Consider the following 461,373-nt stretch of genomic DNA (forward strand, 5'->3'; position numbering starts at 1 on the left):
ATGCGCGAAGAAGAAATTTGAAGAAAATTAAAGGAATGACTAATATCCAGTGATTTAATAGACCATACTTCTTATCAAGAGTACGTTAAAACTGCAAGATTTTATATTAAAGAAGACAACGAATACTGAATTGTGTTGACTTCAGGAATGGGTAAAATTGTAATAGAAAACATTGCAGAGCAATTATTAAATGAGATAAGAAACATTACAAAAGAGGCTGCCACACTTAGATTATTAACTCCTGAAGAATATAATGTTGAAGAAGAAGTTAGAAAAATTAAAGATAGTAGCGATATCAAGGACAACTATGAATATTCTTTAGAAAACTTTGTAAAAGGGGATTCTAATATTCAAGCTTTCATGGCATCAAAAGCAGTTGCAACTGATTTGGGTCGTAAATGAAATCCGCTATTTATTTATGGGGATTCAGGGCTTGGAAAAACCCACTTAATCAAAGGGATTGAATATTTTGTTAAAACCCAAAAATCAGATAAAGATTTTCGCGTTAAATACACAACAAGTGAAGAATTTGGAAAATTAGTTGTTGATATTATTTCTCAGGGTCACAATTCAATAGAACAATTTGAAAAAAATTATGAAGAGTATGATGTTTTACTAATTGATGACATTCAATTTCTAGCAAACCGAGGTAAAACAAATGAAATATTTTTTAGAATATTTAACAGTTTTATTAATAACAAGAAACAAATTGTTTTTACCTCTGATAAATACCCAGAAGAATTAAACGGATTTGATCAAAGAATGATAACTAGGTTTAACTCCGGATTGAGTGTTGGTATAACTACTCCAGACTTTGAGACCGCAATTGGTATCATTAATAAAGAGTTGGATTCTCAAAATATTTCAATTACAGACGAGGCAAAGGGTTATATTGCAACCTATTTTAGTTCTGATGTTAGAAAAATTAAGGGAACTATCAATAAAATTTTGTTTTGAACCATTCAAAATAACTCTGGTGAACTAATAACCCTTGAACACGTGACAAATATCTTTAAAGATATTCCTGTAGTTTCGATTGGAAAAATGAATACCAGAAAAATAAAAGACGTTGTTGCTGAAAAATTCGGTGTAACAGTCAAAATGATTGATGGTAAATCAAGAATAGCTAATTTAGTAAATGCTCGACATTTGGCAATGTATTTAACAAAAATTCTGCTGAACCACAATTTAAGTGTAATTGGAAGTGAATTTGGAGGCAAAGATCACACCACAGTCATTAATGCAATTAACAATGTTGAAACCAAAATTTCAAAAGACAAAGAATACAAACGCATGGTTGAGCAAATCAAGAAGCGTTTGAGTTTAAAATAGTTGTTATTAACTTTTTGGAGTATGTTATTAAAATCTTGTTAAAGCCGGTCCTGGATTGGTTTTTTCGGGGTTTTCCACAAATTAACTGCATAATAATAATAGTAAATAATAATTTAAATAGGAGGATTTATGAATTTCAAAATTAAAAAAGGACGATTTTTAGAAGAGTTAAGTAAAGCTAGTAAAATTATTGACTTAAAATCTTCAAATCCGTCATTATTGGGAATATCAATCGAAGCATCAGTTGATAAAATCGTTATTATTTCAAGTAACGGAAGCATCTCAATTAAATCAAGCATTAGTAAAAAAGACTCAGGGTTAGAGGTTAATGAAGTTGGTAATATTCTTGTTAAAGGAAGATATCTAATCGAAATTCTAAGACGTATCGATGATCAGTTTATTGATATAACTTTAATTGAAAATAATCTGATTAAGGTTAAAGGTGAAAAAGCTGAATTTCATTTAAATATCTTAGATCATGAAGATTACCCTCTAATTGGTTTTAGAGAAAACGGTAACAAATTTACAATTTCTGCTAGTATCTTAAAAAAAGCAATGACACAGACTTTAATTTCAGTTGACGAAAATAATAAAAAATTGTCCCTGACAGGATTAAATTTTAGTGTTAGTGGTAATGAATTAAACATATCAGGAACAGATTCTTATCGTCTGTCGCAGAAAAAAATTATTTTAAGCGAAAGCCTAGAACGACTTGATATTAATGTGCCAATAAAAACTATTAATGAATTTATCAAAATTGTCTCTGATAAAGATGAGGTAGAATTTATTCAATCAGATGGTTATGTCACTTTAATTTTCGGAAATACAATTTTTCAATCAACAATTCTTGAAGGTCAATTTCCAGATATTAATGCAGCTTTTCCAAAAGACTTCAACTCAATTATTACTTTAGGGAATAAGGAGTTTGCAAAAGTTATTAGTCGCGCTGATATTCCAAGTGAAGAAAATAGCTCAACAGTTGTTAATTTAAAATTACAAGGTGATACTATTTTTATTAAATCAAATATCCAACAAATTGGTAATTTTGAAGAAGAGTTTCAAGAATTTGATTTAAAAGGATTAGATGACCAAAATATTAGCTTTAACTCAAAGTTTTTTATGGATGCAGTTCGTACTTTTGATACAAAGGTACTAGAAATTAAAATAATTGATAACAAAAAACCAATTTTAATTACTTCACCAGAAGATCACGGTTTAGTGCAGTTAGTTTTACCAATGTTCACAAATTAGTTTTTGGAAATTTAAAAAAATATGAAAAAATCACCATTTAAAGGTTTAAATAGGTATTTTAAAAACTTTTTGCAGTCTTTTAAGAAAGGATATTATTTATCATAATAATCTTTATCACAGGGGTTATTTTAATTATAAAAATGCTATAATCATAGGTGGAAAAGAGGTTATTTTGATGGAAGGAAAATATAGTTCATCGTCAATTCAAGTCTTAAAAGGTCTTGAAGCTGTTAGAAAAAGACCTGGAATGTATATTGGCTCAACAAACGAGGTAGGACTACATCATTTGATTTGAGAAATAATCGATAATTCAATTGATGAAACATTAGCAGGTTTTGCTGACTCAATTTCAGTTGTAATTACAGATAAAAATGAAATAATAGTTATGGATAATGGGCGAGGAATCCCAATTGACATTCACTCAGAAACAAATAAAAGCGCACTTGAAACCGTTTTTACTGTTTTGCATGCTGGAGGAAAATTTTCATCAGATACTTATAAAATTTCTGGTGGACTTCACGGGGTTGGAGCTTCAGTTGTTAATGCTTTAAGCCTTTATGTTGAAGTTTTGGTTTTAAGAGAAAATAAAATTCACCGTCAGTATTTTAGTGATGGGGGAACTAAAATTTCAAGTCTTGATGTAATTGGAAAAACAGATGCTCAAGGAACAATTGTGAAATTTAAACCAGATCCTGAAATTTTTAAGGATACAATAGATTTTAATTTTAAAACAATTCAAAACAAATTAAAACAAATGGCATTTTTAAATCGTGGAGTAACAATTCACTTATTTGATGAGCGCAACGGGAAAGAAGTATCTTATCACTTTGAAAACGGAATCGAAGACTATGTAACAGAAATTAATAGTGGTAAAAATAAAATTAATGAAAATGTTTTTTCAGTGGCAGAAACTTACAATCAAATTGCAATTGAATTTGCCTTGCAATACAATGATTCTTATTCAGAAAGTCTTTACTCATTTTGTAACAACATATTTACAAGTGAGGGAGGAACTCACGAAGAAGGACTTCGCCAAGCCTTAATCAAAGTAATAAATAACTATATAAACGATAGTGGTAAAAATCAAAAGAAAACCAAGTTTAATTGAGACGATATCAAAGAGGGAATTGTTTGTGTTTTATCAATAAAACATATGGATCCACAATTTGAAGGTCAAACAAAATCAAAGCTATCCAATATTGATGTTAAAGAAGCTGTTTCACAAGTAATTAGTGAAAAATTTAAAGAGTATTTATTAAAAAATCCAGAAGATAGTAAAAAAATTATTGAAAAAAATATGCTATCCCAGAAAGCAAGAATTGCAGCAATGCGTGCAAGAGAGGATACTCGTCGTAAATCTGCTTTAGATAATTTTTCCCTACCAGGAAAACTAGCAGATTGTGAGTCAAAGGATTCAGAACTTTGTGAACTATACCTAGTCGAAGGGGATTCAGCTGGGGGAAGTGCCAAAACAGGACGTAACCGAAAATACCAAGCAATTTTACCGCTTCGTGGTAAAGTTTTAAATGTTGAAAAAGTAAAAGAGAGTCGTGCCTTTGAAAACAATGAGATTCAATCAATTGTCACTGCTATTGGAACTGGAATCAAAGACAACCTAGATTTAGAAAAAATAAGATATAAAAAAATTATTATTATGACTGATGCTGATGTTGATGGAGCTCACATTAGAACGTTATTATTAACTTTCTTTTATCGTTATATGAACAAAATTGTCAAGAACGGAAACATTTATGTTGCCCAACCCCCATTATATAAAATTGAGGCTGGTAAAAAAAATGCTTACGCTTATAATGATCAAGAATTAGAACAACTAAAAGCAAATGAATTTAAAGATTTAAAATATACAATTCAACGTTATAAAGGATTAGGTGAAATGGACCCGATTCAATTGTGAGAAACAACAATGGATCCAGAACGCCGCACAATACTACAAATTGATGCCAATGAACCTTTCTTAGATAATGAAGTTTTTTCAAGTTTAATGGGAGAAAATATTGAGAGTCGACGTAAATTTATTACTGAAAATGCTCAATTTGTTGAAAACCTTGACTTTTAATTTCATAAATAGAAAAGAGGACTAAAAATGAGTGAAAAAGGTCATGATGGAAAAGTAGTATTAATGGATATTAAAACGGAAATGCAAAAAGACTTTTTAGAATACGCAATGAGCGTAATTGTTAGTCGAGCATTACCAGATTTGAAAGACGGTTTAAAACCAGTTCACCGAAGAATCATTTATGCAATGAATGACTTGGGAATTACTCATGACAAGCCGCATAAAAAATCAGCGCGTATTGTTGGGGAAGTAATTGGTAAGTATCACCCTCACGGGGACAGCTCAGTATATGAAGCCATGGTCCGAATGGCCCAAGATTTCTCATATCGCTATCCACTAGTTGATGGCCATGGGAACTTTGGTTCAATTGACGGAGATGGAGCCGCAGCCATGCGTTATACTGAAGCTCGTCTTTCTAAAGTTTCTGCACTAATAATTAAAGATATTGATATGGACACCATTCCATTTATTGATAATTATGACGCCAGTGAAACTGAACCTGGCTACTTACCTGGCTACTTACCAAATTTATTAGCTAACGGAGCAACAGGAATCGCTGTTGGAATGGCAACAAATATTCCACCACATAATTTAAAGGAATTACTGAGTGCAATCATTGCTTATATAAATAACAACGAGATCACAATTGATGAAATGTTGAATTATATCAAAGGACCTGATTTCCCAACTGGAGCGCTAATGACAAATGGTCACTTAATGCGCGAAGGTTATCGAACAGGGAGAGGTAGTTTAACTGTTCGAGCAAGAATTGATATTGACGAGACTGAAAAAAACAAGCGTTTAATCATTACAGAAATCCCTTATCAAACCAATAAAGCAAGAATTATTGAAAGAATTGCAGAATTAGCTAAAACAAAAACAATTCAAGAAATTTCAGACTTGCGTGACGAATCAAACTATGAAGGAATAAGAGTTGTAATTGAGTTAAAGCGTGATGCTAATGCCCAAATGGTTATTAATAAATTATATAAAATGACAAACTTGCAAATTAATTTTTCAATTAACATGGTTGCTTTAAATAATGGTGTTCCGTTATTAATGGATTTGAAAAAAATTATTAAAAACTATGTTAGTTATCAAATTCAAATAATTTTACGTCGAACTATTTTTGAAAAAAATAAGTTACAAAAAAAATTACATATTTTAACAGCTCTAGGGATTGCCTTAGATAACATAGATAAAATAATTGAAATTATTAGAAATTCTAAAACCAATGATATTGCAAAAGAAAAAATGACATCAGCATTTGGCTTTGATGACGAACAAAACAAAGCAATTTTAGAAATGCGTTTACAACGTCTTGTGGGATTGGAACGAGAAAAAATTATTCAAGAAATTTCAGACATTAAAATTAGAATTGAAGTTCTAGATAAAATTATTGCAAGCCCGGAAGAACAAAATCAGGTTCTAGTCAATCAGTTAAATGAAATTTCAAACAAATTTGGGGATAATCGTCGAACTGAAATAATTGACGAGATCTCAACTGAAATTGATAACGAAGAGTTAATTGCTGATAGTAAAATGATCATCACTCTTTCAAAAGAAGGTTACATTCGTCGAATTGAACCTAACGATTTTAAAATACAAAAACGCGGTGGTCGAGGAATTATTGTTAATGATCGCGAAACAGACCCGATTACAGTTGCGACAATGGGTAAAACTAGAGATGACCTATTATTATTTACTGACAAAGGAAAAGTTTATCGAATCAAAGCATACAACGTAACTCAATTTAGCAGAACCTCAAGAGGTTTACCAATTATAAATTATATAAATATAACTAAAGATGAAACTGTTACTTCAATTTTGCCTTTCAGAGATCGCAAAAACAAATACAAATTTTTAACTTTTGTTACAAAAGGTGGAATTGTAAAAAGAACACCAATTGAGGAATTTGCTTTAATAAATCAATCCGGTAAAATCACAATCAAATTAAAAGAAAATGATGAACTAATTTCAGTTATTCCAACTAACGGTGAAAACGATTTAATTATTGGAACTTACAAAGGTAAAGTAACAAGAATAAGCGAAGATAATATCAACATTTTATCGCGAAGCTCATTTGGAGTTAAGGGAATCAGTTTGGATAAAGAAGACTTTGTAATCGGATCTTGTACAAACTTTAATAGTAATTTGATTTCAACAATTTCAGACCGCGGAAGTGCCAAGAAAACTTCGGTTAGCGAATACAAAATTCTTGGTCGAAACTCTAAAGGAGTTAAGGCGATGAACCTAAATGAAAAAACCGGATTTTTCAAATCGATTTTATCAATTAGAGAAACCGACACAATTGTCATGATTTCATCTAAAGGTAATCTAATTAAAATACCGGTTTCAGAGTTGCCGTTATTATCTCGAAACACTCAAGGAGTTAAAGGGTTTAGATTAAATAATGACGAAGTAATTACAGCTGTTACACTAGAATGACAAAAAAACAAATAAGGAGATTATTATGCTTGATATAAATAAAGTAGAAGCAGATCTTGATGGTTATATTAAACAGTTAAGTAAACGTAATGCCGACTTCTCAGTTGCCTTAAAAAAAGCTGTTGAAAAAAACACAACTAGAAAAGATCTTTTAAAAAAAGTTGAATTAATGAAAGCGGAGAAAAACCAAATTTCTAAATTGATTCCAGAATTAATTAAAGAAGGAAAAAATGAAGTTGTTGAATCCAACAAGGCCAACGTAGTCAAAATTAATTCTGAGATTACTAAACTAGATAAAAGCATAAATTTAGTAAACGAAGAAATTACTGAGATTATGGCAGGAATTCCAAATTTACCACACTCAGAAATCAAGATTGGTAATGATGATAATGATAATTTTGAGATTAAAAGAGCAGGTCTAATGCCAATAAGAGAGTCAAGTCCAGAGCACTGAGACATAGCTACAACTCTTGGGATTGCCGATTTTGATTTAGGATCAAAGATATCTGGTTCAAGATTTATGGTTTATAAAAATGCTGGATCTAAAATGGTTCGAGCAATTATTGATATTTTGCTGAGTCATCATTCAAGCAACGGCTACCAAGAATTTTACTTACCGCTTATTGTAAATGAAATTAACATGTTTGGAACCGGACAGCTACCAAAGTTTGCAGACGACGCTTATAAAGTTGGGGATCAATATTTAATTCCTACAGCAGAGGTTCCTTTAACAAATATTCATCGAGATGAAATAATCAATCCGGATTTATTACCTATTAAATATACCGCCTACACCCAATGTTTTAGACAAGAAGCTGGAAGTGCTGGCCGAGATACAAAAGGGATGATTAGACTTCACCAGTTTAACAAAGTAGAGTTAGTAAAAATAGTTAAACCAGAAGACTCAATGTTGGAGTTAGAAAAACTACTAAAAGACGCTGAAGATATCTTGAATTTATTTAAGTTGCCATATCGAGTAGTGGAATTATGCGGTGGAGACTTAGGGTTTAGTGCAACTAAAACTTATGATTTAGAAGTTTGATTTCCAAGTCAGGCAAAATACCGTGAAATTTCATCTTGTTCTAATTGTGGAGATTTCCAAGCCCGAAGAATGAAAACAAGATATAAAGGGGAAAAAGGCAATGACTTTGTCCACACTTTAAACGGTTCGGGTGTTGCAATAGACCGCTTAATTGCAGCAATTTTAGAAAATTATTGAGATGGTGAAAAACTTGTTCTACCAGATGTTCTACAACCTTACTTTAATAATGAAAAATATTTAACAAAAAACTAGTTTTACTAGTTTTTTTTGTTTCACGTGAAACACTAGAGTTGATAAATAATTATTACTTATTTGTTTCACGTGAAACAAATAACAATAACTTTTTATATTTTTAATGATGAAATCTGCTCAAAAATATGGTAATATAAAAATGCCATAGTAAGGGTAACGTTTGAACCTGGTCAGGACCGGAAGGTAGCAGCCATAAGAATCTGTGCCTTGTACTTTGGCTTTTTTATTGGAGAAGTTATGAAAAAAAAATTACTTAATATTTTAAAGGATTTAACAGAGCAGACTAAGAACTCCCAAGACATTCCTGTTGCGGCAATTATTATTGATGACGATGGAAATGTATTAAGCCAAGCCTGTAATACAAGAGTAAAAAATAATTCATTAATTGAACACGCTGAAATAAATGCGCTAACTTCTGCGGTAGATAAAGTCAAAAGTTTCCATTTGGAAAAATATAAAATAGTAACAACTTTGGAACCTTGCCTAATGTGCCTGGGTGCTATTGAACAAGCTTATATTTCCGAAGTAATATACATCGTTGATAACCATAAACTAGGTCCATTGACTTGTCAAATGCTTGACAAAAGTACAAGCCGTTTAAAAATAACAAAATGAAATGATATAGAAGTTGAAGAGTATTTCATTTCAGAACTAAAAAATTTTTTCAAAAACTTAAGAGATCAAGGGGATGATAAATATGGAAGAAATTAAAAAATCACTATACCGAATTTACCGCCCGAAAAACTTTTCTGAAGTGGCTGGTCATGAAAATTTAAAGACTATTTTAATTAACGAAATCAAAACCAACTCCTTTCCCCACGCCTTGCTTTTTTCAGGGCAAAGAGGAACAGGTAAAACCTCGGTTGCAAAAATATTTGCTAAGGTCGTAAATTGTAACAATATTATTGAGGGTGAAGCTTGTCAAAATTGCGAGAGCTGTCGACTGGCTGATAATAATTCTCATCCTGATATTTTTGAAATCGATGCTGCATCAAATAACGGTGTTGACGAAATAAGAAATATTAAAACTAACGTTTCAACGTTACCGACTTTTTCAAAGTTTAAAATATATATTATTGATGAATTTCACATGCTAACCAATTCAGCCTTTAATGCATTGTTAAAAACTCTAGAAGAACCACCAACTCATGTCATTTTCATTTTGGCAACAACTGAATTAAATAAAATTCCAGCAACGATAATTTCTCGTTGCCAAGGATTCAACTTTAAAAAAATCAATCAAATGGCAATGACAAATAAGATTAAAGAAATTGCAAATTTAGAACAGGTTCAAATAACTGATGAAGCTGTCCAAGAAATTTATTATTTAGCTGACGGCTCTTTGAGAGATGCCTTGAATATTTTGGAGCAAGTGATGGTATTTCAAACCGGAGAAATTAGCTTAGATCATTTGAAAATGGTATTCAGTGTTGCCAGCAAAAAAGAAAAGCTAGACCTACTAGAAGATATTTTTAATTTTAGAAATGAAAAAATAATTTCTTATTTTGAGTCTGCCTTAAATCAAGGAATTGACTTTAGTGTCTTATCGCTTTCTTTGTTGGAAATATTAAAAGAAATAATTCAATATAAATTGACGCACAATTCAAATTTTATGAAAGTCTTGGATAAAAGCGAAGCAGAAAAATTCGAGAATTATCAAATCGAAAACTTTTTTAAAATTAGCGATGCGCTAAGTGAAGCATATGGAAAAACTAAATCAGGAAATACAAATCAAGACTACATGCTTGTTAGCATCTTAAAAGTAATATATCATTTAAATATAAAAAATATAAATAAAAAAGATGCAAATATAGTGTCTTCATTTGAAGAAAAAAGTACTTTTGAACAAATAACTCCCAATGATAATTTGAAATCAGAAGAGAATCCCATAGAAGAACTAAAAAGCTTTAAAAATCCTGAAGAACATACTGAAGCAGAGGATCATCAAAATATTGATGAAATAAAACTTCAAAAAATGATTCTAAGCGATATAGTTAAACACTCAACAAACCCATTATATAAAATTGTTATTAGTGACAAAAAAATTATTAATGTAATCCTTGGAGCTAAAAAAGAGCAAAGAAATTTAATTAACGAAAAAATTTCAGATATCTTCAAACTTGAAAACGGTCAGATATTTAGTAATCAAAAATTAGCAACAAAATTCAGATTGCTTTGAAACCACAAAATAACTGCTGTCAGTGATAGCGGAATTTTAATTGTTTGCGATCATGAGAAAGTTGCTGATTTATTAAACGAGTCTCTACAAGATTTAAATTACCGAGAAGCACTTTTTGATTTATTAAATTCTCCTTATGCTATTATTGCAATTTCAAAAAATAATTGAAATAATATTAAAGATGATTATTTAAAAATGAAAGAAAACAATGAATTGTGAAAATACCAAGATATCGAAATTAACTCTTTTTATGAGGGGATTATTAGAAAAAATAATAAGCTTTCAAATGAAGTTAACAGTTCGCTAGAAGAAATGAAAGATATTTTTGGGATCGAGAACATTAAAATTGTAGATTAGGTATAAAATGAAAGACAGCAAAATTGAAGAATTAATTTATAATTTAAGCCTGAATAAAGGCTTCAGTAAAAAAAACTCGGAACGTATTATTTTTGATTTAATTACTAGTAAAGATAGAATTGTCAAATTTAAAGATATAATAAATTATATCGAAGAAAGTTTATCAGAATGTCCCATCTGCTTTTACTATACAGAAAACCAGATTTGTGAAATTTGTCAAAACTCTCAAAGAGATAAAAACCAGATTTGTGTGGTAAGCTCAATTTCGGATGCTCACACAATCGAAAAATCAAATTTGTTTAAGGGAGTTTATCACGTTCTAAAGGGTGAAATTAACCTTAATAAAAACAAAACCCCAGACAAACTAACAATAAACGAACTACTTTCCCGGGTTAATGAAAACAGTGAAGTGATACTTGCTTTAAATAGTACATTCGAGGGAGAAGTAACGGCAAATTTTATTGCTGGGATTTTAAGAAAAAAAACAAAAAAAATAACCAGAATTGCAAAAGGAATTCCATTTGGTGGAATGTTAGATTATATAGATGATACGACTTTAAAAATAGCAATTAAAAATAGAGAAAAATACGAGGATTAAATAAATGATTTTTATTTCACTAGAAGGAATTGATGGCTCAGGAAAAACAACTATTGCCAAAATTGTCAAAGAAAAAATTTTAGAAAAAGGCTACGATGTTATTTTAACAAGAGAGCCTGGAGGAGAAGAAATTTCTGAAGCAATTCGCAAATTAATTTTAGATAAAAATAATACTAGTATGACACATTGAACTGAAGCCTTATTATATATTGCTTCAAGAAAGCAGCATGTTGATCGAAAAATCATTCCAGCGTTAAAAAGTGGCAAAGTTGTGATTTGCGATCGCTTTATGGATTCAACAACTGTTTATCAAGGTTATGCTCGCGGAATCGGAATGGCTGAAATTGATCAGGTTCAAAACGTGGTGATCGGCAGTGCTAAACCAGATTTAACGATTTTTTTTGATATCAATCCTAAAGAGGCGCAAATTAGATTAACATCACGTGTTAGATCTGCTGACCGCCTGGACTTAGAAGATGAGAAATTTCACCAAGTAGTCTATGAGGGTTATCAGTTATTAATCAGTAACAACACCGACCGAATCAAAGTTGTTGATGCTCGTAAATCAGTTAATGAAGTTGTTCAGCAAGTTGAGTTCCTAATTCTAGAAGCTCTTGAAGAAAGATTAAAAAAGTCATAAACAATGAGAGCTCCTGAATTAATTAAGAAAATTCAACAGTTGAGTTTAAGAAATTCTCTAAATCATGCCATCTTAATAAATTGCAACGATCAGGAATTAATGGATAAAAGCGCATTTGAAATAATCAGAATTTTATATTGTCCGCAAAAATCGCTGCCAAATGACAATTGCAATTACTGTATTCGGTTTTCTAAAAATTTGATAAGTGACATCATTTTGATTGGTGACGGTTTTTCAACAATCGGCAAGGACCAGGTTCAAGGGGTTATTAAACAACTTTCGCTTACTGCTCTAGAGAACCGGGGAGTGAAGATATACTGCTTGAGCAATGCTGAAAATTTAACAAACGAATCTGCAAATTCAATTTTGAAGTTTTTGGAAGAACCACCCCAAAACACAATGGCAATTTTAAAAACTAGAGATTTACAAAAATTAATTTCAACAATTAAATCACGCTGTCAAGTTTTTACTATTAGTTCGGATTTTTTGCCACTAAAGGAAAACAAATTAATAGAGCTTACTAAAATTGGTGATAAAGAAGAAATATTTCTTTTCGGTCAGGAGCTAGCTAAGCTAGACAAAAAAGAAATTCTAGAAATTGTTAGTGATTTTTATCGCTTTTATTGTCTTAAAAATAATCCAGAAATTGCTGAACTTTGTCTGCAATTTATTAATGATTTGGAAAACAAAATGCCTTTGAATTTAATAGTTGAAAACTTTTTAATTAAAATGAACGAGGTTCTGTAAATGAAAGTAGTTAACACAATCTTGGGTTATAAAGACCTTGTTTTAGTTCAAGACACAGATATGTTTCGGTTTTCTTTGGATACAATTCTTTTAGCTAGATTTGTTAAATTAAATTCAAAAACTAAAATGATTGCAGATTTTGGAACTAATAATGCTGTAATACCACTAATAATTTCAAAATACACAAATGCCAAAATAGTTGGCGTAGAAATTCAAAAAGATGCATTCAATATCGCGCTTGAAAATATTAAAAAAAACAATTTGCAAAGCAGAATCGAAGTTTTAAATCAAAATATCAAGGACTTTGCAAAATCACAAAATCACAATTTTGATATAGTAATTTGCAATCCGCCCTTTTTCAAGGTAAACGAGGGTTCAAATCTAAATGAGAAAAGCGAACTTCTAACACCTGCAAGGCACGAAACTCACATTAATCTTGAGGAAATCATTGCTTGTGCTGCTAAGTGTCTAAAACAAGGTGGTAGGTTTTCAATCGTCCATCGCGCAGAAAGGTTTGAAGAAATTTTAAACCACTTTAATAAATATGAAATTAAAGCAAAGAATTTACAATTTGTTTATTCAAAAGCGGGTCAAAAAGCTAAAACTGTGCTGATTGATGGTATTTACCAAGGTAACTCTGGAATAACAATTTTACCACCATTAATCGCCCATTATGATAACGGAGAATACACTAAAGAAGTCTTAGAATTGTTTGAGGATTAGTTTATGTTAAAAGAATTGGACTGAAAATCAAGATATTTAGTTGCTGTTTCTGGGGGCCCAGACAGCATTTTTCTTTTAACCAGAATTGTTGCTCACGAAAAATTTAAAAGTGAAAATTTTGTTATTTGCCATGTTAATTACAATTATCGATCAGACTCAATAAAAGATCAAAAAATTGTTGAGCAACTTTGTCACAAATACAATTTAAGACTTGAGGTAATGAATTTACAAAAGGACTATAAAAATTTAAAAGAAAATTTTGAAGATTTTGCTAGAAACGTCCGCTATAATTTTTTTATTGATTGTGCTCAAAAGTTTAATATTTGAAACTTGCTAGTTGCTCATAACTTGAATGATGTAATCGAAACTTATTTGCTACAAAAAATTAGAAATAACATTGTTGAAACTTATGGAATTGCGAAGATCAGTCACTACCAAAATTTAAAAATTATAAGACCGCTTTTAGAAAAAACTAAATCATCGATATTAAAAACCTTAGATTCAGAAAACATTGCTTATGCTATTGATTCAACTAATTTTGATGAAAAGTTTTTGCGAAATAAGATTCGCAAAAACTTAGAAGAATCAGAATTTCAATCTTACTCTCGAGAAATCAAGTTGGCAAATATAGAAATGAAAAAAATGCAGGTTAAAAGAGATCGGTTTCTCAAAGAAAATCAATCAGAAAATATTTTAAAAATAAATCAATTAGATAAGCAAAGCGATTTTTCTCAAAAAATGATAATTGCAAAATTCATTCTAGAATCACCTTTTAAAGATGTTTTAGTTTTTAGTAAAAAAAAGTTGCTTTCTGAAATTCAAAAAATTTGTATTAGCACAAAACCTTTTATTTTAATAAAAACCAAGGATAATATAATCATGAAGGATTTTAACGAGTTAAAACTTATAAAAAAAACTGAGATTCAAACGAAAACTAATTTAGTTAATTCCGCCAAAGAACTCGGTGAATTTATCGATTTGGGGGAGGAATTTTTGATAACGCAAATTAATTTTCCTGTTTGAATTTCAAACGACTACAACAAATTCAAAACAAACCCTAGATTTAACAACAAAACCCTATCAAAAATTTATAGTGGACGAAAAAAAAATTACTTTGATCGTCTAAAAATTTTTTTTATTTTAGATTATGAGCAAAAATCGATTTTATACATTTTTTAATATGCTTTTATTAATTGAATTAAAATGTTATTATAATAGTGATTTTTAGAAAATGGTGAATTAAATGAAGAACAAAAAAATCAATTACTGGTGAATTATACTGCTATGTTTAGCATTAGTAATTATTGCAGCTTGAATATTTCAATCAATCGCTGGAACGCAAGAACAGCTAACAATTGAAAGATTTCTTGAGCTATTAAATAGCCCAGATCACAGAATGTATAATGTCTCAATTGTTTATGGTCAAAACGGAGTTATTCAGATAAGCGGAATACTTCAAAATAATGCCAACAATACCGTTAAACAATTCTTTTTAAATATGGGGGAAGGGCAATTTCAGGACTTACAAAATGAATCTCCAGCATTTAAGGCTTTTGTTCAAGGGGCACATGTCGTTGTAAATAGTGGATCATCAATACTTGGTGTATTTTTACAATTGCTACCATTTATATTATTAATTGTATTTTATGTAATAATTTTCAGATCAATGAAAGGCGGAGCTGGAGCTGGTGGAGGCGTATTTGGTATGGGTAAAAACCGTGCCAGAGAAGCAAAATCAAATGTTAAATTTTCAGACATCGCTGGGATTACAGAAGAAAAACAAGAACTATTAGAATTAGTTGATTATTTAAAAAACCCTAAAAAATATGACGATCAAGGCGCTAGAGCTCCTAAAGGAGTTCTAATGGAAGGTCCACCAGGAACTGGTAAAACCCTATTAGCTAAAGCTGTTGCCGGTGAAGCTGGTGTTGCGTTTTTCTCAATTTCTGGTTCTGAATTTGAAGAAATGTTTGTTGGTGTAGGAGCGAGCCGTGTTCGTGAAATGTTCTCAGAAGCGAAAAAAGCGGCACCCTGCATTATTTTCATTGATGAAATTGATGCTGTTGGTCGTAAACGTAGCCAGTCAATTGGTAGTGGAACAAGCGAACAAACTTTAAACCAACTTTTAGTTGAAATGGATGGTTTTGGAACTAATTCAGGGGTAATTGTAATGGCTGCTACAAATAGAGTTGATGTCTTAGATGCTGCGCTGTTAAGACCTGGTCGTTTCGACAGAACAATCCAAATCTCACTTCCCGATATTAGAGAGCGTGAAGCCATTTTAAAACTTCATTCTAAAAATAAAATAATATCACCATCAATCGATTGAAAAAGAATTGCTGAAAGAACCCCTGGATTCTCAGGAGCTCAGTTAGAAAACGTTTTAAACGAGGCTGCAATACTTGTGGTTCGTGAAGGTAAGAAATTAATTGGTTTGGCAGAAATTGATGAAGCAATCGATCGTGTTGTTGGGGGACCTGCTAAAAAATCTCGTGCAATGACAATGATGGACAAAGACATTGTTTCATACCATGAAGCGGGTCATGCAGTAATTGGATTGAAACTTGAAAGTGCAAGTAAAGTTCAAAAAGTAACAATAATACCTCGTGGTAATGCGGGAGGATACACAATTATGACTCCAAAGGATGAAAGTGTTTTCTCTTCAAAAGAGGACCTCTTTGCATCCATTACTGGTTATCTTGGTGGTCGTGCGGCTGAAGAATTTATATTTGGAAAAAATAAAATTACAACAGGAGCACATGACGATTTAGATAAGGCAACAAACATTGCTCGAAGAATGGTAACTCAGTTTGGGATGTCAACTTTAGGATTGACAAAATTTGTCACAATGTCTGAGGAAGCTTTTGGTCAAACCAAAGGGGTCTATTCAGATGAAACCGCATTAAAAATTGACTTAGAAATTCAAAAAATGCTTGAAGCGTGTTATAAGTCGGCTTTTGATATTATTAAATCTAATAAAAAAACTCTGGAACTAATTGCTGAATCACTTCGTGTTTTAGAAACAATTACAGCAGAGCAAATTGATTACATTAATGAAAAAAATAAATTACCAAAAGAAGTCGAAGAAGAAAAACTTCGCCAAGAAGAGTATAAAAGAAAAGAAGAAAATGGGGAAATCTTAGAATTTACCCCAGATTAAAAAAGGTCTGTTTTTGCAGACCTTTTGCTAAAATTATAGAAAAGAATAGAGGTTTTTATGGATCTAGAAGTTAGAGCGCTAAGCCAAAGCCATAATTTAAAAATTAGTATTGTTGATTTAAGCGAATCAGTTCAGGAGATAATTAAGCTCCAAGATAGTAACTCTTTGGCCAGTATTGCCTTAGGAAAATTAGTTATTGCCAATTGCTTAATTGGGGCTGATTTAAAGGAAAATAATAAAGTTACTTCAAATATTAATGGGGCTGGCCTTGCAGGAACCATGATAGCTGAATTTCAAAATAAAACAGTTCGAGGCTATATTCAAGTTCCAAATTTTGATTTAAATGAAATTAAAGAAAAAGATGGAAGTCCTTTGAGCCAAGTCGTTGGAAAAATTGGCTTTTTGCAAGTTTCAAAAGATATTAATATGAAAGAACCGTATATTTCAAAAGTTCAAATTGTCAATGGTGAGATAAATATTGACTATATGTACCTATTAAATCAAAGCGATCAAGTTCCGTCTTTAATATCAAGTTTAGTGGAACTAAATGAGGCCAACGAAGTAATAAAAGCCGCTGGAATTATGATTCAAATGCTGCCTGGACACAGTGAAGCTGATATTGAGTTTTTAGAAGAAAAACTCGGCTCTCTGGACCACCTTCTAGATACCTTAAAAAAAACAACTGTTTATGAAGAGTTAATAAAAGATATTGCAAGCGATGCTAAAATACTTGAAGTTAATCAATTAAAATACAAGTGTACTTGTTCAAAAGATAAAGTACTTGCAACAATTTTATTGCTTGGCGAAGATGAACTGCAAAATATCATTAACACTGATGAGTTTGTTGAAGTTGTGTGCGATTTTTGTAAATTAAAGTATAATATTTCAGGAGAAGAAATTAAAAAAATTATTTAACTCAAAATATGATATCATTTTAAAAAGAAATAATAAGGAGAAAAATATGAACAATAAAGAAAAAAATGTTGCCATCAATCCAGAAGGAGAATTCGAAGTAAGAAATCCAGAAAGCGAATTTATTGTAACAGAACCCTTTATTACATCCGAAGAAGGTGTTAAGGCTATCAAAGCTAAAAATAAACATCAAAAACAATTAACAAATAAATATTCAAAACAAATCCTTGAGGGAAAAGTTGTTTCTACTTCGGGTTCAAAACCCTATTTAGACAAAAATGTTATTGAACTTGTTGGGGTAAAAAAATCATATGTAACTGGTGATGTTGAAACTCCGGTTTTAAAAGGTGTAGACATAACTTTTAAAAAAGGAAGTTTTATAGTGATTTTGGGACCATCAGGTTCAGGAAAAACCACACTGCTTAATTTAATTTCTGGTCTTGACAAAACTAGTGAAGGTGATGTTTTTGTTCTTGGTTCAAACTTATCTCTATTAAAAGATTCGCATTTAACAAAATTTAGAAGAGACAATGTGGGTTTTATTTTTCAACAATACAACTTGTTGGCTAACTTAACTGCTAAAGAAAATGCAGAAGTTGGAGAAAATTTAAGTAAAAACAAAAACAAAGATATGACAATTGAAGACATTTTTGAAACAATTGGAATGAAAGAACAAATGAACAAATATCCACACCAAATGTCGGGTGGTCAACAACAAAGGGTTTCGATCGCCAGAGCCTTGGCTAAAAATCCTGATATCTTATTTGGAGATGAACCTACTGGTGCATTGGATGAGGAAATGGGCCGAAAGGTTTTAGAAATTTTAATCCAAGTAAATGCTAAATATAAAACAACAGTTATTATTGTAACTCATAACCCAAATATTGCAGATATTGCAAACACTGTGGTTCATGTTCGTAATGGATTGATCGACGAAGTTAAAAACAATCCCAAACCAAAAAAACCTTCAGAAATTGATTGATCATAAAAAAAACAACGTTTACCGCAGTTCTAAGCTTTTAAACGTTGTTTTATTTTTAAAACCATTTAAAATTTTTTAACAAAAAGTATATAATAATGAAAAGAATGGAGAATTTAAATGCCAATATTTAATTTTTATGGAACAAACGAAGAAGTTGTAAAAAAATTTGCAGCTAAATCGTCAGAATTAGCATTGAACTTAAATGCCCCAGAACAAGCTTTTTCTTTTTGAAATATAACATCAATCTCGACAAACACAAATCTTGTTAAAATTGAGATAAAGTGAAAAAAACGCGAAGAAGCAATGAAGGCATGGGTCTCTGATTTATTGCAAAACTTTTTCACACAAATAGATTCTAAAAAAGAAACTGTTGTAATTTTTTCAGAAATCGATGATAACTACTACAAGTCTGGTAAAAAATCTTAATGAAAATTGGTGATATTGAGATTAATGGACTTGCCGTTCTAGGACCGATGGCTGGAACAACGAATGCCGCATTTAGAATAATTTGTAAAGAAAATGGAGCAAATTTAGTATTTGCTGAAATGGTTAGTTCTGAAGGCTTGGTTCATGGCAATAAAAAATCTTTTGAGATGATTAAGGTTGAAGAAATTGAACACCCAATCACATTACAGATTTTTGGCTTCGATTTAAAGTCATTTGTCAAAGCTGCTCAAATGGTAAATAAGGAATCAAATTGCGATATTATTGATATAAATATGGGATGTCCAGCACCAAAAGTTGCTGTAAAAAGTCAGGCTGGAGCAAACCTTCTCAAATATCCAGAGAAAATTTATGAAATTGTAAAAGAAGTTGTTAAAGTCGTCAACAAACCCGTCACTGTCAAATTGCGAATTGGGTGAGATGAAAGTTGTAAAAACGTTGTTGAAATCGCCAAATTGTGTGAAGCTGCAGGCGCTAGTGCCCTTACCATCCACGGGCGAACAAGAGCACAATTTTTTACCGGTAAGGCAGACTGAAGTTACATAAAAATGGTAAAAGATGCCGTTAAGATTCCGATTATTGGTAACGGAGACGTCGTTGATGGTCCTAGTGCTTTGAAAATGCTAAAGGAAACAAATTGTGACGCAGTTATGGTTGCTCGCGCAGCCCAAGGAAATCCATGAATTTTTAAACAAATTAATCACTTTTTAGAAACACGTGAAGAACTTGGACCACCAACATTTGAGGAATGAAAAAATGTTGTAATAAGACACACTAAACTTCTAATTGAAATGAAGGGTGAAGATTTAGGGGTCAGAGAAATGCGTAAGCAAATTTTATGATACCTTGCGGTTCTCCCTAAAAATGATAAAATAATGGAAATGAAAAAGATTTGTGTTAAAGTTGAAACTTTAAATGATATTTTGGCATTAATAAATCTTTACGAATAAAGGAGATTATATGAAAGATAAATTTGAAAGAGCCTTTACAGAACAAGAACAAGTTCGCAGAGAAAAATATAAAAAACTAGCTCATGAAAATCGCGACCCATTTAAGGTAACTAAGTTTTCCCGAACAACAACCATTCAAGAAGCTATTGAAAAATTTAGCAGTTTTACAAAAGAAGATTTATTAAATTTAAAACAAGAAAATCTAAAAATTGCAGGAAGAATTCGTTTGTTTAGAGAAGCTGGTAAAAAAGCAATCTTTGCAAATATTCAAGACCAAGAAAGCAATATTCAAATTTATGCACGTCAAGACGAGTTGGGTGATTCAGAATTTGAATATTTTCGTGACCTTGATTTAGGAGACATTATTGGTCTAGAAGGAACTTTAATGAAAACAGATCATGGAGAATTAACACTAAGAGTTAAGAAATACACACTTCTGTCAAAAAGTTTACGACCATTACCAGATAAACATTCAGGAATTGCTGACATCGAAGAAAAGTACCGCCGTCGCTATGTTGATTTGATAATGAATCCAGAAACAAAGAAAACTTTTCAAGCAAGAACAAAAATAATTAGAAAAATTCAAGATATTCTAGATAATAAAGGTTACATGGAGGTCGAAACCCCGATTTTACATACCATAAACGGAGGGGCTGCTGCAAAACCATTTATTACCCACTACAACGCTTTGGACAGGGAGTTCTATTTACGGATTGCCACTGAGCTTCATTTAAAAAGGTTAATTGTTGGTGGCTTTGAGGGAGTTTATGAAATCGGACGTATTTTTAGAAATGAAGGAATGGACACAAGACATAATCCAGAATTTACTTCAATAGAACTTTATGTGGCGTATGAAGACATGGATTTTTTAATGGATTTAACAGAAAACATTTTTAAAGAATGTTCGTTGTTGATTCAAGAAAAAACAAATATTGAATATGGTGGTCATAAACTAGAACTTGGTAAAAAGTGGAAACGCTGACACATGGTTGATGCAATAAAAGAAATTACAGGTATTGATTTTTGAAAACAAATGACCTATGCTGAAGCCACAAAAATAGCTAAACAGAAAGGCATTCAAGTTGAAAAACACCATCTCTCTGTTGGCCACATAATTAACTTATTTTTCGAAGAATTTGTTGAGGATAAAATTATTGAACCAACATTTATTTATGGTCATCCAAAAGAAATTTCGCCATTATCAAAAACAAATAATCAGGATTCAAGATTTACAGATCGTTTCGAGTTATTCATAATCGGTCGTGAGTATGCAAACGCTTTTGCAGAGTTAAACAACCCAATTGACCAATATGAGCGATTTGTAGACCAAATTAAAGAAGCTGACGCTGGAAACGATGAAGCAACAGGAATGGACATTGACTTTATTGAGGCTCTGGAATATGGGTTTCCACCAACTGCTGGAATCGGAATTGGCATTGATCGCCTTGTCATGTTGCTAACAAACTCAGAGTCTATAAAAGATGTTCTATTATTTCCTCAAATGAAACCGAGAAGCTAAGAATGAAGTATGGCATAAGTTTAGGTTATAGTTCAAAACTAGATAAGTTGGAAACAATTAAGGGAATAAGTGAAATTAAAAAAAAGTTAAAGACAAAATTAATTGAAAAAAATCTTTTACTAGAAATTAATCCAGCAATTGTTACAAATAAATCACTTTGACTAAATGATGACTTTCAAGGAACTCAAAGAGCAATTGATTTTGACATTTTGGAGCAAAGTTTTTATGGTGAGTTATTACAATCTAACAATAAGTACCGTAGATATTTGTTAATGAAAAACGATTTGAAAAATGTCGGTGATGGTTTTATTTCAGATTTTTCTTGTGTTAAAAGGGATGTAAAAACAAGTAACACTATTTCGAATGTTTACGATGAGATTGGTTTTGAAATAGTTGTAAATAACTACGATTCATCTAATTTAAATGAATTTGTTGTTGGACTTTATAGTCAAATACTTATGATAAGTGATGAAATTAAGGAATTATATCCAAAACTTCAAAGAGTGCAATTATCAAATGAACTAACTTTCATTAGTTTTACAAAATTAAAAAGCTTATACCCATTTCTCTCTTTTAGAGAACGACTGAATCGTTTTGGAAGAGAGAATGGTAGTTTTGCATTAACAAATTTTGTAAAAAAATTATTTAACTCAAAAGAATTAAATAATTTTTCTGAAGATGTTTTTGACTTTAATTCCTATATAAAGTTGTATGCCTATAATTCGATAACAGAAACATCGATTTCAATCGCTTACATTGGTTATTCAGTAGATCGAGAAATCCTTCAAGAGCAAAACCGGCTTTTAAAAGAAAATTTCAAAACTAAAACTGGGTTTAATCACTTAGTAACAACAGAAAAACTACCACTAACTTTAACAGGGGGAATATTCCTGTCAAAACTCACGATGCTAATTTTAGAAAAAAATCACATCGCGGAAGTACAATCATCAATTTGACCAAAAGAATTCGAGATTTTTTGTCAAAAAAACAATATAAATATTTTTTAGTTTATAAAGTTCGAAGGGTGGTAAAAAATGACTTCAGTAATTATAGTAGCATCGGGCAATAGCGACCGCTTTGGAAAAGAAGACAAGTTACTTTCTAAAATTGGTAATGATGCAGTAATTCAAAAAACTTGCCAATTATTTTTACAAGAAAATGAAATTGAAAAAATCATTGTTGTTTGTAAATTTGAGATTGAAAAACATATTCGTGAGGTATTTAAAAATAATGAAAAAATCGTTTTCACTAATGGAGGCTGCACTAGATCTGACTCAGTTAAAAAGGGATTAAAAATTTGTAAAACCCCGAAAGTTCTAATCCATGATGGAGCAAGACCATTTGCTTCACAAAGACTTTTAAATAAAATCTTGCAAGAAACAAAACGAAATGATGCTGTGGTTCCTTGAATTCCAGTGACAAATACATTAAAAAAAATTAATCCCCAAATTCAGACTCTAAATCGTGAGGATTTTATTCAAACTCAAACTCCTCAAGGGTTCTCAACTAAAATTATTAAACTAGCATACAAAAAATCTGACAGAGATGATTTCTTTGATGACTGCGAGGCTGTTGAAAATTTAAAATTAAAAGTGAGAATAAAATTAGTTGAAGGAGAAATAAGTAACAAAAAAATCACCTTTATTGAAGATTTATCCCCAAACACTTAATTTTTATCAAAAAATAATATATAATTTTTAAGCGAGTTAATAAAAAATTAACTCCTTGCCTTTTAGTAGGCCGTAGACCATAAGGAGAATAAAACATGGTAAGAAAATATGAAATCATGTATATCCTTGACCAAGACACAACAGAGGTAAAAGATATACAGTCTAAATTGCATGCAATTCTAGAAACTAACGGGGGAAAAATTATTGAATCTTCTGACTGGGGGCTAAAAAACTTTGCTTACGAAATCAATCGTAAAGAAAAAGGATACTACACAGTTTTGATTACTGAAACTTCTTCAGAAAATATCAATGAATTTCAACGTATTGCAAAAATCGATAAGAATGTAGTTCGAGTAATGGTTATAAACACTGAATCTGAAAAAAGATACGAACAAACAACAAAATTATCAAAAACAGATATGACAAAATATAAAGAAGAGAAACGTGCTCCAAAGCCATTTGAAAAACGCTTTAATCGTGAAGGTTATAAAGGGCCCAACACAACACCAACAAGTTCTGAGCAAAAAGTAGAAAAAATCGAAAAAGAAGTAGAATAAGCGAGGCATGAAATAATGAATCAAGTTCAATTGATCGGTCGTATTACCAAAGATTTAGAATTAAGAAACTCTTCGGCAGGAAAATCTTTTGTTGCTTTTACTTTAGCGGTTAGTTCATATAGTTCAGGGAAGGAATTCACAAACTTTATTCCTTGCTTCGCTTGAGAACGAAGTGCTGAAAATATGGCAAAATATTTATCAAAGGGTAGCTTAATTGCGGTTGAAGGTTCTATAAGTGCTAGAAGTGAAAACAAAGACGGTGTTTATCAAAACATTGTAACTGTAACTGCTCAAAGAGTTGAATTTCTAGAATCACGTAATTCGAATCAAAGCAGAGATTTTGAACCAGTTCAAGATTTTAACCCACAGCCAAATTCAAATTTTGATTTAGATGTTGTTAATAATTTCTCTGCAAACGAGAATAAGGAAACACCAGTGAAACAATCATTTTCAAATGATGATGATGATTCAATTTTATGAGATTAAAGGAAAAAGAAAAAATGAAAAAATTTAATGTAAGAAGAAAAAAAGTAAACTTTTTTGCAAAAAATGAAATAAACTATATTGACTATAAAGATGTTGAGTTGCTAAAGAAATTCATTTCAGGTAATGGCCAAATTTTACCAAAACGTGTAACAGGAACTTCACCAAAGCATCAAAGAATGCTATCAACAGCGATTAAACGCGCAAGAATAATGGGACTACTTCCTTTCGTAGTTCAATAGTTTCAAAACCCAACCACCTGGTTGGGTTTTATTTTTGATTGCTACTTTAAAAGGAAAAACGATATTTTGCCAATTAATAATTGAATTTGAGCAATATATAGTATAATGAAAAAGGTGAAAAGAGGTGGTTATATGAGTCCGTTATCCAGTTTTAATGACGATGTACCGATATTTAATAATAATAATGATAAATATAACCACTCTACTTTTAAAAAGTAATTTTAATTGTGGTTGTATGTTATCAATAGATGATAAGGAGGCATACAATGCACAAAATTTCAAAAGTTAATAAAACAAATAAAATTGTTTATAAAAATGATGCTTTACTAGAAAATTATGCCAATTTAGATCAAGATCAAATATTGAAAGAATTTAATGTTTCGGGATTTGGTCTAAGCCGTAAAGAAGTTGAAGAAAAGACAGCAGCATTTGGTAAAAATACATTAAAAAAAATTCGTTACAACTTCGCTTTAGAATTTTTTAAAAACTATTTTGGACCATTTAATTTAATTTTAATGGCAATCACTGCTTATAATTTTACAGAATATTTTACAGCAGCAGATTCTGATATTTTTTCCCTGGTAGGGGCTTTAATAGTATTAACAATGATTCTTTTAAGCGGGACAATTGGATATGTTCAGTCAATAAAATCATTTTATATTTCTAAACGACTAAGTTCGATAGTAACTAATACGGCAACAGTTATTAGATCCAATGAAGAACGAGAAACAGTTATCAACAAGAATAACTATTTAAAATTAGTAAAAAAAAGCCGCGAAATTAACATTGTTGATTTGGTTCCGGGGGATTTGATTTATTTGTCAAGTGGGGATATGATTCCCGCAGATGTTAGAATTTTATGAAGCAAAGACATGTTTGTTAATCAATCGTCTTTAACTGGTGAATCAATGCCAGTTGAAAAAAATGCTAAAAACAAAGGAGAAACCTTATTAGAATTTAATAACATTTGTCTATCTGGGACTAGTGTTGTTTCAGGAGCGGCCCTAGCGGTTGTTGTTTTCACTGGGACTCAAACTTATTTTTCAGCCATTCAAACAATTGTTCGTGCTAAAAAACCTTTAAATAGTTTTGAAAAGGGAATAAGAAAAGTAACTGCAATGTTAATGTGTTTTATGATAGTAATGGTTCCAATTGTTTTTGCTCTATATGGATCAACTAAGAGTGACTGATCTGGAGCTTTAATTCTAGCATTTTCTGTTGCTGTGGGATTGACCCCAGAACTTTTGCCAGTAATTGTAACAGCAAATTTATCAAGAGGTGCCAATAAGTTAAGTAAAGAAAAAGTAGTTATAAAAAATTTGGGTTCAATTCAAAATTTGGGCGCAATTGATATTCTTTGTACTGATAAAACCGGAACCTTAACAAATGATAAAATCGAATTAACAAAAGTTCACACTCTGGACAATAAAGAAAGTGACGAAGTGTTAAAGTTGTTGTATCTTAATAGTTATTTTCAAACCGGTTTAAAAAACCCAATGGATAATGCTGTCTTAGATTATATTATGGAAGGTAATAAAATTTCTATTCAAGATAAATACCAAAAATATGATGAAATTCCATTCGATTTTAATAGACGTAAACTAACCATTGTTGTCAACGATAACGAAGGTAATAAAACAATTATTTGTAAGGGAGCGGTTGAAGAATTAATTAAAACTTGCACAAAGGTTTATTATAAAAATGAAATCATTGATTTAGATGAAGATTTAAGAAGACAAATTTTATCAACTGCTAGTCGAATGAATAAAGAAGGCTTGCGTTGCTTGGGTGTGGCTTATCGTGAAGAGACTGACGCAACAAAGGAAAGCTATACAGAAAAAGACGAACACGATTTAATTTTTAAAGGATTTGCAAGTTTTTTAGATGCTCCAAAACCTTCAGCTTCGAAAATGATAAAGTTATTAAAAGATAACGGTGTTGATTTAAAAATACTAACTGGTGACAACGAGGAAATAACAAAAACCATTTGTAAACGAGTGGGGTTAAAAATTCGCGGAGTCCTATCAGGAACTGATATTGAAAAAATGACTGAATTACAATTAAAAGCGGCTGTTGAACGTACAAATGTTTTTGTAAAATTAAACCCATTACAAAAAGTTAAAGTAATTGAAGTTTTAAAAAGCAATGATCATATTGTTGGTTTCATGGGAGATGGGATTAACGATGCTCCAGTTTTAAGACAAAGCGATGTTGCAATTTCGGTTCATAACGCAACAGATATTGCCAAAGAGGCGAGTGATATAATTCTTCTAGAAAAATCACTTTTAGTTCTAGAAAAAGCTATCATTCAGGGAAGAACTATTTTTGGTAACATATTAAAATATATCAAAATAACCGCATCTTCTAATTTTGGAAATGCACTAAGTTTATCAATTTCAGCGGCAGCATTACCATTTTTTGCAATGCAACCGGTGCAATTGCTATTTCAAAACTTATTATATGACTTTTCACAATTTGCAGTTGCATTCGATAAAGTAGATAAGAAATTTTTAATGACGCCCCAAAGGTGAAGTGCCAAGGATATGGTACCCTTCATTTTGATAAATGGACCAGTAAGTAGTATTTTCGATTTAGCAACATTTGCTATTTTAGGATTTGGTTATCAATACTTCGATGCTGATAAAGTCAAAATGTTTAATGCTGGTTGGTTTATGGTCGGATTAACCACCCAATCACTTGTTGTTCAAGTAATGAGAACTGAAAAAATACCATTCCTTCACTCAAAAGCTTCGTGACAACTCAATGTTATGACAATTTTCACATGTGTAGCCGCGGTGGCAATTCCTTACTTGCCATATATTAATACTGGCTTGGGAATGGAACGCCCAGCATTTACATTTATACCGGTTGCAATTGCGCTTGTAGGAATGTATTTGGTTTTAGGTCAACTTGTTAAAGTTGGATATATTAAAGTATTTAAAAAATGATTATAAAAAAATTACCAGATGATTCTGGTTTTTTTGTTTATAATTAAAAGTAATGGAGGTTTTGTATGCAAGTTATTTTATTACAAGATGTTAAAAATTATGGCAAAAAAGATCAAGTAGTCGAAGTTTCAGATGGCTATGCAATGAACTACTTACTACCAAAAAAATTAGCAGTAAAAGCGAGTCAAGAATCAATAAACTTATTAAAAAGCAAAATTAAAAAAGAGGACATTAACAAAAAAGCCGATATTGAAAAAACCCAAAAATTGAAAGAAGCTATTGAAGCAATTACTTTAAATTTTAAATTAGCACAAAAGGATGGAAAATCTTTTGGTTCAGTATCTCAAGCGCAAATTGAAGAAAAAATGTTAAAAGAATACCAAATAAAAATTGATAAACGCAAACTTTTAAAACATGAAAACCTAAATCAAATTGGATTATTTTACATTAAGTTAAAATTGGATTTCAATATTGAAGCAACTATTAATGTTAAAATAGAAAGTAAAGAATAATGAATCAAACAAGTAATGCTAGAAATCTCATAATTGAAGATGCTGAAAGAATGGTTTTGGCTACCGCAATTCACTCAGCAAAAGCAAGTTTTGAGGTTATGAGTCGGTTGAAAGCAGACGACTTTTCTTTACAATCTCATCAAATGATTTACGATGTTTTAATGCGTCAACAAATTGAAGGTTCAGAAACTTCAGTCACAAAAATAGCCCATGAATTGTTAAAAGAGAAAAAATTGGATCGTGTTGGGGGTATTGAATATTTAACACAAATTTCTGGATATTTTTATACAGACGAGGGTATAGAAGAGTTCATTGACATTGTTTTTAAAAATAGCATCGGGAGGCAATTAGATTTTGCTTTAAATTATATCAAAGACTTAAGAAATCAAGAAATCCCGGTTGAGGATATTTTCTCTGAAGCCCAGAGTAGAATTTTAGATATTAAAACCGATAGCAATCATGATGACATTGTTCCAATTTCTAAGACAATTCAAGAGGTTGTTGAAAAAATTCATTTGCTTGAACAACAAGGAGATGTTTTAACTGGAGTGACAACCGGGTTTGATAAACTCGATAAAATTACAAATGGGTTGCAAGCAGGAGATTTCATTATTTTAGCTGCGCGACCTTCAATGGGAAAAACCGCACTGGCATTAAACTTGGCTTATAACGCTGCTCAAAACCATCACGGGGTTGCATTCTTTTCGCTGGAAATGCCCAAAGAACAACTTGTCCAGAGAATTCTAGGGAGTACAACCAAAATTGAATCTTCAAAAATTAGATCGGGAACGGGTTTAACAAATGAATCTTGAAAAGCCATTACCGCAGCAGCAGATAAAATTAAAAAAATGAATATTGTAATTGATGATTCTCCGGGAATTAACATTTTACAAATTCAGGCTAAACTCCGTAAAATGAAAAGAGATCATAATATCAGTATTTGTGTGATTGACTACTTACAACTTATTTCAACAATCGGGAATGGTGATAATCGACAAAATGAGATTGCAACAATTTCGCGACAACTAAAAAAAATTGCTCGTGAAGTCGGTGTTCCAATTGTGTGTTTATCACAGCTATCGCGTTCGGTAGAAAAACGAGAAGACCGCACCCCAATAATGTCGGACTTACGTGATTCTGGTGCCATTGAACAAGATGCTGATGTTATTATGTTTTTGTACCGTGAAGCTTATTATGAAAAAAAATCAGGCTATGATGAAGTCTTAGACAATACCGAAGAAACTGATTTAATTATTTCAAAACACCGTAACGGAGCAACAGGGATTGTTAAGTTAAACTTCCATAAAAGTTATGGTAAATTTACTGATATTTAAACAACAAAAGAGTGTATAATTTTATAGAAAAAAGAGGAAAAAGTGATGAAAAAATTATTAGCAATATTGGGAGCCTTTTCTTTGGCAGTTAGCACTACAATGAGCGTTGTTTCTTGTGCGATACCACAATCAACAATAACTATAAATGTTGGGAGTAATGGGGACAAAGATACTTTAAAAAGTTTTAATGGTGGACTAATGGCTTTAAACGTGTTGGCTTCAGAAATTATGAATGTTTTAAACTTTAAAAAAGAAATGTACCCAGATGTAAAAAAATATGAGGAACAGAAAAAATTACGAACAACAAAAGAAAATAAATTATATTCTTTTGAAGAACTAATAAATAGCAATAGTGAAATTATTACCGGAAAAGATGCCGAAGAATTTAAAGACGAATACCAACAACCATATAATAGTAGTTTTACAGATGTTCACTTTGAACCAACAACCGGTGTTGAAGCGTTTCAATCTATTGATTTAGCAATGATGCAAATTAGAAATCCTGAAAAAGATCTTGATGGAGCATCACCTAAATTTATAAGACTAAAAGAAGCAAAGGATAAGGAGTCATTGCCAAATTTTGATAAATTTGAACCTTATAAAGCAAAAATTTTAAGATCTGAAGATTTAACAGAGGGGATAAAAATCTCTAATGATAAATTAACAACAATTCCTGAAAAGTCAACACTTACTAAAAAAGTAGGATTAGATGAAAATGGTAAAATTGATTTCGATTTAAAAGATATTAGTCAAGAAACCGATTTAGCACCTTACATAAGAGAGGTAGAAGTCAAGGGAAAAGATGGCAATATAAAACAAAATATTGTCACCCCCGAGGTTTCTTTAAGTTTTAAAGTCGATGACTTTATCTTTCAAACTTATTTCGTTTCTAATGAAAAAAAATTTAAAATTTCAATGACAATATCAGGTTTGAGAGGAATTCTATCGCTTATGGCAGCGTCCCCAACACAAGCAGATGTTGAAAATGAAAAAATTGACAAAAACTACTTTTGATTCCTAAGAAGATATCAGTTTAATAATGAGAAAGTAACTTCGACAGGCTCACTAGAAACAATGCAAGGAACTTTTGATGATTTAAAAATCGATCAAATAAACATTGAGAAAATATAAACCTTAATAGCTAACCCTGTTTTAAAAGCGGGGTTTTTTTGATATAATTATATTGATTTTTAAAGAAACGGGGGGTTACTTATGCGAAAACTTCAAATTAGACAATTTAATAATTTATTTCAGGTTTATGATGTAACCGCTGGAAAAGTAATTGCGCTTTTCCCCTCTGAAACTTCAGCTCGAAATTTTATAATAAATGAAATTGAAGATCAAAATTTAGCTTTAAATCAAGGGCCTTCAGGAATTGGTGGAATGCCTCCGATGGGTCATAACTTCATGCCACCACCAATGATGCCAGTTTACCCACCAATGCAACCGGTTCAAAATGATCCCAATGGTTCAATAAATATGATTTCTGGATTGGGCAATATGATGAACACAATGATTTCTGGATTTGGGTCATTAATGTCAACAATGTCAACAATTTCAAAAAACTCAAATGATCGATATATTATTGAGCCTCGTCACTATGAAGATCGCTACCCTCGTTACCGTGAAGACTTTTATGAGCCACGCGATCGTTTTGATAATCAATATCGCAGATCAGCAGAAATGGACTACTATAATTATCCTCGTGAGGAATATCGTCCAAGAAGAGAACAATATAAAAATGGAGCTCCAAATGATAATAAATTTGAAGATTCAAGATATAGAAATCAAGAATTCAATAATTGACAACACAATGATTCATTACCCCAACAAGATCCAATCGTTAACCAAAACAAAGTAAATAACCCAGGGCCACAAAACCCATTCCATTACGACCAAAACCAAGCAAACTATGAGCAAGTTGATCCAACAAGCAATACTCTTGATATGAATCGCTATGATGAAGAATATGCAACCAATTATGAAAATACAAGTTATGAAAATACTAGTTATTTTGATGACAGTCAACAAAATAATTATTTTCAACATAATGACCCAATAAATCCAAGTGCAGAAAAAGCCCGCTTAAGAAACAAATACCACAATAATAAAAATAGTTACGTTCAAGATGACGTCTATAAAATTTCAGAAAATACATTAAATAATGATACTGAATTTAATGACTATACTTCAACATTCAATTTTGATATTAATAAATTTACTTCAACAGAGGGAGCCTTTATTAAGAAAAATGGTAAAAAAGCAAAGTTAGCAAATATAAGCGATAAAAGCCTTGGGGAAACTAGTGCCTATGAAAATCTTGAATCATTGAGCGCAGCCACAATGCGAGCAATCACAAATGAAGATCTAATTAAAGTTGATTACACAAAAACTATTGAAAATGACGCTTTTGGTCGAAATCTTAAAAAAGCACTTTCAACACCAATCATTATTGAGCCAACAATTGAAATTGGAAGCACAATTGAAAATGTAAATGGGGCTTTAGAGTACGAGCTTTCAAGAAACATTCAAAAAAACGAAGCTTTAGAAAATAATGAAACAGTCGACAACACCCAAATGTTAGTTCCAAACGATCTGTTAGCTCACCAAGATACAGTTTTAGACTTGGGCCCAGAAGAAGAAACTCAAGATATTGATCCAGAACCAGAAGACGCTGATTCAAGTGATGATGAAAAAGAACTTGATGATAAAGCCTTGGCCAAAAAAACCAAAAAAGACCAAGCAGCAGCAGAAAAAGCAGAAAAAAAACGTTTGAAATTAGAAAAAAAATGAAAATAATCCAAAGATTATTTTTTTTATTTGGAGGTTAAAATGAATATAATATTCCAAGACGATTGAAAACCGTTTTTCGAAAGTCAATCTGAGAAAACTTATTTTAAAAATCTATTAAATTTCCTTGAAAGCGAATATAAATCTAAGACAATTTTTCCTCCAGAAGAAAAATTGTTTAGAATTTTTCAATTAATCAAACCATCGCAAATAAAGGTTATTATTATCGGACAAGATCCCTATCATGGTTTAAATCAAGCAAACGGTATTGCCTTTAGTTGCGAAAATAATAATAAAATACCCCCAAGCCTAAGAAATATTTTTAAGGAGCTACTCAATGACCTAAAAATTGACCATTTTGATAATCTGGATTTGAGTGATTGAGTCGAACAAGGGGTTTTTTTGATAAATTCGGTTATGAGTGTTGAAGCGGGTAAGCCCGCAAGCCATAAAAATCAAGGTTGAGAGGAATTTACAATCAATGTTTTAGAATTTATAAATGAAATAAACAAAAACTTAATTTACTGTTTATGAGGAAATTTTGCAAAAAGAATATATAATAAAGTAAGATATAAAAATACGAAGAAGGTTGAAATTATTTCGTCTGGGCACCCTTCTCCCTTCAGTTATCATCTTTATCAAGGAAGCAGGCCGTTTAGCAAAATTAATGACCTACTAGTTAAGAGCCATAAAAAGCCAATAAAATGAGGTAACAATTAAACAGGAAAGGTGTGAATTTATGGCAAATATCAGCGAATGATTATTGACTGGAAATAACCTAGCAATTGCAACATCGATTGCCCTGGCAATTATCGCCTCGATATATATTGTCTATAATGTTTTATCTTTTTATATTTTAAAGGAAAGATATCACGGAATTAGGTTTACTACAAAAAATATTGCATACATAACAATGTTTACTGCTGTAAGTGTTAGTGTCACTGTTGTAATATCTTTAACAATTCCAGTAACGGTTTTCCCACCAATTCGAATTGCGATTGAGGGGGTAATGGTAAAAATTGTTGGTTTGATTTTTGGGCCAATTGTAGGACTAATTGTAGGACTAGTTACCGAAATTTTGGTAATGTTAATGGTCCCATCATTTATTCACCCCGCTTTTATAATAGTAATTTGCGCTTATGGACTTATTTCTGGAATTGGTCTTAGCTTTAAAAGAATGTCAGAAAAAAATAACTGAGTCATCATGATGCTAATTACAATTTTTTTGGTTTTACTTTTAATCTTCTTTATCGCCATAATTACTTTATATAATAAACCAATTCCTCTTTTTGGAGCAAGTTTAAGTACTTTTGGATTTAACATATTGTTTGGTTTGGGAATCGGAATCACCTTGGTTGGAATATGGGCGTTCTATCTTTATTTAGTTTTTAAGAAAAAGAATAAAATGTTGAATCAGATTCTCCCAATTATTTTAATAGCAATAGCTTGTGAATATATTTCAACAACTGTAATCTCTGCTTGGGGAGATAGTGGATTCTTAATTTTGGATAAATCCCCTGAATCAGGAGGATATATCCTGAGTGTAATCTTGAGATTGGTACAAGCACCGCTAAAGATTGTTATTAACACAGGAATCCTTTACTTTACCTTTGTTGCGGTCTCACCACTTATTAAAAACGATCGCTAATAAATATAAATGGAGGCAAGATAATGAAACTTTCAAACTCTCTACACGAAAACAATTTAACTTCTTTTGATAATGATAGGGTAAAAATATATTGCTGCGGGCCAACTGTTTATGATAACATTCACATTGGTAATGCACGACCCCTGGTTTTAGGCGATGTTCTTGTTCGTTTTTTTGAGTTCATTGGAATCAAAGTCGATTATTTACAAAATATTACAGATATTGACGATAAAATAATTGCAAAAGCTAATGATTTAAAAATTTCAGAGACCCAAGTAGCTGAAAAATATATTAATGACTACCTTGAGGATTTGAGCAATCTAAACATTAAAAAGCCCAATAAAATAATCCCAATAAGCACAAAAATGGACGTCATAATAGATTTTATTAATAAATTGATTACCAAAGAAGTTGCATATGAATCTAAAGGTGACGTGTATTTTGACATAAATAGCACGAATAGTTATGGGGAGCTATCAAACAAACGAATTGAAGAATTAATTTCTGGTTCTAGGGTTGAGGTTAACCCTAATAAAAGAAACGCAAGTGATTTTGCTCTTTGAAAAAAAACAAAAAATGGTAAAAATTGAGTTTCTAATTGAAGTTCGGGTCGCCCGGGTTGGCACACAGAGTGTGTAGCATTAATTGACAACTATTTTCAATCACAAGTTGATATTCATATTGGAGGAATTGATTTAAAATTTCCACATCATGAAAACGAAAGAATCCAATATTTAGCAGCAACCAAAAAGGAACTATCTAAAATTTGATTGCACAATGGCCACGTTAGTTTTAATTCACAAAAGATGTCAAAATCTTTAGGAAATACATTAATGGTTAAGGATTTTATAAAAGATCATGGGGCTAATGTTTTGAGATACTTGCTCTTAACAACAAATTACCGCCAACCAATAAATTTAACCGATGATCTAATTAATCAATCAAGAATTGCAATTCAAAAAATTTCAGCACTATTTAAAAAAATAAGTTTGAAAATCGCTTTAAATGAAGTAACAAAGAACAATGACCGACCAGTAGATGAAGATTTTAATTTAAAAAATTATATTTCACAGTTTAAAGATTTAATGCAAGACGACCTTAACACCCCTCGAGTTATTACTTTAATTGAGCAAATGATAAAAGATATTAATAAACAAATTGATCAAAAAAAGCTCAATAACTTGTTAGATGAGCTACTAGAAATTCTTGTGGTTTTAGGATTCAATTTTGAATTTCCAAAATATGATCAACCCACATTGCAACTAATAAGAGAATGAGATGGTTATGTAAAAAGCAAAAATTTCACCAAAGCCGATGAGCTAAGAGAAGTTTTAATTAAGAAAGATGTTTTATAGGGGGATAAAGTGCAAAAGAATTATATTTATGGCAAAAATGCCACCATTGAATTTATCGCTAATTTTCCCGAAAAAGTTATTACGGTTTTTACAACTTTAGTAGATTTGAAAAGCAAATTTCAAAACCACCCTTTTCTAACCAAGATTGTTAATAAAGATGATTTGGATAAGTTGCTTGGAGAAAAAAACTTAACTCACCAAGGAATCGTTTTAGAGTACAAACAATTTAATTACACCCCCTTTAAAGATTTGACTACAAAAAATTTGGATAACAAAAATGCTTTTTATATAATTCTTGACCAAATTCACGACCCCTATAATTTTGGGGCAATAATCAGATCTGCTGTGTTAATGGGGGTCGACGCTATCATAACCCTTGACCATAATCAAGTAGAAATCACCCCAACAGTAATCAAAGCTTCTGGGGGAACCGCATTTCATATTGATGTCTGCCGGGTTGCTAATCTAGGTAATATTATAAAATTACTAAAAGAAGAAGGATTTTGAATTTATTCTTCTAACTTAAATGAGGATTCGCAAAACTTTTTCAACGTAGAATTCAATACTAAAACCACGCTCATTTTAGGAAACGAAAGCAAGGGTGTTGGAGACAAAATCACTAAGATGAGTGATATAAACATTCATATTCCTACATTAAAAGTAATAGATTCTTTAAATGTCTCTGTTGCGGCAGGAATTTTTATGTTTGATATTGCAAGAAAATTGCAAAAAATATAATTGTCTATTTAGTTTAAATGGTTAATGAAGAACTTATTAATAAGCTTATTAAAGACCATGACGTTATTAAAGAGTTAATTTCAGCATTAAAAATTCAAAGAGATTTAATTGTTAATGAACAGTTATTTATAATAGATTTACAAATCCAAGAAGAGGAAACAAATTTAGAAATAATTAAAGAGAAAATTTTTAAAGAATTAAAAATTCAAGCCAAAATGTTTTCCCGAAAAGCCTTGTTAAAATTTAGAAATATTCCTCTCGAAATTGATGACTTGGTTACGGAAAGTTGACTGGCTCTTTGTGAGGCTTTAAGAAAATTTGATTCAAAAATTAGCAAAAGGGGATTTATTAAATATTATCTTGAAATGGTTTATTGACGATCAATGGATTACATTAGAAAATTTTTAACAAATCGCCATAAAACAATTAACCTCGCCCTAACCAAACCAATTAAAACCTGAGATAGTGATAATGATTTTGCACTAGTTGATATGAGCGCAGATGACCCCTGAAAGTTTAGAGAAGTTGTAAACTGCATTCAAGAATATATCGATGCTGCAAATGAGCAAGACAGAAAAACCCTAAAAGGTTTCTTAGAGGGTGACTCAATTGAAAATATGGCCGATGAAATGGTCTGTTCTCCAAGAACGATGAAGCGACGATTAAAAACGGTTTTACATAATTTAAAAAGCAAACTTGCTTAAAATCTATATTTATATATAATATTTAGAGATTGAAGGTATTTGTTTTGGGAAGTAATAAAAGAAAAATTATCTTAGTTTGTGAGAACTGTTTATCAAGAAACTACTCACTGACCAAGAGTGTACTTACACAAAAAGAACGCTTGGAAATTAAAAAATTTTGTAATTTGTGTAATACCCATACCCTTCATAAAGAAACTAGATAGGACAGTGATTTTTAATGGCAAAAGATAAAAAAGATAAAACTGAAGAAAATTTGGAACTAGAAGAAAATTTAAAATCAGATAAATTGCAGAAAAAAGAAGAAAAAGCCCTAGCTAAACTAAATGCCAAAAGGGAACGTGAAGAACTATATAAAGCCTTAAACGCTCCAAATGAACTTGACTCGAATCCAACAAATATTGCCAAAAAGGCAAAAATGAAAAAAATAAAAAAAGAGAAAGATAATTCAGATTGAAGATTAGGGCTGAAGGAATTTCCAGTAAAGATGGTAAAGGAAGTAAATAAAATTCGCTGAACATCTGGTAACACACTAGGTAAGAAATTTTTATATACGCTTATATTTGTATTTATATTTGCCTTATTTTTTTTCACAGTCGATTTAGGACTTCAAAAATTGTTTGAGTCAATCTATATTATTTAAGAAAGAGGAATTAAAATGACAGAAAATTTAGAGTTACTTGAGGATGAGTTGAGCCTCTATAAGGGACAATGGTTTGTTATTAATTGTAACAGTGGCCATGAGGAAAGAGTTAAATCAGATCTCTTACAAAAAATCGAAACAAACTCGCTGCAAAACTTAATTTTTGATATTAGAATTTCAAAAACCCCAGCACCAAGTAAAAATGGTAAAATTCTTGAAAAAAATAAGTTTCCTGGATACATTTTTATAAACATGGAAATGACTGATGCTGCATGATTTACGGTTCGAAACACTCCTGGAGTTACTGGATTTATTGGGTCTTCTGGAAAGGGTGCAAAACCGCTACCTCTTACAAATATGGAAGTTGCGAAAATGTTAAACCCCGAAGATGAGGAATCAAAAAAAACAACAACAAGTGCAAATGGCCAAATTAAAAAAGAGAAGAAAATACATGTCGCTTCATTTAAATTAAAAGATATAGTTTTAATAAAAGAAGGTCCATTTAACGGCCGCGAGGGACAAGTTGTTGAAATGGATCCTGATAAGGGTGTGGCAATTGTTAACATCGAAATGTTTGGTCGCCATACACCAACAGAAGTATCATATGAAAATGCTGAACTTGCATACAAGTTATAAAAGGTTTAAATATGAAAAATATTGATATAAAAATAATACTTAAAGATGGAAGAGAAATGGAAGCAACCCTTTTTCCTGAAAAGGCCCCAGAATCAGTTAGCCGATTTCTTGAATTAGTAAAACAAAAATTTTACAATGAGGTCATTTTTCACCGTGTAATTGAAAACTTTATGATTCAAACCGGAGGTTTTGACGAGAATTTTCAAGAAAAAAATTTCGAGAAAGCAATAAATGGCGAGTTTTTGGCAAACGGATTTGAAGGAAACGATTTAAAGCACAATCTAGGAACATTATCGATGGCAAGAACATCAGATCCAAATAGTGCGACTTCGCAATTTTTTATAGTAACCAAAGCTTCAAACTTTTTAGACGGAAATTATGCTGCGTTTGGCAAGTTGAAAAACCGCGAAAGCGAAGCAGTCGCAATTGAAATATCTCGAGCACCAACCACTTCAAAAAATTTTCATGATGATGTTCCAATAGAACCGATTGTCATTAAAGAGATAATAATAGTTTAAAAAAATTGAAAAATCAGCTAAGTTTATGATAATATAAATATGGCTGATTTTTATTGTGGAAGAATGACAAATGTCATTCGTTTGGACCACAGCGAGAAACATAAGGAGGTGTTGCCCGTGGCTAAAAAAGTTACACGTATAGCAAAATTAGAATTTATGGCAATGCAAGCAAAACCAGGAGCAGAATTAGCTTCTCTTGGAATAAACATGCCTCAATTCACCCAACAATTTAATGACGCTACTAAGGACCGCGCAGGAGATGTAGTTCCTGTTGTGATTACCGCATATGATGATAAATCTTTTGATTTTATTCTAAAAACTACACCAGCAGCAATTTTATTAAAAAAAGCTGCAAAATTGCAAAAGGGAGCAAAACTTTCTGGAACTGAAACTGTTGCAACAATTTCGGCAGATGAAGTTAGAAAAATTGCCGAATATAAAATGGTTGACTTAACTGCAAACTCAATTGAGGCTGCAATGAAAACAATCGAAGGAACAGCAAGACAAATGGGTATAAAAGTAGAAGGAATGCCTGAAAAGGCCTAGGTTAGAAAAATGGCTAAATTTGGTAAAAAATATAATGCTGTTGTTTCTAAAGTAGATAAAAATACTGCTTACCCAATTGCTGAAGCTGCAAAGTTGGCAAAAGAAACTTCAACAACAAAGTTTGATTCAACAGTTGAGGTAGCATTTAATTTAAATGTTGATCCTCGTCACGCCGATCAACAAATTAGAGGAGCGATAGTGTTGCCAGCTGGAACAGGTAAAACTCAAAAAGTTTTAGTTCTAACTAACACGAAAGTTAAAGAAGCTGAAGAAGCTGGTGCTGATTTTATTGGTGGTGTTGATTTAATTCAAAAAATTCAAAAGGAAAACTGATTTGATTTTGATGTAATTATCGCAACCCCAGAAATGATGGCAGAATTAGGTAAAATCGGAAAAATTCTTGGTCCAAAAGGATTAATGCCAAACCCTAAAACCGGAACTGTAACAGTTGATGTTAAAAAAGCTTTGGACGATGTTAAAAAAGGTAAAATTGAGTACAGAACTGATAAAGAAGGAAATGTGCATGCAATTTTAGGAAAGTCTTCATTTAAAGAAGAGCAACTGATATTAAACTTTGGTGCAATTTTAGATGCAATTAAAAAAGGAAAGCCAAACGCAGTTAAAGGTGCCTATATTAAAAATATAGTAATCTCAACAACAATGGGTCCTGGAATTAAAGTTGCAATCGAAAATTAATAAATAAAAATTGAAAACCCTTTGTTTAAAAAAACACCGATTAACGGTGTTTTTTTAAACAAAATAAATCGAAAGGAGCAGTATGGAAACATTAATTACAATAAAAAATCTAGAAAAAAAATTTGGAAAGAAAAAAGTTTTAAAAGATCTTAATTTGCAAATTAACCAGGGTGAGAGAGTTGCCATCTTAGGGTCTAATGGTTGTGGTAAAACAACCTTGGTTGAAATGATAGCTCAGACCTCTATCCCAACTTCAGGAACAATAGAGTTAAATATTCAAGGAGATATCAAAAAAGAAATTGGTATTCAATTTCAACAAGGTGAGTGACCGGTTGGAATTTGTGCAAATGACATGTTGAAGTTCTACCGATCTGTTTATCCAAAGTTTACTCAATCTTGAGAAGAAGAGCTAAACAAAGTTTTTGATATTGAAGAATTTAAAAATCGAGGATTACGAAAACTATCAGGAGGTCAAAAGCAAAGATTTAATGCAATGATTTCGATGATGAACGACCCAGCATTGGTTATTTTAGATGAATTAACAACTGGATTAGATATGCAGTTACAGTTTTCAATAATATCTTTTTTTAAGAAAAAAATGGAAGAAGATAAAAAAACATTGCTACTAGTTTCCCACAGTCCAGAAGAAGTGGAATTATTGTGTACAAGGATGATAATCATAAATGATGGAAAAGTAGCTTTTGATCGTAAAATTTCTGAGGCATTAAAAGAATTTAAGAGTGTCAGAAACATAATGAATAAACATTTTGAAGGGAGTTTGAAATATGACAATTAATTTAAAAAAAAGTGACTTTAGTTTTAAAAACAATTTAGCGGTTTTTGCAAATATTTTCGGCTTAGTTAGAAAATCATTTTTTCGAAACCCTCGAGGGCCACTATTTATGTTTGTTGTTCCAATATTTTTTATGATTATGTTTTTTGCAGTAATTGGGAACAACGCTAGTGGGGGAATGGCTCTATATGCTTATATGTTGTTACCATCAATGACAATACTAACATCTCTTGCGCCCGCGATTGTTGAATGAAAAAACTCAGTGTTTTTAAAAAGAATTGATACAACAGGAGTTAAAAAAGGAGTTTTCATAGCGGCTTTATGAGTTTTTTATCTTTTGGTTTCAATTGTTGCTCTTGTTATAATGCTTACAACAGGGTTACTAGTTAGCTTAATAATAACCCCACCACTAGGTAGAGATCCAGAGCTGCAAACATTTGTCAAAACAATGAGTATGGTAAATTGGGGAGCATTTATCGGTTCATCAATCTTGGTATCATTAACTTCAATCGGCTTGGCAACACTTCTTGGCGGGTTATTTAATTCCGATGGAGCACTACAAGGGGTTGTAATGATGATTTACTTCTTTTCAATATTTTTTTCAGGAATAATGCTTCCCCCAGAAGTAATAGAATCTTCAAAAGGAATGATAATTTTTACATATTTTATTCCCCATAAATATAGTGTTTTTTTATTCTTATTTGCAACTCAAGGAGCAATTGCTCAGGGTTGAGATTCTTCTTTTAATAATCATATTGGAATTGGTCGTGATTTTACAGCAACTTGGCAACCGGTTCTAGGGGCTTTATTAATAATTACCGCACTTTTCTTAATAACAGCTTTCACATTTAAATGAACAGCCAAAAAATAGTTTTGCAAAAAAAATATTCTCGTTTAGACAATGGGAATATTTTTTTTGCAAATAAATAAATAAATCAGTTTTTCTCTTGACTTTGCTATTTATATAACATAAAATTGTTATTGCGTAGATTTTGCTTTAATTGGAGGAATATAAGATGAGTTATACTGTAAAGAAAATAAACCAAGCCGTTCAAAGAAGGGATTATACTAAAGTATCTGGTAATTTACCATTGCCAAATTTAATAGAGTTACAAACCGATACTTTTGATTGATTCCAAAAAAAGGGAATTGATGAAGTTTTTCAAGAGGTATTTCCCGTTGTTTCAAATGATGGTGAAATTGTACTAAGTTTAAAAGATTGAGAATTCAAAGAACCAAGAATTCCAGTAGCAAGAGCAAAAGAAGAATCAAAAATTTTTGAGGCGCCAATTTATGCTAATTTAACATTAACAATTCGCATGGAAAGTGTCGAGATTGAAAAAGAAAATATTTCAGGAAAAACCGAAACTTTCTTAAAGGGTTGATTACAAGAAAAAATAGAAACCACAAATGTTAGCTTTGTTAAAAAGGTTGACAAACTTTATTTTTATGAAGTAAAAAATAAAACTGGAGATATTGAAACAATTCAGATTGAATTAATTGATGACAACGGTGAAATTGTGACAGCAAATGTTGATATTTATAAAGTGGGAGAAGTTTTCTTTGGAGACTTCCCTCTAATGACAGATCGCGGTACTTTCATTGTTAATGGTAGTGAAAAAGTTGTTGTTTCTCAACTTGTAAGATCTCCAGGTAGTTATTTCAAAACAGAACTAAACCGTAAAAACGGAGAGACAATTTATTCTGCTGATATCATCCCAAGTCGAGGTACTTGATTAGAATTTGAAACAGATATTAAAAAACAAATCGATAATAAAATGACAAATGCACTATTTGTTAAAATTGACAAATCACGTAAAACAACCGCAACAAGTCTTTTGACTTCACTGGGAATGCAAAAAGATGAAATTTTGAACATTTTTGATAACAATAGTGTTATTGAAACAACTTTAGAGCAAGATAATTTAACTGGTGAAATCAGTATCGATTGAGAAAACCAAATCCAAGAAATATACAAAAAAATTCGACAAGGCGAAACTGCAACAGCAGACGGCGCATGTAAATACATTTTTGGTTTACTATTTGATAAACGCAAGTACGACTTAACAAAAGCAGGACGTTTTAAATTACAACAAAAATTAGCTGTTAAGAATCGTTTACTAGGAAAAATTCTGGCCGAAGATTTAATTGACAAAAATGGAGTCGTTGCCTTTAAAATGGGTACCGAAGTTACAAAAGACGTTTTAAAAGAAGTTAGCAAAATTTTAGAAGATGGCGCAATGATTTCAAAAATTAACTTTAATAGTTCAATTGATTCTGGAAATGAAATTCAAAAAATTAAAGTATTTAAAGACAATGATTTAAGACAAGAAACCGCAACAATAATCGGAGTAACAAAAACTCGCAGTGATGAATATATTAATGTTCCTGACATTATATCAACACTTTCATTTGCCCTTAACTTAATGGATGGCATTGGAGAAGTTGATGACATTGATCACTTGGGAAATCGTCGTGTGCGAACAGTTGGAGAATTATTGCAAAATCAATTCCGAATTGGGATGATGCGTATTGAAAAAAATGTAAAGGAAAAAATTTCAACAACTAATCCCTTTAAAATGAAACCATCAAGCATTATTAACAATAAACCGTTAACCGCAATAATTGGTGAATTTTTTAATCTTTCACAACTTTCACAATTTATGGACCAAACCAACCCACTAGCTGAATTAACAAACAAAAGACGTTTAACAGCACTAGGTCCTGGGGGACTTAGCCGTGAACGTGCTGGTCTTGAAGTTCGAGACGTTCACCCAAGTCACTATGGTAGAATTTGTCCAATTGAAACTCCCGAGGGACCAAACATTGGTTTAATTAATAACTTATCAACATATGCTCGAATTAATGAATATGGTTTCATCGAAACTCCTTACCGCAAAGTTGAAAATAAAAAAGTTGTTCCCGATAAGTACGAATACTTGACAGCCGATCAAGAACGTGACTTCATTGTTGCTCAAGCAAACATTAAAATTGATAAAGATGGAACTATTTTGGATGATAATGTTGTTGCGCGTTATCGTGGAGACGACATTATGGCAAATGCAGAAGATGTTGACTATGTTGACGTTTCACCAAAACAAATTGTGTCAATTGCCACAAGTTTAATTCCGTTTTTAGAAAATGATGATGCCAACCGAGCATTGATGGGTGCCAATATGCAACGTCAAGCTGTACCTTTAATAAATCCTCAGTCTCCAGTTGTTGGAACCGGAGTTGAATTTGAAGCAGCTCGTGATTCGGGTGATGCTATTGTTGCTCGCGAAGATGGTATTGTTAAATTTTTAGATTCAAGAAAAATTACTTTGGAAACCAAAGAGGGACCAAAGCATTATGTTTTAAGTGATTTTATTCGCTCAAATAATGGAACTGCGATTACCCACTCTCCAATCGTCAAACTAAATCAAAAAGTTAAAAAAGGTGATATTTTAGCTGATGGCCCTTCAATGGAAAAAGGTGAATTAGCTCTAGGGCAAAATGTTGTTGTAGCATTTACCACTTGAAATGGTTATAACTATGAGGATGCCGTTATTGTTTCTGAGCGAATTGTAATTGATGATCGATTTACATCAATTCACATCGATGAATATACAATTGAAAAACGCCAGACAAAACAAGGTCCAGAAGAAATTACTAGAGAAATTCCAAATATTTCAGAAGCTAGCAAAAAATATCTTGACGAAAGCGGAATTATTGCAATTGGTTCTGAGGTTAAAGTTGGTGATATTTTGGTTGGTAAAGTTACTCCAAAATCACAAACTCAGTTATCACCAGAGGATAAATTATTACATGCTATTTTTGGGGAAAAATCAAGAAACGTTAAGGATAACTCATTAAGAGTTCCTAACGGAGGTGAAGGAATTGTTCAATCAATTCGTCGTTTTTCTCGAGCTGATGGCTATGATTTACCAGCAGATATTCTTGAAGTAATTAAAGTTTTTGTTGTTCAAAAACGTAAAATTCAAGAAGGGGATAAAATGGCCGGTCGCCATGGTAACAAAGGGGTTATTTCAAAAATTTTACCAGTTGAAGATATGCCATACATGGAAGATGGAACTCCGGTTGATATTATGTTGAATCCACAAGGGGTACCTTCTCGTATGAATATTGGTCAAGTTTTAGAAATCCACTTAGGAATGGCTGCGGAAAAACTTGGAATTAAAGTCTCAACCCCAGTTTTTGAAGGTTTGAATGACGAAGAACTTCAAGATATTATGGCAGAAGCGGGAATGAAAAATTATGGTAAAGTTACCTTAATTGATGGAAGAACCGGAGAAGCTTTTGATAAACCGATCGCTGTTGGTGTAATGTATATGTTAAAACTTTCACACATGGTTGATGATAAATTACATGCAAGAAATGTAGGACCATATTCATTAATAACACAACAACCATTAGGTGGTAAAGCCCAAAATGGGGGACAACGATTTGGAGAAATGGAAGTATGAGCTCTTGAGGCTTATGGTGCTGCTTATACTCTAAGAGAAATCCTAACAATTAAATCAGATGATATTCGCGGAAGAATAAAAACTTATGAAGCGATCGTTCGTAGTAAAGAAATCCCAAATCCAGGAATTCCAGAATCATTTAATGTTTTAACAAAAGAAATAATGGGTCTTGGTTTTGATATGCATATGATTGATGAGTTTGGTAATAAAGTTTTAATTAATGCATACGAAGATGAAATTCTAGATGATTTCACAGAATATGAAAAAAACAATAATCGAACAATTTCTCAAGCTTAACAAGAAGTTGTTAATAACATTGATTTAGATGATCTTGGCTTGGACGAGCCAGAAGAAGAACTAGATTTAGAACAAAATTTCGATTAGTAAGGGGAAATTAAATAATGGTAAATTCAAAAAATGAAAAAAGAATGATAAAAATTGACCTAGCTAGTCCCGATGTAATTCGTTCTTGATCTCGAGGAGAAGTTACAAAAGCTGAAACAATCAACTATAAAACTTTAAAAACTGAACGCGATGGTCTTTTTGATGAAAGAATATTTGGACCAACAAAAAACTATGAATGTGCTTGTGGTAAGTATAAAAAAGTCAAAAACAAAGGTAAGGTTTGTGAGCGTTGTCTAGTTGAAATTACAGAGTCAATCGTTCGTCGTGAACGAATGGGGCATATTGAACTAGAGGAACCAGTAACTCATATCTGAATGTTGAAGGTGGCTCCAAGCCGAATAGCAGCAATTTTAGATCTTAAAACAAAAGAACTTGAGGAAGTTGTCTACTTTGTTTCCCATATTGTTTTAGAACCAGGAACCTCAAAATATTTAAAAAAAGGTCAGGTTCTAGATTTAGGAAACACTAAAATAAGTATAAAAACTCGTGAAAAATTGACAAAAACTCTAGAAGATATTAAAGAAGATTTTGATTTAAGCGATCCAAAACAAGAAATTGGTTTTCGCCGCGCTGAAAAAATGATTGAAGAATTAAGAAATGCTTCAATTCCTTTTTCTATGGACGAGGCAGCAAGTTTTATTGGAAAGTATACAAATGCCAAATTTGGAATCGGAGCAAGCGCCATTGAAGAGTTATTAAAGAATATTAATTTAGATGAAGCAATTATTAAAATCAAAGAAGAATTAAAAGAAAAGCGTGGAAGCGTTGAACAAAATAAAATGATGAAACGATTGGAAGTTCTAGATTCACTGAAAAAGTCAAATTCACGACCAGAATGAATGATTTTACATGTTATTCCAGTAATTCCCCCAGACATTCGTCCAATAATTCAATTAGATGGTGGAAGATTTACTACATCTGAAATTAATGACTTGTACCGTCGTATTATTATTAGAAATGAACGATTAAAAAAAGTTAAATCAATGGGAGCACCAAGCATTATTGTAAATAACGAAAAACGTATGCTTCAAGAAGCTGTTGACGCCCTATTGGATAACGAACGTAAAGCTCGCCCTGTAACAGGAAAAGACAAGCGTGCTTTAAAATCACTAACATCAATTTTAAAAGGTAAACAAGGTCGTTTCCGTCAGAATTTACTTGGAAAGCGTGTTGATTACTCTGGGCGTTCGGTTATCGCAATTGGGCCTGATTTAAAAATGTATCAAGCAGGAATTCCTCGAGATATGGCAATTATTTTGTTTAAACCATTTGTAATTAAATGACTACAAGAACACAACCATGCTGAAAATGTTAAAGTGGCCGAAAAAATGATCCAATCAGGAGACTTAAAAATCTGGGAAGCACTTGAAAGTGTTACAAAAGACCGACCAGTGCTTTTAAACCGTGCTCCAACTTTACACCGTCTTGGAATTCAAGCCTTTGAACCAAAACTGGTAAAGGGAAAAGCTATTCGTTTACACCCGTTAGTAACAACAGCATTTAATGCTGACTTTGATGGGGATCAAATGGCGGTCCACTTACCAATATCTCCAGAAGCGGTCGCAGAAGCTCGTGTCTTAATGCTTGGAAGTAAAGCGATTTTAGGTCCAAAAGATGGAAAACCTATTGTTACTCCAACCCAAGATATGATTTTAGGAAACTACTATGTTACATTTGAAGAAAAAGGCCAAAAAGGTGAAGGAATGCTATTTTCAAACCCTGCAGAGGCTAAAATTGCTTATGAAGCAGGAGTGGTATCTTTAAACTCTATTATTGCATTGGATGTAAACTCTTTGGATAAGAAACACTTTTCAACAGATAAATCCGGTTATTTAATAACAACTGTAGGAAAGATTTTATTTAATGAAATCTTCTCAGAAAATTTCCCTTGGCTAAACAATAGCAATATTTTTCAAGCTGAGAATGAAGTTGATAAATTTATTGTAAGTGATGACACTAACATTTCTGAATACATCGCCAACAAATATGAAACTCAACAACCAATTAAGAAAAAGGATTTATCAGAAATTATTGATCGCTACTTTAGAACTTATGGTTCACAAAAGACTGCTCAAATGTTAGATAATATGAAGGATTTAGGATTTAAATATTCTTCAAAATCTGGAACAACAATTTCTGCAGGTGACGTTGTTGCCTACAAAAATAAATACGAAGATTTTAAGGTTGCAGATAAAAAAGTTGCTCAAATTACAGAATTTTACAACATGGGTATGTTAACATTTTCAGAGAAGAAACGCCGAGTGATTAATGTTTGATCAGCTGTTAAAGATGAGATTCAAACGCAATTGGAATCGGTATTAAAGCAAGATCCAAAAAATCCAGTATTTGTAATGGCAGATTCAGGAGCAAGGGGTAATGTTTCCAACTTTACTCAGCTTGTAGGTATGCGTGGTCTTATGAATGACCCGAAAGGTGATATTAAAGAAATTCCAATTAAGTCATCGTTCCGTGAAGGTCTAACAGTTTCAGAATACTTTATTTCAACTCATGGGGCTCGTAAAGGGATGGCGGATATCGCCTTAAAAACTGCCGATTCAGGGTATTTAACTCGTAGACTTGTTGATGTATCTCAAGAGATTATTATTACAGAAACAGACTGTGAACCATCAAAAGGGTTTGAAATCGGAGATGTTGTTGAAACAAAACATGATAACATCATTGTTCCGCTGCGAGACCGTTTAATGGGACGCTATATATTTGCTGATGTTGAAGATGAAAAAGGAAATACCATAGTTCGTGGTGATACTTTAGTAGATGAAGAAATAGCAAATCAAATTATCGAAGCCGGGGTAAAAACCGTTCAAATTCGTTCGGTATTAACTTGTGATAGTGATAAGGGAATATGTAAAAAATGTTATGGAATTAATCTAGCAACAGGAGAGCTTGTTGAAATTGGTGAACCTGTCGGAGTTATTGCTGCCCAGTCAATTGGTGAGCCAGGAACTCAGTTAACAATGCGTACCTTCCATACCGGAGGGGTTGCCGGGGGAGATGATATCACTCAAGGTCTTCCACGTATTAAAGAACTTCTTGACGTAACAAACCCAAAAGGAAGTGTTGCGATTATTTCTCAAATTGACGGAGTAATCTCAGAGATTATCGAAGAAGATGGAATGTTTACTGTCATTGTAAAATCAAACAATGATGAAAGAAAATACAAGTCACAATACGGAGCAATTATCCGTGTTAAAGTTGGCGAACCTGTGACTCGTGGTCAGAAATTAACTGAGGGTGCGATTAATATCAAAGATTTACTTGAAGTTGCGCGTATTGAAGATGTAGAAAACTATATTTTAAAAGAAGTGCAAAAAGTTTACCGTTTGCAAGGAATTGAAATTTCAGATAAATACATCGAAATTATTGTAAAACAAATGTTAAATAAAGTTAAAATTATTGATTCAGGTGACACCGATCTGCTTCCCGGGGAAATTGTAACAGTTAAAAATTACAAATCTGTTATTACCAAAGCGATTGTTGAAGGCAAAAAACCACCGTTAGCTAAATACACAATTTTCGGTATTAAAAAAGCTCCTTTGGAGTCTGAGTCATGACTATCGTCAGCCTCGTTCCAAGATACAGCTAGAGTTCTTGTAAAAGCAATAATCAAAGGTAAAATTGATAAGCTTGAAGGACTGAAAGAAAACATTATGTTAGGAAACCTAATTCCTGCGGGAACCGGACTAACAGGAAGTGCTGAAATTATCAAACGTGGCCAAGAAAGTTTGGCAAACGAATATTAAAAATAAAAAAAATAAAAAACCCCGTACATTCGTATAGGGTTTTTTATTTTTCTATAATTTGAAGATAATTTTTTATAGCCTAACTTTATGGTGAAGATCACCAACAAGCCATTCCGAAATTTGTAGTTTTTATTTTTTGAATCTAAAATTCTATAATAGTTTTTATTTTTTAATTACTTAGTTACCCCTAAGTAATCGGTGCTATAATATTTTCATAAAAATAGTCCGACTGCAAAAAGCCCAACCCCATAAAACAGTAGGCTAGAAACTCCTAAAATTAGCAAAAATTGATTTTGTATTTTAAGAACTTTTGAGTATTTAAAAGCAAATGCTGATAGGCAAATAACCACTACCCCTGAGACCACCCACAAACTTAGACAAAACACCCAAGCAATGTTGCTAACAAAAAAATATTTATGTTCTTCTTTTGTTTGGTTTCCTAAATAGTTTTCCACCCCTGTTAACAGTCAAATTCCTAAGCCGATCATTGCAAGTGATGCAATAATTGATAATAATAAATAAATAATCTTTGACTTTAAATTGTAGTTTAACAATTTTATTTGAAATCCCAAATTAACTTCTTGGTTGTTTCCTTGTTTTTGAGCCACAAAATTATTGATTTTTGTAAATCCAAGAAGTATTCCAACCATTACTAAAATAATAACAATACTACTAATTGATAATAAAAATATTCCCTTTTCTATACCAATTGCAAAAAAGAAATACGGATAAGAAGTTCAAATATCAGCTCCTTGATTGGTACGAATCATCCCCCTTGTTAAAACAAAGATAAGGTAAAATACTAAAAATCCGACCGCAATTAAAATATAAAATTTATTAAACTCAAGTTGGTTTATTTTTTGTTTTCCACACTGGTAAGTTCAAGCCCCGATAATAAATCCGGGTGTAACCAGATGAAGAATAATACTATAAATTAATCGAGTAATATCTGAGTAGTCATTTATAAATTTGGTTTGAAATCCTTCCCCAACAGCTTTGACCCCAGCTAGTCCCATTCAAAATAAAATCATTGTTAGGGTCATATATGATGCCATAATTGTTCACCAATTAAAGTTTATTTTCCCTTTCGGTTTCAAAAGTACAACAGTAAAAAATATTGCAAGCAATCAATTACTTCATGTGGTTCAAAAGCTAAAACTGGCCAAAACCCTTTGTCAACCATTCATTACAGCAAAACCTTGTTCGTTATTAATTTCCCCAGCAAAACGAGGGGCTGGACGATAAACTCCAAGAACAATATCTGATATTAAAAAAATTCACAGTGCTATAAGCATAATTCAAAAAAAAGAGTAACTAATTTTATTTTTCATATTAATGTTCCTTACAATTTATTTCTATTTTGATTTATTTTATCACGACTATATAGTGTATTATAAAAAAGAGGAGGAATTTAAATGAAAATTTTTATAGGAAATGACCACACCGCAGTTGAAATGAAAACTGCTATTGTTGAATACTTAGAGTCGCAAGGTCACGAAGTCATAAATTTAGGAACAAACGATTTAAATCCTGTAGATTACCCAGATTTGGGTTTTGCTGTTGGGGAAGCCGTTGGAAAAGATGTGACATCGCTTGGAATTGTGATTTGTGGAAGTGGCATTGGAATTTCAATTGCAGCAAATAAAGTTCCTGGTATACGTGCCGCACTTTGTTATGAAAAAGAAGCGGTTGAATTAGCAAGACAACATAATAATGCTAATATTTTGGCTTTGGGAGCACGCTTTATAGCTGTTTACAAGGCTGTAGAATTAGTCAAAGTTTTTTTACAAACTCAGTTTGAAGAAGATCGCCACAGCGAACGAGTTAGAAAGTTGTGTGATTATAATGGATAACGAATTAAAATCATATTTAAACGAGGAATTAAAACGCCAACAAAACCACATTGAACTAATCGCTTCTGAGAATTATGTTTCTGAATCAGTTTTAAAAGCAATGGGAAGCATTGCAACAAATAAGTACGCTGAAGGGTATCCAGGAAAGCGTTACTATGGGGGCTGTGAAGCAATTGATAAAATTGAAAATTTAGCAATCCAAACAGCTAAAAAATTATTTAAAGCAAGTTTTGCAAATGTTCAACCCCATTCAGGTAGTCAAGCAAATGCGGCGGCATATATGGCTCTTTTAGAACACGGCGACAAAGTTTTGGGAATGAGTCTGGATGCTGGAGGCCACTTAACTCACGGTTATCCGCTTAATTTTTCTGGAAAGACTTATGAATTCGTCTTTTATGGTGTTGATGAAAAAACGGAAATGATTGACTATGACGTAATTGAAAAAATTGCCAAAGAACATAAACCAAAATTAATTGTTGCTGGGGCCAGTGCCTATTCACGGGCAATTGATTTTCAAAAATTTCGAGAAATTGCTGATAAAGTCGGGGCAAAATTAATGGTTGACATGGCCCACATCGCTGGCTTGGTAGCTGGGGGTATGCATCAAAACCCGGTTCCTTATGCACACATTGTGACTTCAACAACCCACAAAACTCTTCGCGGAGCAAGAGGGGGATTAATTTTGACAAACGATGAAGCTATTTCTAAAAAAATTAACTCAGCTCTATTTCCTGGGATTCAAGGAGGACCTCTTGAAAATATGATTGCTGGTAAGGCCCAAGCTTTTATTGAAGCTTCAAAACCAGATTTTCAAGATTATTGCAAGGGGGTTGTTGAAAACGCAAAAACTTTGGGGGATGAGCTTCAAAAAGGGGGCTTGCGTCTAGTGGCTCAAGGAACAGATAATCATTTAATCAACATTGATGTAATGAGTCAATTTAATTTAACAGGCAAACAAGCAGAAGATATTCTTGGTGGGATTGGAATCATTGTTAATAAAAATATGATCCCTTTTGACAAACAAAAAGCCTTTTATACTAGCGGAATTAGAATTGGAACTCCGGCGATGACTACTCGAGGTTTTAAAAAAATTGATTTTCAAGAAGTTGGAAAAATCATAGTTAGTGCCTTGAATGATCACTCTGAAAATAATTTACAGGAATTAAGTAAAAAAGTTCATAAATTGTGTCAAAAGCACCCAATTTATGATAACTTTAATTATTAGGGGGTAAAAAAATATGTCTTTTACAATAATTAAGCATCCGTTAATCCTGGACAAATTAACTAGGATGCGACGAATTGAAACAAGCTCAAAGGATTTTCGCGAAAATTTAAATGAGATTGGACAGCTAATGGTTTATGAAATTTTCAGAGATATTCCTTTAAAAGAGTTGGAAATTGAAACACCGGTCAAAAAAGCCGTAGGTTACACTGTTGACATCCCGGTTGTGCTAATCCCCATTATTAGAGCTGGATTAGGAATGACCGAAGGAATTCAAAGACTAATTCCTACAGCGCGCATTGCCCATATTGGTCTTTATCGCGACGAAACTACCTTAGAGCCTGTTGAATACTATGCAAAATCAACCAAAAATATCGATGAAAGTTATGTTATTGTTGTAGATCCAATGTTAGCAACTGGAGGAAGCGCCGCTAAAGCAATAGAAATTGCCAAAAAATGAGGAGCCAAAAACATTAAATTTGTTTGCCTCGTCGCTGTTCCAGAAGGCGTTAAAAAACTACAAGAATCTCATCCTGATGTTGAAATTTACACAGCAGCATTAGATGAGAAGTTAAATGATATAGGATTTATTGAGCCAGGTTTAGGAGATGCTGGAGATCGAATTTTTGGAACAAAATAGTTCTGAAATGGAAAAAAATATAATATAAATTAAAAATAAATGGAATTCAATTATTATTGTAAAAAAAATAATTTTTTCCATTTTTTTTATTTTCAAAGTGCTAATATTAATAAGATGGACTGTTAATTCCACCACAAGGAGAACTTTCATGCAAAGTTGGCGAAATAAGATGATGACTAATTATTTTTTAATAATCGGACTTGTAGTAATTTTCACAATTTCAATTACAATAGTTAGCACCCTTGTTATTTTAAAAATAGTCAGCTGAAATTGAATCACTGGCGTTTTGCTTGGAACTATCACATCGTACACTTCTTTTTTGCTTGTTAGTAAATCAGCTAGATTATTAATTAAGACTGAAAACCACTATTTTCTTTATTTTATGTTTTTATTAAGAATTGGAGTGTATTTTATTACTACCGTGACGGTATTATTACTAAATGACCTATTTGCAATTGAAGGTTTTTTAATTGGATTGGTTAATAGCATTTTTTATCCATTTTTTAAATATAAGAGTGTTTAAAAAATTTAATTAACAAGATGGTAAAAGAAAGGAAGTGCAATAAATGCTTCTTGCTGAAAGTCCCATCGGGGACCAAATTAAAGATTCACTTTATGCCTTTACTCCACAACTTGTCTCGATCTTATTAACTTTTATAACCATTACTACTTTATGCATTATCTACAACGTTAAAATAAGAAATGTTGAAAACCGCGAAAAATTAAGTGGTTTTCTAATATTAACAGAAATGTTTATTGTTGGTTTAGAAGATTTAATAGTGAGTGTTATGGGAAAAAAATACCGAAAATTAACACCATACGCAATGTATATTATTTTATACATTTTCATATCTTGTTTATTTTCCTTACTAGGATTTGAATCGGCGATGACATCGTTAACAGTAACTTTCTCAATGGCTTTTGTAACCTTTATTGGAATTTACTACTTTGGCTTGAAATATCAAAAATTAGCATTTTTTAAAAAATATATTAATCCACTAGAATTAATAACTCAGTTCGTACCATTACTTTCAATGGCATTCCGACTTTTTGGTAATATTTTAGCAGGAAGCATAATTTTAGGATTATTCTATGCTTTTTTTATCGGAGTTCAGGCTGGTTTTAGTGGAGACAAATCGGCGTTATTAGGCATAAATGAGGCGGTTAAAAAGGGTTGACTCAACAATGATATTTGAAATGTCGACCCAAATCATTTGGACTTGACATGAAAAGCCCAATATACTTATTTTTGATCGGGTATAAATATATTTACAACAGCCTTTGGCCCTTTCTTACATATTTATTTTGATTTATTTGAAGGGATGATACAGGCATTTGTGTTTGTAATTTTGACGGTATCCTATTGAGGGGATGCCATGGGCGAAGAACACGAAGAAGAACCAGAACGTCGTCAGAGTTCAATTTCTGGAGTATCAAAAACAGATAAAAGAAAACCCCAAGTGGTTAGAATTTAAATTATAGGAGATTATGAAATGAATACAGAATTTATGACAACAGTTTTTACAAACTATGTTTTAACATTATCGGTAATTTTACCAAACTTCTTTTTTGCAGAAGGACTAACAACAGGAGATGGACTTAAAGCCCTTGGAGCCGGAATGGCTGCCATTGGTGTTTTGGGTGCTGGAATTGGCCAAGGAATAACAGGTCAAGGAGCTTGTTTGGCAATTGGTCGCAATCCAGAACTAGCTGGTCAAATTACAAAAACAATGATCTTGGCTGCAGGAATTGCAGAATCAGGAGCAATTTACGCATTAATTATTTCGCTTTTACTAATTTTTGTTTAGTCGCTAAATGATATTATTTGCAACACCAGGAATACCAGAAATAACCCTTGGGCTATTTCCCAATCTTCCTAACTTTATTGCTCACGTTTTATCAACAATTGTCTTGATAATTTTATTGGCTAAATTAGTTTACAAGCCTTTTAAAAATTCAATTGAAGATCGTCGTAAAAAAATTAATATTTTAATCGATGAAGCAATTGATAAAACGACAAAAGCAAATCGGGATAAAAAAGAAGCTGAAATATTATTAAAAAATGCAAAAAATGATTCGCTAAGTATTATTAAAAATGCTAACTCAGAAGCAGATACAAACAAAATGGCTATTTTAGAACGCGCTCGACGCGAGGCTAATAACATTCAAAATCATGCAAAAATTTCTATCGAGCATGAGAGAGAAGCGCTTAAAGAAGAAATTCGAAAAAACGCTATTGGCATAGCTTTCTCAGCAGCAGAAAAAGTTTTAGAAAAAAATATTTCAATTGAGGAAAATCAAAAAATGATTGAAAACTTTATTGAAGATTTAGACAAGGTCGAATAAAATGATTTTAAAAGAATCAATTATTAGCAACTGGGGTCATGCCCTCCTAAGTATTGCTAAAAAAGAAAACAAAATTGAAACCTATAGCCAACAAGCAAGTGTTATTATTGAAATTTTAAAAGAAAAGCAGGGTTTGAATCAAATTTTGTCAACCCCAAATATTGACTTTGATAAAAAAATGAAAATCATTGACGAAATTTTTGTAAAGTTTGACTTTGAACCTTATATCGTTAATGCCATACGAATCCTTGTTAGACAAAAGTCGTTCATTTATTGTCGTGCTATTTTTAAAAAGCTGCGAAAAAATTTACATGAAGAGCAACATATTTTGTTTGGAACAATTTGATCAACAATTGAATTAAACCCCGAACAAATTAAAAAAATTGAGAAAAAAATAAGTTTAAAATTACAACAAAATGTTGTTTTAATAAACAAATTAGACCCAAAACTAATTGGTGGTATCCAAGTTATTGTTAAGGGTAATACTTTTGATGGATCTATTAGGGGAAAACTCCAAGCAATAAAAACATCATCATTAAGCAATAGAGAGTAGAGTGATTATTTTGGCAATTAATATTAAAGACATTTTTGAAGTAATCGAACAACAAATTAAAAATTATGGCAAAGATATTGTTCACACCGAAGATGGAACAGTCGTTACTGTCGGAGATGGGGTTGCGATGCTTTACGGTCTAGAGAACGCAATGATGGGAGAATTGTTAATTTTTCCAAACGATGTTTATGGTATGGTTCTGAACCTAGAAGAAGGAGCTATCGGAGCTGTTTTAATGGGAGACGACTCGCTTGTTAAAGAAGGAGATATTGTCAAACGTTCTGGTAAAGTTGTTGAAACATTGGTGGGAGACGCTTTACTTGGCCGAGTTGTTAATGCCTTGGGGGTTCCAATTGATGGTAATGGTCCAATTAATTCAAAAGAATTTCGTCCTGTAGAAAAAATTGCCTCGGGGGTTATGGCTAGAAAATCTGTTGAAGAACCACTTGAAACTGGTATTTTGGGAATTGATGCCATCATTCCTATTGGTAAGGGGCAACGTGAACTTATAATTGGTGATCGTCAAACAGGAAAAACAGCAATTGCAATTGATGCAATTATTAATCAAATTGGAAAAAATGTTAAATGTGTTTATGTTGCAATTGGCCAAAAAGAATCCACAGTTGTTCAGATTGTAGAAAAACTAAAACAAGCGGGGGCAATGGAATTTACAACCGTTGTTTCAGCATCAGCTAGTGAGTTGGCGCCCTTACAATACATTGCTCCATATACAGGAGTAACAATTGCAGAAGAGTGAATGAGTAAAGGCGATGATGTTTTAATTGTCTATGATGATTTATCAAAGCATGCCGTTGCTTATCGTACAATGGCCCTGTTGTTACGTCGCGCACCAGGAAGAGAAGCCTATCCAGGGGATGTCTTTTATTTACATTCAAGATTACTTGAACGAGCAGCTCGGGTAACCAAAGAATTTGGTGGAGGAAGCATTACAGCTTTACCAATTATTGAAACTCAAGCCGGGGACATTTCCGCATATATTCCAACAAACGTTATTTCCATCACAGATGGACAAATATTTTTAAGTGAATCTTCATTTAAGTCTGGTGTGAGACCCGCAGTTGATACAGGGTTATCTGTTTCAAGGGTTGGTTCTGCCGCTCAAATTAAAGCAATTAAACAAATGGGTGGAACCCTAAAGCTTGAGCTAGCTCAATATTATGAACTTGCAGCATTTGCCAAATTTGGTAGTGATTTGGATGAATCAACTCAGCAAACCTTAGAGCACGGAAAAAGAATTATTGAGTTATTAAAACAGCGTCAGTATCGCCCAATCTCACAAATTGATCAAGCCATCATTTTACTAGCAATTAAAAGTCGCTTAATAAAATGATTGCCAGTTGATTTTATGAGCTACTTTAAAGACTCTTTAATCCACCACTTCAATAAATCTCCAGAAGGTAAAAAATTGTGAACTCGACTTGATAAAGCGCAAGCTTTTGATGACAAATTAGAACAAGATGTTTTAGCAGAAATTAAAATTATGTTAAAGCGTGCAATAAAATTAATTGATAAGTATGATTATAGTCAATATGGCAAAATTGAAGAATATAAGAAGATTTAAAACCACATGGCAAATTTAAGTAATTTAAAAAGCGAAATTGCCAATGTTAAAGATATTGGTAAAATCACAAGCGCCATGGAGTTGGTTGCAACAGCAAAGTTAAAACGTGTTGCCAAACGAGTTAACGAAATTAAAGCGTATGTTACAGAAGTGTACCAGGTTTTTAATGAAATTATTTCATCAACAGATAAATCCATTTTTTTAGCCAATCCTGCAAAAAAAATAGCTAAAACATTGTGAATTGTCATCAACTCTAATTTGGGTTTGGCAGGGGGCTACAATTCTAACATAAATAAAATGGTTTTAAAAAACATGAAACCCCAAGATGAAATTTTAGCAATTGGGGGTAAGGCTGTTAATTTTTTTAAAGAAAATAAAAAACAAATTAACGGTTCGATTTTGGATGTAGATGTTAACTTCACCAATGATCATGCCCGAAAAATCAGTGTTGAAATTTTAGCCAAATTCACAAATGAAGAATTTGATGAAATTCAAATCGCTTATACAAAATTTATAAATAATGTTACTTTTGAGCCAACACTACTGCAACTATTTCCAATTGTTAAAATAGAAAATTCAAAAGCTATTCGGGTGGCAGAAACTATTTTTGAGCCCAGTGCTGAAGAGGTTTTAGAAGCATCGGTAATGTTGTATATAAATACGATTATATTTGGAACAATAATTGAATCACAAGTATCAGAACAAGCGAGTCGAAGAATGGCGATGGAGAATGCCACAAAAAACGGAAAAGAATTATCAGACAATTTATCCATAGTCTATAATCGTAAACGTCAAAACACAATTACACAAGAGATAACAGAAATAGTAAGTGGAGCAAATGCTCAAAATGATAAATAGGGGGTAGAAAATTATGGGAAATACAGGAGAGGTCGTTCAAGTATTGGGGCCTGTTGTTGACGTAAAATTTGATGAAAATAAAGTTCCTCGTCTTTACAACGCCCTGGTCTTAAAAAATCAAGATACGGATTTAACCCTTGAGGTAATTCAGCACATTGGTGATGAAATTGTTAGAACAATTGCCATGGGACCAACAGAAGGATTAGTGCGAGGAATTAAAGTAACAGATTCGGGTTCCCCAATTTCAGTTCCAGTTGGTAATGAAGTTCTTGGTCGAATGTTTAATGTCTTGGGAGAACCCATTGACAACATGCCAATAGTAAAAACCAAAAAAATGCCCATTCATCGTCAGGCACCAATTTACGAGGAACTAACAACCTCAGCTGAAATTTTAGAAACAGGAATCAAAGTTGTTGACTTAATGACTCCATTTGCAAAGGGTGGTAAAATTGGTTTATTCGGAGGAGCTGGAGTAGGAAAGACTGTTTTAGTACAAGAGCTAATTAATAATGTCGCCAAAGCACATGGGGGAATTTCGGTTTTTGCCGGAGTTGGAGAAAGAACCCGTGAAGGAAATGATTTATACTTTGAAATGAAAGAAGCTGGGGTATTGGAAAAAACAAGTTTGGTTTTTGGCCAAATGAACGAACCCCCAGGAGCTAGAATGCGAGTGGCTTTAACAGGTTTAACGATTGCAGAATACTTTAGGGATGTCAAAAATCAGGACGTTTTATTGTTCATTGATAATATTTTTAGATTTACCCAAGCAGGGAGTGAGGTTTCAGCTTTGTTGGGAAGAATGCCAAGTGCTGTTGGTTACCAACCAACCCTTTCAACAGAAATGGGAGCACTTCAAGAGCGCATTACTTCAACAATAAATGGTTCAATTACCTCAGTTCAAGCGGTCTATGTTCCAGCAGATGATTTAACCGATCCAGCCCCAGCAACAACGTTCTCACACCTTGATGCTAGAATTGTTTTGGATCGTTCAATTGCAGCTCTTGGAATTTATCCAGCAATCGACCCCCTAGCATCAAGTTCTAGAATGCTAGACCCTGAAATTGTTGGAGAAAAACATTACCAAGTTGCTTTGGCGGTTCAACAAATTCTTCAAAAGTACAAAGATTTACAATCAATTATTGCTATTTTGGGATTAGAAGAGCTTTCAGAAGAAGACAAAATTGTGGTCAGTCGTGCACGAAAGGTTCGTAACTTTTTAAGTCAACCTTTTACAGTTGGAGAAAAATTTACTGGCCGAGCTGGGAAGTATGTCTCTATTGAGGACACTGTTAAATCATTTGATGCTATCATTTCTGGTAGTGCTGATGAAATCCCAGAATTATTATTTATGTATGCTGGAAGTATTGAAGAGGTTATGGAGCGAGCCGCAACCCCAAAAAATAGGAAAAAATAGTATAAAAATTTTGAACGCGAGGTGCAAAATATGACAACCAAACTAAAAATTATTACCCCAGAGGGGATTTATCTCAACGATATTTTAGTTGATATCGTTAATGTTCAAACAACTGATGGAGATTTGGGAATTTTAGCAAATCATATTCCTTTGGTGGCGACTTTGCGAATCGGAACTTTAAATTATCGCCAAGATAACAAAGTTAAGTACGTTCATGTTCACCGAGGAATTTTGAAAGTTAGCAAGGGTCAGGTAAGAATTATTACAGAAAGATTGTACCCAGTTGATTCAAAAGGAATAAAAATAAAATAGTTTAAATTTTTACAAAAAAAATGTTGTTAATACAACATTTTTTTTGTAAAAGTAAATAAATACAAAGACCTAAGTTTATTACTCCCTATTAATAATAAAAAAATATTAAACTTAAATTTGTAGATAACTTTATTCTTCTTCGATTTTTAATTTATCGTCGATCTTTTTTTCAATAAGACTAACGAAGGCTCACATTCTTTCGCGTTTCAAAAAATACGCATACCGTTTATAATTTATCTTTAAGGGTCTAAAGTCGATGCGACCCAATTTCAAATTTTTTTGAATCGTTGCAATCTTTTTATTTAAAAGAATTTGTTCTTTATTTGATAAAAGACGCTCCTTGTTGCGTTCATCCATATTTTTAATGTTTTGAAAGACGGTTTCTATATTTTGGTATTTTTTCAACAGTTCAATCGCTGTACTATAATGCATTCCTCGCACACCCTTAATGTTATCACTGGCATCTCCCATTAAACTTTTCAAATCTGGAATTTGAATTGGTAAACATCCAAGTTTCTCAATAACGGTTTGTTCACAAATTTCTTCATCATCTTCATTTTTATTTCCCTTTACAATGACAGAAGTTTTATCATTTATTAGTTGGAAGGTGTCTTTATCATTGGATAAAATATGAACATCATATCCTAGATGATTTGAAAGTTTAGCAATCGTACCCATTACATCATCGCCTTCAAAATTTTCTTTCTCATACCAAGGAATATTGATAAATGTTAAAAACTCACGAACCAATTGCATTTGTGGAATCAAATCTAGGGGTGTATCCTTTCGTTTTGCTTTGTATTCGGGATACAATTCTTTACGTCAACACCCTTTGCCAACATCAAATGTAACAATAATAGTTCGATATTTATTTGAATTAATGAAGTCATTAATATTGGCGACAAATGTATAAACGGCATTAATTAAGATTCCTTCTCGATTCCGGGGCAACTTCGATCGCTTTAAAGAGCCATAATAACCTTTGTGCAATAAGTGGTAACCATCAATAATCAAAATTTGATTATTGATGGTGCTTGTTTTCTTCTCCATGCTGCACACTTCCTTAAATTTAATATCTAGTGTTAATTTCATTTAATATATTTACTAATAATATTGTTTATGTTAACAAAATAATTAATGGGTTCTAAAATGTCTGATTGATTTGTTTCTGCAGTAATAAAAACTAATTCATTATAGCTCTTGTGATAAAAAATTTGCTTGTGAATTAAATATTTTTCAACGACTTTTAAATTTTTTATTTCTACGCTAAAATTTATTTCCCATCCCAAAATTCACCGTTGCAGTTCTAATGTTGTGATTAAATCTTTTGCAACTTTGACATAAGCCCTAGTTAAAGGACCGACACCAAGTTTAATACCACCAAATCATCTTGTAACCATAATTATTATGTTTGTTAAATTATTATGTTTAATGAGGTTTAAAAGTGGTTCTCCTGCAGTGCCGTGCGGTTCCCCGTCACTAGAAAATCCGGTCGTATTAGCTTCTCAACCAACACGATAAGCAAAACAGTTATGGGTTGCTTTAGTGTTAACGTGTTTTTCTAAAAAAGTTTTTACTTCTTCAATAGTTGTAACCTGGGCAATAGTTGCTTTAAATTTAGACTTTTTAACTTCGATCGTTAAACTGCTAATTTCTTTGAGAATAGTTTTCATTTTAACCTCCAAATTATTTTACTATTTATATTCTAAAATATAAAAAAAATATTTAATTTAATTTGTAAAAAATTAAAAAGAATTTTCATTAAATAAAAATATGCCTGTCATTTATAATATAATTATTTTGTGCTATAAACAATATTTAATACACAGAAGGGGAATAAAAATGAAAGATTTAAAAATTAAAAACAATTCTAAATCGATTTCACCAATAGCCCCTAATAAGGGTTGATATCAAAAGTCAGTTAATGAAATTGAAAAAGAATTATCAACAGAGGTAGTAACTGGACTTTCAACAAGTGAAGCTCATGACAGAATCACGCGTTATGGCCAAAATAAACTTCCCGAACCCAAACAAGTACCGTGATACTTATTATTCTTAAAAGGATTATTAGAACCACTTTCAATTGTTTTGCTAGTAACAGCAATTATCGTTGTGGTTGCTCCCTATTTTGCTGGTGGCCATCCAGAATGAGTTGAATTTGGTGTAATTCTTGGAATGATTTTTATTAATACCTTATTGGGAATGACCCAAGAGTTAAAGGCGCGAAGTTCAGTTAAAGCCTTGCAACGCCTTTCAAATCCAAACGCGACAGTAATTCGTTCAGGAAAGCAAATGGAAATTTCAGCTCATGATTTAGTTCCAGGAGATATTGTTATTTTACAAACTGGGGAATTCATTCCAGCTGATATTAGATTAATTTCTTCATCGCACTTAACTGTTGATGAATCTGCGCTAACAGGTGAATCAATGCCAGTTGTTAAAAATACTGAAGTCCTAAATGATGCTACCCCGATTTTGGCAGAACAAAAAAACCTAGTTTTTATGTCAACTTTTGTTCAATCTGGTCGAGCAACAGGAATTGTTGTTGAACAAGCTCCAACTTCAACTATGGGAAAAATTGCCTCAACCATCGCTGAAACCAAGGCTCAAAAAACACCACTACAATTGAAGTTAAATCGTTTGACAAAATGAGTTTCGGTGATTGCGACAGTAACAGCATTATTTTTGTTTGGTTTACTAATTATAATTGATATAATTCGTGCTGATCATAGTGGAATCGCTTGATCAGAAAACCTACTACTTTCAGTATCTTCAGCAATTGCGATTATTCCAGCCTCACTGACAGTTATCGTATCGATTATTTTGTCAGTTTCAACTAACCAAATGAGTAAACAAAACGTAATTGTTAAACAACTTCAAGCTGTTGAAACCTTGGGAAAAGTTAATGTAATTTGTTCTGACAAAACCGGAACCCTAACAATAAATAAAATGACAGTAACCAAATATAATCAAGTCGGGGTAACTCGAACTGCAAATAACTTTACTTATGTGGCAGATGATATTGGTGATATCCATTTTGTTAATGCATTAACTTTGTGTAACGATTCAATAGTAAATGAAAAAAACCGAATGGGTTTACCAACAGAACTTGCCTTATATGACTGAATGGACAAAATGGGGTTTGACCCATTAACATTGCGACATAAATATATGCGCATCGATGATGTTCCATTTTCATCAGATAACAAGTACATGGTAACAGTCAACCAAGTTGACGATAAAAAAGTAGTTTATGTCAAAGGGGCGATTGATAGAATATTGCAAAAATGTTCTCGTGCTGTTGTTGGGGGAGAAATTGTTAAATTAACACCTCAAATTAAAAAACAAGTCCTAGAAAACGCCGAAAAAATGTCTGGTGAAGCTTTGAGAGTAATCACAACAGCTTTCAAATATGTTAACGATGCAGATATGAAATCAAAAGACTATGTCAGCGATTTGGTGCTAACAGGAATTGTTGGAATGATTGACCCTCCACGAGAAGAAGCTATTTCAGCAATTAAAATCGCTCATCGAGCTGGGATTCGAGTTGTAATGATTACAGGTGACCACCTAGCAACTGCTATGGCAATTGGAGAAAAACTTGGTTTAGTCCGTGAAGGTTTTGCTGGAGTCACTGGAGAAGACTTGGACAAGATGTCAGATGAGGAACTTACAAAAAGAATTGACCGTATTTCGGTTTTTGCCCGAGTAAATCCAGATCACAAAACTCGCATTGTAACAGTTTTACAAGAAAAAGGTCTGATTGTTGCGATGACAGGTGATGGAATCAACGATGCCCCAAGTTTAAGAAAAGCTAACGTTGGAATCGCAATGGGAATGAACGGAACAGAAGCTGCTAAGGATGCTGCAAACGTAATTTTAGCAGATGATAACTTTAGCACTATTGTTGCTGGGGTAAGTGAAGGAAGAAATTCTTACCGTAAAATTAAAACTTCGGTTGCATTTGTTTTAGGAGCTAATCCCCAAATCATTGCGATGTTTTTAATAATTTTAATAACAGGTGTTTCACCACTAAATTCAATAAATATTTTATGATTTAACTTAATCGTGGAAACTATTTTAGCAATTCCAATTGGAATGTCAAAATCAGACCCAAATGTCATGAATTTAAAACCAATTAAAAATAATGAATCTATTTTTGCAGGTATTTGGAGTCTCATATTTGTGACGATCACCTCAACAGGAATTGCGGTAATCTTAGCTTTTGTCGCAGGATTTTATATTTTCCCGGGAGCCAATCCTGTTCTAACGGGTCAGACTGCAGCATTTATTACAATTGCTTTTTCACCAATCTTCTTTGTGTGAATGATGAAGTTTCGCCCCGAGAAAAAAGAACGCCGCATTAGTTACAAAGAACGATTCAAAAATGCAAACTGAGCTTTATTTGGATCAATGCTTGGAGCATTTACATTAAATGTAATCGTTGTTTTTGTTCCAGGAGTTCGTGGTGTTTTCAAAATTAGTAGTTTAAATTGACAATTATGATTGTCAATTGCAATTTTGACAATTTCCCCAGCAATTACAATTGCTTTAATGCTTGTCATTAAAACTCAAAAAATTCGAAATCAAGGTGAACCAGGCTTTGAAAGTCGTATTCGCCGCCGCTTTAAAAAATACCGTCGTCCAAAAATCGCAAATAACCAAAAATTATTGCGCGATTCGACAATGGATATTCACTCATATCAAAAGCGAAGACATCGAAAAAATTCAAATAATTAATTTATCAAAACCTTCTTTTAGAAGGTTTTTTTATTTTTTTAACATAGACCAACAATTGCATTATAATAATAACCTACTGTCAAGCGGTGGAATTTTTTAGCCATTAAATTTCAAAATGAACTATTCAAATTAGTTTTTACTTGTTTTTTTTGTTAAAATATTACTAATGATTTAATAAAAAGTAGGGAAAGAATATGGCAAGAGACAAATCGATTATAAAAAAATTAGGAATTATCGCTGATAAAATTATAGCTTTAGAGGAACACTATTCTAATTTTTCTGATGAGCAATTACGAGCTAAAACAGATGAGTTCAAACAACGCATTCAAGAAAATAGCGAATCAGTTGACGACATTTTGGTTGATGCTTATGCTGTTGTTCGTGAAGCGGCTTGAAGAGTACTAAAATTAAAAGCTTATCGCGTCCAATTAATTGGGGGAATTATTTTAAATAGTGGTGACATTGCTGAAATGAGAACAGGAGAAGGAAAAACCTTGACAGGTTTATTTCCAGCTTACTTAAACTCACTAACAGGAAAAGGTGTTCACATTGTTACGGTAAACGAATATTTATCACAAAGGGATAGTGAAATTAATGGACAAGTTTATAATTTTTTAGGAGTAACAGTCGGTCTTAATGGTCGAGGGCTTTCAAAAGACCAAAAACGTCAAGCTTACGCACAAGACGTGACATACACAACAAACTCAGAAATTGGATTTGATTACTTGCGTGATAATATGGTTTACAGCTTTGGAGCCAAAGTTCAACGTGGACTAAACTTTGCAATTATCGATGAAGCTGACTCTGTTCTTATTGATGAGGCTCGAACACCTCTAATTATTTCTGGGGGAAGTAGTAATCGAGCAAATATGTACCAAGCAGCAGATCAGTTTGCTAAAACTCTAAAACAAACAGATGATTTTGACATTGATTTAGAAACAAAACAAGTATACTTAAATGATATTGGAATGGAAAAAGCTAATAAATTTTTCTCAGTGAAAAATTTATTTGATGTTAAAAATACAGAACTATTTCACTTAATAATGAATGCCCTAAAAGCCAACTTTACTTTTAAAGAAGGTGTTGAGTATGCTGCTCAAAATAATGAAATCGTTTTAATTGATCAATTTACAGGAAGAATAATGGAAGGTCGTTCATATAGTGATGGTCTTCAACAGGCTTTACAAGCAAAAGAAGGAGTAGCGATTGAAGAAGAAACCGCAACTCTTGCAACAATTACGTACCAAAACTTCTATCGCCTATATAGTAAACTATCAGGGATGACAGGGACAGCTAAAACCGAAGAAGAAGAATTTATTAAAATTTATAACACTCGCGTTGTAGTTACTCCAACCAATAAACCAATAATTAGAAAAGACGAAATTGACTTAACTTATGCTACCAAGAACGCCGCATTAAAAAGTTTAATTATTGACCTAAAGGAATTAAATGAATTGGGTCGACCTGTGCTTATTGGGACAACAAGTGTTGAATCTTCAGAACAGATTGAACGTTATTTATCAAAAGCTGGTTTAAAATTTGAAATGATTAACGCCAAAAACCATAACCGTGAAGCAGAAATTGTTGAAAAAGCCGGACAAAGAGGAGCAATTACACTTGCAACAAATATGGCTGGGCGTGGAACAGATATTAAATTGACAGAAGAGACAAGACAACTTGGAGGTCTATTTGTTTTTGGGGTTGAACGAAATGAAGCCCGAAGAATTGATAATCAATTGCGTGGACGAAGTGGTCGTCAAGGAGATCCAGGAAACTCGCGTTTCTATATTTCAATGGAAGATGAACTAATGGTACGTTTTACAGCTCCTAAAGTTCGTCAAATGTTTTTACGCTTAGGAGATGAAGCTATTAAGTCAGCTATGTTTACTAGAGCAATTACAAATGCTCAAAAAAAACTTGAAGGACTGAACTTTGATCAACGTAAAAATGTTCTAGATTATGACAACGTTTTAGCTCAACATCGAGAGGCAATTTATTCTCAAAGAGATGAAATCTTAAAACAAGAAGACTTGAAACTAGTGCTTTCACGATTCCAGTATACAACAGCATTTGAATTGGTTCTCAAAAACTCAGAATTAGTTCGCGGAGAAAGTACAATTAATGCAGAAATGCTTATTGCAGCGGTTGATAACAGTTTTGTAAAACCAGGAACTTTTAAAAAATCAGATTTTGCTCACCAAGATAAAGTTAAAGTTGCTAAAATGATAAGTGACGCAATGATGGAATTTTATAAGGAGCGTATTGATCATGTTCCAGATGAAGTTTCTAAGGAGATTGAGCGCCGCACAATTCTGCAATCATTGGACAAATTCTGAACTCGTCATATTAACTTAGCAAATAAATTGCGTTCAGGAATTTATTTGCAACAGTATGCACAAAATAACCCCCTTCATGAATATATTGAAGAAGCAGCTCGACTATTTAATAAAATGAAAATTGATACAGCCGCTGAGGTAATTGAAAATCTTTCACAAGTTGTTATTCGCGAAGAAGAACGAAATACAAGTCCAATGGCATCAAGAAATAACCGTCCAGTAATTGAAATTTCAGAAAAAGATATTGATAAAATTTTGACAGACATTAATTTGAGTAAAGACGAATTTACAAGAGAAAATGTTCAAAAGCGTTTTGAAGAACTAATTAAAGAGGCTAGTGATAATAAAAACGACGAAGCAACTAAAAAACTTTTATTCCAACAAGAAGTGTTGAAGGGTTTGATGAATGAAATTGACAGAGTCCGTAGTGGTGCTGGATCACAATCACTTAATGTAAATTTAAGTCAAAAAGATGTTGAAGTTATTTTTAAAAAATTTGGTTTCAAGCCTGGAGATGAAGTTGATACCAAAAAAGTCGAAAGTAAATTTAAAAAGTTGTCAGCAGCAGTAGATAAAGATGCAAACCCAAAAGAACTGCAAAGACTTCTATTTGAAAAAGAAGTAATTCTAAATGTTGGTCCTCAAATTGCAAAGGCTAAAAAAGAATTTGTTGTTGAAGATAACTCAGGAAATATTAAAAAGAAAATTAAAACAAGCGGTATTGATATTGATGATGTTGACGATAGTGAACAAGTCCAATCAAAATCAAAAATCGGTTAGTAAATAGTTTAGCAAAAACTAGAAGTAATTTCTAGTTTTTTTCCACATAGATTGATAAGTGATGAAATGAAGCAAGAACAAAATGATTTTAAATTAGTAACCGATTATCAACCGGCCGGAGACCAGCCTCAAGCAATTTTAGAACTTTATAATGGCCTAAAAGAGAACAAGAAACACCAAGTGCTTTTGGGGGCAACAGGAACAGGGAAGACTTTCACTATTGCAAATATAATTCAAAAATTTCAAAAACAGACACTAGTACTAGCTCATAATAAAACCCTTGCTATGCAATTGTATATTGAGTTAAAAGAATTTTTCCCAGAAAATCGTGTAGAATATTTTGTCTCCAACTTTGACTTCTTTCAGCCAGAGGCTTATATGCCAGCCAGAGATTTATATATTGATAAAGATGCCAAAATAAATCAAGAGTTGGATATGATGCGCCTAAGCGCAATGAACGGTTTAATGTTGCGAAAAGACACAATTGTAGTAGCTTCTGTTGCATCAATTTATGCTGCACAAAATCCCGAAGAATACGGAGCAGTTTTTTTTGAATTGCGTGTTGGAGAAACCTTAAGTAAAAAAGAATTATTATCATTCTTAATTAAAACAGGATATGTTCGAAACGAAATCGAAACTGTACGAGGAACATTCTCAGCAAACGGAGATGTCATAAAAATTGTCCCAAGTTGAACGGACCAATTAATATTTAGAATTTCACTATTTGGAAACGAAATTGAGTCAATTGAAACTTTGGAACCATATAATAACAAAATAATTCAAAGAATGACACTGGCAACAATTTTCCCAGCAACAAGTTATGTAACAGCTGAAGACAAAATGAAAACTGTAATAGAAAACATTAAAGCAGAATTAAAAGATCGCCTCAAAGAACTTCGTGAAGACGGAAAAATGTTAGAGGCTCAGAGATTGGAACAAAGAACTAACTATGATTTGGAATCCTTGAGTGAGTTTGGTACTGTAAGTGGAGTTGAAAACTATTCTGCACACTTAGATTTTAGGGCCCCAGGTGTTCCCCCATACACATTGCTGGATTATTTTGAAAAAGATTTTCTAACAGTGATTGATGAATCTCATATGATGATCCCACAAGTTCGAGGAATGTCAAATACTGATAAAAGCCGAAAAAAAAATTTAGTGGATTACGGTTTTCGTTTACCTAGTGCAATGGATAATCGCCCATTAAATTTTGAAGAGTTTTCAAATAAATTAAATCAAGTGATTTACACTTCAGCAACTCCTGGAGATTATGAAATGGAATTAACCGAGGGAAAATTTGTTCAGCAAATTATTCGTCCAACAGGATTACTAGATCCAATAATTGAAGTTCGCTCAACAGAAAATCAAATTGAGAACATTATTGAAGAAATTTTAAAGCGTAGAGAGAAAAATGAACGAGTTTTTATAACAACCCTAACTATTCGAATGTCAGAAGACTTAACAAGCTACTTGCAAGAACGAAACATTAAAGTTGCTTACTTGCACTCAGAATTAAAAACAATTGAAAGAACAACGGTTCTAAATGATTTAAGAAAGGGAGTTTATGAAGCAATAGTGGGAGTTAACCTTTTAAGAGAAGGTTTGGATATTCCAGAAGTAAGTTTGGTTTGTATTTTAGATGCTGATAAACAGGGATTTTTACGAAACACACGAAGTTTGATTCAAACCACAGGCCGAGCTGCTCGTAATGCTTCGGGTTTAGTAATTTTTTATGCAGACCAAATTTCAAAAGCAATGCAAGAAACTATTGATGAGACAGATCGCCGCCGCGAAATTCAAGCTCGCTACAATTTAGAAAATAATATTGTGCCAAAAACTATTTTGAAAAAAATTTCAGACTTTGGTATTGATGATGCCACTAGAAAGCAAATTATTTCAATGACGACTAAAAAGAATAGTGCGAAGAATCAAAAAAATAGTTTGGTTGAGAAATTGCGAGCTGATATGGTTGCCGCTGCTAAGGAATTAAATTTTGAGAAGGCTGCTCAAATTCGAGATATTATTATTGAACTAGAAGGATAAAAATATGAAAAAAGATGTAATTATTGTAAAAGGGGCTCGTGAACATAACTTAAAAAATGTTGACATTGAGATTCCTAAAAACAAGTTAGTAATTTTTACAGGATTGTCAGGTAGTGGAAAATCTTCATTAGCTTTTAACACAATCTATGCTGAAGGACGTCGCAGATATATTGAATCGCTGTCAGCTTATGCACGCCAATTTTTAGGAGGAAATGAAAAGCCAGATGTTGATTCAATTGAAGGACTTAGTCCAGCAATTTCAATAGACCAAAAAACGACTTCTCATAACCCTCGCTCAACAGTTGGAACGGTGACAGAAATTTATGACTATCTACGTCTGCTGTACGCTAGAGTTGGAACCCCGTATTGTATTAATGGCCATGGAGAAATTAAAGCATCATCGATTAAAGAAGTATTAGAGTCAATTGAAAAAGAGACCACAAATGATGAGCAAGTATTTATTTTAGCTCCAATTGTAATTGATAAAAAAGGGTCTTTTAAAGATCGCCTTGAAAAATTAAAAAGCGAAGGATTTATAAGAGTTCAAGTTGACGGAGAAATAAAAAATTTAGATGATGAAATTGAACTTGATAAAAATATTCGCCATAACATCGATATTGTTATCGACCGATTAATTTTTAAAAATGATGAAGAAATTAAATCGCGAATTTATTCAGCAATTGAAGTTGGTTTGAAGTATTCTAATGGTCTAATCAAGGTGCATTATCCAAACCAAAATAAATTGGATAAGTTATTCTCAACAATTTATTCATGTAAAACTTGTGGATTTAGTATTGCGGATTTAGAGCCCCGACTTTTTTCTTTTAACGCTCCTCAAGGAGCTTGTGAAGATTGTAATGGTTTAGGGATTAATCTTGAACCAGATAATGACTTAATAATTCCTGATCGTAGCCTATCTGTTTCTGAAGGGGGAATCGTTTACTATAAAAATATTATTGCAAAGGAAAATATAGAATGACAACGCTTTAAAATACTCTGCGATCATTATTATATTGACTTAGCAAGCCCAATAAAAAATCTTTCTCAAAAAGAATTGGACTTAATGTTATGAGGAAGTGACGAGCCAATTGAATATAAAATTAAATCTTCTGGGGGAAATACTTTTGCTTCTTTTGATTACATTGAAGGGATTGCTAGTTTAATTAAACGACGCTATTTGGAAACTAAATCTGAAGAAAATCGTAAATGATATGCAAAATTTATGAGTTCTAAAACTTGTAAAACTTGTAAAGGGGCGAGACTAAACCAAACCGCTTTAGCAATAAAGATAAATAATTTTTCAATAACAGAATTTACAAATTTAGCAATTGATAAAGAATTAGATTTTGTTTTGAACATTCAATTAACACCTAACCAAGAAAAAATTGCTAACCTTGTTTTAAAAGAAATTATTTCACGAATTAGTTTTTTAAATGAAGTTGGTTTGAGCTATTTAAATTTATCTCGAACTGCTACAACTCTTTCAGGGGGAGAGGCTCAACGAATTAGACTCGCCAAACAAATCGGTTCACAGCTGACAGGAATTTTATATGTACTTGATGAACCATCAATTGGATTGCACCAAAAAGACAATGACAAATTAATTGCAACTCTAAAACACTTACGTGACTTAGGAAATACATTAATAGTCGTTGAACATGATGAAGATACAATGCGCGCAAGTGATTGAATTGTTGACATTGGCCCGGGGGCTGGACTTCACGGAGGAGAAATTATTTTTGAAGGAACAATCGATGACATTCTTAGAAATGAAAAATCTCTAACAGGAAGATATCTGAGCGGTCGAGAAAGTATTCCGTTGCCAAAAAATTATCGCGGAGGTAATGGCAAAAAAATTGAAATTTTTGGAGCCACAGAAAATAATTTACAAAACATTGATGTAACAATTCCTTTAAATAAATTTATTAGTATAACCGGAGTTAGTGGTAGTGGAAAATCAACTTTAATGGAAGATATCATTTATAAGAGTTTAAAAAAATCGTTACATAATGAACAAATTCGTCCCGGAGCTCACAAATCTATAAAAGGACTGGAAAATATTGACAAAGTAATTTATGTTTCTCAAGAACCAATCGGAAAAACACCAAGATCAAATCCAGCAACTTACACTTCGGTTTTTGATGATATTCGAGATTTGTTTGCCGAAACCACAGAGGCCAAAATGCGCGGGTATAAAAAAGGTCGTTTTAGTTTTAATGTTCCTGGAGGACGTTGTGAAAACTGTCAAGGTGATGGGATAATAACTATTTCGATGCAATTTATGCCAAGTGTTGAAGTTGTTTGTGAAACTTGTGATGGAAAAAGATATAATGAACAAACACTACAAGTTGAGTTTAAAGGCAAAAATATTTTTGATGTTTTAAGTATGAGCGTTGAAGAAGCTGCGATATTTTTTGAAAATATTCCTCAAATAAAATTGAAGTTAGATACAATTTTAGAAGTTGGTCTTGGGTATATAAAACTAGGCCAAAATGCAAAAACTCTTTCAGGGGGAGAAGCTCAAAGAATTAAGTTATCAACTTTTTTACTAAAAAAACAAACTGGAAAAACATTATTTTTATTAGACGAACCAACAACAGGACTCCACGTTGATGACGTCAAACGTTTAATTTCTGTTTTAAATCGCCTAGTTGATTTAGGAAATACAGTTCTCACTATTGAACATAATCTTGACTTCATTAAGGTATCTGATTATATTATTGATTTAGGACCTGAAGGTGGCAGCGGGGGTGGCCAAGTTATTGTAACTGGAACGCCAGAACAAATTATTAAAAATGAAGTAAGCTACACAGCCAAATATTTAAGAAAGTATTTTAAAAATGATTAGTGTCAACGAGGAATTGCTTCCTAGTTTTTTAGAACCAAGCACCAAAAACTTAGATAAAATTTTGAAAAAGTATGGCAACTTTCAAAATAATATTCCGGTCATAAATGTTGTGGGAACCAACGGCAAAGGGACAACAAGTTACTTTGCCTCATTGGGATTTAAAAAATATTATTCAAAAGTCGGATTATTTATTTCTCCAGCCTTTTTATTTCAAAATGAGCGAATTCAAATTAATAACGAATATATTAGTGATAAAGACTTTAAAAGAATTTTAAATAAATTTATCATTGAGATTAACGAGGAGAAATTAAATTTTTTTGAAATTTACACCCTAATCGCAATGTGATACTTTTGGGAAAATAATGTCGATATTGCCATAGTTGAAGCGGGAATCGGTGGTCGTTTTGACACAACTAATCTTTTTACAAACCAGTTGGGAACATTGCTAACTTCAATTAGCTTAGATCACGAAGAAATTTTAGGGCACACCATTGAAAAAATTTTAAGTCAAAAAATAGGAATTTGTAAATCGGGTTTTTTAATAGCAAGTGCTGACAACAAAAACCTAATTGAAAAAATTTTAACAGACCCAAATCTAAAACAGATAAACATCTTCCAAGCCCAATATTATTTAGGTGATAAAACTTATCAAAGCGGAAACAAGGGTTTAGTCGCGAAGTTATTTCAATTGTTTAACTTTGAAATTGACAATAGTTTTTTTAATCAACTTCCTCCGCTAGGTCGAATGACTGAAATTTGTCAAAACCCCAAAATAATTATTGATGGAGCTCATAACGTTGGTGCCATTGAGGCATTGGTTAATTCTGTTAAAACCAAATTAACAAACCCAGATGTTATTTTTGCAAGTTCGTTTAAGAAAAATTATCTTGATGAAATAAAAATTTTACAAAAAAATTTTAAAAATGTTTATTTCGCAGAATTTCAAGAAACTAATAATTGAAATTCGCAAAAAAAATTTGAAGTGACTGATTGAAAAGATAAAATTTTAAAAAATATTAAAAACAAAAAAGACACTTTAATTTGTGGAAGTCTATACTTTATTCCAATCGTATATGAATGAATGAAATCGAGGGATTGATAATGCTATACCTTTGAACTAATTTAGCTGCTGCTTTAGGTATTTTTATTTTATTTATTTTAGCCTTTTTTATGGAGGGTTGAAGTTTTAAAAAACTTAATATAAAAACCATCTCAGTAATATCTTTATTAACTGCTATGTCAGTTGTGCTGACAAATTTTATAGGTTACAGTTTTCCCTTGTTTGGGGGAACTGTAATTTTAGCTTTTGGGGATTGAATATTATTTTTAACCGGTTTAACTTTTGGACCACTAGCTGGTGTAATTGTTGGTATTTGTGTTGACCTAACCGGATCACTAATCCAAATCTCTGGAACCTTTCATCTAGGTTTTATGTTAATAAAAGTAATGCTTGGTTTTGGGGGAGCGCTGATTTTTTATTTTAGAACAAATAATTTTATTTACTTAAAAATCTTATTGATTTATGGAATTATTTACACAATAACCTCATTGCTGCTAAATCCAATTTGACTATATGCATCTGGTTGGGGTGAAGCTGTTTTTGTCAATTTTGTTTTTAAATTAATTAAATTGCCTTTTGGGATTGCTATTTATCCGCTTCTGACGTATTTTAGTTTTATAACGGTGACAAAACTGGTTAATGATTGGGACCCCTATCAAGTTTGATGTTTTCGCAAGGGAAAAATTGATTTCTTTGGTAAAATAAGTAAAGAATCAACTTCAATAAAAGTTGAAAAACAGGAGAATGAACATGAGCAAATTGAGAATTAAAAATTTAGTTGATCATTTTGATTTAGAAGTAATTTCGGGATCAGAACACTTAGATAACATTATTGAGGTTTATGGTTTGAATCGAGCGGGACTAGAATTGGCTGGATATGTAGAAAAAGACGATCAAAAGAGAAGGGTAGTTTTGTTTTCAAATAAGGAAAATAACTATATAAGTACTTTCTCACCAGAAGAGCGTGAAAAAAAATATTATTCAATGCTGAAAATAGGAATTCCGGCGGTTATTATTACTGAAAGATTTCATGATGAATTTTTAGCAAAAGTAACAAAAGATTTAGAAATCCCGCTATTGAGAGTTGTTGGGCAAACTACAAGTGAATTTACCCAACAAGTCTTAGGCCTATATGATGATTATTTTTCCCCAACCGAAGAATTTCATGGTTCGCTTGTGAATATTTACGGTAAAGGGGTAATGATTATGGGGAAATCTGGAATTGGGAAATCTGAAATCACAATCGAACTTGTTAAAAAAAATCATTTATTTGTTGGTGATGATCGAATTGTTGCAATGCGTAAAGCAAGTAAAATTTTTGGAAAGAGCCATGAAATTCTAAATAATTTAGTTGAAGTTCGAGGAATTGGAATTGTTGATATTGCTCAAACAAATGGTTATCAGGTAATTCTTGATGAAACTGAGATTGAATTAATAATTGACTTAATAAAATTTGGGGAGAACGGTATTGATGACACAGATCGCCTTGGAAATGAATACAACAGTAAAAATATTTTAGGGGTTAAAATTCCTCACATTAGAATTCCTGTTTCTTCGGGAAGAAATATCGCCAATATCATTGAAACAGCTGTGGCCCAATTAAAAATTAAGCAAAGCGGTAATTGAGTTAATCCAACTAAAATTATTTCAAATCGAATTGACAAAGTAAATCAAGATGATAACTAATTTATTGGCAAACATCCCAGCGCCTGGAACTCCAATTGATGATTTTCTAAAAAATCAGGCACAAAATGATCGCTTTTGAGGATGGATGCCAATCTACCCGCTTTTCATTTTTGCCGGTGTTATTGCGGTTTTGATTGCTTCAATTATAAAGTTCAGAATGCGTAATATCCCGCTTCAAGAGTTGGGAATGTCAATCTTTATAATTATTCCTACTGGACTTGTTGGAGCAAGTGTATTGGGAAAATTTGACCTCTTATATAACAACTGAAGAGTTTGAGAACTATTATTTTTCTGACAACCAGGAATGTCAATTTTTGGAGGATTAATTTTTGGAGGCGCTTGTGGTTTTGCTTGGTTTTACAAAAAAGGACAACACTATCGAATTTCTACATGAGTTTATGCAGATTGCATAATTCCAAATGTTTTTTTGGGTCAAGCAATTGGACGCTGGGGGAATTTATTTAATCATGAAATCATGGGAAGGGAAACAAGTCTGAAAAGCTTATTAAAATGATTACCAGATTGAATCGTTTCTAAGTTGTGATACCCAATAAATCCTTCCCCAGATGCCCTCCCAACAGATCAATGATATGTTATATATCGAGAACCGCTTTTTTTGTATGAATCAATTGGTTGTTTTGCTTTGTTTATTTTAACAACATTTTTTATTGCTAACCTAGGAAGATTTTTCAGTAAAAAACCTTGGAAAATCTACCCTAAAGATTACCCTTATAATAAGTGGGTGAATCAAGATAATATAGAAATTTCTGATTATCAACGACCAATTCGCTATCGCAAAAAAACTAAAAATGGAATTGAAATGTTATCAATAGGCTTTTGAGAATCATGAAATAAAGCCTACTACTTAAAAATGCTAGACAAAGACCAGATAATCTACTTTACAAATAAAGAAATTGAAATTGATAAAAATTTTCAATCAAAAGTTACTCAGCTTGAAAAAATAAAAAGTAACAAAAGCCTAAGTCTGCAAACTTTAAATAATAGTTTTGCAAAGCAAGTTAAGAAGATAACAACTAAAGATGAAAAAAAAGCTTTAAAGAAATCTAAGAAAATCGAAGAAAAAAAGATAATTAAAGAATATCAACCTAAAATAAAAAGCCTGAAATCTGAATTATCTTGATTTTCACGTTGTTGAAAAGCAGATTCAAGAGAGTTATATCAAGCCAACAACCCAAATAATTATTTTATAGTCCACTGTGGCACCCAGACCGGGTTTTACTTATTTAGTTATATGGTATTAAGATGAGTTTTGGAAACCCGCCGAACTGATGTTGAACTTGTAATTAAACATTATTTTGTCGCTGATATGTTACTATTTGCTCTATTTGCTCTATTTGCTCTATTTTTTATAGTTTTTGCTCAGGTAATTTCACCTAAAAAATATCGTAAAATCGATTGATTATATGAAAAATCATATTAATAAATTAAAATTATGTTAGAATTAAAAAAAGTGAGGTAAATTTCTATGGTAGATTGAATTTTCGACACCAACGAATGAGAAATTTGAAAACTTGGTTGAGTTCAAGAATCATATGGATGATTTAGAGTGTACGCCTTTACAATGACAACTGGAGTAATTGTTGCAATTGCTTTTTCGGCATTTAAGTTTTGAAGAAAAGAGCTTCAAATTACACATTTAGGCATTGGAGCTGTACCAATTGTAATATTTTCTTTGTTTGGTGGAAGTTTTTTTGGTAAATTAAACACAGGAGGATATGACCAAAATACATTCGGTGGAATTATGTCACTATTTGCTTTTTGACAACCTGGAATGTCTATTCATGGAGGGGTTTTTGTTGGTTCCTTTGTGGGGATAATTATTTTTTACCTAATGGGAAGAAAAAGTAAGGTTTCAGTCTGAACCTATATGGATGCAATAATTCCAAATATTTTATTGGGTCAAGGAATTGGACGTTGAGGAAACTTTTTCAACCATGAAATAACAGGGCCTCCAATTGCCTTGGCATCAGAAAATAAACTTTGATGACTGCCAAATTTTATTACTCAAAATACTCAAGCTCTATATAAAGGGCAAACTGGTTCTGTAATAAATGGCATCACACTAGAGAATGGTCAATTATATCAATTAAATCCGATTTTTGTTTATGAAGCTTTTTGGTTAACTTTCGCTTGAGTAGTGATCACATTTGTATTGCCAAATATTTTAAAATGATTTGGTAAAAAACCAGAAAATATTAATATGTCAAAATTAACTCTGCAATTAAAAGAGGAATACTTTAGTTCTTTTGTACCAAGCAATTTAGAGCTCCCATTTACTGGATATAGAACTTGAAAATTCAATCGTGTTTTTACACAAAATATTTCAAAGTATGGTATTGATAATTACCATAAAACCAAAGCTGATTTAGATGCCAAGCGCCAAAATAAGGAAATTTCATTTATAAAATATCGTTGAAAAGTCGGAAAATCCTTGGAAGAGGCAAATAACCCCTACAGATTCAAGGTAATGAGGGTTGGAGCTGAGGCTGGAGCCTACTTCTTTGCATGAAACTTTGTAAGATTTATATTAGAATTACAAAGACCTTCAAACCACTTATTCATTCAGCATAACAAACCACTTTCATTAACACTTATTTTCCTTACTGCTTTAGTTGGTATTGGAATGATTTTATTTTCACAATTTGTATCGCCGTATCTGTTTAGAAAACCGGGATATGTTTTTGAAAAAGAATATTTTAAAGTTATTGAAGTCAAATCTAAAAAAAGTAAAGTCAAAACATCAAACAAAGATAATTTAAAACAAGAAAAAGCGCAAGAAAAACTGATGAAACTTAAACAGAAAGTATAGTGGGTGATTTTATGTCTTTTGCTATGGAAGTTAAAGAAGAAATTGTTACGCACACGTTCTCCGAAGAACAAAGGCGTGCTTTTTTATGTGGATTTATAAAATATAATGGTGAAATTATTATCTCAAATAACCAACCTAAATTAATTCTCTCAACAATCAGCAACAGAATAGCTCGAACTGTTATTAGTTTTTTAAAGACCTTTTATGAGGGCGAAATTTTAATATCAATTTTACAGTCACAAAAACTCAGAAAAAATAAAACTTTTCAGATAACTTTAAAGGATAATGTTTTTGATTTTTTATTTAAATTTAATATTTACAACACTAATAAAAGTGCTAAAATAATATCAGTAGTTGATGAAGTGGTGAATAATTCCAGTTTACTGAGAGCTTATATTTCAGGCGTATTTATTGCGATTGGTAGCGTAAATTCTCCAAAGACGAGCAACTACCATTTAGAGTTACAATTTAGAGATGAAGAGTCATCGCTATTTTTCAATGATTTATTAGAGCCGTTAGGATTTACTTTTAAAAAAATAAAAAGAAAAGCTAAGTTTATAAGTTATTTGAAAAAGTCAACTTTTGTTTCAGATTTTTTGAAGTTAATCGATGCTCCAAATGCAGTAATGAATTTTGAGAATCAGCGAATATCAAGAGATATGCTGAACAATATCAATAGGATGATAAATATAGATATTTCAAATCAAGCAAAAACTCTAGATGCCGGCCAAAGACAAGTTTACCAAATCAACAATTTGAAAGAAAAAGGTTATTTTAGGTATTTGTCAGATAAGGCGAAATTTTTAGCAAATGCTAGACTTGATCGACCAGATGCCTCTTTTTCCGAATTAGAATCTATTTTAAATCAAAATAATATACCAATAACAAAGTCTGGAATTAGCAACTTGTTTAGAACCATAGAAAAACTTTATAAAAATAGTCAAGAGGTAAATTATGAAAAAAGATAATGTAATTTCAATATTGAGCAAAAATATGAAAGAACTAAGAGTTAAAGCAAACCTTACTCAAGAAGAGTTAAGTTTTCGTTCAGGATTGCATAGAAATTATATTTCGGACACAGAGCGTGGAACGCGAAACATTTCAATAAAGGCTGTTGAAAAAATAGCCAAAGGACTTGAAGTTCCAGTTGAAAATTTATTTTCTAACAACAACGATTAAATAATAAAAAATGCTGACTTTAATCTGCATTTTTTATTATTTAAGTACAAAATGTTGTGTAGTTGTCAAGAGCGGCTGCGGTTCTAACCTCCTTATAACCACCATAGAGTATATATACTTTTATTTTTCGAGAATCTAGCAAATGGTAAATTTCTAAGTTGCTGCGATAATCTTCGTTAATTAGTAAAATTTTCTTTTGACGCTTTAAAGTTTTAAAATAACGAATCTTAAAAGTTAGGTGGTCAATATTTTCACTACCATTTAAGTGACTTGTGCTAAAACTAGCTGAAGGTCTTATATCAATAACTTGTCATTTTGCAGATTTAATGATTTTTGGAACTTTCTTCAAGTTCTTTGTTCGATATTTTCTTTTAAATGCATTTTTGGTAAAAATCATACCAAAAAACTTTATAATTGATTCAATAAACTGCATAAATATACCTCAAAATAATTATACATAATTTAAGTTTTTATAGTAAAATAATTAAAGGATTAGGTGATAAATATGCAAGGTGCAGGAACACATGAAATACAAAATATTATAATTACGGTGTTTGAAGTTTTTGCGTTAGTTGTTTCGTTGTTAATGATCGCAGTTGGGTTAATTCAAAACAAAAAATCGCAGACAGGACTGAGCGCTTTAAATGGTGGAAATGATGAACTATTTTCAAATTCAAAAGAGCGTGGTCTAGATAAAACAATGTCAATTTGAATGTTTTCTTTAGGAATTAGCTTATTTGTTATTACAATAATTATATGTATTTTGACCAACACTATTCTAAAATAATAGTGTTTTTTATTAGAAATTGAGGAATTAATAGTGATTAAATTAATAATAAAAAAATTAAAGGAAAAAAATGGTCGAAAAATTTATGAATTAAGTAACGAACTTCATATTGTTGACATTGAAGAATTTCAGAAAATAATTAATCAACTCGAAACTAACAACACAGTTGTTACCACTGAAAATGACGAGATTTTTTTGCTTGAAAACAATATTAAAACTGGTTCAATCAAGATTAATGATAAGGGCTTTGGTTTTGTTAGAGATAATAATGATTCAGAAAATGACTATTTTGTACCTGCCAATTTTTTGAAAGGTTCTATAACAAGTGATGAGGTAGTCTACCGCGTTGAGACTGAAGATGACGGTCGCAGCAAAGCGGTAATTTTAGCAATCGCCAAACGAACTAAAAAATTTTTAGTTGGAGAAATCATGCCTTCGTGAGATGGCAAGTATTTGGATTTTCATCCAACAGAAAATGGGTTTAAAAATTACCGCATTGTGATGGTTAATAAAAATAACTTCAAGTTAGAAAAAGATCAGTTGATTAAAGTTAAAATTATTGATATTCGTGAAAAAAAGATGTTTACAAAAATTGTTGAAATCATTGGGAATTCTAACAAGGCAGTGGATCGTATTTTATCAATTGCCTACGAATTTGATGTGCCAACAGAATTTAAAAAAGAAACTCTAAAACAAGCTGATGATGTTGCAAAACCAATTGACTACAATAACGAAGAAGTGAAAAGAAGAAATAAAATAATAGTTGACAAGCTACTTGTAACAATCGATGGAGAAGATTCAAAAGATCTTGACGATGCAATCTATGTTGAAAAAATAGAAAATGGTAATTATAAGCTTTATGTAGCGATTGCTGATGTTAGTTTTTATGTTGAACCAAGAACAAGTTTAGACAACGAAGCGTTGTATCGCGGGAACTCAGTCTATTTGGCCAATAAGGTAATTCCAATGTTGCCGAAATCTCTTTCAAATGGTGTTTGCTCATTAAACCCAAACGAAGATAAACTGTGCCTAGTTTGTGAAATGGAATTTGATAGTTCAGGAAAAATTATTAATAAAACCGTCTATGAATCAATTATGAACTCTAAGGCTCGTTTAACTTACAAAGAAGTAAATGAATTTTTTCAAAATAAAATTAGCACAAGAGATGAAGCAATTCAAAACATGTTGTCAACAGCCAGAGAACTACATAATTTAATCGAAAAAGAGCGAGATGTTCGCGGGTCGATTGATTTTGACATTAAAGAAGCTAAGGTAATTTTGGATAACGATTCTAATGTAATTGACATTGTTGCAAGAAGTACAGGAATAAGTGAAAAATTAATAGAAAATTTCATGGTTAGCGCAAACGAAAGTGTTGCACAGATTATTTTTGAAAAATCATTGCCCTTTGTCTACCGAGACCATGGTAAACCCAAAGACGAAAACTTAATTGAGTGATATGGCATGTTAACGAGTTTTGGGATTAACCCGAAACTAAATGATGAGAGCAAGCTGGACCCAAGAAACATTCGCCACACCCTAAAAGAAATCTCAAACCAAATCAAAGATAAAGATGAATGCGAATTAATAAACATTACATTACTAAGATTTATGGAAAAAGCAGAGTATAGTATTGAAAATATTGGTCACTTTGGTTTAGCAAGTCCGTGCTATACTCACTTTACTTCTCCAATTCGAAGATATTCAGATTTAATGGTGCACCGTTATTTAAAACAATATTTAGTAAATAAAGATTTACACCATTTAGCACTTGAGCGAAATGAAAATTTTATTGAAAGAGCTTGCAACATTATTAATGAGACTGAAAAAAAAGGTGTAAATACAGAAAGGGAAGTAACCAAAGTCTGTATGGCTGAATATATGACTAAATTTATTGGTAAAGAATATGATGGCATAATTTCAGCTGTTTTAAAATTTGGAATTTTTGTTCAACTTCCTAACTGTGTTGAGGGACTAATCCATATTACTGAATTAGGAACTGATTTTCACTATGATGAAAAAATGCAAACAATGGTTAGCAAACAAAACAAAATTTATCGTTTGGGTCAAAAAGTTCGAATTCAGGTTAAAAACGCTGATGTTAAAAAAAGAATAATTGATTTTACTTTTGCAAAGAATGGATAGGTGTTTAAAGTGGGTGAACATGTTATTGTTAAAAATAAAAAAGCTTATTTTAATTATGAAATTATTGAAACCTTTGAGGCTGGAATTGTTTTAAATGGTCCAGAAATAAAATCAATTCGAGCAAAGGAAACATCAATTAATGAGGCATTCATTTTAATTCGCCGAGGTCGTGTAGAAATCTTAAACATGACAATTAAAAAATACGAATACGCAACAAATATCAAACTAGATCCAGATCGCAATCGATATTTGCTACTTCACAAAAAAGAACTTCAAAAGATATTAAAAAAAATTCAGTTAGAAAACTTAACACTTATCCCGTTGCGTCTTTACCTAAAAGATAATTTAGCCAAATTAGAAATAGGTTTGGGAAGAGGTAAAAAAAATATTGATAAAAGAGAAACCATTAAAAAACGTGATGTTGAAAGAAAAATTGCAAAAATAAATAAAATATAACAAGGTAGTTGAACTCTCCTTTATTGATTCCAATCACAATTGAATCAATAAAGGTATATAATTAACTTATGGGGATGTCCCGGTTTCGACAGGATATCTTCGGTGAAAAGCTGCAGTGGTTTGGTAGACCATAAGACTTCTAGGTTTGAAAAAATGCAAACAAAAAACGCGAAAGCGAAAACTTTGAAATGCCAGCATTTATGATCAATAACGCATCAGCTGGAGTTGCTTTAGCAGCTTAATAATTCTTTAGAATTATAGTATTTCCGCAAAACAATAAATTGCATAGTATTGTTTTTGTGTAAGCCTATTGCAATAGAACTGATGACCGACAGTAAGTCAGTTCGAAATTTTACTGTCACCATTTTTTATAATTTTTTGATAACTTTATTATATTAAATGCTCTCAAAGTTATCTAAACTGTAGATGCTCTTCACTGAACTATTTTGGACGCGGGTTCGATTCCCGCCATCTCCACCATTTTTTTATTTGTAAAAAATTTTTATTCAAAATAACTGTTTTTTATAAGTTTCAAAATTTAAAAGCGAGGTAAAATTATGTCACAATCTATTTGAGTCATCATTGCAATTTGTTCGGCCTTTGTTGTTTTTGCAACATTTTTTTATGCACTGACTTTTGGATTGACTCGCCACTTATTTTTTAAAATCAAGGTTTATTATGACATAATAATTGGGATTTTATATGGGATGTTGTCTGTGATAATGTCTGTGATAATAAAAACCAGATCATTTTCTCCAGAAATAACTAATTTAGCAATTTTTTTATCAATCCTTGTTTTTGGTTTGTCTTTGATGTTTAATGGATACACAACCGGCTTTATTGTTTTGGGCCTTAATTTAGTTAGCATACTAGTGATGCCTTTTTGATTTCCAAAGTTATTTCACGGCATTACAAGTGATTATATTTTAACTTTAATTATTGTCAGTTACTCTGTAATTACACTGATGGCAATTTTAAAAAAATACATTAAAAAAATTAATAACTGATGAGTCTGATCAATATTTTCACTAGCGGTTATTAGTGTAGGAACGGTTTTCATTTTAGCTGAAAAATTTGATTTTGAACAGATTGAAAAAATTCTACTACTTTCTTCATGAATTTTAACTGGGTACCTTTGCTTTGGAACCTTCACAGTAATTGACTCAGTATATAAGCATGCTTTAAAATTGAGAAACATAATTGCATATGACCAAAATCGCTATGTTTTAGAAACCGGAGCTAATGCAGCTATTACAGAATATATATCAAAAAACAAAATTAGTTATGGTTTGTTTGTCAATTACTATATTGGTGGTTTTGATAAGTTTGAAAAAAAAGTAAGCGGTCGTGTCAGGGACTATATTGTCCAAAATATTTCTGGTCAAGCAATCAAAAAGTTTCAAGATTTAAACGACAAAACCCTTTTCTTTAAATCCTCTTTTAAATTATTTGGTGCTTTTATCCCTTTAGAAGAAATTGAAATAAATAAAGTGCAAATAGCCATCAAAAATAATCAAAGTCTTATTAGAAGCGGAGACGACATTTTATTGGGAGTCCAAGATGCTATAAGTAAAATCGTAACAGATTTTAAAATTGACAATCATTTGATTTCTGTAAAACTTTTGGCTTCAGCTTCAATTTATGGAATCCACAGTAATGACATTGAACAGCTACAAACTTTTAATCGCTATTTAGAATCTGCTGTGGTTCGAGGAAAAAATGTTAACAAAATCCTTTTAATCGACCCAATTGAATTTAATTTTCAAAAAAATCAAAATCGTAAACTTTTGGCCTTAAACGAAATTGTCGATTTAAATCAGTGCTCAAATAGTTTTGAACCAATATTTTCAAGAGATAATAATAATTTAATTGGCTTTCATTTAAATAACCAAATCAATTTGGTGAATATAACAGATAACGCGAACAAAAAAACTTTGGAAACTATCAATGAAGCTGGGCTTGAATCGTTATTTAATCGATTTTTAAGTTTTGAAAATTTAAAAAGTATTAGACAACATAAAGTGACAATCGTCAATAAGAAAGTTTTTATAAATTACGATCAATGAATTGTTTCTAGTGAAGACTTCTCAATAAAACAACTAGTGAAGAAAATTAATTCATTTCAATTAAAAGATATTGAAATAGTTTTTGTTTTTGATATAAGAAAAGAAATAAGCGCCTACTCAACTTTGGAAGAAAATATTAATTTAATCAAAAAAAATAAAATTCAAATCGCTTTAGAACACTTTGGTTCTAAAAATACAAATTATGAACTCATTAGTAGATATCAACCTGATTTTGTAATAATGGATGAAGAAATCATTCACAAATTAGGTAATGTCAAAGCCTTCGATGAAATTTTTGAAAGAGTAGTTAATATTGCTAATAAAATTGAGGCTAAAATGATTTTCAAGGGAATTGATAACTACACAATTTTCAAAAAAATTCAAAAACAAAACGCCGATTTGATTTGAGGAAAATTATTAGGGGAAAGCCGAATCCCAAAACCCAACCTAGCAGAGGAAACCTTATTTTTATTAAATAAAAAAGTCTAAATGTGAATATGGTATCATTAAATAATATAGAATGGTGAAAAAAATGGAAATGACTGAAGTAAAACAAATTGAAGAGCAAATAATTGCCCTGTTTAAGAAAAACGATTTGAAAGAAATAAAAAAAATTTGTGAATCGTATCCGCTAGTGGATATCGCCGAAGCCTTAGCTGAAATCGAACACGAATCAGTTTTGAAGATTATCAGACTTTTGGAAATTGAGGATTCATCGCATATTTTTATTTACTTGGGGCATAAGACTCAAGAATATTTGGTGAGGGAATTATCAAATGCCGAACTAAAACCAATCATAAAAGATATTTACGTTGATGATGTAATCGATATCATTGATGAACTACCAGCTGAACTTGTAAAAAAAGTTTTAAAACTGGCTTCGCAAGAAGTTAGAATGAAAGTTAATCAAATTTTAGAATATGATGAAACCACCGCTGGGGCAATAATGTCGGTTGAATTTATTAAACTGCAAGAAGAAGTCACTGTCCAAGAAGCAATTAATGAAATTAGAAAACTCCATGACGCTAACGAAGAAAATGAAGATTTCTTTGTTGTTGATAAATTTGATTCTCTAAAAGGAACTGTTAAATTAAAGGATTTAGTCTTTAATAATGAAAAAATTATTATTTCAGAAATCATGGATAAGCGGTTGATCTATGCGCAGACTACAACCGATCAAGAAGAAGTCGCTGATATTTTTAAAAAATATGATATTGAAACTCTGCCAATTTTGAACTCAGAAAATAAATTAGCTGGAATAATAACCGTTGATGATGTCATTGATGTCATTGAAGAAGAAAACACTGAAGATATACATAAAATGGGAGGAATTAAACCGTTAGAGGATAGCTATTTTGATAATAATATTTGAAAGATGGTAGGATCTCGAGCAGGTTGGCTAACAGCATTAATGTTATCAGCAACAATTGTTCAAATAATAATAATTGCGTTTATGGTAGCTTTCAAAGTTAACGATAGCAATAATAATTTAAATAGTAGTACCTATGTCATGACAATGATTTTAATGCCCTTGTTGGTTGTTGTCTTAACAACGGCTAGCAACTCTGGTAATCAATCTTCAACAATGATTGCCAGATCTATAGCCCTAAAAGAAATCAAGACAAAAGATTACTTCAAAGTTGTTTGAAAAGAACTTCGTGTATCAGTAATTATTGGGTTAATTTTAGTTATTTGTAATTTTTTAAGAATGCTAATAGTTTATGCAGTTCAATTTAAGGGTGATATCAATAATGTTATTCTTTGGACCTCAATCGCCGTCACCTCAATCGCGCTATTTATTTCAGTTGTGATTTCTAAATTAATTGGGTCTACACTGCCACTAATTGCAAAGTTTATAAAAATTGATGCCGCCATTTTTGCATCACCAATCATCACTACAATTGTTGATATTTTATCAAGTGCTATTTTTCTAGGAATTGCCTTTGCAATGTATAGTCCAATTTTGGGAATTTAATTATGAGATTAAGAAATAAATCATGAACAAGTGCTTTTTTAAAAGAGCACAATGAGTGGTTACTGCAACCCAATAAATTAAGTCCCATTTCAAGTGAAAAAAATTTTAATAACTTTAAACCGCTAAGTTTGGAAATAGGTTGTGGCAAAGGCCAATTTATTACACAACTTGCGAAGCTAAATCCACATGAAAATTTTGTAGCAATGGAAAAAGAAGCAACTGTAGTTGGGGTGGCCTTGAAGAAGACAATTAATCTTGACCCAGATTTGGACAATCTGAAATTTTTAAATCACTATGCTGAAAATTTAGAAGACTACTTTCTAACAAATTCAGTTAAAAAAATTTATTTAAATTTTTCAGATCCTTGACCCAAATCTCGACACGCAAAAAAACGACTAACGTTTACAACATTTTTGAATACTTATGAAAAAATTTTGATTCCCCAAGGAGAAATTCAAATTAAAACCGACAACGACAAGTTGTATGAGTTCTCCTTGGAAATGGTTGCCCTAAATAATTGAAAAATTTTGAAACAATCAACAGATTTATATAACGATCAGAATTTGTTAAAAGATAATATTCCAACAGAATACGAAACCAAATTCCATCAATTAGGAAAAAACATAAATTATCTTTTAATTACAAAAAATTAAGATAAACAAGTAAAAAACATCAACTTAAATATAAAGTTGATGTTTTATTTTATTTAATTTTCAGTTTGCTCCTTGGTATCTTTTTTTATATTAGTTTGGAATTCGATTCTTCACTTTAAAGCACTTTTTTTAATTTCCTCACTACTATTTAAAAGATAAGTTGTCATAAAAAAATTTAGATACAGCAGCGAAATGTTGATACTTCCAAGAATTAATGCAGGAGCCCAAGCCACCCTAAAGCTATCTTGGATATTAAAACCTTTAGCAATTGATGTACTTGCAACTATTATAAAAAACGAGACAATTGAAATTGTAATTGCTAAAACATGACAATACTTTGAAGTCTTAAACTCAACGCTTTTTGCTTGATTATTTTCTGTATTTACTTCAAAATGGCTTTCATATAAGAAGCTAATTGAAGTTTTTCCAAAATTAAGAATTCCAATAACAGAGTTAATGATTATTAAGTCTAATACAAATTGGCTTGTTAAAGTAATTTTTGTAATAAGCGAAAAATTAATATTTAATATAATTGTCAAAGCCATTATTAAAATGAAAGCGTTTATTGCTCCGATTCAAAGGACCGGCTTCTTGGTTATTTTACGAAATTTTTGAATTTCCATATTATTTACCTCATATACATTATAGCAATAAATCTTCAACAATTGATTAAAAGGGGATTTTGAAAACAAAGAACTAAACCACTGTGGTCGTATTGGCAATAATCCGTAAAACGATTTTAGATTTAAAAAACGATTTTATATTCAGTGACTTTTTTGCTAAGTTATGCGATATTTATAAAGTAAGGAGAGAAAAAAAATGAAAAAATTACTATCAATAATAGCTTCAAGTGCCCTTGTGACGACTTCTGTTACAAGTGTTGTTGCCTGCGGAAATAATAAATTTACTGATATTTTTCTAATTTCAGATGTTGGAAGAATTAATGATAAATCATTCAACGAGTCAGCATATGATGGAGCAAACAAATTTTTAAATGAACAACTATCAATTACAGATCAAAAAATTTCATACTTGTTACCAACAACAACCAGCGAGATTGAAAAACAGTACGATACAGCAAGAAATAATGGTGCTAAAACATTATTGCTACCAGGATTTGCTCATCAAGAACACGTAGATCACGCCCAAGAAGTGATCAAAGATTCTGGAACAGCTATTTTATTGGATGGTTCATCAAATGACAATAAGGATGTTATTGGTGTACAATTTAATTCAGAAATGTCAGGTTTTTATGCGGGGGTTGCTTCAATTCTTTACATGATTGGCCAAGGTGAAAGAGATATAAAATTATCAGCTTATGGGGGACTACATAACCCAACAGGAGTAACTAATTTTATTAGCGGATATATGGCATCAATTGAATTTATTAATCAATTGCAAAATCAAGAAGATAAAACAACTTTGGATAGCTTAATTAAGGTATTTAATCCTGACAAATCGTCAGCTGATTTAAATTCTGTAAGTAGAGTCGCTTCTCAAAAAAATGAACCCACAAAAAACGACGATCAAAATTGATTTTCTGGTTCTTTTGGAGTTGGTGGAGGTAAGGCTATTAGTGAAAAACTAATTAGTGAAGGAGCCAATATCATTTTTCCAGTTGCAGGCCCACAAACCGAAGACACTTTAGGAACAATCAAAGAACGTAACAAGGAAGGTAAAGTTTTTGTGGTTGGGGTTGATACTGACCAAGTGCAATTATACAAAAACTACAAAAACTACTTTATAACATCAGCTTCTAAAACTCTTTCTATGGCAACACAAGCAGCTTTAATTAATAGTAAAGTTTATGAAGGAACCGTTTCAAAAGAAGACAAAGCTAAATATCAAGGTTATGAGAAAGATGGAACCCCAATTTCAGGACCATGAGATGGACATGATGTTTGATTTAATGGTGATATAAGTTATGGTAGTGACAATAAAGTTAGTGAAGAAAATTACAGACAACTAATGGCATTACTTGAAGGAGCTGGTGAAGCACTTAGTGAAACTTATCACGAATTAACAGAGGGAAAAAATAGCGCTCAAGAAATTTTAGATTCACAAATCATTTCAAAAATGGGGTTAGCTGCTGCTGCAGCAACCAAAAAAATATAATTTAAGTTATTGGAAAAATCACCACAAGAGAATTTTAATTAAAAAATATCTCCGATTTTTTCAATAATATTTTAAATTTATGTATAATAGTAATGAGCACTAATACAGGTACTCATAAAAAGTATTAATAGGAGGTAAATATGAAAAAATTATTAAGTATAATAGCGGTAGGAGCACTAACAACAACATCAGCATTGACAGTTGTTGCGTGTGGAAGCAATACCAAAGATTCAGAAGTCTGGGTTGTGACTGATACTGGAAGAATAAATGATAAATCATTTAACGAGTCAGCGTATAATGCAGCAAACATTTTTCTAAAAAATGATTTGAAGCGTGAAACAACAAGTTCATTTTTGCAGCCACCGGTAACTAGCCAGTTGGTTCAATCATATGAAGCATCAAGAAAAAATGGTGGTAAAGGTTTGGTTTTACCTGGATATCAACATGCAGAACACATTGAACAAGCATCAAAAATTTATTCAGAGGGTGACAGAAAAGGATCTGTAATTTTCCTTGATGGAAGTTCTAAATCTGATGGTAAACAATTAGATAATGTAATCGGTGTTTTATTTAAAGCAGAAATTTCAGGATTTTATGCTGGAGTCGCTTCGATTCTTTATAATTTTCAAAATAATCAAAAAACCCCAGTTATTACAGCCTATGGGGGTGGGGCACACTCCCCATTTGCAACATCGAATGCTCTAGCTGGATATTTTGCTTCTGTAACTTTTATGAATCAATTATTAGAACAAAATAAAACTGGAACTACTCCAGAATTACTAACTAAACTTTTAGGAATCATTGGTCACACTCCAGAAGATTACAAAACTGGTGGACAATCAGTTAAGTTCTCATCGGTTCAAAACCTTGGAAAACCAGGAGAATCAATTATTGAAGATAACTTTTTTACAAAAACATTTAATGAAGGTGGGGGAACTGCGCTATCTACCAAATTAGTTACAGGATCAAATGAAGCTGATAAAGCCAGTGTAATTTTCCCATTTGCTGGACCACAAACCGAAGATACTTTAAAAGTAATAAAAGATCAAAATTCAAAAGCACTAGTTGTTGGGGCCGATGTGGACCAAACAAATTTATATGCAAACTATAGTGATAAATTTATTACAAGTGCCTTGAAAGATTTAGAAGGTGCTGGAAGAGCGGCTCTAATTCACAGTAAAGCGTTTGAAGATCAAGAAATTGATTTAACAGCGGAAGGAATTATTAAAGGAACTGATAAAAACGGAGTTGAAGTTACTGGCAAATGAGATGGCCAAGACGTTTACTTTGGTGGAAAAATCGCTACTGGTGAAAAAAATAAATTCAAAGCTGACCAAGCCAATAAACTAATGGAAGTTTTAAAAGAAGCCGGTGAAAAATTGAGTGAAGTATACCAAGCGGGAGAAAATTTAGAAAGTTTCTCTTATGTATTTTCATATGATTTTATTACAAGCTTAGCAACAGCTGCTTCGTCAACTTCACAAAAATCTTAAAATATAATATAATTACTTAGTAGAATCAATGAGGAAACAATAATGAAAAATGAAGTTCAATATGCGGTTGAAATGGATTCTATTACTATGATTTTTAACAAAACCTTAATAGCAAATGATAAAATCGACTTTAGAGTAAAAAAAGGTGAGATTCACGCCCTTGTTGGTGAGAATGGAGCTGGTAAATCAACTTTAATGTCGATTTTATTTGGTTTATACGAACCAACACAAGGTGAGATAAAAATTAACGGTAAGATGGAGTCAATTTCGTCGCCAGTGAAGGCAAACCAACTTGGAATTGGAATGGTTCACCAACACTTTAAATTAGTTGACATTTATCCTGTATGAATGAATATCGCACTAGGTGATGAGATTACTAAAGCAAAACTATTTTTAGATAAAAATAAAATTAAAGCTAAAATTACTGAAATAATGGAAAAATATCATCTTGAAGTAGATTTGGATGCAAAAATCGAAGATATTACAGTTGGGATGCAACAACGTACTGAGATTTTAAAAATTCTCTATCGTAGTGCTGACATTCTGGTTTTTGATGAGCCAACAGCTGTTCTAACTCCAATTGAAATTAAAGGACTTTTGGATGTAATGAGAAAATTGCAAAAAGACGGTAAAACTATAATTTTTATTACTCATAAAATGTCAGAAATTCAGGCGGTTGCCAATTCAGCAACAGTAATTAGAAGAGGGAAAAAAATTGAAACTTTTGACATGAGCAAAACAACAATTGAAAAACTAGCCGAAGCAATGGTGGGAAGAAAATTGGTTGAAGTTAAAAATAACTACACCCCTTGTCAAGATAAAGTGGTACTAAAAATTGAAAATTTAACGATGAAAAAATTAAGTAACCACAAAGTAATTGGTTTGGAAAATTTCAGTTTAGATATTCATGCTGGTGAAATTGTTGCGATTGCCGGTGTTGAAGGAAACGGTCAACAAGAGTTGGTTGGAGCAATTTCGGGACTTGAAAAAGTAAGTCAGGGAACACTATTTTTAAATAATGAAGATATTACAAAAGCTTCGATCAAAAAACGTTACCAAAAATATAAAATTAATCACATTCCTGAGGACCGTCACAAACACGGTTTGGTTTTAGAAAATGATATTATTCAAAATATGGTTCTTCAAAATATTGACGACCCTGAGTTTAGCAGATTTGGAATCATGAAAAAAAATGCGATCCAAAGTTATGCTCAAAAAATAATTGCCAAATTTGACGTTAGAGGATCGCAAAATGGTTTTGCAATCTCGCGTCAACTTTCGGGAGGAAACCAACAAAAGGCCATTGTTGGTCGCGAGCTATCCAGAGATCACAATTTAATAATTATTTTTCAACCCACAAGAGGATTAGATGTAGGTTCTATTGAGTTCATTCATAACGAAATCCTAAAAGAAAAAGAAAAAGGTAAAGCGGTTTTGCTTGTAAGTTACGAGCTAAGCGAGGTAATGGCCCTTGCTGATCGAATTGTAATTCTAAATGGGGGTAAAAAAATTGGTGAGGTTCCAGGTAAAGGAGCCAAGCGAGAAGAAATTGGATTAATGATGACAGGGAAAGGAGCTACTTAAAATGGATTTTAAAATTGATAGCTGGCTAATGCGAGAAAAACTAAAAATTTCGCTAAAGTCAGATAAAACAAAAACCAAACTAAAGTACATTAAGGCTTCTGCCCTTGCTTTAACTTTTGGTATCGTTCTTGGAATTATTATCATTTTTGCAAATGGTTATAACGGAATCGGTTACTTTTTTGAGTTATTCAAAGTTTCTTTTAACACAATCAAATTTGGAAATGGGCAATCTGATTTCGACCGAATGATGAGTCACTTTTCATCTTATATCATTTTGGCATTAGGATTAGCCATGGCATTTAAACTAGGACTATTTAATATTGGTGGTTCTGGGCAAGCTGTTTTGGGTGCTGGTCTTTCAATCATCCTTGTAGCTGAAATGGAAAAATCAACTGGAATTTCTTTTGCCACAGTTGGGGGAAGTTATATTGTAGTAATTTTCCTAATCTTTGTATTATCTGCGGCGACAGTGTCTGCTCTTGCTGGAGTTTTAAAAGTATTTTTCAACATTCATGAAGTTGTAACAACTGTTATGATGAACTGAACAATATGATACTTTATTCGCTGAATCATCATGAGAAATTCAGAAGATTATATTAGTACAAATCAAGAAACCAAAGCTTTTGATCACAATTGAATAAGCATTGGGGGTAACCAATGAATTCTTGGGATAATCCTAGCGATTGTTTGTGTTGGAATAGTATTCTTTGTTTTAACATTTACAACTTTTGGTTATAAATACAACGTTGTAGGAAAGCAACATGAAGCGGCTAAATATGCTGGTATTAATAACAAATCTTTTGTTATTGTAGCAACAGCTATTTCAGGGGCTTTGATCGGAATCGCTGCTTTTATCTATTACATTTCAATCGAGAAAAAAATTGGTTATGCAACTAACACGCTTCCCACATTTGGTTTTGATGGAATATCCATTGCACTTGTGGCCTTTAATAATATTTTTGGAATAATTCCAATTTCATTCTTATGGGCTGTGATTAAGAGTTCTGCAACAGCAGCAACGGGGAATCCATTATATAATGGACTTTCAAATGAGGCAGCATCACTGATGTTTGGAGCTGTAATTTATGGGGCAGCCATTTACTCAGTCTTCTACCGCTTTGTACCGATTCAAAAAATTAAGTTTAGAATATATCAAGCAATGGATTTCAAAACTAAGATCGAGTACAAAAAAAACCTTGCAACAATCAAGGATTATAAACAAGAAATTAACAGTATTAAAAATGAACGTAACGCAGCTTTAAAATTAGTACCTAAAGTTGAAAAAAAATTAGAAAAAAATCAAAATGATATCAGCTACTTATTAACTCCAAAAGAAATTGCCGCAGCACCATTTAATGATCGTATAAGTATCATTAAAAGCAAAATCAATTCTCTAAAAGTTTTAAACAAAATTATTTGAGAAGAAGGATATCAAATTTACTTAAATAATGGACTACGCGGCATAAAAACTTGAAAACAAAAAAATGACAATTTAATCTTAGGGACAACATTAGACGAGTTAACTGAATTTGTAATTGAAAGAAACCATAAGGTTTTGCAAAGCAAGAAAACCTTTAAACAATTTTTAAAACATTCAGAACAAATGAATGATTCAAAACTTGATGATGCTATTTTAAAACAAAACGCCAAACAAAAACATGGGGTTGAAAATGCAGAACAAGAATTGTTGGATAAGACAATTGCCATTAACACCGACTTTAAAGAATCGCTTATGGATTATAAATTACGTCGCGATTTAGAAATTAAAAATGCTAAGCAAGAAGCTGCAGTTGCGGGGGAAAAATCAGTTATCGCCTACAACAAAGTTATTAAAGTCAATAATGAAAATTATAAATTAATGTTAGAATCGGTAAAAAAAGAGTATGAAGTAATTGAAGAAAATTTGAAAAGCCAATTGCAAGAATTAAAAAGTATTTATCAAAAAGATTTAGAAATTGCAAAAGGTGACAATCAAAAAATTAAAGATCTCAAAGATAACTATGAAAAAAATCTTATGAACTTAAAAGCCCAAAGCTTTGAGAAAAAAATGGAGGTGAAATATTAATGATTACAGTAATGTTCGCCTTCATTTCTGGAGTTTTTGCCATCTTTCTAATCGCAGCAATTTCAGGAACACTTTCAGAGAGAGCTGGAGTTGTCAATATTTCGATTGAAGGTTTTATGACAATGGGTGCTCTATCATTTGCAATCGTTGGAAGTTTTATGAATGAAGATGGTCAAAATAATTGATCTCAAATTATTGCTTTGCCAGCAGCAATGGCAGTTTCAGGACTGTTTGCGCTACTTCACGGGTACGCTTCAATTAGATTGAAATCAAATCAAGTGGTAGTTGGAACCGCAATAAATATTTTAGCGCAAGGAATTGCTTTATATTTGGCCACTTCAGGAATCTTGGGATCAGATGGTACTAGAATTCCAACAAACTATTCACCTGTTCGATTTGATGGTAATGCTGGGATTCTAAACTTGTATCTAGTAATCGCCATCGTTGTTGTAATTGCTGTGGGGGTATTCTTCACCTTTACTAAAACTGGTAAACGTTATGCAGCTGTTGGTGAAAATCCTAATGCTGTTGATGCAGCTGGAATTAACATAATTAAATACCGCTACTTTGCAATTGTTTTATCAGGGATGTTAGCTGGATTAGCGGGAGCAATGTTCGTTGTTGTAAAAACTTCAGGAACGTTCCGTGGTTCAACTGATGGTTGAGGATTCTTGGCCTTGGCAATCATGATCGTTGGGCAATGAAGAATGAAATTTATTGCCCCGGCCGCATTATTATTTTCAGTAATGTTTGGTCTTGGAGAATGATTATGAGCAATCAATGGAGTACCACTATTTATAAGTCAAAATGCAGATTTATTAAAAGTATTTCCATTTCTTGGTTCGCTACTTGTTATGGTGTTATTTAGTAAATGGTCGAAAGCTCCAAAAGCTTCAGGAATCCCATTCGATAAGGCTAAACGTTAATAGCGAAAATATTCTTACCTTAAAAAGCCAATTTTGCAAAAGATGCTTTTATAAGGACAAAATATATTTTATAAATTTATTAAAAATCGACTCAATAGAGTCGATTTTTTAATTATGATTAATGATTTAAAAAAACATATTTTTTTGGGTAATTAATATAAGATTTACATTAAAGCAAGTAATAATATAATACTATAAAGTGATTGTGTTTTCAAATTTAAATTATAAAAATCCTGCTATTTTAGAAATTAATTAAAATAATGCGATAAAATAAATGTACTATATTATGAAAGGATTACCATGTATTCAAAAAAACTAATTGAGTCACTAAATAATGACATAAAAACAAATTTTCAGAACTTAAAAGAAATTAGCCCAAATTTTAAAATTACTTTTGAGGGAGTTTCTAGAATGGTTATGTTAGATCGTTATTCTCAAAAGGATTTGGGATTAAAAACTTTAAAAGTTGGCGATCTTGTAATTACAACAATTAAACCCGACCCAGTTTTTCCATCAAGAGGAATTGGTAAAATAATTAAGAAGTTAAAAGATGACCGCTTTCAAATACAAATTGAACCAAGCTATGTTGGGATCATTGATCCAGAACTAACCATTGAAAGTGGTTTGGAAGATGTTGTCATAAAGAATTTAATTGAAATCGATAAACCCCTAGAAATCTTTTGAGAGCAAATTGCTTATCGAGTTGGTCAAGCACTTGGAAGAATTGAAAAAACAGATCAAAAAATAATCAGCGAAAAATTCACCCAAGAACTTGAAAAATTAAATGTTATTCCTGCGGGAAGAGTTTTATTTGGTGCTGGAAGTAATAGTGCTGTAACTTTTTTTAATTGTTATGTAATGCCCTTTATAAAAGATGATCGAGTTGGAATTGCTGAGCATCGACAACAAGTCGCAGAAATAATGAGCCGTGGTGGAGGGGTTGGAACCAATGGTTCAACCTTGCGACCAAGAGGCGCAATTGCTAAGTCTGTTGGAGGAAAGTCTTCTGGATCGGTAAGTTGATTAAATGATTTATCGGGACTAACTCACTTAATTGAGCAAGGTGGTTCACGTCGAGGAGCGCAAATGATTATGATGGCTGATTGACACCCAGACATTATCGAATTCATTATTTCAAAAATGCAAAATACAAATATTTTATTGTGATTGCGTGAACATTCACAGTCACAATTGATTCGCGAACAAGCCAACAACAAATTGCGTTTTAAGCATTTAACTCAAAATGAGCGCAAAATGCACGAAGCCATAATTCAAAATAAAAAAAATATTGATGAAAACATTGTTGGAGACTCAAAAGCAATTTTAAAAGCCGAAGGAGTTTGAACCGTTGCAAATCCTGATTTTTTATCAGGGGCCAATATTTCAGTAACAATTACAGATAAATTTATGTGAGCGGTTGAACGCGATCTTGATTGAGAACTAAAGTTTCCTGACTTAGATTCTTTAGATGCAAAGCAAAAAAACTTCTATGACACAAATTGAGACAAGATGGGTGATGTGTTTGAGTGGGAAAATAAAGATATGCCAACCAAGGTTTATAATAAAATCCCTGCTCGAGACCTTTGAGACCTAATTAATTTCTGTGCAACTTACTCTGCTGAGCCAGGAATATTTTTTATCGATAAAGCAAATAAAATGACTAATGCACAAGGTTATGGAATGAAAGTTGTTGCCACTAATCCTTGTGGAGAGCAACCCTTAGCTCCGTACTCAGTTTGTAATCTAGCGGCGATTAATCTAGAAAACTTTGTAGATAAGCAAAACAAAACAATACTTTATGAAAAATTAGCAGAAACCGTTGCCAACTGTGTTCAAATGCAAGACAACGTTATTGATGCAACTCCTTATTTTTTAGAAGCAAACAAAATTCAAGCTTTAGGAGAACGACGAGTTGGACTTGGGGTAATGGGGCTTCACGACATGCTAATTTGAGCGGGATTGCGATACGGATCTTCTGAGGCCAATAAAGTAGTTGATAAAGTTTTTGAAACAATTTGCTTAAGTGCTTATCGAAAATCAATTGAAATTGCAAAAATAAAGGGATCGTTTCCGTTTTTAAAAAATAAAAAAGAATTTATTAAATCAGGATTCATCCAGTCACTACCCAAAGAAATTCAAAACGATATTGAAAAATATGGAATTCGAAACTCTCACCTTCTAACGGTTGCACCAACGGGATCAACTGGAACAATGGTGGGGGCTTCAACAGGATTAGAACCTTATTTTGCCTTTTCTTACTTTAGATCAGGAAGACTTGGTAAATTTATGGAAGTTAAAGCCCGAATTGTTGAGGAATGATTAAAATATAATCCAGAGTTCATTGATAAACCACTACCAGATATATTTGTTTCTGCTATGGAATTATCACCAGAAGAGCACGCAGATGTGCAATGCATTATTCAACGTTGAGTTGATTCTTCAATTTCAAAAACTGTAAATGCCCCAAAAGGTTATACTGTGAAGCAAGTTGAACAAATTTACAACCGACTATACAAAGGTGGTGCCAAAGGTGGTACAGTTTATGTTGATGGGAGTCGCGACACCCAAGTTTTATCACTAAGTGATGAGGACCAAACAATGGAAGACAATCTTGAAGTTATTTCAGCTAATAAATTAGGCAAACCAGTTGAAGGTGAACAAAAAGTCGGTAATGAAATTGGTGATCTTTGCCCGGTTTGTTCAATCGGTACTTTAATTGATTCGGCTGGATGCGTTACTTGCAACAATTGTGGAGCTCAACTGAAGTGTGGATTATAATCAAGGGTTCATAATGAAAGTTGAGGACTTAACTTGAATCAGCGTGTAAAGCTATTATTCCGCTTAACAATTATTCCAGTATATGCAGCAATGGTTGTTGGTGCAAAAGAAGCTTTGGCTTTAGTGCCAAACATTGAATTAGTAACCTTTTTATTAAGTTTTGCAGCATTGGTCTTTCCTGTTTTAATGGTTCTGGGAATAATTACGGTCTTTACTTTTATTGAGGTTTTTATCTATTCTTATGGTGTGGCAAATTGAATGCTGTTATATTTGGTTGCTTGACCAATGTTAGTTTTAATAGTCTTGCTACTTCGTAAAGCAATTAAGTGAAATTGAATTATTTTTGTTATTATTAACACATTGTTTGGTTTTGCTTTTGGATTAATTGATGCCACTTTGAACTTCTTTGTTTGATTTAATTTTGATTTTCCAGTAACGGTGGCATATTACTTAAGAGGAATTACTTTCGACATAATTCATGGAGTTGGAAATTGTTTGATTTCATTTATTTTATATAAACCTGTAATGTTACTGTGAGAAAGTCATTTAAAAAAATACTTGGGAGGTATTGAAACAATGAAGCAAGAAAAAGGCTATTTTCATATTATTATGGGGGAAGGTAAAGGTAAAACCTCAGCTTTAAATGGAATGGCTCTAAGAGCAATCGGAGACGGCTGAAATGTTAAATACGTCAGATTTTTAAAAAATCGTCCCACTAGCGAAAACAAGGTTTTAAAAAAAGCCAAAATTGTTGTCGAAAATTACTACCATTTTTCAAAAAAATTTATTTGAGAGATGGATGATGCTGAACGTGTAGAATTTAAGGCAGAAACCCAAAAAGGACTTGACCGATTAAAAAAAATTTTTCAAGACAGCAACATTGACATGGTTTTAATTGACGAAGTATTAGGAGCAATTGAAAATAAATTAATTGACGAAGATGAATTTTTACTAATTTTAAAAAATCGCAAACCTAATATTGAAGTTGCGATTTCAGGTCGATACGCATCAGATAATTTAATTAAATATGCTGACTTGGTAAGTAAAATAGAACCCGTAAAACACTACATCGATCAAAATGTGGAATCTAGAAAAGGGATTGAATATTAATGGGTGATAAATTTAAAATTTGAATTTATAGTTCAATTGCAGCAGTTTTCCTAGCTATTTCGGTGGTATTAAATGTTATTTTTATTTCAAAAAATTTACTTTTAAAAGATAGCCTAAATCAAAAAGAAAATATTTTTTTAACCACAATTACCTATGACCGTGATAATAATCTTTTATATGAAAAAACTTTTGTAAATGTTGAGGCCGGTAGTTTTTATGAAATTACCAAAACAGATAACAGTTTTCAATATTCTGACCCGGGCCCTTTCGGGGTAATGTTAGAAAATGTAAAAAATTACGAAAAGGCTAGTAATGAGTATTTTGCAATAACTTCAAGTACTCACGAAAAGTGCGCAGGGAAAGGTTATGATCAAGAAAAAGAACCAAACGCTTGTGAAGTTGGAGCATCATCTTTGATGGTAACTAAACCAGAAACTTTTGTCATTAAATTAATGGCGTTTTAAAATCAAGATAATAAATAAAAACATTTTAGTTTTTATTTATTATTTTTTTTATATAATACATATAGAAAAAAATTTATAAAAAACTAAATATATAATTTTTACTCTATGTGGTAATATAATGGTGTAAAGGCAGGTAGACAAAGATGACACCACATATAGAAGCTAAAAAAGAAGAAATAGCAAAAGTAGTAATTATGCCAGGAGACCCCCTAAGAGCTGAAGTAATTGCTAAGAAATTCTTAACCGATTACAAACTAGTAAATAAAGTTAGAAATATGTTTATGTATACTGGAAAGTACAATGGCACAGAAGTAACTATCGCGGGAAGCGGAATGGGTTGTGCAAGTATTGGGATTTATTCGTATGAATTATTTAAGTTTTATGATGTAGATAGTATTATTCGAGTTGGTTCAGCTGGAGCATATAGCCCTAATTTAAAAATTTATGACATTGTAAATACAACAATTGCTTTTGGGGAATCACCATTTCCTAAACTTGCAGCTGGAATTGACAGTAACGAAATTTTGGCAAGCAAAAAACTATATGATTTGATAAACCAAACCGCTAAAGAAAATAATATTAAAGTAACTCCAGCACGAGTTCATTCAAGTGATGTATTTTACCGTAAAACAGACTCGATGGCTTATGCTAAAGAAAATAATTTGGACTGTGTAGAAATGGAATCTTTAGCATTATTTGCAAATGCTGTGGAAACTAAAAAAAATGCAGCATGTCTACTAACTATCTCAGACAGCTTTGTGACAAAAGAAGTGACAACAGCAGAAGAGCGTCAAAATAACTTTATGGATATGATTAAGATTGCTTTAGAAACAGCAACAAAGCTGTAAATAAATGAAGCTTTTAGCATTAGAATCAAGTTGCGATGAATTAAGCATCGCAATTTTAGATAATGGCAAAATTTTAAGTAACATTATTTCGAGCCAAATTGAAAGACATAAGGAATTTGGGGGAGTAGTGCCTGAACTTGCAGCGCGGCTACACTTAGAAAATTTGGACTGAGTAATTAGCTCCGCTTTAAAAAAAGCCAAAATTGAAATCGACGCAATCGACGCAATCGCATATACCCAAGCACCTGGTCTTATCGGCAGTTTAATTGTTGGTAAAATTATTGCTGAAACCATTGCAATGTATTTAAATAAGCCACTAATCCCTTGCGATCACATCCAGGGTCATATTTATGGTGCAAGTATTGATAATGAATTTGTCTATCCTGTTTTAGCTATGGTTGTTAGTGGAGGTCACACACAAATTGAATTGATTAATTCAGTTACAGACTATCAAATTATTGGCCAAACTCAAGATGACGCAATCGGAGAATGTTATGATAAAGTTGCTCGTTATTTAGGATTACCTTATCCAGGGGGTCCTGAAATTGATAGACTAGCTGCAAGTGGCAACTCTCAAATTTATCCACTACCAATTCCAAAAACAACTCAAGAATTTGACTTCTCTTATTCAGGATTGAAAACCGCTGCAATAAATTTAATTAATAAAATTAAGCAAAAAGGCGAAGAAGTTGATATCAATAATTTTGCAGCTTCATTCCAAGATGTTGCGGTTAAAACAATTATCCAAAAATTTGATTTAGCAATTAAAAAATACCAGCCCAAAACAATAACTGTTGCTGGAGGAGTTAGTGCTAATTCTTTAATTCGTCAAGAAATTCAAAGATTGGGTAATGAAAATCAAGTTCCAAATATAATTATTCCAAAAATGGAGTATTGTACCGATAATGCGGCAATGATTGGAAAATTAGCACAAGAATTAATAAATATTTCCAAATAATTGATATAATAGTTGTATAAAGAATTTTTAGAAGGAGGTATTTGTATGAGGTCATTTTTAGTAAAATTAGCTACAATCGATGAAAATATTTTAACTAGTCGAGAAACGCAAATTGTTGAGTATATTAAAGCGAATTTACACGAAATTGTAAACAGTAATATGAAGATTGAAAGACTAGCACAAGAAGTGGGAACGGGTTATAGTGCAATCTATGGACTTTTAAATAAGCTAAACATTAGAGGATATCGAGACTTTTCGATTTCGCTTTCAAATGATGCAGATTCTCAAGAAATCGAAGTAGCTAAAAATGATGAAAATGTTGCAGCGAGCTATATAAACTTAATTAAACAAAACTACTCTTTAATAGAAAAGCGCGCTATTTTTGATTCATTAAAACTACTAAGAAAGTCACAAAGAATTTTTATTTGTTATTGAGAAAACTCTCTTATGGGTCCTGCACAAGTTTTAGAGAACTTTTTATATAAAGAAAAATTAAATTGTTACTTAATGGATAATGACTGAGATACACTAGTTGATCGCGTTGAAACATTAAGAGAAGACGATTTATTCATTTTTTATACAAAATATGGTCAATCAAAACACCTTGAAAGAATCATGGAAAAAATTAAGGATAAAAATGGAGATATAATTTATATTTCTGGAAGAGTTTCAAATCCTGAAATTGCTCGAATGGCAAACTCATCACACACTTTAATTATTGAAAATTATGAATCAACTCAATTTAATAGCTATGTATCCCAATCGGTTCCGTTTCACTATTTCAATGATTTATTTATTTATCATTTTGTGAATACATCAAATCAAGAAAGAACCGATTAAGGTTCTTTTTTAAAAGGAGAAAATAATGGAAATATTAAAATTACAACCCTTTTATAGCGAGCGTCTGTGGGGTGGACAAAAGTTAAAGACTTTAGGATTTGACATTCCTGCGGATAAAAAAATAGGTGAGGCCTGAATAATTTCTGCCCATGAAAATGGAATGTCTTACATAACTACACCAGGAAAATACCAAGGCTTATCTTTGAAAGAGTTATTTACTAAGCATACAAAATTATTTGGTTCTGGTTATAGCGAATACCCATTGCTGGTTAAAATAATCACTGCCAACGATTATTTATCGGTTCAAGTTCACCCTGATGACAACTATGCTTTAAAACATCATCAATCTCTTGGAAAACCAGAAAGCTGATATGTTTTGGAAGCTCCCAAAAACAGCAATTTGATTTATGGACATAACGCTCAAAGTCTTGAGGAGTTTCAAGAGCTTGTAACAAATCAATCATGAGACAAATTGTTGAAAAAAGAGCCAATTCAAGAAGGCGACTTTCTCTATGTTCCTCCAGGAAAAGTCCATGCTATTACCCCAGAAGTTGTAATTTATGAATTACAAAGGTCAAGTGATATAACATATCGTCTTTATGACTATGATCGCAAGGATAATCATGGCAATCCGCGAGAATTGCATATTCAAGAATCTTTGGATAATACCAAAATTCCTGATACCGATCATTTTATGACTGCAAATGCTCAGGGAAATGTTTTTTCTTCAGAATACTTTAGCCTAAGTATCGTTGAAGCTCAAAACCAAAATAGCTTCACTTGTCCAGAACAAGCTGATTGACTACAAATCACAGTAATAGCTGGTGAGGGTTTGATAAATGGAGTTGATTTTAAAAAATCCCAATCAGCAATTACAATTAACGGAATTGAAACTTTAGAAATTTCTGGAACTTTAAAATTATTGGTTTCTTGAATCAAAAAATAAGTTAAAACTTTTAGAAAATTAAAAGTTTTAACTTTTTTATTTTTACTTCAGAAAATGCAATATTAGAGACCATTTTGAAATATATTAGATAAAAATTATTGTATAATTGTTAAATAAAGTAAAAGGACGAAAAAAATGGATTTAAAAAAATTGTTAACTAGTTATCAAACACTAGACCAAAAAACTATTACTCTAATAGGTAGAATTCGCAGCAACCGCCAAGGGAAAGTGGTTTCGTTCGCGGTAATAAATGATGGAACTGATATTAATGATGTCCAAGTAGTTTATAAAAGTGATATTCAAGGGCACGAAGATGCACTAAAAGCCCGTGTGGGATCAATAGTTGAAGCAACCGGAAAAATTATTTTAACTCCGGGAAAACCTCAACCGTTTGAAATCCAGGCAACTGCCATCACACTATTAGACCAAGCAATTGAAGAGTACCCGTTGCAAAAAAAGGAGCACACCCCTGAGTTTTTAAGGGAAATTGCACATTTGCGCGCAAGAACCAAAACCTATAATGCTGTTTTTAGGGTGCGTTCAACTCTGGCTTTTGCTATACATAAATTTTTTCAAGAACAGAATTTTGTATACGTGCAAACACCAATTATTACAAGTAACGATGCTGAGGGTGCTGGAGAGGCTTTTGTGGTAACCACAAGAAGTGATGATAAATATGAACAAGATTTCTTTGGTAAGAAAGCCTCGCTAACAGTTTCGGGACAATTAAATGCTGAAGCTTATGCTCAAGCCTTTAAAAACGTTTATACTTTTGGACCAACATTTAGAGCCGAAAACTCTTTTACAACAAAACACGCCTCTGAATTTTGGATGATTGAACCCGAAGTCGCTTTTGCTGATTTACAAGATAATATTAAGTTAATTGAAGAAATGCTAAAAAGCATAATATCATATCTATTTGAAAAAAATAAGGCAGAATTGGAATTTCTTGAAGCAACCCAAGAAGAGGGTCTAATAAAAAAATTAGAAGGAATTATAAAAGCAGATTTTGCAGTAATGAAATATGAAGAAGTTTTAGAAGTTCTAAAAAAGGCAATTTCAAACGGTCACCAATTTGAAGAAAAAAATATTGTATTTGGTTTAGATTTAGGAACTGAGCACGAGCGTTATATTTGCGAGCAGTTTAATAAAAAACCGACATTTGTAATTGATTATCCAAAAGACATTAAAGCCTTTTATATGAAAGAAAATGATGATAAAAAAACAGTTGCTGCAGTTGACCTTTTAGTTCCAGGAATTGGAGAACTAGTTGGGGGAAGTCAGCGAGAAGCTAGTTTTGATAAAATTATTCAAAGGGTTAGAGATATGAAAATTAACGAAGAAGAATTAAGTTGATACACTGATTTACGTCGTTTTGGATATTTTAAGTCATCAGGTTTTGGTTTGGGATTTGAGCGTCTAGTAATGTATGTTACGGGAATGGCTAATATTCGAGATGTAATCCCATACCCAAGAACACCAAAAAATTTATTATTTTAAAACCCTTTTTGGGTTTTTTCATTTAATGTCAAAAATAGATTCTTAATGAAAGTATTATTTTTTTATAAACCAGAAATAGTGTAAAATTATATTAAGAATTGAAGGTGAATTAACATGATAGTTTCAATAATAATAGCAACACAAGGTAAAAAAACACGCCTAGTAGAATCATTTTATAGTATTCAGCAGCAAACAAATTCAAACTACGAAATTATAGTTATTAATGAAGGTAGTGACAATGAATGTGAGCAGCTTTTAAGACAAGAGTTTTTAAGAAATAAAAATTTGAAAGTTGTTTTTAATACTAAAAATCAAGGAACAGCTTATGCTTGAAATATTGGAATTGAATTAGTATCGGGAAGATATTTTGTCTTTTTAAAAGAGGGAAATACAATCGACCCCAATTTTGTACAAAGAATTGAAGATGTAATCAAAAGTAATTCAGAAAAAGTGGACATTATGGAATTTACAATTCAATATACAAAATTAAGTGATTCTAAATCAGACTCGGTTCTAAAATCAGATCACCTATATAACCTAAAAACAGATTTTGATCCGTTTGCTTATACAAATCCGATAATTTATAACAAACTTTTTAGAACAGACTTTATTAGAGAAAATAATTTTTCATTCCGTCGCTTTACAAGATTTGATGCTTTGTTTGTTTATAAAGCCCTGGGGCAAGCAACAAACTATCTATATATTTCAGAAGTTTTAATGAATCACAGATTAAGCGTTATGAGATATTCTGCTTTTGACCTAGTGAATCAATGACCTCATATTATGAATTACTACCGCCGAGTAGGAAAATTCAAAAAGTTGAAAGACGAAATTACCTACGCTTATTACAAAGATTTAATCTATCGTTTCTTATGAATGATTACAAAGTTTGATAATAAAATTCTTGTTAAAAAAGGGGTCGCTTTTGTTGAACGAAAAATAGGTAATAAGTTAGATGAGATTAAGGAAAACCCAGTGTTTTTGAAAAATCTTGAGCCTGAATTTGGAAAGATTGTTAGTAATTTAAAAGATTACTTTAAAGATATCTTAAAAAATAGTTAATGGAAGATTCACAAATTAAAGAGCCAAGTGGCAAAACTTGAGAGATTGCTTCAATGACAAGGATTGGGTTTGCAAGAATTTTTGATTTATTAATTTGTTCAATCCCGGCAATGATAGCAACTTTTTTCTTGCCGCTTCAAGGTTGAACCTCAATTTTAGCAAGTTCCATGATTGCTTTTGTCGTACTTGTTAGTTATTTTATTGTAGTTCCTTTGTTTTTCCATGGAAACACAATCGGAAAAATAATTTTTAGAATAAAGTTAAAAAAGGCTTCTAAAATTACTTTTTTAAACATTTTTTTGCGAGAAAGTTTTTTTGTGATTTTACCTTGACTAATTTCGATGTTACTAAAAATTGGTGCTTTTACAATTTTTAGTATTGGTGATTCGCAAAATGATAATCCTAATTCTAACGGCTTTTGAATTGCTTTTGCAATTGGGCGACTGGGGGACTTATTTTATTTAGTCTGAGCTTTATTTTTATTTTTAACAATTAAAATCCAAACTAATCATCAAAGCGGAATTGACTTGCGCTTTGGAATTTATGCTGTAAAAAATATTGCCTTGGAAGACCGAAAAGATTTCGTCAAATCAAGCCCTACAGAAGAAGTTGGCAAACACGTTCACCTCCAAGACAATCTTCCAGCTAAATTTTCAGAAGATGTTATAAAAGAAATTAATGATATAGATTAGGGAAAATATATGAGCACACAATTTATAAAGGACTTGAATGTTGACCAACTAAGCGCTGTTACAATTGCTGATAAACCATTGAGGGTAATTGCAGGGGCTGGTAGCGGGAAGACAAAGGTTATTACATCAAAAATTACCTATTTAATTTCTGAACTAGGAATTCCCAGTTGAAAAATTTTAGCAGTGACATTTACAAATAAGGCTACTAAAGAAATGAAGACGCGAGTTCAAAAAATGATGCCAGAACTAAAATCACAACCATTTATCAGTACTTTTCATGCCTTGTGTGTCAGAATTTTGCGTGAAGAATTTTTAGAAGTAAATTTAGAAAAAAACTTTTTGATTATTGATACAACAGATCAAAAAAATATTATCAATAAAATCTTAAAAAACATTAATATTAGCTCGGATTCAATTCGTAAATATGAAAAAATTGCAATAAACAAAATTTCAGATTGAAAAAATAACTTTATGAGCCCAGCAGAAGTTCAAGATCAAGCAAATAGTGAATTTGATTTTCAAATGGCAAAAACTTATGAGAGATATTTGGCTGAGTTAAAGCGTTTAAACTCAGTTGATTTTGATGACTTAATCTTACTGGTGCATAAGTTATTTAAAACAAATATTGTTATTCAAGAAAAATGAAGAAACCGCTTTGATTATGTTTTAGTAGACGAATTTCAAGATACAAATGAAATTCAATTCGATTTAATTAAGTGATTAACTTTAGGAAAAGATAACTTAACAGTTGTTGGTGATCCTGACCAAACAATTTATTCTTGACGCGGGGCCCAAGTTGGCATTATATTGAATTTTGAAAAAAATTACAAAAATGCTAAAACTGTTATTTTGAAAGAAAATTACCGTTCCACCCAAAACATTCTAAATTTGGCAAGTGATTTTATAACCCACAATAAAAACCGAGAAGCAAAAGAAGTTTTTTCAAATAAAAGTAGCGGTGAAAAAATCGCCTTAAAAGAAGCGGCATCAAAGGCGTTTGAAGCTAAGTTTGTCGTTGAAAAAATTAAAGAATTGGTTGAAAAAGAAAATTATAAGTACTCTGATTTTTATATTCTATATCGTATCAATGCCTGGTCGCTAGATTTTGAAAAAGCGCTAAACCATTCAAAAATTCCGTTTCAAATGGTTGGGGGACTGAAATTTCGCGACCGTAAGGTAATCAAAGATATTTTAGCACTTTTAAAACTTGCAACATTTGGGGATGATTTAGCAGCCTTAAGAGTTCTTGGTTTTACACCAAAAGTTGGAGCAGTGACGATTGAAAAATTAAGCAATATTGCACAAGAAAACAATTTATCGATTTATGAACTTTTGACAACTCGAGAAGATCTAGTTAATTTGGTATCTAAAAATTTAGGTGATATTATAGCGGCACTATTGGAAGGTCAAAGTTTAATTAATCAGGGAATTGGAGTTTTTGAATTTACAAAGAAAATGCTAAATTTAACTGGATATTGAGACCGCCTAAAATTTTTAAATAAAGATGACGACAGCTTGCAAAATCTACAGGCTTTCTTGGATCAAGTCGAAATTTTTGACAAGGATTTTAAAGTCGATGAATACGGCGAAGAAAATCACGTCCTAGCATTTTTGCAAAATGAGGCTTTGGATAATTCAGAAATTGATAATTTTACGGCAAACAAGGTAACTTTAATGACAATTCACGCAGCTAAAGGATTAGAAAACAAAGTTGTTTTTATTGTCGGTTTAAACAACAACGTCTTCCCATTAAGGTCGGCCTTTAATTCAATTTCTAGTCTAGAAGAAGAAAGAAGAGCCTTGTATGTTGCGATTACAAGAGCAGAAGAAAGGTTATTCCTTTCATATGTTGTTGGAGAGCGCTCTTATATTTCAGATGGTGAACTATCACCTAGTCTGTTTATTAAAGAACTTAATCAGGATTTATACGATTTTGAAAAAAATATTTTTTATCACTCTGATGGAGTTATGAGCTCAAATCATTTTGATAACTTTAATGCTTCATTGCCAACAGCTCAAAAAATTGATTCCAATTATAAAAAGGGAGTTTTGGTAAAGCACGTTATTTTTGGTGATGGTGTTGTAACAAAAGTTCTTGAGCGCCAAGTAATGGTGGCATTTGATAATCCAAAAATTGGGGTAATGTCAATTTCAATTAATAGCACTGCATTACAAATAATAAAGCATTAAGTTTTATAACTATTTACAAATTTTACAAAAAGTTTATAATCATTAAAGTGAGAAGAGGAGGATTATGAAATGGCACAATTTACTGCAAAAGTTATTGATAAAGTCGGGCTTCACGCAAGACCAGCATCAGTTTTGGCTAAAGAAGCTTCAAAATTTCAATCAGAAATTAAAATTAAATCTGAAGGAAAAGAAGGTAATTTGAAATCAATCATGAACGTAATGGCATTAGCTATTAAATCAGGGGCTGAAATCACAATTGAAGCAACCGGAGCTGACGAAAAAGAAGCAATCGCTGCAATCGAAAAAGCAATGAAAGAAAACGAAATTATTTAATTTTGTAAAAAACCACCATAAGGTGGTTTTTTTTAACTGTTTTTATATTATTGGAAAAAAAATTTTAATTTTAATAATATTTTCTATTGCAATTTCTAACTTTGAGAAAAAATAATATGTATAATAAGAATTGAGTATAAAAAAGGGAGAATAATTATGAGTAAAAAAATCACCGGTATTGGAGCTAGCGAGGGAATCGCGATTGCAAAAGCTTATGTTTTGGTGGAAGATCACATTAAGGTATCAGATACAAAGGTAAAAGATACTAAAAAAGAACTAAAATTAATCGATGAAGCTCTAAGTAAAGCTAAAAAAGATTTATCAAACTTACAAAAAATTGCATTAGAAAAATTAGGTCCTGAAAAGGCGGCTATTTTTGAAGCGCACGAACAAATTTTAGAAGACCCAGCAATGAGTGAAGAATGAAACAAATTAGTTCAAGAAGAATTTTGTAATGCCGCTTTTGCTGTTAAAACCGTTGCTGACAAGTATTCAGCAATGTTCTTGGCAATGGAAGATGACTACTTTAAAGAACGTGCCGCGGATGTAAAAGACGTGACAGAACGTCTAATTCGCTATATTTTAAATATGCCAGTCTTGGACTTAGCAACAATTGCTGAAGAAGTAATAATTGTCGCAGATGACTTAACCCCAAGTCAAACAGCGCAGCTAAATCCAAAATTTGTTAAAGGTTTTGCCACAAACATTGGTGGAAGAACAAGCCATGCCGCTATTATGGCTAGAAGCTTGGAAATCCCAGCTGTTTTAGGATTAAAAAATATTACAACAACAGTTAAAAGTGGTGAAATGCTGGCGATTGATGGTCAAACAGGAAACCTGGAAATTGCGCCAAGCGATGTAAAGGCTTGAGCAACCAAAGAAGAACAGTTCAAAAAAATTAAGCAAGAATTAATGTCGTTTAAAAACAAAAAAACCATTACAAAAGATGGGTTTGATAAATTCATTCTTGAAGGTAATATTGGAGCACCAAAAGATGTTGAAGCAGTTTTGAGTAATGGAGGAGAAGGGATTGGACTATTCCGTTCAGAATTCTTATACATGGACAATGATCACTTCCCAACTGAAGAAGAACAATTCGTTGCATATAAAAAAGTTGTTGAAGACATGAATGGCCATGTGACAATTATTAGAACTTTAGATATTGGTGGAGACAAAAAATTATCATATTTTAAATTCCCAGAAGAAATGAATCCATTTTTAGGATATCGTGCCATTCGTTTTACATTAGATCGTAAAGATATTTTTAGAGAACAAATTCGCGCTTTATTAAGAGCTAGCGCATTTGGACCTTTAGGAATTATGTTCCCTATGATTGCCACAATTGATGAGTTTAAAGCTGCAAAACAATTCACCTTAGATTGCAAAAAAGAACTTGAAAAAGAAGGGGTTAAAATTGGAAAAGATCTACAAATCGGAATGATGGTCGAAATTCCTGCTGCTGCTGTGAACGCAGAAAATTTTGCAAAACATGCTGACTTTTTCTCGGTTGGAACAAATGATTTAGTACAATACTCAATGGCTGCTGACCGTATGAGTGAAAACGTTACTTACTTATACCAACCTTACAATCCCTCAATTTTAAGATTATTAAAAATGACAATTGATGGAGCCCACAAGCACGGTAAATGAGCTGGAATGTGTGGAGAAATGGCTGGAGAGCCCCAGGCAATCCCGCTATTAATGGGACTTGGTTTGGATGCTTTTAGTATGTCTGCCACAAGTATTTTGCGTGCTCGCAGCATCATTTCAAAACTGACATTAAAAGAAACACAAGAATTAGCATCAAAAGCTCTTGATTGTGAAACAACAGATGAAGTTTTAAAATTGGTTGATGCATTGCTGGCAAAATCAGAAAAATAATTTCAATAAAATGAACTTACAAGTTAATATCATTGGTGCTTGGCTAAATGATTTGACTTGGTGGGTTCATTTTTATTTTTTAAAAAGCTATTCCTTTTAAAAAATATGTAAAAATTACTTATAAATGGTATTATATTATTGTAATCGGAGGATAAATATGAGTTTATTTAGTAGAAACAAAGAAGTGCAAATTTTTGCACCCTGTGATGGGGAAATCATCGGCTTAGAAAAAGTAGAAGATGAAGTCTTTTCAGAAAAAATGTTAGGTGATGGTTTTGCAATTGACCCAACAAACGGATCTTTTGTAGCACCAATGGACGGAAAACTAGTAACAGTTTTTCCTTCTGGACACGCCTATGGTATTAGACATAAATCTGGTCTTGAAGCATTATTGCACATCGGCTTAGATACAGTAAGTCTTGACGGTGAAGGCTTTGACATCAAGGTTAAACAAGGTGACTCAGTTAAATCAGGTAATGCTCTTGTGGAAGTTGATTTAAAAGGAATTAGCGGCAAAGTTCCTTCAATTAAAACACCACTTGTCTTTACACAAGATTCTTTAGAAGGCCGCACTATTGAAATGGTGGCTAAGGGAAAAGTTAAACAAGGCGACCTAGTTGCGATAATAAAATAAAAAAAACGGAAATTTAAATTTCCGTTTTTTGTTGCCTATTATAATTTCTAATTCTCTTATTTTAAAGCATTTGTATAAAGTTTTTGAACCATTTCTCAATCAATATTTTTCAAAACATTTCTTACATATTCTTCTCGATTATCAAGATAATCAAGAGTGTAGGCGTGCTCTCAAACACAAATTCCAATAATTGGGGTCATACCCAAAAATCACGGGTTATCCTGGTTAAAAGTGTTGTAAATTCTCATGTTTTCGTTTCTATCAATAACAAGCCATGTTCAGCCACTTCCGAAGATCGATAGCGCATATCTTGCAATTTCGTCACAAAATCCTTCTACAGTTTTAAAGTTATAAAGGATTGCTTCCTTCAAAGGTCCATCGGTCAATTTTACGTCTTTCTTTAATATCTTGAAGTAAAAGTTGAGGTTTATTAAACCCCCTCCAAATTGGCGCACCGCCACATGAAGTTCTTTTGGCAAACTTAGGTAATTTCTAACTAAATCTTCTAGAGTTTTAATGGACTCTGGTAATTCATATTTAGATAAAACTTTGTTTAGCACAGTTTCGTAAGCAAGATGATGTCTATTGTAGTGTAAATCAATTTGTTCTTTTGAAATAACTGGTTCTAGAAAATCAATTTCTTCCCCCAGCTCAATTCTTTTAAACATTTTTTTCCTTCTTTCTATTAACACCTAAGATAATATTATATTAATAATCAAAAATTGCATTATTAAAGTAAAATAAATTATAGGAGGTTTTTTTATGAACAATTTGTATCCAAATAATAATTTAACTGATGAAGAAGTCATAAAGCCTAAAAATAAGAAAAGAGGCTGAGAAGCAATTGAAATTCCAAGTCGATTGGTAAATGTTAATTATCCTTTTGATTTTAAGACTTATACAAAAAAAAGTGTTGGAATAATTTTTTTATTTACAGGTTTAATCATTCCGCTAACTATTGGATTAATTTTAAAATATGTATTTTCTCCAGAAAGTGATTTTAATAGTAGTTTGACTTTGATAAATTGACTTTTCTATGTTATTTCCAATGGAATTGGTTTTTTTATAATATGAGATAAGCGGCGCTCAAAGATATTCAAAACAACACTTTCACTGTTTTATCTTTATATCTTGATGCCAATTATCGTATCAATAATTGCTGCGGTTTTTGCAATGGTGCCTAATGTAAACTCAAATATCCAGTTTTCAATTCAAATAATTTTGCAAAGTATTTTTTATGGTTTCATGATTTTTTTAACCTTTAATTATATCCCTGATTTCAAAGCACGGTTTTCAATTACATTGAAGCAAAATTGAAAAATGTTTTTAGTAGTTATACTAGTTGGATTTCTAGCAATTTTAATATTATCAATTGCTTATAATCAAATCCTTAAAGCAATCGGCTGAAATCTGGGTAATTCAAACAACCAAGAAAGCTTAATCTCGCCATTAAAAGACCCCAATATTGGAGTGAGAATTTTTGCGGCTATTTCACTGTTTGTTTTTACTGTTATTGCCGCCCCGCTTTTAGAGGAAATTGTTTTTCGTGATGCTGTCTTTGTTGGAACTTCAAACCGTTGAACTGGCTGAATAATGTCAATGTTTCTATTTGCATATGTTCATATTTATCAAACTGGTGAATTTCAAAGTATTTTTCAATATTTAATCGGTGGTTTTGTTTTAGCAACAGCATTTAATGTTTGTCGCGGAAACCTTGTTTATACTTGAGGAATTCACGCAGCTTATAATTTATTTTCATTTATTTTGATAGTCATCGAGGCTAGTCAATAATTATGAAAAAAATTGTTATTCAAAAAAATGATGAAGGTCAGTCATTATTTAAGTTCATAAAAAAAAGTTATTCAACAACGCCATTATCAGTAATTTATAAATGGTTTAGAACCGGCAAGATAAAGGTAAATAATAAGAAAACTAAAGATCAAAAGTTTTTGCTAAAATCTGGGGATGAAGTTTGAATTTATGATACAAATAATTCAGTTATTCGAGACCAATTTAGAAGAGAGGAATTCTCAGACTTGCAAATTGTTTATGAAGATAGTAACTTGGTAATTATTGACAAGCCTCACAATACTGAAGTTCACTCACCAATTAACAATTGTTTGGATAATAAGGTAAAATCCTATCTTCTAGAAAAACAAGAATACAATCCAGATCAAGAAAATAGCTTTATGGTAAGCCATGTCCACCGCCTAGATAAATTAACTCGTGGGCTAATTATTTATGCTAAAAACCGACAGGCTTTAGAGGTGCTTTTGTTAGCAATAAAAGACAAGCAGCAAATCAAAAAAACCTATTGAGCCCAGTTAGAAAGCGATTGAAGTGGGGAGAAAAGATGTGATGGTTGAATCAAGTACAACAGTGACTTGCAAAAAGCAGTTTATCAAGAAAATTTCAAGGAAGGTTTCAAAGAAGCGAGTACGGTTTTTTCTGAACTGATACCCAATTCAAGTTGGGTCGAGGTTTTGTTGGAGACTGGTCGCAAGCACCAAATAAGAGCAACCCTTGAGTTTTTAAGAAAACCAATCAAGTTTGATTTTCGCTATGGAGCAAAGCGGAAGACCAGCGACAAATTAATTATGTTATTTGCTGTTGAACTAGAATTCGCAAATCTTCCCGAACCACTGCAGTATTTAAATGATGTAAAAATCTCAATTAAAGAAAAAATTAAAGAACTATATGAAACTATTTAAGAATTTGATTTAAAAAAAATTAAAGGATAAAACACGGATATGTTAAAATAATTTAGAAAGAGGAATGATTATGGTTTCAACAAAACACGGAATTACAAGCACAATTGTTGGAACAATAATTTCTTTGTTTGGAGCACTAATTCAATTCCTAACTTTATATTTTGTTTTAGAAAAATTTGGATCAACATTTAACGGGTTTGTTAAAATAGCAACAGCAATTGGAGCACTAATCGGGACAGCAGACGGAGCTTTAGGAATTGCTACAACAATTTTATTGGTTAAGCCTATTGCTCAAAAAGATTGAATAACAGCTAACGAAATTTTCTCAACAGCACGAAAAAACTACCGAAAGGGAGCCAAACTATCAGTTACTTTACTATTGCTATCGGCTATTTTCTATCCAATTTGAGTAGTTATTAGTAGCTCAACAACTGACTTTAGCGAATTTTTTAAGCATTTTGGAATAGTTTTAAACGGTAATTCAAATGTAACGTTCGCCCCTTATTGACAAATGCTTTGCATCATATTACTATTTGGAGCCAAAAATTTGGGTTCAGGAGTTTTCTTTGGTGTCTATGAAAATATTATCACCGCAGATAGTGAAAATGCAGTAAGGCGAATAATTATTTTATTTACAGATATTATTGTTTATTCAATATTCTTTTATTTACTTACATTTGATTCAACAGATCCAATAATTCCCTTTTTGGCAATGCTAATTTATTCGCCATTGCGGGGTTGCTTAATAATGATTTATGTTAAAAGGACTTATGTATGAATTAAATTTTATCCAGAGTTTAATAACTATAAATTAAAAATTGCAGCTAAAGAGATTTCTCAAAGTAATTTGGGAACTTCGGTTTTAATGAACACAGATATTTTAATTGCAGCGGTATTATTGGGTTTGAATGCATCTTCGGTGTTATCGCTTTACTTTGTAATTGCTGTTAATATTCGCTTAATTATGACTAATTTTATTACTTCATTTAGGGAGTTTTTTGTAGTTCTAGTAATTAAGAACGGTCGAATTTATTGAAATAGTTATTCAAAGTATGAAATTTATACTTATATTGTCGGCGCCTTTACTTTTATAAATATGGCTATTTTATCACCTTATTTAGTAAGTGCCCTATATGGTAACTTAATGGACGCCCAAATTGCTAACTCTGTTGGTGAAAATATTTGAACAAACTCGGAATTAATTTTATACCGCTATGTTTTTTATAACCCAACATTCTCAATGATATTCGCGGGAATAACCACCTTAGCAATTTTGTGTGAATCACAAATAAATATTATTCAAGCAAAGGGTCGTTTTGCTGAGGTAACTAAAGTCCAAAATTTTCTAGGTTTTACATATATTGTTCTAGCATTTGCTGTTACTGCACTATTTGCTTTTCTTAGAGTTGGTGGCGATCAATATTTAGTTTTATCACTAATGATGTTTATGCTTTTAAAATTGTTCTTTTTATTTATTCGTTATTCATACCTATGATTTTATGTTTATCGATATGGAACATACAATTCAAATATTAAAAATGTTATTCAGAATGCATTAATTTTAATTGTCCCAATAGCAATTGCCACAACAATTCAACTTACAGTAATTGGTCGTGTTATCCCGTTAAATTTAGAACATCTACGATTCTTACCGTTAGTTGGATTATTTTTTACAACTGTATTTTGTTCAATTGCGTTGATATTTTTAGTTGCAATAATTTTATCACCAAAAATGGTGGTCGGCATAGTTCGCCGCCTACCAATACTTGGAGAGAGATACCGCCGCCGCAAGGAAAAAGAGCGCGATGAGCGTTTAAGTAAAAATAATATTTCATTGGCAGATGTAAATGCCAAGGGAAATTTAATCGTCCAAGATTATATTAGTATTAATGAAAATGAAATTGAAAAAGAATTAGAAAATCAAAATTTGGGCAAGACCCAAACTACAGAAGCTAAAAAAGTTTACAAATTGAAAGGTTAAACATGAAAAATCACAATCAAACAGAAGACCAGCAGGATCATTTTTTTCAAGAGACTGCTGCTCAAAAAAATCACAAAACCGTCTTGATTGGAATTTTAGTTGGACTTTGTAGTGCAATAATATATTCTTTAATGCCACTACTAAGTAATATCGAAACAGCCATCGAAAATTCGCAATCAGGATTTGGGCGTTATGGGCCTTACACTGTATCAACTCTTTATGTAACATGACAAGAAATTGCTGCTGCAATAACAATATTTTTTATTTTCGGACCAATGCGAGCAATTCGCTCATTTAAATTATTAAAACATCGCGAAGCTTGATACATTGTATTGTTTGGTTTCCTTGGGGGACCAGTTGCAATGGTCTTCATCACGCTAGCGGCACTATTTGTAATGACTGGTGCTGGACTAAGTGATGGAACCATCGGTTCAATGCTGTTAAACTTACAGCCAGTATTTTGTGCTCTTGCAGCAATGTTTGTTTTAAAACAGAAACAATCAAACTACACAATCGCCGCTTTGGCAGTTACAGCAATTTTAATGGTTGGTTTTGTAACTACTTTTGGAGTAAAAGAACAAATCCAAACTAAATCAATACTGGGAATAGTTTTCGCCTTAATCGCGGCGGGACTATATACCCTTGAAGCTATTGGAATGGAAAAATTAATGAAGTATTCAAAGTACAATTTTCCGTTCCAAGAAACCACTTTTATTAAAACAACATTTTCAGCGCTTTTCATGATTGTTTTAATGCCAATTGCAAGTTCAACTGATTTTTGAACTAGTGGTGGTTCAGTTGGTGCTAAGAATTATGGTCAAGCATTTATTGATGGTTGGGCCTCTTTTGAAATTATGAAGTCTTGAGTTGTTGCCCTGAAATTTATTGGTTGTGGGGTATTATTAGCTTTTGGTCGTTCAATGTACTACTTTGCAATCAAAAAAGCCAGTGGTACTTATGCAGCATCAACGCAATTGTTAATGTTAATTTGAACCCCAGCAATTCAATACTTAATGAACGGTATTGCTCAGGCAACCGGCAAAATAGCCCAAACTGATGTTCCGTGAAATGCTAATTCAATAAATGATATAAGAATTCTAACATCAGAGCCGCAAACATATTATTGATATTTTGTAGTTCCAATTATTTTATGTTTATTTATAATTACTTTTAACCAGCTGTTTGTTGATTTACAAACAAAAGGTTGAGTAGTGACTAAGGAAATTTGATTTACAAGAACTAATAAAAACAAAAAACCAAGTAAAGTAATTGAAGAAAATTAGTTATAAAATATTTTAAAACACAGCTTTTAGAGCTGTGTTTTTTATTGGTTATTTTGAAATAATAAATTTAAAAGGTTTAGGCAATTTGTTCTACCTTTTAGGCTTTAAATAATTTAAAATAATAATATGCAAGAGGAAAAAATATGATTCTAGAACAAATTTATAAATATAGCAAAGAAAGCGAAACCAGCAACGCCTCAATCTCAAAGTCAATCATTGATGAAATTACAAGTAATAAAGGCTTCAATTTAACGGTAGTTCAATTGGCAGAGAAAAGCGGCTGTAGTCAGTCTACGGTTTCAAAATACATTAAAAACGCTTTGGAAATAGAAACTTATCGTGAACTTGTGGTTTGCTTGAATAAGGAAATCACCCGCTATTTTGAAGATAAGTATAACAATAATAATTTTGAAGAAAATTCCATAGCAATTATTTCGGATTTGCAAAAAACTCTTAAAAATTTAGACCCCCAAAAAGTTAAAGAAGCCGCCACTCTCATTTTTAATGCCGAAAAAATTTGTATTGCAGCCATTGGGGGCAATATTGCATTAAAATACGAGATTGAACATAAACTATCTCAAACGGGGAAGTTTATCATGATAGGAACTGATTGGCACCAACAATCAATTAACATTAATTTTATGAAAAAAAATGATGTTGTAATATTAATATCCTATTCAGGTGATAAATTCGAAACTAATAGAATCATTGAAAAAGCAAACGAAAAGGGAATTACTGTAATAACTTTCACAGGAGCATTCCCCTCTAAAGTGAAGAGTAAATCCAATTGTGATTTTCAAATTGAGTCAAAGGATGCCAAATTTAGGTCATTTTCATTTACGAGCCGAATTTGTGCCTTTGCAATTTGAGAAATGATCTTTAAAGACTTTTTATCAATGGATGTAATAACAAGCGATGTTATTGATGCTTGAAAATGACAACAAAAATAAATCAAAAAAACGGAAATTACTTTCCGTTTTTTTGTGTTTATATGTTAAATTCAATAAAATCTGGAAATTATATTCCAAATTGGAATATAATCCAGTATAATCAAAACAGAAAGAAGGTTTAAAATGACTGATGATATTTTCAAAAGTGAACTGATTTTTTTAGATCAGCAATTAAATTCTAAAGCAGAGGTTTTTGACTTTATTGCTGAAGTTAGTTTAAAAAATCAGCTCACAAATAACAAACAGGCTTTGATTAGTGGTTTTGAAAATCGTGAGCAAGAAGGCTCAACTGGATTTGAAGATGGTTTTGCAATTCCTCATGCAAGAATAGCTGAAGTAAAACAAGCAGCAGTTTTCATTATAAGATTGAAAAATGGGGTCGATTGGAATTCCTTAGATGGAAAACCTACTAACGTAGTAATCGCCTTGCTGGTTCCTGACGGACCTAGCGGAGATGAACACTTGAGTATCTTAAGTAGTATTGCCACAAAATTATTAAACGAAGATTTCAAATCTAAAATGAATTTGGCTAAATCAAAAAAACAAATTCTAGAACTACTTAGAGCCAAGGAAGACCAAAGTTCTGCTATAAAAGAGTTACAATCTGAAAATCAAAATGCAAAATTGAAAGTCGTTGCAATTACTGCTTGTATCACCGGAATCGCTCACACTTATTTAGCAGAAGAAAAATTACTACAAGAGTTGCCAAAGCATGGTTACTCTATTCGTGTGGAAACCCAAGGTTCTAAAGGGGTCGGAACCCCTTTGAAGGAATCTGAAATTAAAGAAGCAGATTTAGTGATTTTTGCAACAGACACAAATGTTGACAAAAGTCGTTTTATTGGTAAGAAGTGTTATCAAACAAAAGTTGCCAAGGCTATGAAAGACCCCTTGGGAACAGTTAAAAACGCGATTGATTTGGGAACTATAATTGAAGGAAAAACTAATTTTCAAACCAAGTCCTCAAAAGATCGCGAAGGTGTAATGTCTCATATTATGGCAGGAATTTCATATATGATACCTGTGATTGTGCTTGGGGGAATTTGTTTAGCTTTCTCAATTGGAATTGCTAAGGCCATTTGGGGACCAACTGCTGGAACAGACGGACCCAATGGTGAATACAAGTGGGGAATTTTAAATACAATGAGCCTTGTGGGGGGGGCAGCCTTTGCAATGATGATCCCAATTTTAGCAGGGTTCATTGGTAATTCGATTTCTGGAAGAGCTGCAATTGCCCCAGCAATGGTGGGAGCTTTCTTAGGAAACAACCCAGCAAACTTTATGCCATTGCCTGGAATGGATGTTGTAGCAACTCCAGCTGGATTTCTGGGAGCAATCGCAGCTGGATTAATGGCTGGTTATGCTGTTAAATGAATTAATACTTGAAGAGTTCCAAGAACCTTACAAGCAGCAATGCCAATTTTCTTCATTCCAATCGTTGTTGGATTGGGAATAGGGTTATTATTTATTTATGTAATTGGGGGACCAATTGGATGATTAATGGATCAAATTTCTAAAGGCTTTTCTCAGGCCTATAAATCTAAGCTTGGAGTTTTTGCTGGCCTAGGCTTAGGAATGGCTTTGGGAGCAATGGCTGGTTTTGATATGGGAGGGCCTGTTAATAAAATCGCCTTTGTTACAGGTTCAGCACTTATAACTGCTGGAATTTATGAACCAATGGGGGCTGTAGCTGCGGCTATTCCTGTGGCCCCATTAGGAATGGGAATTACAACATTGGTTGTACCAAAGTTCTTCGACAAAGATACAAAAAATTTAGGAATTGCTGCAATTATTATGGGTTGCATTGGAATTTCTGAGGGAGCAATTCCTTTTGCGATTCGTGACCCAAAAAGAGCTGTTGTTTCTAATGTCCTTGGATCAGCTGTTGCTGGGGGAATTGCTGGAGCCTTAATGGTAACTAATGCGGCCGCTCATGGTGGACCAATTGTTGCAATTTTGGGAGCAGTTCCATATGGACTACAAACCTTATTTTTCTTTATTGCCATTATTGCTGGGGTTGCCACAACTACTTTAGTATATTCTTCATGATTATTATATGATGCTGGTAAACCTGGATCTGTTAAAGAAGCGCATGTTGAAAGACTTTACCAATTAAATCAAAATTGTAAATCAGAAATTAATGATTTGAAAGAACAAATCTTTATTAAAAAAAGCGTTTCTAAAAAACAAATTCGAGAAGCAAAATTATCAAATCAAGATTTCAATAAAATTAAAACTGCTACAAATTCTGAAATTCAAGAAATTCAAGAAAAAATTAAACAAACTAAAAATGATTATAACTTGCAAAAAGAAAAAGCTAAAATTGCTTTCAATTTAATTAAAAAAGATGAAGCAACCTTTTTGAAAACCAAGGTATCTGAGGTAAAAGAATTTTTTGGTAAAGCTGGTTTTGAAAAAAAAGAAAAACTAAAATCTTTAAAAGATGATTTAACAAAAAAAGAGGCTTCAGCCAATAAATTGGAAGTTAAAAATTTGAAAACTGAATTTTTGAATCAAAAGCAGGAATTAGATTCTGACTACAAAGAACAAATAAAAAACTATCAAATTAACATTCATAAAAAATTTGTTGATCAATACAAACAAATAGTCTAAAAGTTATTACATTATTTTTCTTGCCCTCAACTAAAGCAATTTTAGTTGAGGGCTTTTATTTTTGATTTTTTGAAAAAGATGGTCTAAGCACCCAATCTAAAAAAATAGCAATTCAAGTTGACTAAGATTTTATTTAATAAATGTGAGGAGAATAAAATGAAAAAAATACTAAGTTTCTTGGGAACAACCTCAATTGTTGTATCAGCTCCTCTAAGTGCTGTGGCTTGCCGCAGTATTGATAAAATTAAAGAAGAATTTGATTTTGAATTACTAAAAAATCAAATGATGGAAACTATTAACACAATTTTTCAAGAATATTTAAGCTCTGACTTTGAAAACTTCTATTTTATTGAAGAGGGAACCAAGGCGCCTCTAGAAAAATATTTGGTTGCTGATTTAATTGCCAATAAAGAAGAAATCGAATCTAAAGGATCAGCTTTTTTTGAATTAAGTGAAAGCATCAAGGGAATTATTAATTGACAAAAAATTTTAAAAGAGGTCAACCAAGAAGTTGTTACCAACGTTCAGTACAGACAATTATTAATTGACGGGCAAAACCCATTAAAAAATGGCTATGAAATAAGCGAAATCACAATCGAGCCAAAAGCCAACGACACGGCAGTTACTATTAATTTAAAAATACAAGCAGATGTTTGGTTTCTTGACAAAATTCAAGAACAAGCATTTGAAACTATTTATTTCACAAATCAAATTAGCATTTTTGAAGAAAGCCAAGATGTAGAAAAATTAACAAGTATTCAAAAAAAATACAAGGCTGAAATTAATAGTTCTGAAATCGCTAATAGCTTTTTCTACAATAGTGATCATGGAGATTTAGAAGAAACTGCCCGTAATATTAGTTCGGATAAAGAAATCAAAAATCAAATTATTAATATTGTAGAAGAAATTATTGAGGACGAAAATCTCGTTATTAATAAGGACTTTTTAATTAAACCATCAGCCAATGATTCCCTACAATCAGCCTCTCCTGTAACTGATGAGCCTAATCTAGATGATCTTATTGATTTAATGATTGACGCTATGAAATCAGGTAGCAAAGAAGACTTTGAGGATGTTGCATCCAAAATATTAATTTCTGAAAACGAGTTATATTTTGAATTTTATGACACAATTGGTATTGATCCCCCCAAAGATTCAAAAACCTCAAACTTAATTAATCCTTACTATTTGGACTTTAAATATAATTCGACTCTTGATTCATTATTTAAAATGGCTCTAGTAATTCAGGGTAATAAATTTAAAATTGATCCAGAAAATGATGATATTAATACTATTGCAATTTTTAAGACTGAAATCTCAAAAATTAAACTGGAATACAAAAATTCAAGTTTTGAGTTGCCCTAAATGTGAATTGTTGTTCGCCAGCAATTAACTGAAACACAAAGTGTTGATAGTGTTTTAAAAAACTTCTATTCAAATGCTTTTGAACTACAAAGAAGCTTTTACAATCTTGATTAAGAATTTTATGAAAATGAATATGCCGAGCAATTGCAGATCTTAAAACCCGAGAAGTGAAAAGAAATTAAACCAGAAACTAAATTATTAGCCACAGATTATTTTGATGATTTAGTTGACGCAAATAAAGAAGCCAAAGCGATAAGCAGTGAATTCGGGCTTACAAACTATTTTTCCTATCAAGATAATCGTTTTTTTCGTTATAACAATATTAAATGAATTGATTTTGATGAAAAAGACATTATGAAGTTATATGTTTCTGATGATTATGATGAAGATAGCTGATATAAACCCAAAATGAATACTTATTTTTTTTCAAATGGAAAAAACTGGCTTAAACGCTCCCAACTTTGTTTCAATCTTGGTGAAGCGGGTATAGATTTTTTACTAATCTAATTGCCCTTATAAATTTGGTAACTTTATTGCAAATTTAAACTTTATATATAAAAAGTCAACCAAAAGAAGTGATAACTACTTTTTATATGGTTGGCTTTTATATTAGAATGACTAGCTTTTTTAGAGATTGCTTTTCCAACCAAACTGATTTATTATTGTAGTTTTTTAGTCCTTTTGATACTATGCTATAATATTGAAAAGGAGTATTGTCATGCAATTATCTTTATATGGTCTTGGTTTTGCAACCTTTTTAATTTTTGTCAGCTACACGTCAGGCAATATTATTTCCCAGGTTTTTAAATTTCGTTCAAAAAATTCTTTTTCTAACATTGCTTTAGGATTTTTTTCATATTTTGCTACTTTGACAATTTTGTCATTCCCGCTACAATTATTTGGTAATTTACCCTATATATTTTTTATTTATTACACAATAGTTTTATCTCAGGTTTATTTGCTTGTTTGCTTATTATTGTTTCGTTATTGAATTACATCCTCAGTTTTTTCAATTGGATCAATAGTCTTTTTTACTGTTGTTTTAATTCTAATGGGAGTCAATTTTATAATTCAAATTTATTTGCGACCAGGAAATTTTGCAGAGTATAAAACCAGTTTAACAATTCTTGAGTGGTTAAAAGATAATCCTGTATCGCTTTTTAATAGCAATAACACATTATTTAACTTTTTAGGATTTAAACCAATTCAGTCTTGATACACATTTCAGCTATCAATGATACTGTTAACCGGATCACAGCCATTTGAATACGATAGTTTAATCTTGACATTTAATTTCTTTTTAGAATCATTTATTTTAGCATCGATTTTAATCACGGTTGCTATTCGATTCAATGAAGTTCAACATCAAGGTTATCGCCAAATCGGATTAGTTTCAACTATTTTACTATTTATAATGCTAAAGTTCTTTTTGGGATTTATCGATTTTGCAATTTGAAATGAATTAACGTATTTTATTTATTTAATTTTTTATGCAATTACTTTGTTAATAAGTTATTCATCTCCAAAGTTTCGCGAAGCAAATTTACCGATGGTGATTGGATTTTTACTTGCTGGTTACATTTCGTTTTCATGGGAAAATTCATATCCAATGATTTTTTTATTGTACTGCATTGTTTTTACATTACAAAGTACGCTATCAAAAAATTACACAAAAGATATTATTAAGATTATTATGTTCCCCTTGATCAACTTAATCTTCTTCAACGTTCTTCAACGCCTTTATGTTCAGGCTGTAATTTTCTCTGTAATTATATTAATTTTCTTCTTGGTTATTTACTTTATGACAAAAAATTATTCAAAAATTATAAAATTTGAAACCGCCTTCGATAATCATAATAAGTTTTTTATGCTTTTTCTTCCGGTTGTTTTCTCAGCTATTTCATTAATTTTAATATTGTCATCAAATCAAAATTTGAAAGATATGTTTATAAATTATTTAAGCTTTATATATAAATGAACAATTTTAGTTGAACTTCCAGCGGCTCGTGAGTGAATCGCATTAATCTCAACCATTTTACTAATTGTTTTATCACTAGTTTGAATTTTTATCAGAAAAAGATTTGAACCAAGCCAAACAACAGCAATTATTGATTTAACAACGATTAGTTTTATAACTTTTTATAATCCTTTGGTTATTAGATTTATTTCCGTGATTTATAGTGATTTTATTAATCTAAATGGATTCATCATGGCAGTTCTTTTTGTTGAATTAATAACTGTGGCACTCTACTCCTTAACAAACCGTTTTGGAAAATACTTAGAAAACCGTACCATTAAAAACCGCCCCAAAGTTAGGTATAAACCAAACTTTATTGAAATTAATTAGAGGAAAATTATATGAAAAAATCTGAAGCACAACAAAAAATTAAAGCATTAACAAAAAATCTTCAACAGTGAAATGTTGAGTATTATGAAAACGATGCTCCCTCAGTTGATGATGCTGAATATGATAGCGCCCTAAATGAGCTTAAACAACTTGAAACTCAGTTTCCTGAATTAATCACACCCAACTCTCCAACTCAAAGGGTCGGAGGTTTTGTGGCGCAAAAATTTGAAAAATATACTCATCGAAGTCCAATGCTGAGTTTAAGCAATGCTTTCTCTAAAGAAGATTTAATTGAATTTGATCAACAAGTTCAAAAAGCGACAGGCAAAATTAGTCATGATTACTTTGTTGAATTAAAAATTGATGGTCTCTCAATAGCGTTGATTTATGAAAATGGTCGCTTATTCAAGGCTGTAACTCGCGGTGATGGGATTACTGGAGAAGATGTAACAGCCAATGTCAAAATGATTAAAGCAATTCCCCACACTATTGATAATTTAAATAACGGAACAGTTGAGGTTCGAGGCGAAGTTTATTTATCAAAACATGAATTTGAAAAAATAAATCAACAACGCGCTGAAAACGATGAAGCATTATTTGCTAATCCCCGAAATGCAGCAGCAGGAACCCTAAGACAACTTGATGCTCGAGTTGTTGAGTCTAGAAACTTACAAGCATTTTTATACTTTTATATGAACCGAGAATCAAAAGCGGTCCCAACTCATGCTGACTCATTAAACTTAATTGAACAATTGGGTTTTCCGATTAATAAGGAAGGGCGTTTGTGTAAAAATATTGAACAAGTTTGAGATTATATTGTTGAATATACCGAATCACGCAGTAAATTACCTTACGAAATTGACGGAATTGTTATTAAAATTAATGATTTCAATTTATATGAAAAAATTGGCTATACAAGTAAAAGTCCAAAGTGAGCAATTGCTTTTAAATTTCCCGCCGAAATTAAAACAACCCAAATTTTAGACATTTTTCCAACGATTGGAAGGACAGGTCGAGTAACATATAATGCTAAATTAGAACCAGTTCAAATTGCTGGAACGATTGTGAGAGCAGCCACCCTGCATAATGCTGATTTTATAGAATCGCGAGATATACGAATCAAATCACAAGTTAAAATTAAAAAAGCCGGAGATATTATCCCTGAAGTAATCGGGGTAATTCAAGATGAGAGTTTTTCAAGTTTACCAATTTGAAGCCCAGCCACAACTTGCCCTAATTGCTCTAGTGAGTTAGAACGAAGCGAAGGAGAGGTTGATCAATATTGTATCAATAGTAAGTGTCCCAGCATCATAATGCGCAGCCTTCAACATTTTACAAGTCGGGATGCTACCAACATTGAGGGTCTAAGTATTAAAATTCTTGAAAAATTATATGACCAAGGCTTTATAAAAGACGTAGCTGATATTTTTACCTTGAGTCAACACCATCAAGACATTATTCAATTAGATAACTTTGGTGAAAAAAGTTATGCAAATTTGGTGGCAGCTATTGAAAAAAGTAAAAATAATTCTTGTGAACGATTATTGTTTGGTTTAGGAATTCGCCATGTTGGTAAAAAAACCGCTAAAATATTGGCAAAAAATTACAAATCAATAAAAAATTTGGTTAAAATAAATGTAGATGACTTAGCAGTGATTTATGATATTGGAAGCGTGGTTGCTCAATCAGTTGTTGACTGATTTGCAATCGAGGAAAATTTAAGCGTTATTGCAAAATTGGAAGCTTTAAATGTCAATCTAGATTACTTTAGTAATAATGATACTCAAGTTCATAAAGACTTTCAAAATAAAATTTTTGTAATTACAGGAACTTTATCAAAATCACGAAATTACTATCGCGAGCTTTTAGAAAACCTTGGTGCTCGAGTAACTGATAGCGTAAGTAAAAATACGAATTATCTTTTAGCTGGCCAAGATTCAGGAAGTAAACTTGGAAAAGCTGAGAGTCTAGGCGTGAAAATAATCACAGAAATTGATCTCAAAGATTTAATGGAGGAAAAATAAAATGGAAATGAAAAAAATTTCACCAAATTTAGTTAAAGAACTTGCAAATGATATTATGTTGGATATTTCAGATGATGAAGCTTTAGATATTTATAATACAGAAAGTAGTTTAAAGAAGAAATTTGCTAAAGTCTTAAAAATAAATACTGATAATGTTGAACCAATGTACTATCCGTTTGAAACTAATTTCATTGGAATGCGCGAGGATGAGGTAATGTCAACTAATAATCAAAAAGAAGTTTTGGCAAACGCTCCTTCAACTGAGGGTGACTTTATCACGATAGTGAAGGTGGTTAAATAATGAAATACGAAAATTTGTCAATTGAACAGCTTCACGAACTTTTAAAGAATAAAAAATTCACAGTTACAGAATTAACTCAAGCAGTTTTAAAAAATGCCAAAAAATATAGTAATGAAAATTTTTTAGTGACTAGTTGTGATGAGTTAGCTTTAAAAAATGCTAAAAAACTGGATAATAATTTTGAATTAGATAACCTTTTGTTTGGAATTCCTTATATGATGAAAGATAATTTAGCAACTAAAGGAATTAAGACAACGGCTTCTTCAAAAATTCTTTCAAACTTTATACCAACTTACAATGCAACTGTTTTTGATTCTTTAAATCAGGTGCAAAGCATAATGATCGGAAAAACAGCCCTTGATGAATTAGGGATGGGTGGGACTGGGCTGCTTGCAGCTACAGGAATAATTACTAATCCACGAAATTCAAAACATCAAGTTGGAGGAAGTTCAAGTGGAAGTGCTTGAGCTGTTGCCAAGGGAATTGTTCCATTTGCAACTGGAACTGATACTGGAGATTCAATCCGAAAACCAGCTAGTTATAACGGGATTGTTGGTTATAAACCAACTTATGGAGCGATCTCGCGTTTTGGATTGCTTCCATATGCTCCCAGTTTAGATCATGTTGGTTTTTTCACTCGCAATGTTAACGACATGGCAATTCTAGCGGATGCTTCAATTAGTCTAGATTCAAAAGATTTAACAAGTATGCCAATCGCTGAAAAGGATTTTTTTAAAAACCTCAATAATTTTAATTCAAAAAATAAATTTGGATACATTATTGAAATTCACGAAGCTTTACCCAAAGATTTAAAAACTGCTTACGACAATTTTTTCAAAAAACTTCGCGAAGCAGGAGTTAGTGTTGAGGGTGTTCACTTTAAAAAAGAATTATTGCAAACAATTCCTTCTGTTTATATGATGATTTCTTTTTCAGAAGCCGTCAGTCAAAGTTCCAACTTAAATGGAATTAATTTTACAAATCGCATTGATGGTAAGGACTATGCTGAAATAATGACTAAAACTCGTAGTCAACTTTTTGGGCCAATTGTAAAACGTCGTTTTTTAGTTGGTAGTTTTCAATTAAAGCGCGAAAACCAAGAATTATTACTTGAAAAAGCTAAAAAAGTTCGCCGCTTAATTGCCCAAGAACTTAAGAAAATATATAATGAAATTGATATTCTTATTCTACCTCCAGCAATTGATGTGGCCCCAAAAATCGACACTAAAAAAATTCTTGACTTAGAGGATAATGCTGATGATGATCTTGAATTTATTAATGATATTTTAATTTTAGCCAACTTCAATGGAATGCCGTCTATCACCATTCCATTTATTGAAAAAAATAATTTACCAATTGGAATAAATTTTTCGTGTGCTCCTTTAAAGGATCAAAAACTTTTGCAAGCAGCAAAGTTTGTCGAAAATATTATTGGAATTAAAGATCGAATTGCAGGTGATAATCATGAATAATTTTGAAGTTGTTATTGGTATAGAAAACCATGTCGAATTAAAGACCAAATCAAAAATGTTTTGTACAGGTCCTGTTGAATTTGGAGCAACTCCAAACACCAAGGTCAGCGAAGTTGATTTGGGTTATCCAGGAGCTTTGCCAACTGTCAATAAACAAGGGGTGAAACTGGCAATTTTAGCAGTTAATGCTTTAGGGATGGAATTAGATGATCTTTTAAGATTTGACCGCAAAAGTTATTTCTACCCAGATTTAGCTAAAGGATTTCAAATAACTCAGCAATTTCATCCAATTGGAAAAAATGGTAAAATCACAATTACTTTGGAAAATGGCAGCGAAAAGATAATTTCAGTTGAGAGAATTCATATTGAAGAGGACACTGCCAAACAGACTCATAAGGGTAATTTAACCTATTTAGATTATAACCGTAGTGGAGTTGGTCTAATCGAAATTGTTAGCGACCCTGTTTTGAGAAGTGCAGATGAGGCTGTTGGTTATGTTGAAAAATTGAGGGAAATTTTATTATTTTTAGGAATTAGTGATGTCAAAATGAACGAAGGTTCACTGCGATGTGATGTTAATATATCTTTGCGTCCTTTTGGCCATCCAAATTTTGGAACAAAAGTTGAAATTAAAAATTTAAATTCATTAAACAATGTTAAAAAAGCAATTGAATTTGAAATTAAACGTCAAAGCGCACTTTTATTAAGCGACCAAGAAGTAATTATGGAAACTCGCCGCTTTGATGAATCTTCGAATGAAACAGTTTCAATGAGAATTAAAACAGATGCTGTAGACTATCGCTATTTTAGAGAACCAAATATTTTGCCGATTAAATTAGATAAAAATTGGGTGCTTGATGTCATTAAAAATTCACCAGAGTTACCTCAAATTAAACGTCGCAGATATTTAAATGACTATTCTCTAAAAGAGGAGGAGGTTAATCAGCTTCTAGCTTCTTTGGAATTGACTAATTTCTTTGAAGTGACTCTTAAATATACTAATGAAGTAAACAAGGTTGTTAATTTACTTTTAGGAGATATTCAATCACATTTGAATAAAAATAACCTTGAAATTGGTGCTACCAAGCTGACCCCGCAGCTTTTAGGAACTTTATTAGAACTTATAAGTCAGGGTGTCATTTCTTCAAAGCATAGCAAAACAATTTTACCTATTTTAATTGAAAATGGCAATTCTGTTGAAGAAATTATTGAAGCTCATGGATTAAAACAAATCTCAGATCCAATTCAAATTGACGGCTTATTGACTCCAATTTTTGAAGAAAACAAAGATTTGCTAGAGCAATTTGAGCAAAGACCAGAAAGGGTCACAAAAACCATTATGGGACAGTTGATGAAGGAAACTGGAGGAAACGCTAATCCCGACGTTTCCCAAGAAATTATTTTAAAAAAAATTAAGGAATACAAAATTAAATAATATTAAAATTAAAACCTGTTGAATTGCTTCAACAGGTTTTTTAGTGAATAGTTCATTAATTTATTAGTTTTCTACTTCGTCGTCACCTTTAATTTTTAAAATTAAATCATTTACTGCTGTTATTCTCGCAAATAAAACGACCTGGTCATCTTTTTTCAAAATAGTTTTTTCATCTGGAAGGATTACTTTTCCTCCGCGCTTAATTTGAATTATATTTCAATTGTTATTTGCTGTTAGGTGTGACTCTTGAATGCTCTTATCAATCACTCCAGGATCGCTAACAATAATTGTTGTTGAAATAAAGTCATCATCGATTGACTGAACATCAATATCAATATCAAATAACGAACGAGTTGCAACCATTTTTCCTGAAATAATATCGGGAATAATAACCTGGTTTTCATCCAATCCTAAAGCCAATAAAATTCGCTTGTGACGTAAATCGTTTGCCTTGGCAATAATGTTGCCGATTCCTAAATCCAAAAGATTTAAAACGGTAATTATTGAAACCTCCATGTTGGAACCAAATGCAACGATAACCCCATCAAACTGCTTAATTCCTGCTTTCTCTAGAGAGGTCTTATTTGTTGCATCCAAAACGATACCCTCTGCTGTGGCCATCCCTGCTAAATGAGCATTTAACTTATGTTCGTCAAAGTCATAAACAACAACTGATTGTTTTTTATCTTCTAGGGTTTTGGTAACAGCCATCCCAAAGTTATTGGCCCCAATTACTGCAAAGCTTTTTTTCCTAGCCATTAATTATTTCCACCTCTCCATTACTTTTATTATTATACAACCAAAGCAGATTATTGTATAATAATAATTAGTGAATAAAGAAGGTGATTTGATTGTTTTTGCTATTAGAAGGCCAAGAAAACGGCAAATTTATTAAAAAAAACGAATCAGATGAAAATCCAGGGCTCTCCCTTAAGGAAAAACGCCGCCGCCATAAAGAATTGAAGAAAGAACGTCTTGAAGAGCGCCGCCGAAAATTCAAAGAAGAAGGCCAAGAACGTAAGAGTTTCATAACTAAATTCAAAAATTGATGACCTTTAAGTAAAGTCTCGGGAAAAATTTTGCTAATCTATTTTTTGACAGTTTTAGTTGGGGGACTGCTTTTAGCTATCCCTGGAGTTATCTTAAATAGCCAATTTCATTGGGATTTTTTGACAGGAATATTTACAGCGAGTTCAGCATTTTCTGATACAGGGATTTCAATTTCCAATGCTGCTGCGGACTACTCATTTTGAGGACAATTGCTAATTTTAATAATGATTCAAATCGGGGGAATTGGAATCCTTACCTTTAAAATTGTACTATTAATTTCATTAGGTAAAAAAGTCTCAATAAACGATCAATCTGTGGCTCAAAGTGAGCGAGGCAGTTCACAATTTTCCAGTACAGTTGAAATGATTAAAGATGGTTTTATCTTTTTAACTTTTGTTGAAATTATCGGTATGGTGATGCTCTTTTTTGGGTTTTATTTTACACCCTTAACTTTTGAAAATTATAATTCAATCTATAAAGATAATTTCAGTTATCAGTATGTTGATGTTTATCATGACTTTGGAGGTTCGCTTTGAGCTGCTATATTCCATTCGATCAGTGCTGTTAATAATGCTGGTTTTGATATAATCTCTGGTTCTTCTTTGCAACCCTATAATCTTTCAGATAACCAAGGTTACTTAATTCAGTCTGTGTTTTTAGTTCAATGGGTCATTGGGGGGCTGGGGTACCCAACTTTCCACGATATTAAACAAAAAATTAAAGCCCGCCGTACTGGTCAAGTTGTAAAGTGATCGCTATTCACAAAACTAAATTTTACTGTTTATTTAACACTATTTTTAGTAGGGCCATTATTGGTTTTTTTATCAGAATTATCACAGGGAAAAGATAGCTACATTTTAAATTACTATAACGTCACAAGAGATGAAACGTTTTATGATGTAATCCTATCTTATGAATATATTGATATTGGTCCAAAACCGGTTGGCCAGGCATTTATGGATATTTTCTTTAACGTCACAAGTTCACGAAATGCCGGATTTACAACTGTTGATATTAACCAGTTTAATGCCGGATCAAAATTGATAATGTCGGTTTGAATGTTTATTGGATCAGCACCTTCTTCAACGGCAGGAGGAATTAGAACCACAACATTTGCAATTGTAATTTTAACGATCATTTCAATTATGCGAAATCGCCGCTCGGTTGTGGCCTTTCGTAAGAAAATTCCAGAAGAAACCGTTCGCCGAAGCCTAGCGGTCGCTTTTGTTGGGGTCATGGTTATTGTTGGGGCAACCGCAATTATATATATTGACAGTAATAAAGTTTTGGCTAATCGAACTAATGGAGACAAAACTATCATTGAACTTATTACACTAATTTGTTCAGCGTTTGGAACCGTGGGGTTAAACCCCTTTACAACTGGACAAATGATTGGATTGGGAGCTTTTTCAAAAATCACACTAATATTTATTATGTTCATTGGTCAATTGGGGATTTCCAATACTTTGTTAGCATTTATTAAACCAAATAATAAAAAAAGTTATGAATTTTTAGAAGAAGAAGTTGTAATTGGTTAGGAGTTGAAAATATGAAATTATTAGACGGAAAAGCTTTGGCAGCAAAACGATCAGCAATAATTAAGGCAGAAATTAGCCAGTATCAAAGTTATCGCAAACCAAAACTAACGGTTATTTTAGTTGGCAATGATAGTGCAAGTGAAATTTATGTTCAACACAAACAGCGAGCTTGCGAAAAGGTGGGAATTATTTTTGAGCTAGTGAGATTCCAAGAACAGTGCGAACCACAATCAGTTCTAAAAGAAATTGAGTCTTTAAATGAAAACCCGACAGTTGACGGAATTTTAATTCAGTTACCTTTACCCCAAAAATGAAAACAAGAAGATTTCTTGCAAGCAGTAATTCCTAGTAAAGACGTTGATGGATTCCATTACATAAATCAAGGAAAATTATATCAAGGCAATGAAAAATTTACCCCCTGCACACCTCAGGGAATTATTGAACTGTTGAGTGAATATCAGATTAATTTAGTTTCAAAAAAAGTAGCAGTTATTGGAACTTCTAATATTGTTGGTAAACCTTTGGTGGGAATGTTAATTAATCGTGGGGCGACTGTTTTTGCTTGTAATAAAAATACTAAGAACATTGCAGAATTGACAAGGATTGCAGATATTGTTATTTCAGCAACAGGATCTCAATTTTTAATTACTAAAAATATGCTTAAAAAAGATGTTATAGTAGTAGATGTAGGCATAATAAGAGATCCTATAACTAACAAGCTTGTTGGAGATGTAGATTTTGAGTCTGTTAAAGATATCGTCTCATTTATCACTCCGGTACCTGGGGGAGTGGGTCCAATGACGGTTGAAATTCTTTTAGAAAATACTCTAAAAGCCTATAAAAAAACCATAAAATTATAAAAATTTAATATTTTTTTTGATAAAAAACTTGTTTTTATATCTTTGTTTTGATATTATAAATAAGGTTCTTTATGGCTTTTTAGCTCAGTTGGTAGAGCAACCGGCTGTTAACCGGTTTGTCACAGGTTCGAGTCCTGTAAAAGCCGCCATTATCAATTTTATTATTTTTGGCCCGTTGGTGAAGCGGTTAACACACACGGTTTTCATCCGTGGACACACGAGTTCGAACCTCGTACGGGCTACCATTTATTATTTTTTGTGGAGTGCTAGCTCAGTTGGGAGAGCTCCTGCCTTACAAGCAGGCGGTCGGCGGTTCGAGCCCGTCGCACTCCACCATTTTTTTTATTTTTTTTCGCTGATGTGGCTCAATTGGCAGAGCAACTGACTTGTAATCAGTAGGTTGTAGGTTCAAGTCCTATCATCAGCACCATTAATCTGTATAAAATAAACACACTTACTCAAAGTAAGTGTGTTTTTTTGATAAAATACAAATATAGAAGAGAAGTGAAAAAAGTGTCGTACCCTTTAATCGAAATTGATCTAGAAAAGATTCAAAAAAATATTCGAGCGCTCGCTAGCAAGTGCGAGTCAAAAAATTTGGATTTGGTTGTTGTGCAAAAACTATTATCTGGGAGCAAGGAAATGGCAGAATTTTTGGTTGAGAACGGTATTAAAACAATCGCTGACTCAAGAATATTAAATCTAACCAATTTTCAACACTTAAAAGTTCAAAAAATGCTATTAAGACTGCCAATGCTAAGTGAAATCGATGAAGTAGCAAGACTTTGTGATATTGTTTTAATTAGTGAAATGAAGACAATTTTGGCGCTAAATGCAGCAGCTCAAAAGGCAAAGCGCCACATTAAACTAATTCTAATGATTGAAACTGGGGATATTCGCGAAGGTTTACTGGATAAGGATAAAATTATTGCAGCGGCTTTAGAAATTAATAAATGTGAGTTTCTAACTTTGGAAGGATTGGGCACTAATTTCGCTTGCTATGGGGCAACAAAACCAACGGTTGAAAAATTGCAAAAACTGGCAGCTCTCAAAAATGAACTAGAGCAAATAACCAAAAAATCCATTCCTGTAATCAGTGGGGGAAGCTCAACTCATTTGACCATTTGGGACGAAAAAAATATCCCAAGCGAAATAAACCAAATTCGAGTAGGATCTGCAATTTTAATGGGCATCGGACTAAACGATGAACCAATTTCATGACTCAAGAATAACACTATAAAACTTAAAGCTGAGATAATTGAAATTCAAGATAAACCAAGCGCCTCTTGGGGACCAAGAGCTTTAGATGCTTTTGCCAGAGAAGTAAATTTTCAAGATAGGGGAATCCGCAAAAAAGCAATAATTGCTTTGGGTCGTCAAGACTGCCCAAGTGAAGAGTTGGTACCTCTTGATTCTAAAATTGAGGTTTTGGGAGGCAGCAGTGATCACACAATTTTAGATTTAACAGACAGTCCCATTGACTATCAAGTTGGAGACATTATTGAATTTTACCCGACTTATTTGGGAAACCTTTGTCTAACAACTAGCAAATATGTTAGCGTTGTGTATAAAAAATAAAATACTAAACTTAATAAGATTATAAAAAAACCTAAAATATATTGAATATCACTTATTAAAGTGATATTATTTTATTGTTTGCTTTAAGCAACAATTTGTCTCGTTAGCTCAGCCGGTAGAGCAACTGGCTTTTAACCAGTGGGTCGCAAGTTCGAATCTTGCACGGGACACCATCTTCCGGAATTGGCGGAATTGGCAGACGCACCAGACTTAGGATCTGGCGTGGTAACACGTGGGGGTTCAAGTCCCTTATTCCGGACCAAAATGAATAAAAATCCTAAGAAGGAAAAAACACAAATTTTTAATTTGTGTTTTTTTATTTTTAAATCTTGCTATAATAAATCGGTAGGAGGTCATTTTGAAAAGACAAGGATTGTATAAACAAGCAAAAACATGAAGTATTGTAAATATCGTAGTTTGCTCATCAATTATGGGAATATTTTTATTATTAGGATTTATATTTTTTTCATCAACACCGACTTCAACCGGATTGGAGTCAATTGCACTAACCACCACACTTTTAATAACAGGTACAATGACTTTTATGCCAATAATGGTCTGCTCAATAATCACAGTTATTATTGTTAACAGAGAATTGAAATCAGGGAGAGAAGAAAAGCACACAGCCTTAGCGATTTGTTCTATTATTTTTTCTGGAATTTTTGGAATAATATCAGGGATTTTAATTCTAGTTGCCGACTCAGAATCATCAGCACAAGGATATTCAAATGAAGATTCGGCAAATGTTCCTAGTTGAAAAAATAATGAAAATAAATCTGAAAATTCTGAAATAGATAAAATGGAAGATTAATTAACTAAAAACCTTAATTTTTTAATTAAGGTTTTTTAATTTTCAATTTCAATTTTTATTTATTTTCAAACATTACAAAATCATTTGATTGAGAAATTATTTTAAATTAATTGTATTTAAATTTGTATGAATTAATAAAATCCCAAGAAATTAAACTGCTAAATCGTGTTATCATTTTATTAACGCCAAAAAAATTGGTGATCAATCATTAATAAGGAGAAACAAAATGAAAATAAAATTTCCAGAAAATTTTTTATGAGGTGCTGCAACTTCGGGTCCTCAATCTGAGGGGAGCAAAGATAAGCCACACTTAAATGTAATGGATAAATGATTTCAATTGCATCCAGAAGATTTTCACAATCAAGTTGGTCCAGAAATAACTTGCAATAGTTACGAAAAATATCCAGAGGATATTGAATTAATGCAAAGAATAAATTTAAACAGCTTTAGAACTTCAATTCAATGATCTAGACTTATCGATGATTTGGAGACTGGAACTGTAAACCAGAAAGCTCTGAAGTATTATCGTGACTACTTTAGTAGACTTAAAAAAGCAAATATTAAACTTATGGTAAATCTATACCACTTTGATATGCCTTGAGAACTACAAGAAGTTGGGGGATTTGCAAATAAACATGTTGTTGACTTATTTGCTCTATATGCAAAGCGATGTTTTGAATCTTTTGGAGATTTAGTAGATATGTGATCAACTATGAATGAACCGATTGTTCCTGTGGAAGCTCAATATTTATATAAATGATGATACCCATACATAAGCGATTATAAATTAGCTGCTCAGGTAGGTTATAATACTATCTTGGCTCATGCAAAAGCAGTTAAGGAATTTAAAATTTTATTTGCTAACGACTCTAAAAAGGAAATCACCGTTGTCTTAAACTTAACGCCAAGTTATTCAAAAGATGACAAACCCGAGAATATTAAAGCGGCAAAGCTAAGTGATGAGTTTTTCAATAAATCAATGTTAGAAGCGGCTGTTAACGGAAGATTTAATCAAGAATTTATTGATGTGTTAAAAGCAGACAATGTCTTGCCAGAATTTAATAAGTCAGAATTAGACATAATTGCTAATAATAGAATTGATTTTTTAGCAGTTAATTACTATCAGCCAAGAAGAATCCAGGGTCGCGAAAAACCGTACTCTGGAGAAAATATGCCAGACAAACATTTTGAAAATTTTGACTGAGCTGAAAAAAGGATTAACCCTCACCGTGGTTGAGAAATTCACCCAGAAACAATATATAATATTGCGATGGATATTAAAAATAATTATAACAACATCAAATGATTTATTTCCGAAAACGGAATGGGTGTTGAAGGTGAAGAAAAATTCAAGAACCAAGATGGTGTTATTCAAGATGACTATCGAATCGATTTTATAAAAGAACATCTCTATTGATTGCATAAAGCAATTCAAGAAGGAAGCAATTGTTTTGGTTACCAAATGTGAACTTTTATTGATTGTTGAAGTTGAGCCAACTCATTTAAAAACCGCTATGGTTTTGTTTCCCTTGATTTAAAAACTCAAGCTCGCACAATTAAAAAATCAGGAACTTGAATAAGCAATTGTATTATTAATAATGAATTTGAAATAGAGGAAAACTTAGTTAACAAAAACTAAGTTTTTTTAAAATAATAATGAATTTGAAAGAAGGTGAAATTGTGAAGAGAAATTATTTTAAAAAAATGTTTTACTTAAATTTTGTTTTATTACATTTAACAATTTTAATAGCAACAACTTTAAACATATTTTTTCCAAACCAAGAAACTATCTTTGTTGTTCAAGTCTCTTTAACAATTTCGCTGATTCAAACTTTATTATTATTTCTAGCATATTTATCTTATAAGCTTATTTGTAATTGAAAAGTAGTTATTGAAAGAGCGGTTTCTTTAAATTTTTCTAGAAAAGAAAAACCTAGTGAATTAAAAAAAATCCTTCAAATTGTCTTACCCTCATTTTTAATTATTCAGGGAGAAACTTCAGCAATCATGAATGAGACAATGAAAGGAACCTTTTTTGCTTCTGTTTATTCATTCGTTTTAGTTTCCTTTTTAACATTATTACTTTTCGCAATTATTATGGCAATGATTTCATTTAAAGATCTAAAATCAAATCATATTATTAAACGAATAATAAAAACAATTAAAAGATTAAAGAATATTTTGCTATCATTTTTTAAAAAATCAAACGTTAAAGTATTTCAAGCAGATAATAAAATAGCATACAATTTAACCGTCGAGATTTTCTTAAATAGAAACTCCAATTTTTTCGTGACCCAGTTTAACTATATAAAAACTGAACAGCTCAATAATTTGAAGAAAGCCCTGGATTTTAGAGCACCTAGCTTATAAAAGAAAGCGATTAAGTAACGCAAACTTTTACTATGTGTAAATTTAAAATTAAGGCTGCTAAAAATATTTAAATATTTAAAAATAATTTTTATTACGTTAAAAATATTTTTAGCTTGCCCAAATAAGGGAGCAACATGAAAAAACAAATGATAAATAACATTAACAACAATGAATTGCTAGAACCAATCATTGAGTTAAAAAATGTAAGTAAAAATTATAAAAACAAAATAATTCTTGAATCAATAAATTTAAAAATTTATCCAAATGATCGAATTGGGATTATTGGATCCAACGGAGCTGGTAAAAGCACAATAAGCGAAATTATTGGTGGCATTAAAACTATTTCATCAGGAACAATTGTTAAAAAAAGTGACTTAGTTTTGGGGTTTCAATTTCAGACTACTGCATATCCTGTGGGAATTACCGTTCTTGATATGGTTAAATATTATTTAGAAGTTTTTGATATTCCAATGACTGCAAGCAATCTTGACGAAATTTTAAAAAGATATCAAATTTATAAATTTAAAAATCGTACATTAGAACGTTTAAGCGGAGGTCAACAACAACTTGTCAACATACTTTTGAGTTTAATACATAATCCTGATTTTGTAATTTTGGATGAAATTTCTACAGGGCTAGATATCGAGGTTCGAAGCGAAATCTTCAAAATAATCGAAGAAAATATAATTGAGAAAAACAAAGGGATGCTTCTGGTAACTCATCAAATGAAAGAAATTGAGAATTTATGTAATAAGTATATTTATATAGATGAAGGTAATATTAAAGAATCAGGCTTAGTCAGCGACCTAATAGAAAAATACGGTTCTGTTGAAGAATACACAATGCAAAAAATCCTAGTTTCAAAATCTCAAATAGATACCAGAAAAAATGTTTGTACAAAAAATAATAAAAATCGATTTAATAAAATTATAAATAGCGAAGCCAAAAAAGGTAAAACCATTCCTTTGGTAAAATTAATTTTAAAATATTACTATAAAGGAGTTGCTGTGCCATTTTTCTTATTTGCCTTTCCAATAATTTTAATGTTTTTAGAAGGCTTTGCATTTAAGGAAATATATGGTGATGTAAATAGCGCAGCTGCGGCACTAATAATAAAACAACTAACTGTTTCTGTGGCAACAGTATCGATAATTATTGTTGGAATATCTGTATTACCTCAAACTTTAATTGAATTTAGAAATAGTGGACTAATGAAGAGAATTGGTTCAACAAATACTAGAGCAGTTAACTTTATGGTAACAACAATTTTAATCTGTATTTTATTTATGATTACCACATTTTTATGAACTATGCTTTGAAGTGGAATTATGTTCGGCTGAGAATTTGGCTGAAATCAAATTTTGGCACCAATTAATATTGGAGAGGCGATTGGTTACTTAGTGGTTGTGATTTTGGCATCAACAACTTTTGGAATCATGATTGCAAGTCTATTTAAATCAACTTCTCCAACTGCCTATATTACAATCTCAAATATAATTTTCATTCCAATTGCCTTTTTAAGTGGGTCGTTTATTCCAATCAGTTTAATTGAAAAAAGCGAAATATTGAATGTGTTTTCATATTTTAACCCCTTTAAATACAGCATTACTCCATTGAATAGTTCTTGAATTGGGGAACACAAATTAGATTTAAAAAATTCGTTATTTTTATTGACATCTCTAGTTTTGGTTGGAATTTACGGATTTGTGGGATTTAGAAAAATGAATTGAGATCGATAATCAATCAACTTTAACTTTAAATAATTCTTGTTGTTTGCTATAATAATTTTATAGTCAGGTTAAACAAATGAACGAAATTATACATACCATTATTGATCGTGCCTACATGATTAAATCAGAAGCGGGCGCTTTAAAATTATCTACAGAGGCTAAACTATACTGTTCTAGCTTAAGTTTAAATAATTTAAAAGAACTTAGCAAAGAAGACCAAGAAACAACTTTGGAATTAATTTGAGTTTGAAATTTAGTCTATTCTTACGCAAGTTGATATATTAAATTTTTGGCCGCTAAGAACCTTGGCGCTATTGATGAAAACTTAAAAGAAAAAGTATCCAAAGCCTTTGAAGTCTTTACGAGCGGAGAAAACATTTTTCACTCGAATCAAATTGATTTTAAACCTCATTCAGAAATGATTGAAGCAGCAAATAAATTTGAACTAAAACTAATTACAATTAGTTAAATTACATTAACCCGAAATGCCATTATTATGGTTTTTCGGGTTATTTTTTTTATTTTAAATTTTTCTAAATTTCTTGCATTATTACGGTTTATTAATTAAAATAAAAATAATGTGAAAGTCGAGGTTGCTCCAATGTTTAAAAAATCATTAATAAATCTACAAGAACAATATTTAATAACTCAGTGATTAGATGTTTTAGCAACTCGAGGCGAAGCTTTTGAGAAAGCTTTAGAGAATCAGTCACTCTCCGTATTAGCTATTTTAGCTTAATTAAAATACAAACATAGTTTGTATAATTTTTTATTGTTTAAATAGTTATAAGGAGAAATACGATGGAAAAAAATAGTATTCTTCAAATCCGAAATATAACCAAAGACTACGATGGTAAGGTTGTTTTAAAAGGAATTAGTTTAAATATTCACGAAGGTGAATTTATAACACTTTTAGGACCTAGTGGTTGTGGTAAGACTACAACTTTAAATATTATTGGTGGATTTGAAAAACCCAATTCAGGGGAAATTTTGTTTGAAAACAAAAATCTTTTAGCATTGCCAATTAATAAACGTCAGATGAACACAATTTTTCAGGGGTATGCACTGTTTCCGCACCTTGATGTTTTTGATAATGTGGCTTATGGATTACGTAATAAGAAAACCAAACCAGATATTATTGAAAAAGAAGTTATGCAGCACTTAAAACAAGTGGGCTTACTAGGAAATGAAAATAAACGAGTTGGGGAATTATCTGGAGGGCAAAAACAAAGGGTTGCAATCGCCAGAGCTCTTGTAATGAAACCAAAAATTTTGCTTTTAGATGAGCCAATGTCAGCCTTAGATGTTCATTTGAAAAAAATTATGCAAAAAGAGTTGAAAAGACTTCAAGAGGAAGTTGGAATTACTTTTATTTTAGTAACCCACGATCAAGAAGAAGCACTAACTTTAAGCGATCGTGTTGTAGTAATGAATCAGGGAATGATACAACAAGTTGGAACTCCAGAAGATATTTATAATGAACCAGAAAATAAATGAGTTGCTAAATTTATTGGAATAAGCAACATTATTGAAGATGGTATTTTTATAAGAGATGGCAAAGTCAAGATTGACGGCCAAGAGTTTAGTTGTCAGGATAAAGGTTTTGGAGAAAATGACGAAAACATTGATATTGTAATAAGACCAGAAGATGTTGATATCCAGACTGCGGGAAAAGGATTTTTCCAAGGGATAATAAAAAACGTTATTTTTAAGGGAGTTTATTATGAAGCAATTGTTGAGACTGAATTTAGAGAATGATTAATTCATACAACAGACTTGGTGGAAGAGGGAGCGAATGTGGGAATTCGCTGAAATGTTGAAGATATTCATGTTATGTGAAAAGAAATTGATAACTAATGGATGCATTAAAAGATAAAAAAATAATCGAAGATAATTCTACAAAAGAAAATATTTTTGAAGAAATCGAAGCAGTTCATGAAGAATTAAATAACCCCGATGAGCCTAAATCATCTAAACCCCCAGGACTATTTTATAAACTAAAAAACTCCAAGTTTGTTTCAAGAGCAAGCCAAAAAACCTGACCAATTTTATTACCATTTATTATTGTAATGATATTTTTAATAATTCTACCCCTGATTGGAATTGTTGTATATTCAATTATTCAACCAACCAATAACAGTTTGGTTTTTAAATTAAGTTTGGAAAACTTTGTAAAGTTGTTTAGTGATTCAAATATTATGATTGCTATGCTTTTATCAATTGCTTATGCGCTAGTGGCGGCTTTTTGTTGTGTAATCATTGGTTATCCAATTGCCTACATTATGGCGCAATTAAAAAGTAAAATTTTAGCAAAAAATGTTTGAGTATTAGTAACAATGCCAATTTGAATAAGTATGCTTTTGAAGGTTTTGGGATTGCAAACACTATTTTATGTCTTAGCACCAACTGCTTTGGGAACCCCGATTGCAATTATTATCGGAATGGTTTATATGTTTTTACCATTCTGTATTACACCAATATATAATTCATTAGAAAGTTCAGATAAGAGCCAACTTTTAGCTGCCAAAGATTTAGGAGCAAGCAATTCTAAAGCATTCTTCCAATTTACCTTGAGACAATCAATGGGGGGAGTTTTAGCGGGATTTAGCTTAGTAATAATTCAAGCAGCAACATCTCTAATTGTTATCCGTTACCTTGGTGATGGAAAAATCAACCTGATTGCTTCAATTATTGAATCTTACTTCTTTAAAGGAAGTAACTTTGGTTATGGTGCGGCAATTTCTGTTGTTTTAGCGATTTTAATTGGTTTATTAATGTTAGTAATGAAATTAATTTCAAATAAATTTGAAGGGGGGTCAACCAAAAAATGAAAAGGTTCTTCAAGACAAGCTATTTCGCAATAATTATGGCATTTATCTATGTGCCGATTATCATTATGATAATCTACTCATTTAATTCAGGTAAAACCATCTCACAATTTGAGGGTTGAAGTCTAAAGTGATACGCAGAATTTTTTAAAAATAGTCCCTTCATAAAATCAATTATTACATCACTGTTTGTGGCAATCGTGTCAACAACGGTTTCGGTAATTATTGGGACTCTAGCCGCTATTGGATTGAGCAGAGTAAATCGAACAACCCGAAATGCTTGATTTTCTATTGCAAATATCCCTTTAGTAAATGCAGATGTAATTACGGCTGTAAGTTTGATGGTGGTATTCATAATAGCTGGACTTAAGTTTGGAATTATGACGTTAATTGCAGCGCATATTTCTTTTAATGTCCCATACGTGCTAATTACAGTAATGCCACGATTAAGAAAAATTGACCCAAATGTAATCGATGCAAGTTATGATTTAGGGAGTTCTTCAACTCAGACAATGTTCAAAATTGTTTTGCCAATTTTGCGACCAGCAATTATTGCAGCAACTGCAATCGCTTTTGCTATGAGTTTTGACGATTTTATTATTTCTTACTTTACCGGGGGAGATCAAACCAATGTCTCAACCTTCATATATACTGCCAAAAAAATTCAACCATATATTAATGCTTTTGGAACAATTTTAGTTGGGGTTATTGTCCTATCAATTCTAGTATGAAACACAATCTCGTTTACTAAGTCGCGAAACGATGAAATTAAAAATCAAATTAAAGAAGGTTACTATAAATCAAAACAAATTGATGACTTAAACCATAAACTTACTATCTTGTATCACCAACTTTCAAGCAATCAAATTGTTAAGAAAAGTTTAAAACCTAGTCTGAGAATGAAAGCGACTTTGCTAAAAATTCAAATTCGGATTTTAGAAAATAAAAACTATAATGCCAAGATTTCAAAATTAGAATGGAAAAAAGAATTAATAAGCAATGAAATAAAATATGAGAAAAGACTATTTATCGCATATGAAAAATCTCAAACTAAGATGAAATTACTTGAACAACAACTTTTGAAAAACTACAAAAGTCATCGAAAAGTGCGCTTTCAAAACGCGATTATCAAGTTATCAAAAAGAATTAAAAAATATGAATCTGAAATTGAATGAATTAACGAAAGAAATCAATCAGATTCTGATTGAATAAAGGAACTGGATGCCGAAATTTTAGAACTTCAAGCCGAATGAAACCGCGAAAGCCCGTTAAGTAAAAAAGATAATCTAGCTTATAAAAAGAAAATAAAAAAATTGCAAACAAAACGTGATGAGTTAAAAGAAGGTCGCAATCAACTAAAATTGCGATTAGTTCTAGAAAAATTAAAAGACGTTCAATCACGTTCGCAAGAACAACTCCAAGAACTTGTTGAAAAGCAACGTGATTTGAGTAAAGTTTTATTTTCAAAAATTTCTTTAACTGCGAAAATTGATAAAAAAATTGAGACGCTAGAGACCAAGGAAAATAAAACTGAGAACGATTTTCAAATATTAAGCGAACTAAAGCAAGAACGTATTGAAACTTTGGAATTAAAACGCCAAGTTATTCGCGAAAAAATAATTACTGCAGAAAACAAAATTGAAGAAATTCAAATTAAAACTGATGCTAAACGCGAAAAATTATTTCCAGCAATTGAAGATAATGCGGTTGTCAGCCATAATAAAGGATTTTTCAAAAGATCTTGAAAGACTTTATTAGCATTTACCTTATTTGCTTCGTCATTTACACTTTTAACTGTTGCTTATGTTAGAAACAATATTTATGATTTAGTTATTGGAAACTGGGGATCTTACATTAATCCTGAGTTTATTTCAGAATTTGAAAAAAAATATGAAGTCAAAGTCAACTACCAGCAATTTGATTCCAATGAATCTTTATATAATAAGTTATATACATTTAACTATGATGTTATGGTGCCAAGTGACTACATGGTTCAAAAACTAGTTGCAGAAGATAAATTACAAAATATTGACTACAATAAAGTAAATATCTACGGAGAGTTTGAAGAAACTACTCCTGGTTCACAAATTACCACAACTCGTTATTTTAAGGATTTAGAAGGCAATGAAATCACTAGCAAAGGTGATCGAGACTATACTGTAAATGCTGACCTAATGAAATTAATGTTTCAGTCACCAACTGAAGACGAAAATGAGGGTAAACATTTAAATCACAATATTACTGATTATGCTATTCCATATTTTTGAGGAGACTTAGTTGTTGTTGCAAACCCCAATGATAAAGTAATTAAATTTTTAGAAGACCAAAATGTTGAGTTTGCAGAAAATCAACAGTATCAAATTGATTCGTCAACTTTAAGCTGAGACATTTTCTGAAAGGCTGCACAAGCTGGTTTAAATGTTCGATTAAACGAAGATGCCAAAAATATTTTTGCAATCGCTTCGGAGAAAATGTTTGGAACAATTCAACCAAATTTAAGTCAATTGGATGAAACTGTTGCGGAATTAAAAAAATTAATTTTAAGACCGAATGTATCATTACTTGGTGATAATTTAATTGAAAAAGTTGCTTTAGGAGACTTTGATTTGGCGCTAATGTATAATGGGGATGCAATTTATGCTAATCAAATTTATAACGGGGAAGCTGAATTAGAGGATGAAGACGACCTATTTGCTAAAAATGCAAAATTGGATAAAAACTTCTTTTTCTACGGAAGACCTGGAATGCAACATGAAAACTTTAAAGAGGGAACTAATGTTTTTTCTGATAATTTGGTAATTAACAAAGTTAATAGAAATTTGGATCTCTCATACAAATGAATTAATTTTATGCTCTACAAATCAACGGAATTAACCGAATATGTTGGGATAACATCCCCAATTCAAGAGGCAATGGATGAGGTTTCAGGAGAAGGTGGAGTATTTAAAAACTACTTCAACCTATACATTCCTCAAATTTCACAAGACCCAAATGCTCGCGGAAGCGCGTTTCAATACAGTAAAAAAGATGAAATTCTTAATAACAAAATTATTGACGCCTTCAATTCATTGATAGCGGGTAAAAACTAGCAAAGGGCTAAACCCTTTGCTTTTTTTTGCTTTTTACAAAATCTTTAACGAAATAAAGTTTTTTTTAATTATTGTTAATAATTTAGTATAATTAATTTTGGTAATGGTGGTATAGCCAAGAGGCTAAGGCGTGGGACTGCAACTCCCTGATCACCGGTTCGAATCCGGTTACCACCTCCAGATTAAATTAAATAAGACCGGTATTGTTAAAGCAATATCGGTCTATTTATTTTTAAAATTTTATTTATTTAGTTAAATAAGCCCTATTATTTTATTAAAATGCACAAAAAATTCATTTTTTTAACGACACTAATAATTTTTTTGTTATAATAAATAAGTCGCATTTATTGCAAAAAAATTTAATTTTTTTTGCAAAATTCGGTTGACATGTATTATAATATCATAGGTATGTTTATTGCGCTCGTAGATCAATTGGATAGATCGTTTGACTACGGATCAAAAGGTTAGGGGTTCGAGTCCCTTCGAGCGCGCCAATTTTAAACCCAAATACATAATTTATAATTATGTATTAAATACCGGGAAGTGGCTCAGTTTGGTAGAGCATTCGGTTTGGGACCGAAGGGTCGCAGGTTCAAATCCTGTCTTCCCGACCATTTATTATTTTTGGGCCCTTAGCTCAGCTGGGAGAGCACCTGCCTTGCACGCAGGGGGTCGACGGTTCGATCCCGTTAGGGTCCACCATTTTATTTTTTTTACGGCGGGGTAGCTCAGTTGGTTAGAGCGTTCGGCTCATACCCGAAAGGTCAGGAGTTCAAGTCTCCTCCCCGCTACCATATTCAATTTTGGACCTTTAGCTCAGTTGGTTAGAGCATCCGGCTCATAACCGGACGGTCATTGGTTCAAGTCCAATAAGGTCCACCATGATTAGCTAAACAAGGCGGATTGTGAAGGACCCAAAATAAATTTTTTTTGGAAGATTACCCAAGCCTGGCTGAAGGGGTCGGTCTTGAAAACCGAGAGTCGGGGAAACCCGAGCGGGGGTTCGAATCCCTCATCTTCCGCCATTTTTTTATTTATTATATATCGCGGGGTGGAGCAGTTGGTAGCTCGTCGGGCTCATAACCCGAAGGTCACAGGTTCAAGTCCTGTCCCCGCAACCATTGGCCCCATAGCGAAGTTGGTTATCGCGCCTCCCTGTCACGGAGGAGATCACGAGTTCGAGTCTCGTTGGGGTCGCCATCGTTTCGGTTTTGTAGCTCAGTCGGTAGAGCAATTGATTGAAGCTCAATGTGTCGGCGGTTCAATTCCGTCCAAAACCACCATTTTTTGTTAACTAAGATGCTTAGAGCATCTTTTTTTTGTTTTAAACTAGTTTATAATTAAATAAGAACAAAAGGACGTGCGGTATGTTTTTAAAAAAATCATTAAATCTTTATTTTATAAATAACCGCAGTGATTGGTTATCATATTTTGATGAAACTAATGCTTTGAAAAAATCTCGAAGCCTAATAAAGAAAACAGGAAGAAAAATTAAAAATTATGAATGTTTCATCTTATTTAAACGCTGAATTTTGTGACGCTGAATAATTCAGAATTTTACTTTTGAAGAACGTTTTATAAATAACTTTTTTAAATTAGTGAAAAAGTTTGACTTAACCCTAACATCTCAAGAAAATCGCTTTATTTTCAATGTTCAAGAAATCTACTTTAATACTTGAAGACCAATTAAAGAACTTCCAGTAAAATTTGAACTAGAAAGCAAAGAAACTATAAATTTTCGCGAAAGTTTAGTAAATGTTCATAAATACTTTGATAACGATAAAAAACCTAAAATTGAGTTTGAAAACAACTATGATCTTTATTTTTCGTTTAAAAATATTTACTTTTGCAATGGTGTGCAAACTGTTTTAAAAAAAATCAATTTGAGCGATTTAAGTGATGTTGAATTAAAAAGATTTGGAGTCATTATTACTGTAAAAAAAGATAAATATCTATTAAGGGGAGCAAATAAGTTATTGGTTTATTCAATACTACAAAGAGTTTTACCACAACCAATTAAGCCATTAAAAAACTATGAAGATTTATACGGTTATTTTGATTTTTTATCAAAAATAGAACAAAAATTTAGTTAAAAGCTCAGTCTCTCATTTTCTTGGAAGGCTTTAACTCCTTGCCTAGAAGTGTTATAATTTTTTGGTAAGAAAAAGGAGAAACTCAAAATGAGAAAACAAATTATTATTGGTAACTGAAAGATGTATAAAACAAATTCAGAGGCACTAAATTTTATCAAAGAAGTTGATAGCAAAATTGTCAAAAACAGCAATTTAATAGCTGGAATTGGGGTTCCATTCACAGCATTAAGTGATGCTAAAAAGGCTGCAAAAAACTTAGTAATTGCCGCTGAAAATGTTCACTTCGAAAAAGAAGGGGCTTACACTGGTGAAATTTCAATCCCAATGTTAAAAGATTTAAATGTGGAATATGTTATTATTGGTCACTCTGAACGTCGCGAAATGTTTAACGAAACAGATGAAACAGTAAATAAAAAGGCTTTAGCACTATTAGCAAATAATATGATTCCAGTTTTATGTTGTGGAGAAAGTTTAGAAATTTTTGAAGCTAAAAAAACTAAGGAATGAGTAGAAAACCAAATCACTAAAGGATTTAATCAAATCAGCGCAGCAGATGCAAAAAAAGTAGTGATAGCCTATGAGCCAATTTGAGCAATCGGAACTGGGAAAGTTGCGACCCCAGAAATCGCCCAAGAAATTTGTAAAATAGTTCGTGAAAAAATTGCTTCATTATACAACCAAGATGTTGCAAATGAAATTTTAATTCAATACGGGGGAAGTGTAAAACCTGAAAATATCAAAGAAATTTTAAACCAAGCAGATATCGATGGAGCACTTGTTGGGGGAGCTTCTCTAATTCCTGATTCATACCTTGGATTAGTAAACTTTAAATAATGAAAGATATAAAATTACTTGCACTTGATATGGACGGAACTGCCTACGACCCAATGGGGGAAGTTGTTCCAGAAAATCGAGAAGCAATTTTAAAATTAATAAAAAAAGATTTTCCGGTTGTCTTTATAACAGGAAGACCAGTAAATGCGCCCAAAAATAAATTTATTGAAAACAACTTTGTATCAAAATATTCAGTAATGGGAGCATTTAACGGTGCTTGCATCTATGACTTAAAAACTAACAAAATCTTAGATGCAAAGCCAATTTCCAAAGAAATTGTCAATCAAGTATTTAGTTTAACAAAAAAAGATAATTTTAAAAATGTTATTATTTGAGGATATAGCACTGATTTTAATGAAGTTATAATTAATAATTTAGCATCAAATGCAAGTGAAATTATAAAAGAACAATCTTTTTTCGAAGGTAAGTTTGTGGAGTTTGAAACTTTAACAGCACCATATCAATTAGATTGTTACAAACTTTTAATTTTTAATTTCACTAGCGAGTTTATTAATGAATTAAAAAAAATTGGTTTGGAAACAGCACCAAATATTTTAGGAACAGCATGCGAAGTGACGGCAGCAAATATTAATAAAAAATATGCCATTCAATTTATAGAAAAAACTTGAAATATTAATGCAGAAGAAATTATGGCGATGGGTGATGGGACAAACGATATTCCAATGATGGATTATGTTGGGTTCCCTGTCTCTTTTAACAACTGTGTTTCAAAAATTAAACACATTGCTAAAGCGCATGTCGATTTAGACTGATCACAAGGTGCCGTGGCACAAGCAATTAGTAAATATATATTAAAAGATAAATAGGAGATAAAAATGAAAACTAAACAACCAGTACTACTTGCCATTTTAGATGGCTGAGGAATTGCCCCAGGAAATGCCGGCAATGCTGTTGCACAAGCAAATATGGAATTTGTGGAATCATTAAAAAAAGATTATCCATGAGTTGCAGCTCATGCAAGTGGAGAATGAGTTGGACTCCCAGATGGTCAAATGGGAAACTCAGAAGTTGGTCATATCCATTTAGGATCTGGAAGAATTAAATATGAATCTTTAACTTTAATTAATCAAGCAATTAAAAATAAATCGTTTTCTAAAAACGAGGAAATTTTGGCAGCAATTAATTTTGCTAAAAAAAATAATGGAGCTTTCCATATTATGGGACTATATTCTGATGGTGGTGTTCATGCCCACATGAGTCATATGTTGGCAGCTTTTGAAACTGCAGCCAATTCTGGATTAAAAGAAATTTATGTTCACTTATTTTCTGATGGTCGTGACACAAAACCAATGGTTCTAGAAACTTATTTAAATGCTTTAGAATCGCTGTTTGCAAAATATAAAGTCGGAATGATTGGTTCAATCAGCGGGCGTTTTTTTGCAATGGATCGAGACAAGCGTTTAGAAAGAACGGCGCAAGCTTATGAAACCTTATTTACTCATAATGGAGCTAATAGTTTTACAGACGCAAGATCTTATATTCAAGAACAATATAATCTGGGCAAAGATGATGAAGCCATTATTCCAGCATTCAACAAAAATGCTGCTAACGGTTTTATTAAAAAAGGTGATGGTGTTTTATTTGCTAACTTCCGTCCTGACCGCGCAATTCAACTAGCAGCCACAATCACAAATGAAAATTATCTTGCATGAAAAGATGAGGCCTTTAAAAATTTACAATTTATTGGTCAAGATATTTATTTTGTATCAATGATGGAATACTCAGAGGTTGTTAAGTCTCCCAAAGTTGCATTCAAGTCAATTGAAGTTGTAAATGGATTGGGAGAATGGTTGAGTAAAAAGGGATATCGTCAATTGAGAATTGCTGAAACTGAAAAAATTGCTCACGTAACATTTTTCTTTGATGGAGGAAAAGATTACTTCAAAAATGGTTTAGCTACCCAAGCAGAAATTCAACTAGCTGGAGCTAGTGCTGACTTAATTGCTTCGCCCAAAGTTGCCACTTATGATTTAAAACCAGAAATGAGCGCAAAAGAAATAACTGATAAATTAGTTGAAGAAATTGCTAAAAATGAATTTGATGTAATAATCCTAAACTATGCCAACTGTGATATGGTTGGTCATACAGGAATTTTAGAATCAACAGTTGTGGCTGTTAAAACACTAGACGAACAATTAAAACGTGTTCATGAAGCACTAGAAAAAGTAAATGGTGTAATGATAATAACAGCCGATCATGGTAACGCCGAAGTTATGATTGATGCAGAAGGTGGACCTAATAAAAAACACACTAGCCAACTTGTACCAATAATTATTACCAAAAAAGGCCTAGCTCTAAAACAAAAAGATCCAGCGATTGCAGATATCGCTCCAACTATTCTTGATTTATTGGGGGAAGAAGCCCCAGCAGAAATGACACAAAGTAGTTTAATTCTAAAAAAATAATTATACAAAGATTTTAAAAGTCTTGTATTTTTAAAAAGGGGAAATTTTTATGAAAACAGATTATGAAATACTAATCATCGGTGGTGGTCCGGGAGGAATTACTGCCGGAGTTTATTGCGCCCGAGCTGGTCTAAAAACAGCAATTGTTGAACGTGAAGTCCCTGGGGGGAAAGTAAACAAAACTGCGGAAATCGAGAACTACCCAGGCTTTACTTCAATTTTAGGACCCGACCTAGCGGTTAACCTTTTTTCTCAAGCTCAAGCAGTTGGAGCCAATTTTATTTTTGACGAGGTTATTAAAATCAACCAAAGAGAGGATAAGTTATTTGACGTCCATCTTAAATCAAAAATTCTAATTGTCAAAGCGGTTATTATTGCAACCGGAACCAAGGAACGAAAATTAGGAGTACCTGGGGAAGATAAGCTTTATGGTCGAGGAGTTTCTTACTGTGCTGTATGTGATGGAGCCTTTTTTAAGGAGAAACCTTTAATTGTTGTTGGAGGAGGGCTAGCAGCGATTGAAGAATCACTGTATTTAACAAAATTTGCTAGCAAAGTCACACTGATTCATCGCCGTGAAGAATTTCGTGCCGCAGAGCCAGTTGTAAATAAAACCCGAAGCCATCCAAAAGTTGAATTTATGCTCAACTATGTTGTTGAGGAAATCATTGGGGAGACAACCGTTCAAGCTGTTGTTGTAAAAAATCTTAAAACCAATGTTACAGAAAAAATTGAAGTTGCTGGGATTTTTCCACTAATTGGGAGTGATCCGATTACAGATTTTGTAAAAGAGCTGCCAATTTTAAATGAAACCAACAATATCATAACTGATGTAGAAATGAAAACTTCAATCAGCGGACTGTTCGCGGTGGGGGATGTTAGAAATACACCTCTAAAACAAATTGCAACAGCTGTTGGTGATGGAGCGATTGCAGCTCAAAAAGCAATTGATTACTGTGATAACTTTTAATAATTTTTAAATCCAAAAAATGTCATCACTATTAAGTGATGACATTTTTTGTATTGTACTAATAAATTATTTTTTTTGATTGCGCAAATGCAACATCCCACCATTAATGCTAATAACATTTGTAAAGCCTTGGTTTTGCAATGCTTTAGCTGCTGTTTCAGAACGGCGACCACTTTTACAAATTAGTGCCAATTTTTTTGAATACTCTAGATTAAATCCTTTAGGATTTGAAACTAGACTAGGTATTGAAATATTAATAGCTTCCTCTAATTTTGGAATTTCGCGAAATTCAGCAGGCTCACGAATATCCACAATTTGATAGCCTTCGCCAATTAATTGGTCAATAATTTTGTAACCCATATTATCAACCCTTATTTGCAATCTTCTTGTTATTTAAAATCAAATCAATGCGGCTCAGCCCAACAACTGCCTCTTGAAATCCAAATATTAAGTTTCTTTTTTTTGTTGGATAAAAAATTGCATCTCCGGCTGCAAAAACTCCGGCTAAACTAGTTTGCATGTTTTCATCAACAGCAATTTTTTTCAATTCATTGCGTTTAACTTCAAGTCCCGAAATTGGGTGTGGCTTAATTGTTGCTCCGAATTGAACAATAATTTCATCAACTAAAATTTCTTTCTTGGATTTTCCGTTAAAAATAGTGATGCTTTTAATTAAATTATCTTCGGCTTTTTTAATTTCACAAAACTCATAAGGAGTTAAAATTTCAACATTATCTTTTATTGAATCAATAGGACTTCTAAATTCATTTCGACGATGAATTAATGTGACTTTAGCTGTTTGACTCAATGTCTTTGCTCAGTCAATTGCAGAGTCTCCTCCCCCAAATATTGCAACTTTTTTATTTTCAAAATTTTCTTTATTATTTACAACGTAATGAACGTTAGCCCAGTTATTTTCTGTAAGTCGAACTGCCTGGTATTCTCCTAACCCTTCGCAAATAATTATTGACTTATAAGTTTTTTGAGTTTTATCACTAAACTTCACTAAATAGTGAAAATTAAAATCAGTTTCTACTTTTATAGCAATTACCTCAATAATTGACACAGCGGTTTTCAAATTTATTTTTGAAGTCTCAACTTGAGCGTCTTGTAAAAGGTTTTGAACAAAATCTTTAGCTTGAATGGCACTGATACCTGGAAGATTATAAATTAACTTTTCGGGATAAGCTAAGTTTGCTTGGCCGCCAACCTCAAAATTTGCCTCAATTATTGTACCGCTTAGTTCAAGACTGTTAGCTATTTTTCAAGTATACAATCCAGTTGCCCCAGCCCCGATAATTAATAAATCTTTAATCATTTAAATCATTCCTTTCCAAAATTATAGCATATTGATATAATAAGATAAGGTGAAAAAAATGAAAATAACTAAAATAACTGATTGGAATAATATTATAAGTGACCTAATTTTAAGAGTCAAACCCAATTTTTATTTATTGCTTACAGGAGATTTGGGGGCTGGCAAAACTACATTTACCAAATTACTTTTAAAACAACTTGGAGTCCAAGATGTTGTAGTATCACCAACCTTTCAAATTTTAAAGCAGTATAAAATATCAAATAATCTCAATATTAATCATATGGATGCTTACCGTTTGAGTGAAAGCGACGATATTGAGATGTATCTTGAACAATTTGAAAATAGTTTTAATATAATTGAGTGACCGTCTCATTTAGCGCTTGATTATAGTAACTTGCAGGGTTATCATTTAGATATTAAGTTAATTAGCGAAGAAATCCGAGAGGTTTTGATTAATACAAATTTAAGTCAAATAAAAGGAGAATAAAATGAAATTATTTATTGATACTTGTAATAACAATCTGATTCTAATTTTATTTAGTGATAAAAAAATTGTTGACAAAGTTGTAATTTTACAGCAAAATCGAATCTCAGACATTTTTAAAAATCATCTACAAGAACTTTTAGATCGCAATAGTTTGCAGTTAAAAGAAATTTCAGAGCTCTATGTTACAAAAGGTCCAGGTAGTTATACTGGGGTTAGAATTGGCTTGACAATTGCCAAAACCCTTTTTACTATTAGTAAAACAATTGCAATTTATACAATTTCAAGTCTAAAATTTCAAGCAGGATTAGAAAATGTTGTTTCAATTATAGATGCTCGTTCAAATAAATCATATTTGGGGATTTATCAAGCCGGTTTAATAGAAATTGAGGACCAACTTTTACCAAACGAAACCGTTGAAGAAATAATTAAAAATTTCACTAATTATAAGATTGTAAAAGATCAGGTTGCCATTGATTATTGCAAAAATTTGCTAGATTTACTGAATTCGTTTGATAGAGTTCAAGAAAGTTCAGAATTAAATCCAAACTATATAAAAAATTTTATTTAATCCAAAAAACAATGTATAATAATATTTGTATGGATTGATACTCAAGTTGGTGAAGAGGGCACCCTGCTAAGGTGTTAGGCCGGGCAACTGGCGCGAGAGTTCGAGTCTCTCTCAATCCGCCATTTTAAAAAAATGACAACTGCTTAATTAGCAGTTTTTTATTTTTTAAAATGCTCTTCAAAACCCGTGAGAGTTTAGAAAATTTGTTATAATTATTAAATAGCTGAGGTGAATTTATGGCAAAAACAAAAGACAAGGTAATTGTAAAAGACTTAGCAACAACCGCCCCTAAAAAAAGTATTTTTGGTAAAATTTTTGCAAAGCATTCTCAAAGAAAAATGATTTTAAATCATATGAGTGAAAATAACATCAAAAACTTTTTGTTTTACACTAACGTCCAAAATATATTATTAATTTTAGAGAATGGGATTAAACTTGTTTCGAACCAAAATTTGAAAAAAGGTGAAGAATACACCGTTTGAACATATTTGGAAAATAACAACACGATTGGTCTTGAATATGATTCCTCAACTAGAGCCCATTTTTGGAAATGAGCTATTGAGGCCGGTTTAAATATCGAAGAAGTGGCTGTAATTGGAATCAATCCACAAATTTTATCACAAACTACTCAAAAAGATTGAGCAGCAGATAAGGCAACTAACATTGTTTATATTTATGAAAATATAGATATTAAGGCAATTGAATGAATCATGGTTAAGGATCGCAAGAATTTAGAACGTATTAAAACTATTGTAGAAAGCAATGATTTAAATATTAATGTTTATTACGGTGAAAAAGGAAATATTAAAGAAGAGGTAAAAAAATAATATGGCGCAACAATTAAAAAACATAACAAAGAGATCAGATGATTTTTCACAATGATACACAGATGTTGTTAGAAATTCAGGACTAGTTGAGTATGGACCTGCAAAAGGAACAATGATAATTAAACCTTATGGATTTGCAATTTGAGAGTTATTACAAGAAAGATTTAATAAAGAATTCAAGAAACTAGATGTTGAAAATGTTTATTTTCCGTTATTAATTCCAGCATCGCTTTTTAATAAAGAAAAAGAACATATTGAAGGTTTTGCCCCAGAAGTTTTCACTGTTACTAAAATAGGAAATAAAATTTTGGAAGAAGAACTTTATATTCGTCCAACTAGTGAAGTTTTACTTGCGACACATTTTTCAAAAGAAGTTAAATCCTATCGTGACTTACCGTTGATTTATAATCAGTGAGTAAATGTTCTTCGTGGAGAAAAAACAACAAGGCCATTTTTGAGAACAAGCGAATTTTTATGACAAGAGGGCCATACTCTTCATGAGTCTGAACAAGAAGCTGTCAAGATAACTAATGAAATTTTGGGTGTATATCAAAAAGTTGCCAAGGAATTATTTTTGCTACCAGTTATTGCTGGGGAAAAAACAGCACACGAAAGATTTGCTGGAGCATCTAAAACAATGACAATTGAAAGTTTAATGAGTGACGGTCATGCTTTGCAATGCGCAACAAGTCATTATTTAGGTGACAAATTTTCATCAGCTTTTGATATTAAATTTCAGGGTCGTGATTCACAATGACACCTAGGATATTCAACTAGTTGAGGAATTTCAACTAGAATTATCGGGGCAATTATTATGACCCATTCTGATGATAATGGACTTGTATTGCCAAGTGGAATTGCCCCAATTCAAGTTCAAATTATTGAGGTGAAAGAAACCGAAAACGTTACTAATGCATCGCAATTAATGTTAAAAAATCTAAAAAGCAAATTTCGAGTAAAGGTTGATAATTCCGATAAGTCATTTGGTTTCAAAATGAGTGAAGCTGAAATTAAAGGGATTCCAATTAGAATTGAGGTTGGACCACGAGATTTAGAAAATAATAATGTGGTGATTTCAAGAAGAGATAACCGCGAAAAAGTTATCGTACCAATTGAAGATGTTGAAAAAACCATCATTAAAATGATGAGCGAATATGACAAAAATATTTATAATTTAGCACTAGAAAATACTAAAAACCGCACTTGAAAAGCAGAAACTATTGAAGAATATATTGCGATTTTGAGCAAAGAACAAGGATTTGTCTTAGTGCCATTTTGTGGAGAAATAAGTTGTGAAGCGGATGTTAAAGAAAAAACCCAAACAACTTCTCGTTGTATTCCCAACGATGTTAAGCAAGTTAAGGGTAAGTGTTTTAATTGTGGAAAAGATTCACAATTAAGAGTCTATTTTGCTCGCTCATACTAAGGAGAAAAACATGAAAGAATTTAAATTAACAATGCGTGATAATAAAATTATTCATATGACAACATGAGATGATGTCAAGAAGCCTGTTGGGGTCCTGCAATTGGTCCACGGTTCTTGTGAAGAAGCATCGCGTTATGATGAATTTGCTAAGTTTTTAAATAAAAATGGCTTTATCGTTGTTGCAGATGACCACCGTGGTCATGGACACACTGCAAATATCGAAGAAAACGAATTGGGCTGGTTTGCTGATGAAAATGGTTGAGAAATGATCATTGATGATTTAAAAGAAGTTAATGACTATATTAAAAAAACCTATCCAAGCCTGCCGGTTTCCATTTTCGGTCACTCAATGGGAAGTTTTATGGTTCGTCACTATTTGATAAAATTTGGAAACACCGTTAATGCGGCGATTATTTGCGGAACTGCTGAACACAGTGCAATATCACTTAAATTAGGAATTTTACTAGCTTCAAAATATCAAAAAAAACATGGAGCAAAAGAAGTTCCTGAAAAAATTTGGAAACTAAGCTATAAGGCTCTAAACAAAAGGTATAGTAAAGATCCAAATGAAACTGGTTTTGAGTGAATGAATGATAATCCTGAGGAAATTGAGAAATTTATTAATAATCCTCGTGTTGGGCAAAAGTTTAGCAGTAGTGCATTTAAAGATATGTTTACGGGATTACTTTTTATTAGAAAGAAATCAAACTATACCAAAACTCCCAAAAATTTACCGCTATTTTTTATTGCTGGTTTAGATGATCCAGTGGGACAATATGGTAAGTCAGTTTATAAGGTTAGAAATAAATACAAAAAATCCAAATATAAAACAGCTCTAAAGTTATATCCAAAACTTAGACACGAGATTCTTTTAGAGAAAGAAGAATATCGCCAAATCGTTAGTGAAGATATTCTAAAATTTTTAAATTCAAGTTTATAAAAAAGCTTTAAAAGTAGTGTAATTTTTATTATATAATTGCCAATAAGGAGTTTTTTTATGAAAGAAAAATATTATAAAATTGCAAGAGGTTTCAACCTTGCATATATTATTATTACATCTGTTTCATTAATCATTTTAGCAATTATTTTTATTACATCTTTAGTTTTAAGTCCTGTCAATATTTCAGAATACAATTTGATGGCTTTGATCATTCAAGTTTCTTCGCTAATTGGGATTGCAATTTTGTTAATTATTCCAATCATTGGAGAAGTTATTATTAAAAGACAAATTAAAAATAGCGACGATAAACCACATACAACTTTAGCGTTCTTTATGATTTTCTTTATTCCGTTATTTGGTTTTTTTTCAGGACTTATGATCTTAATTGCGGATACTAATAATAACATTGAAAACAATTCCCCTAAAAAAGAAAAATACAAAAATAGCGAACCTAAAAAATCTAAAAAGGAATCAGATTTTGTAGACTTAGTAATGTAATTTAATATTTCAATTAAAGCGCTTCTAATTAAAGGAAGTGCTTTTTTATTTTAAGGAATTCCAGAAAATCGCACAAAAAATGTTAATATTTAACTCGTATGAAATTATTAATATTTTAGAAACTAATATTTTAATTAACTAAGTTATATTCTCAATCGCTCAGCAAATCGTAGTAAAATTCAATTTATTTTGAATAATTTTTGTTTATTTTCACATTAACTATTTATAAGAAAATAAATAAGTTATAATTAAATTGTATTCGGTTAACCGATTTAAGGTAAAAATTATCAGCATTTAAATACAAATAGAATCACGGGAGGTTTTTTTATGGAAAATCTAAAGAAAGGTGATTTTGTTCTTGTTCATGCGTATAAACATAACGGAAGCGTCTATCGATCTTGAGAAAGGTCTATTGTTTTTGAGAACAACAGCGACAACCTAATTTTAATTAATGAAGAAGTTGTTGTTACAGAATTAAACGGAAGAAAATGAAAGACAAATGAGCCCGCAATTTGATTTTTTTCAAAAAAAGATTGATATAATGTTATTTGTATGTTTAAAGAATGGGGCATAAATTACTACTGTAATATGGCATCACCATATATAATCGAAGACAAAACAATAAAGTATGTAGATTATGATTTAGATATTAAAGTTTTCAATGATAATAGTTTTAGAATTTTAGACTTAAAAGATTTTAATCGCAATCGCATCAATTTTAGTTATTCTCAAGAGATAATTAATCGAATTTGATCTGAAATAGAAACTTTGAAAGAAAAAATTAGACAAAAAGAAGGTTGTTTCAACCACGACTTAGTTAAAAGCCACTGAAAAGAGTTTGTAGAACAAATTAAACCAAAAATTGTAAAATTGGAAACAGAAACAGAAACAGAAATAGGAGAATAGTCTAATGGACAAATCAAAAATTAGAAATTTTAGTATAATTGCCCATATTGATCACGGAAAATCAACTTTAGCTGATCGAATCTTAGAAATGACTCACACCGTTGAAAAGCGCGATATGCAAGCCCAGCTATTAGATTCGATGGACATTGAGCGTGAACGCGGAATTACAATAAAATTGAACTCTGTCCAACTAAAATATAAATCAAAAAGTGGTGAAGAATATATCTTTCATTTAATTGACACCCCAGGTCATGTTGATTTTACATATGAAGTTTCTCGAAGTTTGGCTGCGTGTGAGGGTGCTATTTTAGTCGTCGATGCCAGTCAGGGAGTTGAGGCCCAAACTCTAGCAAATGTTTATTTGGCTCTTGATAATGATTTGGAAATAATCCCAGTAATAAATAAAGTTGATTTACCAGCAGCAGATGTTGAGCGAGTGAAATCTGAAATTGAAAATCTAATTGGTTTAGACACAACAGAAGCACCACTGATTTCTGCAAAAACAGGTTTAAATGTTGAAGATGTTCTAGAGGCAATTGTAAATAAAATTCCTCCCCCAAAAGGAGCAGACGATTCCCAACCGCTAAGAGCTCTAGTTTTTGATTCTTACTATGACAAGTATCGAGGAGTTATGGTTTCAGTAAGGATAAAAGAAGGAACTGTTAAAGTCGGTCAAAAAATTAAAATGATGGCATCGCAGGCGGTTTATGAAGTTACAGAGTTGGGAATTAAAAACCCCTTAGAAGTAAAACGAGATTCACTTGAAGCAGGGGAAGTTGGGTGAATTGCTGCTAGCATCAAAAATATTAAAGATATTCATGTTGGTGATACAATTACAACAGAAAAAAATGGAGCTACAGAATCATTACCAGGTTACAAAAAAATGAACCCCACTGTTTATTGTGGAATTTATACAGTAGATAATGCCAGATATAAGGATTTAAAAGATGCTTTAGAGAAAGTTAATTTAAGTGATGCAGCATTAGTTTATGAACCAGAGTCTTCACAATCGCTTGGATTTGGTTTTCGCTGTGGATTTTTGGGGTTATTGCATATGGATGTGATTCAAGAGCGTTTGGAGCGCGAATACGATCTCACATTAATCGCCACTGCCCCATCAGTTATTTACAAAGTATTTTTAACAAATAAAGAAATGATTGAAATTGATAACCCGGCAAATTTACCCGATGTTCAAAAGATTGACCACATTGAAGAACCGTTTGTGAATGTGAAAATCATGACTCCAGAAAAATTTTTAGGGGACTTAATGGAATTATGTCAGAACAAGCGAGGCATTTACAAAAACTTAGAATATATTGATGATACTCGTCGAACCCTAACATATGATATGCCTTTAAATGAAATTATCTTTGATTTTTTTAATAAATTGAAATCAATTTCTAAAGGATATGCATCTTTTGATTATGACCTTATTGGTTATCAAACTAGCAAACTTGTTAAGATGGATATTTTACTTAATGGAGAAGTTGTAGACGCCCTAAGTTTAATTGTTCATAAAGACTTCGCTTATGCAAGAGGAAAAGTCTTGACAGAAAAACTAAAAGAAATTATCCCGCGACAAAATTTTGAGGTTCCAATTCAGGCCGCTATTGGTAGCAAAGTGATTTCTCGTGAAACAATAAAAGCAATGCGAAAAAATGTTTTAGCCAAATGTTATGGTGGGGACATTTCAAGAAAGAAAAAACTTTTAGAGAAACAAAAAGAGGGTAAGAAACGAATGAAATCAATTGGTTCTGTTGAAGTACCACAAGAAGCATTTATTGCAGTATTAAAACTAGATGATTAATAACGCTTTAAAAATAATAATTCGAACAGGATTATTATTTTTTATTTATTAAGTTCACAGCTTTGATAACTTGCAATTTTAAACCCGCTATTTAATGGTAATATAGTAAATATTTGATTATAATTAAAAATATAACAAAATGGAGGACGATATGAAAAAACTAATTTATTTAAATTTAATAAGTTTATTTTTAGCTGTTTTTTCAATGGCTTTTATTGCGCCGTTTATGTATTTTAGCAAGACAATCGATGGGAAAATTTTAATTTTTACAAAAAATGTATACACTCTGTCAGAAATCGGTTTAGGACTAACTTTTTTTGCATTTGGAATTGGTGCTCTATTTGCCAAAAACCGAATTCTCAAAGTAATTGCGTTAAGCCTATCAATATTTACTTGTTTGGTGTTCGTTTTTATAGCTGGTTATGGAATGTCGGGTTTGTTTGCAATTGAAAAAATTCATGTTTTTAAAATAATAATACCAGTCTTTTTTATCTCGCTATTTTTTATTGGACTGTTGTTTTCTCAAACCCCAAATCACTTGCAAAATCTGGTTTTACAAAATAAAAGTGAAGAAGCCACTGATCAAATAACTGACGTCTTGGTCAAAGACGATTTGAAGATTAAAATTTCAAAGCTAAAAACCAATTTATCTAAACCATCTTTTGAAATTTTGCAAGAAATAGATTCGACAGGGAGTTTTTCGGGAATAGATATTCAAAAAATTATTGGAATAGATGAAAACATCGGTGAATCAAATGATGAAAGTTCAAAAGGGCCTGAAGATTTAAAAATCATTAATCCAAATTCTGAAAATTTTGTTAAAAAAAATTCACAATCTCCTGAAAAAATTAGTGATTCTGATGGTAAAGACAGCAATAAAAATAAAAAAATTATTCAAGAACATAATTATGATTTTATTGATTTAACAGAATTATCTTTTGAAAAAAATAAGGAAAAAGACGATTTTGAAATTATCACTCCAAGGAGACTAGACGGTAAGAATGAAACAGAATTAAAAAAGGACTTAAATGAGTAAAAAGATTAAAGTTTTAAATAATGAATTCAGTAAAGAAACCAATCCGTTACATCCAGGAGCTGTCTCTTTTAGTTTTTTTCTAAGAATTACAGCTTTTTTCATTTGCATGACTTATTTTGTTGTCTTGTTAATTGTATTAATTAGCGATGTTTTGACGAAAGATATTATAATTTTTTTATATTATTACTTTTTAGAATTAATTGGTTTAGCAACCGATAACATTTCCTATAATGTTTATTTAATATGTTGACAAGTTATATTTCCAATATTATTCGCCTTATCTCTGGGATTACTATATTTATTGCCAATTATCATTTCCAAATCTCGTGGCTTTAGAATTTTTATTGGAATTTCATCAATGATTTTAGCAATTTCACTCCTAACCATAACTATATTATTTGTTGAATTTAAAGATCTTTGAAATGATATTGAATTTGAAAATTCTAGCACGGCGATTTTAAGAGATTCAATTGTTGGGAATCTTAAATACAATTCATTTTTAATTATTTTTCTATTAGCTGCAAACTCAAGCATTATCGCGATAAGCATTTTTTTATTTATTGAGGCAAGCCTGGCTAAAAAAGGCTTAGTAGATTTAAAAGTTTTAACTTTTAACAAATTTAAGAACAGACATCTAATTATAAAGTTTCTCGAAGGTGATGAAACGTTTGTGGAAAACAAAAATCCCAAAAAAACAAAGCCCCGAAGCGAGGATTCTGAAAATGACTTGAATTAAAAAGAAATTACAGTATCAAGGCAATTTAGTTGAGTATAATTTAAGAATTGCAGATCAAAAAAATATAATCTTAAAAGTTAAAGAGGGCAATATTTTTGTATCTGCACCCCATAGAGCAGCTGATTGGGAAATCAATAATTTGATTTACAAAAATTTAAAAAAAATTCAAGCAGTACAATCAACTTTTACAACTATACAAAAAATATCATTTAAAAACGATGATAGTTTTGTAAAGATTTTTGATAAAAAAATTAAACTTCACATTACTGAAGAAAACATTCATACGACGGCAAAACCCGAAGGAATCTTTATGAAAAATTACCAAAATCATGAAAATCAAACACAAAAGTTGTATGCTTTTTTGGGAAAGTATTATTATAACTGATTTGAAAAACGATTAAGCCATTGAGCAGAAATTATGAATTTGACTTATAAAAATCTCTCAATGCAAAATATGAAAACCCGTTGAGGGGTTTGTTACCCAGAAAGAGAAAAAATAGTTTTAAATACGAAACTAATTCATTTTTTACCAGATGTAATAGATTATGTCATTGTACACGAATTAAGTCATTTGGTTCACAAAAACCACTCTAAAGATTTTTGGTGAAATGTCGAAAAATTTTTACCAAACTATAAAGATAAGGCACTAGTATTAAAACAATCAGGAATTTAAAAGATAAATTTGTTTAAATTTTTTTTAAAGTTTATAATATTAGGAAATGAGGTGTTAAAATGGGATGGAAAAATAACTATAAAAAAGCCTTTAAAAATAAGTTAAAAAATAGCAAATCTGTCAATATTAGTTATTTTGAGCCGCTCCCATACTTCATATTGTGAGAGCGCGAGCACAAACAAGTTAACGAGTGAAACGAAGAGACTTTAATGCGAGAAATTAAACTCTATCAAACCAAAATCTTAAGTTTTAAAACAATTCATCAAATTCCAGAGGAATTTAATGAACAAGTTGAAGTTAAATTTATGGAAGATGAAATCGTGGAGAAATTCACAGGCCTGCCAGCTATTTCTAATTTCCAAGCAACTTACAATTATTTTTTAAAAAAAATGGGCAAATATAAGGCTTTAGTAATGTTGTTTAGTATTACAAAGTTTACTTATTACACCACTTCTAAATTTTGACAAATTTATATGAATAGTTTTTCAAGTTATGATGTAGAAAAAACAAATTTTAAGAGAATATTTTTAGTAATGCGTCGGACAAGTTTTGAGTCTATTGAAAATCTTTTAAAAAAGTTAATTATTTTAGTTGGTAAAAATGAAATAGATCAATACCGCCACCATATGTTAATTGAGGAAATTATTGAAGGGGGAGAAGACCTAACCTTTCACTGAGCAAGAATGCTTGAGCAAATAATTGAATCTAGTTTTGAAAGTATTAGTTTTGAAAGTAGATATGGAAAACCCTACGAAGGCTATTCCCAGGATGAAACCCTTGATAGCCCCTTTGGAGACCCAGATCAAGACAACTTTGATAAATTCTTTGAACAAACTCACACCTTGGTTATCAATGATGAAGTCAATGAAGCATTTAATTTTTTTGGTTTAACTAAAATGACTGAACCCAGTGATTTTAAAAAAACTTATCGCCATTTTGCAAAAAAATTTCACCCGGATGTCAATTCAAATGAATCATCGGCTTCAGAAATGAAGAAAATCAACATTTATAAACAAATTATTGAAGATTACTTTGATAGATATAATATAACATAATTGAAAGGAAGCAATCATGGATAAACGAACTTGAAAAGACTATGAAAAAATAGTTGAGAAAATAATGGATGAGGAGATGTTGTTACTAAAACTTTCTCCTGAGTTTTATGAATTTCCAATAACAAAAAGTATTATCAAATTTTGGCAAAAAACTCCAGATGTCTTTAAGTTCCAAAAATTTCTAGAGAAGAAAATGACCGAACTAAGTCAAGAAGCAGACTCAGAAGTTGAAGATTTAGACGATTTCAGTGAAATTATTTTTATACGAATAATGGCTCTAACTACAACTATGACCGTGGTAATCAAAAATTTTAATCAAAAAACAGATCTTTTTTGAAAGAAAAGATTTAAGGAAATTAACAATGCAGATCATAATTTTTTAATTCATTTAGTGCCAAGAATTGTTGGAAACCATTATCTACAAAATTTTGAATTTGAAATAAGAAATTTAATAATTCCTGAGAGTTTAAGCAGTTTTGGGAATAGAGTTTTAAATCGAATTACCAAAATTTCTCAAGAAGACAATATTGAAAACTTTTTTGAACAACTTTATGAATTGCAAGAGTCATTTGAAGACATGTTAGAAAGCGTCAGCCAAACAGAAGTTGATATTTCAGATCAAGAATTAAATGAAGCAGGTTTATTTTTTAACTGAAGTATGTATGTAGAGGCTAGTTTATATTTTCTGCTGCTTATCCACGAAAATCTTCTAGCAATTGAAGAAGAAAATACAAAACTTTTAATTCAAGAAGAAAAGTATCATATGATTAATAGAGAAGAAAAGATTAGTGAATTAAAGTTTATCAACAACGAAATGAATTATAATGAAGATTATAGTAAATTAAAAAATTAGACCACTTTTACACAATTTTTTTGCTATTTATGCCGCAAATTGGTATCATTAATCTTGTGTATTATTAGGAGAAGAAAAATGTCAAATCAAAAAATTATTAATATTGCCGTGATTGCCCACGTTGATGCAGGAAAATCTACACTTGTAGACGCTTTTTTGTCACAATCGGGAGTATTTCGCGCAAACGAAGAAGTTAAAGAACAAGTAATGGATAGTAATGATCAAGAAAGAGAACGTGGAATCACAATTTATTCAAAAAATTGCGCCATCGAATATAAAGGAATCAAAATTAATATCGTAGATACTCCGGGCCATGCTGATTTTTCATCAGAGGTTGAGAGAATTATGAAAACTGTTGATACAGTAATCCTTTTGGTTGATTCATCAGAGGGACCAATGCCTCAAACTCGTTTTGTATTATCAAAAGCTTTAGATTTAGGATTAAAACCAATTTTGTTAATCAATAAAATTGATAAAAAAGATCAAAGAGCCCTTGAAGTTGTCGACGAAGTATTAGAACTGTTTATGGAACTGAATGCAAACGATGAACAACTAGAGTTTAAAACTTTATTTGGAATTGCTAAACGTGGAATTGCACAAAAAACAATTGACGAAGAGGGCAAAGACTTATCACCGCTATTTGATACAATTATCGATCAAGTTGGAACCTACCCAGAAGATTTAATAAATAACACAACAAGAATGCAAGTATCATCTCTTGCATATGATTCTTTTATTGGTCGTTTGGGAATTGGAAGAATTTTTGAGGGTACTTTAAAAGAGGGTCAAACGATTTCAAACTCTCGAAATGACGGAACTGTGACAAAAGGTAAAATTGGTGGAATTTTTGTGTATCAAGGATTAAATCGTGTTGCTGTTAAAGAAGCTGTTGCTGGAGACATTGTTGTAATTTCAGGTTTAAGTGATGTTTCAATTGGAGACACAATTTGTGATCAAAACGATGTAAGACCAATGCCAACAATTACAATTGAAGAACCAACAATGAGTATGAACATTTTGGTAAATACCTCACCATTTGCTGGCCGTGTTGGAAAGTTTGTTACAACAAGAAATATTAAAGAACGTTTAGATAAAGAGCTTGAAGTAAACGTTGGATTGAAAGTTGAAAAACTATCAGATTCATCAGCTGATGGTTTTAAAGTTCTTGGTCGTGGAGAGTTGCACTTATCGGTTTTAATTGAATCAATGCGTCGTGAAGGGTTTGAACTTGGAGTTTCAAAACCAGAAGTTGTTATGCACAAAAATGATGCAGGAGAACTTTTAGAACCAATGGAAAAAGTAATTATTAGTGTGCCAACAGAATACTCTGGAACAGTAATTAATAAATTAAATCTAAGAAAAGGTCTAATGATGGACATGGACTCAGATGGAATTCGTGATAAAGTTATTTACAATGTCCCAATGCGTGGATTAATTGGATTCAGAAGTGAATTCACCAACGATACCCACGGTGAGGGAATAATGGTTAGAAGCGCAAATGGCTTTGAAGCTTATAAAGGCAAAATTGACGGCCGCGCAAATGGGGTTTTAGTTTCAATGGCCAATGGAGTAACACTACCTTATGCACTAGCAAACTTAGAAGATCGTGGGAAATTATTTGTTGGTCCGCAGACTGAAGTATATGAAGGAATGATCGTAGGACTACATTCTCGAAATAATGATTTGGATGTTAACCCAACAACAGGAAAAAAATTAACAAACACTCGTTCTTCAGGAACTGATGAGTCAAGTCGTCTAACACCGTTTACAAAATTTTCTTTAGAAGAGTCACTTGAGTTTATTGAGTGAGATGAGTTGGTTGAGGTAACACCAAACGACATTAGATTGCGTAAAAAATGATTAACAATCAATGATCGTAAACTACATCGAAATGATAAATTTTAAACTTATTTAAATTTTTAAAAAGAATCCCAAAGGGATTCTTTTTTTGTAAATATCGCAACTCTAAATAATTTAGTATTGAAATACGGAAATTTTTTTCATTTTAAGGAATTATAAAGCGATTATTTTCTCATTAATTTTGTTTGGAATTGTAATATAATAGTTTTGTAGAGAAAGAGGAATACATAATGTCAAAAATTATAAATGTAAAAGGTCGCGAAGTATTAGATTCTCGTGGAATGCCTACAGTTCAAGTTGAAGTTTGAACAGAATTTGGAGCTTATGGATCAGCAATGGTACCTTCAGGTGCCTCAACAGGTTCAAGAGAAGCTTTAGAATTAAGAGATGGAGATAAAGCACGTTTTGGTGGTAAGGGAGTTTTAAAAGCCGTTAATAATGTTAACACCAAAATTGCTTCATTAGTTATTGGAATGGAAGTTACAGATCAAGTTGCAATTGATACTGCAATGATTAAACTTGATGGAACTGATTTCAAAAAAAATCTTGGAGCAAACGCTATGCTTGGGGTTTCATTGGCAATTGCTCGTGCAGCTGCAGCAGAATTAGAAGTACCATTATATAGATATATTGGTGGAACTAACGGACGTCGTCTTCCAGTTCCAATGTTAAACATTATAAATGGAGGAGAGCATGCAGATTCTGCAATTGATTTCCAAGAATTTATGATTATGCCAGTTGGTGCAACATCAATTAAAGAAGCTTTAAGATGATCTTCTGAAATTTTTCAAGCATTGAAAAAAATCTTACATGATAAAGGTGATATTACAGCCGTTGGTGATGAAGGTGGATTCGCTCCTCACTTCAATTGAGCCTATAAGGATCAAAAACTAGAAACTTTCCAAAAAAACACTCCAGCTGAAGTTGCGTTAGACTTAATCGTTGAAGCAATTGGAGCAGCTGGTTATAAAACTGGTGAAGCCGGAGTTATGATCGCAATGGATTGTGCAAATAGTGAATTATATAAAGAAGATAAAAAATACCACTTTAAGAAAATTGAAAAAGTGACAGGAAAAGACTGAGCACTGACAACAGCTGAAATGAATGCGTACTTGGCAAAACTTGTTAAAAAATACCCAATTATTTCAATTGAAGATGGTCTAGCAGAATCTGACTGAGAAGGATTTATCGAACAAGTTAAATTACTTGGAGATAAAGTTCAAATCGTTGGAGATGACTTATTTGTTACAAACCCAAAAATTACTGCCGAAGGAATTGCTAGAAAAGCTGCAAACTCAGTATTGATTAAACTAAACCAAATTGGTACTTTAACTGAAACAATCGAAACAATTCAAATGGCTCAAAAAGCTGGATGAACAACAGTAACTTCACACCGTTCAGGGGAAACTGAAGACTCATTTATTGCTGACTTAGCTGTTGCTTTAAATACTGGTCAAATTAAAACTGGATCAATGTCAAGAAGTGATAGAATTGCTAAATACAACCGTTTATTAACAATTGAAGATGAACTAGGTGATTCAGCAATTTATGATGGATTAAAATCTTTCTACAACGTTAGATAATTTAGAAACTAAAATCAATTTATTTAATAAATTGATTTTTTATTTATTTACTCTATGAGATAATTACAAAAGAGGTAATTAATGGAAAAGATAAATAAAAATTTAAAAATTACCTGCTTAGTATCTTTGTTTTTAATGTTTTTTTTAATAGGCACATTCAATGACTTGCAAATTAGCATTACGTTGTCTAATTGAACCGAAAAAAGCGCCATACTAAGCTTTGTTGCTAAATTAATGAGCAACTTAGGAGATTTGGGCCTTTATTTAATTTTATTAATGTTCGCAGCGGTTTTAATCAACTGGATCGTTTATAGTTTTTTTCAAAAAAAATGACACTGACTAATTTTTGTTTTTCAAATTTTATTATTCATTATTTACATTGCGACCTTAACTAATAGAATTTGATTATTCAACAATCTTAGTTCTGATTCTGATTCAAATTTTTATTATTATGGTTCTTTAGTTATTAATGCTGTTTTAGGACTAACTGCTCAAATTCTGGTGATTATAAAAATAAATAACCAAGCAATTGCTAAAACTTATTTGGTTCCAGTAGTTAAAAGCATTATTTTTATTGCTATGTTATTTGGAGTTATTTTAGTTATGAAGTATGCTTTTGGAAGACCAAGATTTATAGATTTACAACCCGACTTTTATGATTATCGACCTTGATTTGCAAATATCTTTTCCTCGCAAAATCGAGGCACAAGTTTTCCTTCGGGACATATGGGGGTTGTAACTGCTTATCTATCTTTAATTTGATTTTTGGAACCATTAAAAATCAAAAAAGTTTTCACAAAAAATTTTTTACTTGTGATCTACTGAGTTGTTATTTTCTTAATGGCAACAGCTCGTATTGGAATTAAAGCTCATTATTTCACGGATGTCTTAACTACCCCAGCAATTGGTTTATTAATGATTACAGCAGTTGAAAAAATTGAAAATGTTTTTTGAAATTTTAAAGTAAGCAGAAAGGGAAAATAAGTATGGAAAAATATATTGGACTAGATTTGGGTTCAAAAACTATTGGAGTGGCAATTTCAAGTGGAATTATTGCAAATCCTCTAGGAACTATTCGCTTTGAAGAATATGATTTTGAAACCGCCGCAAACATGCTCCATAAATACTTGGAAGAAAATCAAATTTCAATAATTGTAATCGGTTATCCGATAAATATGAACAATAGTATTGGTCATCGAGCAGAGATGGTAGATTACTTTATTGAGGTTTTAACAACTATTTTCCCAAAGTGAAATTCAACAAATGTAGTGAGAGTTGATGAGCGCTTAACAACAAGAATGGCAAAAGCCATAATGATTAAAGCTGACTTATCTAGAAAAAAACAAAAAGAAAATAAGGATGGCCTAGCGGCACAATTGATATTGGAAACTTATTTAACTCAAATTGCTAATAAAAATTTGAAAAACCCCCAATAATTTTGTATACTCAATTATATATAACTTTGAAGTGAAATAAATAGGAGATAATAATGCACCCATTAATAAAAAATGTTCTTTTAAATAAAGAAGAAATCAACAAGAGAACAAACCAAGTAGCGTTAGAAATCGAAGAGTATTATAAAAAGATAATTCCAAACGAAGAGCCAATTGTTTTAGTGGGTTTTTTAAAAGGTTGCGTCCCTTTTATGGGAAAATTTTTAGAAAACTTTAGTCTAAGTTGTCAAACGGAATATATGCTGATATCTTCATATGGATCAAACATTAAAAGTTCGGGAAAACCAGAAATTTTATTAGATTTAAAGATTCCGATTGAAAACCGACATATTTTAATTGTTGAAGATGTCATTGACACCGGTATTACTTTGGACTTTATGGTTGATTATTTTAAAATGCAAAAACCAAAATCAATTAAAATAGTAACAATGCTTGATAAAGTTAATTCTCACAAGGTTGATATAAAAGCTGACTGGAAGTGCTTTGATGTTGGTGATGATTTTTTAGTAGGAATGGGATTAGATGTCAATGAGAGGTTTAGAAACCTCCCCTATATCGGTGTAATCGATACAGAGAAATTAAAAAATTGAAAATGGTAAGTTAAAGGAGTAAAAAAATGATAAAAAAAATTGGTGTATTAACATCTGGGGGCGATGCTCCGGGAATGAACGCAGCAGTTGGTGCTGTAATCAAAACAGCGATTGCAAATAAAATCACACCTTTTATTGTAAAGGATGGTTATAAAGGGCTAGTTAATAACTGAATTGAAGAGGTAAATGAAACTTTTGCCAACGATATTATCTCTCGAGGAGGAACTGTTATTGGAAGTGCTCGACTACCTGAATTTAAGGATATCGAGGTTCGTAAAAAAGCGGTTAAAAATTTACAAAATTTAGGCATTGAAGCCTTGGTTGTAATTGGGGGAGATGGTAGTTATCAGGGAGCCCAAAAACTAACTGAAATGGGAATCAACTGTATAGGATTGCCTGACACAATTGATAACGATATTGTCTCATCAGATTATACAATTGGTTTTGACACCGCTTTAAATACTGTTGTTGAAGCAATTGATAAAATTCGTGATACAGCTCAGTCACATAATCGCTGTATGGTTATTGAAATCATGGGTAACGCTTGTGGTGATTTAACATTATTTGCCGCAGTTGCTACTGGAGCTGAAGTAATTTCGGTTCCTGAATCAAAATTATCAGAGGAAGAAATCTGTAACCAAGTTAGCAAACTTGCCAAAGATAATCGTCGTAGTGTGATTGTAGCAATTTCTGAAAAAATATATCCAAGCGCAGAAGAACTTGCTAAAAAAATTCAAAAAGCATCAGGTTATGATTCAAGAGCCACAGTGTTGGGACATATTCAAAGGGGAGGTAGCCCAACAGCTATGGATCGATATTTATCAGTAACAGCAGGAATTTTCGCGGTTGAACAATTGATTGCTGGAAAAGGTGGACTATACATTGGTTTGGATAAAAACGAACTGGTGGCCCGTGATATTGATAAAACCTTAAATATGGAACGCAAGGATGTATCAAAATTGATTTCTAAGATAAGAGAAATTAATGCTAATATCAAAAAGTAGCATAAGAAAAGAACAGAGGCATAAAGATGAAGATTTATAATTTAGAAAATAAAATTAAACGTACCAAAATAATTACAACAATTGGACCAAGTACTCACAAAAAGGAAGACATTAAGGAGTTATTTGAGAACGGAATGAATACAATCCGTTTAAACTTCTCACATGGAAACTTTGAAGAACACGGAGAACGTCTAAAAGGAGTTGCAGAAATTCGCAAGGAAATCAACAAACCAATTTCAATTTTACTAGACACAAAAGGACCAGAAATTCGCATTGGACAAATGAAAGACGGCAAACAAGAAATTAAAGCTGGTAGTGAAGTTACAATTTATACTAACCCTCAAGACTTCGTGAGTCGTCAATGTTCAGCCACAGAACTACAAATGTCATATGACATGAGTAAAGATGTTAAGGTCGGAGATACAGTATTAGTTGATGATGGAAAACTAACAATGCATGTGACAGCTGTTGACAGCAAAAAAATGATCGTTAAAGTTAAAGCCTTTAACCACCACTTAGTAAAAACTAACAAACGTGTTAACTTACCAGGAGTTGATTTCACCCTACCATTTTTAGCAGAAAAAGATTACAACGATATTAAATTTGGAATTGAACACAATATTGATTATATCGCAGCAAGTTTTGTTAACTCTGCAGACAATGTTAATGAGATTCGCAAAATTTTAGTCGAAAATAAAGCCGGTCACATTCAAATTATTTCAAAAATTGAATCACAATTGGGAATTGATAATATTGATGCTATTATTGATGCTGGAGACGGAATTATGGTTGCTCGTGGAGACTTAGGACTAGAAATTCCTTATTACGAAGTTCCGTATTGAGAAAAACAAATTATTCGCAAATGTCGTGAAAAAGGAAAAATTGTTATTGTTGCTACTCAAATGCTAGAATCAATGACAGATAACCCAGCCCCAACTCGTGCTGAGGTTACTGATGTTTACTGAGCAACAGAGTTGGGAGCCGACGCAACAATGCTATCAGGAGAATCAGCAGCGGGAACTTACCCATTTATCACCACTCAAACAATGGCAACAATTAACAAACGTGCGGAAATTGAGTTTTATGAAAAACTTTACTATGAAAAACAATTAGCTGATGCGAGAAAAAACACAACAGGCCCACGTGCTAAAATTGCAGATCAGTTAGCAGAGCGATCAAAAACTGGAGATTATGAATTTGCAATTGTACTTTCACGAACAGGGGAGCTACTAAAAACTATTTCAAAATTCCGTCCCAATGTCACAATTTTGGGAGTTAGTGCTGATCCAAAATTATATAACGCGTTTGGATCATGACATTCAATTTTTATGAACCAATGTAAAGATTTTGATGCTATTTCAAAAAATGAAGCAGAGTTATCAAAAATTGCTAAGTCTTGAGGAGCGAAGGTTAACGAGAAAGTTCTTGTTGTTCGTAACGAAGATATTAGTGAAATTATTGTTAAATAGTTTACAAAAAAATAACCAGAGTCAGGCTTTAATCTTAGCCCAAGCTTTGGTTTTTTTGTAAATAATTTAGTAAACTCACTTTTTATTAAAAATTTATCTTTAACTAATATGATAAAATAATTGTATATTTATTTAAAGGAGTCGATTTTATGAGAGTTGTTGTAATTGGTGGTGCAGCAATGGGAATGGGTGTTGTTGCCAAACTAATGCGACTTGATCCAACCATTGAGATTGTGGTCTTTCAAAAAAATGACTATGTTTCTTTAGGGGCTTGTGGGATTCCATATTTTATTGGTAATAAATTTTCTGACTCAAATATCATGCTTGCAAGAAAAGTTAGTGACTTTGAAAATAACAAGGTTAAAGTTTTCACAAATACAATTGTTGAAAAAATTGATTTTGAAAAAAAACAAGTTTTTGGGAAAAATAATTTGCGAACAATTGCTGAAAATTATGATAAGTTAGTAATCGCAACTGGAGGAACACCAATCACTCCCGATGTTATTTCACAAAAATATGAAAACTGTTACACTGTTAACTCCAAAGAGGATGCTGAAGAAATTAAAAGAGCTTTACCACTAGCGAAAAACATCGTTATAATTGGGGCGGGTTTAATTGGTCTTGAAGTGGCTGAAAATATTTCACACTCTACTAGTGCTCAGATTTCAATTATTGAAAAAGGTCAGCGACCATTGGCGAATTTATTTGATTCTGAGTTTACTGATCTGATTGAGGACGAGTTACAAAAAAACCAAGTTAATTTAATAAAAAATAGCGAAGTAATAGAAATAAAAACAATTAAAAATAAAATTAGCGAAGTTATTTTAAAAGACAATACAAAGTTAAAATGCGACTTATTAATCTGTTCAATTGGGATTAGACCTAATACCGATTTCTTAATTGGAAGCGAACTAAAATTAAATAATCGCAATGCAATTATTATAGATAAAACCGGTTTAACTAATTTAGCTGATGTCTATTCTGGGGGAGATTGTGTTCAAACTTTTGGACGAACATATGACAATCCAACTTATACACCCCTAGCAACAGTTGCTTCAAAGCACGCCACAATTGTCGCAGAAAATATCTGTGGTGCCAAAAAAGAATTTTCAGGAACTTTAAATACAGCAATAGTTAAGGTTTTTGCTTTAGAACTAGCCCGAACCGGAGATAATTTACAGTTTTTAGAAAATAATAAAGTAAGTTATCAAGAAGTTTTTATCAAAGATAAAGACCATACCAACTATTTACCAGGGCAAGAAAATCTTTATCTAAAGATTTATAAAGATAAACAAAAAAACACTTTGATCAATGCCCAGATGGCAGGATATAATAATGCAGTTTTAAGAATTCATAGTCTAATTAGTTTAATTTGAACGCAGACAAATTTAACTTCAGGAATTAATGAAATTGATTTACCTTATGCTCCCCCATTTAGTCGAACCAAAGATATTATAAACATTGCCTTGGGCAAAATAGCAGAAAAATAGAATAGGAGAAATTCTAAGTGATTAATTTACTAGCCGGTGCGCAAAAAGAAAATAACTTGTTAAGAGACTTTTTGGCAATTAGCACATGGCAATCATTTGTATCAATTTTATTATTATTTTCAATCATTATTGGTTTTTGATTTTTTCTAAAATACATTAAAATAAAATTCGTTTACCGTGTTTTAATTGGTTTGGGAATTGGATTAGTGTTTGGGATTGTTGTCCAATCAATTATTGGCTTTCCTGGTGGTAGCTGATTTACTTCGGGCAGTGGTGGGTGATGAGCCCAAACCGATGCGGGAAACTGAATGAATCTAAACAATTACTTCTATTTGGGAGATAAAATTGGTGATCTTGAACAAGTTTCAGGTTCAAGGTTATTCCTTTGAAACCAAATCACCTCAGATGCTGCTGGTGAAAATTTTGTCTTCAAGGACGCAACAGGATATGCTAGTGCGGTATGAAAAAACGAAATTCTTTGAGTTAATGAATTATCAATTTGAGCATCGTTGTTCAAACAAGTGTTTATTAATGGAATTTTAATGTTAACAATTCCGGTGGTATTTTTGGCAATCTTTAGAGTAACCTCAAAACCAAAAGTGAAAGGTTTAGGCCGCATTACTTTAAAAGGGGTTGGAATTTTACTACTTAATGTAACAATTGCTTTTGCAATCACTTTTTGAATTGGTTACGCTCTAAAAGTTGGAAAAGGTCTTGAGTTAGATCAACAAGCTCAAGGAACTGGATCGGCTGTCACCAAACCAATTCCCCAAATTATTTGGGAATATGTTCCAAGTAATTTTGTGGCAGCATTTACAACAGGATTAATAATTCCAGTTATGGTAATTTCTGCTCTAATGGGAACAAGTGTGAAAGTATTATCAAAACGCCAACCCGAAAAAATGACTAATCTACGTAAAGCAATGGACACAGGTTGAGATGTAATTATGTCAATGTTAATGACATTTATGAAAATTATGCCAATTGCAGTGATATCAATGATATTAACCTCAATTACTACAAGACCAATTGGAGCTTTAAAATCAATTGGTTTAGTTTTAGGAATTGGATACTTATCAATTCTAATCATGATGGTTTTAATGACATTATCGGTTATGGCCTTTGGGGTTAAAATCGGACCATGATGAAAATCAGCATGAAAACCACTAGTTCAAGGATTTGCAACCCAATCAAGTAATGCAACTTTACCGATCTCAATTTCAACTTTAAAAGATGAAATGAAGGTAAATGATAATGTTGTCGGAGTTGTAGCTCCACTATCAACTAGTATGGGACTTGTAGCTTGTGCTGGGGTCCAAGCTGGATTGGTAACCAGCCTACTTTACACTGGAAGCGACAATGTTGCTGCAAATTATAGTCTGGTTGCGTTCTTTTTAATGGCGTGATTTACAACAGTTATTGCTTCATTGGGAATTGCTGGTGTTCCAGGAACTTCTTCAGTGGTAACAGCTGGAGTATTGGGTGGCCTAGGATTTGGTGCTTATTATGCTTCTGTTTATGCAATTATTGGAGCCCTTGACGGATTATTTGATATGGGAAGAACCGGAGCCAATGTAATTGGGGGAATTCAAGCCAATACAATTGTTGCGGCTAGCGAAGGTGAATTTGCACCCGATTCCCCATTATTTAGCAAGGCAAGGATGAACAAGTTGCAAGAACGTCATCGAAAAATTATTGAAAAAGACGATCTCAAAGAAGAAAAATTAAAAAATCAGGTTCTAAAACGCAAGGCAAGTATTGAGTTAAAAGCTGAGGCAAAAAAGCAAAAAGACGCTCTTAAACACAAGGAAGAATAGTGCTTTCAACCAAGGATTATTAAAAAATTTTAATAGTTTTTAAGATTTCAAATAAAAGCGACCATTACAGTTTGTAATGGTCGCTTTTTGTTTAATATCAAACTGATATTTTCGCTTTTTTTATGACTTTTTTATTAAATTTAGTTATAATCAAAATGAAAAAGAATTAGGAGATAAAAATGAAAATTCACGATTTAAGTAACAAAATTAAACGTACCAAAATTATTACAACAATTGGTCCAAGTACTCATTCAAAAGAGAACTTGTTTAAACTTTATGAAGTAGGGATGAACACAATTCGTTTAAACTTCTCACACGCTGACTTTACAGAGCACGGAGAAAGAATTGAATGAATCAAAACTTTACGTAAAGAAATTAAAAAACCAATTTCAATATTATTGGATACCAAAGGTCCTGAAATCCGTATCGGAAAAATGAAAGATGGTAAACAAGAAATTAAAGCCGGAAGCGAAGTAAAAATCTTTACAAATCCAGCTGACTTTGGTAAAAAAGAATGTTCAGCAACTGAATTGCAAATGTCATATGACATGAGTAAAGATGTAAAAGTTGGAGATACAGTTTTAGTTGATGATGGAAAATTAACAATGTATGTAACAGCAGTTGATACTAAAAAAATGGAAGTAATGGCAAAAGCATTTAACCACCACTTAGTAAAAACTAACAAACGTGTTAACTTACCAGGAATTGATTTCACTTTACCATTTTTAGCTGAAAAAGACTACAATGACATTAAATTTGGAATTCAACAAGGTGTTGATTATATTGCAGCAAGTTTTGTTAATACTGCTGACAACGTTCATGAAATTCGCAAAATCTTAAAAGATAACAAAGCTGAACACATTCAAATTATTTCAAAAATTGAATCTCAAATTGGAATTGATAATATTGATGAAATTATTGATGCTGGAGACGGAATTATGGTTGCTCGTGGAGATTTAGGACTAGAAATTCCTTACTACGAAGTTCCATATTGAGAAAAACAAATTATTCGTAAATGTCGTGAAAAAGGAAAAATTGTTATTGTTGCTACTCAAATGCTAGAATCAATGACAGATAACCCAGCTCCAACTCGTGCTGAGGTTACTGATGTTTACTGAGCTACAGAATTAGGATCGGATGCAACTATGTTATCTGGGGAATCAGCCAATGGTGATTACCCATTTATTACAGTTGACACAATGGCAACCATTAATAAACGTGCTGAAGTTGAGTTTTATGGAAAATTATACTATGAAAAACAACTTGAAAACGCTCGTAAAAACACTTCAGGTCCAAGAGCAAAAATCGCTGATAAATTAGCTGAAAAAGCTAAATCAGGAGCTTACGAATTTGCAATTGTTTTATCAAAAACTGGAGAATTATTGAAAACTATTTCAAAATTCCGTCCAAATGTTACTATTCTTGGAGTTAGTGAAGATGCAAAACTGTATACTGCTTTTGGAATTTGACACTCAATCTTTATGAATCACACAAACAACATTGATAAAATTCATGCTGATGAAAAAGCATTAGCAGAAATCGCTAAATCATGAGGCGCTAAAATTGGTGAAAAAGTTTTAGTTGTTCGTAATGAAGATATTAAAGAAATAATTGTAAAATAAAACTAAATATTTTAATTTCTAAAGGGACAAGATTTTTTCAAGGTTCATTTGCAGAGAGCTAGTGGTTGGTGCGAACTAGTTGAACCTAATTTAATTACTACCTTTTGTTAGGAAATTACGCTAACGCGATAAAATTAAATTAAGATACAAATTATTTAATTTGTAAATTGAGGATGGTACCGCAGCAATGCTCCTTTTATAGGGGCATTTTTTTATTTGCAAATAAAGGAGAAAATATATGAAAATTACATTATTAGATGGTTCAATTCGAGAATTTAGTGAACCTAAATCAGTTAAAGAAATTGCAACTTCAATTGCAACAAGCTTAGGTAAAAAAGCTGTTGGGGGAATTGTTGATGAATACAAAATTGTTCCAAGTGATGCGGTCATTTACTTTGATTGTCAATTAGAAATTATAACAGAACGTCATGAACAGTATTTGAATGTCATCAACCATACAGCTGCTTTGGTCACAGCGCTAGCAATTAAAGAGCTTCACCCCAAAGTAAATATTGCTGAAATTTTTATTGAAGATGATGATGAATTTGCTCTAACTTTTAATTTAGAACCTCGCTTGAAAATTGATTCACTTGCAGAAATTACAAAGCAAGCAGAAAAAATCATTAAGGAAAATATCACCATTGAAGTTGAAACCATTGAACCCAAAGACTTTAAAAAAGTTGCCCATGACAACCCCTTGTTAGAAGAATTAATGAAAGTAAATTTATGTGCCAACGGAAACGCACTTTTATTCAAAATTAAAGATTTATATATTATCAGTAAGTTCGCGGCTCTAACTAGCACAGGAGAATTGAAAATTGCTGAAAGTCAACAACTTTCAGGTAGTTACTTCTTAGGGAGCGAAAAAAATAAAATGCTACAAAGAATAAATGGGATGGGGGGAGTTAAAGCTGAAGATTTTAAAACAAGAGTTGCTAAAAAAGAAGAACGTAAAGCAAATGACCACCGAAAAATTGGTAAGGATTTAGAAATTTTTCACTTAGACCAATTAATCGGTCAAGGACTTCCGATTTGACTTCCAAATGGAACCATTTTAAAACAAGAAATTAAAAAGTATTTAATGGAAAAAGAATGGGAGTATGATTTTGTACAGATTGAAACCCCAGTTATTGGTTCAAGTGAACTTTACAAAACTTCAGGACACTGAGATCATTATCGCGATGATATGTTTGCTCCCATGACAATGGGAAACGAAGAACTGGTCTTAAAACCAATGAGTTGTCCACACCACGTTTCAGTATATCGTCAACAACCTCGTAGTTATCGTGATTTGCCAATTCGTTATGCAGAACACGCCTTACAACATCGCTATGAATCTTCGGGTAGTTTAACTGGTTTAGAACGTGTAAGAGCAATGGAATTAACAGATTCACATATTTTTGTCCGCCCAGATCAATTAAAAAGCGAATTTAAAAGATGTTTTAACTTAATTACTGAAGTTTTAAGAACTTTTGATATTCAAATTGATTACTTATCATTATCGCTTCGCGATCCCAAAGATAAGGAAAAATACTTCCCCGATGACAATATGTGAAATAAAGCTGAAGCCGAATTAGAAGATACTTTAAAAGAGTTAAACCTGGTTTACAAAACTATGATTGGTGAAGCCGCTTTTTATGGTCCTAAGCTAGATATTCAAATTCGTACCGCATTAAATCACGAAATCACTGTTTCCACCTTGCAATTAGACTTTCTATTGCCAGAAAAATTTGATTTAAATTATATTAACCCAATAAATGAAGAAGAGCGACCAATTATGATTCACCGTGGACTAATTGGAACTTATGAGCGTTTTATCTCGGTTTTACTAGAACAAACCAAAGGGGTTTTGCCGCTTTGATGTTCTCCCAAACAAATTAAAATCATTCCCGTAAACATTGAAAATGACTTACAATATTGTGAAGAATTAAAAGATCTTTTTAAAAAAGAGTACCTGAGAACAGAAATTGATTTACGTGACGAACGCTTAAATTATAAAATCCGCGATGCTCAAATAAATAAAATTCCATTTCAACTAGTTATTGGAAAAAATGAAGCCCAAAACAAAACTGTTACTTATCGTCGATATGGAAGCGAAGAACAAATAACAGTCAGTGTTGCAGATTTCTTAAAATTAGTTAAACAAGAAATTGTTACAAAAGGAATAATAGTTTAGTTTTTTATAAAAATAGTGATTAAAAGTAATTGCTATTTTTTTATTTTTTGCTTAAATATTAAAAAAAAAATTATCAATATATGATAATATATTAAAAGTTATTTTTAAAGGAGCAATTTATGATTAAAGATGAAGATATTGCCTATATCTCAAAGCTAAATGAAACAATTCATGATTTAGAGCAAATTGACTATTCGGCATTGAATGTTTCTCATGGATTTCAAACCGATGGTTTTTTAGGTGGATTTACAGCAGTAATTAAAAAAATTAAATACGCCTTACATTTACAATTTTTATTAGGTGTCCTTGGAGGAATTATCGCTGCTTCAGCTTATGTGGCTGTTGTTTACAGTACTAAAGGAATGCCAAGCAGCTTAGGGTGATTAAAAACTATTCTGTCAGGACTAATTTTTCCGGGAGGAATTATTATGATCACCTTTTTGGGAGGATCGTTATTCACCTCTCATAGTATGGCGACATTACCAGTAATGTTAAATGCTGTGGATAAGAAACCATTTTTTAAAGCGTTATTTGTTACTTTATTAGGAAATATGACAGGGGCCTTGATTGTTCCAATTATTTTTATGGGAACCGGCGCTTTTAAGGATGAAGCATTTTATAATGCAATGACTTCAACAATCACCCATAAAATGTTCCAAATGGGAGATGTCCTAGAAGAGTCAGTTCACAGTGGCTTGAACACTGCTCCAGAATTAAAATTATGAATTATTGCCATTGTTTCATCACTATTTTCTGGAATTTTATGTAATTTTTTAGTATCAACAACATTACCAATCACGTTCTCTTCTAAATACCCAATGGCATCTGTTGCTGTTATGTTTTTTAGTTTAAGCTTTTTTGTAATCTCAGGTTATAATCACGGTCCAGCAAACTTCTTCTTTTTTTGAAGTTGGATTGTAATGTACATTCAACACCCAGCTGGGGTTGAGATGTTCCCCTGATGAGGCCCATTAGCTTTTCTAGTAGTTAATGTTATTCCAGCTTTATTTGGAAACTGATTGGGTGGAGGGTTGATTATGCCATTAATCCTTTACTCAAATAATAAAGATTTAACACAATTATTAGTTAAAAAGGTAATTTTAGAGCGCGCCCAAGTTGCTTTAAAAGAGGTTAATGGAGAAGTTTTTATGACTTCAACAGGAGCTGCTATTGATACACAATTTTTAGAAGATATTAAAAAAGAGCGCGATCGCAAAGCTCTAGAAAAAGAGAATGAAATTTTAAAAGAAATCACCAAAAAAGAAATTCGCAAAAAGGAATTAGAAGAACCTGATTCTGATAGAAATAGTTAGGAGAAGAGAAAAATGCCAGATAATAAAAAATTAGCAAAGTTAAAAGCTAAATACGAAAAACAAATCGCTGCTTATCAAAATGTTGATTACTCTTCGCTTGATGTTTCTCACGGTTTTGCCACAGATGGAGTTCTTGGGGGATTTCGTGAAGTTGTTACTAAAATTCGTTATACTTTTGGACTACAATTTCTATTAGGAATTTTGGGAGGTTTATTATTCTCAATTGCAGTTGTTGCAGGAATTTATGCCACCAAAGCAGTTGGTGATACTGAAGCCCAAGCAAGTCGTCTGTGAATCAGAACAATGATTATGGGAATGATTATTCCTGGAGGAGTTATTTTAATGACTTTTTTAGGAGGGACCCTATTTACAAGACACTGTTTTGCAACTCTGCCAACAATGCTTGGGGTAACAAAAAAGCGTATTCTTTTCAAGGGAATGGCAGCGGTTTTATTTGGTAACTTCATTGGTTCGTTAATTTTAGGAGTCATTTTTGTGGGAACAGGAGCTTATAAAGACAACCAGTTTACCACACGACTATTGGAAATAGCAAACCAAAACCTTTTTACAGTTGGAGATAAAATTTTTCCCCAGTTTTCAGCAACAGGAGATTTAAATTACTCAGGTATTGGTGGGGGAATTTGAGTGCAAACAATTTTTGCCTCACTAATTTCAGGATTTTTATGTGGGATTTTAGCTTCAGGAACTGGAGTTGTGACTCACGCTGATAAAAATCCACTTGTTGGAATTGTTGTAACATTCTTCTGTGTTCTGTATTATGTTTTATCAAATTACAGTCATGGACCAAGTAACATGTTTTACTTCTGAAGTCTTCTTTTTATGAAATGATCTCACCCTGAAACTTTAACAATTTTTAATGAATTAGGACCAGCAGTTCAAAATCTAAGTTCTGGGGGTGGGCAACTGGCTCCAGGAATGATAGAAATTACCGATTGAAGTGGAGTTGGCCTTAATTTCTCAATGGTTTTCTTTGCTTGTGCCTTGCTTCCTTCAATTGTGGGAAACTGAATCGGGGGAGGAATTGTAATGCCAGGAGTTTACTATGTTAACAATCGTGAGTATGTTCAATTGCTAGCTGGTAAAATGAAATTAGAAAATTCTCAAGAACAACTTCGTGAAATTATTGCAATGACCCAAGGACCAGTTAACCAAGGACTTCCAACTTTGGAGTCAACCAATACTCTCAATGAGCCCAAACTTAATAAGGACTTTGAAAGTAAATTTGAGGTTGAAGAGGTCTTTTTGAAAACTAAAAAGCCTAAAAAGCCTAAAAAATCAGAAAAATAATTTTGATAACCAGTTTAAATTTTTTAACAAAAGTTAGAATAATTTAGACGGTTTTTTTATTTGTAAATTTTTTATTATTTGTTTTTATATTTGTAATTTTATTGTTATTCATTTAGAATATTTAAAGTGAATGTTTATAGAAAATAAGGTGATTTTTAAATGGCAAAGTTTGTAAACGACAAAGCCTTTTCCTATCAAAAATTTAAAGGTTTTTTAAAACCAATTTTTGCTAGTGTTAAAAAAAGCCCATGATTATTTTCTTTCATTGTCTTATCGGTTGCCATGGATGCAATAGCCTTTTCTTTTATTCCTAAGTTCTTGCAACTAATGATTGAAAAAGTTCTCTTAAGTGCTCGGGAAAGTGCCCAACCAGGAACTGTTGACTTGTCACAGAATTTATTTGGTCATATTATCACGGTTGACTGAACTGTTTGACTGTGGGTCATTTTAGGGATTTTCTTATTTATGGTTGCTTGTGAGTATTTTGGAAACTACACCTCATCACTGTTTGCCAAACGGATTGAAATTGATTTAAGAATAGAATGTTTAGAGCGACTAGTTAAACAAGATATAAGTTATTACTACGATCACCAACTTGGTTTAATCATGTCGCGAGTAATTGGTGATACTGAGGGAGTTGGTTTAGGGTTAAATGATTTTATCTTGAATGCAGTTTATTTAGTGGCAATGTATGTGACCACAAGTGCGTTGATGCTAACAATGGATATACCAATTGCACTAATTGCAATTTCTTATACAATGCTAGTATTTATTGCAACTTGAATTATTTTTATATATTATCGTCGAGCAATTTTAGTTTCTGTGGATATTCGTCAAAAAATTGATACTGAAATAACTGATCGGTTAATGAATGTTCGACTAATCAAGTCAAGTGGAACCGAAGAATATGAAACTCAACGCTCAATTGAAAACCACGAGCCCTATAATAAAGCTGCAAATCGGGTAATAAAATTACAAACCACGTTGCAAATGTTTAATGGTTTTGCTGTAGCGATTTTATCAAGTTTAATGGTGATTTCAGCATTTTTACTTTATCATTCAGACCCTGACAAAGTAATTAATTTAATAGTTGGATTTACAACTTCAATTTTTGCTTTAGCAGCCCCAATTGCTTATGCAACAATGACCTTTAGAGGAGCAACAAAGGCAGCCAATTGTGCAATGCGATTATCAGATATTTTACAACCAATACCCCTAATTATTCCCGACCCACAAGGAATAAAAATTGCCAAAATTGATGAAATTAAATTTGAAAATCTAGGCTTTGCTTATCCAAGTAAACCAGAAAACCAGATTCTTCCCAATATTGATTTTACTTTTGAAAAAAATAAAAGTTATGCTTTTGTTGGGGAAACTGGTGTTGGAAAGTCAACCTTTGCTCAGTTGTTATTGCGTTTCTATGACCCAACAACAGGAAGAATTACAATTAATGGGATTGATTTAAAAGAACTTGATTTACCAGATTACCTTTCAAAAGTTGGTTATGTTGAACAAGATCCTCAAATTTTATATGGTGATATCTACTATAACGTTGGTTATGGAATTGAAAATGTGACCAATGCTCAAATTGAAGAAGCTTGTAAAAAAGCCCAATTACACAATTATGTTGAAACCTTGCCAGAAAAATATCATACAATTTTAGGAGAACATGGACTAATGTTTTCTGGAGGTCAAAAGCAACGTTTAGTAATTGCACGACTATTTTTAAAAGACCCCCAGTTGCTAATTTTAGATGAGGCAACAAGTGCACTAGATAATATTGTTGAACATGAAATTCAAGAAGAATTAGAAAAATTAATGAAAAACCGGACAAGTGTGACAATTGCCCATAAACTAAGTACAATTCGCAATGTTGATCAAATCATTGTCCTTGATAAAGTGAAGGGGATTGCTCAGGTGGGAACCTTTGAAGATTTAAAAACGACCCAAGGGCGTTTTAGAAAACTTTACTTAGCAGGATTAATGGAATAATTATTTACAAAAAAACCAGCAATTAAAATTGCTGGTTTTTTTGTAACCTAATGGTTAAAATTAATAAAACAATTGATAGCATCATGGAACCAATGGAATTATTAAATAAAATGGTTGAAGATCATTATGATGAAAAAGGAAAATTAACATCTAAAATAAAACTACAAACTAGTTTTTTGCTGTTGTAGTTTTATTTTAGATGATTAAATTCATTTTGTGAATTTAATCAAATTTTTATATATAATTAATTTACCATTCTTCGTGTTTATAAAATCCTCATGTTGCTGAAAAATCAGCCTTAGTTTTATTTGTATTTTTAAATTGTGCTTCTCCGCTTACTTCGACAAAATATAATTCTTCTGTTTCATATTGCAACAATTTTATATCATTTACCTTTGAATCAAAACGGTATTCTTCATATATTGGAGTTCTCGAGCTACTCATGAAAATAGGATTTGAATTTTCGTTGATTCCTTTTTCGATTTCATTACGAGCCTCAGGTAAATCATTTTTTGCCAATAAAATTGAGACTTCGTAGAATTCACCAAAACCTCCATTTACTCAATGAAATTTGTGATTTTTAGGTGAGTTTACTCCCCCTAATCAATAATTTAAAAAAAACTCATAATTTTTTTCGCTAATGTTATTTTGTTTTATTGAATTTGTTTGTTCGAATACAAATTCAAAATCTTCGAATACATACCTCACATCAGTTTTTGTATTTTTAATTGATATTTTATCATATTTAAAAACATATTTTTTTCCGCTTACTAAATATTTTTCATTTTTAAATTTATTATTGATATCAGCTCGATTTATTTCAAGACCTACATCATAAAAACAATCAGTTTCCAGTTCCAATGTTTTTTCCATTTCTTTAATAATAGTTTCTCGCATTAGAGAATTTAGAAAATCCATTGTTGGTAACTTACTTTTTATTTCTTCATCCCTTGGCTCATCAATAAAGATAAATTCTCCCTCATAGCTGAATGTTTTATTTTCGGTAAAAAATTTTTCTACATTTTCTTCGTTGAATTCTAGTTTTTCTTCTGGTCTAGGATTAATTGGACCCCCACAGGATACCACACTAATTGTTGAAGTAGTTAAAAGTGACAAAGAACCGATCATACTTAGTAATTTTTTCATTTTTTTCTCCTTTAAATTTATTATATTTACATAATTTATAATATCATTTTTATTTAATATATACTATTAATGAAAAATTTAAAATTAATATTTGTGATTTGTGGATAGGGTAGATTAATTTGGATAATATAGGCTTAGAAAAGGCGCTTTATAAGATTCTATTCTGAAAAATAAAAAATTTTCAATCTTCTATGATTGAAAATTTTAGTGTGAATGTCCTGATTTATTGACTAACTCTTTTTTTCAAAATCCCCAATTTCCTGAAAAATTAGCTTTTTGACCATTATTAATATTGGGAAATGTTGCAACCCCGCTAATATTTGCAAAAACTAATTTTTCACTTTTATTGGGTAATAATTTGACATTTTCTATTTCAACTGTAAAACGGTATTTTTCAAAAATTGGAGTTCTGACATATCCCATTCAATTACTGTTCGAAAGCTCCTCAATACCAGATTTAATTTCTTTTTTAGAATCATCTAACGAACCATTTTCCAAAGTATCTGCAACTTCATGAAAGCTAGCATCATTAGCCTTTGCTCAGTTAAATCTCTCACTGGGCTCTGAGTTTATTCCTCCAAGTCAATAACTAAACAAATTTTCAATCTCTTTTTCTTCGACCTTGTCGCTAATTATTTCATTTGTTTGCTTAAAATTAAATTTAAACTCATTAAAAACCATTTTTTCATCGGTGGTAGTATTTTCTATTAAAACTTCATCAAAAGTAAAAACGTAATTTTTATCATATTTTGGATACTTGTCAGGGCCTAATGATTTTTTTAAACTTGGTGTTCCTAATATTGATACAACTTGAATAAAATCATTAGTATTTAAATCAATATTTTTAGACATTTCTTTAATTATCGTTTTTACGAATAGACATTCAATTATATTGGTTGTTGAACTAAATACATCAAAATCTTCATTATCCATTTCTCAAGGATCACTTATAAAAATAAAATCACCTTCATAAGTGAATTCCTTATTTTCTTCAAAAAAATTTGTCACATTTTCTTTGTTAAACTCGAGTTTTTCCTCGGGTTTTACTCGTTCTTGACAAGCTACAACACTAATTGTTGAACTTGTTAATAAAGATATTGAACCAACTATACTTAATATTTTTTTCATTTTTCTCTCCTTTTATAAAATATTTATTTAATATAAAATAATGTTATCACTTTTATTTAATATATACTAAAATTGATAAACTTAAAATTAGTAATTGTGATTTATGGATAGGGCAGATTAATTTGGATAATATAGGCTTAGGAAGGGCGCTTTATAAGATTCTATTCTGAAAAATAAAAAATTTTCAATCATTAATGATTGAAAATTTTTAATGTAAACATTATGATTTATTGGTTGACTCTTTTTTTTCAAAATCCTCAATTTCCTGAAAAATTAGCTTTTTGACCATTATTAATATTGGGAAATGTTGCAACCCCGCTAATATTTGCAAAAACGAATTTAGTACTCTTGTTTGGTAATGATTTGACATCTTCTATTTCTACTGTAAATCGATATTCTTCAAAAACCGGAGTTCTAGAATTTCCTTCTACTATTTTTCTGTTTGAAAGTTTCTCAATACCGGATTTAATTTCTTTTTTAGAATTCTCCATCGAACCATTTTCTAAAGTATCTGCAACTTCATGGAAACTAGCATCATTACCCCTTGCTCAGTTAAATCTATCGTTAGGTTCTGTGTTTATTCCTCCAAGCCAAAAATTAAATAAATTTTTTATCTCTTCTCCCCCAACCTTATCACTAATTATTTCATTTGTTTGCCTAAAATTAAATTTAAAGTCATAAAAAACCATTCTTTCATTGGTGGCAGTATTTTCTATTAAAACTTCATCAAAAATAAAAGTATAACTTTTATCATAGCTTGGGTACTTATCAGTGCCTAATGATTTTTTTAAATTTGGTGTTCCTAATGTTGAGTCAACTCAAATAAAATCCTTGGTTCCTAAATCAATAGTCTTAGACATTTCCCAGACTATTTTTTTTATAAATAGACATTCAATTATATCGTTAGTTGAATTAAATACATTAAAATCTTCAGTACCCAACCCTTTTGGATCACTTATAAAAATAAAATCACCTTCGTAAGTGAATTCCTTATTTTCTTCAAAAAAATTACTCACATTTTCTTCGTTAAACTCTAGTTTTTCCTCTGGTTTTACTAGTTCTTGACAAGCCACAACACTAATTGTTGAAGCTATAAGCATAGATGTTGAACCCAGTATACTTAATATCTTTTTCATTTTTCTCTCCTTTTATAAAATATTTATTTAATATAAAATAATGTTATCACTTTTATTTAATATATACTATTAATGATAAATTCTAAATTATTATTTGTGACTCGTAAATAGGGTAGACAAATTTGGATAATATGGGTTTAAGAAAGGTGCTTTATCAGGTTTTATTCTAAAAAAAATTTTCAATCAATTATGATTGAAAATCCCTAATATTAACATTTTTATTACTGGCTAACTCTCTTTTTTACAAATCCCCAATTGCCTGAAAAATTAGCTTTTTGACCATTATTAATATTGGGAAATGTTGCAACCCCGCTTATATTTGCAAAAACTAATTTTTCACTTTTATTGGGCAATAATTTGACATCTTCTATTTCTACAGTAAATCTGTATTTTTCAAAAACCGGAGTTTTAATCCCTCCCATTCTATAACCATTTGAAAGTTCTTCAATACCAGATTTAATTTTATTTTTAGAATCATCTAAAAAACCATTTTCCAAAGTTTCCGCAATTCCACTAAAACTGCAATCATTAGCTAATGTCCAGTTAAATCTATCATCAGGTTCTGAGTTTATTCCCCCAAGTCAATAACTAAACAAATTTTTAATCTCTTCTTCTCCAACCTTATCACTAATTATTTCATTCGTTTGCCTAAAATTAAATGTAAAGTCCTTGAAAATCATTTTTTCATTAGTGGTAGTATTTTCTATTAAAACTTCATCAAAAGCAAAAACATAACTTTTATCATAGTTTGGATACTTATCGTCACCTAAAGATTTTTTTAAATTTGATGTTCACAAATTTGATTGAATCAGAATAAAATCATCTTTTTCAGGATTAATAGTTTTAGACATTTCTTTAATAACGGTTCTTATAAATAAGTATTCAATAATTTCAGCAGTTGAGACAATTACATCAAAATCTTCATTATCTACTTCTTCTGGATCACTTATAAAAATAAAATCCCCTTCATAAGTGAACTCCTTATTTTCTTCAAAAAAATTATTCACATTTTCTTCGTTAAACTCGAGTTTTTCCTCGGGTTTTACTCGTTCTTGACAAGCCACAACACTAATTGTTGAAGCTATAAGCAAAGATATTGAACCGAGTATACTTAATATTTTTTTCATTTCTCTCTCCTTTTATAAAATATTTATTTAATATAAAATAATGTTATCACTTTTATTTAATATATACTATTAATGAAAAATTTAGAATTATTATTTGTGACTCGTAAATAGGGTAGATTAATTTGGAGAATTTAGGTTTAAAAGGTTCTTTATTTTATTTATTCTGAAAAATAAAAAATTTTCAATCATAAATGATTGAAAATATTTAATGTAAACATTCTGCTTTATTGACTAACTCTTTTTTTTCAAAATCCCCAATTTCCTGAAAAATTAGCTTTTTGACCATTATTAATATTGGGAAATGTCGCAACCCCGCTAATATTTGCAAAAAGCAATTTTTCACTTTTATTGGGTAATAATTTAATATCTTCTATTTCTACAGTAAATCGATATTTTTCAAAAATTGGAGTTCTAGAAGTCTTACCCATTCTATCTCCATCGGAAAGCTCCTCAATACCAGATTTAATTTCTTTTTTAGAATCACCTAACGAACCATTTTCCAAAGTATCTGCAACTTCATGAAAGCTAGCATCATTAGCCTTTGCTCAGTTAAATCTCTCACTGGGCTCTGAGTTTATTCCTCCAAGTCAATAACTAAACAAATTTTCAATCTCTTTTTCTTCGACCTTGTCGCTAATTATTTCATTTGTTTGCTTAAAATTAAATTTAAAGTCATTAAAAACCATTTTTTCATCGGTGGCAGTATTTTCTATTAAAACTTCATCAAAAGTAAAAACGTAATTCTTATCATATTTTGGATACTTGTCATTACCTAATGATTTTTTTAAACTTGGTGTTCCTAATATTGATACAACTTGAATAAAATCATTAGTATTTAAATCAATAGTCTTGGACATTTCCCAAACTATTTTTTTTACAAATAGACTCTCAATTATATCAGTAGTAGAATTAAACACATTAAAATCTGCGTTATCTATCCCCTCTGGATCGCTTATAAAAATAAAATCCCCTTCGTAAGTGAATTCCTTATTTTCTTCAAAAAAATTTGTCACATTTTCTTCGTTAAACTCGAGTTTTTCCTCTGGTTTTTCTGGTTCTTGACAAGCCACAACACTAATTGTTGAACTTGTTAATAAAGATATTGAACCAACTATACTTAACATTTTTTTCATTTTTTTCTCCTCTTATAATATATTTATTTAATATAAAATAATGTTATCACTTTTATTTAATATATACTAAAATTGATAAACTTAAAATTAGTAATTGTGATTTATGGATAGGGTAGATTAATTTGGATAATATAGGCTTAGAAAGGGCGCTTTATAAGATTCTATTCTGAAAAATAAAAAATTTTCAATCATCAGTGATTGAAAATCCTTAATATTAACATTATGATTTATTTGCTAACTCTTTTTTTTCAAAATGCTCAATTTCCCGAAAAATTAGCTTTTTGACCATTATTAATATTGGGAAATGTTGCAACCCCGTTAATATTTGCAAAAACCAATTTTTCACTTTTATTGGGTAACAATTTCACATCTTCTATTTCTACTGTAAATCGGTATTTTTCAAAAATTGGAGTTCCAGAATATCCTTCTATTATTTCTCTGTTTGAAAGTTTTTCTATACCAGATTTAATTTCTTTTTTAGAATCATCTAACGAACCATTTTCCAAAGTATCTGCAACTTCATGGAAACTCCCATTACCACCCTTTGCCCAGTTAAATCTATCATTAGGTTCTGAGTTTATTCCTCCAAGTCAATAATTAAATAAATTTTCAATTTCTTTTTCTTCGACCTTGTCACTAATTATTTCATTTGTTTGCCTAAAATTAAATTTAAAGTCATTAAAAACCATTCTTTCATTGGTGGCAGTATTTTCTATTAAAACTTCATCAAAAATAAAAGTATAACTTTTATCATAGCTTGGGTACTTATCAGTGCCTAATGATTTTTTTAAATTTGGTGTTCCTAATATTGATTCAACTCAAATAAAATCCTGGGTTCCTAAATCAATAGTCTTTGACATTTCCCTAACTACTGTTTTTAAGAATAGAGATTCAATTATATCTGTAGTAGAATTAAACACATTAAAATCTGCATTATCTATTCCTTCTGGATCACTTATAAAAATAAAATCCCCTTCGTAATTGAATTCCTTATTTTCTTCAAAAAAATTACTCACGTTTTCTTTGTTAAACTCAAGTTTTTCCTCTGGTTTCACTGGTTCTTGACAAGACACAACACTAATTGTTGAACTTGTTAATAAAGATATTGAACCAAGTATACTTAATATTTTTTTCATTTTTTTCACCTCTTATAATATAGTTATTTAATATAAAATAATATTATCACTTTTATTTAATATATACTATTAATGAAAGGAAAAAAATATGAAAACAATTAATCGAGAAAAAATAAAAAATAAGAATAGTTTAAAACAAAAAATAATTACAATTAGTATGGCTTCCTTAATTTTATCAGGGAGTCTAATGTTGATACCCCAAGGTAATCAATACTTTTATAATTTTGAAGGTCGTAGTTTTGCTAACCAGTCTCAAGTGCTAGATTATGCACAAACAAAAGGTATTAAGACTTTGGAAAATGACACTCATTATTATTATAAATATAAAGGTAAAATCTACTCTCTAGAGGAAAAAAATCAAGTATTGCAAGACATGATAAGAGATGCCAAAATCAGCAAAGAATTTACTTATCGAAATGTTGGAAATTATGTTATATCGAATTCTGGGGAATTATCTGCTAGTGTTAAACAAACACCAAATGATAAACTTGTGGATGTTCATAAAGGTAAAAACGGTAACTCATATATTGATTTAGATGAAGCAATTGAAAGTTATTTTGATTATGACGAAGTTTTATTAACTGAAAATTTAAATCAAGAATCAGGAGTCCCAATTGAATTTTATAACGAAAGTGAGCTAATTCAATATTTGGAAAATAATAAAAAAGCATCACTAGAACAAGGCGAAGAAAGTGATTGTTATTTGGTATCGGGAATTTGTCAAGATGAAGGAACTGTCAAAAAATGATTAAAAAGCACATCAACTTATAAATATCGTTATAAAGATTATGAATGAAGTAATTTTGCACCAGCTGAAATTGACAAAATTGAACTTTTAGAACAAGATAAAGTTTATCAAGAAAATATTTTCCCGCATAGTGGTAACCTAAATGCTCATTGATTAACAATTGACAATGATGGTAAGGGGGCTTTTAGTGGGAGTCAATTTATTGAAACCAAGTTAGAAAGCCAAGCAGTTAATGAAAAAATTCAACATGGCTGAACCACAAAACAAAGTGATACTATCAATATTTTTCTATCACCATTTGTGGGTTTTGGAACTTTAGTTAGTATGCAAAACAAAGTTAATGATGGTAAAAAACCAAAAGAGGGCGAATGAACTTTCTTGGATAATATGTTTAATGGTAATGATGAAGAAATGCGTAATTTTTTTGAAATGGTAAGAGATACAGCATGAATTGAACTAGACGAATCTAAGAGTGAAGAACTTTACTATAAAAACATCGAGGACGACTTAACTAAAGTTGGACCAAACATGGATTCACAAACTAAAACTTTGGTCTTTTTTAGAAGACTTGCAAATGCTAGTTTATTGAGAAATAATAGTGATAACGAAGCTGGAATGCTAAAGTTTGAAAATGAATGTAAAAAGACTATTCGAAAAATTGTAGACAACGGTAGTGAAAACATGAAAGAAATCTATGATGAACTTTTTAAAGAAAACAATCCAAGCATTTCAATTGATGATGTTATCAATATGTTTTTAAATCCATCAGCTTTTCAATATAAAGATGATGCTGCGCAAGCAGGATTTTACAACCTAATGGTTAAAATTAATAAAACAATTGATAGCATCATGGAACCAATGGAATCATTAAATAAAATGGTTGAAGATCATTATGATGAAAAAGGGAAACGCAAACAAGGTGATTTATCGCAAAAAGAACGCATGGAATTAATTGATGCTAATACTAAAATGATTGAAGCAACTTATTCAAAAGACCAAAAAATTATTGCAGACGATGGAAAATCTTATACTCGCGATGAGTTAATTAAAATAAACAAATCAGATGTTGGAAATGTTGATATTTCTGCTGACAGAAAAATTAATGTCTATGGGGGAATGCCCTCACCAATAAAATCAATCACTAGTGGATTTAACACATTACAAGTGGCTTGAGAATTGGGAAATAAATTTTCACCCTTTAAAATGAAGACAATGTCACTTGATTTTGGAGCAGGTCAAGAATTACTTTATACTTATATGGGATTTTCATTACCACTTCTTGGAGAGGTAAATAAAGTAAATCCAGGAGGATATGTTGGAAGTATTCCTTTATATAAGGGTATTGGAAATCCAGATAAACCAGGTTATCGAGTTAAAGGAAGTTACTTTAGCGAAAAAGAAGACGCTGAATACTACATGAAATCGTTAATGATTCGTAACCCTGAGGAATATTCTGAAATTTCTAAATTTAATATTAGTATTATGGATAAAAACGAAGAAATGGTTATTGAAGATAATGGTTATGATACAACTGAAGAACAATTGGATATTTTCATAGACAAAATTTTTCAAAAATACTATGCCAATTCTAAACAACGTTACTTCACTGATGGCTTTGGAAATAAATTTGATAATCAAATCGATGCCCTAGCAAGTATGAGAGAACGTATTAGTAAAAAACAATTTATTCGCAAGTACCAATGAAAAGATAAACACGGCATTAAACGTAATTATGACACTTTTGAAGAAATGAAAAAAATTCAAGATATTTACATTGAAAACACGTATATTGATAAAAAACGAGTTTTAGCAAGTGATTTATTTTCACAAATTGATTATGACCGCCTTGAAGGACAAGCTGGTAGTCAAAACGAATTCTATTCATTAATGGATGGAACTAAAAAACGCTACTTTAGAACATATGATGATGCTTGTGCTTTTGTCATTAATAAAAATCAGTTTGAACTTCAAATTGAAGAAATTACAAATATTTATATCAAATATGATGATCAAACTTTTGATTCTGAGCAAAGTTTCTTAGTTTGAGTAAAAGCCAATACAACAGTAACTAACAAGAAAGGTGAGGTGCTAGATTATGCCATTTAGTATGATGAAAACATGATTATCAATTAATTTAGCCCTATCAACAAGTGCCTCATCGGCAGTCTTACTAACCGATCAACTAGTTGAAGAAGATCGTCAATATGAAGTTGAGTCAATGAAAAACTTGATTAAAACTAAATCACAAGTAGTTTCAACCGAACAAATATTTAATTTCGATGGTCACAATTTTAATGGTCGCGAAGCGATGGATGATTATATTGTTGAAAATAGTTTAATTCAAGAATATTTAACATCTTCTAATTTAAGTAACATCATCAAAGATCATCAAAATAATATTTTAGATAAAGATAAAATTTATGGAACTGATTTTGATGATTTCCAATTAGTTTATCGCGATGCTTTTGGAAATGCTTTAACCTCAAGAAGCAAAGCTTTAAATTCTTATACAAATAAAGGATTAATTCGTCAAAAATATAGTTATGACTATCAAGGATGATATGATTCACCAACAGAGGCAAAAGATAATTTTGTTTATGCGGGAGGATTAGAAAAATCATTATACTATCAAGTTGACCAAAGATATTATAATTTGTTTAATCCCATTGACCAAGACGAACTTAGAAGTACTTTTTTAGATGGTTACAATTTTAAACCAAGTAACTTTACTAAAAAAGAACGTTTGTATGGTGACAATCAAAAAATTGAAACTTCGGTTTATAATAACTTTCGTAGTACCTGAACTAGTGCTCAAAAAAAACCAGCGACACAAGGAATTGATGATGACTTAAATTATCAAGATTATATTGATTATGATACTGATACCACAACAACTCTTTTTGCTCACAAAGATTTAGTGATGGCAGTTAACGGAAAAGAACAACCCGAAAACCAGGTTCAATTTGAAAAGTTAGAAACCAAATACAACTCTCGCTTCTTTTTAGACCAAAAAAATTACACAAGAACTGTTAAAAAAGTTGCAAAAAAAACTAAAGAAAAATGACGCCAAGTAACATATACAACCTATTACTATGAAAAGGGAAATAACAAAGCAAATAAATTTGAAGTTTACTTAAATAAAAGTAAGTTAAATAAGAAAATCGATATTGATTTTGATTTTACAAAGCTCTCAGGTTCAGATACTCATAAATCTTGAATTAGACTTTATTCAAGAAAATTTGATTCTCTTACAGCGGAAGAAAGTTCTAACTACTTAATTGCGACAAATTCAAATTTAGATTATCGAATTAAAGATGCCAACGATATTTCAACTCAAGACGTTCAAAATATGTATGTTACTTGATTTCCATATTTTGTGAAAGACCAATTATTAAACTTTAACAAAATCCCTTATGGGGAATACAATCAATTTGGAGTTAAAAGAGATCAACTTTATGACATTAATGGTCGCAAAGGTTATGAATACTCTTATTCTGAGGGAATGGAATATTACCATAATACAATGAAACCAGAATTATATAAAAACTATGTGGGAACTGATGTTCACGGAAATGCTTTGTATCGCATTAATAATAACTTTGATGCAACAGCTGAAGATTTAGAAAACTATATGTATTTAGCTGGAAAACAAGACATTCGTTTAATGTATACTTTTACTGGTGAAAAAAATTACTCATCAATTGATGGCCTGGCTTTAGCACCAACTCAAGCCGAAGCACAAGAAAAGTTATTTCAAATTGAAAGAAGTATTTTAAGTAAAAAATATTTTGCTTACGATGTTTATGGAAATTATGAAGTTTCAGGAAATAACGAAGATGAAGCAATTCGAAAACTTCAACAAAAAGTTGACCTGCAAGCAAAATACGTCCACAAAGATGAAATCAAAAGCTGAAACAATCGTCCCGTTAGTTTTGAAAATATTATAAGTGATGGAGTTTATGTTACTTATCGCACAGTTATTCGTGATGAATTTGTTTATTTCTTAAACCATCATGATGCTTATAATGCTTTAACTGGGGAAATGAATGGTCAAACTGTTGTCACTAGTAAAACCGTTAATATTTACTTGTATACTGAAAAACAAGGAGATAGTTATGTGGAACATACTTACAGCAATGACTATGAGTTAGATATGTTAGCAAACAAACTGTTAGGTTATGCACATTAATAAAAAAACTTATTTATATTTAATAATTCCAAGCATTTTAATTTTGCTTGGAATTAATTTTGCTTGCTTGCTGTTATTGCAAAAACCGTTATTCATTTATATGGTTTTTCTAGCGACAATTTTATTAACAGTTTATTTATACAAATTTGGGATGAAATATTTTGCCTATTGTGAAGATGACATTTGAAAGTTAAAACCAACAAAAGAATTTCACAAAAAGTTGGCTGAATTAATTGGGGTTATTATTTGTGGAACTTTAATGCTTAACTTTATGACGATATATTCATTTTGAGTTATAGTGACAGATATTTTACCAACTCCCCAAGCAGTAATTGTTGTTGTCATTTTAGTGTGATTGTTTGCAACAATTTTAGAATACAAACTGTCAGCAGTTTTATTTATTTTGATTTTTATCAATCCGCTACTTGTCAATACTTTTGAAAGTTCATTGCTGATAATTGCCGCAGTTATTGGGACAACACACTTAACTTTTAGCGTTAAACAATCACGAGAATTTTTCACTGACAACAACAATAAAATTTTTAATGCAAAATTACGACTTTTAATTTTAGCGCTAATAATTGGTTGCTTATTATTTGGGTTTTTCCCCTTTGCTGACAAAGGGATTTATATTGATTACTATGACTTTTCAAAAACTTCTCAGATTTTAAATTTATTACCACTTTTAATCATTTTAATTATGGTAAGTTTTCAATTGCAGTGACAGTGAATCACTTTAGCAATAATTGTGGTCCAAGTGACATTGGGGTATAGTTTAGGTTTTGCAAAGCAAGTATCATCACAAAATTATTTAAATATTTTGTTTTTCAATGATGAAATCTTTTTTGATGCTGAAACTTTTAAACCAATAATGATGGTTTTAAAAGTTTTGCTTGATGTTATTTACCTATTAATGCTTGGGTTTCTTCTATTGGGGTTAAGTGATTTACTAAATAAAAATTTTCAAGCTTTTAGTTCAACCCCAAAACCTAAAACCAATCCCAAGTATGCTTTGGCGACTTCATCATTTTGAATTATTTTAGATCAATTATTTTTCTTTGGAGAAGATTATAAGGAAAGTGATTACCCCTTTGAAATTAGCAATGGGGAGGTTAAAGATATTATTGTCAATGAAGGGCTTGTGAGCTTATTTAAAAGCATTAATCCCTTTGACTTTTCAAATATCTTATTGATTATTTGTTTTTCAACGACCTTAGACTACTCAACCCCATTTACGGTTTTATTGCTATTAAAGTTCAACTGAATCACTTATTTATATGTGATGCTAGTGTTCTTAGTTAGAATAACAGGTAAATGAAGTAACTTTATGTTGAGTACGAATTGACTAAATTTTTCAAATATGATACCTAAGCGTAAAGAAAAAAACTTAATTAACACTGAAAAATCATAGGCTATCAATAAAATTGCTTAAAATAATTTTAAAACAACCTAAAAGAAAGCCAATAATAAATTGGCTTCTTGAACGGTTGTTTTTTCATTCTCAAAACGTATGCTGTTAAAACTAATTATTTTAGCCTTTATGATTAGGTTAAAACGATTCCTAAAGTAATTAAGATAATAAAAGCTGCAAAGCAAATTGCAAAACAACTAATAATTGCTGGTTTATGTCAAAATTTAAATTGTTGTTGCATTTTTTCTAAGAATCTTATGACCATTCAAAAAAGAAAGGGAAAGATAAAAAAAATTGCTCCAAAAATTGCATAAATTTCCATAAAATCACCTATTTCTATATTATTATATAAGAAATTGGTAATTAATCCAATTAGAAATGAGGAAACATGAAAAATAGAAATTTTATATTTAGTGCATCAACAAATGCTTTTCAAATTGAAGGGGGTCGTAACCTTGGGGGCCGTAGTGATTCAATTTGAGATGAGTTTACAAAACGAAACTTTGTTATTCCTCCAACTGGAGTTGCTGGAAGGGAGATTAATTCAATTGATGTGGCAGCAGACTTTTACCATAAGTATAAAACCGATGCCCGCATTATGAATAAATTAGGACTTCAAGGCTTAGTTTATAATATGGATTGAACTCGTATTTTCCCAAAAAATGCGACTGAAATTAATCCTGAGGGAATTAAATGACACGATGATATGTTTAAAACCATGGTTGAAAACGGGGTTCAACCAATTCCGATTTTATATCATTGAGATACTCCAATGTGAGCGCAAATTCAAGGTGGTTTTGAAAATCCTGAAATTGTTGAATGGTTTAGAAGTTATGTTCAAGCTTGTTTCAAATACTTGGGAAAATACACAGACATTTGATTTGTAAATGATGAAAATTCAACATTTGCTTTAAGTGGTTACTTATCAGATTACATGCCCCCAGCCAGAAAAGATAAAACCGCTTTTGTTAAAGCGCTACATCATTTAAATATGACAGCCGCTGTTACCAAAGAAGAATTCTTGAAAGCTAAAAAATTGGGATATTTATCACAAGATGCTATTTTGGGAATAGATCACGATTGAAACCCTCCAATCCCACTTCGCCAAGACAATAAAGATGATTTAAAGGCTTGTGAAGTTTATAACCAATGATTTAAAAACTTATACTTAGATCCAAATTTAAAAGGAACCTACCCACAAGTTTTCTTGGACTGAATTAAAGCCGAAAAGATTGCCTTTGAAATTAGCGACCAGGATTTAAAATTCTTAAAAGCTAATCCAATGGACTTTATTGGTTGAAATTACTATCGCCCATGTTATATTAGTGCTTATAATTTTGATGAAAAAACCATTGAACTACAAAAACCAACTGAGGAATTTTTTGTCAAAGAGTTCAAACAGTTATATCCCAAAGCTGGGGTTAAATATACTGACTGAAATTGAATTATTGATGCATCAAAATTGGTTTCAGGAGCTTTGGAATTGAAAAACGATTATGGTGACCTGCCATTTATGATTATTGAAAATGGAATGGGTGATTTTGATGATAAATCACAAGAACTAATTTGAGATAAAAAACGTGTTGAATTTTTACAAAGTCACATTTGTGAGGTTTTAAAAGCCAAAGAAGCGGGAGTTAACTTTATTGGTTACTCGCTGTGAACTTATTGTGATATCTTTTCTCCAAGTGGGGGATATCGAAAAGATTATGGTTTAGTTAGTGTTGATTTTAATTCTCCCATCAAGGAACGTCGACCAAAATTAAGTTATGCTTGATACAAGCAAGTAATTGAGTCGAAGGGAAAAGATTTAAGCATTAATGAAGCAAAACTAAAACAAGATTTAGAAGCAATTGTTTCATCTTGAGATCTTTATTATAAATAGTTATGAAAAAAGAATTGAAAAGTGTCAGGATTTTAGATCCAGAATTAATTACAAAATATGAAGCTGAGTTTGCTGAAAACGAAGCTAAAATAACAGAAAAGGTTTATCAATCAGTTATTGAAGAACGCGCTCGCGTTAAAAAAATTATTTGCAAAAAATCAATTGCCGCACCAATTGAAAAAGTTTACCAAGCTTATTTAGAAAAAGCTGCCCATGATTTACATCCCAATTTAAAACCTGAAGAATTACAACTAAATGGTTTTTATCAAACAAGTAAAAGTAATAACCGTACAATTTTTAAAATTAAAAGTTTAATTGAAAATCAAGAAATTATGGTTGAGTGATTTGCAAAAGACCAATGATTTACACGAACAGTGCTGTTTTCTCAAAACAAAACTAATACAAAAACTAAAATTAAATATATGGATATTTCAAAGGGAAAACGTAGTATCGCTGGATTTATGGAGCGACATGTTGCAGGTGTCTACAATAAGCGCCAGCAGCTGGCTTTTTTAGTGCAGATTTTTGAAATGAAAATCAAGCTGGGTTTATACCCGCAAAAAAAGATTCCAATTATTGAAAAGCGAATAGCACGAATACTAAATTATTCAAAAAATCTATTTTAAAATTTTTAAATAAAAAAACAATGCATTTTACTGCATTGTTTTTTTAAAATTATTTTTACTTGATGATAATGTTAAACAGTTTTGAGTAGTATCTTTTCCTTAAAAACTAAAACCAATTTAATCAAAAAATCCCTCGTTGCGTTTTGCTTTTTGAAATGTGAAAAAATATGCTCATCCTAAAAGAGGTAGTAATAAGCAGAAATATCTAGCCCATCGATAAAAATCTTTTGAAAATTTGAGCAATATTAAAATTGAAATAACAGCTATTAGATAAGCTACTAATACAATTAAATTTATTAAACCAATGAAGACAAGAGGGTTTCATAAATTTATTTTTAAATTAGAAATTAGCATTAAGGTCATGTTTAAAGAAATTAAATTTGTTATCAAAATTATAATTCCTCCAAAAACAAATATCCCAATCAAAAAATAAGATTTGCTGATATAAAAAGTTCCGACATTAATAAAAAAAATATTATAAAATCTGTCAATTCATTTTGGACAATAGGATAAAAAATTTCTAAGAAAGTATAAAATAATTAGACAACAAATTACGGCAAACTCAACCCCGAGAATACTGTAGGCTAGTAATTTTTGATCTTCAGCTATTGAATTTGTAAAAATTATTGTAGCAATAATTATAAGTATACCTATTTCCAAAGACAAAATAATGCCTGGAATTGCCTTGTTCTTCACTTGAATATGCTCCTTTGCTTATAAAGTTACTTATGAGTAAGATTATATTAACAAACCAGAAATTTGCAATCTTTTTGTGATTTTATTTTTACTTGACAAATTATATTATGGTTGTAACATGACAATTTCATTTAATATTTAACTTAACAACAAATTCAATTGAAAGTGATAGGACGGCTTCTCATAAAAATAAAACCATTAAATAACGTTTCCAAAGCTGAATTATGATCCATATAGCCAACAAATACAAAAGTATATAACTATCACTAAATTACAAAAAATCTACATTAATAAAATATCCAAACCAACCTTTATTGAGAAATGTTTTCATTTTCCTAAGGGTTGATTTTTTTGAACAAAAGTTAAGATATTAGATTACTTACTTCTTAAATTTGACATAAAAAAAATCCCTTCAGTTCCCATAATTGTTTTTGACAACTATGTGCACTAAGAGGATTTTATTTGCAATATTTTATTGCGTTATTTTTTTATCTTAACTTCAGTTTGATTTTGTTTTACTTTTGCCACCAGCATAACCTGAACGTTTTGGTTTGCTAGTGTTAAAATCGCGTTTGCGACGGTCTTTTGAAGGGCCATTGTTTTCAAATGAACCACCACCTCCAAAATCGTTGCTTTTTGTAAATGGTCGATCTGAACTTGGTTTAAAGTTTCTTGAACTTCCCCCAGAAGAACCGCGGTTGTCAGAAAAGTTTCTTCCTCCCCCAGAGCGGTTATCAGAACCTCTTCTAAAGCCACCAGAATTTCCACCACCAGATCTACGTTCAATAATTGGTAGTTCTCAGCTGGTTACATCCATTTGTTCGATTTCTTTGTTTTGGTATTTTTCTAAATCTTTTAAATGAAAGAAGTTATTACGGTTTCCAACAAGTGAAATTGAATTACCACTTGATCCTGCACGAGCTGTTCTTCCAATTCGGTGAATGTAGTATTCGTGATCATGGGGCAAGTCGTAGTTAATTACATAATCGATTCCTGGAACATCAATTCCTCGAGCTGCAACGTCTGTTGCAACTAAAACTTTAGTAGCTGATGTTTTAAAAGCTTTTAAAGCACGGTTACGTTCACTTTGACGTTTGTCACCATTGATAACAAAACTGCGAACCCCGTTTTTATATAACAAACTGCTAATTTCTTCAGTTTGTGATTTAGTATTGGCAAAAACAATGCTCAATTCGGGTTTAATATTTGAATAAATTGCTAATAGAGCATCTTCTTTATTGTGGGTTTTTGTATCAATAAAGTATTGTTTAATATTTGCTCCACTAAGTGCTCCACGCTCAACTGATACTTCAATTGGGTTTTTTAGATATTTATTAGCAATTTCATTTACTTGTTTATTCATTGTTGCTGAAAACAATAATGTTTGGTGTTCTTCGGGAATACTAGCAAAAAGATTGTTTATATCTTGTTTGAATCCCATTTTTAGCATTTCATCAGCTTCGTCTAAAACGACTGTTCTAACTTGGTTTAGTTTTAATGCCTTACGGTTTAAAAGGTCTGTAATTCGTCCTGGAGTTCCAACAACGATGTTTGCACGTTTTAGTGACTGGATCTGGCGAGCAATATTAGCTCCCCCTGTTACACCTGCAGAAGATATTCCTTCAAGGTACATTGATAAATCACGAACCTTGTCCAGAACTTGCAAAGCAAGTTCTCTGGTTGGGGTTACTATAATTGCTTGAACAAAGTTCACATTTGGTACTAATCTTTCTAAAATTGGAAGTAAGAAAGCTGCTGTTTTCCCTGTCCCTGTTTGAGACTTTCCAATAATATCTCTATTTTCAAGAGCCAACGGAATTGTTTTTTCTTGAATTTCCGTTGCCACTGTTAAATTATGGCGAGCCAAAGCTTTTTGAAGCTCAGGCTTTAAGTTTATTTCGTTAAAATTCATTTTTTTAATGATTTCCTTTCTTTAAGTTGGAGTAAGAAAAAGTTTATGCTTAACAACTTTAAAGTTGTTAAATACTTTAGAACTTGAAAATTAATCCAACCAAGAGAAAAGCCATCAAGTTATGCTACAACTTATTAAGTATATGGTATTTATCGGGTTATGTCAATTGAAAATCAGGATAAGTTAGATTATCCGTGTTTAATCGGTCTTTTAATGTTAAAGATAGTTAAAAAAACCTCAAGGATAGAAAAAAACCTCAAAATATAGTAAAATTATAAAAGTTAAAAAAATTTATAGAATAGATTGAGGAATTTTTATGGCCAAAGAGGGATTTATAGCGGTTAATTACGTTGAAGACATTTTAGAAGATGTTAACGGAGCTTACAAGAATTTTGTTAAGAGCTATAAAAAGTTTTTTATTTTACCCGAAGAAGTATTAGGATTTTTTAAGGATAATAAAACTATTCGCGATAAACAAACTTTAGAGAATTATACTATTACATTAGAACAGAATTTTTCAAATATTAGTTGTATTGTGGGAAAAGAAAATTTTGCGATTTTTTTAAATCATCACTTTTACTTAATTAGAAACTCATTAATTAATATAAAATCAATTGACGCAAATTTAACAGAACAAAAATTTGAAACTGATGTCATAAGAAATTCTTCAGCAATGGATATTGTTGCTCTGACAGCAGTTCACATGCTTGGGGCCAATTTGAGTCAACTAAGAGATACATACAACAAATTAGAAATGTTTAATGAACCTAATGGTGTTTATTTGAAATTATTGGAATTAATAAATAAAACCCTAGAACTTGACGGTGAAAAAGCCTTTAAAACACTATTGGATAACATTGCCAATTATTTACAAAATTACAATACAATTTATAAAACTATTTCAGAGCTACCAGAGGACGGATGAAGTCCGGTTCGAATTGAAATGTTTATGTACTGTACCGACGCTTATTTTTTATTAGGAATCATTTACAAAATTTTATTGCAAACCCCATTAAACAACAAAATCATTGATAGTAAAATGTTTAAGCGATTAGTTCCTGAATTAGATGCTTTTAGCACAATTTAAAACCGCATTAATTTGCGGTTTTTTTGTATGAAATTGCCAATATTTTCCCCAATTCAATTGCAAAATTTAGAATATAAATGTAATATATATTAGTGTAACTTCGATACACACGGTATTGTGGAAAGGAGGCTGAATATGCCAACAATTAACCAATTAGTTAGAAAACCTCGTAAAGCTAAAACTTGAAAAACAAAAGCGCCTGCTTTAAACCGAGGAGTTAATACATTATTGAAAAAAGTAACTAAAGTTTCTTCACCTCAAAAAAGAGGAGTTTGTACTCGTGTTGCTACAATGACACCTAAAAAACCTAACTCGGCGTTACGTAAATACGCAAGGGTTCGTTTAACAAACGGAATGGAAGTAACAGCTTATATTCCAGGAGAAGGACACAACTTACAAGAACATAGTGTTGTTTTAATTCGTGGGGGAAGGGTAAAAGACTTACCCGGAGTTCGTTATCATATTGTTCGTGGTACTCTAGATACAACTGGAGTTAACGGAAGAATGCAATCGCGTTCACTTTATGGAACTAAACGTCCAAAAGAAAAAAAATAACAATCAAACAAGATAATATAGAAAGGGGTTAAAATATGAGAAAACACCAAGCTGAAAAAAGAGACGTACTTCCAGATCCAGTTTATAATTCAAAACTAGTAACACGTGCTGTTAACAAAATTATGTTAGATGGTAAACGTGGAACAGCTCAAGGAATTTTATATGGAGCTTTTGATAAAATCAAAACAAAAACTGATAAAAATCCAATTGAAGTTTTTAATAAAGCAATTGAAAACATTCAACCGCATTTAGAATTAAAAGTTCGTCGAATCGGGGGAGCAAACTATCAAGTTCCAGTTGAAGTAAGTAATGAGCGTCGTGTAACATTAGCATTGCGTTGATTGGTAAACTATTCTCGTTTAAGAAATGAAAAAGAAATGGTTGACCGTTTAGCAAATGAAATAATTGATGCCTCAAATGCAACTGGGGGATCGGTTAAAAAACGTGAAGACACTCACAAAATGGCTGAAGCCAACAAAGCATTCGCTCATTATCGTTGATAATAGTTAATAATTATTTTAAAAATAAAAAGGAGAAACTTAAATGCCAAGACAATTTAGTCTAGAAAAAACACGTAACTTTGGTATTATGGCCCACATTGATGCGGGAAAAACCACTACCACAGAACGTATTTTATTCCATACTGGTAAAATTCATAAAATTGGTGAAACTCATGAAGGGGCTTCACAAATGGACTGAATGGCCCAAGAACAAGAGCGTGGGATTACAATTACTTCAGCGGCAACAACTGCTTTTTGAAGAGACTTGCGTTTTAATATCATTGATACTCCTGGTCACGTTGACTTCACAGTTGAAGTTGAACGTTCACTTCGTGTGTTAGATGGTGCTGTTGCTGTTTTGGATGGTCAAAGTGGGGTTGAACCTCAAACTGAAACTGTTTGAAGACAAGCAACAACTTATCAAGTACCAAGAATCGTATTTGTTAATAAAATGGACAAAACCGGTGCTGATTTTATTTATTCAGTAAAATCAATTGGTGATCGCCTTGGAGCAAAAGCTGCCCCAATTCAATTACCAATCGGAGCTGAAGATGCTTTTGATGGAATTATTGATTTAGTAGAAATGAAAGCCTACCATTTTGATGGAAAAGCTGAAGAAATTGCTCAAGAAATCGAAATTCCAGCAGATTTAAAAGATCAAGCTGCAGATTTACGTAATAAATTAATTGAATCTGCTGTTGAATACGATGAAGCTTTAATGGAAAAATTCCTTGATGGAAAAGAACTAACAGTTGCTGAAATTAAACAAGCAATTCGTAAAGGGGTTCTATCAGCTGAATTCTTCCCAGTATTAGCTGGTTCAGCCTTCAAAAATAAAGGGGTTAAACTTTTATTAGATGCTGTAACTGACTACTTGCCATCACCATTGGATGTTCCAGCAATTAAAGGAATTTTACCAAATGGTCAAGAAGCAGAGCGAAAAGCTGACGACAAAGAACCGTTTTCAGCGCTAGCTTTCAAAATTATGACAGATCCATTTGTGGGAAAACTAACATTCTTTAGAGTTTACTCAGGAGTGCTACACAAAGGAAGTTATGTATTAAACGCAACAAAAGATAAAAAAGAACGAGTTGGTCGTTTATTAAAAATGCACGCCAATGACCGTGAAGAAATCGAAGAAGTTTACGCTGGGGATATTGCCGCAGCGGTTGGACTAAAAGATACTACTACTGGGGACACTCTAACTGATGAAAAACATGAAATTATTTTAGAGTCAATGGTTTTCCCAGAGCCAGTTATTAACCTGGCTTTAGAACCAAAAACTAAAGCAGACCAAGAAAAAATGGGGATTGCTTTAAACAAACTTTCAGAAGAAGATCCAACTTTTAGAACTTTTACAGACGAAGAAACTGGACAAACTATTATTGCTGGAATGGGTGAACTACACCTTGACATCATTGTTGACCGTATGCGTCGTGAATTCAAAGTTGAAACTAATGTTGGGGCTCCGCAAGTTTCATATCGTGAAACAATTAAAGCTGCAACTAAAGCTGAAGGTAAATATGTTAAACAATCTGGTGGTCGTGGACAATACGGTCACGTTGTGATTGAATTTGAACCAAATCATGATAAAGGATTTGAATGAGTTGATAAAATTGTTGGGGGAAAAATCTCAAAAGAATACATCAACGCTGCCAAATCTGGTCTAGAAAACGCCCTACAAAACGGGGTAGTTGCTGGATATCCAATGATTGATGTTAAAGCAACAATCGTTGATGGTTCATACCATGATGTCGATTCAAATGAAATGGCATATAAAATCGCTGCTTCATTGGCTCTAAAAGAGGGTGCCAAACGTATGCAACCAGTTCTATTAGAACCAATTATGTCTGTTGAAGTAACTATTCCAGATGAATATTACGGAGATGTAATGGGTAACATTTCATCAAAACGTGGATTAATCGAGGGTAGTGAACAAAGAGGAAATGCTCAAACAGTTAAATCAAAAGTTCCATTAAGTGAAATGTTTGGTTATGCAACTGAGTTGCGTTCATTTACTCAAGGACGTGGTAACTATACAATGCAATTTAGCCACTATAATGAAGCACCAAAATCAATTGCAGAAGAAATTATCAAAAAATCAGGTAAATAAATAGTGATTTTATAAAATTTAAAATCATTGATTTACATCAGAAAAAGTATTGTATTTAAATCTAAATATAATACAATTATAAATGACATTTGTCGTATATCAAAATGAAGGGAATTTAAAAAAATGGCAAAAGAACAATTTGACCGTAGTTTACCGCATGTTAACATTGGAACAATAGGACACGTTGACCACGGTAAAACTACTTTAACAGCTGCAATTACTAAAGTATTGTCAGCAAAAGGTGGTGCAGAATTTAAAGATTATGCAAATATCGATAACGCACCAGAAGAAAGAGAACGTGGAATTACAATTAATACTTCACACGTTGAGTATAAAACAGATAAAAGACACTACGCTCACGTAGACTGTCCAGGCCATGCCGATTATGTTAAAAACATGATTACTGGAGCTGCTCAAATGGATGGGGGAATCCTTGTTGTTGCTGCAACTGATGGACCAATGCCTCAAACTAGAGAACATATCCTTTTATCAAGACAAGTTGGAGTACCAAAAATCGTTGTTTTCTTAAACAAATGTGACATGGTTGATGATGAAGAATTAATCGATCTTGTTGAAATGGAAGTTAGAGATTTATTAACTTCATACGAATTTGATGGTGATGGAGCTCCTGTTATCCGTGGAAGTGCTTTAAAAGCTCTTGAAGGTGACGCAAAATGAGAAGCTAAAATCGTTGAATTAATGGATGCAGTTGATGAATACATCCCAACTCCAGTTCGTGAAACTGATAAAACTTTACTAATGCCAGTTGAAGACGTATTTACAATTACTGGTCGTGGAACTGTTGCAACAGGACGTGTTGAACGTGGAATTGTAAAAGTTAACGAAGAAGTTGAAATCGTTGGATTACATGAAGAAAGTAAAAAAACTGTTGTTACAGGATTAGAAATGTTTAGAAAATTATTAGACTTTGCTGAAGCAGGGGATAATGTTGGAGCATTACTACGTGGTGTAAACCGTGAAGATATTGAACGTGGACAAGTTATTGCAAAACCAGGATCAATCAAACCTCATACTCAATTAAAAGCACAAGTTTATGCTTTAACTCAAGAAGAAGGGGGACGTCACAAACCATTCTTTAACAAATATCGTCCTCAATTCTACTTCCGTACAACTGATGTAACTGGTGAAGTTACTTTACCAGCTGGAACTGACATGGTTATGCCAGGAGATAACGTTGAATTAAATATTGAACTAATCAAACCAGTTGCCATCGAACAAGGAACTAAGTTCTCAATTCGTGAAGGTGGACGTACCATTGGTGCGGGAACTGTTGTTGAAATCGTAAAATAACAATTATTTCTAAAAATCTAAATTTTAAATTTAGATTTTTTTTATTTTTAAAAATAAAAGGCGGTATAATAATAATTAAAACTAAAAAAAATATGAAAATAAATAATTTTTCTTCAAATTAAATATAATATGTATAATATGAGCTCGAAAACACCGATTTTTACTACCTTTTAAATGTTGTGGATAACTTTGTATAACGCGATAAAAATTCCTGAAAATTGACTTAAAAAATAAATTTTCATATAATTAGTACATACTAAGGAGAAAAAAGATGAAAAAATTACTCATAGTTTTATCAAGTTTAGTAATTACAGCGCCAACAGCCGCAACGGTTGTTTCATGTAATTGGTCAACTGGTAATAAAATTGTTCCGGAAGGAAAAATTGAGATTGGATCGGAATGAACTGGTAAGAATGAAATAGATTCTAAAAACGGTTCAAAACGTTCAAAAACAAATAAAACATCAGAAGTATTAACAACCAACCAAGGTGCTAAGAAAGGGTCATCAGCTCGTAGCGCCTCATCAACATTATTAAAAAGTACTATTGGAAACGAAAATTTAATTGGAAACAATTTAAATAAATCTAACAATCCAGTATTTAAGCCATATGCTGATATTGGAATTGTTGAAGATAGTGTCGAGTATGCTCTAAAATGACATAGTAAGTCAGGAGCAAGTTATGAAGAAGCTAAAAAAATTCTTGAAGCCGAAGGCCAAGATGTTGTAAACTACAACAATTTAGCTCAAATTTCAAATGACAAATCACTTATTGATTCTGCTAATGGAGATGGAATTGTTTTAGGATTTATGCAAAATGCCTCAGATAAAGGTGAATTATCACCAATGTGAGATGCAGCACCAAAAGACTTTAACAATAATCAATCAGAAAAATGATTCCAAGAGCGTTTTGATGGATGAAAAAAAGAAGGTCTAAATACAAAAAATATGACTATTTCTTTTGGTCCATTTGCTAACTCATTGTGACATACAGCTTACCAAAATAACTTAACCGAAGAAGAATTTGCAGATCAATTAACATTGATTTCAGAGGCTTATGGAACTCGTTCATTCGACTTTTATTTTGCAGCACCGTATTTAACAACTCAAGGAAGTTATAAAGAATCACAAAAACTACTTGCAGGAGCTTTAAAAATCTTGCTAGAACGTGCTGAAGCAGCTGGGGAAACTACAAATCAATGAGATTTCCGTCTATCACTTGTTTCATCAACAAAAGATGGAGTTGCAACTTCACCAGCTTTCTTACAAAGTGGTTTAGAACAACACGTTGGGGATGAATTCTCACCATTATATGTATTTACAAAATACTTGGGAATGAACTTCAAATTAAACTTAGTAACAGGATATTTAACAACTGATTCTCAAGATCCAAATGGTGATTGAGAAGTTGAACAAATGAAATCAGCTATTGAAACAACTCAAAAAAATTGATTGAAAACTCATGAAATTTTAAACGGAAATTCAAATGGCTTGACTTCAGCTGACGTTTATAAACGTATGATCGTAACACCATGAAATGGTCGTCGTGCAGAAAACGCAACTTATAACTTTACACCAAAAGATGCTGCAGAATTACGTAAATTCGCAATTGAAAAAGGTGTTGGAGAATTATCAATGTTTTATATCACTCGTGATCACCCATCATACTTTGATTCAAATAACCTACCAGGAAATGGATTGGCAGATTTAAATAAAATCGATCAAAACATTCGTTCTGGAGCAGGTTATGAAGAATTTGCTTATGCAAAAGCTTTAAATGGTAAACTAGCAGACGCTAGCTCATTAAAAGAAGCAGCAAGCAAAACTGAAGTAGCTAAATTAAAAGGTTACTTAGATGTTGATAAAATCAACGGTAACACAAAACTTCAAGGTCTAGAATCTGATGGTGGATGAGATGGAGCTGGAGTTGGAGGAGAAACTACTTTACCTGGTGGTGGAGGAGATACAGGTCCAACCGCACCAGTTGATCCAGGAGTAGTTCCAAACAATAAAAGTTTATATCGTGATCGCTTAGATGCAAACCCAGTTCGTGCTAAAAACAACAACTGAATCACACAAAAAACAAAAAATTCAAGTGCTTACTTTTCACCATATTTAGACGCAGGTTTATGAGAAGGAAACAACATTGATGAAATTTACAATGGTTCAAATGGACAATCAGGAGTTAAAGGTTTTGACCACTTAACTCTAGCATTTGCACAACAAGTAAACAAACACAATGATAGTTTAGAAATTTCATTTGCTGGTCTTGAAAAAAATAACGAAGGTTATACATATTGAGAACAAAATCAATTAAAAGCCAAAGTTTTAGATCCAATCGTTAAAAAAGGTCACTTTAAAAATATTAAAGTTGCCTACGGGGGAGCTACAACTGGGGGAATGACTGAAAAAAATCCTTGAAATGTTGCTTACAAACTAGCAAATGGTGACTTCAACAAAGCCACAGAAATCTTAACTAAAGGTTTAACAGATTTCCAAAAAGAAATCGCAGACTTAGTTGGACAACCAATGACTAGAGCAATTGACTTTGATATTGAAGGTCATGCACAAGAAAATATTAATGAATTACGTGTTTTAGCAAAAACTTTAGCAAAAATGAAAAAATTAGACAAAAGATGAGACTTCTCACTTACTCTACCAGTTTTACCAACAGGATTAACTCCAGTTGGATATAAAGTATTAGACATTTTTGTAGAAGAATACAACAAAGCAGGTCTTTCATGAACTGATATTCCAGTAACAAACCTAATGTTAATGGATTATGGTAACCCAATGTACTTACAAGCAATTGCGCAAGGAAAAACAAACTTTGACCTAGCAAAAGATGCTTTATTATCAACTAAAAACAACATAGCAACTTCAATTTTCAATAATTATGGTGAAACCATTTCAATTGATAAAGTTTATAAATTATTAGCAGCAACACCAATGATTGGTGTAAATGATACTGTTGAAGGAGTATTTACTTTAGAAGATGCTAAAGAACTTTATAACTGAGCAAACAATGTTGGTTTAGCTTACGTTTCAATGTGATCAATGAATGATGACCGTGGACGTCAAAACAACATCAATGCTGTTAACAAAAGTCTTGTAACACACGGATTAGCTTATTTAGAACAATACGACTTTGCTCGTGCCTTTTCAGGAGACTGAATTGATCGTGTAATTAAACCTCGTGATAAATGATCAAATAATTAATCAATAAGTTATTTAAAAACTAAAACATTTTATGTTTTAGTTTTTTTATTATATTTAGCAAAATATTTCAATTTAATGTAGAATTATAATAAATAGAGGTAAAAATGAAAAATAAAATTGAAGATAATAGTTTAGCCCATGACGTTGTTTACAAAAACTTTCTTGAAAAGTATTTTCACGATGAAAACGTAGATAAGATATTTCGTGACCTAAAGTTAACTATTTTTGGAAAACGAATGAAAAAGCCAATTTTAGAAATTATATTGTTAACACTAGCCTCAATATATGTAATTTCAGTAGGAATTATTTATTTTTTCAAAGCAGCCAATGTCGCAACGTTTTTCAAAAACGATTTTGTTTTTTTATTTATTTCGCTTTCATTTACAGCCCTAATTTTATTGCGAATCGGGAGCCTAACTTTGGCCAATTATAAGATAAATGACTCTTTTATTTCAAGTTTTTGAACCAACAAGTATTGTGAGATGGAAAAAATAAGCCCACAAGACTTTAATGCTAATAAAGTTTATGATTTAATTTTTTTAGATTTAATGGATAAAATTGATCATAAAAAGTTTCCCAATTTAACCAGGCTTCTTTATAGTTGTTTTTATACCTACCTAATTTTTATTGTTCAAATCTTAATTTTAGCTAATATGTCTTTTGATGAAGAAGGGACAAAATCAGTTATTGAAATAGTCATCCCAACAATTGATTCATTTTTGATTATTTATATTTCCAAAGATTATATTAAAAGTTTGGCTCTTTATTATCGAGATAGGGAGTTTAAGTTAGTTGAATATATTAATTTCTTTGATATTAATAATATAGTTATTGAAGAAATGACCAAAATTTGTGAGGCTCCATTAGAGGCTCGCGCAAAACTTATCTTAAATTTTCAAAGTTCGATTGGAAAACTAAGAAAGTTTGAGTTATATACTGATTTAGGTAATATTTTAAATATCATGACTGATAATAGTTTTACAAGCGAGTTAGACTTAAAAGCTTTAAAATATTATATTTTTATTACTAATCTGGCACTAGCAAAAATCTTAATTAACACTAATTCAAAATCTGAAAATATTTATATTATGAAATTATTTATTGATGAAGCGATAAAATAATTCTAAAATCTAAACTTTCATAATTTATTCAATTTTATTGATATAATAATATCTATGAGAAGGAGAAAATTATGAATTACAAAGCATTTAAAATAAGTTACAAACTTATTTTCGGAATAAACGGCTTTTGTATCTTATTGTGAGCTTATATATCAGGTATGCTAAACCTGGATTATATAACCAATACTTACAATGGAAACTACCAATTGTATACTGAAGAATTTATTACAACGTATACATTTTTATCAAATATTTTAGTTATTACTTGACTAATTTATTCAGGTATTTTTCATAAAAATGAGAACAAAAATCGTTTTCAATCACAGGGATATGCCTTAGCGATTTCAACTTATATTTCAGTAACTTTTATCGTTTATAATTTTGTTTTGATTCCAGTTGAAGGTTGACCAAGCTCAGCCAGCGATCAAGCAACAACAATTATAGACCATATGGTTAACCCAATTGTCATGGTTGTTTATTTTGTATTTTTTATGGAAAATAAAACTCATGTTAGCCTAAAAGAGATTATGAAAAATAAATTTATTTATATTTGAATGGGAACTTTAGCATATTGTATTTTTGCAATGGTTAGAGGTGAATTACGTTTTGCATCAGGAGAGTATTTTAAAGACTTATTATACCCATACTTTTTCTTAAATATTCACGCTCACTTGGGAGTTGTATGATTTGTTATGGCATTTATCGGAATATCTGGAATGCTACTGGGATTTTCTGTCTTGTATACTTTTGCAAGCAACAGAATGATCAAGAAGCCATATTATCAAAAAATGGCCTCAGAAGGACTAAATATAGCAGAAAAAAGCGAGTAAAACCGCTTTTTTATTTTAAAGAATGTTCTTTTAAAAGAAGGATAATAAAACCGCGATTTTTTATGTATAATTAGGTTGAAAGATTTGAGGGATATTATGAAAAAAATAGTTGATAATTTATATTTAGGTGACCGCCATTCCGCCCCGGAAACAAGCAAATTAATCATTTCTTGTGCTGAGGAGATTTTTAATGAGCAAAATAGCGGTGAGACAAGTCACTTTCAAAAAGACGAAATTCATCATTATTTTAATTTTGAGGATTATCCAAAAGAAGAGGGGATTTCAAAAAGCACTCTAAGTGAAGTTATCTCTTTAATGGAGCGAAATATTCCTAACCAAGAAGTTTATGTTCATTGTATTTGGGGAGTCAATCGAAGCGCTTCGATTGTTTTCATGTACCTGGTTAAAAACAAGAAAATTCCAGCAACAAGTTTTAAGGCAGCTCAAAAAGCTTTTCAAAAAATTTATCCAAAGTTTTCTCCCAATCCAGGATGACAATTGTTTTTAATTAATAATTTTCCCTATAATAATTTGGTTTAAAATATAATGTCAAATTTAAGAACTTTAAATTGATGTAAACTGGATATTGAAGACAAAAATTTTATAATTGGATTTTGTCAAGAAAAAATTGCTTTTTTGAGTTTTGGAGAATCAGCACTCGCGGATTTACTTAGTTTTTCTAAAAAATACAAAGTTGTCTTAAACGAAAAAAATGACTTAATTTATTTGAGTACGAAGATATTGGAATCATATTTTAAAAATGAATTGAAACTTGCAATTGAAGATTTCTATTTTTTTGGAACAGACTTTCAATTAAATGTGTGAAAAACAGCCTTCGATATCCCTTGAGGTAAAACAACTACATATTGGGAGATTAGCAAAAAAATTAATAACCCTAATGCTGTTAGAGCCGTTGGTAGCGCACTTGGAAAAAATAACATTTTGTTGCTTATTCCTTGCCATCGAGTTATTTCAAAAAATGGTTCAATAAATTTTCGTCTAGGAGCAAATATAAAAACTGGCTTAATAAATCAGGAGAAAAATAAAATTAACCATAGTTAAAGATAAAAACAAGTAATATTTAAGAATTTAAAAAAAGTAGTTTCTAAGTTTGAAATATAATTTGCAAATTTTGATAGCCTTTTTAAATGTTTAAACCGACTCACTCGAGTCGGTTTTTAAAATTATATTCATCCAGCTTAAATCGCCATTTTTCTAACTAATGAACTTTAAAAAGTAATAATTTTAGAAAAATAATTATCATTAAAAATTAAGTCTGTAGTTAATGCATCTATTTTTTACTTTTTTACAAACTCCAATAAAGAATAATAAAAGTATGAGATAAGGTAAGACGGGGTTAAGATAAATCAATAAAATAGCGATTGAAAATACATTAACAATTGAAGCTATTATTGATTTGAATAATCAAATGCTAAATATCTCAAAATTAGAATATTTTGAGATATTTCAAAATCACTTTTTAGGCTTGAGCGAAAAAAAGCAAGAGTTTTTTAAAAAAGTTCACGGACTGTCATTTTGAATGTTCAAAATTTCAAGGAAAACAGCAAGTGAACAATTTTAAGCAAATAATGATCACGATAAAAAATGAAAACGGAAACTGGCGGTTTATAATTCACAAAAAAGCAATTCTTGTTCTTGTGTCAAGGAATTTTTATTAGGTTTGGTAATTGGATTTGAAAAAAATAGGTATAATAAAAAAAATTGAAGAGGGAGCCTAACTGGCCGAATCTCAAGCTTTTAAGCTTGAGAACTTATATAAGACTATTACTCAAAACGGTCTCAAACTATATTTAGAAGAAATAGAATTACAAAAGTTAAATTTATGGCTATCCCTTAATAATATATATTAAATTAAAACATCGCCATACCTTGACAATGCTAAGCGGCATATTACCGATAAGAGTCTCACACTTTTTTAAAGACATAATCAAATTTAGTTTTATTTAAATTGTTGTTTTAGTGGTCAACAAATTTGTAAAAATATTTCTCAGCCACTATTTTTATAAAGATTTTTGATAAATGAAAAGAACGAATTGACTTGAGGTTTGAAAATATTTAAAAAAATATAGAAATTAATAAATTAACTTATAAGTGTGATAGAATTATTATATGCAAATAATGCATTATAAGGAGAATAAAATGAAAAAACTTTTGTCAATTATAGCTTCCGCATCTATTTTGGTGTCGGCGCCACTTGCGGCAGTGGCTTGTGGAAAAAGAGACAATTCTAATGGATCAGAATTTGACTACGAGGCCACCCTATCTGAAATGTTGTCTTCTTTAAAAGAATCATTTCAAATTGGGATGAGTAAAGAACTGAATCCTTATTTTTTTACTGATGAATCAAAAATTGATTTTCTAGATTATGTTAATTTCGAAAATATTTTTAAATTAGTTGTCAATGCAAACGCCCCAGTTATAATAAATCATGGAACAGATGAATTCAATAATATCAAAAATGACTTGTCACAATTGGTAGGTTGAGACAATGTCTTGGGAAATGTGAAAAATGACATTGTAAACAATGTTAACTACCGTAAACTACTAGTTGACGGAGCAAATCCATTACAAACCAGATTTGATTTCGACTATATTACAATTACCAAAACAAGTGACGACATTGTTTCTATTAATTTTAGAATTTCTAGTGTCGCTGTTTATAAGAATAAAATGGGTCAAAATGAATACGAAACATTAAATTATAATTCAAGTATCTCTATATTTCAAGAAAAAGACGTTGCAGAAGAGTTAAATAAATTAACTTTGAAAATGTCAGAAAACCTAGCATCACCTGAGCATGCAAACCATTTTGTCTTAGAAAGTGATTCAGGAAATATTACAAAAAATATTGGTGAATTAGAAAAATCAAATTATTTAAACGGATTTAATAGTTTATTTGAAGCTGCAGTTGAATCAGACATTTCTCTAAAACGATTTACTTTGGATATGAGTTTAGCAAAATTAGATTCCTCGTTGGCCATGACTGCTTATTCTTCACCCCAAGAAATAACTTATTATGACAAACATGTAGTTCCTGGGACAGAAAATCACGTAGGTGTTGGTACTATGTTTGAGTATTGAAATCAACCAGATAAGTTTGACACCTTTACTTCAAAATGAGTTTTACCATATACAGAGGAGAAAACAGGAACACCAAGAAAAGTTTTAACCCCATATGTTTTAAGTAAAATTAAAGCAGATTCAAATTCATCATGGGCCTTAAATCATTACGCTTTAAAAGAGTCGATAGAAAAATTTGTGTTTCCAACTCTGAGCAAATCAATAGAAGGTAATTCATCACAGTTCTCGATTAGTGAAGAAAACGACAATAAAACTATTGCCGTTTATGGAACAAATATTTCTGGTATGCAAGTTACTTTCACAAATCAAATGGGAGTTCGAATTACTTTGGACTTACCAAAAAACTTCTTTTTGATCAAGCAAAATACGAAACAAATAGATACAAACACTCTCTTAAGAAAATGATACAACGCAGCGTTTGAGGTTCAGGCTAATTTTGTTTGAAAAGTTGATGGCTATCAAAGGTTATTTCAAGCATTTGACGCTCCTCAATCAATTGGTGCTGGCCAAATGATTGTCAATAAATCGTATAACACAGAAGAGGTTTTTGAAGCTGTTTTTGATGAGTATTATATTAAGTCAGCTAATGCTGATTGAAAAAATTATGTAAGTGACTGGGCTATTTTAGTAAACAATGAAAACAGCGAAAATGGAACTTCGGCTATGAGTCGATTTATTAAGCCGTCTCATTCAACTACTCCGCGAAGTAATGTAAAATTTTATGACTGAAATACAGGTCTGGAAGTAAATCCAACAATTAGAATGAATTTCTTTTCGCAAGGAAAATATAACTCAGGATTAGGAAATTTAGTTTTTGATTTTGGTTATAACAAAACAAATTTTAAATTTAATAGTTCTCCCTTATATAGAGAATGAAGTTTTTATTAAAAATATTTAATAAGGTAAAATAATTGTGAAAAGAGGCCACTATAAAGTGGCCTCTTTTTCTATTAGTTAAAAAATTTTAAAAGCAATAATTTGATGTAAAAACCATCCAAAAATTTTAATTATTAGCAAAAAAAGCAGATCACTATTTTAAATAATTTTCTCTTGAAAAGTAGGATTTTCGGCTATTGGTTTTAATCGAAAAAATAGAAACAGAAAATCTATGAAATTTTAACAAATCTGAATCAATAGTGTTCCATTGTGCGATCGGAAATAAAAAATTCTTTTTGTTTAAAACCATAAATGTTTTAATAGATGCAATTAACAAGAGAATTATTTTTATTTATAAGGAGTATTAAATTTTGAATTGTGGAGATAAAATGCGATAAGTGGCAGCAAAATCTTTGCAATTTTTCTAGGTCAACCCTGATTTATTTTTAATCTAATTAAGAGATCGAGTATTTATTTTAACAAGTCATTAATATTTGACTGAAATTCCTCTCAAGCTTTAATGTTCTTTGTTAATTCCTCACGCCCTAGATCGGTTATTTTATAATATTTTCTAGCGGGGTAATTGCCATCAGAATCAAGCATATAAAAATCGCAGTACCCCTTATTAATCATTTTTTTTAAAATAGCATAGGAGGTTGATTCATTAATTTCTATTACCTTGTTTATAATTTTATTTAACTCATATGCGTAACAGTCTTTATCGCGCAAATGTTTCAATATTATTAATTCTAAGATTCCTTTTTTTAATTGTGTATCCATTGAATACCAAATCCTTAATTTATCTTTATTTCCAGTAACGGACTTCCAAGTGAAACTATCGCCAACGTCCAGTTATAATAGTCAAGACTGATTTTAAATACGGGTTTTCCCATGTTAAATTCTAATAACTCAATTGCTAGATTGCCAATGTTACTTTCTCTTCACGAATGGCTAAAATTTACAACGATATTTTGAATCGGTTCATTTCCAACTAAACGATTGTCAGAAATATCTTTATTCAAACCATTATTAGATGGTAAACCTTCAATTTGAAAGTTTGAATAACTTAAATGATGGTCTGAAGTAATTTGTTGATCACTTAGGTCTAAAGCAGTGGAAGTTTGATAAAAATATTTATCAGCGATCATTGCTCCCCCGATTGAATTTTCTCCCGAAAATGTCCAAATAGCACCACCACCACCAACTCCCGTTAATAGAGCGGCACTTATTAGTAAAGCAATTTTAGCTCTTCTTTTAAATGGAATTGCTATCCTTGAAACTCGTCTTTGAGAATCATATGACGCAAATAAACCATTGGTTGATATGATTCCTAATCGATAGCACCCGACTGTCATAAACCATAAAACAATTGCTAATAGCGGAATTCCACCAACTCCAGTCATTACCAAAGGTAGCACCTTAATAAAATCATAATTTATAAATGCAAAGACAATAAATGGAATAAATGCAACTAAGATACCTATGATAGCTAATAAGAAGGTTAGTGCCAGCATCATTGGCAAGAATACTCCCAAGATCATGGTAAAGATATTTAAAAAAGTTACTCATGTGTTTTTTCAAATTTTTTCTGCAGTAGATTTTTCATCATTTTTAACGGAATTAGTATCAATATTAAATTCTTGGTAGACGTTTTCACTAATAGTGCTTACAGGTTCTAGAGATTCTAGGATATCATTAATTTGACTACCCTCAGCTAACTCAATGTTAATTTTTTCTGAATAAGAATTGATGATATCGTCACGATCGCTCTTTTCTAATAGTAATAGCGATTTTTCTAATTTTTTCAACCATTGTTCTTTTTTAATTTTAGCCTTATCTTTTTTGGCTTTTTCGTTTTGTTCTGGATTATTTTTAGTCATTTTTCTTACCTCAATTACTATATTATAACAAGTACTATTTATTGTCAAGTATAGTTTTCAAAGTTTTTTTGCATAAAGTTGAGAAGGAATTTTTTATTAGAACTTGCAAAATCAAAATTTTAAATCAAAATTTCAAATTTAATTAAATAAAAAAGCATGTAAACATTGTAAAATAATTTGGATAAAAAAATGTTTAAATCTAAAAAATATATTCTAATAATTTACTAAAATTAATATCTAGTGTTTTTTTTCATAAACCGCAATTGCGAAAAATATATAAAATGCACATATTTTTAAAGACTTTAACTGGATGTTTATTTTTTAAAATAATTGGTAGTTTAATTATGCACAACAGTTGTTAAATTAAATCTGCTAAAAAAATAATAACTTATTTTATGATTTTTCTATGGCAAAGTATTTTTCAATTGTAGCTTCCAATAAAGCCGCTTTGATATCAATAATATTTGGACCAATTAGAATATTCGCAGAATCTGGTTTTTTGATGTTTTGATTTCATAGTTTTTCAATGCTCTCAATTTGATTTTGTTTTCGAAATAAAAATTTAATAAAATTATCATAAATTAAATCGTTTTCAAAACCTCTCTTTTTTATTTTTTTTAAGCAAATGTTTCTGTTTTTTATTAAGTGGTTTAAATCATTTGTGTATTTAATTAAAATTTTATTAATTTCACTTTTTTCAATTTTATTTAAGTCAAGGTCATTTTTAATTTTAAAATTATAGCTCAGGGTTTTTAAATTACTCATCACATCTGAAGCTTTAAAATAACTTTCGCTTCCAATAAAAAGAGTATCGGGATCAAAATAAATTTTTATTATCAAAAAATAAATATAAGTTCATAAAATTAAATACGCCCATTTTTTTACTTCTATGTTCGATTTATAGTAAACAAATAAAGTTAGCAATAAGCTTAGTGAGAATGTACAGGTCATTATTACTAAAAAAAATAAGTATTTCGTTTTGAAATAATTACCTCGCTCTGTAAATTTGAGCTTTATTCTATACATGGCCAAATCTTTTTTGTAGTATTTGTTTGTTCGTTCAATTCTTTCATTGTTGACGATTATTAAACAAAATAGAATTATATTTTCAATGATTAATAAAGCGACTGCTGGTGTACATAATTTTTGGTAGAAAATTAACATAATAAATTTCCCTTCTAAGAATCTATCTACGACAATGATTGATACTCATTCATTTTAGTACTTAATTTAAAAAAGTGTTGATTTAAATTATAATTATTTTTAATTTTTAACTTGTATATTATGAAGAAGGTAGTATCCTGAAAAGGAGATTAAATATGAATTAATTTAACCTGGTAGGTATTTAGTTTCAATTATTTTTAAGAGAAAGGAAGGGAATAAGTAAATGAGTATATTTTTTTCAATAGTTACTGGCGGAATCAATGTTGTTAGTCCGTCACAAATTAATAATGAAAATGTGTCAAATATTAATACTATAAATTCAAATATTGAAAATAATGGAGGCAATTTATTGTTAAGTTCAAACAATGGTAAAAATTACGATATAAGCTTTGGAAATAAGAAAGTCCCAGATACAGTTCAAGAACCAAAAAACTATGTCGGAGATCTTTTACAAATTGGCGGGGCAGTTAATTCTATGCTCCCTGGAATGCAAATTTTTCAACCCGCTTGATCAATTGCTCAGGCTTCAAATAATATCATCACTGCGATTAAACCAACACAATCATATTGAATTGGCTAATACTTCAAGTAGATAATTTGATTTGCATATCATTTAATTGCACTTAATAAATGTCAGACAAATTAATTAAGTTTAAAAATAAATGCACTTTGCTTTTAAAATATTCAATGTGTATTTTTCTTTACAATTTAATAACGCCGGCATCTCAAAATTGAGAAGCTGGGCGTTATTTTTTTATTGCCAAAATTTTATCTTAATCAGATTTATAAAATATTTCTCACCTAGAATGGTGATTTTTTATAATTATGACATTCTCTTCAAATAGGATTAGAAGATTAGTGTGATTTTTATTTATGATATACTATAAAAAAGGAGAAATAATGAAAGTAAAATATTATAAAAAAGCTAGAATTTGTAATTTTGTATTTATCGGTATCATTGCTGCTTTGTATGGATTTTTTGGAGGATATTCCGCAGTCCTAACAATAATATTGTTATCTTATCAAAGCTTCTGGGCAGGAGTTACTTTTACATACTTTTGTTTCGCTACAGGCATAGCAATTTTGTTACTAGTCATGCCGATCACGATTGAAATTTATCTAAAAAAAGATATAAAAAATCAGAATTTTCCCGGCCATAAAAATATTGCCTACATGGCAATGGCTTTTTGTCCTATACTTGGAATCATCACAGGAATTTTTATTCTTGAGGGAGACAAAATCATTGAAGGAGATAATAATCCGCCAGTCGATAACGAGGCGCAAACCCTGAATTAAATATTAATATTTCATAGCAATTATTGAACCCAATAGTAATCAAAAAAATAAAGTCAATCGTGAAAAGGTAAAAATCGCTTAGACTGTGTTATATTTAAGTATAAAGGGGAATTTTATGAGAAAAGATCTTATTATTTTTAGTGACCTAGATGGCACAGCATTGGGGGATAATCATTTATTTTCAACCGAAACTAAAAATACTGTATCTAAACTATATGAAAATGGCATATATTTTTGTCCTATTACAGCAAGATCACCAGTTGATATCCTAAATCAGGGTAAGATTTTAAAACTAGATCAATATGGAGGTATAATTGCAGGAGCAAACGGCGCTAAAATATATGATTTTAAAACAAAAAAATGAATTTTTGAAAGCTATATTGATCGAAACACTATTGAGACCATTTTTAAAGAAACTTTTGGTAAAATTGGCAAAATTAAGGTCCATTATTTTGCTGATGACACTGTTTATGTATACGGAATGGGAGAAAATTCAAAATACTGAAGTGATTTAATGAAAATGGATTATAATATAATAGAAACAGTTGTTGAGATTACTAAACCCATTACTCATTTGACAATAGTCTTGGAAAAAGACTCAACAGATGAAAATGCCGAACAATTTTTTCAAAATTATATAAACAAATTACCCAATGTTGACATTAAAAAATATACAAAGCGCGTGTTTGAGGTAATTAATAAAGGCGTTAATAAAGGGCTAGCAGTAAGAAAAATTTGTGAATACTTAGGCTTTGATAAAAAGACTTCGAAATCTTATGCTTTTGGAGATAGTTTTAATGACTTTGAAATGTTTGAAAAGGTAAATGTTGGAGTTGCGATGGAAAATGCCATTACTCAATTAATTGAATTGGCAGATGATAGAACAAAAAACAACAACGAAAATGGAGTTTCACAATATATAGAAAATGTAATTTTAAAAGATTGCAAATAAAGGAGAAAATATTATGTCAAAAATACAAATAACATCAGTTGATAATTTTAATGATGTAATAAAAACAGATAAGGTACTAGTTGATTTTTATGCAGATTGATGTGGTCCATGTAAAATGATTGCACCAATTTTAGAGGAAATTTCAAACGAACAATCACATACAAAAATCGCAAAATTAAACGTTGATGATATTCCTGAAGTTGCTCAAAGCTTTCAAGTTATGTCAATTCCTACGCTAATATTATTTGAAAATGGTAAAGTAAAAGAAAGGTTAACTGGATTTTTTCCCAAAGAAAAAATCTTAGATTTAATTAAGTAGGTATTTTATGATAAAAATGATAGTTGTTGATATTGACGGAACCTTGGCACTAAAGAAAAGTAAAGTTTCTAAAGAAAATATCGCGGCCATCCAAAAGGCTAAAGATCAGGGAATTTCTGTTGTTATCGCCACAGGTAGAAACATAACAAAAATTAGAAAAGTTGCTGAGCAAATTAATTCACACAATGATAAAAGTCCGATTATTTCTTTAAATGGGGGAATGATTCACTATTGGGACGAAAACAATGACTTAAACATCACATATAAAAAAGGATTTGAAAAGTCACAAAGTGATATAGTTTTTGAAGCGGCAAAACAAAACAAAATACTTTTATTTTCTTATTGTGAAGATGACAGATATGCTTATGTTAACAAAAAGCGTGGTCTTTTTGTATGAGTGCTACGAAGAATAAGTAAAAGAAAAGCACTCCTTTTTGATAAAACTGATAAACCAATGACAATAATGAAGTTTATTTGCTATGGTAAAAGCGAGAACATGAAAAGCTTTCGTCAGGAAATGGAAAAGCATAAATTTGAAACTTTTTCTTGAAGTTATATTGCTAAAGGAACTACAAATCTTGAAGTGAACCCTCCTGGTGTTGACAAGTCAACTGCTTTAAAAATGGTAGCAGATAAAATGAAAATCAAGCCAGAGGAAATCATTTATTTTGGAGATGGTGAAAACGACTTAAGAGCTTTGCAGTGATCTGGAACTGGAGTAGCGATGGGAAATGCACCAGATGCCATCAAAGAGAGTGCAAACGAAGTTACCTTGCATCACAAAAAACATGGCGTGGCTGTTAAAATAAACGAAATATTAAAATAGTTTTTAAAACCTTAACCTTTTGATTCATCAGTCAAAAGGTTTTTTTATTTTCAAAATAAAAACCATAACTTTAAGTTATGGTTAAAAAAACACTCTATTCTTCTAGGGCTGACTTAATGGTTTTAAAATCCTCTTTTGCGGGAGAAAAAATTTGAATAATAAGAGGCCCGCCCCCACCTTTAAAGCCGGTTTTATCAGCCAACTTTTCATCAAATCATAATTTAACATTGAAGTTAGCTTTTTGATTGCAAACCAAGACTGCATTACTGTTTGTTTGACCTTGGTTTGCTAAAATAATAACTTTTTCTGGATTTTCATTTGCCAACAATGACGCCTTAGAAATCAATAATTTATTTGTATAATTTTCATTGCTGGTTTCAATATAATAAAATTTGTCTTTAATAATCTTTGGCTGAAAATCTTGACTTAAAAACTGTTTAATATTTTCTTGCTCCAGATTTTTTAAAAATTTGTTAATAAGGGCTGTAATATTTAAGCCAATCTCATTTAATTCTTTAATAGCAATGTAATTATTTGCCTCTACCAAGTTTCTAGCAACTTTTAACTGTTCATCAAAACTATCTCTCATCCCAGCTTCTAATGCCTTTGAAATTTGGCTCTCTATTTCTTTAAGGCGGTCTTCTAATTTAGTTTTAAAGTAATTCTTCGCAACTGCAGGATTTGTTGTCATATCAATAATAACTGCTTTATTTGTTTTGGTAAAATTCATAAACCAAATTTTTTTCAACTCTTCGGTACTGTCAATATGAGTTCCGCTACACGGTTCAATAACAATTCCGGGAAACTCCACCATTCGAACCATTTCACCGGGAGCTATTTTTGTAAACTCAAATAAATAGTTCTTAGCTTCTGCTTCTTCTTGGGTAACAAAAAAGATTTTTGATTTAATTTTTTCTGGAATTGTTTTACTATTAATTTGCTCAACAGCCTTCAAAACCAACTGGGGAGTTATCATTTCATCATTGCAAAATTGTAGTTGATACCTCTCATCATTTAATTTACTCCCAAGCTCTTCAACATAATGGCCAACATTGTTTAAAATTGTTTGTCAAGTAATGTGTAAAGCGGAATGATTAAGCGAGGAATTATACCTAAAATCTGCACAGACTCTCAAGTCAACTAAATCTCCAATTCTAAGTTCTTGTTCGCTCAGGTTAACTTCGTGAATGAAATATCCTGGAATAACATCTTTTCGAACGTCAATTATTTCGATTTCAACTTGATTAAAGATTAAGTGTCCCTTATCGCTATCTTGGCCTCCAGATATTGCATAAAATGGTGTTTGATCAAAAATTACAAACCCAGTCCCCGTTAAATGTTGGACTCCAATTCCTTCTTTATTGTAAAGACCTAGAACTTTAGCTGAAGCATCGAGGTTTTCATAACCAATAAATTTTGTTTTTTCAAGATTTAAAGGCTCTAGTTTTTTTAATAATTCAATCATGATTTTTAAATCCTTTCGTTTGTTTGATTTTAACATAAATCAATTTTTCAAAAAAATTACTTCAAGAGAATTTAAATTTTTTAATATAATTTATAAATTATATTACTGGTAATATAAAGCCTTTTTTTGTAAAAATCAAGGTATAATAATTTAAAAGGAGAATAAAATATGAGTGATTTCAATTCAAAATGTTTTAAATGTGTTGCTGAGCAACAAAAAAATGGAGCCCCGAAGGGTGCTGCTGGAATTCTATTTGGTAAGATGCAACAAGGCTTAGTTGGTGGAGTTGATGATGAAATTTTTGTTTGTGCAAAACACAGCAAATAATCAATAATATGAATTATGATAAATTAATGGCAACATTAAAATTGGATTCTTCCAATTTTAATGATGACGAAAAACACTTGTTGTATAATTCTTATACAAGATATCGTCTACTAAGACAAGCTAAACTACATAACAACCCCAAAACTAACCACTTTGCCCAAGATTTTCAAAACCGCTTAGTAACTAATATTGAAGCGAATTTCAGAGTTTTTAGTTACAAAGAAATTTTTGAAACTAAAAAAACAGAAGATTTATTAGGGGCTGGAGTTTATTTAATTTATCTAAAAGATAAATCAGGGAATGTTGTCTTAACATATGTTGGAGAATCCAAAAATATTTGAGTACGTTGAAAAACGCATTTAAAAGATATTAATCCTAAAACAAGCACTAAACGTAAGCGCTTATATTCAAAATTAAAAAAGCTCTTTCGTGAGCAAAAGTTAAATTATGAGAATGTTCAATTTGTTAAAATTGTTGATCAAAGTGATGCCAATCAAAGATTATTTAGTGAAGCTTACTTTATATATAACTTTAAGTCGCCAGTAATAAATGCTAATAACAAAAATTTGAATAGTCGTGCAGCTTGTACAAGTGGTCATGGTAGAATGGCTAGCTGCTTAACTTATCAAATTAGGGAGAAAGAAGTAATCCCGGTAGTACAATTTAGATGCCGCAATCAAGAATGTCGCATTAAATTTGAAATCTTTTAAAAAAATCATTTATAATAGAAAAAAGGAGACTTTGAAATGATATTATTAAATTCAAAAAAAGAGTTTGAGCTAACTTTAAAAGCTATTGATAAAAAAAATATAAAAAATACTTTGATTTCTACAGACGAAGGAAGTGTAACATTAATTTCTGAGGACAAGGCCTTTTATCTTACAGTCGATACAGCACAGTGTCTTTATAAAGGGATTTCAAAAGGTCTGTCAGACTTCTTTAAAAACCAAAAACACGATATAAATATTGATGTTGAGTCATTTTTACAAATAGATTCAAAAAAAGGGGATGCTATTTTTGATGCTATTGTTGAAACTGCGTTTTTTGAAAATCATGATTTAGTTTCATATAAAGAAAAACCCCAACCCAAAAAAGATATCAATCTAATTTGCAAGTCTGATAGAAGTAATCGCTTTGAAGAAGAAAAAATTAAAATGGAATTTGTAAACTTTACTAGAGATTTACAAGATACTCCACCAAATTTAGCTACAAGTGTAATGATCGCTGATAAAATTTCAACAAAAGCAAAAGATATCAAGGGATTAAAACTAACTGTTTATAACAAAAAACAAATTGAAGACTTAGGAATGGGTTTATTGTTATCTGTTAATGCTGGAAGTTATGTAGAACCACGAGTAGTTGTTCTAGAATATGTTGGCGATCCAAAACAAGAAAAAATCGGACTAGTTGGAAAAGGAATTACTTTTGACTCTGGGGGATATTCTTTAAAACCTTCAAATTTCATGGAAGGTATGAAATTTGATATGTCCGGAGCTGCAATAATGCTTTCAACTGTAATGGCTTTGGCCAAAGCGCAAGCAAAAACTAATGTTATGGCGATCGGATTATTTACAGATAATCGTATCGGAGGTCATGCAACTCTAGTTGAATCAGTAATTAAAAGTATGAACGGGAAAACTGTTGAAATAACCAATACAGATGCTGAAGGGCGTTTAGTATTAGCTGATGGAATAACTTATGCTGTTAGAGAGAGTAAAGTAGATAAAATAATTGATGCTGCAACCCTGACAGGGGCAATAGTTATCGCATTGGGAAAATGACAAACAGGAATGTTTTCAACAGACGACGCTTGATACCAAGCGGTTGCTGATGCTGCTAAAAAAGCCCATGAACCAGTTTGAAGACAACCACTAATTCCAGAACATTTAAAGGCAATTCAATGTTCTCCGGTTGCTGATTTGGTTAACTCAGAACCAGGTCGTAACGCTGGAAGTTCAACTGCTGCGGCATTTTTAAATTCTTTTGCCGAAGGTAAACCATTTGTTCACTTAGATATTGCTGGAACAGCTGATAACGGAAAACGTGGAACTGGTGTTATGATTAAAACTCTATTTGAATTATTAAATAAAAAATAATTTACTTTATAAAATACACCAAAATTAATATTTAAAAGTAGCAATCCTTATTGGACACCATTGAAAATTGGTGTCCTTTTTATTTGCTTCATCAACGAAGCTGGATTTATGATTTAAATCAAAAATAAAAAATGTAATTTTATTTAAAAGCCTTCTACTTGAAAATGGATAGCTATCAATTTTCAATCAATTTTTACATTTAAAACAAGGGGGCTCGGTTATTTTCTCTTTAAGATCTTGTTAATACGAATTTTTTATCAAAAAAAACCAACCTTTATTGAAAACCTTTTGGTTAACTTAGGGTTGATACCTCTTTTTGTTTTTATATTCGGGTTTTTAATTTGTAAAAAACTTTCTAAAAATTAAACTAGTGATTTAGTAGTTCAAAAATATTTTTCAACATAATTGCATTTCCTCGAGTTGGTGTGTGGCCTGTGGCTGCAATGTCTAAGTGAATTAGGGGGCGCCCTTCGCTGAATTCTGCTAAGAAGGCAGCCGCATTACTGCTGCCTCCATCAGGAACGGGAGCAATATTTGCTAAGTCTGCAATTGAACTGCTGCGCATATATTTGAAGTTTTGAGGATGAATGGGCATTCTTCAAATTTCCTCATGACCTTTATGCGATGCTAATTCAAATTCTTGATAAAATTCATTATTTGTTGCAAAGGCTCCGGTCATATAAGTTCCCAGGCAGAAACGAATCGCACCTGTTAAAGTGGCAACATCAATTAGTCGGTCTGCTTTTAAATTTCTAACAGCATATGTAAGACCATCTCCTAATACTAAACGCCCTTCAGCATCAGTGTTTAAAATTTCTACTGTTTTTCCGTTCATGCTTTTAACCACGGATTCAACCAGTGTTCCTTTGCCTCCGATGCGATTATCTGTTAGAACGGCAACAGCTGCAACATTTGCCTTTGCTTTATTTTTTGCCAAAGCCAATACTGTTGAGCAAGTAACTGCGGCCCCGGTCATATCAAATTTCATACCTTTCATGCTTGAAGCGGGTTTCAAAGAATATCCCCCAGAATCAAAAGTAATTCCCTTTCCCACCAAGACGGTTTTTTCAAGATTGGCATCACTACAATATTCAACCACAACTACTCTGGGCTCTTCATAGCTAGCAGCATTTACTGCCAGCAGCATTCCCATTTGCAATTTTTCAATTTCTTTTTTATCTAAAATTTTAACACTTACATTTGCAATTGCCTTAGCTTTTTCTTGAATTTGGTTTCCAAAATAGGTTGCTGTACAAATGTTTGGGGGAGTATCTTGTAAGTCGCGAGCAAAATTAACAAATTCCATTTTAATTTCGGTCTTTAAAAAATGTTTATCAAAGTCTTTTTTTGTTAGAATATTATAATTCTTTTTAACTACTGATCTTGTTGTTTTTAAAGAAAGTTCTTGATGCTCCATTCAAAATAAAGACTCAACAATTGCATCAAAAACTAATTCTTCGCAATTTAAAATACTTTCAAATTCATCAAAACTAATTGTCAGTCCAAATTCAAAATCTTTATAAATTTCTTTAATTGCTTTGCTAAGTTCAAAATAGGGATCTTGAAAAAATGGTTCCCCAATTGTTAAGTATAAAGTTTTGTCCTCAGAAATCAATGAAGCTTTTCCGCTAACTTTTGAAATTAGCGAATTTTTAATCTCTTTAACCAAAATTGGTTTTAAGAAAATTTCTTGGTTATTTTTATTTAATGTAATCATAATTACCTCCAAAATAATTATAATCACAAATATAGGATAATTAATAAATTTCGGTTTTAAAATAAAGTAAGTGTTAAAATTACTTCAAGAACGACGTTGACTCGTCAAGATAAATAAGGTGAAGGGAGCATTTAAAATGAAAAATCTAATTAAACTAAAGCACTCAAAATATGACTGAGTTTTTATAATAAAAAAAAATGAGTCCCCGCTATGATATTTTAGGGTTTTGGAACGCGAAATAACTCAAACAAACGCCAAAGTAATATTTGACCTAAATAAAAAAAGCGAAAACTTAGAAGATCGATTTTATTCATGTGATTTAAAAAATAAAGTTTTTGATTTTTCAACTTTTACAAAACTTACCAATTTATCAAACGATTTGCTCCAAGCAATTGTGGAAGCCTACGAAAAATAACATTATAATCAACTTTAAAAATTGTTTGATAATGCTATAATGTATCAAAGGAGATTTTATGAAGAGAACAGAGGCAAAGCAAGAATACAAATGAGATTTTTCCCACTTGTATAAAGATGCAGGAGCATTTAAAAAGGAATTAAAAAATCTAGAAAAAATTATTTCAAAATTTGAAGACTTTCAGGGAAAACTAAAAGAGGAAACTAAATTTTTTGAATATCTTGAATTGGACACTCAAACAGATTTGATTTTTATGAAATTGGGACAATATTTACACCTTCAAGATATTGATCAAACAAACACAGAGTTACAAGAATTAGAAGGGTACATGATGACCTTTTACCAAAAATTGAAAATTGCAACAAGTTTTATTGCACCAGAATTAAAAGAGGTTGGTGAAAAAACGATTCAAGGTTGATTGGAATCTAATCCAAAATACAGTCATCATCTTTTTGGAATGAAAAAATTCTTTGAGCAGGCAAAACACATATTACCAGCCCAAGATGAAGAACTTTTGAGTAAAGTTTCTAGATCACGTGGAGCTGTTGGAAGTTTATATGATGTTCTAGCTTATGCAGATCGTCAAGAACAGTTATTTACTTGAAAGGGCAAGGAGCAACCCCTAACTCAAACTTTGCTAACTGAAATAATGGAAGATTCAGATCCATTAAAAGATCAACAATTACGTAGAGAAGCTAGCAAGCTTTTTGCCAAAAATTTTATTGATAAGAAGCATTCTTTTGCTAAAATTTATGAGGGAATTTTACAAGCAAGTTTTGAAAATGTAAAAATTAGAAATTATCCATCGGCATTGGAGGCAAGTCTTTCAAGTGATGCAGTTCCTAAAGAAGTCTATGAAAATTTAATTGCTGTGGGAAGAAAGTTTATAAAACCTTTCAAGGATTATAATTTATTAATTAAAAATCACTATAAGTTTAAAAAGTTTTATCCAACAGACAGAATGCTAAAATTGGCAAAAGATCATCAAAAAAATTATACTGTTGACGAAGCAAAAGAATTAATTCGCACAGCTTTGCTTGTTTTGGGAAATGATTATAAAGAAAAATTAGAAATTGCCTGATCTGCAAATCGAATTGATTATTTTGAAGACACCAACAAACGTGATGGAGCTTATTCTTCGGGAGGAGCTGGCGTCGAACCAATTATTTTAATGAATTGAGATGATAAATTGTCTTCAGTTGCAACATTAGCGCATGAAATTGGTCACAGTGTCCACACATTGTTTGCTGATGAAAGTCAAAAATACCCATTAAGTGAATATCCAATTATTTTGGCTGAAGTTGCTAGTACTTTAAATGAACATTTATTATTTGAGTATTTATACAAAAATGCCACAAAAAAAGAAGAAAAAATCTACTTGCTTCAACAAAGAATCGGTGATTTATGTGGAACTTTCTTTAGACAAATCCAATTTGCAGAATTCGAATTAAATTGTCATAATTTAGTGGCTCAAGGAGAACCAATCACAGCGGAAGTTTTGGCGCAGTATTATAAAACCAGTGAGCAAGGGTTCGGTTATGAAATATTTGATTCATCAGACCAATTACCTTTTGGATGACCAAGAATCTCACATTTCTTTCATTCACCATTTTATGTTTATAAGTATGCCATTGATGTGACAGCCAGTTTTAAATTATACCAAGATGTTAAAGATGGCAATATTGATAAAGTTACTAGCTTTCTAAAGGCGGGGGGTCATAAAAACCCATTAGAAATTCTAAAAGATGTTGGAATCGACTTTAATGAAGAGAGCACTTATGAACCTTTAATTAAGGCAATTGAGTCAATGGTACAAGATCTTAAAGATTTGTTACAAAACTAAAAGGGGGACTAAAATTGGATGATTTGGCAAGAATAATTTGAAGAATTTTATATTATATATTCATTTGGTGAATAGTAGACCTAATCTTTAGGGGAAACCGTAATAAAAAGAGCAAATATAATAATTCTGATGATTCTGGTGCTTCTTATGAAAGTGATCAAGAAAAAACATTTGCAAACCAATCAGGTTTGGAGCTTCAAAGATGCTATGAAGTTTTGGGTGTTGATGAATCGATTAGCACCAAGGAACTCAAAAAAGTTTATTTGGAATTAGCCAAAAAATATCACCCAGATAGTTCAAACGACCCAAAAAGCGAAGAAAAAATGGTTGAAATTAATAGTGCCTACCAATATATTCGCGCTCATCGGGGTCTATAAAAATATAAAAAAATCCGATTATTAATCGGATTTTTTTATATTTAAAATTACAAATTTTTTATTATTGTTTCGATATGGCCAACAGGGTCAACTCGACGCATTTCGTATTTTGAATTTAATCCATTGTCTAAAATAAAAGTCGATCTTTCTACTTTAGGTTCGGATTCATCAGTCATTACTCCAAAAGCCCTGTGTAGAGTTAGGTCAGTATCGCAAATCAAATCATAAGTTATATTACAATCGGTTGCAAATTCAACTTGATCTTTGTGATTGTCGCGTGAAACTCCAACAACAGTGAAACCGCGCTTTTTGATTTTTTCTAGTTTGTCTTGAAAGGCTTTGACCTCAAGGATGCAGCCACTGGTATTGGCTTTGGGATAGAAAAATAAAACAATACCATTTGGACCTTTCATATCTTCAAAACCTTTTAGATTATTATTTTGTAATAGATATTCTTTTTCTTTTCAGTTCATAGTATAGTTCCTCCATGATCTTATCAAAATCTCATTTTTGATTTTGACTTCGAAATTCTTTCTGCACATTAAAATTTTTACTTAATAAAAATACACTTTTTTGGATTATAATTCTGCTACTATCAATGCTATTTTTATAAAAAACAACATTAAATATATTTGTCAAAGTTCCGTCGTAATCATTTAAAAATGTTATAGAATTGCTTTCAAAATTTTCAGTAATTGCTTTATCCCCGGGCATTGCTCTTGAAATTGCAAAAATATGAAAATTTCAAAAAGATTTTTTTTTGCAAAAATCTTGCATTTTGCCAATTTCTAAAATAATTTCATCGCCGCTATCTTGTGGGAAAAATCAGATAACAATTTTTTTGTGAACTCCACAAAAACTTAAGGAAACTTTAAATCCATTTTGGTGGTAAAGTGAATACTCTCGTAATTTTCAGCTCATTTTGCTCTCCCTTTATTTATCAAATAAAGTTAGTAAAGTGCTGCTAATTGCTTAGTGAATATTTATTTATTAAACTTCCTCACCTGCAAGCAGTTTTTCTAAAAAATAACCGACCCCACCTTCATCGTTTGTTTGGTGAGTGATTCCTGAAGCAATAGCTTTTAAATCATCATTTCCATTTTTCATAGCGACCCCATAACCAACCAATTGAATCATGTCATAATCATTCATTTGATCTCCAAAGGCGATCACATCGCGAATATCCTTGTTATAGTATTGTGCTAATATATTGGAAACATAACCTTTATTTACTAACTTATTTGTTAGTGTAATCATACTGCGGTTTTCATCATCAATATGGCCATAGACCGTTCCGGTCTGAACTTTAATTGTGTTTCTAAATGCTTCTAAACGTCTCAGCACATTGTCTTTTAATTCTGGTGTTTTTAATGTCAAAACTACGTTTGTACTTGGTCCGGTTCAAACTTCATAAGGATTAGCAATAAAATATTCATCATCCTCAACATCATCAAGATGAAAAAAGTTCTCTAAAAAGGCATCTTTTTTCATTACTACTGCTCGATTATAGTTCTCAATCAAAATATTATCAACTGAATCTTTAATGATTGGGTCATTAATTACACCCATGACAGTTTCAAAACTGATTGGTAAGACCATTCGCTTGAACATCCGCTTTAATGGATCATGAATATGGGCTCCATCAAAATTTGTTAAAAGGGTAGAAAGTCCTAATTCTCGATAAAAGCGAATACTTGCTCTGTGCGGGCGACCTGTAATAATGCAAACTCTATGACCATCTCGTTCTGCTTGTTTGAGTACTTCGATTGTCTTAGGATGCATACTCATGCCACCTTTTACAAGTGCTGTCCCGTCTAAATCAATTAGAATTAATCTTTTCTTATCTAAATGTTGTAACTTCATCGTTCTTCTCCTTTGGATAATTTTAACTCACATTTTTACAAAAAGAAATTTAATTTTCTTAATTAAGTAATTACATCTTCAAATGTCATTAATTATTAAGATTCGTTAAACTATAATAATTTTCAATTATTATCCTATTTGTTTTTATTTAAAAAAGTTGCAATTGAAAATAAGAACTTGCTTTTGTTGACTTTGTCATTTTAATCTTTAATATAGTATTAAAGGTGAATTATATGCAAGAAGTGATTTTAAAAGTAAATAATTTAAAAAAAGCATATGGTAAGAAAACGGTTTTAAACGATGTTTCCTTGGAGATTATAAAAGGCGACCGTATTGCGATAATTGGTCCGAACGGTTGTGGGAAAACTACTTTTTGCGAGACAATTGCAGGAATTTTGAATTACCAAAGTGGGCAAATTGTTAAAACAGATAGTTTAATTATTGGAATGCAACTACAAGGTAATATTGCTCCAAAAAATATTAAAGTTTGAGATTTTATAAAATATTATTTAGATGTTTATAATATTGATTGAAGTAATGAAGTTTTAGAAAAAGAGTTTCAAAAATTTGCAATTACAGATGTTATCGATAAGGATGTCTCAAAATTGTCTGGAGGCCAACAACAAAAGGTTAATATTTTTTTATCTATATTAAATAACCCAGACTTATTAATTTTAGATGAGTTAGCAACAGGATTGGATATCGAAATTGTTGATACCATTTACGAAAATCTTGATCGATTTTTATTAGATAAGGAAAAAACTTTATTATTGATTTCTCATAATATGGAGGAAATTCAGAATTTTTCGGATAAAATCTTGTTTATGAACGGCGGGGAGATAACCTCGATTAATAACACCGTTGATGTTATTAAAGAATATGGCAGTGTCAAAGATTTTGTCAAGGAGAAATTTAAAGAGTATAGTATTGAAAATTACGAAAACAATAATATTGGAGGTTTGCAAAATGCAAAATGAGCTAAAGACCGCAAGAATAAATAGGGATTCAACAAGTGCCTTTTCCCCAAATAAAGCGTTTTTTAAATTTATTTTAAGACTAATGAAAAGGTCAAAAAAATATTTTATTTTTTCTTTTCTAGTTGCCTTATTTTTTGCCGCATTCCCGTCAGTATATTTTATTTTTATTTTTAAAACAGTCGAGCCATCTGTTGAGACTGCAACCTTATTTGGATCTTGAATCATTTCAATGTGAATTGCCTCAACACTAATTGGATCATCGGTATTTTTTCAAAAAATTTATTTGGAAAATCGTAATACAGCAGTTTTTAAGAGAGTTGCCCTAACAGGAATTTCAAAAAACAACTTCTTAAGAATTAGTTATTTGGTAATGACTTTATATGCAATTATTCCCTGAATTTTTTCAACAATTATTGCCCTAATATTTTCTTTAACAATAATTGGGGCCCAGGGAACAAGTATTTTATTTTTTAACTATAGTTTTTTAACAGGTGTCTTAACTTTAATGGCTGCTTTAGTGGCGAGTACTGGTTTAGGATTTTGAACCTTTTCATCGGTTAGTTCCTTTTCTGTTTCTAGGATTTGCTATTCAATTTTCTTATCATTTTCAGTAATAATTGTTCAGTTGAAAAATTTTATCCCTCAAGAAGCATGACTTTTAGCAGACTTATTAATTTTAGCGTCATTTTTAATTTTAATGATATTGTTTTGATCGATGGCAATTAAGAAATTTCAATATTATATTTAAATAATTAAACCATTTTTTAAGGTTTAATTATTTTTATTTTATGTGATAAAATATTTCTAAATATATTAGGAGTAAAAATAATGAAAAAATTAAGTGCAAACGCAATAAGACAAACATGAATTGACTTTTTTAAAAGTAAGGAACATTTATTTTTACCACCAGTATCATTGGTGCCTGTTCAAGACCCAAGTTTATTATGAATAAACTCAGGAGTTGCAACACTAAAACCTTATTTTGATGGACGACTAACTCCACCAAGTCAACGATTAACAAATTCTCAAAAATCAATTAGAACAAATGACATTGAAAATGTCGGTATTACAGCTCGCCATCAAACAATGTTTGAAATGCTAGGTAACTTTTCAATTGGAGATTACTTTAAAAAAGAAGCTATTCTTTTTGCCTGAGAATTATTAACTAGCCCGAAGTGGTTTGATATTCCCCCGGAGAAACTTTATATAACTGTTTTTGAAGATGATGAAGAAGCTTATAATGTTTGAACAAAAGACATAAAAATAAGTCCAGACCATATTTTTAAAGGAAATCGCTCAACAAATTTTTGAGATGTTGGACAAGGACCATGCGGACCAAACAGTGAGATCTTTTTTGATCGCGGACCTTCTTGAGACCCCAAAAATATTGGGCCTAAATTATTAAAAGATGATATAGAAAATGACCGCTATATTGAAATTTGAAATATTGTTTTCTCACAATTTAACAATGATGGTAATAATAACTACACTGAACTCCCTAGAAAAAATATTGATACTGGGGCTGGCTTAGAGCGTTTAGTTTCGATTTTTCAAGAGGCACCAACAAACTTTGAAACAGATTTGTTTATTCCAACCATTGAAGCAATTGAAAATTTAACTGGCCGAAAATTTTTATACGATTATGAATCAGCTAAAAATCAGAATAATAAATTAAACCCGACAAATACTGCTTTTAAAGTAATTGCAGATCATATTCGTGCTGTTACTTTTGCGATAAGTGACGGAGTTTTCCCTGGTAACAAAGATCGTGGTTATATTATTCGCAGATTAATTCGTCGCAGTAGCGTTTATGGTCGTAAAATTGGTATTAACGATGCCTTCTTATATCGTTTAGTTGACATAGTTATTGGGACAATGAAGGAATTCTATCCATATTTAATTGAAAAACGTAACTTGGTTGTTGAGGCAATCAAAACTGAAGAAAATAAATTTTTAAAAACTTTAACAAAGGGTCAAGAAGCATTGGCAAATATTTTAAAAAAAACTAAGAAGATTTCAGGTAAAGAAGCCTTATTATTATTTGAGTCATATGGTTTTCCAATCGAACTGACTGTTGAACTAGCAAATGAACAAAATGCAATTGTTGATGAAAAAGAATTTCAAAATCTTTTAGAAAAAGCAAAGGAAATTTCGCGTAGTTCTCGCAAGGATTTAAAAGCTTGAGACAAACAAAACGAATTATTTACTAAACTGACAATTCCTTCAAAATTTATTGGGTGAGAAACTGAAACTTGTGAAGCGGAAATTGTTTATATGTTCGCAAACGATCAAGTGATTCAAAGCGCAAACAGTGGGGAAGTTTTTGTAATTTTAAACCAAACACCTTTTTACGCTGAAAAAGGAGGTCAAGCAGCAGATTGTGGACTTCTTATTAAAGGTCATGAAAGTTATACTGTTGTTGATGTTCAAGAGGGACCAAATCACCAAAATATTCATCAAGTAATTTTAAATGGTAGCGAACTAAGGGTTGGGGATAAAATATTTGCCCAAGTTGATTCTGAAAAACGTTATTTTACAATGAAAAATCATTCAGGAACACATATTCTTCACTCTGCGCTTCGAGAAGTTTTAGGAAAAGAAGTAATGCAGTGTGGGAGTTATAACGATGAAAATGGTTTAAGAATTGATATAACATTTAATCGTCAAATCACTGCTGAAGAACAAATGAAAATTCAAAAAGTTGTTGATAGAGAAATCGCTTTAAAAGTACCGCGAGAAGTTTATTTTACATCAATGGATGAAGCTGTTAATAAACATAAGGCATTAGCTTTTTTTACAGAAAAATACGATGGAATTGTAAGAACGGTGAAATTTGGAGACTTTTCATCAGAACTTTGTGGAGGAACTCATGTTGAGAACACAAAAATAATTGAAGATTTAATCATTACATCTGTGGAGTCAAAGAGTGCTGGGGTTTATCGAGTTCACGCCTTAACAAGCAATCAAGCGGTAGAGGCTTTTGTTAAGAACGTTTTTGATAAAATAATTGAAGAATCAAGGATTATTGCAAATAAACATAATGAAAACAAAGATATTTTGAATGATCAAAAAATTTTAGAAATTTACCAAAAAATTATTGATTTAAAAATTAATAAAGACAACATTAACAATCTAAAGATAATGTCAGAGCAATTGAAAATGGAATTTAAAAATTATGATAAAAAGTTACAAGATTTAAAAGTAAATGATTGTATTAAGATTTATCAAAATGTTGAACCAAAACCGAATCAAAAGGGGGTTCCCCAAATTGAGTTAAATGTATCAGATTTAGGTATTAAAGAAATGAAAGCGTTGAGTGATCAGTTAATTAATAAGTATAAAGATTTGATTATCATAATCTGCTCAGTTAATAAAGCTGATAATTTATTAACGGTCGGAGTAAGTGATTCATTAAATAATGAGTATCCAGCAATTGATATTTTTAAAAATTATAAAAATTTAAACCCAAAAGGAGGAGGAAATAAATTCTTCGCTCAGGGTAAATATTAGTTTAAAAATAGGAGAATCCAATGAGAATCGCAATTAAAAAAATCGTAACAATGATGTTTCTATTAATAGCTTATTTTTTATATTCAGCTTTTTTAAAAAAGTTTTCAGATAGTAATGTAATTTTATACACACTATTTGATCCATTTAAGTTATTAATACTAGCATTTATTTTTGGAATTATAGTATCAACCTTTAAAACCTTATTTCTTGGTTGATTTAAGAACATAAAAGGATACCAAACTAGCCGCCATAATTTCTTATTATTAAGCTTCGATGAAACTATAAGTAGTTTAGAAAAGTTAAAACAATTAGTTATAAAGGGTTCACACCACGATATCAAAGTTCAATTGGCTGGAATGACCAAATTGCACTACAAACCAATTTTTTTAAATGCGTTAATTAACGATATGATTTCGTCTTTATTCAAGGAAGAACCACTAGATAAATTTGTAGTTTTAATCGACAATTCAAAAAACGAAATTTTAGCGTCACAAAAATTAGAAGAGGATCGCTTAAAATCAAAAAAAAGCGAACCCTTTTTTGATATTAAACGAGCATACGAATACAATTACCAGGGTTCTAAGCCCTACATTGGCTATTACAATCTAAAACAAGAATCTATTGAAGCAAAAGGGCGAAATGATTGAAACATTTTATCACTACAAATGCTTAAATTTTACACAATTTTGCTTTATTCTATGCTAATATCATTAGTAGCAAGCACTTTATTGGTGCCTGTCTTATTATTTTCTATCAAAATAAATATTTTTCTAACAATTACGATAATTTTTATAGTCTTAACTACAATTTTATCAATTGTGTGACATATAATTTACTTGTGAAAAAATAAAGCAGGACCAAGAATTTTAGCAAAAGTTTGAATATTTTATTCACTATCAATTTTGGCATCAATCAATATTATTTGAAGCATTTTTAGTCTAGAAGCAGTTTTAAAAATTAAAACAGAAGTTAATGTTGATGAACAACTGTTTGAATTTTTATTTAGACTTTTATATTGCGTTTTGTCAACTGCATTACTATTTTACATATTCAGTACAATGGTAGAAATTTTTAGAGATGTTTATTTTAGTAAGACAATTTTATTTGAGGGTGTAATTATTCCGGCAATTATTTTTGTTTTAATTACTTTTATAAATATCCTTAATATTTCAGTACTTGATAATCAAATAACTTTTACGACAAATTTAACAATTTTAAGCACTTATTGAATTGGGGTTTGAGTTCTAACACCAATTCTAAAATTTTAGAAGAAGGAAAAAAATGGAAAAGAAAAGAAAGTCATTTACTGATGTGAATGAGTATTTAGAGACTCCAGAAGAATCAAAACAGTCGGCACTAGCCTTAATGAAAAGCATTAAAGATCGTCGAATTGGTTTCTTTAAATTAGTTACGATTTTTTATGGACGATATTTTTGAAAATCTTTAGCAATAATCATAGCATTAATAATTTCATCTGTTGCAATTGTTTCGATGACTTATATTATTTCACAGCTTGTAAGTCAAGTAATGTTTGAATTTGGAGGAACAACTTCTCAATCATCAGATACTGGTCTTAATTGATACTGGTGATTAACAATCGCCTTCATTACTCTTATTATTGCAGCAATTGCGACCTGAGTTAGAGAAAAATTCGGAGGAATGTTAGGCCGTAAAATTGAGATGGATGCAAGAAATGCGGTCTTGTCAAATTTAATTAACATGAATATCGGATACTATTCAGATAAAAAAATTGGTGAAATTATGACAAAGCTAATTAATGACACCCAAGTTCTAGGAGATGAGGCCCAACTAACACCAGCAAACCTAATTAGTATTCCAATTATTTTTATTGGTTCAGCAATTTCTTTAATAATAGTTGACTGACCAACTGCTATTGTTGCCCTGGTTTGTACTTTAATCTTTATGGTTATAGTAATTTTTACTTTTAATGCACAATCAAATGAAACTGAGAGAGTTCGTAAGAAAGTGACAGAAGTGAACGGAGACTCAACAGACCGAATCGGCGCAATTGCACTTATTAAAGCATCAGGAACAGAAAAGTATGAACAAAAACGATTAAAAATGATTAATGAAGACTATTACTTGTCTAATCGAAAACTAAACTCAGTTCAGGCCACAACAATAACAATTATCATAATGAGTGCCTTATCTTTAACTTTAATTGCTATAACTTCAGCAATCTTAATTTATCGAAATGCCGAAAATGGAGCTGACCAAATTATCAGAATTTTACCGTCATTAATAACCGGAATAAACACGTTGGCATGACCAATTTATACTCTAACAGGATTGATTCCAGGAATGGCTCGCGCAACAGCATCAACGCGAAGAGTAGTAGAGCTTATTAAAGTTGATTCTACTTTGGAAATAAATGAATTTGCTCCCGAAGTTAAAAGTATTGAGGGTAATATCATATTCAAAGATGTTGTTTTTGAATATCCAGAAAAACCAGGAATTGTTATTTTACCAAAAACTCAATTAGTACTGGAAAAGGGTAAAAGCTATGCTTTTGTTGGTGAAACTGGAAGTGGGAAATCAACCATTTCAAAACTTTTATTAAGATTTTATGATCCCACAAGTGGAGAGATAATTGTAAACGGCCAAAATTTAAAATCACTAAATTTATCAAGTTATTTGAGTCATGTTGGTTATGTCGAACAAGAACCAAAAATTTTGTATGGCGATGTAATGTATAATGTCAGATATGGAAACTTTTCAGCCACTGATGAGGAAGTAATTGAAGCTTGTAAAAAAGCTAATTTACATGATTTAGTCCAGACTTGAGTTAATGGTTACCAGACAATTTTGGGTGAACGCGGATTTATTATGTCGGGAGGGCAAAAACAACGCCTTGTAATCGCTCGTATGATTTTAAAAGATCCCCAGGTTTTAATTCTGGATGAAGCAACCAGTGCCCTAGATAATATTGTTGAAAAAGAAATTCAAAAAGAGTTAGAAAAAATTATGGTTGGTAAAACTACGATTTCAATTGCCCACCGTTTGAGCACAATCAAAAACTCTGACCAAATTTTTGTTTTAGGTAGTGGACAAGGAATTGTTCAAAGTGGGACTTATGATGAATTAATTAGTAAACCAGGTCACTTTAAAAAACTTCACAGTGCTGGAAGTTAAAATTATTCAATATTTTACCATTTTTCATATTATAATTATTTAAGAATGAGGTATTTTTATGGCAATTTGAATTACTCTTGCAGTTCTTGTTTTTATAGGTTTTTTAATTTTTATTGGCTCTTTTATTTATTTAAAGTACAAAAACTTTAATAGTGAAGCCCATCTTCAAATTAAAAATGCCTTAATTAAATTAGGAGATCCAAATTATGATTTTCAATCACAATCAATTTGAAACGATTTATTTAAAAGCGTTAGAAAAGAAGTGATTTCAATTAGAAACAGCTTTGGTCTAGCTAGAAATAACGTTAGTTGAGAATCAACTAGAATTGAGAAAAACGCATTCGAAATTGTAAAGGAATTTTACGAAAAAGATTCAGGAAATAGAGTACTCTCAAAAAAAGAAAAACGCCAAAATTTAGATACAAAAAGCCGCCAAATTATTGATGCGCCTCCAGAAAAAGAATTACAAAGCATTATTTTGGAGATCGAGAATGAAATCAATAAGGATAACTCTAAAAATATATCTTAGAACTTTAACATTATCAATTATTAGAGCAAAAACCCAATTTTTATTAATTGGGTTTTTATTTTGCCTTTAAATAGATAATTTGTAATTGAATCAGCATAAACGTTAACTTTACTTTTAAATATAATTTTGAAAAATTGGTAAATAAACAGCCAATTTTTATTAAAACTATTTTTTCAAAACATCCTTTTATTTCAAGACTTTTATTGTATTAAAAACAATATATGTATATAATTAATGAGGTTGTTAGTTTCAACCGCTCTTTTGTGCGTAATAAAGAAGTTTTTAACTCACGTACAAGGCGAGTCTATACTTAAGGAGATTTTATAAATGTTTGCAATTTTAAAAACAGGGGGAAAACAAATAAAAGTTCAACCCGGTGATGAAATTTATATTGAAAAAATCTTAGGCGAAGAAGGATCAGTTGTAACTTTTAGTGAAATTCTAATGGTTGATGACAAGGTTGGAGCTCCATTTTTAAATGGCGCTTCAGTTAAGGGTACAGTTGTAAAACAAGGTAAAGAAAAAAAATTACGTGTTGTTAGATACCACCCTAAAAAGAACGTAAATAAAGTTTATGGTCACCGTCAACCGTTCACAAAGGTTAAAATTGATTCTATTCAAGCCGGAGGTTCTTCAAAAGCTGCTCAAAATCAAAACGATTCAGCAGAATAATAATTATGATTGAGGTTAAAATTAAAAAAACGAACTCACATTATCAAAGCTTTGTAATTTCAGGGCATGCTCAAAGCGGTCCTTATGGACAAGATTTGGTTTGTGCTGGAGTTTCAGCAATCATCGGAGGAGCTTTAAATGCTTTCGATAAAATTTTTAGTAATTTTGTCGAATTAGTTGTTAGTGAAAATAAAGTCAAAATATTGATTAATAATTTAAGTAATGAGGAAATCCAAGTTGCTTGTCAATTTTTACATATTCAATTAGAAAGTATTTATTTGCAATATCCAAAAAATATAAATATACAGGAGGTAAGTTAATATGCGTTTTTTATTAAGTTTACAGTTCTTTGCTTCTAAAAAAGGAGTAGGGTCAACAAGAAACGGAAGAGATTCTGAATCAAAACGTTTAGGAGCTAAAAAAGCTGATGGTCAATTTGCTAATGCAGGATCAATTATTTTTAGACAACGTGGGACTAAAATCCATCCAGGTCAAAATGTTGGGCGCGGTGGAGATGACACTTTGTTTGCTTTAGTATCGGGTACAGTTAGATACCAAAAATTTGGAAAAGACCGTACACGAGCTGTTGTAATTCCAGCTGAAGCAAAAAACTAAAAATATATTTTTTAAAAGAATACCAAGTAAAGTTAAATATAGTCAAGCAGGACTGATTAATTTTATAAATGGGTTCTTTTTTTATTTTAAAATAGGTTATAATATCATAAAGGTGGAGCAACATGACTTGATTATTATCTTTAATTGGTTCTTTTTTTGGGATGTTGTTTTTAATAGCAATTGCACTTTTTATTTTTGCTTTTTTGAGGGCTAGTTGAAAAAACCGGAACACTTCTTTTGGGAGATTGTTTCGCAAAAATATGAAAGCAAAAAAACGAAACCAACCAATCAAAATTTACTACTTTGATTTCGAAGAGTTTTTCAAAAACTTTCCTTTCAATAGTGATTTTCATGAAACCGAAAAATTTTTGATGACCAAAACTCAGGATCGTCAAAAAACTGTTAAAATATTAGAATTAATTTATAATTGTTTTGAAGACTTATTTTTAAACTGGTCTACAAACGAAAGCGTTTTATTATCAAAATTTGATGAGATTCAAATTAGTAGTCCAATAAAACTTAAGAATGCCGCTTATATAAAGTATTACAATGATTACTTAGATAAAACTTCGGAGTTATTTTTAAAAAATTTTACAGAAAAAATCATGCCAGCTTATATTGCTCGGGAATTGGGTCTTGATTGTAATTTAATTTTTGGAGTTAATAGTTTTGATCAAGTTATCAATGATAGTAAAAAAATAATCAACAACTATTGCGAACAAAGATGTCGAGAAGTTACATTAAACGCAACCCGTGAAATCAGCAAAATGATTGAAGATTTATTTGGTCGCTTTCAAAGGAACTTTAATGGATCTAGTTCGTTTAATCAAAGTAATGCAAACAGAAACAATCAGTCAAACTGAGGAAATCAAAAAGCTGAGCCATCAGAACTTGAAAAAGCTTACAAAATTATGGATGTTAATGAAAAAATTAGCGACCGCGACTTAAAAAAAACTTATCTAAGATTAGCCAAAGAATATCACCCAGATGTTAACAAGTCGGTCTATGCAAAAGAGAAGATGGCGAAAATAAATTCAGCTTATGACACCATTTGCAAGGCTCGAGGAATTTAACAATAACCACCAAAGGAGATTTTCAAATGAATAAAATACTTAAAAATGACATTATTTTAAATAATGGTGTAAAAATGCCACAAATTGGTTTAGGAACATATAAAATGACAGATGAAACTATTACAAAGGATGCAATTATTTTTGCCTTAAAATTAGGTTATCGTAATCTAGATACAGCTCAAATTTACAAGAATCATAAAATTGTTGCTCAAGCAATAAAAGAGTCAGGAATTCCTAGAAATGAAATTTTCATAACTTCAAAAATATGAATTACAGACTTTCGTGATGCCAAAATCGCATTTCAAAGAATTTTGGATGAATTGGAAATTGAATATTTAGATTTATGCTTATTGCATTGGTTTGCACCAAATTGAAGAGATGCTTATCTCGTGCTTGAAGAGGAATACAAAAATAAACGTATTCATGCAATCGGGGTTTCAAACTTTTTGGAAGAACATCTAGAAGAGTTATTAACTACAACTTCGGTTATTCCAGCGGTTAATCAAGTAGAATTACACCCGCAATTGCCCTGCGTTGCCCTAACTGATTATTGTCAAAAAAAAGGAATTGCAATAACTTCATGACAAACAATTATGCGTGGAGAAATTGATAAAGTTCCTTATATTCAAGAAATTTCAAAAAAATATAATGCTACTCCCGCACAAGTTGCACTAAAATGAGCTTGACAACGTGGAATAATAATAATTCCAAAATCAGTCACTTTTTCAAGAATTGAAGAAAACGCCAATTTAGGGTTTTTTGAATTAACAGAAGAAGAAATCAAAAAAATTAATGATTTAGGTCCAGAACTACGTCTTGGTCCAAACCCAAATAATTGAGAAGAACTATAAAAAGGAGTAACGTTTATGAAAATTGACAACAGTAAATTAAAGACTGAATATTTCCCGAAAGCCTTAAAGGTTCTTCAAGACTGTATTGCCATCCCATCTTATTTACAAAAATCTGAATTGGATGCGCCATTTGGCCCGGGAGTAAAAAAAGTTTTGGATTTCATTATAAAAACATGCCAAGATTTAGGATTCAAAACTAAAATAGGAAAAGACTTCAAATATGGCTATGCTGATTATGGGGAGGGGGAAAAACTGTTAGCAATTCTTTGTCACTTAGATGTTGTTCCTCCAGGAAATTTGGAAGAATGAATAGCGCCCCCATTTGTACCAACCATAAGTGATGGGGTTTTGTTTGGCCGTGGTTCACTTGATGATAAAGGCCCAACCATAATGAACATTTTTGCTGTGAAATATTTAATGGATAACAATTTTATTCCAGATTATAAAATTAGACTAGTTTTTGGTCTCTCTGAGGAAACCACTTGGGAGTGTATGCAAAGCTACATTGCCAATGAACAAATTGCAGATATTGGTTATACCCCTGACGGTCAGTTCCCTCTAGTTTATGCAGAGAAATGAATTTTAGATTGTGATATTAGCGCTAACAACCCTATAAACTACGAAGTGCTTGGTGGAGACGCTTACAATGTTGTTAATGATATTGTAAAATATAAAGGTCCTAAACAAAAAGAAATTAGCGAATATTTAAAAAAACACAAAATTTCTACAGCCTGAGAAAATGACTTTCTTGTTGTTAAGGGCAAGTCAGCGCATGGTAGTTTGCCAGAGCGAGGAATAAACGCAGGGACTTGACTTTTCAAAGCAATGTTTGAAAATGGTATTAAAGATGCTTGAAGTGATTTTATCGCAAATCAATGTCATCAAAATTTCCAAATGGAGCGATTTTTTGGTGACTTAACCGATGAATCAGGAAAACTAACAGCAAATATTGGTATTTTTGAGTTTAACAATCAAAGCCAGCGACTAACCTTTAATTTTCGTATTCCGGTTCATTGTAATGTTGAAGAACAAATTATTAATATTTTTAACGATTTTTGTAAAAAAAATGGTTTTAACTATGCAACCAAAGCGATAGAACCCCGTGTTTATATGAGCAAAGATAGTGAACTGGTCAAAAAAATTATGAGCGTTTATCAAGAGGTAACCGGTGACTTGAAAGCCACTCCCGCAGCAATTGGTGGAGGAACTTTTGCCAAAGCAATGCCAAATGTTGTTGCCTTTGGAGCTGAATTTGATTTAGAAAATTCTTCGATGCATTCTTATAATGAATCGATAAAGGTTTCAGAATTGGAAATGATGCTAGAGATTTACACTAAGTCACTGGTCAAACTAGCTAAATTTTAATTAATTTATTAAAAAATAAAGAGATTTTGTGATAATATATTATTGCTATTCGTACCAAAGAAAGCAACTGGGGAAACCCTTAATTTGTTGCCGAGGAATGAAAACATAAATTGTTTTTTATTTTGCCTCGGTTCTTGCCGAGGTTTTCTTTTGCAAAATTAGATTGGAGGAAACTAAAAGTGGAAAAAATGTCAAGACCAGCTCATGCTAAAAAGAATGAAGTTGTTAAAGAAATTGTTGATCGTTTAAAAAACCAACAAGGAATGGTAATTGCTGAATACAAAAAAATTAGCGTTGCTCAAATTACTGAAATGAGAAAAGTGGCACTTGAAAGAAATATCTTTATTAAAGTTTATAAAGATTCATTATTTTCAAGAGCTGCTGAGGAATTAAAAATTGAAGGGTTAAACCCGTACTTAACAGGACAAAATGTTTATATTTTTTCAAATGAAGAATCAATTGCTCCAGCTAAATTAGTAGATGAATTTAGCAAAAAATTCCCAGAACTAAAATTAAAAGCTGGAATCTATGAAGGACAAGTACTAGATACTGTTGGTGTAAATGAACTTGCATCATTACCTTCAAAAGAAGAACTTTACTCAATGTTTGCATCATCACTGATTTACCCATTGCGTCAGTTCATGTTATTAACAAAAGAAATCGCAAAAACCAGAGCAGAATAAAGCACTAAAAGTACAATAGCTTATCAATTAATTATGAAAAAAGGAGAAAAAAAATATGGCAATCACAAAAGATGATATTATCAAAGCTTTAGAAGAAATGAAATTAGCTGAATTAAACGATTTAGTTAAAGCAATCGAAGACCACTTCGGTGTAGTTGCAGCAGCAGCAGTTGCAGCACCAGCAGCAGGTGGAGCAGCCGCAGCAGCACCAACAGAAGTTAATGTTTTATTAACAAATGCAGGAGCACAAAAAGTACAAGTAATTAAAGTAGTTAAAGAATTAACTGGTTTAGGACTAATGGATGCTAAAAAATTAGTTGATGGTGAATTACCAGTAACTATTAAAGAAAACGTAAAAGTTGAAGATGCAGAAAAAATGAAAGAAGAATTAATGGCAGCGGGAGCTTCTGTTGATCTTAAATAATTTATAAAACTCACCATTTTAAACTTGGTGAGTTTTTAATTTATGGAGGTTATTTTGTGGAAGTTAAAAAACAATTTGGTCCCAATCCTAATGAACCATTAAATAAATATTTAGGAACAGATTTTTTAAAAATTTATATTACCAATCCCAATATTGAAATTGGAGATTATACCTATTACTCATCTTTAAAGTCACAACAAGATTTAGTTAATTTTCAAAACGAAAATATCTTATATCACTTTCCCTTTGTTGGGGACAAGTTGATTATTGGTAAATTTTGCCAAATTGGCTATAAAACAAAGTTTATTATGAAGGGTGCCAACCATGGTTTAAACAGAATTTCAACCTATCCTTTTAGTATAATGGGTAGTGGTTGAGAACAACAAGAATCATTTATTTCCAATAAAGGAGATATTATTGTTGGCCATGATGTCTGATTTGGTTACAATTCAACAATTATGCCGGGTGTAAAAATCGGCAATGGGGCGGTTATTGGTACTAATGCTCTTGTGACAAAAGATGTTCCAGATTATGCCATTGTTGGAGGCAATCCAGCCAAAATAATCAGATTTCGTTATAATAAGAAAACTATTAAAAAATTAAATCAAATCGCTTGATGAGATTGAGATATTAAAAAGATTACAGAAAATCTTGAGTTATTAGCTTCTAATAAAATAGATAAACTAATGGAGAAAATTTAATATGAAGAAATTTGCAAGTAATTTTAAGCAATTAATCGTAATTGAATGAAAAATTTTATTATATCGTTTTGGAATATTTGTAGTTGGGTGATACTTATTTACGTTAGCAATTGCCTTATATACGCCCACAATGGTTGGTGCTAGTCAAATCGATTTTACAATTTTTGCATTCTTAGGTGTATTTAGTAATTCAAAAATTGACGGCGCTGGTTCTATTACAAATGCTTTAGGGCAATATTCCACCTATTTATTATTGATGTATGTAGTAATGATGGTAATAACAGTTATTATGGGAGCAATAAACACTGCCCTGGATTTTAAGAAAAATAAAAATGTAGAAAAAATTTATTGATATATCTTATTTGTTATTGGGGATATCATTTCTTTGTTTATTATTCCTTTGGGTGTGCAAATGCAGTTTTTATACATAACAGATGCAATTTATGCTAACTTAAGTGAAAAGGCGGCTAATTATTTAAGAATTTGAATCTTTGTAATAGCTTTTTTAACTTATTGTATTTCCATCGCTCTAATGGTTTATTGCTCAATAATGCCAGGAGTTTATAATTCAATTGCTGAAGAATCTAGAAAACTAACTAAAATGTCTTATCAAGCCTCAAGAGTGTTATGGGATTTCTTGCTAATAGTTCCAGGAGTATTAATTTTAATTATTGTTAATTGAGATGCAACGATTAAACTCAACTTTTTGATTAATTATCTTTCGTTTGGAACAATATTTTTTATTTTCCTAACGGGTCCGATTGTTAACCAAATTTTAAAATTATTTAACAAATTTTATAACATTAAAAGCAAAACTCAGGAATTATATAATAAAAAACCTCAGATTATCGTTTAATAAAAAACCCTATTTAAATAGGGTTTTTTATTATTCAAAATAACCCTTTAATTTTAAAAAATCAAACAAATTATAATTTACTTGCCTCTAAACAGTCATTTCGGTTATAATTATATAGATTTGTATCTAAAGGTATTTAATCACATTAACGGATTCATCTGTCGAGTGCTAATTAAATTAGTGGTAGGTGTTCGAACTTAATGGAAGCTTAACGAAAGGAACATTTAAATATGTCAAAAGAACTAACAAGGGAACAACTTTGAGAGGCTGGGGCCCAATATGGACACCAAACTAAAAGATGAAACCCAAAAATGAAACCATACATTTATGGTGCCAAAAATAAAAATCATATTATTGATTTGCAACAAACTCTATGAAGACTTGAGGATGTTAAAAAACTTGTAACAAACATCGGTTTAAAAGGTGAAAAAATTATTTTTGTTGGAACTAAAAGATCTGGTAAAGCAGCAGTAAAAGATGCGGCTGTTCGAAGTGGAAACTTTTTTGTTAACCAAAGATGACTTGGTGGAACTCTTACAAATATGAAAACAATTTCATTGCGTATAAAAGCTCTATGAGACATTGAAAACGAAGAAAAAACAGGTCGACTAGCTTTAAGACCAAAAAAAGAGCAAGTTCTAATTAAAAAAGAAAAAGATAAATTAGAAAAAACTTTAGGTGGAATTAAGCAAATGCATAAACTACCAGCAGCAATGTTTGTAGTAGATCCTAAAACTGACGAAATCGCTGTTAAAGAAGCGCGTAAATTAAGAATCCCTGTTATAGCAATTTGTGATACAAATATTGATCCTGATATGGTTGACTTTGTGATCCCAGCAAATGATGATTTGCCAGAGGCTGTAAATATTATTACAAACCATATTGTTGAAATTTGAGCTGATGCAGCCAAAGTAAAAATGCAACCAACAACTTTAAAATTTGTTGCCCCTAAAAAAGAATTTGTTGAGGGAGAACGCCGTGGACCGGGTCGTTTCAACAATGACCGCAATCAAGGTAGTGGAGAATATCGTCCAAAACCTCGTTTCGATAGAAAACCTGAGGGTGAACAATTTAATGGTGATAGACCAGCTTACAAACCAAAAACAGAAAAACCAAGCGAGTAGGAGGAAATAAAAATGAGTACAGTTACCCCACAATTAATAAAAGAACTTCGTGAAATTACTAGTGCCGGAATGATGGATTGTAAAAAAGCCTTGGAAGCAACCAATGGTGTAATTGATGATGCAATTATGTGACTTCGCGAAAACGGACTAGCTAAAGCAGCAAAAAAATCTGATCGCGTTGCTGCTGAGGGAATAACATTTGCTAAGGAAAATGATAAACAAGCAATTATTTTTGAAGTAAATTCAGAAACAGATTTTGTTGCCCAAAATGATAAATTCCTAACTGCAATTAATGCGGTTGGTGAAGCATTGTTAAAATCATCAGCCAAAAATACTGAAGAGGCTTTAGAAGTTAAAGTGAATTCACGTACAATTAAAGAAGAAATGATTGAATTGACTTCAACAATTGGAGAAAAGATTGAATTTCGTCGTTTTGATGTAGTGGCTAAAGATAAAAATACTACTGCAATTTACAATCATGCTAATAAAAGAATTTCGGTTCTATTAAGTTTTGAAGGGCCAATCAGCCAAGATGATGCCTATAATTTGGCAATGCACGTTGCGGCAATGTCTCCAAAATATATGTCATCAAATGAAGTTCCAGAAGACTTTAAAAAACAAGAATTAAAAGTTATTGAAGAAACAACAGATTTTGGTAATAAACCAGAAAATGTAAAACAAAGTATGATTCAAGGAAAATTAAACAAGCGTCTAGCTGAAGTAAGTTTACTAGAACAAGATTATGTTGTTGATGATAAATTTAAAGTTGGAAAATTTATTGAATCTAAAAAATCAAAATTACTAAAAATGATTCGCTTTGAAGTTGGAGAGGGAATTGAGAAAGTTGTAACAGACTTTGCAGCAGAAGTTGCGGCTCAATTAAAAGGTTAAATTAATGAATTTATTTGCAAGTTTCATTCCTGAAAGCGGAATATTAGATAACAACTCAGCTTTAGTATTGGGAGTAGTAATTGTTGCCATCTCTGCATTTTTACTTGGGATGTTTTTATATTATTTTTATAAATTTAAAAAATCTAATTTGAAGGAATTTTATGTAAATAAATACCTTTTCTCAACTATTATTTCCCTAACAACATTGGGGATAATAATTGGTTCATTAGTAATAGTTTTTTTTACAAATGCAAGAGCAATTTTTGGTCCAGATGATTTAAAAGCAGATTTAGCAAATAATGTAATTATTTATGCAATGGCCTTCCCGGGTCTTGCTGTTGTAATCTCAACATTCACTATCTTGCTTATATGAACTCATTTATTTGGAGTTGGATTTAGTGAAAATCGATTCGAAATGATTGGTGAAAATTTACCATATAGTAAAATTGTTGCAGTTGTTGATGATGAAGAGGCTAAAAAGGCTGTTATAATTTATCGTCAAGGGCGAACAAAATTTAGAACCCTTGTATTTAAGAAAACAAGCGTTGTTGGACTATTTGTTTTAAGCAATGCTAAACTAACCGGGCATGATGTAATTTTAGAAAAAGTATCTAAGGTTCTAGATGATGTTGATGCTGCAAATACTCAAATGTTAGCCAATGCAAAGCCTTTAACAGAAGAAGTTAAAGTTGAAGTAGCATTGAATCAAGAAGTTTCTAAAAAAGCTGAAGCTGAGCCAAAACCAGAAAAAAAACCGGTTTCAAAACCAAAACCTTCAGTTCAGGGTGAAACAAGCGAAAAACCAAAACCAATTAAAAAACCAAAACCAGAAAAAAATGAAGATTAATTTTTTTCTTAAAGCCTCTTAGTATAGTGTCACTATACTAAGAGGCTTTTGCTTTTAAAAACTTATAAAATACTTTAAATTATTTTCTTTATTTTGTTAAAATATTATTGCTTAGGGGTTGATTAATTTGCTGGAATTAAATAATGATTCTTTGTCCCCGAAATTAAAAATATTTAAACCTGGTGATTTAATTTGAACTTTTTTTTGTAGTTTAGCACTAATTGGAGCATCGCTGACTATTTCCACAATTGTTGGAATAAAAACCCAAAAACTATTTGGAAACCCAATTAAAGGCGAATTCATACTTATTTTGATGGTCATGATATTGTTAAATCTATTTTTGCTTCACAATGTCATAATCAAAACAATTATAGTGTTGAAATTTGAGCACTCCTATAAGGCCCAACTTTTGTACTTCTCGGTTTTAACGTTTGACTTCGTAATTTTTGCCAGGCTACTTATTTTGGATCCCAAAAAAACAAGGTTACTGTCATTGAGAATATATAAATGAGTAATTTTTGATTACATTTTTATCGCCATGACATTTGCGCTTTATTTTTGTTTGGGTTTTATTGCCTCATTAATTCCCCAACTTCCATTTTTTATAACAATTACCATTAAATTTATTCCGTTATTTTTTTTGGCTTATTTATGTGATTGAGTTAAAGTCTTTTTCTGTTCAATTCTTTGTGGAGGATTTGAGTGATTATTTCCAGGTACCTTCATTGTAAGTGTTCCACAATTTCTTTTTGATTATTGCATCCCACCAATTGGGATTACATTAGCAGCAATTTTGAAACCAAATTCAGAAAATAATTTAAGTAAATTAAAATTTCTTGATTTCATTATTTTTATAACAATCCCAATGGCGTGAGTCTACTTTTCACGAGTAATTGCTGGAGTGTTATTTTGATCTAGTATGAGTTGACCAGGTTTTGGAGCGTGAAATTATTCGCTGGTTTTTAATTCAATAAACTCAATGGTCGATTATTTACTATTTCTAATAAGTGTACCACTTATTTGTGTTAGTTTGGAGCCTTTAAGGCATAAATATCAAAGTATTAGTAAGCAATAGAGTTTGTTTTTGATATAATAATCAAAAGAGGTAAAATATGAGTTTAAAATACAAGAGAGTTCTGCTAAAAATTAGTGGTGAAGCACTAAAGGGTCAAGATATTTATGACCAAGAAAAAGTACAAGATGTAGCAAGACAAATTATTACTTTGGTTCGCGAAGGACTACAAATTGGAGTAGTAGTTGGAGGCGGAAATATTTGAAGGGGTAATTTATCAAGTAATTTAGGAATGGATCGTATAAACGGAGATTATATGGGAATGATGGCCACAATCATGAATGGTTTGGCGTTAGAAGCTACAATCAAAAGTCTTGGTTATGAAAAAGTTAGAGTTTATTCGGCACTGGAAATCAAGACCGTCACAACCCCTTATAATTATCGTGAAGCTCGCGACAAATTAAACAATGGCTATATTTTAATATTTACTGGTGGAACAGGATTTAGTTACTTTACAACAGATACTGGAGCTAGCATTAGAGCAATTGAAATCAAAGCCGATGCCCTGTTAATGGCTAAAAATGGTGTAAAAGGGGTTTATGATGATGACCCAAGAACTAATCCAAAAGCCAATTTTTTAAAAACACTAACTCATCGAGAAGTTGCTGAAAAAAAACTTCGAGTTATGGATTTAACTTCAGCAACTCTATCAGCTGATGCAAAACTAAAAATAGAAGTATTTGATATGAATGGTGAAAACAATATCATCAAAATGGCACATGGGGATTTAGACTCAACAACCATTCAATAAAAGGAGAAAAACAATGAACCAAATTATTTTAGAAAACACTAAAGAAGCAATGACAAAAATTGTTGATGCTTACAATGAATATATCAAAAAAATTCGCACAGGTAGAGCCAATGCATCGATGTTATCATCGGTAATGGTTGATTCATATGGGACCCCAACCCCAATTAACCAAACTGCCCAAATTTCAGCCCCTGAACCACAGCAATTAGTGATAAAGCCATTTGATCGCTCACAAATTAGCAATATTGTTGCTGGTATTAATAAGGCTAACCTTGGGTTGAACCCATTAAGCGAAGCTGATTTAATTAGAATTAATATTCCAGCTTTAACCGAAGAGATTCGCAAGGATTTAGTTAAAAAACTAAAATCTGAATTGGAAGCTTTCAAAATTAGAGTCCGCAATGAGCGTCGCGATGCAATGGATAAGGCAAAAAAGTCAAAAGAAATTTCAGAAGATTTAGTTAAAGACTTGGAAACTAAAATTCAAAAATTGACTGATGAGACAATCACTAAATTAGATAATGCTACCAAAATCAAAGAAGAAGATATAATGAAAATTTAAAATTTCAATAAACTAAACCATTTTTAAATAAAATGGTTTTTTTATACAAAACTTACAAAAACTTGTTGAGTTAATATATACTTAATTATAAAGGGTGAAATATAATGGAATTTAAAATTGGAATGGTAGTAATTTATCGGAATGAAAATTATGTCTTGCTTGAACGCAAGGTAATAGATTCTGATATTGGTAAAAGTGAAATTTTTTTTGAAATCAAAAATTTAATTAATCAAAAGACTTTATTAGTCAATAGTTCAGAATTACAAGAAATAAGTATTGATAAGTCACGTCGCCAAGCCCAACAAATTGATAACATTTCTTCACAACCAAAACCACCCCTTACAGATAACCCAAATCTTAATAGACCAGCAATTATTGATGAAACAATTGCTAACTTAAAAGTTGTTGCTGAGTTACCAACGACTGAATTTATTCCCAAACGGCTACAACCAGATAAAACAAAAGTAGATTTTTCAGCCGAAGAAGATGAGACTTTGATTGGATTAAATCAAAAAACCGCTACAATTACCTTCAACAAAGAAACAAATAAAGTCATTAGACCTATAGATATCTCTTTGGATGTAACACAAGAAGATGAAGAAATTTTGGAGGGAGAAAAATCTAGATTTATCGCTGATTTGAATTCAGACTTAAATAATACTCGTACAATATCACCAAATCTCCTAGTAGACAAAAAACTCAACTTAGAAATCAAGAGAGAAGACATTTCAGAAATAACAGATGCAGCCTTTTATGCGAAGAGCTTTGATAACCCAAATCCATCTGGAACGAATCTAAATTCTCAAACTCCAAGTAAAAACGCCTATAAAATTAATTTTTCTGAAGAAACTAAATCGGTTTTTAATCAAACATCAGATTCAGGGGCTGAAATTTTAAAACGTTCTAAAGTTTATCGCTCTTTTAAAAAAATGACTGTTGGCTTAATAGTAAATTTTTCAATATTACTTGGACTATTAATTTTTTCAATATTACTTAGATTACTAAACTTTGTTTTTAATGCCCCATTGGGAATTAAAACTGCGGAATTTATGAGCAATTTGTCTTTGAGTAATTTAAATCCAGGAACATCATTTGGTTTTATAAATTTAGTTTCAGATATTTTTTTAATAGTAATAGTTCCAACATTCTTGTTATTATTTATATGCTACTTTGTTTTTTATGTTGTTTATAATATGGTAAGACAGTATAAAAAAATTGCTCATTATCATTACCAATTAACTAAAAATAATCGAGCTCTAAAAGAAATACGCAAACAAGTTGAAGACGAGAAAAAAATATCACTAAAATTGTATAAGAATTTAAAAGAATTAGAATCTAAACTTTATACACCAAGTAATTTTGAAGATCAAGCTAGAAATTCAAAAAAAACATCAATAAATTAAAAGAAGAGGTTAAAAAAATGAGCAAAAACTTAAACAATGTCACAAACGAAATAAAAAAAATTTTAAAGGAAATAAAATTGGATTTTGATCCAATAATTGAAATTCCAAGAAATGATTCTAACGGTCATTTTGCAACTAATGTTGCAATGGTTGCCGCAAAGAGTTTAGGAAAAAACCCTCGTGAAATCGCAACTATCATTGCTGATAAGCTAATTGCTACAAAAAAATTTGAGGCGATTGAAGTTGCCGGACCAGGGTTTATTAATATAAAATTAAAACATAAAGAAATTGCTTTAATTCTAGAGGAAGCATTAGCCAAAAAAGATCAATACGGAGCTGGGGAACCTAAAAATTTCACATATAATTTGGAGATTGTTTCAGCAAACCCAACCGGCTATCTTCATGTAGGACATGCTAGAAATGGAACAATTGGTGATGCTGTTGCCAGAATTTTGAAGTTCAATGGTTACAAAGTTCAAACAGAATATTACACTAACGACGCAGGTAATCAGATAAATATTTTAGCAATTACAGTATTTGTCCATTATTTACGTGAGTTGGGAATATCAGCAGAGTTACCAGAGGACTCTTATTCTGGGGAAGCATATGAAATAGTTGCAAAAGAATTTGTGGCTCAATATGGTGATCAGTTTAAAAATATTGAATATAAAGATAAAGAAATATGCGACGAAAAGGTTATGAAAATTTTCAAAGAGAAATCAACTGAGTTCTTCATGAAAATTATTAAAAAGCAATTAGTTGATTTTGGTGTTGAAATCGAACACTTTAGTTCTGAAAAAGCAATGTACGATGAAAAAAGAATTGAAAAATTACTTGAGAACTATAAAAATATGGATGCAACCTATGAAAAAGATGGAGCTGTATGACTAAAAACAACAGCATTTCAAGATGATAAAGATCGCGTACTTGTGAAGTCAACAGGTGATTATACATATATTACCCCTGATTTGGCAACCCACGAGGAGAGACTACGTCGCTCTAAAGCAGATAAGTTAATAAACTTTTGAGGAGGTGACCACCACGGTTATATTGTTAGAATGCGTGCGGGATTATCACTTTTAGGAGCACCAGAAAATTGTCTTGATATTGATATGATTCAAATGGTAAGACTTGTTAAAGATGGTAAAGAATATAAGATGTCGAAACGAAAAGGGACAGCCATCTGACTAATTGATTTATTAGAGCTTGTCGGAAAAAATAGTCTACGATATATGCTAGCATCAAAAACTCCTTCAAGTCATATGGATTTTGATTTGGATATTGTTACCAAAAAGAATAGCTCAAACCCGGTATACTATGCCCAGTATGCAACTGCTCGAAGTAATAAAGTAATTCAGCAAGCAAAAGAGCAAAACATTCTTGAAGTAACAAAAGATTTTGATTTATTAACAGAAGAAAAGGAAGTCCAATTGTTACTAACTTTAGATCGATTTGCCAAAAATGTTGATTATGCAGCAAAAGAGCGTTTACCACATATTATTTGTGACTATATCCAAACACTTACAAAGCAATTCCACTCGTATTACTCTGAATTTAAAATAATTGACATAGAACATCCAAAATTATCAAGTCAAAGAGTTGCCTTGACAAAAGGAGTTTATCAAACCTTATCAAATGCTTTAAAACTTATCGCAGTTGATATTATAGATGAAATGTAGAAAAAGTAGAAAGAGTTGAAGTTAATGTTAAACAACTGAGATTTACTAATTTTAAATCCCATTTTAATTGTTTTCTCCTTAATCTCAATTTTTTTTATGCTTGTTAAGGAGAAATCAAGTTTCAAAACTAAACTAATTTACTTAGAAATTTTTGCCTTTTGATTTGGAGTCGGATTGATAATTGGTGTAATCACAAATTATTTACAGCCAAACGGAATTTTTAAAAAGAGCTTACCATTTGCGATTTTATTATTTTTTGGAATTAATTTTATGGCAATAATTTTTAAACCACTAGCAACTTTTATTACAGGCAAAATTAAAAATCGTCGTTTATGGTTTTGAATCGCAAATATTACAATGCTATTGTCTATTATTTTTTTAGTAATTAATTTAAAAATTTTAGATCAAATAAATTACCTTCTCTTATATTTAACACTAATACTCACTGGTTTTTCACTTTCTGCAAACACAATTCATTATTTAATTGTAAATGAGCAAACCTATTACCGATTAAATCCAATTGGTTCAACAATTACCGTCTGCGTTGTTATGTTGTTTGGAAATTACTTAGCGAGTTATTTAGTAAGTTTTTCAGATTTATTTTATAACAAAAAAATTGAGACGATCGCAATTATAATTGCGATCATTATGGTGTCTTGTTCGCTAGGTCTATCTTTTATCAAAAAGGAAAACAAAAATCTTGTTGGAAACTTTTCAATTGAAATTAGAAATGAGTTAGGACAATTTAAAATAATTTATTTAGTTTACTTGAGTTTTTTCACTTTTATGATTATGATCATTTCAGAAATTTCAGGGGGTATTTTTTTAGAAGAGTATTTAAAACTATTGTTACTGAGCAACAAACAGAACTCCAGCTCACAAACTTTTTTGTATTTGAGAATAATACGAATATCTCATTACATTCCTCAAATTTTACTTGGATATTGAATATATAGATATATAGTTCCTCAAATTGGCTATAAATATCACTTTATGACAAGTCTGCTTGTGATTTCAATTTCATTGTCAATTATTTGTTTCACCAAAATACCTTTACTGATTTTAATATTCCAATTCATTATTACCTTGGCAATTGCCCAAGTTTTCTATGGACTTTTTGCTCTTTCAGTAATGTGGAACTACCGAGCAGTAAACATACCAGTAACAGGAATCGTTGGTTCGGCAGGAATTTTAGCGATTTATATTTGTGATGGGGTTTTCAAAACTCTACAAAATAATCACGCGGGAATTTTTAATTATGATAACTCCATAAGTAGCTTAATGATAAATCCACAAATTGACGCTTTAAAAAATACATACAGCGATGTTTGAAATGTTGTTATTGCAAGTATGGTCGGTTTAAGCTTATTAATGATTTTAATGTTTTATTTTACAATTGATAAAGTTTTAAATAATTATAAAAATATTAATGAGGCAAATTTAACAATGAAGACTTTAGAGCGCAAATCGCTGATTAATAAGTTAGAACAAAGAATTGTTAAAAAAGGAGAATAAAAATGTATAACTTGAATGCAAATAATATTAATTTAATAATTGACACCACAACAATGGAAATTAGAAGTTTAAAATTAAGGGGCGAGGAATTTACATATCAACATACCAACAGTTGACAAAAAAATTGACCATTCCTATTTCCGATTTGTGGAACACTAATCAATAATAGTTTTTCTCACAATGGAAAAATCTATAAATTAAATCGTCACGGATTTTTTAGAGATTTAAAAGAATGAAACATCATTTTTGAAACTGATGACATGGTTAAGTTTGCAACTCAAAGTAACCAAAGATTTCTTGAAATTTATCCATTCGAATTTGAAATCGTATTTACATTTAAAATTGTAGAGAACACTGTAATAACAAATTTTGAAGTTAAAAATTTATCAAGTGAAAATATGTATTTCAGTTTTGGATATCATCCAGCTTTTTTGGTTGAACAAAATGGTTGATTGGAATTTTCAACCCCTGAGTTATTCTATACAGATAATACTAACATGCTTTATTTAAATAGAAATCCAAAGGAGAAATTTGCTTTTGACAAGGTCGAAATTAAAGATATAAATTTTTCCGGATCGCAATTTTATTGAAATCAAAATCTTCAAAGTGATTTTGTCACATATAGTGATAAAAATAAAAGTTTTAAACTAAATTTAAAGGGTTACCCAGTTTGCCTATTGTGATCAGAAGAAAATAAAGCGGACTATATTTGTATTGAACCGTGATTTGGTAGCGCTGATTTTGCCGATAGAAAAAATAACGAAATTTCTTTGAAGGAAAACATAATTAAATTAGAACCGTTAAAAATTTGAAAAGATGAATTCAAAATTGAGCTTTTTACTAAGGAGGACTTCTCTTGCTAAAATTAAGAAACCCAGAAATAGCTAAAATTTTTGACAATCACCATTTTTTAGATGAAGACTGTCAAATCGATAATCGAGTTGCTGTCGATTTTTGAAAATACTTAGCAGATCAAAAAATTAGTTTAGAAATTGACATCTCACAATATTTAGAGCTTTTGGAAATGTCAGCAAAATTAAACAAAAGAAATAAAATTATTCAAGGAGACTTATTTATTTTAAAGGAGCCATTACTATTTGGTGAGAGTTTAGTGAACCAATTAGTAGAAGCAATTTCAAAAACAATGTTCTTCGCACTAGATCAACAGCTCTCTGAAAATGCAGAATATAAAGATTTTCTAATAGAAAATTTAGAGAATAAGGATGTATGCCAAAAAAACCATCTAAAATTAATAGAAATTTTAAAATGACTTGATAATGAAATTATAGTTAATCAAGATCTTTTAAAGGGAATCCCTAGTAATTATCAAATTTCAAATTACATTCTTCAAGCCGATATTAACAGCTCTGTTACGTCGTGAGTATCTGAGAGAATTGCGATTTTAAAATTTCAAAAACTGACTTTTACAATGATTTATGAAAGTCACAAAAAAATCTTAGTCATTTCAACAGACTAAGATTTTTTAAATTCTTCAAATGCTTCCAAAATAATCTTTTTTAATTCGGGCACCAATTGATCTTGGCTAACAGTTTTATAAATCTTACCCTTTTTAAATATAATACCGCCTTTATTGCCCCCAGCAATTCCAACATCAGCATGACTTGCTTCTCCAGGACCATTAACAATACATCCTAAAATAGCAACCTTAAAGGGAAATTGGAGTGGTTCAACGAAGTCCTCGATTTCCTTAACGACTGGATTCATATCATATTCAATTCTTCCGCAGGTGGGGCAAGCAATGACCTCAACAATGTTAGAAAACAAACCCAAAGCATTTAATAGTCTTTTGCAAACCTTTATCTCACTTACAGGATCTTCGCTTAAGCTGATTCTAATTGTATTACCTAGGCCTTGCATTAGCAAGTGTCCTAATCCAAAACTAGATTTAATAGCCCCGTTGAGAAGGCTTCCAGCCTCAGTTATTCCTAAGTGAGAGGGGTAATTTCAGCGCTGAGCCGCTAGTTGGTAAGCTTCAATCGCCATTAAGGGGTCGGTTGCTTTTAGTGAATATATAATATCTTTAAAATTCATTTCCTCTAATATTTTAATGTGTTCACTTAATGATTCAACCATGGCTTGGGCTGTTCAACCTAATTTAGCAACAATTTGCTTTGGCAAACTTCCAGAGTTAATACCAATTCGAATTGGAATTTTCTTTTCGCGACATTTTTCCACCACAGCAATGGTATTTTCCTTTATCCCAATATTTCCAGGATTAATTCTAATTTTTGCAACTCCTGCATCTGCGGCCATTAGCGCAAATTTATAATTAAAGTGGATATCTGCAACAATTGGTAATTGTGATTTTTGTACTAGTTCTTGTAAAGCCTCAGCGTCATTAATTCCCAAAACAGCAACTCTTACAAGTTGGCAACCCTCATTTGCAAGTTGCTCAATTTGTTCTAAAGTTGCTTTAATATTATGAGTTTTAGTGGTTGTCATTGATTGTAAAATTACATTATTATTACCACCAATTTGATAAGGACCAACCTGAACTGCTAATGTTTGATTTCTTAAAAACATAAAATCACCTTTTCTCAAAAATTTTATCATATTTAAAGATATTATTTTGTAGCAATCAAAAAAATAGTAGCATTTTGAAAATACTACTATTTTTTAATTTTGTAAATCATTAAATTTAATCCAGTTCTCTCAAATCCCATTTTCTCATAAATTGGGAATCCATCCTTGGTGGATACTAAAAGCAATTTTTTAATTCCTTGCTTTTTGGCGGTTAAAAATAAATTGTTTAAAACCACTGATGCCAAACCTTGCCCTCGCATTTTGCTATTAACTGTAATATCATCAACAACTCCATAGTTATTCTCAAAATAAATATTTCCGGTCGCCACAGCCTGATTGTTATGATAAACAACAATTAAATGACAAATTTTTTTGACTTTATTTAATTCAACTAGCGCTTTGTACTTTGTTGTATCAATTACTCCGCTTCCAAAACCATCATCAATTTGTTTTTTAAATTCTTCTAAATCTTCTAATTCGACGTTTTTTAAAGTAAATCCAGTCGGAATTTTGATCTCTTTTAAATAGGCTTTTTCTAAATCCATTACCATCGCTTTATATTTAACATCAAAGTAAAGACCAAGATCTTGAAATTGATTTTCTTGCAATCTTTGGTCTTCATCAATCATTACGTATACTAGATTTTGGTCAATTTGATTATATTTCTTGATAATCTGAATTGCTAGTTCCTTATCTTCTTCGGCCTTTCATAAATGAGAGTACAAAAAGTTAATTTTTAAATCAGTTCTACTTGAATCAACTTCAATAAAATTACCTTTTTGGTGTTCAACGATTTTTATTAAGCCGTTATTAAGATTAATATCATTATTATATTTAATGAAATTATTGACTAAAATTTCATTATTTTTGTTTTTTAATTTAAACATTTTATACCTCCAAAATCATAATAACACAAATTATTTTACAACCTAATTTTAAAAATAAAATAAATATGGGATTATCTTGTTAATAGCAAATTATTATAATATAATTTTAAGAATATTAATTACTTAAGGAGCCGCAATGAAAGAAACACAGATAGTAATACTAGATTTTGGTAGTCAATATACACAACTTTTGGCTCGACGTATTCGTGAGAATAAAGTTCTAGCAGAAGTTCTTGATTTTAGAACCTCGGCCAAAGCAATGCAGAATTTTCCAAATTTAAAGGGAATTGTATTATCAGGGGGTCCTTCAAGTGTCTATGAAAACAAAGCCTATCAAATTGATAATGACTTTTTTGATTTAGGTTTACCAGTCTTGGGTGTTTGTTATGGAATGCAATTAATGACTTCAGTTTATGGAGGAGTTGTAGAATTAGCTGACCATCAAGAATTTGGTAAAGCTAAATTATATCTAGATGATTTTGATAATAAACTTTTCAAAGATGTTCCAAATGAAAAATTGGTTTGAATGAGTCACGCTGACCACTTAACCAAAATGCCCAAAGATTTTATTAAGTTGGCGCACTCAGATGCTAGTGTAGCTGCAATCAAACACAAAAATAAAGATTTTTATGGGATTCAGTTTCATGCTGAAGTAACCCATTCAGAATTTGGAAATCAAATGATAAAAAACTTTATTTTTGATATTTGCCATGCAGACCCAAACTGAGAAGTTAGTGCCTTTATTAATAAAGCTGTTGCCGAAATTAAAGCTAAAGTTGGAAATGATGAAGTAATTCTTGGCCTATCTGGGGGTGTTGATTCTAGTGTAGCTGCAGCATTAATCTCAAAAGCAATTGGTTCTCAATTAACTTGCATCTTTGTGGATACAGGCTTATTAAGAAAAAATGAAGCGCAAAAAGTTTTAAAAACTTATCAGGATAACTTCAAAATGAAAATAAAATTAATAGATGCTTCTAAGCAATTTTTTACAGCCTTAAAAGGAGTAGCCGATCCAGAAACTAAGCGTAAAATCATTGGTAAGCAATTTGTAGAAGTGTTTAATAGTGAAGCTAAGAAATTAAAAAATGCCAAATGACTTGCTCAAGGGACAATTTACCCAGATATTATTGAATCTAGTTCTCCAGATCATGCCTCAAAAACAATAAAGTCCCATCATAATGTTGGAGGACTTCCTGAAGAATTAGGATTCAAATTACTAGAACCAATTCGCGACCTATTTAAAGATGAAGTAAGAAAGGTTGGAATCAACTTGGGAATTCCAGCTTCAATGATTAATCGTCATCCATTCCCTGGACCAGGATTAGGGATTCGTATTATTGGAGAAGTAAGTCAAGAAAAAGCAGACATCCTAAGAGAAGTTGACGATATCTTTATAAATGAATTAATAAAAGCTGATTTATATAATAGTGTTGATCAAGCATTCGCAGTATTGCTCCCAGTTAAAACAGTTGGAGTAATGGGGGATAATCGTACTTATGAGTACCTTGCAAGCCTAAGGTCGGTTAACACAATTGATTTTATGACCGCTTCAGCATCACACTTGCCATGGGAATTTATTGAAAAAGTCGTAACTTTAATAATCAACAATGTTGATCATGTAAATCGTGTGGTTTATGATGTAACTTCAAAACCGCCAGGAACAATAGAATGAGAGTAGCCAAATGACAGATAATCTAAACAATAAAATTGTAGCAACGGGAATCACTTTTGATGATGTCTTGTTAATTCCAGGAAAGAGTGACATCACTCCTAGCGAAGTTAATTTGCAAACTAAATTGACAAATAAGATTACTTTAAATATCCCATTTATTTCAGCAGCAATGGATACAGTGACAGAGTCAAAACTGGCAATTGCAATTGCTCGTGAAGGTGGAATTGGTATAATTCACAAAAATTTAACAATTGAAAAGCAAGCTGGAGAAGTAGAAAAAGTTAAAAGAAATGAATCTGGTTTCATTAATGATCCGATCACAATTCCCAAAACTACTACAATTGCTGAAGCCGATCGGTTAATGGGTTATTATCGAGTTTCAGGATTTCCTGTAGTTGATAATCAAGGGTTATTAATCGGAATTATTACAAATCGTGATATTGCAGCAGCTCAATCGTTTGATGACTGTGTTGATACGGTAATGACCAAACAGAACATTATTACAGCAAAGCCAAAAATTTCTTTAGATGAAGCTAAAAAAATCCTTATTCAAAATCGAATTGAGAAACTCCCTATTGTTGATGACAAAAATAAATTGGTTGGTTTAATCACAACCAAAGATGTTAATAATCGCAATGATTACCCAAATGCTTGCAAAGACTTGCAAGGAAGACTTTGTGTTGGAGCAGCCGTCTCAACAGGAGCAGATACTCTAGCAAGAGTTGATGCTCTAGAAAAGGCTGGTGTTGATGTCATTGTTGTTGACTCAGCTCACGGACACAGTAAAGGGGTTTTGGAAACGGTTGCTCAAATTCGTAAACAGTTCCCAAACTTAGAAATTATCGCTGGTAACATTGTCACAAAAGAAGCGGCCCAAGACCTAGTTGCCGCAGGAGCAAACACTGTTAAGGTCGGAATTGGACCGGGAAGTATTTGTACAACTCGAATTGTAGCCGGAGTTGGAGTGCCTCAAATTAGTGCAATTAATGACGTCTATTCTTGATGTGTTAAAAATAACATCCCAGTTATTGCTGATGGGGGAATTAAATATTCAGGTGATATTGTTAAAGCAATAGCGGCTGGAGCAAACTGCGTAATGCTTGGAAGCATCCTGGCAGGAACAGATGAAACCCCAGGGGAAGCTCTAATTGTAAATGGTAAAAAATATAAGACTTATGTTGGAATGGGAAGCATTGCTGCGATGCAACGTGGAAGTAGCGATCGTTATTTTCAAAAAGGGGCTAAAAAATTAGTTCCTGAAGGAATTGAAGGTCGCGTGGCCTTTAAAGGCGCTGTTAGTGACGTTATTTTTCAATTAATTGGTGGATTACGTGGAGGAATGGGCTATACAGGTTCTAAAAACATTATTGAGCTTCGTGATAAAACCAAATTCATAAAAATAACCAATGCTGGGTTAAAAGAATCTCACCCCCATGACATTGAAATAACAAAAGAAGCCCCAAATTATAATTTATAGTTGAAGTTTCGCAACGTATTTAAATAAGTTGTGAAACTTTTGCTTTGATAGTCTATAATTTAATTAGAGGGCAATTTAAATGAATAAAAACTATAAAGAATTTATGGACTTAAAAACTTTAAATGACTATTTGACAGGAACACCGATTAATTCTGAAAAGTTCAAAGAAGTGATTAATGGTATTACAGACTTTGTTGATGAAAAAATTTTCAAAGACGATGAAATGGTATTTCAACTAACAGAAATTAGCAAAACTAGTGGTCGAGATTTAGCGATAATTTTTAAAAATAAATTTGAAATTGAAAGTGATTTGGAATTAATTTTTAATAATTTAAACTACTGTAAAGAACTTTTAGAACGCTGTTTATTTCAAAAAACAATATTTTTCAATTTTATGATTTTCACAGAAGTCAAATCAATGGTAAGGTATTATTTGGAAAAATCATATCGCTATGATTCGTTAAAAAATTATCAAAAATTGTTTAAAATTAACTCTGTTGAATTTCACGAGCAAAACGAAATGTTTAAGTACTTATTCTCAATCTTTGATAAACTTGTTTATATTATAAGTCATTTAAACGAGAAATATTTCAAAAATAACCCAATTGACAATAAAGAGTTATCACTAAAATTTTTTATTAATTTTGGTGAGGAATCAAAAAACTTTACAAAGTCTTCAAAAAACTTTGAGCAATTAAATGATAAAATTAATCAGATTCGCCGTTCGAATGCATGACATTATGTCAGAAAACTACGCAATAATTTAGAGCACGACTTTGCTGACCCTTCTTCGCAATATAATATTAATTTTTCAATCTTATTATTATTTATCGTTGTTGCAAGGTGCTTGCTTTTAATAAACGAACATTTTCAAAGTGATGCTGAAATAAATGAGCTTTTAAGCTATCGCTCTAAAAAAATTCAAAAATAATTTAGGAGGAAACCATGAAAATTTGAAATGAAATAAAATTGGATAATTTTACTGGTCCCTTAGACTTATTACTCCATCTTATTAAGGAGAAAAAAATCGGAATCTTAGAAGTTAATTTATTAGAACTTTCAAATCAATATATTGATTACATTAATTCTTTTGTAGAATTAGATGTTGAAATTGCCAGTGAATATCTAGTTATGGGAGCCTACTTATTAGAACTAAAATCAAAATCTTTAATTCCGCGAGAAGAAGTGGTAATTGATGAGGATTTTGAAGAAAATCAACGAACAAAATTATTGGGTCGTTTGGTGGAATATCATAAAATAAAACAAACCTTGGATTTTTTCAAGGAAAAACAAAATGAATATTTCAAAAGTCATTCTAAACCCAAATCAGTTATTAAAGTTGTAAAAGTTGATGACGATAGTTTGCCACTAGCGCCAATTAATATTGATTTAGATAAGTTTGCAAATATTTTCTTAAAAATTATAGAAAAAAATCAATTGCAAAATCCAGAAGTTAAAACCATCACTAGAAAAGATGTTTCTCCTGAATTCATGAGTTCTCAGATCATCAAAATTTTGGAATCAAACCCATCTAAAACTTGGAAGCTTGAAGAATTTTTGCTGGTGCAAGATTTGTCAATTCAAATGCTTGTTGCAAGTTTTTTAGCAATTTTGGATTTAGCCAAAAGCCAAATTCTTTCAATTAATCAAGTTGGTGAAGAAATTGAAGTTAAGTATATTCAAAAAAATTAATAAAATGAAAGTAGGTATAAAAAATGACTAATGAAAAAATAATGGGAATTATTGAAAGTATTTTATTTGTTAATGGTGATGAAGGAATTAGTGAAGACTATATTCATCTTATTTTAGAAAATCAAAGTGCAGCCAAGATTGCACAAGCATTACAAGGACTTCGAGAAAAATACCGCAATGATTTGTCATGTGGATTGGATATTCAAAAATTCGCAGGGAATCGCTACCGAATGGTAACTAAAAAAGATAATCACGATTATTTATCAAAAATGACCAATATCAAAACAGAATCTAAGCTATCAAGCGCTTCAATTGAAACTCTATCAATTATTGCTTATAAAGGTCCGATTTCTCGACCGGAAATAGAACAAATTCGTGGGGTTGGATGTGATGCAATCATGTACAAGCTTAAAATCAGAAATTTAATTAAAGAAATGGGTAAATCAGAATTACCGGGGCGCCCGATGCTTTATGGAATAACAAATGACTTTTTGAAGCTTTTTAATTTGAATAGTTTAGAGGAACTGCCAGAATTACCGGGAGCAAATTTAGAAGATGATGCTGATATTTTCAGCAGGGAGCAATAAAATATGGCACAAGAACGCTTACAAAAGATTATTGCTAACCGAGGATATGCCTCAAGAAGAAAGGCTGAAGAATTGATTGAAGCTGGAAAAGTTCGTGTCAATGGAAATGTAGTTACTGAGTTGGGTACTAAGTTTGAAACTGATGTTGAAATTATTATTTCTGGCAAGGAACTATTAACTGGGGGAGAGAAGGTTTATTTACTGTTCTATAAACCTAGACTAGTTTTGACAACAATGAAAGATCCAAAAAACCGACCAACTGTTGCTGATTACTTTAATGATTTTCCTGAACGAGTTTATCCGGTTGGAAGGCTGGATTATGATGTTTCTGGACTTCTAATTATGACCAATGACGGTGATTTTGCAAATTTTGTTATGCATCCCCGTTACGAGTTCACTAAGACTTATCAGGCACTTTGTAAGGGCAAGGTTTCTAAATTTCAAATTAAGCAACTTACCAGAGGTGTGGTAATTGATGATGATTATAAAACAAAAGCTATTAGTTCAAGGCTGGTTAAGTTTGATGAGGAAAAAGATGTTTCAATTGTTGAACTCAAAATTGCAGAAGGCCGCAAACACCACGTTAAAAAAATGCTTATCGCAGCAGATATTTTTTTAACAAAATTGAAACGTACAAAAATTGAGTTTTTGGAAATTGATGATTTGACTCCAGGACACTATCGACCATTAAAACCGCATGAAGTTAAGCAATTTTATGGAATCTTTACAGCGGTTCGTCGAAAAAATGATAATGATTCTTTGAAAAAAAATAATTTTTAATTTAACTAAATCAAATATAAGTTATAATAAAAAAACAAGTAAAGTGAGGAATAAGTTATGCGAATAGCACTATTTGGAACTGTTGGAGCTGGTAAATCAACAGTGTCAGAATATATTAGTAAAAAGATTGGTCACGAAATTTTCCCAGAACCAATAGATAATAACCCTTATTTTGAGGCTTATTATGAGGATATTAAAAATAATGTCTTTAAAATGCAAATTTTTATGTTGGCAGCAAGAAGTAAGCAACTTAAACAAGCTCAACAATTGAAGAAAATAATTTTTGACCGTACAATTTTAGAAGATCCAATTTTTATGCAAGTAAACCACGATTTAGGAAACGTAAATGATGTTGATTTTAAGACATACAACGATTTTTATGAAAATGTAGTTTTGCAAACATTATCAATTCCAGATGAACGAGTTAAATTTGATATTATTATTTATTTGAAAGTTTCAACAGATAAGGCGATTGAAAGAATTAAAACCCGCGGAAGAGATAGCGAAGGGTTAATGGATCGTGACTATTGAGATGCATTAAATAGACGATACAACGATTTTTATCAACTTCATAAGGATACTTTCCCGTTTTTCGTCGTTGATGCTGAAACAGATGACATTGAAGCAAAAATGGAAATCATTATGAATGAAATTTATAAAAAAGATCCAAGCCTTAAACCATAATCAATCTAGCATAAAGTTTTAACAACTAATGCTAGATTTTCTTTTAGTTTTTGATTTTTTTAAAAATAATTATATAATAAATTAGTATAAGAAGAAAGTAGGAATAACAATGGGTCGAGCACACGAAGTTCGCAAAGCTGATATGGCAAAAACAGCCGCAATGAAGTCTGCGATTTATGGGAGAGCAGCAAAAGAAATTTATATGGCAGCCAAACAAGGGGGAACAGATCCTAACGCAAATTTAGCACTGAGAAGCGCAATAGATAAAGCTAAGTCAAAACAGGTTCCAACCGATACCATTGAAAGAGCAATTAAAAAAGCGGCTGGAGTTAGCAATGAGTCATTTTTGTCTAATCGCTATGAAGGATATGGTCCAGGAAATGTTGCTATAATTGTTGATTCGTTAACTTCTAATGTTAATCGAGCAATTGCAGAGATTAAGGATGTTTTTAAGAAAAATGATGGCAAAATTGGGGTTTCTGGCTCAGTATCTCACATGTTTCAAGCAACAAGTGTTTTCGCTTTTGATTCGTTTACTACAGAAGAAATTTTGGAAAAACTAATGGAACTTGATATTCCAGTAAATGACGTCTTTTCACAAGAAGAAATGACCTTTGTTTATGCTCCTTTTGCTGCTTTTAATCAGGTGCGCCAAGCATTAGACAACATAGGAGTTAAAGAATACAAAATCGCTGAAACAACAATGCTTCCAAATGATGAAGTTCAAATAACAGATGTTGACAAAAAAGCAAGTTTTAATCGATTAATTGATCGTCTGAATGAATTAGAAGATGTCCAAGAGGTCTATCACAATTTCACTGAGTAACTTTTATTATTAAGCCTTGATTGGAGATGAATATATGTCATCAGTTTATCATGTAAATTTAGTTTTAATTATTACTGTTATCTCAACTCTAGTGGCTCTATTTTCAATTCGCTTTTATTTTTCTAACTACTATAATAATTTAAAAGTTCCAATAATAAAATCAGCAGATATTAATATTGCAAGTTCAAAAATCAATCAAATCATTAAAGAGTTTCTATTTTACAATAAATGTTCAGAACTTCAAGTTATTTACGAAAATCAGGCAAACTACATAAAAACTTTTTCAGGTCTTGATAGAAAAAAGAAAATAATTTATCTTCCAAAAATACAATTTAATTCTGTTGGATACGAATTGGATTATATTTTGGGGAGAATTTGAGTAGCGTGCAGGCTTTATAAAAATAATAATAATATAAAATATTATCGTTCAATCACAACTACGTTTCCTTTATTTTTTAAGATTATTTATTATTCAAGCGTAGTTGCCACTATTTCTTTTTTTATTTTCTGACAACTAGCTCCTATTTCAATCAAAGAGAATGATTTTTTAATTTTTCTTCAAAACTATCCTGTGCTACCTTCAACTTCGCTAGCAGCATTTTTAGGGATAATAATTTTATTTTTAATCAGTCAAAAGTCGAAAAGTAATTTGGAGGATTTTTATGAAATGGAAATGACAGAGTTTATTAAGGATAATTTAATAGGTTATAAAGAAGATTACTTAGCCGCTAGAGTATATTCTAGATCTATCCCTTACTTATTGACACCAATTTTTCGAACTTGAAAACAAGTTGAAAACCAAAAATTTTTAGGACCATTCAATATTATTTAGTATAATAAACTTATATAAAAAATTTACAAAATCAATATTTCTTAGCAATTGCATTATTTTTAAAGTAGTACAATTGTTTTTATTTTTCTAAGGAGGTTTTATGAAATTTATTCTCTATTTAAAAAAGAAATTCAAGGTAATTTATTGCTTATTTTGAGCGGCAATCCCTCTTATTGTAATATTAGTTCAATATTTTACTGATTTAATATTTATTAGAGAAATAAAGATTGAAAAAACTGGTGTGCAGTTATGACTTTTAGGTTTTGATTCAAACGGCCGAGCCTTGTTTGACTATGAAGGTTATTCTATAAATTTCTTTTCTTTTTTTACAATCCAAACTAATATTTTTGTGATAATTTGATTTTTATGCGCTCCTTTCTTTGAATCAAGTTGAAAAAGACCAAAAATATTAAGGAGAGATTTTACAATCATAATTGCTTCAATGATTTCAATAACTTTTTTTATTTTTTGATTATTTTTATTTCCAATAAATTTGCCTTTAAGTCCAATTATCTGGATTAACAGTATAATTCTACATTTTTGTTCCCCGGTGGCAATGCTTCTTTATTTGTTTATTTGATACGATCCTCGTCTAGTTAGAACAACTAAAAAGTTTTTAGCAGCAGATTTATGAAAAATTTACATTTATCCATTTATTTATTTAGCTTATTCTTTAATCAGAGGAGAATTCTTGTTTTTAGCCAATAAACATCCTTCAATACAATATCCATACTTTTTCTTGAATATTCATAGCCCTCAACCACTAAAAGAAATTGCAATTTCTGGGGTTGGCTGACTTTTCATAGTAGGTTCTATTATTTTTATAATTTTGAGTTCTACAGCGATTTTGTATAATTATTTACTAAACTTAAGAGTTATTAATTGCAAAAAAAGCAAATTAAAAGCGATTGCTTAACAATCGCTTTTGTACTAATTATTTTCTTGAATTTTAAACCCGAACCAAGATATCGTATTAAATCTATTTTTTAAAGTAATTTAATCCTAAAACTTCAAGTCCAGCTAAAGTGATAAAGTTGTATGGTTTATTAAAGTGTGGTAAGAAGAATATATCAACTAGAGGTAGCTCATCGATTGTCAACCCTTTTTGAATTGCAAGTGAGAACATATACATAACTTCAGTATGATTAACTTCTGAGGCAATCTGGGCACCAATTATTCTGCGACTTTGTTTTTCTCAAATTATTTTTATTCAAACTTTATTATAGGTTTCCATAAATTCTGGTCTGTCATTGTCGGAGAACATGATGCAGTCATAATCAATGCCATCTGTTTTACAGGCGGTTTCGCTCATTCCCACTCCTGCTAGATTCCAACCAAAGACTGAAATACCATTAGCTCCTGCAAATCCTTGTGAAGGTAGTTTATTATTATTTGTAATATTCAATGCAGCAATAATTCCTGTTCTAACAGCGGTTGTTGCTAAGGCAAGGTAAGATTTTTTACCAGAAGCTGTATTGAAAACTTCAACGGAATCACCAACTGCATAAATATCTTTATTTGAAGTTTGCATAAATTCGTTTGTTATAATTGCGCCATTTTTTGCTAAGTCAATTTTTCCTTTAAACATTTCTGTTTCGGGTTTGAAACCAACTGCTCAAATTACCATATCTACTTCATAAGTTCCTTTATCAGTAACTACGTGAGTCACTTTCCCGTCCTTACCTTCGAATTTTTTAACCCCTTCGCCAAGTTTTAAATTAACTCCAATTTTTTTCATTTTGGCTTCAACCATATCTGTAAATTCTTGGTCATAATATCGGGGCATAATTCTATCAGCTACGTCAATTAGTGTAACCTCTTTATTGTTTGCGACAAAAGCATCTACTAATTCGATTCCAATGTAACCAGCGCCAACAACAGCAATTTTTTTAATAGCTTTATTATCGTTAGCTTCCTTAATTTTTTGTCCGTGTTGGAATATTTTAACAACATTAATTCCATCTAATCTGATTCCTTCAATTGGGGGAATGATTGGTCAGCTTCCGTTAGCAATAATTAATTTATCATAAGAATCTTCAAAAATATCTCCGGTAGTCAAATTTTTAATTTTGACAACCTTTCTTTTTTCATCTAAGCCGATCATTTCATGTTTCATAAAAACATCGATATTTTCGCTTTTCAAAATTTCTGGTGATGCATAAAATAAGCCGCTTTCATCCTTCACGTCACCTTTTACTCACAAAGCAATTCCACAACCTAAAAATGAAATGTTGTCATTTTTGTCATAAGTAACGATTTTCATATCTTTGTTTGTGCGTCGCAAAGTTCTTGCAGCGGTAGTTCCGGTGTGATTAGTACCAATAATAATAGTTTTCATCCTGTATATCTCCTTTAGTGATTTCAACACACAATTATTTTATCATTAAAATACAATATTTTCCGTAAGGTTAATTCTTTTTAGAAAAAATTATTACATTTTAGAAAAATAGTGATAGAATTCTATTATGAGGGGGGATAAAATGCTTTTTTTTAACAATACCTCAGTGGATCCATATTACAATTTGGCACTAGAAGCCACGCTATTAGAACGCAAAACAGAAGAAATTATTTTTATTTTATGACAAAACGATAATACAGTCGTGGTGGGAAGGAACCAAAATACCTATCAGGAAATAAATCAGTTAAATTGTTTTAGCGACAATGTAAAAGTGGTTCGACGAATTTCTGGGGGTGGCGCCGTTTATCATGACTTAGGCAATTTAAATTTTTCGTTTATTTTGAATGCAAATGATGATGAAGCCAAAACTTATGAAGTCATTTTAAAGCCGATCGTGAAGGTTTTAAATAATATTGGAGTTTCTGCAATCTTTTCGGGGAAAAACGATATTATTGTTAATGGTCAAAAAGTTTCAGGCAATGCCCAACACCGTCAAGGGAATCGACTCTTGCATCATGGTACATTAATTTTTAATATGAATTTAGAATTAATTGGTAAGTATTTAAATGTTGATGAATTAAAAATCAATGCAAAAAAAATTCAGTCAGTAACAGCTCGAGTCGCAAATATAAAAGATTTTGTGAGTCCAGATATTACCATTGAAATTTTTAAAGAATTGCTAGTTGCAGAAGTTTCAAAAACTCTTGAAAAAATTCAACTTACCGAATCAGAATTGAGGCAAATTGAGATTTTACGTAATGAAAAATTCATAACAGATAAATGGAATTTTCAAGAAAAAGAAGCTTTTGATTATAGCAACAAAGCCTACTTAGAGAATAAAGGGCTAATTGAAGCCAATTTAAATATTCAAGACTCTAAAATAATAAAAGCTAAATTTTATGGAGATTTTTTAGGAAGCCAGGGAACTGCCGAAATTGAAGACTTATTGAAGGGTTTGGAATATAAAATAAGTACAATTCAAGAAGTTTTGAATGAAGAAATAATTAAAAAAGTTTTTGGAGAAAATTTTACCAAAAGTGAAATCATCGAACTTTTATTTAAGTAATTATTATACAAAAGATAAAACTCTTCGTATAAAAAAAAGTAAGCATTCAAAATCTCAAAAAATCCAGCCTGAATCTAAAAATTTAAAAGCGGTTGTTTTAGAAGTAGACGATTTTAAAAAAAATTCAAATGGTCATCAAGAAGGTTTACTCACTAGTGAATCAAAAACAGAAGTACAAATTATTAATCGCATAGAATTTATGCCAAAAAAAAATAAAGAAAAAAATGCAACAAATGTTGAAAAGGAGCAATCAATGAAGTTTTTTGAAAAATATGACTCGTTTAAAAATCAGCGAGTTGAAATCCTAAACGAGGAAGGTAATGTAATTCATGAAGAATTACGTTCAAAAGAATTAACCGATGAAAAAGTTTTAGAAGCTTATAAAATTATGAACCTATCTAGAAATCAAGATGACTATCAAAATAAGATGCAAAGACTAGGAAAAATGTTATCATTTCTTAGTTCAACTGGCCAAGAGGCTACAGAGGTTGGCTATGCAATGCAAGTGAAAAAAGGTGCTGACTGATTTGTTGGTGCTTATCGAAATAATGCAGCTTGGCTAACTGCTGGAATTCCAATGCGCAATATTATGTTATACTGAGCAGGAAATGAAACAGGAAATATTGCTCCAGAAGGAATTAATGTTCTTCCAGTTAATATTCCCATTGCAACACAATATTCTCAGGCGTCGGGAATTGCATTTGCGGAAAAATATAAAAAAACTAAAAATGTCGTTTTAACAACTACAGGAGATGGAGGAACTAGCGAAGGTGAATTTTATGAAGCTATGAACTTTGCAAAACTCCACGAGGTCCCTTGTGTTTTTATGGTTGAAAATAACAAATGAGCTATTTCAACGCCACGTTCAAAAGCTACAAAAGCCCTTAATTTTGCTATAAAAGGGGTTTCTGTTGGCATCAGAAATGTAATAGTTGATGGTAATGACTTATTTGCCGTTTATTCTGTTGTTGAAGAAGCGATTAAGCTCGCAAGAGAAGGTAAAGGTCCAAGTCTAATAGAATTTGATACATACCGCTTAGGGGCCCATTCTTCATCAGATGATCCTAAAGTTTATCGTCCAGAAAAAGAATTTCAAGAAGCTTTAACTCGCGATCCACTAATTAGAACTAAAAAATATTTAATTTCCAAAAAAATATGAAGCGATGACTTACAAAAAAAATTAGATTTAGAGCAACAAGAATTTATTAAAAAAGAATTTGAATGAGTTTTAGCAAATAACAAAGTTGAACTAGAAGATATTTTCAAATACAATTTTGAAACAATGCCAGATTTATTAAAAGAACAATATGAAGAGGCAAAAGCTCATTTTGATAAACACGGTTATGAAAGAGGGGGTCACTAATGGCTGCATTAAACAATATCCAAGCTTTAAATCACGCTTTAGAGTTAGCAATGAAAAAAGATGAAAGCATCATAATTTATGGAGAAGATGCTGGTTTTGAAGGTGGGGTTTTTAGAGCGACTGTTGGATTACAAGAAAAATTTGGAGAAAACCGAGTTTTTGATGCACCAATTGCTGAAGCTACTCTTGCAGGACAAGCGATCGGAATGGGAGTTGCTGGAATGCGTCCAATAGTTGAGATGCAATTTGAGGGATTCTCACTACCAGCTTTCCAAAACATTTTTGCTCATATTGCAAGATTTAGAAATCGTACTAGAGGACGTTGAACTTGCCCAATTGTTATAAGAATGCCAATGGGTGGAGGAATACGTGCTTTAGAGCATCATTCAGAAGCTTTGGAAGCAATGTTTGCACACTGTCCAGGATTAACAGTCGTTATTCCTTCAACACCATTTGATACAAAAGGTTTGTTATTATCAGCCATCGAATCAAATGACCCAGTAATTTTTTTAGAGCCAACTAAAATTTATCGTGCATTTAAACAAGAAATTCCAGATGAGTATTATACCTTGCCCCTAGGAAAAGCCTATACAATCCAAGAGGGTAACGATTTAAGCATTGTAACCTATGGTGCCCAGGTAATGGATTGTGAAAAAGCTGTTGCAGCATATCAAAATGAAAATCCCAATGCAACAATTGAGTTAATTGACTTGCGTACAATTCAACCCTGAGATAAAAAAACTATTGTAGAGTCTGTCAAAAAAACAGGAAGGTTGCTAGTTGTTCATGAAGCTGTCAGATCATTTTCGGTTTCCTCAGAAATTATTGCTAGCATTCAATCTGAATGTTTTGAATACTTAAAAGCCCCGTGTGCTAGAGTAACAGGTTATGATATTATGATTCCATTTGATGCGGGAGAGTACTTTCATCAACCAAATGTAAATAAAGTTCTAGATAAAATTAGAGAGACAATTGAATTCAAATTCTAATAAGAGAGGTAAAAAAATGTTTAAATTAAAATTTGCAGATATCGGAGAAGGACTAACTGAAGGAACTGTTTTTAAAGTTAATTTTAAAATCGGGGACAAAGTTGAAGAGGGTGATGAATTATTTACTGTTGAAACAGATAAAGTCACAGCAGAAATTCCCGCACCAGTTTCTGGTATTATTAGCGCCGTAAATATTAAAGAGGGTCAAGTTATCAAGGTTGGTGATGTTGTTATTGAAATAGATGACGGCTCAAATGCAGCAGCAACTCAAACACCAGTTGTTATTGAATCAGCACCAAATAAAGCTCCAATTGAAGAAGGAGCATCTGTTGTTGGGGCGGTCCCAATTTCCAACGATTTAATTAAATCTCGAACTTTGGAAACCAAAGAGACAACTCCTTCTAATTTGGATATTCGTATTACACCATTAGCGCGAAAAATGGCTGTTGATAAAAAAATTGACTTAAGTAAAATTGTTGGAACTGGCCCTTATGGCAGAATCTTAGTGGAAGACTTAAAAATTGCTACAAATAATCAAAATAACTTAGAAAATGTTGCATCAGTCACAACTCCAAGTAAAACTCCAGAGCAAAGTGTTTTTGTTCCAGAATTTGCAAGCGTTGCTTCAAATGAGGTAGTTCGTAAACCAATGTCGGGAATCCGCAAAGCAATTGCCAGAGCAATGGTGAATTCAAGCACCACAATCCCAGCTGTTACTTTGACAAAAACTGTTGATATTTCTAAAATTGTCAATTTAAAAAAAGACCTTAAAAATTCTATTTTAGGAGAAGCATATAAAATAACATACTTACCACTAATTGTCAAAGCAGTAACCACTGCCTTACAAGAGTTCAATAATATTAATGTTAGTCTTGATGGAGATGATATTTTAATTAAAAAATTTTTTAACATCGGAATTGCTGTTGATACAGAACGTGGTTTAGTTGTTCCGGTTGTAAAGTCAGCTAATTTAAAATCAGTTTTGCAAATTGCAACTAATATTCGTGATTTAGCTCAAAAGGCTAAAACTAACACCTTAACCCCTGATGATATGAAGGGTGGTACTTTTACAATTACTAATTTTGGTTCAGCAGGAATTGAATTTGGAACTCCAATTATCAACTTTCCAGAAGCTGCGATTTTAGGGGTTGGAACAATTGTTGAGCAATTAGGATTTGGTGACAATGACGAAATCATTAAAAAATCAATGCTGCCATTATCAATAACAGTTGATCATAGAATAATTGATGGTGCAGATGGTGGTCGATTTTTGAGTAAAGTAGCCCTTTTGCTAGAAAACCCTTTAGCATTATTAATCAACTAGAAAGTGAAGAGATAAGATGAAAGAATATGATTTAGCAATAATTGGGGCAGGTCCGGGAGGTTATGTTGCCGCCATTAAAGCAGCTCAGCATGGATTAAAAACCTTAATAATAGAAAAAGAGTATTATGGTGGAGTATGTTTGAATGTTGGTTGTATTCCAACCAAAGCATTATTAAAAAGTACAAGTGTTTATAATACAATGAAAAATGCAGAGAAATACGGAATCTTGGTTGATAAGGATTCTGTCAAACCGGATTGAAATGCAATGATTAAAAGAAAAGAAGCTGTTATTAAGCAATTAGTAACTGGGGTTGAGATGTTGATTAAAAAGAACAAAGTTGATCGAATTGATGGCAGCGCTGATGTTGTAGACAACACCAGTTTAAAAGTAAATGGAGAGACCATTAAGTTTAAAAACTTAATTATTGCCTCTGGAAGTGTTGCCAATGAATTAACCCTGCCTGGTTTTGAAAAAGCCAAAAAAGCAGGAACTCTAATAACTTCAACTGAAGCTCTCTCATTAAAAGAAATTCCCAAAAGTATCGTTATAATTGGGGGTGGGGTAATTGGTATTGAGTTTTCTTCATTATTTCGTCGTTTAGGAACCCAGGTTACAATTTTACAAGGCTTAGATACAATTTTAGAAATTTTAGATAAAGATATCTCAAAAGAAATGACAAGAAAATTATTGACACGCCCAAATGTTAAAATTGAAACCAGTGTTAAAATATTAAGAATTGAAAATAATAAGATTTATTATAATGATAAAAGCGGAAAAGAGTGTTTTACCGAATTTGATTATGTTCTTCAATCTGTTGGAAGACGCCCTAATCTAATTAATTTTGGGAACGCACCGATTAAGCTGACTGAACGAAACGCTATTCAAATTGATGACTTTTGTCGCACATCAGTTCCAAATATTTATGCAATTGGAGATGTTACCGGAAAAATTATGTTGGCACACGTCGCCTCCAATCAAGCAGAGGTTGCGATTGAAAATATTGTTGGTAACCAAACAAAAATGAATTATAGTTATATGCCTTCTTGTATTTATACTTCACCAGAAGTTGCCGTGGTTGGCTTAACCGAAGAGCAAGTGATTGATTTAAAAATCCCTTATAAAGCTTTTAAATTTCCTTTGGCTGCCAATGGTAAATCGATTGCTGATGGAAATACCGATGGCTTTGTAAAAGTTATTTGTGACCCTAAATATGGTCAAATTTTAGGTGCCCATATTATTGCCTCAACGGCCACTGATATGATTTCTGAAATAACAACATTGATGGTATCAGAAGGGACGATTGCAGAATTAGCTAAATCGGTTCACCCTCACCCGACAGTCAGTGAGGCAATCATGGAAGTGGCAATTGCGCTACAAGATAAGCCGCTGCACTTATAAAAAAAATCTTCATCACTTTTTAATTAACTATCATTTGTAAAGAAGTCCTATCTTCCAAACTTCAAAAAGTAAAACTAATTTAAATAAATAAAAAATTGACTATTTTATAGTCAATTTTTTAAATAAATGTAGAAACTAAGCTTGACCTAACCCTTTGGCTTTTCATTCAGCTATTATTTCATTTTTTCCATTTGGAGTTGCTAATTGTTTTTCATACTTTTTGAAACGTTCTTTACATTCTTTGATTTCGTTTAGAGCATGATTTAAATCACCCCAACCATCGATTCTAACTGATTTTTTTTGCAAAGCTTTATACTGTAAAAAAAAGTTTTCAATTTCATCTCGTAAATGTTGAGGGACATCTTCCAAATTCTTATAAGTATCAAATCTTGGATCATCATGAAAAACTCCAAATAACTTAGTATCAATTTCTCCGTTATCAATCATTTTAATACTTCCTAAAATTCTAATATTAACAGCTACTCCTGGTAGTGTTGGATAAGTAACTAAACTTATAACATCTAATGGATCCCCATCTCAGTCTAATGTATTTTGGATAAATCCATATTCACCAGGATAAAAATTTGCTCCATATAAAACACGGTCTAAGGCAATTTTTCCTGTGTTGACATCATACTCATATTTATTGCTGCTTCCTTTTGGAATTTCAACAATCATTTCAATAACATTATTGCTCATTTATTTTCTCCCTTTAACTAAATAAATTGTATTACAAAAAAACCTTAAAATGAGATAAAATTTAATATAATTAAAAATAGGAGATTGCTATGAATTTAGATAAAAATAACGAAAATATTGTTTTTAAAATTCGCTACCAAAAAACAAAGTGAAAGGAATATTTTGAACTAACAACGCTAAGAATAACTTTTTTATCCCTAATTTTGGCTTTAAATATAACATTGGCTATTTTTAGCAGATTCATTATGGGTATGATTAAGATTCCCCCGGTTGACTTTATGGTTTTAGAATTAACCTTAGTCACATATCTAGTGGTTCTTTATTTTTTAAATTTATTTTATACGGTAATATTCGTTTTTATTGGAACTTGAGTTCGGTTAATAATTGGTGATGAACCGGTGGGTTTATTGGCAATGAATATAATCGACTTGGCTACTGTACTTTCATTTTGAATACTTAGTTTTTTACTTTATAAATTTTTAATAAATACTAATTTAAATAGAAAGCAATATCTAAGCCGTATGTATATCATTCAAGGATTTAGTGGTTTAATTACAGCATTTATTACGGCTGCCATGGGTATTTTCATAAATTGAGCTTTTTTACTAACTTTATATGGAGTCCCAATTGAAAGTCAAAATATTTTGTTATTTCCAATTGGTATTTTTAATTTTGTTAAAATTGGTGTCAACATTATAATTTATTTGTCGTGTTTTTACGCAATTGACTTGCTTTTTAATAGGTATAAGATATAATTAATTTAGAAGGTTATTTATATTTAATATAATTAAGGAGGAAATAGATGTCAAGTCTAAACAATGATAAAAAACGTTCTAAAATTTCAATAGATAATTCTGTTGAAAATAACATTGACCACGATGTACCATTTTCCCCAGGAAAAACTGGGCACTCTAAAAAAGATCACTATCACGAGGAACACCACTTCACAGCTTCTGGTTCTCATGATGATGTTAGTTTAAGTGACTTTTCAATTAAAAATCACTTCACTTTTAACAAGCGTAACTTAACTTTTAAGATTGCTCTAACATCAATTTTTTTAGGACTAGCAATTATATCAACATTAATTGATGCTTTGTCTGAAACTTTATTATCAATTCCGATTTATGGAGTTAAAATGAACATTAGAATTTTGGATTTATTAGTTACAATTGTATCGATACCGACACTGGGGCTAATATTCTCAGAGTTAATTGCTTTTTTAATTCCTTGGATTCATTTTGGAATACACTCTGACCATAGTCCGATTCAAATTGCATTTGATATGATAGCATACATGTCAGCTGTCTTTATATTTTGAGCAATTTTTTATGTGTTATTTAAAAATTCAATTTTTCACAAACACCCAAATAAAAAAGTCGATAATATAAAACGTTGAATTCCAGGTGTTGTTATTATTCCTTTGGTTGCTGCAATCGCCACAGGACTATTTATTTTAGCGCTTTATGTTGCTAGTTTATCTGGAACTAACTCGGGACATACTCATAGTCATGACCATAGTGGAACCCCCACTGTTGATATAAATGATTTAGTTTCTCCACGACACGCAAACCATGCAGAAGAGGGTGGACATCACCATGACCACGAGAATGAGGCAAGCTGATCAAATATCCAAAATATATTCTGACCATTTGTTGGTGGGGTTTTTGGAATCCAATTAGCTAGATTTATGTTATTCTACGTAGTTTTTGCAATTGTTGAAGAAAGAATGAAACCAATTAATCATCGTTATCGTTAGTCATAAAGTTATTAAGGAAATTTTTATAAATTTTAAATAAAGAAAATATAAAATTGAGAGGTTACCCTCTCAATTTCTTTTTTGTCAAATTTTATTTGTCATAATTTGCAATAAAAAAATAACTGCAAATAAAAATACTACCTTCGATTAGAAATAGCATTTATTATTGATTAATCTTCATCAATATTGACGGCTCCAGTTGGGCAGACCATTTGCGATTCAACTAACTGTAGTTTGTTTGGCTTAGCATCTGCTAAACCATTTTCATCCATAAAAAGCGTTTCTGTTTCATCCATTTCAACGCAAGCTTGGCAACCAATGCAAAGTGATTGGTCAATTCATGTTCTTTTTTTATCCATAATTTCACCTAAAATAATATTACTATTATTTCGCAAATAATGTCAAAATAATTTATAATATTTAAGATACGGTAGGTGCTATAATGAATCAACAATTGTCACGAATGGAGCGAAATCGCGAGTTACACCAAAAAGTAAATCGCGACATAATCATTGAAAAGGAAAGTCAATTAGAACGTTCTAATATTTCAGCAATTTTTAAAACTCTTGACGGAATTGATAAAAATTATTTTAGAGCAAAAGTAAAAGAATTTGATGAAAAAAACACAATTGAAAAACCTTATTTAGACAAAGACAAGTCTAAGTTATTGGTAAAAGAAGAATTAAAATACGATTTACGTCGATTTATAAATGAGTTATCTTATGGAGAACAAGTAGCCAAAAAGGCAAAAGAAAAGAAAAATCCAATTCTTGAGAGAATCGATGATTCAAATTCAGTAAATTTAACAAGTCAAAAATTTATTGATTATTACCATAAAATAGCAAGAAATGAACAAACTTTTCAAGATCAAGTAATAGATTTAAGAAAAAGAACTGATGGGAACCAAAATTTTACATCAGATATCAATTTTGCAACAGTAACGAAAGTTCGTAATGCAGATAATCGAACAACCTCTGAAATGTTAAAAGAGGTTTCTGACAAGAATGAACGAAGTTATAATCTAATAATGAAGGAAACAAAAATGTTTAAATATCGCTTTAAATGAATGATTTATTTCCTGCCGATTTTAATAATTTTGATGCTTTTAGCAATTATCATACCGATTTTTATATAAAGGGGATTAATAATTATGAAAAAAATCAATATCGCAGTTGATGGACCTGCTGGAAGTGGTAAATCAGCTACTATGAAAATTGTTGCTAAAAAGCTAGGATATGTATTTCTAGATACAGGTTTGATGTACCGCGCATTTACGTGACTTTGCAATTATAAAAAAATTGATTTTGATCAAGAAGAAATGATTAATAAAGCTTTAAATGATTTTGATTTTATGATTCTAAATGATAAAATTGTAGTGAACGGACATGACGTAACAAATTTTTTAACAAGTAGTGAGATTATTTTAAACATTAATAAGGTGACAACAAAAAAAGTCGTTCGCGACTGAATGGTTGAAAAACAACGAAATATGGTTCAAGGTCGTGGCTTTGTTGTTGTTGGAAGAGACATTGCCTCTATTGTGCTTCCTGACGCTGAACTAAAAATTTACTTAGATAGTTCAGTTGATGCTAGAGCATTAAGACGCTTCAAACAAAATCAAGAGCAAAATGTCTTTCCAAATAGCTTTGAAGAAATTAAAATTGCAATTGAAAAACGAGACTATTCAGATATGAAAAGAAGTGAAGGTCCTTTAATTATAACCTCTGATGCAATTTTAATTGATAATAGCAATTTAAGTATTGATGAAGTTGTAAAAATGATTATGAATCTTGTAGAGAATATTATTTTTTAGAAAGAGTTGGTTATAATGAAAAAAAAAGGTTTGGTTGCCATTGTTGGAAGACCTAATGTGGGAAAATCTACTCTTTTTAATAGAATAATTCGCGAAAAAAAAGCCATTGTTGAAGATGTTCCTGGAGTTACTAGAGATAGAATGTATGGCACCGCTGAATGGCTAACATTGCCTTTTATTGTAATTGATACTGGAGGGATTACTCTTCAAGATGCCCCTTTTGCTAAAGAAATTAAAATGCAAGCAGAAATAGCGATTGAGGAAGCCGATGTAATAGTTTTCGTTATTAATTATAGAGATGGAATTTCAATTGATGATGAAGTTGTTGCAAAAATTCTTTATAAATCTAAAAAACCTGTTCTACTTGTTGTAAATAAATATGACAAAAAGTCAACAGATGAAGAGGCGTTTCAATTTATGACTTTAGGTTTTGGGGAGCCAACTTTGGTTTCAGCTACCCACGGTATTGGAATTGGTGATTTATTAGATCGCATAATCGCTGCAATGCCAAAGCAAGTTGAGAATATTTCTGATGACACCACAAATATTGCAATTATAGGTAAACCAAATGTTGGTAAGTCGTCCCTTGTTAATGCAATAACCGGTGAAGAGCGAATGATTGTCAGCGAAATATCAGGAACTACCACAGACGCTGTTGACAGTAAAATCATAGTTAATGGTCAAAAATATGTGGTTATTGATACTGCGGGAATTCGTAAACGAGGAAAAATTTATGAAAACCTTGAAAAATATAGCTTTCTAAGAGCTTTAACAAGCATTAATAAAGCAGATATTGTTCTGTTGATAATTGATGCCTCAATTCCAATTTCAGATCAAGATACAAATATTGGGGGCCTAGCATTTGAAGAAAATAAACCAATCATTTTAGTGGGAAACAAATGAGATATTATTCCAGATAAAAATACGAATTCAATGATCAAAAAAGAGGAAGAGTTTAAAGCTTACTTCAAATATTTACAATATGCACATATGGTTTTTATTTCCGCAAAAGAAGGTAAGAGAATTAATAAAATTTTTGAAGCCATTGAACACGTGAGTTTAAACTTAAAGAAGAGAATTAAAACAAGTGTTTTAAACGAAGTTTTAAATAAAGCTCAATTATTAAATCCAGCCCCAAACCATAATGGGGGGCGTTTAAAAATTTATTATGGATCACAAGTCGAAGCTTATTTACCAACATTTGTAATGTTTGTTAATAATCCAAGCTATGTCCATTTCTCGTATAAAAGATTCTTAGAAAATCAGATTCGTCAACAGTTTGATTTTAATGGTGTTCCAATGAATTTAATTTTCAGAGAAAGAAAGTAGGTATTTTATGAAAAATGTTACAATAATCGGAACCGGAGCCTATGGGACGGTTTTAGCAAATGTATTAGCTGATAATTCTCACAAAGTTGTAATGTATGGCATTGATGAAAATCAAGTTATGGAAATAAATGATAATCATAAAAATCCGGTATTTTTTCAAGATGCTTTATTAAACAAAAATATTAAAGCAACAACTGACCTACCAGCGGCCTTAGAAAAAACAGAAATTTTAGTTTTGGGAGTCCCGACTTTAGCAATCGATAAAGTAGTAACAGAAATTATCAAGTATGCCAAGAATAAAATGATAATTATAAATGTTGCTAAAGGTCTTGACGAGGAAAATTTAGACGTTTTGAGTAAAAAAGTTATTAAAATGTTTGCAAATACCAATATTATGGAAAGCTATGGAGCTCTATTTGGACCATCTGTTGCAATTGAAGTAATTCAGCGCAAACCAACTTGTATTATGAGTTGCAGCGAAGACATTAAAGTTGCTAAAAAAATTGCAGAAATTTTTAATAATGAGTATTTTCGAGTTCTTCCAACAGATGACTTAATTGGTTGTGAAATAGCGGCCGCACTAAAAAACACAGTTGCAATCGCAAGCGGAATTATGTTCGGGTTTGAAAGTTCAGATAATTCTAAGGCCAGTTTGATAACAATTGGTCACAATGAAATAAAACGTCTAAGTTTAGCCTGTGGCGCAAAACCAGAAACCTCTTCTAATTTTGCAGCTTTAGGAGATTTAATTTTGACAGCAACTAGTCGTAAGTCAAGAAACTTCGGATTAGGCATGGAAATAGCAGCTGCAAATGATGCAGCAACTGTTTTGAACAACTATAAAACAACAGTTGAAGGTGTTACTGCTTGCAAAATAGCATATAAGATGGCAAAAAAAATGAAAATTAATTTACCACTATTTGAATTAGTTTATGAAATACTTTATAATAATAGTATGCCAAGTGCTACCATAAATAATGTTTTTAAAGACATTATTTTGGTATAGAAAGTTTAGGTATTAAAATGACAAAAAAAGAATTATCGGAAAAATTAGCAAGTAATTTTGATGTTCAAAAATCAGAAGCGGATAAAATGTTGGGATTCATTTTTGATGAAGTTACCAACGCATTAACAAGCGGAGATGAAGTTTCAATTGCTGGGTTTGGTAAATTTTCAGTTGCAGATAGAGCAGCTAGAGAAGGGGTAAACCCATCAACTGGTGCAAAAATTCAAATAGCTGCAACAAAGGTTGCAAAGTTTAAAGTTGCAAAACAACTAAAAGATGCTGTAGCTCAAAGCTAATAAAAAAATAAATTAAATAAATTAAAATGTTGCTGTAAGCAACATTTTAATGTTTGAGGGGATTTTAATATGTTAATAAATTTAATTAAAACAGGCATTATTCATAAAAGAAGTTTACTTTTAATTTACTATAAAATAATTGGTTTAAATGAAAATCAAGTTCTAATTATTTTGTTAATAATGCAGTTATCCAATGATGATAGAAAATTCATTACCGCAAGGGAACTTAGTGAATATATGACCTTGACAACCGAAAAAATTGATGAAGAAATTTTGAAATTAGTTAAATTAAAACTTATTAAAATTGAAAATAATAAAGGAAAATCTGTCATTAACTTATTTCCGCTTTTTAATCAGTTGGCGATTATTTGTGAGAATTCAATTTCAGACTCTGAGGATGAAATTGATGTGGTGCAAATAATCAAAGATCGTTTTCAAATACCAATGACAAACGAACAAAGTGATAGCTTGAAAAAAAACTTGGAAAAAAATATTTCAATTCCAAGCTTAATTGATTTAATTGCTGTAAATAATGTTCATGATTTCGAAAGTCTAGAAAAAATAATTAAAACAAATTTAAAGTCTAAACCAAAGGCCTTGACTAAATACAATTGATTAATCGACTAACCCCTGATAGATAATCAAGCAAAAGACCATTTTTCATAAATATTTCAATTGCGTTTTCTTTGAATCAAAGATACGGAATTTTTTTATTTTCTTTTGCTTGTCAGACCAATTTTAAAATGTTAACACAAAAATATTGATCAAAATTGTGAAAGTAAATAATTACAAAACCCAATCCAAAGTTCTGAGTAACACTTACAAGTTTCTCTTCTTGGTGTTTTTTTAGATTTATAAACGAAAAATGGTCCTTATAGGTTTCTTTTGCTTCAAATTCCAAGTAGGTTCCTTGAAATAATCCAATATAATCACAATTAAAATTTTGTGAAAAATTTGCCTTAGTAATCTGTTTATCTTCAATTTTAACAAGATTAATATTAACATTAATTTTAGAAACCAGAGCAATATTGTTGTTAAGATAGTATTTATTTGCATGATTAATAACAGTTTCAAGGAACATTCCTTTATTTAAGTTTCATTTCATTTTATCTCCTCAAAATTTATTCGTATTATTTTTTTAAATTTAGCCAAGAATTTGATAAAATTAATTTATAAAAGAGGTGTACAGTGAATTACGTTAAATATAAAAAAGAAGACATTGCAAAAAAAGATTTTACTGTAGAATTTAAAGGTTATAAAGTTGAGGAAGTTGATCTTTTTTTAGATGAAATAACAAGAGATTATGAAATTTTAGAATTTGAAAAACAAAAAATGCGCGATAAAGTCATTTCTCTTGAACACGAGAATCAAAATTTACTTGATGAAAATGAAAAAATTATTGCCAGTTTACAATTATCACAGCAACAATTAGAAAAACTTGCTCGAAGCGGAGTTAATAGTAGTTCAATTTTAAAAAGAATTGCAAATTTAGAAAAGCAAAATTTAGGTCAAAAATAGTGTAAAATAATTGTTGAGGTTGTATTTGAATCAATCGCTGCAATTGAAAAATTATTGTAGAGGAAACTCCACGCTTGCACTTTCTGCGATGAAAGTAGTGATTGTGCTAGGGAAAAAAATAACCCTGGACACCTTTTGGGTGATGACTAGTATTTTTCCTAAAAGTTTACTTATGGAAAAACTAATAAAGTGCCACAGAGACGAGTATTGGGAAACCAGGAAATGGAACGGGTAAACTCCACAAGCAAGAAACTCAAATTTAGGTAGAGGAATTAAACAAAGGGAATTGAACCAATGTTTGAACCGTAATGGTAGATAGATGATTGATACCTAGAAATAGGAACAAAACGTGGGTTATGATAATAAAACCTCATTTTATTATATAAGTTTTTGATGATATCGAATATTTATATAATAATCAAAATCTTGAATTCCAAGAAATATTTTAAATATTTAAATTAGATTGTTTTTGTATTGCAAAATTTAAATTTATCGCACGATAATTTATTTGGAGGCGATAATTTGTATAGTAAATTAAAAGAATCAAAAAGTGAGGTTTTTATGAGTTTATCAAAAGAAAAAGATAAAAACGAAAACCTGACACAAGAAGAAATTTTATCAAATGTTATAAATGAGATTGAAAAAAGTTTTGGTCGGGGCTCAATAATGAAATTGGGGGATTTAAATAATCAAAACATCAAGACTATTTCAAGTGGATCATTTCTAGTAGATGATGCAATTGGTATTGGAGGCTATCCTAAAGGAAGAATTATAGAAATATATGGTCCTGAGTCAAGTGGAAAAACCACTTTAGGTCTTCATGCAATTGCGGAGTCGCAAAAGGCTGGCGGCAAGGCTGCATTTATTGATGCAGAACACGCTTTAGATCCGTTGTATGCTAAAAAAATTGGGGTTGACATTGATAACTTATTGGTATCGCAGCCAGATTCAGGTGAGCAAGCTTTGGATATATTGGAAATGCTAGTAAAATCAAATGTGATAGATATTGTTATTTTAGATTCTGTTGCTGCATTAGTGCCAAAGGCAGAACTTGAGGGAGAAATGTCGGATCATTCAATTGGTCTTCAAGCTCGTTTAATGTCCAAAGCACTGCGTAAACTAAGCGGAATCATTTCAAAAACAGAGACTGTTGTAATTTTTATTAATCAGTTAAGAGAAAAAGTTGGTGTTATTTTCGGTAGTCCCGAAATTACGCCAGGGGGAAGAGCGCTAAGATTTTATTCTTCGATTCGTTTGGATGTAAGAAAAGGTGAAACCATTTCTGAAAATGGTAATCCAATTGCTAACAAAGTTAAAATCAAAGTAGTTAAAAATAAACTAGCAGCCCCTTTCAAGGTCACTCAGATCACAATTAATTATAATAAGGGAATTGATAAAATGTCAGAAATAATAGAATTAGCCTCTCTCTACAATATATTAAATAAATCTGGAGTATGATATTCTTATGGAGATACCAAAATTGGTCAAGGACGCGATGCTGTTAAAAATTGACTAACTATCAACCAAGATTTGTATAAAGAGATATGCGAAGAACTAGAAAGAGTTTTAATAACAACAAGAGGTTAATAATGAGTATTTTAAAGGATTTAATAAAAGAAAGAAAAACAGTAAAACGTTATGAAAAAGATTTTAAAATTAGTGAATCAGATTTAATAGAAATTATTGATGCTGGTCGCCTGGCTCCAAGCGGATTTGGTCTTCAGCAAGTGGAAGCATTGGTATTTAGTACAGATAAGCTAAAATCTAAAGTCGCAAAAGCATTCCAAGGCTATAATGAAGATAATATTAACTCCGCAAGCGCCCTTATTGTTTTAGTTGGAATTAAAACAAAAATGTATGAAAAAAATAACGGGGCATTAATTGACGAAAAATTGTTGAATAATTCAAAAATTGCTGAACCAAAGCGAACAGAGTTAAAAGAACATTTGTTGAAAGTTTATCCAAATATTGAATTAAAAGAAGAATATGACTTAATGAATGCAGCAATTCAAATTGGTTTTATGGCACTAAGAGCTACAGAATTGAATTTAGGAACAACCATCATGACTGGATTTAGCATTTCTGATTTAACAAATGTTTTAAATGAATTAAATCTTCTTTTACAGGGACGTCGCCCTGTCATAGCTTTGGCAATTGGAAAGCCAAATATTGATTTTCCAGGCAATAATCGTGAAAAAAACAGAATAGCTTTAAATGAGTACGCAACATTTGTCAAATAAAACGCTTAATTAATAACAAAAAAACTCCTCTGGGAGTTTTTTTGTTATTAATATTGGTATACTTTTAGTTAGAAAAAGAGTATTATTTAATTGTGGTAAAACACAAATCCACTTGCTTTTCAAAGAAAGGTAAGAACAAAATGAGCTCAAGAACAGCCGTTGAGGTTATTATTGCACTTACAGTACTATTCACAGCTGCGATAGCTGCGATACTTGTAATGTGCTTTAGCCAACGTCGACAACGACTATTAAAAAAAACACAAGACGAAGCTAAAAAAATTGTTTTATCTGCAGTTGCAGATGCAAATATTAAAGCTACAGAAATAATAAACGAAGCAGAAAAGAAAATAATTGAAAAAAAGCACGAAATTACAAATTTAGAAATAAATCTTGAAAAAAAAGCGAATGAAGTTGCAATTCAAGAAAAAAATTTAATTTCTAAAGAAGAAGTAATTGAAAATCGGGAATTACTTTCAAATAACAAAGTAAAAGAGTATGAAAAGAAATTAGAAGATGTTATCTCGGCATTAGAAGTGATTTCGCAAATATCTCAAAACGAAGCTAAAGAAGTTCTCTTTAAAAGCGTTGAACATAAATTTAAAAAAGAATTAAATTCATATATTAAAACACAACAATTGGAAGCAACAAATAAAGCCAAAAACTTGGCAACTGAACTAATTGTTGAAGCGATGGAAAAATATGTTGTGGACATTGTTGCTGAGAAGACAATAAGTTATGTAAAGTTACCAAGCAATGATATTAAAGGTAGAATTATTGGTAAAGAAGGAAGAAACATTAAAGCTTTAGAGACATTTGGTGGAGTTGATGTAATAATTGATGATACCCCAAACGTCATAATAATCTCTAGCTTTAATCCTATACGCAGAGAAATAGCCACAAGAGCTTTGAACGCTTTGATAAATGATGGAAGAATTCAACCAGTTAAAATTGAAGAACAAATATTAAAACAACAAAAAGAGGTTCACGAAATTATTCTTGAAACCGGAACAAAAGTTATTGAGGATTTAGGAATTTTTGATATGGACCTAGAACTTGTTAAATTAATTGGCAAGCTTAAATTTAGAACAAGTTATGGCCAAAATGCCTTACTACATTCAATTGAGGTTGCAAAAATTTCGGGAGCAATTGCCTCAGAATTAGGATTAAATACAAAACTTGCAGTCCGTTCAGGATTGCTACATGACATTGGCAAAGCGGTGGATTTCGAGGAAATTGGAAGTCATGTAGTTTTAGGTATTGACATTGCTCAAAAGTATCGCGAAGATAAGATAGTCATAAACTCAATCGCATCACATCACGGTGATTTTCCTCGTGAAGATTTAATTGCTGCAATTGTATCGATTGCAGATTCTATTTCGGCTTCAAGACCAGGAGCAAGAAACAATTCAGTTGAAGATTTTTTAACAAGAATGGCGGACATTGAGCGAATTGCAACCTCTGTTGAAGGGGTCCAAAGCGCATATGCAATTCAATCTGGTCGTCAAATAAGAATTATAGTTAATCCAGAAATTGTTGAAGATTGACAGCTAGTTGGAATTTTAAACGACCTTCAAGAACTAATATCAAAAGAAGTTGTTATTCCAGGAGAAATTACAATGACAATAATTAGGGAACGTCGAGAAGTTAAAATTATTAGATAAAATCAGTACTTTAATTAATAACTTTAAATATTAAGCAGGAAAATAAAACCCTAAATAGGAAATGTAATTTCCTATTTAGGGACTTTTATTTTTTAATTATTAAAATTAGATATTTTTTATAAAAAAACAAATAAATTGATTTTTTTGATATACAATTTATTAGATGATTGGTGAGGTGTAAATATGGGATTTGGAGACTTTTTAGCAAATAGAATGAAAAAATCTATTGAAAAAAATATGAGAAAATCTACTCTAACAGAAGATAATATCAAGGATACATTACGTGAGATAAGGCTAACTTTAATCGAGGCGGACGTTAATTTAGAAGTTGTTAAAAGTTTTATTAAGAAAATTGAAGCTAAAGCAACTGGTCAATATATTGCAGAAGGTGTTCGAGCAGATCAACAAATGGTAAAACTTGTTCACGAAGAGTTAACTGAAATACTTGGAAAAGTAAATAAGGGATTAGAAATTTCTAAAAGGCCATCTGTAATAATGATGGTTGGTTTACAAGGGGCCGGAAAAACAACATCGGTTGGTAAGCTGGCTCACTTGATTGATAAAAAATATAATAAAAAGGCTTTAATGGTCGGGCTTGATATTTACCGTCCAGGTGCCATTGATCAATTGGTTGAAATTGGTGCTAAAAATAATATTGCAACTTTTGAGCGCGGAAAAAATGATCCAATAAAAACAGCTAAAGAATCAATTGAATACGCTCAAAAAGAAGATTTCGACGTAGTAATTTTAGATACTTCAGGTAGGCTTCAAATTGATAAACCGTTAATGAAGGAATTAAACGAAATTCGTAAAGCAACATCACCTCAAGAAATATTAATCGTTGTTGATGGAATGACAGGTCAAGACATAATTAATGTAACCTCGGAGTTCAATGATTTATTAAAACTTTCTGGAGTTATTGTTACAAAACTTGATGGTGATGCTCGAGGAGGAGCAACCCTATCAATTACTAGCATGACAAAACTTCCTGTCAAATTCATTGGGGAAGGTGAAGGTATTTCGGCATTATCAGAGTTTCATCCCAAACGTATGGCTGACAGAATTTTGGGGATGGGCGATGTTGATACTTTATTCGAGAAGGCAGTTGAAGTTGTTGATCAAAGAACTATGGAAAAAACCATGAAACGAATGTTTATGGGGCAATTTGATTTAGAGGATTTGAGAAATCAATTAGCTCAAGTTGCTAAGATGGGTAATCTTGGTGGGGTTATGAAAATGATTCCAGGAGCACAAAAAATTAGTGAGTCACAACTTGAAGCAGCACAAAAGAAATTATTTACCGCTAACATTTTAATGAATTCAATGACTTTAAAAGAACGCCGTGAACCACGTGTCTTAAAAGCAATAAACCGTAAAAATCGTATAATTAAGGGATCTGGAAGAACCGAAAAGGAATATAACGAGTTATTGCAACAATTTGATAAGGGTAAAAAGCAGGTTATGGAAATGACCAAACAATTAAAATCGGGAAGAATGCCAAACTTAAAAGGAATGGGTGGTAAAGGTTTTGGCGGTGGAATGTTTTAATTTCAGCGTAATTTTTAATATATCAGGAGAGAAGGAGAAATATGAAAAACTATTGAAAAATAGTTCAGGCTGAATTTCAAGAAAGGGTTTTTAGTAGCAAGAAAAGAATTGTAAAATTTGTGGCAATTTGTTTTGTACCCTTTTTATATGCTTTTATATGCATTTGAGCATTTTGGAATCCAATTCCAAATATTGGAAAAGCACCAATTGCTATTGTAAGTAATGACCAACAAGTTAATTTAGTATCGGGAGTAAATAAAGATGGCAAACCTCAAATCGGGGGAGCTTATAAATATATTAAAAATGGAGAAGAATTTTTAATTGATAAAACTGATTTTGATTTTGGGATTTTAGAACCCGGAGATGTTGTCATTACTTATGCTGGATCTAAAATTGAAGTAGATTCAACAAATTTTGCAGTTGCAAAATACTCAATTGTTGATAATTTTTTAAACTCTTGAAAAGGCAATAATGTTTCAGGAATAACTTTTAATGATAAAAATCAAAAGTTCACAATTGCTGCGAGTGAAGAAATGAAATTGACAAATATAAGTTATGTTAATGGAGAAGCGGCCAAAAAACTGGCAATCGATAAACCAAATAATGGAGGGTGAGAGACCCTGGACACAAAAACTTATTGAGCCCAGATACAAATTCCTTCAGACATCTCTTTTAATTTCATTAATTATTTGGATAAATTAAGTGCTCAAAAATTTATCAGTTCTAAAAAAACAAGTTTTTTAAAAAATGATTTATGGTCTTCTTTTGCGGATAATCCAATCAATTTTTGATCAACTTATAAAAATAACTTTTTATTTGGTCAATTCATGTATTTATTTGACAACTTTAAAACGGGAATTATTTTTGAAACAGGTCCAAAAGTGGTTGCAGATAGTTTAAAAGAAATGATAAATAGTATAACTTTGGATAATATTATTCCCCCAGTAATTGGAGGAGCAATTAAAACAGCACTACTGGAAATTCTAGATACTATTGAGGCCGGAATTAAACTAGTGCCTGATTTTTCAAATTTTTTGACAAGTCAAATTGATGGCTCTAACACCAATGTCTATGGGATTGGTCTAGGACAATTCTTCTTGTGTATTGGTGTATGAATCGGTGCTTTAATGCAAACTTTTATATATGATCGCAAAAAGAGAGTTGAATCAGCGTCTAACATTTCTTTTTACTTTGGAAAGTTGACACTAATGGTAGCTACTTCATTAATTCAGACAACAATTTTAATGATTTCAATTTTAGGTTTAGGATTTCATGTAATAGGACCCTCATTTGGATGGCTATTTTTATGAATGCTTTTTACAGCCACAGTCTTTACAATAATAATTAATGCCCTTTGATTTAGTTTCAGAGATCAAACTGTAGGAAAATTTTTATGCATTATCTTTTTGGTAATAAATTTATCTTCTGGATGAGGAACTTTTGCACCATTTATGCAACATTCCTTTTTTCAAGTTTTGAGTTATATAGCGCCATACACTTATTCTATCCATGGTCAAGGAGCAATCATTTATGGTCTTTCAATTAACGGCCAAAACTTAATAGACAATTTAATTATTTTGCAAAATCTAGCTGTTTTACTATTATTTGCAATGGTTTTTGGAATTATCGGAGTGTTTTCAGCAAAAAACCGATGCCGCGAAATGCTTTATTCAACCTCAAGCCCTAAAAGACTAGCAATAATTCTAAAAGAGCTTAATTTAAATGACTTTTTAAGAGCAAATCAAAAACCAGATTGAGCTAAATTAGCAACAGTTGACTCTAAAGAAATTTTTAATGCAGTAAACGAAAAATTCCCAGAAGAAGTTAAGTTAGAAAGGTATAAAAAATGAGAAGCTACACAAAATCTTAATAATAAGGAATTGAAAACTCCAAAACAAGCTTCATCAAGTGATGATGATTAAAAAATAGCAACCATAAGTTGCTATTTTTTAATTTGATATTTCATTTCGATATGGTCAATTCCATCTTCTTTAAAAACGACCCCGGTTGTAGTGCTAAAGCCGAAGTTTTGATAAATTTTTTGAATATATGCTTGCGCGTGAATCAAAATTTCTTGACCTCCAAGTTGAGTTATTTTATCCACCATTTCTTTAATAATGGGTTCGCTTAGACCCTGACCTCGATAATCTTTGGAAATAGCCAATCGTCCAAGACCTCATTGATTTTCCGATCTTTGAAAAACTCGACCCACACCAATAAACTGATTATCACTTTCAACAATTAAATGTCAAGCATTTTCATCAATTTCATCAATTTCAAAAACCTCATCAACAGCTTGTTCAACACAAAAGACCTCTATTCTAATTTTTTTAGCAATTTCCCAATAATCTTTATTTTCATTCTTTTTAAATCAAATATAATTCATAAAAACCTCATTTCTTAATAATTATAGCAAATATTGGTATAATTTTAAAAGAGGATTTATTATGAAAATACATATAATTGCTTTTGGCAAAATGGATAAGAAATATCTTAAAGAAGCGACTGAGGACTATTTAAGTAGATTAAAAAATTTCACCAATTTGCAAATTACAGAGCTGTTGGAAGAAACTCACGGAGATAGCAAAAAAATTGGAGCAGTCCATGAACGCGAAGTTAATGATATCATTGAAAAAAAATTGCACGACTTTGAGATAATCTTATTAGATAATGAAGCCGTAAATATTGGCTCACCCGAGTTTTCAAAAATAGTAGATAATAATAAAAATATGAAAAATGCTAAACTGGCCTTCATAATTGGACCTAGCGACGGCTTTAGTCCGAGATTTAAAAAAAACTTTCATCAGAAATTATCGTTTGGTAATGCAACATTTCCCCATCAACTTATAAGAGTAATGCTGTTGGAGCAAATTTATAGAGCTTTCAAAATAATTAATAATCAAAAGTACCATAAATAATTACTTGTCAAGTATTTTTGCTTGACAAGTAATTACCTTTTCTATAAGATATTAGAGTATTGAAATAAGGAGGTAAAAAATGGTTAAATTAAGACTAAAAAGAGCTGGTAAAAAAAGAGCGGCTTTTTATAGAATCGTTGCTTCAGATGCTCGTGTAAAACGTGATGGAGAATACATTGAATTGGTAGGAACTTATAATCCAATCAATGGAGAAGTAAGTATCAAAAAAGAAATTGCTTTAAAATGATTAAATGATGGAGCACAACCAACAGATACAGTTCGCAATATTTTTTCTAAACAAGGAATCATGACAGAATACCATAATTTTAAGTTAGAAGCTAAAAAAAATATTGAAAAGCCTAAAAAATAGATGACGGCTATTTTAGATAAAAATAATAATGCTTATTAAAAAAATAAGATCACTTTTAATTGCATTGTTTGGTAATGACTCAAATTTTGAGGTTAGGGAGTTAACAAATCACTCTAAAAGTTATCGATTTTTAATCGTAATTGCCCAACGAGCAATTGAAGAGTCAATAAAAAATCAAGATGAATTGTTTTCATTAATTGAAAATCTAATAAAATTAAATCTTCAAGAGATTAACTTAGATGCAAAATTAGAAATTTTGTTTGAGGTATATAGTGGATTTTAAAGAAAATTTAAAGTATGTCGGTCGTATTTCAACGAGTCATGGAATAAAAGGAGAGCTGAAGTTTAAAATTGACAGCTCTTATCAGGATTTAGAAAAATGAGATAATCAGGTTCTTTATCTTGAAGATTCAAAAAAACTTCTAGTGCCTGTAATTATTGAGAAAAGCTATTATAAAAATAAGCATTTAATTATAAAACTTAAAAATTATAATTCTATTTCAGAGGTTCAAAACCTAATCAACTGCTTAGTTCAAATAGTTTTTCCCAATGATTTAGTTGTCAAAATTAAAACTTTAGTTGGCTATAAAGTTGACTTTAATGGCAAAAATATTGGTGTAGTTAGTGAAGAGCTATCAAATTCGGCTCAAAAATTAATTAGAATTAATATCATTGATTCATCTAAAAGTTTTTTAGTTCCGCTTGTTGATTATTTTATTAAATCTATAGATGACAAAGTCTTGAAAGTTTTTTCACAAAATATTGAGGGGTTAATGTAATGAAGTTCTCTATTTTAACATTATTTCCCAATTTAGTTGAAAGTTATTTGTCAGAATCAATTATGAAGCGGGCTCAGGAAAAAAATAAAATTGATATAGAAATTATAGATATAAGAAGTTTTGCTACCTCGCCTCATAACCAAGTTGACGATTATCAATATGGTGGTGGCAAAGGCATGGTGCTGATGATTGAGCCAATTGTCTTAGCTTTGGAAAGTGTGAAAAAAGACCACAGTTTAGTTGCACTATTATCCCCACAAGGAAAGACCTGAAATCAAGGAATGTCAAAAAAAATTTGTAGAGAGTATAAACACTTAATTTTGATTGCAGGCCATTATGAGGGTTTTGACGAACGTATTTTAAACTTTGTGGATATTGAATTATCAATCGGTGATTTTGTGATAACAGGAGGAGAATTGGCGGCTCTGGTAGTTGTTGATTCAATAACTAGAATCATCCCTGGAGTAATCACTTCAGAGAGCTACTTGCAAGAAACCTTTGAAAATAATTTACTTGATTTCCCTGTTTATACAAAACCAATTGATTTTAGAGGATTTAAGGTTCCAGAAGTATTAACTTCTGGGCACCACAAAAATATTGAAAATTTTCGCCAAGAGCAGGCTTTAAAAAATACGCTATTAAAAAGACCAGATTTATTAAATGAACAAAAATTATCAGATTATCAAAAAAAAATTTACCAAAAAATAAAAACGGAAGGAGACAAATAAATGAATGCATTGTCAAAAGTAACATCAGAATTTATAAATGGCCAATTACGCAATGATTTACCAAAATTTTCATCGGGTGATACCATTAAAATTAATGTAAAAATTAAAGAAGGGGAAAAATTTCGTATTCAAGCCTTTGAAGGATTAGTAATTAAAACTCAAGGAAGCGGAGTTTCTTTCACAGTTGTTGTTAGAAAAATTTCAAATGGTGTAGCTGTGGAAAGAACATTCCCGTTACATTCGCCAATAATTGACTCAATTCAAGTAATCAAACGAGGACGAGTTCGTCGTGCGAGAATTTACTACATCAGAAAATTATCAGGAAAAGCAGCTAGAATTAAAGAAATTGTTACTGCAAGACCTGTTAAAGGCGCAAGCGTTGAAAAAAAGCCTAAGTAATATTGTATTATTTAAGTTTCAATTTTTAAAAAATTATCTTTTTTAAAAATTGTTTTTTTTTGAATAATTTCTAGGCTTTTACCCGTATTGTTCGAAAATAAGTTAAAATATATTAGTAAAGGGGTGGATTAATGGAATCAGAAAAAGCTCTTTTTAATTGATTTCCTGGTCATATGAATAAGGCGATCAAGGAGATCCAAAATCAAATTCCTGTTGTTGATTTAATAATTGAAATAGTTGATGCACGAGCACCGTATTCTTCACAAAATCCAATTTTTAAAAGAATTTTAGCTACTAAAAGCAAATTGATAATTTTTACAAAATGTGATTTAGCCGATCAAAAAGTTGTGGAATCCTGAAAAAATTATTTTGAATCAAATGGAAATTTCGTTTTTTTAATTAAGAATAAATCTGTTCCAATTTTAAATGATGTAGTTAAACTAATAAATCAGATAACTTTAGCAAAGCAAAACCGTGACAAAAGTCGGGGAATTGTTAATCCTCAAATTAATGTTCTAGTAATTGGCGTACCAAATGTTGGAAAGTCAACAGTAATTTCAAGGTTGTCAAAAGGTAAAGAATTAAAAATTGGAAATAAACCCGGTGTAACAAGAGGAATGCAAAGAATTAGTTTGGATAAAAATATTACTCTAATTGATACTCCCGGAATTTTACCTTCAAAGTTTAGTAGCGAAAAAGAGGCTATTAACTTGGCGGCAATAAATGCCATCAAAAGGGAGGTTCTACCCCAGGAACGTTTTGTGTTTTTAATTTTACAAAATTTGTACAATAACTATAAAGGTGCTTTAGAAAACTATTTTGGTGAAAAATTATTTTTTGAAAGGCCAATTACCCAAGAAGATACAATAAAAATTTTAGAACTTACTGCAATGAAAAATAAGTGAGCAATCCTTGATGGGGTTTGGGATATTGAAAGAGTAATGGAAGTTTTTATAATTGATTTATTCAAACATAAAATTCCAAATATTAGCTTTGAAAACCCACAATTTTTAATTGATGAATCAAAAATTCCGAATTTAATTAATGAAATCAGCCAATAAACGCTTTTTATTTGATCAAAATATTAGATTTTCCGAAAGTGTAAATTTGATATCTGGATCTGATGAAGTTGGCCGAGGAGCCATGGCCGGTCCGGTTGTTGTAGCCTCCATAATTTTACCCAGTGACTATGATAATGAAAGAATTAAGGATTCAAAATTGTTGAGTTCCAAACAAAGAGATTCTCTATATCAAGAATTAGTTAACATTGCAATAGATTATAAAATAAGTATCATTGATCACAGCGAAGTTGATAGAATTAATCCGAAGCAGGCAAGCTGTAAAGGAATGATCGAGACAATTTCTCAATTAGAAATTGTCCCACAATTAGCATTAACTGATGGTGAGCGAGTTACAGTTCCTGGAGTTAGAAATTTAGCAATTATTAAAGGTGATAATTTAAGTCAAACAATTGGAGCTGCTAGCATTTTAGCCAAAGTCACACGAGATGAAATAATGCTTGAATATGCTAAAAGATATCCTGAATATCAGTTTGACAAGCATAAAGGCTATTGTACAATTGCTCATCAAAAACTTGTTAAAGAACTAGGAGTTTTGCCAATCCATAGAAAAACCTATAAACCAATTATAAAAATTTTGAAAGAAGGCCATTAAAATGAAATTTGATAAAAATGACAGCATTTATAAATCATGAATTAATCATCAATTTCTTGACAAGGATATTAAAGAACAGCTACTAAATGCAAGCGATGAAGAGTTAGCTGCTGCATTCGAACTTGAATTAGAGTTTGGAACAGCTGGAATTCGTGGGATTTTAGGAGCTGGACCTGGTCGATTTAATTTATATACAATTAAAAAAGTAACAATCAGCTATGCTAAGTTGTTAATTAAAAAATATCCAAACGAATTAGAGCGTGGTGTTGTAGTGGGTCATGACAACCGTTATCAATCAACAGTTTTTGCTAACTTAGCCGCTGAAATACTAACAAGTTTTGGGATTAAAGCCTTTTTGTTTGAAGAAAATGCAATGAAACCAACTCCTGTCGTAAGTTTCTCAACAAAGCAATTAAATTGCATTGGGGGAATTGTTATCACCGCAAGTCATAACCCAGCTCAGTACAATGGTTATAAAATTTATGACGAATTTGGTTGTCAATTAATGCCAGAAGACACTGATGTCATTGCAGCAGAAATGGAAAATATTGAAGATATTATTGGATGAACATATAAACCAAATATGAAGTTAATGGACACAGTCGGAGAAGCTACAATCGGCGCGTATGTTGAAATGGTTGCCAATCTGCAATTTTTTAAAAAATCTAAGCGTGACAACTTTAAAATTGTTTATTCAAATGTAAATGGTACGGGAATTGAATTTGTTCCACCGCTTTTAAAAAAATATGGCTATGAGGTTATCCAAGTAGAAGAGCATGCTTTTGAAGATCCTTCATTTAGGAATGTTGGTAACCCAAATCCTGAATTTGAGCCAGCATGAAAATACCCGATTGACTATGCAAAAAAACATCAAGCAGATTTAATAGTTATTAATGACCCAGATGCTGATCGAATTGGAATTGCAATTCCAAATCCTAAAAAACCTCAGGAATTTATTCGTTTAAACGGAAATGAAACCGGGGCATTATTAATTAACTGAAAATTAAGTCAACAAAAATTAAACAAAACTTTACCAGAAAATCCAGCACTTTATTCAAGTTTTGTTACAAGTGATTTAGGTGATCGAATTGCAAGTGAAAGCTACAATGTTAAAGTAATTAAAACTCTAACTGGTTTTAAATGAATGGGTTCTGAAATTTTAAAAGAGCCTCAACGAGATTTGAATTTTGTTTTTGCTTACGAGGAGTCATTTGGTTATGTTCTGGATTCTTCGACTCGCGATAAAGACGGAATTCAAGCAGCAATAATGTTAACTGAGGCAACTTGATATTACAAAACTCAAAACAAAACCTTATTAGATGTTCTAGATGAAATTTATCAGAAATTTGGCTATTATTATACAGACACAATCAATTTGAATTTCAAACCCGAGGAAATGAAATCAAAAGTAGCGCCAATTATGAAAAAATTACGTAGTGAGCCTTTTTCTGAACTTGGCGGTTTAAGAGTTGAAAATATTGAAGACTATATTGATGGTCTCTACAATATGCCTGGCCAGGATTTATTGAAATTTTACTTTGAAGATAACTCTTGATTGGCTGTTCGTCCCAGTGGTACAGAACCCAAAATTAAAATTTATTACATCACAGTTGATGAAACAATGGAAAAAGCCAAAGCAAAATTTGAGAGATTAAGCCACCAATTAAATGATTTTCTTGAATTAAATTAATAAAAAAATCTTCAAAATTTTGAAGATTTTTTTATTTAAATTTTATGATTTAGTTTGACAAAATTAAGATTATTTAACGAATGGTAATTGGAGGCAAGAAAATGAATAATGTTATTGTAATTGGTCAAATGGAAGGCGAACCACAAATCGTCTACACTTCAAAAGATGGTGAAAAAAAATTATACAAATTTACATTAAGAACCCCAAAACCTTTTAAAAATAAAATGGGAGAAATTATTGATGACTTCATCAATATAAAGGCTTGATCAAACACTGTTATTGATGAGTTTGGTCTTCATGACCAAGCTTATTTGGGAATTGAAGGACGCATTCAGTCATTCGGAAACAGTGATTTATCAACTTTTGCAAACGAAATTATAGCAAGTAAAATAATTTATTTAAATTAATGAAAAAAATACTTTTGTATTTTGCAATTAAACATTCTGGTGTATGGGATTCAATCTATAAGTCATTAGAGAAAAAGGAAAAAATTTCAATCTCTGATGTTGAAGGTTTAACTCCGGAGGTGCAAACTGCGGCGGTAACTATTCTTGATGCAAATTACCCAATTTGATTAAAGGAAATTCCTAAACCGCCCTTTGTATTTTTTCACAGTGGTTGCATAGATTTTTTAAAATCTTATAAAAGAAGTCTAGGCATTTTGATAAATCAAAACCCCAGCAAATATCAAATAAAAGTTATGAAAAATTATTTAAACTACTTTGCAAAAGAAAAAATAGTTGTTATCTTTATGATTACTGAGGGGTTAAATGAAAACTTTGCCAAAATCCTCAAATATGATATTAAAACTATTTTTGTAATTAACTCTCCACTAAGAGAATTTATTGAAGAAAATAGTGAAGTAATTAAAAAGTATGAGAAAAACAATAACATCTTAATTATTGCTGAAAATTATTATAAAAAACTACTGGATCCAGAATTTAAATATCAGTCACGCTTATTTTCTGGAATTACTAGACAGACTCTAGTAATTGGGGGTTCAAGAACTTTAAGCTTTAAAACTACTATCGAAAGTTTAATTGATTCTGGTAAAGAAATATATGCTATCCCAGAAGAAATTTATTCAAATAATTTTTCAAATAATTTAATAAAAAATGGTGCTATTTTAATTGAAACTCCAAACGAAATTTTAAATTACTTCTAATGCCACTTTGCTGGTATTTTTTATTTTTTTGAAAATTGTTATTAAAAGTAGTATTATTATAAGAGCTTTTATATTAATAAAAAAGGAGGAACGTAATGTCCAGTAAAAAAAATAAAGTTGCTCTTAATCAACACGAGGCCATTATCTCTTCAAACCAGGCAGCTGAAGAGTTAATTACTAAAAAAAATAAAAAGTCTTTTTTTAGTTTATTATCAGATTACTTTAAGCGATACTGAATTATTACTATTTTAATATTCGTTGTAACGCTACTATCGTCAATAGCAACTGTTCTTGGACCTAAAATTACTGAACGTCTAATGGGTACATTAATGGCAGGACAGTTAGAATCTGCATTTAAATCTCCAATCAATGGTGATACGATTTCAGATTTTAACGATTTTGTTAAAAATACTTATTCTTTTATTGGTGCAAAAATTGTCAATGATAAAGTCGTTTATTTTTCGGTTTTATTTGGAATGCAGTTAACTTGAACTGGATGAATTTATGTCCAATTAGTTTTATTTGGTTTTATAGCGATCTTTACTTTCATTTCAAACTTTTTAGCAGGTTTAATGGGTAAAAGAATTGAAATTAGTTTACGTAATAAAGCTCTGGAAAAACTTGTAAAGCAAGATATGAGTTATTATTCTGATAAAAAAATCGGAGAAATTTTAACAAAAATTGTTTCTGATACGCAAATAATTGGGGAACAAGCTCAACAAGTTCCTGTAACAATGTTATCTGCGATATTTACTTTTTTCGGTTCTTTAATCGTAATGTCGACAATTAATAGTTATTTAACAATTGTTGTTGTAATAACAATGCTAATTATTTTGGCAACAATATTTGTTTCATTTGCAATTGTTAAAAAAATGATGTTTAAAGTAAGAAGTTCGATTACAAGAATAAATGGAGATGTGACAGATCGTATTAATACAGTTAGACTTATCAAAGCCTCGGGAACTGAGGAATATGAAACACAAAGATTTAAGGATGTTCATGAAGATTACTACTCAAAATCTAAAAAATTGGTAAACATGCAAGCAATTATGATAACAATAATGATTGCTGGAATTTCTTCAATTCAGGTAATAATTGTAATTGCGGCGGCAATTAAGTACAATAACAATATTGCCACTCTTTCTGTTGTTTTAACTTCGTTTATTTCAGGAGTGGGAACAATGATTGGACCCCTTATGCAAATGGTTCGAGTAGCTGTGGGTATTGCTTCAGCCTCAACTTCGTCACAAAGAATTTATGCAATAATTAAATCAGAGTCAATTATGGATCCTCACTATGATCCAAATGAAGGAATTCACATCGAACATATCGATGGTGATATAATATTTAAGGATGTTGAGTTTGCCTATCCTGAAAAACCTGAGCAGCTCATTTTACCAAAATTCAACATTACATTTGAAAAGGGAAAAAGTTATGCTTTTGTTGGTGAAACAGGTGTTGGAAAATCGACAATATCTAAGTTGCTATTGCGATTCTATGACCCTTCAAATGGAGAGGTTTTAATTAACGGTAATATTAATTTGAAAGATGTTCAATTATCAAGTTATTTAGACAAAGTTGGTTATGTAGAACAAGAGCCTCAAATCTTATTTGGTGATGTCATGGACAATATTCGTTATGGAAGATTTAATGCCTCAGATGAGCAAGTTATCGAAGCGGCTAAAAAAGCAGAACTCCATGATCTAGTTCAGACTTGACCAGATGGTTATAAAACAATTTTGGGAGAGCGAGGCTTTATGCTTTCAGGAGGACAAAAACAACGTCTTGTTATTGCAAGAATGTTCTTAAAAGATCCAGAATTACTAATTTTAGATGAAGCGACAAGTGCTTTAGATAATATAGTTGAAAAAGAAATTCAAGGAAATTTGGAAGCTCTGATGAAGGGAAGAACCACTATTTCAATTGCCCACCGATTGAGCACTATAAAAAACTCAGACAAAATTATTGTTTTAGCAAAAGGAATCGGAGCCGCTCAAAGTGGTACTTTTGACGAGTTAAAAAACAAACCAGGACATTTCCAACAGCTTTATAAAGCTGGGTTAATGGACTAATTAAGGAGAAAAAAATGAAAAAATTTGGTAGCATATTAATTATTGTGTGATCTCTTATCGCATTTATTGTAGGAATTACTAACTTATTTGTATCAAAAACTGGAGGAGCAGTCGCAGTAATCGGAGGAATTATTTACTTATTTCTTCTAGGGGCTGTTGTTGTTAATGGTATTATTGGAATGTTTAAAACTAAAAAATATCTAGGTTGAATTACAGTTTCTGTTGCATCGGTTATCTTAGTATTGTTAGTTTTAACAAGCGCAGGAATAGCAAATGACTCATTTTTTGCAATGTGAGGAAAAGGAACAGGAACAGGATTAATGGCTGGTTTTGCAGGAGCCGCATTAGTTTTAACAGCAATTTGTTATTCAATTGGTTTGACACTTATTTCTATAACAACATTGAAAAAATAATGAAATTAAAAAATGCTTGAAAATTGAAATTTTCAAGCATTTTTTTAATGAATTTTAACAAAATTAACTTCAACAATTTTCTTAAAATAAGTGGTATACTTGAAATATGAAAAATAAAGTAAATATTATAGGTGCTGGTCTGGCAGGCTGCGAAGCGGCGTACCAATTAGCAAATCTTGGTTTCCAGGTAGACTTATATGAAGTCAAAAGAATTAAAAAAAATGAAGTTCAAAATTTAGATTCACTTGCTGAGTTAGTTTGCTCTAACTCACTAAGGAGCAAGGAACTAAGTAATGCTGTTGGCACCCTAAAAGAAGAAATGAGGCTTTTGGGTTCATTAGTTATTGAAGCAGCAGAGCACGCAAAGATTCCTGCAGGAGGTTCTCTGGCTGTTGATAGAGAAATCTTTTCAAATTTTATAACTGAAAAAATAGCAAATCATCAAAATATAACAGTTATTGATCAAGAAGTTACGACTATTAATAAAAACTATCCAACAATCATTGCTTCAGGACCATTAACAACAGAAAAATTGCAAAAAGAAATTCAAAAAATTGTAGGTGAGGAATACTTTTATTTTTTTGATGCCGTGGCGCCAATTGTAAAAAAAGACTCAATTAACATGGAGAAGGCTTTTAAAAAAAATCGCTATGAGAAGGGTGATACAGAAGATTATATTAATTGTCCTATGAATAAATCCCAATACGATGAATTTTATAAAGAATTAACTGGTGCTAAATTGGCTGAAGCCCATTTAGAAAACGACAAAAAGCTCAAATATTTTGAAGGTTGCATGCCAATTGAAGCTATGGCTAAGAGGGGTTATCAGACAATGCTTTTTGGACCACTTAAACCAGCAGGTCTAAGAAACTTGGATGGTTCAGACAATTTTGCAGTTGTTCAACTGCGACCAGATAATGCAGCCGATGATTTATACAATTTAGTAGGTTTTCAGACAAATCTGCAATGATCTGAACAAAAGCGAGTTTTTCAATTAATTCCCGGTCTTGAAAATGCAGAATTTGTTAGGTTTGGAGTGATGCATTTAAACAATTTTATTAACGCACCTTTAATCCTGAATCATTTTATGCAAACCAAAAAAAATTCTAATATTTTTTTTGCCGGTCAAATTACAGGAGTTGAAGGCTATGTCGAGTCGGCTGCAACTGGAATTCTAGCTGGAATAAATATGGCAAAACATCTTGAAAATGCCCAAATGATTAAGCTTCCTTCAACTACAGTTCTTGGGGGGTTAATTAATTATATTAATACAACAAGTTCACACAATTTTCAGCCAATGAAAGCAAATTGGAGCATCGTTGCTGATTTGCCAGTTGAAGAAATGAAAGTAAAGAAAATTGACAAAAAATTGTCTTACTCAAAACGAGCTTTGCAAGAAATCAATAAAATAATAGATTATTTTCAGCTTAAAAAAAATTAATAAAAAAATAAAAAATAATTCATTTAGTAAAAATGTTGCAAAAAATATGCTATTATTTATATGGAAATGCCCACGTAGCTCAGTAGGATAGAGCATGCGCCTTCTAAGCGTAGGGTCAGAAGTTCGAATCTTCTCGTGGGCGCCATTTTAAAAAAAAGCAAACGGACGCATTGAATAAAGCGTTCGTTTTTTATATAATTTAACAAGAGATGAGGGATACTTATCAAGGAAAATTTTTACAGCGAGTTATTAAATGAAATTGAATCGCTTGTTAATGAAAACAAGTTTTTTGAAGCTCAAGAAAAAATTGACACAGAATTAAAAATGCCCTATATTCCAGCGGAAATAGAATCAAAAATCTTAGAAATTCAAAAAAAAGTTGCATTAAATTTTAATAAAAATAAGGAATCAACAAACTCTTGAAATTTAGTAAAAATAGTGGATGCACTAAACAGTGACAACACTAATTATCAACTAGATGCAATAAATGCACTAAAAGATTTTAATGCAAGAATGATATTAAATGATGTAAAAGTATTTTTACTTAGCGATTTAAGTTGTGATGAAAATAAAATTTTGATGATATTTACTTTGGCTTCGCAGCAAATTAATGATGAATTTACAGTCAAGAAAAATAATGGAATCTTTAAGATTGACCTTAAGAAAAATGATTTTCAAGGACCTATTGTTAAATTAAAGCAATTAAGAGAAGAATTAATTGATTTAATTTATAATGATAATCCCAGTCTTTTTGGTGTTTGTGATTATATATTAAATAGTTATTTTTACAGCACTTTTCCAATGACTATAGAAGAAGCAAATAACGATTTGATCGCTGCTATTTGATATAAAGGAGCTCTTGCTCAAGGAATCGACTTAGGAATCGACTTCTTATTGTCAAAAATCAATTTTAGCAAAAGTAACTTTGAAAAAATTTGCCAAAAAATTACAAATTATAAAATAATTTAGGAGGAAAAAACATGGAAAGAAAATTTTTAAGTAGCGATTTCAAAATCTTCAATGATCCAAAAAACATAATGAAAGAATTGTTTGGAATCGCCTGTTCGCTTTGTGGAGATGAGGAAATCAAATATGTTGCTTCAAATGCACCACAGTCAATCGGGGAGATTGCAACTGAAGCTCTTGAGGACAATCCAAATATTACAGATAGCGAGCTAGATGAAATGATCGATGAGCCCATTTCAATTTGACAACAATTTGATGATGAAAACGCAGAAAATTTAATTCCAACCTTTTCTTGTGAAGTTTGTTATGAACAATTATTAAATGGAGAAATAACATTATAAAAATAAAGAAAAGGAGTATTAAAATATGAAATTCGTTGATGTAGCTCTTTTTGAAGTTAAAGCCGGAAAAGGCGGTGACGGTGCCGTTAGTTTTCGCCACGAACTTTTTGTCGCCAATGGTGGACCCAATGGTGGTGATGGTGGTGATGGTGGTAGTGTTATTTTTATTGGTGATGAGGGTAAATCATCACTACTAGATTTAAAACTCCAAAAAAATTACTTTGCTTTTGATGGTGATAAGGGCGACATTAAAAATATGCATGGACGCGACGGTAAAGACATAATTGTAAAAGTTCCGGTTGGAACAGTTCTGATAGATCAAATTTCTCAAAAAATTTTAGCTGATTTTACCAGCGAGGGTCAAAAAATAATTTTAGCAAAAGGTGGTAAAGGTGGTAAAGGAAATGCTCGTTTTGCAAATTCACGTAATAAAGCACCAACAATTTTTGAAGCTGGAGAACTTGGGGAAAAGTATTCAATAAGAGCAGAACTGAAAGTTTTAGCAGATGTTGGTTTTGTTGGTTTGCCAAATGCGGGGAAATCAACATTGCTAAGAGCGATTTCTAATTCAAAGGCCGAAGTTGCAGATTACCCTTTTACAACATTAAATCCCCAACTTGGAGTAAGTCGCGATAATCAAGGACGTAGTTTTACAGTTGCTGATTTACCTGGTTTAATTGAGGGTGCCAGCCTAGGTAAGGGTCTGGGACATGAATTTTTGCGTCATATTGAGAGATGTAAAATAATTTGCCATGTCATTGATATGTCAGGAAATTATGGAACCGAAGACGTTATTAAAAACTACGAATTAATTCGTAATGAATTAAAAACTTATAACCTTAATTTAGAAAAACGTCCAGAAATTATTGTCGCAAACAAAATCGATTTAGAGGAAGCTCAAATTAATATTATTGATTTTAAGGAAAAGTACAAAGATTCCCAAATTATTGAAATTTCAGGATCTAAGAAAATTAATATTGGAAGCTTGTTGACTGCTATTGCAGATATTTTAGAATCAGCACCCGACATTCCTTTGTGAGAAATTACCGGTAATGAAATAACTGAAGGGGTAAAGGTATACACTTACGAAGCACCAGTTAACGATATTCAAGTGATCAATTTAGGAAATGGTCGTTGAGATGTTAAGGGTGAATCTGTTTTCAAAATTTATCAAAAAACCCCAATTGCAACTCATGATAACTTGCTGCTTTTTAATGAAAAGATGAAAAAACTGGGGGTCTATGATATTTTGAGAGAAAAGGGAGCTGCCAAAGGTGACCTTGTTAAAATATTTGAAATTGAATTAGAATGAATGGATTAGAACAATGAAGATAAAAGAATATGTTAATTTATTAGTTGATTTTATAAAGACAGAAACTCTTAAAGCAAAGGCTGATGGAGTAATTGTTGGTATTAGTGGGGGGATAGACTCCGCTGTTGTTAGTTTACTGGCAAAAAAGGCTTTTCCAGATAATTATTTAACAGTTTGAATGCCAATTAATTCCTCAGCAGAAGACTTAAAATGTGTAAATGAATTAATTTCTGATTTTAAATTAAATCACGTTGAAGTAAACTTAAAGCCAACATTTGAAAGTTTGAGCAATGCAATTCAAGACACAAATATTAATTGCACCGATTTATCGCTTGCCAACACTAAAGCTCGTTTAAGAATGACCACACTTTATAATTTAGCGCAAACTAAAAACTATTTAGTTTTAGGAACTGACAATGCAGTTGAGTGACATATTGGTTATTTTACTAAGTTTGGTGATGGGGGATGTGATTTATTACCATTAGTACACTTATTAAAAGGTGAAGTTAAAGAAATGGCTAAGGAACTTGGAGTACCAAAATCAATAATCGATCGTGACCCAACCGCATCACTTTGAGAAGGCCAAACGGATGAAAAAGAAATTGGTTTTAGTTATTCTGAAATTGATGACTATCTAAGAGGTAATAATTCCAATCAAGCCGTTAAAGATCGTATTGATTACTTGCACCAAATTAGTGAACATAAAAGACGCGGAGCAAACCAACCCTTAAAATTTAAAGGAGAATAAAGCCGTGCTAGATGCTAACAAAACTAACTTATTAAATAATTTTTTAAATGCAATATCTGACACTCAAATGGATTTAATTTTTGAAGAAATTGGGGAAGGTATTAATTTAGTTTTTTCGCACATAGTTTATTTTGATAAGGTTAGAAAAACGCTAAGTCTCCAAAGTGAAATTCAAAGTCAAGAAGAAATTTTAGAACAGTTATTAAGTCAAAAATATAGCGACATGAAAGTCTATAAAAAACTTTTTAATTATTTTGAATCCACAGAAGGAATAGTTGATTTCGCTTGCCAATGCCTAAAATCAGAATGATTTAATCCAAATTTACCATTTTTTTTAATTTCTTTTTTAGAAAAAAATGGCATTTCTGAGTCAGAATTTTGTTTCTTAATGATTATAAGTATCAAGGATGATTTTATTGATTACTTTATAAATGATATAAATTTGGAAATGTGAACCTTGGATATGTTAAAAATTTTGATTGAAAATAATGATTAAATTAAAATCAAATAATTTTTTAATAAAAAAGTGGTATAATGAGATAAATTGACGATAGGGCTATCTGAAATTTATTAAATTGGAGTTTTTATGAATATTTTAAATTTATTAGCAAGTTTAAAGATTTTAGATTTTGTTATTCCGGTTTGAGTTATTTTATTAATTTTTGTTATTTTTGGTGCGATTATTTTTGGACTATATATTTACTTATTGGTTTATTCAAAAAATAAAACCGCTAAAGAAAATGGCTTAAACACTTCTTTAAAGGAAAAGCAATTATACAAGTTTGAAGAATTGCAATCAGACTTTGAAAAAGAGCTGGCAAAAGTAAAAAAAATACATAAAAAGAATAAAAGTTAGAACTTTTAGAAATGGGGCGGCATTATGGAATTTTACGATAATTTTGAATTAAATGATTTTGAAAACCAAAATGAAAATGGCGGTTTCAGCAATCCAATTGATAATTTTAATAATATAAATAATGGATCTAGCCAAGGAAACAATTTAATTCAGCCAAGACGATTCGAACAAGTTCGAATTAATAATCCTAATAATTACCAAGTTCAAAATAATTTTCAAAGAACTAATGGCGGTTTTAACCCAAACTATAACTTAAATCAAAACTCCTTATTGTATCCAGGATTTGAACAAGAAGCAATCAACCCTTATTCTAGACAGGTATCCTCTTATATTGATGAAACTTCAGAATATCAAAAGTCAGTAATTCAGGAAAACAATTCTTCAGCAAAAAAAGAATACTTTAGGAAATTGCAAAAAGATGGTTTTTTAGCAGGACAACCCTCACCCCGCAGAATTCCAAGACAACCTTACAACTATTACAATGGCCAAGAGTATTATCAAGAGATAATTGATTTTGACAGACCAATCAGTTATGGGAATTATGACTATAACCCTTATCAAAATGACTATTTCTATGGCAACCCAAATCCTCAAAGATTTTATCAACCAATCCCGCAGCACTATATAAATAATAATCATCAAGTGCGTGATTTTTGTAATGTTCCAGGATGTGAAATGTCTATTAACTCGCAAAATCATTCAAACCCAGGACAAAATCAAGGAGCTTCAAGTAATGAAAGCCAAAATTATTTTATAAATGATAGCCAACAAGGAAATCAAGGAAAAGTCAGTCAAGAAGTAGATTACTCAAAAGAGTATTCTAGATCAAAGATAATTCCAAAGCAAATTCTGAAAGAAATTTTTTCAGAAAAAATGAGAGTTTCGACTCTATTGATAATTGGGTTAATTGGCTTCGCAGTTACAGCATTCTTCACAGCAGCTTACTTCACAGCATCTAAACTTGGTATTAGTTTTACAGATAGCGAAGCAACAATATGAGGGGTAAGCACTTCAAAAATTCCTCACCCATTTTGAATGATAAGTTTAATGATAATATCGATTTCGTTTTTCTTAGTTGGATTAACCGATTTAATATTGTTGAGATCTAACATAAAAAAATACGAAAAAGATTTAAGAATGGGTTATGAACAGGTTCCATATTTTATAACTAAAAACTACCGTTCAATTGTTGCGCGATCTGTTTATATTAATTGAATCTCTTTCACAAGTTATGTATTGCTATCAATTACACTGGGAATTTTATATGGATTACAATCAGCCTATGATTCAGGTCAAGAAAATATCTATTTATTTTTCTGAAAAATTGGTATTCTTAAGAGCTTTACTTCTGAAATTACAGTAACAATTGTTTGTTTGCTATCTGTTTTAGGGATTCATATTTCAAATATTGTTTTAAGTAAAATCCGAAAAAATAATATTATTTCTTATTATGGCTATGAAATTCTTCCAAGAGAAGAAATAAGAGCAATTAGAAAACACGCTAATAAAATATGTATGATTATTTTCTTTGTAACCTTATTTATAGTTTTATTTTTAATTGTAATTCCAATAATATTGCTTAAAAAGAAAAAAGGAGTTCCATTCCGTTGACCTTGACAGATGATAAATTAATAGAATTAGACATTGAAAGCTTGTACGTTCACATTCCGTTTTGTGATAGTATTTGCTTTTTTTGTGATTTTGTTAAAGTTAAAAAGACATCAGATAGTGAAGTCGAAGATTATCTAAAAAAATTAGAAAATGAAATCTCGCTAAATGAAAATTATTTATCCAAAATTAAAACAATTTATATTGGTGGGGGAACCCCCAGTTGTTTAAATATTGAGTGCACAATTAAAATGTTAGAAATTTTAAAACCTTTTACCACAAAGGTCGAGGAATACACAATTGAAATTAATCCAGAAAAAGTTAACGAGGAAAAATTAAAAATATACTTAAAATACGGCATAAATAGATTAAGTATTGGTATTCAAACATTTAACAATTCATTGCTGAAAAAAATTGGAAGAATTCACGACAATACTCAAGCAATTAAAGTTATCAAAATGGCGCGAGTTTTGGGCTTTAAAAACATTTCTATAGACTTAATTTACAATCTCTACGATCAAACTCATGAAGATATTTTGACAGATATTTCCTTTATTAAAGATTTGCAACCAGATCATATATCGTGGTACTCGCTAATATTAAAAGAAAACTCAATTTGAGGAAAACTTAAAAATAATTTACCAGAAAATGATGAATACTTTGATGAGGTAATTAATAGGGAATTAGCCCATCTTAGGTATCAAAGATATGAAGTTTCCAATTACGGGCTAAATAAATCAGTATCAAAACATAATTTATCTTATTGAACCAATAAGCAATTTATTGGTGTTGGCGTTGGTGCGGCTGGCTTTTTAAAAACCAATAAGGGACCGATATTAACAAAAAACAGCGGAAACGTATTGTCTTGGAATCAAAGCACTGAAATTTTGAGTCAAGAAGATTACTATTTACAAATAATAATGATGGGTTTGAGACTTGTTGACGGGATAAATTTTGAAAATGTAGCTGATGGAAAAGCGGCATTTGAGTTTTTTAAAACAGATTTAGAAAAACATTTGGATAACGGTTTGCTTGAATTAACAAAAACTGGTTTAAAATGCACAAAAAGAGGCTATGAAATAATGGATGCAATTCTGGTTGATTTAATTAAATAAAAAAATTTTAGCACTCTGGTATTGACATTGCTAAAATTTTCTTTTATGATTTCAATAGTTAGCAAACCAACTATCTGATTGCTAACTTTTGGGAGGTAATGAAAATGGAGTTTAATCAAAAAATAGATCCAAGTAACGATCCAGACGTTCTAGCTAAATACACTCGTGATTTAACTCAGAATGCTCGTGATGGTAAAATAGATCCAATAATTGGTCGTGACGATGAAATTATGAGAGTAATAAGAATACTTTCAAGAAAAACAAAAAATAACCCTGCATTAATTGGTGAGCCAGGAACTGGTAAAACAGCTGTGGTTGAGGGTCTTGCCCAAAGAATTGTTAAAAATGACGTTCCAGCCACTCTGAAAAACAAACGAATTTTAGAATTAGATATGGGAAGTCTTATGGCTGGCGCGATGTACTTGGGTGATTATGAATCCAGAGTTAAAGGGGTCATAAATGCAATTAATAAAGCAAATGGAGAAATAATTTTATTTATTGACGAAATGCATTTAATTGTAGGAGCAGGAAAAAGTAGTCAAGGTTCGGGTATGGATGTTTCAAACTTGCTAAAACCTTCTCTTGCTAGAGGTGAGTTGAAAGCAATTGGTGCAACAACCTTAAAAGAATATCGTGAATATATTGAAAAAGATCCAGCACTTGAGCGAAGATTTCAAACAGTGGTTGTAAATGAGCCAAGCATTGAAGAAACTATTTCAATTTTGCGAGGTCTAAAAGAACGTTTTGAAACATTTCATGGTGTGAGAATTCACGATAATGCCCTGGTGACAGCTGCCAATCTATCAACAAGATATATTGCAGATAGATTTTTACCAGATAAAGCAATCGATCTAATTGATGAAGCCTGTGCAACTACTAAGACAGAGCTTTCTTCGGTACCCTCGGAATTAGACATTATCAATAGAAAAGTAATGCAATTAGAAATTGAAAGAGCAGCACTTTCAAAAGAAAAAGATGAAAAGTCAAAGGAACGATTATCTGAAGCCGAAAAAGAACTTGCAAAGTTAAAAGTTAGTCAAAAAGAGCTAAATAGTCGTTGAGAGAAAGAGCGTACTGCAATAAATAAAATTACAGATATGAAAGCTAATTTGGAACAACTAAAAGCAGAATTAGAGCAAGTGCGTTCTCAAGGAAATTGAAGCAGGGCTGGTGAAATTCAGTATGCTTTAATACCGAGTCTAGAAAAACAACTAAAAAATAGTGACGGTAATTTAGATGAACACTTAATTAACGAAGATGTGACAGAAATTGAAGTAGCAGAAATTGTTGCAAAATGAACCGGAATCCCTGTTGATAAATTAGTTGAGTCAGAGAAATTTAAATTGCTTGGTATGGAAACACTTTTAAGAAAAAGAGTAAAAGGACAGCCAGAAGCAATAAAAAAAGTTACTGAAGCAATTTTAAGAAGCAGATCTGGAATTAAAGATCCAAACAAACCAATTGGTAGCTTTTTATTTTTGGGACCTACTGGGGTTGGAAAAACCGAGGTGGCTAGAAGCTTATCAGAAGTTTTATTTAATTCAGATAAAAAAATGATTAGGCTTGACATGTCTGAGTTTATGGAAAAACAATCAGTTTCTAAACTGATTGGTGCCCCTCCAGGATATGTTGGATACCAAGAAGGTGGAAGGTTAACCGAAGCCGTTCGTAGAAATCCCTATTCAATTGTATTATTCGATGAAATCGAAAAAGCTCACCCAGATATTTTTAATGTCTTACTGCAGGTTTTAGATGACGGTCATATTACAGATTCGCTAGGTAAAAAAATAAATTTTAAAAATACAATTATCATAATGACTTCAAATATTGGAGCAGAGAGAATGTTGTCAACTGAATCAGAATTTGTTGACGAAAAATTGCTTGAAAAAGAATTATTTAATTATTTCAGACCAGAATTTTTAAATAGAATTGATAATATTGTAAGTTTTAGACCGCTTTCAAAAGCAATTGCAGGAGAAATTATTGAAAACTTACTTGAAGAACTTCGTCAAAGAGTCAGTCATGAGTTAGATATCAATATCACTTTTTCTCAAAAATGTAGAGAAAAAGTACTTGAGGAAGGCTATGATAAACAGTTTGGGGCTAGACCTCTAAAAAGGTATATTTCAAAACATATTGAAACAGTTTTAGCCAAAGCCATTGTAAGCGGAGATTTAGAAGAAAAAAGAAATTACATTATAAATGTCAATAACGATGATTTTATTGTTGAATCTACAAAAAAATTGAATTAGCACTTGAAAAGTAAGAGTGCCAGATATACAATCAAATAGTAGGTTTTTTAAAGGAGTAGTTATAAATGTTAACAAAACGACAAGAAAAAATCTTAAAAATTATAATCGAAGAATATATACGCTCAGCTCAGCCAGTTGGTTCGAAAAAAATTCTCGAACTAATAAATATTGACGTATCTTCAGCAACAATTAGAAATGAGGGAGCAATTTTAGAGGAAAAAGGATTTTTAGAAAAAGAGCACACTTCTTCAGGAAGGGTTCCATCAACAATTGGTTATCGTTATTTTGTTGATAATTTAATGTCAAAGGAGAACACGGATGACATTAAAATACGCTTAAGCAAAATTTTTGAACAAAGAAATGCTAACATAGTAGACGTCCTCGATCAAAGTTGTAAAATTTTGAGTGAGATGACTAATTTGGCCTCGGTTGTGACTACCACCCCAGATAACGGGGAGGCGTTATTAAGAAAAGCCGAGTTAATTCCGATTTCAAACGAAAGTGCAGCGGTTATCTTTGCTCTTTCAAATGGAATTGTCGAAAATAAGGTTTTTAATCTTGAAAATATTTCACTTGAAGATTTACAGACTTGCATCAATTTGTTTAATGAAAGACTTGTGGAAACTAAAATTAAAGATTTAGATGTTAAAGTTGAAGCAATAAGACCAATCTTGCAACAACAAGTTAAAAAGTATGAGTTTGTGTTACAGACATTCTTAAATGTGATTCTGCATAACACAAGTTCAGTTACTAAAACTCAAGGAGTTCAGTATATGCTAGAAAATCCTGAATTTTCCGACCCCAATAAAATTAAAAGTGTTTTAAAATTAATTGAGTCAATTTCTCCATTTGAATGATATAAAAGTCAAACCGAGGAAAATGAAGCACAAGTAAAAATTGGCTTTGAAATTGGCGAAGAAAATAATGATTTAGCACTTATTGGAACAAACTTTAAATCTCCTGACGGCTTTAATAATGCAATAACTCTAATTGGCCCAAAAAGAATTCAATATGATAAAGCAAAAGAGTTATTAGATTGAATCGGTATTAAAATTAAAGAACAGTTTTTTGAAAATAAGGGGGAATAAATGTGTCAGATAAAGATTTAAATGAAATTAAAAAACTATTAAACGATGTTAAAAAACAGCTAGAACCAAGAAAAAGTTCAAATGGTGCAGAAGATATTAATGATAAAGCAGAAAATTATGAAAAAAATTTAAAAGAAAAAAATACTAAAAAAAGAGCTGTAAATTATTCTAATGAATCAATTGAACAACTTGAAAATTATTTGGATGAACTAATTTTTGAAAATAGTCGTTTAAAGGAAGAAAAATTATTGGCAATTGCTGAAAACCAAAATATTGTCAGACGTTATCAACAAGAGTCGATTAATGTTAAAAAATATGGAGGTCAAAAGTTAGCCGAGGGAATTATTCCAGCAATAGACTTATTTAGGGGGGTTTTAAATCAACCAAATGATAATCCAGAAATTAAAAACTATTTGATAGGATTTGAATTTATTATTAAACAAATTGATGAGGCCCTAACTAATGCAGGAATTCAAATTATTCAAACTAAAGTTGGAGACAAGTTTGATCATAATATTCACGAAGCAAATGAGCAAGTTGAAACCGAGGCAGTGGCAAGCGGTTTAATTGCTCAAGTTATTCAAAACGGTTATAAATTACATGATCGTGTTATCAAGTACGCCCTAGTAAAAGTGGCTAAATAATTAAGAGAGGTATAAGAAAATGGCAAAAGAAAAGATTATAGGAATTGATTTAGGAACAACAAATTCTGTTGTTGCTATAATGGATGGTGGACAACCAATGGTTTTAGAAAACCCCGAGGGACAAAGAACAACTCCTTCAGTTGTGGCTTTTAAAAATTCAGAAATTATTGTCGGGGGAGCTGCTAAAAGACAAGCAGTAACAAACCCTAATATTGCAATATCAATTAAACGTGAAATCGGAACTTCAAATAAGGTTAAACTTGAAGGTAAAGATTATTCTCCTGAGCAAATTTCAGCAGAAATATTAAGATATATGAAAAAATTTGCTGAAGAAAAATTAGGACAAAAAATTACAAAAGCAGTAGTTACTGTACCAGCATATTTTAATGACGCACAAAGAAAAGCGACTAAGGATGCTGGTAAAATTGCGGGATTAGAAGTTGAGAGAATTATTAATGAACCAACAGCTGCGGCTTTGGCATACGGATTGGATAAACAAGATAAAGAGCAAAAGGTTTTAGTTTATGACTTAGGGGGAGGAACTTTTGATGTTTCTGTTCTAGAATTGGCTGAGGGAACCTACGAAGTATTGTCAACAAGTGGTGATAATAAACTTGGTGGTGATGACTTTGATGAAAAAATTATGAACTGAATAACAGAAAAAATTAAATCAGAACACAAAGTTGATTTATCAAAAGATAAAATGGCATTGCAGAGATTTAAGGATGAAGCTGAAAAAGCTAAAATAAATCTTTCAAGTCAATTAGAAGCAGATATTAACCTACCGTTTATAGCAATGGATAGTTCAGGGCCAGTATCTTTTTCAACTAAATTGACAAGAGCCGAATTTGAAAAAATGACAAAGGATTTAGTAGAAAGAACTCTAAAGCCAGTTCGTGACGCTTTAAAAGAAGCAAAATTAAAAGCCAGCGATATCGATCAAATTCTATTAGTTGGTGGTTCAACAAGAATTCCAGCAGTCCAGGATTTAGTTAAAAAAGAACTTGGAAAAGATGTTAACAGAACAATAAATCCTGATGAAGTAGTGGCAATGGGAGCTGCAATTCAAGGTGGAGTCTTAGCGGGTGATATTACTGATGTATTATTATTGGATGTAACCCCGTTATCTCTTGGGATTGAAACAATGGGTGGAGTTTTCACAAAACTAATTGATAGAAATACTACAATTCCAACCGAAAAATCTCAAGTGTTTTCAACAGCAGCAGATAACCAACCAGCGGTTGACATTCATGTTCTTCAAGGAGAACGTCCAATGGCATCAGACAATAAAACATTAGGGCAATTTCAATTAACTGGAATAAAATCAGCTCCGCGAGGAGTTCCCCAAATTGAAGTTACTTTTAAAATTGATGTAAACGGTATTGTTTCAGTACACGCAAAGGACAAAGAAACTAATGAAGAAAAATCAATCACAATTTCAAATTCAGGAAGTTTAACTGATGCTGAAATCAAAAAAATGATTGAAGAGGCTGAGGCCAATGCAGAAATTGATGAAAAGAAACGTAAATTTATTGAATTAAGAAATAAAGCAGAAGGTTATTTAAACATTATTGATCAAGCATCGTCTGAAGCAGGAGACAAAGTTACTCCCGAACAAAAAGAACAATCTGAAAAATTAGCAAATGAAATCAAGGAACTTATTTCTAAAGAGGATTTTGCTGGATTAGAAGCCAAAATGAATGAACTTGAAATGGCAATGCAAGCCGCTTCTCAAGCAATGCAACAAGCAGAACAACCAAAAGATAATTCTGAATCTGATTCAACAACAAATGAAGATAAAGAGAAAAAATAATCAACTTAATAATTGCAACTAACTTTAGTTAGTTGTTTTATTGTAGAAAGAGGATAAAATGGCTGAAAAAAACAAAAGAGATTATTATGAGGTTTTAGGGGTAAGTAAAACAGCTGATGAAAAAGAAATTAAGGCTGCCTATCGAAAATTAGCAAAAAAATACCACCCAGATGTTAACAAAGACCCAAAGGCTGTTGACAGTTTTAAAGAGGCAACAGAAGCGGCTGAAATATTATTAGATTCAGATAAGCGTTCACGATACGACCAATTCGGTCACGCTGGTGTTGATTCATCATCTGGTGCTGGTGGCTTTGGTGGCTTTGGTGGCTTTGGCGGATTTGGTGATTTCTTCTCAAATATGGGTTCTGCTGGAAATGGTGATTTTTTTGAAGATATTTTTTCAGGAATTTTTGGCGGAGGAAAATCAAGAAGGGGAGGATTTGGTAGACAAACTTCAGAGCGCGGTAAGGATTTAATTGCTGAAATAGAATTAAGTTTAAAAGAACTAATTTTTGGAACGACCAAAATTATTGATGCTAATTTGCTGGTTAAATGTGAAGAATGTGACGGTGTTGGAGCAAAAGATAAAAACGACATTATTAAGTGTGAGTTTTGTTCAGGATCGGGTATTGTTAACGTTGTCCAGGATTTAGGAATTGCTAAATTTCAAACCCAACAAACCTGTCCAAAGTGTGCTGGAGCAGGGAAAACATTTAAAAATAAATGCAAAGTTTGTCGTGGTGAAGGATGTCATAATAAAGAATCAAAAATTGAAATTATAATTCCAAAGGGTATTTATCCAGGTCAACAATTAGTCATGCGAAACGTTGGTAACTATTCGAAAAATGGAGGGGAAAAAGGTCATTTATATATAAATATTCATTTAAAAAAATCAAAAGTTTTCTCAATTACTCCCGATGGTAATATTAAAATGATACTAAATGTAAGTTATCTTGACGTAATTCTTCAAAACCAAATTCAGGTTGAAACTTTTGATGGCCCAGTGCAAATAAAGATTCCTTTAAAAGCACAAAATGGAACAACGATTAATATTGAAAACAAAGGACTTTTCAGAAGTCAAAGTTCAAACCATCGCGGAAAATTAATTTGTGAGTTAAATATTATTGTTCCAGATAAAGTTTCAGATTCTGAGAAAAAATTAATTAGTGAAATTTACTCAAAAACTGATTTTAAAGCAATAAATAAATTAGATGATTAATTTTCAAAATCTTATTTTAAATAAAAAAGAGCACTTTTTGCAACAATTCAAAAAAAGGATAATCTAGTGATAAAACCTTTTATAAAAATCTTGTTGTAATAGAAGTGCTCTTTTATTTTGTGATAAATTTGGAATATGATTAAAATATTGTATAATTATAAAAAGTGGGTGTAAAAAATGAAAAAAAATATTAAGATAATTGAAATAAATCGTCAAAATGATTCAAACTTTGATAAACATTATTTTGACCCCTTGAAATCAGTTTGATATGAAGACGAATTTACAACGGATTTAAATTCATCCACAATTAATTTAGAATTGAATCAAACCCAAGTTAATAATGAAAATGAAGTTTTTTTTAATAACAATTTAATTAATTCATCAAAAAGCAAGATTAGTGATTCGAAAGCTAATTCTGAATATTTTGATATCGTTCATAATACAAGTTTGAACGTTTTAGAACCAGACGAAGTTTCACAATCAAATAGTCAATTACCAAAAGACATTCTAGATTTAAGAAAAGAAAGTTTTTTAGCAGAAATGAAGAGTAAGAAGAATAGTACGATTACTTCATTTCAAAAGCAAGAATTAAACTCGAGCCAACAGGAGCATACAGAGCAAAATTTTATCAGAAATGAACAATTAAAATATTCAAATTTGCAAACTCCTTTTAAAAATGTGATTGATGAAATAACTGTCCCTGATAAAAACGTCATTGAAAATAGAGAATTTTTAACTAACAATAAATTTGAAGGTCAGTTTGATAATTATAATATCGTAACAAAGGATATTAATCAAATTCAAGACTTGAATAAGAAAAGAGTTAGCTATAACAATAGTCAAAGTCAATTTGGTCAAAAAGTTAAACCAGGGAATAATGTCAGTTCTTTATTTAGTAATGAGGAGGTTGAAAGTATTTTTGTTAACCAAAAATCTATAAAACCAAATAGAACAAGTCAAGTCGTTAATCCGTTTCCGCTTCCAAGTGGAGCTTCTAAAACAAAGTATGAATACGATTTAAATGGTATTTTTATTAATCCCAAAAATAAGCCACCACTTTCAAAAGTTAAAAAACAAGTAATAATTCCAAATGAAAAAAATCATAACTCTTATCAAAATAGAATTATTTATAACTACCATGAACAAGGGTCCCATCCAGCAAAAAAAGTCTTGAGCAATGTTTTTAAAAAGCAAAATAATTTGGAACAATTAAATTTTAATAAACCAATTATAAATGACTTGGATTTTACAACAAATTTTAATGACGATGATTTTAACGATGTTGTGCAGTCAAGACGCCACAAACTCCCATTGGATGATTTGAATTTCTTTAATAATCACGCTAATTCAACAACAGAAATTTTAAGATCTTTAAGCCAAAACTTAGCACCGAATTCGATAAATAGCGATTACACTTCGGAAAATTTTGATGATTTTGAAAATTGATTTAAAAACAATCGTGATGCTAAAAAAATTAAAAAAATAACACAAAAAGAAAACAGGTTATTAACAAAAATTAATAAGTAGATTGGAGAGGAGCCTTAAATGGAAAAACTTAAAAAAATCATTGTAGGGCTATCTGGGGGAGTGGATTCCTCGGTCGCAGCTTTACTATTGAAACAACAAGGTTTTGAAGTTGAAGGTCTCTTTATGAGAAACTGAGACTCGGATTTAAATCAAGAATTCTTAGGAAGAAGCGAAAACAAAGATAATATCTGCGAACAAGAAAAAGATTATAATGATGCATTGGAAGTAGCCAATAAGTTGAATATTAAGTTGCATCGAATAGATTTTGTTAAAGAATATTGAGATTATGTTTTTGAGTACTTTATTTCAGAATATAAAAAAGGTAGAACCCCAAACCCTGATATTTTGTGCAATAAATATATAAAATTTGATAAATTCTCAAACTATGCATTTAATCAATTAGGTGCAGATTTTATTGCAATGGGTCACTATGCGGGCACTGAGTTTAATAAAGAATCTAAACAGTTCAATCTATTAGTTCCCAAAGATAAAAATAAAGATCAAACTTATTTTTTAAGTCAGTTAAACCAAAAACAAATATCAAAAGCTATTTTTCCATTATTTAATCTTGATAAAAATGAAGTTAGAAAAATCGCCAAAGAACACGGGCTGATTACAGCAGATAAAAAAGACTCTACAGGAATTTGTTTTATAGGTGAGCGAGATTTTACAAAGTTTTTACAAAACTATATTCCAAATCAGCCGGGAAACATAGTGGATATTAAAACTAACAAAGTTATTGGAAGCCATATTGGAGCCATGTACTATACAATAGGGCAACGCAAGGGATTAAATCTTGGTGGATTTGAAGAGCCTTATTATGTTGCAAAAAAAGATATAGAAAAAAAAATTATTTACGTTGCTAAGTTGAGTGACGAGACATTTCTAATTTCTAAAAAATGTTTAGTAAATGAAATAAATTGAAACACGGAACTTAAATTTATTTTTGAAGATCCAACAGATTTTGTTTGTGAGGCAAAATTTCGTTATCGTCAAAAAGGCTCAAAAGTTAGAGTAAAAAAAATTACAAATGACTCAATTATTGTTGAGTATTTAGAACCAATAAAATCAGTTACCGAAGGGCAGCAAGCAGTATTCTATTTAAACAATATCTGCATTGGCGGGGGAACTGTTGACAAAGTTTTTAAATAATTTTTTAAAATTAGAAAAATAGTTTATTATATTAATAGATAGGATTTTGTTATGTTTGGATTTATAGTTATAGGGTTATTAGTGGTTGTAATCATTTTCTTAATTGTCACTACAATAACTGGAAAAAAAGCAAAGAAAAAAGAGATTAATCAAAGAAAAAAAATTGTTCGTGATGAAATAAAAAATTACATCTTTCGAGAAGAAAAACGTAAAAATTTAAGAGTTAACTTTGAACAGGTGTTTGCCCGTAAAGGACCAGATTACAAGTATCGTGATGTCTTCGATGTAATAGTTGATATAATAGAACCAAAAACAAACCAAATTACTGAAGTTAAAGCTTATGAAATTGAGGGATTTCCAGTTCGAATTGATAAGAAAAATACTAGAATTGAATGAACAGTTAATAAAGAAATTGATATCGAAGAAACTCGCCGCCGTATTGCAATTGCTGAAAAACAAGTTAAATTATCAAAAGAAGAGAAAAAAGCGATTAAAGTCGAAGAAGTATCACTTTTAAAAGAGCGCCGCGAGCAAGAGCGTTTAGAATATAAAGAGTTAAAGCAAAAACAAAAAAAAGAAAAATCAATTGTTAGTAATTCAACAGACGAAGCTTTGAAAAAAACCACAGTTAAGTTTGTTCCAAAACGTAGTAAATAGCAAAAACATTTGTCTTTTGATAAATGTTTTTTTGTCTTGATGGGGGTAAAATAATGAATAGTATTTATAAGGATAAGATTTCCAAAGAAGACTTCAAGAGAGCTTTGGGAAGCTGCTTTAAAGAGTCATGAATAATGCATTCCCAGAGCAATTTTGAATTTGCCTTACAACTAAAAAGAAAGTCTCTAATGCAGTTTAATGTTTCTGCAGAAATAGAAAATGAAAGTGACTTTGAAAGCTCTTCTGCAGCGAACGATGTTATGGAGTATTACTTTAATAATTTTAAAAGTCAAAACCCAGCATCGGATGAATTAGAAGTTCAAAGAAAATGAAAAAAAGCATGAATGGATTTAGACGATTTAAGTGCTCAAAATGTTGATGGTTTTGATATTTTAAAATTTGAAGAGGAATCAATCATTGATGGTAATTTAGTTGGGGCTGCTGCACAAAATTACTTTGCAGCAGAAACTATCTTAAAAAATGAAAATCGCTCAAAGCAATTAAAAACTTTTGATTTAAGTGGTTTGCCATTCAATGTGGCAGTTGAAAAAACTCAGGAATTAATTAAAACAAATGATTACGAATATCTCTTTGAAGCTGCTTTTGGTTATGACAATTTTAATTTAAAAACTAGATGTGATGTTCTGAAACTAAATCAAAATGATTCTTCAGTTGAAATAATTGAAATAAAAGCGACCAGTAAAGTGAAAAAGGAGCATTTTTTCGATTTAATGTATCAGTATTTCGTTTTAACACAAAATAATTTAGTAGTTTCTGACGTAAAAATTGGCCATATAAGATCCAATTATATAAGAGGACAGAAGTTTGACCTTTTTTCCAGTGATTTAAAAGATCAAAGTAGTGAAATGTGAGAAAACACTCCCAAAATAACGTTCGAGGAGTGTTTGTTAGAAATTGAATCTGAAATTGAGCCTGAAAATTATGGCGATTCAGATGACCTTGATTTTGAAGGTTTTTTTGAAATCGATAGTTTAAGTTGAGGAACTTCAGCAAAAAGATTATCATTAATGAATTTAATTCAGATTTTTGAAAAAAATTTTAGTATTCATGAGATATTAAAGGAAATCACCAATCTATATTCTTTATCAGAAGATAAAATAGTAAGTTATTTACTTAAACCTCATTGTATTACAACTATTAATAAAAATGCTAAAAATATTTTTTTAAAGGTTGATCATAATGAAGATTTGACTTGTTATCATGCGCTTCCATATTATGATAAAACAAAAGAAAACATCTTCAATTTCACAGGCCTGAAGAAAAAAAACAAGGCTTTAATATTTCATACAACCGGAAAGGTTTATTTATCTGATTTTTCAAGTTTAGATTCTCCAGAAATTCCCAAAAATCCTAAGAATGAATCTTTGTTTTCAGAGGCGAACCACAGACACTTTGAGGTTTATAAGAAGTTTTTAGAAAGCGGTTCAAATTTTGATGAATCTCAGATAATTTACAAGGAATTCTCGTCAACTTTGGAAATAATGCTTAAAAAATATTTGGATTACCCAATATATATGTATGACTTTGAAACTGTTAAATGAGCAATTCCAAAATTTAATCAATCAAAATCCTATCAACAAATCCCTTTTCAGTACTCAATTGACATAATTAAAAATCAAAATTATGACTACAAAAACCCAAACACTATGGATCACTATGATTTTTTGGCAAGTGATACCAGTGACCCAAGACCGGCTTTTATTAAAAATTTTTTAAAGGATATTTTTAAATCTGGTCCGGGAGTTTATGTTGCCTACAATGATGCTTTTGAAAAAATGGTTTTAAAGCATCTTGCACTTTTATTCCCAAAATATCGCAAATCGCTACTTTATGTGGCACAAAATACGATTGATTTAATGGATTTCTTTAAGGGGAGTAAGTCGAAGGGAATTCCGTGATTTTTAATTTATCACCCACTATTTCATGGAAGTTATTCAATTAAAAAGACCCAGCCAGCCTTAGAAGGTGATTTTAGTTATCAAGACCTGATAATAAACAAGGGTGATAAAGCTAGTCAAATATTTCGACAATTTAGTGATGGAGCAATTAAACAAAAAATCTGAGAAGAAAATGTTAGAGAAGACATGATAAAATACTGTAATCGCGACACACTAGCAATGGTTGTGGTTTTACAAAGAATAACAGAAATTTTTAAAAAATATAAAGGAGAACAATAAGATGAAAAAAAAGTTAATTTTTTTTGGAACACCAGAAATTGCCGTTAAAATACTTGGTGGAATTAATCTCAATGATTTTGAACTGATAGCGATTGTTACTCAGCCAGACAAAAAATATGGACGCAAGCAGGAGTTAAAACCCAGCCCTGTAAAAGAGTTTGCTATAAATAACAATATCAAAGTTTTACAACCTTTAAAGGTTATTGAAATATTTGAGGAAATTAAGGAAATGAAACCCGATCTTTTATTGACGTGTGCTTATGGTCAAATGATTCCTACTAAAATTTTAGAATTAGTCTCAGGGATGGCAATAAATGTTCACGCAAGTTTACTTCCAAAGTATAGAGGAGGTTCACCGATTCAATATGCCTTGCTTAATGGAGATAAAACAACAGGGATTAGTTTAATGCAAATGATAAAGGAAATGGATGCGGGAGATTTTTACGTTCAAGAATCAATTGACATTTTGCAAACAGATGATTGTGAAAGTCTTTTTGAGAAGTTAGGATTCCTTGGAAAAGAAATGGTTCAAAAATATTTGTTAAAAATCGTAAATAAAGAAATTTTACCAATTGCCCAGAATGAAAAATTGGTTTCCTTTGCCCCTAAAATAACAAGTGAAATGGAAAAAATCAACTTTAATTTAAGCGCAGCTGCTGTAATAAATCAAATAAGAGCATTCGCCCCAACACCTGGAGCTTTTGGAATAATAAATAATGAGCGCTATAAAATTTTAAAAGCTCGTCTATTATCAGAAAAAGAAATTTTCCCAATGACTCTTACAATTAAAAGAAACGGAGAGGTTATTTATTTTGATAAGGAAGGCTTCATTGTTTATACCAATTTTGGGATGATAAAAGTTTTAGAAATTCAAAGACAGGGAAAAACCAAGATCAGTGCTGGTAATTATTTTGTCAATAAATTAAAAGATATTCAAATTGGGATGATTTTTAATGAATCAGAAGCAAAAATTAATCTTTAAAATTTCTTTAGCTTCGGTTATTTCTGGGCTACTTTTTGTAATTGGCTTTTTAACATCATTTATTCGTTTTACAGATTATGTTGTTTTGCAATTGAGTGATGGTTTATTTTTAGCTTTTTGTGCGTTAATCCCGGGCTCGTTAATGCTGGGACCAGCGGTTGTTTACCCACTAATCATTGATTTATCAGCAGGGGTATTTGCCTATATTCCGATTTCAATTTCAATTAGAATTTTAATGTTTCTCGTAGTTAAAATACTAAGTAAAAAAATAACTGCTTATGGGAGTTTTATAATCGCTAGTTTTTTGGTTTTACTTTACTTACCGTTTACCTATTTTATTTTTAAAGATAAAGGCTTATTAATTTTGGAGATAGTAACTGATTCAATTCAAGGAGTTATTTCAATCTTGTTCTCATCTCTTATTTACTTTTCGATTAATAAAAGCAGTAGCTTAAAAGAATTACTAAATTTTAGAACTAAATACATTCCAAATCAAAAATGATGATTTTCAGATTATGATGGAACGTTATCTTTTAACTCAAATTCTGATTTTGATAAAAAAAGCTATGATTTTATAAATGAGTGGACTACAAAAGAGCCGAAGCAAAACAACTTTACATTCACAACAGGAAGACTTTACAGTTTTATCTTAACAAAAACAAAGCATTTAAAATTTAAACCAAAATATACAATTTGTGCAAATGGAACATTAATATATTCTCGAACTGGCAATATCATCTATTCAAACCCAATACCCAAAAAAACCCGAATTCAGCTGATCGCATACCTTAAAACAATGACTCTTTTTCCAATTGACGTTGCAATTCAAGGTGAAAAATTACTATTTCATCACTACTACAATGATAATTTGGATGAACGTCGCAAAATAAATAAAAAGCACTTTGAAGATAACTATGAAAATGTTGAAAAACTATTTTTGCATTCCAAAAATGTAAATGTTGCTTATATTTACACAGAAAAAGACCACCAAAGTTTAATCAAGATAATTAAACAAAAATTTCCAGATCTTGAGGCCCTGCAAACTAGTCCATTTATTGTCGAAATTTTTAGCAAAAAAGCTTCAAAGTGAAATGCAATCCATTGAATTATTACAAGAGAAAAGATTAAGCTTCAAAATACTTTTGCCACAGGAGATGGTGACAATGATTATTTGATGCTAAAAAATATTCCAAATTCTTGAAAAATGAAAAAACACTCTAAGATGTTAACTAATCTAGAAATTCCGATTATTTCAAATGTTAACGAAATTAGCAATGAAATAACATAGCTTAGAAAACCAAAATTTAGTTGTAATTAATATTGCAAATTTAGCAGTAAGTGCGAAAAATCTTAGAAAATTAGATATAATTAGTTTAAATGATATAAAGGAGAATAATTATGCAAGTTAATGACTTAAGACCAGGAACTACCTTTTCTTATGAAAACAATATTTATGTAGTAATTGAGCAATCATTTACTAAAACAGGGCGCGCTCAAGGACACGTAAAAGTAAAAGTAAAAAATTTACGTTCAGGAGCTCGTACCGAAATTACATTTACAGGAGGAGATAAAGTTGACAAGGCTTTAATCGAAAAAAAAGACATGCAGTATCTTTATAATGATGGCTCAAATTGTGTGTTTATGAACACAGAAACTTATGAACAAGTGGAAATTCCATCATCAAAATTGGAATGAGAACTAAAATTTTTGAATGATGGAAGCATGATAAAATTAACAGAATATGAAGGGGAAGTACTAGGTATTTCTTTAGATGATAAAGTTGAATTAGAAATTACCGAGGCAGAACCAGCTGTTAAAGGTGACACCTCTTCGGGAGCTCAAAAAAAAGCAATTTTATCGACTGGTCATGAAATATTAGTACCACTCTTTATAAAAGAGGGCGAAAAAGTCTTGGTAAATACAAACGACGGTAAATATGCTGGTCGTTCAAATTAATTAATTTCATAGGAAATTGGGGTAGATAAAATGTATATTCAAATTGAACGTAATAATCGCGGACTGCTAATGGTTGATAAAAATGTTATAAACAAGCTAATTTTATTTGGAATTGTAACTCAAATTGATAAAGATGTTAAAGTTGAGGTTAAAACTTGAATTCATCAAGAAAACGGTTTTTTTGCCCTAGTAGAGTTTTATATTTCAAATTCTGAAGAAGTGAGTATTAACGAAAAAGAAATAACAGCAACAATCAATGAAGTAATTGATCAAACCCTAAACTTAAAACCAAAAAATATATCATATGCTTATATTCATAAAAATAAAAAGTAAAAACATTGCTTTTTATTTTTTTATGTAGTAATATATATGGCTTTCAATTTGTCTTAAATTGGTGTATAATAATAAAGAATTTATAAAATAATGGAGGTAACCAATGTCGAAGGAACTAAAGAAAGATAAAATCAACTACAATGATAGTTTGGGTGAAGAAAGCGAGAGCAAATTAGAAAGTAGAACGTTTGATTTTAGCCAGAACTCTGTTGATTGAATTTATGAAGAAAAATTAGACTCGGATGTTAACTTCCAAAAATTGATTAAATTCTTTGATAGAATTATGCAATTAGAAGAAAGTGATCCAAGAAGAGAAAGTCTTGTTTCAATGTGAGTTGAAGAAATTAACAAACTTTATAACAAGCATGTGCAAAATTTATCAAATTTAGGTAAATCTTCAAAAGGCAATATTAAAAAATCTGAGCCAATAAATCAAAATAAGAGTAATATCGATGGCTGAAAAGAACGTTTAAATATAAAAGACCGCTCAAGTAGTACCGAAAGTATGCGTGAGCAATTAATGCGAAAACTTAACTCAAGCGAATTACTTTCTGGAAGAGATACAAAAGAAGATATTATGTACCGTGCAGGTCAAACAGGGGAAAGAAAAGAAGTTAAACTAAGTTATATTGCAAAAGGTCGCAACGCAGTTGAAGAAGGAATAAACGAAATCGATAACATACTTTATGATATTGAAAATACTGCTGAGTTTGAAGGGCCTGGAAGTATTTTGAATAATAGCATAAAAGCCGAGCGAGATTATTCTTCTGCAGTTGGCTTTACTGTTGACTTAGATGAAGTTGCTAGAGAAAAAGCTGAGGATGAGTTTAATTTTGACGGTGATTCAGCAAATCCAAGTGAAGTTGAAATAACTGGAGATGTAAAGGAATTTGAAGAAATAGATTTCTCTCAAATTAAATCTCCAGTTTCAAAAACTATTGATGGTTTGGATTTGACAAACGCAATTGACATTAACTACGAAACAATTGAATTTAATGAAGAAGAAATTCCAGAGCCTATTTTTACTAAAACTTCTGACCCAACATTACAAGAAATTCGTTATCAAGAAAACGAATTTGACATTGAAAAACGAGAAGAAGAGTATTCAAAAATCAATCCAGAAAAACGTAATATCTTAGATAAAAGTGATTTTGCATTTTTTGATAGGGATAAAGACGCAACTATTGACAAATCATTTAATGCCTTTCAACATGACTTTGATCATCAAAAACCATTTCACGAAATTAAGCCAGTTGGAAGTTATGGAATGATTTATGACTCTGCAAAGCAACCATCAATGCATAATTTGATAAATGAATACAAAAAAGATAACGAAGTTATGGATGAAATGAACGACAAAATTGAATTTTTACGAGACTTGCGTAATGAGCGCAAACATCGTGTCAATTTAATGCACATTGAACGAAATAATAGTTATATTGTTGCAAGAGCAAACCGCCTTCGAGAAAATCGTGAAAAAAATCGCTTAAAACAACAAGAAGCGATTAATTTAAAAGCGCTTGAGCGTCAAGAACGTTTAAGAAGACTTCAAGAACGTCAAAAGTTAATTCAGTTAATGAAAGAACGTCAAATGAAACGTTCTGAAGAAAAACGAGTAGCTTCGATTTTACAGCTAGAACGTGAACGTAGACTAGCTAAGAACGCCAAATATCGAGATGAAATTGCAAGTATTGATGCTCAAATTCGTCACGAACAAGAAATGATCAAGAATACAGAATTAAAGATGAAATCATATTTCACAAAAACTTCGGATCCAAAATTATTTGATGAATCTTTAAAAATTGCTAGAGAGTTTTCAAAATATGCTGTTAGTGATGAGAAAATCATCGCCTTACAAAAAATGGAAGAAGACAAGCGCCAAAAACGAATTGAAAGATTGAGTAAAAAATTTACAAAAAATAAAAAATAATTTATTTAGCGCTTAATGTTTTCATCTCAATAAAAACGAGGTGTAGTTGTGAAAGTAAAAAAAGTTACTTTTCTAGAAAATCAACAAGTGAACAGTAGAACAATTGCTCGTATTGCTGGAATTAGAATTAGTTCCAATAATGATAAGCCAAAAACCATTGCAAAACCTACAGTTCATAGCGCTGTTGCAAAGAGACAAATGGTTGAGAAAAATAACGGCAAAAGTTTTACTGAACAATTTTACGATTCTAAAATTTATTCAAATATTATGAAATTGAAATATCGAGGAAAAGAATTTAAATTAGTAGTTCCAGTTTTTGATCGATCAAAAAGTTTACTTGGAATTGATATCATAAACCGATCTCCTAAAATCAAAAAATTTTCAAAAGATCAGTTGGGACCAACCAGGACAATTTTGATACCTGAAAAAGTAGTTTCTTCAGAGCAAAAAATTTTAGCCCGCCATAAAGAGCTTTATAGCAGAAAAAATAACGATTTTTTTCAAGAAAATAATTTTAAGCCTAATTTTGATCTGAATCAAGTAGCCAAACAATTAGCAGAAGACAACTTTAATTCTGTAAAAGAACGAGCATTAAAGTTCAATAAAAAAGTAAGAGATGTTCTTGAAAGCAATTCGGATTTGGAAGTTAGTGAAAATTACTTCGAGTTATCAAACGAAGAAAATTTAAAGGCCAAAGTGCAAAAGAAACTTTTAAATATAAAAAATAAAATAAATTATCAAGATACTGGTATTGAAAATAGTGAAAAACAAAATCGTATTGGTTGAGTTGAGAAGATTTTAGCTGAAGCAGATGAATCCGATCAAGTTGATTTATCAAAAAGACCTGAACTATAGTTCAAAGATATTGGAGGAAATATGGGAAATAAGGATTTTAAAACAAATGATTTTTCATTACTAAGTACTGGTACAAAAATTAGAATAAAAAGTTTAATCGAGAAAAGACTAACAATGCAAACTATTGCCTTGTTTGCTCAAGAATATGAATCTCTTGATTTTGAAACTCGTAAACAGATAAATCATTATATAAAATTTTTAATTGAGTTAGAAGTTGAAGAATTTATTAAAGAAGTTGAAAAACTTAATAAAAACTTTAAAAGTGATGAATTAATAAGGAAACAAATTACTTTTGAGGAAAAACAAAAAAATATCAAGCAATTGCAAAGTTTATTGCAAAATAGCGAAGCCTCAATTTCTAATCGTTATATGAGAAAAACAAAAGCATTTGGAGAAATTCCAAGCAAGTATGAAATTTTAGCAAAAAGAAACTTTTCAGAAAAAAATGATAAAAATATTTTAGAGGGAAATTTGAATGTTAAGACAGTCTTACCCCTTAAAAGTAATGAAAAATATCGCAAGGCTTTAAAGCGCGAACGACTTCAAAACCAAAAGCAAGATGAAGATCGAAAAAAATTCTTTTTTGCAGCTGACGTAAAAGATGAAAAAAAAGTAATTACAATTATTTCATCTAGTAAGAAGAATAAAATCACACTAACAGAAGCAGAACGGGAAGCAATTTCAAAAAAACAAAAAGACAAAAAGTCTGCAAAAAAAAGTAATTTAAAATCTGAAACTTCAAAAAAATCAAAGCAAGTTGAACCTAACGTCAAGAAGGGACTAAACGATTTTTCATCAGTGAAGTCTAGAATCATTTCAGATGAAGAATATATTCGTGAGCAAAAAGAAAAAGAACGTTTATGAAACCAAATTTATGGTAAGTCAAAAAAAGATGTAGAGAATCACTCAAATAAAACAACTCAAGAGAGCTTGGAACATAATAAGATTCCAAATATTAGAGCTGATTTTTCAGGCAGTGAATATTTTACTGTCGGAAATAAAAAAATCAGCGTTAAGGAACTGGGCGATCCTCAAAATCCAATGTATAGTTTCTGACAAAAAGTTAAGGCGAAAAGTAAGGCTAACAGTTTAGTTTTCTACTTTGCCTCAGCTGTACCACCAAAAACTCAAATGAAAATTTTGTTACAATATGAAAAAAATTTAGCAAAATACAACAGCCGTAAATTAGCGGCATCAAAAAAGAAAAAGTAGAAGCAAAATTAATAGCGAGGTATTTTTAGAATGTTAAAATCACCAAAAACTAAAAATTGATTTTTTAATGATGGCTTAATTAAACAAATTCAATTTAAGGAAGTATTTTTTAACTGGGAAAAAAACAAGCCATTTTATAAGTGAGAAATCTCTAGAAATGGTAAAATTGAGAAAACTTGAAGAAAAACGCAAAAGAAAAAATTTAAAATTAATGAGCTAAATATTGTTGAGATTTTTAATAAGAAATTTGCTAATTCTAAGTTCAAAAATTTGCAACATTTTTTAAAAGCAAACATGAATGCAAACCTGAGTGCAATTACTTTACAAAGGGTTAAATATTTTACTTGCTGTTTGGAAAATATTTGATTTCAAAAATATTTACCAAAATTTGAGAAAATCAATATTAACCTAGAAGAAATTTCTACTGACTCAAAACTTTTGTTTTATCCTCAGTATCTGATTTTTATTTCAAAGCTAAGAAATTCCATTATTAATAATGTGGTTGAATTAATTATTCCAAGTGTAGTTTCATTTGGGTTATTAGAATCTGAGAATAATTTTAATGTAAAAGAGGAAATGCGTCGTGCCAAAAACTTTATTAAGGTCGCTTTTTCGAATGTTAAAATTGAAACAGCCGAGAATTTTAAAGCTGTCAATAATGAAATTATTAAATTATATAAACAGCACGGTAATGAAAATAATAATAATTTAAGCGATAATTTTTTAACAGAAATCAACTCAAAAGAGGTTTTCAAAGCTAATTTTTTAAGATATGAATTCATCAAAGCATCTAGAACACTGAAATTAAGAACCCAGACAAATATGAAAAAAGCTTTTCAAAAGTATCAATTAAGCCTGGCTAAGGCTGAAATTAAGGACTTAATTGAAAAAAATGATATTAACACTAAAAATTTACATTCAGCTTGAAATATTTATTCAACATATCGCAATGAAAACACCAATTAATTGGTGTTTTTTATCTTTTTTGTTATAATAATTTTTAGTGATAAGAAGGAGAATAACTATGAAATTTGAAGCAAAAAAATTACCTGAAACAGGTCAAGGGAAATGAATAATTTCAATTTCTGGAGATGAATGAAAAGGTTTTTATGAAAAAGGTCGCAGAAAGGCTTTAACAGAGGTTCAAATTCCAGGTTTTAGAAAAGGAAAAGTTCCAAAGGAAATGGCTGAAAAGCATCTAAGCCCAGTTAAGGTCATGAACGAAGCCTTTCGTTCAGCAATGCCAAAAGCGTATGACTTTGCAAAGACTCAAAAGAGTGACATTCAACCATGGGGGTCGCCAAACCCAAACCCAACTAAAATTTCAGAAACTGAATTAGAATTAGAATTTGTTTTTGATTTAAAACCTGAAATAAAAATTGAAAAATACAAGGGTATTACAGGACCAAAAAAAGTTGCTGTTAAAGCTGAAAAAGATGAAATTGCTGCTGAAATAAAAAAATATCAAGAAAGATTTGTTATGGAAAAAATCAAAGAGGGTGATAACGTTGCTGTTGAAGATGGTGACAACGTTAAATTTGACTTCGAAGGTTTTATTAATAATGAAGCATTTCAAGGTGGAAAAGGCCTAGACTATCAACTTGTTATTGGAAGCAAGAACTTCATTCCAGGTTTTGAAGAAGCAATGATTGGTTTAAAAGTTGGAATAGAGCAAGAAATCAAAGTTACCTTTCCAAAAGATTATCAAGCAGAAAATCTTGCGGGTAAGGAAGCTACTTTTAAAATTTCTATTAAAGAAATTAAGAGCAGAATCCTACCTAAAGCTGATGACGAATTAGCAAAAGACTTAAATATAAAAGATGTTAATACTTTTGCGGATTTAGAAAAACTAGTAGTTACTCAAATTGAAAAGGCTAAAAATAGCAATGAACGCAATCGCTTTGTGAATGAAATTATTGATTTAATTAGAAAAGAATCAACAATTGAGCTTCCAAAATCAGCAATTGATCGCGAAGTGCAAAATATGAGAAAAGAATTTGAACAAAAAGTCATTGCTAATAAAATGACTTTAAAAGAATACAAAAAAATTTCAGGATTAAGTGATGAAGATATAAATAATGAAATTTTTGGAGATGCTAAAAAACGTTTAGAAAGTTACTTAATAACTGATGAAGTTAGAAACAAAGAAAAACTGGAAGCAACTCCAGAAGAAATTGAACAAAAATATAATGATTTAGCAAGCCAATTTGGAATAAGTGCCCAAATGCTAAAAGAATCGGTTTTACAAGAATCACAAGTTGCAACAGAAATTGTCAATGAAAAAATTGTTGAATTTATTTATAAAAATAATGGATAATAATTAACTTAAAGCCCTTTTACTTTTGGTAAAAGGGCTTTAAATTTAAATTAATTAGCACTTAACTATTGCAAGTGCTAATTAATATGTTATTATTATCTTGTGTCAAGAAAGAAGGTCTGACTATGAGTAAAATAAAAAAACTGCCACTACTTGTGACAAGGGGAAGTTACATCTTTCCGACATTTGAACAATCATTAGAGATTGGTAGAGATAAGTCTACACTTGCCGTAAAATCGGCCATTTCAGAGCAAGATAGCAAAATATTATTGGTTTCTCAAAAAAAACCATTAGATGATAATCCTAAAATTGAAGATATTTTTAATTTCGGAGTACTTGCAGATATTTCGATTAAAAAAGAGTGAAAAGACGGAACCTCTACAGTTAACATTAAAGCACTGGAACGTGTAAATATTAAAAACATCGAGTTAAATGAATTTTATATTGCAGAATATGAAGTAATTAATTTAGAAACTTTTACCGATGATTTAATCAAAAATAAAGTTATAAAACATCTTAAAAAAATGATTGAATCTCAAGATGAGTTACCATCTGATATTAGTGATGCTGTGGTTGGTAAAAAAGATGCTAACTTAATTGTTGATACAGTTGCACATTTTTTACCCTTTATACCCGTTGAAAAAAAACAACAGCTATTAGAGGAGTTAGACCCCGTAAAGCGTCTAAATATTATTAATGATTTTTTAGATGATAAAAAGAAATCAGCTGATATTGAAACAAATATTAGCAAAAAAATTAAGAGTCGTATTGATGAACAACAACGCGAATATTACTTAAGAGAAAAATTAAAAGCCATTAAAGAAGAACTTGGTGATATGGACGATGAAGGAGACGATATTAAAAAATATCGTAACCGTTTGGAAAATGAACCATTTCCAGAATCTGTGAAAGAAAGAGTTTTACAAGAACTAGATCGCTATGAAAGTATGCCAGCAAGTTCAAGTGAAGCTAACATAATTCGCTCTTATATTGATTGAGTAATGCAAATTCCTTGATGAGAAAAATCAGAAGAAAAACAAGATTTAGCATTTGCAAGAGAAATTTTGGATAAGTACCATTTTGGACTAAAAAAAGTTAAAGATCGTATAATTGAATATTTAGCCGTAAAACAAAAAACTAATTCTGTAAAAGGTCAAATTATTACATTAGTTGGGCCTCCAGGTGTTGGTAAAACTTCACTTGCAAAATCAATTGCAGAATCAATGGGAAGAAACTTTGTTAAAGTTTCTTTAGGTGGTGTAAAAGATGAAGCAGAAATAAGAGGTCATCGTAAAACATATATTGGCTCAATGCCTGGAAGAATAATTCAAGCAATGAAAAAAGCTAAAACTAAGAACCCTGTATTCTTGCTAGATGAAATTGATAAAATGTCAAGCGACTATAAAGGTGATCCATCTAGTGCAATGCTTGAAGTTCTAGACCCAGAGCAAAACGAAAACTTCTCAGATCACTATATTGAAGAAAGCTATGATTTGAGTGATGTTGTGTTTATTGCAACAGCCAATTATCCAGAAAATATTCCTGAAGCATTATATGACAGAATGGAAATTATTGAACTATCAAGTTATACAGAAATAGAAAAACTTCAAATCGCACAAAATTATTTAATAAGCAAAGTGTTAGATAATCACGCTGTTACAAAAACAGAATTAGAATTTACTTCTGAAGCTATTAGTGAAATTATAAAACACTACACAAGAGAAGCTGGGGTAAGACAATTAGAACGTTCAATTGCCTCAATTACAAGAAAATTTGTTGTTAAATTATTAAATAAAGAATTGAAGTCTCTCAAAGTTACTCCAAAAGTTGTTAATGAATTATTAGGAAAACGAATTTTTGATTTTACTTCAAAAGAAAAAACTTCTCAAATTGGTGTTGTAACCGGATTGGCATACACACAATTTGGAGGAGATATTCTTCCAATTGAGGTGAACCACTTTCCAGGAAAAGGTGGATTGGTTCTAACGGGAAAACTTGGAGATGTAATGAAAGAGTCTGCAACAATTGCCCTGGACTATGTTAAGTCAAATTATGATAGTTTTGGAATTCCAAAAGAAGTATTTGAAAATAATGATATTCATATCCACGTTCCAGAAGGGGCCGTTCCAAAAGATGGACCAAGTGCTGGAGTTACATTAACTACTGCAATTATTAGTGCCTTGACAAATCGACCAGTTTCAAAAGAGATTGGAATGACTGGTGAAATTACTCTTCGAGGATTGGTATTTCCAATCGGGGGATTAAGAGAAAAATCAATTTCAGCACATCGTAGTGGTCTTAAAAAAATCCTAGTACCAATAAAAAATTTAAAGGATTTAGAAGATATCCCTGATGAGGTTAAAGCAGAACTTGAAATAATTGGAACTGAAAAATACGAAGATGTTTTTGAACATGTTTTTTCAGAAAAACCAAAAAAAATAACTCATAATCTTCCGATCACCTCAAAACCAGATGATGCTAAAAAAACAAACTCAAAAGTAAATTAATATCCTAAATAATAAAAAAATTTAAAATTGGCTTCATGCCAATTTTTTATTTTTGTGAACAACAAATATAAATTAGTTCACAAATTTTTAACTAATTTATTAAATTGAAATCAGATAGGATTACAAAAAGCGTCAAGTTTTGATAACAATATGATAAAATTAAATCAATTTAAGGGGATAACTATGGAGAGACCATTAGCGATTATTTTAAGACCGACCACTATCCGTGACATAATCGGACAATCACACGTCATAAATGATGATGGAATCATCAGCCGAATGGTGAAAAACCAATTTTTAACAAATTTGATTTTTTTTGGAAGCCCTGGAGTTGGTAAAACCAGTCTAGCAATCGCGCTTGCAAACGACTTAAAAACTGATTTTACAATTTTTAACGCCTCAGTTGATAAGAAAGAAAAATTGCAAAAAATCATCAATCAACAAGATTTGGATAAGAAACACATAGTTATTGTTGATGAAATTCATCGAATGAATCGAGATAAACAAGACATTTTATTAGAATTCTTAGAGTCTGGTCAGATTATCTTATTTGCAGCCACAACAGAAAACCCTTATTTTGTTATAAACCCCGCAATCAGAAGTCGTTGCAACTTAATTAGTTTAGAAGTAATAAATGATAAAGAAATGTATCAAGGTTTAAAAAAGATCATCAAAAACTTAGAACACAAATTAGAAATTGATGATGAGGCCATTAAGTATTTGGCAGAACTTGCTAGTGGAGATTTGCGAACCGCAATCAATTGGGTTGAAATTTTAATGAAGCTATATCGCGAGGACAAAATAACTATTAATACAATTGCCAAAATTATTCCTGATGCGAAATCTAGAGGTAGTGGCTATGGTGAGGAGTTTCATGATTTAAAATCAGCCTTGCAAAAATCAATTAGAGGAAGTGATGTGAATGCGGCTTTACATTATTGAGCGAGATTAATGGCCCTTGGCGACTATGAAACTTTGATGCGCCGGATGTTAATAATGGCATATGAAGATATTGGTCTTGCTAACCCGACTATTCCCCCAAGAATTTTTCATGCAATTCAGAGTTTTCGTCAAGTTGGAATGCCAGAAGGGCGGATAATTTTAGGACTAGCAATTGTTGAGATGGCTTTATCAGAGAAATCAATATCAGCATATAATGCTGCTGAAATGGCTTTAAATGACGTTAAAAATGGTATTTGCCCGCCAGTTCCAAAACTATTAAAAGATACTAGTTATAAGTCAGCAACAAAGTTAGGTTCTGGTAAGGGATATAAGTACCCTCCAAACTACGAAAATAGTTGGGTCGAACAACAATATTTACCTAATGAATTAAAAGATCAAGTCTATTTTTTACCAAAAAATAGTTCAAAATATGAAAAAAAGATAATTGAAATATACAATAACTTTACGAAAAAAAATAATAAATTGTAAGTAGTAGGAGAATTAAAATGAAAGATATTTTTCAAATTCGCTCTGATTTAGAAAAAAACGGTTGGCTCTGGCCACCCAACTATAAAGATATTGAGGTTAAAATTTGACCAAACATTGAAACTTATTTTGATGCCGAAGAAACAGTTTTATCAGCACTTTGAGCCAGTTTTGATCGGTTCGAGACTCCGATGGTTGGAATGGTCTTTATTACAGATAAAAGAATTTTTACGATTGAAATAAATGATGATGCAAAAAGTGATAATGTCAGATATGTGCCAATAGATTCTTATCGCATTGATAAAATTGAGTATAAAAAGGCAAAGAGTGACGACGACTTAAACGAAATTAATCTTTTAAATGATACTTTTGGAAGTGGTGTAAAATTTAAAACTCCAAATCGCAAAGTTGCCCAGCATTTTTTAAATACCCTAGGAGGGGTTTCTGATGTTGAAATTGTTGAGGTTGATGAAGTTAAAAAAACTGTTGAACCAAAAACGACGAGTCAAATTAAAAAACCTGAAGTAGCCAAATTAACAGAAAAAGTTATCAATTTTGAAAAACCCCAGCCAAAAATCAAGCAAAAACCGGCCCCTCGAACTAAGCCAACTATCGAAGAGACAAAACCGTTTGAAAAATCGAAGGTAAAAACCCAAAAAACCCAAAAAACCCTCAAAACCCCAACAAAAAAATTGAACGCAAAATTTTGATGATTTACAATTCCAGTGGCGGTTCTAATTTTAACTTTATTATTAATTTTTACTTTTTAAGGAGGATGCAATGAAAATATTTGGAAAATTAATGCTACCTTTTTTGGTAGTAGGTTCATTAGGAACTAGTGTTTTAAGTCAAAATAAAACAGCCACCCCAACAACCTCAAAAGCATCAAGAGAGGATTTAAAAATAAACTTCTTGGGACTTGTCCTAAAACAATATCTTGAAAAAACCGTAATTGTAAATGAGCAAGCTACTGAAAATATTAAAGAGACTATTCTACCAAACTGCGAAAGTGAAGATTTAAAAGATAAGCTAATTGCAGAATTAAAAAGCTATCAGATGGTTATAAGCATTTATGGAATGAAAAGTGATGAAGAGTTTTTTGCTGAGGCTTTCTCGAAGTGGTCGACGACACCATATGAAATGCGCAATATTAGTTGATTAGTTTTAAACGAATTTTTTACAAAATTTTTACCAAATTTTTTGAATAAAATTGGGGGCGACTATCTCACTAATTTTGATGAAATTCAAGAAACTTTAAATGAATATAAACCGCAATACTTTTATAATACCGATTCACAAAACGTTTCAACGCCAGAAGTTATTCTAGATTATCCAGGAGATTTTGGTTATTCCAACTATAATTATACTTATTCGTTTTTTAAAAATTTTGCAGAAAATGAAATTAATAATTCAATTGAAAAATGCGATTTATCATTGAATTATGCAGATAAAATAGCGAACCTCACTAATAAATGAAACAACGATTCAATAACAACCATTTCCAAAGCTCAAAAAGATGGTTTTGAAGATTTTTATCAAACCAATCCAACTTACCAAAATTTTGAAGAACTAGATCAAAAATTAAAAAAAGCATCAAAAATCAGCAATATTTATTCAGAAGTTGAAAGTGGCATCGAATTAAAAGATACAACAAATCAAGTTGCTCAAATGCTGGGTTGAAATGAAAGTGAAAAGACTAAACTTGAAAATAATTTTTTAAAACTTTTTAACATAATGGGAAAATTACTTGGAAGTGAATTAAATGCAAGTAAGTTGCTAACAAATATTATTGTTTCAAATGATTTGAGCATTGTTAAACCTGCTAACGAAAACGTTATCGCCTACACTGGGGGGACTTATTCTCCAGAATTAAAATCAATAGTTAGCACCAATCAAGTCTATAGTATGAAAACTTTTAAAATGCCAGTTGAAAGCAATGGCAATTTACAACAGTATAGCTCAATGTTTTGGTCAACGCCTGAAAAATTTGCTGTCATTTTCCATGAAACAGGCCATGCTCTAGACAATTTTGCTGGAACGACTAAACCAATTCGTCTTTGAAAAAGTACAATGCAAAAAGGTGTTAATCCCAAAGATATTTATTCAGGAAGTAATATTTTGTTTAATAGCGGGTTTAAAAACTCTCCAAATTCTATATTAATTGTAGTAATTGCCATTCCGTCAATTATATTTATAATTGGTTCGCCTTTAATTTTAATGTTTATTTTTTTAAAAAAAGGAAAGTCTAAAAAATAATGAGTAACAAAATAATTCAAATCAATAAAAATCAAATTGAAAAAATTTCCTTTTTTAAAGATCCATGATATTTGTTTTCGGTTTTTTCAAAGAATGAAATTATAATAAAATTTTTACATTGAGATTTAGAATCTGGGATCAGTCAGCTTATTGAAATGTGCAAAAAAAATTTGCAGACCCTTGAAATAATGATGAGTTTAGAATTTCAGCATTTTATTATTAAGGAATTTAGTGTGTTGCAATTAGACCAAGCTTATCTAAAAATGAAAGAGAAAATTTTTTTTGATGAGAAAAAAAATTTTACAAAAATTTTTACAATCGAGAGTCCTTTTTGAATCGATGCAGTAGTGAATTTACTTAAAATAAAACCAATCATATTTAAAGAAAAAAAATTTATTTTAGAAATTAATCAAGTTGCAAACTTGGATGTCATAAATTTTTGAACCAAAATAAAAACTTCGGCGATTAAAAAAAATATTGAAAATAAAAAATAATTTCTATCTAGAAATTATTTTTATTTATTTTAAGTACATCTGAAATCTTGATATTCCAAAATTTTATTGTTCCTTTTGCTAAACAAAAAGCGGCATAACCATCTCTAAAATAACTACTCAATTTTTGCGGCGGAAAATTAGTATAAGTAGCCAAGACTTCGCCATTCTTATTACAGATTGCAATATCAATAGGAAACCTAAATCCAAAAGTTGTAAAGCCCTTAATGTTTTTAAAAACAAAAGCCTCCTCATTATTGATTCTTTGTTGAGTGTAAAAAGAGTTAAAACGGTCTGAAAAATTATTTATGAACCTAGCTTCTAAATTCATATCAACCTCATTGCATGTTAAAAAATATGAATCCGCTTCCACTCTAGGCACTCTTTTTGATAGTGACCTGGTTTTTTTGCTAGCAAATAGGACTTTAAGGGCATCTGTAAACTTCACAATTTTCACTCCAATTTAATTTATTATACAAAAAAAACGGTATAATTACCATATAAGAAATGAGGATGAAAGATGAAACCAAAAATTGCTGTATTTCTTGCTTCTGGTTTTGAAGAAATTGAAGCCGTAAGCACAATTGATGTTTTGAGAAGAGCTGATTTTGAAGTAAACGCCATCGCAATTGGTGGTGATTTGATGGTCGAAGGAAGCCACAAGATAACAATTAAGGCAGATTTGTTATTTGATAAAGTTGATTTTAAAGATTATGACTGTTTAATCTTGCCCGGCGGTCAACCCGGAACTGACAATTTAATGGAGTTCAGTCCACTCAGAGAATTATTATTGAATCATGCAAAACAAAATAAAACAATTGCGGCAATTTGTGCAGCGCCACAAATTCTTGGTATGATTGGTCTAGCGGACGGAAAGGAAATAACTCATTATCCAGGATCTGATAAATATTTAGAAAAAGCCATTCTAAAACCACACATGGCATCAATTGAAGATGGTAAAATTATTACAGGTAGTTCTGCTGGAGCCGCTTTAAAGTTTGCTCTACAAATTATTGATCATTTTACTGACACACAAAATATGCTAAGAATACACGACTTGCTAGTTATGAATTATTAAAATCCTTTGGGATTTTTTTGCTTTTTTAGATAAAACTTCCGAAATATAAGCGGAGGGAGTTTTAATTTGTACCCATTTGTTCATCAGCAAACACAAACAGATTGTGGTTTTGCTGTAATTTCGATGCTTGTTGAATATTTTCAAAAGTCTAAACTATCAATTGATTATTTAAAATTTTTGTTTAATGCCGATGAAAACTACTTAAGTATTCAAAAAATCGAAGGATTTTTCAATTACTTTGAAATTGAATCAAAATCTTACCACTGCGGTATAAATGATTTAATATTATCCCTCAAAACAGGTCCAGTAGTTGCCCTAATTACAAATTCAAAAAGTGAAAATCATTTTATTGTTATTTATAAACTATTAGGATCAAATTTAGTAATTGCCGATCCCAACGAAGGACGCTTAAGAAAAATTTCGCTAATAAATTTTGAAAATTCATTTTTAAACGTCATTATAAAATTGAAAAAAAGAAAAACTTGAAAAAAGCCCAAAACAAATTTTGTAAATAATTTTAAAATATTAAAAGGTCATTGATTTTTTATTCTATTTTTATCATTATTTAGTTTAGTTTTAGATTTAAGTATAATTGTGAGTAACACATTTTTAAAAAACTTTTTCGATAAAATTTCAACATATAGTGGCAATGATATGATTTCTTTTTTTGGTGGCTATATAATAATTTTTCTAAGCTATTTATTTTTATCTTTTTGGCAAACTGTTTTGCTAAGAAATATATTTCAAAAAATTACTATTTATGAAAATCAACGTTTTTTAAAACTTTTTTTAAGTATTGATTATGAAACTTTTACTAGTATAAATCCGACAAACTGGTATTTAAAATTTAATCAAATTAATCGACAAATAGAAATTGTTGTAATAAGATTTTTTACCTACATTAATAATTTTATTATAATGGTTATTAGTTTAATTTTGTTATTTGGCATTTCTGATTTTTTATTTATTTTTGTTTTAATAGAAAATATTATAATTTTAATTATTTCTCGAACCTACCAGATCTTTAAACAAAGCAATAGTTATTCAATAAAAAATTCAGAGTTACTATATCAGCGCAATATCAAAGAATCAATTGAAGGTTTCTTAACAATAAAAACAAATAACGTTAAAGAAAAAATAAGCAAAAATGTATATGAAACTTTTATAGAAAACGTTAAGCAAACAAAAAAAACGACATCACTATCAATCAATTTTGAGTCATTAGAGTATTTGGTATCAAAAATTTTTTATATTGTCATTTTTTATATTGCAGCGATTAAAATTTCATCTAACGAAATTACTGTCAATAATTTAATCTATTATTCTGTATTAGCCTTTCAAATAAACAAATTTTTTAGCTGCTTGCAGCCGGCATTTGGAGATTTGTGTGATCTAAAAATAATTCACGAGAGTTTAAGTATCTTAAAAACTAAAGAAATGGAAAAAATAAGCAATTCAAATTTTTCAAGTTGCAAAATTGAAAATATTTCAGTTAATGATGTCACAAAGTTTATTAAGGGAAATTTAAGTTTAAAAAATAAAACATTATTTTTTAATCACCATTCTTTGCTGAAGGGTGCTAATGCTTCGGGTAAGACAACACTACTATTGTTAATTTCTGGAATCTACAACAATTTTGTTGGAGATATAAAGTTAAATAATATAGATATTAAAAATTATGAATTAGCAAAAAAAATTAGATATTTAGGGACAAACTGCTATTTATTTACTGAAACTATTTTAGAACTATGAAATAATACTTGAATAAATGACAATTCACTTTCAAGTGAATTGTCTGAAATAACTGATATTATAATCGAAAGTAAAATAAATCCAAGTTTAACTATTGAAAATAATGGATCCAATTTAAGTAGTGGTCAGAAGCAAATAGTTAACTTCATCGGTATTCTAAAAACTGATTTTGATGTTTATTTATTAGATGAATGTCTTAGTAATATTGATGAAAATATCAAAAAAAGACTACTTAAATTATTCCTAAAAATTCATAAAGACAAGGTTATTATCTATTGCGATCACGACACTTCAATTGAGCATCTTTTTAGCAACTTGGTGGTTATTTAATAATGAAAAATCATCTAATTGTTATTTTCATGTGATTTTGAATTATTTTTACAATACTAATTTTAAATTTTTTAGAAATTCCAATAATAGATAACACAATAGTAAGCGAATTTTCAAATGAAAATATTGAAGCAAATTTGTTATTTTCTGTAAAAAAAAGCAAATTTAAACCATTATTTTTTTATTTTTTCAATGAAAAAAAGCAAAAAATAGTTTTCAAAAAATTTAATCAATTTTCTGAAAATAGTTATCTAGTTGAAAACTTTGAATTTATTCAAATTCCAAAAAATTTTCAAGGGTTTGTTAATTATGGTACAGAAACAATCTTAAACTATTTTTTAAATTCAATTTTTTAAATGTATAATAATAGAGGTGATATAAGTGCAGAATTTAAGTTTTAGCAATTCAACATCTTTAGATTTGTTGGAATTTCAATTTTTGTATGAGGAAATTTATGCCGCGGCAATAAACACTCTATCAATAAAAAAGCCTGTTTTACTTAGTGTTAATTTTATTGATAAAGATGAGGCCTTAAATCTAAATTCATATTTTAGGAGTAAAAATTATGTTCCTGATGTTTTGTCATTTCCGGCTGAACTAAGCGATTTTAGCAGTATTTTAAGCGAAGATGAAATTTCAGAAATTGGAGATATTTTTATTTGCTATGATGAAGCTTTGAATAAATCAAAAAGATATCAACACTCAATAAGAGAAGAAATGGCTTTTCTCTTTGTACACGGATTTTTACATCTCTTAGGCTATGACCATGAAAAATCTTCACTTGATGAAAAAGTTATGTTTGAACTACAAGATTCAATTCTTTTAAAGATCGGAATTTCATATAATATTGTTTTTGATGAATTAGATTATTTAAGAGGTTAGTTAAATGAAAAATAGGAAAAATAAAAAAAGAGCCAATATTGGAACTGTTGTTAGAAATAAATTTGCAAATGCAGCTAGAGGAATCAAAGTAGTATTAAAGGAAGAATCGACACTAATTTTTTACCTCATTTCAATAATTTTGGTAATCGGCTTATCTATATGATTAAAAATTGACTATGTTAAATGATCAATTCTCTTACTCACGATCGGAGTAGTTTTGGGCTTTGAATTTGTTAACACTTCAATCGAAAATCTAGTAGATTTGCTATCATTTGAATATAATATTAAGGCTAAAAAAATTAAGGATATTGGTGCTGCAGCTAGCATTATTAATGCAATTATTTCGTTTGTAATCGGCTTTCTAATTCTACTTCCGCCACTAATAGATCAGATAAATAAATATTTATCATAGGAGAAATATGAAAAAAGAAATCATTTTTGAAAAATTAAAATTATTATTAAAAAACGCCTATGTACCTTATTCAAAATTTCCGGTATCTTGTATTGTTTTTTTAAAGGATGGGACCGAAGTTAGAGGGGTCAATGTCGAAAATGCCGCATTTCCTTCAGGTATATGTGCAGAAAGGGTTGCTTTGCCTCAAGTTTTTGCAATGGGGTATAATAAAAATGACATTGAAAGTTTAGCGATAATGACATCTTCTAAAGGCTTTGGTTCTCCTTGTGGAATGTGTCGACAATTTATGTCAGAGTTATTTGACAAAAATGTAGATATTGAAATGTTTAACATCGATAAATATCTAGGAAAATTTACAATTGATGATTTTCTACCTTATCAATTTTCTTCAAAAGAACTTAAGTAAAAAATAAAGGAGATTAAAATGGGATTTTCAAATCAAACAATTGTGACAGATTTACTATCAGCCATTGGATTTATCATCCTTATTTTGGGTCCTTTTTTATATTTGATTGGTTATAATAAATTTTTTAGTAGAAATTTATTTAATTCAGAAGATGGCAAGAAAATATTTGAAAAATTAAAATATGACTTAAAAGTTGACAAAATTGAAAATATAAACAAAAATCGATTTTACAGAGATTTGGATTATGCTCTAACTATTTTTAAGAATTCAATGGAATATAATAAAAGAGATTTAATTTTTTATTTTAATGAAAGAAAAGCTTCCAAGATGCTAAAGTCAACTTTATCAAAAATGGCCTGACTTAGTTTTCTTGTTTGGGCAATATTTTTCACCGTTTCATTTTCCAGTTCAGGTTTAGATATAATTTTTTTTATCTTCAATGGGTTAGAGCGCAATTCGAGCGCAAACGGATATAGTTCAATAGTATTTCTTTTTATAATAATAGTAATATTTAATTCAATTATTTTTACAGCTAAATTATATTTTTTTCAGAAGAAAATTAATTTGGAGATAAAAAAAATTAATCCTAACAAGATAGAAAAGCTAAAAAGCAACTTTGTATACGTTTATGCCGGGGAAATAGGATTATATATAATGGCACTAACATTTATTTTTATTAATTCTTTTTTTTAATATGAGCATTTAAGGAGAAAATATGAGCCAAGAGTTTAATAAAAAATATAAAAATTTTAGTAATATTTTAAGTCCGGTAGGGACAATGTTCACAAAGAGGTATCTAAAAAACAGAAGTGTGAAAATAGCTTCTGAGGGAGACTTTGTAAATAGAGTTCAAATATGTGTACCGACATTTTTCACAATAATAGTTTGCAGTCTTTTATTTATATTAGCTACTTATTATAAAATATCCCTAGCTCTTGAAATAAAAAATATTAATATAGACCAAGATTCTAAAAGTTATATATCTTATCAGATTAAACTTTTAAATGCATTTTTAGGAGTTATTGGATTCAACTTAATGTTTAGTCTAACAATTATGATTTTCTATTTAAATGTGTCTTTAGGTAAGAGCATAAAATACTTTACTATATTTTATAATGTAGTATTTGTTTTTCAAATATTGATAATTTCAAATATAGCTTTTGTCCTTGATTTTTTTGGATTACTTACTGACATATCCTCTATAAAATTATGAAGTGATTTTTTAGTTGAGGGTTGAATTTGGATAGTTGTCATTGGAATTGCGGTTTTTACATTCACACTTTACGGTAAAATTTTTAGTCACATTAATGGATTGAACCGAGAGTGATTAAAGATAAGCATGCTTAAAAAAACTGGCAGTAGAGAAAACGCTTTTATTTTCAAGTTTTGAATCCACCCAAATGAAAATAGAGCAAGAAAGTTAATGATTATTTCAGGAAGTATGTCTATGGTTATGGCTTCGGCACTACATTTAATTAGTGTTTTCATGAAAGTAAATATTAATGAAATGAAGTATTTCTTACTTTTTTTAGGAATTATTGTGATATTTGCCTCTTTTATAATCCCGTATAATAATTTTTCAATTTATTATTTTGGAGCAATTTTATTAGTTTTTACCGGATTGGTAATATATTCATTAGTTATAATTCAAAAAAAATCATTCTTGAATGGAATGCAGTATTTGTATGTCTACTTTTTTAATATCATTATTTGAATAACTTGTTTGTTTTCAAATATAAATATTTGAATTGCAGTATTGAATAAGGTCAAAATTTATGCCGTAGTAGTTAAACCTTTTGAATCAGACGAAGATTTTAAGGAAGGTGTCAAAAATTTAACCAGTCCAAAATTAGAAAATTCAGTATAGGAGAATTTTATGGAAAAAATTAAATCAGGTTTTGTCTCAATTGTTGGGAGACCAAATGTTGGAAAATCTACTTTTTTAAACTCAGTTTTAAAAAGAAAAATTTCAATCGTTACAAACAAAGCACAAACAACAAGAAATAATATTGTCGGAGTGTTGAATAGTAAAAATGAATACCAAATTGTTTTTGTAGACACGCCAGGAATACACGATCACAAACACGAACTAGGAAAATACATGAATAAATCTGCACTCTACGCTACCAAGGGGGCTGATGTAATATTGTTTATGGCCCCTGCAAATGAATTTATTGGTGAAAATGATAACTTTATTTTGCGGGCAATTAAAGAGCGTGAAGCTGATATATTTCTTATTATTAGCAAATCTGATACTGTCAATAATGAAAAATTATTATCAAAAATTGATGAGTGAAAAAAAATTTATGATGGATTTAAAGAAATCATCCCAATTTCTTCTATAAATAACAATAATTTGGACTTACTAATTTCAAAAATAGTTGACAAACTTCCAATTACAGGTATTGAATATTATCCAAATGATGTCTTTACAAATCAACCAGAGAGATTTATAGTTCGCGAAACAATTAGAGAAGAAATATTAATTCAAACGGAAGAAGAGATCCCACATAGCGTTGCTATTTTGATTGAACAGTTTCATGAAAAAAGTTCTATTATCAAAATTATGGCATCGATAGTTGTTGAGAGAGACAGTCAAAAAGGTATTATTATTGGAAAGCAAGGTTCAAAGATAAAATCAATTGGAACAGCCGCGAGACTTAAGCTGCGTTCAATTTTTGGTAAGGATTTTCACCTTGAACTTTTCGTAAAAGTTGAAAAAAAATGGCGTAGTTCGCCTAGTTTAATTAAAAAATTAGGATATGACAAGGATAGTTATTAATGGCCACAAAAAATATTAATGGAATTGTTTTAGGTGACTATCCAATCGGTGATGATGGAAAAATTATTATAGTTTTTTCTATTGAATACGGTAAAATTGCATTAAAAGCTTTAGGAGTAAATAAAATAATTTCAAAGAATAAATTTAGTACCCAAACTTTTTCACAAAGTAATTTTGAAATTTTCAAATCAAATTTTCCAGATAGACTAAGTAAATTGAAAACAGGCGAGCTGTTAAAATCTAATATAAAAATTTCAAGAAATTATCAAAATTATTTGTATGCAAGCTCAATTTCACAGATAATTGATAAAGCATTTGATTTTGGAATTAAAAATGTTCAGGCTTTTAAAATGATAGAACATTGCATAAATAGTCTAAGTGATGATTTGCACCCGCTGCATTATTTTTCACTTTTTATGTTTTATTCGCTGGATTGGTTTGGCGCAAGATGAAATCTGAATCAATGTGGAGTTTGCAATAAAAAGTCTGACTTTATGATGGATTTTGATTATACTAAATATTCATTAATTTGTAGAAAATGCAAATCAAATGATACATTATTTGTTAAAACCACTTTCTTAAAATTAATATTACAACTAAATAATTCTAACTATTTTGATATAAAGAATATAGAAGATTTACAAATTAAGGATATAATTTTTTTAAGTGTAATTTTAATGGAATATATAAATTCAGAAATTGGAATATTTATTACAGGAATTGAAATAATTAAAAATCAAAATGTTTTTCAAAATCTTAATTTTTTATAATAAACTTATATAGTGTTGACAAAACTCCTTATTAATAAGAAAATAATAATCAATGTGTATAGATGTCAATTTATAGTTAAAGGAGCAAAAAATGGTTACAAGCATGGAAAAATTAATAAATCACTTAAAAACCCAGGGTTTTATTTTCCAAGGCTCTGAGATTTATGGGGGTTTAGCAAATAGTTGGGATTACGGTCCGCTTGGGGCTGAATTAAAGCAAAAAGTTAAAGATTTATGATGAAATTATTTTATAAGAAAAAACCATTATAACTTAGGATTAGATAGCTCAATTATTATGAATACTGAGGTCTGGAAAAATTCAGGTCATTTAGGTAATTTTAATGACCCTTTAATCGACTGCAAAAAATGTAAATCTCGCTTTAGAGCAGATAAAATAATTGAAGAAAAATTCCCAGATTTTAACTCAGGAAAATTAACAAATGCTCAATTAGAAGATTTTATAAATAAAAACAAGATTATTTGCCCCAAATGTGGTTCGTTAGATTACACCTCAATTAGAAATTTTGAATTAATGTTTAAAACCAATCAAGGAGTAATTCAAGATGATTCAAGTGCGGTTTATTTAAGACCAGAAACTGCTCAAGGAATTTTTATAAATTTTAAGAATGTACAAAGAAGTTTGCGCAAAAAATTACCTTTTGGAATAGGTCAAATTGGAAAATCATTTAGAAATGAAATTACTCCGGGAAATTTTATATTTAGGACGAGAGAATTCGAGCAAATGGAATTAGAGTTTTTCTTTGATCCTGATGATAAATTTGACTGATTTAATTATTGAATTGAAGAAGTTGAGAATTTCCTAACCAAAGTTCTGGGTTTTAAATCAGAAAGTTATTCTAAACGGGTTCACGAAAAAGAAGAATTGGCTCACTATTCAAAAGCGACAACAGATTTTGAATATAATTTCATTTTTGGAAGAGGGGAACTTTGGGGAGTTGCCCATCGAGGGGATTTTGATTTAAAATCTCACTCAGAAGGAAGCAAACATGATTTAACTTATCTTGATCCGTTGACAAATAAGAAAATTACTCCAAATGTTATTGAACCAAGTGTTGGGCTAGAGCGACTAATTTTGGCTATTTTAACAGAAAGTTATTGTGAAGAGGATATTGAAAACGGCACTAGAACTGTTCTAAAATTACCAAAAAAAATAGCCCCTTTTCAATTATGTGTTTTGCCACTTCAAAAACAGCAAAATGATCAAGCATTTAATCTTTATACTGAATTATTAAAAGATTTTGATGTCATTTATGATGAAACTGGAAATATTGGAAAGCGCTATCGAAGACAGGATGCAATTGGAACACCACTTTGCGTAACAATTGACTTTGAAACAGAAAATGATAATTGCGTAACCATTAGAGAACGTGACTCAATGAATCAGAAAAGAGTTAATTTATCAGATTTAAAAGAAAATTTAAAAAAAGAATTTTTTTAAGGAGGTTTTAAATTTGGATAAAGTTTCTCAAGAAAACATTAATAATTTAATTGAAAAAACCGATATCGTTGCTGTGATATCTGAGTATATCAAGGTTCAAAAAAAGGGTCAAAATTATCAGGCCGTTTGCCCATTCCATAAAGACAATAATCCTTCACTTGTAATAAGTCCTGTTAAAAAATTTTATAAGTGTTTTTCATGTAATGAGTCTGGAAATGCATTAAATTTTGTTAAAAACTTTGAAAATATAAGTTTTATTGAAGCTTTTGTGAAGTTGTCAAGAAAAGCAGGGGATAATGTTGATTTTTTGAGTAATTATAAAACCAAACCCCGATATTCGGATGATGAGCTAAGATTATTTGAGATAAATTATCAAGCAAGTAAATTTTTTTGTGCTATCTTAAATAATGAGGTAGCAAGTGACGCAAAAAGTTATTTATTAAAAAGAGGAATTACCGAAAAGGATCAAATTGATTGAGAAATTGGCTTTTCTTATAAAGAAGCTAATCTGTTAAGTCATTTAAAACAGCTAGGATATAGCCAACAAGATGCAATAAATGCTGGTATCGCAAAAGTTTATGGTACTTCGGTTATGGAAACGTTTGTAAACAGAATCATATTTCCTATTAAAAATGAAGATAATTTTATTATTGGCTTTTCTGGAAGATCAATTAACGAAAACTCTTCACCAAAGTATTTAAATACATCAGAAACTACTATTTTTAAAAAATCAGAATTAGCATTTAATATAAACAACTCAAAACAGGCAATTAAAAAAAATGATGAAATAATAATTTTAGAGGGCTTTATGGATTCAATCAGTCTATCAAAAATCGGAATTGAAAACAATGTTGCAATAATGGGAACAGCCTTAAGTAAGTTTCATATTAATTTATTTTCAAAATTTACGAAAAATTTTATCTTATTTCTAGATGGAGATGATCCAGGTGTTAACGCTTCATTGAAAGCTTCACATCAATTATTAAGCCAGAATTTAAATGTTAAGTTAGTTTTAAATGATTCAAAAGCTGATCCAGATGAATTGATTAAGAAAAATGGCGAAACTTTTGTTAAAAAAATGATAGAAAATTCCCTACATCCAATTGATTTTGCGATTGAATATTTTTTCAAAAAATTTGATGTTCAAAAACAGGACCAGTTTGAACTTTATATTGAAAATGTTAAAAAAACTTTTTCTTTTATAAAGGGCGAACTATTTCAAAATATTGCTTTGCAAAAAATAAGCAATAAAATAAATATTCCAATCGAAAATTTAAAAAACACTTTTGGAATCAAAACTGTCAATAACTATAATGTTGAACCTAAAATAATTAAATCAAATCAAAAAATAAATTACAATGACTTAATTAGGTATAAATTTGCAGAAGAATCAATAATATTTTATTTAATACATAACGGTGATAGATTAGAATATTTAGAAGAAAATGCCGACAAGATAAATACTATTCAGCATAAAAAATTAATGATGGAGATAATTGAATTATATAAGCAAAATCTTATTTCAAAATCAAAACCAGAAGAAATAAAAAAAATTTTGTTGGATAAAAAATCAAAATATATACCAGAATTGGATAATATAATCGCAGAAACAAATTATGTATTTTTAAAAAGCCTCTCTACTGGGGATGGTTTAGAAGACTCATTTTCAATTCTAAAATCAAGGAAATTAGAAGAAGAAAACCGGGAGTTTTTTAAACTAATGTCAGAAGCGAGCAACTTTGAGTTAAAAACAAACTTCAATGAGGTTATTGAAAAAAACTTCGCAGAAGTAATAAAATTAAGAAAGAAAAGAGAAAAAAAATAAATGGCATTAAATGTAAAGACAGTTGAAACATTTGAGGATTTTAAAAATTACTTATTTAGGTATTTAGAAAAAAACGATAACGAAATTTCACAAGAAGAAATAATTGAAGTGATATCAAAAAAATTTATTGATATTGAAGAAGAAGAAATTGAATTGCTAATGAAAGATTTAGCTGATTTGAATGTTGTTTTCACCGATGAAGAAATTGATGAAGATGAGTTAGAAGAAGCATTAAATAGCGAAGATGAAAATGATGATGGAAAAGATTTAGAGTCAGAGTTTAAAGAACGTAGCAAAAAACAAAAAGAGTTGAAGAAGACAGCGGGTTTGACAACAAGTGTTAAATATCGAGTTGGTGGAATTAGCAATGAAACAAAAATACAAGATATTATTAAGGCCTACTTTAATCAAATCGGATCATCAAAAATTTTGACAAAAGATGAAGAAGTTTTTTATGCCAAAATGTTGGAAAGCGATGACGAAGAGGAAGTAACTGCAGGAAGAAACAAATTAATCACTTCTAATTTAAAATTAGTAATTTCTGTTGCTCGTAAACATTTAAATCGCGGACTAGACTTTGCTGATTTAATTGAAGAGGGCAACATCGGTTTAATGAAGGCTGTTGATAAATTTGATTATAAAAAAGGATTTAAATTTTCAACTTATGCAACTTGATGAATCCGTCAGGCTATTACTCGTGCAATAGCCGATCAGGCAAGAACAATTAGAATTCCAGTCCACATGGTTGAAACAATAAACAAACTAACTAGAATCGAAAGACAACTAACCCAAGAATTTGGTAGAGAACCGACTTCTAAGGAAATAGCTGAAAAATACGGAAATGGTATTACTGCTGCTAAAGTAATTGAAATTAAAAAGCTTTCAATTGAGCCAGTTAGTTTAGAGAAACCTTTTGGAGACGAAGATGATACACACTTTGGTGATTTTGTTGAAGATAAGGATATTGCTTCTCCAGATGAATATGCGGAAAAAGAATCTTTGAGAGAAGTTATTGATGAGGTATTTTTAGAAATTTTAGCGCCCCGAGAAGAGAAGGTCGTTCGTATGCGTTTTGGAATTTTACCAACAAAACTTAGAACATTAATTAGATTAGCAGAAGATTGCGATGACGAAAGCGTAGAGGATTTAAAAGCGGCAGTCATTGGTTTAGACATACACTATGATACCCCGATTGAAAAAGTTCAAACCTACCGCAATGAGATGATTCAAAGTCATTTATCAAAATATGATTCTCCCAAAACCTTAGAAGAAGTTGGTAAAGAATTAAAAGTAACAAGAGAAAGAATCCGTCAAATAGAAGCCAAAACTATTCGAAAATTTAAACCAACTGCGGCAAATCCAAGATCAAAAGTACTTAGAGATTTTTTCAAGGGTTAAAATGAAATTTTTAACACCAAGATTAATAACAGTTGCTAGTTTGATCAATGATGATGATGACATCATTGCGGATATAGGAACCGATCACGCCTACTTGCCAATTTATTTAGCAAAGGGACATAAAGTCGAATATGTATATGCAAGTGACATAAATAAAAAACCCTTTGAGACTGCCTTGCAAAATGTTAAAAATTTTGGGGTAAATAATATGATTGAGGTAATTCATGGACCTGGAATTTCTTGAATAAAAGAACGCAGCAACCTGCAAATAGATTGTTGTGTAATCTCTGGAATGGGAAGTACTACAATTTTAGATATTCTAAAAGAAGACAATACAAAAATTAATTCCTATATTTTTTCTTCCAATACAAACGTTTTACCAATTCGTAGTTGAGTTAGAATGAACAAATATTTTATAGAGTCAGAAGTTCTTGTTGAAGATAATGATATTATCTATGAAATAATAAAGGTAAATAAATTTGCTGGCAAAAAAATTAGATCTTTAAGAGAGGAGTACTTCGGACCTTTATTAATTAAAAATCGAAATAAATTGTTTATAGAAAAATGAGCAACAGAAGAAGAAAAATTAAATAAAATTTTAGTAAAGTTACCTAAAAATGATTCAAAAATAAAAAAAATAAAAAAAGAATTAAAAATGATAAAAAAGCATACAAATAAAGAAATGAGAAAATAAATGAAAACAGCTAAAATTATAAATTTTTTAAATGAAAAATTTAGCCCTAGTTTGGCAGCTGAATGAGATGCTTCTGGTTTTCAAATACAAGAAACATTTAGTACAGTTTCGAATGAAGAAATTACTAAGTTAATGATTTGCTTAGATTTGACAAAAGAAGCACTAGATTTTGCGATTGAAAATGATATCAAATTTATTATTTCTCGTCATCCCTTCATATTTAAAAGCATTGATGAAGAAATGGAAAATCCTGAAAAAAACGAATGTACGCTAGAATTGTTGAAAATGAAATGCAAATTTATACAATTCACACAAATTATGATGCATCAAAAGAGCAATCTCTCAAGAATCTAATTGAACAACAATTTGATATTTCAGAAATAAAAAGGGTTGGGGAAACAGGCGAGGGATTTCATTTTATTTTGCAAAACCCGATTATCTTAAAAAATCTTTTAGACCAATTGAAAATAGTTTTTAATGTCAGAGATTTAAGAATAACAAAAAATAGTGACATTAATAGGAAAACAATAGATTTTTATATTTGCACCGGGGCTGGAAGTTCTGTAATGTTTTACGAAAAAATGGAAAATAAAGTTTTCATTACTGGTGAGGGAAAGTGAAACGAAGTAATTTATGCTCAAGACAATAATAATGATTTAATATTGCTGGGTCACTATATGGAAAATTATTTTGTTAAAGATATTTTTAGCAAGCTCCAAGATGAATTTAGCAAAGAAGTTGAAATTATTGAATTTAATATTGGTAATGCTTGAAAAAAATATTAAAATTCTTCTAGAAACTTAATAACGCTCAATTGTAATATGCTTGGGGTGCTTGCCCCAGCTGTTACAGCAACACTTTTATATTTTTTAAGGATATCTTTATTGATATCCTCTTTACTTTGTATAAGAATTGCATCAATTCCAATAGTTTTAGCAATTTCTACTAATTTATTACTATTGTTGCTACTTTTATCCCCAACAACAAAAAGAAGTTCAACATCATTTGGATTTAGTCTCAAAACAGCTTCTTGCCTTTCTAAGGTCGCATCGCATAAGTCATTTTTAAAAACAGCTTCTGGGAATTTAGACTTTATTTTATCATAAAGTTTTTTAGTATCAATTTTTGATAAAGTGGTTTGGTTAGTAACCATAATTTTTAGAGAAGTTGTGGGCAAGTTATCTATATCTTCATCACAGGTAACAAGCGAAATTTTTTTGCTTAAGCTTGTTAAAGCGATTGTTTCTGGATGATTTTGTTTACCGATAAAAATTATTTTTCAATTTTTTGAAAGAAATTCGTTAATTAAATCCTCTGTTTTCAAAACTCACTCGCACTTTGTGTCTATTATAATTAGGTTTTTATTTTTCGCCTCTTCAATAACTTTTGGATCAGTGCCATGTGCTGAAAATATGACAACTTGATTTGCCTCGACTTCATTCAATAAATCCATTCTTGTTTTTTTGCTATCGTCTAGCAATATTACACCCAAATCCCTAAATTCTTGAACAATTTTATCATTGTGAACTATTTTTCCGATCATATAAATTTTATTTTCTGGATAATCCTTTATTGCCTGCTTAGCCAACTTAATTGATTTGACTACACCCAAACAAAACCCTCTTGGAGTAACTCTTATCACCTTCATAAAATCACCGACAAACTATATTGAATATTTTACTTTAAAATGTTTAAAAAACAATTTTTTTACTTTAAAATATTAGTGAGGTGTTTATGTTTAAAAAATTTCTAATTGAATTAAGAACTAATAAAAAAATATCAAGAATTTTTTGAATTTTTTGAATTATGATATTTTTACTAGTTTTTTTGACAATCACCTGAAATGTTTCTGGAACTTTTGGAAATGGATTAAATGGATTTGCATTAGCTAGACATGGTGTTTATTTTATTTTTGTAAATAATGCCAGTCGGGCAAGTAAAGCGTATATAATAATGGGGGCAGTGGTAGCATATTTTCCATTGATTATTCTTTTTCCAATAATTTATTTTATGACTGCCAATTATCTTATAAATTATAAAATAAAAAAACATTTCCCTCAAGTCATTAATTATTATCGTTGAAGCAAAATAGTCCACCTGTCTATCCTCTCAACTTTATTTTTTATAATTGGTGCAATAATCACTACCGTAAATGGGGGCTCATTAAAGCCTTCAGAAAGTTACAAGGTATTATTATGAGCATTTAATCTTGAAAATTTAAATCTTCATGTTGCTGGTATTGGAATGTGATTAGTTTATGTTGGAGGCGCCTTTTTAGGATTGGTTATTGTAACATGAATTATTTTCATAGGACTTGTCTTTGTATTTTCCAAAGCTTCAAGGCATTTTAAATTAAAAAAAGAAAATAAAAACTCAAACTCTTTGAATAAAGAAATTGAAAATTAACAATTATTGGAAAGTTGTCAGAGCGGCCGAATGAGGCGGTCTCGAAAACCGTTGTTTGTAAAAGAACCCAGGGTTCGAATCCCTGACTTTCCGCCATTTTTAAAAAAAAGGAATTAAATTATGAGAAAATTATTAAAAGTCTTATTGAGTTTTTGTTTTATAACTACAAGTACTTCTTCAACAATTTCTTGTTATTTTAATTCAAGAGATAAATTTTCTGATGCTCAAAAAATTGCATCAGTTGCAAATATTACTGATAAAGATTTTCTAAATTCAAATCTAAAACTGCCAACGTACTTTTCAGCCAATTTACAGCGACAATTAGATGATATGTTTTCAGAATTTTTTCAAGATAATAAAATAAATGTTGAAACCCAAGCGGCATTTGCAGTTAATTCTCCAGCAGGAGTTTTAGCCAATGAAGCTTTATATCAAATTTCAAAGAAGAATAGTAAATTATCTTGGGTATTTGAAAAAATCCGTCAACAAAGCTTACTGTTTGATTTTAAGAAGGCTGATGTAAATAACATTCAAGATTTGGTTGATAGCTTATTTGTGGATTTGGATAGTTGAATTATAAATGCTACTTTTCTTGATGAAAAATTACTTCCATGGGAATTGAAAGAGAAGAATCTTATATTAGAGGAAACTTATTCTAAGCCCAATAAAAATTTGAAAATTTTAGCAAATGAAGAACCAGAAGAACCCGAATTCATTTACTATAATATTGATTTAAATCAAACCCCATTACCTAAATACGTTAGATTTAATGTGCTTGGCAAAATTCACTACAATGAAGACGGAACAGTTGATGAAAAACTTTCAAATCCAAGAGCAATCCAAAAGTCTGAAGAAGGAAATATATTAAAATTTGATGAAACCTATTTTTCAAGTGATTTTGGAGTGATCTCTCAAGGAATAATCACAACGAGTAAACCATTTTTATTAAGTGACATCAATTTTGATATTGAAGGTGAGTACCACTTATCACCGATTACTCTTGATTATAGTGCAACTGTTTTTGATTTTTGAAATAATATTTCATTTATTGAACAAACTAGCTAACTCGGCGGTTTGTTTTTTTTATTTAACACTCCATTGAGTAATTTCTTTAAGTTCACTAAATATGCTATAATTTATCAAGTTGAAGAGGTGAAAATATGAGCTTTGAAAAATTTGGTTTTAAAAAATTTATAAATGATGCTTTAAAAAGCATTAATTTTTTAGAGCCAACCTCAATTCAAGATAAGGTAATTCCAAAAATTAAAAAATATAATAATATTGTTGCCCAAGCACATACAGGAACAGGAAAAACGCACGCCTTCTTATTGCCGATTTTAAATAACATAGATATTTTAGAAAAAAAAGTTCAAGCGGTAATTATTACTCCAACAAGAGAATTGGCTCGTCAAATTTATGCAAATGTGAATGAAATATTAAATTTTAATTCTGAAATTACAAAAGCTTGTTTTATTGGTGGTCAAGATATTACAAAACAACAAGAGAGTCTCTCAAAAGTGCAGCCAATGGTTGTCGTTGGAACCCCATCAAGATTAAAAGAATTGTATGAAAATGGTTCATTGAAAATAACAACTACAAAATTTCTAGTAATTGATGAATTTGACATGATTTTTGATTTAGGATTTATCGAAGAAATTGACCTCCTTTTATCAAGAATTAATGAAAATGTTAATATTTCGCTTTTTTCAGCAACGCTGCCAAATGAATTAAAACCATTTTTAGTTAAATATTTGAATAATGCCTTATTTATTGACGATTCTAAAAATAAACCATCAAACAAAAATATTGAGCACGCTTTGATTTGAACTAAGAATAGAGAAAATCAAACAGTTTTTAACAATTTGATTTCTTCAATAAATCCATTTATTGTTATGATTTTTGTCAATCGAAAAGATCAGGTAAAAAATGTTGTTAGTTGACTAAAAGAATTGGATATTACAAATGTCGGGGAATTACATGCTGGACTTGATCCAAGGATGCGTTCAAGTATGCAAAAACGTATCCAAAATAATGAGTTTAAATATATTGTTGCAACAGATATAGCGGCAAGAGGTTTGGATATTAATGGGGTTAGTCATGTTATTTCAATTGACTTGCCAAATGATTTATCTTATTATATTCATCGTAGCGGTCGTACCGGAAGAAATAATTTTAATGGCCAAAGCTTTGTTTTGCATAACTCTGATAATCAAAATTCAATTGATGATCTAAGAAAAATTGGTGTTGAGTTTGTTAACTACAAGTTTATTGAAAACAAATTAGTTGAAACAACCATCAAAACAAAAAAACCAAAATTTTATAACCCTAATTCCCCAGGTGAAATTGCATCTAAAAAGGTCGTAGCAAAATATAAAAAAGATAAGGTTAAACCAGGGTATAAAAAGAAACGCAAGGCCGAATTAGCTGAAATTAAACGAAAAATTCGTCGTGATCATATTAAAGAAAATATTTCAAAAATAAAGAAGGCAAAATATCAAAAACGTCGTGAAGAAATTTTTGAAGATTAATTGAACAAGAAAACAGGAGATTTTACAATTATGAATATAAGCTTGAGAATTAAAAAATTAATTGAAGCAATTTCTTTTGAGGTTTTTGAAAAAGAAGAAATTTTTAAGTTATCAATGTTAGCAATGTTAGGTGGAGAATCAATCTTTCTTCTTGGAAAACCAGGGATTGCAAAATCTCTAATTTCAAGACGAGTTAAATTTGCATTAAGAGAAGGCAAAAATTTTGAATATTTAATGTCAAAATTTTCAACCCCAGAAGAAATTTATGGACCAATCAATATTAAAGAACTACAAGAGGGCCGTTATGTTAGAGTTATTGATGACTACCTACCTGCGGCTAATGTTGGATTTTTGGATGAAATTTGAAAAGCCGGACCAAGTATTCAAAACACCTTACTAACAATAATTAATGAGAAAATATTTAGAAATGGTGGACGCGACATTAAAGTGCCTCTAAACCTACTTATTTCAGCTTCAAATGAGCTTCCAACACCTGGAGAGGGTCTTGAAGCCTTGTATGATCGTTTTATTATTCGTTACATCGCTCATGGTTTAAAAAGTAAGGAAAACTTTGAAAAATTGCTAGCTGGAGAGTCTTCCCTTGATGTTGAGGTCGACCCGAATCTACAAATTGGCAATAGCGAATTGAGTAAATGACAGTCTGAAGCTCGTAAAGTTGTGTTATCACGCGAAACTTTAGATTTTATTCATTATTTTAGAAATAAATTAACACAATCAACAGGAGGGAAAGCTTATATTTCAGACCGACGTTGAAAAAAAATCTCGGGTTTAATCAAAACAAGTGCATACTTTAATGGTCGTAGTGAAACAGATTTACCAGATTTATTTTGTATTCCATATTGCATTTGAGATAACGAAGCTGAAGAGCAAGAATATCGCAAAATTTTTAATACTGCTTTTTCAGAAAAATTCGGGCACGATTTTAGGGGGCAAAAGCATCAGTTGTTAAATCAAGTTGATGCATTAGCGGTGCAAATAAATCAAGTTGAAAGTCAGTTTTTAAGATTAACAATTTATGATTCACCATTTAAATCTAAAACCCAAGGAACTTATTATCGTATTTTAAACCCCTCAGGAAATGAACAATCAAAATATTTGTTTATTTCAGCTAGGGACTGAAATAAACTAGCAGCAGTTCCGGGAACCAGCTTAGAAGTTCCGGTATTCTTTGGATCAAGCGAAACTCGTTATGAAGGAAGCAAAATTTCAGCAGTGCAATATCATAAGGCCAATCAGATTTACTTTATCGAGACTGATAAAAAGCTTTTTATTGAAAATGATAATGCTGGTGAGTATAATAAAGAAACCTTAAAATTGAACCAAAAAATGCAAGAATTAGAAAACGATGTAAAAGAAATTAGTTCAAATATGTATAAAATTTATAAAAAATATGTAAATATGGATTGTATTTTCTTTGACCAGACTTATAATCGCGAAATAGCAATTGCCTTTGATGTGGATGTTGACCAAGTCAACGACTTACAAAGTTAAAAACTAAAAGGAGTTAGTGATGAAGCCAAACACTATTCAAACTGAGGAATTAACACGCTTAGCAATCGAAAAATTAAAAGCTGAAGATTTGGACAACTCAATGTTTAAAGAATTTAAGGCCAAAAATAAGTCAGTTGCAAATCAATTTGATGATAAAATTAATGGTTTTTATAACGAAGCGATGGAATCATCAGCAAAAACAATTAAACTACCTGAATTAATTAATGAAGAAATTAATTATTTTCATTATTTAACCCCGAAACTAAATTCGATGAACTTTGTTGAGAAGTTTAGTGTTATACGTAAAAAACTCGAACAATTTAATTCAACTTTCTTAAAAAAATTTGATGAAATCGTTAATAAGATTTTAAAGGATGATCTCAACCCTCAAATCGGATTAGAAGATTTTTTAAGTGCGTGAAATTTTATGCTGACAAAACGAGTTGTTGACTTTCGCTTAAAATCAATCCAGGACTTGCGCTTTAACTACCTGGTTAATGTTTATGAGTTAATTAAAAATTATACCAATTTTTCTAAGGCCCATAAATTACTAAAAGATACTTTTGAAGATGTTACAGAAATTGAAGATCAAGATGTTATTGAAAATTTAGACACAATAAATAAATTTTCAGATTATCTCTATAAAGATAAATCAATTTTAAAGATTGCAGAAATTTTGGGACGCTTAAATGGGGAAGATGATAAATTTGAGATTAACATTACCGAAAAATTGTCCTATTTTGAAACCGAAGTAAAATTACCGTATAATCCTGAAGAAATTGTTGGAATTACAGAGTCAAAAGATTTAGAACTTATTTTGCCAGCAGAATTGGGGTACTTATTTAATCCAGCCTTGGAAACAATTTTTTTTAAGAAATTCTCTGAAAATAAGTTACAAACATTTTTATTTCACAGTAAGGAAAAAATTACCGAAGAAGAATATATTGATGTTGAATACGAAGCTCCAATTCCATTAAAGCAAGGAAAATTTATTATTTGCGTTGATACTAGTATGTCTATGGAAGGTTCGGGAGAATTTATTGCCAAAGCCTTGGTTTTAGCAATCTGTAAGGTAGCCTTGAAGGATAAACGCGAAGTCGTTTTGATTAACTTCTCAGATGACCAAATTGCTGAAATTGAAATTAATCCCCATCAATTCCCAATTAAGAAAATTTTACAATTTTTGGCCAAGTCTTTTTATGGTGATACCAACGCTACACCAGCGTTTCAGTTGGCGATTAAAAAAATGTATAAAGAAGAGTGAAAACGTGGGGATTTATTAGTTATTTCAGATTTTATGGTTCAAGATTTATCGCCAAAATTACGTGATAATATTAAAACCCTAAAAGAGAATTATAATCGGTTCCACTCGGTTTTTATTGGTAATAGTCCAAATAAGGATTTTTTAGATATTTTTGAAAATAATATGTATTACGATCCAGATGACCCAAATGCAAGCGAACAAATAGTGAAGTCGCTCAATTCAACACTGAGAAATTTAGATAATTTGACTCCTGAAAAACAAGAAGAATTAGCTAAAATTGATCAAGTGAATCAAGAACTTCGTTTAGCGGCCCAAGGTCGGGAAATCATTAAATCGAAGAAAAAACCAACTTCCAAATTGAAAGAGGATAATAAAAATGGAAATTAAAGAACGTTCAAACCGAATTCTTTTAATTATGAATTCTGGGGAAAATATAAAGGCAATTTTAAATGATGTTGTTTTTCAATACGGAATAATTGAGGCAACAATTTATGGCTTTGGTTACTGTAAAGAGATTGAATGGGGGACACTTGAAAAAGAAGATCCCATATTTTATAAAAAAAATTTTTTGAAAAAAACTGCAATTATTTCAAGTTTTAATGGTTCAATTACGGACCGAAATATTCATGTTCATATGTCAGGAATTGGAACCAATAATTTTATTTTTTCAGGTCATTTTATTTCCGCAATTTCAGGAGAAAACTTTTCAGTAACTCTGGATATTTTAAAAACAGAGTAAAATATTTTATTTTAAAGGTAAATACTATTATAAGAGACATTTATTAGGGTGTTTATTAAAAAAAATGCTAATATTGTTGAATTACATTTCTAATTAAAATATAATCTAATTAGCATTTTATGTAAGACTATTAAAGTATACATAAAGAGCGATGAAGAAAAATGAGGTGCACAAAGATAATGATAGGAATTATCTCAACAGCATACTTCACATTGAAAGACCGTCACGACATCAAGACTATTAAAAAGTACTGATGAAGAAATATGGTTATTCAAATCTTGAAGTATAGAGGAAAAAACTTTATCATAGCTACAATTGGTTATGGTAAGGCAAACGCCGCAATGGCAATAACATATTTAATGGAAGAGTACAAAAACTTAGAAACTGTTTTAAACATTGACTTAGCTCTATCAACAAATGATAAATTTGATACAACAGATACTGTTATGTCAACTAAATTCATTTACAGAGATGCAGATTTGACTGTTTTTAAAGATATTAAATATGGACAAATTGTTCACGAACCAGAAGCATTCCAATTCGATACTGAATTAGTTCAAACAGTTAAAAACTTTAAATTAGGAGTTTCAGATGGAATTGTTGGAACAGCTGACATGTTAATCTACAACTCAAAACAATTTAAAGAAATGGTTGACAAATACGGACAAACAATTGACGTAATTGATACTGAAGCAGGAGCATTAGCTCAAGTTGCAAAAAAATCAACAGTAAATTTCATTGCAATGAAAATTATGTACAACAATGCATTAAGTCCTTGAGACAATGATCCATTACATAAATTTAAAATTTATGAAACAACTAATACTTTAAAATTCTTACTTGTAAGATTATTAAATTTATTATCTTCAAAACTAGTTCTTGATTTCAGTAAAAACTCACTTGATGAATTAGATATCATCAATGACTTATTTGAAATCGAACATGATTCATGAGTGAAACGTTTCAGCCCAGCTGCAACTCAATTACTTTCAGGTGCAGGACCATCTCTAATGGCTCTTGACGCTAAAGGTTTAAAACCAGAAGCAATTGACTTAGTTGAAGTTATGAAACAAAAAGTTGAAGAAGAAGGACCAAGTAAAATTATTTTAGGGGAAGATGAATGAAAACATGCTCCTAAAAAATGATTGAAAAAAGTTATGTTCTTAGAAAATGTTCATGTAAATTAAGATGAATTATTATGAAACCGTTCAGCAAAATACGATGTTAAATCAGAAAAAATCTTCACAATTGAAGAAACTGCTAAAGCAATCGCTAAAACAATTGCTGACCGTTCACAAGACAAATCATCATATGCATACGATGGAACAACAGCTCTAAACAAACACTTAATGGTAACTTGTGATCCTTTAGTTTCTTTCTACATTACAAATAACCAAACTCACGAATTCGTTGAGGAAAGAAAATTTGGTAGTGAATTAGTCGTTAATGAATTTATTAAATTCTTAAACAACGAATTGAAAGAAGTGGAATCACCATTTACTAAAATTGCTATTTTATTAAAAATTCCAGCAATCGGAAACAGAAGAATCCCAGTATTTATTGAAACTGCTAAAAAAGCAAACCAACCAATTAAATTCTTGGGTTACTCAGAATCAAACCAACAAAAATACACAGTTGTAGATATTTCAAGAAATGACTACGACCCAATTAAAGTTGGATCATTCAAAGTAACTGTTCGATTAAAAAACGAAGTAACTAAATAGTTATTAAAGAAACACTAAAAATGTGTTTCTTTTTTTATTTTTTTAAGTAAAATAATTTTAAGGAGTTTATTTTGAAGACACCAACACAAACCGGATACCAAAAATTTTTGGAAGAAAAGAAAAGATATCAAGATGAGCAAAAAAATAAGCTTGAGAATATTGCCAAATCACCTAAGCAGGTTAAAGCGAAGAAAAATGAGGTTCATAAATTTGACGGTAAATTTGGTGAATTTTTACAAAAAGCTAAAATAAAAAATATAAATAATCAAGAAATTATTGAAAAAAAATTAGCTCCAGATTTTTTAAAAATTAGCATTACTGGAAAAAAACAAATTACTAAAAAAAATAAAAGGCCAAATGACGTTGAGGTTTTAAGAGACCAAATCGCCAATCGTGTCAGTAAAAATGCTAACTTTTTTAGTTTGAATAATTTAAAAAAGAAAAAGTAATTTATTTAAAAAATTTAAATATTTAGTTTATTATTTAAATATTGGGCAATTTTACAAAGAGGGAATAATTATGTCAGAGAAGAAAGCAAATAAAGAACAAAAAAATTTGATTAAAGATTCAGTAATTCCTGCAAATTTAAATGTTGATACAACTGAAATTATAATTACAGAAGATGGTCAAGTTATTGAAGAGCAATTTGAAGATAAAGCCACCCAATCTGCGAATTATTCAAAAATTGAAAAAAGTTTAATTTCTCGCCGAGAGCAATCAATTTTAATAGCTAACTATTTTAAAATTCGTTTTTTAAAAGATTTGGGAATGGTTGCGATGGCGGCTTTGTTTGTAACTATTGCTTTCGATTATTTTATTACTTCAACAGGACCAACAGGACTTTTTCCCGCAGGTTTAGGTTCTCTGGCGCGATTTTTTGGATTATTAACTTCACCAGAAATCTCAACTCAAGCCGCATTATACTTTGTCTATTATTTTCTTTTAAATATTCCATTAATGATTTTTGGAATAGTTCGCTTAGGCTGAAAATTTACTTTCACTACTTTTTTATACATTGTTTTACAAATCGGGTTTGACCAAATCCTAAGAATTCTACCATTGGTTAATCCCAATGAATTTCATATGTTAATTGATATAAATATTTTGAACTCAAATCCTAATAGTTGAAATAACTCTATTTGATTGTTTTTGTTTGCCCTAATTGGGGGTGCTATGGTTGGAGCGGCCTACTCATTAATATATCGAATTGGTTCTTCAACTGGGGGAATGGACTTTATTACTGTTTGAATTTCTAGAAAAAAATCAAAGCCTCTAGGAAGTTTAAATCGAAATATCAATTTACTTATCTTGGGAGTAATTATAATCTTAAATGCGATTGTTCTAAATCCATCGCTTTTCTCACCAGACCTGATTTTGTCTGCTTTAAAATCCCTTGACTTTGATTCGAGTTTTTCAAGTAAAAATGATGTTACTTTAAATGGCTACCATGTTAACCTTTTTAGCTCAATGTTTAACCACAATATTTTTAATAAGTATAATGGCGATTTACTAGGAGACTTATATGATCATGATTATGATTTCGTTCGACTTTGAACTGAGCATCCAGAAAAATTTGACCCTCAATTTTATTGAACTTTTTCACCATTGGTTAATCAAAATGCCATAGTTTTTGATCAAGATAAAGCTCTATTTATTGTTAATAGTTCTGTTTCAATGCCATTGTTACCAAATCAAAAGGATTTAATTTGAAATTATTTAAGTATTGATTCGGTCACCTCTGGTTATAGTAAATTACCACTCCAATTGGAGATTTTAGTAAGGGTTAAATTTATTTTTGGGCCAACTCTATTTGCCTCAATTTTATTAGTTTTTACTTCAGGAATGTTGACTAATGCTTTGTATCCAAAATACAAAATTCGCACATACCTAATCACTACCAAACTAATGCATCAAATCAGCAATGTTTTGTTAGAAAATGGTTATGAAAACGATATTATGTCTTGAGATGCAACTAATAGAACCACAGGTAATTACTTGCACCGAAGCATTATTATGGTTTCAATGTCAGTTATGGATTGAGATGTAATTGAAAAATTTATTTTCACAGCTGATCCCTTTGCAAAAGTCAATGTAATTAAGACCAAAGAAGTTAAAGGTTTATTCAAATTTGAAACCAAAAAAAATGAGGAACGTGAGTATGTTCACCAGTCAGTTGTTTCTGATGAAAATGAACTTGAAAAAATTCGTCAAGTAGCGTATGTTAAATCTAGCCGCCGAGATGAGCGAGAAGCCCGACGCTTAGCTAAAAATAAAACTAAAAAAACTTCTAAAAAAATTGAAAAATAGCTAATTAATCAATATAATAATAGAAGTTGTTTATGGTGGTGTAAATTTTGCAAGATTTGAAATCAAATAACATTCTTAGTAACTATGTTTTGGCAATGTTGGAAATAAAAACAATAGAATTGCGTCATAAAATTTCCAGCATTTCAATAGCAGATTTAGTTGATTATTTAAAAAAATTTATTTTAAATGGGAAACGTTTAAAATCAATAAGCGATGCCTCTTATTATATTTTCAATATTAAAATAAACTATTTAATGGAATATTTAAATATTAAAGAATATACAAGAGAAGGTAACTCAATTGAAACAGATTTAAAAAGCATTTTAGAAGGATAGTGATTTTATGAAAAACAAAAGCTTCAAGTCAAAAACAAGCAAGAAAAACTTTTTTAGATTTTTTACAGTAATTTTAATCACTTTAGCTATGGTTTTTGGGGTTTTCTTATCATCAGCATCAATAAATGAAAGCATTAAATTGGGTAAAGATTTTAGCGGAAGTTTTGTGGCAACCGTTGGAGTTTTTGATAATTCTAAAAATAATAGCGAAAGCTCAGGGAGCTTACCAAATGGGGATGCTGCTGCTGCCGCAGAAATTTTAAGTTCGAAAATTGATCCAATGGGTAACCAACAGATTAATGTTCGAGTTGCTGGAAAAAACTACTTGAGAGTTTCAGCACCAAAATCTTCTTTTGATAATAATGAAAGTCGTTTTCGCAGTGATATTCAACGCAGTGGGGGGATTTTCATTTTCAATAGTTCAGGGAAAGACCTGCTTTTTGGAGAAAATAATGAACGTACAAAAATGAGTGACGTTTTCTCAGGAGCTAGTGCAACTACAATGGGTCAAGGGACACGTAATGCACCTTTCATTCGCTTTGAATTGCCAACAGTTGGAGGAAAATTTAGCGAAATTGTTGACAGTTTAAATCCTGAAGAAGGTCAAGCTGAAGTAATGAGTATTTTAACAGATGTTGATGGACTGTTTGAAGATGTGAGAAGTTACTATTCACTATCAAGAACTAATCAAGATGAATTTTTAGAAACATGATTTAATAAAATTTTAAAACCATTGCGTGAAACATACTTGAAATCGCAAAATCCAATTCAAAGAAAAGTTCTTTTTGACTTGTTTTTTGGGGAATATTCTTATGTTGATATTAATGGAACAACCACACTTCGCGAAAGTTTAATCGCTCCAAACTCGCAATTCCAAACTGTTGAAGATTTTAGAAAAGTTATGGATTCATGACATTATTTATCAGATACAACAAAATATATTTATGATCCTAACTCGGTAAAAGAGGACTTTATTGCTGGGGGAACTGGTAAATATAGTCAGCCAATCAAGGGGTATACTGAAAATTCAACAACTACTACAACTGATTTAGGAAATATTAAAGAGTTATTTGAAATGCTTTCAGATAACTTAGTATCGCTTGCAGTTTCAGTTGATGAGACTAATTTTGCAAAGTACTTTCTATACCAAGGAAATGTTTCAAAATCAGAACCATCAATAAAAACCGGTGGTTTTATTGGTGATTCGGGAAAAGCCTTCTTTGCTGAAACAAAAACCTTTACCCAAGCAAAATCTGCTGAAGCAGCTTTTGCAGCCGCTTCAAAAGGTTTCTCATTCTTCGTATTTTCAGTTAGTGAAGAATCTGGGTTAGTTAGCCCTGTCTTTCTAATTATTTCAGCAGTTGTTATGATTTTAATTGCTATCTTAATTGCTATCTTTTTACTGGTATTTTATCGCTTGCTAGGGCTATTTACAATCATTATCATCTCAACAACAGTAGTACTAATGATGGTCTTTGCGAACCTGTTTGCATTACCATTTGGGGTCGAATCAATTGCTGCAATTGCAATTGTTGTTGGATTAATTTTAGATATGTCAATTACCTTATTTGAGTCAATGAAACGTAGTATGTATTTGAAAAAACGTAGTTTTCGATCATCATTTATTATTTCCCATCGTGATACTCTTGGTGGAGTAATTGATGCTTCAGTTGTTCTAATCATCCCCAACATGATTCTTTTTTGAAATGCATCTAATGTTTTAAAAAGTTTTGCAACCTTGGTTACTCTTGGGGGATTTTTAACAATTTTCTTCGCAGTTGTTGTAATGAGATTAATGGTTTATTTAATTGCTAAAACTGATTTAATTGATCGTAATCCTAAATTATTTGCACTTAACACCACAGTTGGTAAAAAATCATCAATTTTAATTGAAATTAAATATAATAGTTTAAACCATCAAATTAGGGTTTTGGAAAACCCAAATCCATTAATTACAAAAATCACAAAAATTAATGAAAAAATTGCTTTCTATAAAGAAACAAATCAAGAACTTCAAGTTACAAAATTGACAAAAATTTTAGAAAAACTTGAGGCTAAGCAAGGGCAAATAGTTGCAAAAAATCAAGAAAAATTAATTAAAGTTAAAAAGAATCTAGAACAGTTGAAAGTTAAACGCCAAGCTGCGATAGAAAAAAATAAAATTCGTGAAGAAAATTATGAAAAAAAACTTGTTGAAAAATTAGAACTAAAAATTAAAAAATTTGAAGCTAAAAAAGATAAATTACAAGCTCTAGAAAGCCCTAAAAAAATCTTTAAATTAGAGGCTCAAATTGAAGAAAATAAATATTTAATTAATAACAATTTCAGTATTGAAACCGAGTTGTTAGAAAGTGACATAATTGAGGGTGAAAACAATAGTGTAGCCGCAATTAGCGAACCAGTTGAACCAAAAACAACTGCTGAAAAAATTCGTGTAAAACGAAGAGAACGTGGAATCTTTAAATTTAGTAAAGTATTTTTAATCATAATTATGGCAATGGTTGCTTTTGCAACAATTTTAGGACTATCTGTTGGACCAAATTATGATCGTAGTTATGGCCATGGAACTGAATTCTTCATTTGAGGGGACTATATTGAAACCAGTTATTCAAAAGTTGAAGATTTAAGTAAAAATACTTGATGAATTGAAGACGTTGAAGTTCCATCAGAATTACAAGAAAAAGCGGCTAGTTTAGTTGTGGGACCTTCAGTACCAAAAGCTGAACGTTTAGAAAAAGAAACTAAAGCAGTTGCTGAAACACTAGAGTTTATTTTCTCAAATAATAGTTACTTCCGTTTGATGACAAATTCATCACTGTCACTTAGTGGTGTTAGAGTTAATTATGGAACAAACTACACTCCATTTGACCAAACAGGTGCTGTAGCTGACCCAACTCCTTGAATAATGTTTGAATTCAGAGAAACACGCACTAAAACTTTAAAAGCAATTAATAATGTCTTAGTTCAATTCACCGATAAACCAGCGGGTTCACAAAATGATGCTTCTCGTGGAGTAGAAAGACTAATTTTAAATCCATTTTCAAGTAGCGAGTTGATTAAACAACTTGCACTATCAACATTAATAATTATTGCAGCATTAATCATTTACATTTTGATTCGTTTTAAATGAACATACTATGTAGCGATTACCCTAGCAATGGTCTTTGGATTAGCAGCGTTTGTTTCTTCGATTATTGTTTTCCAAATTCCATTAGGATTTACTGTAATTATTTCAGGATCATTGTTGATAAGTTTTATTTTAATAAATGCCATAATGATTTTAAATCATGGAAAAATATTAATTCAAAGTAAAAATGAATATTCACTAACTTTGTATTTTAACAAAGAAATTGATATTTCAGTTAATAACCGTGAAAACAAGGCGATTTATCGAAAAGAGATTGCAGTTCTAAGAAAAGAGCTGCGTGGTAAACTAAAAAGTAAAGAAATTACTAAAGTTGACAAAAAAGAATTGAAAAAACAATTCAAAATTGCTCGCCATGATCACCTGTTGAAATTAAGGGAGTTAAAAAAAGCTAACGCTATTAAACTTTCAAGAGCTGCTAAGGAAAACAACTATTTAAAAGAAGTAATTGTTGACGTGATGAACTTTGCTATTAAGCGTTTAATGCTAATTGGAGTATTCTATTTAGCAATCTCAGCTGCTCTAGTATTAACAATGCCAAAAATATTTAGCTTTGGACTGTCACTTCTAATTGGGGTCGCTATTGCAATGCTAGTGACAATGTTTATTATTATTCCAATTTGAATTTTCTTAGAACAAACTCGTTTACGAAATCGACTAGCCTTCAAACGTTATGTAAACAGCTTAAAAGTTTCACAAGAAGAACAAATTATAGAAGGCATTAATGATTAGAGGTATTATATTTTGAATTTAAAAAATTATATTACAGACGTTAATGATTTTCCCAAACCAGGAGTTATCTTTAAAGACATAACTCCGTTATTAAATGATGCTAATGCTTTTAAATTTGCAATCCAGGCAATGGCTCAAAAAATCTTGGAATCAGAGATTGATGTTATCGTTGCACCAGAAGCTAGAGGCTTTCTCTTTGCAGCTCCAATTGCTTTTGCAACTAATAAAAGGCTAGTATTAATTCGTAAACCAGGAAAGTTACCTCGTAAAACCGTTCAAACAAATTATTCTTTAGAATATGGTGCTGGGGAATTACAAATTCACGAAGGGGATTTAAAACCCAAAGATCGCGTTGCTATAATTGATGATGTTTTAGCAACCGGGGGAACCACAGAAGGAATTATTAAATTAATTGAGAGCCAGGGAGCTGAAGTTAAAAAAATTTTGTTCTTAGCTGACTTAAAATTTTTACACAGTGCTGATATTTTCAAAAATTATAATTTAGAAAGTCTGTTAGAATATTAGAAAATACCCAGTTTTGGGTATTTTTATTGTTTTTTGAACAAAATCAGTTTTATTGTTATAATTAATAAATAGAGTTAAAGGAAGTCCATATGAGTCGTGAACGTGCAGTTAGTAGTTTTAATTTTGTTGAAGTTTGAGACTATGATACAGTTGATTTGGAAATGCGAAAATATATTTTCAAACCGGAATTATTAGCTGAAGTTCGTGAAGCTTATGAATTTGCTGAAAAAGCCCATCGGGGCCAAAAACGCCGCAATGGGGACCCATATATTATTCACCCAATTTCAACCGCTTATTTTTTAGCACAGTGACGAATGGGACCTAAGACAGTAATTGCAGGTTTGTTACACGATATCATCGAAGATACCCCAATAACATATGAAGAAATTGAAAAACGCTTTGGCACTGAGGTTGCTGACCTGGTTGAAGCTGTAACTAAGGTAACTTATTTTTCAAAAGAAAAGCGCCAACAAATTAAAGCTAAATATTTAAAAAAATTATACCTATCAATGGTAAAAGATATCAGAGTGATTATTATCAAAATTGCTGACCGTCTTCACAATATGGCGACTTTAACAAATCTGCCATTAGAAAAACAACAAGTCATTGCAAGTGAGACTTTAGAAATTTATTCATCAATTGCTCATCGTATTGGAATGAAAGTTGCCAAAACTTTACTAGAAGATTTAAGTTTTAAAATAATTAATCCCGAGGAATATAATCGGATTTCTTTACTTTTGGAACGCGATTTAAAAGAACGTTCTCAAACAATTGATGCAATTATTGACTATTTATCAGTTGTTTTGCATGATGAAAAGGGATTGCAAAATATTGAAATCTTTGGTCGAACTAAGACAATTTATTCTATCTATCGTAAAATGACGCTTTTTGGAAAAAACTTCAATGATATTAATGACCTATTAGCGGTTCGAATAATTACAGACAGTGTGGATGAGTGTTACCAAATTTTGGGAATTGTTCACCAAATTTTCACACCACTTTCAGGACGTTTTAAAGACTACATTGCCACACCAAAGAATAATCTTTACCGTAGTTTACATACAACAGTTTCAGATAAAAACGGAGTTATCTTTGAAATTCAGATTCGAACTTTTGAAATGGATCTGGTTGCCGAATCAGGAGCTGCGGCCCACTGACGTTACAAAGAAGATGAAATTATTGATGTTCAACAAAAGCAAAAAGAACTTGACGAAAAAATTGATATTTTTACTAGAATTATAGACTTAGAGAAGTTATCAAGTAGTGGTGTAGAATTTGAAAACCAAACCGATGAATATGATAAAGATAAATTTTTGGAAAAAACTATTCAATCGGACTTCTTTACCTCATCGGTTTATGTATTGACCCCAAACGGACAGGTGATTACATTACCATTTGGATCAACGGTTCTTGATTTTGCCTATCGAATCCACTCTGAAGTTGGAGAACATACAACAGGGGCAAAAATTAACGGGGTCTTCTCACCAATTAACACAATCCTAAATTCAGGTGAAGTTATTGAAATTAAGACCAGCAGCAAACAACAACCAAATGACAATTGGTTAAAACATGCTAAAACTAATGCTGCTCGTAGTAAAATTCGTAAATTTTTAGCTGCTAAAAACGAAAATGAAACAAAGTCTAAAAAACTCAATACTTTAAAATTAATAACTGAAACAAGAATCGAAATTAATAAATATATTGAGAAAAACAATCTAAAGTGAAAAGTAAATAGTGAAGAGCAAATTACAGAAAAGTTAAAAGTATTAGACTATAATAGCGTTGATGTTTTCTTGCTGGCGGTTGCAAACAAAGACTTTACAATTAAAGAGGCGGTTGAACTAGTTTTTGTTGACAATGATATCAACCAAAACGATCAGTTTTTAAATCAATTTAGAAGTAAAAAATATATTGACAAAAGACTTAAAAATGACATCATTGTTGCTGGAATCGAAAATATCCAAACAACAATTTCTAACTGCTGTTTGCCAATTCCTTTTGAAGATATTATTGGATATGTCTCTAAAAATGATGGTATTAAAGTTCACCATACGGGATGTCAAAATATTCAAAATGAAAAAATGCGCAGCCGCTTAATAAAAGTTATTTGAAATAAAGATGTTGTTGAAACTAAAGAATATTTTGTACAAATCCAAATCAAAGGTGATGATCGCCCCAACTTATTATTTGATATTACAAAGACATTTTCGCATTTAAAGTCTTCAGTATACGATGCTAGTGTCCAGGTTTCTGATGCTGAGCTCCAAGTGAAGGGTAAATTTTTAGTTAAAGTTAAAGATAATAATCACTTAAATCAAATTGTCACTAATCTACGTGCAATGCCAAATATTAATTTTGTAGAGCGATTAAGTTCTGCAGCAGAGTAGTTAAAACTTAATGAAAAAAACTATTTAAGGAATTAAATAGTTTTTTTATCGAAATTTAATGAGATTCAAGTAATTTTTCACAATATTGTGGTGACCAATTTTTATTAAATTTAAAATAAGATTTCCTTGATAGTAATTTGAAAAATGAATTAAATTGTTCATTAACTATCTATAGTTTATACTTATAAAAATTAGGGTGTTTGGGAAGGATAACTTTAAAATTTTGCACTAATATTTTTTTGACAACTTAGTGCCAAAAAAAAGAACATCATAGCGCATTTTTTAAATAAAAAGAGTTACCTCCAAATATTTAATCTGCTTTAGATGTTCATAAATTTATTAATTTATAATTTATTTTACAATATTATAGTGGAATTCGTAGTTTCTTAGATTACTTTCATATTAATATCTGATCCAAATTTGATTTGATCATTAGTTCATTGCATTCCAAAACCAGCAGATGTAATATTACGATCTTTAACACCGTTTGAAAATAAAAATGTACTAAATAACATATTTTGTACCGATACTCCAATTTTAAACGCTGAGCCATCGGCAATATGTGAGAGTCAAAAATTACCTCTTTCATCAATAAACATTGTTTGCGCAAAAAAACTTCCAGAAGTATTACCTTGTCCAATAAAATAATTTGTAAATTCTCAGTATTCCTTTATTTTTTTTGCGTCCTCATTGGCAGCATCCCAAAGATCTTCGCTATAATCAGCAAAATCAAGTATTTGATTAATGTGAACATTATTTTTTCAGTAACTTGGGCGATTAAATACACGTTTAGTATACGAATCTATTTCTGATCCTGGACCTTGGTTTATAATGTAAGCTTGATAAAACAATACATCCTTTATAAATTTTTTGTATAGTGTCATTGTATCTTTTTCTTCAGTTAATTGGCGAACAGCAATAAAGTTATCTGCTAATTCCAAAGAATCATTTTTATATTTTATTTTTAAATCAGTTATATCAATTCCAAACAAGGAAATAAGTCTTGAGTCTTTTAGGACATTAAATTCAAAGTTCGGTGAGCTATTGTCTAATTGAGTTTTGAAAGTATAGTTACTCATTAGGTTTTCTTCCACATTGAATAAATTAATTTGAACTGACATATTGCTAAATAATTCAACTTTACTTTTAACATTTTGAGATTCAGTTCTGGTTGCTATTTGATTAGATTCATTAGTAGTTAATGCATCTACTAAAAATTCTAAATCTGCGTCTTCTCCCAAATTAAATTTTTTAATTTCATCTCTAAATTTTATTTGAAAATCACTTCCTGATTGTCCCGAAGTCCAAGCATTTCACAAATTAGAGTATTTAGTTGACCCGATCGCTAAATTATTTGAATTGAAACTTAACCCCATTTCACCAAAGTCAATTTTAAAATCTGGATTTGCAATGGTAACTGAATTTAAAGTCTTATTAACAGATTTAAAAACTTCCCCATTGCTACTAATTATATCTTTTGAAATAGAGCTAGCATTTCCTTTGTTGCTCTCGACAATAAAGCTATTGGCAAGTTCCTTTTCACTCAATAAATTTTTAACATTATCACTTATTTCATTTAGTTCTCCTGCAATATCAAAACTACTTATTAAATTGATTTGAGATTTATATGAGATATCATGAAATTCTTTGTCACCATTTTTACCCTGAAAAGTAATTGTACTACTAAAGTTAATATCAATTATTGAAATTTCTGATGACTCTCCAGATATGATTAAATTATCAATTTGAAAACCACTCACTAGAGGATTTTCTCCAGGTATTATCAAATTTTTGTAGTTAATATTTTGGACAACGTTTTTATTTATTTCAACTAAAACATCAGATCATTTAATTACTTTGCTAATTTCAGTTTTAACAAATTCAAAGGCTGTTCCTTTACCTGAATTAATTTCATTATTATTATTTTTTAAATAATCAACATTTAACTTGTTATCAAAAGGTGATTCGTTTTCATAAATAAATCTAATTTGTTCCATATATTTTGAAAAATTAGCATTAAAAATTGTAGTGACAAGATTAATGAAATCATTTTTATTTGTTTCGAAGTCATAATCACCAGGATTATTTTTGTTAGAATCTTTTTTACAAGCAATAACACTTAATGGAGCTGTCACTGTTAGAGCTGTTGTTGCAAAAAAAGTCAGTAATTTTTTCATTTATATTCTCCTTCTAGTATTATTATGTAATACTGTTTTTATTATATATTTATTTATAATAAAAACAACTTATGTGTGTTAAAAAGAAAATTACTTAATTTCCAAAAAGTTAGTTTCAAAACTCGATTTTTATTAATTTTCTTTTGCTGATACCATTCCATAATTGGCATTATTTAATGATCGTAACTAAATTTTTTATATCCTAAAACTATAAAAATAAAAAAAGACTTCACTTTGTTGTGTAAGTCTTTTTATCATTGAGATAGAAGGGAGATTTAAGAAATAATAATTCTAGTTCTTCTAATTTTCTATAAAAACTGCTCTTTAACATACAATTTTTTGAAACGCTCATTAATTATTTCGATATCATTATTCTCAATTTTAAATTCTTCAATTAACTTGCCATCTTTGATAAAGCCAACTTTTGAGCAAAGTTTGGCAACTTCTTCAAAAATATGTGAACAAATAATAATAGTTGTATTTGAATCTTTTCTTAGTTTTAAAATTAGTTGATTAAATTGTTCTTGCATAATTGGGTCCAGTCCTGAAGTGGGCTCGTCTAAAACTAAAAATTTTGGCTTATTCATTGTAGCGGCAATTAGAGCGATCTTCTGCTTCATTCCTTTTGACATTTTTTTAATTTTTCTACTAGCATCCAAATCGAAGTGGTTAATCAATTTCTCAACAAAATCTCATTGCGAACCCTTTTTCAATGAAGCAATCAATTTTAGGAATTGAATCCCAGTCATATTTTCATATAAGCTAATTTCACCAGCAACATAACCAGTAAATTCCATAATGGCTTTCGAATCTTTTTGGGGATCAATTCCATTAATAATAATGCTTCCTGAACTTGACTTAATTGAACCTAGAATTTGTCTGATTAATGTCGTTTTACCAGCGCCATTTGGACCAATGATACCATAAACCTCGCCATCTTCAATTAACATATTAATGTCAAAGTTACCGACTTTATCTCCATAATTTTTTGAGAGATTTTTAATTTCCAACATTTGATATCCCTTTCTTTAGTTTTTAAACTTATTTATGAAAATATTTTAACACGGATAAGATTATAAAAACACTTTATAATCAATTTGAATATTCCACTGTTTTCCAATTTAAAATTTGTTTTAAATCCTGATAATATAAAATAAACTTAAAAGTGTTTAATGTGTTAAAATTATTAAAGAATTAATAATGAAAAAAGGAGGAACAAAATGCAAATTAATTCTAACGAAAATATAAAGATAATTTTAGCTCATATAAAAATTCACTGAAAAATATTAACTTTTTTTATAGTGATGTGGTTTCTAGCGACCCTTGGACAGTTAATGTCAACTGTTAATTTTGATTCAAGAATTGATTTTGGACACACTTTTATTAGCAATGCATCTTTAGTTTCTAAATTTACATACCCTGATGGTCAAACTGGTATGGCAAGAGGCAATCTATCCGCAGTGGGGGAAATGCTAAACTTTGCTTTATTTGGTCCAGCGGGGGTAATATTTTTTGCAATCGTAGTAGTTGCTCTGATTAATACTACCTTTAGCAAGGAAGTTGCCAGAGGTCAAATAAGCATTTGAACTACTCTAACATTATCAAGAACTCAAATTTTTATATCTAAATTCAGTTTTGTATTTATTTCTACTTTGATAATATTTGCGCCTTCATTCATTGTTATTGTTGGCTTTAGTGCAGCAGCATATGATGCTAATTTATATATTGGCTGAGTTTTTATGTATGCATTGCAATTTCTTTTATTCATATTTATGATAATTGCCATCTTCACAACTCTGGCAATAGTATTTTTAGATCACTCAACAATTGGTTTAATTATTATGGGATTAATAATTGGTTTTATGTTAGTAACATGAATTATTAATTTTATTGCCGCGGCAATTCCTGAAGGTTTGCAAAAGTGAATGTATGCGGTCAAATATTTTTCAATACAATCACTTCTGCCCTCACCGCTAGAATTTTCAAATAGTGAGGTGAAAGAAGCCATTACAATTAATAGACCAAACTCAGTTTTGGAAATAAAGTTATTTAAACAAAATTTAGATAATTTAATTTTTCTAATCATTACTCCATTCATTACAGCAGGAGTAGGGATAGGATTGGCTTTCTTAAATAATCACTTATTCAAACAAAAAGACTTTATGATTTAAAATTAATATATAATGTATAGCTTAATTTGAGCAGGAGGAGAGTTGGAAATTTTATTAAAATATGCTATAATTTATAAAGATTAAAGAGGTAATGTTTATGAAAAAAGAAATGATCAACTTAAAAGTTAATGATTTTATTAAAGCTAACTTGAACACCAATATCGCTGCAAATCGTAAAGATTCAGAATACGATTTTAACTTTACTCGTTGAAAAACTCTAATTTTTTCAAGTATAAAATTAAAGTTTGTTCTCAAGTATGTTCAGTCAGTGATGAAATGAATTTCTAAAGTAGTTGATACTTCTAATTTTTCTGTTGTTATTGATACCACATCTGTTGACCGATTCAATTTTTCATTATTTTATGAAGACAATCATATTTTTAATTCAACACTATTTACTAATTTTTACCTAATCCCTGAAGAAGAGTGGGCTACAAAAATTTATGAAATTCATATTTCTAAATATGAATTTGAAAATGGAGATCCCAAAATTTTGGATTCAACTAACTTTTACAAAGGTGAAAAAGGATTTGAAAAATTAGCTAATGCGATTTACTGAATTACAAAAGAGCCAACCCGCTATTCTAAATATTTTCCAATTCAATGACAAATAGATTTCAAAGATGGTAAAACTGCAAGTTCACAAATTCGTATGCAAATTTCAAGTTTAACCGAAAAAGGTTTTAGACCGGTCGACCCATTCTTGACTGTAGAAAAAGCTTTAAAAATTGAGCAAGGGGTTAATCCACAGTCAATAATTAAAAAGGCCAACCAAGATTGAAAAGATCAAGAAACTATAAACCCAATTTGAGAAGAAGGAATTGCTCAAGAACAAAAATATCGCGACATGAACCAAGCAATGAAAATGATTCGTGGAGTTCCAGATAAGAAAAAAAGATAATAAGCATCAAATTTATTTATTTAAATTTATACAGCATAATTATAGCAATTAAAAACTTCTTCGCTTTATTTAAAGCGAAGAAGTTTTTTTGTTTAATTAATAAACATTTTAACAATTAAAAATTTTATTGTGAAATTTTTTGCAAATATTTTGCAACACCTGAGTTTTCAGCGGTATCTGTAATATCATATGCCAATTTTTTAATTTCCTCTGTTGCGTTACCAACAGCTATGGCGTATTTTAAGTTTTTGAAAACTTCTAGATCATTGTGTTGATCTCCAAAATAAATTATATTATCAAGTTTGATATCTGAACCGTTCTCCTTATTGATTATTTCTAATAAAGAGATTATTCCTTGAAATTTATTTGGTCCAGCAATTCCTAAATCAACACCATCTGATGTGAATCAAGTTGCATACAATTCAATATCATGAAAATCATTTTCAATTATTTTAATTAAATTTTCCTTATCTTCTGGTTTAATATTTTTTAGGGTTATTTTTGGACATTTTTGAATTTCATTAACAATTTCATCGCTAACTGGAAGTCGATTAAGTTTATCAAACTTACTCAATCCCATTGCGATCATCTGATTCATGATTTCTAAATTTGAGTAGTAAATTTTATCTAAATCAAATGAAGTAATATCGTAATCTAAATCCATCAGTTTTATTTTATCAATAATTTTTTTAGTTGTTTTATTGTCAAAGAATGTTTCAACTTTCACTTGATTTGTATAATAATTTTTAATAGCATTACCATTACAGCAAATAATATATTTATTATCTTCTGAAATGGGCGCAATCATTTCAACTGTCTCAATCATTTCAAAGGGAACGTTTCCAGTATTAATTACAAATCTAGCCCCGTCACTCATAGCCTTTTTAATTTCTTCAACATCTTCATAATTTATAGCCTTATTCTTATCTGCGCGAAGCGTCCCATCAAAATCACTAATAATTATTTTGATTTCATCGTTATTTATTTTTAACATCTCATATACCACCTTTTAATTAGTATAAACCACAGATAGTCCAAAATTCATTACTTTTAAAAATCAGAAGTACTTTTTATAATTCTATTAATCATTTTCAATGTCAAAGTTTAAAGCGTCTATAAAAATATCGGTAATAATTTTAATTGTATTTTCATTTGCAACTTCATTTACATTTCAGATTTCTCATTTATAAATTTTATCTTCAAAATCTTCAATTAAAACAATAGGATAGATTGGAATTTTTTTAAAAAATAAATCAGGATGAAATTTTCAAAATTGAAATAATTGAAAATAAATTTGAGCTCTTTTTATTAAGAAAAATTGAAAATTTTTATTATTTTTAGCGATTCTAAAAAAAACCTCTTTCTCTTTAGAATCGCTGTCTTTAAAAGTTTCAACTATTTCCTTAGTGGATTTCTCACCTAATTTTACTAGTTCGCTTCAGTTGTGTACTAGTTCTTCAATAGGGTTCTTGTTTGTATTTTTAATATTACCACACGAAACTAAAGTTGCCGTACTACTTGTTGTTATAGTGAAAGTTGCTAAAAATACTAATAATTTTTTCATTTTTTACTCCTTTTTATGAGTCATCAGAACTCTACGAATATACTAACTCAGAACGAAAATATAGCAACATATTAAATAATAATTTTCATATTTTCTATAGTAATAAAAGACGAAAAAAACAAAGACTACAATTATTTTTATAATCAGTAACTTTTGAAAATATTTGGATAATTTTATATATTTATTATTTTGTTAGCAACAATTATTTAAATTAATAAAGTTAAACTTTTTCTTATAATAAAAAAAACAATCATTCAAAACCAAAAATGGTTTTTTCAAAGACTGAATTTTTATTTTATGATTTTTATTATTTTAAAATTAATAAATTGTTAATTAACTTAAACTTTAAAAGCGTTAAATAAATCAAAATAACTTATTAAAAGCACTATCATATCAGCCACAAAAACACCAGCTGGAAATGCTCAGGTGGTTGTAGCAATGGTTATTCCTAAGGCAACGCATGCTAGTTCAACAATTGCAATTATATTTAAAACAATTGCGATTATTGCCGCGGCAAAGTAAATCTTATCAACTGGTCGATAATCATTTACATCATAGGGTAAGGTTGCAAATGTTAGAGCAATTGAAGTTATTGATAGGCCAACTGCCAAAACCGAGCAAGCAACTGCTCAAGGAATACTAATTCCAAAAAATCAAGCTGAACCTCAATAAACAACTGAGGCAACAGATGCTACTATTGCCAAGGGGGTGATTGCTAAATTAGCAACATTTAGTTCAATTAAAAACCTGTAAAAATCTTTAGTGGCCTTGACATCTTTTTCAGTGTAACCAGTTGGGGGAGGAGTTGGTTTTGGTTCAGGATCCCCATCAACACATCAGTTTCATCCTGTTTCAGGATCAATGCAAAATATTCGCGAATCATTTAATTTAGGGGTTACTCTTTGTGGATTTATCATATTTTCATATCATTTGGCTATTTCTTCATCAGCAATTTCTTGAAACTCATTAGTATAATTAGCGTTTTGCTCAATTGCAAAATCAAAAAGCTCTGCATTTTCATTACTTCTTAAACCCAAGTCTTCTATTTGGTCGATTAAATCATCACTCATATCAAAGGCGAAATTACTTACTTCATCAAGAGATCGACTTTTTAAGTAACTAAAGTCATCGCTGCTATCTTGGAAATCTTCATTTATTTGTAATTTTGTCAGAGATTTTAGATCATCTCAAACATTTTCGTCTTCCATATCCAACTCGCTAATTTTTTGAGAGATCGACTTATTTTCAATAGGGTTAAGATAATTATTTATAGTTGTTACTTGATTTATTCCAGTTGCACTAATAAATAAAGTGGCTAAACTAGATATAATAACTTTCATCATTTTTATATTCCTTTGGAACTTTCTATTTTTAATATCTTAAATATTATTGTAAACATATAAGTTTACAATAATATTTAAACAGAAAAATGTGTTTTTTTTGGAAAAATTACTGAAAATTTATCATTGACTAAATTATTAAATTTTTATTAAAATCTACATTTATCAGTGTTTTATAAAAAGTTCAATATATAATTATTTTATGACACTTATAGGAGGAGTTATTAATATGAAAAAAGTATTATCTATTTTAGCAGTTTCATCAATTGCTGTATCAACACCACTTGCAACAATTGCCTGTGGAAAAAACAGCGAAAACCCCACTGACGAATGAGACTTTGATAGTCAAAAAATATTAATGTTAAATATAGTGAGCGGTATTTTTCAAAATAACCTGAAAAAAGATTTCGACCCATTTTTCTATATAGATGAAGAAAGTTCAGCTTTCGATCACAAATATAATGAATTTGCTGAAAATTTAGAAGATTTTAATGATACTACAAGTGCTCGATATAAGAGCATCAAAGCAAGTATTGAAAATATTATTAATTGAAATACAATTTTAAAAGATGTGCAAACTGGAGTTGTTGATAACGTTAACTTTAAACAGTTGTTAGTGGACAATCAGTCACCACTAAAAAACGGTTTTGAAGTAAGTAAAATCAATTTTGAACTTCAACCTGCTGCAAAAACAGTATTAATCAATTTTGAAATAACTTCTGATGTCTCGATTAGAGACAAAGACGGTTCAACAATTTTTGAAACCATTAATTTTAATTCAAAAATTGCTATGTTTCAAGCAGTTGATGTCGCAGAAGAATTCAATAAAATTAAAACAGAATATTTAAATCATTTCAATGATGAGGAAATCTCTGGTAGTTTTACAATCGAAAGTGATATTGGTAATTTAAAAACTACTGCAGGGGCCATCTCATCAAGTTTAGATATAAAAAATAAGGTCCAAGAAAACTTATCTATTATAATGGATCAAGCACAAACTTCAAATATTGTTTTATTAACAGATAACTTAGCAATTAAAACAAGTGATAACGCAGCAGTTGATAGTGCTGCTGGGGAAGTAATAACTTCAACTTTTCTCTCTGCTTCTCGCGAATCAGATATAAATGGTATTGTTGCCCCTGAATTGCGAAGACTTTATTGAGATGCCATTTTTGGTGTTGAAGGCAAAGAAGAAGAGCTTTTAAACAACATTTTGAAATCGGGTATGGGCGAAGAACAAGAAAATGGTTTTATAAAAAACCCACCTTCTGTTTTGAGTAATATTAACGATTTAATTAAAAAACACGAGAATATGTCTAATGTGTTCAATTGTTATTTTTTAAATTTCAATTATTTAAGTGGTTATGCACAGTATTTGCCGATTAGAACAGCAATGGAATCTCAAGGTTCTAAATTTAAGTTAGATATGGATAGAGACGAAAAAACAATAGCTTTATTTAAAACTGAAATTTTAGATTTACAATTAGAATATAGTGGAGAGAAGTTCGACTTACCCGCAATATCTATAATAGTTCGCCAAGAAACTAAAAAAGCAAATACTCAAGAATTAGAAAAACAATTTTTTAGTGACTCATTAAAATCATTTAGAAAAATTACAAATTTAAATGAAAGTAGTCCTTCTTCTAATCCCACAGGTCAATACTATTTAAATAAACCAGATGGTTGAGAACAATATATTAATCAAGAATTGCCAATCGAAGACTATTTTAATGAAATTTGAAGCGCTAATCCTGAAGCTGAAAGTTTGAAAGATAATCTCGAAATAACAGTGAAAATATTTCAACGAAATTATCAAAATGATGCAGGGGCACCACAAAACAACCCAACATTTATGAAATTTAATCAAAACGGCGATGTATATTTTCATAGCGGAGAAAACTCACAGAATTATAACTTACCAGAGTTAAGATATAATTTTTTCTCGAAAAATATGTCAGGTTTTCTATCCAACGGATTCTCTATAACAAGAGCCGGCTTTAAAAATAACTTTATTGACCCTTCGGTGTGAAAATTTAAGTCTTAATAATAATATTGAATAAAAATATTTATAATATGTCTATTTTAATAGACACTAAAAAAATCCGCACGAAATTTGTACGGATTTTTTTGTTTTTAAGGTTAGATCTGTCATAGTTATAGAATTCAATATATTTTTCCACAATGCTAAATAATTTTCAAAGTTTAAGTCTTTAGCTTTATAGTTATACATCAATTCGATCTTTAATGTGCCAAAAAAATTTCAATACGCTACATTATCAACGAGTTACATGCTTTGATATTGCTAGAAAATTTTTTCCACATTTTTTTCAATTAATTGAAGTTTAGGAATTGAAACGGTATTAATTAATTATAAGTTTTTCATAATCTCTCTTAGAAATTGCTACCATTAAATTATTAAAAGATAATCCTTTATTAAGTATGTTAATTAAAATTTACACTAAAAACATTTTTTTCGTAAAAATTTTGAGCGGTTTTTTATTGGGTCTGATAGTATAAAATTAAATAACTGAAAATATTATTGCAAATTAAATTATAGCAATTATCTAGGTTGCTATAATTTTATCAGAAATAGTGGGTCGCTAATTTGTCCCTCCCAGAAACTTAATATCTGATTTAGACAAAATAATTTAGTGCTTTTTTTAGTGGTCTTGATTGTATTTTTTTGATAAATAAATTAAAACAAGCTAGATGATAATTGCTACTAAAATATTAAAATAACTTAGTGAAAACATGACTCTAGAAATATTCATAATTTACCATTTTTTAAAAACAGTTAATAATAAACTTATAAGTTTAATAAATTAATAAATATGCTATAATTATTTTATAACACTTATAGGAGGAGTTATTAATATGAAAAAATTATTATCTATTTTAGCAGTTTCATCAATTGCTGTATCAACACCACTTGCAACAATTGCTTGTGGTAAAAACAACGAAAAACCCACTGACGAATGAGACTTTGCTAGTCAAAAACAACTAATGTTAAATATAGTAAGCGGTATTTTTCAAAATAATCTGAAAAAAGATTTCGACCCATTTTTCTATATTGATGAAGAAAACTCAGCTTTCGATCACAAATATAATGAATTTGCTGAAAATTTAGAAGATTTTAATGATACTACAAGTGCTCGATATAAGAGCATTAAAGCAAGTATTGAAAGTATTATTAATTGAAATTCAATTTTAAAAGAGGTGCAAACCGGAGTTGTTGAGAACGTCAATTTTAAACAGTTACTAGTGGACAATCAGTCACCACTAAAAAACGGTTTTGAAGTAAGTAAAATCAATTTTGAACTACAACCTGCTGCAAAAACAGTATTAATCAATTTTGAAATAACTTCTGATGTCTCGATTAGAGACATAGACGGTTCGACAATTTTTGAAACAATTAGTTTTAATTCAAAAATTGCTATGTTTCAAGCAGTTGATGTCGCAGAAGAATTCAACAAAATTAAAACAGAATATTTAAATCATTTCAACGATGAGCAAATCTCTGGTAGTTTTACAATCGAAAGTGATATTGGTAATTTAAAAACTACTGCAGGGGCTATCGCATCAAATTTAAATATAAAAAATAAGGTCCAAGAAAACTTATCTATTATAATGGATCAAGCGCAAACTTCAAATATTGTTTTATTAACAGATAACTTAGCTATTAAAACAAGTGATAACGCAGCAGTCGATAGTGCTGCTGGGGAAGTGACGTCTCAAGCTTCTCTCTCTTCTTCTCGCGAATCAGATATAAATGGTACTTATATCCCTGAATTGCGAAGACTTTATTGAGATACCATTTTTGGTGTTGAAGGCAAAGAAGAAGAGTTTTTAAACAACATTTTGAAATCGGGTATGGGCGAAGAACAAGAAGATGCTTTTATAAAAACCCCCCCTTATGGTTTAGATAATATTAACGATTTAATTAAAAAACACGAGAATATGTCTAATGTATTTAATTGCTATTTTTTAAATTTCAATTATTTAAGTAGTTATGCACAGTATTTGCCGATTAGAACAGCAATGGAATCTCAAGGTTCTAAATTTAAGTTAGATATGGATAGAGACGAAAAAACAATTGCTTTATTTAAAACCGAAATTTTAGATTTACAATTAGAATATAGTGGAGAGAAGTTCGACTTACCCGAAATATCTATAATGGTTCGCCAAGAAACTAAAAAAGCAAATACTCAAGAATTAGAAAAACAATTTTTTAGTGACTCATTAAAATCATTTAGAAAAATTACAAATTTAAATGAAAGTAGTCCTTCTTCAAATCCCAAAGGTCAATACTATTTAAATAAACCAGATGGTTGAGAACAATATGTTAATCAAGAATTGCCAATCGAAGACTATTTTAATGAAATTTGAAGCGCTAATCCTGAAGCTGAAAGTTTGAAAGATAATCTCGAAATAACAGTGAAAATATGAAGATGAGTAGATGGTTCTCAATCGGGAGGGACTCCACGAAACCTCCCAGAATTTATGAAATTTAATCAAAACGGCGATGTATATTTTTATAATCATGAAGATCCAGCATTTGCAATTACTATTATGCCAAGTATAAGCTATAATTTTTTCTCAAAAAATATGTCGGGCTTAATGATGAATGGATTCAATATTCTTAGAACCGGCTTTATTAATGACCTTAAAGGCGCTTCGGTGTGAAAATTTAAGTCTTAATAATAATATTGAGTCTAAATATTTATAATATTTAAATTTTAATAGACACTAAAAAAATCCGCGCGAAATTTGTACGGATTTTTTTGTGTTTAAGGTTAGGTCTGTCATAGTTATAAAATTCAATATATTCTTACTTAATGCTAAATAATTTTTCAAAGTTTAAGTCTTTAGCTTTATAGTTATACATCAATTGGATCTTTAATATGCCAAAAAAATTTTGATACACTGCATTATTAACCAGTTACCTGCTTTGAAATTGATATTGTTAGAAAATTTTTTCATATTTTTTTCAATTAATTGAAGTCTAGGGATTGACACGGTATTAATGAATTATAAGTTTATCATAATCTCTCTTAGAAATTGCTCCCATTAAATTATTAAAAGATAACCCTTTATTAAGTATGTTAATTAAAATTTACTCTAAAAATATTTTCTTTGTAAGAATTTCGAGCGGTTTTTTATTGGGTCTGATAGTATAAAATAACTGAAAATATTATTGCAAATTAAATTATAGCAATTTTCTAGGTTGCTATAATTTTATCAGGACTAGTGGGTCACTAATTTGGCCCTCCAAGAAAACTTAATATCTGATTTAGACAAAATAATTTAGTGCATTTTTTTAGTAGTCTTGATTATATTTTTTTGATAAATAAATTAAAACAATCTAGATGATAATTGCTACTAAAATATTAAAATAACTTAGTGAAAACGTGACCTTAGGAATATTCATAATTTACCATTTTTTAAAAACTGTTAATAATAAACTTATAAGTTTAATAAATTAATAAATATGCTATAATTATTCTATAACACTTATAGGAGGAGTTATTAATATGAAAAAATTATTATCTATTTTAGCAGTTTCATCAATTGCTGTATCAACACCACTTGCAACAATTGCTTGTGGTAAAAACAACGAAAAACCCACTGACGAATGAGACTTTGAAAAACAAAAACAACTAATGTTGCAATTGGTTAATTCAATTTTTCAAGGTAATTTAAAAAGTGACTTTGATCCTTTTTTCTATATCGATGAAAACAACCCTGCGTTTAACCATAATTATATAGAATTTGCTGAAAATTTAGCTGACTTTAATGATGTAACAAGCGCTCGACACGAAAGCGTTAAAACAAGCATTAGCAACCTCATTAATTGAGATGCAATTACCAAAGCAGTTCAAACCGCAATTGTTGAGAATGTTAACTTCAAACAACTATTGGTAAATAACCAGTCACCAATTAAAAGTGGTTATGAAATAAGTGAACTAAATTTTGCATTACAACCAGAATCAAAAACAGTGATAATTGATTTTGAAATTACTTGTGATGTTTCTTTTAAAGATAAAATTGGAGCTATCACGTTTGAAGCAATTCGTTTTAATTCTAAAATCACAATATTTAAAGAGGTTGATGTTGCAGAAGAGTTTAATAAAATTAAGACAGAGTATTTAAATCATTTTAATGATGAAATAGTGTCGGGTAGTTTTACAATTAAAAGTGATAAGGGTGATTTGAAACAAACTTCAAACACCATCAATTCAGATCAAAATATAAAAAGTCAAGTGAAAACAAATCTGGTCGAAATAATGAATAAAGTTGGTCCTTTAGGAATTAATTTATTAGATGCTAGTTTAGCAATTGAGACAAACGACAAGTTAGCCGTAGACAGTACAGCGGGTGAGATCCAACCACTTTTCAGTCTGGCCGAATCATCCGAGCAAGATGCTGCTAATGCAGCGCCACAGCATCTTCCGATGAGAAAATTAGTCAGAGATGCTCTATCGGGTGTTGAGGGAAAATCAGAAGAGTTTATAAAAGGACTTCTTGACTATAGTAGTACATCTCTATTGGTTAGATACTCTCCATCTGGTTTACCAAGTATTGGAACATTAATAGGGAAACACGAAAAAATGTCTAGTGTTTTCAATTTCTATTTTTTAAATTGAAATTATTTTAGCGATGGTGCTCAATATAAACAAATTAAATTAGCAATGGACTCTCAAGAATCAAACTTTAAACCAAACGTGGAAAGAGATGAAAAAACAATCGCTTTATTCAGGACAGAAATTTCAAATTTACAATTAGAATATGGAAATGATAAATTTGACTTGCCAACAACTTCTATAATGGTTCGTCAAGAAACTTTGAAAGCTAACACTTTGGAATTAGAAGAACAGTTTTGAAGCGATTCATTTTATACATTTAAAAAATTAGTTAATTTTGATGAAAATACTCAATTCTCAAACCCATCACTCCAATATCACTTGAATAAGCCAACTGGTTGAGATCAATATGAAAATCAGGAAATACCGGCGGATGATTATTTTGATGATATTTGAGCAGCTAATCCAGAAGCTTCTGCAATCAGAGATAATTTATCACTAACAGCAGTTATGGCAAGGCGCTCAAGTGCTCTTAAACTAACTCCGATTACTACAATTAAGTTTAATGAAAAAGGTGGTATTTATTTTGACCCTTATTATAGCGGAGGCCGAGAAATACCGATGCTGCATTTTACATTATTTTCAAATGATATGTCAGGTTTAAAGATGAATGGACTGTATTTTAATAGAGATACTTATAAATTTGCTTCTTCGTGAACTGATAATGTAGAGTCAATTTGACAGTTTAATAAATAATTAAAATTAAAAATTTAACTTTTATTTTTTCAATAAAATTTAATAAAAACAATAAAGTCATTTAGAATTAGAAAATTGAATAATTTTAAAAATATTAACCTAAAGTAAAAAATCTCCATGAAATTTTCTTGGAGATTTTTTAATCCATTTTAAATTTAAAATATTTGAAAAATTTTAAATTTAATTTTAAGTAAATTATTGAACTAGCTAAAATAAGTAATATTAAAATTTTTCATAGTATCCATTTATATGTTATTTTTTTCATATCCAATTACTTTTAATTTATCATTTTTAGTCCATTGTCTAGCCATAAAAAAGATCATCTCTCAATAAAATTATAATAGTAGTTCACTGTCCATTTTATTTTTAGATACTCATTTTTAAGAAGGTTTTTATTAAATTTGAATTTATATGATTGCTAAAATTATTTTGATAGGTCAGATGTGCACATTACAAAATTAGAATTAATAATTTTACTAACTTTGGGATCTGTGAATTGAAATTCGGCCTCCACTTTCGCAAATTCTTGATTTTTATTATATCCCGTATCATATCTTTTCATGCTATTAACTGTCGCTTTAAAACTATATTCTTTGTAAATTGAGCCCTTATAGGTTACTGGATTCATATAATATTCCATGTATTCAATGCATTCTTCTAAATTACCTTCCATAATGGGTTTCACCATAGGAAAGGCATCAAATCTAGCTCAAGTCAAAGATTCATCGTTGTCACTTGCGTAGTTAAAACTATAATCTAAAAAATCTTTTAGGACTTTTTGGAAAATGTCTTTAACACCAATATTATTGGTTTGTTCAAAATCAAATTTTATATTTTGGATTTTAATAATGTTTCCCGTTTCCAAATTCATGAATTTCATACTACCGGTGAATTCATACTTTTGCAACGGTTTTATTTCATCTTCGTTGCTTCCATCAATAAAAACGTTAGCAATATAATTTGTTTCTTTCATTTTTAATTTTTTATTCATTTCATCATTAATAATTCTTAAAAATAAGTTGTCAAGCGTGTGAATGAATTCATGGTTATTATCCATTACCACTTCACCATCGTTTAGGAAAATAAAATCTCCTTGATAGCTAAATTCTTTCCCAAACTCATCAAAAAACTCAACAACATTTTCATCAGTCAAATCTTTTAATTTAGCATACTTATTTTCTCCGCTTTCACAAGCCACAACACTTAGGGTTGAAGTTGTTGAAAGCGTTAGCGCTGCCAAAATACTTAATATTTTTTTCATTTTTTTCTCCTTTTTATAACATTTAGATTCTATAATATTACTATTGCTATATTAGTTATAAAAATAATTCGAATGTGCACATTGCAAATTTTGAGCTAATTACTTTATTAACTTTGGGATCTGTGAATTTAAATGATGCTTCAACAATTGCAAATTCTCGATCTTTATTATATCTTGTGTCATATCTTTCGATATTTTTTACAGTTGACTCAAAAAGATATTCTTTATAAATCTTATTATCTTTTAATTTTCCATTCATATAATATTTTATGTATTCAATAGATTCTTCTAAATTTCCTTCCATAATGGGTTTAACCATAGGAGAGGCATCAAATCTAGCTCAAGTCAAAGATTCTTTGTTGTTGCTTGCATAATTAAAGTTATAATCTAAAAAATCATTCAATATTTTTTCATTTATATCGCTTGTTCCAATATTGTTAGTTTGCTCGAAATTAAAAGTTAAATTTTTGATTTCAATTACTTTGTTTGTTTCCAAATTTATAAATTTTATCTTCCCATTGAATTTATATTTTTTCATTGGTTCAATTTTCACAGCTTCTTTTACATCTAAAAACATTCTTGCGATATAATTTGTTTCTTTCATTTTGAATTTTTCACCCATTTTGTTATTGATAGTTCTTAGTAACAAATTATTTAAAGGTTCCAAGAAATCATTGTAATTACTTTCTAAAACTTCACCGTCATTTAGAAAAATAAAATCTCCTTGATAGCTAAATTCTTTCCCAACCTCATCAAAAAACTCAATAATATTTTCATCAGTCAAATCTTTTAATTTAGCATACTTATTTTCTTCGGTTTCACAAGCCACAACAATTAGGGTTGAAGTTGTTGAAAGTGTCAGCGCTGCCAAAATACTTAATATTTTTTTCATTTTTTTCTCCTTTTTATAACATTTAAATTTCTTAATATTGCTAACTAATTTTCAATAAAAATAAAAATCAATAATGCTAAAAATTTTTCATTACATAATTTTAATATATAACTTCTATTAAAAACTTTTATCACATCAAAACTAAAAAAGCAGCTATAGTAGAAATTTATTTTAAATTAAAATCAAATTTTGAAAATATCCATGCTACAAAGATTAGATGGAGAAATTTTGTTTTTATAATTAAAAATTATTGCATATTGATAAAATAGTAATTATTCTGCTAATAAATTCTAAAAAATATTTTCAGAATATTTAAAAAAATTTGAGATCAAAAAAATAAAATTTAAAAAAACACATTACTTTTTTGAAGCAATTTAAATTATTTAATTTAATTTAAATTGAACCCCTGATTAAAAAACACTGAATTGTCCTTAATCTATTTCATGCAATTAATTTATTGGTAATACACATAACCGGAAAACTAATTTTTATAATAATTTTATTTTTAATTTTATTAATTAATTTGAAATTTGAAATTTTTTATAGATAAAACATTAATTAATAAATAGATAAAAAATCTCAAAATGAATTTGAGACTTTTTATCTATTTATTAAGCTTTACCATCTGAACCGAACGCAATTATTTTTTTAATTGCTTCTAACTTTACAGCCTCAATTGCCGCACGACCAAATTTACGAGCATCATAGCCATTATTATTTTCAATTAATCACTTTTTCAAAGCAAATGCATTAGCCTGCTTTAAATCTGTTCCAATGTTTATTTTACAAATACCAGACTTAATTGCTTTTTGCAAATCTTTTAATGGTACGCCACTAGATCCGTGTAAAACTAAAGGAGTATCAATCGATTTATTAATTTTTTCTATTAAATCAAATTGAAGTTCAATCTTACCGCTGTAAATTCCGTGAGCTGTACCAACAGCAATTGCTAAAGCATCAATTTTAGTTAAGTGATTGAATTCCACAGCTTCATTTAAATCAGTGAAGCCGTTCTCATTTGACTCACGATCATCTTCTTTACCACCAACATGTCCAATTTCAGATTCTACCTCCACTCCAAATTTTTTGGCGTAACCAACGACTTCCTGGGTCATTTTAACATTGTCTTCAAAAGAAGATTTTGAAGCATCTAGCATGACACTTGTAAATTCATTTTCACAAGCTTTTTTTATTAATTCAATATCAAAGCCATGATCTCAGTGAAGGACAACAGGAATGTGACTTGATTGTACAAATACCTTACCAAGTGCAAAGACATAATCTAGACCCATATACTTAGCAGCTGATTCGGTAACCATAAGAATGACAGGGGAGCGGGTTTCTTCGGCGGCCTCAATAATTCCTTTAGCCATTTCTAAATTGTCAAAATTAAATGCTGGTACTGCATAACCGTTTGCTCTAGCTTTTAATAATTCTTTTTTTAAACTTGTTTTCAAATTATTTCTCCTCTCCAAGAACTAAGATTTAATGTTGATAATAGCTTGTTGAGTTAAACTAGAATTATTATTAATTAAAATATTCATTTCAGAATTTCTAACAACAATCATTCGAGGAATTCCAACTGTTATTCGTTCTGGATTATCTAAAGAAGCTTTGATAAAAGTTGAATCTAGATAAATCAAAATATCATTTTCAAATCAGTTATTTTCTTTTAAATATTTTTGGTGATCTTCTTGACTTGCAAGAGGCGCTGATTCAAATTTAGTAATTGATTCAAAAGCATTTAAAGCTTCATTGCTGCTATTTATTTCTTTATCAATAAAGTAAACACCAAGTTTATGAAGATTAATTTTTTGTTCTTTCATATTTTTAATTACATTATTTTTAATTATTGTTGTCTCAAATAAACCATTTTCAGGTTTTTCTAAAGGGTTGTCGCTGATCGCTTTCAAAACCGCGGCATTAAAGGTCTCAGCTAAAATATGAACATTTTCAGGTGAACGAGTTGGGGTTGAACATGAGACTACGATTGTTGCAGCTGAAGTGGTTAAACTAACAGCGCCAAGAAAAGCTAAGATTTTTTTCATATTATTTGTCCTCCAAATCTGGTGTTTGTACTACAGTCTTGATTTTAATTTTTCGTTCAACTGCATCAGCAACATGTTGAACATCGGTTCCAATTATAATTTGTAAGCCATTATCACCAAGCCTAACAACTCCGCTGGCCCCAGCTTGACGATATTGGGCCGTGGTGCCAACTTTGTTATTTTTAACATTTAATCTTAAACGTGTTGAACAATTGCCAATTGCCAAAATATTTTCTGCGCCAATAATTTCGATTAAGTTGTCAGCAATCACTTCATAGCGATCATCACCTTTAGCTTCTTTAATATTTAAATCAGTTGTAATCATTTCTTCACGTTCGCGACCTGGAGTTTGTAAATCCATTTTTTTGATTGTGAAATAAAATGAGAAATAGTAAGTAGGGAACATTATCACTGCTAGAACTAATAATCATAGTGGATTGGAAGTAACCCCATAAGCCCCACCATTAACAACACCTTCTCATTTGCTTTGACCTCAAGCATTGGCAAATGAAATGAAGTAGTCAATTAATCCACCAGAGAATCCAAAACCAACATGAATATGCATAGCAATAGCAACAGCTGCAAAAGTCGCTGTAAAGATGGCGTTGAATACTCAAAGAATTGGAGCAACAAATGTAAAGGTAAAGAAGATTGGCTCATCGATTCCAGTTAATGCAGCAACTATTCCGATTCCTAGAAAAAAGGTAATTAATTCTTTGCGACGTGATTTATCTGCTGCCATAATCATTGCAACACTAGCTCCAGTTAATCCCCCTCAATACAACGGAAAGAAACCTGTTTGGAAGTTTCCAGATATTAATCCTTTTTGAAATGCATTGATATCGCCCATAACAGCATACAAACCTTGACCCATTGAGAAAATGGTTCCATTCGAAGCCCCAATGAGATTTGGATTATAAGAAAAGAATTGTTCAAACAGCTGCAAGTTCTTAGCTTGATCATCACCAAAAACAACGCTTGTCGCTCAATGATTGGTAATGTTATTTAAAATTGATATTGCATCTGGGGTCATTGCACCATTTACAAAGATTTTTTCCCAAGAAGAGAAAACATCTTCTCCTAATACAACTTTTCCTGTGAGACTTGTTACAACATTTCCATCAATTGGTAATTGAAATCAAAGAAAAGTATTTAAAATGTGATGAACCCCAAATGGTTGAGCAAATCTATTTATTAAAGCATATAAAAACGAGCCAGGGATCGCTCAAGCATCACTTGATGAAAGGAGTTGGCCAAATTTTACTAAAGCAAATTGAATTCAAGGTCAAATGATTGCAAAAGTAAACGCAATTGGTAGTGAAATTGCCATAATGATCATTGGTACAAATCTGCGGCCCCCAAAAAATGATAAGGCGGCAGGGAGTTTAATTTCAGAAAAACGATTATACATTTTAGCAGAAGTCACTCCAGCAATAATTCCTCCAAGCACACCAATATTTAATATATAAGTACCTCCAGTAACTTCTAGGGTACGATTACCATCGCCTAAAATATCAATTTGAGAAAAATTTGGCACATAAAATAATTGCGATAGTCCTGAACTAATATTTTTAACTCAGTTTCCCGCATCGTCTAGTTTTCAAACTTCAAGTTGGTTTACATTTTTATAAAATAATTCTGTTAATCCACCCTCCATTAAAAAAACGGTAAGTGAAATATATAAGACCGCTCCAATTAATGCAACTTCACCGCGTTGATCTTTGGAAAGTCCAAAGGCGGTTCCGATTGCAAAAAGTAGGGCGATATTATCAAAAACTAATTTTCCTGGTGTTTGCAAAATATAACCAACTCATCAACCAGCATTTTTGATACCATCTTGAATGGGATTTAAATCAATTGCTAAAGTCCCAAAACGATTTAAAAGAGCGGCAAAAGGCAAAACTGCAATAGGGAATAATAAAGATTTTCCTAAATTTTGCAAACCGACCATTGTTTTTTTTCAAAAGTTTTTTCATTTACTATTAGTTCCAACCGACATTTGACTTGATTTATTAGTGTCTTTTTGAAGTTTGGTTTTTTTATCTAATTGTAATTTCATATAATTCCTTTCTAAACTAAAAGCATCGTGAAACAAAATATAAATAGCACTATTCCTGTAAATTGAGCAAATATGACTAATCACACCGTAAAGCTTTTTACAAAAATTTTACTAATGTGCATTTCACGCACATTTAAGTTATGAATTGTTTTTTCTTGTTTTCTTTTTTTTCAATAAATTATCCCAGTTATAATCAAAATTATTGATAAAATAATTCCTAATGTATATAAAATTCAATCCATTATTGCTCCTCCAATTCATAAATTGTCACGCCCTCAACAACACGATTCACTAAACCAGAAGGTCAGGGGTTGTCAGGGGTTTTATTTAAAAATAGGGATTTATAAAATGCATAAATTTGAGCAAAAATTATATAATTCAAACCTACAAAAAGTTCACAATCTTGAATGTTAAAATTGAAATAATGATCACAATTGGCTTTTATAAAAATATCGTTTTTAAAATCGAGAATAACAAGTTTATCAATTTGTTTTTGATTGTGTAATTCCTTGACTAAATCAATATCATATTTTCTTTGATAATCGCTAAGGTTCATTAATAAAAAAACAATGGTATTTTTATTTAAAATTGATTTTGGGCCATGACGAAATCCCATTGGCGAATTGAAGAAAGTATTAACTTCTCCAGCACTTAACTCCAAAACTTTTAAATGAGATTCTTGACTTATTCCTTTGAGTTCGTCCGCTCCTAAAAAAACGATTCTGTCATTTTTTTGTTTAGCAATTTTTTTAATTTCTTGATAAAAAGTTTTAATATTTTTTTCTGTTTGCAAAGCCATATTGTTAATTTCTATGATATTATTGTCAATGTTTTGAATATCCATAATTAAACTAAAGGCCATCATCATTCCAGTAAAGCTTGATGTCATTGCAAAAGATTTATCATTAGCTTCGGGGGGAAGTAAGCAAAGAAAATTATTTGAATTTTGGGAATAGTTCTTGATTAACTCTCCTTTAGCATTACAAGTAATAATAATATTTTTGACATTAGAACACAATTTGTTAACGATATTAAAAGCTCCAAGAGATTCAGGAGAATTACCTGATCTTGCAAATGAAACCAAAAGCAATTTTTCATTTTTTTTAAAATATTTAGTTGTTCCTGTAATTAAATCGGTTGTTGGAATCGATGCAATATTATATCCTCTTTGATAAAAACTTTGAAATATTGAATTACCAACAAACTCGCTAGTTCCAGCTCCAGTTAAAATAATTTTGGTATCAGGTTCAATGTTAATGTCTATAAAATTTTTAATTTCCTCTTCTTTTAATTTTAAGTCAGCTGTAATTTTATTTCACACGCTTGGCTGCTGTAATATTTCTTTTAGAGTATAGTAAGAATTATTATCTTTTAATCAACTTGCTTCAAAATCTAATAACATTTCCTTTTCCATTTTTTCACCTCCTTTCACTTTGATTATAGGTTGTCAAATTTGAACTGAGGTTTTTCGGTGATTGATTTTACCCAAAGTAAAATTTTATTACCATGGGTAATTAAGTATAAATAATATAGTTTGCAATAAAAAATAGCCAAGCGACTATTTTTTAAAGTTAAATAGTTCTACGTATAATAAATCAAAAAATTGTACAACAAAATTTGATCTTAAAGAGTAATTGTCTCAAAGATCATTTTCTATTTGAGGAATTAAAAAATAATTATTCACCTTGCTTGAAATTTGGCCGATGCAACCTGTCAAAGCAAAGGTATAGTTTTTACTATCAATTCAATTCACTATTTGTAAAATGTGTGGATTCATTCCAGAAAGCGAAATGACAATTATTACTGCGTTTAAGGACATTCCAGAAACGTAACTTTCAATCAAGTTGATGTCATTTTCTAAAATAATGTTTTTATTTAAAAATCTAATTCTTTGTAAAAAATTTTTTGAAGCGTAATATGCCAAATTAGCACAAAAAATATAAACGACATCTTTTGAAATTATTTTTTCAACAAGTTCGTTAGTTAATAAGCTTTGATTATTAAAATTATTAACAATTTCTTTGGTGTAAAAAATGCTTAAATCACAATATTTATTTTTAAATTTATTTGAATTGAGAAATTCTTTTGTCACTGTTAGTTCGGAATTCAAAACAGATTTTAAATTTAAATTATTTTTTATTAAAAATTTTAATTCTGAAAATCCAGATAAGCCAATTTTTTGACAAAACTTTATTAGCGATGGTTTGCTAACAAAACAGGCTTTGCAAAAATTATCTAAAGTAAAATCAGCTACCAAATTTGAGTTGTCCAATATAAATTTATATATCACATAGTCTATTGATTTAAAATTATTATTTGAAATCTCTTTCATTTTTAGTAAAAAATTTTCATTTTTCATATTTTGCCCCTCAGGTTCATACTAACATACTTTTAAGAATTAAGATTTAACTTCACTATTTAGTAGAAAAGTTTTTAAATATTCCTGGACTTTATGCCAAAAACTAAAATAGGGTAATTGAATTTAAAATATATGAAGATAAAAAATAAATATTTTTAAATCGACGAAATAACTTTTTAAAATATATTCAAAATTTATGTAAATATTCAAATAAAACATAACTTATAATATTTTAAATGTATATTTATTGTTATAATAATAGTAGCTTAAAACTTGGAATATTTTATTAAATAAAAAATTAATAAAATAGAATTTACAATTGAAGCTCAAGCCGTTTATTGTTATAAAATAGTATTTATATAAGCAAGCGGAATTTAAATTTACTATTGAAAAGCTGGGATACAATGACAATGACAAGAACAATCTACAAGCAATGATATATTAGAACTACCTTAGTTTTTGCTGGGATTTTATTAATTGGCTTTATTGCAACATCATTTGGTAATATTGATCGATGATTTGCTGATGTTATGGGCGAATGAGTAAAAATTGAATTTATTAAATTTTGAGTTATTTTTTATAATGAAATGGGGTTTACTTGCTTATTTTTGATTGCACTAGTTTCTATTTTTATTATTGTTGAGTCTTGATATGTCAAAAACCGTTCTAATAAAAAATCAAAAGTTGTAATTTTGATTTGCTATAGTGTTACCACAATGATATTTTTTGTCTATAATTTTATCAGACTAATTGGTTTATTAACTGAGGATACAGGATGGGGACTTGGAATTGACCCTCAGTATCTGACAACAAATACTTATAAAATAATTTCTCGAATTAGTATTTTTTTTATTGAAACTACAATTTTAATTGGGTCAATATTTTTTCTGCGTTTTAAAGTCTCTAAAACAAATATTCTAATTGAAAAACGAGCTTGGGTTGTTGCAATTAGTGCCTTAATATTTATAATAGTTTCTTTTTTCCTTTTAACTTTGATATTAAAACAATCATTTGGAAGACCGTTTTATTTAAATGTCGAGTTTGAAAGATATATTGGCAAGGTCAAGTTAGATGAAAATGGTTGGGCAATTGATATTGAATTATCTGTTGAAGCTCAGAAATTAGAAGCGGACTTCCCGGATTTAAAAGAACGAATTTTAAACAGTTATAACAACAGTGGTTATTGAACTCAAGCTGATCGATATTATAAATGATATGAAGTAAATGGTGACTGGTATCAAAATTTACAATTTTGATATGGTGGTAAAATACTTTCTTGATTTATGAAATTTGATCCAGAATACACAAAACCTTTGTGCTGAAATAATCAAGATTTTCCTTCGGGACATACAATTTCAGGTTTTACTGGAGTTTACTATGCTTTGTTTGCAAGCGTTTTAATTAAGGATGATAAAAAACGAATAAAAACAACAAATATTTTATTCACCGTTTGGTTTATCAGTGAAATCATTATGATAAATTCCTTAGTAGTAGCGCGCACGCACTATGTTTCTGATGTGTGATTTTCTTTTGTATTTTGTGCCATTTTCATGGTGACTTCTTTGAGATTCACAAATACTTTAGCTACAAAAACATTATTAAAAAAACGAATTAAAATATTAAAAACAAATGAATTTGCAATTGTAAAAAATAAAATTTTAATTTATTTTCAAGATGATAATAAAATTTTTATTACAAAAATTTATTCAAAAAGGGTAGAAAAAAAACTCAAAAAATATTTAAATTCTTTACAACTTCAAGAAATACACAATTGAAAAAATTATTATTCTTAAAATAATTAAAGCTAGTAAAAATATTTGATTTTCTTTTTATTTCTATTTATAAATTATTTAATAATTAAATAATTTTATTTACTTTTTTTAAAGTATTTATAGTTTTAAAAGAAATTTTATTTTTTTATGATTAAAAATTTTTAATGAATTAATTTTCTTGAGAAAAATTATTTAGAATAAAAAATATTTATTTAAAAACCATACCGATTGGTATGGTTTAAGGTTTATTTAAATTACATAAATAGCTTCTCAGTCAATTTCTGGAATTCCTACTAAATTCTTAAATACTGAATTAGATGAAATTTTAAATCTAATGTAATCAGTTTCATCAACTTTTTCAATTAAATCGATGTCATTAACAGTAGAATCAAAATAAAATTCTTTAAAAGGAATTCCCTCGGTAGTATTTGAACGATAGTTTAAATATTCAGAAATCATTTTTTTAGCATTTTCAATTTCGTTATTTTTAATTGCATCTTTGGTTTTTTCAAAAATTATTTTAGATTTAGTAGATCACGAAAAAGGGTTTTTAATATCATTTTCATAGTAATCAGCATTGTTAACAACTAAATGAAGTAAATTTTGATTAACATTTTTTGTGCTAATTTTTTCTTTTTGCTTAAAATTAAATTTCAGATTTTTATATTCTAATTTTAAATATTTATTTGGGTTATTATTATAGATTGTTAATTCAAATTTTAATTCATATTTATTTTTGCTTTTAAAAGGAATATTTTGATTAATTATCTCGTTGTTTTCGCTTCAAGAAAGCCAAACATAAATTTCTCACAAATCATCTTCATTACTTTTAAATGTTTCATTAATTTCATCTGCAATAACATTCTCAATTTTATGTCGAAGGGGCTTAAAAATATTTAAGTAGGCTTGTTCTTCGGGAGGTGTGTCTTCTAAAAAATAAAACCCTCCTTCATAACCAAAATTTTGATTTTCTATTCAATCATTCATGGATTCGACTGTTAGTTGAATTTTTTCTTTTTCGATACTTTTTCTAAAACAACTAACAACTGTTGCAGCTGGTGTTATTCCAAAACTTAAGGAACTTAAAATTAACAATATTTTTTTCATAATTTCACTCTTTCCTATTGTTAATACAATGTACCAAAAAGATTATAACAATATTTTCCTAAAATTGCTGAAAAAAAGGAAAATTTTTATAAATTGTATTATTATATTTATGTACGAAAGGAGACAAGACAATGTACAAAATAAAAATAAGTGATACTAATTCTAGAATAAAAATTAAAAAAAATATTATTTTTGCCTCGTTAATAACTACAAGTTTATTAGCAGGAACATTGCTATTAATTCCTAAAAATCTTAATCAAATTTACAACTTTGATAATATCAATTTTAATAATCAATCAGAAGTAATTGACTATGCTTTATCTCAGGGGAGTCGCAGTCAAGTTGAAGAGACAAGTTATTATTATAAGTATAAAAATAAAGTCTACTCAATGCAAGAGCGCGATGAAGTTATAGATAAAATGATTAACGATGCTTTAATCAAAGAAGAAAGCACATTTAAAAATGTTAACGAATTTATTATTTCTAATTCCGGGGAGTTATCAAGTAATGTCAAAAAAATATCAAATGATAAACTTGAAAAAGTTTATAAAGGAAGAAATGGATTTTCATACTTAGATTTAGACGAGGCTGTAAAAACTTTTCAAGATTATGACGAGGTAATTTTAGTGGAAAACCTCAACAAAAATTCTGAAATTCCATTAGAATTTTATAACGAAAACGAAGCTGTCCAATATCTAGAAAATCTCAAAAAAGAATCTTTGGAAAAAGGCGAAAAGAGCGAATGTTATTTAGTTTCGGGAGCTTGTCAAGATGAGGGCGCTATAAAGCAATGACTTAAAAGCAACTCAACTTACAAATTTCGCTATAAAGATTATGAATGAAGTAACTTCGCCCCAGCAGAAGCTTCGCGTATTAATTTAACAAGTGAGGACAAAGTTTACAAAGACAATATTTTTGAATTTGAGGCAAATAAAGACGCTTACTGAATTGACATTAATAATACAGGACGAGGATCATTTAGCGGAAGTCAGTTTATCGAAACAAATATTGGAAAAGAAACATTTTACGACAAGATTCAAAGAGGATGAACCCTTAAAGAGGAAAGTAAAGTAAACCTTTTTCTCAGTTCATTGTTATTGTTTTCAGAAATGAGTAATGGTTTAGATTCGTTAACTAGAGAAAATGAACCCGAATCAGAAAATTGAACACTTGAAAAAGATGTTTTCTTGAATAACAAAGAATTAAAAAATGAATTTATTAAAAAAGTTAAGGAATTAGCAAGGATTGATTTAAATTCTAGCCAAGACGGATTATCTTATGAAGACTTTGAAATTCAAATGCAAACAAAAGCTAAAAATATGGATTTGAGAACAAAAACTTTAGTGTTTTTTAGAAAACTATCAAATTTATCTCTCATGAAAAATAATTTAGGTAGCGATGATAAAAATGGTAACATTCAAAAATTTGATGATTTGTGTAAAATAACTTTAAAAGAAGTAATTACCACAGATGATGAAAAATTGAATGGAGTTTATGATGAATTATTTGCAATCGGAAATCCAAAAATTTTTACAGGCGACGTTATTGATGTTTTTTTAAATCCAGCTAGTTTTCAGTACAAAAAAGATGACACTAGACTTGCTTTTGCAAACGTAATAAAAAAAATAAATCAAATTGGTGATGCCATAATGGATCCTCTTGGTGAATTAAATGACCTTGTTGGTGATTATTTTACAAAAGATGGTAAATCAAATGGAAAAGAAATAACAGTTGAAGATCAAAAAACTATCATTAAACAACAAAATTTAGTAATAGAAAATAAATTTAAAGCTGATGAAAAAATAAAATTAGATGATGGCAAATTCTATTCTCGCGATGAAGTAATTAATCAAAATAATTTACGCTATCAAGAAGTAACGATTTCAAATGAGCGAAAAATTATTAACAAAGATACTAGATCAAGTGTTTCAAAACTATCTGGCCTAACTTCAAAACTAAATACAGTTCAACAAATTTGAGAGATGGGAAATTTACTATCACCATATACATATAAAACTATGGCTTTAGATTTTGGAGATGGTCAGGAATTATTATATACTTATTTATCATTTGGTATTTTGGGTTGAGAATTAAATCCCCAAGACCAGGCAAAATATTTAACAACTTCATTTCTTTACGATGGTATTGGTAATGAAAATGACAAAGGGTTTCGAGTTCGTGGTAGTTATTTTGATGATGAAGAGGACGCCATTAATTATTTAAAAACTTTAATGATTCGAGATCCCCATGAGTATGCTGAAATTCAACAATTCCATACCAATATTATGGATACCAACGAAAGTGCTGAAATTGAAAATAGTAATCAGTTTACGATTGAAGAACAATTAGATATTTTTATTGATAAAATCTTTAAAAAATATTATGCAAATATGAAAGAAAATTATTATACTGATGGCTTTGGTAATAAATTTAATAATCAAGTTGATGCTTTAATTAGTATGCGCGAAAATATTACTAGCAGGAATTTTGTTAAAAAATATCAGTGAAAAGATAATAATTATATAAAAAGAAATTATGATACTTTCGAAGAAATGATGGAAGTGCAAAATAATTATATAAAAAATACTTATATTGAAGAAAAGGTTGTCATTTCAAGCGATTTATTTAGTGAAACAAATTATGAAAAACTAAATGAGCAAAGTGGTGGATTGCATAAATTCTATTCATTAATTGATGGATCACAACAAAGATATTTTAAAACTTATGATGATGCTTTTCACTTTGTTTTAAGAAAAAATAACTTTGAATTAAATATTGAGCAAATCATAAACTATCAAATAACTTATAGAGGCGAAATATTTACTTCAGAAGAAGAATTTATGAATTGAGTAATAAAAAATACCAAAATTATAAGTGGAAAGGCAATGGTTCATTAATATGACTTTAAGTATATTTAAATTAATATTAAGTTCGCAGATTGCTTTATCAGCAACAGCAACAACAACGAGTTTGGCAACAAGTTTTAATACTTCCCAAGAAGATCGTGAATATCAAGTTGAATCAATGATGAACTTAATAAAATCAAAATCAAAAATTTTATCAACTGATGAAATATTTCAATTTCAAAATCAAGAATTCTATGGTCGCGAAGAAATGGATAAATATATTTTTGAAAATAATTTAATTCAAGAACAAGCTACTTCTTCAAATTTAAATAAAATTATAAAAGACCACCAAAATAATATTTTGGATAAAGACAAAATTTATGGAACAGATTTAGATGATTTTGAATTAATATATCGCGATGCCTTTGGAAATGCTCAAAGTTCTCGAGAAAAATCACTAAATTCATATACTAATAAAGGACTGGTTCGACAAAAATACAGTTATGATTACGAAGGGTGATTTGATTCACCAACCGAAGCAAAAGATAACTTTGTTTTTAAACAAGGTTTGGAAAAATCATTATACTATCAAGTGGACCAACGTTACTACAATTTGTTTAACCTCAAAGATCAAGAGGAATTAAAAAGTAGCTTCTTAGACGGTTATTATTTGAAACCAAGTAATTTTACAAGTGGTGAAAAAGTTTTTGGTGATAATCAAAAAGTTGAGTCATCAATCTATAATAAATTTAGAAATGCTTGAACTTCTTCAGAGCGTTTTAAAGCTACCCCTGAAATTCTTGATAATTTAAACTATCAAGACTACATTAATTTTGATACAGAAAATACAGTTTCAATTACACCTTATAATGGAATTTTAATTTCTATTGATGGAGTTAATTATTCAAACACAGTTAAATTAAAAGTTGATTCAAAATATGATGCAAGTTATTTATCAAAAAGATCAAATTACAAAGCCGTGCCAGAACATTATTTTGATAGAAGCAAAATGACTTATTCGATAAATCTCAAGAATCAATCTAAAACAGTGAAACTAACTTTTTTACCAAAAGATGCTGAACAATGAACGTCAGATGTAAATTTTGGTCAAATGGCTTTTAATGACAATCATAATTCTAACATCACATTGTATTCAAAAAAATATTCAAGTTCAGAGGAAAACATTTCACAATATAAAATTTTTGAAATCAATGATTTAAACTATAAAATTAACAGTAATCATGATATTAGAAGTCAAGATGTTTTAAATCTTTACGCAGCTTGATTCCCATATTTTGTTAAAAATGAACTGCTAGATTTCAAAGACGTAGTTCACGGCCAATTTAATAAATATGGTGTCAAAAGAGATTATCTATATGACATTAATGGTCGCAAAGGTTATGAATATTCTTTATCTGATGGAATTGAGTATTATCACAAATTTGTTAAACCAGAGTTGTATAAAAATTTTGTTGGTACAGATGTAAATGGAAACAGCCTTTATAAAGTTAACAGTAATTTTGATGCCACTAGCCAAGAGTTGGAAAATTATATGTACTTACAAGGTAAACAAGATATTCGACTAATGTTTACTTTTACAGGAGAGCGAAACCACTCTTCAATAAACGGTCTTTCATTAGCATCAACACAAGCAGAAGCCCAAGAAAAACTTTTTCAAATTGAAAAAAGTATTCTAAGTAAAAAATATTTTGCCTATGATGTTTATGGTAACTTTGAAATATCTGGAAATAATGAAGATGATGCAATTCGTAAATTACAACAAAAAATTGATTTGCAGGCTCGTTATGTTCACAAGGATGAAATTAAAAATTGAAATAATCAAACCGTCAGTTTTGAAAATATTATTAGTGATGGAGTTTATACCACTTATCGAACATTTATTAACGGAGAATGAACATATTTTTTAAATCACCACGATGCTTATAATGCATTAACTGGTAATGTTACAGGAGAAACTGTGGTGAAAACTAGAACAGTTAATCTGTACATGTATATTGAAAATAACAACAATGAAAAAATTACTCACACATACTCAACAGATGCTGAACTAGAGGATTTAGCAAATAAAATTTTGGGTTATGTGAGCTAATAAAAAAATCTATCAATTTGGTATAGCGGGTTATTACTTATTAATTTTAGCAATTAGTATATTAATTTTCGTTTTTATTAAAAATAGCATCCTAGTTTGAACAGCCATTACCATAACTATTACAATAGCTGTCTTGCTAATGACTTATCTAGAAAGTTTGAGTGAAGAGGACGGTGATGAATTTTATCTAAATAATTTTAAAAAGATTAAAAAACGTTGTTTTGAAATTTTTGTAGCAATATTTATTGGTACAATTGCTTTAAACTTTATGGTTTTTTACACATTTTGATCAATTGTAAATAGTATTATAACAACTCAGTGAACAATTGCGATTGTGATAATAGTTGGTTGATTTATTAGCAGTATTTTTAAAGATAAGATTTCAACATTCATCTTTATGTTTTTATTTATAAGTCCATTACTAAATAATACTAGTAATTATAGTTTTACTTTAATCGGGGTTGTCTTTGGAATCACTTATTTAGGATATTTTGTCAAAAATAAAACAATAGATATCCCTGACTTAGAAAAACATTTATTAAAGCTTAAATTTATAATCGCTGTTATCGTAATCATAATCTGCATCCCGCTTTATGGATTCTTTCCGTTTAAAGAGGTTGGGGTTTACCAGGATTTATTGGATTTTCAGTTTTATAAAAAAATTATTAACTTGATACCCCTAATTGTTTTAATAATAATTTGGTCATTTTCTAACAACTATATTTGAATGATTTTGGGTTATCTTTTAGCACAATCATTAACAAGTGGTTTTTTAGGTTTTGGGAATCAATTAAATTCGCAAAATGAATTTAATTTTATTTTTTCAGATTTGTCATTTTTTGAATCATTTGGTAATCTAGACTCATCACTAAATTTTCTTAAAATACCGTTTAATATTTTAATTACCTTTATTTTATGCGGTTTTATCATGGTCTTAGAAGAAAAAATGAATAGTTATCATTCTAAAATCTTCTCTGAGTTTAATTATGGTAGAGATAATCACAAAATTATTAAAGAAATCTTGGCAATTCCAGCTTTAGAAATAGGGTATTGGGGTGCCAAAGTTGATAAGAAAGAATTTCTAGTTGATGAAGAACCACTCTTAATTAAGAAAAATATTCTTTTAGAGGGCGCTGAATCGCTTATTAAATCAATTAATCTCGCGGGATTATTCAATGCTTTAGTGATTTTAGTCCTATCAATTAACTTAAATACAAGTTTTTTAATAACGGTTTTAAGTTTATTAAAGTATAATTGAATTTTATATATTTTGTTTATATTATTAACTACTTTAATTTCAATGGCCAAAGGATCAAACTTCCTTTTTAAAAATTGAGAATTTTATTGGTTAAAATCAAGAAATTCTATATGAAGAATTCAAGTTAAATAAAAAACACCAACCCAAGGAAACTCAAAGCGGTTTCCAAAAAAGGTTGGTGTTTTAAATTTTATTTAACTATAATAGTTAGTCTGAATAGAAAGACGTCATATCATCTAAATCCAACCCAGTAGCTATCTTCAATGTTTATATTGCCTTCATTTCTTAAGGAAAATTGTCATCTCATTTGATCTTGCTGGGCAATTTCTGGTTCATTCGCAACAATAATTGAACTTTTATGAATGAAAAATTTATAATTATCTTCTTCTGTCAATGGATGACCAACTGGATCTAAAATATTTAAATCTACATTACAAACATCGTCAAAATCATTTAACTGACATTCAATATTTTCATCAACTCCGGGTTCTTTATAAGCAATTTTACTGTGATAGGTGATAGCAATGGTTCCTTTATATACTCTGCGATATCGCTCGTTTACAACAAACAAACCCCTGTAACTACTTCCTGAAAAATATAAAGCATCACTTACTGCTTCGGGATTTTTTTCAATAAAAGCCTTCATAATGGTAGTTGAATCTAAATTTTCTACATAACCTAAATCTCCATCAATTAACCAATTGGAAATATCACTTCGAAAATCTGCACAAGCTGCCACTGTTTGAGTTGCTGTTAGGACAGGAAAAATCCCTGCCATTATTTTAATTATTTTTTTCATTTTAATTTCCTAAATTCTATCAATATCTTTGGCTGTAAAACCCATTTCTTTTAATTCTTTTCAACTATATTTCTTCCCTTCGAAAAAAAATCGCTTTTTTAGTGGAAGTTTTTTTTCATTTTTATCATATAGAGCAACTCAAAATCCTCCATTGCTCCAAGACCAGATATCTTTTTTTCTAACAATCCTTAATTCTTTTTTTACTCATCCATAATGAACCAAATAACTCTTTGTTTGTGAGTCATAACCAATTATAACAACGCTGTGACCACCACGATTTGGGTATGATAGGGCAACTGGCACTTTAAAGTCTTTTAAAATTTTTTCAGAGCTGTCACCAATCACAAGGGCAATTTGAGACTTTAAAGATATTCTTTTTTCAATTTCATGACCCTTAACTCAGCGATTAATGGCTTTTTTAAAAGGTATTGGTTCAATAAAGTTAACTTGTTTCTTGTTCAATTCTCAAAGTTTTGTTATAAAAGATTTTTCTTTTTGGCTAGTTTCTGAAAAAAAGTGCCAAGGCATACCTATTTTTTCGACTTTTTCTTGAATTACAAAGTAGTGTTCGAACTCTTCATCTGTAAAATAACCTGAAGAAATAAACAATTCTTGATAAAAAAATAACATTGAAATCGAAATATACTCACATAAACCCGTCCCTTTTGGTGATTCTGTATAGCCAATGGCATATTCGCTTCAGAGTTTTGAAAATCATTCATGATGGGGGATTAGGTCTGAAAATTTTGAGATTTTTTCTAAGGTGGCTTCCTCCCCATAAGGAATTTTCTTTTTGCCAAAGGATTCTTTATTTCTGCACATAGTATATTTTCCTTTACCTTATAAATCATATTATAACATTAATTTTATAAACAGTGCATTAATTGCTTATTATTTTTTGAAATATATTTTTATAGTTATTAACTCAATAAGTAAGGTAAGTATTTTAAATTACTGGTTTTTTATTGCCCTAGCAAATTGAAACTACTTTATTCAGTATTTAATTGAGTTAACACCGCTTTAATAATGCATAAATTATAAAAGATTTTTATTTTTGATTTGGATATTTTTGAATAGTCAATCTGCTTTTTATATTACATAAAAATTATTTATTTTTTTTAATTAATGGACAATTAAATAATTTAGAAGTATCATAACGATAGAAAAAGAGTCAAACGATAAAATTAATTTTAAAATTTGAATCTTAAGATTATTAAAATTAAATTTTCAGAAAGGAAAATGAATTTTAATGTTTAAAATTAGTTCTATTATACTTTCAAGTTTTATAGTAGCTCCAAATCTTGAAATTTCTACTAATGTTATCAACATAAATAAAATAAGTATTAATCAAAATGAAATTAATGATAATGTAATCGCAAAATCAGAATTTGGTAAACTTATCGGAACAAAAGCTTCTCCAGATGAAATTGAAAAATTTTCATATAAAGTGCCAAACTACGAATGATTCACCAAATTAGAATCAAAAAGGTCATTTGGCTATACATCTAAAAGAGAATTAACGAAAGGTTCTTCAATGGGTTTGTGTGAGTATATATCTTTGTCAACAATAATGACTTATTTAGAGTTATTTGTTTCTCCATCGGTTTTTTCAGAGAAGGCCTTTGAACACTATTTTCAATACGATGATGACTACTCTGGTGATTTAATATTGGCACCTTACCATATAAATTACCAAAATTTAAACCCAGATTCTTCTTTGCCTGTGAAGCTTTGAAAATTAAATAAGAAAAAAACAGATTTAAAGGGAGGAAGTTTTGTTCATGACACTTTTAGAGCTTGAAATAAATTACTAGATTTACCTTGAAAAATTGATGATGAATATAGTGCTGCTTGATGGCATACCTCAAACCCAGAAGACTGACTTATAAAATATGATGTTCCGGTTATGTTGTCTTGAGTAAAAAATGCTCACAATATAATAATATATGGCTATGATAAACCAACTAATAGATACCTAGTACATTATGGATGGGATTATGAGTCAGCTAGAATTATAAATAAAGCAGATATTTGAAGAACATTTTCAATGGGTTTTTGGAATGCATTTTATCCAACCCCGGGAATTACCAAGGGAGAACTGAAACCGTTATTTAAATATAAAGGTCAAAAATATAATTGACACCAACTCCAAAATATGGGATTCAATGCTGATGATATTAAATCAATGTAAATTTTAAAGGAGAACAAATGAAAAAAACAATTTTAAGCTTAGCTTCTGTTTTGGCAGTAGCCACAACTAGTTCAATGGTTGTCTCTTGTGATGATGAAAGAATTAACATTAGCGAAGACATCGAAGAAAACCATTTAGGTTTTTTGCCAAATTCAAAAAATGAAATAGTTTTTAGTGCATTGAAAAAGGCAAATCCTAATATTGATTATAAAGGATTAGTTTTAATTTTATATTCAAGTTATGCCATATTGAGTAACTCTACGGGTAGTCTTAAGTATAAAAGGGACAGTTCAGCTAAATTTTATTATAATTCAAAACTTAGTTTTGGTAGTGTCTATGGTAATTCAACCAATTGTAATTTCAATAAATATCAAAAAAAATGCAATATTTCAATCAATATTTTGGATAAAACTTATGATGAAAAAATTGACGGCAAAATTAAGTCCAGAAATAATATTTATACTACAATGGAATATTGAATTGATGAGAATAAGAATTTCATAATGGTTACATTTGAGATAAAAGAAAATAATGAAGAATTTTTTTGTAATGTCATAAATGCGAGCATAGAATGAAATGATACTTACCTAGTTGGAGTAAATATGACCAATCAATAGTTTCAATCAAATCACTTAAGTGCTTGAAGGTATATCATCGATATAAATTTTTAAGCCAGTTATTAATTTAAAAAAATTAATAACTGGTTTTGTTTTATTTTGGTCATCTTTAATCGTTAACCATATTGCGTGCAAAGATTATCAAGGAGTTATTGAAGAATGATGTTGATCAAAAAAATATTTTCAACCTAACTTAAAATAAAAACGGTATTAAAAGAAATAAAAAAACTTAATCTTAAAGTTGACTATTATAGATTCAGTATTGGGCTGTTTTCTAATTATGCAATATTAGCGCGTAGCCCCGGAAAGAATCAAGTACTTGACAAGTGGTTAAGTAAAATTTTATTGTAATTAAAAACTTAGTTTTTATATAATTGAAAATCGCGCTGCTTATTGCAATTTTATAAGTTTCAAAATAAATATAATTTAACCTTTCATTTTTTGATTAAAAAAATAATCAAAAAAACAATGACAAAATTTATTTCAGTGATACTGAATACGCAGGTTTTAAACACTGAATTGATGAGTGCAAAGAATTTATAATAATAAATTTTGAAAATAAAGTTGTTTTTTGAAATTTTATTAATACCAAAGATTGGCTGCCATTTCCTAAAATTATGCCAACATGATTAGTGTTGATCTGCAATGTTACAAGTTATTTAATAATAGGTTTTACCAATTTGAATTATCTGTATTAATAAACAAAAAACCCAAACCTTAAAGAAACCTGAAATGGTTTCAATAATGTTTGGGTTTTTAAATTATTTGGAGATGATTCTTTTTATTTAACAATTGTAATTATCAAATTAACTAGTCGGTGTTCACTAGGGTTTATTGCATTTAATTCAAACATTGCAAACATCCAAATAACTACTAATTTGACATTCAATTTTTCCATCAACTCCAGGTTCTTTTTCTAGAAAATGAAACCATGGTTTTAAAGAAAGCTTTTTCTTGCTTTTCTCATACAAGTCAAGTCAAAATCTTATGTTGGCTCAGAAATGTATGTAGTCTTTTTAACAATTCTTAATTCGCGATTAGATTACCCATAATGCAATTTGTTAGATTATTGACTAAATTAAAATCATCCTAATTTTTTTATTTTTGTGCTCCTTTAGAAATAACTAAATTGATAATTTAAAATTTGAAAAAATTTAAGGAAAAATCTTCAATACCGATATTATCATCATATTATTTTTACTTCTGGCATAGTTAGCCTTTAATTGATTTAATCATATTTTTATACTATTTTAAAATAAAAAGTATAGTGTATAAAAACATAGCATAGCTTTAAATTTGTTATAATAATATTATATTATTTAAAGGAAAATTAAAATATGATTAGTGATAACTCAAATTTAGGAAAACCATTTCGGCCTTATGGTCACGAGGCAACTTCAGAAGAAATTGCAAAATTCACACTATTAATTCCACACCACGAATGGTTCTCAAAACTATATAGTGAGTCCGCAATTGGTTATACTACCTCTCCAAACGGAACGGGTCTTTGCGAATATATTTCAATTTCAATGTTGTTTTTTATCAAGAAATATTCGTATCCTCTGGATATTTTACTGAGCAAGAGTTTAATCATTACTTCACGATACACAGGCAAACTAGCAAAATTGGTATCCCGTGGCATAATTATACAGAAACATCTCAAAAAGAAAAATCTTTTATTACTAAATTATGGGAAATAAATAACAAAAAGGTTAATTTCATTGAACCGATTCCTTTTAAAAATACTATTAAAAGATGAGTTAAAAATCACGAAATGGAGAACAGGATTTCCCTTAAGTCACAAATTGCTTTTGTGATTGGGGATGGCCCTGAAAACATCTTAAAGGACTACAAAGTACCTGTTGCGCTATCATACCCAAATCGTGGTGGTCATAATGTTGTGATAATTGGATATAATTATAATACAAAAAGTTATTTAGTTCATTATGGTGTGAGACGTGCAGAATTAAGAATCGTTAAAAAAAGTGAGATTTGATCTTGGGGTAACGGCGGCTTTTGAGTAGCTTTGTATGATAAAAATGCTAAAAAATTACCGTTGAAAAAGAGATTTTATTACCAAGGCAAGGAATTTACCTGAGATGAATTAAAAAAATTAGGCTTAACTGCCAAAGATATTGAAAGAATATAGGTATTTTATATGAAAAAAATAATTAAAATAATCGCAGGATTATTTCCTGTTTTAACAGTAACTCAAAGTGTCACTGCTTGCACCGACAAGAGAATTGATGTTTCAGATTGGTTGGTGGATGGCAATTTGGGATATGTTGAAAATTTAGAACAAAAAACTATTATTGATTCATTTACTGAAAAAAATCCCAATACCCAAAAAGATGTTCTTAGTTTTTTAGGTAATAGTTACAGTGGAACATTAACAGTAAACCCGTGACTTAAATCATTTTATAAAGGAGAGATTGGAATCAATTACCATAGTAAGTTAGCTTATAAAGAACTAGGAGTTGATGAAAATATTGAATGTCAGCTAAATAGTTTTGATGATGTTTGTGATGTTGATTTAAATATCCTTGACCCAGTCAACCATCCTTTAAGCGAAGAAGATAATTATAAATATTTTATTCATGGAAGTGGATTTTTTAATGTAGAGGGCCCAGAAATTATCGAAGAAAATCAAATGCTTTGGCATTTTTCGCTTAAAAAAGAAAATACATCGAATCTTCAAGATAGTTATGACATTGCTTTTAGATGATACGATGCTTTTTTATTTAAATTAACAATATTAATTGGTTGATAAATAATAGAAAATAAATTTATTTTCAAATAATTTATAATAAGTGAAGTTAACAATTTTTAAATATATTTTATATTAATGATAATTAATATAAAATTAATGTAGTAGAATTTATGGAGAATATTTGTGGAAGTTTTAATTTTAGGTAACGGTTTTGAAATAAATTTTAACCCTAATCTTGTTGATTTCAATTCTGGTTTTAAAAATTGGCTTATAAGTCATGATAGTGAAGAAAAAATAAACGAATTATATGATATTTTAGAGGAACAAAAATCTTATGAAATAGATATAACATTAAGGCGCACAATAAAGCACTTAATCAAAGAATTTAAAAATATTGACTCAGAAAATACAGTAGAAGATTTATTGTATAAAATTGGCCAGGAATTTATTAGAGAGTTCGAAGAAATTCAAGATAAGGACCAAGAATCAGAGGTATTTAAAAATATAAAAAAAATTTTAGGTTATTACATTAGGGTAGTTTTAAAAACAGAGTACGAATGTGAGAAATTTAAAGCTAAAAATTTTAAATTTTTGGAAAACTTCAGAAACCCAAATTTCATATTTACAACAAATTATACAAACTCAGCATTTACTTTGGCGAAAAATTGAAACCAAATTTATGAAGGTCTACCGATAATTAAGACCGAAGTAAAACAAATTCATGGCTACTTTAATTTTGAAAACAAAGATATAACTTATGATAATATTGATATTAATCTTATTGATAAAAAATCAAATTATTTTTTTGAAAAGTTATTATCAGAAAATTTAAAGGCTAAAGTTTTTAATTTTACTATTTTTGGTTTATCATTGAGAAACGATTCTGAAATTATAAGAAATATTATTAAAATTGGACTGAAAAATAAAGATGTTTGCATAAATTATTATTATATGTATGATGAAGATAAAAAAGATTTTATAGATTCAGTAAAAAAAGAAGTAGATTTTCTTAATAATTCAGAAGATGATTACGAATTAAATTCCTATGATTTAACTGAAAGTAAAATCGAAATTAATCGTTTTTTTAGTAATGATCAAATAAGTATAAATTTTAACTTTAAAAAATCTGATACACATTTTTTGTACAAAAATTTAAATAAACAAAAATAATTTTATGATTTGTTTCAAAGAAGTATATCATTTTATGATTATTTTCTATTCTAATTTATTTGTAATTAATTTAAATTTATAAAAATACTACAGGATAATATAAAAAATAAACGTATTTTCAAAATATTAGATATTAAATTTAAATCTAGCACTTCTCGAACGTAAGCTTATTCCCCAGAAGAATAGTTAGTCAACTATAAAGTGCCGATATTATTTTCATTTTTTGTGAACGGTTTAGGTCATAATGTAATTATCTATGGTTATAATAAAAAAACTAAGGAATATATTGTCCATTTTGGTTGAGAATCAGGTTTTTACCAAGATGGTTATAAAGAATATTCTAAAGCTATTTTAAAAAAGAGTAAAATTTGACACTATTTTAGTGCAGGTTTTTATATAGTGATGAGAATTAAATAGGAGTTTTTGAAATGAAAAAATTATTAACATTAATAGGTTCGGTTATGTTGGTTGGGCGAGTTCCAATAAATACAGTTTCTTGTATATATACTGGCCCGGGACCTTGGGAACCTGATCAAGCCGAAGGTTGAAGATCAAAAGGATTAATTTTTTTGGAATCACACCTCAGGGATAAAGAATTTGATAATATTGAAGATTTTGCTTTATATATCAATATCAATTTAGAAGAATATTATCAAAGTGAAGGTCTAACTAGAGGCGAGGATATTTATTTTAATGTCGATATTGTTAATAAAAAAGATGATTATGAAAAGATTAGCAAAGTAGAGTCGGGTGAAAGTCAACGCTTTTAAAAAGTATTTTTAATGAATACAAAAAAGATTCTGGTGAAGTTTTATTAAATGATGAATCGATTTATCAAAATAATAACTTAGCGAAAATTTGCTTTTTTCCCGACCAGAGTGTTTATCCCAAAGATATTTCAATTTCAAAATTTGCTATCTATGATGCACGGTTATGTGGGATGGATGGGGAAGAAGCCCAAGAGCGATTAGAAATGCTTTTAGAAAAATTTGATTTAATTGAATATAAAGACAAAACTTTCTTTGAGCTAAGTGCTGGAATGCAAAAGCGAGCTTTTCTAGTAATTTGTTTAGTTAATCAACCCGATTACATATTTTTAGATGAGCCAACCGCTAACTTAGATGTAGGAACTAGAATTGAGTTTCACAAAATTTTAAAACTACTAGCCCAAGAAGGGGTGGGGATTTTAATTACTAGCCACATGATAAATGAACTAGAAGAAATCATTAACCACTTAGTGATAATTGAAAAAGGAATAACAAGACACAATAATCCTTTTGTACAAAAAAAGATTCTATTGAAGCTATTTATAAAAAAGTAACAAATGTTAAAGTGGAAAAGGACTACTCAAACATTTATGTTAAAAATAAGGAAAAATGACAGTAATTGTCGTTTTTAGTTTCCATAATACAATCGTTATATAAACTCATAGGTGTATAATAAAATTAAGGATATAAGATATCCAAAAGGAGGTACGAAAATGATAACAAAACTATTATTATCACTATCACTCTTAAATTCAGTAGGAAATGCTGCTGTAATAAAAAATTTTAGCGAAAGTTATGCACCAAGAGCAATAAGTAACCTGGAGGATATAATTACATCTAGTGATTTTGGATTAATTACAGATCCAAGTCAGAAAAAAATAAATAATAAGCTAGAAAGCGAATATAATATTGACACAGAACAAACTGAATTGACAAATTTAACCTATTCAGGAGTTAGAGTTAAAGCAAAAGATGATTCAAAAGATTATTTTGGTAGCAAGTATATTAAATTCCAATCAGATCTAACTTATAGATTCACTGGAAAAACAAAGAAAATCAGAAAAGAAGCTTATAATTCGCCTCAAGAAGATCACGATGTATTAAAAATAAATTATACCCCATCTTTAGGAAAAGGTGCTTTTACAGATTATTTCAAACATATAGAATTTGCTTGAAAGGGAATTAGTTGAGATAACGGAATGGGAGGCAAAGGCGGCAATAGATATCATGTTCTATGACGAAATGGAGATTCAAAAGATCCATCAAAAACTGATATCCCTGCAAGAACAGATAATTATGATATCTCTGATAAATCTATGAACAAAACCGAGCTATATAATCGTATTTATAGCGGAGTAAACTGAATGAAATCCTATGCATTTTTTGCATATCATTGAAACAACGAAACAATAAACCTAGAGTTTTATGTGGATGTCTATTGTTACGCAACCGCTTGAAATGCAATGTGGGCGAAAGTAGAAAATCAATTGGAAATTGGTAATTTAAAATTTACTAAATAAGGAGAATTTATGAACCAAGGATTTAAAGTAGTATTCCGGTTTTCTTTTTTAAGAATTATTAAAAATAAAGTTTTTATTATCTTATCAACTATTACTTTAGCTTTAATCATATTAATTCAAAGTTTAACAATGAATATTGGAGATAATATTTTATATAAAAATAATATTGGTTTAATATTTATCGTTGTGCTTGGAATTTTTTGATTATCTTTTGTAAATATCGGCAATGTTGCATCAATCGCTATCACAGACAATCGTAACGGAATTCAAAGTTTAGAAAACCGTCGTGGTTTAAAAAATTCTTCGATCTTTTGGGCCAAATTTTTGCCGCTAAAAATAGTTACAACAACTTTCATTTGCCTAGTTTATTTAATATATGTGATAATTTCAGCGATCTCGCCTGTTTACTTGAAAGATTTTATTATCATTAATTTAGGAACCGGACTCCTAAGTTTAGTGGCCTATGATTTCTTAATATTTGGGGTTACTTTGTTTTTAGCAGCAAGCAGCAAATCTTTAAAAAGAACCTTACCAGCTGTTTGAATTTTAACAACGCTATTTATGTTTTTTGCAATTTTTGGACCGATATTTTTTGCCTTAGCATCTGACGACCGAACATCGAACAACTACAGTCCAATTATAAAAAATGCAAAAGAATTACAAGGGACACAAAATGAAGAAGATAGATTTTTAACTGAATTATACAAAAGTATGAATGAATTAGAAGAAATTTTTGAAGAAAACATCACATCAGATCGATCACATAACGATACATATTTGTTCAGCCATTGATTTATTATTTGACAAACTTTTGACAGTGGGATGTTGCCTTATTTTGGCGAATTAATTGAAGAGGATGCTTTTGCAACTAGTATTGAGAAATACTTCAACAAATTTGAAACTAACTTGGAAGAACAAAAAATTGAAATCAATGAAATAGAACTAAAAAAAAGGATTAAGGATAATTTATACTATCAATTCATTAAAGAAGTAAGTGTTAAATCGCAAGGAGATAAGATTAAAAATTTTAAAAATTCTTTTTATTATAAAAACAGTTCAAAAAATTATAATAAACCTCAACAATTAAAAGAGGTTTTAACTAATTTAAAGAATGTTGATCGCAATAAGTTTGATATTTCAGACAATGAATTAGCAAAATTGCATGATTCATTAATTAATATGTTTAAATTTGAATGAAGTATCTATTCAAACGAAGAAATTCTTAATATCGATCCATATGGAAGACCAGATACAAAAAACATTTTTTACAATTATCAATTCTGAATTAATGACAGTCGTTACTCACCAGGAACTTACTTATTTAATTTATTAAATTACGAATTATTAGGATATTTTGATATGGAAATTAAAGTCGGTGACTATTTTCAATGAACTCCTAAGGCCATTTGAAATTATCGCGCAAACCCATTTATGTGATTTTATGAAATGGTATATTTTTCTGGTAAAAACAATCCAGAAGTAAACTACTTTATGTCAGCGGACGCACCACTACCAATTGCTCAATTTAGCTTTTATGACTTGGATTCTCAAGGAGAATTAATTTACTCTCAACGACCATTTAGTGTATGAGCCAATTATTTGGTGTTTATCGGAATGGGGTCATTACTAATAGGATTGGGTTATCGCGCTTTTTGTAAAACCAAAGACGAAAGAAAGTTGGTTGACTAAATGTTAAAAATAATTGATGTTTCAAAAAATTTCAAAACCGGGGATGGGATAAAAAATTTCAGTTTAGAAATTAAACCAAAAGATATTATTGGCTTGGTTGGAGATAATGGTTCAGGAAAGTCAACTTTGCTAAAAAGTGTTTTTAATGAATACAAAAAAGACTCTGGAGAGGTTTTGTTAAACGATGAATCGATTTATCAAAATCAAAATCTAGCTAAAATTTGTTTTTTCCCCGACCAAAGTGTTTACCCCAAAGATATTTCAATTTCAAAATTTGCCATTTATGATGCGCAACTATGTGGCATGGATAGTAAGGAAGCCCAAGAGCGACTAGAAATGCTTTTAGAAAAATTCGATCTAATTGAATATAAAGATAAAACTTTTTTTGAACTAAGTGCAGGAATGCAAAAACGAGCATTTTTAGTAATTTGTCTAGTAACTCAACCCGATTACATATTTTTAGATGAACCAACCGCTAATTTAGATGTCTCAACTAGAATTGAATTTCACAAAATTTTAAAATTACTAGCCCAAGAAGGGGTGGGGATTTTAATTACTAGTCATATGATCAATGAGTTAGAAGAAATCATTAACCACTTAGTGATAATTGAAAAAGGGGCCACTAGGTATAATAAGCCTTTTGTATCAAAAAAAGATTCTATTGAAGCTATTTATAAAAAAGTAACAAACGTTAAAGTAGAAAAAGACTACTCAAACATTTACACTAAAAATAAATAAAAACGACAATAATTGTCGTTTTTATTTTATCAATGATGAAAACATTATATTAAATAGAGTATAGTATATTAAAACTATCAATTTAAGTGTATCTAAATGGGAGATAAAAGTGCTAACAAAATTTTATCAGCACTATCAATTTTAAATCTGAAAGGAAATGCTGTAATAATAAAAAATATTAGCAAAAACAATGCAACTAGAGCATTAAGCAACCTGAAAGGTATAATTGCAATAAATAACTTTGGATTAATTAAGGATCCAATGAGGATAATTTATCGACCAATGATTTAAAATATTATTTCAATTTTTTAATAGTTATCAAAAATAAAGCTTTCACGTCTTATCAACCATTACTTTTGTCTTAATCATATTGATTCAGAGTTTAACAATGATTTATTAAATCAAAATATTTTTTTTGAAGATAATAAATGCCGCAAAGTTAATTACTATTGTGAAACCTAAAATAATAAGTGATTGAATTCAAAAAATGTAAGAGTAATTTTTTTCTTCAAACTTTATCACATCGAAAGTAGTTTTATTTTTTTCCAAGTTTTTATATTTTTTGTCAAAATAATCTTCTTGTTCCTTGTATCATTGCAAATAATCTGCCTTCCCATCTTTGATTTTAAATTGAGAAGAATTGGCCACTTGAATGGCAAATAGATTACTATCATACAAAGTTTGATAACTAAAATTGGCACCATACATTAAATTATTATAAAAGTAGAAATAATCTCATAAGCTTTTTGCAATAAAATTATCTTCGATTTCTGAAATACTTGTAAAAATATTATGACCATTAATTGATAGGGTTAACATTTCTATAAAAACTAAATTTACTGATGCTACTTGAAAATGGTCTTCATACATTAATTTCACATCGTTTCTAAACTTATTTTGTTCAAAAGTGTTAGTTCCTCTAGTAAAAATTTGTTTATCAGTTCCTGAAAATGTTAGTTTCTTACTTGTTAAATATTCAAAATGATTCAATTGCTCAACAATAGGACTTAAGTAAAGTTTTGTGACTTCGTTTTGACTTTGTTTGATAACATAATTAACATTTTTTTGAACTAATGAACTAACATTGGTGTAATTTGAAAAATCATTTCCTAAGATAAAGGGTAGGGATGATATTATATCTTCACTTTCATTTAGCATTAAAATTTTTTCAATATCTTCAAAAACTATTTTCAAAGAATTGGTCTTAGGTAAAAGCTCAACAACATCCTTAATTGTGCCGTTTTCTAATTTTAAATACTCAAATCCCTGGATAGAGTTTTCTTTAGAAATCCTAATGAATTCCTCAAAGTCACCAATAAAGTTCTTTGTTTGATCGTTGCTTTGATAGTTTTTTTTCAAAGAATCAGAGATATTTTTTATTTTTCCAAACTTAGAATTGATATCTATTTCTTGAGAAAATGTTTGTCGCATTTTTAAGTTTTGAGTTGTACTATCAACAATTGGGGTTAAAAGAAATCCTACTGCTAATAAGGTTGATATAATAATAGCTGCAGTTTCTGAAAATAGTCCAATCACTAAATTAGTAATAGCAAAGAATATTAAAATAAAAAATAGAATAAATAAATGCGAACCCATAATTTGTTGAGAAGAAAAATGAAAACTGACATTATAAGATAGTGATATGATTGTGGTTGTTATTAAACTAATAAAAACATTTATTAACAAAATAGTTAAAATATAAGCACCAATTAATAAACTTCTCATCAAAAACTGCTCTTTGGGCTTTCAACCATTTCTAATCTCAATATCAAAGATACCTTCACTTTTTTGCTTTTTAAAAAAATAATTAAATAGAAATATCATTTGCACTCCAAAAAGCAGTGATAACGCCGAGCTTTTAAAAATGATTATATATACAAACAAAGTTCCCCCAATTGACTCGGTAAATAAAAGTCCTTGAAAAATATCAAAAAGTAAGTTAACTATTATTAGCAAAGCTGTCATTAATACGATGGCTTTTTTAGCCATTAATATTTTAAGGTTTAAGAAACCACAAACTAAACTATTTTTCATTATTTTTTGTTTCTCCCAAGTTGGTTTTTATCAACCCAGAAAAATCTTTTTTCTGGGTTGGACAAAACTCATTATAGATGTCAATTATTTTATCCTTTTTATTATTAAAATCTTTATCATAAACTATTTTACCTTTATTTATAACAATCAAGTGATTGATATATTGTTGAAGTTCATCGATAATATGAGAAGTAATTAAGATTCCTTTGTTTGATTGGCTTAGTAGTTTAATTATTTCCATTAATTCTTCACGGCTTTCAATATCTAAATTAGCAGTGGGTTCATCTAAAATAATATAATCGGGGTTATTAATTAATGTTGCAACTAAAATACCTTTCTTTTTTAATCCTGCAGAAAGTTCGCCAAAGTTTTTATTGCAAATACTATCCAGAGACAATGTTTTAATAATTGAATTGGCTTCAATTACCGCTTTTTTTAAATCCATTCCCGCACAAACTGCATTGTAAATTGCATAATCAATAACTTTCATTTTTAGTGGGATATTGTTTGAATCTGGAAAGAATGCTAATTTTGACAGATTTGCTGACTGGATTTTCTCACCATCTAATAAAATTTCTCCATTTGAGTAACTTACTAAATTAAAGATGCATTTAATTGTTGTGGTTTTTCCTGCTCCATTTGATCCAACCAAGCCAATAATTTGTGACTTTGAAAAATCAAACGAGACATTTTCAATTCCGGTGTTATCTTGATATTTTTTAGTTATATTTCTAAGTTCTAACATATGCGGCCTCAATTAATCTATTATTATATTAAGATTATACAATTATTAAATAAAAAAATCATACGAAAAACGCATGATAATAAGGCTGAGGGATTTACTTGTTCATTTCTTGAATCACAAATTTGACATAAAAAGCGATTCTGAAAAATATGGTCTATCTTATTAATTAGACGATCCAACTGACAAATTTATTATTTTTTATATAAAATTTAAGGAATCAAAAATTTTTGATTAATTTTTTTAGTTTACAAGTCAACCCTTACTTTAATTCATAAATTAGTTTACCTAATAAGTATCCCAAAACTGCAGACCTCATTAATATTGAAATATTTTCGCGATCGGGATAGTCAACAATCACAAAAAAACTTGCATTCAAAAACTTATGTCTTTGAGAAGATGAAGTTATAACAACTACATTGGCACATTTTTGTAAAGCTATCTGATAAAAATTAACAACGTATTGATTATCCAAACCAAATGCAAAGAAGACAAATAAGTCTTCTTTTTTTGCTTTTGTTAGTCAAGCAGAATTGCTTTTTCTTTGGCTATTGAAAAAAGCATTGAATCCTAAAAACTGCAGTTCGCTTGCAAATAGTTCGACAATATCATTTTGTTCATAACTAGCAATTAAATAAATATTTGAAACTTTTTCAATCAGGTCTTTCAACTTATCAATACCTTCCACTTGCGCATCAATCATGTCCAAGTTTTGATCAAAGAATTTACGATAATTACTTAATTTAAAGGCATTTTGATTAACTTTTAAATTATTTTGAGTGGGGTAGTATTCGTTTTCGACCTTAATGCGTAAGGCGATTTCTCGAAAACCATCATAGCCATATTTTTTAGCAAAAGCTGTCAGAACTGATTCGCTGACAAAACAATTAATTGCACATTCTTTGCTTTTAACAGGAACACCATTTTCCATACAATTTAGTAAATATTTAGCTATTAAAGTATAAGAGGGATTCTCCATACTGTTACTAATAATAGTCAAGTTTTCTTTAATACTTTTAAACATACGATTCTGCTCCTTATTTCTTTAATTATAACTAAAATAACCTCTATTATTTCAAAAGTACTTTCTAATTTGAAAACTAGATTTGGATGTTCCAACTTTGATTTAGTTTCCACTTTGTTTTTGATATAAAAATAATGTGGAAATATTTCGCAAAAAGGAGAGATATAAATGTTAAAATTTCCAAAAGATTTTCAACTGGGAGCATCTTTTAGTGCGATGCAAACAGAAGGTAAAGGGACTACTAAAATTGGTAAACTAACAATGGATACTTACTTTGAAGAACATCGCGAGTTGTTTTATCAACAAGTTGGACCTGAATTAACCAGTGATATCATGAATCATTATGTTGATGACATTGCTAAATTCAAAGAAATTGGTTTAGATTCAATTCGTACCGGTTTTTCATGAGCACGATTATTCCCGGATGGAGTAAATGTTAATCTTGAAGCTGTTTCTTATTATCATAAATTTATTCAAGAATTCAAAAAAAATAACATTAAGTTATATATGACAATGTTTCATTTTGATATGCCAATGTGAGCCCACGAACTGGGAGCTTGGGCTAGTCGTGAAGTAATTGACAAGTTTGTGAGTTATTGTGAATTTGTTTTTCAAGAGTTTGGTGATGAAGTTGATTATTATGTAACTTTTAATGAACCATTGGTAACAGTTTTTGAAGGCTATACCGGGGTGATGCATTATCCCGCAATTAATGATCCCAAACAAGCGGTTCAACAAGGTTATGGAATTTTTTTAGCACATGCTAAAGTTGTTAAAGCTTTTAGAAAATTTAAATTACAAGCTCCGATTGGTGTGGTTTATAATTGAAACTTCACACACCCATATTCACAAAGTGAAGCAGATGTTAAAGCGGCTCGAATCTATGATGCTTATGTAAATCGTGGTCCTTTGAATATTATGGTTAGCGGAACTATTGACCCTGTTTTGGTAGAAACTTTAAAAGAATTTAATGTACTACCAAAGTACAGCAAACAAGAACTAGAAGTGATTAAAGAAACTAAAGTTGATTTCTTAGGAATTAATTATTACTTTCCTTGTCGTGTTCAAGCCACACCAAATAAGCAAGCTCGCTGAGTTTTAGAAACTATGAAAATAGCAATTCCTCCAACAGCTAAAATCAATCCCCATCGAGGATGAGAAATTTATCCTGAAGGATTGTATGAAATCGCTATGGCTATTAAAACAGAGTTAAACAATATTCCCTGATATATCGCTGAAAACGGAATGGGTGTTGAAAATGAAGCTCAGTATCGTGGAGCTGATGGAATCATAAATGATACTTATCGAATTGATTATCTAAATGATCATTTAACTCAAGTAAAAAAGGGGTTAGATGAAGGTAGCAATTGTTTTGGTTATCATTTATGAACCGCTCTGGACTGTTGAAGTTTTAGAAACACCTATAAAAATCGTTATGGTTTAATTGAAGTTAATTTAGCAGATCAAAGTCGTAAATTAAAACAATCAGCTTACTGATATCAAAGTCTAATTAATAATAAAGCAAAATAAGGAGTCGTTATGAAAAAAAACAAAAATTATGAAGTTTATGTAAAGCAACTCTTTGATAGTCTTGGGGGCTATGAAAATATTAAGTATTTTACTCATTGTATGACAAGAATGCGTTTTCAACTTCATGACTGAGAAAAAGTTGATGAAGCCAGTATTAAAAATGGGGAATATGCTTCAGGGATTAATAAAAATAAAAGTAACGGAGAATTCCAAATCATAATTGGAGCTGATGTTCCCAAATTTTATAAAGTTTTTTGTGAAGTTAACAGTTATCAAGATGATGGTAAAACAATTATTGAAAAGGATGCTAATTTCTCAACTAAACAAGCCACTGAAATCAAAGCTATGAAAGAAAAATTTAAAGTAAAAGGATTTTTAAATACTAGTCTAGCTTTTATTTCTAAAGTCTTTTCTCCGATTGTTGTACCTTTAGTGGGTTATGGATTAATTTTAACTCTGTGATCACTTTTAACTGTTGAGTGAAGTGGAGAAGGGAGTAGTGCAGCGGCTAGTTCACATTTTATCGGCCAACTAGTTGGAATATTAGATATTTTAGTAGGAGCCTTTTCCTTATTCATTACTATTGTAATTGGATACACTGTTTTTAAAGCAATGCAGGGAAATGGAATTTATGGAATTATAATTGCTGTAGTTCTAACAGCTCCAGGACTTATAACAATGGGGGATGTTAAACCTGAACCAGGACAAAGTATTTTACAAGCATATGAAGGATGAACTCTATTTGGTGAAGGAATAGTTTATCCTTGAAAAATAAATTTCAATGGTTTAATTATTCCAATGATTATTGTAGCAATTCTTGGGGCTTACATTGAGCGTGGAACTGAAAGAATTAACAATAATACTGCAAAAATGATTTTAGCACCAGTTTTAATAATTGGGGGAACTTTTATCTTTGCAATCTTTATAATGGCCCCAATTGGATTGCTATTTACTAACTACTTATCAATTGCAATTAACTGATTGAGCACAAATTCAATTGCCAAATATATTGCTATTCCTGTAATCGGGGGGCTATATGGTCCTTTAGTAATTACAGGATTACACCATTCTTTAACTCCAATTATTTTACAAGGTCAGGCGACTTATGGGGCAACTGTGATTCAAGGATTTATTACAATTTCAAATATCTCTCAAGGGATTGCTTCAATTGCCTTTGTAATTTTACACAGAAGAGTAATGAAAATGAAGGACTTAGGAATTTCTAACGGTGTCTCTGCCATTGTTGGGGGAATTACTGAACCATCATTGTATACTATTAATCTAAAACACTTATTTCCTTTAATTGCTTGTTCAATCGGAGTATTTTGTGGAACCTTAATATTAGTGGCCTCAAACACTTACGCCTTACAAGGGAGTAGTTCAATTTTTGGAATCTTAATGTACCTACAAAATGCTCCCGCTCAAACTGGGGTAACCACTTGAATTGGGGGAGGTTATCTATGAGGAGTTATCTCTATTATGGTCAGTTGTGGGGTGACTTTCTCAATGACAATATTTTTAGGAAAAACTAAATACTTCTGAAACCGTAGTGCTTCATTAATTTTAGAAGACTATGGCGAAGATATTGTTAAGTTAAGAACTATTCCCAAAGATGAATGAAAAGGGATTATAGAAATTGAAAAAACTAAAAAAATCGAAGCTAAAAATTTAAAAAAATCGACTAAAGCAAAAAAAGTCTAAAACTCAATATTCATTATAATAATTTCAAAAACCTCATTAAAAAAAATATGAGGTTTTTATTTTATTTATAGTAGACAGATAAACAATTTAAATGTGCTATAACGGTAGAAAAAGAATCTGTTTGCAGTGACACCAACCTTTATCTTGAGATTATAACTTTATAAATTCACAAGATCAAAGGGAGAAAGATCATGTTTAAAATTAGTTCGATATTGCTTTCAAGTTTAATAGCAACACCAAACTTGCTAGCAATAAAAAATGTTAACAACCAAAATAATAATAATATCTTAGTTCAAGAAGCTAATATGGAATCCCAAGTCAGGTCATCAGGGGGCAATCCAATTGGTACGCCAGCCACAGATAGGGAAATCCTTAGATTTTCTAATAAGGTGACAAACTATCAATAATTTACAAAACTAAAATCTAATAAATCATTTGGCTATACAGATAAAACTGTTTTAAGAGGCTCAATTGGATTGTGTGAATATATTTCTTTGTCAACGATAATGACATATTTGGAATTATTTAAATCTCCATCTGTTTTTACCCAAAAATCTTTTAATGATTATTTTGATTACTCAGGAAGCGATTACAGCGAGGAAATCATTGCACCATATCACAAATACTTTCAAAACAGTAAACCTGAAAAATCTTTACCAGTCAAATTATGAGAACTAAATAATAAAAAAACAGATTTACTAGGAGGAGGTTCTGTTCACAATGCTTTTAGAAAGTGAAATAAGCATCTAAATTTGCCTTGAAAAATTGATGATGAATACAGTGCTGCTTGGTGACATACTTCAAGTCCTGAGGAGTGACTTATTAAATACGATGTTCCAGTTATGGTTTCTTGAGTTAAAAATCAGCATAATATTGTGATTTATGGATATGATAAACCCACAAAAAGGTATTTGGTTCATTACGGATGAGGATATCAACAATCTCGAATTATAAATAAAGCGGATATTTGAAGACTTTCTTCAATGGGTTTTTGAAACGCTTTTTATCCAACCCCAAATGTAGTTAAGGGAGAATTAAAACCTTTATTTAAATATAATGGTCAAAAATACAATTGAACCCAGTTAGAAAATATGGGATTTAGTGCTGATGATATTAAGGAAATGTAAATAGTGAAAGGAACTTTAATATCAAAAAAATAATTTTAACAAGCTATCGGGTTTAGTAGCAACAACCACAAGTTCAATGGTTGTCTCTTGTGGGGAACCTGGAATTGAATTGGACAGTGTTATTCAAGAAAGGAATTTAGGATTTATCCCAATTCCAAAAAAGGAGTTAGTCATGGAAAGAATAAAGGAATTAAATCCCAATATTGATTATTCAAGAATTGATTTGTCGCTACGACCAAATGTTGCCACCCTTTGGCAATTACCGGGAGGATCAGCTTATAAAATAAGCAGTAACGCTAAGTTGTATTATAATTCAAAACTAAGTTTTGGAGGTATTGACGAACCCAATTTTAAGTGCAATTTCAATAAGTTTCAAAGTAAGAGCAGTTTTATTGTTAATATTTTAGACGAAACCTATGATCCAGAAACAGATGGGAAAATTTCTTACAACATTGAAAGATACGTAGACATAAAATATGTAGTCGATAAAAATAATGATTTCATCATAGTTACGGTTAAAAATACAAACGCTGATATTGGTTATGAATTTTATGAGAAAAATACTATTATATATTGACATGATGTGCTCCTGGTAAGTATTGATATGACATTTAATTAAATTTTGCAATGAATTTAGGATTTATCCCGAGCATTGAAGAATTGTAAGCGAAGAAAAAAATAAATATTAAATTCTAATCTTGATTTGTTTAAATTTAATTTAATTAATTTTTAAATTAAAATTTTTTATAATTTAATTAATAAATAAAACTCTAGAATAATATTTTGTTCTTCTGGAGTCTTACTTTAAATGCATTGCAAATGTTTGTTATTTAATTTTTTGATTTTATCAAAATCAAAAGCAGAATAATTTTTGATTGTTAAGTTTATCTTTAGTTTAAACAGTTACAATCTTTAAATATTTTTATAGATTATTGGAAAAAATTGCTAAAACAAATTTATCAAAAAATAAATTTGAAATTATTAAAGTGAGGTGATCAAAATTTTTTTTGAAATTAATTTGATTAGCTTTTTTTAAGAAGCAATAGGAAAAATTAAATTCTTTTTCATTTAATTTTATTTTCAATCTTGGATTTTTTTAATTTTTATTTTTAATTGATTTTAATAATTATTTTAAAAATTAAAATTATTATTTAAATCAATGCTACAATATTTTTGTACATAACTAAGGGAGGTCAAGTTTTTACGATGTACATGATTTTATACAATTGTAAAACTTAACATACAGTTAAAAAATATATTTAAGAATCCTTTTTTATAATTTAATTATTGCTATTTCAATATAAATTAAATTGAGGAGTGAAATTTTGAAAAAAACAAATTCTATGATAGATGTCTCGCTTTCAGCGTCGTCTTCAAATGATACTACTGAAAATGAAATTTATCAATCGACTAGCGAACCCTCTAACTCTCAACAATCACCAGCTAATACTATTTTTAATATAGGTTTAAATGAAAAAGTAGTAGGGGGCATCAATTCTCGCTACACTAGAAGCGGCTCGTTAACACTTTTTAAGCTTTTGGATTTTGCCGACGACATCGACGATTTTAAATCAAAGATTAAGTTTATTGAATATGAAGATTCTACAGTACGACACTATTCTCAGGGAAATTATTATATATCTAAAGAATTGAAATACTCCCAGATTCCCACATCTGTACTGGATATGGGCAAAAAGAAATTTTTTTATAACTATGATAATCTTGGGTGATCCAATCATCAATCAAGAATTGATTTAACGTATGAAGTGGTACCTTTTTCAAGGATAGTAATACTTCATTGAGAAATGTTTGCAGAGGGACGTTTGGCATTTACAGACCCTTGAGTTTCTTGAAGATTTAATCAATTTATGTTAGTAAATGCATAAAAAATCTGAGGTTTATTAATAAATTTATTTTGAAAATGGGGGTTTAAATGAAAGAGACACTTAATTCAATCAATGACACAGTATTAGATTCTGAGACAAATTTGGTATCAGAAGAAGACTTATCTCAACCACAAAAAACTAAAGAAAATGATGATCTTAAAAGACAGGTCAGCACAACTCCAGAATTTGAAGTTACACTTGATATCACTAATGGTAGAACATTCGTTGAAGGATTATCAACCATAAGAGATACCCTGGTGGCGACCAGAGGGGTTGCTACTAGAATAGCTCAAGTAGGTCATATTGGCGAACAATTGATCAGTTTAGAAGGAAGACAAGACGGCTGCTTTATATTGAATTTGCGACACTATGGAATTGAACAAGAAGGGGGTCGGTATATAAGAATTATTGTTACTCTTGGTGATTTATATGTTGCAGGAATGATAAATAATAATAATGAGTACTTTCATTTTGGTGATGCTGATCAACAATTTAGAAATATTAATGGGTTTGCAACTGCTGGAATACTTTATCGTTCAGGAAATTATAATCACTTAATTGGTAATGGTGATTTGCAAATTAATTGGGCAGCCATTTCAAATATGTATCAAAGTTTATTAAATTTTAGCTCTAGTTCTAATTCTTCAGGAGGACAAAATAAAAATTTGGTAATACTAATTACTCTGATTTCTGAATCGCTGCGTTTTTATCGAATAACATCTTTAATGGCTGGGGCACTAGAAGAAGATTCGTTCAACTCAATAAATTGGGGTGAAAGAATACGACCAACAGTCACTAATTGAGGAGGAATTACTAGAACATTTTGAGATAATTCTTATCCTTTTGATGCTATTCGTTGACTTTTTATATTATCATTTTATGCTAATAAGCCCAATGGATAAAACAAAAATAAGAATATCAATTTAAAATTTGTTTTAAAACACTATCTAAATTTATTGGTAGTGTTTTTTTGTACCAAAATTTTTTGTAAAATCAAAATTTTAGAATTATTAAAAATTTATTCAAATAATTTTTCCTCAGTAAAACTATTTGAATAAATTTTTTAGCATATCCAAAAACCTTGCAAAAAATATTGCAAGGTTTTTAAGATTATTTCAAATAATCTAAATTTTTACCAACTAATTTTTATAAATTTCAACTTCAAAATCGGTTTTAATTTTTCCTACTGGCATTGTATCTGTGAAATATTTAAAACCACTTGAAGAATATGTGCTTCCACGTTTTGTTTGTAACTTAATCGATCACACACCATCGTAACTTTCGTAAGTGAAGTACGCATTAGTATATTCACCAGCATTACTTTGATCTTGGAATCAATATCAATTTGAATATCCTTCATCTTCAACGATTCAGTGGTCATTTGTATCTGGATAAGAAACAGCTCATTTAGGTGTTTTAAATTGATCTTTTTCAATTTTGTTATCCTTAATAAATTCACTTACTTCATTTAGTCAATCCACCATCTCATCAAACTTGGTGGAATGTGAAGTTGCGTCCAATTCGGTTTGCAATTTAAAAGTTACTTTTTTTGAAGAATCTTTTAGCTCTATTGAATATGAAGATGTGAAATTACTTGATATAGCCATTCCATCTAGTTTTTGACCTTGGTAACCGCTCAAGTCAATTGTAAGTTCTTCTCCATCAACTACGACGTCTGCAAAATAGTTAAATTCATATCTAGCTTTAGGTGGATCGTTTGAAATTACTGTATAGGCTTTTTTAATTTCATAGTTGTCAGAATTCAAAAGCTTTTCTAGTTTATCTAAGTCTTTGATTTTAGCCTGATGAGCACCGACTCTAAATTTGATATATCCGCTTAAGATATAAGCTTCATCACATCCTGTAGCTTTCATTTGACTTTTAACATCATTTACAAAATTAACAAAACTTTCAGTTTCATCATAGGTCCCAGGAATAAGTTGATGTCAGTTTCCAGGCACTGCATATCTGGAAGTATCAACAAATTGACTTACTTGAATGATGTTTCTAGCAAACTCAACATTTGAAGTCATTGCCATCACTGGGGCTGCCCCTGAAACAATTAGTGACATTGCGCCAAGAGTACTTAATAATTTTTTCATATTTTCTCCTTTTCTTCCCGCCCACCCAACCTTATTTATATAATAAACTCTATTTAGTATATATTCCACACATTATAAGTTTAAATGGAAATTTTACTGATTATTATTTAAATATTTTTGGAGGATTAATCAGATACATTTAAAGATAGTTATACTTAGGCTCTACCTCTGTATTATTTGCTTTTGTCTCAAAAAATTAAGTTTGAAAGCAGGGCAGGGCTTAAAAGATTTTATAATTATTGTTGGGTTTATCTTTAAATATAAGACAAAATGCAAAATCTTATTAAATTAAAAAAGACCTTACCAGAATTTCTGGAAAGGTCTTAGATAATGCTATTATCTTGATTTCATATTTTTAAATTTATTCTAGGATAAATTGCACTTTAGTAGGTCCAGTTTCTGCGAAAGCCACTGTTGCAAAAAATGCTTTGGCTCCAAACACATCTCCACCTCCTGGTAAATTCGAGCTAGTATTAATTCAAAGAAATGCTAGATTTGCTTTTTCTCACATTGCATTATTGTGATAAAAGCGAATATATCCTTGTTCATTAACTTCAAATTCAGTTCCAAATCCAGTATAACCGTTTATATAGTCTTCAACTTTGCTTTCCGGGTTTTTATTTTTAAATTTTAAAATTTCTTGATAAATAAGTTCATCAAAATAATCTTTATTTTTATATCTTTTGTTGAACTGCAAATCAGCAAGACTTAGGTTTGGTGGTAAATTTAGTTTAAAAATGTAATCTTCATTGTCATCTTCAAAATTGTATAGTTGTTTATTAAATTCTAGTGAAACTTTAATAAAATCATTAAATAAGTCTTGGGTATTTGCAAAACTAGTTTTTTGACGACTAAAGACATAATTCTCTGGTAGGGCAAAACTAATTGTTTTATCAGGGAAATTTGGGTTTTGATAGTTAACAAATAAATTATTTACTTTCATTCCAAAAACACCAACAACTCTTTTTTCTTCATTGTCGTTAGCGTCGATTTCAAATTGCGAACCGGTTTGAGCTAGCATATTTTTGAACCGTGCGCTTATACTCATTGAATAAAGAGTTCGATAGACACTCATAGCTATTGAAGATGTTGTATCTCCGGTATTGGGAAAATCTTTGGGTTGGGATTCTTTAACATATCCCGAATAATTCGCTGCAATTATTTTTGACAGTTCATCAGATGAAATTTTGTTGCGAATGAAATAGTCTTTGATGTTAGTGACTCTGCTATCAGAATCATTACTTCACTCATGAGTTCCTATATAACCACTAGTTGAGTCAGTCACGTTATTCGCCAAATATTGTGAACTAATAGTCAATTGAGAAACATCTGTTGTTAAATTGTTATCAATTGAGGGCAGATTTGTCAGTAATTCATTAAAAACTTCGCCAACATTAGAATTAGTTTGTGAAAATTGAGCTGTTTTTAGAGCATCTCCTGAATCACTAATAAATTCAAACTTGTTAGCAAATTGTGAACTGGCCAATTCTGTTTGAATTTTATCAGAAAGCTCGCTCAACTCAGTGGCAAGGTCGGGGATTCTAATAAAATTCATTTCAAAATTACTAGCAATATGGGTAATTTCTTTTTCAAATGCTTGATCTCGTAAGGTAACAGGAGTGCTAATTTGATAAGATAGTTTAATTGCACCCTCATCTAATAAACTTAATTTGGCATTTCTAATATCATAGAAATTTTGTAATGGGTTTTGTTTTTCATAGAGTACTCCAGCCAAATTAATATCACTGGAAATAGCAGTGTTAACTTCGCGACTAATTGTGTTTCATTCAATTATGCTTTGGATATCTTCACTCAATCCTTTATAAGCTTCGCTGCCTTCGCTGATGTTAACATCACCAGTTCCACCATTGGTGGCAATTAGTTCATCCAAGTTTTGAAAACTTAGAAATTCAAATCCCAAATTGGGTTCGTCTTCTTCATCGATAAAGTAGTATTTAGATAAGTTAGTATTTAGATATGAGGAGGTAATAGTTGATATTAAACTAAGAGCGTCGCGTTTGGCAACTTCAAAGTCAAATTCATCGGTAGTATCTGGTTTTTTATTGTTATTACAAGCCACAACACTTAATGGTGCTGACACAGCTAAACTAGAAGTGGCTAAAATCGTTAATAACTTTTTCATAAAAATTCTCCTTTTTTATACTAATAACTTAGTATGCCTTCATTATAAAGTGTTTTAAGTTAAAAACAACTATAAGTGTTCTAAACATTTATTTGTTTTGTATAAGTTTTATATAAAGATTTTGATAAATTATCATATCAACAACCTCTTTAAAAATTAACACTGACTTTTAATGATTTGAAGAGTGGTTTGATTCAAAAAAACCTTATTGAAATATTTCAATAAGGTTTTCATCTATCATTGCTTTTATTATTCTAGGATAAATTGCATTTTAGTGGGTCCAGTTAGGGAATTGTTACTGACTGTTCCAAAATAAGATTTGGCCCCATAAACATTACCATAACTTGAACCTTGAGAATTAGCATTAATTCAAAAGAAAGCCAATGAGTTATTTGATTGTAGTTGGTTATTGTTGTAAAAACGAATATATCCTTGTTCATTAACTTCAAATTGAGTTCCAATCCCAGCATAACCATTAATGTAATCACTAATTTTGCTATCAAGATGATTAGCTTTGAATTTTTTGATTTCCTCATAAATTAGTTCATCAAAATAGGTTGAAGAAAGATATTTTTTGTTAAATTTTAAATCTGTAATAGGAAGATTTGATGGTAAGTTAAATCTTCAAACTTCGTCTCCAGAATTGGTGGTTAAATTGTATAGTTGTTTATTAAACTCTAAAGAAACTTTAATAAAATCGTTGTAAAGTTCTTGGGTATTGGTAAAACTAGTTTTTTGACGAGTAAAGATATAACTTTCAGGCAACGCAAAAGGGATAACTTTATCAGGAAAACTAGGGTTGCGATAATTTACAAAGAAATTATTTACTTTCATTCCAAAAACTCCAATAACACGTTTTTCAGCGCTATTTGTGGAATCGATTTTAAATTGTGACCCGGTTTGGTTTAATAAGATTTTTAGTTCAGTACTACGATTGATGCCATGTAAAGTTCCATAAACACTAATTGAATGTGAAGTGGTGGGATCAACTATTGTTGGAAAACCAGGAGGGGAACTAACAGCAATGTAACCAGAATTATTTTTAGCAATAATTTTGGCTAGTTCTTCAGCTGAAATTTGATTGCGAATAAAATAATCTTTTAACTGAGTAACTCTAACATCAGAGTTTTGACTTCAATCCAATAAGCCAACTCAACCACTGCTGCGATCGGTAATGCTAGCGGCCAGTGATTGGGAGCTTAAGGTAATTTTTGAAGCATCGATTGCTAAGTTATCACCAATTGGTTCAAGGGTGGTTAGTAGTTGGTTAAAGACTTCGTTGGAATTAGAATTGGTTTGTGAAAATTGGGCTGTTTTTAGAGCATCTCCTGAATCACTTATAAACTCAAACTGGTTGGCAAAATCAGCCCCTGCTAATTTAGCTTGAACTTGTTGGTTAATGGCTGTTAATTGCGCTGCTAAATCTGGGGTTCTAATAAAATTCATTTCAAAATTATGGGTAATATGGGTGATTTCTTTATTATATGATATGTCTCTTAAAGTTACTGGAATATTAATTTGATAAGCTAATCTAATTGCTTCATCATTTAATAAAGTTAATTTAACTTTTTCTAGGGTGAAAAAATTTTGTAGGGGATTTTCTTGTTGATAAAGAACTGTTGCTAAATTAATGTCACTTGATATCTCACGATAGACTTCTTTAGTGATTCTATTTCAATCAACAAAACCTTCAATATCTTCGCTAATTTGATTATAAGTTTCACTACCTAAAGTTATTTCTAGACTATTGGATTGCCCCAACAATCCTTGTAGAGTTTGAAAACTTAAGAATTCTAGTCCTAAATTGGGTTCTTCTTGTTCATCAATAAAGTAGTATTTTGATAAGTCGCTTCTCAGATGTGAAGAGGTGATGGTTGAGATTAAACTCAAAGCTTCGCGTTTGGCAACTTCAAAGTCAAATTCACCCCCAACACTTGGTTTATTATTGGTTCGTTTACAAGCCACAACACTTAATGGTGCTGAAACTATTAAGCTAGAAGTGGCGAGAATTGTAAGTAATTTTTTCATATAAAATTCTCCTTTGCATACTAATAGTTTAGTACGCTATGATTATAAATATTTTCAGATAAAAAAACAACTATAAGTGTTATAAAATTTATTTATTTTGTATAAATAGTCTACCAAAGATAGGAAGAATGAGGGTTAACAATCTTTAAAAAGCCAAATTTTGTTTGTCTAAGATAAATATTTTGCAAATCAATAAGTATCTGGAAAATAAAATCAAAGTTGTGTCTTTTTTTAGTCAGGTGTATATAAAATTGACAAATTACTACTTTAAAGTATTATATTTATAGAAAGACATTTGTTGTCAAGAATAGCAATATTTTATTACTAGTAAAATTTAATTTAATAAAAAAAGACACAAGATTTATTTAAAAATAATCTTAAAATTATTTACTCAAATTTGTAAACCAAAAATCATTAAAAAGTTATTTCATCAAAGTTGAGTAATTTATTTTAAAAAAATAAGGAGTTTTAAAATGAAAATCGGAGTTTTTAGCGCAAGTGCTCCAGCCTTTCAGCAATGTCCGAATCGAGCGATGAATGCAATTAAATTTTTGCAAAATAAAGGTCATGAAGTTATTCTTGGAGAACTTTTTTATAATAAAGATTTTTATCGATCAGGGAGTATTAAAGATCGAGCCAGTGAATTCAATAATTTATTAAAATTAAAATGCAATATTTATATCTCATCCATTGGGGGTTTTTGCAGTAATTCAATAGTGGGTTTAATTGATTTCAAACTTATAAAGAAAAACATGATATTTGCAGGAAACTCAGATGCTTCACCAATTCTAAATGCAATTTCTCAAAAAACGAAAGCACGAGTAATTTACGGTCCATCATTAATTTCTCATTTCGGTGAATGAGAGAAAATTTATTCTGATAAAACATATGCTAAATTGATGGAATCTATAACAAGCAAAGTTAATGTCATTGAAGAATTTGACTATTGAACAGATGACTACATAAATTGAGATAAATTTGAAAAACCCAAGCGAAAGCACAAAAACAAAACTGAATTTGAAGGCAAGGTGATTGTAAAAGGGAAACTAATTGGGGGCAATTTGAATTCTTTAGCAACAACAGATTTGTTTTTAAAAACAAAATTTTTTAAAAACAAAATTTTATTTATTGAAGATAGTCACAAAAACTTGGAGCAGATCGAAAAGTTGTTTTCATTTTTATTTATCAGCGGAGCTTTAAAAAAGATCAAAGCTATTATATTTGGCAAGTATGAGAAATATGAAGACTTTGGTTCAAAAATTAAGCCTCATATTTTAATCAAGGAAATATATAAGGCCAATCAAATTAAGATTCCAAATTTAGTTTATTACATTGATTGTGGCCACACCCATCCCACAAATAGTCTTTTATTGAGAAAAAAAATGAAAATTGACTTTAATAACAAGGAAATCACTCAATATATTAAGATGAGGGGTGTCATATAAGTTATTGACTATCAAAAATTACTTATTAATGCCAATCATACAAGAATTAGATAGATTGTCAGTTAGTAAATATTAATTGTAAATTTCTTTTTAATAAGAAGATATATAATATATATAAGAAACTTTTTAAATTAAAAAGTTCTCGTATTAACTTTGGAAAGAAGGGTTTTAATGAAAAACAAATATTCAAATAAAATATCACAGGCAACAAATAGTGCAACAAAAATTGGCCGATACGCCACAGACGAGGAAATAAAAAAATTCTCGTACTTAGTACCCAACTATGAATGGTTTACCAAACTAGAGTCAATGCAGTCATTTGGTTATACTGATGCTGAAAATCTTAAAGGAGAAAGCGGAATAGGGCTTTGTGAGTATGTTTCCCTGGCGATGCTTATTAAATATCAAGAACTCTTTTACAATTATGGGTACTTTACTGATAAGGAATATGATAACTATTTTGAACTACAAAAAAATAATTCAAGAGAAATTAATATGCCAATTCACAAATATTATGAGTTCAATGATAAAAGTGATTCTTTCGTTGCTAGACTGTGAGAGTTAAATAATAGAAAAATTGACCTTTGGTGAGGAGTAAATGTTGACGACACTTTAAGGAAATGAATTAAAGGTAAAGAAATTAAAAAAAGAATTGCAATTAAATCTTGTTTATCAATTGGTCACACTTCACAGCCCGAAGCCAAAATGATGAAACACAATGTGCCTGTGATGTTATCTTTTGTTGCATATGGCTTAGCTCATAATGTGGTAATTTATGGTTATGATAAAAAAACCAAAAGTTACTTGGTGCATTTTGGTTGATCATCAGATTGAAGAAAGCGCAATTGTGCAGTAATCATTGAGAAAAGTAAAGTTTGACATTATTATTCACGTGGTTTTTGAAATGCTTTTTATCCAAAAACTAGTAAAAAAATAATAGCACCAAAACCAAGATTCGAGTATGATGGTAAAATGCATACCTGGGATGAAATCAAGAAAAAAGGTTTGAGCTTTAAAGATGTTAAACCATATTAGGAGAAAAAATGAAAAAAATAATTAAAACACTGGCTGTAATCAGCCCATCAATAATGTTAGCAAATCAAGTGGTTGCATGTGCTGATAAGCGAATCGATATTCATGAATATGTTGATGTCACAGATTTAGGTATGCTTGAAAATTTGAAAACTGACACAATAATAGAAGGGTTTGTAAATCAAAACCCCCGATTTAAGGAATTAGAAATTAGTTTAAGTGCCTCGGATTCTTGAAGTTATGGAGCATTTATTAGACCTGAGCCAATTGTTAGTTCGGGTAAATACAAGGGAAGAGTTGAGATAAGTTTTTCTTCAAAGTTAGGCTACAAAACAACTAAACAAGACCAAAATCAAACTTGTTTGTTATCACATGATAACAAGAGTTGTGATATAGACATTGATATTTTAGATTCAGGATACAACCCAACTCCTGAAGGAGATGAAGATATTAGAGTTGGCTCTTTTGGTTTTCCCGACCCAATTACCCAACATAAAATTATTAGTGATGGTGATAAAAAAATTTATCGAGTAACAATTCAAATGCCTGAAAATCCAGAAACTAATGAATCTCATTCAATCGGAGTCGATGTGGATTGATATGATGTAACGTTAGTGAGGTGTAATATCAAATTTGTTTAAAATAATTAATTGCTAATAATTTAATAGAGTCAAACCATATTAGGAGAAAAAATGAAAAAAATAATTAAAACACTGGCTGTAATCAGCCCATCAATAATGTTAGCAAATCAAGTGGTTGCATGTGCTGATAAGCGAATCGATATTCGTGAATATGTTGACGTCACGGATTTAGGTATGCTAGAAAATTTGAAAAACGACACAATAATCGAAGGGTTTGTAAATCAAAACCCTCGATTTGAGGAATTAGAAATTAGTTTAGCGGTATCGGATTCGTGAAGCCACGGTGCATTTATTAAACCTTTGTCCATAGTTAGTACGGGTAAATATAAAGGAATAGTTGAGATAAGTTTTTCTTCAAAGTTAGGCTACAAAAAAACTAGACAAGACCAAGATCAAATTTGTTTGTTATCACATGATAACAAAAGTTGTAATGTCGACATTGATATTTTAGATCCAGAATACAGCCCAACTTCTGAAGGAGAGGAAGATAATAGAATTGGTTCCCAAGGACTTCCCAGTCCTATTACAGAAAAGGCAATTATTAACGAGGATAATAAAATTATTTATCGAGTAACAATTAAAATGCCTGAAAGTGAAGAAATTGATAATTCTTGAAGATACAGTGCTACTGTTTATTGATATGATGTAAGGTTAGCGAGGAGCAATATCAAATTTGTTTAAAATAATTAATAACTAAGAAATTTAATAGAGTCAAACCATATTAGGAGAAAAAATGAAAAAAATAATTAAAACACTGGCTGTAATCAGCCCATCAATAATGTTAGCAAATCAAGTGGTTGCATGTGCTGATAAGCGAATCGATATTCATGAATATGTTGATGTCACAGATTTAGGTATGCTTGAAAATTTGAAAACCGAAACAATAATAGAGAGTTTTGTAGATCAAAACCCTCGATTTAAGGAATTAGAAATTAGTTTAGCGGTATCAGACTCTTGAAGTCACGGTGCATTTATTAGACCTGAACCAATAGTTAGTTCAGGTAAATACAAGGGAAGATTTGAGATAAGTTTTTCTTCAAAGTTAGGCTACAAAAAAACTAAACAAGACCAAAATCAAACTTGTTTGTTATCACAGGATAACAAAAGTTGTGATATAGACATTCATATTTTAGATCCAGAATACAACCCAACTTCTGAAGGAGAGGAAGACATTAGAATTGGTTCCCAAGGACTTCCCCGTCCTATTACAGAAAAGGCAATTATTAACGAGGGTGATAAAAAAATTTATCGAGTAACAATTCAAATGCCTGAAAGTGAAGAAATTGATAAATCTAGAAGATATAGTGTTGATTTAGATTGACACGATGTAACATTAGTAGAATGTAATATCAAATTTGTTTAAAATATAAAATTAGCAAATTAAAATGTGCGTAATAATTATTTGAACAAATATATAGAAATTCTGAAAAATTAAATTTAACTAAAACACTAAATTCTCCAATAAAGTTTAAAAAATTTGTTCAAACCGGGTTATTTATTTTTTTAAAAATGTTTTTTAGATAGAATCTAATCATATATATAACATTTTTTACCTTAATGATATAATATATTTATAATTAAAAGGAGATTTTATGGAAGAAAGAAAAATGTCATCATCGGTAAAGATTTTATTAGATCAAGCAAATGAGAGCATAGAATCTAAATCACAAGCGATTTTGGAACTTGTAAAAAATTCTTTCGATGCAGATGCTAAAAATTGCAAAATAAATTTAGATTTAGAAGCAAAAGAGCTAGTTATTTCCGATAATGGAGAAGGTTTTTCAGAATCAGCTTTTGATAGTTTTTTGATCGTTTCTAAATCAAATAAGAAAAGAAACGGATTAACTAGAAGTGGCAGAAATATAACAGGAATGAAAGGTAGTGGATCATACTCTACAATACGTCTTGGAAATAATTTAGAAATAGTTTCAAACTGTTTTGACGGATATGAACTGTCGGTTAAAACCAGCTGAAATATTCTTGATGATTCAAATAAAAAAATTGAGGATATAGAATTTGAAAAGACAAATAAAAAACTTCAAAATAAAGGCACTAAGATAAAAATTTCTGAACTAAGTCCTTTTAGTGAACAAGACTTAGAAGAATTAGAATCACTAATTAATTTTATGACACTTAATGATGAATTTAACATTGATTTTAATTGTGAAGATAGAAATATTTATTCAGTAAGTCCAGTTTCTAAAATGTTGAAAATTGGTAACAATCCAAATCAAAAAGATTTATTTAGGTATTATTTAAAGGTCAAATGCAACTCTAAAAGTACTGAAATAAGTATTTTTGATAGAAATATGAATGAAAAAAAATTTTCAGAAGACTTTAAACTTGATAAAATTGAAGGAGAAATAATTTTCGAGTATATATTACTAGATCTTTCACCCAAGGGTAAAAAACAAATAACAGAATCGGATTTAAATATTTTTAAAAACCCTATTAAAAAACAGAATCCTAGAAATCTTTTTTATTTTAATGACATGATTGTTTATTCCAAAAATACTTTAGGGTTAGACCTTTCTAAATACGGAAAAAATACTAGCAATTCCTTGCCTTTTAATCAACCATTTGGTTACACTTCGATAAAAAATAGTAATTTAAACTTTAATGCGTCAAGAACTGATTTTGTAAACGATGATTATGGCATATATAATGAATATAAGGAATTACTAAAAAAAATTCCCTCTATATTAAAAAAGAAATTTGAGCAAATCGAAATCGAAATTGATAATAATTCTGTTGAAGCAAAAATGCATTCAATCCAAATGGAAAATAATGAAAACAATAATTTGACTGGAGAAAAAAATAATTCAAAATTTCCGTACGCCGAGTCAAAAATAATTCAAAAGCTTGAATCACCATCAGATCCATGAGAATCTTTATATGAGAAAATTATTCATTGTGCAGACACCGTTAAAGAAAATGATCGATTCTACGGAGGCTTAAATCAATGTATTTCTGAATTTAAATCCTTTAAGGATTTTACAAAAGGCGATGTTTTTTCGCATTTCTACATTTCGTTTTATTCCTTGATTAGGGTTTTTTCTGAATTAGTTTTAATAAGATTTATTAAAAAAAACTGAAACAAAACAAATGACTCTGATATAAGAAGTTCTTATTCAAGAATTTTCCAAAAAAAAATTAATGGAGATACTCAAGTTGATAAATCAATCGAGTCTCTGCTAAGAGTATTTTTTAATAAATCTTCATTTGAATTTTCAGAATATATTGAAAAAGTCAGAGAAAAAATTGAATCAAAATCAGGTGTGAAAATTGATTATCTAACTGATTTTGTGAGATCTCTCAATTCTAATATTCATTTTCCTAAAGATGCAGATAGGCATCAGGATGAAATAATAGGTTTTTTAAACGCCGTAATAAAACTAATTTAAATAAAAAGGGGGCATTACTGTGAGTATCCTAAATGATTTCTTAATTTCTAAGAGAAACAATTACTGAGATTTTGAGAAAAGGAAAAAAACCTTGCTTGAGAAAAATATTAAATATCCTGCAAAAATGGTCTCTTCGATGCAATTGGAAATTCTAGATTTTTTTTCAAAAAATATAAATTTTAAAATTGATTCAGTTCTGGACCCATTCATGGGTTCTGGAACAATAATAGATGTTGCAGCATCTTTGGGAATTAAAAAAATATTTGGAAATGATTTGAACCCTTATTCGTTTATAATTAATAAACTTAAATATTCTAGCTATAAATTTGACTCAAAAATTTTAAAAGAAGAGCTTTCTTTATTTAAAATGTTATTTAATAATTTAAAAGATTTTAAAATACATAAATTTAATAAAATTGATAAATGATATAAAATTGAGGTAATTAAAGAAGTAAGTAAAATTAGGCATATAATATATTCTAATGAATGAAAATATTCAAATGTTTACGAAATAGCCTTAATTAATATCGCTAAGGAATTCTCCAATGACAGAAATTCTACTTCAAAACTTCACATAAAAAAAGAAGAAGCGATTTCAAAGATTAGCGAAGATAAAATTCTTCAATCCTTTTTAAGCTATTCATTAAAAATTGCAATTGCTATAAAAGAAGAAATTGAACCCTTTCTTTCTAAAACACAGATAAATTTATATAACAAAAATTCAATTAGCTTAGATAAATTTATAAAAAATAAAAAAATAGATTTAATAATGACATCTCCCCCTTATGGTGACAATAAAACAACGATTTCATATGGACAATTCTCTATATTACCATTGCTTTGGTTAAAGAACGCAGTAAGTGTTGAATATGAAAATAATTTTTCAAAAATAGATAACGATTCTTTAGGGGGTAAATTAAGAAAAAAAAGTGAATTTAGTGAAATTATTGAAAATTCACAAACATTGAAAACTTTATTTCTGAAATTAAAAAATGACAAAAGGGTTACTAAGGTATTGTCATTTTTAGAAGATTACTTTAATTTTTTGAAATCTGCTGATAGAATATTAAACAGTAATGGTTTTTTAATTATGACCTTAGGAAATCGTAGAGTAGCGGATGAAATTATTTACTTAGATAAAATAACTTTTGAGTTTCTTGGAAGTATTGGTAATTATAGATTAGTAGATTCAATAAATAGAAATATTATTCAAAAAACCATACCTAGAATAATTAAATCAAATAATGGAATTATAAAAAGCATCAATGAAGAGACTATTATTTTTGTGCAAAAAAAGTAATTACTTGTTTTTTAATTTTTTGAAATAGTTAAAACACTCTTATAAGTATTAACCTAACTCCTTATCAACACAATAAATATAAAAACTTTTCATGGCGCGAGTCATTAAGGTTTTATAAGTATTTTTAATAATTTTATCACCGATAAATTGAGCCTCTAATGGCTTAATTTTTTTACTTTTTAACCCTTTAACACTAGAATCGTTTTTTGAACGTTTATTAAAATCAGTCTTTAATTTATTATTTTCATAAAACATGTCATCATCAATTATCACCCCAACATAATCAAACTCGATTCCTTGAGAAGTATGAATACATCCAACTTGTTCAAAGGAATCTTTTGAAATAGCCAAGTATCATCTTTAGCTAGTTTTCAGCGTTTTTAAAATCTTTAATTTCAATATCAAAAACTTAATGATTATTTTTTGATTTTGAATCAAAAGTATAACCAGCTATCATTCTAGCTTTGTTATCAGTATTTTTTTCTTTTAACTGCTCATACATTTCATTAATATCATCAAATATTTGAATATCATAATTTAATTTTTGATTGTAATCTAACTCTAAGTCCTTTTTGATTTCTAAAGTTTTATCCAATCAATCAGTATAAGCTTTACTTCCATTAGTTCTAAAATGAAATTATAATTCTATAATACAAATATTTTATTCATTAATGTCTGACTTGGAAACTATCAAGCTTTATAGAATTAGTTCTATTTATATCGCTAAAATTAGTCCATCCATAACGATTATCACAATCATCTCACATGTAGTTAAAGTGATTGTCTAATATCTATGCTTTGCTATTTTTAACAAAAAAATTTGATAAACATGTATTCAAAAATTTAACTAATTATAAAAAAAATGTTTCCAATTGAATATCATTTGACTTTTTAAAGTGTAAGTAATAAAAATCATAAATATATCAAGTAGCATAATTATAATTTAAGATTTAAATTTTTTATATACAATTTTATTTATAATCATTAAACTAGTTTAATGATCACATTTTCATCAAACTCTAAATAATAGAATTCAAAAACCTAGTTGACCAACCTGACTATGTCAATTTTGATGATATCAACTGAATTAGACATAATTAATTTTAATCGCTTTTAAAATGACTAATTTTTATTTTTACTTGCCAATAAATAAAATTTCGTGCTTAAAAATGTTTTAAATAAGGACTAAATGATATTTCCAAATTAAGACCTTCATATTTGGGGTATAATAACTTTAAATAAAAAGAGGTTTTTAGATGGACACAATTACTAAAATCAGAAAAATGAGAAATAATCAAAATTCAAGTTACTCAGCAATTTCAGATTACATAATTAAAAATCTTGGATCAATTGAAAAACTTTCAATTTTAAAACTTGCTAAAAGATCAAATACATCTCCATCAACAATTACTAGATATTGTAAGGAACTGGGATTCGATGGTTTTAAACAATTAGTACCAAATATTGTTTCAGAAATTAATTTTTTGAGTGAGGGGAATGAGATTTTTGTCCAAGAAGATAAAAATCAAGTTCTAAAATTATTAGATACCCATAAAAATAATGTAATCAAGGCAATTGAAAAAAGTTATTCTAAAAATATTTCAAAAATCGAGAAAGTTGTAGAAATTTTGACCAAATCTCAAAATGTCTATTTGTTTGCAGTAGGGGGCAATTGTGCCTTGTTACTGCACCTTGAAAATCTCTTATCAAGACTTGGAATATCATCTTTTTTCTCTAGTGATATCGACCAACAACAAGCTTTCATGAGTAATGTCACTAATAATGATGCTGTTTTCATTTTAGACTACAATTTGCACAAAAGACAAATTGAAAATATAATTTTAAACGTAAATAAAGTTGATTGCAAAAAAATAGTTTTAACTAAAAATATTTTTGATAATTCAATAAAAAAATTTGATATTATTTTAGACCTTTGTAAAAACGAGTCAGTTTTTCAGGGTCGCACTGTAGCAGATGTGGGAACACTTTTCACATTAGAACAAATTAATAATGCTATTTTAATTCTTACAGAAAAAGTTAAAAACTATAAAAACCAGGATCGAATATAGAAAAAGAGTTTTATCTAGATAAAACTCTTTTTCTATATAAATAGCGTTCCAACAATAAACAAAATAGTTGCTATTACCCAAAAAACAGCAAATGTAGTGATGATAATGACTCATTTTCGCGGAATATATTTTTTAAGGCCATAAGTATACCATTGAACAGCCCCACTAAAAAAAATAGGAATAACAAACAAAATAGTTGCTAAAATTTGCAGTCAATTCAAAATAATCAGTCACTTTCCTAATTAATTTAATTATAAGACTAAATAACTGAAAATTTTTTCATATAATGAAATTAATTTTGGAGTTTTTTATGAAAAAATAAAAATAGAAGTAAAAATTTCGGTTTAAACTTCAAAAAGGAGGAAAAATTATGAAAATAATGTTAGTCTGCAACGCTGGAGTTTCAACCTCAATTGTTGTTAAGAAAATGCAGGATTTTGCTGCTAAGCAAAATATTGAAGCAACAATTGAAGCTGTTCCAACAGCTGATGCAATCAATCGCACCGCTGACTGAGATGTAATATTATTAGGACCGCAAGTGGCATTTTATCTAGATCGTTATAAAGAAGCTGTTAATAATCAAAAACCGGTTGCTGCAATAAATACTCGCGATTATGGTATGGCCAATGGTGAAGCTATTTTAAATATTGCTATAAAATTGATAGAAAACTTTGGAAAATAAAGATGCAAGAAATAAATTTTACTAAAGATTTTCTTTTCGGCGCTTCATTTTCTGGACCACAAACGGAAGGTAATTATTCCAAAGTCAATCAATCAAATTGAGATAAATGGTTCATGAAAAGTCCCGAGAAGTTTTTCAATGAATATGGTCCTGAAAAACTACACGATTTGAAAAATAATTTTAAAAATGACGTTGCTTTAATGAAAGCAACTAACTTAAGTTCGGTTAGAACCAGTATTCAATGATCTCGATTAATAAGAGATTTTGATAAAAATGAAATTGATCCTGAAGGATTAAAATTTTACTTAGATTATTTTAAAGAAATCAAAAATCAAGGAATTGAATTGCATTTGTGCTTGCATCATTTTGATATGCCAGCAGCCTTAGAAGCAATTGGAGGATGAAAATCACAAGTTGTTATTGATAAATTTGTAGAATTTGCAAAGATTTGTTTTTCTCACTTTAAAAATTTTGTTGACAAGTGAATCACCTTTAACGAACCGCTTGTAATTGTTGATTCGGGTTATGTTTATGGTTATCATTTACCTTTAATTAATGATTTTCAAATATCAATGAATGTTGCTTTAAATTTAATGTATGCCAACGCTTTGGTTATTGAATCCTTTAGAAAACTAAATATTGATTCTGAAATTGGAATTTGTTTAAATTTAACCCCAGCTTATCCAATGGATAAAACAAACCCTCTGGATGTTAAGGCCTGTGAATTTGAGCATACAATTACCAACAATATCTTTTTGTATCCTGCTATAAAGGGAATTATAGATCCAAAGTTAATTAAAATGCTCAATGACTTTCAAATTTCTTTTGAAGCTAGTCAATCAATGTTGCTAACAATAAAAAATAATACTGTTGATTTTTTGGGAGTGAATTATTATGCTCCTGTAAGATTAACAGGAAAATCAATGATTGGTAAAGCAACAAGCAGGGATTTCTATTTTAAACAAGAAATTCATCCAGATTCAAATATAAATCAACATCGCGGTTGAGAAATTTATGGCAAGGGTCTTTACGAAATTGCTCAATGGATTAAAGAAGATTTTAACAATATTAGGTGAATGGTTCAAGAAAATGGTATTGGTGTTGGAGAAGAAGAACGATTTATGAATAGCGGTCTTGAAGTTCAAGATGATTATCGAATCAATTTTTATAAGGAACACTTATATTGACTAAATCAAGCAATTAATCAAGGGGCCAACTGCTTTGGCTACCATGTATGAACTTTTATTGATAATTGAAGTTGATTAAACGCATTTAAAAATCGATACGGCTTGTACACTTTCGATTTAAAAACCAACAAAAGAACAATGAAATCTTCGGGTAAATGGTTTAAACAATTAAGTCAAGAAAAAAAATTAAGTTATTCAAAAGATGAAATTGATTCATACAAAAAGCATATTTTAAAATTTTAGGAGAACGAAAATGGAAAATAAATTAACGATTTCTCCAGGAGATTATGGAGGATTTAAAATTAAATTCTCTGGAAATTCAATTGGAGCCTTACCAAAAATTGAAGTAGCAAAAGAACGTTGTCTCACCTTAGCTAAGACTTATAAAGTAGACAGATATTATATTTTGGATAAAGAATCACAAATTGTTGAGGAAATTATCATTTAGAAAGGATAGAAATGAAACAAGAACTTGAAAAAAAAGAGCCTTCAAAAACTTTCAAAGAAAAATGAAAAAGTTTTTCGCAAAAAACTAGTAATGGTTTTGTAAAGTTTGGTTCAAAAATTGGCTCAAATAAAATTTTAGCAGCTATTAGAGACGGTTTTGCAGTGTCTTCTGTTCCTTTATTGGGAGCAGCATTCCCTGTAATTATTGGATTAATATTTTTCCAAAATGATGTGTTGTTTGGTAAAATACCTGGTATTAAGGATAGTTCATATATTTTATGAACTGATAAATATTTAGCACAATGATTTTGATCAATTTGAAGTGCAGCAACCGTACCGTTCACATTATATTTTGTTATTGCCATAGGATATTTTGTATCTAAATCATATTTAAAAAATGGTTCTCCATTAACTGGGGCGATTGTAACGGTTGCTGCATTCATGACGTTAATGCCCTTTGGAATTAATTTTGATGAGGGTCCCAAATTTATTGGAACCGACGGAATCCTACTTGGGGTATTTGTTGGGTTACTTGCCCCGTATTTATTTGCCAAGTTAATGAATATTAAAAAACTAAGATTTAAATTACCCGATAGTGTCCCACCAGTAATTTCTGAGGTATTTGCCTCAATTATTTCTATAACAATTGTCATGGCTTCGTTCTCGTTAATGGGAAAGGGATGAAGTTGAATTGCTGAGGGCGCTCATATTGTTGATGAGAATGGAGTATTACAAAACACTTTATTTAAGGCTGTCACCTATGGTTTAGGAAAACCGTTTGGAGCATTAGGAACTAGTGTTTGATCTACTGGAATTATTGTTTTCTTCATTGCATTCTTTTGATTCTTTGGTCTTCACGGATCAAACATCTTATCACCAGTTACAAGTATTATTTGAACTCCATTAATGTATGAAAATGCTAGTTATTGAAAACTTTATTTACAAAATCCACTAAATAATGGAATAGGAGCTGGAGGAAATTATTGAACTTTACCAATAACTTTAGAGAGTGGTAAAGTTATGGACGGACTCCATCCGCTTTTTAACCAAATGATGACTTACATCGGAGGAACTGGGGCCACTCTTGGGTTAATTATTGCAATATTATGTTTTAGTAAATATAAACCATATCGTGAAATATCAAAACTTAGTGCTGGTCCTGGGGTATTTGGAATAAATGAACCGATGACTTTTGGAATTCCGATGATCTTTAATGTCAGCTACTTTATCCCTTATGTAATTGGCTTTACATTTATGGGAGTAATGACACACTTGTTTGTAATTTGACATTGAGTTCGACCTGTCGTTATACCTTTGGGATGAACACCATTCATTCTTCAAAATCTACTAATGACAGGACTAGATTGACGATCGGTTGTATTTGATATTATTGGTTTAGCCTTTGCATTTGGAATGTGATCATTGTTCTTACCAATTGGTGAGCGTGTTCAAAAAAACCTAGATGCTCAACAACTTGGTCTCTCACTTGAGGATTACAATAAACAACTAGTATTAGAGTTAGCAGAAGATAAAGAAGCTAAGCGACTAAAAAAACTAAATAAATCTAAAAAAACAAAAGAAATCAAAAAAGAAGCTTAATAAATAAATTTAAAACACCTCTATTTTAATAGAGTGTTTTTAGCAAGGAGTCAATATGACAGAATTACTAAAAAATGAAAAGTTGGAAAGTTGATCACGAAAAGCCTTGGATTTTAATGCTCAGTTAGAAACTCTAAAGCAACAAACTCATGCCTCAATGATAGATCATATTAAAAGAAATTATTTTATGTCCAAGACTTTGAAGAAGCGAGGCCTTTTAACTTTACAAGCTTTTGCCCTTGGGGTTAACAATTTGGCAGGAAATTTATTTAGAAACTTTGAATTTAACATTGACGATTCAGAGCCGCAGTATTACTCCTTAAAAAAATTAGATGGCCAAGTAATAAAAATTGAATTTGAAAAAGATAAAAAAATTACGCTTACTTTAATAAAGCAAGAAAATATTTTTACAACTACTTTAAAAATAAAAAACATTTTAGGTTTTAAAAAAATTAAATATCAAGTTCATGTTTTTGGTAAGGAACCAATTTCAATTTTCTCATTAAACACTTTCATGCGTAAGGTTTTTTTAAAAAAAGATTTTAAACAAACTTTTAATAGTCTTGATATTGGCTATAAAAATAAAAAAGAAGAAGTTAAAAATATTAATTCTAATGAGTTATATTTATATAGATTGGACCAATTTAAAAATGAAAAATAATTTAATACTTTGTTTTGATATTGGGGGACTTGGTTTAAAGGTGAGTCTCTATGATTTAGACATGAATGAGAAATTTAGAACAAAATTTACTTATAAACTATTAGAAAAAAAGACTATTTTCGATTTGATTAAAAATACATATCAAGAGGTTGGTAAAGATTTTGATATTACAGCAATCGCTATATCAGCGTCGGGAATTATAGATGCTAAAAATAAGTTAATGTATTCTTTAAAAGATAGCAACTCAAAACTAATTCAAGATGACTTACACGGTTATATGAAATGATGCACCATTCCCTGATTTATAGAAAATGATGCAAATTGTGCTTTGCTTGCTGAAAAATATTTTGGTGCTGCTCAGAGTAAAAAAAATATTTGTTTGATCACAATTGGCACAGCACTTGGTGGAGCGCTAATGATTAATGAAAAAATTTATGTAGGTTCGCACTTTATGGCCAATGAAATTGGTTGTGGAATTTTAGATAATAATTTCACAAACTTTAAAAACATTTCTGTGCAAACTGGAATGAATGGTTTGGTTGAAGAATACAATAGTGTTTATAATAAAAATTTAGAGGGAATTGATATTTTAAAACTGGCTGAAAAAGACTCTTTGTCAAAAGAATATCAAATTGTCAAATCTCGACTTGTTAAAATTGCTCAAGTGATTATAAATATGTATTTCACAGTAGACCCTGAACTAATTTTAATTGGAGGCGGGGTTTCTGCCAATAGTTGATATTTAGAAGAACTAAAAAAGACAATCAAGGAAATTGAAGCTATTGTTGGTGTTCCAATTTTGGCTGAAATTAAATCATGCCAATTTCAAAACGATGCTGGTAAAATTGGGGCCCTAGCATTGTATTTAGATGACAAAGGAATTAAAACTTATGAATAAGAGAATTGAAAACTATCAAAATTTAAAATACGGTTTATTTATTCACTACGGCCTTTATTCTTTTTTTGAAGAGGGAGAATGGTATTGAAATATGAATAAATTAAGCAAATCTGATTTTTTAGAAAAGCTTGGTAATTTGAAGAATTTAGAATTACAAGTTGACTTTGATTCATTAATTTTCAAAGCAAAAAAATGAGGATTTAAATATGTCGTTTTAACAACTCGTCATCACGAAGGTTTCTCACTATACGACACAAAAGGACTCTCTGATTTTGATATTAAATCTTTGAAAAATCAAACTGATTTAGTCAAAGATTTTGTTCAAGCTTGTCGTAAATATGATATCAAACCTGTTTTATATCACACAACCTTAGATTGATATGACGATAGATTTGAGAAAGACTTTAATGCTTACTTGGATTACCTGTATAAATCTGTGGAAATTCTAACAAAGAACTATGGAGAGATCGCTGGATTCTGATTTGATGGTAATTGAAGTAAACCTGATGCAGATTGAAATGAAACCAAACTTTATCAAATGATTCGTCAGAATCAACCCAATGCAGTGATAGTTAATAATTCTGGGTTAAATGCCAAAGGAGCTGCTGGAAATGAATTTCTGGAAGTGGTAACTTATGAACAAGGAGCCTTATTAGAACAGCTAGTTGAAGTCCAAGAAAATTTAGCTCGTGAAGTATGTGAAACGATAAATGACCATTGGGGGGTGGCAAAACTTGATTACAATTTTAAATCAATTCAACAAGTTATTACTCACCTAGTCAATGTCGTTGCAAACAAAGCAAATTACCTTTTAAATATTGGCTTAGATAAAAATGGAATTGTCGGCAATGTTGAATCTCAAATTTTAAATATGGTTGGTGATTGAATTGATAAATTTGGAAAAAAACTATTTGAGAATTTTAACCTAGTTGATAGGGTAGGAGAAAACTATTTGATTGAAACCAGGGATCATTATACAATTTTTCTGGCAAATATTAAATCAGGAGGTCATGTTGATGAAATCGCTTACGGTTCAAAAGAGTTAAAATCGATTGTCTTTAATAATGTGACAAAAAAAATAAAAACAATGCAAGGACTTGATGATAAAGAAATATATGAGTTTGATCAAAAAAGTCAAAAATTGAGTTTTATCCCCAAATCATTTAAGTATGGAAACAACACTATTTATAAAGTTATTATTTGTGAAAAGGAAGGTGATTAAATGCGTGAAATTGGAATTTCAATTTATCCAGAGCAATCAAGTTTTAAAAACAATCTAGATTATTTAAAAAAGTCCGCAAACTTAGGATTTAAAATTTTGTTTCTATCAGTTTTACAATTTGATGAAAATAATTTTTTAAAATATCAAGAAAATTACTTTCAATTAATAGAAGAAGCTAAAAAATTAGGCTTTTACATAATTTTGGATGTAGCTGATGGTGCGTTTAAACTTTTTAAATGTGATATTAATAACTTAGAACCATTTGCAAAATTGGGAGTTAATTGTTTGCGTTTAGACGCACCCTTATTACCATCACAAGTGGCACTAGCAACATACAATGAGTTTAAAATCGACATTCAAATTAACATGTCAAATAATGATAGTTTCATTAATAATATTTTAGATTTTAAACCAATTAAAAACAAACTTTCAGGATCTCATAATTTTTACCCTTTAGAGGATAGTGGTCTGCCATTAGCTTTTTTTATAGACTCAAGTAAAAGATATAAAAAATTTAATTTAACAACAATGGCATTTGTCGGCTCAAAAAATGATAATCAAGGTCCGGTCCCAGAAGCACAAAAATTAGTTACTTTAGAAAATCACCGAAAATTAGAAATAGAAATTCAAGCTAAGCATCTATTTGCTACAAATTTAATTGATTGAGTTATAATCGGAAATGCATTTGCAAGTGATGAAGAGCTTATCGCATTGAGCCAATTACAAAGAGAATATATTTCGTTTAAAATTGATTTACCTAAAAATCAACTTTTTGAAATTGAAAACAAAATTTTATTTGATAATCTGCATTTCCGTAGGGGGGACATTAGTGAATTTGTGATACGTTCAACAAGTGTTAGACCAAAGTATAAAGACTTTAAAATACAACCAACGAGATTAAAAAAAGTTTTTCAAAGAGGTGATGTTGTTATTCTCAATGATAATGCTAATCATTACAAAGGCGAATTGCAAATTATTTTGAAAGATAATTATCTTGATAAGGATCAAAAATTTAATTTTATAGAAAATTTGGCAGATCAAGTAGCAATACTAGATTATATTGAACCATGAACAAAATTTATATTCTATTAATTCAATTTTTATAGAAAAGGTTAATTTATGAATCTTGCCACAGAAATAATAGGATGACTTGCTTTTGCAACAAGTTCGCTAATGCTAGTTCCTCAAGTCTATAAAGTTATTAAAACCAAAAAAACAGAATCAGTTTCGATGGTTATGTTTATCTTTGCTGTAACCAATTACACTCTTTGAACAGTCTATGGATTCTTGAAAAACTCACCACAAATTTATATCGCTAACATCTTAGCGTTTATTTGTAGTGTAATCATCTTAGGATTTGTCATTTACAATATTGCTAAAAAGAAAAATTAACTAGTTTTAAAATTAAAAAAAATGCTTTTACAAGCATTTTTTTGTGTCAATTTTTTCATATTGAAAGATTTTAGTCTAAAATGTATTTAAAAGTGAGAAAACGTGAAATCAATCAAAATCAATACGCCAATTTAACAAATGATTTTTTTATTAGAAAAATTAAAAAATTTGATAAAAATTTTAACTTCAACAAGGATTTTTACAAAAATACTTTTAAAAAAATTTCAATTCAAACATCAATCAGAGTTTGAATTAAGAAAAAACTAATTTCTTTTAAAGTTATGATGAACATTAATTTTCATTTAAAAAATCAAATAACACCGTTTGAAGTTTGTGCTTCTATAACTGATTTAGAATTTAAAAGAAATATTTTGGAAATAAAAAAAATGTTTACAAAGACAGAATAATTCATTCTTAAGCTTTATGTTAAAACTCGGTTTATTTAAAGATTTATTTAGTATTAAATTTTTGCAAATCATTTTTTAAGTATTCTCCCAACTCTTTATCAATACAATAAATATAACAACCTTTCATGGCTTGAGTCATTAAGGTTTTATAAGTATTTTTAATAATTTTATCACCAATAAATTGAGTCTCTAATGGCTCAATTTTTTTACTTTTTAACCCTTTTACACTAGAATCAGTTTTTGAAATCAATGACTAAAATTAAATAGTTAAATTGTGTGATCATAACTATTTTAGGACTATAGGAGGCTAAAAAGTTTTTCTAGAAATTTAAACATTAACACAACATTTTCATTTATAGTTGTGTTATTAAATAAATCTATTTTCGTTGTTTGGTTTAAAAAATCCACAAAAGATTTATCAAGATTATTTGGAAATTCACAGAATTTATTTATCAAGGTCACTTTTGGCTTAATGTAGAAAATATCTATATCATTTTTTAAAATGTCTTTTTCTGAAAAATTATCAAATTCATAAGTTTTAACATTTTCATAGCGTGTTTTTTTGTCTTGGGTTCTTGAAATTATTTCGCTTTTTACTCATTTAATTGATTTTTCAATTACTTCTCAGTCTATTAAATTCACAGAATTATCCAAAAAAGTTCTCGAATTAATGGTATCGTATTCGTAATCACAAATTAATAATTTATAAAGTTCAAACTTACCCCAGTCATCATTTATTTGAACTAATGAATTAATTTTTCCTACGGGTCCTCTTATATATGTAATTGTTTTATCCAAAACCTTTATTTTAGCATTTGGTGATATACTTTCATATTTTTTTGTAATTTCATCATAGATATTGCTTACAATTCGGTCATTTTGGTTTTTTACAGCATGAACATCTCCAAAATTCATTTCAAAAATTCTGATACTTTGCCAGTAGTCGCGGTTAGTGAAGTTTAAAGTTGCAATTTTATTTTTCGCCTCATTAATTGTTTCTATAAGACTTTGATATTTTTTTGAACCAGAAAAGCTTTGGAATTTCCAGTTTATAAAAACAAAATATAAAATAATATTTTTTCAAGCGAGTGGTTACCTTACGAATTTGGCATCTTCTTCTTCGATTAATTCTTTGTATAAGTCATTTACTTTATTTAGTATTGTCATTCTCGTTCTTGGCATAATGTTTTCTTTCACTAATTCTTCAAAAATACTTTCATCAATTCAATAATCTAAATCATTATTTACTCGGTGCATTTTCAAAAATTCTTCAATATTAAAAGTGTCACAAATAATTTTCTCAAAAAATAAGTCTTTATTTTTAGAGTCTGCTTTATCTCCAAATAGTGTATCCATAGTAAATTTATAGTCCAAAACAATTGCTGTTTTTATATTATTGGATAAACAAGATACAATATGCTTTATAAAATTCAGATACTCCTCAATTTTTGATTTTTTACACCTGTCAATTTCGTCAAAAATAATCAAGACTTTTTTGTCAAGGGTTTTATCTTTTAATAATTTAAGAAATTTATATTCTTCATCATTTTTTTGAAAAACCTTACTAATATTTTCTAAAATTTTTCCTGGCAAACCCAAAAAAGGCCCAAAAATTTTTGTAATGTTTAAGGCGCCGCTAATAACTTTACTTATTATTTCTTTTTTCTGATAAGGATTAGAAAATTCAAAAATTTCCTCAAAAACTCTTTTTGCTATCATATCTAAATCATTTTGATATAACTCATATTCTCAAAGTTCAATTCTTACGATTTTTATTTTATTAGAAATATCTTTTGAAACACTGTCAATTAAAGTGCTTTTTCCAGTTCCTCATGTACCATAGATACCTAAACTTCTATCATCATTATCTTCTTTATTAACAAAAGTTTTAATTTTGTTTTTTAAAGTTTCGCTAATTTCTTTGAAATTATAAGCATTAAATTCTTTATTATTCATAATACCTCTTTATCTATATTATAGACTATTATTTTAATAGAAAATAATTAAATATCTTAATTTTGAAATACAAATCTAAAATAAATAGAATAGATAGACAAAAAAAAGAAAATTAATAATTAAATAAATTATAGTTTCAAACTATTTTATTGTTTTAATAATTGACAAAAATAAAAAATTTACATATTATGAAATCAATAAGCAATGTTGAGGTGGCAATTTTGGATGAACAATTACAAAAATTAAAAAAATTAATTAATCAATTTTATGATAAATGATCAAAATTTTTTAAAAAAAATTTTGATACTATCTTGGATTTACCAGATCATGTAATAAAAAAAGAAGAATTTACTATTATTTCAGAGAGATTTGATTCTGCAGAAAATCAAATTTTACGACACTATAGTATTTTTAATAATATCTTTAATCAAATTGATTTATCAAATTACGATTCCTTTCTTTAAATATTCACCAAATCAACTAAATAGATATAATTACCTTTCATGGAACAAGTAATTAGCGTTTTATTAGCGAAAATAATAACAAAATTTTTATACGCGATCCGAAAACGCTATCCAGTTTAAGGAATTCAAAAATTAATTAGCAATAAAAATCTACCTAAACTCCACACCTTATAATTATTAAAATTATATTTTTTTCACCTATTAATATATAATATTCATAGGTGAAAAAAAATGGATAATAAAAAAATAACAGGCGAAATGGTTTTAAACGAAGCAAGCTTTACAATGCTGAGAGAAATTGACTCATCTTCAGTCAGCATGATTTCTGAACTCGTTGATAACTCTTTAGGATCACTAGGTAATAATATTTATAAAGGAAAACACTTCATAGAAATAATAATTAAAAGAAAAGAAAATAGGGAATATGACTTAATTATTATAGACAACTGTGGTGGAATTGATGCCAGAGAAATAGATAATGTAATGACATATGGAGACCGAAAAGATTATAAGGAACCATTTTTTAATGTATTTGGGGTAGGATTGAAAAGAGCTGCGATTTGGTCGGGAACCGGAATGCAAATTTTTTCTAAGCATGAAAGCGGTGGTTTTGAATTGAACTTTGATTTTTATGAAGAAATAAATGGCAAAATAAATATGAACTCAGAGAACAGAGAATATTCTTATATGAGAAATGATCCCGATATTAATTTCATCTTAAATCCTTCAAGAAAAGTTGTTTATGGAACTAAAATAGTTTTTAAAAATCTGATAAGAGATAAAGATAACAAGTATAATGATAATAATCTATTTCACCTTGAAAATTACCTAGGTTGAAGATATTCCAAATATATAAAAAACGACAATATCGAAATTTCTTTAAGCGAGTTAAACGAGAATAACGACGTTATCGAAGATGGGATATTAAACCATGAATCCAAAATAGTCAGACCATCAGCTCCAGCTTTTGAAAATTTTGGTATTTTCTATAATTTTTTGGAAAAAAAATATGCAAATCTGCATCTCACTAAGAATGATGTCTTGAATTTTATTAAGGATAAAACTAAAAATGAATTTGATAAAGTCGAAGACCGAGAGTTTATTTTTGATTTACTACACAATGAATTAGATTTATGTATTGAGCAAGAATTTAAATACAAAGATAAAATTTTAAAAGAAGAGGTTTCCCTTCCATTCAAGATTGGGATGACAACTTTTAAAAATATAAAATACCCCACAAGAGTTTTTAATAATTATAAAGAGGTTATGGGGATAAGTCTTTATCAAGCTGACAGAGCACTAGAACATGGCCCTAATCTAGAAAATAATAAAAAATTTCAAAATAGATTATTGGATAATTTTCATAGGCAAAACAAGGGTAGCGGCAAGACCTGAAATACTAGGATTATTGGAGAAATAAATTTAGATAACTATATAAAGTTGGTCTACTCGCAGAATAAGGAAGCTGAAAGCGCTCTTGGAACAATTAAAGACCAGTTTAGGATAAAAGATGATGTGTGGATTAAATTTTCGGACAAAATGATAGAAATCTGCGATAAAGTTTATGGTAA

Annotated in this window: 411 protein-coding genes, 19 tRNA genes, 3 other RNA genes, 3 pseudogenes and 2 other annotated features (1 of these 438 only partly in view); of the genes and pseudogenes, 374 read left to right on the forward strand and 62 right to left on the reverse strand. The window is 30.4% G+C overall.

The features are described 5' to 3' along the window. From dnaA to rpoC, 44 genes are all read left to right on the forward strand, one after another. Positions 1 to 1,332, forward strand: coding sequence for a chromosomal replication initiator protein DnaA (gene dnaA / locus SSABA_RS05085; RefSeq protein ID WP_025250555.1), 1,332 nt, complete (start codon positions 1 to 3; stop codon positions 1,330 to 1,332). 129 nt (positions 1,333 to 1,461) lie between these two features. After that, positions 1,462 to 2,583, forward strand: coding sequence for a DNA polymerase III subunit beta (dnaN, locus tag SSABA_RS00010; RefSeq protein ID WP_025250556.1), 1,122 nt, complete (start codon positions 1,462 to 1,464; stop codon positions 2,581 to 2,583). A 175-nt stretch (positions 2,584 to 2,758) separates the two neighbouring features. Next, positions 2,759 to 4,660: a DNA topoisomerase (ATP-hydrolyzing) subunit B gene (gyrB, locus tag SSABA_RS00015; protein WP_025250557.1), complete on the forward strand. Its 1,902-nt coding sequence runs from the start codon at positions 2,759 to 2,761 to the stop codon at positions 4,658 to 4,660. Between the two features lie 27 nt (positions 4,661 to 4,687). Beyond that, complete coding sequence (gene gyrA, locus SSABA_RS00020) at positions 4,688 to 7,123, forward strand: DNA gyrase subunit A (protein WP_038673582.1); 2,436 nt, start codon at positions 4,688 to 4,690, stop codon at positions 7,121 to 7,123. A gap of 10 nt (positions 7,124 to 7,133) precedes the next feature. Continuing rightward, positions 7,134 to 8,402 (forward strand): serine--tRNA ligase, encoded by a 1,269-nt coding sequence (gene serS / locus SSABA_RS00025; RefSeq protein ID WP_025250558.1) that lies wholly within the window; start codon positions 7,134 to 7,136, stop codon positions 8,400 to 8,402. Between the two features lie 134 nt (positions 8,403 to 8,536). Then, an RNA gene (ffs, locus tag SSABA_RS05050) (signal recognition particle sRNA small type) lies at positions 8,537 to 8,633 on the forward strand. A 6-nt stretch (positions 8,634 to 8,639) separates the two neighbouring features. Next, entirely contained in the window at positions 8,640 to 9,113 is a 474-nt protein-coding gene (locus tag SSABA_RS00030; RefSeq protein ID WP_025250559.1) for a nucleoside deaminase, read from the forward strand. After that, positions 9,100 to 10,938, forward strand: a complete 1,839-nt coding sequence (dnaX, locus tag SSABA_RS00035; RefSeq protein WP_025250560.1) for a DNA polymerase III subunit gamma/tau — start codon at positions 9,100 to 9,102, stop codon at positions 10,936 to 10,938. The genes SSABA_RS00030 and dnaX overlap by 14 nt, the downstream gene beginning before the upstream one ends. Before the next feature lie 7 nt (positions 10,939 to 10,945). Continuing rightward, a complete protein-coding gene (gene recR / locus SSABA_RS00040) occupies positions 10,946 to 11,536 on the forward strand; it encodes a recombination mediator RecR (RefSeq protein ID WP_025250561.1) in 591 nt (196 codons plus the stop codon). Positions 11,537 to 11,540: 4 nt separating this feature from the next. Then, a complete protein-coding gene (tmk, locus tag SSABA_RS00045) occupies positions 11,541 to 12,176 on the forward strand; it encodes a dTMP kinase (RefSeq protein WP_038673584.1) in 636 nt (211 codons plus the stop codon). A 3-nt stretch (positions 12,177 to 12,179) separates the two neighbouring features. Continuing rightward, positions 12,180 to 12,923: a hypothetical protein gene (locus SSABA_RS04875; protein WP_025250563.1), complete on the forward strand. Its 744-nt coding sequence runs from the start codon at positions 12,180 to 12,182 to the stop codon at positions 12,921 to 12,923. Further along, positions 12,924 to 13,646, forward strand: a complete 723-nt coding sequence (locus tag SSABA_RS00055) for a tRNA1(Val) (adenine(37)-N6)-methyltransferase (RefSeq protein WP_025250564.1) — start codon at positions 12,924 to 12,926, stop codon at positions 13,644 to 13,646. It abuts the gene before it with no gap. A 3-nt stretch (positions 13,647 to 13,649) separates the two neighbouring features. Beyond that, positions 13,650 to 14,825 carry a tRNA lysidine(34) synthetase TilS gene (gene tilS / locus SSABA_RS00060; protein WP_025250565.1) on the forward strand — a complete coding sequence of 392 codons (1,176 nt, stop codon included), beginning with the start codon at positions 13,650 to 13,652 and terminating at the stop codon, positions 14,823 to 14,825. 64 nt (positions 14,826 to 14,889) lie between these two features. Continuing rightward, positions 14,890 to 16,806: an ATP-dependent zinc metalloprotease FtsH gene (ftsH, locus tag SSABA_RS00065; RefSeq protein WP_025250566.1), complete on the forward strand. Its 1,917-nt coding sequence runs from the start codon at positions 14,890 to 14,892 to the stop codon at positions 16,804 to 16,806. A 57-nt stretch (positions 16,807 to 16,863) separates the two neighbouring features. Beyond that, positions 16,864 to 17,721: an Hsp33 family molecular chaperone HslO gene (locus SSABA_RS00070; protein ID WP_025250567.1), complete on the forward strand. Its 858-nt coding sequence runs from the start codon at positions 16,864 to 16,866 to the stop codon at positions 17,719 to 17,721. 46 nt (positions 17,722 to 17,767) lie between these two features. After that, on the forward strand, positions 17,768 to 18,706 hold the full coding sequence (locus SSABA_RS00075) for an ABC transporter ATP-binding protein (protein ID WP_025250568.1): 939 nt from the start codon (positions 17,768 to 17,770) through the stop codon (positions 18,704 to 18,706). A 111-nt stretch (positions 18,707 to 18,817) separates the two neighbouring features. Next, positions 18,818 to 19,126, forward strand: coding sequence for a DUF1904 family protein (locus SSABA_RS00080; RefSeq protein WP_025250569.1), 309 nt, complete (start codon positions 18,818 to 18,820; stop codon positions 19,124 to 19,126). After that, positions 19,126 to 20,094 (forward strand): tRNA dihydrouridine synthase DusB, encoded by a 969-nt coding sequence (gene dusB, locus SSABA_RS00085; RefSeq protein WP_025250570.1) that lies wholly within the window; start codon positions 19,126 to 19,128, stop codon positions 20,092 to 20,094. The genes SSABA_RS00080 and dusB overlap by 1 nt, the downstream gene beginning before the upstream one ends. A 10-nt stretch (positions 20,095 to 20,104) precedes the next feature. Next, positions 20,105 to 21,613, forward strand: a complete 1,509-nt coding sequence (gene lysS, locus SSABA_RS00090; protein ID WP_025250571.1) for a lysine--tRNA ligase — start codon at positions 20,105 to 20,107, stop codon at positions 21,611 to 21,613. Between the two features lie 2 nt (positions 21,614 to 21,615). Continuing rightward, positions 21,616 to 22,620 carry a class-II aminoacyl-tRNA synthetase family protein gene (locus SSABA_RS00095; RefSeq protein WP_025250572.1) on the forward strand — a complete coding sequence of 335 codons (1,005 nt, stop codon included), beginning with the start codon at positions 21,616 to 21,618 and terminating at the stop codon, positions 22,618 to 22,620. 27 nt (positions 22,621 to 22,647) lie between these two features. Beyond that, complete coding sequence (locus SSABA_RS00100) at positions 22,648 to 23,283, forward strand: IspD/TarI family cytidylyltransferase (RefSeq protein ID WP_025250573.1); 636 nt, start codon at positions 22,648 to 22,650, stop codon at positions 23,281 to 23,283. A gap of 95 nt (positions 23,284 to 23,378) precedes the next feature. Continuing rightward, entirely contained in the window at positions 23,379 to 23,840 is a 462-nt protein-coding gene (gene rpsF, locus SSABA_RS00105; RefSeq protein ID WP_025250574.1) for a 30S ribosomal protein S6, read from the forward strand. 15 nt (positions 23,841 to 23,855) lie between these two features. Then, the gene (locus SSABA_RS00110; RefSeq protein ID WP_025250575.1) at positions 23,856 to 24,326 is read left to right on the forward strand and encodes a single-stranded DNA-binding protein; all 471 of its coding nucleotides are present in this window, start codon (positions 23,856 to 23,858) and stop codon (positions 24,324 to 24,326) included. Positions 24,327 to 24,340: 14 nt separating this feature from the next. Further along, on the forward strand, positions 24,341 to 24,565 hold the full coding sequence (gene rpsR / locus SSABA_RS00115) for a 30S ribosomal protein S18 (protein ID WP_038673587.1): 225 nt from the start codon (positions 24,341 to 24,343) through the stop codon (positions 24,563 to 24,565). 266 nt (positions 24,566 to 24,831) lie between these two features. After that, the gene (mgtA, locus tag SSABA_RS00120; RefSeq protein WP_201766850.1) at positions 24,832 to 27,519 is read left to right on the forward strand and encodes a magnesium-translocating P-type ATPase; all 2,688 of its coding nucleotides are present in this window, start codon (positions 24,832 to 24,834) and stop codon (positions 27,517 to 27,519) included. A gap of 59 nt (positions 27,520 to 27,578) precedes the next feature. After that, a complete protein-coding gene (gene rplI / locus SSABA_RS00125; RefSeq protein WP_025250578.1) occupies positions 27,579 to 28,025 on the forward strand; it encodes a 50S ribosomal protein L9 in 447 nt (148 codons plus the stop codon). Next, the gene (dnaB, locus tag SSABA_RS00130) at positions 28,025 to 29,359 is read left to right on the forward strand and encodes a replicative DNA helicase (RefSeq protein WP_025250579.1); all 1,335 of its coding nucleotides are present in this window, start codon (positions 28,025 to 28,027) and stop codon (positions 29,357 to 29,359) included. Before rplI ends, dnaB begins: the two co-directional genes overlap by 1 nt. Before the next feature lie 45 nt (positions 29,360 to 29,404). Further along, the gene (locus SSABA_RS00135) at positions 29,405 to 30,490 is read left to right on the forward strand and encodes a lipoprotein (RefSeq protein ID WP_025250580.1); all 1,086 of its coding nucleotides are present in this window, start codon (positions 29,405 to 29,407) and stop codon (positions 30,488 to 30,490) included. 81 nt (positions 30,491 to 30,571) lie between these two features. After that, the gene (locus SSABA_RS04880) at positions 30,572 to 32,158 is read left to right on the forward strand and encodes a hypothetical protein (RefSeq protein WP_051464657.1); all 1,587 of its coding nucleotides are present in this window, start codon (positions 30,572 to 30,574) and stop codon (positions 32,156 to 32,158) included. Positions 32,159 to 32,191: 33 nt separating this feature from the next. Continuing rightward, entirely contained in the window at positions 32,192 to 32,869 is a 678-nt protein-coding gene (locus SSABA_RS00145; RefSeq protein ID WP_025250582.1) for a uracil-DNA glycosylase, read from the forward strand. A 19-nt stretch (positions 32,870 to 32,888) separates the two neighbouring features. After that, positions 32,889 to 33,797: a hypothetical protein gene (locus SSABA_RS00150; RefSeq protein ID WP_025250583.1), complete on the forward strand. Its 909-nt coding sequence runs from the start codon at positions 32,889 to 32,891 to the stop codon at positions 33,795 to 33,797. Positions 33,798 to 33,820: 23 nt separating this feature from the next. Then, positions 33,821 to 35,152: a cysteine--tRNA ligase gene (cysS, locus tag SSABA_RS00155; RefSeq protein WP_025250584.1), complete on the forward strand. Its 1,332-nt coding sequence runs from the start codon at positions 33,821 to 33,823 to the stop codon at positions 35,150 to 35,152. Positions 35,153 to 35,161: 9 nt separating this feature from the next. Then, entirely contained in the window at positions 35,162 to 35,890 is a 729-nt protein-coding gene (gene rlmB / locus SSABA_RS00160; protein WP_025250585.1) for a 23S rRNA (guanosine(2251)-2'-O)-methyltransferase RlmB, read from the forward strand. Positions 35,891 to 35,907: 17 nt separating this feature from the next. After that, positions 35,908 to 36,594 (forward strand): sigma-70 family RNA polymerase sigma factor, encoded by a 687-nt coding sequence (locus SSABA_RS00165; RefSeq protein WP_025250586.1) that lies wholly within the window; start codon positions 35,908 to 35,910, stop codon positions 36,592 to 36,594. 44 nt (positions 36,595 to 36,638) lie between these two features. Continuing rightward, entirely contained in the window at positions 36,639 to 36,797 is a 159-nt protein-coding gene (rpmG, locus tag SSABA_RS05055; protein ID WP_084655713.1) for a 50S ribosomal protein L33, read from the forward strand. A gap of 14 nt (positions 36,798 to 36,811) precedes the next feature. After that, positions 36,812 to 37,234 carry a preprotein translocase subunit SecE gene (secE, locus tag SSABA_RS04885; protein WP_025250587.1) on the forward strand — a complete coding sequence of 141 codons (423 nt, stop codon included), beginning with the start codon at positions 36,812 to 36,814 and terminating at the stop codon, positions 37,232 to 37,234. A 15-nt stretch (positions 37,235 to 37,249) separates the two neighbouring features. Next, the gene (gene nusG / locus SSABA_RS00175; RefSeq protein ID WP_025250588.1) at positions 37,250 to 37,870 is read left to right on the forward strand and encodes a transcription termination/antitermination protein NusG; all 621 of its coding nucleotides are present in this window, start codon (positions 37,250 to 37,252) and stop codon (positions 37,868 to 37,870) included. Between the two features lie 11 nt (positions 37,871 to 37,881). Next, positions 37,882 to 38,388 carry a peptidylprolyl isomerase gene (locus SSABA_RS00180; protein WP_025250589.1) on the forward strand — a complete coding sequence of 169 codons (507 nt, stop codon included), beginning with the start codon at positions 37,882 to 37,884 and terminating at the stop codon, positions 38,386 to 38,388. Between the two features lie 117 nt (positions 38,389 to 38,505). Then, on the forward strand, positions 38,506 to 38,934 hold the full coding sequence (rplK, locus tag SSABA_RS00185) for a 50S ribosomal protein L11 (RefSeq protein WP_025250590.1): 429 nt from the start codon (positions 38,506 to 38,508) through the stop codon (positions 38,932 to 38,934). A 9-nt stretch (positions 38,935 to 38,943) separates the two neighbouring features. Further along, on the forward strand, positions 38,944 to 39,630 hold the full coding sequence (gene rplA, locus SSABA_RS00190; protein ID WP_025250591.1) for a 50S ribosomal protein L1: 687 nt from the start codon (positions 38,944 to 38,946) through the stop codon (positions 39,628 to 39,630). Positions 39,631 to 39,712: 82 nt separating this feature from the next. After that, on the forward strand, positions 39,713 to 40,426 hold the full coding sequence (locus SSABA_RS00195; RefSeq protein WP_025250592.1) for an ATP-binding cassette domain-containing protein: 714 nt from the start codon (positions 39,713 to 39,715) through the stop codon (positions 40,424 to 40,426). Continuing rightward, entirely contained in the window at positions 40,416 to 41,294 is an 879-nt protein-coding gene (locus SSABA_RS00200) for an ABC transporter permease (protein ID WP_025250593.1), read from the forward strand. Before SSABA_RS00195 ends, SSABA_RS00200 begins: the two co-directional genes overlap by 11 nt. 145 nt (positions 41,295 to 41,439) lie before the next feature. Continuing rightward, positions 41,440 to 45,186: a DNA-directed RNA polymerase subunit beta gene (gene rpoB / locus SSABA_RS00205; protein WP_084655717.1), complete on the forward strand. Its 3,747-nt coding sequence runs from the start codon at positions 41,440 to 41,442 to the stop codon at positions 45,184 to 45,186. A gap of 104 nt (positions 45,187 to 45,290) precedes the next feature. After that, positions 45,291 to 49,055, forward strand: a complete 3,765-nt coding sequence (rpoC, locus tag SSABA_RS00210) for a DNA-directed RNA polymerase subunit beta' (RefSeq protein WP_025250594.1) — start codon at positions 45,291 to 45,293, stop codon at positions 49,053 to 49,055. A gap of 173 nt (positions 49,056 to 49,228) precedes the next feature. On the opposite strand, the gene SSABA_RS00215 is transcribed toward rpoC, so the two are convergent. Further along, positions 49,229 to 50,386, reverse strand: a complete 1,158-nt coding sequence (locus SSABA_RS00215) for a hypothetical protein (RefSeq protein ID WP_025250595.1) — start codon at positions 50,384 to 50,386, stop codon at positions 49,229 to 49,231. 84 nt (positions 50,387 to 50,470) lie between these two features. Here SSABA_RS00215 and rpiB point away from each other — a divergent pair, with 84 nt between their 5' ends. The 12 genes from rpiB to SSABA_RS00275 all read left to right on the forward strand — a co-directional run bounded on the left by rpiB (position 50,471) and on the right by SSABA_RS00275 (position 59,835). Next, a complete protein-coding gene (gene rpiB / locus SSABA_RS00220) occupies positions 50,471 to 50,908 on the forward strand; it encodes a ribose 5-phosphate isomerase B (protein WP_025250596.1) in 438 nt (145 codons plus the stop codon). After that, on the forward strand, positions 50,901 to 52,133 hold the full coding sequence (gene glyA / locus SSABA_RS00225) for a serine hydroxymethyltransferase (protein WP_025250597.1): 1,233 nt from the start codon (positions 50,901 to 50,903) through the stop codon (positions 52,131 to 52,133). The genes rpiB and glyA overlap by 8 nt, the downstream gene beginning before the upstream one ends. A 13-nt stretch (positions 52,134 to 52,146) precedes the next feature. Continuing rightward, positions 52,147 to 52,770, forward strand: coding sequence for a uracil phosphoribosyltransferase (gene upp, locus SSABA_RS00230; protein ID WP_025250598.1), 624 nt, complete (start codon positions 52,147 to 52,149; stop codon positions 52,768 to 52,770). A gap of 169 nt (positions 52,771 to 52,939) precedes the next feature. Beyond that, the gene (locus tag SSABA_RS05210) at positions 52,940 to 53,293 is read left to right on the forward strand and encodes an MG406 family protein (protein WP_394330313.1); all 354 of its coding nucleotides are present in this window, start codon (positions 52,940 to 52,942) and stop codon (positions 53,291 to 53,293) included. Between the two features lie 43 nt (positions 53,294 to 53,336). Beyond that, a complete protein-coding gene (locus SSABA_RS00240; protein WP_025250600.1) occupies positions 53,337 to 54,245 on the forward strand; it encodes a F0F1 ATP synthase subunit A in 909 nt (302 codons plus the stop codon). Between the two features lie 18 nt (positions 54,246 to 54,263). Further along, positions 54,264 to 54,578: an ATP synthase subunit c family protein gene (locus tag SSABA_RS00245; RefSeq protein WP_025250601.1), complete on the forward strand. Its 315-nt coding sequence runs from the start codon at positions 54,264 to 54,266 to the stop codon at positions 54,576 to 54,578. Between the two features lie 7 nt (positions 54,579 to 54,585). Then, positions 54,586 to 55,116, forward strand: coding sequence for a F0F1 ATP synthase subunit B (gene atpF / locus SSABA_RS00250; protein WP_025250602.1), 531 nt, complete (start codon positions 54,586 to 54,588; stop codon positions 55,114 to 55,116). A gap of 1 nt (position 55,117) precedes the next feature. Beyond that, positions 55,118 to 55,669: a F0F1 ATP synthase subunit delta gene (locus SSABA_RS00255; RefSeq protein WP_025250603.1), complete on the forward strand. Its 552-nt coding sequence runs from the start codon at positions 55,118 to 55,120 to the stop codon at positions 55,667 to 55,669. A gap of 10 nt (positions 55,670 to 55,679) precedes the next feature. Then, complete coding sequence (gene atpA / locus SSABA_RS00260) at positions 55,680 to 57,251, forward strand: F0F1 ATP synthase subunit alpha (protein WP_025250604.1); 1,572 nt, start codon at positions 55,680 to 55,682, stop codon at positions 57,249 to 57,251. A 6-nt stretch (positions 57,252 to 57,257) separates the two neighbouring features. Further along, positions 57,258 to 58,109 carry an ATP synthase F1 subunit gamma gene (gene atpG / locus SSABA_RS00265; RefSeq protein WP_025250605.1) on the forward strand — a complete coding sequence of 284 codons (852 nt, stop codon included), beginning with the start codon at positions 57,258 to 57,260 and terminating at the stop codon, positions 58,107 to 58,109. Positions 58,110 to 58,122: 13 nt separating this feature from the next. After that, positions 58,123 to 59,523: a F0F1 ATP synthase subunit beta gene (gene atpD, locus SSABA_RS00270; protein WP_025250606.1), complete on the forward strand. Its 1,401-nt coding sequence runs from the start codon at positions 58,123 to 58,125 to the stop codon at positions 59,521 to 59,523. A gap of 30 nt (positions 59,524 to 59,553) precedes the next feature. Continuing rightward, on the forward strand, positions 59,554 to 59,835 hold the full coding sequence (locus SSABA_RS00275; RefSeq protein WP_025250607.1) for a FoF1 ATP synthase subunit delta/epsilon: 282 nt from the start codon (positions 59,554 to 59,556) through the stop codon (positions 59,833 to 59,835). A gap of 129 nt (positions 59,836 to 59,964) precedes the next feature. On the opposite strand, the gene SSABA_RS00280 is transcribed toward SSABA_RS00275, so the two are convergent. After that, positions 59,965 to 60,885, reverse strand: a complete 921-nt coding sequence (locus tag SSABA_RS00280; RefSeq protein WP_038673593.1) for a 5'-3' exonuclease — start codon at positions 60,883 to 60,885, stop codon at positions 59,965 to 59,967. Between the two features lie 32 nt (positions 60,886 to 60,917). After that, the gene (locus tag SSABA_RS00285; protein ID WP_025250609.1) at positions 60,918 to 61,508 is read right to left on the reverse strand and encodes an IMPACT family protein; all 591 of its coding nucleotides are present in this window, start codon (positions 61,506 to 61,508) and stop codon (positions 60,918 to 60,920) included. Between the two features lie 169 nt (positions 61,509 to 61,677). Between SSABA_RS00285 and SSABA_RS00290 the strand changes: the two genes are divergently transcribed. The 11 genes from SSABA_RS00290 (at position 61,678) to SSABA_RS00340 (ending at position 79,337) form a co-directional block, all read left to right on the forward strand. Continuing rightward, complete coding sequence (locus SSABA_RS00290) at positions 61,678 to 64,575, forward strand: cation-translocating P-type ATPase (protein WP_025250610.1); 2,898 nt, start codon at positions 61,678 to 61,680, stop codon at positions 64,573 to 64,575. 194 nt (positions 64,576 to 64,769) lie between these two features. Further along, on the forward strand, positions 64,770 to 67,691 hold the full coding sequence (secA, locus tag SSABA_RS00295) for a preprotein translocase subunit SecA (RefSeq protein ID WP_025250611.1): 2,922 nt from the start codon (positions 64,770 to 64,772) through the stop codon (positions 67,689 to 67,691). A gap of 66 nt (positions 67,692 to 67,757) precedes the next feature. Further along, entirely contained in the window at positions 67,758 to 69,734 is a 1,977-nt protein-coding gene (uvrB, locus tag SSABA_RS00300) for an excinuclease ABC subunit UvrB (RefSeq protein ID WP_025250612.1), read from the forward strand. A 4-nt stretch (positions 69,735 to 69,738) separates the two neighbouring features. Further along, positions 69,739 to 72,582, forward strand: a complete 2,844-nt coding sequence (gene uvrA, locus SSABA_RS00305) for an excinuclease ABC subunit UvrA (RefSeq protein WP_025250613.1) — start codon at positions 69,739 to 69,741, stop codon at positions 72,580 to 72,582. Further along, positions 72,575 to 73,684, forward strand: a complete 1,110-nt coding sequence (locus tag SSABA_RS00310) for a folylpolyglutamate synthase/dihydrofolate synthase family protein (protein WP_025250614.1) — start codon at positions 72,575 to 72,577, stop codon at positions 73,682 to 73,684. The genes uvrA and SSABA_RS00310 overlap by 8 nt, the downstream gene beginning before the upstream one ends. Then, on the forward strand, positions 73,684 to 74,412 hold the full coding sequence (locus SSABA_RS00315) for a folate family ECF transporter S component (RefSeq protein ID WP_025250615.1): 729 nt from the start codon (positions 73,684 to 73,686) through the stop codon (positions 74,410 to 74,412). The genes SSABA_RS00310 and SSABA_RS00315 overlap by 1 nt, the downstream gene beginning before the upstream one ends. After that, the gene (hprK, locus tag SSABA_RS00320; protein ID WP_025250616.1) at positions 74,393 to 75,328 is read left to right on the forward strand and encodes an HPr(Ser) kinase/phosphatase; all 936 of its coding nucleotides are present in this window, start codon (positions 74,393 to 74,395) and stop codon (positions 75,326 to 75,328) included. Before SSABA_RS00315 ends, hprK begins: the two co-directional genes overlap by 20 nt. Beyond that, positions 75,318 to 76,769 carry a prolipoprotein diacylglyceryl transferase gene (locus SSABA_RS04895; RefSeq protein WP_025250617.1) on the forward strand — a complete coding sequence of 484 codons (1,452 nt, stop codon included), beginning with the start codon at positions 75,318 to 75,320 and terminating at the stop codon, positions 76,767 to 76,769. The genes hprK and SSABA_RS04895 overlap by 11 nt, the downstream gene beginning before the upstream one ends. A gap of 45 nt (positions 76,770 to 76,814) precedes the next feature. Next, a complete protein-coding gene (locus SSABA_RS00330; protein WP_025250618.1) occupies positions 76,815 to 78,158 on the forward strand; it encodes a prolipoprotein diacylglyceryl transferase family protein in 1,344 nt (447 codons plus the stop codon). Positions 78,159 to 78,169: 11 nt separating this feature from the next. Then, positions 78,170 to 79,126: a DNA-binding protein WhiA gene (gene whiA / locus SSABA_RS00335; RefSeq protein WP_025250619.1), complete on the forward strand. Its 957-nt coding sequence runs from the start codon at positions 78,170 to 78,172 to the stop codon at positions 79,124 to 79,126. Beyond that, positions 79,113 to 79,337, forward strand: coding sequence for a helix-turn-helix domain-containing protein (locus tag SSABA_RS00340; RefSeq protein ID WP_025250620.1), 225 nt, complete (start codon positions 79,113 to 79,115; stop codon positions 79,335 to 79,337). Before whiA ends, SSABA_RS00340 begins: the two co-directional genes overlap by 14 nt. Before the next feature lie 40 nt (positions 79,338 to 79,377). On the opposite strand, the gene SSABA_RS00345 is transcribed toward SSABA_RS00340, so the two are convergent. Then, positions 79,378 to 79,770 (reverse strand): rhodanese-like domain-containing protein, encoded by a 393-nt coding sequence (locus SSABA_RS00345; protein WP_051464659.1) that lies wholly within the window; start codon positions 79,768 to 79,770, stop codon positions 79,378 to 79,380. Between the two features lie 72 nt (positions 79,771 to 79,842). On the opposite strand from SSABA_RS00345, the gene secG reads away from it, so the two are divergent. From secG to trmB, 7 genes are all read left to right on the forward strand, one after another. Beyond that, the gene (gene secG, locus SSABA_RS00350; RefSeq protein WP_038673596.1) at positions 79,843 to 80,124 is read left to right on the forward strand and encodes a preprotein translocase subunit SecG; all 282 of its coding nucleotides are present in this window, start codon (positions 79,843 to 79,845) and stop codon (positions 80,122 to 80,124) included. Positions 80,125 to 80,157: 33 nt separating this feature from the next. After that, entirely contained in the window at positions 80,158 to 82,269 is a 2,112-nt protein-coding gene (gene rnr, locus SSABA_RS00355) for a ribonuclease R (protein WP_236618771.1), read from the forward strand. A gap of 9 nt (positions 82,270 to 82,278) precedes the next feature. After that, a complete protein-coding gene (smpB, locus tag SSABA_RS00360) occupies positions 82,279 to 82,725 on the forward strand; it encodes an SsrA-binding protein SmpB (RefSeq protein ID WP_025250624.1) in 447 nt (148 codons plus the stop codon). A gap of 70 nt (positions 82,726 to 82,795) precedes the next feature. Further along, positions 82,796 to 83,205: a transfer-messenger RNA gene (ssrA, locus tag SSABA_RS05060) on the forward strand. Between the two features lie 77 nt (positions 83,206 to 83,282). After that, positions 83,283 to 85,280 (forward strand): EAL domain-containing protein, encoded by a 1,998-nt coding sequence (locus tag SSABA_RS00365; RefSeq protein ID WP_025250625.1) that lies wholly within the window; start codon positions 83,283 to 83,285, stop codon positions 85,278 to 85,280. A 43-nt stretch (positions 85,281 to 85,323) separates the two neighbouring features. Further along, positions 85,324 to 86,766, forward strand: a complete 1,443-nt coding sequence (gene mgtE, locus SSABA_RS00370) for a magnesium transporter (RefSeq protein WP_025250626.1) — start codon at positions 85,324 to 85,326, stop codon at positions 86,764 to 86,766. Between the two features lie 2 nt (positions 86,767 to 86,768). Then, a complete protein-coding gene (gene trmB / locus SSABA_RS00375; RefSeq protein WP_025250627.1) occupies positions 86,769 to 87,419 on the forward strand; it encodes a tRNA (guanosine(46)-N7)-methyltransferase TrmB in 651 nt (216 codons plus the stop codon). A 53-nt stretch (positions 87,420 to 87,472) separates the two neighbouring features. On the opposite strand, the gene SSABA_RS00380 is transcribed toward trmB, so the two are convergent. Further along, positions 87,473 to 88,042, reverse strand: coding sequence for a hypothetical protein (locus tag SSABA_RS00380; RefSeq protein ID WP_025250628.1), 570 nt, complete (start codon positions 88,040 to 88,042; stop codon positions 87,473 to 87,475). Between the two features lie 196 nt (positions 88,043 to 88,238). On the opposite strand from SSABA_RS00380, the gene SSABA_RS00385 reads away from it, so the two are divergent. The 19 genes from SSABA_RS00385 to SSABA_RS00475 all read left to right on the forward strand — a co-directional run bounded on the left by SSABA_RS00385 (position 88,239) and on the right by SSABA_RS00475 (position 111,838). Further along, on the forward strand, positions 88,239 to 89,534 hold the full coding sequence (locus SSABA_RS00385) for a BMP family ABC transporter substrate-binding protein (RefSeq protein WP_025250629.1): 1,296 nt from the start codon (positions 88,239 to 88,241) through the stop codon (positions 89,532 to 89,534). 140 nt (positions 89,535 to 89,674) lie between these two features. Next, on the forward strand, positions 89,675 to 91,027 hold the full coding sequence (locus SSABA_RS00390; protein ID WP_025250630.1) for a BMP family ABC transporter substrate-binding protein: 1,353 nt from the start codon (positions 89,675 to 89,677) through the stop codon (positions 91,025 to 91,027). 42 nt (positions 91,028 to 91,069) lie between these two features. Next, positions 91,070 to 92,611 carry an ABC transporter ATP-binding protein gene (locus SSABA_RS00395; protein WP_038673598.1) on the forward strand — a complete coding sequence of 514 codons (1,542 nt, stop codon included), beginning with the start codon at positions 91,070 to 91,072 and terminating at the stop codon, positions 92,609 to 92,611. A 1-nt stretch (position 92,612) separates the two neighbouring features. Then, entirely contained in the window at positions 92,613 to 94,676 is a 2,064-nt protein-coding gene (locus SSABA_RS00400) for an ABC transporter permease subunit (RefSeq protein ID WP_025250632.1), read from the forward strand. Beyond that, entirely contained in the window at positions 94,676 to 95,602 is a 927-nt protein-coding gene (locus tag SSABA_RS00405) for an ABC transporter permease (protein WP_025250633.1), read from the forward strand. The genes SSABA_RS00400 and SSABA_RS00405 overlap by 1 nt, the downstream gene beginning before the upstream one ends. A 300-nt stretch (positions 95,603 to 95,902) precedes the next feature. Then, complete coding sequence (locus SSABA_RS00410; RefSeq protein WP_038673600.1) at positions 95,903 to 98,380, forward strand: vitamin B12-dependent ribonucleotide reductase; 2,478 nt, start codon at positions 95,903 to 95,905, stop codon at positions 98,378 to 98,380. A 33-nt stretch (positions 98,381 to 98,413) separates the two neighbouring features. Next, positions 98,414 to 99,490: a cob(I)yrinic acid a,c-diamide adenosyltransferase gene (locus tag SSABA_RS04900; RefSeq protein WP_051464661.1), complete on the forward strand. Its 1,077-nt coding sequence runs from the start codon at positions 98,414 to 98,416 to the stop codon at positions 99,488 to 99,490. After that, positions 99,490 to 99,954 (forward strand): hypothetical protein, encoded by a 465-nt coding sequence (locus SSABA_RS00420; RefSeq protein ID WP_025250636.1) that lies wholly within the window; start codon positions 99,490 to 99,492, stop codon positions 99,952 to 99,954. Before SSABA_RS04900 ends, SSABA_RS00420 begins: the two co-directional genes overlap by 1 nt. A 143-nt stretch (positions 99,955 to 100,097) precedes the next feature. Next, the gene (gene deoD / locus SSABA_RS00425; protein ID WP_025250637.1) at positions 100,098 to 100,802 is read left to right on the forward strand and encodes a purine-nucleoside phosphorylase; all 705 of its coding nucleotides are present in this window, start codon (positions 100,098 to 100,100) and stop codon (positions 100,800 to 100,802) included. Positions 100,803 to 100,806: 4 nt separating this feature from the next. Beyond that, positions 100,807 to 101,760, forward strand: a complete 954-nt coding sequence (gene tsaD, locus SSABA_RS00430) for a tRNA (adenosine(37)-N6)-threonylcarbamoyltransferase complex transferase subunit TsaD (RefSeq protein WP_025250638.1) — start codon at positions 100,807 to 100,809, stop codon at positions 101,758 to 101,760. A 45-nt stretch (positions 101,761 to 101,805) separates the two neighbouring features. Continuing rightward, positions 101,806 to 102,600 carry a MurR/RpiR family transcriptional regulator gene (locus tag SSABA_RS00435; RefSeq protein WP_025250639.1) on the forward strand — a complete coding sequence of 265 codons (795 nt, stop codon included), beginning with the start codon at positions 101,806 to 101,808 and terminating at the stop codon, positions 102,598 to 102,600. Between the two features lie 25 nt (positions 102,601 to 102,625). Then, complete coding sequence (locus SSABA_RS00440; protein WP_025250640.1) at positions 102,626 to 103,546, forward strand: type I phosphomannose isomerase catalytic subunit; 921 nt, start codon at positions 102,626 to 102,628, stop codon at positions 103,544 to 103,546. Positions 103,547 to 103,681: 135 nt separating this feature from the next. Beyond that, complete coding sequence (gene asnS / locus SSABA_RS00445; protein WP_025250641.1) at positions 103,682 to 105,046, forward strand: asparagine--tRNA ligase; 1,365 nt, start codon at positions 103,682 to 103,684, stop codon at positions 105,044 to 105,046. Positions 105,047 to 105,160: 114 nt separating this feature from the next. Further along, a complete protein-coding gene (locus SSABA_RS00450) occupies positions 105,161 to 106,108 on the forward strand; it encodes a glycosyltransferase family 2 protein (protein ID WP_025250642.1) in 948 nt (315 codons plus the stop codon). Beyond that, the gene (locus SSABA_RS00455; RefSeq protein WP_025250643.1) at positions 106,108 to 106,800 is read left to right on the forward strand and encodes an RDD family protein; all 693 of its coding nucleotides are present in this window, start codon (positions 106,108 to 106,110) and stop codon (positions 106,798 to 106,800) included. The genes SSABA_RS00450 and SSABA_RS00455 overlap by 1 nt, the downstream gene beginning before the upstream one ends. A gap of 9 nt (positions 106,801 to 106,809) precedes the next feature. Continuing rightward, complete coding sequence (locus tag SSABA_RS00460; protein ID WP_025250644.1) at positions 106,810 to 108,990, forward strand: ATP-dependent helicase; 2,181 nt, start codon at positions 106,810 to 106,812, stop codon at positions 108,988 to 108,990. 69 nt (positions 108,991 to 109,059) lie between these two features. Then, positions 109,060 to 109,323, forward strand: coding sequence for an HPr family phosphocarrier protein (locus tag SSABA_RS00465; protein WP_025250645.1), 264 nt, complete (start codon positions 109,060 to 109,062; stop codon positions 109,321 to 109,323). Between the two features lie 156 nt (positions 109,324 to 109,479). Then, positions 109,480 to 111,204, forward strand: a complete 1,725-nt coding sequence (ptsP, locus tag SSABA_RS00470) for a phosphoenolpyruvate--protein phosphotransferase (RefSeq protein WP_025250646.1) — start codon at positions 109,480 to 109,482, stop codon at positions 111,202 to 111,204. Between the two features lie 163 nt (positions 111,205 to 111,367). Further along, entirely contained in the window at positions 111,368 to 111,838 is a 471-nt protein-coding gene (locus SSABA_RS00475) for a PTS sugar transporter subunit IIA (RefSeq protein ID WP_025250647.1), read from the forward strand. Positions 111,839 to 111,894: 56 nt separating this feature from the next. On the opposite strand, the gene SSABA_RS00480 is transcribed toward SSABA_RS00475, so the two are convergent. Next, on the reverse strand, positions 111,895 to 112,506 hold the full coding sequence (locus SSABA_RS00480) for a superoxide dismutase (RefSeq protein WP_025250648.1): 612 nt from the start codon (positions 112,504 to 112,506) through the stop codon (positions 111,895 to 111,897). A gap of 94 nt (positions 112,507 to 112,600) precedes the next feature. Between SSABA_RS00480 and SSABA_RS00485 the strand changes: the two genes are divergently transcribed. The 13 genes from SSABA_RS00485 (at position 112,601) to gatB (ending at position 130,320) form a co-directional block, all read left to right on the forward strand. After that, positions 112,601 to 113,629, forward strand: coding sequence for a CPBP family intramembrane glutamic endopeptidase (locus tag SSABA_RS00485; protein WP_025250649.1), 1,029 nt, complete (start codon positions 112,601 to 112,603; stop codon positions 113,627 to 113,629). A gap of 2 nt (positions 113,630 to 113,631) precedes the next feature. Continuing rightward, the gene (locus SSABA_RS00490; RefSeq protein ID WP_025250650.1) at positions 113,632 to 114,549 is read left to right on the forward strand and encodes a pseudouridine synthase; all 918 of its coding nucleotides are present in this window, start codon (positions 113,632 to 113,634) and stop codon (positions 114,547 to 114,549) included. A gap of 70 nt (positions 114,550 to 114,619) precedes the next feature. Next, positions 114,620 to 116,530 (forward strand): hypothetical protein, encoded by a 1,911-nt coding sequence (locus tag SSABA_RS04905; RefSeq protein WP_025250651.1) that lies wholly within the window; start codon positions 114,620 to 114,622, stop codon positions 116,528 to 116,530. A gap of 2 nt (positions 116,531 to 116,532) precedes the next feature. Further along, the gene (locus SSABA_RS00500) at positions 116,533 to 117,813 is read left to right on the forward strand and encodes a DMT family transporter (protein ID WP_025250652.1); all 1,281 of its coding nucleotides are present in this window, start codon (positions 116,533 to 116,535) and stop codon (positions 117,811 to 117,813) included. Between the two features lie 143 nt (positions 117,814 to 117,956). Continuing rightward, complete coding sequence (locus SSABA_RS00505; RefSeq protein WP_025250653.1) at positions 117,957 to 118,763, forward strand: MurR/RpiR family transcriptional regulator; 807 nt, start codon at positions 117,957 to 117,959, stop codon at positions 118,761 to 118,763. Positions 118,764 to 118,886: 123 nt separating this feature from the next. Further along, entirely contained in the window at positions 118,887 to 121,376 is a 2,490-nt protein-coding gene (locus tag SSABA_RS00510) for a PTS fructose transporter subunit IIABC (RefSeq protein ID WP_025250654.1), read from the forward strand. A gap of 156 nt (positions 121,377 to 121,532) precedes the next feature. Further along, positions 121,533 to 122,741, forward strand: coding sequence for a hypothetical protein (locus tag SSABA_RS00515; protein ID WP_025250655.1), 1,209 nt, complete (start codon positions 121,533 to 121,535; stop codon positions 122,739 to 122,741). A gap of 144 nt (positions 122,742 to 122,885) precedes the next feature. Beyond that, complete coding sequence (locus SSABA_RS00520) at positions 122,886 to 123,248, forward strand: hypothetical protein (RefSeq protein ID WP_025250656.1); 363 nt, start codon at positions 122,886 to 122,888, stop codon at positions 123,246 to 123,248. A gap of 211 nt (positions 123,249 to 123,459) precedes the next feature. Then, complete coding sequence (locus SSABA_RS00525) at positions 123,460 to 125,088, forward strand: hypothetical protein (RefSeq protein WP_025250657.1); 1,629 nt, start codon at positions 123,460 to 123,462, stop codon at positions 125,086 to 125,088. An 11-nt stretch (positions 125,089 to 125,099) separates the two neighbouring features. Next, positions 125,100 to 127,112: an NAD-dependent DNA ligase LigA gene (ligA, locus tag SSABA_RS00530; RefSeq protein WP_025250658.1), complete on the forward strand. Its 2,013-nt coding sequence runs from the start codon at positions 125,100 to 125,102 to the stop codon at positions 127,110 to 127,112. Between the two features lies 1 nt (position 127,113). Then, positions 127,114 to 127,413, forward strand: a complete 300-nt coding sequence (gatC, locus tag SSABA_RS00535) for an Asp-tRNA(Asn)/Glu-tRNA(Gln) amidotransferase subunit GatC (protein WP_051464664.1) — start codon at positions 127,114 to 127,116, stop codon at positions 127,411 to 127,413. After that, positions 127,413 to 128,885 carry an amidase family protein gene (locus SSABA_RS00540; RefSeq protein ID WP_025250660.1) on the forward strand — a complete coding sequence of 491 codons (1,473 nt, stop codon included), beginning with the start codon at positions 127,413 to 127,415 and terminating at the stop codon, positions 128,883 to 128,885. Before gatC ends, SSABA_RS00540 begins: the two co-directional genes overlap by 1 nt. Beyond that, the gene (gene gatB / locus SSABA_RS00545; protein WP_025250661.1) at positions 128,878 to 130,320 is read left to right on the forward strand and encodes an Asp-tRNA(Asn)/Glu-tRNA(Gln) amidotransferase subunit GatB; all 1,443 of its coding nucleotides are present in this window, start codon (positions 128,878 to 128,880) and stop codon (positions 130,318 to 130,320) included. Before SSABA_RS00540 ends, gatB begins: the two co-directional genes overlap by 8 nt. A 63-nt stretch (positions 130,321 to 130,383) precedes the next feature. Here gatB and SSABA_RS00550 read toward each other — a convergent pair whose 3' ends face one another. After that, complete coding sequence (locus SSABA_RS00550) at positions 130,384 to 131,079, reverse strand: potassium channel family protein (protein WP_025250662.1); 696 nt, start codon at positions 131,077 to 131,079, stop codon at positions 130,384 to 130,386. A gap of 92 nt (positions 131,080 to 131,171) precedes the next feature. On the opposite strand from SSABA_RS00550, the gene SSABA_RS00555 reads away from it, so the two are divergent. The 33 genes from SSABA_RS00555 to trxB all read left to right on the forward strand — a co-directional run bounded on the left by SSABA_RS00555 (position 131,172) and on the right by trxB (position 152,497). Next, on the forward strand, positions 131,172 to 132,908 hold the full coding sequence (locus SSABA_RS00555; protein WP_025250663.1) for a TrkH family potassium uptake protein: 1,737 nt from the start codon (positions 131,172 to 131,174) through the stop codon (positions 132,906 to 132,908). 11 nt (positions 132,909 to 132,919) lie between these two features. After that, positions 132,920 to 133,768, forward strand: a complete 849-nt coding sequence (locus SSABA_RS00560) for a bifunctional 5,10-methylenetetrahydrofolate dehydrogenase/5,10-methenyltetrahydrofolate cyclohydrolase (RefSeq protein WP_025250664.1) — start codon at positions 132,920 to 132,922, stop codon at positions 133,766 to 133,768. A gap of 73 nt (positions 133,769 to 133,841) precedes the next feature. Beyond that, positions 133,842 to 133,917 (forward strand) — tRNA-Asn (locus SSABA_RS00565). 20 nt (positions 133,918 to 133,937) lie between these two features. Next, positions 133,938 to 134,013, forward strand: a tRNA-Glu gene (locus tag SSABA_RS00570). A gap of 15 nt (positions 134,014 to 134,028) precedes the next feature. Further along, positions 134,029 to 134,104 (forward strand) — tRNA-Val (locus SSABA_RS00575). Between the two features lie 18 nt (positions 134,105 to 134,122). Further along, positions 134,123 to 134,198, forward strand: a tRNA-Thr gene (locus SSABA_RS00580). A 74-nt stretch (positions 134,199 to 134,272) separates the two neighbouring features. Next, positions 134,273 to 135,346, forward strand: a complete 1,074-nt coding sequence (locus tag SSABA_RS00585; protein WP_051464666.1) for an alanine racemase — start codon at positions 134,273 to 134,275, stop codon at positions 135,344 to 135,346. Between the two features lie 97 nt (positions 135,347 to 135,443). Further along, positions 135,444 to 135,519 (forward strand) — tRNA-Lys (locus tag SSABA_RS00590). 4 nt (positions 135,520 to 135,523) lie between these two features. Next, positions 135,524 to 135,608 (forward strand) — tRNA-Leu (locus tag SSABA_RS00595). 96 nt (positions 135,609 to 135,704) lie between these two features. Continuing rightward, the gene (locus SSABA_RS00600; RefSeq protein ID WP_025250666.1) at positions 135,705 to 136,157 is read left to right on the forward strand and encodes an MFS transporter; all 453 of its coding nucleotides are present in this window, start codon (positions 135,705 to 135,707) and stop codon (positions 136,155 to 136,157) included. Between the two features lie 226 nt (positions 136,158 to 136,383). Continuing rightward, positions 136,384 to 137,796, forward strand: a complete 1,413-nt coding sequence (locus tag SSABA_RS00605; protein WP_025250667.1) for a glycoside hydrolase family 1 protein — start codon at positions 136,384 to 136,386, stop codon at positions 137,794 to 137,796. A 41-nt stretch (positions 137,797 to 137,837) separates the two neighbouring features. Continuing rightward, positions 137,838 to 138,527 (forward strand): hypothetical protein, encoded by a 690-nt coding sequence (locus tag SSABA_RS00610; RefSeq protein WP_025250668.1) that lies wholly within the window; start codon positions 137,838 to 137,840, stop codon positions 138,525 to 138,527. 134 nt (positions 138,528 to 138,661) lie between these two features. After that, entirely contained in the window at positions 138,662 to 140,266 is a 1,605-nt protein-coding gene (locus tag SSABA_RS04910; RefSeq protein ID WP_051464667.1) for an ABC transporter ATP-binding protein/permease, read from the forward strand. Positions 140,267 to 140,333: 67 nt separating this feature from the next. Beyond that, positions 140,334 to 140,726 carry a hypothetical protein gene (locus SSABA_RS00620; RefSeq protein ID WP_025250670.1) on the forward strand — a complete coding sequence of 131 codons (393 nt, stop codon included), beginning with the start codon at positions 140,334 to 140,336 and terminating at the stop codon, positions 140,724 to 140,726. 132 nt (positions 140,727 to 140,858) lie between these two features. Further along, positions 140,859 to 140,996 (forward strand): hypothetical protein, encoded by a 138-nt coding sequence (locus SSABA_RS05140; protein ID WP_158500000.1) that lies wholly within the window; start codon positions 140,859 to 140,861, stop codon positions 140,994 to 140,996. Positions 140,997 to 141,058: 62 nt separating this feature from the next. Continuing rightward, a complete protein-coding gene (potA, locus tag SSABA_RS00625; RefSeq protein WP_025250671.1) occupies positions 141,059 to 142,114 on the forward strand; it encodes a spermidine/putrescine ABC transporter ATP-binding protein in 1,056 nt (351 codons plus the stop codon). Next, a complete protein-coding gene (potB, locus tag SSABA_RS00630) occupies positions 142,114 to 143,121 on the forward strand; it encodes a spermidine/putrescine ABC transporter permease (RefSeq protein WP_025250672.1) in 1,008 nt (335 codons plus the stop codon). Before potA ends, potB begins: the two co-directional genes overlap by 1 nt. Continuing rightward, a complete protein-coding gene (gene potCD, locus SSABA_RS00635) occupies positions 143,085 to 146,174 on the forward strand; it encodes a spermidine/putrescine ABC transporter permease/substrate-binding protein (protein ID WP_025250673.1) in 3,090 nt (1,029 codons plus the stop codon). Before potB ends, potCD begins: the two co-directional genes overlap by 37 nt. Positions 146,175 to 146,279: 105 nt before the next feature. Next, positions 146,280 to 146,354 (forward strand) — tRNA-Cys (locus SSABA_RS00640). Between the two features lie 237 nt (positions 146,355 to 146,591). Further along, a tRNA-Arg gene (locus SSABA_RS00645) sits at positions 146,592 to 146,668 on the forward strand. Between the two features lie 43 nt (positions 146,669 to 146,711). Further along, positions 146,712 to 146,788 (forward strand) — tRNA-Pro (locus tag SSABA_RS00650). Positions 146,789 to 146,800: 12 nt separating this feature from the next. Beyond that, positions 146,801 to 146,876 (forward strand) — tRNA-Ala (locus SSABA_RS00655). A gap of 15 nt (positions 146,877 to 146,891) precedes the next feature. Next, a tRNA-Met gene (locus SSABA_RS00660) sits at positions 146,892 to 146,968 on the forward strand. Positions 146,969 to 146,979: 11 nt separating this feature from the next. After that, positions 146,980 to 147,056, forward strand: a tRNA-Ile gene (locus tag SSABA_RS00665). Positions 147,057 to 147,106: 50 nt separating this feature from the next. Next, positions 147,107 to 147,199 (forward strand) — tRNA-Ser (locus tag SSABA_RS00670). A 20-nt stretch (positions 147,200 to 147,219) separates the two neighbouring features. Next, positions 147,220 to 147,295: transfer RNA gene (locus SSABA_RS00675), tRNA-Met, on the forward strand. Positions 147,296 to 147,297: 2 nt separating this feature from the next. Continuing rightward, positions 147,298 to 147,374, forward strand: a tRNA-Asp gene (locus SSABA_RS00680). A gap of 7 nt (positions 147,375 to 147,381) precedes the next feature. Next, positions 147,382 to 147,457: transfer RNA gene (locus tag SSABA_RS00685), tRNA-Phe, on the forward strand. A gap of 84 nt (positions 147,458 to 147,541) precedes the next feature. Beyond that, positions 147,542 to 148,267 carry a hypothetical protein gene (locus SSABA_RS00690; RefSeq protein ID WP_025250674.1) on the forward strand — a complete coding sequence of 242 codons (726 nt, stop codon included), beginning with the start codon at positions 147,542 to 147,544 and terminating at the stop codon, positions 148,265 to 148,267. An 87-nt stretch (positions 148,268 to 148,354) separates the two neighbouring features. Beyond that, positions 148,355 to 149,101 (forward strand): triose-phosphate isomerase, encoded by a 747-nt coding sequence (gene tpiA, locus SSABA_RS00695; RefSeq protein ID WP_025250675.1) that lies wholly within the window; start codon positions 148,355 to 148,357, stop codon positions 149,099 to 149,101. Beyond that, complete coding sequence (locus tag SSABA_RS00700; RefSeq protein WP_025250676.1) at positions 149,101 to 149,928, forward strand: HAD-IIB family hydrolase; 828 nt, start codon at positions 149,101 to 149,103, stop codon at positions 149,926 to 149,928. Before tpiA ends, SSABA_RS00700 begins: the two co-directional genes overlap by 1 nt. A gap of 9 nt (positions 149,929 to 149,937) precedes the next feature. Continuing rightward, the gene (gene gpmI / locus SSABA_RS00705; protein WP_025250677.1) at positions 149,938 to 151,527 is read left to right on the forward strand and encodes a 2,3-bisphosphoglycerate-independent phosphoglycerate mutase; all 1,590 of its coding nucleotides are present in this window, start codon (positions 149,938 to 149,940) and stop codon (positions 151,525 to 151,527) included. Between the two features lie 49 nt (positions 151,528 to 151,576). Further along, entirely contained in the window at positions 151,577 to 152,497 is a 921-nt protein-coding gene (trxB, locus tag SSABA_RS00710) for a thioredoxin-disulfide reductase (protein WP_025250678.1), read from the forward strand. Positions 152,498 to 152,563: 66 nt separating this feature from the next. On the opposite strand, the gene SSABA_RS00715 is transcribed toward trxB, so the two are convergent. Then, positions 152,564 to 152,857, reverse strand: a complete 294-nt coding sequence (locus tag SSABA_RS00715) for a rhodanese-like domain-containing protein (RefSeq protein WP_025250679.1) — start codon at positions 152,855 to 152,857, stop codon at positions 152,564 to 152,566. A 1-nt stretch (position 152,858) separates the two neighbouring features. Further along, positions 152,859 to 153,815 carry an NAD(P)/FAD-dependent oxidoreductase gene (locus SSABA_RS00720; protein ID WP_025250680.1) on the reverse strand — a complete coding sequence of 319 codons (957 nt, stop codon included), beginning with the start codon at positions 153,813 to 153,815 and terminating at the stop codon, positions 152,859 to 152,861. 58 nt (positions 153,816 to 153,873) lie between these two features. Between SSABA_RS00720 and tsaE the strand changes: the two genes are divergently transcribed. From tsaE to SSABA_RS05145, 29 genes are all read left to right on the forward strand, one after another. Further along, a complete protein-coding gene (tsaE, locus tag SSABA_RS00725; RefSeq protein ID WP_051464670.1) occupies positions 153,874 to 154,302 on the forward strand; it encodes a tRNA (adenosine(37)-N6)-threonylcarbamoyltransferase complex ATPase subunit type 1 TsaE in 429 nt (142 codons plus the stop codon). Position 154,303: 1 nt separating this feature from the next. Beyond that, positions 154,304 to 154,870 carry a tRNA (adenosine(37)-N6)-threonylcarbamoyltransferase complex dimerization subunit type 1 TsaB gene (gene tsaB / locus SSABA_RS00730; RefSeq protein ID WP_025250682.1) on the forward strand — a complete coding sequence of 189 codons (567 nt, stop codon included), beginning with the start codon at positions 154,304 to 154,306 and terminating at the stop codon, positions 154,868 to 154,870. 31 nt (positions 154,871 to 154,901) lie between these two features. Further along, positions 154,902 to 154,992: transfer RNA gene (locus SSABA_RS00735), tRNA-Ser, on the forward strand. A 114-nt stretch (positions 154,993 to 155,106) separates the two neighbouring features. Continuing rightward, entirely contained in the window at positions 155,107 to 155,697 is a 591-nt protein-coding gene (locus SSABA_RS00740; protein ID WP_025250683.1) for a hypothetical protein, read from the forward strand. Position 155,698: 1 nt separating this feature from the next. Continuing rightward, complete coding sequence (gene proS / locus SSABA_RS00745; RefSeq protein ID WP_025250684.1) at positions 155,699 to 157,123, forward strand: proline--tRNA ligase; 1,425 nt, start codon at positions 155,699 to 155,701, stop codon at positions 157,121 to 157,123. 10 nt (positions 157,124 to 157,133) lie between these two features. Then, the gene (locus SSABA_RS00750) at positions 157,134 to 158,063 is read left to right on the forward strand and encodes an alpha/beta fold hydrolase (RefSeq protein WP_025250685.1); all 930 of its coding nucleotides are present in this window, start codon (positions 157,134 to 157,136) and stop codon (positions 158,061 to 158,063) included. 57 nt (positions 158,064 to 158,120) lie between these two features. Beyond that, positions 158,121 to 158,561, forward strand: coding sequence for a hypothetical protein (locus SSABA_RS00755; protein WP_025250686.1), 441 nt, complete (start codon positions 158,121 to 158,123; stop codon positions 158,559 to 158,561). A 327-nt stretch (positions 158,562 to 158,888) separates the two neighbouring features. Continuing rightward, positions 158,889 to 159,467, forward strand: a complete 579-nt coding sequence (locus tag SSABA_RS00760) for a DUF402 domain-containing protein (protein ID WP_025250687.1) — start codon at positions 158,889 to 158,891, stop codon at positions 159,465 to 159,467. A 4-nt stretch (positions 159,468 to 159,471) separates the two neighbouring features. Continuing rightward, the gene (gene lepA / locus SSABA_RS00765; protein ID WP_025250688.1) at positions 159,472 to 161,274 is read left to right on the forward strand and encodes a translation elongation factor 4; all 1,803 of its coding nucleotides are present in this window, start codon (positions 159,472 to 159,474) and stop codon (positions 161,272 to 161,274) included. A gap of 151 nt (positions 161,275 to 161,425) precedes the next feature. Continuing rightward, on the forward strand, positions 161,426 to 162,310 hold the full coding sequence (locus SSABA_RS00770) for an MFS transporter (RefSeq protein WP_025250689.1): 885 nt from the start codon (positions 161,426 to 161,428) through the stop codon (positions 162,308 to 162,310). Further along, a complete protein-coding gene (locus tag SSABA_RS00775) occupies positions 162,303 to 163,046 on the forward strand; it encodes a hypothetical protein (RefSeq protein WP_025250690.1) in 744 nt (247 codons plus the stop codon). The genes SSABA_RS00770 and SSABA_RS00775 overlap by 8 nt, the downstream gene beginning before the upstream one ends. After that, the gene (locus tag SSABA_RS00780) at positions 163,033 to 163,719 is read left to right on the forward strand and encodes a YgjP family zinc-dependent metalloprotease (protein ID WP_038673608.1); all 687 of its coding nucleotides are present in this window, start codon (positions 163,033 to 163,035) and stop codon (positions 163,717 to 163,719) included. The genes SSABA_RS00775 and SSABA_RS00780 overlap by 14 nt, the downstream gene beginning before the upstream one ends. A 59-nt stretch (positions 163,720 to 163,778) precedes the next feature. Next, positions 163,779 to 164,774 carry a DnaJ domain-containing protein gene (locus tag SSABA_RS00785; protein WP_025250692.1) on the forward strand — a complete coding sequence of 332 codons (996 nt, stop codon included), beginning with the start codon at positions 163,779 to 163,781 and terminating at the stop codon, positions 164,772 to 164,774. 16 nt (positions 164,775 to 164,790) lie between these two features. Continuing rightward, a complete protein-coding gene (locus SSABA_RS00790; RefSeq protein ID WP_025250693.1) occupies positions 164,791 to 165,627 on the forward strand; it encodes a hypothetical protein in 837 nt (278 codons plus the stop codon). 78 nt (positions 165,628 to 165,705) lie between these two features. Further along, positions 165,706 to 167,532 (forward strand): translational GTPase TypA, encoded by a 1,827-nt coding sequence (typA, locus tag SSABA_RS00795; RefSeq protein ID WP_025250694.1) that lies wholly within the window; start codon positions 165,706 to 165,708, stop codon positions 167,530 to 167,532. A gap of 185 nt (positions 167,533 to 167,717) precedes the next feature. After that, entirely contained in the window at positions 167,718 to 169,070 is a 1,353-nt protein-coding gene (eno, locus tag SSABA_RS00800; RefSeq protein WP_025250695.1) for a phosphopyruvate hydratase, read from the forward strand. Between the two features lie 81 nt (positions 169,071 to 169,151). Next, a complete protein-coding gene (locus SSABA_RS00805) occupies positions 169,152 to 170,054 on the forward strand; it encodes a phosphatase PAP2 family protein (RefSeq protein WP_025250696.1) in 903 nt (300 codons plus the stop codon). A 2-nt stretch (positions 170,055 to 170,056) separates the two neighbouring features. Continuing rightward, complete coding sequence (gene ruvX, locus SSABA_RS00810; protein ID WP_025250697.1) at positions 170,057 to 170,506, forward strand: Holliday junction resolvase RuvX; 450 nt, start codon at positions 170,057 to 170,059, stop codon at positions 170,504 to 170,506. A gap of 53 nt (positions 170,507 to 170,559) precedes the next feature. Continuing rightward, positions 170,560 to 171,123 (forward strand): hypoxanthine phosphoribosyltransferase, encoded by a 564-nt coding sequence (hpt, locus tag SSABA_RS00815; RefSeq protein ID WP_025250698.1) that lies wholly within the window; start codon positions 170,560 to 170,562, stop codon positions 171,121 to 171,123. Positions 171,124 to 171,140: 17 nt separating this feature from the next. Beyond that, entirely contained in the window at positions 171,141 to 172,118 is a 978-nt protein-coding gene (pfkA, locus tag SSABA_RS00820) for a 6-phosphofructokinase (RefSeq protein WP_025250699.1), read from the forward strand. 26 nt (positions 172,119 to 172,144) lie between these two features. Next, positions 172,145 to 173,587 (forward strand): pyruvate kinase, encoded by a 1,443-nt coding sequence (gene pyk / locus SSABA_RS00825; RefSeq protein ID WP_025250700.1) that lies wholly within the window; start codon positions 172,145 to 172,147, stop codon positions 173,585 to 173,587. 149 nt (positions 173,588 to 173,736) lie between these two features. Continuing rightward, positions 173,737 to 175,077: an FAD-dependent oxidoreductase gene (locus SSABA_RS00830; protein WP_025250701.1), complete on the forward strand. Its 1,341-nt coding sequence runs from the start codon at positions 173,737 to 173,739 to the stop codon at positions 175,075 to 175,077. A gap of 17 nt (positions 175,078 to 175,094) precedes the next feature. After that, positions 175,095 to 176,894: a dicarboxylate/amino acid:cation symporter gene (locus SSABA_RS00835; RefSeq protein WP_025250702.1), complete on the forward strand. Its 1,800-nt coding sequence runs from the start codon at positions 175,095 to 175,097 to the stop codon at positions 176,892 to 176,894. A gap of 179 nt (positions 176,895 to 177,073) precedes the next feature. Beyond that, entirely contained in the window at positions 177,074 to 178,516 is a 1,443-nt protein-coding gene (gene pyk, locus SSABA_RS00840; protein ID WP_025250703.1) for a pyruvate kinase, read from the forward strand. Positions 178,517 to 178,754: 238 nt separating this feature from the next. Continuing rightward, positions 178,755 to 180,692 (forward strand): threonine--tRNA ligase, encoded by a 1,938-nt coding sequence (gene thrS / locus SSABA_RS00845; protein WP_025250704.1) that lies wholly within the window; start codon positions 178,755 to 178,757, stop codon positions 180,690 to 180,692. A gap of 119 nt (positions 180,693 to 180,811) precedes the next feature. After that, positions 180,812 to 182,005, forward strand: a complete 1,194-nt coding sequence (locus tag SSABA_RS00850; protein ID WP_025250705.1) for a formate/nitrite transporter family protein — start codon at positions 180,812 to 180,814, stop codon at positions 182,003 to 182,005. 12 nt (positions 182,006 to 182,017) lie between these two features. Continuing rightward, entirely contained in the window at positions 182,018 to 183,313 is a 1,296-nt protein-coding gene (locus SSABA_RS00855; RefSeq protein ID WP_025250706.1) for a formate/nitrite transporter family protein, read from the forward strand. 159 nt (positions 183,314 to 183,472) lie between these two features. Beyond that, positions 183,473 to 185,305: an ABC transporter ATP-binding protein gene (locus SSABA_RS00860; RefSeq protein ID WP_025250707.1), complete on the forward strand. Its 1,833-nt coding sequence runs from the start codon at positions 183,473 to 183,475 to the stop codon at positions 185,303 to 185,305. A gap of 50 nt (positions 185,306 to 185,355) precedes the next feature. After that, positions 185,356 to 185,493 carry a hypothetical protein gene (locus SSABA_RS05145; RefSeq protein WP_158500001.1) on the forward strand — a complete coding sequence of 46 codons (138 nt, stop codon included), beginning with the start codon at positions 185,356 to 185,358 and terminating at the stop codon, positions 185,491 to 185,493. 61 nt (positions 185,494 to 185,554) lie between these two features. Here SSABA_RS05145 and SSABA_RS00865 read toward each other — a convergent pair whose 3' ends face one another. From SSABA_RS00865 to SSABA_RS00890, 6 genes are all read right to left on the reverse strand, one after another. After that, positions 185,555 to 186,451: a lipoprotein gene (locus SSABA_RS00865; RefSeq protein ID WP_025250708.1), complete on the reverse strand. Its 897-nt coding sequence runs from the start codon at positions 186,449 to 186,451 to the stop codon at positions 185,555 to 185,557. Between the two features lie 204 nt (positions 186,452 to 186,655). Beyond that, positions 186,656 to 187,579: a lipoprotein gene (locus SSABA_RS00870; protein WP_025250709.1), complete on the reverse strand. Its 924-nt coding sequence runs from the start codon at positions 187,577 to 187,579 to the stop codon at positions 186,656 to 186,658. A 227-nt stretch (positions 187,580 to 187,806) separates the two neighbouring features. Continuing rightward, the gene (locus SSABA_RS00875) at positions 187,807 to 188,715 is read right to left on the reverse strand and encodes a lipoprotein (protein WP_025250710.1); all 909 of its coding nucleotides are present in this window, start codon (positions 188,713 to 188,715) and stop codon (positions 187,807 to 187,809) included. 221 nt (positions 188,716 to 188,936) lie between these two features. Continuing rightward, positions 188,937 to 189,842, reverse strand: coding sequence for a lipoprotein (locus SSABA_RS00880; RefSeq protein ID WP_025250711.1), 906 nt, complete (start codon positions 189,840 to 189,842; stop codon positions 188,937 to 188,939). 224 nt (positions 189,843 to 190,066) lie between these two features. Then, the gene (locus SSABA_RS00885) at positions 190,067 to 190,975 is read right to left on the reverse strand and encodes a lipoprotein (protein WP_025250712.1); all 909 of its coding nucleotides are present in this window, start codon (positions 190,973 to 190,975) and stop codon (positions 190,067 to 190,069) included. 227 nt (positions 190,976 to 191,202) lie between these two features. Continuing rightward, on the reverse strand, positions 191,203 to 192,111 hold the full coding sequence (locus SSABA_RS00890) for a lipoprotein (RefSeq protein ID WP_025250713.1): 909 nt from the start codon (positions 192,109 to 192,111) through the stop codon (positions 191,203 to 191,205). Between the two features lie 88 nt (positions 192,112 to 192,199). On the opposite strand from SSABA_RS00890, the gene SSABA_RS00895 reads away from it, so the two are divergent. From SSABA_RS00895 to SSABA_RS00905, 3 genes are read left to right on the forward strand one after another with little or no spacing between them, the layout of a single operon-like run. Continuing rightward, positions 192,200 to 194,965: a hypothetical protein gene (locus SSABA_RS00895; RefSeq protein WP_025250714.1), complete on the forward strand. Its 2,766-nt coding sequence runs from the start codon at positions 192,200 to 192,202 to the stop codon at positions 194,963 to 194,965. Beyond that, entirely contained in the window at positions 194,955 to 197,048 is a 2,094-nt protein-coding gene (locus tag SSABA_RS00900; RefSeq protein ID WP_025250715.1) for a hypothetical protein, read from the forward strand. Before SSABA_RS00895 ends, SSABA_RS00900 begins: the two co-directional genes overlap by 11 nt. After that, positions 197,038 to 198,459 (forward strand): hypothetical protein, encoded by a 1,422-nt coding sequence (locus SSABA_RS00905; protein WP_025250716.1) that lies wholly within the window; start codon positions 197,038 to 197,040, stop codon positions 198,457 to 198,459. The genes SSABA_RS00900 and SSABA_RS00905 overlap by 11 nt, the downstream gene beginning before the upstream one ends. A gap of 133 nt (positions 198,460 to 198,592) precedes the next feature. Here SSABA_RS00905 and SSABA_RS00910 read toward each other — a convergent pair whose 3' ends face one another. Then, positions 198,593 to 198,781 (reverse strand): hypothetical protein, encoded by a 189-nt coding sequence (locus tag SSABA_RS00910; protein ID WP_025250717.1) that lies wholly within the window; start codon positions 198,779 to 198,781, stop codon positions 198,593 to 198,595. Positions 198,782 to 198,847: 66 nt separating this feature from the next. Here SSABA_RS00910 and SSABA_RS00915 point away from each other — a divergent pair, with 66 nt between their 5' ends. Both SSABA_RS00915 and SSABA_RS00920 read left to right on the forward strand, forming a co-directional pair. Then, complete coding sequence (locus tag SSABA_RS00915; RefSeq protein WP_025250718.1) at positions 198,848 to 200,344, forward strand: glycoside hydrolase family 1 protein; 1,497 nt, start codon at positions 198,848 to 198,850, stop codon at positions 200,342 to 200,344. 2 nt (positions 200,345 to 200,346) lie between these two features. Further along, positions 200,347 to 200,970: a hypothetical protein gene (locus SSABA_RS00920; RefSeq protein WP_025250719.1), complete on the forward strand. Its 624-nt coding sequence runs from the start codon at positions 200,347 to 200,349 to the stop codon at positions 200,968 to 200,970. Positions 200,971 to 201,087: 117 nt separating this feature from the next. Here SSABA_RS00920 and SSABA_RS00925 read toward each other — a convergent pair whose 3' ends face one another. Continuing rightward, the gene (locus SSABA_RS00925; RefSeq protein WP_025250720.1) at positions 201,088 to 201,666 is read right to left on the reverse strand and encodes a hypothetical protein; all 579 of its coding nucleotides are present in this window, start codon (positions 201,664 to 201,666) and stop codon (positions 201,088 to 201,090) included. A 493-nt stretch (positions 201,667 to 202,159) separates the two neighbouring features. Continuing rightward, the gene (locus SSABA_RS00930; RefSeq protein WP_051464674.1) at positions 202,160 to 203,578 is read right to left on the reverse strand and encodes a DEAD/DEAH box helicase; all 1,419 of its coding nucleotides are present in this window, start codon (positions 203,576 to 203,578) and stop codon (positions 202,160 to 202,162) included. Between the two features lie 316 nt (positions 203,579 to 203,894). Here SSABA_RS00930 and SSABA_RS00935 point away from each other — a divergent pair, with 316 nt between their 5' ends. From SSABA_RS00935 to SSABA_RS00985, 11 genes are all read left to right on the forward strand, one after another. Next, positions 203,895 to 204,665, forward strand: coding sequence for a hypothetical protein (locus SSABA_RS00935; RefSeq protein WP_025250722.1), 771 nt, complete (start codon positions 203,895 to 203,897; stop codon positions 204,663 to 204,665). A gap of 135 nt (positions 204,666 to 204,800) precedes the next feature. Beyond that, positions 204,801 to 205,220 carry a 30S ribosomal protein S12 gene (rpsL, locus tag SSABA_RS00940; protein ID WP_025250723.1) on the forward strand — a complete coding sequence of 140 codons (420 nt, stop codon included), beginning with the start codon at positions 204,801 to 204,803 and terminating at the stop codon, positions 205,218 to 205,220. 35 nt (positions 205,221 to 205,255) lie between these two features. Further along, positions 205,256 to 205,723, forward strand: coding sequence for a 30S ribosomal protein S7 (rpsG, locus tag SSABA_RS00945; RefSeq protein WP_025250724.1), 468 nt, complete (start codon positions 205,256 to 205,258; stop codon positions 205,721 to 205,723). A gap of 40 nt (positions 205,724 to 205,763) precedes the next feature. Continuing rightward, positions 205,764 to 207,833, forward strand: coding sequence for an elongation factor G (gene fusA / locus SSABA_RS00950; protein ID WP_025250725.1), 2,070 nt, complete (start codon positions 205,764 to 205,766; stop codon positions 207,831 to 207,833). A gap of 123 nt (positions 207,834 to 207,956) precedes the next feature. Then, positions 207,957 to 209,144, forward strand: a complete 1,188-nt coding sequence (gene tuf / locus SSABA_RS00955; protein ID WP_025250726.1) for an elongation factor Tu — start codon at positions 207,957 to 207,959, stop codon at positions 209,142 to 209,144. Between the two features lie 271 nt (positions 209,145 to 209,415). Beyond that, positions 209,416 to 212,361 carry a lipoprotein gene (locus SSABA_RS00960; protein WP_025250727.1) on the forward strand — a complete coding sequence of 982 codons (2,946 nt, stop codon included), beginning with the start codon at positions 209,416 to 209,418 and terminating at the stop codon, positions 212,359 to 212,361. A gap of 104 nt (positions 212,362 to 212,465) precedes the next feature. Then, positions 212,466 to 213,482, forward strand: a complete 1,017-nt coding sequence (locus tag SSABA_RS00965; RefSeq protein ID WP_025250728.1) for a hypothetical protein — start codon at positions 212,466 to 212,468, stop codon at positions 213,480 to 213,482. Between the two features lie 71 nt (positions 213,483 to 213,553). Further along, positions 213,554 to 214,312: a Pr6Pr family membrane protein gene (locus tag SSABA_RS00970; protein ID WP_025250729.1), complete on the forward strand. Its 759-nt coding sequence runs from the start codon at positions 213,554 to 213,556 to the stop codon at positions 214,310 to 214,312. Positions 214,313 to 214,408: 96 nt separating this feature from the next. Next, positions 214,409 to 214,852: a dual specificity protein phosphatase family protein gene (locus SSABA_RS00975; protein ID WP_038673613.1), complete on the forward strand. Its 444-nt coding sequence runs from the start codon at positions 214,409 to 214,411 to the stop codon at positions 214,850 to 214,852. A 6-nt stretch (positions 214,853 to 214,858) separates the two neighbouring features. Next, the gene (locus SSABA_RS00980) at positions 214,859 to 215,374 is read left to right on the forward strand and encodes a methylated-DNA--[protein]-cysteine S-methyltransferase (protein ID WP_051464676.1); all 516 of its coding nucleotides are present in this window, start codon (positions 214,859 to 214,861) and stop codon (positions 215,372 to 215,374) included. 1,098 nt (positions 215,375 to 216,472) lie between these two features. Then, positions 216,473 to 218,302 carry a hypothetical protein gene (locus SSABA_RS00985; RefSeq protein WP_025250730.1) on the forward strand — a complete coding sequence of 610 codons (1,830 nt, stop codon included), beginning with the start codon at positions 216,473 to 216,475 and terminating at the stop codon, positions 218,300 to 218,302. A gap of 459 nt (positions 218,303 to 218,761) precedes the next feature. Here SSABA_RS00985 and SSABA_RS00990 read toward each other — a convergent pair whose 3' ends face one another. The 3 genes from SSABA_RS00990 to SSABA_RS01000 form a co-directional block, all read right to left on the reverse strand. Next, positions 218,762 to 219,070, reverse strand: coding sequence for a PadR family transcriptional regulator (locus tag SSABA_RS00990; protein ID WP_025250731.1), 309 nt, complete (start codon positions 219,068 to 219,070; stop codon positions 218,762 to 218,764). A gap of 14 nt (positions 219,071 to 219,084) precedes the next feature. Continuing rightward, positions 219,085 to 220,170: a DUF1700 domain-containing protein gene (locus tag SSABA_RS00995; RefSeq protein ID WP_025250732.1), complete on the reverse strand. Its 1,086-nt coding sequence runs from the start codon at positions 220,168 to 220,170 to the stop codon at positions 219,085 to 219,087. Between the two features lie 393 nt (positions 220,171 to 220,563). Next, positions 220,564 to 221,334: a hypothetical protein gene (locus SSABA_RS01000; RefSeq protein WP_025250733.1), complete on the reverse strand. Its 771-nt coding sequence runs from the start codon at positions 221,332 to 221,334 to the stop codon at positions 220,564 to 220,566. A 223-nt stretch (positions 221,335 to 221,557) separates the two neighbouring features. Here SSABA_RS01000 and SSABA_RS01005 point away from each other — a divergent pair, with 223 nt between their 5' ends. The 5 genes from SSABA_RS01005 (at position 221,558) to SSABA_RS01025 (ending at position 224,727) form a co-directional block, all read left to right on the forward strand. Then, positions 221,558 to 221,914 (forward strand): hypothetical protein, encoded by a 357-nt coding sequence (locus SSABA_RS01005; RefSeq protein WP_025250734.1) that lies wholly within the window; start codon positions 221,558 to 221,560, stop codon positions 221,912 to 221,914. 320 nt (positions 221,915 to 222,234) lie between these two features. Next, entirely contained in the window at positions 222,235 to 222,630 is a 396-nt protein-coding gene (locus tag SSABA_RS01010) for a hypothetical protein (protein ID WP_025250735.1), read from the forward strand. A 115-nt stretch (positions 222,631 to 222,745) separates the two neighbouring features. Then, the gene (locus tag SSABA_RS01015; RefSeq protein ID WP_025250736.1) at positions 222,746 to 223,582 is read left to right on the forward strand and encodes a Cof-type HAD-IIB family hydrolase; all 837 of its coding nucleotides are present in this window, start codon (positions 222,746 to 222,748) and stop codon (positions 223,580 to 223,582) included. Between the two features lie 13 nt (positions 223,583 to 223,595). Beyond that, positions 223,596 to 223,901, forward strand: a complete 306-nt coding sequence (gene trxA, locus SSABA_RS01020) for a thioredoxin (protein ID WP_025250737.1) — start codon at positions 223,596 to 223,598, stop codon at positions 223,899 to 223,901. 7 nt (positions 223,902 to 223,908) lie between these two features. Then, positions 223,909 to 224,727 (forward strand): Cof-type HAD-IIB family hydrolase, encoded by an 819-nt coding sequence (locus SSABA_RS01025; protein WP_025250738.1) that lies wholly within the window; start codon positions 223,909 to 223,911, stop codon positions 224,725 to 224,727. A gap of 94 nt (positions 224,728 to 224,821) precedes the next feature. On the opposite strand, the gene SSABA_RS01030 is transcribed toward SSABA_RS01025, so the two are convergent. Next, the gene (locus SSABA_RS01030) at positions 224,822 to 226,192 is read right to left on the reverse strand and encodes an alanine--tRNA ligase-related protein (RefSeq protein ID WP_025250739.1); all 1,371 of its coding nucleotides are present in this window, start codon (positions 226,190 to 226,192) and stop codon (positions 224,822 to 224,824) included. 168 nt (positions 226,193 to 226,360) lie between these two features. On the opposite strand from SSABA_RS01030, the gene SSABA_RS05155 reads away from it, so the two are divergent. From SSABA_RS05155 to SSABA_RS01040, 3 genes are read left to right on the forward strand one after another with little or no spacing between them, the layout of a single operon-like run. Further along, a complete protein-coding gene (locus SSABA_RS05155) occupies positions 226,361 to 226,519 on the forward strand; it encodes a hypothetical protein (protein ID WP_169728653.1) in 159 nt (52 codons plus the stop codon). A gap of 26 nt (positions 226,520 to 226,545) precedes the next feature. Beyond that, the gene (locus SSABA_RS01035; protein WP_148293468.1) at positions 226,546 to 227,229 is read left to right on the forward strand and encodes a GIY-YIG nuclease family protein; all 684 of its coding nucleotides are present in this window, start codon (positions 226,546 to 226,548) and stop codon (positions 227,227 to 227,229) included. Positions 227,230 to 227,265: 36 nt separating this feature from the next. Beyond that, positions 227,266 to 228,615, forward strand: a complete 1,350-nt coding sequence (locus SSABA_RS01040; protein WP_025250741.1) for a M17 family metallopeptidase — start codon at positions 227,266 to 227,268, stop codon at positions 228,613 to 228,615. Positions 228,616 to 228,982: 367 nt separating this feature from the next. Here SSABA_RS01040 and SSABA_RS01045 read toward each other — a convergent pair whose 3' ends face one another. Further along, on the reverse strand, positions 228,983 to 230,332 hold the full coding sequence (locus SSABA_RS01045; protein WP_025250742.1) for a M17 family metallopeptidase: 1,350 nt from the start codon (positions 230,330 to 230,332) through the stop codon (positions 228,983 to 228,985). Between the two features lie 136 nt (positions 230,333 to 230,468). Between SSABA_RS01045 and SSABA_RS01050 the strand changes: the two genes are divergently transcribed. Genes SSABA_RS01050 through SSABA_RS01060 form a run of 3 tightly spaced genes read left to right on the forward strand, consistent with a single transcriptional unit; the run spans position 230,469 to position 232,967 of the window. Then, a complete protein-coding gene (locus SSABA_RS01050) occupies positions 230,469 to 230,747 on the forward strand; it encodes a type II toxin-antitoxin system RnlB family antitoxin (RefSeq protein ID WP_025250743.1) in 279 nt (92 codons plus the stop codon). A gap of 58 nt (positions 230,748 to 230,805) precedes the next feature. Then, positions 230,806 to 232,590, forward strand: coding sequence for an oligoendopeptidase F (gene pepF, locus SSABA_RS01055; protein ID WP_025250744.1), 1,785 nt, complete (start codon positions 230,806 to 230,808; stop codon positions 232,588 to 232,590). Positions 232,591 to 232,604: 14 nt separating this feature from the next. Further along, positions 232,605 to 232,967 carry a J domain-containing protein gene (locus SSABA_RS01060; protein WP_025250745.1) on the forward strand — a complete coding sequence of 121 codons (363 nt, stop codon included), beginning with the start codon at positions 232,605 to 232,607 and terminating at the stop codon, positions 232,965 to 232,967. A 47-nt stretch (positions 232,968 to 233,014) separates the two neighbouring features. On the opposite strand, the gene SSABA_RS01065 is transcribed toward SSABA_RS01060, so the two are convergent. The 3 genes from SSABA_RS01065 to SSABA_RS01075 form a co-directional block, all read right to left on the reverse strand. Further along, positions 233,015 to 233,440, reverse strand: a complete 426-nt coding sequence (locus SSABA_RS01065; RefSeq protein WP_025250746.1) for a peroxiredoxin — start codon at positions 233,438 to 233,440, stop codon at positions 233,015 to 233,017. Next, positions 233,403 to 233,888: a hypothetical protein gene (locus SSABA_RS01070; protein ID WP_025250747.1), complete on the reverse strand. Its 486-nt coding sequence runs from the start codon at positions 233,886 to 233,888 to the stop codon at positions 233,403 to 233,405. The genes SSABA_RS01065 and SSABA_RS01070 overlap by 38 nt, the downstream gene beginning before the upstream one ends. A gap of 69 nt (positions 233,889 to 233,957) precedes the next feature. Continuing rightward, entirely contained in the window at positions 233,958 to 234,830 is an 873-nt protein-coding gene (locus SSABA_RS01075; RefSeq protein ID WP_025250748.1) for an HAD-IIB family hydrolase, read from the reverse strand. Positions 234,831 to 235,063: 233 nt separating this feature from the next. Between SSABA_RS01075 and SSABA_RS01080 the strand changes: the two genes are divergently transcribed. The 27 genes from SSABA_RS01080 (at position 235,064) to SSABA_RS01215 (ending at position 261,560) form a co-directional block, all read left to right on the forward strand. Next, the gene (locus SSABA_RS01080) at positions 235,064 to 235,831 is read left to right on the forward strand and encodes an ATP-binding cassette domain-containing protein (protein WP_025250749.1); all 768 of its coding nucleotides are present in this window, start codon (positions 235,064 to 235,066) and stop codon (positions 235,829 to 235,831) included. Further along, on the forward strand, positions 235,797 to 236,555 hold the full coding sequence (locus SSABA_RS01085) for a hypothetical protein (protein ID WP_025250750.1): 759 nt from the start codon (positions 235,797 to 235,799) through the stop codon (positions 236,553 to 236,555). The genes SSABA_RS01080 and SSABA_RS01085 overlap by 35 nt, the downstream gene beginning before the upstream one ends. 80 nt (positions 236,556 to 236,635) lie before the next feature. Next, positions 236,636 to 239,317 carry an alanine--tRNA ligase gene (alaS, locus tag SSABA_RS01090; protein ID WP_025250751.1) on the forward strand — a complete coding sequence of 894 codons (2,682 nt, stop codon included), beginning with the start codon at positions 236,636 to 236,638 and terminating at the stop codon, positions 239,315 to 239,317. Between the two features lie 20 nt (positions 239,318 to 239,337). Then, a complete protein-coding gene (locus SSABA_RS01095; RefSeq protein ID WP_025250752.1) occupies positions 239,338 to 240,585 on the forward strand; it encodes a hypothetical protein in 1,248 nt (415 codons plus the stop codon). A gap of 13 nt (positions 240,586 to 240,598) precedes the next feature. Next, positions 240,599 to 242,470 carry an ABC transporter ATP-binding protein gene (locus SSABA_RS01100; protein WP_025250753.1) on the forward strand — a complete coding sequence of 624 codons (1,872 nt, stop codon included), beginning with the start codon at positions 240,599 to 240,601 and terminating at the stop codon, positions 242,468 to 242,470. Positions 242,471 to 242,528: 58 nt separating this feature from the next. Then, the gene (locus SSABA_RS01105) at positions 242,529 to 242,999 is read left to right on the forward strand and encodes a hypothetical protein (protein WP_025250754.1); all 471 of its coding nucleotides are present in this window, start codon (positions 242,529 to 242,531) and stop codon (positions 242,997 to 242,999) included. Positions 243,000 to 243,240: 241 nt separating this feature from the next. Next, positions 243,241 to 243,315 (forward strand) — a sequence feature (ribosomal protein L21 leader region). A gap of 11 nt (positions 243,316 to 243,326) precedes the next feature. Continuing rightward, positions 243,327 to 243,671, forward strand: coding sequence for a 50S ribosomal protein L21 (rplU, locus tag SSABA_RS01110; protein ID WP_025250755.1), 345 nt, complete (start codon positions 243,327 to 243,329; stop codon positions 243,669 to 243,671). A gap of 5 nt (positions 243,672 to 243,676) precedes the next feature. Continuing rightward, complete coding sequence (locus tag SSABA_RS01115; protein WP_025250756.1) at positions 243,677 to 243,991, forward strand: ribosomal-processing cysteine protease Prp; 315 nt, start codon at positions 243,677 to 243,679, stop codon at positions 243,989 to 243,991. A 1-nt stretch (position 243,992) separates the two neighbouring features. Beyond that, complete coding sequence (gene rpmA / locus SSABA_RS01120) at positions 243,993 to 244,286, forward strand: 50S ribosomal protein L27 (protein WP_025250757.1); 294 nt, start codon at positions 243,993 to 243,995, stop codon at positions 244,284 to 244,286. Positions 244,287 to 244,408: 122 nt separating this feature from the next. Next, the gene (locus tag SSABA_RS05175; RefSeq protein ID WP_025250758.1) at positions 244,409 to 245,359 is read left to right on the forward strand and encodes a J domain-containing protein; all 951 of its coding nucleotides are present in this window, start codon (positions 244,409 to 244,411) and stop codon (positions 245,357 to 245,359) included. A gap of 26 nt (positions 245,360 to 245,385) precedes the next feature. Then, positions 245,386 to 246,210 carry an aldo/keto reductase gene (locus tag SSABA_RS01130; protein ID WP_025250759.1) on the forward strand — a complete coding sequence of 275 codons (825 nt, stop codon included), beginning with the start codon at positions 245,386 to 245,388 and terminating at the stop codon, positions 246,208 to 246,210. Between the two features lie 15 nt (positions 246,211 to 246,225). Further along, positions 246,226 to 247,575: a Sapep family Mn(2+)-dependent dipeptidase gene (locus SSABA_RS01135; RefSeq protein ID WP_025250760.1), complete on the forward strand. Its 1,350-nt coding sequence runs from the start codon at positions 246,226 to 246,228 to the stop codon at positions 247,573 to 247,575. Positions 247,576 to 247,611: 36 nt separating this feature from the next. Then, positions 247,612 to 247,733, forward strand: a sequence feature (ribosomal protein L10 leader region). 30 nt (positions 247,734 to 247,763) lie between these two features. Beyond that, the gene (rplJ, locus tag SSABA_RS01140; RefSeq protein ID WP_025250761.1) at positions 247,764 to 248,258 is read left to right on the forward strand and encodes a 50S ribosomal protein L10; all 495 of its coding nucleotides are present in this window, start codon (positions 247,764 to 247,766) and stop codon (positions 248,256 to 248,258) included. A 55-nt stretch (positions 248,259 to 248,313) separates the two neighbouring features. After that, positions 248,314 to 248,682, forward strand: coding sequence for a 50S ribosomal protein L7/L12 (gene rplL, locus SSABA_RS01145; RefSeq protein WP_025250762.1), 369 nt, complete (start codon positions 248,314 to 248,316; stop codon positions 248,680 to 248,682). Between the two features lie 56 nt (positions 248,683 to 248,738). Then, complete coding sequence (locus SSABA_RS01150) at positions 248,739 to 249,383, forward strand: CatB-related O-acetyltransferase (RefSeq protein WP_025250763.1); 645 nt, start codon at positions 248,739 to 248,741, stop codon at positions 249,381 to 249,383. 1 nt (position 249,384) lies between these two features. After that, the gene (locus SSABA_RS04915; protein ID WP_025250764.1) at positions 249,385 to 250,239 is read left to right on the forward strand and encodes an SPE_1075/MLC_0560 family membrane protein; all 855 of its coding nucleotides are present in this window, start codon (positions 249,385 to 249,387) and stop codon (positions 250,237 to 250,239) included. Positions 250,240 to 250,469: 230 nt separating this feature from the next. After that, positions 250,470 to 251,363 carry a 30S ribosomal protein S2 gene (gene rpsB, locus SSABA_RS01160; RefSeq protein ID WP_025250765.1) on the forward strand — a complete coding sequence of 298 codons (894 nt, stop codon included), beginning with the start codon at positions 250,470 to 250,472 and terminating at the stop codon, positions 251,361 to 251,363. Positions 251,364 to 251,375: 12 nt separating this feature from the next. Beyond that, positions 251,376 to 252,254 carry a translation elongation factor Ts gene (gene tsf, locus SSABA_RS01165; protein ID WP_025250766.1) on the forward strand — a complete coding sequence of 293 codons (879 nt, stop codon included), beginning with the start codon at positions 251,376 to 251,378 and terminating at the stop codon, positions 252,252 to 252,254. Positions 252,255 to 252,258: 4 nt separating this feature from the next. Beyond that, positions 252,259 to 253,101: a hypothetical protein gene (locus SSABA_RS01170; RefSeq protein WP_025250767.1), complete on the forward strand. Its 843-nt coding sequence runs from the start codon at positions 252,259 to 252,261 to the stop codon at positions 253,099 to 253,101. Positions 253,102 to 253,228: 127 nt separating this feature from the next. Then, positions 253,229 to 254,176 carry an energy-coupled thiamine transporter ThiT gene (locus SSABA_RS05100; RefSeq protein ID WP_148293469.1) on the forward strand — a complete coding sequence of 316 codons (948 nt, stop codon included), beginning with the start codon at positions 253,229 to 253,231 and terminating at the stop codon, positions 254,174 to 254,176. 37 nt (positions 254,177 to 254,213) lie between these two features. Beyond that, the gene (gene pyrH, locus SSABA_RS01185) at positions 254,214 to 254,924 is read left to right on the forward strand and encodes a UMP kinase (RefSeq protein ID WP_025250770.1); all 711 of its coding nucleotides are present in this window, start codon (positions 254,214 to 254,216) and stop codon (positions 254,922 to 254,924) included. Between the two features lie 13 nt (positions 254,925 to 254,937). After that, a complete protein-coding gene (frr, locus tag SSABA_RS01190; RefSeq protein WP_025250771.1) occupies positions 254,938 to 255,486 on the forward strand; it encodes a ribosome recycling factor in 549 nt (182 codons plus the stop codon). Between the two features lie 104 nt (positions 255,487 to 255,590). Next, complete coding sequence (locus tag SSABA_RS01195; protein ID WP_025250772.1) at positions 255,591 to 256,889, forward strand: hypothetical protein; 1,299 nt, start codon at positions 255,591 to 255,593, stop codon at positions 256,887 to 256,889. A 17-nt stretch (positions 256,890 to 256,906) separates the two neighbouring features. Beyond that, on the forward strand, positions 256,907 to 258,568 hold the full coding sequence (gene argS, locus SSABA_RS01200) for an arginine--tRNA ligase (RefSeq protein ID WP_025250773.1): 1,662 nt from the start codon (positions 256,907 to 256,909) through the stop codon (positions 258,566 to 258,568). A 24-nt stretch (positions 258,569 to 258,592) separates the two neighbouring features. Next, positions 258,593 to 260,083, forward strand: a complete 1,491-nt coding sequence (locus SSABA_RS01205; RefSeq protein WP_025250774.1) for an MFS cation transporter — start codon at positions 258,593 to 258,595, stop codon at positions 260,081 to 260,083. A 2-nt stretch (positions 260,084 to 260,085) separates the two neighbouring features. After that, positions 260,086 to 260,946 (forward strand): aldose epimerase family protein, encoded by an 861-nt coding sequence (locus SSABA_RS01210; RefSeq protein WP_025250775.1) that lies wholly within the window; start codon positions 260,086 to 260,088, stop codon positions 260,944 to 260,946. Then, complete coding sequence (locus SSABA_RS01215) at positions 260,940 to 261,560, forward strand: hypothetical protein (protein ID WP_025250776.1); 621 nt, start codon at positions 260,940 to 260,942, stop codon at positions 261,558 to 261,560. The genes SSABA_RS01210 and SSABA_RS01215 overlap by 7 nt, the downstream gene beginning before the upstream one ends. Here the strand turns inward: SSABA_RS01215 and ispG are convergent. Next, positions 261,557 to 262,627, reverse strand: a complete 1,071-nt coding sequence (ispG, locus tag SSABA_RS01220; RefSeq protein ID WP_025250777.1) for a flavodoxin-dependent (E)-4-hydroxy-3-methylbut-2-enyl-diphosphate synthase — start codon at positions 262,625 to 262,627, stop codon at positions 261,557 to 261,559. The two genes, SSABA_RS01215 and ispG, sit on opposite strands and share 4 nt — an antisense overlap. 86 nt (positions 262,628 to 262,713) lie before the next feature. Then, positions 262,714 to 263,514, reverse strand: a complete 801-nt coding sequence (locus tag SSABA_RS01225) for a GNAT family N-acetyltransferase (protein ID WP_025250778.1) — start codon at positions 263,512 to 263,514, stop codon at positions 262,714 to 262,716. Between the two features lie 136 nt (positions 263,515 to 263,650). Here SSABA_RS01225 and guaA point away from each other — a divergent pair, with 136 nt between their 5' ends. The 10 genes from guaA (at position 263,651) to SSABA_RS01275 (ending at position 272,980) form a co-directional block, all read left to right on the forward strand. Continuing rightward, positions 263,651 to 265,192: a glutamine-hydrolyzing GMP synthase gene (gene guaA / locus SSABA_RS01230; protein WP_025250779.1), complete on the forward strand. Its 1,542-nt coding sequence runs from the start codon at positions 263,651 to 263,653 to the stop codon at positions 265,190 to 265,192. A gap of 4 nt (positions 265,193 to 265,196) precedes the next feature. Next, positions 265,197 to 266,663 (forward strand): IMP dehydrogenase, encoded by a 1,467-nt coding sequence (guaB, locus tag SSABA_RS01235; RefSeq protein WP_025250780.1) that lies wholly within the window; start codon positions 265,197 to 265,199, stop codon positions 266,661 to 266,663. Positions 266,664 to 266,742: 79 nt separating this feature from the next. After that, a complete protein-coding gene (locus tag SSABA_RS01240; protein ID WP_025250781.1) occupies positions 266,743 to 267,594 on the forward strand; it encodes a hypothetical protein in 852 nt (283 codons plus the stop codon). A 14-nt stretch (positions 267,595 to 267,608) separates the two neighbouring features. After that, positions 267,609 to 268,355 carry a segregation and condensation protein A gene (locus SSABA_RS01245; protein WP_025250782.1) on the forward strand — a complete coding sequence of 249 codons (747 nt, stop codon included), beginning with the start codon at positions 267,609 to 267,611 and terminating at the stop codon, positions 268,353 to 268,355. A gap of 23 nt (positions 268,356 to 268,378) precedes the next feature. Next, positions 268,379 to 268,942 (forward strand): SMC-Scp complex subunit ScpB, encoded by a 564-nt coding sequence (gene scpB, locus SSABA_RS01250; protein WP_025250783.1) that lies wholly within the window; start codon positions 268,379 to 268,381, stop codon positions 268,940 to 268,942. A 3-nt stretch (positions 268,943 to 268,945) separates the two neighbouring features. Beyond that, on the forward strand, positions 268,946 to 269,722 hold the full coding sequence (locus SSABA_RS01255; protein ID WP_025250784.1) for a pseudouridine synthase: 777 nt from the start codon (positions 268,946 to 268,948) through the stop codon (positions 269,720 to 269,722). Between the two features lie 57 nt (positions 269,723 to 269,779). Beyond that, positions 269,780 to 270,406, forward strand: a complete 627-nt coding sequence (locus SSABA_RS01260; RefSeq protein ID WP_025250785.1) for a deoxynucleoside kinase — start codon at positions 269,780 to 269,782, stop codon at positions 270,404 to 270,406. A 109-nt stretch (positions 270,407 to 270,515) separates the two neighbouring features. After that, positions 270,516 to 271,232, forward strand: coding sequence for a YebC/PmpR family DNA-binding transcriptional regulator (locus tag SSABA_RS01265; RefSeq protein WP_025250786.1), 717 nt, complete (start codon positions 270,516 to 270,518; stop codon positions 271,230 to 271,232). Between the two features lie 34 nt (positions 271,233 to 271,266). Further along, positions 271,267 to 272,064: a hypothetical protein gene (locus tag SSABA_RS01270; RefSeq protein ID WP_025250787.1), complete on the forward strand. Its 798-nt coding sequence runs from the start codon at positions 271,267 to 271,269 to the stop codon at positions 272,062 to 272,064. A gap of 100 nt (positions 272,065 to 272,164) precedes the next feature. Continuing rightward, positions 272,165 to 272,980, forward strand: a complete 816-nt coding sequence (locus tag SSABA_RS01275; protein WP_025250788.1) for a Pr6Pr family membrane protein — start codon at positions 272,165 to 272,167, stop codon at positions 272,978 to 272,980. A gap of 63 nt (positions 272,981 to 273,043) precedes the next feature. Here the strand turns inward: SSABA_RS01275 and SSABA_RS01280 are convergent, their stop codons facing one another. Then, the gene (locus SSABA_RS01280) at positions 273,044 to 274,402 is read right to left on the reverse strand and encodes an FAD-dependent oxidoreductase (protein WP_025250789.1); all 1,359 of its coding nucleotides are present in this window, start codon (positions 274,400 to 274,402) and stop codon (positions 273,044 to 273,046) included. Between the two features lie 142 nt (positions 274,403 to 274,544). Between SSABA_RS01280 and SSABA_RS01285 the strand changes: the two genes are divergently transcribed. The 5 genes from SSABA_RS01285 to lpdA all read left to right on the forward strand — a co-directional run bounded on the left by SSABA_RS01285 (position 274,545) and on the right by lpdA (position 280,603). After that, a complete protein-coding gene (locus SSABA_RS01285; protein WP_025250790.1) occupies positions 274,545 to 275,528 on the forward strand; it encodes a lipoate--protein ligase in 984 nt (327 codons plus the stop codon). Positions 275,529 to 275,781: 253 nt separating this feature from the next. Then, complete coding sequence (pdhA, locus tag SSABA_RS01290) at positions 275,782 to 276,891, forward strand: pyruvate dehydrogenase (acetyl-transferring) E1 component subunit alpha (RefSeq protein WP_025250791.1); 1,110 nt, start codon at positions 275,782 to 275,784, stop codon at positions 276,889 to 276,891. Continuing rightward, positions 276,891 to 277,880, forward strand: coding sequence for an alpha-ketoacid dehydrogenase subunit beta (locus SSABA_RS01295; protein WP_025250792.1), 990 nt, complete (start codon positions 276,891 to 276,893; stop codon positions 277,878 to 277,880). Before pdhA ends, SSABA_RS01295 begins: the two co-directional genes overlap by 1 nt. A 16-nt stretch (positions 277,881 to 277,896) precedes the next feature. Continuing rightward, positions 277,897 to 279,204: a dihydrolipoamide acetyltransferase family protein gene (locus SSABA_RS01300; protein WP_025250793.1), complete on the forward strand. Its 1,308-nt coding sequence runs from the start codon at positions 277,897 to 277,899 to the stop codon at positions 279,202 to 279,204. Between the two features lie 16 nt (positions 279,205 to 279,220). Then, a complete protein-coding gene (lpdA, locus tag SSABA_RS01305; RefSeq protein WP_025250794.1) occupies positions 279,221 to 280,603 on the forward strand; it encodes a dihydrolipoyl dehydrogenase in 1,383 nt (460 codons plus the stop codon). Between the two features lie 135 nt (positions 280,604 to 280,738). Here the strand turns inward: lpdA and SSABA_RS01310 are convergent, their stop codons facing one another. Next, positions 280,739 to 281,302 carry an inorganic diphosphatase gene (locus SSABA_RS01310; protein ID WP_025250795.1) on the reverse strand — a complete coding sequence of 188 codons (564 nt, stop codon included), beginning with the start codon at positions 281,300 to 281,302 and terminating at the stop codon, positions 280,739 to 280,741. Positions 281,303 to 281,391: 89 nt separating this feature from the next. Between SSABA_RS01310 and SSABA_RS01315 the strand changes: the two genes are divergently transcribed. Both SSABA_RS01315 and SSABA_RS01320 read left to right on the forward strand, forming a co-directional pair. Continuing rightward, the gene (locus tag SSABA_RS01315; protein ID WP_025250796.1) at positions 281,392 to 282,057 is read left to right on the forward strand and encodes a hypothetical protein; all 666 of its coding nucleotides are present in this window, start codon (positions 281,392 to 281,394) and stop codon (positions 282,055 to 282,057) included. Positions 282,058 to 282,104: 47 nt separating this feature from the next. After that, on the forward strand, positions 282,105 to 283,058 hold the full coding sequence (locus SSABA_RS01320; protein WP_025250797.1) for a hypothetical protein: 954 nt from the start codon (positions 282,105 to 282,107) through the stop codon (positions 283,056 to 283,058). 170 nt (positions 283,059 to 283,228) lie between these two features. On the opposite strand, the gene SSABA_RS01325 is transcribed toward SSABA_RS01320, so the two are convergent. After that, entirely contained in the window at positions 283,229 to 283,417 is a 189-nt protein-coding gene (locus SSABA_RS01325) for a ferredoxin (protein ID WP_025250798.1), read from the reverse strand. Between the two features lie 83 nt (positions 283,418 to 283,500). Between SSABA_RS01325 and SSABA_RS01330 the strand changes: the two genes are divergently transcribed. From SSABA_RS01330 to SSABA_RS01355, 6 genes are all read left to right on the forward strand, one after another. Continuing rightward, entirely contained in the window at positions 283,501 to 284,193 is a 693-nt protein-coding gene (locus tag SSABA_RS01330) for a hypothetical protein (RefSeq protein WP_025250799.1), read from the forward strand. Positions 284,194 to 284,208: 15 nt separating this feature from the next. Beyond that, a complete protein-coding gene (cmk, locus tag SSABA_RS01335; RefSeq protein WP_025250800.1) occupies positions 284,209 to 284,871 on the forward strand; it encodes a (d)CMP kinase in 663 nt (220 codons plus the stop codon). A gap of 15 nt (positions 284,872 to 284,886) precedes the next feature. Beyond that, a complete protein-coding gene (gene der, locus SSABA_RS01340; protein WP_025250801.1) occupies positions 284,887 to 286,200 on the forward strand; it encodes a ribosome biogenesis GTPase Der in 1,314 nt (437 codons plus the stop codon). A gap of 7 nt (positions 286,201 to 286,207) precedes the next feature. Then, positions 286,208 to 287,206 (forward strand): NAD(P)H-dependent glycerol-3-phosphate dehydrogenase, encoded by a 999-nt coding sequence (locus tag SSABA_RS01345; protein ID WP_025250802.1) that lies wholly within the window; start codon positions 286,208 to 286,210, stop codon positions 287,204 to 287,206. Between the two features lie 17 nt (positions 287,207 to 287,223). Beyond that, positions 287,224 to 287,502 (forward strand): HU family DNA-binding protein, encoded by a 279-nt coding sequence (locus SSABA_RS01350; RefSeq protein ID WP_025250803.1) that lies wholly within the window; start codon positions 287,224 to 287,226, stop codon positions 287,500 to 287,502. A 69-nt stretch (positions 287,503 to 287,571) separates the two neighbouring features. After that, a complete protein-coding gene (locus SSABA_RS01355) occupies positions 287,572 to 288,129 on the forward strand; it encodes a DnaD family protein (RefSeq protein WP_025250804.1) in 558 nt (185 codons plus the stop codon). Here the strand turns inward: SSABA_RS01355 and SSABA_RS01360 are convergent. Beyond that, positions 288,104 to 288,607: a Holliday junction resolvase RecU gene (locus tag SSABA_RS01360; protein WP_025250805.1), complete on the reverse strand. Its 504-nt coding sequence runs from the start codon at positions 288,605 to 288,607 to the stop codon at positions 288,104 to 288,106. The two genes, SSABA_RS01355 and SSABA_RS01360, sit on opposite strands and share 26 nt — an antisense overlap. A gap of 83 nt (positions 288,608 to 288,690) precedes the next feature. Here SSABA_RS01360 and SSABA_RS01365 point away from each other — a divergent pair, with 83 nt between their 5' ends. The 7 genes from SSABA_RS01365 (at position 288,691) to SSABA_RS01390 (ending at position 296,391) form a co-directional block, all read left to right on the forward strand. Then, complete coding sequence (locus tag SSABA_RS01365; RefSeq protein WP_025250806.1) at positions 288,691 to 289,020, forward strand: DivIVA domain-containing protein; 330 nt, start codon at positions 288,691 to 288,693, stop codon at positions 289,018 to 289,020. A 22-nt stretch (positions 289,021 to 289,042) separates the two neighbouring features. Further along, an RNA gene (gene rnpB, locus SSABA_RS05065) (RNase P RNA component class B) lies at positions 289,043 to 289,382 on the forward strand. A 199-nt stretch (positions 289,383 to 289,581) separates the two neighbouring features. Then, the gene (gene recA / locus SSABA_RS01370; protein ID WP_025250807.1) at positions 289,582 to 290,607 is read left to right on the forward strand and encodes a recombinase RecA; all 1,026 of its coding nucleotides are present in this window, start codon (positions 289,582 to 289,584) and stop codon (positions 290,605 to 290,607) included. Positions 290,608 to 290,609: 2 nt separating this feature from the next. Next, positions 290,610 to 291,260 (forward strand): nitroreductase family protein, encoded by a 651-nt coding sequence (locus tag SSABA_RS01375; RefSeq protein ID WP_025250808.1) that lies wholly within the window; start codon positions 290,610 to 290,612, stop codon positions 291,258 to 291,260. 140 nt (positions 291,261 to 291,400) lie between these two features. Continuing rightward, positions 291,401 to 292,921: a ribonuclease Y gene (rny, locus tag SSABA_RS01380; protein WP_025250809.1), complete on the forward strand. Its 1,521-nt coding sequence runs from the start codon at positions 291,401 to 291,403 to the stop codon at positions 292,919 to 292,921. 183 nt (positions 292,922 to 293,104) lie between these two features. Next, entirely contained in the window at positions 293,105 to 294,469 is a 1,365-nt protein-coding gene (ffh, locus tag SSABA_RS01385; RefSeq protein ID WP_025250810.1) for a signal recognition particle protein, read from the forward strand. A gap of 41 nt (positions 294,470 to 294,510) precedes the next feature. After that, the gene (locus tag SSABA_RS01390) at positions 294,511 to 296,391 is read left to right on the forward strand and encodes an ABC transporter permease (RefSeq protein WP_025250811.1); all 1,881 of its coding nucleotides are present in this window, start codon (positions 294,511 to 294,513) and stop codon (positions 296,389 to 296,391) included. Between the two features lie 20 nt (positions 296,392 to 296,411). Here the strand turns inward: SSABA_RS01390 and SSABA_RS01395 are convergent, their stop codons facing one another. Continuing rightward, positions 296,412 to 296,855 (reverse strand): GNAT family N-acetyltransferase, encoded by a 444-nt coding sequence (locus SSABA_RS01395; protein WP_025250812.1) that lies wholly within the window; start codon positions 296,853 to 296,855, stop codon positions 296,412 to 296,414. Between the two features lie 61 nt (positions 296,856 to 296,916). On the opposite strand from SSABA_RS01395, the gene SSABA_RS01400 reads away from it, so the two are divergent. From SSABA_RS01400 to SSABA_RS01625, 46 genes are all read left to right on the forward strand, one after another. Further along, positions 296,917 to 297,387: a 23S rRNA (pseudouridine(1915)-N(3))-methyltransferase RlmH gene (locus SSABA_RS01400; protein ID WP_025250813.1), complete on the forward strand. Its 471-nt coding sequence runs from the start codon at positions 296,917 to 296,919 to the stop codon at positions 297,385 to 297,387. Positions 297,388 to 297,466: 79 nt separating this feature from the next. Next, on the forward strand, positions 297,467 to 297,757 hold the full coding sequence (gene rpsP / locus SSABA_RS01405) for a 30S ribosomal protein S16 (protein ID WP_025250814.1): 291 nt from the start codon (positions 297,467 to 297,469) through the stop codon (positions 297,755 to 297,757). A 28-nt stretch (positions 297,758 to 297,785) separates the two neighbouring features. Further along, positions 297,786 to 298,040 carry a hypothetical protein gene (locus SSABA_RS01410; RefSeq protein WP_025250815.1) on the forward strand — a complete coding sequence of 85 codons (255 nt, stop codon included), beginning with the start codon at positions 297,786 to 297,788 and terminating at the stop codon, positions 298,038 to 298,040. Continuing rightward, on the forward strand, positions 298,030 to 298,536 hold the full coding sequence (rimM, locus tag SSABA_RS01415; protein WP_025250816.1) for a ribosome maturation factor RimM: 507 nt from the start codon (positions 298,030 to 298,032) through the stop codon (positions 298,534 to 298,536). The genes SSABA_RS01410 and rimM overlap by 11 nt, the downstream gene beginning before the upstream one ends. Continuing rightward, on the forward strand, positions 298,536 to 299,264 hold the full coding sequence (gene trmD, locus SSABA_RS01420) for a tRNA (guanosine(37)-N1)-methyltransferase TrmD (protein WP_025250817.1): 729 nt from the start codon (positions 298,536 to 298,538) through the stop codon (positions 299,262 to 299,264). The genes rimM and trmD overlap by 1 nt, the downstream gene beginning before the upstream one ends. Beyond that, entirely contained in the window at positions 299,265 to 299,663 is a 399-nt protein-coding gene (gene rplS / locus SSABA_RS01425; RefSeq protein ID WP_025250818.1) for a 50S ribosomal protein L19, read from the forward strand. A gap of 131 nt (positions 299,664 to 299,794) precedes the next feature. After that, complete coding sequence (ylqF, locus tag SSABA_RS01430) at positions 299,795 to 300,724, forward strand: ribosome biogenesis GTPase YlqF (RefSeq protein WP_025250819.1); 930 nt, start codon at positions 299,795 to 299,797, stop codon at positions 300,722 to 300,724. Further along, positions 300,708 to 301,337 carry a ribonuclease HII gene (locus SSABA_RS01435; RefSeq protein ID WP_025250820.1) on the forward strand — a complete coding sequence of 210 codons (630 nt, stop codon included), beginning with the start codon at positions 300,708 to 300,710 and terminating at the stop codon, positions 301,335 to 301,337. The genes ylqF and SSABA_RS01435 overlap by 17 nt, the downstream gene beginning before the upstream one ends. Position 301,338: 1 nt before the next feature. Next, the gene (locus tag SSABA_RS01440; protein ID WP_025250821.1) at positions 301,339 to 303,027 is read left to right on the forward strand and encodes a phospho-sugar mutase; all 1,689 of its coding nucleotides are present in this window, start codon (positions 301,339 to 301,341) and stop codon (positions 303,025 to 303,027) included. Positions 303,028 to 303,128: 101 nt separating this feature from the next. Next, positions 303,129 to 303,434, forward strand: coding sequence for a single-stranded DNA-binding protein (locus tag SSABA_RS01445; protein WP_025250822.1), 306 nt, complete (start codon positions 303,129 to 303,131; stop codon positions 303,432 to 303,434). Further along, on the forward strand, positions 303,434 to 304,192 hold the full coding sequence (locus SSABA_RS01450; RefSeq protein ID WP_025250823.1) for a DNA-processing protein DprA: 759 nt from the start codon (positions 303,434 to 303,436) through the stop codon (positions 304,190 to 304,192). Before SSABA_RS01445 ends, SSABA_RS01450 begins: the two co-directional genes overlap by 1 nt. 95 nt (positions 304,193 to 304,287) lie before the next feature. Further along, positions 304,288 to 306,264, forward strand: a complete 1,977-nt coding sequence (locus SSABA_RS01455) for an ABC transporter ATP-binding protein (protein WP_025250824.1) — start codon at positions 304,288 to 304,290, stop codon at positions 306,262 to 306,264. Positions 306,265 to 306,278: 14 nt separating this feature from the next. Further along, a complete protein-coding gene (locus SSABA_RS01460) occupies positions 306,279 to 306,677 on the forward strand; it encodes a hypothetical protein (protein WP_025250825.1) in 399 nt (132 codons plus the stop codon). A 106-nt stretch (positions 306,678 to 306,783) separates the two neighbouring features. Next, positions 306,784 to 308,118, forward strand: a complete 1,335-nt coding sequence (gene trmFO, locus SSABA_RS01465; RefSeq protein WP_025250826.1) for a methylenetetrahydrofolate--tRNA-(uracil(54)-C(5))-methyltransferase (FADH(2)-oxidizing) TrmFO — start codon at positions 306,784 to 306,786, stop codon at positions 308,116 to 308,118. 68 nt (positions 308,119 to 308,186) lie between these two features. Continuing rightward, positions 308,187 to 308,263: transfer RNA gene (locus tag SSABA_RS01470), tRNA-Arg, on the forward strand. 77 nt (positions 308,264 to 308,340) lie between these two features. Then, positions 308,341 to 309,087: a DUF3196 family protein gene (locus SSABA_RS01475; RefSeq protein ID WP_269077191.1), complete on the forward strand. Its 747-nt coding sequence runs from the start codon at positions 308,341 to 308,343 to the stop codon at positions 309,085 to 309,087. Positions 309,088 to 309,098: 11 nt separating this feature from the next. Then, positions 309,099 to 309,425, forward strand: coding sequence for a hypothetical protein (locus tag SSABA_RS01480; protein ID WP_025250828.1), 327 nt, complete (start codon positions 309,099 to 309,101; stop codon positions 309,423 to 309,425). A gap of 25 nt (positions 309,426 to 309,450) precedes the next feature. Then, positions 309,451 to 310,746 carry a GTPase ObgE gene (obgE, locus tag SSABA_RS01485; protein WP_025250829.1) on the forward strand — a complete coding sequence of 432 codons (1,296 nt, stop codon included), beginning with the start codon at positions 309,451 to 309,453 and terminating at the stop codon, positions 310,744 to 310,746. 4 nt (positions 310,747 to 310,750) lie between these two features. Continuing rightward, a complete protein-coding gene (gene nadE / locus SSABA_RS01490) occupies positions 310,751 to 311,485 on the forward strand; it encodes an NAD(+) synthase (RefSeq protein WP_025250830.1) in 735 nt (244 codons plus the stop codon). A gap of 4 nt (positions 311,486 to 311,489) precedes the next feature. After that, on the forward strand, positions 311,490 to 311,981 hold the full coding sequence (locus SSABA_RS01495; protein WP_025250831.1) for a hypothetical protein: 492 nt from the start codon (positions 311,490 to 311,492) through the stop codon (positions 311,979 to 311,981). 90 nt (positions 311,982 to 312,071) lie between these two features. Further along, on the forward strand, positions 312,072 to 312,341 hold the full coding sequence (locus SSABA_RS01500; RefSeq protein WP_025250832.1) for a TIGR04561 family membrane protein: 270 nt from the start codon (positions 312,072 to 312,074) through the stop codon (positions 312,339 to 312,341). 24 nt (positions 312,342 to 312,365) lie between these two features. Beyond that, positions 312,366 to 313,973 carry an MSC_0882 family membrane protein gene (locus SSABA_RS01505; RefSeq protein ID WP_025250833.1) on the forward strand — a complete coding sequence of 536 codons (1,608 nt, stop codon included), beginning with the start codon at positions 312,366 to 312,368 and terminating at the stop codon, positions 313,971 to 313,973. Then, positions 313,949 to 315,064 (forward strand): radical SAM family heme chaperone HemW, encoded by a 1,116-nt coding sequence (hemW, locus tag SSABA_RS01510; RefSeq protein ID WP_025250834.1) that lies wholly within the window; start codon positions 313,949 to 313,951, stop codon positions 315,062 to 315,064. The genes SSABA_RS01505 and hemW overlap by 25 nt, the downstream gene beginning before the upstream one ends. 104 nt (positions 315,065 to 315,168) lie before the next feature. After that, positions 315,169 to 317,316, forward strand: coding sequence for an ATP-dependent Clp protease ATP-binding subunit (locus tag SSABA_RS01515; RefSeq protein ID WP_025250835.1), 2,148 nt, complete (start codon positions 315,169 to 315,171; stop codon positions 317,314 to 317,316). A gap of 65 nt (positions 317,317 to 317,381) precedes the next feature. After that, positions 317,382 to 318,404: a heat-inducible transcriptional repressor HrcA gene (gene hrcA / locus SSABA_RS01520; protein ID WP_025250836.1), complete on the forward strand. Its 1,023-nt coding sequence runs from the start codon at positions 317,382 to 317,384 to the stop codon at positions 318,402 to 318,404. A gap of 2 nt (positions 318,405 to 318,406) precedes the next feature. Beyond that, a complete protein-coding gene (locus SSABA_RS04920; RefSeq protein WP_025250837.1) occupies positions 318,407 to 319,048 on the forward strand; it encodes a nucleotide exchange factor GrpE in 642 nt (213 codons plus the stop codon). Between the two features lie 19 nt (positions 319,049 to 319,067). Beyond that, positions 319,068 to 320,861, forward strand: coding sequence for a molecular chaperone DnaK (gene dnaK / locus SSABA_RS01530; protein ID WP_025250838.1), 1,794 nt, complete (start codon positions 319,068 to 319,070; stop codon positions 320,859 to 320,861). Positions 320,862 to 320,919: 58 nt separating this feature from the next. After that, the gene (locus SSABA_RS01535; protein WP_025250839.1) at positions 320,920 to 322,080 is read left to right on the forward strand and encodes a DnaJ C-terminal domain-containing protein; all 1,161 of its coding nucleotides are present in this window, start codon (positions 320,920 to 320,922) and stop codon (positions 322,078 to 322,080) included. Positions 322,081 to 322,257: 177 nt separating this feature from the next. Then, entirely contained in the window at positions 322,258 to 323,607 is a 1,350-nt protein-coding gene (locus tag SSABA_RS01540) for a hypothetical protein (protein WP_025250840.1), read from the forward strand. Positions 323,608 to 323,625: 18 nt separating this feature from the next. After that, positions 323,626 to 324,759 (forward strand): tRNA 2-thiouridine(34) synthase MnmA, encoded by a 1,134-nt coding sequence (mnmA, locus tag SSABA_RS01545; protein WP_025250841.1) that lies wholly within the window; start codon positions 323,626 to 323,628, stop codon positions 324,757 to 324,759. Positions 324,760 to 324,810: 51 nt separating this feature from the next. Beyond that, positions 324,811 to 325,416 carry a hypothetical protein gene (locus tag SSABA_RS01550; protein WP_025250842.1) on the forward strand — a complete coding sequence of 202 codons (606 nt, stop codon included), beginning with the start codon at positions 324,811 to 324,813 and terminating at the stop codon, positions 325,414 to 325,416. 53 nt (positions 325,417 to 325,469) lie between these two features. Then, a complete protein-coding gene (locus tag SSABA_RS01555; RefSeq protein WP_025250843.1) occupies positions 325,470 to 327,614 on the forward strand; it encodes a DUF2779 domain-containing protein in 2,145 nt (714 codons plus the stop codon). A 1-nt stretch (position 327,615) separates the two neighbouring features. Further along, on the forward strand, positions 327,616 to 328,596 hold the full coding sequence (gene fmt, locus SSABA_RS01560; RefSeq protein ID WP_025250844.1) for a methionyl-tRNA formyltransferase: 981 nt from the start codon (positions 327,616 to 327,618) through the stop codon (positions 328,594 to 328,596). Further along, on the forward strand, positions 328,568 to 329,884 hold the full coding sequence (locus SSABA_RS04925; RefSeq protein WP_025250845.1) for an HAD-IIB family hydrolase: 1,317 nt from the start codon (positions 328,568 to 328,570) through the stop codon (positions 329,882 to 329,884). Before fmt ends, SSABA_RS04925 begins: the two co-directional genes overlap by 29 nt. A 110-nt stretch (positions 329,885 to 329,994) precedes the next feature. Continuing rightward, positions 329,995 to 330,552, forward strand: coding sequence for an elongation factor P (efp, locus tag SSABA_RS01570; RefSeq protein ID WP_025250846.1), 558 nt, complete (start codon positions 329,995 to 329,997; stop codon positions 330,550 to 330,552). 30 nt (positions 330,553 to 330,582) lie between these two features. Then, positions 330,583 to 330,885, forward strand: a complete 303-nt coding sequence (locus tag SSABA_RS01575) for an MMB_0454 family protein (RefSeq protein WP_025250847.1) — start codon at positions 330,583 to 330,585, stop codon at positions 330,883 to 330,885. Between the two features lie 103 nt (positions 330,886 to 330,988). Continuing rightward, the gene (locus SSABA_RS01580) at positions 330,989 to 332,815 is read left to right on the forward strand and encodes a hypothetical protein (RefSeq protein ID WP_025250848.1); all 1,827 of its coding nucleotides are present in this window, start codon (positions 330,989 to 330,991) and stop codon (positions 332,813 to 332,815) included. Between the two features lie 48 nt (positions 332,816 to 332,863). Then, on the forward strand, positions 332,864 to 333,670 hold the full coding sequence (locus tag SSABA_RS01585) for a hypothetical protein (RefSeq protein WP_025250849.1): 807 nt from the start codon (positions 332,864 to 332,866) through the stop codon (positions 333,668 to 333,670). Positions 333,671 to 333,691: 21 nt separating this feature from the next. After that, positions 333,692 to 334,882, forward strand: coding sequence for a hypothetical protein (locus SSABA_RS01590; RefSeq protein WP_025250850.1), 1,191 nt, complete (start codon positions 333,692 to 333,694; stop codon positions 334,880 to 334,882). Positions 334,883 to 334,912: 30 nt separating this feature from the next. Further along, the gene (locus tag SSABA_RS01595) at positions 334,913 to 335,848 is read left to right on the forward strand and encodes a hypothetical protein (protein ID WP_025250851.1); all 936 of its coding nucleotides are present in this window, start codon (positions 334,913 to 334,915) and stop codon (positions 335,846 to 335,848) included. 58 nt (positions 335,849 to 335,906) lie between these two features. After that, positions 335,907 to 337,199, forward strand: coding sequence for a trigger factor (tig, locus tag SSABA_RS01600; protein ID WP_025250852.1), 1,293 nt, complete (start codon positions 335,907 to 335,909; stop codon positions 337,197 to 337,199). A 125-nt stretch (positions 337,200 to 337,324) separates the two neighbouring features. Continuing rightward, the gene (gene lon / locus SSABA_RS01605) at positions 337,325 to 339,706 is read left to right on the forward strand and encodes an endopeptidase La (RefSeq protein ID WP_025250853.1); all 2,382 of its coding nucleotides are present in this window, start codon (positions 337,325 to 337,327) and stop codon (positions 339,704 to 339,706) included. A 183-nt stretch (positions 339,707 to 339,889) separates the two neighbouring features. Next, entirely contained in the window at positions 339,890 to 341,137 is a 1,248-nt protein-coding gene (locus SSABA_RS01610; protein WP_025250854.1) for a replication-associated recombination protein A, read from the forward strand. 17 nt (positions 341,138 to 341,154) lie between these two features. Next, a complete protein-coding gene (locus tag SSABA_RS01615) occupies positions 341,155 to 341,904 on the forward strand; it encodes a hypothetical protein (protein WP_025250855.1) in 750 nt (249 codons plus the stop codon). A 10-nt stretch (positions 341,905 to 341,914) separates the two neighbouring features. Next, entirely contained in the window at positions 341,915 to 343,390 is a 1,476-nt protein-coding gene (locus SSABA_RS01620) for a hypothetical protein (protein ID WP_025250856.1), read from the forward strand. Continuing rightward, entirely contained in the window at positions 343,390 to 343,884 is a 495-nt protein-coding gene (locus SSABA_RS01625; protein WP_025250857.1) for a hypothetical protein, read from the forward strand. Before SSABA_RS01620 ends, SSABA_RS01625 begins: the two co-directional genes overlap by 1 nt. Before the next feature lie 7 nt (positions 343,885 to 343,891). Here SSABA_RS01625 and SSABA_RS04930 read toward each other — a convergent pair whose 3' ends face one another. After that, positions 343,892 to 344,329 carry a DUF192 domain-containing protein gene (locus tag SSABA_RS04930; RefSeq protein ID WP_025250858.1) on the reverse strand — a complete coding sequence of 146 codons (438 nt, stop codon included), beginning with the start codon at positions 344,327 to 344,329 and terminating at the stop codon, positions 343,892 to 343,894. 72 nt (positions 344,330 to 344,401) lie between these two features. Here SSABA_RS04930 and SSABA_RS01635 point away from each other — a divergent pair, with 72 nt between their 5' ends. The 15 genes and pseudogenes from SSABA_RS01635 to SSABA_RS04945 all read left to right on the forward strand — a co-directional run bounded on the left by SSABA_RS01635 (position 344,402) and on the right by SSABA_RS04945 (position 358,457). Further along, positions 344,402 to 344,959: a DJ-1 family glyoxalase III gene (locus SSABA_RS01635; protein ID WP_025250859.1), complete on the forward strand. Its 558-nt coding sequence runs from the start codon at positions 344,402 to 344,404 to the stop codon at positions 344,957 to 344,959. Positions 344,960 to 345,025: 66 nt separating this feature from the next. Further along, the gene (locus SSABA_RS01640; RefSeq protein ID WP_025250860.1) at positions 345,026 to 347,041 is read left to right on the forward strand and encodes a cysteine peptidase family C39 domain-containing protein; all 2,016 of its coding nucleotides are present in this window, start codon (positions 345,026 to 345,028) and stop codon (positions 347,039 to 347,041) included. 2 nt (positions 347,042 to 347,043) lie between these two features. Further along, on the forward strand, positions 347,044 to 347,397 hold the full coding sequence (locus tag SSABA_RS01645) for a hypothetical protein (protein WP_025250861.1): 354 nt from the start codon (positions 347,044 to 347,046) through the stop codon (positions 347,395 to 347,397). A 25-nt stretch (positions 347,398 to 347,422) separates the two neighbouring features. Continuing rightward, the gene (gene ybeY, locus SSABA_RS01650; protein ID WP_025250862.1) at positions 347,423 to 347,923 is read left to right on the forward strand and encodes an rRNA maturation RNase YbeY; all 501 of its coding nucleotides are present in this window, start codon (positions 347,423 to 347,425) and stop codon (positions 347,921 to 347,923) included. 4 nt (positions 347,924 to 347,927) lie between these two features. Further along, positions 347,928 to 348,335 (forward strand): diacylglycerol kinase family protein, encoded by a 408-nt coding sequence (locus SSABA_RS01655; RefSeq protein WP_025250863.1) that lies wholly within the window; start codon positions 347,928 to 347,930, stop codon positions 348,333 to 348,335. Between the two features lie 7 nt (positions 348,336 to 348,342). Continuing rightward, the gene (gene cdd, locus SSABA_RS01660; RefSeq protein ID WP_025250864.1) at positions 348,343 to 348,744 is read left to right on the forward strand and encodes a cytidine deaminase; all 402 of its coding nucleotides are present in this window, start codon (positions 348,343 to 348,345) and stop codon (positions 348,742 to 348,744) included. A gap of 18 nt (positions 348,745 to 348,762) precedes the next feature. Next, positions 348,763 to 349,437, forward strand: coding sequence for a hypothetical protein (locus tag SSABA_RS01665; protein ID WP_025250865.1), 675 nt, complete (start codon positions 348,763 to 348,765; stop codon positions 349,435 to 349,437). Positions 349,438 to 349,459: 22 nt separating this feature from the next. Then, the gene (locus tag SSABA_RS01670; protein ID WP_025250866.1) at positions 349,460 to 350,611 is read left to right on the forward strand and encodes a hypothetical protein; all 1,152 of its coding nucleotides are present in this window, start codon (positions 349,460 to 349,462) and stop codon (positions 350,609 to 350,611) included. A gap of 9 nt (positions 350,612 to 350,620) precedes the next feature. Beyond that, positions 350,621 to 351,526, forward strand: a complete 906-nt coding sequence (era, locus tag SSABA_RS01675) for a GTPase Era (RefSeq protein ID WP_025250867.1) — start codon at positions 350,621 to 350,623, stop codon at positions 351,524 to 351,526. Further along, positions 351,526 to 352,296, forward strand: coding sequence for a DNA repair protein RecO (gene recO, locus SSABA_RS01680; protein WP_025250868.1), 771 nt, complete (start codon positions 351,526 to 351,528; stop codon positions 352,294 to 352,296). Before era ends, recO begins: the two co-directional genes overlap by 1 nt. Positions 352,297 to 352,387: 91 nt before the next feature. Next, a complete protein-coding gene (locus SSABA_RS01685; protein ID WP_025250869.1) occupies positions 352,388 to 353,755 on the forward strand; it encodes a glycine--tRNA ligase in 1,368 nt (455 codons plus the stop codon). A gap of 13 nt (positions 353,756 to 353,768) precedes the next feature. Next, a complete protein-coding gene (gene dnaG / locus SSABA_RS04935) occupies positions 353,769 to 355,580 on the forward strand; it encodes a DNA primase (protein WP_025250870.1) in 1,812 nt (603 codons plus the stop codon). After that, on the forward strand, positions 355,581 to 356,978 hold the full coding sequence (locus SSABA_RS01695) for a sigma-70 family RNA polymerase sigma factor (protein WP_025250871.1): 1,398 nt from the start codon (positions 355,581 to 355,583) through the stop codon (positions 356,976 to 356,978). A 1-nt stretch (position 356,979) separates the two neighbouring features. Continuing rightward, positions 356,980 to 357,672, forward strand: a complete 693-nt coding sequence (locus SSABA_RS01700; protein WP_025250872.1) for a tRNA (adenine(22)-N(1))-methyltransferase — start codon at positions 356,980 to 356,982, stop codon at positions 357,670 to 357,672. Further along, a pseudogene (locus tag SSABA_RS04945) lies at positions 357,673 to 358,457 on the forward strand (Nif3-like dinuclear metal center hexameric protein). On the opposite strand, the gene ispH reads toward SSABA_RS04945, so the two are convergent. Then, a complete protein-coding gene (gene ispH, locus SSABA_RS01710) occupies positions 358,454 to 359,320 on the reverse strand; it encodes a 4-hydroxy-3-methylbut-2-enyl diphosphate reductase (protein ID WP_025250873.1) in 867 nt (288 codons plus the stop codon). The pseudogene SSABA_RS04945 and the gene ispH sit on opposite strands and share 4 nt — an antisense overlap. An 86-nt stretch (positions 359,321 to 359,406) precedes the next feature. Here ispH and SSABA_RS01715 point away from each other — a divergent pair, with 86 nt between their 5' ends. From SSABA_RS01715 to SSABA_RS01780, 14 genes and pseudogenes are all read left to right on the forward strand, one after another. Beyond that, entirely contained in the window at positions 359,407 to 360,078 is a 672-nt protein-coding gene (locus SSABA_RS01715) for a hypothetical protein (RefSeq protein WP_025250874.1), read from the forward strand. A gap of 8 nt (positions 360,079 to 360,086) precedes the next feature. Next, positions 360,087 to 360,174: transfer RNA gene (locus SSABA_RS01720), tRNA-Ser, on the forward strand. Positions 360,175 to 360,198: 24 nt separating this feature from the next. After that, positions 360,199 to 361,143, forward strand: a complete 945-nt coding sequence (locus SSABA_RS01725; protein ID WP_025250875.1) for a hypothetical protein — start codon at positions 360,199 to 360,201, stop codon at positions 361,141 to 361,143. A gap of 95 nt (positions 361,144 to 361,238) precedes the next feature. Further along, entirely contained in the window at positions 361,239 to 362,606 is a 1,368-nt protein-coding gene (locus SSABA_RS01730) for a DEAD/DEAH box helicase (RefSeq protein WP_025250876.1), read from the forward strand. Between the two features lie 30 nt (positions 362,607 to 362,636). After that, positions 362,637 to 364,118: an AAA family ATPase gene (locus tag SSABA_RS01735; protein ID WP_025250877.1), complete on the forward strand. Its 1,482-nt coding sequence runs from the start codon at positions 362,637 to 362,639 to the stop codon at positions 364,116 to 364,118. Between the two features lie 19 nt (positions 364,119 to 364,137). Further along, complete coding sequence (locus SSABA_RS01740) at positions 364,138 to 365,769, forward strand: VWA domain-containing protein (RefSeq protein WP_025250878.1); 1,632 nt, start codon at positions 364,138 to 364,140, stop codon at positions 365,767 to 365,769. After that, positions 365,759 to 366,121, forward strand: coding sequence for a PCC domain-containing protein (locus tag SSABA_RS01745; RefSeq protein ID WP_025250879.1), 363 nt, complete (start codon positions 365,759 to 365,761; stop codon positions 366,119 to 366,121). Before SSABA_RS01740 ends, SSABA_RS01745 begins: the two co-directional genes overlap by 11 nt. Positions 366,122 to 366,300: 179 nt before the next feature. After that, positions 366,301 to 367,845: pseudogene (fib, locus tag SSABA_RS01750) on the forward strand (cytoskeletal motor fibril protein Fib). A gap of 71 nt (positions 367,846 to 367,916) precedes the next feature. After that, a complete protein-coding gene (locus SSABA_RS01755) occupies positions 367,917 to 368,294 on the forward strand; it encodes a hypothetical protein (RefSeq protein ID WP_025250880.1) in 378 nt (125 codons plus the stop codon). A gap of 70 nt (positions 368,295 to 368,364) precedes the next feature. After that, on the forward strand, positions 368,365 to 370,152 hold the full coding sequence (locus SSABA_RS04950) for a YitT family ABC transporter (protein WP_025250881.1): 1,788 nt from the start codon (positions 368,365 to 368,367) through the stop codon (positions 370,150 to 370,152). Between the two features lie 47 nt (positions 370,153 to 370,199). Next, on the forward strand, positions 370,200 to 370,487 hold the full coding sequence (locus tag SSABA_RS01765; protein WP_025250882.1) for a hypothetical protein: 288 nt from the start codon (positions 370,200 to 370,202) through the stop codon (positions 370,485 to 370,487). Between the two features lie 7 nt (positions 370,488 to 370,494). Then, positions 370,495 to 374,364, forward strand: coding sequence for a protein translocase SecDF, variant type (locus SSABA_RS01770; protein WP_025250883.1), 3,870 nt, complete (start codon positions 370,495 to 370,497; stop codon positions 374,362 to 374,364). A gap of 12 nt (positions 374,365 to 374,376) precedes the next feature. Continuing rightward, positions 374,377 to 374,889 carry an adenine phosphoribosyltransferase gene (locus SSABA_RS01775; RefSeq protein WP_025250884.1) on the forward strand — a complete coding sequence of 171 codons (513 nt, stop codon included), beginning with the start codon at positions 374,377 to 374,379 and terminating at the stop codon, positions 374,887 to 374,889. A gap of 89 nt (positions 374,890 to 374,978) precedes the next feature. Then, positions 374,979 to 377,276, forward strand: coding sequence for a RelA/SpoT family protein (locus SSABA_RS01780; RefSeq protein ID WP_025250885.1), 2,298 nt, complete (start codon positions 374,979 to 374,981; stop codon positions 377,274 to 377,276). 386 nt (positions 377,277 to 377,662) lie between these two features. On the opposite strand, the gene SSABA_RS01785 is transcribed toward SSABA_RS01780, so the two are convergent. Beyond that, positions 377,663 to 379,453 (reverse strand): hypothetical protein, encoded by a 1,791-nt coding sequence (locus SSABA_RS01785; RefSeq protein ID WP_025250886.1) that lies wholly within the window; start codon positions 379,451 to 379,453, stop codon positions 377,663 to 377,665. Between the two features lie 308 nt (positions 379,454 to 379,761). Beyond that, a complete protein-coding gene (locus SSABA_RS01790; RefSeq protein WP_025250887.1) occupies positions 379,762 to 380,466 on the reverse strand; it encodes an ABC transporter ATP-binding protein in 705 nt (234 codons plus the stop codon). Positions 380,467 to 380,673: 207 nt separating this feature from the next. Between SSABA_RS01790 and SSABA_RS01795 the strand changes: the two genes are divergently transcribed. After that, the gene (locus SSABA_RS01795; RefSeq protein WP_025250888.1) at positions 380,674 to 381,624 is read left to right on the forward strand and encodes a hypothetical protein; all 951 of its coding nucleotides are present in this window, start codon (positions 380,674 to 380,676) and stop codon (positions 381,622 to 381,624) included. Between the two features lie 97 nt (positions 381,625 to 381,721). Continuing rightward, positions 381,722 to 382,525 (forward strand): hypothetical protein, encoded by an 804-nt coding sequence (locus tag SSABA_RS01800; protein WP_025250889.1) that lies wholly within the window; start codon positions 381,722 to 381,724, stop codon positions 382,523 to 382,525. Between the two features lie 124 nt (positions 382,526 to 382,649). On the opposite strand, the gene SSABA_RS01805 is transcribed toward SSABA_RS01800, so the two are convergent. The 3 genes from SSABA_RS01805 to SSABA_RS01815 all read right to left on the reverse strand — a co-directional run bounded on the left by SSABA_RS01805 (position 382,650) and on the right by SSABA_RS01815 (position 385,432). Continuing rightward, a complete protein-coding gene (locus tag SSABA_RS01805) occupies positions 382,650 to 383,519 on the reverse strand; it encodes an HAD hydrolase family protein (protein ID WP_025250890.1) in 870 nt (289 codons plus the stop codon). Between the two features lie 87 nt (positions 383,520 to 383,606). Next, positions 383,607 to 384,089 carry a lipoprotein gene (locus tag SSABA_RS01810; protein WP_025250891.1) on the reverse strand — a complete coding sequence of 161 codons (483 nt, stop codon included), beginning with the start codon at positions 384,087 to 384,089 and terminating at the stop codon, positions 383,607 to 383,609. Positions 384,090 to 384,427: 338 nt separating this feature from the next. Beyond that, positions 384,428 to 385,432 carry a hypothetical protein gene (locus SSABA_RS01815; protein ID WP_025250892.1) on the reverse strand — a complete coding sequence of 335 codons (1,005 nt, stop codon included), beginning with the start codon at positions 385,430 to 385,432 and terminating at the stop codon, positions 384,428 to 384,430. Between the two features lie 226 nt (positions 385,433 to 385,658). Between SSABA_RS01815 and SSABA_RS01820 the strand changes: the two genes are divergently transcribed. The 3 genes from SSABA_RS01820 (at position 385,659) to SSABA_RS01830 (ending at position 392,766) form a co-directional block, all read left to right on the forward strand. After that, the gene (locus SSABA_RS01820; RefSeq protein WP_025250893.1) at positions 385,659 to 387,473 is read left to right on the forward strand and encodes a hypothetical protein; all 1,815 of its coding nucleotides are present in this window, start codon (positions 385,659 to 385,661) and stop codon (positions 387,471 to 387,473) included. 830 nt (positions 387,474 to 388,303) lie between these two features. Continuing rightward, positions 388,304 to 390,127 carry a hypothetical protein gene (locus SSABA_RS01825; RefSeq protein ID WP_025250894.1) on the forward strand — a complete coding sequence of 608 codons (1,824 nt, stop codon included), beginning with the start codon at positions 388,304 to 388,306 and terminating at the stop codon, positions 390,125 to 390,127. Positions 390,128 to 390,960: 833 nt separating this feature from the next. Continuing rightward, positions 390,961 to 392,766, forward strand: a complete 1,806-nt coding sequence (locus SSABA_RS01830) for a hypothetical protein (protein ID WP_025250895.1) — start codon at positions 390,961 to 390,963, stop codon at positions 392,764 to 392,766. Positions 392,767 to 393,190: 424 nt separating this feature from the next. On the opposite strand, the gene SSABA_RS01835 is transcribed toward SSABA_RS01830, so the two are convergent. The 8 genes from SSABA_RS01835 to SSABA_RS01875 form a co-directional block, all read right to left on the reverse strand. Continuing rightward, positions 393,191 to 394,027, reverse strand: a complete 837-nt coding sequence (locus SSABA_RS01835) for a lipoprotein (RefSeq protein ID WP_025250896.1) — start codon at positions 394,025 to 394,027, stop codon at positions 393,191 to 393,193. 55 nt (positions 394,028 to 394,082) lie between these two features. After that, entirely contained in the window at positions 394,083 to 394,919 is an 837-nt protein-coding gene (locus tag SSABA_RS01840; protein ID WP_025250897.1) for a lipoprotein, read from the reverse strand. A 611-nt stretch (positions 394,920 to 395,530) separates the two neighbouring features. Then, positions 395,531 to 396,376, reverse strand: coding sequence for a class II fructose-bisphosphate aldolase (locus SSABA_RS01845; protein ID WP_025250898.1), 846 nt, complete (start codon positions 396,374 to 396,376; stop codon positions 395,531 to 395,533). A 21-nt stretch (positions 396,377 to 396,397) separates the two neighbouring features. After that, positions 396,398 to 396,967: a lipoprotein gene (locus SSABA_RS01850; RefSeq protein WP_025250899.1), complete on the reverse strand. Its 570-nt coding sequence runs from the start codon at positions 396,965 to 396,967 to the stop codon at positions 396,398 to 396,400. Between the two features lies 1 nt (position 396,968). Beyond that, a complete protein-coding gene (locus tag SSABA_RS04955; protein WP_025250900.1) occupies positions 396,969 to 399,026 on the reverse strand; it encodes a PTS transporter subunit EIIC in 2,058 nt (685 codons plus the stop codon). A gap of 11 nt (positions 399,027 to 399,037) precedes the next feature. After that, positions 399,038 to 399,268, reverse strand: coding sequence for a hypothetical protein (locus tag SSABA_RS01865; protein WP_025250901.1), 231 nt, complete (start codon positions 399,266 to 399,268; stop codon positions 399,038 to 399,040). Then, complete coding sequence (locus SSABA_RS01870; protein ID WP_051464684.1) at positions 399,268 to 400,440, reverse strand: SIS domain-containing protein; 1,173 nt, start codon at positions 400,438 to 400,440, stop codon at positions 399,268 to 399,270. The genes SSABA_RS01865 and SSABA_RS01870 overlap by 1 nt, the downstream gene beginning before the upstream one ends. 144 nt (positions 400,441 to 400,584) lie before the next feature. Beyond that, complete coding sequence (locus SSABA_RS01875) at positions 400,585 to 401,385, reverse strand: MurR/RpiR family transcriptional regulator (RefSeq protein ID WP_025250903.1); 801 nt, start codon at positions 401,383 to 401,385, stop codon at positions 400,585 to 400,587. Between the two features lie 404 nt (positions 401,386 to 401,789). Between SSABA_RS01875 and SSABA_RS01880 the strand changes: the two genes are divergently transcribed. After that, positions 401,790 to 403,178 carry a phosphatase PAP2 family protein gene (locus tag SSABA_RS01880; protein WP_025250904.1) on the forward strand — a complete coding sequence of 463 codons (1,389 nt, stop codon included), beginning with the start codon at positions 401,790 to 401,792 and terminating at the stop codon, positions 403,176 to 403,178. A 228-nt stretch (positions 403,179 to 403,406) separates the two neighbouring features. Here the strand turns inward: SSABA_RS01880 and SSABA_RS01885 are convergent, their stop codons facing one another. Further along, positions 403,407 to 404,264, reverse strand: coding sequence for a Vmc-like lipoprotein signal peptide domain-containing protein (locus tag SSABA_RS01885; RefSeq protein ID WP_025250905.1), 858 nt, complete (start codon positions 404,262 to 404,264; stop codon positions 403,407 to 403,409). Positions 404,265 to 404,395: 131 nt separating this feature from the next. Between SSABA_RS01885 and SSABA_RS01890 the strand changes: the two genes are divergently transcribed. From SSABA_RS01890 to SSABA_RS01900, 3 genes are all read left to right on the forward strand, one after another. Then, complete coding sequence (locus SSABA_RS01890; RefSeq protein ID WP_025250906.1) at positions 404,396 to 407,161, forward strand: hypothetical protein; 2,766 nt, start codon at positions 404,396 to 404,398, stop codon at positions 407,159 to 407,161. 1 nt (position 407,162) lies between these two features. Next, positions 407,163 to 409,220: a hypothetical protein gene (locus tag SSABA_RS01895; RefSeq protein WP_025250907.1), complete on the forward strand. Its 2,058-nt coding sequence runs from the start codon at positions 407,163 to 407,165 to the stop codon at positions 409,218 to 409,220. 139 nt (positions 409,221 to 409,359) lie between these two features. Then, entirely contained in the window at positions 409,360 to 410,610 is a 1,251-nt protein-coding gene (locus SSABA_RS01900) for a hypothetical protein (protein WP_148293471.1), read from the forward strand. A gap of 58 nt (positions 410,611 to 410,668) precedes the next feature. Here SSABA_RS01900 and SSABA_RS01905 read toward each other — a convergent pair whose 3' ends face one another. Then, positions 410,669 to 411,277, reverse strand: coding sequence for a hypothetical protein (locus tag SSABA_RS01905; RefSeq protein ID WP_025250909.1), 609 nt, complete (start codon positions 411,275 to 411,277; stop codon positions 410,669 to 410,671). A gap of 9 nt (positions 411,278 to 411,286) precedes the next feature. Continuing rightward, positions 411,287 to 412,099, reverse strand: a complete 813-nt coding sequence (locus SSABA_RS01910; protein ID WP_025250910.1) for a putative cysteine peptidase — start codon at positions 412,097 to 412,099, stop codon at positions 411,287 to 411,289. A 427-nt stretch (positions 412,100 to 412,526) separates the two neighbouring features. On the opposite strand from SSABA_RS01910, the gene SSABA_RS04960 reads away from it, so the two are divergent. From SSABA_RS04960 to SSABA_RS01975, 11 genes are all read left to right on the forward strand, one after another. Continuing rightward, positions 412,527 to 413,468 carry a putative cysteine peptidase gene (locus SSABA_RS04960; protein WP_025250911.1) on the forward strand — a complete coding sequence of 314 codons (942 nt, stop codon included), beginning with the start codon at positions 412,527 to 412,529 and terminating at the stop codon, positions 413,466 to 413,468. A gap of 17 nt (positions 413,469 to 413,485) precedes the next feature. Beyond that, positions 413,486 to 414,085 (forward strand): hypothetical protein, encoded by a 600-nt coding sequence (locus tag SSABA_RS01920; RefSeq protein WP_025250912.1) that lies wholly within the window; start codon positions 413,486 to 413,488, stop codon positions 414,083 to 414,085. Between the two features lie 1,507 nt (positions 414,086 to 415,592). Beyond that, complete coding sequence (locus SSABA_RS05105; protein WP_148293472.1) at positions 415,593 to 416,234, forward strand: putative cysteine peptidase; 642 nt, start codon at positions 415,593 to 415,595, stop codon at positions 416,232 to 416,234. 9 nt (positions 416,235 to 416,243) lie between these two features. Continuing rightward, positions 416,244 to 416,855, forward strand: coding sequence for a hypothetical protein (locus SSABA_RS01935; protein ID WP_025250915.1), 612 nt, complete (start codon positions 416,244 to 416,246; stop codon positions 416,853 to 416,855). A 123-nt stretch (positions 416,856 to 416,978) separates the two neighbouring features. Then, positions 416,979 to 417,965, forward strand: coding sequence for a hypothetical protein (locus SSABA_RS01940; protein WP_025250916.1), 987 nt, complete (start codon positions 416,979 to 416,981; stop codon positions 417,963 to 417,965). 428 nt (positions 417,966 to 418,393) lie between these two features. Beyond that, entirely contained in the window at positions 418,394 to 418,735 is a 342-nt protein-coding gene (locus SSABA_RS01950) for a hypothetical protein (protein ID WP_025250918.1), read from the forward strand. A 44-nt stretch (positions 418,736 to 418,779) separates the two neighbouring features. Next, entirely contained in the window at positions 418,780 to 419,286 is a 507-nt protein-coding gene (locus SSABA_RS01955; RefSeq protein WP_236618776.1) for an ATP-binding cassette domain-containing protein, read from the forward strand. Between the two features lie 159 nt (positions 419,287 to 419,445). Next, the gene (locus tag SSABA_RS01960; RefSeq protein ID WP_025250920.1) at positions 419,446 to 420,252 is read left to right on the forward strand and encodes a hypothetical protein; all 807 of its coding nucleotides are present in this window, start codon (positions 419,446 to 419,448) and stop codon (positions 420,250 to 420,252) included. Positions 420,253 to 420,261: 9 nt separating this feature from the next. Then, positions 420,262 to 421,941, forward strand: coding sequence for an ABC transporter permease (locus SSABA_RS01965; RefSeq protein WP_025250921.1), 1,680 nt, complete (start codon positions 420,262 to 420,264; stop codon positions 421,939 to 421,941). Beyond that, positions 421,942 to 422,679 (forward strand): ABC transporter ATP-binding protein, encoded by a 738-nt coding sequence (locus SSABA_RS01970; RefSeq protein WP_025250922.1) that lies wholly within the window; start codon positions 421,942 to 421,944, stop codon positions 422,677 to 422,679. 96 nt (positions 422,680 to 422,775) lie between these two features. Next, positions 422,776 to 422,970 carry a hypothetical protein gene (locus SSABA_RS01975; protein ID WP_025250923.1) on the forward strand — a complete coding sequence of 65 codons (195 nt, stop codon included), beginning with the start codon at positions 422,776 to 422,778 and terminating at the stop codon, positions 422,968 to 422,970. 105 nt (positions 422,971 to 423,075) lie between these two features. On the opposite strand, the gene SSABA_RS01980 is transcribed toward SSABA_RS01975, so the two are convergent. The 3 genes from SSABA_RS01980 to SSABA_RS01990 form a co-directional block, all read right to left on the reverse strand. Next, the gene (locus SSABA_RS01980) at positions 423,076 to 424,713 is read right to left on the reverse strand and encodes a hypothetical protein (RefSeq protein WP_025250924.1); all 1,638 of its coding nucleotides are present in this window, start codon (positions 424,711 to 424,713) and stop codon (positions 423,076 to 423,078) included. Continuing rightward, positions 424,703 to 425,458 carry an ABC transporter ATP-binding protein gene (locus SSABA_RS01985; protein ID WP_025250925.1) on the reverse strand — a complete coding sequence of 252 codons (756 nt, stop codon included), beginning with the start codon at positions 425,456 to 425,458 and terminating at the stop codon, positions 424,703 to 424,705. Before SSABA_RS01985 ends, SSABA_RS01980 begins: the two co-directional genes overlap by 11 nt. A gap of 259 nt (positions 425,459 to 425,717) precedes the next feature. Then, positions 425,718 to 426,479 (reverse strand): MurR/RpiR family transcriptional regulator, encoded by a 762-nt coding sequence (locus SSABA_RS01990; RefSeq protein ID WP_025250926.1) that lies wholly within the window; start codon positions 426,477 to 426,479, stop codon positions 425,718 to 425,720. Positions 426,480 to 426,647: 168 nt separating this feature from the next. Here SSABA_RS01990 and SSABA_RS01995 point away from each other — a divergent pair, with 168 nt between their 5' ends. From SSABA_RS01995 to SSABA_RS02025, 7 genes and pseudogenes are all read left to right on the forward strand, one after another. Beyond that, a complete protein-coding gene (locus SSABA_RS01995; protein ID WP_025250927.1) occupies positions 426,648 to 428,009 on the forward strand; it encodes a glycoside hydrolase family 1 protein in 1,362 nt (453 codons plus the stop codon). Between the two features lie 9 nt (positions 428,010 to 428,018). Further along, entirely contained in the window at positions 428,019 to 429,710 is a 1,692-nt protein-coding gene (locus SSABA_RS02000) for a PTS transporter subunit EIIB (RefSeq protein ID WP_025250928.1), read from the forward strand. 191 nt (positions 429,711 to 429,901) lie between these two features. Continuing rightward, complete coding sequence (locus SSABA_RS02005) at positions 429,902 to 430,117, forward strand: hypothetical protein (RefSeq protein ID WP_025250929.1); 216 nt, start codon at positions 429,902 to 429,904, stop codon at positions 430,115 to 430,117. A 12-nt stretch (positions 430,118 to 430,129) separates the two neighbouring features. Further along, positions 430,130 to 430,837: pseudogene (locus tag SSABA_RS02010) on the forward strand (putative cysteine peptidase); the annotation flags it as partial. A gap of 172 nt (positions 430,838 to 431,009) precedes the next feature. Continuing rightward, positions 431,010 to 431,456: a hypothetical protein gene (locus SSABA_RS02015; protein ID WP_025250931.1), complete on the forward strand. Its 447-nt coding sequence runs from the start codon at positions 431,010 to 431,012 to the stop codon at positions 431,454 to 431,456. Positions 431,457 to 432,180: 724 nt separating this feature from the next. Further along, positions 432,181 to 432,723, forward strand: coding sequence for a hypothetical protein (locus tag SSABA_RS02020; protein WP_148293474.1), 543 nt, complete (start codon positions 432,181 to 432,183; stop codon positions 432,721 to 432,723). 47 nt (positions 432,724 to 432,770) lie between these two features. Further along, complete coding sequence (locus tag SSABA_RS02025; protein WP_025250933.1) at positions 432,771 to 433,625, forward strand: ribosome-inactivating family protein; 855 nt, start codon at positions 432,771 to 432,773, stop codon at positions 433,623 to 433,625. Positions 433,626 to 433,862: 237 nt separating this feature from the next. On the opposite strand, the gene SSABA_RS02030 is transcribed toward SSABA_RS02025, so the two are convergent. The 3 genes from SSABA_RS02030 to SSABA_RS02040 form a co-directional block, all read right to left on the reverse strand. Beyond that, a complete protein-coding gene (locus SSABA_RS02030; RefSeq protein ID WP_025250934.1) occupies positions 433,863 to 434,825 on the reverse strand; it encodes a hypothetical protein in 963 nt (320 codons plus the stop codon). A gap of 361 nt (positions 434,826 to 435,186) precedes the next feature. Continuing rightward, a complete protein-coding gene (locus SSABA_RS02035; protein WP_025250935.1) occupies positions 435,187 to 436,968 on the reverse strand; it encodes a hypothetical protein in 1,782 nt (593 codons plus the stop codon). Positions 436,969 to 437,217: 249 nt separating this feature from the next. Continuing rightward, on the reverse strand, positions 437,218 to 438,996 hold the full coding sequence (locus SSABA_RS02040; protein ID WP_025250936.1) for a hypothetical protein: 1,779 nt from the start codon (positions 438,994 to 438,996) through the stop codon (positions 437,218 to 437,220). Positions 438,997 to 439,469: 473 nt separating this feature from the next. Between SSABA_RS02040 and SSABA_RS02045 the strand changes: the two genes are divergently transcribed. The 7 genes from SSABA_RS02045 to SSABA_RS02075 all read left to right on the forward strand — a co-directional run bounded on the left by SSABA_RS02045 (position 439,470) and on the right by SSABA_RS02075 (position 446,818). Continuing rightward, the gene (locus SSABA_RS02045; RefSeq protein WP_025250937.1) at positions 439,470 to 440,441 is read left to right on the forward strand and encodes an LD-carboxypeptidase; all 972 of its coding nucleotides are present in this window, start codon (positions 439,470 to 439,472) and stop codon (positions 440,439 to 440,441) included. A 171-nt stretch (positions 440,442 to 440,612) separates the two neighbouring features. Continuing rightward, positions 440,613 to 441,476, forward strand: coding sequence for a putative cysteine peptidase (locus SSABA_RS02050; protein WP_025250938.1), 864 nt, complete (start codon positions 440,613 to 440,615; stop codon positions 441,474 to 441,476). An 8-nt stretch (positions 441,477 to 441,484) separates the two neighbouring features. After that, positions 441,485 to 442,114 carry a hypothetical protein gene (locus SSABA_RS02055; RefSeq protein WP_025250939.1) on the forward strand — a complete coding sequence of 210 codons (630 nt, stop codon included), beginning with the start codon at positions 441,485 to 441,487 and terminating at the stop codon, positions 442,112 to 442,114. A 51-nt stretch (positions 442,115 to 442,165) separates the two neighbouring features. Beyond that, entirely contained in the window at positions 442,166 to 442,795 is a 630-nt protein-coding gene (locus SSABA_RS02060; protein ID WP_025250940.1) for a hypothetical protein, read from the forward strand. Between the two features lie 52 nt (positions 442,796 to 442,847). Beyond that, complete coding sequence (locus tag SSABA_RS02065; RefSeq protein WP_025250941.1) at positions 442,848 to 443,477, forward strand: hypothetical protein; 630 nt, start codon at positions 442,848 to 442,850, stop codon at positions 443,475 to 443,477. Positions 443,478 to 443,706: 229 nt separating this feature from the next. Continuing rightward, on the forward strand, positions 443,707 to 445,518 hold the full coding sequence (locus tag SSABA_RS02070) for an ATP-binding protein (RefSeq protein WP_025250942.1): 1,812 nt from the start codon (positions 443,707 to 443,709) through the stop codon (positions 445,516 to 445,518). 19 nt (positions 445,519 to 445,537) lie between these two features. Further along, positions 445,538 to 446,818 carry a DNA methyltransferase gene (locus tag SSABA_RS02075; protein ID WP_025250943.1) on the forward strand — a complete coding sequence of 427 codons (1,281 nt, stop codon included), beginning with the start codon at positions 445,538 to 445,540 and terminating at the stop codon, positions 446,816 to 446,818. 48 nt (positions 446,819 to 446,866) lie between these two features. Here SSABA_RS02075 and SSABA_RS05200 read toward each other — a convergent pair whose 3' ends face one another. After that, complete coding sequence (locus tag SSABA_RS05200; RefSeq protein ID WP_025250944.1) at positions 446,867 to 447,169, reverse strand: DNA/RNA helicase domain-containing protein; 303 nt, start codon at positions 447,167 to 447,169, stop codon at positions 446,867 to 446,869. A 58-nt stretch (positions 447,170 to 447,227) separates the two neighbouring features. Continuing rightward, positions 447,228 to 447,413, reverse strand: a complete 186-nt coding sequence (locus SSABA_RS05205; protein WP_025250945.1) for a DNA/RNA helicase domain-containing protein — start codon at positions 447,411 to 447,413, stop codon at positions 447,228 to 447,230. A gap of 661 nt (positions 447,414 to 448,074) precedes the next feature. Here SSABA_RS05205 and SSABA_RS02090 point away from each other — a divergent pair. The 11 genes from SSABA_RS02090 (at position 448,075) to SSABA_RS02140 (ending at position 457,382) form a co-directional block, all read left to right on the forward strand. Beyond that, positions 448,075 to 448,887, forward strand: a complete 813-nt coding sequence (locus SSABA_RS02090; protein ID WP_025250946.1) for a MurR/RpiR family transcriptional regulator — start codon at positions 448,075 to 448,077, stop codon at positions 448,885 to 448,887. A gap of 370 nt (positions 448,888 to 449,257) precedes the next feature. Further along, positions 449,258 to 449,569: a PTS sugar transporter subunit IIB gene (locus SSABA_RS02095; protein ID WP_038673628.1), complete on the forward strand. Its 312-nt coding sequence runs from the start codon at positions 449,258 to 449,260 to the stop codon at positions 449,567 to 449,569. A 2-nt stretch (positions 449,570 to 449,571) separates the two neighbouring features. Next, positions 449,572 to 450,999, forward strand: coding sequence for a glycoside hydrolase family 1 protein (locus tag SSABA_RS02100; protein ID WP_051464686.1), 1,428 nt, complete (start codon positions 449,572 to 449,574; stop codon positions 450,997 to 450,999). A 10-nt stretch (positions 451,000 to 451,009) separates the two neighbouring features. Next, entirely contained in the window at positions 451,010 to 451,204 is a 195-nt protein-coding gene (locus SSABA_RS02105; protein WP_025250949.1) for a hypothetical protein, read from the forward strand. An 11-nt stretch (positions 451,205 to 451,215) separates the two neighbouring features. Next, on the forward strand, positions 451,216 to 452,802 hold the full coding sequence (locus SSABA_RS02110) for a PTS transporter subunit EIIC (RefSeq protein WP_025250950.1): 1,587 nt from the start codon (positions 451,216 to 451,218) through the stop codon (positions 452,800 to 452,802). 55 nt (positions 452,803 to 452,857) lie between these two features. Continuing rightward, positions 452,858 to 453,463, forward strand: a complete 606-nt coding sequence (locus tag SSABA_RS02115; RefSeq protein WP_025250951.1) for a hypothetical protein — start codon at positions 452,858 to 452,860, stop codon at positions 453,461 to 453,463. Then, a complete protein-coding gene (locus SSABA_RS02120; protein ID WP_158500002.1) occupies positions 453,453 to 454,361 on the forward strand; it encodes an ROK family protein in 909 nt (302 codons plus the stop codon). The genes SSABA_RS02115 and SSABA_RS02120 overlap by 11 nt, the downstream gene beginning before the upstream one ends. Before the next feature lie 91 nt (positions 454,362 to 454,452). Then, positions 454,453 to 455,583, forward strand: a complete 1,131-nt coding sequence (locus SSABA_RS02125; RefSeq protein WP_201766851.1) for an alpha-L-fucosidase — start codon at positions 454,453 to 454,455, stop codon at positions 455,581 to 455,583. After that, positions 455,584 to 456,675 (forward strand): DUF871 domain-containing protein, encoded by a 1,092-nt coding sequence (locus tag SSABA_RS02130; protein ID WP_025250954.1) that lies wholly within the window; start codon positions 455,584 to 455,586, stop codon positions 456,673 to 456,675. 27 nt (positions 456,676 to 456,702) lie between these two features. Beyond that, positions 456,703 to 456,975: a SemiSWEET family sugar transporter gene (locus SSABA_RS02135; protein WP_025250955.1), complete on the forward strand. Its 273-nt coding sequence runs from the start codon at positions 456,703 to 456,705 to the stop codon at positions 456,973 to 456,975. A gap of 92 nt (positions 456,976 to 457,067) precedes the next feature. After that, positions 457,068 to 457,382: a hypothetical protein gene (locus SSABA_RS02140; protein ID WP_148293475.1), complete on the forward strand. Its 315-nt coding sequence runs from the start codon at positions 457,068 to 457,070 to the stop codon at positions 457,380 to 457,382. 43 nt (positions 457,383 to 457,425) lie between these two features. Here SSABA_RS02140 and SSABA_RS05215 read toward each other — a convergent pair whose 3' ends face one another. The 3 genes from SSABA_RS05215 to SSABA_RS02155 form a co-directional block, all read right to left on the reverse strand. Continuing rightward, positions 457,426 to 457,632: a DNA/RNA helicase domain-containing protein gene (locus SSABA_RS05215; protein ID WP_025250957.1), complete on the reverse strand. Its 207-nt coding sequence runs from the start codon at positions 457,630 to 457,632 to the stop codon at positions 457,426 to 457,428. A 47-nt stretch (positions 457,633 to 457,679) separates the two neighbouring features. After that, on the reverse strand, positions 457,680 to 458,297 hold the full coding sequence (locus SSABA_RS02150; protein ID WP_025250958.1) for a hypothetical protein: 618 nt from the start codon (positions 458,295 to 458,297) through the stop codon (positions 457,680 to 457,682). Positions 458,298 to 458,474: 177 nt separating this feature from the next. Next, positions 458,475 to 459,338, reverse strand: a complete 864-nt coding sequence (locus SSABA_RS02155; RefSeq protein WP_025250959.1) for a P-loop NTPase fold protein — start codon at positions 459,336 to 459,338, stop codon at positions 458,475 to 458,477. Positions 459,339 to 459,559: 221 nt separating this feature from the next. On the opposite strand from SSABA_RS02155, the gene SSABA_RS02160 reads away from it, so the two are divergent. Continuing rightward, positions 459,560 to 459,802 (forward strand): hypothetical protein, encoded by a 243-nt coding sequence (locus SSABA_RS02160; RefSeq protein ID WP_025250960.1) that lies wholly within the window; start codon positions 459,560 to 459,562, stop codon positions 459,800 to 459,802. Between the two features lie 231 nt (positions 459,803 to 460,033). Next, positions 460,034 to 461,373, forward strand: partial view of an ATP-binding protein gene (locus SSABA_RS02165; protein ID WP_025250961.1) — the 5' portion only. 424 nt of this gene lie beyond the right edge of the window; 1,340 of the gene's 1,764 nt are visible here — the first part of the coding sequence; its start codon is at positions 460,034 to 460,036; its stop codon lies beyond the right edge, outside the window.

Origin of the sequence: Spiroplasma sabaudiense Ar-1343 (assembly GCF_000565215.1) — a bacterium.
GTDB classification, from domain to species: domain Bacteria; phylum Bacillota_I; class Bacilli_A; order Mycoplasmatales; family Mycoplasmataceae; genus Spiroplasma_B; species Spiroplasma_B sabaudiense.